Below are 461373 nucleotides of genomic sequence, written 5' to 3'. Positions count from 1 at the left end.
CGGCAACCTGCCCATGGACTCAGGCACGGTGGCCAGCGAGCTGAAGAAGTACCTCGAGGAGGGCTGGGATCCGGTCATCAAGTCCGATGTGGACGGCCCCAACGCGTTGCCGCTGCGCATCGACAGCGACTTCCCCCACTTCGGCCGGCTGTCTGCCACCCGCCGTGCAGCCCGCACTGTGTACATGGGCTCAGCCCCCCGTCCCGAGGGCAAGAAGGGCGTGGACGTCAAGTCGGTCGTATTGGGGTGCGTGCAGCCGGGCGAGCCCGTGGGGCAGTTCGCCGACGCGCTGCGGCGCCTGTCGGACCAGGCCACGCACCTCTACCTCGATGGCTCGCAGTACTGGTACTCGCTGGTCCCCAACGTCACACGCATCGCAGGGGATCGAGCGGCCTCGAACTTCAGCGACCTTGACGCTGACGACGAGGTGCGGACCCGGAGTGCCGGCCAGCGTGACCGGGGCGATTTCGTTGCGATGCATCCGTTCGCAGCGGGACCGGGCGATGTGCCCGACAACGACGACGGTACGCACCTGGTCGTTCTGGCACCCGATGCGACTCACTCTGCGGGTGATGAGAACTCGCCCGCAGTGAAGCTGGCGGCGCGCATTCTTGCCCAGCGCGACGCAGGTCCGAGGCTGAACCAGAACCTGCTGGTGTTCGTGGCGGCCGCGGCGAACCGGCTGGCTGAGCTGCGTGTTGCTGCCCGCTCGTTCTTGGCGTGGCAGTCGATCGTCGACGGTCACGAATCGCTGGATCTCACAGCGCAGCAGAAGCGCCAAGCCGACAGCAAGCTCGCAGATGTCTCCAAACAGGTTGACAGCCTGATTGCCGAGACATTCACCCAGGTGCTCGTTCCGTCCCGCGCACCGGGTACGGCTGACATCGTCTGGCAGACAACGAAGGCATCCACCGCCGGTGACCTTGGCGAGCGGGTCAGCCGCAAGCTGGCCAGCGAGGAGAAGCTGATTGCCCGCTACGCCGGTGTGCGCATCCGCATGGATATCGACCGTTCCAACTTGTGGTCTGAGCGAGGCGACATCGCTGTCGGGGAACTGTGGGACGCCTATGCGCGCTTCCCGTACATGCCCCGCTTGAAGTCTCGGGAGGTCCTTGAGAGCGCCGTCAGCGACGGTGCCGCCAATCTCAACTGGCAACAAGAGACGTTCGCCTATGCCGAGGCGCACGACGGCAACAACTGGGTCGATCTCCGCACCGCTGAGCACGTTGATCCGACAGTCGGTGGCCTGATCATCCATCCCGACCGTGTGCCGCAGGTCGTGGAACTCGAAGCACAGGCGATCAGGGCGAACATCGGGCTAATTGCCCCGGTTCTCGATGCCCGAATCAGGGTCGAATCTGCGGAGGGGGAGGCCGACACGGACGATGTTCCCGAGGGCCGATCAGCCACCCGAACCCAGTTCTACGCTCACTTTCAGCTCGATCCGGTCCGTGGCATCAAGCAGCTGGGCGACATCCTCGACCACATCGCCGCACACCTCGGCCCCAACCTTGAACTAGCGCTTGAGGTCCGCGCAGAAAATGCCGACGGGTACAACGACGCCACTCGTAGAACCGTCAGCGAGAACGCCCAAAATCTCAACGCCCAAGCCACCGAATTCGAATAGCAGCGCACCGACCAATTGCTCGGGCTGAATTGAACTCAGGCGAAGAGCCGGTCTGCGACGGTCTTGGCCGTTCAGCGTCAGTTCGATTATTCCAGCCGGTCAATTCGTAAGCCGAGTTAGGTTGCGTCGATGGTCGCTCTCGGTGACGCGGACGGGTACAAGCTCGCCTACGAAGCGGGCCTCCATGCCGTAGCGGAGCAAGCATCCATACTGCGTGAGACCCGTGATCGGGCGGGCGCGTTGCTGTCGGTCGCAGCCGTGGCTGGTGGACTCGCAGCAGGTCTGTTCTTCACCGATGACCGCTCAGCCGATATCGGTTGGCTTGCATTGGCCGGCGCTGTGCTCGCAGTGGCGGGCTTTTCCGGGATCGTGTTGTCGACGGTCATGATCTGGCGACCGGTCGAGGGCCAATTTGTCCACGATGCTGGCGTGATCGTCGGCTCATACATTGAGGGAGATCCTCCGGCTGACTTGCCGGAACTCCATCGCGAGCTCGCGCTCTGGCTCGGGCATCAGACGGATTTCAATCGACATCAGCTGAGCATGCGGCTGAAGTGGTTCAACCGGGGCTTGCTATTCTTGCCCGTAGAAGTCGTCGGCGTCATTGTCGCTCTGGGAGATACTGCTCATGGCTAGGAAAGTGCAATCAAGCCCAAAGAAGACGCCTCGGCCACAGCCAAAAAGGCCAGTAGCGCCTCCGCGACCGACGCGCCCCAATCCGGGTGTGTCGGAGAAGCGGGGAGCGCGGTAGCAGTTCTGGCAAGATCGTGAGCCGCAGGGCTATCGATGGCCACCCGGCTACGGTCTCCGCCGAGATCTACACACAAGGCAGGCGTTTATGGGTATCGCGATTCCATTTCCGGAGACGCTGCCACGGGGTTACGAGTGGCTCGATGATGAGCCGGTGTTCAATCCCGACCGGCATCTGCAGCTTGAAACGCCAGCCGAAGTCCTCATGTTGGCTGACCTCGGCTATGACGATGCCGAGATCGCCACGAAGGCCACGCCGGTGGCGCTGTCGTCGCCGTTCCGGATGCTGAGCGACGAGGGCGCAGCGATCATGCTGGACACGGCCCGGCGCCTGCGGTGTTTCACCCGTCCGGCAGGGGAGCGGATCGAGCGGACGGTGCGCGGCGGCTGTTACCGCTCACGCTGGTTGCGCGACGTGTGTCTCAGCCCGGAGGTGACGGCGCATCTCGAAGCGATCTACGGCATCGAGATTGCCCCGCACCCGATGCCGGTGCATCTTGGCCACCTCAACTACGAGCCGTCACAGATCGACAGTCCCATCGACAAGTGGCATCACGACACGCTGCCCCTCGACTACGTGCTCGCAGTAACCGACCCAGCCGAGGTCGCCGGTGGCCGCTTCGAGTGGTTCTGGGGCACCAAGCACGAGGCTGCCGAGCTTGCCGATGCCGGTGAGCGAGTCCCGCTTGACCGCACTGTCGCTCCCGACTTCCCAGGACCTGGATACGCCGTCGCGCTGCACGGTGACATGGTGGTCCACCGGGCCGGACCCCTCGATGAGATGTGCGAGCGGATCTCCATGGTGAACGGCTACGTGGCGACCGACGTCGCAGTCGACGAGCAGAGTCGCACGTCCGACCTCATCGACATCGACGACCACGAGGTGCTCTGGACCGAGTGGGCCAAGTTCGCTGCGTGGCGGACCCAGGGGCGCTTGGCTCGCCTCGTTGAGGAGATGGAGTTCACCTCCGACCCTGACGTCGTCATTGACGAGTTGGAGAACGCGATCGGCGACGCACAGCGCGCTGTCGCCGAGATGCGCGCCCGCGAGCGCGGTCTCCAGCACTACGGCGACTGATCACACCACAACTCGGACGCGTCAGCCGGGCTGCCGTTTGGGTCATCCCGCCGAGGCCATGTCCTGACGGTGGCGCGCAACGAACGGCAGATTTGCGATGCTGGCCCGATGCAGACACAGATGCTCATTGGAGGCAGCTGGCTGGCTGGAGACGCAGCAAGCCGGATTGACGTGCTCGACCCTGCCACGGGCGACGTCGCGGCGAGCGTCGCAGCCGGGACGCCAGCAGACGCAGCAGCTGCGTGTGACGCAGCAGCCGCTGCGCAGCCGGGTTGGGCCGCCGCGCCACCGCGTGTCCGCTCGGAGATCCTTCGGGACTCCCACCGCATCCTCATCGAGCACACCGACGAGCTGGCCGATCTGATCACGCTCGAAAACGGCAAGCCCCGCGCCGATGCAGTGGGCGAGGTGGCCTACGCAGCGGAGTTCTTCCGCTGGAACGCGGAGGAAGCCGTGCGCATTCACGGCTCGATCAGCGTCGCCCCTTCGGGCGCGAACCGCATCATCACCCGGCACCCACCCGTCGGTGTCGTGGCGATGATCACGCCGTGGAACTTCCCCGCAGCGATGATCACCCGCAAGCTGGCACCGGCGCTGGCGGCCGGCAACACCGTGGTCATCAAGCCGCCCCGCGAGGCCCCGCTGACCTCGTTGCGGGTTGCTGAGCTGCTGGGCGAGGCCGGCGTGCCGCCTGGCGTGGTCAACCTGGTGCCGACGTCGAACTCTGGCGCCTGGCTCGACGCTGTAGTGGACCACCGTGCGGTGCGCATGATGTCGTTCACCGGCTCCACCGAGGTTGGCCGAGTGCTGTTGAAGCGCTGTGCCGACCGGGTGCTCAAAGTGGTGATGGAACTCGGCGGCAACGCGCCGTTTGTCGTGTTTGCCGACGCCGACCTCGAAGCTGCCACCTTCGGCGCCATGGTCGCGAAGATGCGTCACTCGGCCGAGACATGCACCGCTGCGAACCGCTTCTTCGTGGAAGCACCCGTGCACGATGAGTTCGTCGAGCGACTGGCGACAGCCATGGGCGATGTGAAGGTTGGAAACGGCCGTGACCCCGGTGTCGGCTGCGGGCCGATGATCAATGCCGCGTCAGTGGAGAACATCGATCGGCTCGTGCGCGCGGCGATCGACGGGGGAGCCCAAGCCGTTACCGGCGGCCGCGCCATTGACGGCCCGGGCTTTTTCTACGAGCCGACCGTGCTCGGTGGGGTCGACCCGGCGGCGCCCATCACCCGAGAAGAGATCTTCGGCCCCGTTGCCCCGATCTCCAGCTTCACCGACACCGACGCCATGATCGCCGCCGCCAATGACACCGAGATGGGCCTCATCGGCTACGTCTACACCCAAGACCTGGCCAAGGGCTTGGCGGTCAGCGAGCGAATCGAGGCCGGCATGATCGGCCTGAACCGGGGCGCCGTATCTGACCCCGCAGCACCCTTCGGCGGCATGAAGCAGTCAGGCCTCGGCCGCGAAGGCGCCAGCGAGGGCATTTACGAGTTCTGCGAAACCCAGTACATCGCCGCCGAGTGGTAGCTCCGAGTGCCTCGAGCGTCACCAGCTCTTTCCACAATCGGCGAATTCAAGATCACGAAGGGAGTACATCGCGCTACGGTGTAGCGCGAGCAGTGGAGATGTACCGATGAGCCGTCCGACATCGTTGCGGTTACCAGACGAGTTGCGTGTGCGGCTTGAGAATGAGGGCCGGCAAATCGCCACACCCGTCGCCTCGCTTGCCGTCTCGCTGCTTGACGAAGGACTCAAGATGCGCCAGTTCCCGGGCATCGTGTTTCGCGACGGCCCCGCCGGTCGCCGAGCCGGGTTGGCTAAGGGGCCGGATGTTTGGGAAATTGTCCGCGATCTCAAGCGTGCGCGCGGCACGACCCTCTCACGTGTCGATCTCGTTGCGGAGGAAGCGGGACTCGCGCCCGAAGCCATCGGGCTTGCCGCCGACTACTACGCAGCGTTTCCTGACGAGATCGATGCTCGGATCGACATGAACGAGAGGGTCGCCGCCGAGCTGCGCGAAATTGCTGAGAGACGCGAGCGCTTGCTCACGACGTGAGATGGTTGCTGGACGAGATGTTCCCGCCTGCTGCCGCAGCCGAACTGCAGCGACTCGGCCACGATGCCCGAGGCGTCGCTGCATCAGCGTTGGCGGGATCGCCCGATGCCGTACCCCGGCCCACACTGGCCGTGACGGCCGGCTGAGGGTTCAGTCGAGGAAGCTGGGGTCGCGCTCGACCATCTTGTCGTAGATGGGCTGGTAGCTGAACCAGCCGCCTAGGGGGCTGCCGACCTGTGCGGCGGTGTGCTTGGCTGACTCGTGGCAGATCGGGATTGGCGTGCCAGCGGCTTCGGCCAGCAGCTGGCTTTGGCAGGTGCGCTCCATGGTGATGAACCACCACGCTGCCTCGTCGACGGTGCTGCCGACGGTGAGCAGACCGTGGTTTTGGAGGATCACGGCCTTGCAGTTGCCAAGCGCTTGCCCGATGCGCTTGCCCTCTGAAGTGTCGAGCACGACTCCGGTGAAGTCGTCGAATAGGGCGTGGTCCTCGTAGAACGCGCACGCGTCCTGGGTGAGCGGGTCAAGCAGGCGACCCAGGCTCGACCACGTCTTGCCGTAGAGCGAATGAGTGTGTGCCGCGGCGATCACGTCGGGCCGCGCCTTGTGCACCTCGCTGTGAATGGCGAACGCTGCCTGGTTCAGTGGATAGCGCCCCTCGACGATGTTGCCGTCGTGGTCCACGAGCAGCAGGTCCGACACCTTGATCTGGCCGAATCCGACGCCGAAGGGATTCACCCAGAAGTGATCGGTCAGTTCTGGGTCTCGTGCGGTCACATGTCCGGCCACGCCCTCTTCGAAGCCGAACAGCGAGAACGCCCGGTACACCGAGGCCAAGCGCTCCTTGCGGTGCTGTCGTTCGGCTTCGATCGTGTCGAAGGTCGGCGCGTTGGGAATCGGTATCTCCGTGAAGGGGTCCGCGGCGGTGTCAGAAGTCGTTGTCACAGGGGTAATCGTAGAGCGCGCAGCCTCCGGCGACCGCAGGACCGGGCCACCTACAGTCATCCCGATGAGCAGCACCGACGGCGCCCGAAGCAGTGACTCGACGGTCCAGTGCCTCGACGGGGTCCGTGTTGTCGAAATGACCACGGGCATCGCCGGGCCGTACGCAGCGCGCTTTCTCGCCGATCAGGGCGCTGCGGTGGTGAAGGTGGAACCGCTGAGCGGGGATCCCTACCGCAGCGACCCGGGCTTCCAAGCCGTGAGCCGCAACAAGCGCTCGGTGGTGCCCGACGGCGTCGAATGGGAGCGCGCCCCGCTGCCCGCCGGCGTCGACGGTCCGGCGGCATCACTGCCCGGCATCCTGCGGCCCACGGCGGCATCGCTCACCACGCCGATACTCGGCGAGCTGCTCGGCGGTGCCGATGCGGTGTTCGTGCCCGACGCCGACTCCGCGGCCGCAGTCCGGTGCCTCGCTCGGGGCGCTGTGATCGTGTCGTGTCCCACCTGGGGCGATGTCGGGCCGTATGCCACCCGCGCCGGTACGCCGTCGCAGGTTGCCGCCGTGAGCGGCATCGGCTGGAACCAGATCAGCTACTCCGAAGGCCCGGTCGAATTGGTGGTGCCGCTCGCCTCCTACGGGGCCGGAATGCTCGGCGCAATGGCCGCGGCAGCGGGTCTGTATGCTCGGCGGGCGCGCCGGGCAGCGCCCACCTACACCGTGTCGGAAGTGTCCGGCTCGGGCGCCATGCAGATCGGCGACTTCGAGATGGCCGAGATGGCCGGTCTTGACCGCGACGGCTCGTGCCCGCTGGGCTCGGCGGGACGACTACCCGTGTACCGACTGTTCCGGGCCGCCGAAGACCGGTGGATGTTCGTGGCCTGCGGCACGCTGCCCTTCTACGTGGCGATGCTGCGAGCCATCGGACGCGAGGACCTGCTGGGTGATGAGCGCTTCCCGAACCCGCCCTGGGGCCTGCTCGACCTCGAGCCGCTGGCGGAGATCACACCGATCCTGGAAGAGACCTTCGCAACCCGCCCCCTCGACGAGTGGCTGGAAATCCTCGGGGCTCACGACGTGCCGTGCCAGCCGACCCAGACCCGCGAAGAGTTCATGGCGTCGCCGCTGGCAGCTGCCAACGGGCTCGCGACCACCGTCTCCCATCCCGACCTCGGCGAAGTACGCACTCCGCCGCAGCCAATGTGGATCGATGGCTGCGACGCTGTCGAACTGCGGTCAGCCCCGCGATTGGGCGAGCACAACGGCGAGGTAGCGGCCGAGATTGAGACTGGCGCATGGTCCACCCAACCGGGCCCCGACCCGGCGGCACCGGGCGCAGCGCCTTTGGCTGGCCTGAAGGCCGTCGATCTCAGCTCGTTCATCGCAGGACCGGTCATCACCCGCCATCTGGCAATGCTGGGCGCCGAGGTCACCAAGATCGAGCAGCCCGGCGGCGACCCATTCCGCGTCCTCGGGCCCTACTTCAATGGCTGGAACCAGTCCAAGCGCTCGGTCTGCCTCAACCTCAAGGACGCCGCGGACCACGCGGTCATGGCGCAGCTCGTCGCCGACGCCGACGTGATCGTCGAGAACTTCCGCCCCGGCGTCGCCGAACGGCTTGGATGCTCCGACGCGGAACTGCGCCGCATCCGTCCCGATGCCGTGTTGGTCAAGAGCCCCGGCTACGGCCGAGACAAGTCAATGGCAGAGGTGCCGGCCTTCGACCCGCTGCTGCAGGCGCTGGGCGGGATCATGTCAGCCCAGGGTGGAGACGACGAACCGGTATTCCTGACCGTCCCAGTGCACGACGCCGCCACGCCGATGATCGCCACGTTCGGGGTCCTGTGCTCGCTCTACCGGCGGCTGGCCGACGGCGAGGGCCGGACCGTGCGCACGTCGCTCACCCAGACGGTCATGGCGGCGCAAGCAGCCGAATTCGTGTCCTATGACGGGCGGCCACCGGCTGAGATGGGCGGGCTCGACTACCGAGGCAGCGGTCCCGACCGCACCTACCTGGAGGCGTCGACCCCCGACGGCCCGGAGTGGGTCTGGCACCAGAAGACGCCGGAGGGCACGAGCAATCTGCCCGCCGAACGGCGAGGATTCGTCGGGTCGGAGGTCGCGACTTCGAATGGCCACGTTGTCGATCTCGGTGAGACCGAGTGGGGCCCGATGACCCAGGTCGGCTCGCTCATTGGAGGCATCGACGTTGCGATGCGCCGAGCCCCGTACCTCGACGAGCACCGGAAAGAGATCCAGGTCGAACTCGGGGCCAGACAAACGGGCAGCACACATCCCGCACCCGTCGATTGACAGCAGTCGGTCTCCGCGCGACCACCGGAACCTGCGTCGCTACGGTGACGCCATGAGCACTGCCCGGCTCGAGTCCGAAGATCTGCCGATGCTGCGTGGGACGGTGACCTTCACCGCCGACCTGGCTGTTCCCGACGGCTGCCTGCACGCAGCCTTCGTGCGTTCGAACGTGGCCCACGGAGAGCTGCGGAACGTGGACCTGACAGAGGCCGAGCAGACGCCCGGGGTAGCTGCGGTATTCGATGCCCCAGCCTTGGGGCTCGCTCCGTTCGAGTACTACCGAGCCACGACCCTGGGCGGAAAGATGGCCCGGCCGCTGCTGGCCGACGGACGAGTGCGATTCGTCGGTGAGCCGGTTGCCGTCGTACTGGCCGAATCGCCTGCAGCGGCTCTGGACGCAGCCGAGTTGGTCGCCGTCGACATCGACGAACTGCCGGCCGTCATCGATGTCGAGCGAGCTGCTGCCGACGAGGTCCTGCTCTACCCGGATGCGGGCACGAACGTGGTTCGCCCGCTCGATCCGCCCGACGGAGGCGGCTTTGTGTCCGAGCCGACTCGCCCGGTGGATTCAGCACAGCCCGATGGCGCGCCCCGCGACGACCCCTGCGCTGGCGCAGCGTGTGTCGTAGAGCTTGTGTGCGAGAACGACCGAATCTCCTCTGTGCCGATCGAGCCGTGCGCGATCGTGGCGACGCCGTTCGAGCTGATCCGCGGCACGCCGCAGGCCGACGGCGCGTCGCCGGACTGCGAGCTCGACATCTGGAGCACCGGCCAGGGAGTGCACAGCGCGCCGTACTTGTATCGCCGCCTGCTGGGTGTGCCCACGACCGCCGTTCGAGTGCGTGAGCCCTGGGTCGGTGGCGGTTTCGGCGGCCGCGGCGACCCGATGCCCGAGTTCTTCGTGGTGGCCCGCGCTGCGCAACTGCTGCGTCGCCCCGTGCGCTGGGTGCAGAGCCGCCAGGAACAGTTCGTCTCGATGCCGTACGGGCGCGGTCAGCGTCACCGCATCCGCATGGGCTTCGACGACGAGGGTCGCATCTCGGGCATCGACGTGGTGATGTGGAGCGACGCCGGGGCCTACCCGCACATGGCGCCCATGCTGGCTGCGGCCAGCTATCGCCAGAGCACCGGCCTGTACCGGGTGCCCCGGCTGCGCTACCGCTACGGCGCCGCGGTCACCAATGCGCCTCCGGTAGGGGCGTACCGCGGCGCAGGCCAGCCGGAGGTGAACGCCGCCCTCGAACGGGCCATCGATGCTGGCGCCCGCGAGCTCGGCCTCGACCCCGCCGAGGTGCGGCGCCGCAACCTGCTGCGCGCCGACGAGCTGCCGTACGACACCGGCACCGGCGTCACCATCGACAGTGGCGACCCGCACCGGGCCCTCGACACAGCGCAGGAGCTCATCGACGACGCCCGCTGGCAGGCGCTGGCCGCCGATCGCCGGGCCGCTGGCGATCGCCGTGCGTTCATCGGTGTCGGCTACGGCTGCTACAGCCAGACCGCCGGCAGCGGTGACGATCCCGACTACGCCTCGCTGGAGCTGGGTCCCGACGGCAGCGTGCTGGTCACCTGCGGCAGCCATGGTCACGGTCAAGGCCACCACAGCCTGTGGGCGCAGATCACGAGCGCCAGGGTCGGGATCGCCGAGGGCGCGGTGCGGGTGAACGACGCCGACTCGGTGACGTCGACGTTCGGCGGGGTCACCGGCGGTTCTCGCACTGCGTCGGTGCTGGGCAGCCAGATCGCCGCCGCCGCGACTGAGCTGCGTGCACGCATCAGCGAAGTAGCGGCCGAGATGCTCGAGGCAAGCGCAGACGACATCGAGGTCACACCCGACGGCGCGCACGTCGCCGGCGTGCCGTCCCGGCTGGCCAGCTGGACCGACATCGCAGCGGCTGCGCCGGAAGGCATCAGCGCCACGGTCGCTGAGCGGCGCGGCGGTCCGACCCATCCCTACGGCACCCACGCTGCGGCGGTGGAGGTCGACGCCGAGACCGGTCGTGTCACGTTGCTGGCCTTCGCAGCGGTCGACGACTGCGGCCGCATGCTGCACGAGGCTTCGGTGGAGGGCCAGCAGCACGGGGGAGCCGTCGCAGGCATCTCCCAGGCCCTCATGGAAGCCGCCCAGTGGGATGACGACGGCACGCCGCGCACCATCACGCTGATGGACTACCTCATCCCGGCCGCCGCAGACGTGCCACCGATCGACACGGCCCGGCTCGGCATACCGACCGGCCGAAACGAACTCGGCACCCGCGGAATCGGCGAGAACGGCGCCATCGCCGCCCCGCCGGCCGTGCAGAACGCGGTCATTGACGCGCTTGCCCACCTCGGCGTGACGCACATCGACATCCCGGTCACACCCCAGCGGGTCTGGGAGGCCGTCAGCGCAGCCGAGGCCGCCGCGGGCTGACCGACTGGCACCCAGTTTCAGGCGACGGGTGGCGCCCACGCTCGCGTGCTGAATACTTGAGCTCTCGCACACCATCCCGGAGGCACCCATGGTCGAGCCGGACTTCCTGCACTTTGACACGTTGGCGCTGCACGCCGGTCAGCGGCCTGACCCGACCACCGGTGCGCGAGCCGTGCCGATCTACCAGACGACCTCGTTCAGCTTCACTGACACCGAGCAGGCGGCCAGCCTGTTCAACCTCGAGATCCCCGGCCACATCTACAGCCGCATCTCCAACCCGACAGTGGCAGTGCTCGAAGAGCGCGTTGCGGCCCTCGAGGGAGGCGTCGGCGCGGTCTGCACGGCCAGCGGCATGGCGGCGTTCCACTTAGCGTGCGCCACCATTGCCTCAGCCGGTGACCACATCGTGGCCAGTCGCAACATTTATGGCGGCACGCACAACATCTTGAGCCTGACGCTGCCGCGTTTCGGCATCACCACGACGTTCGTGGATCCGCGCGACCTTGACGCTTGGCGTGCAGCGATCCAGCCCAACACCAAGGTGCTGTTCGCTGAGACGTTGGGGAATCCCAACATCGAAGTGCTCGACGTCTCGGCCGTGGCCGCGGTGGCCCATGAGGCCGATCTGCCGCTGATGCTCGATGCCACGTTCACCACTCCGCACCTGATGCGACCGATCCAGTTGGGCGCCGACATCGTGATGCACAGCGCTACGAAGTTCCTGGGCGGGCATGGCGTCGCGATTGGCGGCGTCGTCGTCGACGGCGGGCGCTTCGACTGGGCCGCGTCGGGCAAGTTCCCTACGCTCAGCGAGCCTTATGCGGGCTACCACGGCGTCACCTTCACCGACGAGTACGGACCTCAGGCACTCTCGATGCGGGCCCGAGCCGAGGGCTTGCGCGACTTCGGCGCCGCGATGAGCCCAGCCACGGCGTTCTACCTCCTGCAGGGGATAGAGACGCTGCCGATCCGGATGGACCGGCACGTCGCCAACACCGAGTTGGTCGTCGAATTCCTGATGACCCACGACGCAGTCAGCTGGGTGAGCCACCCGTCGGTGCCGACGCACCCCGACTACGAGCTCGCGAAGCGCCTGCTGCCCAAGGGTGCGGGTGCGATCCTGAGCTTCGGCATCGAAGGCGGCCGTGAGGCCGGCCGACGCTTCATCGAAGGGGTGCGGCTGGCGTCACACCTCGCCAACGTCGGTGACGCCAAGACGCTGGTCATCCATCCCGCGAGCACCACCCACCAGCAGATGAGCGCTGAAGATCTCGCCGCCGCCGGTGTCGGGGAGGACTTGGTGCGCCTGTCGGTCGGCCTCGAACACCCCGGCGACATCATCTCGGACCTGTCCCGCGCCCTGCGCGCCTCGCAGAAAGGCTGAGCTGATGACAGCTACTGAGTCGTTCTCTCTCGAAGTCCGGTCCCAGTCAGTTGGCGTGGCGACCGGAGGAGTGGTGCCCAACGTTTCGTCAGCGGCCGACGCGCCGGTGGTGATGCTGATACACGGTGCGGGCATGAATCGCACGGTGTGGCAGCTGCAGACCCGTTGGCTCGCACATCACGGTTTCACGCCGCTGGCAATCGACTTGCCAGGCCACGGTCTCAGCGACGGCGAGCCGCTCGATTCGGTGGCGGACATGGCCCTTTGGCTCGGTGAGGCGATCACCGCGGTGTCCGAGCGACTCGACAGCGAGCAGGTGCGGCTGGTCGGTCACTCGATGGGATCGCTGATCTGCACTGAAGCTGCGGCGGCCGACCATGACCGGATTGCCCGACTGGTGCTGCTGGGCACGGCGGCGGCCATGCCCGTGCATCCGGCGCTGCTCGGCGCCGCTCGGCGCAACGAGCTGCTTGCGCCAGAACTCATGACGGCTTGGAGTCACGGCAACCGGGCACACGTCGCCACGAATCCCACGCCGGGCTTGTGGATGCTGGGTGGCGGCTTAGCCCTGCTCGAGCGGGCCGACGACGGAGTCATCCACGCCGACCTGTCTGCATGCGCGACCTACGAGGCAGGCGACGCGGCGTCGAGAGTGAAATGCCCGGTCACGGTCATCGTCGGCAGCGAGGACAAGATGACGCCGCCACGGGCCGCAGTTCCGCTCATCGCCGACTTCGACAACATCGACGTCGTCCACCTCGCTGGCGCCGGCCACATGATGATGAATGAGGACCCCGCCGCCGTTCGAACGGCCCTCGCTGCCGCCCTGGCCTAGAACGCCCGTCAAACCGGACCTGTGTTCGGTTGTGAGCGTGTCGCGCTGTGTCTTTTGTGCGCGCTGCGCGCTGTGTCTTTTGTGCGCGCTGCGCGCGCGGCTGCCATCATGTTGCGGCGGCGTCCCGAATCGAGCAGCCGCGAGAGGAGCCAGACATGGCAGTTGAGCGATTTCCCGTGGAGGCCTCGCACATCCTGATGTTTGCGCGGGCCGTTGGCGACACGAACCCGATCTACAGCGACGCGGACTACGCCGCAGGCACCGAGGTCGGCTCGATCATCGCGCCGCCGACGTTCGCGCAGTCCAGCGCCCAATTCGACCCGAACTACTTCCTGCGTCCAAAGCCGGACAAGAAGTGGTTCGGCAGCGGACGCACGGCCTCGGGCACCCTGGTGCGAGACGTCGCTGAGTCAGATGGCACCGATGTCGCCGACGAGCGCGAGGACGACAAGCAATCTGGTGCCGCAGCGGGCGGCCTGCACGCCGAGCAGCACTTCACCTATTACCGGCACCTGAAGCCCGGCGACGTGCTCCACGCGGTCACCTACGAAGGCGAGAAGTGGGAGAAGCAGTCCCGGCGGGCAGGCATTCTCAAGTTCTCCGAATCCGTGACCGAATACCGCGACGAGGACGACGAGCTGGTCATCACCGCCAAGGGCGTCGGCGTCGTCACCGAGAAGGTCATCGACGACTAGTTCGGAGACAACCCGAAGAGCACAGATCGACGACTAGCGCATCGCCGCCAGTCACACACGAATCGCAGAAAGGCACACAGACATGGCACTCAGTGCATCACAGCTCAGCGTCGGAGACAGCTACTCCGAGGAGATCGTCGACGATCTCACCCGCACCCAGATCGTGCAGTACGCAGGGGCGTCGGGCGACTACAACCCCGTTCACACCGATGAGAAGTTTGTGACCGAGGTGGCGGGCTACCCGACGGTGTTCGCACACGGGATGCTCACCATGGGAATGACCGGCCGCATGGTCACGAACTTCGTGGGTGACGGCCGCCTCACCTACTACGGCGTTCGGTTCACCAACCAGGTGTGGCCCGGGGACACCCTCACCGCGACGGCCGAGGTCGCGGAAATCCGTGATGAGGACGGCCAGAAGCTGGCCGATCTCACCATCACGACGACGAACCAGCACGACCGAGCAGTCCTGACTGGTCAGGCCACAGCCCGCCTCGACGACTGATCGGCGGGGCCGAATCCTCCGCATATGGACCTTCGGGATTCCGCCGACGACTCACCGATGTAGTACAATGTAGAACATGGCTGAGGTCGGCATCAGGGCGCTCAAGCAGAACGCGTCGGAGGTCGTATCACGCGCAGCCGCCGGTGAGGAGATCACGGTAACGAATCGGGGCCGACCGGTAGCGAAGCTCACCCCAATCCGCCGGTCGCGTCTAGAAGAATTGATTGCGTCTGGCGAAGCAACACCTGCGCAAGGCAACCTCGCCGACCTCCCGCCGCCGACTCCGGGCCCGAACCTCTCGGCTGCAATCATCGCAATGCGGGCCGAAGAGCGCTACTGAGTCTGAGCATCGTCGGTGGCGAACTATTGCGACAGCTCAGCGCTGGTCAAGCTTGTCGTCCGCGAGGCCGAGTCGACGGCGCTCGCAGATTGGCTCAGCCACGAGCAGGAGCCTCCGGTCTCGTCTGACCTCGCGCGTCTTGAGGTCATGAGAGCTGTACGTCGCTACGCGCCCGAATTCACGGATCGCGCCCAGCACCTGCTCGGCTCGGTGACATTCGTCCGTGTGACGCAGGCGAGATTGGAGCGCGCAGCCATCCTCGATCCACCGGAGCTGCGCAGTCTTGATGCGTTGCATCTTGCGACTGCGGTCGATCTCGGAGACGACCTCCATGGATTCGTCACGTACGACGAGAGGCTTGCCCGCGCTGCGCAAGACGCGGGCATTCCGACATTTTCCCCGCGCTAGTTGTTGGTGCCTCGTCTTGCATCCGCTCGCCTCCGACCGGTCGCGCTAGCCCGTGGCGCGCCCGGCGCTGTGCTAGCCCTTCGCCCTTCCGGCGAAGCCAAACAGCTTGCCGGCGACCTTGCGGATCTGGATCTCTTCTGAGCCCTCGGTGATCCGGTACCGGCGGTGGTGCCGGTAGATGTGCTCGAAGGGCATGTGACGGCTGTAGCCGTTGCCGCCGCAGCTCTGCATGGCTCGGTCAGCGGCGTCGCAGCAGAACCGGTTGCCGCGGTAGTTGCACATGGCCACCTTGTCGGTGATCTCCATGTGGTCGACGCCCTCGTCCATCTCCCAGGCGGTCTTGTAGATGAGCGCCCGGATCATCTCCGCCTCGGTGTAGAGCTCGGCCAGTGGGAACTGGATGGCTTGGTTCTGCGCTAGCGGCTTGCCGAAGGTGGTCCGGTTCTTCACGTAGTTGACCGCCACGTCGATGCAGTGCAGACCCGCACCCACCGACGACGCCGCTTGCCGGATGCGGTTCTCGTGCACGAACAACTGCGCCGTCTGCAGGCCGCGGCCCTCGTCGCCCAGAATGTCGTCGTTGTGCACTCGCACGTCAGTGAGCCGGACGTGGGCGTGGTCGGTCGGCATGTTGAACGTCCACATGAACTCCTCCACCTTGAAACCGGGGGAGTCCGTGGGGACGATGAAGCAGGTGATGCCGTGGCCCTCGCCAGGGTTCCCTGAGGTGCGGGCGAAGATGTAGTCGTGGGTGGCATGGTGCAGCCCGGTGTTCCAGTACTTCTCGCCGTTGATGACCCACTCGTCGCCGTCGCGCACCGCAGTGGTCTCCATCCAGGTGGCATCCGAGCCGTGCAGCGGCTCGGTCAAACCGAATCCGATACGGGCCTGGCCTTCGAGCATCTTGGGAATCCAGTACTCCTGCTGGATGGGTGACCCGTAGCGCTCCATCATCAGCACGGTCGGGAAATTGCCGATGATCGAGCTCTCGTTCTGCAGGTCGTTGTGCAGACCCAGACCGCGCCGCGCCAGGTGCTCCCGGATGATCGCCATGCCCAGGTTCGTCCCATCGCTGCCGCCGAAGCGCTCGGGCAAGTGCCAGCGCAAGAAGCCCGCCTTGTCGGCTTCGGAGCGCATCCGGACCAGCAGGGCCTCCCACTCCGCGTTGGGCAGTCCGTCGCGCTCCCAGTCGGTGCGTGAGTCCTCCCGGCGGTGGTCGAAGTACCGGATGTTGTCGTCTTCGTTCTCGATGGGCTTGATGACGTCGTCGATAAACGTGTCCAAGTCGTCGAGCAGCTGCGCAATGTCGGCGGGGATGGTGAATTCCATGCGCGGCAAACTACTGGCCACCTGCCGTCCCCGCCGGAGCGTGTGCGAGGATGAATAGATGGGGTGAGGGCAATGTCAATGCCAACTTCGATGTCGGTGCTGGTGTGGTCGGACTATCTGTGACCGTGGTGCCATCTGGCACGGGCCCGGGCGGTCCAACTGGCTCAACGTCACGACCTCGATATCACCTGGCTTGCCTACGAAATCCATCCCGAGGTGCCGACGGAGGGCATCGAGGTCCGTTCAGGATTCGATCGGGTGGCGGCACTCGCCGAAGCCGAGGGCATCCGCTTCGTGTCTCCCAAGCGCCTGCGAAACAGCGCCAAGGCGCACCAGGCAGCGCTGGCAGTCGAGCATGCAGACCCCGCCGCCGCCGAGCGCTACCACGATCGGCTCTATGCCGCTTACTGGGAAGACGAGCTCGACGTCTCTGATCCTGAGGTGCTGGTCGAATTGGCGGCCGATGTGGCCATTGACCCTGACGTGCTGCGGCGCGTTGTCACCAACGACGAGCTGCTGCCTGCTCTGCGAGCGTCGATGGCTCGGGCACATGAGTGGGGCATCAGCGCCACTCCCAGCTGGCTGCTGGACGGGCGCCTCGTCATTCCGGGGGCACAGGACGACGACTTCATGGCCGACGTCATAAGGCGCCTGCGCGAGCGGCCCGTCCCTGGCACGAGCTGAATTCGCCTCGCAGGTCTGCGCGGCGATCGAGACCCGGATCAGCTAGCCGGCGGTTTCCGCGCCGGCCGCGGGCGGCGGGATTACCGGCAAACCGTGGGATTTCCAGCCGGCCATGCCCCCGTCGAGGTCCGTAGCGTTGCCGAACCCCAGGTCCTGCAGGCGAGCGGCGGCGAGGCTGGAGCTGTAACCCTCATTGCACACGATGACCAAGCGGTCGTCGAAGTCGGCTGCTGTGCCCTCGGCGAAACCTGATGCGCCGTCGATGCGCCACTCGAGCACCAAGGGGTCGATGGGCTCGGAGCCCTCGATGATGCCGTTGGCCTCGCGCTGGTCCCGCGATCGGATGTCAATGACGCGCAGCCGTCCGGTGCCGGCCGAGGCCACAGCCCCCAGCAGCACGGAAAGCTCAGCGGGCGAGACCCGGTCCAGCCCGGCGCGCGCCTCCGCCAGCAGGTCGTGGACTGTCTTGCGCTGTGGTTCAGGCACAGTTCAACGCTCCCAACGCTCCCAACGTCGCCATGCCCCGCAAGCCTAGGTTCAGGGGTTGTCGATGAACTCCACTCAGTTGCCGTCGGGATCTTCAACCATCCCGACCACCACGCCGGGCACCACAAGTTTCAGCAGGCTCTTGTTCGCCCACAGTCGGTGCATCTGGGCGATGCCCACCTTCTCCATGTTGAGCGTCGCTTCGAATTCGAGCCCGAGCACATCGCGATAGAAAGCGAGCATCTCGTCGCCGTTGCTGGTGACGATGCCGAGGTCGAAGCCTTCTTTGGTCGGTTGCAGTGCCACGTTGTTCCCTGTCTGTGTTTGGTCGGTGCGGTTGAACGGTGTGCTCAGTCGTAGCTGACGCCCAGGCCCGCCCGGGCGTCGGTCTGAATGCCGTATGTCGGGATGGGGTAGCGCAAGCCGTTGCGTGCCAGCGCCTCCATGCCCTCGACAGCGACAACGAGATCTTCCGGTGTGAGCGCAACCAGCATCTCGTCTTCCATCACGCCGCCGTAGCGCCGTTCGGCGAAGCACGGAATCGACACACTGGGCTCGCCGGTGCGCAGCGCCCGGCCCCACGAGTCAGCGCAGGCCGACTCGCCGACGCAGCCCCATTCCAGCTTCTTGTACTCCCGCCACTGCAGGCCGTTGATGAAGATGATCATCTGGGCCGGTGTGGCATAGATCATGCAGACATCGGGCGGATCGAGCCGCTTCGACGACAGCGGCGAGACGACCATCGCCTCATAAGTGCCGTAGGGCACGAAATCCATGGCGTGCTGGTGGGCTGAGGCATCTTCCAGCGTCTCGTACCACACCCCAGCCATGCGGTCGCCCGACAACCACTTGTCGTCCTGGGGATGCAGCCCGATGACCGCGCCGCACTGGGCGCCGACGAGGTCATCCATCGTGAAGCCAACCGTCCAGTTGAGCCGGCAGGCCATGCCCACGATCTGGTCGGTGGTGTGGATGGCGTTCGGGCGGCGCACCCGTGGCACTGCTTCCATGTCGGCGACAGTCTCGAACAGCTTCATGCCAATAGGTGTGGTGCGCAGCCGTAGGACAGCCTGCAGGCGAGCCAGCAACTCGTCCCAGTCGATTGCGGTGGTGCGCACATGCGCAGTGGTCTCGGTGGTCTCTGTCACGTCGGTTTGGGTCACGGCTCCCCCTCGGCGCACACTCAGCCCGAACATGGCGGTGTTGCCAGAACGGTGCTGCGGTCACGCTAGTTCGGCCAGCGCTAGCGTGAGCCGCCGACCGGAGGCACAGCAGCCGCCGCGACGACGGAGGAACACCGATGGCAGACGGACTGAGGGTCGAGCGCGATGGGCGCGTCGGTGTGGTGGTCATGGACCGTCCGCCGCACAACTTTCTGAGCTACCGCCAGGTGCATGACATTGCTGACGCGCTGGTCGAGCTGGAGCGCGACACCAGCATCGGATGTGCCGTCCTCGCCGCAGCCGGGCGATCGTTCTGCGCCGGGGCCGATCTCGGCGGCGATGGCGTCGGCGGCGGTGCGGAAGAGAAGGTGGGCGGCGAGGCCACCTTGATGCTGTACCAGGGTTCGGGCCGGCTGTTCGACGTCACCTTGCCGATCGTGGGTGCCATCCATGGTCCGGCCATCGGCGGCGGTCTGGGTCTGGCGATGGTGCCGGACATCCGCATCACCTGTCCCGAAGCTCGCTTCTGTGCCAACTTCGCTTCGCTCGGCATTCATCAGGGCTTCGGCATGAGCGTGACACTGCCGGCGCTGCTCGGTCCCGAACGCGCCGCGAAGGTGCTGCTGGGGGCCAAGCGCTACAAGGGCGACGAGGCCGTCGAGCTGGGTCTCGCCGACGAGTGCGTCCGGGCCGATCAAGTACGCGATCGGGCAATCGAGGTCGCTCGCGAGATCGCCGCGAACGCCCCGCTGGCGGTGCGCTCCATCAAGGCCACGCTGCGTCTGGGCCTCGGTGACCGCGTCCGAGAGATCACCCGGCGCGAGGCCGCCGAGCAGCTCCGCCTGGGGGGTACCGAGGACGCCAAAGAAGGCATGGCCTCCGTCTCAGAACGCCGTCCCGGCAGATTCCAAGGTCGCTAGCCAAGGCCGCTCGACCGCCCAGATCTGCTGCCGTCCGCCGCCGCGACATTGCGGGGGTGCGGACTTGCGACATGATGAGTGACATGCGAGTGGCGATCACCGGCGTGCGAGGGCTCATCGGAGGCGCGCTCGCGGCCAGCTTGCGGGCGGACGGCCACGACGTCGTGGGGGTGTCGCGCCGCGCCAATCTCGCCGAACCGACAGTGGAGTGGGACGTCGAGTCCGGAACGATCGAGGTCGAGGCGCTCGAAGGGCTCGATGCGATTGTGCACCTAGCCGGGGAGGGCATCGCAGGGCGGTGGACCTCTGCTCGCAAGTCGGCGATCATGTCGAGCCGCGTCGAGTCGACAAAGTTGCTGGCGGGTGCTGTGTCACAACTTGATGCCAAGCCGTCGGTGTTCGTGAGCGGTTCTGCGATTGGCTTCTACGGCAGCCGGGGCGATGACGAGCTCACTGAGCGGTCATTGCCGGGCGACGGCTTCCTGGCTGACGTGTGCAAACGCTGGGAACTCGCTGCGGCACCCGTCACGGACGCTGGCGTGCGGCTGATGCGCATCCGAACTGGTCTGGTCGTGGGCCCTGGGGCCGAGGCGCTGCGACGGATGGTCCGCATCACCAAGCTCGGCGCTGGCGGTCCGCTCGGACGAGGCCAGCAGTGGTGGAGCTGGATCAGCCTCGACGATGAGGTGAGGGCCATCCGGCACCTCATCGATGCCGAAAGCGTCGTTGGGCCGGTCAACCTGACTGCGCCGAACCCGCTCCGCCAACGTGACTTTCAGCGCGCGTTGAGCAAGGCGCTCAAGCGGCCGTCGCTCATGCCCGCACCCGGCTTGGCAATACGTGCTGCGCTGGGGGAGATGGGCCAAGCACTGCTGCTCGACTCGGCGCGAGTCGTTCCGGACGCACTCGTCGACAGCGGATTCGGGTTCGCGCACCCGGCGCTGGCAGACGCGCTCGACGCGGTGCTGCGAAGCCCGACTGCTCGCTGAGGGGACACAGCGCGGGTCGACAATTGTGGCCAGAACCACCTCGCAGCGACCGGACCGCCGCCGTAGCTTGGCGTCCATGGCTGAGCCCATCACATCGGACAGCGAGACACCGGCAGGGGCGCTCGGCGCGACGATTCGGCGAGACACCTGGGGTATCGCCCACGTCGACGCGCCCTCGCCAGAGGCTGCTTTCGCAGCGCAGGGCTGGGTGGCTGCCGACGATCGCATTTGGCAGATGGAATGGGACCGGCGTCGCGTACTGGGCCGGTGGGCTGAGGTTGTCGGCATGGCCGGAGCCCGCGAGGACGCCTTCTTCCGACGGCTTGGACTCGCCGACATCGCCCGGGCCGACTGGGAGGCCCTCGCGCCGCGCACACGTGCGATGACCGAGGTGTATGCAGAGGGTGTGAACCGGTGGCTGGCTGACCACGCTGAGGCGCTGCCGCCCGAATTCGATCACCACCCGGCGCCGCCCGAATTGTGGGAGCCGTGGCACTGCGTGGCCGTCTACAAGCTCCGCCACATCTTCATGGGAACGCTCACTCGCAAGTTGTGGCGCGGGCGGATCATGGCCCAAGCCGGACCCGAGGCAGTCATGGCGACCGTCGGTGACATCACCGCCGACTCGGCGATACTGCCCGGCGGCGGCCCGGGACCCGATCTGCTGGGTGACGCTGCCGCAGTTCTCGACACAGCGGCAAGCGATATGGCCGCGCTGGCTGCGGCGATGGACGCCGACGGGGCTTCCAACTCGTGGGCGCTTCGCGGCGACCGCACGGCCAGCGGCAAGCCGCTGCTCGCCGGAGACCCTCACCGGGGCATCGAATTCCCGAACGTGTACCACCAGTGCCACATCACCTGCGACGACTTCGACGCCATCGGGATGGGCTTTCCGGGCGTTCCCGGCTTTCCTCACTTCGGCCACAACGCCGAGGTCGCGTGGTGCATCACGCACGGCATGTGCGACGACACAGACGTCTTCGTCGAGCGATTCGGACCCATTGAATCGGATGGCGAGTCCACCCAGATGCAGTGGCGAACCGAGACGCTTCGCATCCGGGGCGAGGGCGATGTCGACGTGCTGTGCGGCACGACGCCCCGCGGACCTGTGGTCCTCGGCGACCCTGGCGACGGCGTCGCGCTGTCGATGATGTGGACCGGCATGTACGGCGCCGACACCACGCTCGACGCGCTGTGGCCCATGCTCGAAGCCGACTCGGTTGACGAGTCGATCGAAGCAGCTCGCCCCTGGGTGCTGCCGGTCAACAACCTGCTCGTGGCCGACCGCGCCGGCAAGATTGCGTTCAAGATCCGGGGCCGGGTCATTGAGCGTTCGCCCGCAAGCAGATGGACCCCGGTTCCGGCGACTGACGAGTTCGCGTGGGACGGTCTCGAAGCCGTGCCGTTCGAGCAATTGCCCGAGTCGTCCGATCCGCAGCGGGGCTTTCTCGTCACTGCCAACAACCGGACTGCTGACGCAGGGCCGTACATCTCGCTGGACTACGCCGGCCCGGCCCGGCACGACCGTGTCTGCGAGCTGATCGCGCCGATGTCAGACGCAACCGTGGCGGACATGGCCAGCGTTCACGCGGACGTGACGTCGCTGGTCGCGCCCAAGGTGCTCGATCTTGTGTTCGAGTACGGCGTGGAGTGTGGCCACGAGATGGCGAATGGGCTGCTTGACATGCTCGCCGCCTGGGACCACCGCATGACCGCCGAGTCTGCGGCCGCGACCGTCTATGCAGTGATCAAACGGCGTCTCATCGAGGCGATCACCGAGCGGCTCGGCATTGCCGGCGCTGAACTCGGTGCCTCCGGGTGGCCGCCCGCTGCCGAAGCCAGCCGCATGGCCGCCGGAGCTGCAGTTCGCATGATCTGCGAGCGGCGGTTCGACGTCGTGCCCGGTCTTGACAATCCGATCGGGCTGCGCATGGCGGTCAGTGCGTGTGTCGATGAGACGGCGGCCGAGCTGAGCCAGCGCCTCGGCGGTGATCCCCAGACGTGGGCGTGGGAGCGGCTGCACCGTATGGCCTCGCCGCACCCACTCGCCTCGGCCCTCCCGTCGGCCCGCGAGCTGCACCCGCCCGTCGACGGCTGCGGGGGCGACGCGGACACGGTTCGCCAAGGCGGGACAGCTCCTGAGACCGGTGAGCGAGCCATTCACGGTTCGTGCGCCCGCTATGCGTTCGATCTCGGCGATTGGGACAACTCGGGCTGGGTGGTGCCGCACGGTGTGTCCGGTGTCCGCGGCGGCGACCACGACCTCGATCAGCGCAGCGCCTGGCTCGCCTGCGACCTCATCCCTATGGCCTTCAGCGCTGAGGCGGTGGCAGCAGTGACCGCCGATATGCGAGACATCTAGGGACTCGCCGAAGTTGCTGACTTTCTGGCCGGGCGCAGCCCACTCAGCCCCTAGCGGTCTCCAACCAGCCGTCCACTGTCGCCCGGTTATCAGCGATCCACTTGGCGGCGTCGGCGACGATCTGCTCTTCGGAGTAGTCCCGCTCGGCGCCAGCCATCAGGGCATTTTGGACGGCGATGTCGGCCAGCGGGATGGTCACGACCTCAAGCAGGCGCCGTATGTCGGGATGGTCGGCAAGGAGGTCCTCGTGCGCGACTGCGCGGATGCTGCTGACCGCCCAGCCAAGATTGCACGGATCAGCCGCGCAGCCGTCGAGGCCCTCCACCAGAGTCAGGCCCTCGTCGTCCTCGATGGCTGATGACTCCAGCCAGACGGCATCGACGCCGGGCCGAAGGGCCTCGAAGGTCCAGTTCGGCGTCCAGGCGTAGAACAGCGCTGGCTCGCCCGCTGCTATCGACGCTTGGACACCGGCCACGAGATCGCCGTAGTCACCGACGACCTGCTCAACGTTGCCGCCCCAGTCCAAATCCGCGATGTGCGATTCGATGACGGAGTTGCAGCCCCAGCCTTCATTGCATCCGATCAGGTCCGCGAGGCCGTCGCCGTCATGGTCGAATACTTCGGCGACTGAGGGATCGGCCAGCTGGTGCATCGACGTGATTCCCATGCTGTCCGCCGTGGCCTTGTCGATCATGTATCCCTGCAAGGCCCCTGAACGCACCTGGTATCCCACAGGCTCGATCGGAAGCTCGACCGACTGCCCGGTGACGCGCTCGGCTTCCAGGTAGATGTCGTGAATCGGGAACCAGCCGTTTGCCCAGAGGTCGTACTGGCCGTTGCCGAGCGCCGGGTAGAAACCGTTGGGGTCCAGCGTGTGCTCGGCGGGATCGGTCACCGAATAGCCGAGCTCGGTGAGCAGCTGCGCGTAGATCGCGGCCTGCATATGGCCGCTGTCCCAAGTTGCCCGAGCGATGGCAATCGTGTCGTCGTCTTCGATTGTGCCGCACGCCGAGAGCACCAGTGCCGCTGCGCCGAGCACGGCCACGAGCCGGGCGATAGCTCGGCGGCGAGGACGGCGATGCGTCCGGTCGAGACCAGTTGCTCCGAGTGGGCTTGTTTGTATGTGGCTTGCAGCGGGCATCTCGGGCCTCCAGTGCGCGTGCCTCTGAGTTACTTCTTCAGCCCCGCGGCGAGGCGGGACTTCAAGGTGTCGATGAGTCCTTTGTGCTGTGATCGGAAGATCACCTCGTCGTAATGGCTTTCGAGCAAGTCCAGTTCTTCGTCGAACGCCTTCTTCATGCTCCAGCACATGACGAGCAATATCACTGCGAAGGGCAATCCGGTCGCTACGGCCGCGGTCTGCAGCGCCGACAAGCCTCCGCCGAGCAGCAGGACGACTGCGACGGCTCCCTCCATGATCGCCCAGAACACTCGCTGTGGCTTGGGGGAGTCGAGCTTGCCTCCAGAGGTGAGATGGTCAACCACCAACGATCCTGAGTCCGAGGACGTCACGAAGAACGAGACCAGCAGCAGCACCCCGACCAATGACACAAATCCGGTCAACGGGAATGCCTCGAGCATGTCGAACAGGGCCGTAGCGACGTTCTCGTTGACAGCGGTCGCCACGTCTCGCTCACCGCTCAGCTGGAGGTCGATCGCCGAGCCGCCGAAGACGGCCATCCATAAGAAGCACAGGATCGACGGCAGGAAGATGACGCCCGTCAGCAGCTCCCGCACGGAACGTCCTTTCGAGATCCGGGCGATGAACATCCCGACGAACGGCGACCACGAGATCCACCATCCCCAGTAGAAGATCGTCCATCCGGCCTGCCAGCTGGTGCCGGTGAAGGCCTCGTTCCAGAAGGCGAACTCAGGAAGGACTTGGATGTAGTAGCCGAGGCTCTGGGTGAACAGCGACAGGATGAACAATGTCGGGCCGACCAGGAGCACGAAGATCAGGAACGCGCCAGCCAGGTAGATGTTGATCTGGCTGAGCCGCTTCACCCCGGCATCAAGGCCCGCGACGACCGAGATTGTGGCGAGGCCGGTGATTACTGCGATCAGCAAGATCTGGAAGCCGGTGCCCTCGGGCAAGCCAAACAGCTTGTGGAGTCCCGCAGCGGCCTGCCCCGCACCGAAGCCGAGCGATGTGGCCAACCCGAACAGGGTTGCCACCACCGTCAGAGTGTCAATGGCGTGGCCCCAGTTGCCGTAGATCTTCGGGCCGAGGACCGGGTAGAAGATCGATCGGAACGTGAGCGGCAGCCCTCGGTTGTAGGCGAAGAAGCCGAGGGCGAGAGCTACCAGACCGTACAAGGCCCAGCCGTGTATGCCCCAGTGCAGATAAGTGGTGGCCAGGGCCGCTTTGCCCGCGGCACCCGTGCCCGCTTCGACATCGAACAACGGCGGCGGCGAGCTGAGGTGGAAGATCGGCTCTGCGACTCCCCAGAACATCAGCCCGATCCCGAGACCTGCTGACAGCAGCATCGCGTACCAGGCGCCGGTGGAGAACTCCGGCCGGGCGAACGGACCGCCGAGCTTGATCTTGCCGTACCGGCTGAAAGCGAAGTACAGCGCTACACCGACGAAGATGTTGAAGTCGAGTATGTACAACCAGCCCAGCTTGGTGTTGATGAAATCGAGGATTGCGCTGAAGGCACCGGCGGTCGCTTCGGTGAACACGAGCGAAAGGGTGATGAAGACGGTGAGGAATCCAGCTGCCCAGAAGGTCACTTGCGGGTGGATGTCGAAGCCCACCCGGACGATGTTGCGGTCGCCGGGCTCCCGGTCTGCGACCTCTGGATAGAAGTCGATGTCGGGGTCGACCTGCAGCCCCTCGAAGGGCTTGCGATTTTGGATCGCCTCGCGTCGAAGCTCCTCCTCCTGCACTTCCCAGTCGTGGAGCGCCAGAGTCGCCTCGGTCAAATCGATGTCGGTGTCGTCGGGACTGCGATGGATCCGCGGATCCGCTGGAGCCCCGTCGGCGTCGTCGTCCATGACGGCCCCCCTTTGGGTGGTCTTTGCTTGGTCCGGAAGCTCGCATGCCCCGCGGCGCGAGTCCGAACTGGCCCAAACGTCAACCTAGTAGAGTCGCGCGTGGCCCCTTGGACGGGGCTCAATGCGACCCCCCCTTGGTGCGGCCGAAACGCAAGTGGTCGGTCGTCCCGCCGCAGGCCAGCCAGCGCCCGATGTCTGCTGAGGTGCCGTCCATGCGCCGAGCATTCGCCGTCTTTGTCGTACCGCTTGTGGCGTTGCTGCTCGTCGTGTCCGATGCCGGGACTGCGGCCATCGCTCAGCAGGAGCCCCGGGTTCGGTTGGCACGAGCCACGTGGGACACCGGCTGGTTCCAAGCGGAGGTCTATCGGCTCCTGCTCGAGCGCCTGGGCTACCGCGTGGACGGTCCGGTGACGATGGACAACGCGGATTTCTACACCGCCGTCGCTGCCGGAGACGTGGACTTGTGGGCCAACGGCTGGTTCCCGGCTCATGACGTCTTCATTGCTCCCGATGCCCCGGTGACCAAAGTCGGCACGACGGTGGACGATGGGGCCCTGCAGGGCTATTTCATGGACGCGGCCACTGCGCAAGCTCACGGAATCTCAAATCTGGCCGAACTCGCCGACCCGGAGATCGCAGCGCTGTTTGACCGCGACGACGACGGCCGAGCTGAACTCATCGGCTGTGACGCAGGGTGGTCGTGCGCTGCGACCATCGACCATCACCTGCGCGCCTACGGGCTGTCGGAGACAGTGGAGCAGGTTCAAGGCGACTACTCGCCGCTCATCGCTGAAACCATCGACCGCTACGAGGCCGGGCAGCCGGTGCTGTATTACACATGGACACCGAACTGGACCGTCGGCGCGCTCGTCCCCGGCGTCGATGTGGTGTGGCTCGAGACCCCCTTCCCGTCGCTGCCCGAAGATCAGGCAGCGGCCCTCGACGCAACGTCCATCGCCGGCATCAGGGGCTGCGCCAACGACCCATGCGCAGTCGGCTGGCCGCCCAATGACATTCGGGTGGTGGCCAACTCCGATTTCTTGGACGCCAATCCGGGGGTACGCCGACTTGGGGAGCAGGTCGTCATTCCGCTCGAGGACATCTCTGCGCAGAACGTTCGCATGGTGAGCCACGGTGGCGACCCCGAAGACATACGCCGACACGCTCAGGAATGGGTGGACGCCAACGCGGGCGCCGTCGGGCGCTGGCTCGAGACGGCCTCGCCGGGCGCAGTTACCTACGAAGATGCGTCCGCAGACGGGGCCAGTGACGGGGGGACCCTGCGGGTTGTGGCGCGCACGCTCCCGCCGTTCGTGATCTACGCAGACCGCGCCTACAGCGGCTTCGAGGTAGAGCTCGTGCGCCTGCTGGCGGCGCGGTTGGGCATGTCGGTGGAGATCGACGCGGTGGACACCGTCGCCAAACAGATCGATGACATCACCAGAGGCGTCGCCGACGTGGGGATCGGAGGCACGGCCATCACCGAGTCGCGCGAGCAGATCGTCGACTTCTCGCTGCCGGTCCTGGACTCGGGTTTGACGGTGATGACGTCAACGCAGCGATCTCATGGCTTCGGGCAGCGAATCATGTCGTTCCTACGGGCAATCTGGTCCTCGGACCTGCCATGGCTGCTCGTTGTGTTCGGTATTGCCGTGCTGTTGGCTGCTCATCTGATCTGGTGGCTGGAGCGCCGGCAAAACCCTGACTTTGGCGAGCGGTATCGGCATGGCATTTGGGACTCGCTCTACTGGTCAGTGGTGACCATGAGCACTGTCGGCTATGGCGACAAAGTGGCCCGGGGCTCGCCTGGTCGGGTTGTCGCGCTGGTGTGGATCGCTCTTGGGACGCTCGTGTTCGCCAGTTTCACCGCGTCCATTGCATCGTCGCTGGCGGTCAGCGAGCTGCGGGGAGACATCGCTGGACCGTCCGACCTTCCTGGGAACCAAGTGGCCACCGTAGAGGACTCAGCCGCGCACGCCTACCTTCCGTCGATCGGCGTCGGTCCGGTCGTCGTGACCGATGTCGACGACGCCTACGCACTCTTGGACCAAGGAGAGGTGGATGCCATTGTGTTCGATGCACCGGTCCTGCACTTCCGAGTCGCTCACGAAGGCCAAGGCCGGTTCTTGACCGTCGGACCCGACTTCGACAAGGTGCAGTACGGGTTCATGCTCAACGAAGCCGACGCCGAGCTACGCGAGCAACTCAACATCGCGTTGCTGGAAATGAGCGAAAACGGCGTGTACCGCCAGCTTCACGATCGCTGGTTCGGCGCCGACAACTGAGCACTGCCCGCCGCGGGCAACGGAGCGTTCGCGTGCGCCACTGCGCGATCTCCGACGCTTGACGCTTACCGGCGCAGGTGAGCTGTGATGGCGTCGACGGCGGCGGCGGGCTGCTCATACGGGAGCATGTGACCGGCCCCGTCAACGAGGCGGACCGACGCGTCGGGCAAAGCGGCTTGCCAGGCATCTGCATAGGCGGGCGGAATCAGTCGGTCCTGCCGACCCCATACAAGCAGCGTCGGCACCGTTGCGCGATAGGCGCGTTCGGAGAAGCGCCGGTTGGGGATCGGAAACAGGATCTTGCCGGCCATGCCTTGCTGGCGAGCCCTGGCCACCATGAAGCGGGTGAGCGTGGCGTTGTCGGAGAAGTCGGCACCCCCGGTAAGGACTTCCTCTCCCACGTTGGGGTCGGCGAAGAGCACCTCGGCCAACTGGTAGGGCAGCATCGCGAAAATGTCGGGGATCGGGTGATCCGCCAGCCACATCCCTGCCGGGCACATCAGCGCCATTCGGCCCACAGACTGCGGTGCAAGCGCCGACATCTCGGCTGCGATCATGCCGCCCATCGAGTGGCCCACGAGGTGAAGGCCACCGTCGACCAAACCCATCTCGGTCGCGACGTCCCAGCCGTGCAGCGCGAAGTCGAGCATGTCCGACAGGCGATCCTCGTCGGTGTGCTCGCTCCAGGCGGGCCAAACCGGGGCCACGACCCGGAATCCCGCGTCGACCAGCCCATCGAGCACGGGCTCGTTCGCCAGCCATCCGCCGGCACCGTGCAGCGCGAGCACCGTGGCGGTGCTCGCGGCGGCGCCTGCGGCAGGTTCGTAGACGCGCACGGGTGCAGTGACCGAACGCCGGGTCGTGACGACGACCTCGCTGAACGCCATCTCGCTGAACAACCCAGTGGCGGCCTCGGCAGTGGCGGTCTTGGGCGCAGTCATGCCGAAGCTCCGCCGTTCGCCTCGGGATAGCGGCGGGCATCGGGGAACGTCTGTTCAGGCCGAACCCGGTCTTCCAGCGGCTTGCACCACCAATCGGATGCATCTGCGAACTGGTCGCCCCAGATGTCGCGCAGTCCCGGCATGACCTTCTCGGCGAAGAGCTGGCTCGAATAGCGGGTCTTCCAATCCGGCATGTTCCCCATATGCAGCAGGCAGAACACGGTGCCAACGCGCAGGCGCTTGATCATGTCCTCCGTGCGCTCTCGGACCGTGTCAGGCGAGCCGGCGATCACGTAGCCGCCCTCGACGAGGTCCTTCCAGGTCAGTCGCTTGAACAGCGCCTGGTTCTCCTTGCGGAACTGGTCGAGCTTGCCGGCCTGGATGGTCTTGACGGTTCGGTAGCCGGGCGGATCGGCAAACCCTGGAAACACGTGCAGGCAGCGGTTGAAGAAATACAGCATGTGCTCGCTGTACAGCTCTTCAGCCTCTTCATCGGTGGCGGCGGTGCAGATGATCTGCGCAAAGCCGGCTCGGCCGGGCGTCTCGCTCTTGTCCATTTCCGCGACCCGGTTCCAATAGCCGTCCATGAGGGTCTGGCCCGCCAGATAGCCGTTGAAGCTCAGGTACGAGTAGTTGTAGTCACGCTCGAGGCAGAAGTCCCATGTCTCGATCGAGCCACCGCCAGGGATGTAGATCGGCGGGTGCGGCTTCTGGATCGGCTTCGGCCAGCAATTGACGTACCGCAGCTGGTTGTACTTGCCGTCAAAGGCGAAGACGTCGGGGTTCGTCCACGCTTCCATGATGAGGTCGTGGGCCTCGTAGTACTTCTCGCGGGTCAGCGCGGGAATCTGACCGTAGGTGAAGTTGGTGTCCATCGGCGTGCCGACCGGGAAACCCGCCACCAACCGACCACCGCTGAGGCAGTCGAGCATCGCGAACTCTTCGGCGACACGGTGCGCCGGGTTGTACAGCGCGATGGAATTTCCGATCACGCAGATGGCAGCCTGCGAGGTGCGTCGCGCCAGGCCCGCTGCGATGATGTTCGGGCTCGGCATGATCCCGTAACCGTTCTGGTGGTGCTCGTTGACGCCGATGCCGTCGAAGCCGAGTTCATCGGCGAACTCGAGCTGGTCCATGTACTCGTGGTAGACGCCGTTCGCCCGCTCAGGATCGAACAGCGAGCTGTCGATGTCGACCCAGACCGATCGATGCTCGGTCTTGAAGTCGTCGGGCAGGTCTGGCCATGGCATCAGGTTGAACCAGCAGAACTTCACGGTCACGTGTGGTCTCCTCGATCAAGGGTTGCGGGCAGGTGTGACGGCCAAGTGTTGCGGCCAGTCTCTGGCGGACTCTACGCAGAGGGCTCGCGGGGCAGTCCCAGCACTCGTTCGCCGATGATGTTGCGCTGGATCTCGCTCGTGCCGCCGGCGATGCGCATTCCCGGCGCGTATAGGAAGGCATCGGTCTCGGTGCCCGCCAGCATCGCGTCGGCGCCGCGCAGGCTGGTTCCGACCGCAACCTCGTCGTAGCCGAGTTCGCTGTTGGCGAGTTTCGACACGGGAGCCATGCGCGGATCAGCACCGTGCAATTCCATCAATGCGGCCAGCGCACGCCCGCGTGCAAGCAGATCGGCCACAGACTGCCGCCCCAGCGGGCCGGCATTGCCCGCCGCGTCGACCATCTGCGCTAGGCGCTTGCGAAGGCTGATGACACCCGAGGACCCTGCACCGCTGCGCTCGTCTTCAAGCACGGCCATAGCCACGCCCCAGCCGCCGCCTCGGTCGCCCAGCAGCGCTTCGGCTGGCACACAGACGTCGTCGAAGAACACCTCGCAGAACTCCCGATCGCCCGTCATCTGCTGGATCGGGCGCACTTCGACACCCGGGAGCTTCATGTCCAGCAGGAAAAAGCTGATGCCGCGGTGCTTCGGCGCGTCGGGCTCGGTGCGCGCCATCAGGATGCCGTACTCGGCGAACTGGGCGTTCGAGGACCACACCTTCTGCCCGTTGAGCACGAATCGGTTGCCGTCAGGCACCGCTGCGGATCCGAGTCCGCCGAGATCGGACCCCGCACCAGGTTCGCTGAACAGCTGGCACCAGAGCATCTCGCCCGTGAGCGTGGGCCGCAGGAACTCTTCTCGCTGTCGTTCGGTGCCGGTGCGCATGATTGCTTCGCCTGCCAGCACGATGCCTTGCAGGTTCAGGTACGGCGCGACGCCGGCGCGCTCGCATTCCTCCATCCATACGCCTGTGTGTGCACGGGTGAGGCCGCGGCCTCCGTGTTCGGCGGGCCAATGCAGTCCGGTCCAACCGTGGTCGTAGCAGTATCGCTGCCAGCGTCGGGCCGGCTCGTGGAGCGCAGGCACAAGAATCGCTCCGTAGGCCCCGCAGGCGGCGCCAGCGTCGGTTGCCTCTCGCAGGAAGAGCGCCGTTTCGGCGCGGAATTCTCTCAAACCGGCCTCGGTGGCGGTTTCCATCGGCCACACGGTAGCCGTGGGCCCAGGCAGCGGCCGTAACATCGCTCCTATGGGCGACCTGAGCCACACCAATCCCGCGTTGACCAACCAGACCGTCGATCTGCTGGCGCAGATGATCCGAAATGCCTGCGTGAACGACGGGACTGTCACCTCCGGCGAGGAGATCCGCAACAGCGACCTCCTGCAGACTCTTGTTGAGGGCCCTGGCGTGGAGGTCGAACGCTTCGAGTCAGAACCCGGACGCCGCTCGATGGTCGCTCGCATCGAGGGCAGCGATCCGAGCGCCCCCAAGCTCTGTCTGATGGGCCACACCGATGTCGTCCCCGTCAACGCAGACGGGTGGAGTCGGGATCCCTTCGGAGGCGAACTCATCGACGGTGAGGTCTGGGGCCGCGGAGCCGTCGACATGCTGAACCTCACCTCGTCGATGGCGATTGCATTCCGCCACATAGCGGACAGCGGCTTTCGTCCGACGGGCGATCTCATCTATTTCGGCGTGGCTGACGAGGAAGCTGGCGGTACCTACGGCGCCAAGTGGATGGCCGAACACCATTGGGACGCGATCGCCTGTGACTACGTCCTCACCGAATTCGGCGGCATCCCCACGCACACGCCGCAAGGAACGAAGCTCACGCTCTCAGCAGGGGAAAAAGGCCTCGGGTGGCGGAGGCTCACGGTGCGGGGGACCCCCAGTCACGGCTCGATGCCGTTCGGCACCGACAACGCGTTGATCAAGGCGGCCGAGATCGTGCGGCGCATCGCCGAGTACCGGCCGGCAGCCCAGCTCACCGAGATGTGGCAGCACCACGTGTCGACGCTGAACGTGGACGACGAGACACGCGAGGCGCTGCTGGATCCCCGACGTGTGTGGGACGCCGTCGCGAGGATTGAGTCGCCCGGTCTCGCCCGCCACCTGCATGCCTGCAGCCACACGACGTTCAGCCCGAACGTCGTCACGGGCGGCGACAAGACCAACATCATCCCCGACCGGGTCGAGATCGAAGTCGACATCCGTACCGCCCCAGGCGATCCCACCGTCGTGGACGATCACCTGCGCGCCGCACTCGGCGACCTGTTCGACGAGGTCGAGATCGAGCATCTCCATGACGATCCAGCGAGCTTTTCGCCGACGAATACGCCGATGTGGCAACTCTTGGGGGAATTGATGGCGAAGGCGCATCCCGGCGCTGTGCTGATGCCGCAGCTGATCGTCGGTGCCACCGACGCTCGCTTCTTCCGGCACAAGGGCGCAGTTGCCTACGGTGCTGGGCTGTTCAGCGACCGGGTGAACTCAAGCGACTTCATGACGCGCTTCCACGGCAACGACGAGCGCGTCGACATCGACTCACTGGCGCTGACCACTCAGCTGTGGATCGACGTGGTCCACCACCTGGGCGACGCCGTCTCCCGCTGAGACTGACTGGGCCAGCTTGGGTCGGGGCCCGCTGAGACTGACTGGGCCATCTGGGCCGCAGGCGGCTGTTGTGCCGGCAGAAGCCCGGTTGCTCAGCCGGTGCAGGCCACTCGTGGTTCGATGTGTGGCAGCCGGCCTGAACGAAGGGATGTCACCGCGCCCGCCTCGTCGACCTCCCACACGACTCGCTTATCGATATCTGGAGTATCGACGGGGACGTACTGGATTGCCGCCAGACCGGGACCGTCTTCGATCCGGTCGCCGAACGCTTCGACGATCTGACTCCGAGTGGAGCCGATGCCGTAGCCCGAGATCGTGGTGATCGGACCGGAATCGATGTCGACGCGCACGATCTCGGAATTGACAGCGAGGAACCGGACACCTTCGGGGCCGTTCTGGACCGTGTAGTAGCGGCACGAATCAGTGCCGCCAGGAACGGCGATCAACAGGGCTCCAGCAGCCGTTCGCGCGTCTTCGAGCGAGTGCCCGATCTGGATCGGGCCCAAGCCAGCTGTCGACAGCTTCGACTCGGTGCTCACGCTCGGGCCTTCGGGCTCTTCGTCGGTGCCGGACATGGCGTCGCCGGCGACCGTCGTGGGCGTTGCTGCAGTGACGATGCTGGGATTGCTGTCGTCCATCGACATGTCTTGGTCCATGGCGGTGGTGGTCGTCGTGTCGGTGGTGTCACTGCTGAGCAATCCGCACGCGCTGGCGAGCAGCGCTACGGCGCCCGCTGCAGCGAGAACACGCCACGCGGCGGGCCGCTGCCGGGTCCTACGGTTGCTGCGGCTGTCGAGATGTTGCACGGCGAACGCCCTTTGTCGGGATGGCGGCATCCATTTGAGAGTACCGAACAGCGCTCGGGTGCGCGGAGACAGTCCGCCGCGAGCGCTGCAGCAGCGGCTTCGGCGATCGATCGATCTGCGTGACGCAGTTCGCTTCGCGCGCGTGTTCGAATCAGCGGCGCCCGGAACCGCAGATCTATGCTGGAACGTCGAAGCACCGGCTGCACATTGGGGAACTGAGATGTCGCACGACGTAGTCATTCGAGGCGGACTGGTAGTAGACGGGACGGGTGCTGCGGGCGCGGTGGCCGATGTGGCCATCGACGACGAGCGCATCACCTCAGTCGGCGAGGTCGACGCGCCCGGACGAACTGAGCTCGACGCGGCCGGCAAGGTCGTCACTCCAGGGTTCGTCGACATTCACACCCATCTCGATGCTCAGCTGGCCTGGGATCCCATCGGTTCCAGCTCGTGCTGGCACGGCGTGACCTCGGTGGTGATGGGCAACTGCGGCGTCACGTTCGCACCGGTGAAGACCGCCGACATCACCTACATCGCCGAAGTGATGGAGTCGGTCGAGGACATCCCCAAGCGCTCGATCATGGAGGGCTTGCCCTGGGACTGGCGCAGCTATGGCGAATACCTGTCGTTCCTGGACGGCATGCCGAAGGGCATCAACGCGGGCGGCATGGTCGGCCACGTTGCCGTGCGCTGGCACACGATGGGCCCCGACAGCCTCGAAGAGCGTCCCGCGTCGCCTGAGCAAGTAGCAGCCATGTGCGAGCTCGTCGACGAGGCAATGGGTTCGGGAGCGCTGGGATTCTCGACGTCGCGCACGTTGCTGCACCGCACACCCGATGGGCGACCGATCCCTGGCACGTTCGCCGACGATGACGAGCTGTACGCGTTCGGCGACGTTCTCGGGCGACACGGCCGCGGAGTGTTCGAGTCCGCGCCGCGATTCGAAGCGGCCGGCCCGGATTTCGCTGGAGGACGCCACGAGATCGAGGTGCTCGGCGAGATCACGCGTCGAAGCGGGCAGCCCTCCACATTCGGCTTGGTGTACTCGGCCCGAAAGCCCGAGATGAGCGATCTCGTGCTGGGTTATGTGAGCGACCAGAACGCCGCCGGTGGGCTGCTGCGGCCGCAGACGACCTGCCGTGCCATCGGCGTCGTGCTCGGCATCGGGCACCGAACGCCGTGGGACCGCGCGGGGCAGACGTGGCGCTCGCTGCGAGGCCTGACCGTCGCGGAGAAGCTCGCGGTGATTCGCGATCCGGCGACGCGCAAGCAGCTCGTGGCTGAGGCCAAAGCCTCGGACGGCCAATCCACCGGAATGGCGAACTCGCTGGTCGACTTGAGCCGGCTGTACCTGCTCGATGCGGTAAATCCGAACTACCGGATCGGACCAGACGACACGCTCGAGGCTCAGGCCGCTGCGGCCGGCGTGAGTCCTGTCGAGCTATTCCTCGACGTCACCGACCGTTCGGAAGGCTCGGTGATGCTGAGCCTTCCGATTCTCAACCAGGACTTCGACGCCATCGAGCGGATGCTCAGCCACGACTCAATCGTGATGGGCCTCGCCGACGCCGGGGCGCACGTCGGACAGATCATGGACTCCAGCCAGCCCACGTTCTTCTTGAGCCATTGGGTACGCGACAGCGGGTTCTTCGGCATCGAAGAGGGCGTTCGCCGGATCACCTCGGACACGGCGGACCTCTTCGGGCTCACTGACCGAGGTCGCCTGCAGGCGGGCCGGTACGCCGACGTGAACGTCATCGACCTCGAGCATCTCTCGTTGTCGGGTCCCGAGTACGTCTATGACTTCCCAGGCGGGGCGGGTCGGTACATCCAGCGCGGTGCGGGCTACTCGGCCACGCTCGTCAATGGCAAGGTCTTCATGCGCGACGGCGAGCACACCGGCGCACTGGCCGGGCACACGCTTCGCTCTACTGACTGACGTCCAGCACTGCGATCGTGCGGCGCTGCGGGTAGCGTCGCTCGCTCATGCCCGCAGCACCCGCAATGAACATCAACACCGATTCGATCTGGCGAGTCACCTTGGACACGTCCAAGGGCCCCATCGTGATGGATCTCGACCCGCAACTCGCGCCGGCGACGGTCAACAACTTCGTGAATCTGGCGCGCGACGACTACTACACCGGGTTGACCTTCCATCGAGTTGTGCCGGACTTCGTGATTCAGGGCGGCTGTCCTGAAGGCTCGGGCCGCGGCGGTCCGGGCTATCGCTTTGCTGACGAGCCCGTGAAGGGCGAATACACGCTCGGCGCGGTGGCCATGGCCAACGCAGGACCTGACACCAATGGCAGCCAGTTCTTCATCTGCATTGACGACTGCCGCACCAAGCTGCAGTCCGCTTACAACCTCTTCGGCTTCGTGACCGAGGGCATGGACGTAGCGCTCAGCATCTCAGTCGGCGACACGATGGGCACGGTGACGGCGGAGGAGCTGCCGCGTTCGTGACGTGGCAGCCATGGACCTCTCGCTGAGCGGATGACACTGCGCGAGTAGCGTTGATGCAGCCGCGAGTCGCAGGAGGAATCTTATGAGCGAAGTGGTGCTGTACGAGGCCGACGACGGCGTGGCGGTTATCACGCTGAACCGGCCGGAGCGGTTGAATGCCTGGACGGGCGAGCTTGGAACGGGCTACTTCGACGCACTCGATCGAGCTGGCGCTGATCCCGATGTACGCGCGATCGTGGTGACCGGGGCCGGGCGTGGATTCTGCGCTGGTGCCGACATGGACAACCTGCAGGGAATCAGCAGCGGTCAGCGAGAGGGTTCGGATGCCCCGCGGATGCGGGCGGAGCGTCACGACTACGCCTTGTCGATCCCCAAGCCCGTGGTCGCTGCGGTGAACGGAGCATGCGCGGGCTTGGGCTTCGTCCACGCCATGATGTGCGATGTCCGATTTGCGGCAGAAGGGGCCAAGTTCACGAGTGCGTTCGTGCGTCGCGGTCTCATCGCCGAGCACGGCGTCGCCTGGATGTTGCCCAGGGTCGTCGGGCCGTCCAATGCGCTGGATATTCTCATGTCGGGCCGCGTCTTCCTCGCAGAAGAGGCCAAGGAAATGGGCGTGGTCAGCAGGGTCGTTCCCGCCGACGAGCTCCTCGAGACCGCGGTCAGCTACGCCCGCGATCTGGGTCGATTCAGCGCTCCGTGGTCGATGGCGCAGATCAAGGGCCAGGTGTGGAGTCAGCTCGACATGGAGCGCAGCGAGGCCTTGGAAGAGTCGAACGCCCTCATGCGCGAATCGCTCCGTCGTCCGGACTTCAAAGAGGGCGTCCAAAGCTTTGTCGAGCAGCGCGATCCGAACTTCGAGCCAGTCGTCGCCGACAGCTAGGCGCTCGCACGCGCCAGAGCTGGCGAGACCCGCCGCGCTCGCGGCGCTGGCTGTATTGACACCGGTGGACATGCAGTCACGCACCGACCGGCCGAAAGCAGAATCAGTGCGGCGACGAGAGCCGTGAGGCGGCCATGAACGACACGCTCGTCGCCTTCGCTGTCTTGGCTTGGCTGGCGTACTTGGCCAGCCGTTTACTGGCACGCCATCATCTGCCCGAGCTGGTCGCGTTCCTCATTGTCGGCGCCCTGCTCGGCCCCTCAGGCCCGCCGTTCATCAATCTGATCGACGAACCATCGCTCATCGCGTTGCGACCTGTCACTGAGGTGGCGCTCGCAGTTCTCATGTTCGTGATCGGCGAGCGCGTGTCGGTGCGTGCGCTGCGGGCTGCGCGATGGACGCTCACGACCGGTGTAGTTCAGTTTGCGTTCAGCGCAATAGCGGTGTACTGGGTGACGAGCAGGCTCGGAGCAGACCGCTCGGTGGCGTTGGTGCTTGGTGCGCTCGCCGGTGCAGGCGCGCCGATGACCATCGCGCACATTGTGAGTTCCGTGAAGGCAAGGGGCAGCTATCCCACCGGCATTGTCGGAACGCACGCGGTGTCCGACGCGCTGGCCACCACCACGTTCGCCGCCGTGCTGCCGATAGCGCTGTTGCTCTCCGACGAAGCCGCTGACGTCGGCAGCGCTCTGTTCGACTTCGTGCAGCTGGGCATCGGCGGGGCCGTGCTGGGCCTCATTCTCGGCTTGTTCATCTCGCGCCTCGGATTTCAGATCGAGACCTCTGGTGAACTCCTGCTCTTCGTGCTGGTGCACATCGTCATCGGGTGGACCATCGCGGGATGGCTGGACATCTCGTTGCCGTTGGCGACGCTGGTTGCGGGAGCCACGGCGGCGACCGTGTCGCCGCAGTCGTTTTCGGTCAGGATGTTCCGCACCATCAAGACCGTTGAACAGCCGCTGTACCTGCTGTTCTTCGCTCTCGCCGGTGCCTCCATCCACCTCGCCGATGTGCCCAAGGTTGGCATTGTCGGCATCGCATACGTCGTCGTGCGCACAGCTGGGAAGATCGTCGGTGGTTTGACGGGGGGCTTGTTGGGCGGCCTCGGCTGGCGCCGGTCGCTGCGGCTAGGTGTGAACCTGACGCCTCAGGCGGGTGTTGCGGTGGGTTTGGCAGTCATCGCGTCAGAGCGTCTTGGCGCCCCGGGTGCAGAAGCCGCGACGGTGGTGCTGGGTGCCGTCGTGTTATTTGAGTTGGTGGGACCACTGCTGGTTGCCCGCGACTTGCGTGGCTGGTCGTCCCAAGAAGAAGAGAGCGGGACCGCTCCAGAGCAGTTCGAGCTGCCGGCGCGCGTGCTGATTGCGGCTCCAGTGCAGGTCGATCTACCGGAGTGGCTCATTGATCAAGCAGCGCGTTGGCGATCCTCGCTGGTCGTGCTCATGCCCGGGGAACGTGACGAGCCCAACGCCGCCAAGATCGGCGAACGGTGCGGCAGCCGGGACGTGGATTTAGAGTTCCGCTCGCTGCGCAACGAGAGCTTCGCGGGGGCGGTCGTGCGCTCGTGCAGCCAGCACCAGGCCGACCTTGTCGTGCTGTTCGCACCGCGTCCGTCCACCGGGGCTTCGCGGTTGGTCCTCCTGCCGGCTGAACGCATCGCCCGACAGCTCTCGGTGCCAGTTCTGGCGTTTCCGTTGAACCTTCCCGATGCCGACGAATCGCCGCGACCTCGCCGGCTGCCATGGCAGAACTGACAAACGACGGCGCGCCGGCGGCGCGGGGAGCGGACGCTGAGCCGCCTCCTGCGGTGGAGTCGCTCATCAGCGTCGCCCGTGACATCGCCACCTTGGCGGGTCAGCTGACGCTGCGCTGGTTCGGCCAGCGCGATCTGGGCGTGACCTGGAAGCCAGACGGCACCGAGGTCACCGAGGCCGACCGCGCTGCAGAACGCCGAGCCCGCGAGGAGATCACGCAGCGATTTCCCCACGATGCGATCTTTGGCGAGGAGGAAGGGGGCGTCATCCGTCGCGACGGGCGGACGTGGATCATCGACCCGATCGACGGCACCCGTGGATTCGTGCGGGGCGTGCCGCTGTACGCAACGCTGCTCGCGCTGGTCGACGAGCACGGCCCGCTTGTCGGCGTCATTGATCTGCCGGCCATGGGTCTGACGCTCGCTGCGGGCCGTGACGCTGGCTGCTGGCTGGGCGATCACAGATGCAGCGTCAGCGAACGCACCGCGTTGGACGGCGCTGTGGTCAACACCTCCAGTTTCGAGACGTTCGACTCCGAACAATTCGAAGCGCTGCGCGCAGCAGGCGCGATGATGCGGACATGGGGAGACGCCTACGGATACTTCCTTGTTGCCACCGGCCACGCCGAGGCCATGATCGATCCGATCTGCGAGGTCTGGGATCTCGCGCCGATGCCGGTGATCATCGCCGAGGCCGGTGGCATCTTCACCGACATGAGTGGCCGGCCCGACTACCGCAACCGCAACGGCATCGCCACGAACGGAGCACTGCACTCCGCGGTGATCGACGCAATGCACCCGACGTCTGGTGCTGCTGATGGCTGAGCCCGAGAACGCTCCTGGGGAAGCCGCACCGCCAGAACCGGACGCGGACGCCCCAAAGGTGCTGCCCCGACGCGACCGGATGCCGCGTTGGGTTCCCCGCGCTATCGGATTGGCGCTGCTGGGCGTGGTCGGGTTGGCGACCGCCGCCTGGCTGCTTGAGCAGCTGAGGGATCTCCTCGTGGTCTTCTTGATCTCGCTCTTCCTGTCGTTCGCCATGGAGCCCGCCGTGAACTGGCTGGCCCGCCGCGGGTGGCGTCGAGGGTTGGGGACGGCACTCGTGTTCGGCTTCACGACGCTCGCAGGATTCGGATTCGCGGCGGCAATGGCGTCGGTGCTCGCGGATCAGATCAACACGCTCATCGATGCTGCACCCGGCTACATTGCGGACGTCGAACGCTGGGTGGAAGATCAATTCGGCATTCAGCTCAGCACCGACGATCTCAGGGCCCAGTTCACCGAGGGCGGAACAGCTGCTTCGCTGCTGGGCGATGTAGCCGGCAACCTCGTGTCGGTCGGATCGACAGTCGTGAATGTTGCGGTGCAGATGCTGACCGTGGTGCTGTTCACGTTTTATCTGGTGGCCGACGGACCGCGGCTGCGGCGCCTTCTGTGCTCGGCATTGGCCCCTTCACGCCAGGCCGTCATGCTGCGGGGATGGGAGCTCGCGATCGACAAGACCGGTGGCTACATCTACTCACGAACGCTGCTCGCCATCGCGGCGTTTTTGGTGCACTGGTTCGCGTTTGCCTTGATCGGCATTCCGTTTCCGCTGCCGCTGGCGATGTGGGTAGGCGTGCTGTCGCAATTTGTGCCTGTCGTCGGCACCTACTTGGCCGGCCTGCTGCCGCTGCTCATCGCGCTGCTCGACAATCCGATCAGTGCGATCTGGGTTGTGGCGGTGGTGCTCGCCTATCAACAGATCGAGAACTACGTCTTGTCGCCGCGCGTCACAGCGCACACGATGAATATCCACCCCGCTGTGGCGTTCGGCTCGGTGCTCGTCGGCGCAGCGCTGCTGGGTTCGGTCGGCGCACTGCTTGCGGTGCCTGCAGCCGCCACCGTTCAGGCATTCGTGTCTACCTATGTGAAGCGTCACGAACTCATTGATTCGGACCTGTTTGAGGATCACGAAGATGAGCAGCGCCCAGCGAGCGCAGCTGAGCCGGAGGGTGGGATCGACCCGTCCGCGACGAACTAATGCCGTGTCGACCTCAGCAACGCTGTCAGGGATGACCTTGCGGCGGCTCGGTCCATGGCGCGACATAGTCGAGCGGATCCACTGCGGCACCGCCCAGTCGCAGCTCGAAGTGCAAGTGCGGCCCCGTCGCGGCGCCCGTCGCGCCGACGCGTCCGATCCTGGTGCCCGCTTCGACCCGTTGGCCTTGTGTCACCTCGACGCTGCTGAGGTGTGTGTAGACGGTCGCGACTCGATGGCCGTGGTCGATGATGATCGATCGCCCGTATGCCGCAGAGGAGCCGGTGGAAGCGATGGAGCCGGCCCCAGCAGCGAAGACAGGGGCTCGCCATTGCCGGTCGCGATCGACGAGATCCACACCGGTGTGCGGCAGCCACCGTCGGCGTGTCGGGTGGTAGCGACGGCCGAACATCGAGCTGGTGATCGGGTCAGCCAAGGGCATGCGCAGCTCACCGAAGACAGGCATGCGCATTGTATCGCAGCCCTGCAGGATCGCAATGACGGTGGCGAGCCAGTCGTCATAGGTCAACGCGCCTTCGACAGAGCGGCCCAGGTACGGCGCCGACGGCAGCGCCGGTTCGGGGAAACAGGCGTTCAAGTGCGGGCTCCATGGAGGTATGTCGACTGGGACATCGGCCGCGTGGCCCATGCCGCCCGCCCCGAACGAGACGCTGACAAGCGCGACGATCGCTCCCGCGATGACACGAAGAATCCGACTGCCCATCGATCGAGCGCGATTTGCCGACTCCTTCACGAAGCGCCTCCCTTCCAGCGGGCACGCCAAGCCGGGGATCAGTCTATTCGCGCCGCGAACACCCGTTTTCCGCTGCTGATCTGGCGCCGAGGCAGGCCCGTGATAAGCGGTCTCAGACACGCCGTGGCCTCTTGGCGCGGCCTGTCATGACGATTCTGGTTGACGAAGCGCGTTGGCCTTGGCGCGGCCGACTCTGGGCGCACCTCGTCTCCGATGAGAGCTACGAGGAGCTGCATGCGTTCGCTGCGTCGATCGGCAAGCGCCGGGCTGCGTTCCAAGGAGATCACTACGACGTCGACACCGCGGAACGCGAGATCGCGCTGCAATCCGGCGCAGTTGCAGTGAACAGTCGAGAACTCGTCTCGCTGCTTCGAGCAGCGGGCCTGCGAAAGCGTGGCCGGAGTCACGCCGATGGCGGCGCTTGACGCCGAGCTGTCCTCAGTCATGATCGTACGGCTCGCTGATCTCGTGGGGCGACTCGTCAAAAGACCTCGAGGTGCTCCATGACGGCGTCGATGAAGCCGAAGTTCTTCGGGGTGGCGAAGTGGTCGCACCCCCGCAACTCGGTGTAGGAGGCATCCACGAGCGCGTCGAGCAACGGATCGGCTGACCCGGCGAAGTCCTCAGTGCCAAGCACGACGCGGACGGGATGTGTGATCTTTGCGAATTGCTCGGGCCCCAGCGGTGCGTGCTTGCGACGCATGAAGGCCGCGAGTGCACGTCCGTCCTGGTTGGGTTCGGCCGCGTACCGGGCGAACGTTTGCGCGTGCACATCGTCGGAATCGGCCTCTCCGGCGACGCCACGGGCGATGCGCTCGGCCTGCTCGAGGTCCTGTTCGAACAGGTTGCGGCCCACGCCGGCGACCACCAGACGGCTGAACCGTTCCGGGGCCATGGCGGCCATCGCCAGCACCGTGCGCGCTCCCATCGAGAAACCCACACCGTCGACGGGCTGATCACCGGATTCGGCGGCCAGCCGTTCGACGAGTTTGGCTTCCATGTCGGCGTAGCCCGCAGGGTCGTGATGCTTTTCTGCAGAGCCGTGGCCGGGAAGATCCCATGCGATCACCTCGCGGCCGGCATCGTTCAGCAGGTCGATGATTCCCGTCGGCTGCCAGGTTCCGGCCACCGAGCCGGTGAAGCCGTGAAGGAGGAGCACAGGATTCGGCGAGGGTGAATTCGACACAGCCGAGAGTCTGCCAGACGGCGCGTCGGGGGCCAGCGGCTCAGCCGCTGCATCGCCAAGCCCTGAGGTCGGTCATTGCGCCCCGGATCTGGCGAGCGGGCCGGCAGTACTGTGGCCCGGTTCCTACCCAAGCCGAGGATTCATGAGCACGAGCACCGCACCCCCGATCCGGATCGCCAACTGCAGCGGCTTCTTCGGCGATCGGCTCTCGGCCGCGTCCGAGATGGTCTCGGGCGGTCCGATCGACGCCTTGACGGGCGACTGGCTGGCCGAACTGACCATGCTGATCCTGTCGCGCATCGCCGCTAAACGGCCCGGAGCCGGATACGCCCGCACGTTTGTGACCCAGATGGAGCAGGTCATGGGCACCTGTTTGGACTCCGGCATCAAGGTCGTCTCGAACGCCGGCGGCCTGAACCCGGCTGGTTGCGCGGACGCGGTTCACGAGGTGGCAGATCGCTTCGGGCTCAACCCTTCGATCGCGTACGTGGCCGGCGATGACCTCACGGATCGGCTCGGCGACGTGATCGCCGCCGGCAACGACTTCGCCCATCTCGACACCGGCCAGCCTCTCGGCGACCTGGCAGAGCGAATTGTCACTGCGAACGCCTACATCGGCTGCTGGGGGATCGTTGAGGCGCTGAACCAGGGGGCCGACATCGTTATCACCGGGCGCGCGACCGACGCCGCCGTGGTCGCCGGGCCGGCAGCGTGGCATCACGGCTGGGCCCGAGACGACTGGGATGCGCTCGCCGGCGCCATCGTGGCCGGGCACGTCATCGAGTGCGGTGGGCAGGTCACCGGCGGCAACTACAGTTTCTTCACCGAGATCGCCGACATGACGTACCCCGGCTTCCCGTGGGCGGAGGTCGCCGCCGACGGCTCCAGCGTGATCGGAAAGCACTCAGGCACTGGGGGCGAGGTCTCGATCGGAACCGTGACCTCGCAGTTGCTGTATGAGATTCAAAGCGAGCGCTACATGAATCCTGATGTCGTCAGCCGCTTCGACTCGATCGACCTGAACCAAACCGGCCCTGATCGAGTGCGGATCAGCGGGGTGCGGGGCGAACCGGCGCCCCCCACGCTCAAGGTGGCCATGAACTATCAGGGGGGCTACCGAAACCAGATCTCGATCGGGTTGACGGGACTCGATATCGAGGCGAAAGCCGAGCTGATCGAGCGGCAATTCTGGCACGCCTGCCCGTACGGCCCCGAGGACTACGAGACGGTGGTGCGCAAGTTCCTGCCGACGCACAAGGCCGACCCAGCCACGAACGAGGAAGCAGTCGCCGTCTACAAGATCATCGTGAAGGACCCCGACGAGCGCAAGGTCGGCCGAGCGTTCTCCAATGCGGGCACCGAGATCGGACTGTGCTCGATTCCCGGCATGTTCGGCACCGGTGGCGGGCCGGGACCGGGACAGCCCTTCGGCGTCTACTGGCCCGCCCTGGTTGACGCCACGCTGGTGCCGATGGAGGTCGTGGTCGATGGCAGGCTCGCGGTGGTGGACAGCACACCGCCCGAGGTCCCCTTCGAGCCGTTCGACGTTGTTTCGCCTTCACGCGTCGACGTTCGGCCGGGGCCGAAGCGTGCGGCGCCGCTGGGCACGCTGTTCGGCACGCGTTCGGGAGATAAGGGACCGAACGCGAATCTGGGCATCTTCGCCCGCTCGGCGGAGGCGTACTGGTGGCTGTCGGACTTCTTGACGACCGAGCAGCTTGCAGAGCTGATGCCCGAGGCATCCCAGCATCGGGTCGACCGCTACGACCTGCCGAACATCTTGAGCCTCAACTTCATCTTCCACGGGTTGCTCGAAGAGGGCGTGGCAGCGTCGACACGCCAGGATCCGCAGGCCAAGGCGCTCGGCGAATACCTGCGCGCGAAGGTGGTCGACATCCCAATGAGTTTGCTCGGATAGTCCGTCCCCGCGGCAGCGGTTGGGATGCTCAACGTTCCTGCAGGTCCGCCAGCCCGTGCTCAACGTCCCTGCAGATCCTGGAGGGACATGCGCGGCCCGTGGCGCGGGGGAGCACCGGCAGACTTTGCCAGGGCCTGGACCCGGGCCCGCTGGCCGCGATAGGGCTCGAGCAGCTCCAGCATCCGAGAGTCATCGCCGCGTCGTTCGCCTGCGAGGTACCAGGTGACGAAGCTGGGTATCTGGTAGTCGCCGACGATCACCGAGTCCGGGTCGCCGTGGCACAGCAGCACCACGATCGATGCCGTCCAACCGCCGATGCCCCGCACCGCCTGCAACCGGCTTCTTGCCGTCGCTGGATCGAGCCGGGCGACGCCTTCGAGCGTGCGCGCCCGGCGCGCGAACTCGATGATCGCCTCGGCTCGGCGGCGCTCCACGTCGAATCGGTGAAACTCGTGGTAGGCCAGCGAGGCCACCATGCCGGCGTCGGGCGGGAGTCGCAGCGACGCTGGTGCGGGGCCTGGAGGGTTTCGTCCCCAGCGGCGCAGGATCCCCTGCCATGCATTGCGCGCGTTCAGCCCGGGCACCTTCTGACCGCACACGGTCGGGATGACGTGCTCCCAAATACTGCGGGTCGCGGTGAGCCTGCGTCGAGGCCAGCGGCGGGCCCATTCGGCGACGACGCGATGCGCAGGAACGAGTGCTGCCGGGTCGTCGCGCGCTCCCAGGAGATCCGGGACCCCGGAAATTGCGGCGTGCGCGCCTGGACCCCACGCCGCTGCGTCGGCGGCGCGACCTGAGCGCGTGATGCGCAGCGTTGCAGGGCCATCGGGGGTGTCCTGAGCCCGCCAGATGTGGGCGCCGTCGTACAGCGCTGGCCCGAGTGTTCCCTTGCCGCCGACACGGCCCAGCGATCGGCCCGAGTCCAGCTCGAACTCGAATTCGAAGCGCTGCGCCACGTCAGCCGCTCTGGCGGGGTGTGTGCTCGGCGCGTCCGTGGTCGACCGCATCGGTGGCCCTGCCGCTACGCGCCCGGCTCCGCGATCACCGGGTTCGTCAGCGTGCCGATGCCTTCTATGGTGATCGACACCTCGTCGCCTGCACTCAGCAGACGTGGCGGATCGAAGAACAGGCCGACACCCGCGGGCGTGCCCGTGGAAATGATCGTGCCTGGGTCGAGCGTGAACGCAGTCGAGAGGTGCTCGACGACTTGGTAGCAATCGAAGATGAGATCGTCGGTCTTGGCGTCCTGGCGGACCTCGCCGCTTACCTCGGTGACCAATCGGCACGAGTGAGGGTCGATCGAGTCACTGGTCACGATCCACGGGCCGCACGGTCCGTGGGTATCCCACGACTTGCCCATCGTCATCGTCGGGCTTGCACGCTGCCAGTCGCGCACGCTGACATCGTTCATGATCGTGTAGCCGGCGATGTAATCCGCGGCATCGGCCGCTGACACAGCCCGGGCTGAGCGTCCGATGACAACGGCCAGCTCGCCTTCGTAGTCGACCATGTTCGGCGCCGCGGCCGGGAGATGAATCGCCGCACCCGGTCCGACAATGCAGTTGTGGTGCTTGTTGAAGATGATGGGCACCGAGGGAGGCTCGCGACCTCCTTCAGCGGCGTGTGCCCCGTAGTTCAATCCAACGGCAAGAATCGCAGGCGGCCTTCCCACTGGCGAGAGCAATTGAGCGTCGTCGAGCGTCCTCACGGGCCCCGTAGCCATTGCCTCGACCGCTGAGATCAGATCGCCTTCCGCAGCGTTCAGGAGCGATGGCAGATCGGTGTGGTCGCTCTCCAGCGTTGCCAATCCTTCGTCGGTCACGAGGGCCAGAGCTGGTTGGCCGTCCACAAGATGCCGTGCGATTCGCATGGTGCCGACGTTAGTGCGGAGGCGCCCATTGGATGCGGTGATGAAGCCAGTGCGGATCGGCGCCAATTCCGTGAGTTCGAAGCTCGGGATTGTGCGGAGCGCTCGACAGTGGCACCCTTGCGCGCCATGGCTCGCCATGGCGCCGGGGGCTCGACCCCCGGCGTACTCGACTCTGTGCTGGAACCCGTCACAGGGCTTCCGGACGTGCGCGTCTTCGCGGTCCTGCTCGAGCGGAAACTGGCGCTGGCCCGGCGAGCCCTGCAGCCTCTGTCGATTGTGCTCTTCGAAGTGGACGGATTCGAGCAGCTCAGCAGCACGCAGGCCCGCGTGGCGCAGCGGCTCGCAGCCCGCTTGGTGCGAGGCACGCTGCGTGAGTCCGACAGCGTCTGCCACTGCACCGACGGGGTCCTGGCCGCCATCCTCGACGACACGCCTAACGGCGGAGCGGTCTGGGCCGCCGATCGGGTTCGCCGCGAGGTAGCCGCACGGTCATACCACACCGGCGTCACGCTCTCGATGGGCGTAGCGAGCTATCCCACCCACGCATTGGAAGCCGCAGACCTGCGTGACCGCACCTACGCAGCCTTGTTCATTGCCCGGTCGCTCGGCCCTTCCCGACTCGAGGTGGCCGAGCCGCTTCGCCTATAGCCCACGGCGGTCGAACACCGCTCAGCGGCCCGTCGTGGACCAATGCCAAGGCTCTGACAGCAGGTTGTACAAGCCGTAGCTATGTGCATTCGCCGCGAGCCATTTGAAACAGCGACTCGTTCGTGTGATGCCGACGCCCGACGTCCCGCAGTTGAAGTCCACGGCCAATCCGAACTCGTGCGCTTATCGCGAGCACGGTCGCTTGATTCCAGAACACGAGGCTCGCTGGCAGCGCTGTGTGGCTATTCCTCGACATGGCCGCAGCGGCTTGGCATCCTCTCCGCGCAGCGTGTCGGGCCAGAGACCCCAGATGCACCACGGTGTCGCCATCGAGCCAGAACCCAGCAGTTGCCAACCGGATATCCGGTGCGTCGGCAACGATGGCCGCAGCGACCCACAGGGCGGTGACTTGGCAGGGTTGATTCGGTTGGCTCCTGCGGTGACGCATCTGCGCGGCAGCTTGGCGCGCCGTAAGGCGCCGGATCGAGCGAGGGCGGCAGGAGCGAACTTACCCAAGGGCAGAATACGCCTCCGGAGCGAGTCCACCGACGATGCAAGGAATCTTGTCGTTCAGCATGGCGGCGAGGTGGCTCTCGAATGCATCGACGGTCGAGAGGTCCCGGCGGCTGGCGTGCGCAACGAGCCGGGACACCAAGGGATGGTCGCTCGTGGGCTGGGGAGGCACCTCGGAAATCGAGATGCCATTCAGGTTCGGCTCGACTCGGCTGTGTGCGAAGAAGTAGGCGACACCGATGTCGAGTGCGGCCCGAGCGAAATCGACACGCACCGAATCAGCGGAGCCAACTTGCGCGTCAGGCGATGTCTCGCCACCTGCGGCAGACCCAGTGGGCGAAATCGCCAGCAGAGCCGCGAGCGTGGCGACACCGGCCGCGACGAAACAACGGCGTGTGGCGCAGGCTCGTGGGAGCGCGCCTGCGGCGACGGAGATCCTGTCTCTCGGCGTGCGCGACCTGTCCATGAGATCCGTCAGCTGTCCGGTCCCTGTGATGTAGCGGGCGCGATGGCGTCAATGCCTCGGTGACATCATGCCCAATGGGGTTTCAGCGGCTGTCAAGACGGGCGTTGCTGCGGCCACCGCGAGGGCCGCGTAGCCTCGAATGGCGTGCATGACCGCAACCGTGCGTTGCGAATGCTGATGGTGTTCGGATTGGGCGTGCTGCTGGGTGTCACGGCGACGGCACTGTGGATGCAGCGCATCCAGACGCAATCCACCGAGACCGTCGTCGCAGGGGCCGCCACTGCCGATGAACCTCCTGATTTTGCGTCGTTGGACGCGAGCGCTCCGACGACGTTCGTGATACGCGACGGCATGTCTCTCGTGGGCACTGATCTGGCACCGGGTCGGTACGTGACGCGTGGCGCTGGCGCCGCTTGCTATTTCGCCGTCACCTCGGACTTGAGTGGATCGTTGCGATCGGTGGTCACGACCTATTTCGACGACGCCTTCGGCCGCAGAGTCGAGCTGGCTGTCGGCCAGTATTTCGAGACCGACGAATGCGGCCGCTGGATCCTCGAGGCGGTGCCCTCGACAGGGGAAGATCAGTAGCCAGCGGTCGCGCCCGTGAGCGCTCGGGGATCCGACGCCCCGGAAAGCACGCCGTCGTGCACCTCGATGAGGTGCGCATGCCCGTAGGAGTTGTCGTGCGGGCCGTCGGTGCCGACCCGGTGGCCGCGCCGGCTCAGGTTGGCGACCCCGTCGGCGCTCGCCCACGCCGCATGGCCTTCGATCCGCAGTTCGAGGTTGCCGGGGTCGGCCCACGTATCAAACCCTGTTCCCTCGGCCGCTCCCCAGCGCCAGCGGCCGGAACCGATCGACGCCGCCGGATCGGAGTCGAGACACAGCGAGCGGGCCAGCACCTGCAGCAGCACCTGCGGCTGGGCATCGCCTCCCATGGTCCCCACTACCGAGCGCAGGGAGCCGTCTGCGCGCTGGACGATTGCGGGAGCGAGCGTGTGCGGCGGGCGCCGCCTCGGCCCGTACTGCGCGGGATGGCCCTCCGTGAGATTGAAGCCGATGCCCCGGTTGTGCAGGCTGATCCGGTGGGTCGGGGTCCACAGGCCCACACCCCAGCCCCCCGCATTCGACTGGATCAGCGAGACGCCCATGCGGTCGGCGTCCACCGCCGCTAGGTACATCGTGTCTCCAACCCCGGTCCCGGCGCCGAGCGGAGCCACGGTGTCAGGCGAGATCGCGGAGCGGAGCGGAGCGAGCCGGTCGGGCGCAACCAACGCGGCGCCGTCAGCGGTGTCTGAAAGCACCGCGGGCCGATCCCATCCTGCCTGCTTGGCTGCCTCGGCCAACAGGTGGGCGAAGAGCGGATCGTCCGGATCCGATGGCAGGTCCAGTCCCGCGGCGATCCAGGCGCCGGCAAGGGTCAGGTAGCCCTGCGAGTTCGGCGGCACGGTCCACACGCTGTGGTCCCACGCACTCACACTCAGTGGCGTCACCCAGTCGGCTTGCGAGCGGGCCAAGTCCGCCGCAGTGAACTCACCGGAGCCCAGCTCGATGAGGTCCCGCCCAAAGTCGCCTTCGTAGTGGGCCTCCCGGCCGCCTTCGGTGATCCCCAGCAGCGCTTCGGCGACGCCGGATCGGGCAATGATCTCTCCTGGCTGGCTCTGTGGCGAGTAGTCCTCGGAGTTCGCAATGCCGTCGAGCAGTGAAGCCGCGGCCGCGCCATGGGGCGAGAGGGGAAAGCCTCCGCTCGCGAGGTCGATAGCAGGAGCCAGCACCTCCGCCAGGGGCGCTCGCCCGAACCGTTCGTGCAAGCTCACCCACCCGTCAACGCATCCGGGCACTGGGACACTGCGGATGTCGGAGTGGAAGCGCATCCGCTTTCGACCCTCGGCGCGTAGCGCGTCGGGGTCAGCGCCGCTTCCGGCCCGACCGCTGGCATTGAGCGCGGCGGGGGCCTCGCCGTCAGCGTGATGGACCAGCGCCCACAGGTCGCCGCCCATGCCGCACATGTGCTGCGTAGTGACCGCAAGCACGGCGGAGGCGGCCACCGCAGCGTCGGCCGCTGAGCCGCCGGCACGCAGCAGCGACACTCCGGCTTCGCTTGCGAGGTGGTCGACGCTGCACACCATGCCGCTGCGGGCGTAGCGGGTGGCGAACGGAACCTGCGGACGGGATCGGCTCATGGGTCGAACGGTAGACCCGACCAGCGATACATGCGTCCGAACTGACTGGTCCGCGCTGTGCTGTGGGTCAGGGCAGCAGCACCCCGGGATTGAGCAAACCCTCCGGGTCGAGCGCTCGCTTGATGGCTCTGAATGCCGCCAGCTCGGCCTCGGTGCGGTTGAGGTGCAGGTGTCCGAGCTTGGCAGTGCCGATGCCGTGCTCGGCCGAGATGCTCCCGCCGAGTTCGGCCACGTACCGCAGCACTGCATCGTCCACCTCTTCGGCGGGCTCAGCCCCGCCTGGTCCCAGCACGTTGACGTGCACGTTGCCGTCACCGAGGTGGCCGAACAGCAGCGGCTGGGCGTCGGGGTCGGCCGCACGGACGACGTGGGGGACGCCGTCCACAAATTCGGCGAGACGAGCCGCTGGCAGTGTGACGTCCAGCTTGTGAGGAATGCCGGCCGCCGAAATCGCTTCGGTGACGTTTTCGCGGAATGCCCACAGCCGCTGGCGTGCAGCAGGGTCGAGCGCCACAGCGGCATCGACGACGAGATCGGCGAGTTCGTCCACCGCAGTGCCGAGCTCTTCGCTGGGATCGGTGCGTGCAGCAGCCTCGGCGATCAGCCACGCGGCACCGCTGTAGCCGCTGGCAAGGCTGCCGACGGGAGGGATGACGCCCAAGTGGGCCGACACGAGCGCCATCGCCGTGTCGAATACGGCTTCCAGCGCGTGCAGCGAGCCGACGCTCCGGCGCAGTGCCGCAGCGGCGACGACAGCGTCCTGGGCAGTCTCGAGGGCCAACAGGGCGGTCGCGCGCTCGCGCTGTTGAGGGTGCAAGCGCAGCCGCGCCCGCGTGATGACGCCCAGCGTGCCTTCGCTGCCCGCCAGCAGGCTTGCGAGGTCGTAGCCGGTGTTGTCCTTCTCCAGACCAGCAAGGTGGCTCACGATCGTGCCGTTGGCGAGCACTGCTTCGATGCCGACGACTTGGGCACGCATGGCGCCGTACCGCAGCACGTTTATGCCTCCGGCATTGGTGGCAACCATGCCGCCGATCGTTGCCGAGTCGCGCGCTGCGAGGTCCACACCGATGCTGAGTCCGGCCGCTGCAACGTGCGATTGGGCGTCGGCCAGCGTGACCCCTGCGCCCACCGTCACCTGGGACGCAAGCTCGTCTGCTGGCTCGCAGATGTCCAGACGCCGCAACGACAGCACGGCTTCGCCCGCGAGCGGCACGCTGCCGCCCACGAGTCCGGTATTCCCGCCTTGGGGCACGACGGCGATGCGCGCGTCTGCAAGCACGGCCATCACTGCGGCGGTTTCAGCGGTGTCGGCGGGTCGCGCTACCAACTGCGTTGAGCCCACGAAGCGGCGGGTCCAGTCGATGCAATAGGACGCAGTGATCTCTGGATCGCACAGGACGTGCGCCCGGCCCACGATTTCGATGAGCTCGTCAACGACAGCTGGATCGATCGTGCCGACGCTCATGTCCCCAAGCTCATCGCTCGAACCTCATGAACCGACTCTCATGGCCCAATCCCTTCGCCGCCCTCGGGCCTGTCTTCCCGCTCTGCCATGACCTCGAGCAGAACTCTCGGCTCGTCGGTCATGATGCCGTCGACACCGATGTCGAGCAGGCGGTCCATCTCGGCGGGATCGTCGATGGTCCACACGTGCACGGTCAGCCCTGCCCGGTGCGCATAGTCGACCAGGCGGCGGGTCGCGAGCTGGATGGGGCCCCGCCGCAGCGGGATCGAAGCGATGCGTCCACGGAACGGACGCCTCTGCAGCAGTCGGCTCCGCGACCCGAGCCGAGGTCTCAGGCTCGCATTGGCAGGAAAGCCCACGCCGCTGAGCGCCGCGAGGCGGGCGATCTCACGTGGGCTGAAGCTCAAGCAGACTGAGTCTCCGAAGGCCTCATGGATGCGAGCCAACCTGGCGTCGGAGAATGAGCCCACACACACCCGGTCGAGCACGCCTGGCCGTCTCAGCGCCTCGATCAACGGTTCAACGGCGGCATCGGTCTTGGGATCGATGCTGATGCGCACATCGTCGAATGCGTCAAGCAGCTCCTCGAGTCGGGGGATGGGCTCGCCGCTGACACGGGCCTGTGACACTTCGGCCCAGGTCATCTCCGAGATGTGCCCCTTGCGGTCCGAGGTCGGCGAAAGCGCATCGTCGTGAAAGACAGCGAGCACTCCATCAGACGTCGCCTGCACATCAGTCTCGAGGTAGCGATAGCCGAGGCCGACCGCGCCCTCAAATGCGGCCATGGTGTTCTGCGGCCACACGGCACTGCCGCCGCGGTGGGCGATCGGCACTGGACCCGGTTCGTCCAGGTACGGATGATGCGACGTCACAGCGCAAGTATCGCCGCCAGGCAGTGCAGTGCCGCCGGTACCGTCGTGTCGATGTCTGATGGCGAGACTGGGGCAACCGATCCCGAGGGCGACCATCCGTCGCCAGCAGATGCTTTTGCCACGTGGGCGGTCAGCGAACCGGTGCCGCTCGACCGGGCGGCGCTGAGCATCGCAGCCCATTGCCGACCAGAGGGGGTCGACGAAGCTGCGGCGTTGGCCGAGCTGGACCGTCTCGGTGCAGCGGTCCGCGAGCCCACGCCGAACGCCGTCGTCGAGCTGCTCTTCGACGACGAAGGGTTCGGCCCCAATCGGGGCCGCTTCGCAGATCCGGCGAACAGCTACCTCGACCTCGTGGTCTCGCGGCGGCTGGGGATACCGATCACGCTGGCTGTGGTCACGATCGAAGTGGCTCGCCGCGCCGGTGTCGTGCTGCACGGTGTCGGCATGCCGGGCCATTTCCTGGTCGGCACCCCGGCTCCGGAGATCTTCATTGATGCCTTCGACGGCCGCTTTATCGACCACGCTGGTGCTGTGGAGATGTTCACCCGCTTCGAGCCACGGCAGCCCTTCGACGCTTCGTTCCTCCAGCCGACACCGCCGGGGGGGATCTTGCTGCGAATGCTGAACAACCTGCGGACGCTGCATATTCGTCAACCCGATGCGCCGTCGCTGGTGGCTGTGCTGGAACTCCTGACGCGGCTGCCCGGTTGCCCGCTCGACGAATTCATGCGGCTGGGTCAGGCGCTGGCAACGCTGGGACGGCCCGACGAGGGTGCCCGGACCCTGGAAGCAGCAGCGGAACGGTTCGGCGGCAGCGATGCCGAACACCTCAACAACGCAGCAGTGCGCCTCTGGGCCCAGCTGAATTGACCACGGTCGAGGGAACGTCGCGCCATGCGATTCAAAGCGGGTTCCCTGGACGCCGTGGGACTCCTGCTACATGCGGGGAAGCCTGACTGGAGCCTGCTCGACACCCTCACCCCACGCTAAAACGCGAAGAGCCGCCAAAACGCGAAGAGCCCCTATACGATCAGGTATGCTAACCGGTCGCTGATTTTCGGAGCCTTCGTCTTTTTTTGGGATTCGGGCTGCTGGGCTCGGCGGTGTTCATGTTAGGAGAAGTCCGCGGGCTTCGAAGTTGGTGTAGTTGGTGAAGCCGTGGGCTTTGCGGCGCAGGACCTGGAGCAGGTTGTTGGTTCGGTCGATGCGGCCGTTGGGGGGCCGCCCGGCGTGGTGCCAGTCGAGGATCTGGTCGTGCCATGCGAGGAAGGTGTCGACGGTGTCGCTGAACTCTGGGATCCGCGCGGTGCAGTAGATGTCCGCGAACCTGTCCAGCGCCTCGAGCGCGCCGTTGCTGTCGTCGGCGAGGTACAGGTTGTGCAGCTCGGCGAGCGCTTCCCACGCGGTGCGCAGCCTGGGGTGGGCAGCGAACAGCTTGTCGAGCCGGTTGTGGTCGGCCGGGTCGAGCTTGTCGGGTCGGCGCATCAGCAAGAACCCGGACCTGGACACGTCGCGGTCGAACGCGGGCACTGAGCCCTCGGGTCGGCGCTGGATGTCGCGGCGCACCGCGGTGAGCCCCGCCGCGAACCATCTGATGACCCGGTACCGGTCCAGCACATGGCGGGCGTGGCCGAGCCGCACCTCGATCGCGGCCTTGTACGCCGCCGAGCCGTCGCACACCACGACCTTCACGGCTTTGCACCATCGGGGCCCTTGCGCGGCCAAAACCCCGACAGCGCCTGGGCATCGCGGTGGGCCACCATGGCGAGCACCTCGCCGGTGTCGCCGTTGACGATCACCGTCACGTAGCGGTGCCGCTTGCGGATCGAGGTCTCATCGACCAGCAGCACCCGGCACCTCTGCCGTCGCCGGCGATCCCACACCAGCGTCACCGGCCGCCCCGACACCTCCAAGTCGCGGATCTTGTAGTCACGGCGGTCATGAACCTTCCCGCTCGGGGTCCCGCAATCGGGGCATCCGGGGCGGCGAACCGTCGAGCACACCCGCACCACCAGCCGCTCGGGCGCGTCGACGACGATCCCCTCCACTTTGATGCGCCACAGCCACAGCCGCACCGACATAACATCACTCGCCATCGAGGCCCTCCAGGGTTCGGCGTCGCAAACACCGATCCCCCCAGGGCCTCGACCCTTACGAGCGGACCCTCAACCCACCCTCATCCCAACAAAAGACGAAGGGCCAGCAATGTTCAAGGACCTCGCGGAGGGAGAATGGTGACCCCGGATCGGCGGCGCGCAGCGGTCACGGGGCTTGCCGAAATCGGGTCCCCGTTACGTCCGCTGAAACGGTGGGTAGCGCAGTCTTCGCTCTTGGGATCAGGGGCGGAGGGTGCCGGTCATCTGCTCATAGAGGCCGAAGAGATGTTGCAGACGCTCTGATTCGGACTTGAAGGCGGGCCGGCCTCGGTAGAGGCGGTCGACGGCTCGGTCGAGGTCGCGGTGTGCTTTGCGTAGATCGGTCGGCATGAGGTCGGGGTCGTAGATCTCGGCGAGCGTGGCGTCGGGGTGCGCTGTGCGCGCGTCGAGCACTGCCTGAGCCGGGGCGTCGAGTTTCGCTGACGTGCTGCTGTCACTGAAGCCTTGGGGCACGGGGAAGGTGTTGTAAACGACACCGACCGAGTAGCGGTAGTCGCTCTTCATTCGGCCAGCGACGGCACGTACCCAGGCCATGTGCATGGCCGAACACAAAAGGCCGAATTCGGCGAGGGACGCGTCCATCAGTACCTTGAGCAGGTTGCTGGGGATCGTCGGCGGTTCGAGCCAGCCGATGGGCACATACGACCGCCGTTCCGAACTCACTTCGGGGAGTACCAGGAAGGGATGCATTGGCAGCAGGTTGATCTGCCACTCTCTGGGTGTCTGAGCTAGTTGGCGGGTGGATGTTCGCTGGCTGGCTTGCCGGTATTCGCGTACGGCCTTGATGCGCTCTTGAACCAGCGGCAGGTTCGACAGCACGTTAGGCGGCACCTCGTGTAGCGCGAGGATCCAGCGATCGCCGCCTTGGAGGTACTCGCGTGCGCCGACGTACGGCAGCATGAATGGCTCGGCGGCGGGTTCTTTGTTCAGGAAGTTGGCTCGCTGCTCGCTCTTGAAGATGTAGTGGCCGCCATCGATCGGTTGGGAGCCGGTCAGCAGCCGTCGCAACCCGTTGATTGGCCGGCTCTCTTCCTCGACGAGGCGATGTGGGTTCTTGAGCCTCGTGCCGTCGAGCAGGTAGGGCGTGATGATCTTGCAGGTGCCGACGAGGGGTTCGCCGTTGATGTCGGTGTAGGTGTAGAGCGGCCGGTCCGGTGGGGTGTGCTCGGCTGGGTCGAGGCCGAGGATGGTCACATGCACGTGTGCTTTGCCTCGGGCGTCGGAGCCCCATGCGAATGTTCGGTGCGCGTATGAGATCTCCAGGTTGCTCCGCTCGAAGATGATCGGCCAGAATTGTGCGACCTGTTCGCCTTGGGTGATCGAGTTGGTCGCGACGAACCCGATCCGCGGCGGTCGTTGGCCCAGGCCGGTTCCGGTGTCGGCTTGGCGGACGTATTCGGCGGCGCGGATGAACCATGCGGTCACGTAGTCGAGCGTTCCGCCGCTGCCGCCGAGTTGGGCGATGCGGCGCACCTGTGCTCGCTGTTCGGTGCTCTGGTACTTGGCGCCGATGAACGGCGGGTTGCCGAACACGTATGAGCATTCGGTAGGCGGCAGGAACGCTGTCCAGTCGAGCTCCAGTGCGTCGCCGACTTCGATGTGGGGCGATTTCTCGAGCGGGATGCGCACGTAGGGCTCGCCGAAGGTGTTGGCGAGCTCCCGGTTCATGAGGTGGTCCATCATCCACAGCGAGGTGGCGGCGATGCGCGCCGGGAACTCGCTGATCTCGATGCCGTGGAACTGGTCGACGTCGATCACCGATTTCACTTCGAATGGCATGATCTGCTGGGCTGACAATCGGGTGCGTGCCGCTATCTCGTCGAGGATGTCGATCTCGAGCAGTCGGAGTTCTCGGTACGCGATGATCAAGAAGTTGCCGCAGCCGCACCCCGGATCGAAGAAGCGCAGCTCGCCGAGCCGGTCCCTGAACCGGTAGAGCTCGGCCACGACGTCGCCACTGTGCTTGGCTGCGAGGGCGTCGAACTCTGCTCGCAGGTCGTCGAGAAACAGCGGTTCGATCACCCGAAGGATGTTCTGCTCGGTGGTGTAGTGAGCGCCTTGGGAACGGCGCTCGATCGGCTCCATCACCGACTGGAACAGCGCGCCGAAGATCGCGGGCGATGTCTTGGACCAGTTGAACCGGCACGCGTCCACCAGCGCGGTGCGCATCTCGGCGTCGAAGTCAGGGGTCGACAGCCGCTCAGCGAACAGCTCGCCGTTCACATAGGGGAACTTGGCCAAGTCCTCGTCCAGCTTGAGCTGCCGCCGCTTAGTCGGCGTGTTGAGCACTTCGAACAGCCGCGTGAGCCACAGGCCCAGATCAGCACCATCAACGGAGGTGCGGTCCTCCACGAGATACAGGAACATGTCCTGGCGGGGGAAGATCCCCGAATCGTCGGCGAACATGCAGAACACCATGCGCACCAGAAAACGCTCAAGGTCCTCGCCCCGATAGCCGGACTCGTCGAGCGCGTCGTGCAACCGGCCCATCAGCTCCGACGCCTCGATGTTGACCGGGTCCTCTTCTCGAAGCGCCCGACGCCTCTGCCCGACGATGAACGCGAAGTTCTCGACCTGATCCGGCAGATCGGCAAGCGAGAACCGGACCTCCTCACGCGTGTCGCGATCCAGCAACTCGAACATCTTGAAGTCGCACAAGAGCTGATAGCGAGGCCGTTCGCGCTCCGATATGGCGTCAAAGTAGGTGCCCGCCTGTTCCGCAGCAGCTACCAAGCTGCGCCCAGGACTCTTCTGCTCTACAAGCAGCAGTCCGGGCCAGAACAGATCGATGAAGCCGTGAGTGTTGTCCAGCTTGCGGATATGTTCCTCGTAGCGGGCCACGTCGCGTCGCCGCTTTCCGAAGACTTCGAAGAACTCGTTATAGAAAGTCTGCGTCTCGCCCTTCTCATAGGAAGCGTCGGCCCAGTCCGCGGCGAACTGGGCAGCGCGCACCCTGATCTCGTTCCACGAGAGCATCACGGCAACCTAACGGACTGCGTCAATCTCGAGAGGATGGGGCAAGATTGCCCGGATGGCTGAGCAACGCAGGACGACGATGGTGGGTGTGGTGACGGATCCCGTGCATCTGCTCGGCCGCGACGAGTGGTGGTCCTTGGTCCGGAATTCGCTCGACGAGATGACTTCCGTAGAGGTTGCTGAATACCAAGCCGGGAGCCGACTGTGGGATGCTGCGTCGGCGGATGGCCTCGATGAGCGTTGATATGCGGCTCGATGGAGGCCAGCAATGAATGAACCTCGGTACCAGTATCGAGCGTCGTGGTCGGATGAAGATGATGCCTGGATCGGCGTGTGCAACGGGTTCCTGCTTGTGAGCCACGTCGCACCGACAGAGGCAGACTGCCTCCGCTGTATTCGTGTGCTGGTGGATGACATCGTGGCCGACCTGCAAAGCAACGGCGAGCCGCTGCCACGGCCGCTCCCTTGGGATGCCTTCGACGCCCGGTTTCTCGACGCAGCAGTCGGCTCGACCAGTTGAACTAGGCCGGCGGGCAGCCCTGGGGCCGAAGCGAGGCGTGCGGGCTACAAGCCGATGGCCAGGTCGGGGCGTCCGCGCAGGTGGGTGCGCTCATTGACCGAGAGGACGCTGCGGTGCCCGTGGCCTGACGCGAACACGCGTGTGACCGACGTGTAATCCACATCGAAACGCAAGAAGCTCTCGCTGTCGAAACCGAGGCACTTGGCGAGGTATGCGTTCACCACACCGCCGTGGCACGCCACCGCAACGCGCTCGCTGCGGTGCGCGCCGACAATCTCGTCGACGGCATCGGTGACCGTTGCGACGAAGAGCGCCGTGCGCTCGGCGTCGCCGAACGAACCGCTCGCCAGCTGGTTCCAGCGGTCACGGTCGGTCTGCTTCAACACCTCCATCGGCACGTACGCCGGTGCATCGCGGTCGAACTCGCTGAGGCCGTCGCGTACGATGGGCACGAGGCCGGTCGTCGAGCCGATCGCTTCCGCTGTTTGTAGGGCACGTCGCATCGGGCTGCTGTACAGCGCGTCGATCTGCATCTCTTCCAACCAGGAGGCCACCGCAGCGGCCTGCTGGCGACCGATGTCGGACAGTGCAGGATCGGCGGGCTGCCCGTCGTGGCGCACGACTCGCTCTGGCTGACCATGGCGTACGAAGACCAATTCCACGTGGGCTGACGCTATGAGGCGATCGGCGCGGCGCCACAGCGTCGATTTCGGTCTTGGCATATTCGCGGGCCTCGCGTCACCGGTGCAGCGGTACCGTGGAAGCACATGGCAAGACGAACCAAGATAATCGCAAGCGTCGGACCGGCCTGCAACGACGAGGCGACGATGCGGGCCATGATCGAAGCGGGCGTGGATGTCTGGCGCCTCGGCCTCGCACATGGCACGCTCGACGAGCAGGTCGAGACCTTTCATCGGCTGCGCGCCGTTTCACAGGACTCGGGGCGACATGTCGGCATCCTGGTCGATCTGCCGGGCCCGAAGGTGCGGTGCCGTCCCTTCGCCGAAGGAGGATGCGAGGTCGCGCAGGACGCTGTGGTGTCCGTCGGCATCGAAGGCGACGCAAGCACATCTGACCGGCTTATCGTCGACTACGAAGGGCTGCTGACCGATGTCGGACCGGGCGACCAGCTCTCGTTCGGCGACGGCAACGTGGTGCTGGTCGTCGAGGACCGTGCTTCGAATGGGCTGAAGACCCGCGTCCTGCACGGCGGGCATCTGGAGGGCCGGCCGGGGCTTCACATCGACTCGTCCAAGCTGCGGCTCAGTACGCCGACGCCGCAGGACCTCAAGCTGACCGACACCTTTATCGACTTGGGCACCGACATGATCGCGTTGTCGTTCGTGCGTTCGGCGCATGACATGCGACGCCTTGGTGTCGAACCGGTGCCCCGCGGACCGCTGCTGGTCGCGAAGATCGAGACCAACGCAGCAGTCGAGAACCTCGATGGCATCATCGAGGCATCGTCGGCGGTCATGGTTGCGCGCGGGGATCTCGGCGCGGAGTGCGACATCGAGGATCTTCCGCACTTGCAGAAACACATCATCGAGGCCTGTGTCGCCCAGGGGCGCCCAGCCATTACCGCCACGCAGATGCTCGAGTCGCTCCTGCACTCACCGGTGCCCACACGTGCGGAGGCCTCAGACATAGCCAATGCCGTGTTCGACGGCACGTCTGCGGTGATGCTCAGCGGCGAGACGGCGATCGGTCACGACCCGGTGAACGCGGTGCGCACGATGGCACGTATTACTGGCCGTGCCGACGAGCGATTCGACTATGAAGCGTGGTGGACCCGGCTGCTGTCGCTGCGGCCGCCTGACGACCGCGCTGCTGACTACCAGCTCGTCACCGACGGCATCACTCAGGCAGCCTCGCGGCTGGCCACAGAGCTGGGCGCCGAGGCCATCATCTGCCTGAGCCGGTCGGGTTTCACGGCGCGCAGCACGGCCCGCTTCCGCCCCTCGATGCCCTTGCTGGGCCTCACACCCGAACCCCGCACTGCGATGCAGCTGTCGCTTTCGTGGGGCACGCGGCCGTTGGTATTCGGCGAGCGGCTGACGCCTGCGGAATCAGCGCTTGAAGCAGTACAGGCCGCAGCCCGCACGGGAGTCGTGCGCTCAGGCGACATGGTTGTGGTCGTGTCAGGCTCAACTCCGGAATCTCACGCCACCGACAGCCTGCGTGCGATGCGAGTTCCCTAGCCACGATCGCCGACAGGGGTCACCTCGACCCACTTCGAGTGCTGATGTCAATGTCCACATCGATGCGACCTGGATCGAGACGGTTCGGTCCGCACAGCGGGTTGGTGGGCACGTCCACCCAGCGTCCGAACACCTCGCACGTACAGGTCTCGCGACAATTGCGCAGTCCAGTCCATTGCACTGCCAGCACGCCAGCAGCACACACGAGCACGACCGCGACGAAGACTGCCAGCACCAGCTTGCGAATCAAGCGCAACGCGACCAGCGCCGCGACGGCAAGCGATGCGATGCCGCCCACGAGCGCGATGTTCAGCCGATCGACGTCGAGCCACTCTCCGACCACCTCTGTTGAGGGTACGCAGACACCGCCCGGCTTGAGGGCCAGTGCTCCTGGGGGCCGGCTGAGTGCTCGGTAGCATCGCGCCATGGCATCGACTCCGATCGATCTACGACCCGGCGGGCTCCCGTCCACCGTTCTCGATCCAGCGCCAGCTGTTGCTGCGGCGTCAATGGCGGCAGCTTTGCGCCTGCCGCTAGCCGATCGACGTGAGAACTTGGCCGACGTCGCGGCCCAGTGGCCTCGCCTGCTCGAAGCCTGGGCCGAGCTCGGCCGCACGGCCGCGGATGGGGGCCGTCACGTCGAGGCGTATGCCTATTGCCGGGTCGGGTATCACCGAGGACTCGACGCCCTGCGAGCTGCTGGTTGGCGAGGCAGCGGTTATGTGCGCTGGGCCGAACCGACCAATCGCGGATTCCTGTGGTCGTTACTGGGACTCGGACGTGCGGCGGCTGCAATCGGCGAACACGACGAGGCCGAACGCTGCGCACAATTCCTCGCCCAGCTGGATCCCGGCGGTTCGCCCCCAACAGGTGAGTGGCCTGCCGCGTGAGCCCCGCCGGGCGCGACACCCGCGGTGCCAGCCGGCGCCCCGAGGGCGTCCGGGGGCGGAAGCCCGAGTCCGATGCGCCGCCGCCGCCGACCGGCGTCGTGCTGTGCGGCGGCGCCTCGCAGCGAATGGGCAGCGACAAGGCGACGCTCGATCTGGCGGGCAAACCGCTTGCCATCTGGGTTGCCGCGGCGCTGAAAGCAGCGGGCGCCGATCCAGTGATAGCCCAGGGCGGTACCGCGCCCACGCCGCTCGTCGCCGAACCGGACAGCGTTCCGCGAGCGGGTCCGCTCGCGGCTCTGATCGATGTTCTCGAGCGCCACGGAGATGTCCTGGTGTGCCCGACCGATGTGCCCACGGTGTCCACGGAATTGCTGGCGACAATCGTCGAGCAAGCATCGCGGACCGGCGTGCCGGTCGTGCTGGCCCGCAGTGATCGCATCGAACCGTTGATCGGGTATTACAGCCAGGCAGTGCTCGGGGTACTGCGGGCGGGCTACCGCGACGGTGCGCGAGGCCCAGCGTCGGTCCTAGGCGGCTTGGACGTCGCAACGGTGCCAGCGGCCGCTGGCGACGTGCTGAACGTCAACACCGTTGACGATCTGGTCGTGGCGGGGGAGATCCTCGCCGCACGCGGGGCGCTCGCGCCGGGCGCCGGCTCATCGGCTGCCGATTCGGCTCAGGCGGGCGCATGAGCCAGAACGAATGGGTGGACACCCAGCCGAATTTCGACGCGTTGATAGATGACCTGCTCGCGGCAGACCGGATCGCAGTCGACACAGAGTTTCACCGCGAGCGCAGCTATCGGCCCCAGCTCGCGCTTGTGCAAATCGCACTTGGCAAGCGCGTCGTGCTGATCGACCCGACGACGGTTGACGTGTCATCGCTCGCAGCCGTGTTGCGTGCCGAGGTCCTAGTCGTCATGCACGCCTGCGCGCAGGACATCGAGATATTGGTCCAGGAGTGCGGAGAAATCCCATCGCAGCTGTTCGACACACAGGTGGCAGCAGGCTTTCTGGGCATGAGCACGCCCTCGCTCGGAGTGCTGTCAGAGAGGCTGTGCGGCGTGCGGCTGGCCAAAGGCAACCGCATGGCCAACTGGTTCGAGCGCCCGCTGCGGTCGTCTCAGCGACGCTATGCGGCCGACGACGTGGCGTACCTGCTAGCGCTGCACGATGAGCTCCGATCACGCCTGGAGGCTCGTGGACGTTGGCGATGGGCGCTCGACGAGTGCGAACTGTGGCGCCGGCCGCCCGCGCCGCCGCCGGACCCGGCTCAAGCCTGGATGCGCATCAAGGGGGCCCGGCAGCTGAGGGGCAGCCAGCGCGCCGTCGCCTACCGCGTGGCCGCGTGGCGAGAGCGCACGGCCAGCGAACGTGACCTCCCTGTGCGATTCGTGCTCTCAGACATGGCCCTGCTGTCGATTGCGCAACGCGGTCCCCGAACGGTTGCCGAGCTCAGCGGCCTGCGGGGTGTCGACGGCGGCCAGATGCGGTCGGGGATCGGAGAGCGCATTGTGGCCGAGGTGCATCGGGGCCTCGACATGGCGCCAGGCGACATTCCCGCAGGGGTGCTCGCCGTTGGCCCGAACGTGGATGCAGCACTGCAGCCAGCCGTGCCGCTCGTGGCCGCCTGGGTGGACGAGGTGGCGCGATCGGAAGGTCTCGATCGCAGCTTGCTCGCGACCCGTTCCGACATTGCCGCCTTGCTTGCTGGCAATGGGGATTCACGTCTGGCAAGCGGCTGGCGGGCCGCAGTGGTGGGCGACGGCATCCGGTCGCTGCTCGCAGGCCAAGCGGCACTGGCATTCGATCTCGACGGCGGCTTGAAGCTCGAACCGAGGGTGCCGCAGCAGACCTGAGTCGATCAGTTTTGCCACGCAGCAAGCCCCGTGGGGCGGTATCGTGGCGGGGCACTTCGTAGACCACGGGTGCCCCATTCGCCGCGCAAACGGGATGCGGGCACATCAGGCCCCCAAGCGAAGCACCCAGTAGAGCACGAGGAGCGAGCCGGTGAAGAAGGGTCGACATCGCCGCTACGAGGAAGCCCGCAAGTTCCAGCGGGCCACTGCGGAGCGATTCACGGTTGAGGACTACGACTTCGAAAACACGGACCGATTCGGTGTGGAGTTCGATGACGAGGAGTCGACGGAGGACGATCAGTACGGCGATCTCGCCGACAAGTACGACGACTACTCCGACCTCGAAGCCAAGTACGCCGATTTCGTACACGACGCCGACGAAGAGGTCTCGCAGCGCGAGAACGCCTGACCGAGCGCCATCGCCGCGGCACACCTCGTCGGCAGCGGCGTCGCAGCGTTCGTTGCGGTTGGTCAGTCGCGTCTGCGAACTGCTGGGTGCGCGAGCAGTCGCTCACTGTGTGCCGACTGCCGGATCCGCACATCGAGCACCGCGGCCAGCGCGTTGTAGGTCTCAAGTCCGCAGATCGCCGCGAGTTCGCTTGCGAGTGCCCGGAATACGGGCGTTGCTCCGACGTGAGCCTGTGATGATGACGTACACCACCACCACACGTCAGTGTCGGGCCCGCCCCAGTCGCGTCGCTCCCATTCGCGCACCATTGTGTAGACGTGCCCGGTGACCGTCTCGTGGTCCTCGCGTCGAAGGGGTGCCTGCCAGCAAATCTCTGGCTTCGTGTCCATCGGCCGCCGGCCCGTCCGTTGCGCCAAGAGGTGGAAGGCGCAGCCTGCGCCAGCGGGATGACCAGTCCGATTTGCGAAGACGCAGGCTCCATCAACCACGCGGGTGCGCCACCAGCCGTCGTCGTCCTGCCACAACGCTTCGCCGGGCTCGCGGCGAAGCTGCCAGAGCTCGTCGTCGAGTTCGCAGATCATCAAGCGCACATGCGCGAGATCGTCGTCATCGGCAAGGTATGCGCCGTGCGTGCAGCAGCCGAGTTCGCGCTCCGGCGCCGGCCGTTCGTCGGTACCAGGGCAGCCCGCACCGTAGATGCATGTCCATGCGCTTGCGAGAAACGTCACGTCGAAGAGCCAGGTGCGATGTTCGTGCGGGTCCTCGAGCGACAGCCACTCTCTGGCTTCGTCGTGAGGGCTCCCGCTGGGCGGACTCGGCGGACTCGCCAGTATCTCCGATGCCATCAGCGGCGAGCCTACGGTACGGTCACAATGTGGCTCCCGAGCCTGTCGCACCCGTGACCAGCCAGTCTCCGCCGGCGAGCGGGACGTCTGGGAATCCCGCAGCTGATGCAGCGCTGCTCGCTGATCTGCGTGCCCTGCTCGGCGATCGAGCACGCGACAACGACTTCGAGCGCGGGTTGTATCGTCGCGACGGCTCGATCGAGGGCAGCTCGCCGGCCATCGTCTGCTTGCCGACAACCGGCGACGAAGTCGCTGAGATCGTGCGGATCTGTCGACGCCACAGCCGGCCGTTTCTGGCTCGCGGTTCGGGAACCGGTCTTGCAGGCGGAGCTGTCCCCGTCGGCGCTCCGGTGGTGATCGCGACCGCCAAGCTGGACCGGATTGTCGAGGTGGACATCGACAACCGCATTGCGTGGGTGGAACCCGGAGTGCTCAATCTGGACCTGTCACGGGCCCTTGCGCCGTCCGGCTTTCACTTCGCCCCCGATCCGTCGAGCCAGCAGGTCTGCTCGATCGGAGGCAACATCGCCAATAACTCTGGCGGCCCGCACTGTTTGGCCTATGGCGTCACGACGGCGCACATCGCTGCGCTTGAAGTCGTTCTGCCGTCGGGCGAGACCACAATGCTCGGCGGTGTGGACGCCGAGCCGCCCGGTTACGACCTTCGGGGACTGTTCGTGGGCTCGGAAGGCACGATGGGTATCGCGACCAAGGCGGCGGTCCGCCTCACACCCAATGCGCCGGCAGTGAGAACACTGCTGCTCGACTTCGACGACGTCAGCGAAGGCGCGGCGGCCGTGTCAGCGATCATCGCTGCGGGACTTGTTCCCTCGGCATTGGAGATGATGGATCAGCGGGCCATCGAGATCGTCGAGGCCTTCGTACACGCCGGCTACCCGACCGAAGCGGCAGCGGTCCTGCTGGTTGAGCTCGACGGTCTGCCGGGTGGGGTTGCCGCAGGCGTCGAGATTGTGCGCGAAGTGGCCGAGGCGCACCATGTCGGTCACGTGCGGGTCGCTGCCGACGATGCCGAGCGAGCGCTCCTGTGGAAGGGGCGCAAGAACGCTTTCGGCGCTGTTGCCCGGATCAAACCCGACTACTACCTCCACGACACTGTGGTGCCTCGCTCTCGTCTCGTGGAGGTGCTCGAGCAGGTGTATCGGATCGCGGACGCCTACGACCTGATTGCTGTCAACGTGTTTCATGCCGGCGACGGGAACTTGCACCCCATCTTGGCGTTCGACCGGCGAGAGCCAGGCGTCGACGAGCGGGTGCACGCCGCGGGCCGTGACATCGTCGCAGCGTCGATTGCAGCCGGCGGAGTGCTCAGCGGCGAGCACGGCATCGGCCTTGAGAAGCGGGACTACATGGGGATGCTCTTCGGCGCCCATGACATGTACACCCAAGATCTGGTGCGCGAGGCGTTCGATCCTGACGGTCTCGCCAATCCCCTGAAGGTCATCCCGTCGGGCTCGCGGTGCAGCGATTCGTTCCGCCAGCACGTGCCTGAAGGGGCGTGGGTATGAGCGGCAGTCTCGCGGCCGCGATTGCGCCTGCGGTCACCGAGTTCGCTTGCGAGATCGGCACCAGCGGCCCGGTGACGGTGGTAGGCGGGCGTACCCACTGGCATATCGGCGGACCGCCGGCGGCGGAGTGTCGCGAGGTTCGGGCGCCATCGGGGGTGTGGGAGCACGAGCCGTCGGAAATGACGGTGCGGTGCGGTGCCGGGACCACGGTGGCCGAGCTCGCCGAGCACCTCGCTCCCGGCAGGCAGATGGTGCCGTTCGATCCGGCGAGCGGCACGGCCACCGTCGGGGGAGTGCTGGCGTGCGGGCTCAGCGGGCATCGCCGGCTGCGGTACGGCCATGTGCGTGACCTCGTGCTGCAGACGCGCCACGTCGGCGCCGACGGCAAGGTGGTGACGGCGGGCGGGCCGACGGTCAAGAACGTGTCCGGGTACGACTTGCCCCGCTTGTTGGTGGGCTCGCTCGGAAGTCTCGGTCTGCTCGCCGAGGTCATCCTGCGGACATTGCCGAAACCGGCCGCTTCGCAATGGCTGGCCGGCGACGCCGACCCTTTCGACGTGCAACAGCTTCTCTACCGGCCGAGCAGCATTCTGTGGAATGGCTCAAGCACGTGGGTCTTGCTCGAGGGCGACCCTGCTGATGTTGCAGCGGAGGCCGCCAAGCTCGCTCCGCTGGGATTCGCAGAGACCGACGGTCCGCCGCCGATCCCGAATGAGGGCCGCGAATCGATGCGGCCCTCGGATCTGCGCACGCTCGTTGATTCGGGAGCGCACACTTCCGCTGGCGGCGGACACCACACAGCCGAAGGCGCGCCGAGGTCTGCTGGCGGGTGGATCGCTGAGATCGGTATCGGGCTCGTGCATCGCCAAGGTCCAGTGCCCTTGGGCTCGGCGTCGTCGGTGAATGCTGCACTGATGACGGAGTTGAAGCGCAGATTGGACCCCTCGAACCGCCTCAACCCCGGGCGGAAGGCCTGGTGAGCTCGGTGAGCGCACAATCCGGCGCAGCGAGCGACACGTTCGCGCTGAGGCTTGAGATCGACGACGACACGCTGGCTTCGTGCGTCGGCTGTGGCATGTGCTTGCCACATTGCCCGACGTATCGAGTGACCGGCGAGGAATCTGCATCGCCCCGTGGGCGCATCGCAATGATGCGCGACGTCACAGAGCTCGGTACCGCGGACGACGCCTTCGTGGAATTCATGGACGCGTGCATCCAGTGCCGCGGATGCGAGACCGCATGCCCGGCCGGCGTGAACTACGGCGAAATGATGGAGGCGACCCGCGAAGCGCTCGCCACGCAGACGAGCTACCAGCCGACGATCCGGCGGGCGGCGTATCGCATCCTGGGCATGCCGCGGCTGCTCTCTGCAAGCTCGCGACTGCTCGCGCTGGCGCAGCGGCTGGGCGTGCTGCGGCTAGCGGGCTGGCTCGGCCGCAGGCGGTCGTTGCGGTCGCTCGCGGGAGCTGTCGAGGCGCTGCCGACGGTTCCGTTGCGTCAGCGGCCGCTCAAAGCGAGCGGCGACGATGTGTGGCTCTTCACCGGATGCGTGATGGATGCGTGGATGCGCGACACCCACCGCGCAGCCCAGCAGGTGATAGAGGCCACCGGAGCTGGGGTCGCCCTCCCGCCTCTGGGCGCTGCCTGCTGCGGTGCCCTGCACGTCCACGCCGGACTCGGTGCCCAAGCCCGGCGTCTCGCCCAGCGCGTCATTGCGGCACTGCCCGGCGAAGCGCCGATCCTCGTCGACTCAGCGGGTTGCGGTGCCGCTATGAAGGAATACGGCCACTTGCTGGGGACCGTCGAAGCCGAGCAGTTCGCCGCCCGAGTCCTCGATATCCATGAGTGGCTCGCTGCACGCGTCGACGACCTGCCGCAGAGGCCCACGCAGGCAGGTTCTGAAGCCCTACGCGTTGCCGTACAAGACCCGTGTCACCTGCGCCACGTCCAACAAGCGCATCTGTCGGTTCGGACGGTGCTCGGTCGCTACACCGAGATTGCCGAGCTTGACGACGACGGTCTGTGCTGTGGCGCAGGCGGTGCCTACGCCCAGCAGCACCCCGAGATTGCGGCCGCTGTTCGCGACCGGAAGGTTGCTGCAATCGAGCGCACCGGAGCGGGCGTCGTTGCGAGCGCCAATCCCGGTTGCATGCTGCATCTGCGGGCAGCGGGCCTGACGGTGCGCCACCCGATCGAGATTGTTGCCGAGTATCTGCCGCCAAGCTGAGGAGTTCTGGCATGCACGATGAGATCTCCTCGATCGCCGATCGTCTCGACGATGTGTCCGAGCAGCTCGCCGAGGTGGCCATCGAGTTGCTGCAAGGGGCGCTCGCGGACGCCGACACCAGCGACGCGCGCTCGCGGCTGGAGCGAAGCGTGACGCGTGCGCGCCGGGCAACCGTCAAGGCCGCCTCGATCTTGCGGGAGTCGGTCGGTGCGTCGGACCCGCACCCCGACGCTTGAGCGACCGCAATCGCGGCCCGCGGCCGCGTTTGACGTCAGGCGGAACTCGAGATCCGGTAGAGCTCACCGATGAGGTCGTCGTAGCGCCCAATGGCCAACGTCACGGCGTAGGCAGCGCCGACCACAGCGCCTACGACGGCGACCGGACGCCGATCCAGGACTCTTCCGAGAGCAGGTACCGCGTACGGAGCGATCGCTATGAGCAGCACTGGCAGCAGCGCTCCGACCATGTACACCAGCATCAAGCCAGCGGTGCGTGGGCCCTCGGTCGTCGCGTCGTTGAGGATGTCGCCAAGGAGCGTCCCGACGCAAGGACGCCACATCCAGCCGGCCAGCGCGCCGCCGACGATGCCTGCACCGGTCGCCAATGGCGAGCAGTGTTGGGGTGCGACCCACGCGGCCGAATAGGTGCCTGCGGCGAGCAACGCTGCGATCACGAGGGTCACGCCCTGCGCCGAAACCCACCAATGGCCGGCCGCTTGCGCCCATGCCAGCAACGCTGCGCCCACGACGTAGTACACCGCCACCGTCAACCGGGTCCGCCGGGCGACCAGGACGAGCGCCAGCCCTGGCACCAGGACGGTCAGCGTGCACGCCCACGTGATGACCTCGACGCCCTCGATGAACGTATCGACGACGGTGCCCACCGGGCGAGCTCAGGTCTCGGTCAGGAGCCGCTCGACGATCTCGTACAGCTCGCGGTACTTGGCGGCGCTGTCACCTCGCCGGTCGAAGCGGATCTGATTGTCGCTGTCGATGACGTAGACGCGGGGCCAGTAGCCCGTGGGTCCCTCCTGCCAGCGATGGAAGTTGCGCCGATGCGTGTCGAGCGCGATCGGCCAGATCACGCCGAGGTTGTCGGCCGCTTCGATGATGTTGTCGACGTCGGCTTCGTAGGCGAACTCGGGGGAGTGGACGCCCACGATCTCGACGCCGCGATTGGAGAAGTCGGCGTGCAGCTGGCCGAGCGCGTCCAGCGTGTTCTTGCAGTTGCGGCAGCCGAACGTCCAGAACTGCACCACGGTGATCGTGTTCGCTGAGCGAATCTCCTCGAGCGACGTGGCCTCAGTGTTCAGCCAGCCGTCGAGCCCCGTGAGCGTGTCCGCCGTGCCCAGAATCGGAATCGGCGCCAGCGGCTCCGTCGTTGTGGTCGCAGCCTGCGCGGCGGTCACTCCACTGCTCGTGACGGTCTCACTGGTTCGGGCTGCATCCGAACTCGATGCTTGAGAGGTCACCGCTGTATCCGATGACGTCGACATCGCCTCGGTTGAAACGGTGCCGAAGTCGTCTTCGGTCTCGCCATCGCTGACCGCAGTCCACACGATCAGCGCAGCTCCGGCCAACAACACGCCCAGCGCTGCGTAGCGCACACCGGAGGATTTCATCGCACCGCGAAGCGTACGTCCCGCCTCATCGGGCGCCGGCGTCGCGATGTACCCGACCCGCAGGCGACAGCGCAAGCGTTTGTGATCACTGCGCTGAGACGCGACTGCTGTGTTGTTGCGCAGTCGCTTAGACGCGACTGCTGTGTTGTTGCGCAGTCGCTTAGACGCGACTGCCGAGCGACTCCAACGGAATGAGCTTGCGGTCGGTTGCGTTGTTCGTGGGCCGGAGCACGCGGCTGTGCACCTGCGGCGCACCGTCGGCGTTCTGGTAGCCGGTCAGGCGCTGGCGGGTCCGCCGGCCGAGAGGCTCAGCGATGTCCCGGAAGTCCTGCTCGGTGAGGCCCTGTCCGTGCTGAGCGCCGGCTGCACGAGAGATGTTCTCGTCCATGAGCGTCCCGCCGAGGTCGTTGGCCCCGGCTCGAAGGATTTGCTCGGCGCCCGAGGGACCAATCTTGACCCATGACACCTGCACGTTGTCGATGAGGCCTCGGTAGGCGATGCGGGGCACGGCGTGCATCAGCATCGTCTCACGGAACGTCGGCCCGCGCCGGGCTCCCTTGCGCAGGTAGATGGGGCTTGCCATGTGCACGAACGGCAGCGGAACCCACTCGGTGAAGCCGCCGGTGCGCTTCTGCAGGTCGCGTGTGGCCACGATGTGGTTGGCCCAGTGCTCGGGCTGCTCGATCGACCCGAACATGATCGTGATGTTCGAGTGCAGGCCCACAGCGTGCGCGGCCTCATGGCACTCCAGCCATTCGGCGGTGTTGATCTTGTCGGGGCACAGCGTCGCTCTCACTGTGTCGTCGAGAATCTCCGCGGCAGTGCCGGGAAGCGATTTCAAGCCCGCTTCTTTGAGACGAATGAGATAGTCCACAAGCGATTCACCGAGGCGTTTTGCTCCCTCGATGACCTCCAGCGCAGTGAACCCGTGCAGGTGCATGTCCGGGACAACCTCGTGAATCGCCCGGCAGACGTCGATGTAGTAATCGCCGTCGAAGCTGGGGTGTATGCCGCCCTGCAGCGTCACCTCGGTGGCGCCCAGCTCGGCCGCCTCGATCACCCGCTCCTGGATGTCGGCCAGAGTCAGCATGTAGGGCGTGCCCCGCAGATTCAGCGACAGGGGTCCTTTGGAGAAGCCGCAGAACTTGCACTTGAACGTGCAGACGTTCGTGTAGTTGATGTTGCGGTTGTGCACCCAGGTCACGATGTCGCCGACTGCTTCGCGGCGCAGTTCGTCGGCGACCTCTCCGACGGCGACCACTTCGGGACCCCGCGCCTCGAACAGCGTCACGATCTCGACATGGCCGACCTGCTGTCCGGTCATGACGCCGTCGAGCACTTCGCGCACGGCACCTCGCGCACCCGAGCGCCCGCCCATGATGTTGATGGGCAGGTGGACTGCTCCGCCGGAGTACCACTGCGTCGAGTTTTCATCGGCGACCAGCACATCGGCGCCCGAGCCAGCGTCGAGATTGTTCATCGTGCGCTCGGGCATCTGGCTGCCCGGGTCGTCGCGGCCGAGCCCCTCCGCATCGCAGCGATCCATCACCGGGAACCGATTCGGTTGAGCCAGCCAGCGCCCCGGATCCAATGCGAACTCGGGATAGATGGTCAGGCGGGGCGCGAGCGTGAATTCCCGTGCCTCGGTGACTTCGCGCAGCCGGTCCAGCGCGGGCCACGGACGCTCGGGATTCACATGGTCAGCCGTGATCGGCGAGACACCGCCCCAGTCGTCGATGCCGCAGTCGAGCAGACCGCCGAAGTCGTCGGAGAGATTCGGCGGTGCCTGCAGGTGGATGTCGGCGGGCAGGATGAGGCGGGCCAGCGCAATGGCCTGGGCGTACTCGTCAGCTGGGCACGCCCCGAAGTTGTGCATCGAGGTTCCCGCCTTGGGCAGGAAGTTCTGAACGATCACCTCTTGGATGTGGCCCCATCGGGCGTGGCTGGCGGCAATGGCCTCCAGCGCGGCCAACCGGTCCGCCAGCGACTCGCCGATGCCGACGAGAATCCCGGTCGTGTAAGGGATCGCGAGCTCACCGGCCGCTTCGAGCGTTGCCAGGCGGCGTGCCGGTTCCTTGTCCGGTGAACCCCGGTGGCAGTCCAGGTTGGGGTTCAGCGATTCGAGCATCATCCCCTGGCTGGGTGCGACCTCGCGCAGCGCCGCCAGCTCGTCGGCCGTCATCGCGCCGGGATTGGCATGAGGGAGCAGACCGGTCTCGTCACGCACGAGTCGGCACATCTCTGTGAGGTAATGGACTGTGGAGTCCCAGCCGTGCTCGGTGAGCCAGTCGGCGGCCGCCGGATAGCGCAGTTCCGGCCGTTCGCCCAGTGTGAACAGGGCCTCGTGGCAGCCGGCCCGAGCGCCGCTGGTCGCGATCTCGAGCACCTGTTCGGGCGTGAGGAATGGAGAATCGAGTCGCGCCGGAGGCTGGGCAAACGTGCAATAGCCACACTTGTCCCGGCACAGCATCGTCAGCGGGATGAACACCTTCGGGCTGTAGGTGACACGAGTGCCGAACGCCTTGTCGCGGACGGCCGAAGCCCGTGCCGCAAGCTCGGCCAGCGGCAGGTCCGCCATGGCCAGCGACTGGGGGGACGGCTGTGGTGCCGCGGCGGCGTCGTCGGCGCCTGACGTCGCAGTGTCGTCGACGCGGCGGGGTGGTTCGGTGAGAGTCAAGAGACCCCTCCGTTCGGGTTTCGGCAGTTGCGATCTTGGGAGCGTCCGGGTTCGGTGCTGCGGCGGGCAGGTTCGTGGGTTGCAGCGAGGTTCTCGCCCGGGTTGGGTTGGCGGTTGCGGATCCGTGTGGGGCTGACGGTCTCGTCGCAGCATGGACACCGAGTCGCGACTTCGAGTGGCGTGCCGCAGTCGGCATGCACGAGCACAGTCGGAGCGTCGCCGTCCTGGCACCAGCTGTCGCCCCAGCGCATCAGCGCCAGCAGGCTTCCGGACAGGTCCAGGCCCTTCGGTGTCAGCACGTAGTCGTAGCGAATCGGTCGTTGCTGGTACGGAACCTTCGCGACGACACCGGATTCGGTGAGGCGGCTCAGCCGGTCAGCCAGCATGTTGCGAGCGATGCCCAAGTCGTGCTGCATCGCGCTGAAGCGACGCACGCCGCGGAACAGGTCGCGAAGGATCAGCAGCGACCACCGATCGCCCACGATGTCGAGCGTCGCCTGAATCGAGCAGGTGGGCGCCGAGGCGGGGACCTGAGTCACGGTCGCGCAGGCTAGGTCAGTCAGTTTCGGATTGCAACTAACTCGATGGTCGCGGCCAGCTCGGACTACACCAATACATCAGCCTTGGATTCAAGCGAGACGAGCAGTTCGTCGAAGCTCTTGGCAAACGCAGCCACGCCCTGTGCCTCGAGCGTCGCGGCGACGTCGTCGAGGTCGATGCCATGCGAGGCCACGGCATCGAGCACGTAACGCGCGGCAGCTTGGTCCGCGTCGACAGTGCGGCGGAGCTTGCCGTGATCGCAGAAGGCGGCCAGCGTGTCGTCGGGCATGGTGTTCACCGTGCGGGGACCGATGAGCTCGTCGACGTACAGCGTGTCGGGATATGCCGGGTTCTTCGTGCTGGTCGATGCCCACAACGGGCGCTGGCACTGCGCACCCAGTGCTTCGAGGGCTTCCCAGCGCGGACCGCTGAAGATCTCGGCGAAGCGACCGTACGCAGCTTGTGCTTGGGCCACCGCGGTGCGGCCCCGCAACGCCAGAGCGCTCTGAGTGCCAACGGCATCTAGACGGCGGTCCACTTCGGTGTCAGTTCTGCTGACGAAGAACGAAGCCACACTTGCGATGCCGCGCAGATCAGTCTCGCCGGCAGCGGCCCTGTCTTCCAGCCCGCTCACGTACGCCTCCGCCACCTGCTCGTAGCGGGCCACCGAGAAAATGAGCGTCACGTTGATGCTGTGGCCCCGGGCGATCATCTGCTTGATCGCCGGCAGTCCCTCGGCCGTCCCAGGAATCTTCACCATCAGGTTCGGGCGCGCGATGGTCTCGTGCAATTGACGTGCAGCGCGCACGGTCGCGTCGGTGTCGTGCGCCAGAGCTGGATCCACTTCGACCGAGACGAATCCGTCGGTGCCGCCCGATGAAGCGTGGACAGGACCGAGCGCGCTCAGCGCACCCGAGATGTCGCTGGTCACGAGCTGCCAGTACGCGCTGTCCACCGAGTCACCGCTGCGCACAAGATCGCCGAATTGTTCGTCGTAGTCGTCGGAGGATTCGATCGCCTTCTGGAAAATCGAGGGATTCGACGTCAGGCCGCGGATTCCGCGTTGTACCCACTGGTCCAGTTCACCGCCGGTCAGCCAGCCCCGCCGCAGGTTGTCAAGCCAGGGACTCTGCTGGTGCTCTTCATTCAGCGCCGCGAGCCGTCCGATCATGGCTCCGCCTCCTGTGCCATCTCTCATGTCGTATCCCTCCGCCGCGTCACGAGCGGCAGCGCTTCTGTCTTGGTCGCCGGTTGTTATTGGCTCAGTCTGTCCTGCCGGGCGCCGCGAACTCCGAATTTGCGGCGGTACCCCAGCTTGTGGGCTAAAAGAGCTTGCGGGCGGCATCGGCGATTGCTTGGGCTGTGAAGCCGAAGTGCGTCATCAACTCGCCGCCAGGAGCGCTCGCTCCGAAGCGATCCATGGTGACGGTGGCGTCGGCATAGCGGTCCCAGCCAAATGGTGCTGCAGCTTCCACGCCCAGGACGGGCACACCCTGAGGCAGCACCGACGACCGGTATTCGACGCTCTGAGCCTCGAAAAGGTCCCAGCTGGGCATCGACACCACCGTGGTGGCGATGCCGTCCGCTGCCAGCAGCCCGGCAGCCCCAGTGCAGCACTGCACCTCGCTGCCCGTGCCCGCCAGGATGACGGACGGAGACGGCGTGTCGATCAGGATGTACGCGCCGCGTGCCACCTGCCCTGATCGGTCTGTGCCGTCGAGCACAGGCACGTTCTGACGCGTGAGCACAAGTGCTGTGGGTCCGTCGCGGTTCACCGCGACCTGCCATGCCTGCGTGGTCTCGTTTGCGTCTGCGGGCCGGATGACGCAGAGGCCCGGGATTGCACGCAGCGACGCGAGGTGCTCGACGGGCTGATGCGTCGGTCCGTCTTCGCCGAGGCCGATCGAATCATGACTCCATGCGAACACCGATTTGGCACCGCTCAGCGCTGCCAGTCGCACGGCCGGCCGCATGTAGTCGCTGAACACGAGGAATGTGCCGACCACGGGCAATACGCCACCGTGCAGTGCCATGCCGTTGGCGATTGCGCCCATCGCGTGTTCGCGCACCCCGAAGTAGAGCTTGCGTCCGCCGGGATTCGCCGCAGACAGAACTTCGGCGGTCACGTTGGTGCCGGTGTTGCCGGTGAGGTCAGCGCCTCCGCAGATGAGCGCGGGAACGGTGTCGAGAGCGGCGTCGAGGACTCGATTTGCAGCGACTCGCGTCGCCATCTGCGTGCCGGCGTCGAACACTGGCGTGGACCCTTCGGCGTCGCCCGTGGCCCGAGCTGACCACAGCGCTTCCAGCCACGCGCGATCGTGACCGCTCGCAGCGAGCCGCGATTCCCACGCGAGACGTTCGGATTCGCCTCGTCGCCCTGCTGCGAGGTAGGCCTGCGCAACGTCGTGGTCCACGACGAATTCGGCATCGGGATCCATACCCATGGCGCGCTTGGCGGCGGCGATCTCGGCGGCATCGGTGATTGCGCCATGCGCCGCAGAGGTGTCGATGGCGGTGGGCATCGGGTATCCGATATGGCTGCGTACAACGATCATCGACGGGCGGTCGCTGACGAGCAGCGCTCCTCGTATCGCGCGCTCCAGCGTGTCGAGGTCCTCGGCGGCTTCGCCGACATCTGTGACGTGCCAGCCGTACGCCTCGAAGCGACGTGCTGCGTCGTCGCTCAGCGCCAGGTCGGTGCTGCCGTCGATCGTGATGCGGTTGTCGTCATAGATACCGATCAGCCTGCCGAGTTGCTGATGACCGGCGAGTGAGGCGGCTTCGTGGCTGATGCCCTCCATCAGGTCGCCGTCGCTCACGATGACGAACGTGCGATGGTCGACGAGGTCGGCCCCCAAGCGCGCCCGCAGGTTCCGCTCGGCGATCGCCATGCCGACCGCGTTGGCGAAGCCCTGACCCAGCGGGCCGGTCGTCACCTCGACACCTGGCGTGAGTCCCCGCTCGGGATGCCCGGCGGTGATCGAGCCCAGCTGGCGGAAGGAACGGATGTCGTCGAGCGTCACGCCGTAGCCCAGCAGGTGCGTCATCGCATAGATGAGCATCGACGCATGGCCGGCGGAGAGGATGAAGCGGTCCCGGTCGGACCAGTCCGGTGCAGTGGCGTCGTACCGCATGATGCGGGTGCACAGCACATGTGCCAGGGGTGCCAACGCCATGGCCGTGCCGGTGTGCCCGCTGCCTGCGCGCATCACCGCATCGGCGGCCAGCGCCCGGATCGTGTTGATTTGGCGGGCTTCGAGGTCGGGGCTCACTGTTGTAGGGCTCACTGTTCGGGGCTCACGATTCTGTGTTGCCGGCTCGTTACTCGGCGATCATGGCTTGCTGGGAGTCCTGTCATCGCTGGGTTTGCACCGTCATGGGGCGTCGTCGCAGTCGGCGAACAACGCCATCGAGGCAGTGAAGCCGTGCACATACGAACGCGGGCCGACCGGGCCGATTTCCCCGGCGCAGAACATCCCGCCCACCTCGGCGCAGGCGCGCTCGGAAAGGATCGCGGCGTCGTGGTGCGCAGTGTCGAACAGATGCGTGCCACGACCGTTGCACGTGAACAGCAGCGCTCCCTGCGCCGTCGTTGATTCTTCGAGCGCTGCTCGCAGGTCTTGGTCCGCGGTCCGGGCATCGCGCACGTGGAATTGAACGGTTGCACCGATAGGGGCCTCATCGCCGATTGCCATAGCGCCAGTGGAGCGGTCCGCGCCGAGAACGCCGCGGATCAGGAAGTCGCCGCGTTCGAACTCGATCTTGCGCTCATCAGTCACCCGGCCGACGTGCAGCCCGCGTTGGACAAGGCTCTGATCGGCGGGTTCAAGCTGGGAGAACGTTCGCTGCAGCCGTTCGAACGGCGGCTTCCCGCCCAGGGCACGCACGATGTTGCCCTCCGCGGAGGTGATGATGTACGGCTGGCCGATGGGCCGGCAGCCTTGGGAGACCAGATGCGTCACCGTCGCCGAGCCGCCGACCACGAGCGCAGCTGCGCCGTCAGAGTGCACGCTGCCGTCGACGACGACCCGGTTGCCGCCGGGCATGGGCGCAGCGGACGCCATGCCGCCCAGGACGCTTACCTGCGGCCAGCGGTCGGCCCAGTGCGTGAGCGCAGCATCGACGGGAAACGAGAACGGGTCCGCCAGCAGGATCAACGAGTGATCCCCTGTGGCCACGACGTCGGAGAATGCCGCCGCCAGCGCTTCGTCGTCCGACCCCGGGTCTGGCACGCCGGCGAGCCTCACAGCACGCGCCCTGGGCCCATTGCCGAAGCCCAACGTGCCCGCCCACAGCACCACAGCGGTGTCGTCTTCGATCTCACGCTCTCCGGCCGCGACAGAACACGCCGTTGTGCCGATGAACGCTGTCGGATCGAGCAGTTCGGTGATCGTCGCCGCGATCTTCTCCGTCGCCCTGGCGTGCTCACCTGATGTGAACAGAAGTGCGATGTCCGGCGAGGGCCCGAGGCGGTCCAGCACGCGCCCGACGACTTCGCCAACGGCGATGCCAGGATCGATGTGCTGTGACAGCCCGACGGTGAACGGCATGGACGACCGACCTGCCTATCCCGCTTGTTCCGCGGGCGTTCCGGTCCATCCGCCCCCAGTGGGCGCCGGACTTTCGTCGTCGTCGGCGGGAGGGGTCATGGTCAACGGCACCACGACGGCGTCACCCTGATCGATCCGGCAATGGGCCTCGATAGTGGACGGCTCGTCGAACGTGAGGTCAGCCTGGACGAGGTTGTAGCCGAACTTGCCTGGCTCCACGCTGAGCGGCTGCACGTTGCGGGCGACCTGGGTGTCGCCGCGCACGAAGCGCACTTCGAGCGCTGCGAGACCGCTGTGCGTGGACGGGCAGCGAACGAGCACGAGCATGTGCGGGTTGACGGTGACCGGGAATGGCCCGGGTGCGGCCATCGAGAAGTGCACGCCTCCGAGATCGATGCGGGCTGCGCCGCCAGCGGCCTCGCGCATATCGAAGTGCTCGATGAACAGGGCCGACATGATCTGCACACTCAGGATCGTAGGCGTGCAGCAACCTCGGCTCGCGAACGCTTCGCCAACGTAGATTTCACCGTATGACTCACAGCGACAAGTTCGACGGCGACTACGGGCCCAGCACCTGGGATTGGGTGGAGGAGCAGGCCGATGCGTACGAGGCATCGGCAGGCACCGATGCCAACACGCTGCGCGACACCGGCTTGCCGATCATCGTCATGACCACGCTGGGACATCGCACTGGGCTGGTGCGCAAGGTTCCGCTGATGCGCGTCGAGCACGAGGGCGAGTACGCCATTGTCGGCTCCAAGGGCGGCGCACCCGCGCATCCGGGCTGGTACCACAACCTCGTGGCCGACCCGACCGTGTTGATCCAGGACGGTCCCGAGCCCTTCGAGACGACGGTGCGGCTCGTGACCGGCGACGAGCGTGCCACATGGTGGGAACGCTGCGTGGCAGCCTTCCCGCCCTACGCCGAGTATCAGGAAAAGACCGACCGCGAGATCCCCGTCTTCATCACTGCGCGCCCCAGCTGAGCCCAAAGGCGCAGGGGTCGCGCAGGAGTGGCTCAGCGCAGCAGCAGCTGGCGGTAGACCGAAGCGGCACGTTCGAGCTCGGAGATGTCGACCCACTCGACGGCCTGATGCGCTTGGTCGATCGAACCCGGGCCGAACACGACGATCTGGTCAGCGACCTCGCCGTAGCGCAGGGCATTGGTGCCGTAGTCCGCGACGGTCGCTTCGTGCCCTGACATCTCGGCAAGCGCGGTTACCAGGTCGCTCCCAGGGGCCTGGAAGAACGCGTTGCTGCCAAACCCGTTCGCCAACTTCACCTTGACACGGGCCGGGAGCGCTGCGGCACGTATCAGCTCCGTGAGACGGGCGAATTCCTCCTCGTAGTCCTCGGTGTCGGCGATGCGCCGCCCGACGTACAACTTGCAGTGGTCGGGCACGATGTTGCGTGCGCGACCCCCGCTCATCTCGTTGACCGAGACGGTGCCGGCGCCCAGTGCGCCGACCTCGCGCTGGTTCGCCAGCCGTTCCGCTTCAGCATCGACTGCGGCCACGATGCGGGCCCCGGCTGACAGCGCATTGATGCCGAGGTGGGGCTTGGACGAGTGCGCCGCACGGCCCTCCACCTCGACTTCGAGGCCCAAGCCGCCTTTGTGGCCATATACGGGTGCGCACATTGTCGGCTCGGCGACGACGATCTGTTCGCGGCGCTCACCGCGTTCGAGCAGCCGGTCCCGGTAGGCGGACGCGCCGGCCAGTCCGCCCCCTTCCTCCGAAATGGTCCCCACCAGCTCGACGATGCACATCGGCTGCCGCCCGGCGGCGGTCATCTCGCCCATCACGGCGAGCACGACGGCCATGGTCGCCTTGGTGTCGACAGCCCCCCGTCCCCAGACACGGCCCTCGGTGATGCGGCCGTCGAAGGGGTCGCCTTTCATGTGCTCGACGCCGACGGTGTCGAGGTGCACGTCGACGGTGAGCATCCGCTCGGTGCGGCCGGCGAAGCGGGCGTACACGTTGGGCCGTCCCGGCTCGATCTCGTCCAGTTCGACCTCGGCGCCGAGGGCCTCGGCTCGTTGCGCCACCCAGTTGGCCATATCGGCTTCGGCGACGGTGCCTGAGCGCGGCCCGTGATGCATCGGGTTGACGCTGGGGATGCGCACCATCTCGCTCAGCAGCTCGGCCATCGACTGGCCCGTCGCTGTGCCGCCAGTCGTGCCTGTCGCCGTGCCGTCGTTCATGAGTCACCCCTTCGTGGCGGAGCGTACGCGCGGCGGTAGCCGTGCGTGGAGGTACTCCATCGCTATGTGGGTTCGCCCGCGGTCGGACCCATGGGGCCGAACAGCACTTGCCAATCGGCGAGACCAGTCCGCAGAGGTGGATTCGCCGCCATGCAAGCCTCGATGGCTGAGGCCGTACCGTTGGGGTCCATGTCGAATGGTATTGAGGACACGACCTCGCCGTCGGCGAGCGGAGTCCCGGCGGCCGGCGGTGCGCGTGTGCTGTCTGCGCTGCCGGCAGCCGAGCGGGTGGGCATCGCCTTCTCCGGTGGACTCGACACATCGGCGGCGGTTGCGTGGATGGCCGAGCGGGGTGCGCTCGTGTGGGCCTACACGGCCGACCTCGGCCAGTACGACGAGCCGGACCTGTCGGGTGTGCCGCAGCGGGCGCTCGACTACGGCGCTCATGCGGCACGCCTGGTGGACTGCAGGGCCGAGCTCGTGCGAGAGGGTCTCATGGCGCTGCAGTGCGGCGCGTTTCATATCTCGACGGCGGGCCGCACGTACTTCAACACGACGCCGCTGGGGCGTGCAGTGACCGGCACGATGCTGGTGGCTGCCATGGCCGAAGACGGCGTGGACATCTGGGGCGACGGCTCGACCTACAAGGGCAATGACATCGAGCGGTTCTACCGCTACGGCTTGCTTGTCAATGCCGGGCTGCGCATCTATAAGCCGTGGCTGGACTCGGCATTTGTAGATCAACTCGGCGGCCGTGCCGGCATGAGCGAATTCCTGGTGTCGCGCGGCCTGCCGTACCGGGACCCCACCGAGAAGGCGTACTCCACCGATGCGAACATCTGGGGCGCCACCCATGAGGCGAAGCGCCTGGAGGACCTGGCGACCTCGATGGAGATCGTCTCGCCGATCATGGGCGTGGCGCACTGGGACCCTGCGGTCGATATCGAGCCTGAAGACGTGACCGTCCGGTTCGAGGCAGGCTGGCCGGTGGCGATCGGCGGACGGGAGTTTGCTGCTGGAGGTGCCGAGGGCAGCGACCACGTTGCACTGGTAGTGGAAGCCAATGCCGTTGGGGGCCGTCACGGCCTCGGCATGAGTGACCAGATCGAGAACCGTGTGATCGAGGCCAAGTCGCGGGGCATCTACGAGGCCCCGGGCATGGCGCTGCTGCACATCGCCTATGAGCGCTTGCTGTCAGCAATTCACAACGAGGCCACGCTCGAGAACTACCGCACGATGGGGCGTCGCCTCGGCCGGCTGCTCTATGAGGGGCGCCGGTTCGACCCGCAGTCGCTCATGCTGCGCGACTCGCTGCTGCGCTGGGTCGGCTCGAGCGTCACCGGCGAGGTCACGCTGCGGCTGCGCCGCGGCGACGACTACTCGGTGCTCGACACCATCGGCGCTGGTCTGACCTATGAGCCTGACCGGCTCTCGATGGAACGTGTCGAAGACGCTGCGTTCGGTCCGGCGGACCGGATTGGGCAGCTCACCATGGCGAATCTGGACATCGCCGACAGCCGTGCAAAGCTCGCTGCCTACCGAGAGTCAGGCCGCCTGGGTGAAGGCGGCTTCGCCGAGCTCGACTCCTGACCCGCTCGTCCGACCCCCTCTCAGGCCTGCGTCGCTGAGCGGAAGTCGTCGAGGATCTGATTGAACGTTGCGCTGGGCCGCATGGCGGATTCGGCGAGGGAAGGATCGGGCAGGTAGTAGCCGCCAATGTCCATCGGCGTGCCCTGACAGTCGATCAGCTCGGCGATGATGGTGTCTTCGCTGTCGGCGAGCGCCGCCGCAAGCGATGCGAAGCGCACGGCGAGAGCGAGGTCGGTGCCCTGGCGGGCCATCTCGGCGGCCCAGTGCTTCGCAAGATGGAAGTGGCTCGCGCGGTTGTCGGGTTCGTGGACCTTGCGGCTGGGAGCTCGCCCTTCTGCGAGCCATGTGCCGTTGGCCGCATCGAGGGTGTCCGCAAGCAGTTGAGCAGCGGCGTTGCTGGCGACCCGCGCCAGGTGCTCCAGCGAGACGGCAAGCGCCAGGAACTCGCCGAGGCTGTCCCACCGAAGGTGGTTCTCGGCCTCGAATTGCTGGACGTGCTTCGGTGCGGAGCCGCCGGCTCCGGTTTCGAACAGTCCCCCGCCGGCCATCAGCGGAACGACCGAGAGCATCTTGGCCGACGTTCCGAGCTCTAGGATCGGGAACAAGTCGGTGTTGTAGTCGCGCAGCACGTTGCCCGTCACCGAGATGGTGTCGGAACCGCGACGGATGCGCTCGAGAGAAAAACGGCAGGCGTCGGTGGGAGCCATGACGCGGATGCCCAGTTCATCGACGGAGCGTCCTTCGGCGCGAAGCGCGGCCAAACCGTCGTCGACCTTCGTGATGAGCTCAGCGTCGTGGGGACGGTCGGCATCGAGCCAGAACACGACGGCCGCCCCGGTTGCCTCTCCGCGCTGCACCGCGAGGTCCACCCAGTTGCTGATTGCGGCGTCCTTGGTCGTGCACATCCGCCAGATGTCACCCTGCTGGACGGCGTGGCTCATCAAGATGTCCCCGGAGCTGGATACCACGCGCATCTCGCCTGATGCTGCGACCTCGAATGTCTTGTCATGGCTGCCGTATTCCTCGGCCTTGCGTGCCATGAGGCCGACGTTCGGCACCGAACCCATCGTCACGGGATCCAGAGCGCCGTTCGCCCGACAATCATCGATCACGGCCTGGTACACGCCGGCGTAGCTGGAATCGGGAATGACCGCTTTGGTGTCCGCCAAGGTGCCCTTCGGGTTCCACATCTGGCCCGAAGAACGGATCATCGCGGGCATGGAGGCGTCGACGATCACGTCGCTGGGTACATGCAAGTTGGTGATGCCGCGGTCGGAGTCAACCATCGCGAGCGGCGGACGATCTGCGAGCACCGCCGCTATGTCGGCCTCGACAACGGACCTTTGGGCGTCTGGCAGGTTCGCGATTGCCGCTAGGACGTTCGCCCAGCCGTCGTTGGGATCGGCGCCGGCGGCGTCGAGCACGTCGCCGTGTCGTTCGAACACCGGGGCGAAGAAGGCGCGCACCGCGTGACCGAAGATGATCGGATCCGAGACCTTCATCATCGTGGCCTTGAGGTGCAGCGAGAACAGCACGTCGGAGTCTTTGGCGTCGGTGATCTCCGCATCGAGGAAGTCCCGCAACGCCGCGGCTGACATGAACGTCGAGTCGACGACCTCGCCGGCGGTCACGGGCACCTTGCGCAGCGTCTGGGCGCTGCCGTCAGCAGCGACGTGGCAAATGTCCAGCGTGTCGTCGCTTGACATCGTCACTGACTGCTCATTCGAGCGGAAGTCGCCCTCGGACATGGTCGCAACGTGGGTCACCGAATCGGGCGACCATGGGCCCATTGAGTGTGGGTACTGGCGGGCGTAGTCCTTCACTGCACGGGGCGCGCGCCGGTCCGAGTTGCCCTCGCGCAGAACCGGATTGACTGCGGAACCCTTCACGCGGTCGTAGCGCTCGCGAATCGCCCGCTCGTCGTCGTTGGCCGGATCGTCCGGATAGTGCGGCACCGCGAAGCCATTGGCCTGAAGCTCGGCGATGGCGGCCTTTATCTGCGGGACGGACGCAGAGATGTTCGGCAACTTGATGATGTTCGCGTCGGGCTCCAAGGCCCACTCGCCGAGTTCGGCCAAGGCATCGGAGCTTCGAAGCGATTCGTCGAGCCAGTCGCTGAAGTTGGCGACGATGCGACCCGCCAAAGAGATGTCACGCGGCTCGACATCCACGCCGGCAGCCTCGGTGAACGTCGTGATGATCGGCAGCAGCGAGTATGTGGCCAGCGCTGGTGCTTCGTCGGTGTGCGTGTAGACAATTTTCGACATAGCGCTGCGACGCTATCGCTCGCCGGTTGCACGGTGACGGGCCCAAGCACGGGCCCAGCGCGCAGACCAGATTGTCGAGGCCGGTTCATCAGGCCCAATTGATCAAGTACTGGGGCGCAGAGCGTGCAATGCGGCGGAGGTCCCGGCTTGGCGACCGAACACTGCTCCGGCGCTCAGGCCCGAGCCTCCCGGATAATTGCCATAGAACAGTCCGCCGACGAGCTCTCCCGCGGCATACAAGCCGCTGATCGGCCGCAGATCGGTATCCAGCACGCAGCCGGTGTCGTCGATGCGCAGGCCGCCGAACGTGAACGTCAGCCCGCAGGTCACCCGGAAAGCCGTAAAGGGCGGCGTTTCCAGCGGCATGGCCCAGTTCGTCTTGTCGGGGCTGAGGCCGGAGGTGCGGCGCCCGTCGAGCACGTTGGGGTCGAACGCGACGCCGCGGTCGACGGCTGCGTTGAACTCAGCGATGGTGGCCATGGCCGCCTCGGTGTCGACGTCTTCCATGCGCCCGCAGAGCTCCGCGATGCTGCCGGCGGTGACCCTGGTGACCTGCCGGATGCGGTACTCGTCACGCAGCAGGTGGTCAGTGCTGGCGTCGAAGACCTGCCATGCAGAGTGCCCAGGCTGGGCCAGGATCTCCCGGCCGTAGCGGGCGTAGGTGTAGTTGCGGAAGTCGGCGCCCTCGTCCACGAATCGCTTGCCGTTCCGGTTCAGCACGATCCCGAACGGGTAGCTGTGCTTCTGGAAGCCGTCGCCGACGGCCAAGTCTCCGAATTCGGGGGCGTTGTAGTCCCATGCCACTGCGTGAGCGCCGCTCCAGTTGCCGTATGGCATGGCCCCGGCATCGAAGGCCATCGCGATGCCGTCGCCGGTGTTGAAACGAGTTCCGCGCACCTTGGCGAGATCCCAGCCGGGCCCGAGATAGCGGGTGCGCCACTCGGCGTTGGCCTGGAACCCGCCTGAGGCCAGCACCACCGCACTGCACGCGGCCTCGACCATGCGGCCCTGTCGCCGGATTCGCACCCCGCGCACGGCGCCGCTCTCGTCGAGCACCAGTGATCGTCCCGCAGCTTCGTGCCACAGGTCGATGCCGTTGCGATCCAGCGCCGTACGGAGCGACTCGACAAGTCCCTCGCCGCCGCCCACCGACTCGACCGTGAGGCCACCCCAGAACTTGAAGCGCCCGTCCACTTTGAAGGCCTGGCGTCCCCAGATCGGCGCGAACCTCACACCATGGCTCGCCATCCACAGCAGGGTTTCATTGCTGCGGGTGACAAGCGTGTCCGCCAGTTCGGGATCGCACCTGTAGTCGGTAATGCGGCCCAGGTCTGCGTAGAACTCGTCTTCGGTGTAGGTGCCGAAATCGGTCATCTCGACTTCGGCATCGGTGAGGTCGGGCATCAGTGCGCGCAGGTCGTCGACGCCGTCGTAGGCGAAGCGGATTGCGCCGGCCGTGAAGCGGCTGTTCCCGCCAGCTTCGGCCTCGGGCGCCCGTTCGAGCACCAGCACCTCGGCGCCTCCCTCGTGTGCCGCCAGCGCGGCGCACATGGCGGCATTGCCGGCCCCGACCACCACGACTTCGAAGTGCTGCGGGTGCTCGGGCGTCGGCGCGACATCGGGCTGACTCACGTCGGGCGAGCCTATGTGGGTCATCGGAACGGTGCGGGTTGGTGGCGAGTTGGGAACGGTGTCGGTGCGCGACGTACGCTGCCGCGATGAGCGAAACCCGTACAACCAGTGACGCTGCGACCGCCGATGTTGCCGCCGATCAGCCCGTCGTGATCGACCATGAACGCCTGGCTGGCTTCATCGCTGAGATCTTCCGGCATACCGGGTGCTCGGATGCCGAAGCCGAGCGCATCGGCGCCAGCCTCGTGGGTGCGAACCTTGCCGGCCACGACAGCCACGGGGTCATCCGCTCAGCTCTCTACGTCGAGCTCCTGGCCAACGGCGTTCAGTTGGCCGACCAGGAGATCAAGGTGCTGATCGACTCGGGTTCGCTGATGCTGGTGGACGGTCAGTACGGCATGGGTCAGACCGTCGGGCCGGCAGCTGTGGCACTCGGCATCGAGCGATGCAAGGAGTTGGGCGTAGCCGTCGTGGGGCTGCGCAACGCCGGGCACCTCGGACGCATCGGTGAGTACGCTGAGATGGCCGCAGCCGAAGGCCTTGTCTCAGTGCATTTCGTGAACGTTGCCAACAGCCGGCTGGTTGCACCTTTCGGCGCCAAGGAGCGGCGGATGGGCACCAACCCGTGTGCATATGGCGCGCCCGTCGCCGGTCGCCGTCCCGTCATCCATGACTTCGCCACCTCGGTCGTGGCCGAGGGCAAAGCCATGGTTGCGCTGCACGGCGGTCCGGCGGTGCCGGAGAACGCGTTGGTGTCTGCCGAAGGCGAGATCACCGGCGACCCACGGGTGCTGTACAGCTTCGCAGACGGCCAGCGGCCCAACTCCATGGACGGTCCCGGAGCGCTGCGGGCGATGGGGGAGCACAAGGGCTCGGGCATCTCGGTCATGTGCGAGCTGCTCGCGGGAGCGCTCACCGGCACGGGCACAGCGGGGCCCCGCCGGGTCAGGTTTGCCAACGGCATGCTCTCGGTGTACGTCGACCCGGCTCAGATCGATGCTGCTGTCGGCGAAGCCGACGACGGCTACAACGGCATCGCGGCCGACTATCTCGACTGGTTCGGTGAGGCTGCGGCCATCAACCCCGACCATCCCGTGAAGCTGCCCGGCGACGTCGAGCACGAACGGCGTCAGCACCGCATGGCGAACGGCATCACGCTGCCCGCCGCGACGTGGGCGAGCATCTGCGCCGGTGCCCGGGCCGCGGGCGTGCCCGAGGCGACGATCGCTGCCGTCAGCGGCTCCTGAACGCAGGCCGGCTTCGAGCTGCTGGCCCTACTCGTCGAGGGTCGGCCCCCGGCCCTGCACACGGGTCTGACGCATGTAGCGGCGCCAACGGTCGGCGTCGTAGCCGGCACCGCGGTGCAGCATGCAGCGATTGTCGTAGATGACCGTGTCGCCTGGGCTCCAGCGATGCGAGTACACGTCTTCGGGTCGCGTCGCACCCGCGTTCAGCTCGTCGATCAGCCGGCGGCTGTCGATTCCCGGCCATCCGACGATTGATCGGGCGTGGGAGCCGACGTAGTAGTTCTTCGCGCCGTTACCGGGGTTGGTCCGCACGAGCCGCTGGGGGATCGGCGGCAGCGATGCAGCGTGGTTGGGGTCGACCGGGGCCACTTGGGTGCGGCTGAAGACGTAGTCGTGCAGCACCTGGAGCTCGTCGATCTCAGCTTGGCGTGACCCCTCGAGACGGGCGTAGGCGGCCCGCTGGCTGGTGTACTCGGTCTCGCCGCCCTCGCCGGGCACCTCATAGGCATGCAGGATCGACACGTATGACGGCACAAGCCGGAACGACGAGTCCGAGTGCCAGAGGTTGTTGCCCTTCTGGTTCCGGGTCCGCGGATCTGACTCGTCTCGTTTCCTGCCGGCGTCGATCACGTTGCCGATCGTGCCGAAGAATTCGATCTTGCCGGTCTTGCCGAAAAGGACATGGTTCGGCTCGGGCTCGCCGAGGCACTGAGTGAGCGCGAGTTGCGCCTCGTCGGTCATGTCCTGTCCCGGGAAATGCAGCAGCGAGTGGGTGTCGATGGCTTCGCGAAGCGCTGCGGTCGCCTCGGCGTCAAGTTCGGCGGTCAGGTCGATGCCGGTGACCCTGGCGCCGAAGTCGGGATGGATCGGCTCGATCGTCAGCATCGGTTCAGCTTTCGTAGCGGGCCAGCGAGCCGCCCTGCGCCGCAAGGCGTTCGAGCAGCGGGCTTGGCGTCCAGTGGTCCCCGCCGAGCGTCTGGTCGTAGTGGCAAATTCGATCCAGTACCTCGCCCAGCCCGATCTCGTCAGCCCAGTGCATAGGGCCGCCGGTGTACATGGGCCAGCCGTAGCCGTTGATCCAGGTGACGTCGACGTCGCTGCCCCGCAGGGCGATGCCCTCGTCGAGGATCTTGGCGCCCTCATTGACCATCGGGTACAAGCAGCGTTCGAGGATCTCCTGGTCGGTGACCTCACGCAGCGTCGCTCCCCGGTCAGAGGCGAAATCTCGGATCATCTGCTCGACCTCGGGATCCGGCGTCGACGCCCGGGTATCGGGGTCGTAGATGTAGTAGCCCCGGCCGTTCTTCTGGCCTCGCCGGCCCGATTCGCAGAGCATTTCGCGCACCGTCGAGCTCGACGAGGTGGCCTCGTTCCAGCCCACGTCGAGACCGGCCAGGTCGCTCATGGCGAAGGGACCCATCGGGAAGCCGAAGTCGAACACGACTTGGTCGATCTGGGCTGGCGTTGCGCCTTCGAGCAGCATCTTCTCGGCTTCGAGACCGCGCATGAACAGCATCCGATTGCCGATGAAACCGTGGCACACGCCGCACAGCACCGGCGTCTTGCCGATGCGCTTGCCGATCGACATGGCTGTCGCGATAGCGGTCTTCGAGGTGGCATCACCCCGCACGACTTCAAGCATTCGCATGACGTTGGCGGGGGAGAAGAAGTGCATGCCGATGACGTCTTCGGGCCGGGACGTGGCCGAGGCGATCTCGTTGACGTTGAGCGCCGACGTGTTGCTGGCCAGCACAGCCCCGGGCTTGCAGATGCCGTCAAGCTGGGCGAACACGTCCTTTTTGAGCGCCATGTTCTCGAACACGGCCTCGATCATCAGGTCGCATTCAGCGAAGTCGCCCATGTCGGTGGAACCCTGGAGGAGGCCCATACGGGTCTGCACGTCGTCGGAGGAGATGCCGCCGCGGGCCGCCGTCCGCTCGTAGTTGCGTCGGACCACGGCGAGGCCACGCTCCAGGCTCGCTTCGTCGCGTTCGACGAGGGTGACCGGGATGCCGATGTTGGCGAAGTTCATGGCGATGCCGCCGCCCATCGTCCCCGCCCCGAGAATGCCGACACGGGCGATGTCGACCTGCGGCGTGTCACGCGGCACGTCAGGCACCTTCTGTGCCGCACGCTCGGCGAAGAAGTAGTACTGCTGGGCGTTGGCCTGCGAGCTGCCCATCAACTCGCCGAAAATGCGCGCCTCCGCCGCGAGGCCGGCCTCGAAGTCACCCGTGTTAGCCGTGGAGACCGCTGCTTCGACACAGCGGATGATCCGGTCGGGCGCTTCAAAGCCGCGTGTCCTGCGGGCGATCGATGCCCGGTACGCCGCGAATTGCTCGGCGCCGAAGCCTTCAAGGCGTTCGTTGCGGTCACGGATGCGTGGCCGGGGCATGTTCTGTGCAGCGGCTCGCCGAGCGAATGCCACGGCACCGTCTTCGAGATCGGCCAGCGAGTCGCCCACGATCTCGCTGATCAGCCCGCACTCGAGCGCTTCGGCAGCGCCGATGGGGTTGCCACTGACCATCATTTCGAGCGCACGCTGCGGACCGGTGATGCGAGGCAGGCGCTGTGTGCCGCCGCCTCCGGGCAGCAAGCCCAGCTTCACCTCGGGCAGGCCGAACTGCGCCGAGCTGATCGCCACCCGGAAGTGCGCGCACAGCGCAACTTCGAGCCCGCCTCCGAGTGCGGTGCCATGGATGCCAGCCACGACCGGCTTGCTGCAATTCTCCATGGCTTCTTGGCCGGGCACGAGTGCCGGCGGCTTGGGCGGCTGGGAGAACTCGGTGATGTCCGCGCCGGCGATGAACGTGCGCCCGTCGCAGATGAGCACGATGGCTGAAGCGTCGCTGGCTTCGGCAGCGGCCATGCCGTCGATGAGGCCCTGGCGCACGTGATAGCTCAGAGCGTTGACCGGCGGATTGTTCACGATGATGAGTGCCACGTCGTCGCGGCGTTCCATGCGCACTGACTCGGTGATCTGGCTGGGGCCGTCCTGTGTCATGGGCCCGAAGCGTACGCAGCAGCCATGGTCGGTGTTCAGGCAAGAGCGTGTTGAGCCCGCAGATGCTGATATTTCGCCCTATGCGACAAGGGGTCGGCGGTACCATGCGGCTGTCCCGCCTCAAGCCGTGCCGAATGGAGCGCTGGTGACCGACAAGCCTGACCCGTTCACGGTCCCGTTTGGGACCATCTTCTGTGACTGGATGACCACGGCGCGCGCCGATGACGGGCCGTACATCTACAGCGGCGTAGCAGAGCCCTTCGGCGACTTCTCGATCAGCCCCGCGGCCCACGTACTGCACTACGGCAGTGCGATCTTCGAAGGACTGAAGGCGCACCGCCAAGTTGACGGGTCATTGGCGATCTTCCGGCTGGACCGCCATGTGGACCGCATGGTGTCGAGCGCAACCCGGCTCCGGCTACCGGCTATTGACGGCGATGTCTTGCATCAGATGGCCGTTGACGCAGTGGAGGCCAATGCCGGCGAGGTGCCCGATCCGCCTGGATCGCTCTACATCCGACCGACGCTCATCGGCACCGAGCCCGATATCGGCGCCGCAGCTCGCCCGACCCGCAGCGCGTTGCTGTACGTCGTGAATTGCCCGGTCGGTGACTACTTCAAAGGCGGGGTCCGGCCGCTGACCTTGCTGGTGGAGACCGAGATTCCCCGCACCGTCCCGCAGTTCGGCATGGTGAAGTGCGGCGGCAACTACGCCATGGCACTCGCGCCCACGCTGGACGCGATGGCTGGCAACGAGGCGATCGATCAGATGCTGTTTGCCACCGGCGGCGACATCACCGAGACGGGAGCCTCCAACTTCTTCTTGGTCGACGACGAGCGGGTCGTGACCCGCCATCTCGACGAGTCGTTCCTCCACGGTGTCACCCGAGCGTCAGTGATCGAGCTCGCTGCATCGCTGGGATACGAGGTCGAGGAACGGTCGATCGATCCAGAAGAACTCGTCGACTGGGCCGAACGAGGAGAGGCCTTCCTGTCCGGGACGGCTGCCGTGATCGCGCCCGTCGGCACCATCCTGGATGAGGGCAAGACGCTCACCGTGGGTGACGGGCAGCCGGGGGCCAACACGATGCGCCTGCGCCAGGCGCTCGTCGACATCCAGGTCGGCGCAGCGCCCGATCCGTTCGGCTGGCGCACGCCCGTGAAGGGCTGAGCCCCATGGTCAGCCAGGACGCCGGCCGCAACGTGTCCTGGACAGCGATGGAGCATGGGACGGCCGAGGACTACCAAGTCCTGATGCCGTGGCATTACGCGCACACCCGATCCCGGCTGGTCGACAACCTGCTTGACATCCTGGGTTGCCTGCGCGGCCCCACGCTGGGCTACCAGATCGACCGCTACGACCACTCCCTGCAGTGCGCCACGCGTGCGCTGCGCAATGGAGAGTCGACTGACCTGGTGGTGGCGGCCCTGCTCCATGACATCGGTGATTCGTTCGCGCCGGAAAACCACAGTGCGGCGGCGGCCGCGGTCCTGCAGCCCTACGTCGACGAGCGGACCCACTGGGTAGTGGCCCATCACGGGCTCTTTCAGGGCTACTACTACTTCGGTCACCTCGGCGGGGACCGCGACGCCCGCGAGCAGTGCCGGGAGTCCCCGCATTACGACGCCTGCTTGGACTTCTGCGAGAACTACGACCAGAATTGCTTCGACCCGAACTACCCCAACCTCGCCGCTGAAGACTTCCGCCCCCTGCTCGACGAGGTCTTCAGCCGCCCCTCACAGGTCCCCGCCACCGCCCCGCTGCAGACACCACGCTGATTGCCTGCCGCTGCTGACGGCACCGCATCGTCGCATCGTCGGCGGCTGGCACGCGAACTCCCTGTACTACGCGGTCGCGCCCAGCCTGAGCACTCTCACGGTGTCTGTCCGAGACATCCCCAAACGCACTCTAGGTCATTCCCAGAACGTATTACAGATGATTCCCAGAACGTACTATGAATCATTCCCAGAACGCGCTATAAACTATTCCTAGAACGCGTCATCGATCTCTTGTCCACATCGCTGTAGTGGGGTCGCAGCGTGCCCTGCAAAGACCGGAGTGCAATGCCCGAAGCAGCGTCGAGGCTCACCATGCCTGGCTACCTACCCCGCGTGGCCGACCTCCAGATCGAGGCCGCTCTTCGACGGCGCGGCGCGGTGCTGATCGAGGGCGCCAGGGGCTGCGGCAAGACGTGGACGGGCCGCAACCATGCCCGCAGCGAGGCCCGATTCGATGTCGAGGGCATGCGCTTGCTTGCCGCAGCCGATCCGGCATCGGCACTGGCCGGTGAGGTACCGCGCCTGCTCGATGAGTGGCAGAACGCCTCGGGTATCTGGAACCCGGTCCGGCGCGAGTGCGACGACAGGGCGCAGCCGGGGCAATTCATCTTGACGGGATCGGCCAGTCCCACCGATGACCTCACCCGGCACACCGGAACCGGCCGCGTGGGCCGGGTCTTGATGAGAACCATGTCGCTGTGCGAATCGGGGGCCTCGGGCGGCGCGATCTCCCTGCGGGGACTCTTCGAGGGCGAGGAACGGTCGTCGTTGCCGACACCCGGTGCCGCGTTGAGCGACATGGTGCGTCACCTTGTCGTCGGCGGCTGGCCCGGCGGCCTCTCGTTGGACCACGAGAGTGCTCGTCTGTCAGTGGGGGACTACATCGACGAGATCACGCGAGTCGATATACCGCAGGCGAGCGAGGTCCAGCACAATCCGGCAGCGGTGCGACGGCTATTGCGCTCGCTGGCGCGCAACGTCGCGACCGAGGCCCGCGAGACGAAGCTGGCGGCGGACATGGACGGTGCGACGCCCGGCCGGAGCACCGTCGGGGCGTACCTAGATGCGCTGCGGCGCATCTTCGTCGTGGAGGATCAGCCGGCCTGGTCGGTGACGCTGCGGTCGCGGGCGTCGTTGCGCAAGCAGGCAAAACGCCATTTCGTCGATCCGTCGATGGCGGCGTTTCTGCTGCGCGCGTCGTCGGAGCGGTTGCTGGCCGATCCGCGAACGCTCGGTCTGCTCTTCGAATCGCTGGTCGTCAGGGACCTGCGCGTGTACAGCGCACCGCTGGGCGGCGAGGTCTTTCACTATCGGGACGACACCGGCTTGGAGATCGATGCGGTCATCGAGCGCCATGACGGCGCTTGGATTGCTGCGGAGGTGAAGCTGAGTCCCGCGGCGGAGGCCGTGGACCGCGCCGCAGTCTCGCTGCTGCGGCTGCAGGACAAGATCGCAGTAGGTCGCACTCAAGACATGGCCGGCCTGATGGTGGTGACGTCGGTCGGCGCCGCGTACCGCCGGCCCGACGGTGTGCACGTAGTTCCCATCATCCAGCTCGGTCCGTAGTGTCCCGGTGGGGGCTGCGTGTCGAGCAAGGATCGTTCACTCGCCTTCCCATGCAGCGAGCTCGTCATCTGGAAGGGGCTCGAAGTGCGACTCTGTTGAGTCTCCAGTCTGGAGGACCAGGCGGTTCTCAGTCTTACGCCAGGCGCGGCGACATCGGCAGGTTGACCACCGTGGCATTCCCAACGTGGGCATAGCGGCCCGGGGTGCAGGTGAGGATGATCACTTGGCAGTGCCCGCTAGCAATGTTGATCGCGGCACCCATGCCTTGCAATCGGGATGGGTCGCTCCAGCCGAGTGCATCGTCGAGAACCACCGGCGCTCCGCCGCCGTCGGGGCTGACGATTGACGCACAGGCCAGCCGTGCGATGATTCCCATCTGCTCTTGCGCGCCGGTGCTGAGCTGGTTCACGGCGAGTGTGATGCCGTTGAGCGTGCGGCGGGAGACTGCCAGCGCGTCATCCACGTCGACCTCGAATGAGGTGTCGTAGACGATGCGCCCGTACTGCTCGATGCGTTGCTTGAATGGCGCGATGTATCGCTGACGTGCTTCGGTGCGCCGATGCTCAAAAGCCTGGTGAAGCAGCTTCGCGGCCTCCGCCCTGTCGCGGAGGCTGCGGTCCGATGCGATGCAACGATCCCGTTTGCTGCACACGGCGTCGAGTTGAGCCCCGAGGCCCTTCTCGCCTCGGAGGTCGAGACTGATCTGCAGGGTCCGCAGATCTTCGTGGTTCTGCGACAGCGCGGCCCGCGCCCGGCTCAACCCTTGTTCCGCGTTTGACAGACGGCTGCGCAGCGAGTCGATGTCGAGTTCTTCGAGCCTCGTCCGAGCAGCGTCTCGGTCAGATCGAGCCGTCCGTTCCGTTTCCCGTGCCGCAGCTACACGCTGGCCGAGCACTGCGTCGGGAAGCTGCGCCCTGGCGGTCTCCAGCTTCTGTGATGCGTTTATGGCGGCGTTGTCGGCAGCGACGATGGTCGCTGTCAAAGCGGCGTGATCGACTTCTTCTCCATGCAATGCCGTCTGCGCGCTGTCGAGAAGTGTCACGGCGGATTCGAAGGTTGCCTTCCTGCGTTTCAGTTCGTCACGCAGGTCGAGCGCAGCTCGAAGAGCAGTGTCGTGGTCGGGCGGTAGAGGAACATCAGCAGTGCGCTCGTTCGGATAGGCGGCGACTCGCGCCGAGAGCCGTTCGGCCTTGCTGGCCAGATCATCGACGGTCAGGTCGTCGAGGTCGCGTTCGATGTCGTCACGTGCTTGGCCGTGCTCGCGCGAGGCGGTATGACGGCGAACCAGCGCGTCGCGAGCTTCGGCGAGATCGGCTACACCGGCCTCGTCACAGAGCCCGCGCAACGCTGCTTCGGCCTCGACAAGCTTGCTGCCGAGTTGGCGCGATTCGTTTCCAGCGGTCACCGTGATCCTCAGCGAGCCTGGGACGACGAAATTGGCAGAGTCGACAACATCGGTTATCTGCTCGTCGCCTTCTTTCATATGCACGGCAACACCGTCGACGATGACTTCGAGGTCGCTCAAGCCGGTGGTCGCGACCGTGGCCGAACCAGCGTCCGCAGCAGCCTGTGCCTGAATGACGGCCTGTTGGGCAGCTTCAATCTGTGCGACGTCATCTTTGTCGAGATGTATGGATTCGATGACGGCGCTTGCAGCGTCGAGCTGCTCTTGCGCTGCTACAACACGCTCGTGACGCGCTCCGAGGTGTCTGGCTTCGATGATCTGCCTCAGATGTTCGCTGTCACGGTCTGCCAGCGCACTTGCCTGCTGGGTCTGCTCGAAGCGTTCCCGTGCTGTCCGGTGAGCAGCCTCAGCCTCATCATGGTGTCGTCGGGCTGCGGCCAATGCCGGTGCAGCTTGTTCGGCCTGCGTCCTTAGCTCGGCTGCTTCTTGCCGGAATCGTTCCTCCTCGTCGACGAGGTCTGTCCGTGCTTGATGGTCGGCCTGTGCGCGCTCGGCCTCGGTCTTCAGTCGCTCCAACTCAGTTTCACACCGGCTGAGCTCCTCCTCGACACCCTCGGCTGCGGTTACCTGCTGTTGGCATTCGTCGCAGGCCTCTTCGGCTTGGACCACTAGCTCCTGCAGGCGTTCCGCGTCCGAGGCCAGTCGCGCTGCTCGGTCGGCGTCTGCTTCGACCTCGGCGAGCTGCTGGGTCAACGACGCCACATCGGCCTCAGCGTCGGCCACGCTTCTATGCGAGTCGGTAAGGATGGTCTTGCGCTTGCCTGTCGACGTCCAGTACATGTCACGTTCGGCAGTGATCGCCTGCCAGATCCCGTCGTGACTGTCGCTCTCGCCGACGGCGCCTGCTGCGGTGTCAAGCGCGGCGCCGAGATCGGTGTCGGCGAAAGAGGGCAACGCCAATTCGGCACCTTGACGGACTTGGAGCGCTCGCAGCAAGTCGGTGTCGAGGGTCTCTGAGAGGATCGACTGCACGCGTTCGTGAGCCTCATCGCCGGTGAGCTGTTCGCGTTGTGGTGCTGAGACGTCGAGTGTGGTCATACGGCTGCGCCCCCACCGCTTAGCGAAGACGAACCGATACGGCCCGGTCGAGACTTCGGCCTCGACTTCAGGATCGGCGTCACGATGTACGGGCATGACCGATTTGACGCGTCGATGGCCGGAACGGTCCAAGAAGCGCTCGTCGAGGAGCAACTCGAGCGCCTCGACGAGGCTGGTCTTGCCAGCCTCGTTGTCGCCTTCGATCACGGTGACCCCGCACTCGTCGAAGGTCACTTCGGCATGATCGACGCCTCTGTAGTTCGTGAGCGTGATGCGGTGGATCCTCATGATGCGGACCTCACCAGGCGATGCAGCAGTGCCATCGCGTTCTGGGCCCGGACCGCCTCGGCAGGGTCGGGTGACTGGGCCAGTTCACGCAAGTCGCCCAATGCGTCGCTCGCAAAGCCCGACAGCCCAAGTGCGGAGGTCTCGGCGTCGTCAGGGACGACCACCAGATCTGATCTCCGTTCCCACGTCTCGAGAGCCGCAAGCAAGTCGGCGAAATGATCGAGCAACCGGTCGAGGCGCTCCTTTTGACCGAGTGCGAGCGAGCCGACGAGTGACAGCTTGACGACAGCCCGCTGCTTGTTTTCGAGGGCGTCGAGCCACTGTTCCAACGAGTCGATGTCTGCATCCGACGTGAGGTGAGAGTGGCGCTGCAGAAAACACCACCTGCCAACGCTGCGCGGCGTTACCTCGATCTGTCCTGGCTCGAGGTCAACGACGAGGACGTTTCCCGGATCTTCCTCCCGGTAGTCGGTCGGCTCGGGGGCACCTGAGTACCAGACACGACCTGTCGTGCCTTCGTCGGTTGTGGAGTGTCGATCGCCGAGCGCGACGTAGTGGATTTCGCCTGTCTCAACGCGCTCTTCCAATCGCTCCAGCGAAATGAGGGCAGGATCGGTCGCATCGGGCGAGCGACTGTCGAGCGCGCCGTGGCCGACGATGATGCGAAGCGCCGCAGACGGCACCGCAGCTGCGCACGCCTGATCTACCAAGTCTTGGAGTGGGCGTTTGGACGTCCAAGGCGCGGCAACCAATTCGACGTCTTCAGCTACCTGAATCGGCACAGAATCCTCTAATACGACGACATTCGGCTGTCTCCGTTCGCGAAACGTGTTCGAGCGGAAGATCGAGGCGGCATTCAGCGGGTCGTGATTGCCAGGCAGGAGGTAGAAGGTCACCTCTGGTGTGGCGGCCATCGCATCAAGGGCGCGGGTGAGCACCTGGCGGTCGATCTGGTTCGACTCGAAGACGTCGCCGGATGCGACGACGAACTCGCACCCTTCGTCGACCGCAAGCTGGCCGATGGTCCCCACAGCGTCGAGCCGTGCTTGGCTGAACCTCGGCTGGGCCTCGCCGTCGAGGAAGTGACGCGTCATCCCGAGTTGCCAGTCGGCTGTGTGTATGAATCTCATGGACTAGGACCGTAGTGACGGGGTGTAACCAACATCCCCTCGTTATCCGGCCGGTGGACGATGAAGGCACTTCGGAGCCAGGACGGAACCGATGGGAGGGAGAGCGCCATGCAAGGGCGCAGTCGGGTCAGAGGCGGGTGACGGAGTCGCCGACGCCGACCGTGCCGGGCCGGATCACACGGCAGTTGGCGCCCCGCATGCGCAGGTCACGGCCTTCGCCAGTGTTCACGAACCGCAGGGCGTAGCGGCCGAATCGGGCTGCGAACTTGGCGCAGCCCCTGTGTGGTTTGGCCGTGACCTCCACGATGGCATCGCCGAGTCTCAGTTGGGTGCCGGCGGGCAGCGTCTCGTGACTGATGTCCAAGTCCGCATAGATCTGATCGCCGGCGAGCGGCCAGCGTTCGACCGGTCCGATGATGACGGCGGCCGCACGCGCGCTCATGATGGTGAGCTGAGCATCCGGGTGCGGCCCGCCATCGGCTGATGTTGGTGAGCCTCGCTGGTTCCACGTGTCGCCCTCGATGCCCTCGTCCGTGCTGATGCGGGCCTCGCTCAGGACCTCCCGGGCATCTATAGCCGGACGGCGGACGATGAGCTCGATCACGCCGCCCTCAGCCGGTGCATTGCGAATGTGCGGCAGTGAGGCCGCCAGCTCGCCGGTGCTGCGGTGGAGCGTCTCGTCGGCGCCTTCGTGCCTAGCGGCGGTGCCGGTTTCCGCTGATGCGTTCATGAAGGGCTGCCTCACAGTGTGATCGTCGGTTGCGGGCCTGACACGGCGCCACCTGCGGGAATTATTGCGGCGAATCCGGCTGCAAGGAAACGAATTCCAACTGCAGGTCGCGTGCCGCAGCTTCCGGGCTGCGATTCGCTGGGTCGCCGAACCCGCCGCCGCCGGGAAACTCCACGATCAGGCGGCGGTCGCCCCCGATCACCGAGCGGCCCTTGGCGCGCACCTCAGTGCCGTCGTCGAGCGACAGGCGGCCCAACGCGCCTGGCCCGCCGCCATGGCGGCCACGGGCTGGATACACCGTGCGCTCGTACGTGGCGCTGATTGCGAAGTCCCGCCCCTGGCGGTTCTCGAGCTCGATCACCTGGCCCAGCCCGCCCCGGTACTTGCCCGACCCGCCGGAATCGGTGCGGAACTCCTTGCGCCAGAACACCAGCGGTGAGCCGATTTCGTTCACCTCGACGGGCATGTTGCGCACTCCGCTGGGGAACGCTGTGGCCGACAGCCCATCGGCTCTCGGGCGGGCGCCTGCCCCTCCGGCATGGAAGCTCATCAGGATGTAGCGCTCGCTCTTGTGCCGGTCGGAGTCATCGCCGGAGCGTCCCATCGCCGTCTCGGAGCGATTCGTTGCGCCGACTCCGGTGTCGGGCTGCCACATGCCGGTGCCGAGCAGATTCCACAGCGATGATGTGCCCTCGGCGGGCACCCGTTCGGGCACAACCTGGCTCAGGCAGCCGAACACGGCGTCGGGGAGAAGTTGGCCCATCACGTGTCGTACGTTCACTGCCGCCGGATGGGGTGCATTGAGAATGCAGCCCTCGGGCGCTCGGACCCGAACCGCATCCAGTGACCCTGTGTTGTTCGGAATGTCGGAGCCGATGATGCAGCGGACGCCGAAGGACGTGTAGGCGTCGGTGTAGGCCATTGGCACGTTGATGCCCCAGCCCGACTGGGGTCCCGTGCCGGCGAAGTCCACCTCGATGCCGTCGCCCGCAACCGTCACCGAGCAGACGATGTCAATGGGCTCCTCCATGCCATCGACCCGCATGGTCGAGTTCCAGGTTCCTGCGGGCAGCTCGGCGATGGCCTCGAGCATCGCCCGGTGTGACGAAGAGATGATGTGCTCGCCAAGTTCGTCGAGGTCGGCCATGCCGTACTCGTCCATCATCGAGATAAGACGAGCCGCACCGGTCTCGTTACAGGCGGCCAGCGAGTGGATGTCGCCGATGACCTGGATCGGGTCTCGCACGTTGGCCTCGATGATCGACACCACGGTGGGATCGAACACGCCGTCGGTGGCGAATTTCAGGATCGGCAGGAACAGGCCCTCGTGGTACACCTCCTTCGAGTCGGTGGTGAAGCCGGCCCCGCCGATGTCCACGACGTGGCTGGTACAGGCGAACAGCGCCACCAGCTCGCCCCCTCGGAACGCGGGGGTGACCACCACGATGTCGAAGAGGTGACCGGTGCCCTTCCAGGGATCGTTCGTGAGGAAGATGTCGCCGGGTCGCATCTCCGCAGCGGGGAATCGATCCAGGAAGTGCAGGACCGAGTACGCCATGGAGTTGACGTGGCCCGGCGTGCCGGTGACTGACTGGGCGAGCATCCGGCCCTGCGGGTCGAAGATCCCTGCAGACAGGTCGCCTGCTTCGCGGGTTGACGTGCTGAAGGCGGCACGGACCAGCGCTCGCGCCTGTTCCTCGGTGACCGAGATGAGGCGGTTCCACTGCACAGCCAGCCGTACGGCGTCGAGAGCGGCCGCTTCGGCGGTTCGGCTCGTGCCCTCAGCAACCGTCGCAGCTCCGCCGAGTCGGCGAGTGCCATTCGATGCCGAACCAATCGTGATCCGAAGATGCCCACCTGAAGTGACCGTCGACACGAATCCCTCCGGCACCACCGTGGTGGTCTGATCCTCGGTGATCAGTGCAGGGCCGACCAGCCAGTCGCCTTCTCGCAGCGCATCCCGCTCGTAGACGCCATGGGCGACGGCTCGGCCGGTGGCGGTGTCGGTGACGAGCGTGAATGTTGGCGAAGCGACCGGCTTGGCAGCGATTTCGGGGTGCAGTGACATGGCCTCGGCTTGGGGCGTGCGAACCTCCAGCAGCCAGCTGAGCACCTCGATCTCGAGGTTGCCGATGTGGCGGGTGTACAGCTGCTGGTAGGCCTTGGTGAACGCCGTCCGCAGCTGGCTGCGTACTTCGGCGTCACTGGGGTTGGCTATGTCGTCACTCAGCAGCGCGGCGGCGTCGACCTCGACGGTGATCTCGTGGCCTTGGCCCCGGTAGCGCATGAGGGCGCGCACGTGCGTGGTGGTCTGCGCGTCGGGCGCAGCAGCCCGCACGATCGCGTTGGCTTCGTCGGCCATGTCGCCCAGCAGGTCTGTCAGGCTTGTTGCAGTCAGCTCGCTGACACGGGCATGGCGGGTCCGGACCGATTCGTGGGCCACCGGTGCCCGCAGGAAGCCGATGGCCGAGCCCACGCCCGCCCCGGCCGGTACCACGATGTCGTCGATGCCGAGCTTGGCGGCCACCCGGGCAGCGTGCAGCGGGGCGGCACCGCCGAACGCGATCAGAGTGCCGCTGCTGATGTCACAACCCTGATCGGCTGCGTGGACGCGTCCGGCGTTGGACATGTTCTCGTCGACGACTTCGGTGATGCCGATCGCAGCGACCGTCGTCTGCAGTCCAGCCGGTTCAGCCAACGCGGTGGTGAGCGCCTTGGCAGAAGCGCCGGCGTCGAATCTCAGCGTGCCGCCGGCGAAGCGTTCGCTCAGCAGCCTGCCCAGCACGGCGTCCGCGTCGGTCACGGTGGGTTCGGTGCCGCCGCGTCCGTAGGCCGCGGGGCCCGGTTCTGATCCGGCACTGGCCGGACCGACGGTGATGCGACCGAGTGCGTCCAGGCTTGCGATCGAGCCGCCCCCTGCGCCGATCTCGACCATCTCGATCACCGGCAGGCGCAGCGGCAATCCGCTGCCTGGCAAGAACCGGTACTCGCGGCCGACCTCGAATTCGCGGTTCGTGCGGGGGTGGCCGGACTCGACGATGCACAGCTTTGCCGTCGTGCCGCCCATGTCGAAGCTGAGCGCCCGTTCGCAGTCGAGGCCCCGGGCGATCTCCGACGCGAGGATCGCGCCGCCTGCCGGTCCGCTCTCAATGAGCCGGACGGGGAAGCGCAGCGCCTCGGCGAGCGTTCCCAGCCCGCCGCCAGAGGTCATCAGGAAGAGTTCGCCGCCCAGTCCCAGCGCTGCCAGCCGGTCATCCAGGTCGGTCAGGTAGCGCCGCATGAGCGGTGCGATGTACGCGTTGGCGCACGCGGTGGAGAAGCGTTCGTACTCGCGGATCTCCGGGCAGACCTCGCTGGACAGGGTGACGCTCGCCTCGGGCCAGCACTGGGCCAAGATCTCCGCAGTGCGTTCCTCGTGGCGGGAGTCAAGATACGAATGCAGGTAGCCGACCGCCACGCTGGTGACGCCATCGGCTGCCAGTGATTCGGCAGCGGCCCGAACAGCATCGGTGTCCAGCGGCAACAGCACGCTCCCGTCGGCAGCCAGCCGTTCGGGGATGCCGATTCGCCGGTGCCGCGGCACGAGCGGTTCGGGCCGGCGCATGTACAGGTCGTACTGCTCGAACCGGTTCTCGTGCGCCATCTCGACCGAGTCGCGAATGCCTTGGGTCGTCAGCAGCGCCGTGCGTGCGCCGCGGCGCTCGATAAGTGCATTGGTGGCGAGCGTGGTGCCGTGGATGAGCACGCCCACCTCAGCGGGTGCGACCCCCGCCTCGGCCAGGACGGATTTGACACCGGTAAGCACGGCATCGGCGGGCGATTCCTGCGTGGTCAACACCTTCGCCGTGTGCAGCGCCCGATGCGCGCCTCGGCCGCGGTCGACCTCCAGCGCGATGTCAGTGAAGGTTCCGCCGATGTCGGCTGCGAGTCGCGCACGTGCGCCTGCCATCGACCCAGCGTAGGCGAGCCGCATTCGGTCGCCGCTAGTAGCTGCGGGTACCGTGCAGGTGTGGCAAGTGGCGACCAGCGGGCCGGCAGGCCGCCCCCAGGAGCTGGTGCCGGATTCCGTGTCGGCATAGTGCGAGCAACTTGGAATCCCGACATCGTCGATCGGCTGTCGGACGGCGTCCGGCGGGGCCTCGATGATCTGGGGGTCACCGAGGGAACCGAAGTGACCGTGCCTGGGTGTTTCGAAATCCCGCTGGCGGCAAAGATGCTGGCCAACTCCGGTCGTATCGACGCGATCGTGACGATCGGAGCGGTCATCCGCGGCGAGACCACTCACTACGAGCTGGTCAGCGAAGGTGCAGCGCAGGGAGTGATGGCTGTTCAGCTCGAAACAGGCGTCCCGATCGGATTCGGCCTCGTCACTGTCGAGAGCGAAGAACAGGGACACGCGCGCAGCGAAGGTCCCGGAGGGCACAACGTGGGCGAGGACGCGGTCTACGTCGCTGTCACGATGGCCTTGCTCGCCCGCGACGTCGCAACCGATGGGGACTGATTGGCGCCTGGCGGCTAGGCCGGGTCGGGGCGCATGCGCACGAGCACTTTGCCGACGGCTTCGCGTTCATCCAGCAGCCGGTAGGCCTCGGTCGCCTCGGTAAAGGGCAGCACCTGCCCGATCGGCGGCCGCACGGCGCCCGTGGCGATCATGTCGAGGAGCCGTTCATGGATACGGGCCGGGATCGTCGGGTCAGCGGCCACGGCTTCGCCCCAGGCGGCGCCGACCAGGCTCACGTTGCGCAACAGCAGCCGGTTCACCTTGACGGTCGGGATCTCGCCAGCGGCGAAACCCACCACGACCAGCCGGCCGAATCGCGCCAAGGCCCGGATCCCGTCCAAGAAACGGTCGCCGCCCACGGGGTCGTAGGTCATGTCAACCCCCCGTCCGCCGGTGAGCTCACGCACTTCGTCCTTCCAGGTGTCGCTGATGAGCACGATGTGGTCCGCGCCGGCGGCCGTAGCGATTTCGCCCTTCGCGGGTGTGGATACGAGGCCGATGACCGGTCCAGCGCCGACGCCCTTGGCTACCTGGATGCCCGACGTCCCCACACCTCCTGAGGCGCCCAGCACCAGAACGGACTCGCCTTCGCGCAGGCCCGCCCGATCGATCATGCAAAACACGGCCGTCTGGTAGTTCATCACCAGCGCCGCACCCTCTTCGAAACTGAGCTGGCTCGGCAGAGCGAACAGGTCCCGAGGTCGCACGGCAACGGTTTCGGCCAGGCACCCATTGGTCCACACGCACACCCGATCACCGGCCGCATAGCCCGAATCGGCGGGAGCCGAACGAACCACGCCGGCGGCTTCGATGCCGGGCCGGAACGGCGGGTCCGGCCGGTACTGGTACAGACCTTGGCTTTGCAGGAGGTCGGGGAACGACACTCCGCCGCACACCATGTCGACGATCACCGATGCCCCGGCCGGGTCGGCCTCGGGCTCCGGCGCGTCAACGACGGCGATGCCGGTCGGACCGGTCAGGGACTGCACTTCCAATGCACGCATGGCGACAAGATGGCACAGATGCCGGCGATGGCGCAGCGCCGCCACATATTGCGCCCCGACCGCGTAGCGCTGGCATCGCTCTGGGAAGCGGCTCGATGGCCGCTGGTACTGTTGGCCGCGAAACGGCGACAGTGCGCTCAAGCGCAAATAGGGGAGAGCGATGCGGTACTACTCATGTGACTCGCACGTGGTGGAGGCGGCCGAGATCTATGCGGGGCTGACCGACCGATTCGGTGACCGGGCGCCCTTCATCGAGAAGGACTACGACGGCAAGCCGGGTACCTGGCTGGTGTTGCCGAATGGAATGCGGGCGGTGCCGGTGGGTCGGCTCGGCATCGCAGGCGCCAGCCTGACCGATCCGGCGACTCATGCCCGCATCGAGCAGGGCTACGACGGCTTCAATCCGGGCGTGATGGACCCGAACGCTCGACTCGACGAGCAGGCCCAGGACGGGATCGTGGGCGAGGTCATGTACCCCAGCCTGTCGATGTTCACTTTTGCCGTTCCTGACGACGAAGTCCGCGATGCGGCGTTCCGCAACCACAACGACTGGGTGCTCAACTACTGCTCGGTAGACCGCAACCGTCTCATTGGAGTCGGCTGCCTGCCCCTGCCGGATGTCGAGCGGGCGATCGCCGAAATCGACCGTTCGGCACAGCTCGGTGTACGCGGTTTCGCGATACCCGCCCATATCGACCCTGCCAAGCCGTACTGCCACCCCGACTTCGACCCGTTCTGGGCTCGCGCCCAAGAATTCGGTGTGCCGCTCACCATGCACATCTTCACGGGGTCAAGCCTCGAGGGCGGGATGCCCGAGCACTGGGGCACTCCGGGCGGCCACCTGAAGGGCTACACGCTGGCCCACACGACCATCGCCAACACGATGATGGATCTCATCTGCGGTGGCGTCACCGAGCGTTTCCCCGACCTGCGCTTCGTGTGCGCTGAGTACGAGACCGGCTGGGTCGGCCACTTCAAGCAGCGTCTCGACCACGCTGCGTACCGCACTCCGTGGGAGGTTTCTGACGAGCTCACCATGAAGCCGTCGGAGTACTTCGATCGGAACTGTTGGGTGACGTTTGAGGACGATGTCGAGGGCATCGCAACCCGGCACTCCATCGGGGTGTCGAACCTGGTGTGGGGCAACGATTACCCGCACCACGATTCCATCTGGCCCAACTCGCGCCCGATCCTTGACGACATCCTCTCGGGCGTCCCCGACGACGAAACCGAACAGATGGTCTGGGGCAACGTTATCGATCTCTACGGCCTCGACCCCGACAAGCTGCCCACGGCAGCCTGAGGGCTGCGCATCTGCGCCTATGCGTCGATCAGCGGTTCCAGGTGGCCGCGGATGGCTTTCGCGACCAGCTCACCGTTCTCCATCGGACCGAAGTGGCTCAGCTCTGCGAACGCCTCGAGGCGGCCGTTTGCGAGCGCTTCTGCAATCGGCTGAGCGACCTGCGGCGGGATCTCGTTCCACAACGTGGGGGAGTCGCCGCGCGCCACGACGGCCGGGCACGTGACCCGGCCGAATTCGGTGTACTCGATGGGCACACCCGCTTCGTAGATGCGCGCCTCTGTGTCGCCCGAGCAGGACAGCCGCACAGCGTCGTCGCCTGACGGGTAGGTGCCGAGCTCGACGTACGCCCATACCGCCTCGGGCTCGCACGCCGAAAACGGCAGCTTGGACACGAATCGCTCGTACGCCTCGTCGACGGTCGCGAAGCGGATGCGTCGGCGCCGCGACGCCTGAACGAGAGCGTGGTCACCGTCGGGCCGGGGAAAGCCGGGCTGCACAAGCACCGGCTCGTAGAGCCACAGACCCCGGTATGTGCCGGGCTGTGCGAGCTCAGCGAGCAGCAGGCTGGCAGCTCCGAGAGAGTGTCCTGCTGCCAGCATCGGCTCGCCACCCAGGGCGTTCACTGCCGAGAGCACCTCTTCGACGAATCGGGGCCTGTCAACGGACATGTCGTCGTGCTGAGGCCGCGCTGCGCCGTGGCCCCGGAAGTCGAGCCCCCAGCAGCGGAATGTGTCGGTCAAGTGGGGCACGACGGTTGCCCACATGCCGGCATTGAGGCCGTTGCCGTGCGTCAGCAGCAGCGGTGGGCCGCTGCCGCCGAGGTCGTGCAGCACCGCGTGCTCACCGTCAGACCCGGTCAGGCGAATCATCGGAGCGGGACGCTAGCGCAGCGTTCGGGAGCGGAGCGTTCCAACGGTGTTTCGCCAAGCGCGAGCGGGCACAATGAGGACATGGCGAACTTCACACGTGATTCTGTTGACATCCACTACGACGACTACGGCTCGGGCTTCCCGTTGCTGCTGATTGCTCCGGGCGGCATGCGCTCTGCGGCGTCGTTCTGGGAGTCGACGCCGTGGAACCCCGTCACCCAACTGGCCGACCAGTACCGGGTCATAGCAATGGACCAGCGCAATGCGGGTCGCTCGACAGCGCCGGTCTCCCCTGACGACAACTGGCGTACGTATACCGCAGACCAGCTCGCCCTCATGGACCATCTGGGATGCGATCAGTTCCACCTTGCCGGCATGTGCATCGGCGGTCCGTACATCATGGGCCTCATCTCCGCAGCCCCCAAGCGGGTGGTGAGCGCCACGCTGTTCCAGACCATCGGCCTCGACGACAATCGCCATGCGTTCTACGACATGTTCGACGACTGGGCCAACGCGATCCGCAGCAGCCATCCAGAAGCCGACGATGCCGCCTGGTCTCAGTTCCGCTCCAACATGTACGACGGCGACAACTTCCTGTTCAACGTCGATCGGGACTTCGTTGAAGGGGTGCAGACGCCACTGCTGGTGCTGGCCGGAAACGATCTGTACCACCCGGAGTCCTCATCGCGGATCGTGCACGATGCGGCCCCGAACTCGACACTCATCGAGGACTGGACCGAAGGTGCCGGCCGTTGCGCTGCGATGGATCAATTCGCAGCGTTTCTCGCCGAGCACACCCCCTGAGCTCGAACGCAAGTCACCGCGGCGGTGTAGCGCGTTAGCTTGCGCGCATGACTGAGACGGCAAGCTCCAACACCACCGGTATGCGACTCGACGCGAGAGTGGCGGTAGTCACCGGCGCGACCCGAGGCATCGGCGAAGCCAGTGCTCGAGCCCTAGATGCCGCTGGTGCCAGGGTGGTGCTGACCGGACGCACCACTTCGGATCTTGAGCGAGTAGCGGGAGGTCTGCAGAACGGACCGGTCGTATTGACCGCAGATCTGGAGCCCACGGGAGCGGGCACAGATCTGGCCCGACGCATCCTCGGCGAAGTTGACGGCGTCGATGTGCTTGTCAACAACGCGGGCATCCCCATGCGTCGCACGCCGGACCAGCTCACTGAAGCCGACTTCGACCAGGTGTTCTCGATCAATGTTCGGTCGCTGGCGATGCTGAGCATCGGGCTGGCGCCGTCGATGATTGCTCGAGGCGGTGGCTCGATCATCAACATCAGCTCGGTGGCAGGCGTCCACGGCCCGCTCGGCCGTGTCGCGTATGCCGGCACGAAAGGCGCAGTCGACGCGATGACCCGAGCACTCGCCGCCGACTGGGGCCCCTCGGGCATCCGGGTCAACTCCATCGCTCCAGGACTGATCGCGACGGCGATCTGGGAGAAGGCGCGCTCTGAGGTGCCGGGACTCATCGAAGACCTCGCCGGCCAGGTCGCGTTGAAACGCTGGGGACTGGCCGACGACATCGCCGACGTGGTGTTGTTCTTTGCCTCGGATGCGGCCCGCTACATCACGGGCGAAACGCTCGTGGTGGACGGAGGGCTCGCCCGGGTGACGGCAGCCAACGCGCCGCCGGCCCTGCCCGAACTCGAGGACTGACGCGCGCAGGGGTGCCGGACCGTGGTCCGGCACCCCTGCTGAGTCCTCAGTCAGCCGCTGGCCTGCGAAGAGGAAACGGCGGAGTGTGGTCGCCTACGCGGCGGCGCGTGCGGCGTCGAGCCAGGCGTCGACCGTTGCGCGGTTGTTGTCGATCCAGTCGGTGGCCAGGTCTCCGGGGCGGGCCCCTTCGTCCTGATCGACGTTGGCGAGCGACACTTCGATGACCGACAGCTTCACTGCAGCAATCAGCGCCTCAGCGGCGGGGTTGGCTGCCAGGAAGTCGTTGTTGGCTGTCGCCAGAATGTCCGCAGCGACCCAGCCGATCGGGCACAGTCCGTCGGCGTTGTCGGCCGCAGCCGGGCACTGGTCTGGGCCGATGGCTGCGTAGCCGCCGCTTCCGTCAGCGCCGCGTTGGCTATACTCCTCGCCGCCATCGACGCCGTTCGGATTCGAGTCGTCGAGAATCTCGTCGACGCCGATCCAGTAGACGTTGTCGCCCGGGCGCAGCTGGGTGATGTACGCCGACGGCGTCCAAGTGTACGCCACTATCGGGACGCCTTCGTTCGCAGCGTCAACTGCTTGGGCGAACATTGCGTCATAGCCGGCAATGGTCTGGTTGATGTTGTCCCAGCCAGAGAACGTGATCTGCGCTGTGATGATGTTGTCGCATGTCCATGACTCGGGGCAGCCGAAGATGTCGGCGATGCCGTTGCCGGGGACAGGGTCGGAGGCGTCGAACGCCGCCAATGCGGCAGCGTCGCTGTTAAGCGCGTCCAATGTGTAGACGCCGAACTCATCGGCGAACGACTTCGTCACCAAGTAGCCCTGCAATCCGCCGGCGATCATCTCTTCGCCCAGGACGGTCAGGTGGTCGCCCACGAGCGTGCCGTTGGGCAATTCGCCCGCCAGCCACGCCAGGTGGCCCGGATACCAGCTGTTGACCCAGAAGTCCATCTGGCCTTCTGCCATCGCGATATAGGCGTTGTTCGGACCAAGCTCCAGCTCTGCTGGGTCGGACACGTCATAGCCCAGCTCTTCGAGCAGCTGGCGATACAGCTCAGTCTGGAAGTAGCCAGTGGTCCAATTGGCACGACCCATGGTGACGGACACACCCTCGCCCGGAGTCATCGACATCTCGTCGGCCATGTCTTCGTCGGCCATGTCTTCGTCGGCCATGTCTTCGTCGGCCATGTCTTCGTCGGCCATGTCTTCGTCGGCCATGTCTTCGTCGGCCATGTCTTCGTCGGCCATGTCTTCGTCGGCCATGTCTTCGTCGGCCATGTCTTCGTCGGCCATGTCTTCGTCGTCGGCGGCGGGCGCCTCCGTCTCGTCCGTGGCCGTTGCGTCGCTGTCGTCATCTCCGCCGCCGCACGCGGCAGCGAACAGAGCGAAAGCTGCGAGCAACAAGAACAGCTTCCTCATTCGTTTGGTCAACATATTGAATCCTCCCAGAGGTACGGATTGCGGCGCATCAAGTCACGTCCACATCGCGTGGGCGCCGCTCGCCTGGCTCGACGAGGGCCGCGTTGGTTGCATCGTAGTCGCCTGTTTGGTGTGTTCCGGACCCTAGACCGCGCAGAGGTGTTCGGATGAAATGCGTGACCTCGGGCAGCGGCTGACATCAGCCCGTTTTACTGGGGACATCGCCGTACACCTTGGTTCGCTCGAATTCGGAGAGAGTGCCCTTTGATGTCGCGAACAGAGTGACGCCGGCGGTCATCACGAACACTATGCCGACTCCGGAAACGAAGTTCGCATCGGCGACGCGCACAATCGTCACGACCCACGCGAGCGCTACCAAGGCAATTCCCAGTCCGGCACCCGCCACGAGCGCGCTCCACCGGTAGCGGAACAGCTCATCGATGCCAAGCATTCCGATCGCCGGCACAGTCATCACGAGCGCAGCGAGGCCGACGATCAAGGTCCAGATCCCGAGTCCTGCACCCTCGGACTCGAATCCATCGTGAATGACGTCGCCCGTCCGTTTGGCTTCGGCGATCTTGGACGCGATGTCAGCGGCCCTCACTCCCGCAAGGCTGAGGGCGACGTTTTCTTCTTTACGTTTCTGCTTCTCGAGTTCAACGTCGCCGTCGAGGGCCGCTTGCTCGGCCTCGGCGCGGGCCGCAGTTGCCGCAGTTCCCGCAGCAGCGCCTTCGGCCGCGATCGTGTTGAGTTCCGTTTGCAGCTCCTCATTGATGACCGACTCAGTCCGAGTATCGAAGCTCCATCCGGCATAGCCGCCCATGACGAGCAACAGGACGGCGGACAGCGCTCCGAGCATGCGGCCCCAGCCGATGCTGGCCGACAGGGGACGCCGCGCCGCCATCGGGGCTCGCCACAGCCACACGCATGCTGCCGCGGTCGCGATGAGTGCTCCCCCGACTGCGAGGTACACGCCGGAGCCCCTGCGATAGATCAGCAATTCCTCCACGTTGTCGGGAGCGCGGGAGAGCGCGTACGCCATTGCGCTGACAAGCGCAGCAGTCGAGAAGACCACGGCACCGTGGGACGCGAACCAGCGTGAGCCGCGTCCCGGCCGGAACAGAGTGCTGTACGCGGCGTAAAGCGCAACGATCGAGGCGAGGCCGATGAGGATGCCGAACCACGATCCTCCCGACGCAGAGATGCCGTTGTACGCGTTCGAGACGAACTCAGTGTCCCCGTCACAGACCAGCGCGGCGCCGTCGGCTGCCAAGGGATCCAGCGAACGCATCTCGATCCAATTGCCCGAGCAGGTCTCGGTGCGAAGGTCGACATCGGTACTGCGCGCATAGCCCGAGACCAAGCCGGCGTCGATGTTCCAGGGAAGAAGCAATGCGATGAGCGTGACCAGCGAGCCGATCGCCGTGGCGATGACTGCGCTGCGCTCGGCGCCGCTCGGGGCGACGAACGCTTCTGCAGGCGTCGCGGGTTCGATATCGCGCGCTGCGCCTGCCGATTCGCCACCGGACTCGGCCTCCATCAGCAGCTTTTCCGGAGTCCGGCGGTTCCGCCAGGCCCGGACGATGCGACTCAGGAGATTCCCAGAATCGCTTGCCTCCGGCTGGCTGAGCCGGTCGAGCACGACGGCGACGAGGAAGAATGCCAGGCCGCCCGAGACTGCTAGAGCGACGTCTTGATTCGAGATCGCCTGAAAGAGCAGCCGACCCAAGCCGCCTGCGCCCATGATCGCTGCAATGCCGAGCATGGAGATTGCCAGCAGCAGCGTCTGGTTGAGACCGGTCATGATCGCGGGACGTGCGAGTGGCAACTGCACGTCTGTGAGCACGCGCCATTCAGGTGCGCCGTAGGCACGGGACGCCTCGACGACGTCCTCGGGAACTTGCCGAATGCCGAGATTCGTGAGGCGGATCAGCGGCGGCAAGGCGAACGTCATCGTGACCATGGTCGCCGAGACGGATCCGACGCCGAAAAAGAAGATGAACGGGAGCATGTACACGAACGAGTGCACGACTTGCATGGCATCGAGCACAGGGCGAACGACTTTCCAGGCACCGTCGACACGCCCGCAGAGGACGCCGACAGGTATGCCGACGATCACGCAGAGCAGGACTGCAACTCCGATAAATCCGATCGTCAGCGCTGTCTCTCGCCAGTAGGCCTCTCCGAGCAGGCCGCAGATCATCAATCCAATGAAGCTCAGTACGCCGACTTGGAGGTTCCGCACCGCCCAGCCCAAGAAGAACACGGCGATGCAGACGGTCAGCCAGGACATCTGGAGCAGCCACTGGTCGACGATGATGTTGAGCAGCTTGGCGAACGGCCACTCGATGATCTCGAGTGTCGCCTTCATGTTGTTGTCGACCCAGAAAACGACTTGCTCTCCCCAGTCGCCAACCGGGATAACCCAGTTGTCGAGGACAGTGTTCTGGCGCGCCTGCTCCGCGATTCCGGAGTCGCCGCATGAGAGGAAATCGCCCTCGGCGTCGAGCAGCGCATCTCGACACTCGAACCTCTCGCCGTCCACGCGGTAGCTGTGCGTGCCCGATGCGACGATCTGCTCGGGCCGAACGCGGTACCACCACATCGCGACGAGCCCGACCAGCCCACCGGCCGCCATGCCGTATCGGCGACCCTTCGCACCGCTGACGATCAAGAGCACGGGGATGACGAAGAGTGCCGCCAGCAGCACCCATTCGATGCCGGTCGTCACCCAGTCGGCAAGTCGATCCGCGCCTTCAGGGCTAGTCACCGTGTCGACAAAGCCGTCGATGAAATGGCCGGTTTCCTCTTCCGCCTCGCCGTTGGCCTGAGCGAGCAATCCGGCGATGCTCACATGAACACCTCCCGTTCGAAGCCGTCTATGAGTTGTTCGACGCGGCCCATCTCTTCCATGATGAGGCGCGGATCGAGATTGCCGACCAGCTTGCCGTCGTCGTCGACGACGGCGATCGACAGGCCGCGCCCAGCTGAGGCATACAGCTCATTCAGCGTCGAGTCCGGGCTGCACTGGTCGAAGTCCGTTCGCAGCGCCTTCTTCAGGTCATTGCTGCCCATGCTTCGCGTTCGCAAGCCGTCCGCAGCGGTCAGCAGCGCTTCCGGCTTGCCGGCGGCATTGCAGCAGAAGCGTCCGGCGATGTCGTCCACCAAGAGCAGGGCATCACTCAGCGAGGTGTCAATCGGGATCGGTCGTGGCTGGCTCATCACCTCGAGCGCCTTGATGACGCGTCCTTGGTCGACGTCCTGCACGAACTCGGCGACGTAGCCCGTCGCGGGCTCTGTGAGGATCTCTTCGGGCGTGCCGATCTGCACGACGGCGCCATCTTTCATGATGCACACGCGGTCGCCGAGGCGAAGGGCCTCGTTCAGGTCGTGCGTGATGAACAAGATCGTCTTGTGGACCTCGTCCTGGATCTCCATCATCTCGTCCTGCATCTGCCGGCGGATGAGCGGATCCAGCGCGCTGAATGCCTCGTCCATGAGCAGGATGTCCGGATCAGACGCCAGCGCCCGGGCCAGGCCAACGCGCTGCTGCATGCCGCCGGAGAGCTGCGCAGGCCGGTGATCTGCGAACGCGGCGAGTCCGACGAGGTTCAGTGCCCGCATGGCGGCTTCGCCTCGGTTGCTGCGACTGACCTTTTGCACTTTGAGGCCGTATCCGACGTTGTCGAGCACATTTCGGTGGGGGAACAGGGCGAAGTGCTGGAAGACCATGCCCATCTTCTCCCGCCGAAACGCCTGCAGGTCGGTGCCGTGGAGTTTCTGCACATCCACGCCGTCCACGAGGACCTCGCCGTAGGTGACGTCGTGAAGCTTGTTGACAGTGCGAATCGCAGTCGATTTGCCCGAACCCGACAGGCCCATGACCACGAAGATCTCGCCGCGGTTGATCGAGAAGCTCACATCGGTGAGACCCACGACGTGCCCGGACAGGCGTTGCACCTCGTTCTTGTCGACACCGGAACGGGCGAGTTCGAACGCACGTCCCTGCGGCTGCGGCCCGAAGATCTTGTACACCTCGTTCAGACGGATGATCTCGTCGCCTTCGGTGCTGCGGCTGCGCGCGCCGCCCGCGGCACCGTTGCCTGCAGAGTCGTCGCTCATACGCTTCCCCCGAATTCGTTCCGTTTCACCATACGCGTCGCGCGAAGCTGCCTCGGCAATGCGCCCGTGCAGAGCAGGCGAACTGCGGGCACCCGGTGTGGGCGTGCGGAGGTGTGCCCTCCGAACCGTGAGGCTGTGCCAATCTAAGGCGGTGACGCGCCTTGGGTTCTTGCTGGACAGCGGCGCGTGCATCGGCTGTCACGCGTGCACCGTGGCGTGCAAGAGCGAGCACGATGTGCCGCTCGGCGTCAACCGGACATGGGTGAACTACGTCGAGACCGGAGAGTTTCCGGCCACGGAGCGTCACTTCACCGTCATGCGCTGCAATCACTGCGACGACGCGCCGTGCATCTCGATCTGTCCGACCGGGTCGCTGTTTCGGGCGTCAAATGGCGTCGTGGACTTCGACGATTCGCGGTGCATTGGCTGCAAGGGCTGCATGAATGCGTGCCCCTACGACGCGCTCTACATTTCGCCGGAGACCGGCACGGCCCACAAGTGCAACTTCTGCCAGCATCGGCTGGAGGTCGGCCTCGAGCCGTCGTGTGTGTCGGTGTGCCCGACACGGGCGATCACCGTGGTGGATCACGACGACCCTGCCGATGCGACTGCGGCGCGGATTCGCACAGAGGACCTTCCGGTTCGCTCGCCGGAGCGGCGAACGCTGCCGAAGGTGCATTACGCGGGCACGACGCCGGCGGCGTTGGACCCCCTCGCGAGACCGGTTGCAGACGACGGCCTGATCTGGGCCGACTGGACCGGAAGCGCCCAGTGGCCCACAGCGCCGCAAACGGAGGCCGCGCCCGCACGTACGGCGTACACCGTGGCCCATGCCGAAGCCTGGGGGGCAAAAGTTGCCGGCTACATGGTCACGAAAGGCGTGGCAGCAGGGGTCATGCTGTGGGCGGTCGCCGCGGCGCTCGTCGGCTGGGATGACCGCACAGCAGTCGCGACCGGTCCCGCCGTGGCAGCGCTGGTTGCGTTGGCGGTCACTGGCGTGCTGCTGATCGCAGACCTGAAACGGCCCGAACGCTTCTGGTACCTGTTCACCAAGGGGCGGATGCGCAGCTGGATCACTGCCGGCGCTTGGGTGATCATGGCCGATGGCGTGCTGGTGACGCTGTGGGGCATCGGAGGCCTGTGGGCTGGCTCTGCGTGGTTCATTGTGCTGATCGCGCCTCTGGCGCTGTGCTCAGTCTTGACAGCTGCGTACACGGCTTTCCTGCTGCGGCAATGCCGCGGCAGGGTGATGTGGCATGACCGCCCGGTGACACTGCTGGCCGCCCGGCTCGTCGGAGAGGCTGCGCTCGGCGGCGGGGCCGTGTGGGGATCGCTGGTGGCGCTGCAGGCAAACGCAGTTGCGTTCTCGTGGACACCCGTAGCAGCCGCAGCAGTGCTGGTGTGGCTGTGGCGGCATGATCGGGCGTTCCTGCGGGCCGCTCAGGCGGCGCCGCTGTCATGAGCACCGCCGAATCCGCACCGTCGCCGTCGGGTGCTGGCGGTTCGGGCACTGGCGGTTCGGGCACTGTCGGTTCGGGCACTGTCGGTTCGGGCACTGTCGGTTCGGGCACTGTCGGTTCGGGCACTGTCGGTTCGGGCACTGTCGGTTCGGGCACTGTCGGTTCGGGCACTGTCGCAGGCCTGAGGTCGGCGCCGCCGCACAGCCAGTGGCACGACTGGACCGAACTGGATGCGGCGTCGTGGCCAAAACGAGTCGAGCGCAACTACACGTTGGTGCCCACGACCTGCTTCAACTGTGAAGCAGCGTGCGGTCTGGTGGCCTACATCGACCAGGAGACCGACAAGGTCGTGCGGTTCGAGGGCAACCCGGAGCACCCGGCGTCGCGCGGTCGCAACTGTGCCAAGGGCCCCGCGACCATCAACCAGGTCCATGACACCGAACGCATCCTGTATCCGCTGCGGCGAACCGGCGAGCGAGGAGCCGGCGGCTGGGAGCGGATCAGCTGGGACGAGGCCCTGTCCGACATCTCGTCTCGCATCCGGACGGCGATCGTCGAGGGTCGGCGCGACGAGATCATGTATCACGTCGGTCGCCCGGGCGAGGACGGATACACCGAACGGGTGCTCACCGCTTGGGGCATCGACGGTCACAACAGCCACACCAATGTGTGCTCGTCCAGTGCCCGGGTCGGGTACACGACATGGATGGGTCACGACCGGCCCTCATCGGACTTCGCAAACGCCGAAGTCATCTTTCTCATTTCCAGCCATCTTGAGGCCGGGCACTACTTCAACCCGCATGCGCAGCGCATCATCGAAGCCCAGCAGCGCGGCGCCACGGTCATCTGCGTGGATCCGAGGCTTTCCAATACCGGAGCCAAGGCCGATCACTGGCTGGCGGCGTGGCCCGGAACCGAACCGGTTCTGCTGCTGTGCCTCGCTCACCTGCTGCTCGAAGCCGGAACCTGGGACCGTGCGTTCGTCCATCGCTGGACCAATTGGGAGACGTACCTGTCCAAGACCCGGCCTGATCTGCCGCCGACCTTCGAATCGGCAGAGCGAGCGCTGCGCGAGGCCTATGCGAAGTACACCCCGGAGCGGGCGTCGGAGCTGTGCGGGGTGGACGCAGATCAGCTGCGCGAGATCGCTGCGGTGATCGCCAAATCGCCAGGCCGGTTCTCCTCGCACAATTGGCGAGCTGCAGGAGCCGGAAACCTCGGCGGATGGCAGACGGCGCGCTGCCTGTTCTTGCTGAACGTCCTTACGGGCTCGGTCGGGACAGTCGGGGGCACCACAGGTGCGGGCTGGCACAAGTTGAAGCCGAAGCCGCCGCTGCAGCCGCCTCCCGTGGGGCATTGGAACGAGATGTCGTGGCCTCGGGAATATCCGCTCAGCCATCACGAGATGTCAATCCTGTTGCCCCACTTTCTGCGGGAGGGCCGCGGCAAGCTCGACACCTACTTCAGCCGGGTGTACAACCCTGTGTGGACAAACCCGGACGGATTCAGCTGGCTTGAGGCGCTCAGCGACCCCGAACAGGTGGGCTGCCATGTCGCGTTGACGCCGACGTGGTCCGAGACAGCGTGGTTTGCGGACTACGTGCTGCCGATGGGGGTCGGGTCGGAACGCCACGACCTCGCATCCTTCGAGACCCATGCTGGCCAGTGGCTCGGATTCCGTCAGCCGGTCATGCGTCGCTACGCCGAGCTGCAGGGACGCGAAGTCGGGCCGGAGACTCGCACGCACGAGTTCAATCCAGGCGAGGTCTGGGAGGAGAACGAGTTCTGGATCGACCTGTCGTGGAGGATCGATCCCGACGGCTCGCTCGGCATCAGACGCTGGTTCGAGAGTCCATCGCGGCCCAATCAGCCCATCAGCGTCGACGAGTACTACGAATCGATCTTCGCCACCGAGGTTCCGGGGCTGGCCGACGATGCGGCAGCGGTGGGCCAGACGCCGCTCGAGTTCATGCGCGACCGAGGCGCTTACGCCGTTCGAGGCGATGCGTACGGCCACCATGAACGCACAGTGCCGCCATCGGCGCTCGCGGGCGCCGTGCTGGGCGATGATGCGGTGTACCGGCCGCATAGAGGCGCTGCCTCGCCGACGGCGCCCCTGCCTCCATTGGGAGACGGTTCTGTCGCCGTGCAGGTCGCGGGTGCTGCGCGGCAGGGCTTCCCGACGCCGTCGCGCAAGCTGGAGCTGTACTCGACCACGCTTGCGGACTGGGGCTGGCCGGAGCACGCGACGCCCGGGTGGATACCAAGTCATGTCCATTGGCAGCGGCTGGACCTAGCGGGCAATGAACGCATTTTGTTGCCCACGTTCCGGATACCGACGCTGATACACACTCGTTCGGCGAACGCCAAATGGCTGGCGGAAATCAGCCATCGCCATCCGCTGTGGATCCATCCGTCCGATGCAGAGGCGCTGGGCATTGAAGTCGGGGGGCTGGTACGGGTCAACACTCGCATCGGGCACTTCGTCATCTCAGCGTGGCGTACCGAGGGCATCCGACCGGGAGTGGTTGCCGCCTCCCATCACATGGGTCGCTGGCGACTCGATGGCGCGGCAGCCGCAGGACGCGCCGAGGGCGGCCGATCTGGTAGCGGGCAGTCGGGCCCGAGGTCGTGGGCCGGCGGACCGGCCGAGATCGAACGAGAAGGCAGCGTCTGGAAGCTGAGACGGACTGCGCCTATGGCGCCGTTCGCATCTGATGATCCCGATTCCGAACGTGTCTGGTGGAACGACACGGGTGTGCATCAGAACCTCACGTTCTCCGTGCAGCCCGATCCGGTCTCGGGCATGCAGTGCTGGCATCAGCGGGTGCGCATCGGACCAGCAGCCGCCGATGACCGCTACGGCGATGTGGTCGTGGACACGGACCGAGCGAGGGCCGCTTACGAGGAGTGGCTCGCAATGACCCGCCCCGCACCAGGCCCGGGTGGGCTTCGGCGCCCGATGTGGCTGTCTCGCCCGCTCAAGCCGATCGCACGGGCGTACCGGATCGACGACTGAGCGCTACCGCCTCATCAGCATCGTTGGGCCTGTCAGCTCAGCTCGGCTTGTGCGCCTTGCGGGAGCCGGCCTCCCAGTCCTGCATCTCGGGCATGTCGGTGAGAGTGCCGAGGATGCGCAATTGCGGGGCCTCGCGCAGCGATCTCTTGAGTTCGGCGAATCCCGGGAAGCGGGCGAGCTCGATGACGGCATTCCACAGCGGGACTGCCTGTTCGTCAGATGGCACCCGCGAGATCACCGGGCCGAAGAACGACAGGCCGTCGGGCGGCTCAAACGTGATGATCGGAGTGCCCACGTCACGCCCCGTGCGGCTCAAGGCCAACTCGGTCTCGGCGGAGATCTCGGCGTCCCAAGACTCGTCGTCGACAGCGACGGCGTATTCGGTGGGCAGTCCCGCGGTGGCCAGAGCCTCCGCGGTGTGCTCGGCGGTGCCGATGCGCTTGCGCAGCCCGGATCCGGGGGGCATCTCCCAGTAGTGCTCGCCGAAGGCGTCGTACAGCGGCCCCATCAGGTTGCGACCCAGTTCGGCTCGCACCTTCGCTGCGACTCGCAGCATCCGCAGACCCGCGGTGTGGCCGTGTTCGTATGCGGGCGGGAAGTCGGTGGCGTAGTTGCGGTCTTTGTTCAGGATCCGCAGCGAGATGAACCGCCAGTCCACGGTGTAGCCCGTCTGTTCGACAACCTTGTTGACCCAGCGCGAGGTGATCCACGCGAACGGGCACACCGGGTCCCAGAAGAACTCCAGATCCGCGGTCTCGTCAGCACCTGTGGCGCCCTCTGTAGTACTCATGCGCGCATGACTACCACACCGAGTGCCGTCGCATGAGGGGACACTCCGACGGGGCCGACGAGCCCCAGATGGTCCGCGTCGCCGACGGTGTCGAGTTGGCGCTGCATTGCCTCGGGGGAGATGGCCAGCCGCTGTTGTTCGTTCATGCGACAGGCTTCAACGGCCGCACCTACGGTCCGCTGACCTCCCGGCTGGCCGAGCACTTCACCGTTTGGGCGCCGGACCTGCGAGCACACGGATGGAGCCCGCCCCCGGCCGCGCGGGATTTCCGCTGGGTCACTCTGGCCGCCGATCTGCTCGCAGTCGTCGACCACCTGGGAATCCCGCACGGCGAGCTCGACTGCGTCGGACATTCGATCGGCGCTGCGACGTTGTTGCTCGCCGATGCGCAGCGTCCCGGGACGATCCGGCGCATGTACGGCTACGAGCCGGTGGTCTGGCGCAGCGCCGAGATCTTCGGGCCCGGAGAGAACCCGCTCATTGCTGTGGCGTCGAAACGCAGGGAGGTGTTCGCCTCGCGGGCTGAGGCCATGGAACGATTCGCTTCCCGCCCGCCGTTCGGGCTGGTGCGTGCCGATTCGCTGCACAGCTACGTCACCAATGGCTTCCGAGACCTCGATGACGGGACGGTGCAGCTCCGCTGCGCGGCAACCGACGAAGCCGACACCTACGACGGGGAGTACACCTCGACGACGGATCGGATCGACGGGATCTCAACGCCAGTGGTCATCGGCAAGGGACTCGAGATGACCTTCAACGACATCGGCGTTCCGGCGCACGAGGTTCTGCCGAATTCCCGCCTGGTCACGTATCACGGATTGGGTCACTTCGGGCCGCTAGAGGCTCCCGACATCATCGCCGACGACGCGCTCGTCGCGGTGTCGACCGCTGCGCAGGCCGAGACAAAGTCGGCCAGGTAGTCGGCGATCTGGGCGGGCTGGTCGCGATGGGCGACGTGACCGCAGTTCGCGAGGACGTGGCCGGTCGCATCGGGCGCCATCTCGACAATGGTCGTCACCTGCGCGTTGGTGCCGTACTGGTCGCCGTCGCCTTGCAGCACCAGGAGGGGGCACTTGATGTCGCCGAGCAGCGCGGTGATGTCCCAGTCGCGGAACTCATCGGTGAGCCACACGTCTCGCCACCGCTCGAATGCCAAGCGGGGATTGTCGTGGTGGCGCGCCAGGCCGCAGATGACGCGCTCGCTCTGGGTGCTGATCGAGCGGATGCCGTCCACGCAGATGTCCTCGATGAACGTGTGCGGCGCGATCGTCGCCACGCCGAGCGGGCTCACAGCGCCCATGCCGACGGCGATAAGCGCAATCGATGCGCCGTCGCTGTGCCCCACGAGGATGGGCCGCGCCACACCGAGTCCGTCCAGCACCGCTGGCAGCATCTCGATGGCCTCGCGGGTCATGAAGCCGTCGCCATAGGTCGCCGGGAATGGGTCGGAGCGTCCGTAGCCACCCCGGTCGTAGGCGATCACGTCGAGCCTGCATCGACGCGCAAGCACCTCGGGCAGGTCACGCCATTGGGTGATGCTGCCGAGTCCCTCGTGCAGCATGACGACGGTCGGTGCAGACGCGTTGACGGCGCCCGGTGTGTCCTGCGGCGCCGCAACTGGGCTTCCGACGAAGCGTTGGTACGCGATCCCGACGCCGTCGATGTCGATCCGACCCCGCGCGACCGTCACGTCGACACCGTCGGATGGGCGATCCTGAACGGGCATCAGCCCCATGCCCGCGCGACGGCGCGGGGGAGTTCCTCGATCCACTGGATGAGGTCGTGCCCGCACACCCGCTCGGTCCACTCGTGGGGGGACTTCGCGAAGTGCAGCCACGCTGCCCAGGCCTCGGTTGCTTGATGGAAGCCGCCTTCGAGCGTTCCAGCGCACAGGTGGACGAACGGCGCCTCGCTGGCGTTCCAGTCCATGCGTTCGTTCGGGGGCATGCCGGTGGAATAGGCCACCGCGTGCCCGAACTTGTCGCGATGCATGTGCCCGACGGCCATCGCGTGACCGCCGCCGTCCGAGGCGCCGAACACGCCCCGCTGGCCGCGATCGCCGGACACGCCGAATGAGCTCTCCGCCCACGCTGCGAGTTCCTCTACGAAGAATCGTTGGTGACGGTCGAAGCGATCGTCGTCGAAGCCCGGCAGGTACTCCATGGCTCGCTCATTGCCGTAGCCACCCATCGGCGCCGAGTGAGCTGCCACCATCACGAAGCGCGGCACGGTCCCGTTGACGATGCCGGCATCGAGCCGGCGCAGGTATGGGCCGACCATGTTGCCGTCGGTGGCATAGAGGACCGGCAACTGTTCCGAAGGGGCGTGCTGGGGTGGCAAGTACACCGTGACCTTGCGCTGGTTTCGCAACGCAACGCTCGGCACCGAGTGAGTTTGCGTCGTGCCCCGCAGTTCGTCGTCGGCGTGCGACGGCAGTTCCGCAGGCGCTTGCGGACCTCGATACCGGTGGGGCACAGAGCCGCGCTGACCGCCAAGCAGGCCACCGCCGTCGTCGAGCGGCCAGAAGCCGTAGCCGATCACTGCTTCTTCGAGACGCTCGATGCGCACGGTCATCGCCCACAAGTCGCTGTCGTCGATCCGCCACATGGGCAGCTCGATGACCGGCCCTGGAAGCACGCCAGCGGCGTCGCTGCGGCACGCGAACGTCAGCTCATCGCCGTTGGCCCACGCTCGGCTCGGATTGGCTTCGAGCTGGGTGGTCAGGAACTCGGGGCTCGGGTCGCGCCAGACCCGGCATATGCGCTGCCCCGGCGGCAATCCGCTCTCGTCGGCGCGCTCACGGGCGAGTTCCCGGTTGCGCCGATCGATCTGGCTGCGGCGCTCGGCAATGGTCGGCAAACCCATCCGAATACGCGAGTCGTCGTCGACGCTGCCGTCGACGGGGGCCATCACCAGATCACCCAGGTGGCGGGTGACCACCGTGCCGAACTGCTGGGGTCGGCCGCCCATCAAGCTCATCTTGTCGGAGCACTCAGCGAAAATGACTCCGGCGCCTGCCTGCCCGTCGCGGTGCGCGCGTGCTGCAAGCTCCCCGGCGATGGACATCAGCTGTGGCCCGCCGTGGACGCTCAGTGCGCGAGCGGCCCGCAATGCCGTCGGCCCTTGCGACTGCTGGAGACTCGGTGTGCGAGCCAGGAGCTGCACCAGCATCAGGGCCTCAGACGGCTCGGCCAACTCGATGCGAGCAAGCAGGTCACGGAGCTTGTCGCTGCTCGTTGCCTCGCCCGTTGCCGGTGGGCCGCCGCTGTTCATGCCAACCCCAAATCCGCGGTCGCTGGAGGATTCGCGCCGCTTGGTGAGGCTACATTCGGCACCGTCGGCGTTGCCGATTTGACCATTCCGCCGGAGCTCGAATGACTGCTCCGCCTATCGAGGAGATCTCGTGAGCGATGAACCGCTTGTGCTGACCGAACAGCGCGGCTACGTGCAGATCCTGACGTTGAACCGCCCCGATGCCATGAACTCGTTCAACATGGCCCTGTCGGAGGCGCTCGGCGAAGCCCTCGACAACCTCGACGCGAATCCCGATGTCCGCGTCGGCGTGCTGACCGGTGCGGGGCGAGGCTTCAGCGCAGGCATGGACCTCAAGGCCTTCGTCAGCGGCGGGGGCATCGACGCCATGCCGAACCCGCCCGGCCGTGGCTTCGGCGGCATTGCCGAACGCAGTGCTGCCAAGCCGCTCATCGCCGCAGTGGAGCGCTTCGCTTTGGCGGGGGGACTGGAAGTGGCGCTGTCGTGCGACCTCATCGTGGCATCCGAAGGCTCGATGTTGGGCATTCCCGAAGTGGGCGTGGGCCTTTTCGCGGGCGCCGGTGCGCTGCTGCGCCTGCCGCGTCAGCTTCCCCACAGCCTGGCCATGGAGATGGCGTTGACAGCCGAGCCGATCACGGCCGAAATCGCGCACCAGCACGGCATGATCAACCGGGTCTGCGGTAAGGGCGAAGCGGTCAACGTTGCAGTGGAGCTCGGGGAGCGCATCGCCCGCAATGCGCCGATGGGCGTTCGTGCCTCGAAACGGCTCATTCGCGATGTGCTCGGTGTTTCCGAGGACGACTTCTGGGAGTACCAGCAACCGGCGCTCGAGGAGGTCTTCGGGTCCGCAGATGCCATTGAAGGCGCTTCTGCTTTTGCAGAGAGACGCGATCCGAATTGGGAGGACCGCTGAGCCGCTGGGAAGATCGAGGCGACATCCCCCGAGGGGCCGCCTACGACGAGCGCTGGGCCCGGATGGCCGCGCGTGGCGAGTCCGTGCACGGCGAGGCGGACCTTGTCACGAGGTTGGTGCCGCCGGGCGCGGCGGTGCTCGATGCTGGTTGTGGTACCGGTCGCGTGGCCATCGAGCTCGCGCATCGCGGCTTTGACGTCGTCGGTGCCGACCTGGACCCCGCAATGCTCGACCTTGCCCGCGAGAAGGCTCCCGAGCTGGCGTGGCTGCAAGGCGACCTCGCGAACACCGTTGTCGCTGATTCCGCCGGCCACCCGCGCCGCTTCGACGCCGTGGTGGCCGCCGGCAACGTCATGATCTTCCTCGAGCGCGGTACCGAGGCTGCAGTTGTTGCCAATCTGGCAACGCATTTGCGGCCCGGCGGCGTGCTCGTGGCGGGCTTCCAGCTCAGCGACGTCTACCTGCCGTTGCACGTCTACGACGCGCTCGCCGAGCGCAACGGGCTAGCGCTCGAAGCTCGCTACTCAACGTGGGATGGCGACCCGTTCGACGGGGGCGACTACGCCGTGTCCGTGCACAGACTCGACGCAGCGGCTGTTCGCGGCGGTGCGGGGGACCGCTGACCGTCAGGAGCTGGCGTCAGATGGGCGGCGGCTGGTCCACTTCTGGCCCCACTCAGCCAAGGCTCCCAGAACCGGCCTGAAATCCTCCGCCGCCTCGGTGGGGATGTACTCGAACCGCGGCGGGCGGTCGGTGTACTGGCGGCGCTCGAGCAGGCCGCTGTCGACGAGATGGTTGAGCCGGCTGGTGAGCACCGTCGGCGCAATGCCGAGGTCGTTCTGAATGTCGTCAAAGCGCGTGAGCCCGAAGAGGACGGTGTCGCGCAGGATCAGCGGCGTCCACCATTCGCCGACGAGTTCGAGCGACTGGGCGATGGGGCACGCCATGTGCTCAAAACTCTTGCGCTTCATACGATCAACGTACCAAAAGGCGCGCCTGGAACCGGATGAGCCACCGGCATGGGCTCAGGCGGCCGAGGTCCGAGCGGGAAGCCGGGTGGCCACCAGGCTCGCCAAGACTGCGGCGGACGCCAGGAACACGAACGCCCAGCGGAAGGTGCCGACCGTGGGGCTGCCGGATGCGCTGGCACCGAGAATGGCAACCAGGATGGCGACACCGATAGCCCCAGCGAGCTGACGGGCGGTCTGGGTGACCGCTCCGGCGACGCTGAAGTGCGCAGGGTCGACTTCGGAAACTCCGGCCCCGTTCAGGATGGCTGGCCCCGCTCCGATGCCAGTTCCGGCCAGCAGAAAACCTGGAAACAGATCCAACAGGTAATTGGGGCTCGGGCCCGCTCTCACACCGAGCCACAGCGCACCGACAGTGAAGAGCAGCATTCCGGGGATCACCACGGCCCGGAATCCGAAGCGGTCGGCGAGTGGTCCGCTGACGTTGGCCGACACCAAGGCGGCGATGGGCAACGTGATGATCGCGATGCCGACGGTCACGGTGGAATAACCGGCGATCTCGGTGAGGTACAGCACCACGGCCAAGAGCATGGAGAAGAACCCGAGGCCGAACAGGAACAGCGAGGTGGAGGCGATTCGAAATGACGACACTGCCAGGAGCGTTCTCGGCACGATCGGGTCGCGATGTGTAGCGGTGCGACGAGTGACCATGATGATCGACACGGCGCAAAACACCAGCAATCCGAGCACTGCTGGTGAGGCCCAGCCCCATTCCTGTCCCTGCACGATTGCCAGAGCGAGGCCGCCGGTTGCCGCTCCCAGAAGCGCTGCGCCTACCAGATCAGGGTGGTGCGTTTCGGGGTGGCGTGCGCTTTCGCTCAGCACCCTCACTCCCCACACCAGCGCGATCAAGCCCACCGGGATTTCCAGCGCGTAGGCCCAGCGCCACGAGCCGTATTCGATCAAGAAGCCACCGGCCACGGGGCCGACTGCGGTCGACAGCGCGAGCGTCGAGCTCCAGACTGCGACCGCGGTGCCGCGCCGTTCGACGGGCCACGCGGCGACGGCGAGTCCGAGCGAAGCCGGGGCCATCATCGCCGCGCCGATCCCCTGTAGTCCTCGCATGGCGATGAGGACCACCAGCGAGGGTGCGATGGAGGCCAACGCAGCGCCGATCACCAAGCAGGCGATGCCGATGTTGAGCATACGAAGGCGCCCATACCTGTCGGCCCACCGTCCGGCCACGATGAGAAAGCCTGCGAAGGTGACCATGTAGAAGGTCAGCACCCACGAGAGATCCGCGGTGCTGGCGCTGGTGAACTCGCGGCCCATGTCGGGAATCGCAACATTCGTGATCGACAAGTCCAGTCCCACCACGAAGTTCGTGAGCGACGTGGCACCGAGAATCTTCCAGGCCCGGCTCGAGACATTGAGCGTGCCCGGATGGATGACTTGTATCATAGTAGTCACCCTAGCAGATTACAATCTCGGTGCCTCTTGGTTTCGCCAAGAGAACTCAATCGGTAGGCAGGCGAGCGAGGAGCTCGATCTTGCGCTCCTCGTACTCGTCGAAAGTGATCTCTTCGTTGTCGAACTGGGTCTGCACCTGTTCGACGAGGCGAATCAGATCGGCGGCCGACAGTTCTTCGTCGAGGTTGCCATCGAGAATGGCCCCGCTGTCGTCGGGCACCGTGGCTGTGCTGACCAGCGGTCCGCTCTCTGGGATCTTGCCCATGCGTTTCGCGCGCTTGGCGTCGGCCTTGGCCTTTTTCGCCCGGTCCCGCTGCAGTTTCTCAAACGTTGTGCGACCAGCAGCCATGAGAATTCCTCGCGGTAGGGACACGGCGGAACGGGTGGACCTCCGCGCTTCTAGCTCGCTGAGGCCTCGACGGCCGTGAGCGGACAATGCCGACGACAACGAGGTCTGCGGCGTCCGATGGGCGAGTTTACCGGCGGTGCTCTTCACAGAGTCGGCGGGCCGAGTGCTACACGCTGTCGAGCGCACCGCGGCCAGACCTGCTGGCTCCCGATGGAGGCCAAGAGTACTCCGAATACATCGTACGCAGCAGCTTCTTGTCGATCTTGCCAGTCCCCGTCAACGGAATCTCCTCCGCGACAACGATGTCGTCGGGCAACCACCATGACGCGACCCGCGGACGTATGGAGTCGAGAATTGCGGCACGGTCGAGTGACGCTCCGTTTGCCAATTCGACGATGAGCAGCGGACGCTCGCCCCAGCGCTCATGCGGCAAACCGATCACAGCCGCGGCCGCTACCCCTGGGGCGGCCAGGGCGGCATTCTCGAGCTCGATCGAGCTGATCCACTCGCCACCGCTCTTGATGACGTCCTTGGAGCGGTCGGTCAGGGTGAGGTAACCCTCGCTGTCGATCGCGCCCACATCTCCGGTGCGAAGCCATCCGCCATCTGCGGCCATCAGATGCGAGTCGTCGAATGCGCCAGGAGCCGTCAGCGCTCCCTCGTAGTACGCACCGCACATCCATGGGCCCCGAGCCTGAATCTCGCCGACGCTGGTGCTGTCGCGAGGCGCAACGTTGCCTTCGTCGTCGACGACGCGGAGCTCGATGCCGTAGAGCTCTCTGCCTGCTCTTGCCTGCCGGGCGCGTTGGGCGTCGCGGTCCATGCGCTCGGTGCGATGGGTGAAGCGACCCGAGGTGCCTTGGGTCATCTCGGTCATGCCCCAGATGTGGCTGACCGTGACGCCGTAGTCGTCCTCGAGCGTGTCGATGAGCACACGAGGCGCAGCGGAACCCCCGACTGCGACTTTCTGCAGCGAAGGCACGCTGCGGCGGGTGGACTGCAGGTACTGCGCCACGCTGAGCCAGATGGTCGGCACGCCCGCGGAGAAGGTGATGTCCTCGGCTTCGATGAGATCGACGAGCGCCTGGGGGCTCAGATCGGGTCCGGGCAGCACGAGCTTCGCTCCGCTCATGGCCGTGGCGAACGGCAGCGCCCAACCGTTGACATGGAACATCGGCACTGCGCCCAGCACTGCGTGCCCCGAGTGCACATCATGGCCATCGCCAGTGCAGCAGGCCCAGGTCTGCAGCACGATCGAACGGTGGCTCTGCAGCACGCCTTTGGGGTTACCGGTAGTGCCGGACGTGTAGCACAGCGTCGCCGCGCAGCGTTCGTCGAAGTCGGGCCATGCGGCGCCCTCCGGATGGGCGGCCAGCCAGTCCTCGTACGCGATTTCGCCGGGGAGATCGCCGACGGGACGGCCCGTGCCGAGCACGATCCACTTGCGCACACTCGGCACCCGGGGGGCGACGCGATTGGCCAACTCGACGAATGACGGATCGACGAACACCACCGAATCGGCTGCGTCGTTGAGGATGTATGCAATCTGGTCGTCGTGAAGCCGTGGGTTGACGGTGTGCAAGACGGCGCCGATTCCGGTGATGCCGTAGTAGGCCTCAAGATGGCGGTGATCGTTCCACGCGATGGTTGCCACTCGGTCACCTGGCCGGACCTCGTCGGCTGTGAGCCCGGCAGAGACCCGGCGGGAGCGCTCACCGACCAAGCCCCAATTGCTGCGCGTGGTGATGCCAGCTGAGTCGACAGCTATGACGTCGGTGTCGGCATGGCTGCGCGATGCATAGGAAATGAGGGTCGAGACCAGCAGCGGCCGGTCCATGGTGTTTCCGGCCAGGAATGGCCCGAAAGCGTCCGCCGTCATCGCAAACGCCTTCGAAGCGCTTCGGGCGTGCCTTGGCTCATCGCAGCAGGCTGAAGAAGGCCCTCACGTCGTCGACGAAGAGTTCGGGCTGTTCGAATGCCGCGAAGTGCCCGCCGGCGGGCATGTCGGTCCAGTGCCGGATATCGGAGTAGATCGGCTCTGACCAGGCGCGTACCGGCGGGATGATCTCTTTGGGGAACTTGGCCACGCCGGTGGGTACGTCCACAGTCATGCGGGGCATCTGGCGGAAGCTTTCCCAATAGAGCCGGCCTGACGAGGCCGCGGTGGCGTTCAGCCAGTACAGCATGATGTTGTCCAGCATCTCGTCGCGGCCGAGGGCGTTCTCAGGATGGCCGTCACAGTCGGTCCACGACCAGAACTTCTCGAGGATCCATGCGGCCTGCCCGGCGGGAGAATCCGTCAGCCCGTAGCCCAGGGTCTGGGGACGGGTGGACTGCTGCTTGGAGTAGCCCGAATCCCAGTCGTTGTAGTGCTTCGCCGCGGCGAGGGCTGACAGTTCTTCGTCGTTGGGCTCGCGATCTTTGGGGCGGCTGCCGCGCATCACCATGTTCAGGTGGATGCCGATGCAAGCATCAGGGTGGCGACTGCCGAGCGCGCTCGTCACGGCCGATCCCCAGTCGCCGCCCTGGGCGCCGAAGCGGTCGTAGCCCAAGCCGGCCATGATCTCGGCCCAGCAGTCGGCGATCTTCTCGATGCCCCAGCCGGGCTCGTTGGGCTTTGCGCTGAAGCCATAGCCGGGCAGCGAAGGGCAGACCACGTTGAATGCATCGGCTGCGTTCCCGCCGTGGGCCACGGGGTTGGCCAGTGGCTCGATGACCTTGTGGAACTCGACCACGGAGCCCGGCCAGCCGTGGGTGATCACGATCGGCATCGCGTCGGGCTCGGGCGAGCGGACGTGAATGAAGTGCACGTCCATGTCGCCGAGGTCGGCCATGTACTGGTCAAAACGGTTGAGTGCGGCTTCGCGAGCGCGCCAGTCGTAGGTGTTGGCCCAGTAGTCGCACACCTCCTGGAGGTAGGCGAGGGGGATGCCCTGTGACCAATCGTCCACAGGTTCTGCTTCAGGCCAGCGGGTTCGGCCCAGGCGTTCGCGGAGGTCGTCGAGTTGCTCTTCCGGGACGGCGATCTGGAACGGTTCGATACGCATTGGCGCACGGTAGCCCGCAGGTGTGACGTCGCTCATGTTGTCGCACCCCTCGTGCCGCGACGCTCTCGGCAGTCCCGCTCAGTCGTAGACGAAGCCGAGTTCCGCGGGTGGGGGGAGTTCGCCTCCTGTGTGGCCGTTGGCTCGGAGGTCGGCGATCTTGTCGGCTGGGAGGCCGGCTACTTCGGCGAGGACCTCGTCGGTGTGCTGGTCGAAGAGGGGGGCGGGGCCTGCGGGGGTGGGGCGGATTCCGTCGAGGGTGAACGGGGACGCAATGTGGCGCCTGTGGCCGGTGACTGGGTGCTCGACGACATCGAGGTGGTTGGCGAGTGGGGGATGGTCCGGCGCCGTCCACGGATCCCAACACCATTCGGTGCGAGCACCTCCAAGACGAAGCGCTGCATGAAGGTCGGCTCGGGTTCGCACGGGCCTGCCGTCGTTTGCACTCACCTCATCGAGCAGCTCTCGAACGACGTTCGTTGCATGGCTCTCGATCAGGCTGTCCGGGGAGGCATCGACGATCGCCGCGAGCCAGCCGCCGGTTCCTTCTATGAAGCCGCTCCACGCCGCGCCGGGCTCGCGGTTGCCCATGCGCCCGATGTCTCGACCCGCCGTCGAGGCCAGCACGAGGGCCTCGCCACTGTGCTGCCAAGTGCCCTCCTGCTGGGAGACGTCGATTTCGATGCCGCGACCCGTGGTCTCCGCGTAGTGCAGGCCGCTCAGCAGGGCGAATCCGGCAGCGATGCCAGCGACCGGGTCCGGGAAGTAGATGTTTGAGATCCGGGCGCCTTCGTGCTCGTAGCCCTGACGGTGGCCGAGCCCGCCCATGGCCTCGATGATCGAGCCGTAGCCCACGGCGTCCGCGTACGGACCGTCGACGCCGAACGCAGGCATGCGTACCAGCACGATGCGGGGGTTGACCTCCGCCAGCTTCTCGAAGTCGAGCCCCAGCTGCGGCAGCACATGGGCCGAGAAGTTGGCCACGAGCGCATCGCAGTTGCGCACCAGCTCCATGAACGCATCCCGGCCTTGAGGCGTGGCAAGCGTCACCACGCAGTCACGCTTGCCCTTGTTGACCGAGTTGAAGTGGCCACCCGCCTCGTAGAAGCGATTGTCTGCCACCAGGTGTTCGAGCCCCGGCGCCATGCCGTGGTCGTAGGGGCGCTGTGTGCGGAAGCCGTCGAAGGGGTTCTGCGCCTCGATCTTGATGACATTGATGCCGAGCGGCGTCAGCAGGTTGCCGACGTACGGGCCCGCCCAAGCAATCGTCATCTCGATGACGCGCAACTGTCGGGCGGGGCGCAGCGTCTGCTCGGCTCCATCGCCGGAACCTTGGACGGGTTCGGGGAAGCTGTCAGCTTCCCGGTCGCTGACCCGCTGATTCGGCACCGGCACGTCGTGAGCGGCGAACGGTCGGATCGGTCCAACAGCTGAGCCAGTCGGTGTCTCGATGTTGCCGAGAAAGCCGCGTGCAGCGAGGTGCTCGTCTGCCAGCGCGTCGAGCGGGGTCATCACCATGCCGACGGCCCATGGCGTCTCGAGTGCGAACTGGAAGAGTTCACGCTTGGTGCGCGCCCCGTACCACGGCTCGATCACCTCGCGAATCACCTCGATGTGGCGAACCCGGCGATGCCGATGGCTCAGCTCAGGATCGTCGATCCACTCGGGCATGCCCAAGTGCAGGCATTGCATTTCCCAGTCGTCGCGCCGGATCGAACCGGGGCAAACGAAACCGTCCGCGCAGCCGATCGCGCCCGATGGGTAGGCAGTGGGCGGATGCGGCCCCACCAGCGGCCGCGGCCGCTCGCAGTGCAGTGCATCGCAATAGCAGAGCTCGACCCCTGTCAGCAGCGCTCCCAGCCACGACACGTCCACGTGGGTCTCAGGCCGCCGAAGAATCAGATGTGCAGCCCAAGCTGCGAGTCCGCCCGCGGTGTACTGCGCCTGCCAGCCGGGAAGGCGCAATGGTTCGGCACCCTCATCGCCGTTGAAGCCCAGGAAGCCGGTTGCGGTCTGCACCAGAAGCTCGTCGGCGATGACGCCCGGGTCGTCTGCATCTGCACCCCAGGCGGTGACTGTCACGAGCTTCGGTGCCGAGACGCCTGCGGAGGCGCGGGCAGCCAGTCGCTGCGGGTCCCACGAAGTACCGGCAAGCCCCGCCAGCGTTTCGCCGGCGATCACCACCTGAGGCCAACCGGGGTCGACGTCGTCGACTGAGCAATTCAGCTTCCCGGCGTTGAGATGAACATAGAGCGGGCTCAGCTCGCCGGGCAGCAGCGGGACATCGTCGACGGGCTGGCGTCGGGCAGGATCACCGTTCGGAGGCTCGACCTTGACAACTGTCGCGCCGGCGCCCGCAAGCAACCGTCCAGCGAACGGCCCGGCGATGCCAGTGGCCACCTCCAGCACCCGCATCCCGGCGAGCGGTGGCCCCTCAGCGGGACCAGCGTCTGTCCGTTCTGGCATCGGGTCACGGTAGCGCCCGGCAGCTTCGCCAAATGGGGCCTGCCGGCCGAGGAAGCGGCGTTTGCGGGCCGAGCGGGTGCTGATGGGGGTTCAGTAGGGTCCGCAGATGAGCCCCGAACGAACACCTGATGTCCCAAGACCTCGTGTAACGGTCTGCCTGAGCTTCGACTTCGATGCGATCTCGATCTGGACGGGGCCACGAGGCTCAAGATCGCCGAACCTGACCGCTCGCGGAGAATTCTCCACGATCGGCGCGCACCGGCTGCTCGACCTGATGGAGGAGCGTGGCATCCCGACGACGTGGTTCATCCCCGGTCACACCATCGACACCTTCGGCGACGTGTGCGCCCGGGTGGTTTCGGACGGCCACGAAGTGGGCTACCACGGCTACTGCCACGAGGCCCCCTCCTCCAAGCGTGACGAAGCCGATGAGCGGGCCATCCTGACGCGCTCCATGGACTGCCTCGAACGGCTCTCGGGCAGCCCGCCAGTCGGGCACCGGGTGCCGGGCGGCAACTGCGGGGACCGCTGGATCAGCCTGCTCATCGAGCACGGCTTCTCCTACGACTCCTCCATGGCCCGCAACGACTACGCGCCCACGTGGTGCCGGCTCGGCGACGTGCCCACCACCGACGGACCGCACCGATTCGGCGGTGAGGTGGACCTCGTTCAGCTGCCGTTCGACTGGATCCTCGACGACTGGCCGTACTTCAGCTACGACGGTCCCATGGTGCAAGGGCTGCGCACCCCCGATCACGTCTATGACGTGTGGTCCGCTGAGTTCGACTATCTCTGTGACCGGGTCGGCAGCGGGGCGTTCGTGCTCACGATGCATCCCCAGTGCATCGGTCGAGGCAGCCGCATGCTGATGCTCGAGCGGCTCATCGATCACATGGCGTCGGGGCCCGGGGTGACGTTCACCACCATGGCCGCTGTTGCTGACGAGTTTCGGGCGACCGCCACGCCAGGCGATCAGGCGAACCGCTCCTCGTAGCGCAGCGTTCCGGTTCGTACTGGGACGTACAGCCCCCGACGAAATTTCCGGGATCGTCCGCTTCGGCGTTGACGTCGTGTTGCTTCAGCGGCACATCACATAGACAATAAGATATATTAGGCTGCTGATTATGGAACCGGCACAACTTCTTCGAATGGCCCGGCAGCGTCATGACCTGAGCCAGGCGGCCCTGGCCGAACGTGCCGGCACCAGCCAACCGGTCATTTCCGCCTATGAGCGCGGACGGCGCGACCCCACGACCCGTACCCTGCGCCGGCTCATTGCAGCCACTGGCGAACGCTTGGAACTCAGGCTCGCAATCGAGCCGCCTGAGATTCCTCCACCGGTGAATCCCGAAGAGCACGCTGCGCGGCTCGTCGACGTGCTGCTTCTCGCTGACGCCATAGGGCACCCTCAGCGTGCCCCCGTCGCCTTTCCTCGAATCGACACGTCGTGACACGGTTGCCGCTTCCCGACAAGATCCTGGCAGTTGACCGTGCTCTGGCAGCGATCCCACATGCGTTCGGTGGCGCAATCTCCCTCGGCTATCACGCCGAGCCGCGAGCCACGATCGACATCGACGTGAATGTCTTTGTGACGGCGGAACGAGCCCCTGAGGTTCTCGAGCCCCTTGGCCGGCTCGGGGCAGATCTCCGCACTGCGGCCGAGATGGTGGATGGTGACGGTCAAGCCCGGGTCATGTGGGACAACACGCCGATCGACCTGTTCTTCAGCTACGACCCATTCCATGCAGCAGCTGAACGAGCGGCCGTCAGCGTTCCTTTCGCCGGCCACACGATTCGCGTGCTGTCGGCAACGCACCTCAGTGTCTGCAAGGCGGTGTTCGACCGACCCAAGGACTGGGTCGACATCGAGGCAATGATCACACTGGGCACCCACATTGACACCGCTGAAGCCCTCCGATGGGTCGGGCGGATCGTCGGCGACGAAGACCCTCGATACGACCGTCTCGCTGCACTGCTCAGCAACCCCGGCCGGCACTAGTGGCCGGCAACGTCCGGGCAGCCAACTCACCCGGGGACCGGGCGAACCGCCGGCTCTCGCCAGCCGATAGCTTGCCGCCGACCCACCGAACCAGGAGTGCCAGCGCATGATCGGACGACCGAGAGCTGCGGTGGCGCGCCTGCCCGAATACAAGCCGGGTCGCTCGGCTGCTCAGGCCGCCGCCGAGCACGATCTCGACGAGGCCGTCAAGCTGGCGTCCAACGAGAACGCCAACGACCCGCTGCCCTCGGTCGCGACAGCAGTCGCCGAAGCAGCCTTTGGCATGAATCGCTATCCCGACCATCGCTGCATGGAGGTTCGCGAAGCGCTGGCCGGACGGCACAGCGTCGGGCTTGACCAAGTCACCGTCGGCTCGGGCTCAGTGGGCGTGCTCCAAGAGCTGTTCGCTGCCTACATCGATCCGGGCGACGAGGTGGTGTTTCCGTGGCGTTCGTTTGAAGTTCACCCAGTGTTCTGCGCGGTGTCCGCCGCCAGTGCTGTCACGGTGCCGCTGGTCAACCACGCCTTCGACATTGATGCCATCGCAGCAGCAGTGACCGATTGCACCAAGATCGTGATCCTGTCCACCCCCAACAATCCGACCGGCACGGTCTGCTCGACGTCGGAACTGCTGCGACTGCTGGCGGCCGTGCCCGACGACGTCATCGTGGTGATCGACGAGGCCTACCGGGAATTCGTCACCGACCCTGCCGTGTCCGATCCGATTGAAACGATCGTGCACAAGCACCCGAATGCGCTCGTTCTGCGCACCTTCTCCAAGGCATACGGCCTTGCCAATCTGCGTGTTGGCTATGGCGTCGGCCACCCGGGTGTCATCGGAGCGCTCGACAAGGTGGCGCTGCCATTCATCGTCAGCGGGATCGCTCAGGTGGCGGCGCTCGCCTCGCTTGAGGACCAGGCCGCCACCGAGCTGGCCGAACGGGTGACCGACATCTTGTTCGAGCGCGACCGCCTCAGTGCTGCGATCAGCGACCTTGGCTGGCCGGTGGTGCCGAGTCAGGCCAACTTCGTCTACCTGCCGGTGGGAGAGAGGGCCATGGGCTTGTTCGTGCGGCTGGAGAAGCAGGGTCTCGTGACCCGTCCATTCGAAGGCGAGGGCGTTCGCATCAGCTTGGGCACGCCTGCGCAGAACGATCGGCTGCTGGCCGCGCTGGGGATCTTCACCGACGCAAGCTGAATATGGCGACTGGCCCAGGGCGACTGACCCGGAGCGATCGACCGGGGCGTCCGAGCAGCTACGCGCCGGTTGCTGCTGCGATGGTGTCCCAGAGGGTTTCGAGATGGCGGCGGTCGGTGCGGGCCTGACCGATGGCCACGCGGATGATGCTGCGCCCGTTGAGCTTGGACGGCGTCAGATACGACGTGCCGCTGGCGTTGATGGCAGCGGCCAGTGCGTCAGTCGAGCGATCGGCGGCGGCCTGTGCCCCCTCAGAATCATCGGCAGGCCGGCAGCGGAAGCACACGAGCGAGAACGGGTGCGGCGCGACAATCTCGAAACGGTCGTCGTCGGTCAGTCGGGCGGCGAATTCGGTCGTGAGGGCCACGTGGTGGCGAATCATCTCGCGGAGGGCGGCGGCACCGTAACTGCGCAGCACCCACCACAGCTTGAGCGCCCGGAACCGGCGCCCGAGCGGCACCTGCCAGTCGCGGTAGTCGATCACCGAACCGGTGTCGCTGGCGGCATTGCGCAGGTATGGCGCGGTGATCGACAGCGCATCAGTCAGAGGGCCTCGATCTGCGACGTAGAAGGCCGAGCAGTCGAAGTTCACCATCATCCACTTGTGCGGGTTGAACACATAGCTGTCGACAAGCTCGATGCCGCGCTGGTGATGCCGGAATTCCTCGCAGATCATCGCCGTGCCTGCGTAGGCAGCGTCAACGTGGTGCCACAGTCCGGCGGGGGAGGCGACCTGCGCGATCTCATCGACGGGATCGACCGCGGTGGTGCCAGTCGTCCCGACGGTCGAGCAAACGAATGCGGGCAGCAGGCCGGCCGTCACGTCGGCGTCGATCGCTGCGCGCAGAGCCGCCGGACGCATGGCGAAACGCTCGTCGGTCTCGATGAGGCGGACGGCACCGAAGCCGGCGACGTTGGCGCCCTTCTCGATCGAGCTATGGGCTTGCGCTGACGTGTAGGCCACCATGCGCTCGACGGGCTGCGAGCCTCGTTGGCGAGCTCGGTAACGGGCAGCCACCATCGCGACATGCGTCGAGTCCGAGGCGCTGCCCTGGAGCACGCCACCGCCCGCGGAGGTGCTCTTCCACTGCTGAGGCAAGTCGAGCAGATCGACCAGCCAGTCGAGGACGTGGCTCTCGATCTCGGTCAGCGCCGGCGATGCCGACCACAGCAGGCCGATCAGCCCGAGGCCGGCGGACACCGTGTCGGCCAGTACCGACGGCGGGGAGTTGTTCGCCGGGAAATATGCGAACCAGCCCGGATGCTGCCAGTGCGTGACGCCGGGCATGACGACCCGATCGAGGTCGGCGAGCAGATTCTCGAACGGCTCGGCCTCTTCAGGGGCGGCGTCGGGCAGCATCGCCCGGATGTCACCCGGCGCAACGGTGGACGCCACCGGCATCGACTCGATGCGCTCCCAGTAGTCGGCGATCCAGTCGATGACCTCTCGGCCATGCTGCCGGAACTCCTCGGGCGTCATGTGCGGCGGCGGCGACGTCAGCTCTGATCGCAGACCTGGTGCGGTCGAGTCCATGGCGCCGACGCTACCGGTCGCCGCTGCAGCGATTCGTAGCGGATTCGCGGTGCCGGTGCTGCTGTTGGCGCGGGTGTGCACAGCCCGCAGCGGGCACCGCCGGTTGCCATAGTGTGTGCGAACTGCGCCAGCCTGCACATCGGCGGGCGCTCGCCGGGCGTAAGGGGAGACGAGATGGCCGACGAGGCGGCAGGCGAGTCAACGGCAGGCGCTGTCGTCGGGTACGACGTGCCCGCCGTCGAAGCGTGGATCAGCGAGAACGTCGACGGGCTCGAGCCGCCGTTCACATGGACTCAGCTCGAGGGCGGCCACAGCAACCTCACCTACAAGCTGACCGCCGCCGACGGCACCACGGCGGTCGTCCGCCGCCCGCCCATGGGGGAGCTGCTGCCGAAGGCGCACGACATGGGGCGCGAGTTCACGATCATCAGCGGCTTGGGGCCGACGAACGTGCCGGTCGCCATTGCATACGGCTATTGCGAGAGCCCCGACGTGACCGGCGCCCACTTCTACGTGATGAGTTACGTCGAGGGCAGGCCCCTGTTCGAGTCTGCCGACGCCCGCGAGCACCTGAGCGCCGAGGGAAGAGCACATGTCGGCATGTCGTTCATGGACGTGCTCGCAGCGCTGCACTCGGTGGATCCCGACGATGTCGGGCTGGGCGATCTCGGCAAGAAGGAGGACTACGTCGGGCGCCAGATTCGCACGTGGTACCGGTCGTGGACCGCTTCGGCAGACGCGGCCCAGTACGACACGCCCGTTGTCCACGAACTGCACGATTTCTTGTCCGAGCACAAGCCTCAACAGGGCCCCGCCCGCGTGGTGCATGGCGACTACGGCCTGCACAACTGCCTGTTCAACCCTGCAGGCGAGCTGCAGGCGGTGTTGGATTGGGAGATCTCCACGCTCGGCGACCCGCTCGCCGACTTCGCGTACGCGCTGAATAGCTGGACCGAGTCGAGCGACGACATCCTGGAGGGCTCGGATCCGCCGACGCTGGTGGACGGATTCGTCAGCCGTGCCGACCTCATCGAGCGTTACGAGGAACGTACGGGAGCGGATCTCTCGCAACTGCGGTACTACGTCAGCTTCAACCACTGGAAGTCGGCGTGCATCATTCACGGCGTCTATGCCCGCTACATGCGCGGCCAGAAGCCGTCCGACGACGTCGACTTGGACTTGTACCGGGCCCGCATCGGTCGCGGCATCGAGCTGTCCGCCGCTGCGGCAACGGCGATCTCCTAGCGCAGCGAGAGGCGGATAGCGGATGATGCCGCGCACCGACTGGAATCCGATCCTCCGAGGGGAGTTCGACAAGCCGTACTGGGGCTCGCTGGCGCAGTACGTGGCCGACGAACGCGGCAACGGGCCGGTGTATCCGCCACCAGATCAGGTCTTCGCTGCGTTGCACTTGACGCCCTACGCGTCGGTCAAGGTGCTGATCCTCGGACAGGACCCCTATCACGGCCCCCGACAGGCACACGGGCTGTGCTTCTCGGTGCCGCACGGAGTGCCGCCGCCCCCGTCGCTGCAGAACATCTTCACCGAACTTCGCGACGACATGGGCATCGAGCCTCCGTCGCACGGGAACTTGGAGCCCTGGGCGCGTCAAGGCGTGCTGTTGCTGAACGCATTTCTCACGGTGCGGGCCCGATCGGCGGCTTCTCACCGGTCGGCGGGCTGGGAGACGTTCACCGACGAGGTCATTCGTGCTGTCAGCGCGAAGCCTGAGCGTGTCGTATTCATCCTGTGGGGCGCGTTCGCCCGTCGCAAGAAGACGCTGGTGGACATGACGCGCCATGTCGTCATCGAGTCAGCTCACCCTTCGCCGCTGAGCGCGCACAACGGCTTTCTTGGAAGCCGCCCGTTCAGTCGCGCCAATGCGGCCTTGGCCGAGGCGGGCCGCGATCCGGTCGACTGGAGTCTCAGCGACTGATTCGGCGCAGCTGAAGGCTTCGCTCGTACTCAGCTGAATTCAGACAAGCGTGACGGCCTCAGCGGAGCGTGACGCGGCCGTTGGGAGTGTCAAGCGTGGCTTCGAGGCTGACTGCATCGCCCGCCGTGACCGCGACTTCGATGCCGATGGCGCTGTACAGCGCATTGATGTGGTCCGGGTCGGGGTGAGTGCCCGCCAACGACACCAGCGTGCAGCCGGTCGGAGTCACCGTTGCAGGATGCGTGGTGTCGCCCCAATCGATGACGAACGGGACCAAGCCAGGCCCCGCCGACATGGTCAGCGACCAATGGATCTCTTCGCCGTCGGGCTTCAGACGGCTCATTGCGCAGACCGGGCCTGGGTCTTCGCCGCACGCGCGCATGGCGGCGGTCACATCTTCGATGCTCTCGCCGTCGGATGCATGCACGGCAAAGGTCACCAACGCCCCCTCGGCCATGCCTTCGATGCCGAACGGCCGTGGGTTGGCTGGCTCGGGTTGTTCGGGATCCGGAGCGATGATCTCCAAGTACACGTCGTCGCCGAGGGAGAGCAGCGTGTTGCGCGTGCCGACGCCCGGATGCGGCCCGCCTGGCGCCGCCCGCATGCCGACCAGCGCCTCAACGGCTGCGGTTCCGGCCGCGAGATCTGGTGCTGCGTACACAATGTGGTCAAGTCCTGCCATGCACGCACGTTAGAGGCTGTGCGGAGAGGCGGCATGACCGCCAGATCAGGCCGACCGGCGCGGACTTTGCGCAGATATGCCGCCTCAGCCGGCATTTCTGCACAAAGAAGGATCGCGCTGTCGCCGTGCTAGTCGAATGCCTCTGCGGCGGCGAGCTCGGCAACGCGATCAGCGTCGTAACCGAGATGCTCAGTCAGGACTTCGTAGAGGTGCTCTCCGAGAGAGGGCGCGGCCACCTCGGGCCACACTCGGCTGCGCGACATGGTGAACCGGGGCGCCTCGATGATCGTCGAGCCATGCGTCGAGTGGGGAACCTCAACCCAGTGACGCCGATGGGTGATCTGGGGGTCGACTGCCAGCTCGGGGCTGTTCTGCACCCGGTGTGCAGCCACGCCGGCGTCCTGGCACTGCCGTTCCACCTCTGCTTCATCGAGCTTGCTCGTCCAGGTGGCGACCGCAGCCTCGAGCTCTGCCCGCCGTTCGAGTCGGTCGTCGACCGACAGCGTCGCGAGGTCAGCGCAGCCGACAAGGCGGGCGAGCGCAGCCCATGCGTCGTCATCTTGTGCGACCACGGCAACCCACCGGTCGTCCCCGGCCGCGGGAAAGACACCGTGCGGGCAGGCGTGTTCGCTGGAGTTGCCCCGCCCTTGCACGACAGTGCCATTGCGCAAGTACTCGAGCATGGCGGGCGCGATGAAGTGAATCGACGCCTCCGCCTGGGAGAAGTCGATGTAGCGGCCCTCACCGGTCCGGCGTTGATGATCGACGGCTGCGAGCAGGCTGGCCAGTGCTGGATGCGGCGAGGTGTAGTCGGTGATGGCGCCATAGGGCCCGACCGGGGCGCGATCGGGCCAGCCCGTGATGTTGTAGAACCCGGCCATTGCGCCCGAAAGGTTGCCGTACCCCGCGAAGTTGGCAAGCGGCCCGCTTTGGCCGAACAGGCAGGTCGACAGCATGACGACCGATGGGTTGATCTCGCGAACATTGTCGTAGTCCAGACCCCATGAACGCATGGCTCGGGGCGTGTAGGCCTCGCACACCACATCGGCCCAGCGAATCAGGTCGTGGGCGACTTCGAGGCCGGCTGGCGTGCCCGGGTTCAGTGTGATGCCGAGCTTGCCCGCATTCATGTTGTTGAACAGGGCGCTGTTCTCGGGCCCGGGGTCGTTGTTGATGAACGGCAGGAACGTACGGCACGCGTCGAGCCGCACTGACGACTCGACTCGGATCACGGTCGCCCCCGCATCGGCGAGGATCCGCGAGAACGTCGGGCCGGCCACTGCCCACATGAAGTCGAGCACCTTCAAGCCTTCGAGCGGGCGCTCACGTCTGGTCGGCGACTCCGGGGCGAACACCGCCGGTGTCCGCTGCGAGGCCAGGATCACGGCGGTGTGCTCGCCGACGGCCGGCACTCGATCTGCCGAGCCGTCGGCGGGCTCGGGCTTCATCCAATGCCCCGGATAGCGCTGCCCGTCGACGTCATCCCAGTAGCGGCGACCGGCCAATTGCTGCGATGCTGCGACATCGGCGGTTGTGGCGACGGGTGCGAGCAGCAGGCGATGCTCGTTGGCGAGGGCGAACAGTTCTTGTTTCGTTCGGGAGGACGTGAACGCGGCGACGCATTCCTTGATGCGCTCGAAATCCTCGATCGTCTCGCTGCCGTCGCTGAGCGCCATGCCGTAGCCGATCCAGTCCTTCGACGCGGTCTCGGCATCGCAGAATCCTGCGGTGTGCACCAAGTCCATCAGGCGAGCCGTCGCTGGCCCGATGGCAGCCCCGAACACGTGGGTCACCGAGACGTGCCCGTCGCTGGCCGGGTACATGAACCGCAGCCGGAGATTGCCGCTGCGCACCGCTCCGCCGCCTCGCAGGGTCAAGGGCGCTCCGATCAGCGAGCACAGCACCGACGACATCGTCGAGTTCATCGCGACGGCTTGCGCCGATACGTCGATGTGCTGGCCCCTGCCGGACTGATTGCGTTCCAGCAGTGCAAGCGTCACCACTGATGCTGCGTGTGCAGCGGCGTGACGGAATGCCTGAGGAACGCCCACGCCCAGCGGTGCCCGGTCTTCGTCACCGCACAGGTGCATCGGGCCGCCCGATGCCCACACGGTGAGATCAGCCGCCGCCCAGTTGGCTTTAGGCCCGGTCTGGCCGAACGGCGAGATCGAAGCGATGACGAGTGCGGGGTTGATTTCGGCGAGAGCATCGGGTCCGAGGCCCAGCGATGCCAGCTCGCCAGGCGGGGCTGATTCCAGCAGTGCGTCGGCACCGGCCGCCAATCGACGGAGCGCATCGGCGCCATCTGGGGTGGTGATGTCGAGCTCGACAGACTTCTTGCCGCGGGCGTAGGGAGAGTGCGTCAACGAGGTACCGTTCGCGTCGAATGGCCCCAGTCGCCGCGCCGGGGTACCGCCCGGCGGCTCGATGGCAATGATCTCGGCACCGAGCCGTGCCAGGATGAACCCGGCCAAGTGGCCCCGATCATCGGTCAGGTCGAGCACTCGGTAAGGAGACAGCAGCGTCATAGTGCTGCGAAAACTAGTCCCGCAATGCGGGGTGCAAGCCGTCCGCTAGGAACGCCGGTTGGCGAACACGATTGTGGAGCAGGCGGACCAGAAGCCGCCCCATCCATGTGCAACACTGACTTCGACGTCGGCGACTTGGGCGGGCGCCTCGCCGCGCACCTGGCGGACGGATTCGAGCATGCAGATCATTCCGTAGGCACCGCCGTGGGCATAGCTCATGCCCCCGCCGTTGGTGTTCATCGGCAGTCGGCCGCCGGGCTCGGTGTTTCCGTCCGCGATGAACGCTCCGGCCTCGCCGTGTTCGACGAAGCCGAGCCCTTCGAGGCCGAAGATCGGATTGTGGGCGAAAGCGTCGTAGATCATGAGGTGGTCGACGTCGTCGTGTTCGATGCCGGCGGCCCCGAACGCGGCGCGACCCGAGGTGTGAATGAATTCCGGTCGCATGGGATCCCGGACTCCCGCCGGGCTGAGGAGGCCTCCTTCGAGGGCTCCGCCAGTCCCCAGCACGTACACGGGCGCACCGGGGAAGTCAGGAGCTCGTTCGGACGCGGTGACCACGAGTGCACCCCCCGTGTCCGAGACGAGGCAGCACATCGATCGTCGGAGGGGCCAGGCGATCATCGGCGCGGCCAGGACCTCGTCGACAGTGACTGGGTCCCGCAGCGTGGCCCTGGGGTTCATGGCGGCCCACTTGCGCTGGGCTACGGGCACGGCTGCGAGCTGTTCTTCGGTCAAGCCGAACTCGGCCATGTAGCGAACGATCGGCAATGAGAACAGTGCGGCTGGGGTGCCACCGCCATACAGGGCGTCGAACTGCTGTCCGATGGATCCCGGCGCCATCCCGTCGTTGGTGTTGGTCAGGTGTCGGGTGCTGCGAGCCGACTCGCCGTAGACGATGAGCACCGTGGTGCAGTATCCGGCTGCGATGGCGGCGATTGCGTTGCGTAGTTGGAACATCCACGAACAACCGCGACCACGGTGTTGTCGGCCCAGCTGGGGTAGATGCCGAGTTGCGTCGAGACGTCGGCGACGGGGAAGTAGCCGGTAGTGAGGCCGTCGATGTCCGCGGCGGTGAGCCCGGCATCCGCGAGGGCGTTGGCCGCAGCGTCCAGCGCAAGGCCTGTGGACGAGAAATGCGGGACCCGACCGATGTCGGTCGACTCGGCTGCCCCGACAATGGCGCAGGTGGGACTCACCGTCATCGGGTCGCCTCAGGAGCGAAGCACAGCACATCGGTGTCGGCGAACCGACGGAATGTCGCCCGAAGCGGCATATCGAGGATCAGCGCCTGCGGCGTCTGTTCGCAATCGACGACGGTCGACACCAGCATCGGACCCTCGGCCAGCCTCACCAGTGCAACCGACATCGGCCCGTCGCTGTCCCAACCCGAAGGAGGCCGGTGGTTGATGACGTAGCTGTACAGCGTTGCGTCGCCCGAGGCGGTGATCCACTCGGTGCGGCGCGAGGTGCACGAGGGGCAGCCCGGGCTGGGCGGGAAGTAGGCGCCGCCGCAATCGGTGCAACGTGGCAGACGAAGCTCACCCGACTCGACGCCATCCCAGAACGGTTGGGTTTCCGGCGTTGGCACCGGAATCAGCGGATCCGTCATCGACATCCCTTCGGAGCGCGGCGGCGACCTTACGGGAATGTCCGTCGGTCAGTTGCGCCGCTCCGCTCGACGGCAAATGGCGTCGAGTCATGTGTGCAGGCGAGGGCGAGGCCACAGTGCTGTGCGCCTCTGCTTCGGGTGGAGCTAAGGGAAACGTATAGATACTGATCAGAAGCAATTCGTGCCTCCAGTTCCCTAATAGTTCCCTTCGCGATCTGGACGACTGCCATTTGCGCCCTCCTCGATGACCGGTCATTTGGCCAGTTGGCTGAATCGTTCGGCCAGTGTCGGGACGCGGCCTGCGGGAGCGACGGTCAGGCTTGGTCGAAGGCCGCCTTGTCGAGTTCGAGGTCTCGCATGATCGCCCGGATCGTTCCGTGGCGCAGATCCCGCCCGACCCAGTTGGGGATCGTGGTCCGGGTACCTGTGGCCGGGTTGCGCCAGATCTCGTGCGAGCCTCGCGATTGGCGATTGAACTCGCAGCCGAGTGACTTCAGTTTCCGGGTCAGTTCCCGATACGTCACACCGCGATGACGAGTTCGCCGGCAGCGGCAATGGACTGGGGGAGTTCGTCGCCGTGCTCTTCGTACGATGCGATGAAGTCCGCCGCGACGCCGTCGAGGTTGTGCAGGGCTTCTTCGGCGGTCTCGCCCCACGCACGGCACCCCGGCAGCACAGGCACCTCGGCCAGATACATGTGCTCGGTGTCCTCGGAGGGGGCTTTGAGTGTGTAGGGCAACGTGTAGGTCTTCGGCATCGTTCACGCCCCCAAGGAAGCCGTTTCGCGTACTGGCAAGGGTAGTTCCCCAAGCTGTGCGTTCTCGTGAGGTCACTCCGCACAGAGGAACGAACAATTTCCCGCTGACGGCGACTCTCGCTGCTGGATTCCTGAGAGACCCCGTGGACCGTGCCGGTCCCAATGCCCGGAAGCAGAGTCTCGCACCGGCATTGTGCGGCACTCATGGCGGTGTGGCTTGACTGTGAGCCAGCCATGTCCAGACCTGCGACCGTGGGTCACGGTTGCCGTCTCAGATGAGCTGGGGCGTTTCCGCGTGGACCGAAAGTGTGCCGGGGTAAGTTCAATCGGCCCCGTCCATCGACTTCGAGGTGCCGGGCACATGGGTCTGAATTGATCTGATCTCAGGGCCTTGAACGGTTCTCAGCGAGATGGCTTTGAGGAGTTGTGCAGCCAACTGGCGCGTCTGGAGACACCGGCGGACGCGGAGTTCGTTCGCAAAGGCAGCCCAGACGGTGGTGTGGAGTGCTTCTGCACGCTCGAGGACGACAGAGAATGGGGTTGGCAGGCGAAGTTCTTCCGCGAGTCGCTGGGTGATTCGCAGTGGCGGCAGCTTGATCGATCGGTCGAGGCGGCTTTGGATGCGCACCCGCGGTTGGTCCTGTACTTCGTGTGCGTTCCCCGCGATCGTGCTGACAGCTGTCGCGCAGGCGTCGTAACCGAGATGCAGAAGTGGGAGCGACGGGTCGCCACCTGGGAGAGCTGGGCGCACGAACGACAGAGGGAAGTCGAGTTTGTGTGGTGGGGGTCGTCTGAGCTGACGGGCCTGCTGTCGCAGGACAGTCAGGTGGGCCGTCTTCGCTTTTGGTTTGGCACCGGTGGGCAGTTCAGCCACGAGTGGCTCAATCCGCAGCTGGAGCGGGCTCTCGAGGTGGCGGGGCCTCGGTACACGCCCGAGGTTCATGTCGATGTCCCGATCGCCGGGGACTTCGAGGCGTTCGGCCGCACCGCAGCTGCGGCGGCACGGGTGCGCGAACTTGCCAAGAACGTCCGTCTGGCGCCGTCCTACACGCTGCGGCGGCTCGCAGGCGAAGAAGCATCCGACGCCATCGCGGGGCTCGATGATGCTGTCGAGTCGGTCGACACCGTCGTTGCCGAGCTCTATGGCATGCGCTGTGCCGCGCATCAGCAGTGGCCGCTGTCGGGGATTGTCTCGACCATCGACGAAGTCGACGCGTGCCTGTCCGAGTCCCTCACGTCGCTGCTCGAGAAGGCGGACGCTCTCGACGAGCACGACCAGACCGAAGACGTCGAGCGCCGGCGGCAGTCGAACCCGTATAGGGATGCTGTCAGTGAGGTGCGTGCTGTGCGACAGGCCCTGTGGGACGCATCGGCAACGCTGATGGGGCTTGAACGGGTTGTCAACAGCGACCTGTTGATCGTCAAGGGCCAAGCCGGGTCCGGCAAGACACACCTGTTGTGCGACATCGCGCGGAGGCGGCTGGCCGAGGGGTCTCCGACCATTGTGCTGATGGGCCAGCAGTTCACGACGACTGAGCTCCCGTGGCTGCAGGCACGCGCTCAGCTCGACCTGACAGACCTCTCCGCGGAACAGTTCGTGGGCGCCGTGGAGGCCACGGCGCAGGCTGCCGACGTCAGGGCGCTGTTCATGATCGACGCGATCAATGAGGGAGAAGGCCACGCGATCTGGCCGCCGCATCTCGCCGACCTTCTTTCCCGTCTGAGAGCTTCTCCGTGGATCGGTGTCGTCTTGTCGGTTCGTTCGCCGTTCATCGACCACGTCGTCCCGGATTCGGTCAGGAGCACAGCTCACGAGGTGACACATCGAGGTTTCGCTGATGAGCCCTACGCCGCCGTCGAGCGATTCTGCGAGCACTACAGATTGGATTTCCCGGCGACGCCCCTGCTGCGACCTGAATTCGGCAACCCGCTGTTCCTCAAGACGCTCTGCGAGGGTCTGCACAACCGCGGCGAACGCATCATCCCGGTCGGAACTGAGGGCGTCACCACAGTCTTTGGCAGGCACCTGAACGCGATCGAAGCAATGATCGCTGACAAGCTGGACTACGACCCCCGCGATCGCATCGTCGCCCGCGCACTCGACGCTGTGGCTTCAGAGCTTGCCGGGCGTGCAGTTCGCTGGCTCTCGAGGCGCAAGGCCCGGGAACTTGTCGATCCGCTGGCACCGAGCAGCGGCTATCGGCTTTCGCTGTATCGAGCGCTCGTCGACGCCGGGTTGTTGTTGGAGAGCCCGGGGTCTGACCGCGAAGACGACTGGAGCGTCTCGTTCGGTTATGAGTGGTTCGCTGACCATCTGATCGCCAAGCACCTCATTGAGCGATGCGGCGACGCCGCAGGGCTGGCCGCCGCGTTGACAGGTGGGAAGGCCGGGAGCAGAGTCGAGGGCTGGGAGCTTTGGAACGCGCCCCTTGAGGCGTTGAGCATCTTGCTGCCGGAGCTGCGCGGAGTCGAGCTGCCATCAGCACTCTCGAGTCACGGCACAGACCCCGAAGTCAGGCGCGCTTTCTTGAGCGGGCTGCCATGGCGAGACCCGGCTCGAATCGGATCGGACTGCCGGGCGCTGGTCGTCGATTTGCTGGGTACGGCATTCCGCCGGGGCACCGAGGAGGCCTTCGACGCACTCATGGCATGCGCTGTCGTGCCTCATCATCCCCTCGGAGCGATATTCGACGAGCATCTGCGAAACCTCGAGATGCCTGACCGCGACGCCGTCTGGTCCCACTACCTGCATCGGGCATATGGTCGAGAGGGACCGCTGGACCGCCTCCTCGACTGGACAGAGAAGCACCCCGAACGCGTCACCGCGCTAGACGACGAGGCCGCAGAGGCATGTGCTGTCGTGTTGGCGTGGTGTCTGACGGCCTCGCATCGCTTCGTCCGCGATCGCGCAACGAAAGGCCTCGTAGCGGTATTGACCGACAAGATCGCGCTGTCGTGCGATCTTGTCGAGCGCTTTGACGATGTGGACGATCCCTACGTGCGAGAGCGGGTCATGGCAGCCGCGTACGGCGTGGCGATGCGCATAATCGACGCCCAAGCGCTCGCCCCGCTGGCTGAGGCCGTGTATCGGTTGATATTTGCCGACGGCAGGCCTCCGGCCCACATCCTGTTGCGGGACTACGCGCGCGGGGTCATCGAACGCGCACAGTGCCTCGATGCCAGCATCGACGTGGAGAGCAGCCTTGTCGTGCCGCCATACGGCAGCGATTGGCCCCACATCCCAGACGACAGCGAGATGGAGAGGCTCGATCCCCCCCTCCGCCAAGATCAGCCGGAACTGACGAACACGGAGAGGGTGCACCGACGCATCGCCTTCTCGGCGATGCGCTGGGATTTCGCCCGCTACGTGATCGGCACCAACTCGGCATCGCGCCATTGGCTGACCGTGCCGATCACAGAGTCCCCCTGGCAGTCACCCGAACAGCGCGCCGAAGCGTTCAGGCGGGTCCTCGACCCCGACCTGAACGAGATGTTCGAATCCCTGTGGAGACCCAGTCGCACCCGCACCAGCGAGGCCTACCTGGCGGCCCTCAGCGCTCTGCTCCACGCCGAATTCGACGATGCCGAAGAGCCGATTTTCCCGTTCACGGTTGAAGAGCCCGATCTCGATCCCGATCCCGAGGAGCGGTTCCTCGCAGCCCTCAGCGACGAGCAGCAGACCGCATACCAACAGATCAAGGCCGCTCGCGACGCTCCTGAACCGCGGTTGAGTCTCGAGGTCATCCAGCGCTACGTGCTATGGAGGGCATTCGACCTGGGGTGGACCATCGAACGCTTCGGCGACCTCGACTGGCGCATCTCCAGCTCGAACAGCAATGCCAGCCGCGGCACCCGCAAGCCCGAACGCATCGGCAAGAAATACCAATGGATCGGATACCACGAGATCCTGGCGCACATATCGGACCGCTACCAGTACCGGGCTCGCTACGACGACGAAGCACCCGCACACGAATACAGCGGAGCGTGGCAACTCTCGGTTCGCGACATCGACCCCTCCGCCATCGTCGCGCCCGCAACAGCATCCCGCGAACGGTCTGGGACCGCTAGCAGATGGTGGCGCCACGACGCGCCGATCGCTTCCCCCGATGACACCGACGACATGCTGTGGCTGCGCCGCGAGGCCGACATTCCAGACCGCAACCAGCAGCTGCGCTTCATCGACCCCGACAGCGGCAGCACATGGATCAAGCTCCAAGGCATGGATGTCTGGCAGTCATCGCCTCCGACGGGCTACGACCCTCACGAGGTCGACCAGCGCGAGATCTGGCTGTACGCGTGCGGCTATCTCATCGACACCTCCGACGTCGAAGACTTCATCGCCTGGTCCCGAGAGGTGGACTATTCGGGTCGCTGGATGCCAGAACCGCCACGGAGCCATGAGCTGTTCTTCGGAGAACTCGGATGGAGCACCGCATCCCGAGCGCTTCTCGGCGACCACCTGGGAGCCCAGCAGCCAGAGCCCCGTGACGGTCCGCAATGCCCAATAGCGCTGCAATCAGCCGCATTCGAATGCAGCGCCAACGGCGGCGAATACGACTGTTCATTGGCCCACGGCGCTGAGTTCTACCGGCCCAGCCCCCGAATAGCCGACGCCCTCGGGCTGCGATGGACCGGCTACGGAGCAGACTTCGTGCATGCGGACGGGACGCTCGCGGCGTTCGATTCATCGGCCCACGACAACAGCCATGGTGTGCTGCTCATGCGCGAAGACAGTCTCGCGAGCTTTCTCAACGAGACGCAATCAGCGCTCGTGTGGGCCACGATCGGCGAGAAGCAAGCCATCAGGCCCCGACACCGCCGGGATCCGTGGGCAGGATTCCTGCGGATCACCGACGCGGCCGTCTATGACGGCGGGCGCCTGCGGGGACATCGCACGACGCGCCTAGTGTCTTGTTTGGCTAGTTCGGCGCGTTATCATGGTGGGGCGGCAGCGTGGCTGCGGCAGGCGATGATCGGAGGCGGACATGGGTGCACGGCGGGGACGGCCGACGGTCGCGATCGTGCTGGACGGCGAGGAACGCGAGACGCTCGAGCGGTGGGCGCGGCGGCCCAAGTCGTCCCAGGCGCTGGCGCTGCGGTGCCGCATCGTGCTGGGCGCGGCCGAGGGCCGCCCCAACAAGGAGATCGCTGCGGGGCTGGGGTGCCATCCCGCGACGGTGTCCAAGTGGCGCCGCCGGTTCGCCGAGCGCCGCCTCGACGGGCTCTGCGACGACCCGCGGCCGGGCCCGCCGCGCACCATCGACGACGCCGCCGTCGAGAGGGTGATCGTGCTCACCCTGGAGAGCACGCCGGCGGACGCGACGCACTGGTCGGTGCGGTCGATGGCCAAAGCGGCGGGCATCTCGCCGTCGTCGGTGCATGCCATCTGGCAGGCGTTCGGGCTCAAGCCCCACCTCGCCGAGGAGTCCGAGCTGTCCCCGGACCCGCAGTTCATCGACAAGGTCCGCGACGTGGCCGGGCTGTACCTGAACCCCCCCGAGGCCGCGGTGGTGCTGTGCGTGGACGAAAAGACCCAGATACAGGCACTGGACCGCACCGCCCCCGATCCTGCCGCTGATGCCCGGCACACCCCAGAGGCGCACCCACGACTACCGCCGCCACGGCACCACCGACCTGTTCGCGGCCCTCGACACCGCCTCGGGCAAGGTCATCACCTCGATGACGCCGCGGCACCGCGCCGAGGAGTTCCGCAAGTTCTTGAACCTCATCGACAAAGAGATCCCGCAGCACCTCGACGTGCACATCGTGCTCGACAACGTCTCCACCCACAAAACGCCCTCCATCAAGCGCTGGCTGCTGCGCCACCCCCGCTTCAAGCTCCACTTCACCCCCACCTACAGCTCCTGGATGAACCTCGTCGAGCGCTGGTTCTCCGAGCTGACCACCAAATGGCTCCGCCGCGGCACCCACACCAGCGTCACAGACCTCAAAGACTCCATCAACGCCTGGGTCGACAACTGGAACAACGACCCCAAACCCTTCATATGGCGCAAGACCGCCGACGAGATACTCGACAGCCTCGCCACATATATCCAACGAATTCCCCAAACAGGACACTAGGTGCGTGGTCGGCTTTGAGCGGCCGAGGAATAAATAGAGCCTTCGTCTTTTGTTGGGATTCGGGCTGCTGGGTTCGGCGGGGTTCATGTTAGGAGGAGTCCGCGGGCTTCGAAGTTGGCGTAGTTGGTGAAGCCGTGGGCTCGGCGTCGCAGGACTTGGAGCAGGTTGTTGGTGCGGTCGATTCGGCCGTTGGGGGGCCGCCCCGTTCGGTGCCAGTCGAGGATCTGGGCATGCCAGGCCAAGAAGGCGTCGACGGTGTCGCTGAACTCGGGGATCAGCCCGGTGGCGTAGATGTCGGCGAAGCGGTCGAGCGCTGCCATCGCGCCTTTGTGGTCGTCGGCGAGATAGAGGCCGTGCAGTTCGCCGAGCGCGTCCCGGGCTGGGTTGAGCCGTGGGTGGGCGGCGAACAGGACGTCAAGGCGGGCCTGGTCGGCGGCGTCGAGCTTGTCGGGTCTGCGCATCAGCAGGAATCTCGCCCGGAACACGTCGCGGTCGAAAGCGGGCTTGGAGCCTTCGGGGCGGCGCTGGACGTCTCGGCGGACCGCGGTGAGCCCTGCTTGGAACCATCTGATGACCCGGTACCGGTCCAGGACGTGGCGGGCGTGGCCGAGCCGCGCGTCGATCGCTGCTTTGTACGCCGCCGAGCCGTCGCAGACGACGACCTTCACGGCTTTGCACCATCGGGGCCCTTGGGCGGCCAGGAACGCGCTGAGCGCCTGGGCGTCGCGGTGGGGCACCATGGCGAGCACCTCGCCGGTGTCGCCGTTGACGATCACCGTCACGCAGCGGTGCCGCTTGCGGATCGAGGTCCCCTCCACCCCCAGCACCCGGCATCTTTGCCGGCGGCGGTGCTCGCCGACCAGCCCCGCCCATGCGACCACCAGCGCGTTCACCAGCTTCCAGCTCACCTGGTGGCGTTTGGCTGCCGCGTTGACCGTCATCGCACGGGCGTCTTTGACCAGCCGGCGCGCCAGACGCGCCGTGACGCGGCCCTCGAACCCCTGATGGCCCTCACTGAAACGGCTGCCGCACGGCTCGCACACCAGCCGCCGCCGCTCCCAGATCAGCGTCACCGGCCGCCCCGACACCTCCAAGTCGCGGATCTTGTTGTCCCCGCGGTCATGAACCTTCCCGCCCGGGGACCCCGCAATCGGGGCATCTGGGGCGGCGCACCGTCGAGCACACCCGCACCACCAGCTCCTCCGGCGCGTCGACGACGACCCCCTCCACTTTGATGCGCCACAGCCACAGCCGCACCGACATAACATCACTCGCCATCGAGGCCCTCCAGGGTTCGGCGTCTCCAAACACCGATCCCCCCAGGGCCTCGACCCCTACAAACGGACCCTCAACCCAACCTCATCCCAACAAAAGACGAAGGGCCAATAAATAGCGGTACCACCGCATCTCCTCGCCCCACTCGATGCCCTGTTCGGACGACTCGTAGAATTCAGCACTTCCGTTCGCCCCGAGAACGGCATCGAAAGCCGGCGTGGCTTGCGGCCCGGTTTGATCTTCCTCGGTCTGCTTGTACGCGTCGGGGAACGCGTTCAGCATGCTCATGTCCAGGTCGAGCGGCGAGCAGAACACCGCACCCTCTTCTTGGAGGGCCGCGACCACCGCTGCAAAGTCGTCTTCGCCGAGGTCTCCGAGGTCCTCGGCGTTCTCGAATCGGTCGAGACCGACGAGCGCCTGGATGCCGACCGCTTCAAGTTCGCGGCACGTCGTCTGAAGCCGTCCCGCGCCGCCGCCCCACCGGCCACGGTCGAGATCCAGAAGCGTCACATGGGGGACCCCCAGTCCGCGCAGGAGCCTCCAGAAGTGTCCGACGTGGCGCCCGCCGAGGGGCACCACTGCTACGAAGGATTGGTCGATCGAGGTGCCCGTAGCCTGAGCCAGCCTCGGTATGACGACCTGTTCGGAACTCCCCTCTCCTAGGACGACGAACTTGGCGAAATACAGCTCCGGGTACGCCTGCACTGCTTCACGAACGTAGGTCGCCGCGGTATCGGCGCTGGCAGGCAGCTTGAGACAGTTGACCTCGGCGGTGAGGGATTCCGCGTCGAGCCGGAAGTGGCGCACAGCGCGCGGATCGACCCGACCCAGAACGCTCGCTGACTGGCTCGACACCAGCGCTTGTGCCCGCGCGCCTGCGCCGATGTCGAGCATTTGGGAAACGATGCGCGACAAGAAGTAAGGCGAGAGGCTGTTCTCGGGTTCCTCCACAACGAGCAAAGTGAGGGACGGCAATCGCACAGCGTCGGAGTCGAACTCTTCCACGTGGCCGCCGGAGGCGATCGTGCTCTCGATGTCGATCGTCGCAGCGGTCAGGGCAATGTGCAGTAGCGAGCGCTGACCGTCGCTGAGCTGGTCCGCGGTCCGCTCGCGGCCGGACTCGCCCGGATCGAACACCAGCCGAGACTTGTTGACGAGCTGCGCGAGATCACGATCATTCGGGCGAAACGTCGGCTGGGCATCGAACTCTCCGCGGTGCAGGTGATTCCAACGTTCGCTTAGCGCTCCTTCGACTGCCTTCACGACGGGCTCGGCGCGGAATCGATCGCTGACCTTGGCGGCGGCTTTGTCGACGACGGCCCGGAACTTCTCGGTCCACTGTCCTGCTTGCCACAGCCGGGATTTCAGGAATGCCGTGAGATGGCGTGCGCCGTCGCGAGACGCCGGCACATAGACCATCTGTATTCGGCTCCGATCCATTGCCCGTAACGGGCTGCAGTCGTCGTCGCCATAATCGCTGTCCAATGTGCGGATCACCCGCAGCGTCTCGGTCACAGTCCCGTCCACCGAGCCGTCGTTGGTCCATTCGGCGTCGAGGCGGAATCTGCACTTCAGTTGCCCTTCCCCGTTCGCCGCCATATGTCGAAAGAATTCCGCCACGGTCGCCGACCCTCCCCCGAGGGGATCGGGTTCAGCGACATCGTCCACCTCCTCTCCGGCACCTGCTGCACCGCCGACACTGTCGAGCTCAGGGAAGGCGATCACCGCCTCAATCCATAGCTTCCTCGTAGGCGGCGGCTTGGTTTCGTCGATCGGAACGTGAAAGTCCTCGCGCACTACCTGACGCTCGGCGCGAGAAACCCCGAACATGCGGCCGAACGCGGCGAACACGGCGGTCTTGCCCGTGCCGTTGGCGCCGACGAAAGCAGTGAACGCCGCATCAAGCTCAATGGTGCTCGCATCAGCGGCGAAGCAGCGGAAACTCGACAGCGTGACTCGTTCAATGTGCATGCGAAGGGTCTCCGTTCTCCCCACGGCGCGGCAGGCGAGCCTATGCGTCGGGCGGCAGTCGCCAACCGAACAGGTGTGCGGACCCAGCAGACGCTCAGCGGATGGCCTCGATTGCCGACATGGCGCACCAGGTCGCCGGTCGCTGCTCAGCGGCGGAGGCGTGCCCTGTGGCCGCATTGGAGGCCGATCTGCCGATTCCGGCCGCCGGTCGCGTCACCTCTCCGCCGCGACTGCGAGCGCCACCCCCACCGGCGCTGCCAGCCCAATACCGTGACATGCATGTCGGTTTGCGTGAGGTTGTGAGCGCATGATTGGAGTGGGCCGCCGCCTCGGCTCGCCCGCCGCGACAGGAAGACGATCAACATCAGCGGCAGTACGTCAGGATCTGATCGACTACCAGCGGTCCGTTGTGCGGCGATTAAATGGATGTCTCATGGTGCAACAAAGTCAGCCCAGTCCTGCATGAGCTCGCGGCGCTGGTCGAACAGGTCCGACCGGACGTAGGCGGCTTCGACACTGTTGCCCACGACGTGGGCTAGGGCGGCTTCACCGACAGCCCACGGTGTCGCGGTCTGTTCGATGCACCAGGTCTTGAACGCTGATCGGAAGCCGTGGACTGTTGTGTCCATGTCGTAGGTGCGCAGCAGCTTGAGCAGCGCCTGCCAGCTCAGGGGTTCACCTCGGCGAAGTGGGCTGGGGAAGATAAGGCCGCTGCCGTCTTCGAGGGCCCTGGCAGATTGGAGGGTGCTGAGTGCTTGGCGGCTGAGCGGCACGCGGTGCTCTCCATTCGCCTTCATGCGTTCGGCGGGAATTGTCCAAGTGGCGTTCGCTGCATCGATTTCGAACCAGCGGGCTCCTCGTGCCTCGCCAGATCGAACTGCGGTCAGGACCAAGAAACGGAGGCACAGCTTCGATGCTTCGCTCGCACGAGACTGTGCGATCTTGTTGACGGCTGCCGGCACCTCTGAGTAGGGGAGTGCTCGCTGATGGTTCTTGACCTTGGGCATTGACGGGAGAGCGCCGTCGATGGCTTCGCCGGCGGGATTGGTGTCAACCCATCCGTGCGCCATGCCGAACTGCATGACCTTGCGGATCCGCTGTCGCACGCGCCGTGCCGTCTCCGGCTTTGTGGTCCAGATCGGGGAGAGTACGGCGATGACGTCGCTTCGTTCGATGCGCTGCATTGGAACGTTGCCGACTCGGTCGAATGCGTAGCGCTCGAGGCTGGCGAGCCATTCGTTAGCGGCGTGCTTGTTGCGCCACCGAGGCAGGTTCATCTCGTGGACGACCTTGGCGGCGACCGCAAACGTTGGGGCATCGCTGGTGCGTTCGGCGCCTGTCGGATCGTTACCTTGGATGGCGTCAGCGCGCATCTCCGCCGCCCGCAGTCGGGCATCGGCGAGGCTGACGCCTGGGTAGCCGCCGATGCCGATGTCGCGTTGCTTGCCGTCGACGGTCAAGCGCACGACCCATGATCGGGTGCCGCTGGGCTTGACGACGAGCGTGAGTCCGTCCCCGTCCGCGTGCTTGCCAGGCGGCGCGTGTTGGACTGTCTTGGCGGTGAGGCGCTTGGAGCGTCGCACGAGTTCCCTTTTCCGGTTCCCTTTTTCTAGGGAACTGACGCTATGGCATGGGAACTGCCGAAGCAAGCAACTTGCCAGAAATGGTCTTTGACCTGCGGTTTTGGGATCTTCTGGGAATCCCTGGCAAGTTCTTCGGGTGGAGCTAAGGGGAATTGAACCCCTGACCTCTTCCATGCCATGGAAGCGCTCTACCAACTGAGCTATAGCCCCGAGGCCCCACGACGATACCAGCGCGCTGGCGAACTTCGAAGGAGTCGGCGAGGTGCGCCAGGAACCGCTGCGGGCGTAACGTCGGAGGTATGAGCATCCCCGTGGAACCGGCCGACATCGGCAATCAGATGGAGCGTTTCGGCGCAGATGCATACGTGCTGACGGTGCGTGACGATGCCACACCGCACATCGCTCACCTAGTGATGCGCCTCGATGGCGACGTACTGCGTTGCGGCGCCAGCCGATCCGCAGCCGCCGACGTGGCCGAACGACCGAACATCTCGGTGCTGTGGCCACCGTATGAACCGGGGGGTTACTCGATGATCGTCGACGCCGTGGCCCGCACTGTGGACGGTGCCGACGGGCCCGAATTGGAGCTTCGCCCGACTTCGGGCGTCCTGCATCGGCCTGCAACACCGGCAACACCGCCGAGCAACAGCGGGTGCGCCTCCGACTGCGCTCCGCTCAGCTCCACCGATTCCTGATCGGCACGCTGCTGCGACCGGCCAGTCGTTACGTGCCGTCGTCGAAGAAGGTCTGCGTCTGGTGTTGGAGAAGCCCCCTCAAACCGGGTACCAGATGCCCGACCTGCGCGTCGGAAACCCGGATGACCCGTTCCCACTCGAGAACTACACGTGGCCGGAGCTGTGGGAACTCATCTACGGCGAGCGGGGCGGCGAACGGAGCCTTGCAGAGTGATCGCTGTAGACACGAACATCCTCATTCACGTTCGCGGTCCCATGGTCCACGATGCCAAGGTCGCGGCGATCTGCGTGGCCAATGGCGTCGAAGCGTTGCTGACCTGCGACCGTGACTTCTCGATGTTCCCCCAGCTCGTGACGAGGAATCCGCTCGTCGCTTGAGCCGCTTCGAGTGAGCTGGCGCTAGCTCTTCAGGTCGTTGAAGATCGTTTGCCAGCGGCTGCGATCGCCACTGTAGGGGGCGTAGAAGCTGACGCGGTCGACGACGTCGTCGAAGCGGCGCTTGAGCTCTGCGGCCACGGCTTCGGGCTCTGCGACCACGGCGAATGCGTCAAGGATGTCGTCATCGACGAGTTCGCCCATTTCGGTCCAGCGGCCTTCCTTGGACATCGAGTTGAGCTCGGTCTGCATCTCGCCCCAGCCGTGGCAGTCGAGAACTGGGCGATACGCCGGAGTGGAGCCGTAGAACGCGACCTGTTGCTTGGTGGCTTGTTTGGCCTTGTCCATTTCTTCTTCGGTGTTGCCGGTCACGATGAACGACGGGCCCGAGATGGTTATCTCGTCCATCGAACGATCCGCTCGGGCTGCACCACGCTCCAAGGCGGGAATCGTCTCTTCACGCAGGTACTTCTCGGTGGTGAAGCCGTGGCAGAGGAACATGTCGCACGTCTCACCGGCCACCTCGGTCATCAGCGGGCCGACGCCTGCGAGCGCAACGCGTGGCGCACCGTAGGGGTTGACGCCGGGATGGAAGAAGGGCGTCATCAGCGTGTGCTGGTAGAAGTCGCCGCGGAAGTCCAGCTTCTCTCCGGTGTTCCACGAGTTCCAGATGGCTTTGGTTGCCAGGATCATTTCGCGCATGCGCGCTGCGGGCTTGGACCATTCCATCGAGAAGCGGCGAGTGATGTGCGGCCGGATCTGGCTGCCGAGTCCCAGAATGAACCGCCCTCCCGACAGCAGCTGGATGTCGTTGGCGCTGTAGGCCAGCGACATTGGGTTGCGAGCGAAGCCCACCACGATGCTGGTGCCCAGCTCGACCGTTTCGGTGGCGTGCGCCATGAGCGGGAGCATGGTGAACGCATCGTGACTGGTCTCGGGAACCCACAGGCCGTCGTAGCCCAGTTCCTCCTGCTCGCGACAGGACTCCATGAGTCCTTCGAAGCCGCTGCTCGTGCCGAATCCGCCGTCAACCTTCATGGCCCCGACGCTATCGCTCGTCTGCCGATTGCGCAGCGGCTCGCCGGGGTCAGCGCCGGCCCGTCGTGCTGCGTCAGCAGGTCGCCAACACCTCTTCGGCGCGTTCAGCCAAAGACACGACACTGCGAGGGAAAAGATCGACCTCGGGGGGAATCTGCGGGTTGGCGCCGCCGACATAGCGGGCGTGGACGCCCTCGAGGATGCAGGCAAGCCGCCAGCTGGCGAATGCGAAGTGCCATCGAATCGAAGAGATGTCGCGCCCGGTCGCCGAGACGTATGCGCTCACCAGTTCGTCGCGGGTCCAAAAACCCTCGGCCGTGGTGGCATCGTGGCCCAGCGGGGTGAACGAGTCGCCGGGCTCCACCCAATACCCGAGCAGGAAGCCCAGATCCGCTAGCGGGTCGCCCAGGGTGGCAATTTCCCAGTCCAGCACCGCAGCCACATCACCGGCATCAGTGACGAGGCAGTTGTCGAGCCGGTAGTCACCGTGGACGAGTGTGGCGTCGCGCTGCGGTGGGATCGTCGCGACGAGTGCGTCGTGAACGCGTTCGATAATCGGCAGCTCGCGCATCGTCATGGCGTTGAACTGGCGCTGCCACACATGTAGTTGGCGGGCGACGTAGTCCTGCGAGCGCCCGAGATCACAGAGCCCTGTCGCATCGAGGTCGGTGGCGTGGATCGCGGCGAGGCATTCGACCAGTCGAGAACACAGCGCGCCGCGGGCGGCAGGGCGTACGGCCGCGGCGTCCGCGTGTGTCCGCAGCACACTGCCGTCAATGAACTCGGTCACATAGAAGTCGGCGCCGTTGACTGCCGCGTCTTCGCACAGTCCGACGACCGGAGGGGTCGGGACGTCGGTTTCGGCCAGGCTCGCCAGCAGCCGGTGCTCACGCACCATGTCATGCGCTCCGGCCAGCAAGTGGGAGAGCGGAGGCCTGCGAAGCACCCAGCGGCGACCGGCAGCGTCGGTGACGCGGTAGGTCAGGTTTGAGTGTCCGCCCGCGATCAGCGCGAAGTGGAGTGGCTCGGAGAGCTCGGCACGTTCGGCCAGCCACGACGTGACTGCATCGGCGTCGATCCCAGCGACATCGTGCGCATCGCCCTCGGTCAATGGCCATCCTCCCGGGAGGCGGAACCGGCTGAGGCTACATCTGCGCGCTCCATCATGGCCGCGGCGCTGTCCGCGTGCCGTGTGATGTGGCGGTGACGACCGCTGTGCGCACACAGGGCCGCGAGTGCCAGCGCAATACGCTTCGCCGGTGCTGTTCGTGACGGTGTACTCCACGCAGTTCTTCGTCACGGCCTCGATGGGCGTGGTCTTCGCCTATCTGGCAGATCTGCAGGACCGCTACGAGTTGTCGAACATCGAGCTGGGCCTCATTGCCTCCGTGGGATTCGTGGCCGCGCTCGCTGCACAATTGTTGCTGTCGCCGCTGGTGGACCGTGGTCACGCTCGTTCTATTGCGTGGATCTCCGTGGTGACGGCCGTGGGAGGCGCGTTCGGATTCGTCTTCGCCCATTCGGCGTGGTCGTTGGTGGGGAGTCGGGCCCTCGCGGGCGTCAGCTTTGGGCTCTTCGGACTCGTGGCGCGCAAGGCGCTGATCGGTCAAGACATCAGCGGCAGCGGAACAAAAGTGGGCGGCTTGCTGTCATGCGGCGTCGCGGGCTTCATCACCGGACCGTTCATTGGTGCCGCGATGAGCGGAATCGCGTTCGAGGCGCCGTTCGTGTTCACCGGAACAGTGATGGCCGTGCTGGGTCCAATCGCGGTCGTGCAAATCTCGCGGTCGCCCATTGCGGCGAGTCCAGTGGACTACTCACACCTGGCGGCACTGCTGCGGCGACCGCGCGTGCAGGCGGCGATCTGCGTTCACGTCGGTGTGTGGGGCTTCGTCGGCATGTTCGATGCCACCGTCGACCGCTACCTGACCGATGTGGGACTGACCTCAGGCGAGTTCGCAGCGGGACTGCTGATGATCGGCGTCCCGCTTATCCTGCTGCCGCCTCACGCAGGATCGCTGGCAGAGCGCCTCGGAGGCGCCCGGGTAGCAATCCCAGCACTCATGGTGTTTACCCCGGCCGTTGTGCTGTATGGCTGGGTCGGTGGCCTGTGGAGCTTTGTCCTGATCGGACTAGCGGAGTCAACGACTGAGTCCTATTCCGAGATGGGCTCGCAGGTGCTGATTCTCGAGGCCACCGGCGTCGAGCAGGCTGCGATGGGCACCGGCGCGCTCGAGGCCATCGGGTTGGCTATGGCGGCGATCGCTGCACAGGCCGGTCCACCGTTGTACGCCGAATACGGATCGAGGTGGCTCTTCGGCGGCTGGGGTGTGGCCTGCGGGGTGCTTGTGATTGTCGCGATGTGGCGATTGAGAGCTGTCAAAACTCCACCAAAGGGAATGAAACCAGCTCGCTAGAGTCGCCATGTGGATTGGCGGTCCATTGCAGCCGAGGCTGCGAGCTTTGCGCGGCGCATCGGCGTGGCCCCTGTTGCGGTGCTGGTGGCGGCGTTGGTTGCCGTCGTCGCAGTGACGTTCTTGGCCGGGGTGCGTCACGGCGCTCCCGAGCCGATTGAACTTCCTCTCGCCGCCAGCGGGGCGCCCCCGCCAGTCGCCACGACGCAGCCGACATCGGTGCGCGTGCACCTCGCGGGTGCCGTGGACCGACCAGGGCTGTACGAGGTGCCGAGCGGCTATCGGATCGGCGACTTGCTCGAGTTCGCGGGAGGCCCGGGGCGTGACGCAGACATAGCGGCCGTGAACCTGGCTGAGCCGTTGAGAGACGGGCAGCAGGTCTACCTTCCGACTCAGGGCGAGGCGCTCCGGGTTGCGAGCGAGAACATGGACTCCGCGGGGCCGCTCGACGTCAACACAGCAACGTCAGCGCAGCTCGAGCAGCTGCCAGGTATCGGGCCCTCTCTGGCGGCGGCCATCTTCGCCTTCCGCAGCGAGCACGGGCCATTTGGTTCGCTCGACGCGTTGACTGATGTCCCGGGCATCGGCCCGAGCAAGCTCGAGCAGTTGCGGGCGCATGCGCGGACCTGACCCCCAGCTTGCGGGCACTTCCCGACGAGGGCCGCCACATGCCCGAGCACTGAGTCGCGATGGCGCAGCGTCGGATGCAATCGGACATGAAGTCCGGTGGGCCCCGCCGCGCCGATTCCGCTTGCTCAGCGCAATCAGTGACCGCTGGATCGTCGCAGGATCAGCGGCCACAGCCATCGGCGCCCTGTGGGCACCTGACGTGCCGTGGTGGTGCGGCGCGGCAGCACTCATTGCGGGCGCAGCGAGGCGCACTCGCGTGCTGCTGCCGGCGGGCCTGCTGTTGCTCGCGGCTGCAGCCATGGGTCAACAAGCACAGAACCTCAGTGAGGCGGCCGGAGGATCTTTCGACGGCGAGGCCGTCATCGTTGCGGACCCGCATTGGCGTCAGGGTGCGCTGACCGTGCCCGTGTCTGTCGAGATCCAAGGACGCGAGCACCGTTGGGAAGGTTGGTCGCGCGGTGCGGCCGCGTACGGGCTCGAGGATGCGGCAGTAGGGGAGCACTGGAGGATCTCTGGTGTCGCTGAAACAGCGGAGCCGCGTGACCGTCCGTTCCTGTGGCCACGTCACTACGCCGGACAGGCGCAGATCCACACAGCGCGGCGCACCGATGGCGGCAGCGCCCCTTTTCGTCTGGCGAATGCGGTGAGGGGCCTGATCGAACGTTCGAGTGCTTCGCTGTCACCGCGCGATGCGGCACTTCTGGCCGGATTCGTCTACGGCGATGACCGTGGACAGCTGGCCGAGGTGGTGCACGACTTTCGAGCCACAGCGCTGACGCATCTCCTCGCCGTCTCCGGCTCGAATGTGGCGTTCGTGCTCCTGTTGGCGGCCCCGCTGCTCATTCGGCTTCGACCGGTCATGCGCCTCGGCGCTGTCGCAGTGCTGCTCGGACAATTCGCCGTGCTGACGCGTGGCGAGCCGTCCGTCCTGCGAGCGTGCGTACTGGCGACGCTGGCCGTCGGCGCCCAGTCATTGGGCCGGCGCGCCTCCGCGGTTCGCCTCCTTGCGCTCGCGATCATTGTTCTGCTGCTCATCGATCCGCTCCTCGTACGGTCGGTCGGTTTCCAGCTGTCAGTGGCTGCCACTGCGGCGATCGTGGCTGGCACCAGGCGCATTGCTGCGCTGCTGTGGGGACCGCAGTGGATCCGGCTGCCCCTGGCTGCAACGCTCGCAGCCCAGATTGGCGTCCTGCCGGTTCAGTTGGCGGTGTTCGGTTCGTTGCCGCTGGTGAGCATCCCCGCCAATGTCCTCGCTGGCCCGCTTGCCGGACCCGCAATGGTCTGGGGACTCGTTGCCGGGCTCGCCGGAGGATTGGCGGGCGATGCCGTCGCATCGTTCCTGCACCTGCCGACGCAGGTGATGCTGGGTTGGGTCGCGGCGGTGGCCCGATGGGGAGCGGCGGCGGGCTGGCCGCAGATCGAGACGTCGGAAGTCGCGGCTGTAGTGATTGTCGTCGTCGGCTGCGTCGCGACAGCGCTCTTGGCTCGACGCCGTTTCGCCGGAGCGCCAGCGATTGCGGTGGTCGTCGCGGCGATCGGGATCTGGATCGTCGCGAGCGGCCAGCGTGGCGCGCTGCCGTCGAGCGAACACCTCAGCGTCGGTGGCATTGACCCGACCGTGGTTGTCATCGACCGCCCGGATGCTGCGAGAGCCCTCGATCAGCTTGCGACTGCGGGAATCGACGACATCGACGTCCTCATTGCACGATCCGCGAGCCGCGCCGGACGCGAAGCCGTACGGGCAGTGCACGAGCGGCATTCGGTGGCGCGTGTCCTCGCACCGGTATCTCTGGGCGGGCTTGTTCGGTACAGCGCCGTCACCGGACCGACGCCGGTCGGCGACCTTGTCGTCGATGCGATCGGTGAGCGTCTGAGTGTCAGCCCCGCAGTAGCGTCACCGTGATGGCGGGATCCAGCGTGGCGACGGGTCCGATGAGCCGACGCGATCACAACAGCGTCGACGCGAGAGCCGTTTGATGGCTGCTCGCGCGGTGCGGGTGATCACCGGCGCCGATGACGTGCTTGTGGCAGAAACGGTTCGGGCTGCCGTCGACGAGCTGGTCGGAGGTGCCGACCGAGCCGACGTGCTCGATGAGTTCTCAGGCGAGGAATATTCGGTCGAAGACTTGGTGTTGTCTGCATCAACACCGCCGATGCTGGCGACTCACCGGGTCGTGGTCGGCCGCGGATTCGCACGATTCGGCGCAGGCCAGCTCGAGCCCCTGATCGCGTGGCTGGCAGACCCGTGCCCGACGACTGCTTTGGTCGTGGAATGGAACGGCGGCCGACTTCCCCGCAAGCTCGTGGAGGCTGCCGAAGCCGCGGGCGGCCAGCGCATCGCCGCTGATGTCCCAAGTGGGGCTCGAAACCGCCGGACGTGGCTCGACGAACGCCTCGCAGATACTTCGCTGCGACTCGATGCCCGGGCGCGCCAGTGCATCAGCGAGCATCTCGGCGATGAGCTCGCGCGATTGGGTGCCACCCTCGAGACGCTAGAGGCGGTGTACGGGCCCGGCGCCCATCTTGGACCGGACGATGTCGTTGCGTACCTCGGCTCTGAGGGCGATGTTCCGCCCTGGGACCTCACCGACGCGATCGACCGAGGCGATGTCAGGGCCACGCTCGCAGTGCTGCAGCGGATGTGGGGCGCCGGTCGTCACCCGCTGCAAGTGACGGCCAACCTCACCGCACACATTTCGCGCATGGCGCGCCTTGACGGCGCTGACGCGGCGACAGAGCAAGACGCAGCCGACGTCTTGGGCCTTCGCCGCTCGACATTCCCAGCCCGAAAGGCACTCGACGGATGCCGGCGACGCGGAACTGCAGGGATTGCGCGTGCCGTCGACTTGCTCGCCGCGGCGGACGTGGATCTTCGAGGGCGCTCCGGGCTTCCGCCCCGGTGCGTCACAGAGATTCTCTGCGCGCGGCTTGCTGCAACGGCTCGTTGAGACTGCGAACGAGCAGCCGTCGGAATTGACCGATTCTCCGGTCGAATCGCCGCCTGTGCGGGCGCTTCGACGCGGCTCAATCGCGTGGGCTCAGTCGCGTGGGCTCAGTCGCGTGGGCTCAGTCGCGTGGGCTCAGTCGGCTTCGATCCGCGCGGCTCGTGCTATCAGGCGGGACTTGCGCCGATCAGCTTCGTTGGGGTGGATGACGCCCTTCGCTGCGGCCTTGTCAATTCGCTGCTGCGCCAAACGCATCAGCTCTGTCGTGGGCTCACCGGCAGCGGCGGCGGCGACGACAGCCTTCTCGCGCGTCCGCAATTCGGACCGCACTCCGCGATTGCGCACGCGACGCGTCTCGTTCTGACGGTTGCGCTTGATCTGGCTCTTGATGTTGGCCACGAAGTCGTGCCCTTTCGAGGGTGGGTCGGCGGTGCGTTGCGGCTGTCGCCGGGGTGCCGCGCTCCTGCCGTGATACCGGCTCAGCAGGGTACCGTGCGGCCTGCGATGCCCCACGTGCCCCCTGCGTCCGTGCCTGAGTCTGCTGGCGTCGGGCCGAGTTCGATCCGGAACTTCTCCATCATCGCCCACATCGACCACGGAAAGTCCACGCTGTCGGACCGGATCCTGGAGCTGACAGGTGCCGTGGAGGAGCGCGCAATGCGCGCCCAATACCTCGATTCGATGGATCTCGAACGAGAACGCGGCATCACGATCAAAGCGCAGAATGTGCGTGTGGCATGGCGGGGTCACACACTGCATCTCATCGACACACCAGGCCACGTCGATTTCGGCTACGAGGTGAGCCGTTCCCTGGCTGCCTGCGAAGGTGTCGTGCTCTTGGTCGACGCCGCTCAGGGCATCGAGGCCCAAACGCTGGCCAATTGCTACCTCGCGCTCGACGCCGACCTCGAGATCGTGCCCGTGCTCAACAAGATCGATCTTCCAGCTGCAGACCCAAAGCTCTACGCAGGCGAGATCGAGCGAGTGCTCGGCATCGACGCCGACGACGTGCTGGCGATCTCGGCCAAGACAGGAGAGGGCATCGCAGAGCTCCTCGATGCGATCGTCGACCGGGTGCCGCCGCCGGTCGGAAGTCCAGATGAGGCTCTGCAAGCACTGATCTTCGACTCCCGCTTCGATCAGTACCGCGGCGTCGTGTCATCAGTGCGTGTCGTCAATGGCCGCCTGCGGGCCGGAGATCGGCTCCGATTCATGCACGCAGGCGGTATGCACGTTGCCGAGGAGGTCGGTGTCCGGGATCCGGACGCATCGCCGACCGATGAACTTGGACCCGGCGAGGTGGGCTATCTCATCGCCGGCATCAAGGACGTCGCACAGGCTCGGTCAGGCGAAACGGTCACGTCAGCGAACAGGCCCGCCGCAACACCGCTGGCCGGCTACGACGATCCGAAGCCGATGGTGTTCTGTGGCCTCTATCCCGTCGAGGGTGATGAGTATCCCGAATTGCGGGATGCGCTGGCGAAACTGCGGCTCAACGATGCTTCGGTGACCTTCGAGCCGGAGACTTCTTCCGCCCTTGGGTTCGGCTTTCGGTGCGGCTTCTTGGGTCTGCTGCACATGGAGATTGTCCGAGAGCGATTGGAGCGGGAATTCGACCTCTCGCTCATCGCTACTGCACCGTCGGTGGCGTACCGCGTGCGCACCGACGACGGTCGCGAAATCCAGATTGACAATCCGTCCCAACTGCCGTCGGCAGCGGCCATCGACGAGATCTCCGAGCCGATGCTCAACGTCTCGGTGCTGACTCCGTCGCAGTACACGGGCGCGGTGATGGACCTCTGCCAGACACGGCGCGGCTCGATGACGTCTATGGAATACCTCTCGCCCGAGCGTGTCGAGCTGCGATATCAGCTGCCGCTGGCAGAAGTCGTCACGGATTTCTTCGACCAGCTCAAGAGCCGGACGCAGGGGTACGCCAGTCTCGACTACGACCAGGCCGGCTATCGGTCCGAACGCTTGGTGCGCGTGGACATCCTGCTCAACGGCGAGCCCGTCGATGCGTTCTCGGCGATCTGTCACCGCGACGGTGCGTACATCTATGGCAAGGCCATCACGGCCAAGCTGGCCGAGTTGATCCCGCGACAGCTTTTTGACGTGCCGATCCAGGCCGCAATTGGGGGGCGCATTATCGCCAGAGAGACCGTGAGGGCCAAGCGCAAGGACGTGCTCTCGAAGTGCTACGGCGGCGACATCACTCGCAAGCGCAAACTGCTCGAACGCCAGAAGGAAGGCAAGAAGCGGATGAAGGCGATCGGACGCGTCGAAGTGCCAAATGAGGCCTTTGTGTCCGCGCTCCGGCTCGACTCCTGACGACGCCCCGACCGCGGACTGCGGCGACGCGGCTGGTCGCCAGCGCTGCGGCAGCAGCCCTGTCCCGAGCAGAAGCTGTCGAAGGCAAGGTCGGTAGCATCGCGCTCGTTCGGCGATCGACGATTGGTTGCAGGGCGGTGGAGGAGCGATGGACGAGCGCAGGGCCAAGGTGCTGCGGGCGGTGGTTGAGAGCTTCATCGACAATGCACAGCCGGTTGGTTCTCAAGCCGTGCTCGAGGCTGCCCATCTTGACGTGTCGCCCGCCACGATCCGCAACGATCTTGCCGCTCTCGAAGCCAGCGGCTTCCTCATGCAGCCGCACACGAGCGCGGGCCGGGTTCCGACCGAAGCGGGCTATCGCCATTTCGTCGACGGCTTGGGCCCTGGCACGCTCGAGGGCTCCGAGATCCGACAAGTGCGAGCGTTCTTCGCCCATGCTCAGGGTCAGATCGAAGAACTCCTGTCCGACACGAGCCGCTTGCTGTCGGATCTGACTGAATACGCCGCGATGGTGGTCGCGCCCAGCATTGATCGCGACACGATCCGCTCGGCCCAGCTCGTCGACCTCGGCGGAGGCAGGCTGCTCTTGGTGCTGGTGATGTCGTCGGGCGCCGTCGAGCGCGCGTACGTCGACGTCTACGGCCACCCCAATCTCGTTGCCGCCGCCTCTGGGGCGGCGGTGGGCTCGGCGTCGGGGGTTTTGTCCGATGCCCTCGTCGGCAAGTCCCATTCGGTCGTCCATGCAGCGCGTGCGACGGGTGACCCGGCAACTGACGCGCTCGTGGGGGCGGCGCTCGCGGCGCTCACGTCAGACGAGACGGCGCCACGCGAGCTCTACGTCGGCGGCACCTCGAACATCACCGGGCAGTTCGAAGCGGTGTCATCGTTGCGGTCCGTGCTGTCGGTGCTCGAAGAGCAATTGTTGGTCGTGTCTTTGCTGCGGAGCCTCGTGGACCGGGGCTTGAGCGTGGCGATCGGTTCCGAATCCGGTGTGGCTCCGCTGGCGGAGTGCTCCGTTGTCGTGGCGCCGTACCAAGTGGACGGCGAGACGGTCGGCAGCGTCGGCCTGCTCGGTCCCACGCGGATGGATTACTCCAAAGCGCTCGCCGCCGTGCACACCGTGAGCAGACGGCTGTCCGCGTCGCTTGGTGAGAGCGAGCCGTCCCATGCTGCGGTCAGCACCGCATCGCCACTCCGGGACTGAACCGGCCTCCATGCCTGCCGACTACTACGACCTGCTCGATGTGGGCCGAGACGCGACCCCCGACGAACTCAAGCGTGCGTACCGGCGCAAGGCCCGCGAGCACCACCCGGATGCAAATCCGGGGGACGATCGAGCCGAGGCGCGGTTCAAGGAGATCAGCGAGGCCTACGCGGTCCTCTCCGACGAGAACGCCAGGGCGCGTTACGACCAGTTCGGCCACGAGGGCCTTCGAGGCCCCGGCGGCGGGGCGGGGTTCGACTTTGATCTGAACGACATCTTTGATTCGTTCTTCGGCGGGAATCCGTTCCGCGGCGCTCGTTCGCGCGGACCGGCGGGGCCACCGCGCGGCGATGACCATGAGACCGTCGTGGATCTCGACTTCTCCGAGGCGATCTTTGGCGTCGATCGGACGATCGAGGTGCGAACACTGGTGGCCTGCGACGACTGCGAGGGCTCGGGTGCCGCGCCCGGCACCGCCCCGGTCGTTTGCAGCGCGTGTGGCGGAGCGGGCCAGGTTCGCCAGGTACGCCAGAGCCTGCTCGGTCAGATGGTGACCACAGCGCCGTGCGGACGGTGCCGTGGGATGGGCGAGGAGATCGCCGAGCCATGTTCGCGATGTCGAGGCGACGGGCGTCGGGCTGAGAGGGTCTCACTGGTGGTGCGAGTGCCGCCGGGCGTGGACACCGGTGCCACCCTGCGGTTGAGCGGTCGCGGATCAGTCGGGCCACGCGGAGGCCCAGCGGGCGATCTGTACGTGCACCTGCGGGTAGCGGAATCGGAAGTCTTCGTTCGCCAGGGTGACAGCCTCGTGGCTGAGCTGAAGGTGACGATGTTCCAGGCTGCGCTTGGGGCGAGCGTCGAATTCTCCACACTCGACGGGCCCCAGGAGCTCGTGGTGGTTCCCGGTACTCAGCCCGACGACACAATCCGGCTCAGTGGTCTCGGTGTGCCGAGAGCCAACGGCCGCGGACGCGGCGACCTGCACTTCGTCGTTCGAGTGGAGATTCCAGCCAGGCTCTCCGAGACCGAGGCGGCGAAACTGCGCGAGGTCGCAGTCGAGCGCGGCGAGAACATCGCTGACTGCGATGAGCTTCGGACTCGGCGTCGCAAGCGACGAGCGAAGCACTGAGGTTGCTGCAGTGGGCACGCCTGCGACCGTTGACGCGTCACTGCACGCCCGTATCGGTGAACGCCTGCGAGCAGTGCGCCGAGAGCGACGACTCTCGCTCGAAGACGTGCAGGCGGCCTCTCGCGGCGAATTCAAGGTGTCGGTGCTCGGGGCATACGAGCGTGGCCAGCGAGGCATCCGGGTGCACCGGCTGGTGCGTCTCGCCGAGGTCTATGACGTGGATCCCGCCGAGTTGCTGCCGGACTGGTCGCCGGGAGCAGTCGGAGATCACGACAACGAACTGCGAGGTCGCTTTCCGGACGACGCGGTCCTGTGAGCCAACCGCCGAGCGACGAACGACCGGTGACCGACACGGACGGGCCTGTGGGCGCATTCGGTGTGTACTGCCACGTACCGTTCTGCACGCATCGTTGCGATTACTGCGCCTTCGCCACGTGGACTGATCGCGAACACTTGGTGGAGGCCTACATGGCCAGTTGTCAACGCCAGGCTCGAGACTTGGCAACGGAGTTGCCGCCGGTGACATCGGTCTTCTTCGGCGGCGGGACGCCGAACCTCGCTCCGCCTCGGACCATCGGTGCCGTCTTGGACGAGTTACCGCTCGCGCCCGGCGCAGAAATCACTGTCGAGTGCAACCCTGATCTCGTCACGCCAACTCAGATGACGGCATTTCGGGACATGGGCGTCAACCGGGTCAGCCTGGGAGTGCAGTCGATGTCGCCGCGGGTCCTCGATGCGCTCGGACGGCGCCACGATCCCGCCATGGTCAAAGCCGCTGCCGAGTCTGCGCGCGAGGCCGGCATCGGCCTCATCAACATGGATCTCATATTCGGTGCGGTGAGCGAGACGCTTGACGATTGGGAACACACGCTGTGCGAGACCGTAGCGATGGGGCCCGACCACCTCAGCGTCTACGGGCTGACGGTGGAACCAGGCACACCGCTGGCCGCTGATGAGCATCGCCATCCCGACGACGACGACATGGCGGACAAGTACCTGCTCGCCGACAACACGCTTGCTCGTGCCGGCTATGAGAACTACGAGATTTCCAACTGGGCTCTGCCGGGAGCGCGTTGTGTGCACAACCAGCTTTACTGGCGCCAAGGCGACTACGCGGGCCTGGGATGTGCGGCCCATAGCCATCGAGAAGGCCGACGATTCTGGAGCGTGCACACGCCAGAGCGATTCGTTGAGGCGATTGAGTCCGGTTCGTCACCAGAGGCGGGCTCCGAAAGGCTCGACGTTGCCCAGCGTCGCGCCGAATCACTGCAGCTTGCAGTTCGCACGGCCGAAGGCGTGCCGGCGTCGGAAGTGCCCAACGATGTGATGCACTTGATGGCCCCTGCCGCTGCGGGCCGGTTGCGGCTCACCACACAGGGGCGTCTGCTGGCCAACGAGGTCGCCATCCGGCTCGGCGCCTCGGGAACCGAGGACTGAGCCGTCAACCAGCGTCGGAAGTGAGATCCAATCCGTTGTCGTGATCGAGGTCCCGAGGGGCGACTTCGATGACTGCGTCGTCGTAGCGAATCACAAGCTTGTCGCAACCGGTTGCGATGACGCCTGCGGCGTTCAACGCAGTCGACGTCGTTGACTCGTCCCCGTCGAGGAGCGGTTCGTCCGCGGCGGCCGCCGTTGAGACTGCCGTTGCAAGCAGTGGAACCGTGACGATGCGCGCTGGCACCACTGAGCGCGCGGACCGAGGCCACGATTCGTAGAAGGCGGCCAGGCCACTGCGGGGACGCACCAGAGCCAACGTCGAGCGGCCGTCGCAATTCCAATCGCCGACGGCGATGAGATCACCCGTCGTGCCGAGCCTCCAGCGTCCGAACGGCGTCGTGATCGTTGATGACCGACGGTCTGCGACCGCCTGTTCGATGCTGACCTTGTCGGGGCACCCATCGCCATCGACATCTTTGTGGGCGAATCCGAAATCGTGGCTGGCCGAGCTGGGGCCGACGTCCGGCTCTGCATCGAGTGCGCCCGCGTCGGTGGATTCGGGGACCGCGTTCGCACAGTCGGCACGTGACGTTCCGTAGATCAGAGTTGCTCGGCCCGACACCTGCGACAGTGCAGCGGCGTCGAACGACGATGCCGGTGTTGACTGGGCGCCTTCGCTGGCGGACGGTGTCACAGTCGGGGCAGCAGCTACTGGGCGCGGCGGCTGCGGGCTGACGAGCGCGGTCGCCGAGGTGTCCCGCAGCGTCCCCCCGATCGCTGCGACGACGTCGGGGGACTCGTGCAGGCCCTCGCTTGCGAGCATCTGCCAGCCGATGAAGGCGACCACGAGCACCACGGCAGCCAAAGCCGCTGCTGCGGCGAGCCGTCGCCGATCCCGCTCGCCACCACCGGTCGCCGCAGTTGGCCTCGCGGGACTGCGAGGGATACCTCCGGCCTCGGCCATCGATGCCCCGAAACCGAGCAGTTCGCGCAGGTCGCGCTGGCCCCCAACGACGGCAGGCAGTGCTGACAGTTCCCGGCCGCTGTCACCGAGGGGCGACTGGCGTTCGCGGACTACCGATGCGCGCACGGCCTCAATGCACACGAGCCATGCACCCAGTGCTTGGGAGTCGTCCGGAGCCGCAACTGCCGTGTCGGCCAGATCACGGCAAGCCGCACGAGCCTCGCCGCAATGACGTCGCTCGATTCCCGAGACGACCAGTTGTTCGGTCCGCGTCAATTCGACCTCTGCGAGTGACGCCAAGGCGGTCAGATCTGACCCAGATGGATACTGCTGCAGATCTTCGGGGCCGGTCGCTTCGCCGAAACCGCACAGCACCGGCGAGCCGTGAGGTTCCACGAGGATGTGGTCCCGGTTGAGTGCACCGTGACAGATTCCCCGCCGATGAAGCTCAGCGATGGCGGTACCGACCTGAGCGAGCACTCTGAGCAACTCTGCGAGGTCGAGAGCCGGATGCTCGGCAAGCGTCGCAGCTTCGAGATAGCGAAGAGAGAGCTCGCAACGGTTTTCGTGTGCGTCGAAGCCGACCACTTCCACGACGTTCGCACCGCGTGCTGCGACGAGAATCTCAGCTTCGTGGCGAAGTCGGTGGCAGCCGTCGCCGATTGCGTGCTTCACCAGGGTCGGATTGCCGGAACCGTCGTCACGCACGGTCGGGCTTCTGATCACACGGAGAATATATGAAACATATTGATATAGATAGAAACTCTTTTGTCGAGCGAGGCAAGACGGTCGACGCTCAACGGGAGAGGTATACGTGTCCCGTGGCATGAGCCTCCACATGCCGCAGACGGGGGCCATTGACGCCAGCGGGCAACCCGATGACACGCCGTGCCATTCCGGCGACGGAGACGCGCACGGCCGTCGGGCCGACGGTGGACACGTTGACCACGACCGAATTGGGCTCAAACACTGCCGAGAGTCGGTCGAGCGCAGTTCGGTGACTCCATTGCGACAACGAAGCCAAGCGCGACGGGCTGACCCGGTAGTGCCCTGAGCGTCGCAAGTGGGCTTCGTCGATCGCCATCGTGACCAGGTCGTTTGCGAGCGAGCCAGCGGCACCGGCGGCCTCGCGCTCGGCCAGGAATGCCGCTGCCGCATCGACGGTGACCGCTGCGAGCAGTACCACGATGAGAACTCCAGCAGGCACCAACAACAGGACCGTGCCACGCTCGCAGGTGCGTGTGGGAGACATCGGCGCGGTTCAGTACTGTGCGCGGCCGCGAAGCAGCCGATTCACGCGCTGCACGGAGCGCGACCGTGGAGTCCGTGACGAAACGGATCGACGGTCTCGGTACTGCGGGCCCGCACAGTGATCTGCCGCCAGCCGTTCAAGGGCAAGGCGAGGGTCGGAACTTCGTATGACGCCTCGAACGTCACGCGCGCGCAGCGGGAATTGCTGACCGCGCCGATGGCGACCACGCGAGCGGTGCTTGTGGGGCCATGACCGGCCATCGCACGCAGACCAGCCCGCGATGCGGCATCGGCGGCGCGCGCCGTCTGAGCGGCAGGATGCTCGACGAACGTTCGAGCCGCCTCGCGCGCACCTGCGGTCGCAGCAATCTTGGCGTCGAGTGCCATCCATGACTGGGCGAACACGAGAGTGCCCACGACGAAGACGACGACGAGCAATGGCAGCACCTCGAGACCGACGATGCCCGATTCGTCGATGCGCCCTGCTCGTTGGGCGACGCTCGTGGGGTGCGGCGGCGTCACCTGGACCGCGCGAACTGGGGCGTCTCGGTGCGCACTTCGAAGCGACGCTCGAAACGTCGGGAGGTCGGCAAACCGGGTGCACCGATCAGCATCGTGGGTGGACGAACCGCCAGATTGAGCGATACGACGCCATCGGTGGTGTCCCAGCGGACGGACTCGAGGTTTACCGAACTGCCAATTCGGGCCCGCAGCCATTGCTCGGCATCGGCGCGTGCGTCGGGGCTACCACCGGCGAACGCCGCCTGACGCACGGCGTCATGGCCAACGGCGCCAACGATCGACGCGGTGTAGAAATCCATTGCCACCTGCACCGCAAGCATGAGGAACATCAGGTAGGCCAGTACGCTCCAAGTGAGCGCGATGAGTCCGGCGCCGAACTCATTGGTGGGCGTGCTGGCCACCCGGCGACTGGATCTCTTGGCGCTAGGGCGCCGAGACGGATGTCGGTGCCCCCGGTTCGCGCTCACTTGCCGATCTTGGCGATCTCGGCATTCGTCGTCTGTTCGGCACTCTCCCACAACGTCTTGAAGCCAACCCACATCAGCGCGCCGAGCGAGGCGATGATCAGCACCGCGATGGCGGCGCTGATGACACCCTCGCCTCGCTCGCTGCGGCGGGGCATTCGACGAGGCAACAAAGCATCGGGACAGCAGTGGACGAGGAGCACGATGGTCGCCATAGCGGCTCCAACGGTGGATTGGGCAACGAAAGCAACGTGAATCATGAGTGGTTCTCTTCCTTAGTAGGTGGCTGGACTGGGGTGGCTGGACTGGGGTGGCTGGACTGGGGTGACTGGGGACGAGGTTGAACAGGCTCGCCGTGGCGCTGATTGGCAGATCACACGCCCGTGTAGCTCCGCAAGGCGTCGCTGAACGGAATCGAGAGCAGCACTGCACCGGGCACGAGCGCTGCCACGGTGACCGGTATCCAGACCTGCTCGTTTCGGCGCTCGATACGTTCAATGAGGCGTCGGTGAGCCGCGGCACGCGCCGAACGGGCCTCGTCGGACACCAGCGCAGCGATATCGGCAGTGTCTTCATGCAGTGTGAGCACGCCGACAAGGCGGCGAACGTCGGATGAGCCAGCCGTCTCGGCCCATTCTTCGAGCGCAGTCTCGACGGTGGCACCCCCAGCGACCCTGGCGCTGACGCGTCTCAGATCTGCACAGCAGATGCCTTGGCCTCGCTGTCCGGTCGTCGCGAGGGCATTGGTCAGTGACATGCCGCTGGCGAGCAGCATCGCAATCTGCTCGGTGATGGTTGGCAGCTCCTCGGTCAACCCGGCGCCGCGCGCAGCGATCGCCTGCGCAAGCAGACGCTCTGGTGCCAGGAACGTCGCGATGGTGAATCCGGCCCCGATGAGAAGCGCCGGAATCAGCGCTATACCGATCCACAGCAACGCGGCGAACGATATGAGCAGCGCAGCAGCGGACATCGAGGCTTGACGTGCTCGATACTGAGCCTCGGACTGCCGTCGTCCGAGGCGGTCCAAGCGTGTGCCGAGTTCTTGATCCAGGCCGAACGCGGTCGCAACGCGGTCTCCGATTTCGGCGGCCATCGTTGGGGAGATCAAGCGGGCCCGGAGCGGCAGTTGATGCTGGGGCTGTGGCGGTTCTAGGCGTCGTGCGAGCGGCACGCGGCGGAACCATCGCACCTCGGACAAGATGAGCATCGCGCCGACACCGAGTCCCGCCGAGCTGCTCGCCACGATCGCGTTCACTCGCAAAAGACCCGGCGCCGTTGCGGCACGGCCATGATCCGACCCGCCCAGAACCAGCAGCCCGCCACGGCCCCAAAGCTCAAGGCCACAAGCAGCTGCCCGTTCGGATTCTGGTAAGCCTCTCGTCCCCGACCGATGCCTAGACCGACCACGGCCATGAATGCAGGCACCACGAGCACGAAGCTCCGAGCGAACCGCGCTCCGGCTTGCCGGGCGCGGGCATCTTGACGTGCGGCTGCCTCAACCTGGGCGGCTTCTGCAAGGGCGCGCAATCGAGTGTCGAGATCGACTCCTCCGATTCGATGCGCGGCGAGCAAGGTTTCGCACACAGCGTCTGCGGTGGGGTCGGCCAGTGCCCCCCGAAGCACTGCTAGGGCAACTTCAAAGTCAGTGCTGAGCGCCCAGGTTCGGGCCGCATCCAAGAATGCACCGCGCATCTCGATGGGGGCGCTGGCACCGGCCGCGAACAGAGCACTAGGAATGGACTGACCACGGCTCGTGACGAGGACGCGAATCTCCGATAGCAGCCGAGGCCACGCCTGGCGAGCACTCCACATCCGACGTCGACGCAGAGTCGCTGCGCTGTGTACGGGGATCACAGCTGCGAGCACCGCGGCGGTTGCTGAACCGAGCCCGTTGCCGAATAGCAGCCATGCCCCGAACCACCCTGCGATCGCTGACGTCACCCCCAGGAGCGCTCGGCGTGGCCGAACGAGCCGAGCCCGCGGCCGCCACGATGTCATCGACTGCGCCGCGTGTGGGCGGCGCCCGACACGCAGGGGTCCTGCGGGAGGGATCCCGAGCAACAGGAACAGCCCCAACGAGCCGCCGATGGTGAACATCAGCGGCATGGGGCAACAGTCCGCTGAGGCGCCGTGGGGGGTGCCCCGGGGCGCTCGGGGAGTCCGGACGAACTCACGACTGTCGGAAGCGGCTCGACTGCTCGAGCTGGAGTCTGCTCGGTCCCGATGGTGGTGTCGGCGGCGTCGTTGCTGTACAGCGTGGTCGCCGCGAAGCGTGGCTCGTGGGAGTCTGCGTCGGAGCCTTCGAGGGCGAGAATCTCGCTGATCCGCACGCCGGCTGAGCTTCGTCGGAGATGGACGACGATGTCGATCGAGTCAGCGATCAGCTGGCTGATCGCCCCAACCGGCATACCGCGGACCTCTGGTGATATTTGACACATCAAGCGGAGCCGGGCGAGCGCTTGGCGAGCAGAGCCGGCGTGAATGGTGGCGTATCCGGTGACACCGCTGGACAGCGTCAGCAGCAATGGCACGGCTTCCCGGTCGCGAACCTCGCCGACCACGGCCACGTCAGGTGCCATTCGAAGAAAGCCCGATACGAGGCGGCGAAGGTCGACCGGGGATCGCTCGGCTCGGCTGGGGCGTGTCTGCATGCTCGCAACGTTCGGCAGCGGGATCTCGACCTCGAACACTTCCTCGGCGGTCACGACCCGCAACGAGGGATCGAGTTCGGCAGCGCAGCACCGCAGCAGGGTTGTCTTGCCGCTGCCCGGGGCACCCGCGAACAGGATTGACCGCTGGGCGCGAACCGCGGCGCGCAGAAGATCGGCGATCTGCGGCGTGAGTGTGCCCACGAGGGTCAGTTCTTCGAGCGTCGCGAATGCGACTCCGGTGAACTTGCGGACATTGAAGATGAGGTGCCCGCCCCGGCCGATGTCGTCGTGGACGATGTGCAGGCGTGCGCCGTTGTCGAGCTGCGCGTCCTGGAGTCCTTCGCTCGGGTCCAGCTTGCGGTGCGATCCGGATGCGTCGTCGAGAATCCGCGTCAAGGTCCGGCGGACGTGCTCGTCGTCGTGAAACGCCTCGTCGTGGTACCCGCTCGGACCCTGGTGACGCTTGACGAAGATCTTGTGGGGTGCATTGACCATGATCTCCCAGACGTCGTCGTCGTCCAACAACGGCTCGAGCGGTCCGTAGCCGAGCAGATCGCGCCTGGCTCGTTCGGCGATACGGCCGGCGTCGTAGAGCTCTCGAGGACGCATGCCCCGCTTGAAGTCCAGGTTCCACCGCCGCACCTCTTCATTGATCAGCTGGTTGAGCGCGCTGTCGGATCCAGGCGCACGCGGGTCCAAGCCGAGGTCCCTCGCACGTGCCTGCACTGAGCGCTCGATCTCGGCGAGCGGCGACACCTCGGTCACGACGACTCCGTTGGCACGAGGCCTCCGAGCCGCGCTGCTGTTGCGATATCGCCGATCGCCGCCATCACGGTGTCGACGAACTGCTGTGGCATCGCCGACGCGTTGCCGTGGATGTCATCCAGCTCTGGGCGCTCATGACTGCGGATTGCCCCGGACAGGAACGCTTCGCTGGCTCGGCGCGAATCGATAGCTCGTGCGTGACCGACCAGCCTCCGCCGCCCGGGGATGCGTGCCAGTATCGGTCGCACGCGCGACGGAGGCACGCCACACCCAGACAACTCGTGCATCCCATGCAAAAGGCCCCCCAGACCGGTGAGCGACGGGACGCCGACGATCACAATTGCATCAGCAGCGGTTACAGCGTCAAGATCGATGGCCCCGAGGCGGCCTTGGCCGCGCCTATTGGCCGGGTCGGCGAAGTCGTCGTCAAGGTCAAGCACGGTGACGGCGTATCCGGCCCGCATAGCGGACAGCGCCCGCTGCACCGACGGGCCTTCGATACCGCTGCGATCGAGGCCTCCAGGAGGGCCCAACAGCACGTCGTAGCCGCGTTGGGGAACGCTGAAGGTCACAGACCCAAGGTCTTCCTGCTGCAGTTCACGGCTCGTCGCTGCATCAAAGAGATCTGCGATGCTCGGCCGCTCTGCGGCCGCGTCGTGCAGCAGCGCCTGATCCGCCCTCCACGACAGATCCGCCAGCAGAACACCGCGGCGGGAGCGATCACAATTCGCGAGACCCTGTGCGAGCGCGATCGCCGTCGTCGACACGCCGCTGCCGGGGCGCCCGCACACGGCGACCAGTGCGCCGGCAGACGGTTCGCGATCATGGCGAGATTCGATCTTGTTGGTCGCAGCGCGGTCGTGCTCTGGTGATGCGAATCGAGCGCCGAGGCCGCGACTGAGCTCGTGCAGGCCGAAGTCAGGCCGCAGTCGCAGCGTCCCTGGCTCAGCCCACTGAGGAAGGCCGTTCTCGCCGACGATGATGAAGAGGCACTCACCCTCTCGCAGCACCGTGAGTACCTCAGGTGTCGGATCCCCGGCGGCCTCGTCGATGAGCAGGGCCGTGGGACCAGACGTGGAGCGCACGCGGTTCACGAGTTCGGCTGGCGAGATGCATTGCGCGAAATCAGCGCGCAGAGAGCCCGATGTCGTCCAGTCCACGACGCGCCGAGGCCATTCTGACTGCATCGTTGCGAGCCCCAGCACGAGCACGTGCGCGCTCGTGCTCACGGCCACACTCGCGCCAGTATCAGCGCATTCTCGTCGGCCGCTGCGGCGACAGCGGTAGCTTCGGAAACCTTGGCGACGTGCAACGTGACAGTGAGGGCGCCACCGAGTGTGCTGACGCCGCCCGCTTCTGCGACATCAAAGATCGCGGCGTCGGACGCTATGACCGAACCGCCGCCGGGGGCATCGCGATCGATCGCGATGACATCAACTCGTTCTCCTGGAACCAGATTCCCGTTGAGGGCACGGGCTCGATCGAGCTCGACGGCGAGCGTAAAACCCCGCAATCGAGTTGCTGCGACATCGGGCCCCACGACGTCGGTGGATGCGAGCAGCTCTCCGACATGAACTGCTCGAACGACGATTCCACCGAGCACCTCGGCGCTTTCGGACACAGCGGTTGCGGCGATCTCGTCAGGAAGGCGAATCGGTATCGGTCCGATGTCACCGGGCTCGACGGCGCTACCCGGTATCAGCGGCGACCGGGCGACGAGGTAGCTCGTGTCCGGGGCAGCGTCGGCGCGCTCGAACGCCCACCACAGCCCCATGGCCGCTCCAGCACACAGCACACCGCCTACGACCGCACGAGCGCGGACGCCCGTGCGAACGGACAGCACCCGACGCTGCTGCGGTTCGACGTTTGGCAGCGATTGCTCGCGTGTGAGCGACGGTCCGGCTGGGGGCACAGTGCGAACCTAGGCACATGTCTGTCAGATATCAAGATAGTTATTGAAAACCAATGTTATATGTCCGAGATGCTGCATAAATATTGCGATATAGCGCGCGATACCGACGATCGGCGCGGAGATGCGCCATCGGTCCCGACACGCGCACTACCGTTGGCACCACGATGTCGGCGGACGCCGACGGCTGAAAAGGCGCTGGTCGACCGATAGGAAGTTGCGATGATGGCCGAGGAGTCGACGGGGTTGGGAGACGAGCTCGAGCAGGTCCGTGACGACAGTGACGACTCGTATCCCGAGGTCGTCTGGCTGTCGACCCTCAAGGCGGCCAACCGAATGGGCATCACCACGCGAACTCTCTACCGCTTTATTGATCGAGGTGATCTCCCGGCGTATCGATTCGGCCGAGTGATCCGGCTCCAGCTCGCAGACATCGATCGTTTCGTGGAGCAATGCCGTGTCGAGCCCGGAAGCCTCGAGCACCTGTACCCCGAGGCGCGTCCGCAGGATCTCGAGGTCGACGAGGATTGAGCAGCGGCAGGCCCCCTGCGGGAGGGCCCGAAGATTCTCTGACGCCGCTAGGCGCGTGGGCCACAGTCAATCCAATCTTCGTCATCCGACCAGACTGGCGGCGTGCAGGGGCACCCCGGCGATGGCCGGCAGGACTCGGGCTGCTGTTTGTCACCGGGCTCATTGGCTCGGTCTTCGCGTACCAGATCTCAACTTTCGCGGTGCGCAGCGACTTCGAGAACACGCTTGAGACCACGCTGAGTGAGTACTCCCTTGCTGGACAGTTCGTGCTCATTGCACTGTTCGCGCCGTTGCTCGAAGAAGCGGTCTACCGGCTGGCTGTCTCGGCGCCGCTACGCCTGAGTGCGCTCGGCGCCGCTGGCGTCCTGGGTGCGCTGAGCTTCGTGGGGGGCGGCGTGTCAGCAGCCGTGGCCGCGGCAGTGTTCGCCTCCATCGCAGTGGCCGCATGTGTGTTGTGGGCTCAGGCACACGCCGCTGGAGGTGAAGCGACGAGATCTCTCGGGACAGATGCATCACCCCCGCAGACATGGCGCGCCCTCGTCGAGCGCTGGTGGGCGGACTCACCGCAATGGCCGGTGTGGTGTTCGATCGCAGCCTTCGGCTTGGTGCATCTGAACAACTTCGAGGTGCAATGGTCGGTTGCCGCAATCGTGAGCGTTCCATTGGTTGTCAGCCCGCAGTTGTGGCTCGGCCTGATGTTCACGATCGCTCGTGTGCGCTATGGGTGGTGGGCAGGCGTCGGCTTGCATGCCACGCACAACCTCGCAGTCTGGGGCTTCGACACTGCGCTCAACGGGGGGGTGCTGGCGTAGCGGTGGCAGCCAGCGCGCCTCAGATCGTCGCAGGCTCGGCGTGGATGTACTGGCGTGGCGGAAGACTCTGCTCGCCCTCGATGTCGAAGCGCGGCAGCCATTCCAGCCAGCGGGGGAACCACCAGTTCGTATCGCCCATCAGGCGCATCGACGCCGGCACGAGCACGGTGCGCACGATGGACGCATCCACGGCGATTGCTGTTGCGAGGCTGAGGCCCAGCATCTTGATCGTCGGATCGGGATTGCTCACGAAGCCGACGAACACTGCGATCATGATGAGCGCAGCCGAGGTGATGACCCGTGCGGTGTTGGCGATGCCGCTGATCACGCTCTGGTTGTTGTCGCCGTTGTGTATGTACTCCTCCTTGATGCGGCTCATCAAGAACACCTCGTAGTCCATCGACAGCCCGAACAGCACCGCGAAGGTGAACATCGGGATGAACGACACAATCGGCACTGGCTCGGCCATGCCGATGAGACTGAGGCCCCAGCCCCAATTGAACACTGCGACGAGGACACCGTACGCGGCGCCGATCGACAGCAGATTCAGAATTGCTGCCTTGAGCGGCACCAGAATCGATCGGAACACCAGGATCAGGAGCAAGAAGCTCAGCACAATTACGGCTGCGATGAATACGGGCAGGCGAGCCGCGACGCGACCGGCAACGTCGGCAAAGGTTGCGGTGCCGCCGCCGACATGCACGGCATCGGGCCGCTCCAGCACTGCGGGGAAGATCTCGGTTCGCAGCCGCTCCAGGGTGTCGAACGTGGTGGTGTCCTGCGGTGATGTGGTCGGGAAGGCAGTGAATGTGGCCGCGTTGCCGACTGGGGAGAAGTGAGTGGGTGACACGGCGACGATGCCAGGGTCGGCCGCAACCGCGGCCGAGAGCTGCGCAAGTTCGGCTGCGTTGGTGCCGGTCGTATCTGCTGCAATGAGCAGTGGCCCGTTGAAGCCCGGGCCGAAGGCCTCCCCGAGCAGGTCGTAGGCCTGGCGGTGAGTGCTCTCGGGGTCCTCGTTGCCCTGATCGGGAAAGCCCATGTTGATCCACAGCACCGGGGCTGTCAGCGCCACCAGCACAACGAGAGTCACGATGCAGTACTTGATCGCGTGGTTCGAGACGTGAGTTCCCCACCGTTGCCAAACGGCATGCACCTCGATTGTCCCAGCAGAGCGGTCACCCGAGGCGGACAGCGACTGGACTCGCTCGATGTGGAGTCGGCGTTGTCGCCTCGGGAAAATGCGTATACCCACCCACCCCAGCAATGCGGGCAGGGCGGTCACCGACGCGGCGACCATCAGCACCATGATCGCCGAGACCGATACTGCAGCGGCAGTCATGAACGGAATGCCTGCCATGGCGAGCCCGAGGATCGCAATGATGACGGTGCCGCCTGCAAAGATGACTGCCAGCCCAGCTGTGGCGTTGGCGCGACCGATAGCGTCCGTGACGGTCAAGCCTTCTCGCAGGCCCTCTCGGTAGCGGGTAACGATGAACAGGACGTAGTCGATGCCGACCCCGAGGCCGATCATCGATGCCATGCTCGGCGCGAAATCGGGCACCGGCAAACCGATCGCCACGAGGCCCATCACACCCATCACCCCGATGATGAGGCCGACCAGCGCTACGCCGATGGGCAGACTCATTGCCACCAAGCTGCCGAAGGCGACGAGCAGGATGATCACGGCCGCCAACAATCCGGCCACCTCGCCGATTCCGGTATCAGTCTCGCGGGTCTCGATGTAGATGGTGCCGCCGTACTCGACGCGCAGCGTGGCACTGCCGAATTGTTCGATCGCCGCGTCGCCCGCCGCCTCGAGACGTTCGACCAGCTCACGGGACGTCTCGAGATCGGGATCGAACCCGACCGTGATCAGGCCGATCGTGCCGTCGGCATTGACCGAGTTGGCGCTTCGGGCCAGCGCATTCGCCGAAGCTCCGAGAGCTTCAGGGTCCGACCCGTTGATCCCCACGATGACCGGCTCAGCTTGCAGACTGGCGCGCAACAGAGCGATCGCGACGGTTTGGGGGGGATCGGCAAGCTGGGACCCCGGAGGTGCCTGCACGACAACTTGCGCTTGAATCCCGGCGTCGGTCGGGAACTCGTCGCGCAGCAGGTCGTGCGCGACCTGACTGTCGACTCCCGGCATGTCCAAACCTCTGGTCAGCTCTGCGCCGAAGGCCTGGTTGAGCGAGATCAGTGCGATCGCCGCGACGATCCACACGAGCATCGTCCGCCATCGATACGTCGCACAGCCGCGGCCGAGCCTGTAGAGGAATGCTGACACGTAGCCAATTATGACCATAAGCCGACTCGCCATGGCGTCAATCCCCGCTGAGCCCGAGCGTCGGCACCGGAGCATTGGCACCAGAGCATCGGAGATTGCGGCCCGACGGTGTGCAGTTGCAGGACCACAAATCAGGGGCTCGCCCGAACGGCCGTCAGTACCCTTGCAACCCGTTCCGGCATCCCTTCGCGACGCGGGCCAACCAGACATGACATTGCAGATCTTCGACACGATGAGGCGGCGCAAGACCGCCTTCGCCCCGCGCACGCCGGGCGAGGTGTCGATGTATGTCTGTGGTCCGACCGTTTACGACGTGCCGCATCTAGGACACGGGCGCACTGCGCTGACCTTCGACACGATTCGGCGGTACTTCGAGTGGTGCGGTCTTACCGTCACGTTGGCGTCGAACGTCACCGACATCGACGACAAGATCGTCGCCCGGGCGCAGGGCGAAGGCCGCGCCGAGGCTGATGTCGCCGCGGAATTCACCGCTGCGTACGACGAGCAGATGCGACGCCTCGGCGTGCTCGCCCCGCATTCCCAGCCGCACGCCACGCACTTCATCTCCGAGATGATTGACGTCATCGACACGCTCGTATCGATGGGTGCCGCGTACGACATCGGCGGCAAGGGCGTCTACTTCGCGGTCGAGGCCGCGCCTGGGTACGGGCGACTGGCGGGCCGGACTCTGTCGCAACTCGCAGACGACGCCGGTGCGCGCGTCGAAGTGGACCCCGACAAGCGGTCGCCGCTGGATTTTGCGCTGTGGAAGGCGGCGCGGCCGGGAGAGCCGCGCTGGGCGACACCCTGGGGCGACGGGCGGCCCGGTTGGCACACCGAATGCGTCGCCATGTCGCTGGCGGCGCTCGGCCCAGGCTTCGACATTCACGGTGGCGGGGATGACCTGGTGTTCCCGCACCACCAGAACGAGTGGGCGCAGGTCACCGCATCGGGCGAGCAGTTTGCGCGCTACTGGGTGCACAGTGCGATGGTGAACGTCGGCAGCCAGAAGATGGCCAAGTCGTTGGGCAACTTCACCAACTTGGCTGAGGCCATCGATGCCGCCGGTGCGCGCGCAGTTCGCCTGCTGGCGTTGCAGACGCACTATCGGCGAGCGATGGAGATGGGCTCCGAAGCCCTCGAGGCCGCCCGCAACGCGGTGGGCCGGCTCGATGCCTTCGCTCGCCGGATGGCTGGAGCGGGCGTCGCCGCCGAGCGTGACATCGGAATAGGGCGAGCAGACATCGAGGCCGTCTCGATTGGACATGTAGACGTCGACGCCGTTGCGTCTTTCGTCGCTGCGATGGACGACGATTTCGCCACACCCGCAGCGCTCGATGTCGTCTTCAGGCTTGTGCGCAGCGCGAATACAGCGCTTGACGAGATGCGACGCTCCGATGCCGAACGAGCAGCGGGCACTGCGCTGGGGCTGCTCGCTGTGCTCGGCATCGAGGTCGACGAAGGTGACGGTGATTCCGCAAACGGCGATCACCTCTCTGACGCCGAAGTGGAGCTAATGCTGGCCCGGCGTTCGGAAGCCCGCGCCGCCCGGGACTTCGCTGCAGCAGATCAGATTCGCGACGACCTCGCAGCGGCGGGTGTCGTCGTGTCTGACGGTGCGACTGGCGCGACATGGCATCGCGTAAGGGATCTCTAGGCGGTCTCAGCGCTCCGGCGCAGCCAGTCTTCGATGAGCCAGCCCGCGATGGACATGCCTCCGCGAGGACACGGCGGGAGGTCATCGGCGGTGTACCAGCTGGCCTCGATGATCTCGTCGGGGTCGATGAGGATCTCGCCTGACTGCCAACTGCAAGTGAATCCGCACATCAGCGAGTGCGGGAACGGCCACGGCTGGCTGCCGAAATAGCGGACGTCGGCGACTTCCACGCTGACTTCCTCGCGGACTTCTCGAATCACCGCATCTTCGAGGCTCTCGCCGGGCTCAACGAAACCCGCAAGGGCGCTGAAGAAGCGTCCAGGGAACTGTCGACCCCACGCCAGCAGGATCTCGTCGCCCCGCTCGACGAGGACGATCATCGCAGGACTGAGCCGCGGGAAGGCCATGTGCTTGCATTCAGGGCACGCCTTGCCTCGATCGGCAACGTTGGTTTGGGTCGGTGTTCCGCAGCGCCCGCAGTAGCGGTGAGTGCGCTCGAACTCGACAATCTGCGATGCACGTCCGGCGATCTGCCAGTGCTCATCGGGGATGCGCCCGTACAGCTTCCGCAGCGGCACAGGTTCGAGATCACCCTCATCGAGCGCAGGCTCACCGGCAGGGTCCATATCGACCGCCCAGACTCCGATGCCGTCGAGGACTCCCAGGAATGCGCCGGCGTCTGAGCCGTCGCCGATCGGTGCCTGGGAGCGGTGACACAGCCCGCCGCCCGGTTCGGCGAATACCGTCCCGGCTCGAATGGGAATCCAGATCTTGACGGACATGTCCAATTCGGGCGGCGGCTGGGTCAGCACGGTGAACACCGCTCAAGTTGAGCACACCGCACCTTGTGGTCGCTGTGACGAGGATCTCGATCCCGTCGTGTCAGCTCCGTGCGGACCTGGCGCTAGGGATCCGCGGCTCGAAGCGGCGCTGTGTCCGATGGTCCGCTGCTAGACGCGGCGCTGTGTCCGATGGTCCGCTGCTAGACGCGGCGGATCACCGTTACCACTTTGCCGTAGATCGTCACGTCGTCTGCGGGTCGCACGATCGCCGCGTGCTCGGAGTTGGCGGGCTCGAGCACGATCTCGTCGCCGCTCGGTCGGTATCGCTTGACAGTTCCTTCGTCGCCATCGATGCCCGCTACCACGATGTCACCGGGCTCGGCATCGGGTTGATGCCGAGCAACCACGTAGTCACGGTCCCAGATTCCGGCGTCGATCATGGAGTCGCCTCGGACTCGCAGCATGAACAACTCGCCACTGCCGGTGAAATCGGCGGGCAAGGGCAAGAGTTCCTCGACGTTTTGTTGCGCCAGAACATCGGTGCCCGCCGCGACATCGCCGATGAGTGGCACGTGACGAGTAGGACGGCGCTCGCCCTTGACGCCGGTCTGCCAGTCAAAGTTCACGATCAGCGCGCGGGGGCGCGATGGATCCCGGGTCAGCCACCCGTCGGCTTCGAGGGCACGCAGGTGCCGGTGCACAGTGGCGGGGGAGCTGAGATTCACTGCAGCACCGATCTCGCGAACCGACGGCGGATAGCCACGCTCGCGCTGGGTGTGGTCAATGAACTCGAGCATGGCCTGCTGCCGCTTGCCGAGGTGGGCGACCCGTTGTTCTGCAGCGCCGCCGCCGTCAGTCATCTGCATCTCAGTCCTCCTTGGTGGTGCGGCTGCCTGGCGAGATCGACGCCGTCACAGCAGCACCTGGCGCTCCCAGTTGCGGAACTGTTGTTCCACCGAGCGACGTTAGCAACAAATGTTCGACAGTGCGCGCATTTGTTCGTGCGTCGAACTCGCTTCAGTCGATCACGACCGGCGACGGGAGCGGATCCAGCGCATGAACAGCACGTCGCCGTCCGCCATTACTTGGTCCACATCGAATCCGCGTGGCGAAACGGTATCGGGGTGACCGCTCGCTGAGCCGGCGATGCGGGGTGCGGATCCTCCAATGGCGAGCGGCGCGATCGTCAGATTGATTTCATCGACGAGGTCGGCCGCGAGCAAGCTCGCGTTCAACTGCGGACCGCCCTCGCACAGCACGACGCGTGCTCCCTGTTCGGCAAGGTGCATCAGCGCGGCGTTGAGGTCGACAGTGTCAGTGCCCGCTTCGAAGACTTCGGCACGGCCAGCGAGACCCGCCTCAACGGCGGGGCCGGCCTCGGCTGTGGTCACGATGAGCGGGACTTGCGTGTTCGCGCCGGTCCGTCGTGCTGCGAACAACGGAAGGCTTGGATCGATGCTCCCCGAACCGCTGACGATCGCGAGGCGTGCCGAACTTCGGCGAGGCGGGCGGTAACGCTCGGAGTTGGCGGTCCCGGCGCCGACGAGGATGACATCGGCCGCTCCTCGCAGCTCAGCGAACATCTGCATGTCGGCAGGGCCGGACAGACCGCCGGACAGACCGTCGACGGCTGCCGCGCCGTCGATGCTGGCGACCATGTTGAGCATCAGCCAGGGACATCCGTTGAGAGGCTCACGCGAACGGATCACGGCGTGATGCGCGTCCACTTCGTCGGCCGGTCGCGCCGGGTACAACCGATGCACCCGGCGAGTCTGCCATTGTTCACTTCTTCGGCCGCTGCTGAGGTGACGCACTCATTCACAGGGGCTGTGGATAACTTGGACGTACAGACTTGGACACTGTCATCCACAGTGTCGGTTGCCTATCCACAGGAATTTCCCCAAGATGATCCCGGCGTTGCACACTTCCGGTCCACAGGAGACCAGCCGTAAGGTTCCCAAAGTGCATGATGCTGCGCCATCGACAGGCTTGCGGCTGCGGCGTCACTTCACCACCGTCGGCACTCATCGCTACGACACGGTCCGGTGGGAACGCCGCGACGCCCTCATCACCAACTCTGGCGACGGCACAGTGGCGTTTGCTCAGCCTGACGTGGAGTTTCCGCAGAACTGGAGCCCGACCGCAGGAAATATCGTCGCTCAGAAGTACTTCCGAGGCACGCTTGGCACCCCTTCTCGTGAGAGTTCGCTTCGTCAGGTCATCGATCGCGTGGTCTCGGCGATCACTCAATGGGCGATCGCCGACGGCTACTTCGATTCGCCCGAGGCCGCGGATGTCTTCGAAGCCGAGCTGACGTGGTTGCTGGCGCACCAGCGGGTCGCCTTCAACAGCCCGGTGTGGTTCAACATCGGCGTCGAGGGCGTGCCGCAGCAGGCGTCGGCCTGCTTCATCCTGTCGGTCGATGACGACATGGACTCAATTCTTGATTGGTATGTCACCGAAGGCAGGATCTTCAAGGGCGGTTCTGGCGCAGGTGTCAACCTGTCGGCCATCCGGGCATCGTGCGAGCTGCTCTCCGGCGGCGGGGAAGCGAGCGGTCCGGTCAGCTTCATGCGCGGCGCCGACGCATCCGCGGGAACCATTCGCAGCGGGGGCAAGACCCGTCGCGCGGCCAAGATGGTGCTGCTCGACGCGGACCACCCCGACATCGAGGCGTTCGTGTGGTGCAAGGCGCGCGAAGAGCGCAAGGCCCGAGCGCTGGCGTCGTCCGGTTTCGACATGGACCTCGACGGCGCAGATTCGTTCTCAGTGCAGTACCAGAACGCCAACAACTCGGTCCGCCTGTCCGACGAGTTCATGACTGCGGTCGAGGAGGACTCGATCTGGAAGCTGCGCGCTCGCACGACCGGGGAGGTGACCTCTGAGCTGCCGGCTCGTGATCTGTTTCGCCAGATCGCACAAGCAGCATGGGAATGCGCCGATCCGGGGGTGCAGTTCTCAACGACGATCAACAGCTGGCACACGGCGCCGGCACACGGACCGATCAATGCCAGCAACCCGTGCAGCGAGTATCTGCACCTCGACAACTCAGCGTGCAATCTCGCCAGCGTGAACCTGCTGCCCTTCTTCGCAGACGGTGCAGCCCGCGCCGACGGCGATGGCGACGGCACTGAATTCGACATCGAGGGCTTTCGCCAAGCGGTTCGAATCACGTTCATCGCGCAAGACGTGCTCGTGAGCCACGCCGACTATCCGACCGAGCTCATCGGGCAGACGTCTCGGCAATTCCGTCAGCTCGGGTTGGGGTTCACGAACCTGGGGGCGCTGCTGATGGCGGCCGGCGCTCCGTACGACTCGACGCAAGGTCGCACACTCGCGGCGGCGGTCACGGCACTCATGTGCGGCGAGGCGTATGCGACCTCAGCTGATCTGGCGGAGCGACTGGGGCCTTTCGACGGATATGGCGCGAACGCTGCTGCGACGCTTGGGGTGCTGAAACGGCATCGCTGTGCGCTGGAAGACGTCGAGGCGGCAGCAGAGCAAGGGCTCGGTGGCGCCGATCCGCCCACGCCGCGGCGCAACGGGCACGACGCCCTCTCCCGCAGCGCATTGAGTGAGCTTGCGGCTGAGATCTCCGTGGCGGCACGCACTCGATGGGATGCTGCGGTAGCGGGTTGTGAAGCCCATGGCGTGCGCAACTCACAGGCAACGGTCATCGCGCCCACCGGCACGATCTCGTTCATGATGGATTGCGACACCACGGGTATCGAGCCCGATCTGGGCCTGGTGAAGCACAAGAAGCTGGTTGGGGGCGGCGACCTCCGCATCGTCAACTCGACGGTCCCGATCGCACTCGCCCGGCTCGGCTATTCGCAAGCGCAGATTGCTGACATCGAAACACACATCTTGGCCACCTCGCACGTCGCGGGCGCCCCGCATCTGTCGGCGGAACACTCGGCGGTGTTTGCATGCTCGATCGGCGAAGGTGCCATTGCCCCCGAAGGCCACATCGAGATGATGGCTGCGTGTCAGCCATTCGTGTCGGGGGCGATCTCCAAGACTGTGAACCTGTCGGCGAGCGCCACGGTCGACGACATCGAATCACTGTTGCGACACTCGTGGAAGCTGGGGCTCAAGGCTGTTGCGATCTATCGCGACCACTCCAAGGTGGGCCAGCCCCTCTCCGTCGGAGCAGCCGACATCGCATCGGGTTTCGCCGCTTCGGCGAGCGATCTCGCGAGCGTTGCGGCGTCGCACGCGGCACCCCGACGTGAACGACTGCCTCGCAGCAGACGGTCGCGAACGTTGTCGTTCCGGGTCACGGACTGCCACGGCTTCATGACGGTGGGGGAGTACGACGACGGAAGGCCAGGGGAGATATTCCTCATCGTGGCGAAGCAGGGCTCGACGCTCGCCGGGATCATGGACGCATTCGCCATCTCGGTCAGCCACGGGTTGCAGTACGGCGTGCCGCTGCGTTCCTACGTCGAGGCGTTCACCAACATGCGCTTCGAACCCGCAGGGCTCACCGACGATCCCCAATTGCGGATCGCGACGAGCATCGTGGACTACATCTTCAGGCGACTCGCGCTCGAATACCTGCCCCTCGACGAGCGGACTGAACTCGGTGTGCTCAGCGTTGACGAGCGCACCGAACCGCCCCTGCCGGGGCTCGAGAGCGCCTCGGTTCCCAGTGCGATCGGCGCCGAGCCGACTGCGGACCCGCCCACGCATCCGAGCGAGGTCTCTTCGTACCCCAGCATCGGGTACCGCGATGCGCCGCTGTGCATGACCTGCGGCGACCGTATGGTCCGCGCGGGCTCGTGCTTCGCATGCCGCTCCTGCGGTACGACGAGCGGCTGCGGCTAGGCCCGGGTTCGGATCCCGCAGCAGCCGGCCGCGCAGACGTCGGGCCGAGGGCCCAGGTCGCCGAGTGCAGGTCGATCATCACGCAGCCCGGCGGTTTCCTCGACGAGATCCGCCAAGGCAGCAACGAAGAGCGGATGCGTGCCGACAGCGGGAGCACGAACCATGGTGAGCCCTGCGCGGCACGCGGTGGCGCGGGCGCGGGTGTCGAGGTCGACGATGACCTCCATGTGATCGGACACGAAACCCAGGGGCATGACGAGAACGCTGCGGCACCCTTGCCGTGCGAGCTCAACGAGGCGATCGTTGATATCGGGTTCCAGCCACCGCACATGCTGGGGTCCGCTGCGGGACTGGTACGCCACTTCGACGTGGCCCTCCAGCCCGGCCAGGTCAGCGACGTTCTCGGCTGCGTCGACGAGCTGCGCCTCGTAGTCACAGGCTGCCGCCATCGACAGCGGCAGGCTGTGTGCAGTGAACACGGTGTGCACGCCGGATCCGAGGCGTGCGCCGTCGAGGGCTTCACGAATGCGGTGCGCGGCCGCGCCCACGAACCCCGGGTGATTGCCATAGACGCGCACCCGGCTCAGCCGTGGCGCGTGCGGTGTCCCCGCAGCTGCTTGCTCGAGATCCTCGTTGTACTGGCGGCAGCCCGAGTACGAGCTGAATGCCGATGTCGTCACGACGGCGGCGTGGTTGCGGTCCTCGAGTGCCATCTGTCGCACGGTGTCACCAAGCAATGGATGCCAGTTGCGGTTTCCCCAGTAACAGGGGATCTCGTGGCCACGCCGGTCGAGCTCGATTGACAGAGCGTGGAGCAGTTCGCGATTCTGGGCGTTGATCGGACTCACGCCGCCGTGGCGCATGTACTGCCGCGCGACGTCGGTGAGCCGCTCGGAGGGGACGTCGCGGCCTCGTGTGACGTTGTGCAGGAACGGCATCACATCGTCGGGGCCATCTGGTCCACCGAACGACAGCAGCATGACGGAGTCGACTTGCCGTGGCCCCATCGCTGTCGCTGTGGTGACGAGTCCGCTGATGGTCGCAGGGGGGGCCGAGCCATCGCGCCCCGCCGCCGTGGGTGTTCGGGGAGCGGACGATGCGGTGGGGGATTGTTCTGCGCTGCCGACAGTTTCCAGCGGAACCGCTGGCGTACGGGCAGTAGCGACGAGGAGCGGCACGGACGCCAAGGCTGTGCACATCGCAGCCACGATGGCCACGCTGAAGCCGTAGCTGTCGATCAGCAGGCCGGCTATGGGGGGTCCGACGAGCCCGCCCACGCCGGCCGCGGTGTACAGGGCACCCAGCACGCTGCCGAGACCAGTCAGGCCGAACAGCTGTGCTGCAACTGCCGGGGAGAGCGCGATGAAACCGCCATAGCTGCTGCCCATCACGAACGTGAACACCACCAGAGCCGTGAAACTGTCGTCGGCGAACAACCAGATCAAGTAGCTCAACCCCATCACCGAATAGGAGATCTGGTACAGGCGCATCAGCGGAAGCACCATGCCGAGGGCACCAAGGCCGAGCCGTCCCAGCATCGAGGCCAAGCCGATATTCGCGATGAGGAACGCTCCGCGGGTGCCACCGCCATCGGTCACGTATTTGTCGATGAAGACGATGGGTATGAAGAGGCTGGCGCTCAGCAAGAGCATCGACAGGTAGAGCCGAGTGAAGCGGCGGTTGTGCATTAGCCGTCCCATGGACGGCAGATCGCTTTGGGGTGCAACATTGGGCGGTCGGCGCGCACCCACGGCGGCCACCAGCAGCAGGCCGGTCGCCACGATGGCCATGACCTGATAGGTGTCGCGCCAGCCGTAGTCCGCGACGAGCCGCTTGACGACGGGTGCCCCGACCAACTGCCCGAGTCCGATGCCGGCCACTGCGACGCCGAGGGCGGACGTTCGATGCCGTTCGAACCATCCGCCCACAGCAGACACCATCGGCACGTAGGCACACGCGACGCCGAACCCCACACCGAGCCCGTACGTGGCGATTCCGACCCAGATGTTGTTCGCGAGGCTGGTTGCCCACAGGCCGGCGCCGAACGCGACCGCGCCGGCCAGCAGGACACGCCGCGGCCCGTAACGATCCCCGAGGCGCCCGGTGAAGACTCCGAGCACGAAGAAGGTGAATGTGGAGATTGAGAACAGCAACGAGGTCAGGCCGGTCCCGAGCCCGAATTCGGTCTGGATCTCGGCGAGGACGACGCCGAAGCTGTACGCCACACCGAAGACCGCGAAGGTCGCCAGTGCGGCTGAGAACACCACCGTCCAGCCGGCCGCCGAGTCGATCTTGCTGCGCCCCGTGGCGATGGGAGGCGTCGCGTTGCGGCTCACATGCAGCCCTTCGCCGCGCCGGCCGGCCGCCGGCGCAAACGCGCACAATACCGCCGCGGCGTGCCGCCATACTGTGCGGCAGACTCGACGCCAGAGCCGAGCGAGCTCAGTCGAGCGGTCCGCGGATCCAAGTCGTCATAAGCGAGCGGAAGGCGCGAGGTGGGCACAGAAACCGTTGTGGACTCGCCTGAGAGCGACACGCTCGTCGATGAGCGCCCGAGCGACGGTGCCCACGACCGCTTCTCCCACTATGTCGACAAGGTGCAGCTCACTCGTTCCGCTGTGACGGGCGAGGCGGTCATTGCTCTGTGCGGCAAGCGGTGGGTGCCGACCCGCGAAGGCGAGCGCTACCCGGTGTGCCCGGCGTGCAGGGAGATCTACGCAGGCCTTCGATCCTGATCCGCGTACGTGGCCGATCAAGCGCCGATGAGCGCGACTAGCCTTGCGCCCATCGTGATTGTCCGATCCGTCGGCGCCTCCAAATGCCGTCTTGGCGCATTGAGCGCCCGAACCCTGTGACCGACACGCAAGTCCGGGTCCACGTTCCGGGAAATCATCTCATGGTCGGCGTGCTGGGCCAGCGCGACGAGCACTTGCGTCTGGTTGCAGATCACTTCGCTGATGCCGACATTCACGTGCGAGGCAACGAGATCACCGTCGAAGGGGCGAGCGCGACTGTCGTCGGGCAGGTGTTCACCGAGCTCGTTCAGGTGCTTGAGGCTGGCCAGCGACTCGAGCCCGAGATGCTGGGCAGGGTCATCGACATGGTTGAGGCCCACGAGAGTCCCAGCGACGTGCTCTCAGCTCCGATCGTCCGGGCGCCCAACGGCCGTGTCGTCCGCGCTAAGAGCGCTGGCCAGAAGCACTACGTGGAAACAGTGCGGTCCAACACCGTGACCTTCGCCGTGGGGCCTGCGGGCACGGGCAAGACCTGGTTGGCGGTCGCGCTGGCCGTGGACGCTCTGATGTCCAAGGCCGTACGCCGCATCGTGCTCACACGACCCGCGGTCGAGGCGGGCGAACGCTTGGGCTTCCTGCCCGGGGACCTGATGGCGAAGATCGACCCGTATCTCGCACCGCTCTACGACGCTCTTTACGACATGCTTGATGTCGAGACGGCCGCCAAGCTGCTCGAGCGCAAGACCATCGACGTCGCCCCCCTTGCCTTCATGCGCGGGCGGACGCTCAATGACAGCTTCATCATCCTGGACGAGGCACAGAACACCACGCCGGAGCAGATGAAGATGTTCCTGACGCGCATCGGCTTCGGCTCCAAGGTCGTCGTGACCGGCGACCGAACACAAATCGACGTGCCCGGCGGCAAGAGCGGCCTGATCGACGTGGAGCAAGCATTGGACGGGATTGAAGGGCTGGCCTTCGCGATGCTGGGACGCCGAGACATCACCCGCCATCGCATCGTCGGCGACATCGTCGCTGCCTATGACCGACGTGACGCGGAACGCAACGGCAGCGCTTGACGCGTCTGTGCCGATCCGTCCCGACGACGTCTCGAGCGGGTACTCGGTGCTGCTGGCGAATCGCCAGTCCGATGTGCAGCTCGACCTGACGCGTTATCGCAGGCTGGTGCGCCACGTCCTGGCAGCCGAGGGCGTTCGCAGGGATGCTTCCACGGCGGTGAGCTTTGTCGGATGCAGCGAGATGGCGGAGCTCAACGAGTTGCACATGGGCCATCAGGGGCCGACTGATGTCCTCGCCTTTCCGATCGACCTCGCGCCTGCTGGCGGCGCTGCGGACCGCTGCGAGGTCTCGAACGCCGCGGATCCGTTCGACGGCGCGGCAGGCGGAGTCCTGGTAGGAGACGTAGTTGTGTGCCCTGCGGTGGCGGCGACAAACGCAGCCGCTGGGGAAAACCCTCGGCGGGGCCATGACGGCACCGTGACTGCGGAACTCGATCTGCTCGTCGTCCATGGGCTCTTGCACCTGCTCGGCATGGATCATGACAAGCCAAAACACGCTGCCGCCATGCGTGAACGGGAAGCAGAGCATCTGAGCGTGCTGTGGGCCACGCCGTGAATTGGGTACTCGGCGGTATCGCAGCAGCCGTGCTGCTTGCCGCCGCAATGTTCTTGCGCATGGTCGAGACCACGTTCGTTCGCCTCGGGCGCGCGAGAGCGTCTGGCCTTGACGAAGCCAACGGCAATGGCGACCGCAGCAATGGCGACCGGGCCAAGTCGCCCGCTCGTGCAACGTTGCAGCAACTCGTCCAAGACCGAGAGCTGGTGCTCGGCCCGGTGTCATTGCTGCGCGTGCTCGCGCAAGTGACCGTCGTGGGCGGTGTCACCTGGACCGCGGCGGTCCGAGTAGGTGCGGCAGGGGTCGTCGCTGCGATGGGAGTTGCAGCCGCCGTGCTCTTCCTGGTTACCGAGGCAGTGCCGAGGCGCTGGGGCGTCGAGGCCAACGACCGCATGGCGCGCATCCTCGCGCCGACGGCTCGTGCGCTCAGTCGAGCCGCTCCGATTGTGTGGCTGTCCCGATTGCTCGCCGCTCCGGCGCGAGCACTGGGGCCAGCGACAGCCGACGACGACAGTGGCGAGGTGACCGAGGACGAGCTGGTCGCGCTGGCTTCCGCTGCCGCCGAGGCGCGTCTCATCGAGGACAGCGAGGCCGCGCTTATTGGGCAGATCATGGAATTGGGCGACACGATCGTGCGCGAAGTGATGGTCCCCCGACCCGACATGGTCACTGTCGGGCTGAGCGACAGTGTGACCGACGCATTGGAGACGGTGATCGCGTCGGGCTTCACGAGACTGCCGGTAGCGGGAGACAGCGTCGACGACTTGCGCGGCATCGTGTTGGCGAAGGACCTCGCAGCCGCGTATATGCATGGTGCCGACGGATCCGCGCACGCCGGCCTCGGATCGACGAAGGCGAACTCCCCCGACGACGCCACCGGTGCATCGGCGACATGTGAGCAGGTGTTACGGCCTGCCACGTTCGTCCCTGAGACGAAGCGGGTAAGTGACCTGATGCGCGAGATGCAGGAGTCGAAGTCGCACCTTGCGATCGCGGTGGACGAATACGGCGGTGTGGCCGGGCTGGTGACGCTCGAGGACATCATCGAGGAGCTGGTCGGCGAGATAGTCGACGAGTTCGACGCTGACGAGGCCCTCGTCCAGGAGCTTGGCGACGATCGCTTTCTGTTCTCTGGTCGGCTGCCCGCGGGCAGACTGGCTGAGGTTCTGGACTTGCGGTTGCCAGACGGCGACTGGGACACCGTCGGCGGATTGGTACTCGATCGCGCCGGCCATGTCCCCGAACCCGGGGAGACCATCGAGCTGGACGGGTGGCGCTTGTCGGCGCTCGAAGTCGAGGGGCGCCGCATCAACCTCGTCGAGGCACGGCGAGGCCCCGCGTAAGCGCGGGTTCGGCAATGCGGTCGGGATTTGTAGCGCTCGTGGGTCGCCCGAACGCGGGCAAGTCCACGTTGCTGAACTGCTTGGTGGGCGCGAAGGTCAGCATCACTTCGGCGAAGCCCCAGACCACACGCATGCGTGTGATGGGCGTCTGCCATCTGCCAGACGCCCAGATTGTCTTCGTCGACACGCCTGGCGTCGCCAAGCCGGTCACGTCGCTCGGTGAGCGCCTCAACGAGACGGCGCGCGCTGCGGTAGCGGAACTCGAGCCAGCCGACGTGGTCTGCATGGTCCTCGACGCCACCGCACCGCTGGGCCGTGGGGATCGCCGGATCTGGGAGTCGTTGCCTGAGGACGCAGCGACAGTGATCGCTGTGACCAAGTGTGATCGTGCGTCACGTGCGCAAGTGGCATCGCAACTGTCCGAAGCAGCCGAGCTGTCCGCAGATGCCTATTTTCCCGTCTCGGGCCTGACCGGCGAGGGCACAGATGCCTTGCGGGACCACCTCGTAGCCGGGCTTGGGGAGGGTCCCGCATACTTCCCGACCGAGTCGGTCACGGATCTCTCGCAGGCCTGGCGCATTTCTGAAGCGGTACGAGAGCAGCTTCTGGCGCGCCTCGACGATGAGCTTCCCTACAGCATCGCGGTGCGGGTCACCGAGTGGGAGGCTCGTCGAATTCGTTGTGACATCGCGGTCGAACGAGAATCGCAAAAGGGCATCGTGATCGGTCGGGGCGGGCGCATGCTGCGCGATGTCGGGACTGCGGCGCGGCGCGAACTCGGCCTCGACGGTATGCACCTCGAGCTGCGCGTGCGCGTCGAACCTGACTGGCAACGCACCCCCGACGCAGTGGCGCGAATGCTCGCCCCCCCGGAGCCTTCGGATCCGGGGGATTGACACGACTGATCAAGTTGGGTCCTGGTCGCGGATGGCAGCAAGAAACTCGACTGCCTCGGCGCGGTCGACCGTGCGAGGCATCGGCGGCAGCGGGTCGAGCAGGCGGGATCTGTAGCGGGCGGTGGCCAGACGCGAGTCGAGCACCGCGACCACGCCGCGGTCGGTCATCGTGCGGATGAGGCGGCCGACGCCCTGGGCCAGCAGGTCTGCAGCGTGAGGAACGTCCACCGACATGAACGCGTCCTCGCCCGCTGCCTCGCGGCGCGCCTGATGGAGCGGTTCGTTGGGCCGGGCGAACGGGAGCCGGTCGATTGCCAGCAGCGACAATGCGGGCCCGGCGATGTCCACGCCCTGCCAGAAGCTCATTGTGGCGCAGACAACGGTTGCGGCGTTCGCCGACAGCGCATCGAGCAGAGCCAGATTTGTCAGCCCGCCGCCCTGTCGCAGCACAGTGATTCCGCTCAGGCGCTCTTCGAGCGCATCGGCTGTGTCCCGCAGCGCTCTCCAGCTCGTGAACAGTGCGAGTGTGCGACCCCCGGCCGCGGAAACCAAGTCGGCGAGCTCGTCTGACGCCAGCGCACGAAACACTTCCGATGTCGGAGCGGGAAGATGCCGGGCGCAGTACAGCAGCGCGTTCGAGCGATAGTCAAACGGGCTGTCGACAGCGAGGTAGGTGTGGTCATCGGCGGGCACGCCGAGACGCTTGAGGTAATGCGGTCCCAAGGTGGCACTGGTCAATATCGACGCGCGCTCGCCCCACAGCCTGCTTGCCAGCAGGTCGCCGACATCCAGCGGGGCGAGGCGAAGGCGCGGTTGGACTCGACCGTCAACGAGGATCACCGTGCCGTGTGGCGGGTCGGCGGCCAGGCGTAATGACGTCAAGGTTTCCGCAGCAATCCGGCCGACGCGCAGCCGATCGAGGTCCTTGCCGTCGCCTTCACCGCCTGCGGTGCGTATCTCGGCGGCGAGCTGTTCGACCCGACCGTCGGCCGCCTCGAGGATGATCGCGAGGTCGCCGGTGATCGCTCCGAGCAGCGTGTCGCGCCGCGGCTCGAGTTCGCTGGTCAACCGCGGTGCGATGTCCGCGACTGCGTCGACAACGCTGCGGGCAACGCCGACAGAGCGCGCCTCGGCCGCCAGGCGCGTGAAGCCGGCGGGTGTCAACTCTGCGCCCGCGACTTGAGTGATGACAGGTTCAAGCTGGTGCGCCTCGTCGAAAACGACGGCGTCATGGGGGCCGAACAAGAATCCGTCACCGAACAAGTCGATGCAGTACAGGTGCTGGTTGGTCACCACGATGTTCGCGCGGGCCGAACGGGCGCGAGCGTCCTCGGCAAAGCAGCGGTGTCCCTGGGGACATGCATCGGTTCCCACGCACTCGGTGCTGTTCACCGACACCGAGGCCCACACATTCCGGTCGGGTTCGACGGTGAGCTCAGCGCGGTCGCCCGTACGAGTCCGCTCGGCCCAGCGGTTGATCTCGTCGAGCTGTCGTCGGCGCGTGATCTCGACAGCCGTGACTGTGGCCGCGCTGTCGGAGATGTGGAGTTGCGGTTGGCTGCGCTGTTCCTCCCACCGATGCCGGCACAGGTAGTTGCTGCGGCCTTTGAGGACTTCGGTGCGAAGCGGTCGGCCGAGGCGCTCGCTGAGAGCATCCGCCACCAGAGGAAGGTCCTTCGTCACGAGCTGGTCCTGGAGCGCGAGCGTGGCCGTTGCGATCACCACCCGATTGCCCGCTGCCGCCGCGAGCGCCGCGGGAATCAGGTACGCCAGGGACTTGCCGACGCCTGTGCCGGCTTGGCACAGCAAGGTGGTGCCGTCGGCGATGGCCGCGGCAACAGCGCCCGTCATCTCGACTTGACCCGGTCGCTGCTCGCCGTTGTTGCCGAGCACTGCGATCGCGTCGTCGAGCGCTTCGAGCACGGTTGCGGTGTCGAGACTCGGCGCTCTGGCAAGATCCCACGGCTCGTCGGCCGTCGTGCTCATGGGCGGCTCCGATCGGTCGGCTCTCGCGGTCGTCCACGGTACGAGGGCCGTGACGCAATGGGGGTCGGCGGCGAGGGTTCTACCCTGCGCAGTGTGAACCGGCGTCTCGATCCCGATCCGCGGCGGCTGCCCCGACATGTCGCCTGCGTCATGGACGGCAACGGGCGGTGGGCTCAATCGCGCGGGCTGGCGCGCACGGAAGGTCACACGGCGGGGGAGGACGCACTGATCGACACGGTCGAGGGAGCAGCCGACATCGGGCTCGAATGGCTGACCGTGTACGCGTTCAGCACCGAGAATTGGCGCCGCCCTCCGTCAGAGGTGCGCTTCTTGATGGGCTTCAACGAGTCGTTGCTCGAACGTCGCAGCCGTGAACTGCATGAGAAGAACGTGCGCATTCGCTTTGTCGGGCGCCGCGATTCCCGCGTTCCGAGGCGCACTCAGACGCGAATCGACGAGGCCATTGAGTTGACCGGAAACAACACGGGGCTGACGTTCACGGTGGCCTTCAATTACGGCGGCCGTGCCGAAATCGTGGATGCCGCTGCCGCCCTGATTCGTGATGGCGTCTCAGCCGCCGACGTCGACGAGGCTGCGCTGGTACGCCGTCTGTATGACCCTGAGATGCCCGACGTCGATCTCGTAATTCGGACGTCGGGCGAGCACCGGGTCTCCAATTTTCTGCTGTGGCACATGGCGTACAGCGAGCTGGTGTTCACCGACACGCTCTGGCCTGACTTTCGGCGCGGCGATCTCTACAACGCCATCTGCACATACCAAGCCCGCGACCGGCGCTTCGGCGGCCTGAACTGCTGAGGGAGGTCCCGGCCGATGCAGTACCGGGACCGCGGGGTGGTGCTCCGCACGATCAAACTCGGCGAAGCAGATCGCATCGTCACGATCATCACGGCATCGAATGGCAAGGTACGTGCCGTCGCGAAGGGTGCACGACGCACTCGCAGCCGCCTCGGAGGGCTGATTGAGCCGTTGCGTCACGTCGACTTGCAGATGTACCGCGGACGAGGCGAGCTCGACATCGTCACCGGCGCAGTCACCTTGGACCGTTGGCCCGAGGTGCGGGAGGATTTGGAGCGACTGGGCAAGGCCATGACGTTGGCCGAGGCCGTCGATCAATCGGTCCATGACCGGGGCGACGATCCGGTGCCGTACCAGATGCTCGTTGGGGCGCTGGGCCGCCTCGACCAGGCCGACTCGGACATGCTGGTTCCTGCCTTCTTGCTGCGCTTGCTCTCACACGAGGGCACGGCGCCCATGCTCGACGGGTGCGTCATGGCGACCGGCTGCGAAGGGGCCGCCATCGTTGCATTCGATCCCGCACTCGGCGGAGTGACGTGCGAGACGCACCGTCGCGGCCGGCCGATGTCACCGGACGCGCTCGCACTGCTCCGAAGCGTCGCGGCTGGCCAGGTAAACGCTGCGCTCGAGGCACCGACCGGGCCCCACGCGCGAGAGGCCGCGGCAGCGATCAGTCGGATGTGGGAGTACCACATGGACCGGCGCCTGCGAAGTGCCGATCTGCTCGATTCGTAGCTGAGGTCGAAGCTGTCGATCCCATCGCTACGGTTCGGCGGCTGCGAAGTGCTGACCTGCTGGACTCTTAGCGGAGTGTCGTTGCGACTCAGCGCAGGAGTCGCTTGCGGCCTTGGTTGCCTGACGCGCCTGCGTGCAGTCGCTTGAAGCGCTTCTCTGCTCGCGCGTCGGTGCTGGAGCGCCACCACACGGTGCCGCGCCATGCAGCACCGGCGAATGCGAGCAATGCCAGCACCACCTGGGTGCGCGCAAGACCGCCGCACAGAGGATGCGGACTCTTGTGGGGCACGTACGCCGCACCGGTGGAGTCGGCGGTGACGTGAGCGGTTTTGACCCTTGCTCGCACGTCGTCCAAGTCGACATCCGGCGGGGCCAAGCTGAGCAGCGGCATCCGGCATGTCCAGTCGACCTCGTCCGCTGCGAGGCCCTCGTACGGCCCGCTGAACACCGGAATCGGCGTCAGCAGAGCCATCACTCCGAGGAAGGCGCACAGCGCAACAACTGTGGTATCGCGCAGCTTCATCACCGCGAGCCTAACGAGGGACCGCGATCGGACTGGTCGAGTCCGAAAGCCCATGTGGTGGGGCCGGAAATTGCCGACTGTCCCCGCAGAGACGCTGGGTACCCTTGCCGCTCATGTCCCAGCAGGTGATGTCCGCTGAAGGAGACGCCCCAACGGGTGAGAATCCTGGCGCGCAGACCGATCCGTCCCTTTTCGACAAGGTCGTCAATCTCTGCAAGCGCCGCGGCATCGTTTTTGGCTCCGCGGAGATTTACGGCGGATTCCGCAGCGCCTACGACTATGGGCCGATCGGTGCCCAGCTGCTGCGCAACGTCAAGGACGCCTGGTGGCGCTCGATGGTGCAACTCCGCAGCGATGTGGTCGGCCTTGATGCCTCCATCTTGAGCCCGCCACAGGTCTGGGAGGCCTCGGGTCACCTGAGCAATTTCACCGACCCGCTCGTGGACTGCACCTCCTGCAAGACGCGCCATCGTGAAGATCAATTGGAAAACCCCGATCAGTGCCCGAAATGCGGTTCGCGCGACACGTTCACTGAAGCCCGTGCCTTCAATCTGATGTTCCGCACACATGCGGGACCGGTTGAAGGCGCCGGCGCAGAGGTGTATCTGCGTCCCGAAACGGCGCAGGGCATGTTCGTGAACTTCAAGAACGTTCTCGAGACCAGTCGCAAACGTCCTCCATTTGGGATCGCCCAGGTCGGCAAGTCGTTCCGCAACGAGATCACTCCAGGCAATTTCGTCTTCCGCACGCGCGAATTCGAGCAGATGGAACTGGAGTTCTTTGTCCCACCCGACGAAGCGCCGCAGTGGTACGAGTATTGGCTCGCGGAGCGCTACCAGTGGTACCTGGACTTGGGCATTCCGGCCAGCCACTTGCGTCTGCGCGCTCACGATGACGACGAGCTCAGCCACTATTCCAGCGGCACGAGCGACGTGGAGTTCCTGTTCCCGTGGGGCTGGGGCGAGCTGGAGGGCATCGCCAACCGCGGCGACTACGACCTGCGCCAGCACGCTGAGCACTCGGGCCACAAGCTCGAGTACTTCGACCAAGCCAGCGGGCAGCGGTATGTACCGCACGTCATCGAGCCGGCGGCGGGGGCGACTCGATCGCTGATGGCGTTCCTTACGGCCGCGTATCGGCAAGAGACGGTGAACGACGACGTCCGTACGGTGCTCGGGCTGCATCCACAGCTCGCGCCATTCAAGGTCGCCGTCCTCCCGCTCTCACGCAAGGAGCCGCTGACTGCGCTTGCCGCGGAGGTGCTGGCTTCGTGCCAACTGCACTGGATGTGCGACTACGACGAGACACAGGCGATCGGTCGCCGATACCGCCGCCAGGATGAGATCGGCACGCCTCTGTGCGTGACAGTCGACTTCGAATCCCTCGATGACCGTTACGTCACGGTGCGTGACCGGGACACGATGGCTCAGGACCGAGTGCCGATCAACGCGCTGGTAGACCATCTCGGGAGCCGCTTGAACCTGTAGCGGCCAAGGGGGGACGATGAGCCGGCTCTGTGCGGGAGAGATACCGCGGTGAGCGCAGCTGACCGAGCGCCGCCCGGAACGCCATTGGAAGCGCCCCTTCGGGAGCCATCGCAAGCGAACGTATCGACGATGCAAGCGCAAGCTGTCGCAGAGCTGCGCGTCGACGAGGTGCTCGACGCGCTTCACCCGAGTTTCGCCAGCAGCACGCACAGCGCAGCCACGACCTCGCCGACGCTGCTCGTGACTGGTCTCGCTGCCTCGCCGGGGGCGGCTTCGGGACTCGCCGCGATTGGTTCGCAGGCGGTGCTCGATCTGGTGGCCGCAGGCAATCAAGTGATCCTGATCGCGACGGAGACGACGCCGGCCGACGTTGCAGCGATGGGGCTCTCAGCGGGGATTGTGACCGCCCGCGGCGGGCTGGCCAGTCATGCCGCCGTGGTGGCCCGAGGATGGGGAATCCCAGCAGTGTGCGATGCGCGTGAGGTCATCGTGGAAGACGAGGGATTCTGGGTTGGGGATGTCCACATCGCCAACGGCACCCCGATCTCGCTTGACGGTTCGACTGGCGAGGTGATGCTCGGCGACCGCGAGGTGACCAGCGCAGCGCCTGGTGAGCTGCTGTCGACGGCGATCAGCGAGGTGCTCGGCTGGGCGGACCGCATCGCTGCGGGTCGGATGGCCGTGCTCGCGAATGCGGACACCGCAGCAGACGCGTTGACCGCCCGCAGGCTCGGGGCACAAGGCGTCGGGCTGTGCCGCACCGAGCACATGTTTCTCGAGCCAGGGCGCCTCGAGATTGTGCAGCGGGCCATCCTGAGCGGCAAAGATATGTCGTCAACGCGCGCCGATCTCGACGACTTGGTGGCAGCGCAACGCGACGACTTCAGCACATTGCTCGAGGCCATGGACGGGCTGTGTGTCACCGTGCGGCTGCTTGACGCGCCGATGCACGAGTTTCTTGCCGGAGCAGCGGATGCTGGCGCCGCGCAGCAGTGGCGAGAGCACAATCCGATGCTTGGCGTACGCGGAGTTCGCCTCGGCTTGTTGCGCCCCGAGATCTACGCAGCGCAGGTCCAGGCGCTCGCGGGTGCGGTCTCCGATCGGCTCGCGGCAGGCGGAGATCCGCGGGTGGAAGTCATGGTTCCGCTGGTATCGACGGCAAGCGAGTTGACCGCGGCAGCGGCCGCAGTCCGCTCGGCATGGAGCGAGACACTCGAGGCACTAGGCCTCTCGGGCGCTCCGACGGCGGTAGCACCACCTCGGATCGGAACGATGATCGAGACGCCCCGGGCTTGCCTAGTCGCCGACCGCTTGGCTTCCACAGCGGAGTTCGTGAGCTTCGGCACCAACGATCTGACGCAGCTCGCATTCGGCTTCAGCCGTGATGACGTGCAATCGCGTGTCATCGAACCCTATGTGGCCCGCGGTCTGCTCGAGTCTGATCCGTTCGCGACGATCGATCGCGACGGTGTGGGAGAGCTCATCGCGACGACACTGCGGCGGGCCAAGTCGGTGCGGCCTGAATTGCGTTCCGGCATCTGCGGTGAGCACGGCGGCGATCCCGAGAGCATTTCCTTCGCAGTCGAAGCCGGCCTCGACTATGTGTCGTGCTCGCCGTATCGCGTCCCGGTCGCGCGTCTGGCCGCTGCGCAGGCGGTCTTGAGGGGCGAGGCTGCGTTGAGGGGCGAATAGCGGCTGACAGCGACTCAGTAACGTCGAAATCGACATGGGAATACGGGACGAAGACGTGCGTCGTGTGCGCGAGGCCACCGACCTCGCCGCGCTCATCGGTCGGCGCGTCAGCCTGCGCAAAGTCGGCGTCCGTCATGTGGGCTTGTGCCCCTTCCACAGCGAGCGCACCCCGTCGTTCAGCGTCAACGGAGCCGATGGCTTCTACCACTGCTTCGGTTGCGGTGCCTCCGGAGATGCCATCACGTACGTGCGTGAGACCGAGCATTGCGATTTCACCGAGGCCGTCGAATTGCTGGCGGCAGGTGCCGGGATCGAACTCAACTACGACCAGCCTTCCGAGCGTCTCGGCCAGCAGCGTCGCAAGGAATTGCTGGATCTTCTCGCGGCAGCAGCCGACTTCTATCACGACCGCTTGCTGCGCGGTCCCGACGCCGGGCCTGCCCGCGCGTATTTGCGACGACGGGGTTACGGCCGCGACACCGTGGTGAAATGGCGCCTCGGTTACGCACCGCCACTGCGAGACGCCTTGTGTGTACACCTCGGCGCTGCGCCGGAGCGCCTTGCTGCGGCAGGGCTGGCGTACGCGGGCCCACGCGGTGCAGCGACGCCGTCCGACGACGCAACGGCTCCCGGTCCTGCGGGGGCGGCGCCATCAGGTCTGGCATCGGATTTCTTCCGAGATCGAATCATGTTCCCGATCTGCGATTCGAGCGGCCGGCCGGTCAGCTTCGCGGGTCGCCTGCTGCCCCGCGACGGCGAGCCGACGCCGACAGGTCCCAAGTACAAGAACACCGCGGGCACCCCGGTGTATGACAAGAGTCGAGTGCTGTACGGCCTGCACTTGGCCAAGCAGGCGGCGCGTGTCGCTGACCGAATCGTGGTGTGCGAGGGGCACACCGACGTCATCGGCTGCAGCCTTGCCGGCATCGACGAGGCCGTAGCCACGTGCGGCACCGCGTTGACGCAGCAACATGCAGAGTTGCTGTCGCGTACGGCCAAGCGCATCGTGCTTGCATTCGACGCCGATGTCGCCGGGCAGAACGCCGCCGAGCGGGTGCACCAATGGGAGCGGGAATACGGGCTCGACGTCTTCGTCGCCTCGTTTCCGCCAGGAACAGATCCCGGTGATCTCGCAGCAAGCGACCCACCGGCACTCAGGCGGGCTCTCGATGGGGCGCAACCGCTGCATGCCTTCCGGGCAGAGCGCATCTTGGCGCGTGCCGATCTCGTCAGTCCGGGAGGTCGTGATCGCGCTGCCGATGAGGCCGCAGAGGTGCTGGCGGTGTATCCAGCCGACATCCTCAACGAAGCAGACCTCGAGCCCATCGCGCGACGAATTCCAATGGGCGTCGAGGAGTTGCGCCAGCGAGTCGACACCGCTCGAGCCCGGGCGAATTCGGGTCGCACAGCGCAGAGGCCCCCGGCAAGGAGGCCCGATGAAGCGCCGCCTCCGCCCGATCCCGGCGACGGCTACTTCGCGAATGAGTCCATCGGCAACTTCGGTCTCATCGAGGATGTCGAAGCCGGACCGGCGACGGTGCCGCTCGGTCGGCGTGTTCGAGTGCGGATCGAGCAGGCAGCGCGTCACCGCGCGGCCGCTGAGCGCTTGTTGCTGGAGGCGGCGGCCTCCGAAGGTGATGCGGTGAAACTCATGGTTTCTGATTTGTTCGTCACGAGCATTGCTCGCGAGGCGTTCTCACGCATCGCCTCGGATCCGCGCTGGCGGGAGGAAGTCCGCGGCGTGTCTCAGGAGTCCGAACTCGTGAGCATCGCGTCAGATTCGGCGAGCGACGATGTGAAACTCCTCTTGGTGGCTGCTGCGGCCGGTGGTGAGGAACTCTCTGCGGAGGAGGCGATGGACCGAGTAGCGACGTCGTTGTGGCACTACGTGCAAGACACGATCCTTCGAATCAGCGATGGGGCCGATGTGCCCTTTGCGCCGGTGGACGTCGAGGTGTCACCCACCGAGCGGTTGCGCTTCCGCCAGGAGTGGCTGCGCTGGCTGCTCGACCGAGAGGCCGAGCTTCGGGATCTCGACGCCCGCATCGGAGCCGCCCAGGCGGTCGCGAGCTGGCTCCGCGGGGTCGCTGCATCCACAAAGGATCGGCCGGCTCCGCCAGATGCGTCCGGCTGAGCACCCGACGCAGCGCACGGGTCCCAGTGCTGCGGGGGTGGGGTGCTCCGGGGGTGGGGCTCGAACCCACGACAAACGGATTAACAGTCCGCTGCTCTGCCAACTGAGCTACCCCGGAAGGCGCGGGCCGCGGTGCGGTCCCACTGCGAGGGGCAACGATACAGAGCAGTGGCTGCGCCACCGTGCCTCATTGAATACGACGCTCGGTTGTTACGCCGAACAGGCCGTCAGCGCTGCAGCCAAAACGGCGATACGAATGGAGTGGCTGGTCACCTGTGTGGGCCGGGTGGGGATCGAACCCACGACCCAGCGATTATGAGTCGCTTGCTCTGACCACTGAGCTACCGGCCCGCAAGCACGGTAGCGGTCTCGACGCCGTTCGATTCAGGACATTCGGCGAAGGGGGCACTTGGTGCGACATGGGCCTAGTAGCTTGCGCGCTAGGCGCCGAGTCGGCGCTTCGCGGGAGGACGACCGACGATGCAACACAGCCACACGCGGCGCGATGCCGACGAGCTTCCAAAGTGGCAGCGTGCCGCTGTTCCCGGGCAGGCACGCCGTTCGCGGCTGATCCTGGTTTCGATCTTCGCCGCCTTTGCACTCATCGCCGTTGCGTGCGGTGGGGGCGACAGCGTCAGCGATGAGGATGCTGCGCCCGACGACGAGACGGCCGACACCGTCGCCGCAGCCCCGGACGCGGACGATCCGGAGGAGGAAGAGGTCGTCGCGGCACGCGAGGCCGGCGAGGCAACCGGCGAGGACACTCGAGAGGTCGAGACCGGCCCGACCCATGGCGGCAGGCTGGTGTACGGCATTGAAGCCGACACGGCGAATCCGTTCGTGCACTTCGCCTCGTCGTGCGCAATCAGCTGCCGCATGATCTTCCGGTCCATCACCGATTCGCTCTACATCACCGACAGCGACGGCGAGATCGTGCCGTACCTGGTGGAAACGGAGTCTCACAGCGACGACTACATGGTGTGGACGATGACGCTGCGCGACGGCATCACCTTCCACGATGGGACGCCGTTGACCGGTGAAACCGTGGCCTACAACATCAATCTGTGCCGCCTGAGCCAGCTCACCGGGCCGGCATTTCTGGGCATCGCCGACGTCACCGGCGAGGGCCAGACGGTGACGGTCACCGCCAGTCCCGGACAGCCCCTCGCAGCCGGCATCGGCCCCGCAGGGCGGGCCGAAGTGTGCGGCCAGATGTTCAGCCAGGCCTGGCTCGAGACACTGCCGAACAATCCGCTGTACGTGTCACCCGCCTCGCCGCTGCCCGCTGAGATGAAGGAAGCGGCCAAGGCGGGAGCAACTGGTGATCCGTCCATGCCTGTCGGGCTCGGTGCGTTCAAGTTCGTGAGCTACACGCCGGGCAACGGCAACAGCTTCATCGCCGAGCGCAACTCCGACTACTGGCGAGGCGCCAACGGCATCACCGGAGAGAATCTGCCGTATCTCGATGAGATCGAGTTTGTGGTCGCTGTGGACATTCAGGGCCGCTCGAACGGTCTGAGGGCTGGCCAGTTCGACATCATCCACACGGCGAACGCCGATGAGATCTCAAAGTACGAGGGCGACGACTTCGTCTTGCTGCAGGCAAACGACTACGGCGAAACCAGCCACAATCTCATTAACGTGGCGTCGGGTGTGAACCCGGTGCTTGCGTTCGTGCGAGGCGCAGCTGAACCGCTTGCGATGGACCCGCTCGGGCTCAATTCGACGAACCCGCTCGTACACCTCAGCTGCCGCAAGGCACTGGCGCAGGCGTTCGACGGCGAGCGCTTTGCCAACGAGCGCCACCAGGGCCTCGTGAAGGTGGCGAACGGACCATTCCCGCCCGGCAGCGTCGGCTACCTGGAGGACAGCGGCTATCCATCGTACGACCCGGACGCGGCACGTGCCGAATTCGAGCAGTGCAAGGCCGACAGCGGCCAGAACCCGGTGGCGTTCGCGTTCAACACGACGAACGACGCATTCAATGTCGAGTCGAACGAGCTCATCGTGGCCCTCTGGACCGAGACCCTTGGCGACGAGCTGGTCGTCTCGATCCAGCCCATCGAGCAGGGTCAGTACATCAACCTGGCCTTGGCCGGTGTGTTCCAGATGCAGGGTTGGCGCAACCACGGCGGCGTTGACCCGTCCGAGCAGTGGTACTGGTGGCATTCTGCAACGGCGAGTCCGATCGATCCGACGGTGCCCGAGCTTGCGCTGAACTTCGGGCGTTTCCAGGATCCTGAGATCGATGCGGCGTTCCTGGCCATCCGGCACAACCCGGACCCAGCTGCCCGCAAGGCGGCTGCGGAAGAGGTCAACCGGGCATTCGGACGAAATGTCTGGAACCTCTGGACCTACTGGACGCTGTGGGGGATCATCGCGAACCCGCGGGTACAGAACATCACCGATCTGCCGATTCCAGGCAACGACGAGAACACATTCCCAGTGATCTCGGGCAAGCACCACCTGGGCCAGATCTGGTGCACAGAGGGCAACTGCCAAGGCTGAACACGACGCAGCGTCGTTCCGAAGACGACACTTGGCGCTGACGCGGGCTAGTAGCTTGCGCGCGGGGTGGCGGGGTCAGGCGCGGGGGGTCAACCGACGATGCAGTCATGCCAGACGGGGCGTGTTGGCAGCAGAATCCGCAACGAGCGCCGCGCCCCGGCTCGGGCGGTGGCGGTCCGATGGCAGCTGGGCTGTGTTGCTGTGTCCGCGACGTTCGCATTGGCTGCTGTTGCGTGCGGCGGAAGCGACAGCCCCGCTGACGAGGGCACGGGCGCAACTCCCGAACCCGAGTCCACGTCCGCTCCGGCTCCCGTAACCGACGATCCCGCCCAGCAAGAGGTGGTTGAAGCACGCGAGGCCGGCGAGGCAACAGGCGAAGACACCCGAGAGGTCGGCAGCGGCCCGACTCATGGCGGCAGGCTGGTGTACGCCATCGAGGCCGACACGGCCAATCCGTTCACGCCCTACGCATCATCTTGCGCGATCAGCTGCCGGATGATCATGCGCGCAGTCAGCGACTCGCTCTACGTCACCGACGCCGACGGTGACATCGTTGGGTACTTGGTGGAGTCCGAGACGCACAACGAGGACTTCACGGAGTGGACGATGACGATCCGTGACGGGATCTTCTTCCACGACGGAACGCCATTGACCGGCGAGGCGGTGGCCTACAACATCAACCTCTGCCGGCTCAGCCAGCTGACTGGTCCGGCGTTCTTGGGCGTCGACGACATCGTGGGTGACGGCCAAACGGTGACCGTCACGTTCGGTTTGTCGGCAGCCACCAGCCTCTCGCCAGGCTTGCGTGCCGAGTCATGCGGTTTCATGTTCTCTCCGGCATGGCTGGAGACGCTGCCGAACAATCCGTTGTACGTGTCGCCGGCCTCGCCGCTGTCCGCGGAGATGAAGGCGGCGGGCAAGGCGGCGGCGACGGGCAATCCCGCAGCACCAGTCGGGCTGGGCGCGTTCAAGTTCGTGAGCTATACGCCGGGCAACGGCAACAGCTTCATCGCTGAGCGGAACCCTGACTACTGGCGTGGCCCCAACGGCATCACCGGCGAGGAATTTCCCTATCTCGATGAGATCGAGTTCGTGGTGGCGGTCGACATTCAAGGTCGCTCGAACGGGCTGAAGGCCGGGCAGTTCGACATCATCCACACGTCAAACGCTGACGAAATCGCCAAGTACGAGGGTGACGAGGACTTTGTCCTGTTGCAGGCGAACGACTACGGCGAGACCAGCCACAGCATCATCAACGTGGCGTCCGGGGTGAATCCGGTGCTGTCATTCGTGCGCGGCACAGAAGAACCGATTGCGATGGATCCGCTCGGGCTCAACAGGGCGAATCCGCTCGTTCACCTGAGTTGCCGCAAGGCGCTCGCGCACGCATTCGACGGCGAGCGTTTCGTCGACGAACGTCATCAGGGCCTCGTGAACGTGGCAAACGGACCGTTCCCTCCCGGCAGCGTGGGCTACCTTGAAGACAGCGGCTACCCCTCCTACGATCCGCAGGCAGCGCGGACCGAATTCGAGCAGTGCAAGGCCGAAAGTGGCCAGAACCCGGTGACGTTCTCGTTCAACACCACCAACGACACCTTCAACGTCGAGTCGAACGAACTCGTTGTTGCGATGTGGAGCGAAGTCTTCGGTGAAGAGCTCGCGGTGTCGATCCAACCGATCGAACAGGGTCAGTACATCAACCTGGCTCTGGCCGGCGTCTACCAGATGAAGAGTTGGCGCAACCACGGCGGTGTGGATCCCGTAGAGCAATGGTTCTGGTGGAGTTCGTCGACCGCGAGCCCGATCGATCCCACAGTTCCCGAGCTTGCGCTGAACTTCGGACGTTTCCAGGATCCTGAGATCGATGCGGCATTCCAGGTCATCCGGCACAACCCCGACCCAGCTGCCCGCCAAGCGGCTGCTGAAGATGTGAACCGGGCGTTCGGACGCAATGTCTGGAATTTCTGGACCCACTGGACGCTGTGGGGAATCGTCGCCAACCCGAGGGTGCAGAATCTGACCGACTTGGCGATCCCGGGCAACGATGAGAACGTGTTCCCGGTGATCTCGGGCAAGCACCACATGACCCAAATCTGGTGCACGGAAGGCAAGTGTCACCGTTGAACGCACACCGAACGGCGACGCGGGTCACTCACTGGGCCAGATGAAACAAGCCGTACGTGATCAGCTCGGGCGCATCGTCGCCGTCGCCCTCGTAGCGACAGTCGCGTGGGCGTGGTTCTGGCGGCCGCCGTTCAGCTGGACGTTCGGCGTGCTGGTCGGCATCGGGACGCTGGGCGCAGCGATCGCCGACGGCCGCTACGCGGTGCGCCGGCTCGCGGCCTTGATTCCCGTGCTGGTCCTGGTGTCGTTCGTCGTCTTCGCGCTGATGGCGAGCTTGCCCGGCGATCCGGCCATCAACCTCCTGGGTCCGGCGGCGACGCCCGACCAGATCGAGATCGTCCGGACTGAACTCGGTTTGGACCAGCCGTTCTTCAATCGGTATGGAGACTGGCTCGGCGGCGTTGTGCTGGGCGATCTCGGCAACTCGATCGTGCTGCGTGAGGAAGTCGCCGACGGGATCTCTCGCTCGATGACGCCGACCTTGCAGTTGATGACCTACTCAGTCATCATCGCCTTGGTCGTGTCACTGCCTCTGGGAATCTGGGCCGGGTATCGCCAGGGCACGTCGACAGACCGCGGCATCAACAATGTGATGCTCGGGTTTCTCGCAACGCCGAACTATGTGATGGCGGTGCTCTTGGTGCTGTTCTTTGCTGTCGGCGGTCTGAGCGTGTTCGGCAACGAAGTCGGTTTCCATGCCTTGCCCGCAGCCCGCTACGTGCCATTGGGCGATGACCCAGTGCTCCATTTCAAGCACTTGGCGTTGCCCTCTCTGTCGTTGGCGATGGGGCAGGCGGCCGTGTTCATGCGCCTGTTGCGATCGGACATGATCGGAACGCTGCGGCTGCCATTCATCGATCTTGCTCGCAGCAAAGGCCTGCCAACGCGTCGCATCCTGTGGCGCCATGCTCTGCGGCCGTCGAGCTTCACCCTGCTGACCGTCGTCGGGCTTACCGTCGGCTTGCTGATCGGCGGAGCACTGATCATCGAGTTCATCTTCACGATTCCCGGCGTCGGCGCCTACATCTTCCTGGGCGTGACCCAGCGCGACTTCATAGCGGTACAAGGCGGGGTGCTGGTCATCTCGGCGCTGTTCATCGTCGTGCTGACCATGTCCGATTTCCTGTATCTCGCGCTCGATCCACGGCTGCGCGGCAGGGAGGTCGCTGCGCGTGGGTAAACGACTCGGGTTCTTTTTCTGGCTGGCTGTCGTGTTTCTGGCGGTCTTGGGCCTCGCGGCGATCTTCGCCGACGTGCTGCCTCTCAAGCATCCCGCGGAGACCTTCGCAGGCACCTCGAAGTCAGGTCCCAGCCTGACGTACTGGTTCGGCAATGATGCGGTCGGCCGGGACGTGTTCAGCCGCGTGATCTACGGGGCCCAAGTGAGCTTGGTGATCTCGACCGTCGGGACGATGCTCGCGTTGACGATCGGTGGATTACTGGGCTTGGTCTCGGGCTACTACGGTGGCCGGATCGATCGTTGGCTCACTGCCACGTTGAGCGCCACGATTGTGATCCCACCGCTGATCCTGTTCCTTGCGCTGGTGCTGTTCCTGGATTCGAAGGCTCAGCGCCGAGTCTTCATTCTGATCTTCACCTTTGTGCTGTTGTCCATTGCGCCGATAGCCAGGGTGGTGCGCGCAGCGACGCTGACGTGGGCGGGGCAGGACTTCGTGCTTGCGGCGCGCACGCTGGGTGCGCGTGACGGCAGAGTGCTGTTCCGCGAGGTACTGCCGAATGTGGCGCCTTCGTTGATCAGCTATTCGCTGATCATCATGGCCGGCCTCATCGTCGTAGAAGGTGCCGTCGCCTTCTTGGGCCTCAGCGTGCCGCCTCCGACGCCGACCTGGGGCGACATGATCAGCAAAGGGCGCACGAACCTCGATGTTGCGGCCCATATCAGCCTGATGCCCGCAATCACGATGTTCGTCACCGTGCTGGCGCTGAACTTTGTCGGCGACAAGCTCCAACAGCACTTCGAGCCGAGGGAATCGGTCCTCTGATGGCCGGGCGCGGCAACGCCCATCTGCGTCCCAACGCACTCGTCAGCGCACGAGACATGGTGGTGGAGTTTCCGGCGGCCGGCGGTCGCACGGTGTATGCCGTGTCCGGGGTGTCGCTGGACATCATGGAGGGCGAGACACTCGGCCTTGTCGGCGAATCCGGCTGCGGCAAGAGCACGACCGGCAGGGCGATGCTGCAGCTGCCGAGGCCCACCTCGGGTTCGGTGCAGCTCGGCGGCCAAGAGTTGACCGACCTCGACGACGAGGCGATGCGGCTCATTCGCCCGCGGTTGCAGATGATCTACCAGGACCCGATTTCTTCGCTGAATCCGAGGCGCACGGTGCGAGACATCGTGGCCGAACCGCTGTTCATCGCGGTGGACAACTTGGCGCGGCGATCCGCCATTGCGGTGTGGCAGGAGAAGGTCGCAGCGCTCGTGCAGCGCTTGGCCAGTCTTGTGGCAACGCCGATGCGCATTCTGGGCTTCGCGATGTCAGTGGCGTTCGTGCTCTGGATCCTTTCCGAGACAGTGGAGGAACGAGCGGCCGAGAGTCTGCTGGGGTGGACAGAAGTGCCCGCAGCGATCATCGGATTCCCGGCGCTGGCACTGTCGCTCGCTGCCGGCGCCGTGTTCGCCGTCTTCGGCGTCGCGTGGGTCCTGCTGATGTTGATGCTGCCGTTCGGTTTGATGTCACGGCAATTCGGCGCGGTCCCAACTTCGGTCGGACTCGTCGGCGTCGTCGCGACGACCGCGGCAAGCACGTTCCTTTTGTGGCGGACGTGGTCGAGCTTTGGCGGATGGGCACATTGGGTCAACTCCGGGCTGCTGGGGACGATCACGGTCGTGCTCGTCTCGTGGCTCCTGGCGTCGCTGGTTCGACCTGCACTGGCTGGAACAAGCGCCGTTGCGACGTCGCTTGCTGCGATGATCGTGTTGCAGGTCTTCTACATCGGCGGTCTCGACGACACGCCGAAGCTCGTTGTCCTGGTCGCCTCCGGCGTCGTCGACACGCTGCTGTTCGTCTGGATTCGTCGCCGGTATCACGCCAACCGGCAAGAACTGCGCGAACGAGCAGATCCGCGCGTGCGCGAAGTGCTCACCTATGTCGGGATCAATCCCGACGATGCGCTGGACCGGCGCCCCTGGGAGTTCTCCGGCGGGCAGGCCCAGCGGCTTTCGATTGCGAGGGCGCTCGTCAGCGTGCCGCAGGTGATCATCTGCGATGAGCCGGTCTCGGCGCTTGACGTCTCGGTTCAGGCGCAGATCCTGAACCTGCTCGAGGACCTCAAGAACCTGATGGGGCTCACGCTGGTGTTCATCGCGCACGACTTGGCTGTGGTCAAGAACGTGAGCGACCGCGTGGCGGTGATGTACCTCGGCAAGCTTTGCGAAGTCAGCGAACCTGGCCCGCTGTATTCCCAACCGGCACATCCGTATACCGACCTGCTGTTGGCGGCCATCCCTCATCCGGACCCCGAGACCCCCATCGGGGACAGCAGCAAGATCGGCGGCGAACTGCCGTCTCCGCTGTCGCCTCCGTCGGGCTGCCGCTTCCGGACCCGCTGCCCGCTGGCAGCGCAGCGTTGCGCGGACGAGGAGCCGGAGATGCGCGAGATAGCGCCCGGCCGCTTCGTTGCCTGTCACACGCCGCTTGTGGGCGAGCCGGCGCCGCCAACCGCAGTGGCTGCATCGCCCGTCGGGACAGCGTCATGAGCGAGGCGACGCCCCGCGGATCCGGGCGGCCCTTGCTTGAGGTCTCGGGGCTTCGGACGACATTTGACACACCCTCGGGTCCCCTCACCGCAGTAGACGGTGTGGACCTCGAAGTCCGGTTGGGCTCACGGCTGGGCGTTGTGGGCGAGTCCGGCTCCGGGAAGTCGGTCATGTCGCGGTCGATCATGCGGCTGTTGCCGAAGTCGAAGGTGACGACAAGCGGCAAGGTGCTCTTCGACGGCATCGACATGATGTCGTTGTCGCGGCGAGACCTCCTCGACTTGTGGGGACCGCAGATAGCGATGGTCTTCCAAGATCCGCTCGGCTCGCTGAACCCGGTGATGAAGATCGGGCGGCAAGTCGGCGAGGGCCTGCGAGTGCATCGCAGCATTTCGGCGAAGGCGGCGCGGGCGGCTGCGCTCGAGCTGCTCGACGAGGTTGGCATACCGGAGCCGCAGCGCCGCATCGACGAGTATCCCCACCAGATGTCGGGCGGCATGCGCCAGCGCATCGTGATCGCCATCGCATTGGCGTGCAGCCCTCGCCTGCTCATCGCAGATGAGCCCACGACCGCGCTCGACGTCACCGTGCAGGCGCAGATCCTGGATTTGCTGGAGGCGCAGCGGGCCGAGCGCGATATGTCACTCATGCTCATCACTCACGACCTTGGGGTGGTCGCAGGGCGCACTGACGAGATCGTCGTGATGTATGCAGGCCGCATTGTCGAACGCGCACCCACAGCGACGCTGTTCCGCGACATGCGGATGCCCTACACCGAGGCGTTGATGCGCTCTATCCCGAAGGTCAGTGACGACAGTCACACGCGCTTGGAGATCATCGGCGGTCGTCCGCCTGAGATGACCCGTCTCGGACCTGGTTGCAAGTTCGCGCCGCGCTGCAAGTACGCCCAGGACCTTTGCGTGGCGGAGGAGCCGGCGTTGATGCCTGCCGCTGCGTCACACCCTGACGAAGCGACCACCCAGCACCTGTACCGCTGCTTCTATCCCGTCGGCTCGCACGAGGCCGCCGAGGCGCTCGAACGCAACATAGCGTCCGGCCGAGTCAGCGAAACCGGCGTCGTCATCAACGCAGCCTGACGACCGCGGCAGCCGCAGCCCTCGCTCTCACGCCGATTCGGATTCGTACCAGTCTTGGGCGTGGTGCAGGAGGTAGTCGCAGATCTTGGCGCAGAGATCGAACGGCTGGCACATGTCGTCTTCGCCTTGGAGCAGCGCCTGAAGCGACAACTCCTTGCGGGCGACGATCATCAGCGTTCGCTTGGTGGGATCGGTAACCGAAATCAGCGAATCGATGGCAGAGACCTCGACTGGCAGTGCGGTTCCGCCGAGACCGGCCAGATCAGTGGCGAGAACGAGCATGTTGGGGCTGTCGTCGACCGGCGGAAGCGCCCAGGTGAAGGTGAGCGGCAGCCAGTACTCGTCGGGAGGCAGGTCGTCCTCGGGCAGTGACCACAGCACGTCCTCGAACGACAGCAGCGTGCGCGGGTCGGCCTCGAGCGTCAGGTGCAGATCCAATGGCCCGCCACATGCCTCTGCAGGGTGAAGATCCACTTCCCATGTCTGGCGGAGGCTGTACGTCTCGATGAACTGTCGCTCATCATGGATGTGGAATCCGTGGGCGTGGGCGTGATCCTTGAGGCTCGCGACGTAGCCGGTGATGTCGATCGCTGCCATCGAACGCTCCCGTGTTGTCGCGGTGACGACGCGCGGAGGTTATATCGCCGTCGCTCCGGTGCGGCCCGCGAATCAGCATGACGACGGAAAATGCAGTCGAGAGCCGTCGGTAGTCTGCGCCAGATGTCATCGGTAACGCTCCACGTGCACAGGTACGGTGCATCCCCCGGGCAGCGGCCGACGCCTCATGGGAACGGCTCGTGACTGCTGTGGTACCTGACTGGCTCGAATTGCTCCGACGGACGGCTGATGCGGTGGTCGCTGCGCTTTCGGGGTTTGAACGCTGGAAGGACCGGGGAGATCGGCCGGATCAATACGCCCTGGACCAAGTGGCGGACGCAGCGGCGCTGGGGGTGTTGGTACCGGCTGGAGTGGGGATTCTGAGCGAGGAATCCGGTCTCCGCCGCGGTCGCCGAAGCGAGACCGTCATCGTGGACCCTGTCGACGGCTCCACCAATGCCTCACGGCGCATCCCGCACTACTGCATCAGCCTCTGCGTCGTCGACGGTCTCACGCCAGTGGCAGGTCTTGTACGCCACCTCGTCTCGGGCGAGGAATTCACCGCAACGTCCGGCGGAGGCGCACACTGTGACGGCCACCGGATCAGCCCAAGCAATTGCACCGGACTCGAGCGAGCGATCATCGGTGTCTCCGGACGCCCCGGCCCCGAATTGCCCGGTTGGCAAGTCCGAGTTCTCGGGTCGGCCGCGCTGGACCTTTGCGCCGTCGCATGCGGGCGTCTCGACGCCTACATCGATCTCAACTCCAACCATGGCGTCTGGGACTATGCCGCTGGGGTGCTGATCTGCGCCGAGGCGGGAGCGTGGACCGGCGAGACGCACGGCAGGGAGCTGTTCTACCTCGAGCACCGCCAGCGCCGGGGACCGATCGCCACGAGCACAGCGCAACTGGCAAGCCTGCTCGACGGCTTCGGGCGCGACGACCACCGGTAGCCTGCGAGACCCGGCCGACGGGGGCGCTTAGCTCAGCTGGCGAGAGCACCTCCCTTACAAGGAGGGGGTCGCAGGTTCGAGTCCTGCAGCGCCCACCCCAGCGCCGCGATGGATCCGCTCAGTAGATGCCGGGAATGATCCGGTACGGGACGCGCTCCTGATATTCCGCCCATTTCTCGGGGCCGTACTTCTCAGCGCAACGCTTGTCGTCGTCCATCTGGCGGTAGGTGAACAGCCCCACGACGTAGGCGAAATATGTCCACGCCCAGAGATTGCCGAAGTGGCCCCAAACCAAGGCGATCGACAGTCCGAAGAAGCCCTCGCCCATGTAATTGAAGTGACGTGCGGCGCCCCAGAAACCGCTGCAGAGAATCTTGCGGTCGCCGGCTTGGATGTACTCCGGCCCGATGCCCAAGAACTTGCGTTCAGGCCAGCGCTTGAACGCGTATTTCTGCATGTTGGTACCACGGGTGATGCACCATCCGATGACGAACAATGTTGGTGTCCCGATCAACCAGAGGTAGCGCCATCCGGCCGCGTGGCCCGGATCTGGAAGCGCCGCCATGCCCCACATCGGAATGATGAACATCCAGCCGAAGACGACGAGACCTCCCCAGAACATCTTGAAGCCCAGACGCTCGTAGATGACGTCATAGGTATAGAGCTGCACCCGCTCGAACACGAAGTAGTCGAACACATAGAAGGTGAAGAACGCCGCAAACATGAAGACGCCTGGATTTGGGTCATCGAACTTGTTGTAGTGCCAGACCGCGCCGGAAAAGGCATTGAGCGACAGCATCGTCCCGCCGACCACATAGAAGTACATCTTGAGATCGAAGCGGTCGTTGAAGAACTGCATCTCGGGGGCGCGCCCGAACCAGCACGCCAAGAACTTGTTCCTCACCTCTCCGGGGGGCTGGCTGAAAACTGCGATGAGGGTCCCGATGAGGGCGAGCACCGTGCCGCCGGCGACTGCGTACACCGACGATCGGTAGAACCAGTCGCGCGGCATGCCTGTGAGTTCGAACCACCACAGCGCTTGGGCCACGACGAACACCAGCAGGCCGTTGAGACGGTAGCTGCGGGGCAGGCCAGTTTCGCGATCGACGACGTAGCCGGGAACGTGCCGTCCGGGCAGGACCATCTGCAGCACGAAGAAGGCGGCAAACACGAACAGCGGAGTGAGAAATCCCAGCAGCGCCTCGGTCGCAGTCAGCTCGACCAAGTGTCCGATGCCAAGCCGCTCAAACATGGCAGGCCTCCTTGTTGCTCATGAACACCCAAGCCGGTGCTAGTAGATCCCGGGAACGATCCTGTAAGGAACCCGGGCCTTGTACTCAGCCCACTTCTCGGGGCCATATTTCTCAGCACAGCGCTTGTCGTCTTCGACCTGGCGCGGAACGAACATAGACACGATGAATATGGCGTAGGTCCAGGCCCACAGGTTGGTGAAGTGTCCCCAGACAAGTCCCATGGAAACCGCGTAGAGCCCTTCGCCGAAGTAGTTGAAGTGCCTCGCCGCCCCCCACAGTCCGCTGCACAGGATCTTGCGATCGCCGGCCTCGATGACCTCCGGCTCGATGATGCCGAGAAACTTGCGTTCGGGCCACCGCTTGAAGGTGTACTTCTGCAGGTTGGCGCCACGAGAGATCACCCAGCCCACCACGAAGAGCGCTGCCGAGCCGATCAGCCAGAAGTATGTCCATCCATTCGAGAAGCCTGGATCGGCGACGGGGGCCATGCCCCACATCGGCAGGACGAACATCCAGCCCCACACGAACGGTCCGCCCCAAGTGAGCTTGAAACCGATGTTCTCGTGGATGAGATCGTATGTGTAGAGCTGCACCCGCTCGAAGACGAAATAGTCAAGGATGTAGAAGGAGTTGATGGCGACGTAGAGGAACAGACCGGGGTTGGCATCGGGAACTTTGTCGTTGTGCCAGACCGCTCCGGACCACGCGTTGAGCGACAGCATGGTGCCACCGACGATGTAGAAGTACATCTTGAGGTCGAAGCGGCCGTTGAAGTACTGCAGTTCTTGCGCACGCCCAAACCACCAAGCCAAGAAGCGGTTCTTCTGTTCACCTTCCGGCTGAGTGAACACCAAGACGGTGGTCGCGATGATGCCGATTACCAGTCCGCCGGCCACTGCGTACATGGTGGACCGGTAGAACCAATCCCGCGGCATTCCGGTGAGCTCGAACCACCACACGATGTGCGCAAGCACGAACACCGCCAATCCGTTGAGCCGGTAGTTGCGGAGCTCACCGGTTTCGCGGTCGGCGACGTAGCCGGTCACACGCCGGGCGGGCAAGACCATGTGCGCTGCGAAGACAGCCGCGCAGACGAACAGCGGCGTCGCGAACCCCAGGACGGCCTCGCCACCGGACAATTCGAACAGATGGTCGATGCCGAGCCAATCGATCATGATCTACGCCCCTTTTCGCGCATGCCTGCGCCGACCGTCAGTATTGCCGCACCGAACATGCGGGGAATGGACTGACCGAACCGCAGGGCGATACCGGCCGTCGGGGGCTCGGCGAGCCGCGATGGGAACGTTGCACTACGGTCCGTGTCGGCCCTTGGACAGGGAGGCGCACGAAAGATGAAACTCGATAGCGGAGATCTCTTCCCAACATTGACGCTGAGCGATCTGGAAGACCAGCAGGTCTCGATCCCAGAAGTCTTCGGTGACGGCTGGGGCGTCGTGCTCATGTACCGGGGCCACTGGTGACCGTACTGTCGTCAACAGTTGGTTGACTTCAACGGCGCCGCATCACTGCTGAAGATGCTGGGTGCGAGCGTGGTGGCGTTGTCCGTCGATGACAAGGACACCACACAGCGCCTTGCAGACAATCTGCAGCTGGGTCCCGTCCGGATGCTGCACAGCGCCGACCCGGCAGCGGTGTCGGCCCTGACGGGTGCCTTCATCGAGCCCGAGCGGGGCATTCTGCACGCCACCGGGTTCATCCTGGCTCCGGGGGGCAAAGTCGCCCAGGCGTGCTACTCCACCGGTCCGATTGGCCGCATCACGGCCATCGACACGCTGCGGATCCTTCGCTTCGTCCAGCGTTCCCGGTAACGACGCTCGGCGGCTACGCGCCCCGTGTTGCTGCTCGGCGGTTAGCCGCCGACGATGAACCGTTGGTGGGTGCCCTGCGAGATCAGCGTGTCGCCGTGGGTGACCTTGATGTCGAAGACGAGGCGGCGGCGGTCGATCTCGCTGATCTCGCCAGAGACCACGACGTCTTCGCCTGAGGCCACTGCAGCCTCGTGGCTCACGCAGATGTGGATGCCCACGGTGGTGCGACCCTCGTCGAGGTGCGGTTGGACGCCGAAGAGGCAGGTTCCCTCGATGAGGCGAACCATGTCGGGCGTGGACAGCACCTTGTTGGGAAGATGCGGCGGGGACATTTCGTCGGTCACGCGGTGTGTGTCGCTGACGCTGAATCCGACCTCGATGGCTGCGCTCATGGCGGCAGACCTTAGCCTGAATCCACCGGTGTGGTGGGTGTGTGGGGGTTGCCGCGTCCGCGAAAAAGGCCTCCTGATCTGCGACGATTGTGATGTCGATATCCACGTTCGTCTCAAAAACAGGAGGCACTTTTTGTGTCTGGATCATCGCGCAGGCTGGACCGGTTCGCAACGACGGTTGACCATGAAGGCCTGGTGGCCAACGCGGGCCTGATCCTGGCGGGAACGCTGATGGACCGTCTGGGTCTGTTGGGGCTGATCGAGCGGTGGGTGCGCACCGGTTCCGCGAACCCGGGGCCCAAGATTCTCACGGTGGTCGCCGCGATGCTCGCTGGCGGCACTCACATCGATCATGTCGAGATGCTGCGCGCCGGGCGCACCGCGCGGGTGCTGGGGTTCGCCCCGATGGCGCCGTCCACGGTGGGGTCGTTCTTGCGGACGTTCACGTTCGGTCACGCCCGCCAGCTCGACGCGGTGGCGTCGCGCACGCTGGCTCGCGCCTGGGCGCTGGGCGCGGGCCCCGGCGAGGCGCCGCTGGTGGTCGATGTGGACTCCACGATCTGCGAGGTCCACGGCAAACAAAAACAGGGCGCCGCGTACGGCTACACCAGCGTGCTCGGCTATCACCCGCTGCTGGCCGCACGCGCCGACACCCGCGAGGTGCTCGCCGCCCGCATGCGCAAAGGCTCCGCGGGGTCCTCGCGAGGCGTGGCGCGCTTCGCCGACGAGCTCGTCGCCAGCCTGCGGCGCGCCGGGGCGAGCGGGCCGACCACGGTGCGCGGGGACTCGGGGTTCTGGTCATGGAAGCTGATCGACCGTCTCGACGGCCACGACTTCAAGTGGTCGATCACCGTCGCCCTCATACCTGCTGTTCGCGCTGCGATCCAAGCGATCCGCGACGACGCCTGGGCCGACATCGACTACACCAAAGACGGCCACGCCCAAGTCGCCGAGACGACCTATGCCACCGGCCGCGGCAAAGCCAAGCGCACCGTTCGTCTCGTGGTGCGCCGCACCCGCCTCACCAACAGCGCACAGCAACGGCTGCGGCCCGACTGGCGACACCACGCATTCATCACCAACACCGAACACGACACCGCCGCCGCTGATGAGTTCCACCGCGGCCACGCCGTGGTCGAGCTCGCCATCCGCGACCTCAAAGAAGGCTCCGGCCTCGAACACGTCCCCTCAGGCCACTACGGCGCGAACTGCGCACCGCTCGCCTGCGCAATGCTCGCCCACAACATCGGCCACTGGAGCGCCACGCTCGCCGGCGCGCCGGCGGCCACGAACCGCTCGCGCCGCACCCGACTCGTCGCACTCGCCGCCGTGGCGGTCAACCGATCAGGCACACCCACCCTGCGATACCCCGCCCGCTGGCCCTGGGAAACACAATTCACAGCCACGCTCAACGCTCTCAGGGCTCTGCCCGGACCCTCCGGCTAAACAGCACAGCCCGGAACTGACGCCCCCACACAAACCCAGCGTCGACAACCCCAAACCACACCCGCACCCCCAGCCGAACACGCCCAAACACACCAAACCACACCCCCAACAACCCGACGCCACCCCAACCCGCCACCAGCCCAGAAACCCCACGCTCACCAACAGCCAATCGGTGGATTCAGGCTAAGAGCGTGCACTGCGCCTCAGTGTCGGGTCAATCCCCACTAGGTTGCGAGGATGGCTGAGTTGCATATGCAATGCGAACCGCTTGCCCCTTTGCTGGGTACTTGGCAGGGCACCGGCGTTGGCCACTACCCGACGATCGATGACTTCACCTATGTGGAGGAGCTCGAGTTCAGCCACGTCGGCAAGCCGTTCGTGTCAATGATCCAGCGCACCCGCAACCGCGTCACCGGTGAACCGTTGCACGCCGAGGCGGGTTACCTGCGGGCCCTGCCCGACGGGCAACTGGAGTTCACGGTTGCCCAACCGTCAGGCGTCACCGAAATCCATCTCGGCACCATGAGCACCAGTGACAGCGGCCTCGTGATCGAACTGACCAGCGAACAGGTCAGCCTCACACCGACCGCCAAGGAAGTGACCTCGGTCCGGCGTGAACTGACCGTCAACGGCACCAATTTGATCTCCGAGCTGCGGATGGCCGCCGTGGGCTACACCGAACTCGTCCATCACCTGCGAGGCGAACTCATCAGGCAGGACTGACCGCCTCCGAGAACTCCGGACGCACACCGGCGCAATTCGCTTCACCGGAATCGGCGACACGCCACGCTCTACGCTGGCTCACACAGCCGAGGGGGAGCGATGCCACAGGTGTCACAGAACAGTGCGACGAACGGGGCGCATGCGCTCGATCACGGCGCGCCGACGGCCGCTGGCCGACCTGATGTCGACGACGAGACGCTCGCCGCAGCAGTGGCTGTTGCGAACATCCCGACGCTGCTGATGGTGCTGGTGCAGATGACGGGCGAGCTGCATTGGCTCGAGGCCCCTTACCTCCCCAAGCGCCAGCCCGGTCTTGGCGACAACGACAGTGGCGGCCTGACTCCCGAACATCAACAGGAAGTGCGCGAGGCGGCGTTCGAGACAGTGAGCGCCTGGCGCGACGGCCGCCCCATGGCGATCCCCGAGCCTGACGACGACCTGATCGTGCGGATGCTGAGCACGGCAATGGGGGAGCACGTCCCCGACGAATACGGCGCATTCACGGCCGCCCAGCTCGGCCTCGCCAAGTTCTTGGACCACGACCCCATCAGCGTGCCGCCCGGCTTCAAGGTGCTGGTGATCGGAGCCGGTGCATCTGGGCTGTGCGCGGCGATCAACCTCCAGCAGGCCGGTGTGCCCTTCGAGGTGGTCGAGCGCAACGGCACCGTCGGCGGGGTGTGGTGGGAGAACCGTTACCCGGGGGCTGGCGTGGACACGCCGAACCACCTGTACTCGTACTCGTTCGCCCCGCACGACTGGAAGATGTACTTCTGTCTGCGCGAAGAGCTGCACGGCTATCTCGAAAAGGTCGCCGACGACTTCGATGTGCGCCGCAGCATTCGTTTCAACACCTCGGTGGAGAGCGTCAGCTATGACGCCGAGCGCCAGGTCTGGCGCGCCGAAGTGCGCCATGTCGCCCACAACGAGGGACGCTGGGAGACCGGCAGTCTGGGCTTGAGCGCCACGCCTGACGAGACAGGCCTGCGCCGGCGCGATGACGGAGCGGCCACGGCACCCGGTGCGAACGGTCACGCTCAGGGCGTCGACGGACTCACGGAGATCATCGAAGCCAACGTCGTCATCAGCGCCGCTGGCATCTTCAACCCGCCGATCCGCCCCAACATCGACGGCCTCGAGACTTGGAGCGGCGAGACCTGGCACACCGCGAGATGGCCTGCAGATGCGGATCTGGGGGGCAAGAGCGTCGCCATCGTGGGCAACGGCGCGAGTTGCATGCAGACCGGTCCGCAGATCCAGGACGACGTTGAGTCGTTGACGATCTACCAGCGTTCAAACCACTGGGCGGCGCCGTTCGACCAGTTCCGCAAGCCGGTTCCCGATCCGATGCGGGTGCTGTTCGAAGCCGTGCCGCTGTACCGGGCGTGGTACCGGGTGCGATTGGGCTGGACGTTCAACGACCGCATCCACTCGGCCTTGCAGCGCGATCCCGACTGGGATCATCCTGAGCGCTCGCTCAATGCGCAGAACGATGCGCACCGCAAGTACTTCACGCGTTACGTGGTCGACGAGCTGGGCGACCGGGCCGACGAGCTGTTGGACAAGGTGCTGCCCGCCTACCCGCCGTTCGGCAAGAGGATGCTGATGGACAACGGCTGGTACCGGATGCTGCGCAACCCCAACGTCGAGCTGGTCGACGATCCGATTGACGAGATCTCGGGCCAGACGATCCGCACCGCTGACGGCTCCGAGCGCGAGGCCGATGTGCTGGTGCTGGCGACGGGGTTCGACGTGCTGCGGTTCATCACCACCTATGAGGCGGTGGGCCGTTCAGGCAGGACGCTGCGCGAATCGTGGGGGGACGACGACGCGAGTGCCTACCTCGGCACGGTGACGCCTGATTTTCCGAACTTCTTCACCCTGTATGGGCCGAATCTGCAGCCTGGCCACGGCGGGAGCCTCATCTTCGTCGTGGAGATGCAGGTCCGATACATCATGGACATGATCGGCAAGATGTGTGCTTCGAATCTCGGCGCGGTAGAGGTGCGTCCAGAGGTGCACACCGATTACCGCAATCGCGTCGACGAGGCACACGAGAGCATGGTCTGGATGCACCCAGGCATGACCAGCTACTACCGAAACGAGTCGGGCCGTATCGTCGTGAACTCGCCTTGGCGCAACGTGGACTACTTCGACATGACCTCCGAAGCAAACCTCGACGACTACGTCTGCGAGCCACGGGTGGCTGACCGAGAGCTGGTCGCAGACTGAGTGATATCAACTGAAATTCAATAGTGTCGCGCCGGAGCGCATGGCTATGTTCGGAATAGGGGCGGGGCCGTCGTACTGCCAAAGTTCGTCCGCTCTGGCGACGGCCACTGCCCTCTATTGGGGAATCGTAGCAACCGTCTGTGCGCTGCGAGCCGGGTTTACGTCGCTAGCTCGGCGGCGATGGCTTCTAGCGTCGCGTCGACGTCAGCTTCGCTGACGTCGAGGTGCAGCACCATCCGCGAGCGGCCGAATCGCCAATCGGCCAGCACGCCACGGCCTTCGAGACGCTTGCTGAGCGTGGGATCGTGCCGTTCGAGCTGCGAGAAGACCATGTTGGTGTCGCAGTCCGTGACCGTGATGCCGTCGATGGCGTCCAGCCCGGCGGCGAGCCGTTGCGCGTTGGCGTGGTCGTCGGCGAGCCGGTCGATGTGGTGCTGCAGGGCGAACAGCCCGCCCGCGGCGATGATGCCGGCTTGACGCATCCCGCCCCCGAGCAGCTTTCGCCAACGCCGCGCCTTGCCCACGAGCTCTTCGGTGCCGCACAGCACCGAGCCCACCGGGGCGCCCAGGCCCTTTGACAGGCACACCGACACGGAGTCGAACGGCGCCGCAACCTCGGCGGGGGACAGGCCCAGCCACACAGCTGCGTTCCACAGCCGGGCGCCGTCGAGATGCAGCCCCAGGCCGTGTTGGTCGGCGAAGTCCCGGGCGGCTTGGTGCTGCTTGGTTGTCAGCACCTTGCCGTTGATGGTGTTCTCCAGGCAGAGCAGGCGGGTGCGGGCGAAGTGACTGTCGTCGGGCTTCACTGCCTCGGTGGCCGCGTCGAGGTCGAGCATGCCGGTGTCGTCGGTCGGTACCGGCTGTGGCTGGATGCTCCCCAGCACGGCTGCACCGCCCCCCTCGTACATGTAGGTGTGGGCGTGGTGGCCGACGATGTACTCGTCGCCCCGCTCGCAGTGCGCCATGAGTCCGCACAGGTTCGACTGGGTGCCGCTCGGCACGTACAGAGCCGCTGCGGTGTCCAGCAGTTCGGCGGTGTAACGCTCCAGTTCGTTGACGGTGGGGTCGTCGCCCCACACGTCGTCCCCGACCTCGGCTGCGGCCATGGCGACCCGCATGTCAGCGGTCGGGCGAGAAACGGTGTCGGAACGCAGGTCGATCACGGCAGCAAGCCTGCCATGGGGCTTGCGCCGTGCAACGTACGCAGAGCTGGCCTCTTCGGACAAGGTTGTTCGGGCTGAGCCATTCGGCGCCCGGAGCTCAGCCCCGGCAGGCCCGCCAAGCGGCTCAGGCCTTGCCGTTGCGCAGCAGCTTGCCTGGCAGCGGGCCGTGCGGGTCGACTGCATCGGTGCCGTCGCGGCGAATGACGGTGCCGTTCACGATCACTGCGTCGATGCCCTTCGCATCAGAAATGAGGCGGTCGGCACCGGCGGGAAGGTCGTAGACCCGCCGCTTGCCCAGATGGCCGACCTCGTCGGCGTCGAACACCACGACGTCGGCCGGCTTGCCTTGCGCCAGCGTGCCGCGATCGGAAATGCCGAACACCTCAGCGGGGCGCTGGGTCAGCATGTGGACAGCGGTCTCGAGGTCAAAGCTGCCTCGACTCCGCACGAAGGTCTGCAGGAACTCCGTGGAGTACTTGGCGTCGCACAGCTGGCTGGCGTGCGCCCCGGCATCGGAGAGCCCGATCACCGTCGTGGGGTCATGCAGCAGCTCGTCGATGTCGTCGGGGTCGTGGTTGATCACGTCCTGGATGACGCGCATTTCCAGGTCGGCCTCGAGCGCCATGTCGAGCACCCAGTCCACCGGGTCCTGGCCGGCATCGTCGGCCATCTGCTGCACGTTGCGGCCTTCGAGCTCTGGGTTGTGGGGCAGGTAGCTGACTTCGGTTCGAGCCCAGCGGTCGCCGATCTTGCCGCCGTTGCCGGCCTTTTCCTTGAACTCGGCCCGCCAGTCGGTGTCGGCGTAGTAGCGCTTGCGACCTTCGAGATTGCTCTTGGAGACCGGCGCGAAGCAGCGCAGGGCTTCGTAGATGAATGGCGCCTTCCAGCTCATCTCGAACTGGATGGGCTGCACGGCGACCTGCGGGAAGACCGGCAGGCCACGCGCGGCGATCTCGCGCGCACGCTCCAATTCGACACGGTGGCTGCCGGGGCCGCGTGCTGACCCAAGCAGCGCCGTCCAGCTCACGTGCGCCCCAGTGGTCTCGGCGATGCGTGCGAACTCGTCGTGGCTCAGGCCCCGACCCACCGTGGCCTGCATCACGCCGCCCACGTCGCCCAGCGCCTGGGCGATCTCGATGATCTCGTCGGTGGTCGCGGCGCGGCTGGGCACCGGACGTCCTTCGTAGCCGACGTGGGTAGGTGCCTTGGAGGTTGCGAAGCCGAGCGCCCCGGCTCGCAGCGCCTCGGCCACCAGGTCGCGCTGAGCAGCGATCTCTTCGGGGGTGCCTTCTCGCTCGGTGGCCTCTTCGCCCATCACGTACATGCGGGCGGCGGTGTGGCCGATGAGAGCCGCCATGTTGACCGCGGAACCGCTCGACTCCAGCGCGTCGAGGTACTGCGGGAAGGTCTCGAAGCCCCAGTCGCCCAGGCCAGCTCGAAGGGCGTCCACGCTCATGCCTTCCACGTTCTCGAGCGTTCGCATGATGAGGTCGCGGTGCTCAGGACGGGTGGGCGCGACTGAGAAGCCGCAATTGCCCATCACAATGGTCGTCACGCCGTGCCACGGCGAGCAGCTGACCAGCCGGTCCCACATGATCTGCGCGTCGTAGTGCGTGTGGATGTCCACGAACCCGGGGCACACGATGCGCCCGGTGGCGTCGATGGTCTGCGCAGCTTCAGCGGGCGCCGACCCGAGCGCCACGACCTTGCCGTCCGAGATGCCCACGTCGCCGACGTAGCGAGGAGCTCCAGTCCCGTCGATGATCGTTCCGCCTGTGATCTTCAGGTCGTAAGCCATGTCGTAAACCCCGTGCTCGCCGCGAACGCGCCCCTGCTCTCGGGTTGGATCAACCCGAGGCCGCGACGGCCACGTTAGTGCTGAGACCGCAAACGTTCACGATGTCGTCGGCGGTGGTGTTGGTGGGCGTGTCACGAGCATCAATGGTGGTGGCGTTGTCGGCGGTGGTGTCGCCGGCCGCGAGGGTGGGATCACGGTGGACCTTTCGCCATCTTGTGGCTGGTTAGGCCGGCGGTGTTAGAGCGGTGTGTGGTGGTCCATCTGCTGGGGCCAGGGCGTCGCTCAAGTCGCTGGTCGTTCTTGTGGAGCTTGTCGTGGCAGTCGTTGCAGAGGGCTGCGAGGTTCGGGGTGTCGGTGTTGCCGTTGTCGGCTGCCCATTCGTCGATGTGGTGGTAGTCGCAGCGGTGCATGGGTGAGCGGCACAGCACGCAGCCGCGGTCGCGTACAGCCACGGCGAGTTGCTGGGCGGCGCTGGCGTGTCGACGGCTGCGTCCGAGCCACAGGATCTCCCCGTTGGTGTCGAACAGAGCGCCTGCGATGCGCGTGTCGGGTGAGAGGTTGTCCAAGAGTGACGGCGGGACTGGTCCGGCGCCGAGCAGTTCGCAGGTTCCGTCGGGCTTGGTGCCGTCGATGACGCTGATCTCGGCGATGATAACGAGCTGGTTGGGCGCCTGGGCTGGCCGCCAGTGCTGGATCGAGCGTCCTGCGGGGTCGTGTGGGCCAGCACCGTCGCTGTGGCCAGGGTCGGCACCGTCGCCCAGGTGGTGTTTGGCGCGGCTGCCCCGCTGGCCCGCTTCGGTGTTGCTGTGCCGGTGTGCTTCGGTGTGGTCGTGGTGGCTTGCTTGGGTGTTGCTGTGCTGGTTGGGGGTGTGTGCGGCAGGGTGACCGATAGTGGCCAGGGCGTTGCGGTCGGTGATCATTTCAAACAGGCTGTCCGCGAGACGCTGGCGGTTGTCGCGGATCTGGTCGGGTGTGCCGTCTCGTCCGCCGTCGAGACGCCACAACGCGTCGTTGTATTTCTCGAACGCCTGGCGCACCAACGCGAAGCTGACCGGGTCGAACTCGGCGTGCAGCACACCCATACCAGTGGACTCATCGACAAACAACGAAGCACAACGCTCACTGCGCTGCCGGCCCAATTCGGTCTCAGCGGCGGCGGGGTCGTGACGGGCCGCAAACTTCTTGGCTTGCTCGCGCAGCGTCTCAGGCGAGACCACCGCGGCGGCTTCGAGCAGTTCCGATGCGGTGTTGACCGCGTCAGGGCTCGTGCGCCGCGCAGCGTCGGCGAGCACAGCCGCGTGCTCGACGTTCAGCTCGCCGACAGCCAGGCCGCGAGCCACGTTCGGCATCTGAGCGACCTGCTCGCTGACCTCCACGGTGCGCTTGGCATAGCGCTTGCTCACACGCGCCCGGTCACGCAACGCCGAACGGCCCGAACCCGCACGGGCGGCTTCGAGTGCGGCGGTTGTTGCGAGCAGCAGTGCGTCTGTTGCTGACCGCAGTCGTGACGCAGCGGCGATGACGTCGCTGAGCGTCTCGCAGTCTGTTCCGCCCAGTGGCACCCGCGATGCTCGGGTAACAACGTCACGTGCTCCGCACAGCACCGACAACACACTCTCCGCCGAAGGCAAAGACGGCCCAACCGACTCGATCGGCGAGGCCATCGGAGATGGCACGGTCATAGCTGCGTCGTCCGCCGGCATGGAACCTGTCGGCATTCTCGCCGCCAGTTCGCTACGAACGTCGGTGTGCGTCATGACAATCACTGTAAATAGGGGGTGTTAGACGAAAACCTCGAAACGACACCTCCGCACCCGAACCGACTCCAACGCAAACGTTGGCCGACACAGCACTAGCCGCATTCCTTGCAAGCGGCGCTGAGTACCTCCGCCCCTTCGACTCGGGTTCCGCATTGAGGCAAGAACTGACTCAAGCCGGGCTCAACGCCCACATGTGTTGCGGCTGACCTCGCCACGCCTAGACCGACTGGTAGCACCAGACGTTGGTGACCTACGTAGGGTTCTCACATGAGCAACGCCGCCCTCGCCGACGAAATGGTCAATCGGGTCACGTGGAAGATCCCCAACGCGCTCGCTCTCGTCGGCTCTCGCTCCGGCGAGGAACGCAACGCCATGACGGCCAGCTGGATCACGCAGTTGTCGATGGAACCGGTGCTCATCGGCGTCGGCGTCGAGAATGCCGCCGTCACGCACCGGCTGATCTCCGACGGCGGCTCGTTCACCGTGAACCTCTGGGACGCGCAGAACACCCGGCCGTTCGTGAAGTTCTCCAAGCCTGCTGCCTATGAAGCAGTGAGCGATGCTGAGGGGTCGGTGACGGGGACGCTGAACGGCTGGTCGATGTACGAAGCCGCCACCGGGGCGCCAGTGTTCGTCGATGCCGCGGCCTGGTTGGACTGCGAGGTGCGTCACAGCGTGGACTTGGGCACTCACACGCTGTTCATAGGCGAAATCGTGGCAGCCGATATCAACAACGACGAGGTGCGGCTCGCTTCGATGTCGGATACTCGGATGAAGTACGGCGGCGTGAAACGCCACTGAGCGAGGTTTGCCGGCCGGGCGCGGACACGTCGGGCAGACGCCCTGAGGCGCCCTCGGCTACCATGTACTGGTCTGTGCGCTCGGCCAAAGCGCCAACGCACCGACTGTTTCCAACGAAAGAACCTACGTGCCCAAAGTCAAAGACGACGCCATCTTGCTTGAAGGCAAGACCGTCGAAGCCCTCAAGGGCGGCCATTTCCGCATCCAGCTCGACAACGGGCATGAGGTGCTGGGGCACCTGAGCGGCAAGATGCGCAAGCACCACATCCGCATCCTCCCCGGCGACCGGGTGCAGGTGGAGGTCTCTGCGTACGACCTCACCCGCGGCCGTATCACCTACCGCTACAAGTAGCCAAGTAGCCGCCCGTTCCGGCACTGCGGTGCTCGGCGTCGTCGGTTCTTCATTGGCGCGCTCGCTGGGGCACTCAGCGCCGGCCTGCGCGGATCCGACGAGCAGATCTACGCTGCAACCCTGCATACGGGCGCTGGGCCCGTGATCGGCAACTCTGCAGAAGGGGCCAGCATGAGCAGCCACCCTCAACCGTCGAACGGCACGGTCAATTTCAGCGTCGACGGCGAGGTCGCCACGGTGACGCTCAACCGTCCCGAGACGCTGAACTCCATGAACGACGACTTCATGAACGACATCAGCGAAGCGTTCGCCATGGTGGCGGCCGACGACGACGTTCGTGCGGTGATTCTCACCGGGGCTGGACGAGGATTCTGCTCGGGCGCTGACCTGCGCGGTGCGGTCGCCGATGGTGCCGAAGACGTCGATCTCCAGGCTCCGGACGATGCCACGACCGACTCGATGGACAACGTGTTTCATCCCGCCATCCGAGCGGTGGCCGAGTGTCCGGTGCCGACGGTCGCCCGTATCAACGGCGTCACCGCTGGCGGCGGCATTGGTCTGGCCCTCTCGTGCGACATCGCTATCGCAGCCCGATCGGCATTCTTCGTCGCAACGTTCGGCCCTCGGCTCGGCATCGTCCCTGACCTAGGCACGACCTGGCAGCTCCCGATGCGGGTCGGTCGGGCACGGGCGCTGGGCATGACGCTGCTCGGAGAGCGCGTCACGGCAGATCAAGCCGCCGAGTGGGGCCTGGTGTGGAAGACGGTTGACGACGCCGACCTCGACACTGCGGTGGCACAGGTCGTCGATGTGCTTCGGCGCAGTTCCCCGGCGGCAATGGCGAGAATCCGATCAGCGGTCGATGGCGCCATGCAGCGTGATCTCGCCGACCAGCTTGATGTCGAGATGGGCCACCAAGCGGTGCTCATCCCGCGCAACATGTCGCACGGCGCAGAGGCGTTCTTGGCCAAGACCGATCCTTCGTTCCCGGGCGAGCGCTACTGACCCGTCTCGGGATTGCTGCAGTGCTGGCAGACTGGCCCCATGACCGACACGCTCGAAGCACCGACGACCGCCGATGCCGCCGCGACGCGGGTTGACGCCGCCATCGACGAACTGCTGGCATCGCACGACCCCAAGCAGCTGAGCTATGCCGAGTTCCGCGGGGCACAGTTCGACGCCGGTCTCGCTTGGGTGTACTTCGACGAGGGGCACGGCGGCCTGAGCGTCAGGCCACAGCTCCAGCGCCGGGTCGAGGAGCGGCTGCGGGCAGCCGGCGGGCGGCCGATGAAGCCCGTCACCTTTTTCATGCACCTGGCCGGGCCGACCATCCACACTCACGGCAGCGAAGAGGTCAAGCAGCGCTTCTTGCGGCCGATGTTCACCGGCGAGGAACTCTGGTGCCAGCTGTTCAGCGAACCGGGTGCGGGCAGCGACTTCGCCGGGCTGGCGACCCGAGCGGTGCTCGACGGCGACGAGTGGATCGTGAACGGCCAGAAGGTGTGGAACACGCTGGCCCACCTCGGCGACTACGGCATGCTCGTAACGCGCACGAATCCCGAGGTGCCCAAGCACCGGGGGCTCACCTACTTCGCACTCGACATGAAGTCGCCCGGTGTGGAGGTGCGCCCGCTGCGCCAGATCACCGGCGAGGCCGAATTCAACGAGGTCTACATGACCGATGTCCGTGTGCCCGATGCGAGCCGCGTCGGCGACGTCGGTGACGGCTGGCGGGTGTCGCTGACCACGCTGATGAACGAGCGCAATGCCATCGGCGCCGGCAGCGGCGCACCGCCCAAGCAGGGATCGGGACCGATCGCGGTGCTGATGAAGCTGTGGAACCAGCGGCCCGACGCTGACCGCGACGACGTCACTCGAGATCGGCTCACGAAGCTGTGGACCCGTGCGGAAGTGCTGCGCCTCACGAATATGCGCGCAGGGGTCAACCGGCGCAAAGGCAATCCCGGGCCCGAGATGTCCATCGCCAAGCTGGCCTATGCCGAGCTGAACCAGGCGCTTATGACCTGTGCGGTGGACATGATGGGTGCCGAAGGGCTTGTCGGTTACGACTACACGTTCCGCCGCCCCGGCGACCTGTCGGTGGACGGGTCCGACGGCGGCGTGCAGCACGGTTTCCTGCGCGTACGCGCCAACTCCATCGAGGGCGGCACCTCGGAGATCATGCGGAACATCCTGGGCGAGCAGGTCCTGGGGCTCCCGGGCGAACCACGGATCGACAAGGACATCCCGTGGCTCGAAGTGCCGCGCAACTGAGGCACGTCAGAACAGTCAGTCGATCAAGTCAGTCGATCAAGTCAGCCAGGGAGCAGCGATGACGGCGACCGACAGCAGTACCGAGGCACCTCCCGCACCCGAGGTGCCGAAGCGGACCGAGCCCGTTGCACCCCGCGGCGTCAACCACCTCGTCCTCAACGTGCGTGACATCGAAGAATCCCACCACTTCTGGTCCAACCTGCTCGGATTCCGCCAGGTCGGCAACCTGGTGGCAGCACCCGACGGTCGCCAGCGCCCCACGATGCGCTTCTACAGCGGAACACGGGACGCCGAAGAAGGCCAGCACCACCACGACATAGCGCTCATGGAACAGGACGACCTGGCGCCGCCCCCGGAGAAATGGACACTGGGAAGCGGAGGATGTGCGGTCAACCACATCGCCATCACGTATCCCGATCGCGAGTCGTGGCTGTCCCAGGTCCAGTATTTGATGGACAACGGCGTGAGGATCGGTCGCCGCACTGACCACGGCATGACGCACAGCATCTACATCACCGACCCCAACGGATACGGCGTCGAAGTGCTCTACGACCTGCCGCGTGAGGTGTGGGAGAACGACATCAACGGCGCGCTCAACTACGCCGTCGACCGTCCGCGCGATGAAGCGCTCAACGACGACACCGACTATCTCGACGATTTCACCGGCTGGGGCGATCCTGACGCCAGGTTCTGATGGCGACCGCTGAGCGCGACCGCTGAGCGCGACAGAGCCGGGCCGGGCCGAAGCCCAGCCCGGCGTGTTGCCGGATCAGTGCAGCTGATCCCAGCTGAGGTCGACCCAACCCAGATCAGCCCCCCTCAGCTCTTGGCCTCAGTGAGCATGTCCTGCACGATCAAGCCCAAGTCGCCCATCTGGGGGATCAACTCCAGCCGTGCGTACACCTCCGGCGGTGGATAGATGCCCGGGTCGTCGAGGATTTCTTCCAGGATGAACGGCGTAGCGGCCACGTTCGGGCTGCCGTAGTAGGTGTAGTTCGTCAACGCCGCACCGTTCTGCGCGTCGAGCAGGAAGTTGATCATGGCGTGCGCCGAGCACACGTTGTCGGAGTTGTACGGAATGGCCATCGTGTCCACCCAGCGGACACCGCCCTCGATCGGGATGGTGTACACGTGAGTCTCATACGCATCGGTCTCGAAGAAGGCTTGGGCGAACCCGCCGCTCCAACCATGTGCCACATCGACCTCGCCGTTGACCAGGTCGTCGCCGAAGGTCACCGAGTCGTACTTCAGCAGCCGGTCATTGGTGGCCTTGAGCAATGCGCCCGCTTCGCGCACGGCCTCCTCGTTACCGGACTCGATCACCTCAGTGATGCTGTAGCCCAAGTATTTCAGTGCGGCCGAAACAGCCTCGGGCGCGTCGTCGAGCATGGAGATGTCGCCCGGCACCAACGCCGCTGTCTCAGCATCGAAGATGACCGCCCATGACGACTCGCCGCCCAGCGTGTCGAGCATGTCGTAGGTCATGCCGATGCCCGTCGTGCCCCACTGGTACGCCACATGGAAGCGGTGATCGGGATCGAACGGCGGGTTGTCCCACGCATCGTCGAGGTTCGCGGCATTGGGCAAGGCATCGAACTCCAGTGGCAGCAGCAGATCCTCCGAGATCATCAGCGCCACCATGTAGTCCGACGGAACGACCAGGTCATAGACGGCGGCGCCTGACTCGACCTGAGTGAGCATCTGCTCGTTCGACTCATACACCGAGTAGTCGATGCTGATGCCTGACTGCTCCTCGAAGGCGACCAGCAATTCCTCGTCGATGTAGTCGGCCCAGTTGTAGAACGTCAGATCGCCGTCGGTCTCGCCGGGTTCGCAGCCGTCGTCCGCAGCCGCAGCGTCACCGGCATCACCGGCGTCTCCCGCATCGGCTGTCGCTGCAGTGGTGGCAGCAGCCTCGCTGGCACCGTCGCCGTCGCCGCATGCGGCCAGCAACAGCACAGCCACAACGGTGACGGCGAGCCATCGACTGCGGCGCAGCCGGCCTCGGGTGCTCGCTGAATCGGTCATGTTTCCTCCCTTATGGACGCCCCAACGGAACGCCGCGCTATCAATTGCTCTGTGTGAGCGTGCTTGTGTGGAGTGGTGCCGGTTCACGGCGTGATGCTCCGGGGCCGCTGCAGTGCCAGCGAGGCCACGACCAGCGTGATCGAGGCGGCCAACATCAGCGTGGAGATGGCGTTTAGCTCGGGCGTGACGCCTTGGCGGATGCTGCTGAAGACGTACACCGGCAGAGTCGTAGCGCCCGGGCCGGCGGTGAAGGCCGAAATGACGACGTCGTCGAGCGACAGCGTCAACGCCAGCAGGGCGCCGGCCGCAATGCCTGGAGCTATGAGCGGCAGCGTCACCCTCCTGAACGTACGCCACGGGGTGGCATACAGATCACGTGCGGCCTCTTCGAGCGTGCGGTCGAACTGATCCAGGCGGGCGCGCACTACCACCGCGACGAACGAGATGTTGAACGCAATGTGGCTGAGGGCGACTGTCGTGACACCCAAGGTGAGCCGCGGGCCGAACGTGTCGATGAGCTTGAACGCCTCGGCGAAGAACACCAACAACATGACGGCCATCGTGATATCGGGGATGACGATGGGCAGGTAGATGGTGCCGTCCAACGCCCGCCTCCCTTTGAAGCGGTAGCGGTCGAGCGCAAGAGCCACCGCTGTGCCCAGCACTGTCGACACGATCGTCGAGGTGAAAGCGACGACCAGTGACACCCGTAGCGCGCCGACCACCTGGGTATTGCCAAGAGCCTCGCCGTACCAACGCGCCGAGAGGCCTTGCCAGACATTGACCCGCTCGGAATCGTTGAACGAGAACACCACCAGCACGGCGATCGGCACATAGAGGAACGTGAACACCAGCCACGCGTTCGCCGCCAACAGCCGCCGAGACGAGCGCTTGGTACCCGCAGTGTCGAGACTGCTCATGGCGCACCTGTCATGGCGCACCTGCTCGGGTGCGTTTGGCGTTCTCCGAATTGCGCTGATTGATCGTCACTGCGATGAGCATCGCCACGATCACCAGCACGCTCAGCGAGGCGCCCAGCGGCCAGTTGCGAGCAGCCTGGAACTGGCGGGCCACGTACGAGCCGATGAGCAGCGTCTTGGCGCCGCCCAGAATCTCGGGCACGACATAGGAGCCGAAGCTGGGCACGAACACCAGCACGCAGCCCGCCACGATGCCCGAGCGGGTCAGCGGAACCGTCACCCGCCAGAACGCCTTCGCGCCGCTGGCGTAGAGATCGCGGGCGGCCTCGACCAAGCGCCAGTCCATGCGCTCGAGGGCCACATACAGCGGCAGCACCATGAACGTCAGGAATCCGTACACCATTCCCAGCACGACAGCAGTGGGGGTGAACAGGATGCGGAACGTGCCGAAGCCCAAAGCCTCGCTGAGCGCTGAGGCCGGGCCGTTCGAGCCGAGCAGGAAGCGGATCGCGAAAATCCGCACGAGTCCGTTGGTCCAGAACGGGATCATCACCAGCACGAGCAGACGGGCGCGGACCCTGGGGGAGCGGGTGGCCAAGTAGTAGGCGAAGGGGTACGCGACCACCAGACACAGCACGGTCGTGATGAACGCCAGCCAGGCCGAGCGGGCGACGATGCCCAGGATCACGTCGTCGGCGAGGCGGTCGTAGGAATTGAGGTTCCAGCCGCTGAGCGAGGTGCGGCCCGTGGATGTGCGGGTGGCGAACGAGTACACGGTGATAAGGCCCAACGGGACCATGAAGAAGATTCCCAGGTACAGCGCACCGGGCGAGGCGATGAGCGTCCCGATGCGCCGAGCCCGGCGCTGCGCGGTCTGCTCCTGGGGTGTGAGCAGCGCTTTGGCTGGGTTGGGTCGGCGACCCAGCGTGGGCATCAGTCCGCCACGACGGTCGTAGTGGCCGGGGCCCAGCTCACGCTGACCGGCTCGCCTGCGGCCTGTGCCGCCTCGCCGGTCTCGACCCGGGCGGTGACCGTCGTTGCGTCGTTGCTCGTGCCGGCTGCCGCGCCAATCGACACCGTGTAGACGAAGGCGTGGCCGAGGTAGGTGACGTCGAGGATGACGCCGTCGAGGCACGGAGCACCGGCGGGCGCCTCGCCCAACCGATGCAGCCGCACCTGTTCCGGGCGCACGCTCAACGTGGCCGGGGTCCCCGCGGCCAGATTGCTCTGTGCAGCAACGACTGCCCCAGCGTGCAGGCGCACCGTCGAAGGGCTCTCCACGACGCCTTCGAGCAGATTCGTCCGCCCGATGAAGTCGGCCACGAAGCGGCTGGCGGGATGCTCGTATACCTCCGCGGGCGTGCCGACCTGCAGCAGGCGGCCCTGCGACATCACGCCCACCCGGTCGCTCATCGCCAGGGCTTCTTCCTGATCGTGTGTCACGAACACGAACGTGATGCCCACCTCACGCTGGAGGATCTTGAGCTCCACCTGCATTTCCTGGCGCAGCTTCAGGTCCAGCGCTCCCAGGGGCTCGTCGAGCAGCAGCACCTTGGGGTGGTTCACGAGCGCCCGGGCCAGAGCGACCCGTTGCTGCTGCCCGCCCGAGAGCTGCGAGGGCCGACGGTGTTCCATGCCTTCGAGCTGAACGAGCGCGGTTGCCTCGCCAACCTGCCGATCAGCCTCGGAACCGCGGATGCCGCGCATGTTCAGGCCGAAGGCGATGTTCTGGGCCACCGTCATGTGCGGGAACAAGGCGTACGCCTGGAACACGGTGTTGACGGGTCGTCGGTCCGGCGGTGACGAAGCGACTTCTTCGCCGTGGATCAACAAGTTGCCTTCGCTGGGAATGTCGAGGCCGGCGATCATGCGAAGCGTCGTAGTCTTGCCGCAGCCCGACGGTCCGAGCAGCGCGAAGAACTCGCCGTCAGCGATCTGCAGATCAACCGAGTCGACCGCTACGACATCACCGAACCGTTTCGAGATGTCGCGCAGCTCCACAGCCGGCGCACCGGTGCCGGCCGAGGTCCCGTCCGCGGTTGTGTTCATGTGAGTCCCACCGGGTTGGGCGAGACACCCGCGCGCACCGCACGCGTGCAGATGAAGTCGTGGGCGATGGTCGCTGCTGCCAGAGCGGTGATCTCGGAGACGTCGTATGCGGGGGCAACCTCCACGACATCCATTCCGACGATGTCGACCGGCGAGAGGCCACGCACGATCTCGAGTGCCTGGGCGGTGGTGAGACCGCCTGATACCGGCGTGCCCGTGCCAGGGGCGAAAGCCGGGTCGATGCAGTCGATGTCGAAGGTGAGATACGCGTGACGATCCGCAACATGTTCGAGCACGACCTCGATGACGGCGTCGGGCCCATTGCGATGCACCCAGGGCGCGCCGAGGACCGTGAAGCCGTGATCGTCGTTGTGGGTTCGGATGCCGATCTGCACCGAAGCCGACGGGTCGATGATCCCCTCACGCAGGGCTCGCAGGAACATCGAGCCGTGGTCGAGCCGGCCCTCGTCGTCAGGCCACGTGTCGGGATGCGCGTCGAAGTGGATGAGTGCCAGCGGGCCGTGCTTGGCGGCGTGGGCTCGCAGGATGGGGTAGGTGACGAAGTGATCACCGCCGAACGTGACCATCTGCGCATCGTGAGCAAGGATCTCTGTGCAGTGGGCTTCAATGCGCTCGACGGCTTCGGTTGGGTGGCCGTAGTCGATGAAGCAGTCCCCGTAGTCGGCGACGGCGAGGTGTTCGAAGGGGTCGAAGCCGAAGGGGTACGCGTCAAGCTCGGCGAGGCCGACCGAGGCCGCCCGGATGGCTCGGGGCCCCAGCCGGGCACCGGGCCGGTTCGAAGTGGCCATGTCGAACGGGATGCCCGACACGACGATGTCGGCGCCGGCGATGTCGCGTGTGTAGCGGCGGCGCAGGAACGACAGCGCCCCGCCGTAGGTCATCTCCGGCAAGCGGCCGCGCAGGCTTTCGGACCGGAATGCCTGATCGCCGATGTCGGAGGCGTCAGCCCCGGCGACCAAGCCCCCGCCGCCCGAAGACGACTCGGCAGCGTCGCTCATGTGGCGTCGCCTCGAAGTTCTGGGTTGTGCCACACGATCAGCGCCGCCCAGCTCTCAGTGGCCGGATCGGTGATGTAGTTCGGCAATCCGCACACCGCGGAGAATCCGTTCTCGATCTGGAAGCTCAGCGTGCGGTCATAGAGCCGGCCCGCTCGAACCTCTGCGATGTACTCATCGGCGGTCATGGTCGCCTTGTGGTCGGCGTAGCCAGGGATGACGCCTCCCGCCACGATGCCCGCCAGTCCGAGATCCCCGCAGACCTGCTTGCGCAGCTCGTACAGCTCGGCTCCGATGCCGCGGCGACGGTAGGCGAGCCTGGTGGCGATGCTGGTGCCGTAGTACCAACGACCCTCCTGTACGTGGCCGCTGCCGCCGTGGTCGTCGGGCACGATGTCGGCGATCGTGTGTATCGGATTCGCCAGGTCGAAGTTGCAGCGGATGCCGACGCCCATGGCGACCAGCTCGTCGCCGTCGAATCCGGCGAAGCAGCCTTCGGAGAAGTCACGCGCCAGCTGGTCGAACGCGTCGGCGTCGTACAGGTCGTGCGGGTCGGCGGTCGGGTGGGAGGCCAGCTCCAGTGACTCGAGCTCGGCGGCCCATCCGGGGACAATGCAGGCGTAGGTCAGGCCGGAACGCTCGCCCACAGACACTGCTTCGATCTCACGCATCGCAGACCCCCCGCAGGCGCCTGCGGCACCCCGCTGCCGCATGAGACATTACTGCGGCGACAAGAACCGACTGGTCGCGGCAGTAGTTTCCGCGATATGGCCGTTCACGGTGATTCTGAGCCTTGGTCACTCGAGACGGCGTCCACCACGCCGCTGTGGATCGATCGTCTGGAGCCGCCCATCACGGCGCGAGCCGGCGTCGATGGCGATCTTGACGTGGATGTCGCCATCGTGGGCGGCGGGTTCAGCGGTCTGTGGACGGCGTATTACCTGCGGCAGCTCGAACCATCGCTGCGCGTCGCCGTGCTGGAGCGGCACTACTGCGGTTTCGGGGCGTCGGGACGCAATGGCGGCTGGGCGGTGGGGGAGCTTGCCGGCTCTGTCGGCGACTATGCGCGGCGCTCGAGCCCCACCGAATCACGACACCTGCTTCGAGCCGTCTTCGATGCGGTGGACGAGATCGGCAGGGTCGCAGCCGCCGAAGGCATCGACTGCGACTACGCAAAGGGCGGCACGATCCGGGTGGCGCGCACTGCTCCCCAAGCCGAGCGCCAGGTCGCGGATATCGCTGAGGCCCGGGCTATAGGGCTGACTCCTGACGAGATCCGCCGCCTCGATGCCGACGAGGCAACAGAGCAGCTGAACGCCACTGACGTGCACAGCGGCATCCTGCTCGGTCCGTCAGCCGTAGTGGATCCCGCGAAGCTGGCCCGTGGACTCGCCGCGGTCGCCGAATCGGCAGGGACGGAGATCTACGAGCAGTCCCGAGCGAGGACAATCGGCGGCGGGGCCGTGCAGGTTGGCGGTAGCGAAGTGCGGGCACCGGTGATCGTGAGGGCAATGGAGGCGTACACCCGGGACCTGCGAGGGCAACGGCGCGACATCCTGCCCGTGTACTCGCGCATGGTGGCCACCGAGCCGCTGCCCGACGAGCTGTTCGACGACATTGGGCTGGCGAACCGGCCCAGCTTTGCCGACGACCGTCGCATGGTGACCTACGGCCAGCGCACAGCCGACAACCGGATCGCCTTTGGTGCCACCGGTGTGCCCTACAGCTTCGGCTCGCGGATCGTCCCGGCTGCCGAGACCCACCTGGGCATGCACCGGCGGATCTGGCGTGTACTGGTCGACATGCTTCCGCAGCTCGCAGATGCGCGCATCACGCATCGATGGGGCGGGGTGCTCGGCATTCCACGAAACTGGCTGCCGGGCGTGCATTTCGACCCGCAAACCGGCCAAGGCGTGCTCGGTGGATACGTGGGCGAAGGCGTGGCGGCTTCCAACCTTGCGGGTCGCACGATGGCCGAGCTGATCTGCGAGCGCGACACCGAGCGCACCAGTCTCCCTTGGGTGGGAGTCACCTCCCGGCGCTGGGAACCCGAGCCGCTGCGCTGGCTCGGAGTGCGCGTGAGCCGAGCGCTCCTCGGCGTCGCCGATGACCGCGAGCTGCGAACGGGCAAGCCCGATCGCCTGATGTCAGGGATAGCGGAGCTGCTGCGCGGCGGCCACTGAGACCGCTGGCCCGTTCTCAGAGCCGCGTTCAGGGCCGCGTTCAGACCCGCTCGGCGTCGTCTTCGAATTCGAGCTTGTAGCCCTCTCCGTCGCGGACCATGATTCCACCCGTCGGAGCGCCGAAGTGCGTGCCGATGACCAGGGTCTCGCCGTTTGCCCAGTCGGGGAAGACTTCGTGGCGGGTGGCCCGGGCCTCGTCTTGGTCGGTGTCGAACATCGAGCTCAGATCGGGGTCTGCGAGCTGCAGGGGAGTGTGCGCCATGTCGCCGGTGATGATCGCCCGCTTGCCGTTCGAGGTGACCACCACCGAGATGTGGCCTGGGGTGTGCCCCGGCGTGGACTGGAACGACACTTCGTCGCAGATCTGATGATCGGGATCGATCATCTCGACGAGGCCCGCCGCCACAATCGGCGCCACCGAGTCGTCGAAGACACCGTCGCCGAACAGATCGTCGGTGCTCTCCCAATGGTCGTACTCGGCCCGGCAGAACAGGTACTCCGCTTTCGGGAACGTCGGCACCCATTCGCCGTCGACGAGCCGGGTGTTCCAACCGACATGGTCTACGTGCAAGTGCGTGCACACCACGTGGGTGATGGACTCGGGCGGGAATCCCGCAGCAGCCAAGTCGTCGAGGAACGGCCCCTGCTGTTCGTGCCAGAACGGATTGGAGCGCTGCTTGTCGTTGCCGACGCAGGTGTCCACGGCGATGCGGTGATCGCCTGCCTCGATCACGCAGCAGTGGATGCGCTGGAGCAGGTAGCCCTCGTCGCTGACAAAGTGCGGTCGCAGCCATGGGGCGGCGTCGGCGCGCGCGAGTACGTCGTTCTTGCCCAAGCCGTCGTACAGGAATCTCGGAGAGGTCGGCGTATCGGACTCGGCCACGGATGTGATATTGACGTCGCCGACCTGCCAGCGCAGGGGTTCGGCACGCTCGTCGATGCCGCTCATGGCTGACGCCCGACGTATGCCAGGTAACGGTCCGCGATCGGGGCGTCGTCGGAAATCTCGACCGGATCGGTGATCAGCTTCATCTTGCGCGGGCCCTCGCCCATGCTCTTGATGGTGTTGAGGCTTATCTCGCACAGGTCTGCGGGCAGCTCAACATCAATGCCTGCGGCTTGAGCGATGTCCCATGAATGTGTCAGCGGATCCCAACTCACGACACCCAGGAGAGCCTCGACGCTCATCGGCCCGAACCACCACTTGCCCTCGTGGTCCAAAGCGCCAGGCAGGTTGAGCGCTTCTGTGACGCCGTCGCGGGTTTCGGCCCACCTCGCGGCGGGATCGGCAGGCGCGTCGGGCATGGTCGGAAAGGACAGTTCACCCGTACGGGCGATTGACGCAAGAGCGTCGAGCACTCCGCACTGATGGCGCAGCACATCGCGTGCAGTCCAGCCCTCGCACGGGGAGTCGTTGTCCCAAGCTTCGCTGGGCACTTGAGCGCAGACGGAATCGAACAGCTCGATGGCGCGGGTGAGGTTCGCGAGGTTGTCGCTCATGGTGGTGTTGTCTCCTTGGTTGGTATGGGTGTCGGATTGCCGGTCCGTCGTGGTGCGGGGGTGCGGCGATGCGCACCGGCGGAGTTCTAGTCGCTGTCGACGAGGTTGACTCGCAATCCGGCGAGCATGACCTGAGCGTCGTTGACGTAGCAATCACGGGCACGCGCACCAGCGAGCACCGCATCGCGATCGACGGTGGTCACGTCGATCCCGCCGAGCCCTTCGCCGCGGCCGTCGGTTTCGGCCACGAATCGGAGCGTGGCGTTGTCGATCGGGATGATCGGATTGCCGTCCGCGTCGCTCTCGAGATCGATCTGTGCGATTTGGCTCCACCGATCGGCCAACCTCTGTGGGTCGGGGCTCTGCAATTCGGCGGCGGCGATGCCGCTCACCAGTTCGGTACGCACGAATGGCTCCCAGTGCTTGCCGGCGGGCCACCACGGACCGCCGACTGCCCCGGCGCCGTCGCTGGTCATCTGGTCCATTTCGAAGAATGCGCCACCGGTGTCGGCTGGGTGGAGCTGCATGCCCACGATGCCGTCGTCGGGATAGTTCATCTCAAACGCGAGGCGCACTCCAAGATCATCCACATGTACACGTCGCGCTGCCACGTCGTCCACCTCGGTGATGACCATGTAGCCCGTATCGCCGCCGCGACGATTCTGGTAACGGCCCGCGGCGGTGTCGTCGGTGACCGGCGTCACGCATTCCAAGAATTGGGTTCCCACCGGCCACAGCGTGTTCTTCAATCCGAAGACGCCGACACTCGGGTCGATATGACACGGCTCGACTCCCAGCACTGTTTGTATGTCGACTGCGGTACGGCCGAGGTCTGCAGTCGTGACAGCGATTTGACGCAAGCGAATCCACATGCGCGTCACACTAGGACGGAGCCTCGGGCGACGCTTGCGAGCCGCATGCGGCGGGCGACGCTTGCGAGCCGCATGCGGCAGGCGACGCTTGCGAGCCGCATCCTGCTGGGCGGCGGCGTTCGAGGACGGTGTTGATCTCTGCGCCGGCAAGCAGTCCCATGGCGAGCAGGTAGAGCCACAACAGCAAGCTGAGCGCACCGCCAAGCAGGCCGAACACGGCGTTGACACCGTTCGAGGCCAGGTTCAAGTAGGCGCCGAAACCAAGCGAGACGGCCAGCCACCAGACCGTGGCCAGCACAGCGCCCGGCAGCTCGTGCCGCCAACGCTCGGAGTTGCGGGGCGCGATCCGGTACACGGTCGCGGCCCATGCCACGACGGCGCCAACGACGACAGGCCAACGCAGCCAATCCCAGGCGGTGCTGAAGGCTGCACCTGCGCCTATCCGGTCCGCGAGTTCTTCGCCTCCTCCCAGCAGCGGGCCGACGACGACCATCGCTGCTACGAGCACCGCCACGAACAGTGTCAGGAACGTGAGACTGAAGCCGACGACGCGAGTCGACAGCCAGTTGCGCGTCCCGCGGTGGCCGCAGATGACGTTGAGCGCCCGCACGACAGCAACGAAACCTCGTGAGGCTGCGTACATGGCAACTGCCACACCGGCAGTGATGACCCGGGCGTCAGAACGGTTGAACAGATCGGCAACCGTTGCGTCAAGCGTGTTTTGGGACCCAAACGTGTCGCTGATTCGACCGATCAGCCACTGTTCAGTGTCGCCCGCCGCGCTCTGGCCGATGAGAACGTCAAGGGAGCCGAGGGCAGCGGCGAACACGATCACAGCCGGGAACAGGCCCAGCAGGGCGAAGAATGCAATCTCGGCTGACAGTCCGCCGATACGCGCGCGACCCCAGTCGGCCCGGGCTTCGTCGAGAAAATGCAGCGACGTGCGGGCCACGGCGCGAAGTCGCGATGGAGCGTCCGTTGACATCTCGCGTTGTGCGGGGTTCAAGGTGCGGGCGGCACGGTGTCCGCACTGATGTCCGCAGTGTTCGGCTCGATCGTGTCGGTGTCAGTCGGTGCGGCGAATCTGACGAGTTCCGCGGCTCGCCTGACCAAGCCGTTGCGGTCGATCTTGGCCGTCGATGCGAGCGGGATTTCGGGGACGAACCAGACGTGGCGGGGATGTTCGTACGCCGGCCCGTTCGACAGCGCGTGATGCTTGACCTCCTCCGTCGTGAGCGTGCGGCCCGGCTCGATGCGCACAAAGGCGGCCGGGAGCTGCCCTTTCAGTTCGTCAGGCACTGGCACAACGACCGCCTGATGCACTGCGGGGTGCTGTTCGAGCATCTGCTCAACCGCGTCGGGGTAGATGTTCTCGCCAGCGCAGACGAACATGTCGTCGACCCGGCCGACGAAGAAATACCAGCCGTCGGCATCTCGGGTCATCAGGTCGCCCGTGTGGTACCAGCCGTCGGTCAGCCGTTCTGCGTTGACCTCGGGCAGGTTGTGGTACCCGGCCATCACCCCGGGCGAACGCACCCACAGCTCGCCCGCATCTGAGTCTTCGCCGGTCCCAGGGTCGACCAGGCGCAGCTGCACCTTGGGATGCGCGTGGCCAACGGAGATCTTGGGCCGCGGCTTGCCCTGCGGGTGGGGGCCGAACTCGAGCACGGCCTCTGTCGTGCCGTACCCGTTGGTGACCAGTGCCCCCGGAAGCAGGCGCTGCACGTCACTGTGGAGGGCTTCGGTCAGCGGCGCCGAGCCGATGAAGGCTCGTTGCACTGAGGACAGGTCAGGAATCTGCTCGCCGGCCGCGACGCGGGCAGCGACTTCGGCGGTGACGAGCGCGAACATCGTCGGCACGCCCGAGCACATCGTCACTCTGTGCTCGGAGATGGCGTCGATGTAGCCAGAGGCAGTAAATCCCCCCAGGAGGATGACAGTGCCTCCGTTGGCGAACGCCAGCTTCGAGGACATCGAGGCGTTCTTGTGGTACAGCGGGGCCGAGACGAGCATCACCTCGCCGGGCATCGCCGCGCCGTACTCCAAGACCGTGAAGGTGATGTTCCGGTGAGTGAGCAGCACGCCTTTGGGCCGGCCGGTGGAGCCCGAGGTGTAGATGTGCACCGCGACGTCCTCATCGTCGACGTCTGCGGGGGCTGGGAGTGGTTCGTGCGAGTGCAGTTCGTCCCATTGCGGCGAGCCGATCACGATGTTCGGCACATTGGGCGGCACGAGTGCGGCGTGCTCACGGTCGGAGATGACCAGCTGCACCTCGGCGTCGTGGGCGATGTAGGCCTGGGTTTCCGCTGGCAGCTTGGTGTTCAGCGGCACAAACACCAGGCCCGCCGCCGGTGCGCCGAACAGCACGTCATAGAACTCACCGCAATTGCCGGCCAGCAAACCGACGCGCGCCGACGGCGCGAGACCGCGTGCGGCCAGGCCTGCGCCGCAACGCAGTGCCCGATCTCGAAGCTCTGCAGCGGTGACGGGTTCGGGAGGCGAAGCAGACCGGTCGATCAGGACGACCGCATCGCTGTGGGTTGCGCGTTCAAGCAGCTCGGCGACGTTCATCGCAATCGCAGGTTAGGGCGATGGGCCCGTGACCTGCCGCGGCCCTCGGGGCCACGAGATGGCGCAGCGCTCAGACGGTCCCGCTGGCGATTCGCTCAACGGGCTCGACCTGAACGAGGGTGTCGTGGAAGGCCGCCGAGCCGACGGTCGGATCCGGATCTCCAAGGCTCGGGTTCGTGAGTGCATTGACTGTGCGTGCGTCGGCTGCTCCCGCCCACCATCCGAACGGGATCGCCACCAGCCCGGTTTGCAGGCGCTGCGAAATGGCGGCGTGCAGCGTGAGCTCACCGCGGTCGTTGAAGACGCGGACCTCGTCGCCATCGGCGATGCCGCGCGACTCGGCGTCAGCGGCGCTGATCTCGAGCTGAGGGTGCGGGGGGTCGGGCAGGTGGTGCTCGAATCCTCCGTAGTGGCTGTTGAGAAAGCGCAGGTGCTGCTTGAGCGACATGAGCGCCAAGGGATAGCGCTCAGCCAGTGCCCGGTCGCCGTTTGGCGACTCGGCTGCGACGCGGTACCGCAGTGGACCCAGCCGCAGCGGCCCCAGCTGCTGCTGATGACTGGGCACCTGATGGTCTGCGTCACGAGCGGCGCCCGAACTGCGAGCTGGCGCGACGGGGACTTCCCGGCTCGACATTGAGGACCAACCGGGCGGCACTGCCAGTCGTGCCCAGCCGTCACGCAGCAATCGCTCGTAGGTGATGCCCTCGAGCCACCGATGGCCGCTCAAGAGCAGATCGCGGACCATCTGGCTGTCGCTGTCGGCCAGACCCGGGGCGTCGAGGCTCATCGCGTCTGCGAGACGCCGGAAGATCTCGGTGTTGGGCAGGCATTCGCCCAGCGGCTCGATAGCGGGCCTATTCAGCGACACGTACAGGTGACCCCACGCGTTCATCAGATCGAGCTGCTCGATCTGCGTCGTGGTGGGCAGCACGATGTCGGCGTACCGGGCTGTGTCGGTCATGAATTGCTCGATGACGACGGTGAACAGATCTTCGCGTTCGAGTCCGGAAATCACGCGGTTCTGGTCCGGGGTGATCGCAGCCGGATTACAGCTGTAGACCACCAGGGCGGTCACCGGGGGATCGTCAACCGCGTCGCTCAGCGCATTGCCCAATGACGACATGTTGACCACGCGCTGCGGTCCGTCTGGCGGGGTGATGTCGGCCAGCGCTGTGTCGAAGTACACCTGCGTGGAACGCACCAGCCCGCCGCCTCGATGCCGCGCTGCGCCCGATACGGCTGCGAGCGACGCCACAGCCCGGTGCAGGTCGCGACCGAATTCGCGGTGCTCCATGCCGACGAGCACGCGCAGCGCGACAGGTGGCGCGTCCGCAATACGAGCGGCCAGCTCGCGGATCGTGTCGGCATCGATGCCGGTGATGCGCTCGGCCTTTGCGAGCGTCATTGCCTGCGCGTCGGCGCGCAGCTCAGGCCACCCCTGAGTTGTCGCAGCCAGGTGTTCGGTGTCAATACGGCCGGCGCGGTCCATTTCTGCGATCACCGCGAGCACGAGGGCGACATCGGAACCGGGCCGCGGCTGCACATGCTGATCTGCGCGGGCAGCGGTCATCGTCTGCACCGGGTCCACGACGATCACGCAGGCGCCATTGCTGCGGGCGGTCTCGATGTATGGCCACAGGTGACGGTTGGTGAGCAATGTGTTCGTGCCCCACAGCACGATCGTGCGAGCGAATTCCACATCGGTCGGGTCGCTGCCCAAGGGAACGCCGAGCACGTCTGACGCGCCAAGCCACGCCGTGACCCCGCAGATGTGGCGGTTCAGCCGCGTCGCCCCCAGCGCGGCGAAGAACCGATCGGCCATGACGCCCTTCTGTATGAGGCCTTGCGTGCCATCGAGCGAATACGGCAGGACCGTCTCTCCTCCGTGGCGGGCGATTGCTGCGCTGAGTCGTGTCGCAATCTCGCTGATCGCCGCATCCCACGACATCGGCTCGAACCGCGCCTCGCCCTTGGGCCCAACTCGTCGGAGCGGGTGCAGCAATCGATCTGGGTGGTACACCCGATCCAGATAGGGGTTCACCTTCGGGCACAGCTGTCCTTGGGTGAACGGTTGGGAGGGGTCGCCGCGCAGGTTCACCGCTACACCGTCAACAACTGTGACCTCCCAGGCGCACGTATCAGGGCAGTCGTGATGGCACGCGCCTCGCACAACGGTCTCGGTGTCGCTCACGACGTAGCGCTCCCCGGTAGCGGCGCAGCCATCCGCTCTAGCATGGTGCAGCCGACACGGCGCGACGGCATCGAATTGCCGGCGTCGTGCGCGTGAGGCCATCGCCCCATGTCACAGACGACTTTCTCGGCGACGCCGATTGCCGCGCTTCCCCCTGACGATTCGTCGCGCCTGCTCACCGGCCCGTTCCTGATCCTCAACATCAGCGCACTTTTCTCGGCTATCTCGTTCTCGTCGATGCTGCCGCTCACGGCATTGCTGGTCACCAACCAGACCGGCGGTGGCGACGTGGCAGTCGGTTTTGCCATCGGCGTGTTCGCCATCACGGCCATCGCAGCCCGGCCGCTCATCGGCCGTCTCGGCGACGAGCGTGGCCGCCGCTTCTTGATCGTCCTCGGCGGCTTCACCACCGCGGCGACGTTCTTCGCGCACATCTGGGCCGACACCTACGTGATGATCCTGGCCATGCGCATGCTGACCGGCGCGTTCCAGGGGATGTTCTTCGTGGGCAGCGCCGCGATGGTGAGCGACCTAGCGCCGGAACACCGCCGGGGCGAGGCCGTGAGCTGGTTCTCGGTGTTCCTGTACTTCGGAATGGGATTGGGCCCCGGACTGGGAACGATCACCCAGGAGTGGGGTGAAACCTCTTTCGCCTTGGGGGGCTACGACACAGCGTTCGCTCTTGCGGGAGTGCTGATGATGCTCTCTGCGGTCATCGGCGGGTTCCTTCCGAAGGACTCGCCAAGCGCCATGGGGCAGCATTTCACCCAGGGCGGCGACGGCCAGCTGAACGGGGCTGCAGGTGCTGGTGCTTGGGGGCTGCAGGTGCGCCTCGCCCAGGCAGCACGCCCGTTGGTGTTCCAACTCGTCGCCAAAGAGGGAAGCGCAGTCCAGCCGCCTGCGGCACCGCACGTCCATGCGCCCCCGAGCACGGGCAATGCAGGCCGGGTCTTCTACAGGCCTGCGCTGTGGCCCGGGACCATCTTGGCCATGGGGATCATCATCATCCCGGCGCTGTACGGGTACCTGCCCAAGCTCGCAGAAGAGAACAGTCTTGGCTGGCTCGGCCCGGTCTTCTTCGTCTACAGCATGTTGGTTCTGGTGCTGCGAATCATCGGACGCAAGCTGCCCGACAAGCTGGGCACCAAGCGCACGGCGACGCTGGCACTCGTCGGTGCGGCGGCCGGCATGGTGGTGATCGGCACCTTCGTGTCGGTCCCGGGCCTGTACATCGGCGTGGTGATCCTGGCGCTCGGCGGCTCGCTGCTCTACCCAGCGCTGATGGTCGCCGCTATTGAAGGTGTCCCTCCCAATGAGCGCGCCCGCGCCATGAGCACGTTCACCATGTTCTTCGAGCTGTCTGCCGGCATCGGCGGTCCGATTCTCGGAGTCACCGCTGCGGTCGTCGGCGCAACCGCCGGCGCGTTCTACGCAGCGGCCGCATGCTCGCTGTTCGGCATAGTGCTACTGGGAATCTGGCAGCGCGGTGTCGCTCCTGTCGTCAGATAGCAACGACGTCATACGAACTGAGCAGTCGACCGTGCTCATTCCTCAAGACCTCTTTGAAGTTCGCATGCTCAGTCTCGTACGCTGGCTCCATGACGCAGTCATGGCATCCCAAGGGTTCTCCTTGGGGCGGGCGTTTCAAGAGCTCGGCCAGCAGGAGCGTCGATCCGAAAAGCCGGCGCGCTGCGACAGAAGCTGCACTTGTGGCAGGTCTCACACCAGTTGATCAGGATTCTCGTAGCGGCTCATCGGCGGACTCGGAAACGCCGCACTGGTTGGAGCTTCCAAAGGAGCGACGACAGATCCTGCTCGCAGAAACTGACAGCTATCTGGCTGAACTGCGGACGCAGGTCGGTGAACCGTCCAAAAAGCACAAGCGGCGAACTGCTGCCCGAGCCGAGAGCTTGAAGCAAGATTGAGAATCTGACATCACCTAATGCCGGTGCTGATCCTTGATTCGGGTGCCGTTGCGCATCTGGCGCAACAGCGCGAGCAATCGCTCGCAGACATCGAAGAACTCCAGGGACAAGGGCTCTGGCCGCCAATCGTGCTCGCGGAGTGCATATCTGGAAGGCAGGGCACTGATGCACTGGTCTACAAACTTCTCAAGATGTGCGAGACCCAAGATGCCCTGCAGAGAGAAATTGCCCAGCGTGCCGGAGACTTGCGAACTCGTGCGAAAGCAGGATCGGTGGTCGACGCCGTCCTCGTAGCGATGGCCGAGCCCGGAACGACGATCCTTACGGCGGATCTCAAAGATCTGGATCTCCTTGCGATCCACGCTCAGCAGGTCACGATTCGCTCTCTTCATCCCCGCCGACGAAGGAACCCGTAGCGGCGCGCAGGACATTCGATGCGAGGCCTCAGCTGACGCCGAGCAGGACCATTGCGCCGATGTAGACGGCGAGCAGGGCGACGCCGTCGATCCGGCTGGCACGTTTGCCGACGAGCGCTCCCAGGTAGGCCAGCACGACCACGGCCATCATCGCCCCGATTCCGAGTCCGGTCAGCGAGGGCTCGTCGATGGCTCCCGCGCCCACCAGGCCCATGGCCCCGCCCACAGCAAGGCTGTTGAAGACGTTTGAGCCAAACAGGTTGCCCACGATCAGCTCGGCTTGCCCTTTTCGAGCAGCGGCCACAACGGTCGCGACCTCCGGCAACGACGTGCCCACCGCGACGACTGAGAAGCCGATGAAGCCGTCGCTGAGGCCCCAGTGCTCCGCGAGTGCAGTGGCGCCCTGCACCGCGAACTGGGCGCCCACGATGACGCCGAACAACCCCAGCAGCACCCGGATCAGGCTGGTGATCGGCCGACCGGCATCCTGAGCGACGGCGGACGTGACCGCATCGGACGAAAGGGTGTCGTCGCGCGACGAGCGCACCAGCCACACCAATGTGAATGCCATCAGTAGAGCCAGCAAACCGCCCTCGAAGCGGCCCAGCGTGCCGTCCACGACCAACAAGGCGAATATCGCTGCGGTGGTCACCGACCAGGGAACGTCGCGACGCAGCGCCATCCGGGAGAACGGGATCGGCATCAGCAGTGCTGCCACTCCAAGACCCAGGCTGACGTTGGCCACGTTCGAGCCCACGATGTTGCCCACGCCGAGCGCGGGCTCGCCATTGATCGCTGCCAGTGAAGACACGACCATCTCCGGTGCGGACGTGCCGAAGCCCAGCACCACTGCCCCGATCACTGCAGGGCGGATGCGCAGCGCGGTCGCGAGCTGCGACGCGCCCGTCACAAAGTGATCGCCAGCCCACACCAGCAGAACCAAGCCTGCCAAGAGCGCCAGCAACGCGAGGATCATCGCTGCGAGGGCCCCGATCTCAAGAGCGCGGAGCTAGTGATTGTGACGCGGAGTGCCATGGGTACGAGCCGTGTCCCGGTACTTGACAGCCGGGCGCAGCACCATTCCCTCATCGAACTGGCTGACGATCGACCGCTGGATCTCTTGCCACGGTGTGTGCGACGGCGGCACCGGGTAACCACCGGCCGCGTCCAGGTCGGCTCGGCGGCGGGCCAGTTCGTCATCGTCGACCAGCATGTCGGCGCTGCCGCGACGCAGATCGATCCGGACACGGTCGCCGGTACGCAGCAACGCCAAGCCGCCGCCGACCGCAGCTTCGGGAGCCGCGTTCAGAATCGACGGCGAGCCCGACGTTCCCGATTGACGACCGTCGCCGATGCACGGCAGCGAGTGGACACCGCGCACCAGCAGTGCTGCCGGGGGCTGCATGTTGACGACCTCGGCACCGCCGGGGTAGCCGATCGGTCCGGCCCCGCGAACGAACAGCATGCAATTCTCGTCGATGTCAAGAGCGGGGTCGTCGATGTGCGCCCGGTAGTCCTCCGGTCCGTCGAAGACGATGGCGCGGCCCTCGAACGCGTCGGGATCGTCCGGATTGGACAGGTAGCGCTGGCGGAACTCACCGGAGACGACGCTCGTCTTCATGATGGCGCTGTCGAAGAGATTCCCCGACAGGTTGATGAAGCCGGCATCAGCCAAGAGCGGCTCGGAAGCAGTGCGGATCACATCAGCGTCCATGATCTTGGCTTCGGCACAGTTCTCGCCGATACTGCGGCCGTTGGCTGTCAGCGCACTGGGGTGAGGCAGCAGCCCGGCACTCATCAGCTCGCCGACCACGGCGGGAACACCTCCAGCGTGGTGATAATCCTCACCGAGATACTCCCCAGCGGGCATCAGGTTGACGATCAGCGGCACTGCGAAGCCGTGCTTCTGCCAGTCGTCGTTGCCAAGCGGGACCCCGAGATGCGCGGCGATCGCATTGAGGTGGATGGGGGCATTGGTGGATCCGCCGATCGCGGAGTTCACGACGATGGCGTTCTCGAATGCCTCGCGGGTCATGATGTCGGACGGACGAAGATCCTCCCGCACCATCTCGACGATGCGCAGCCCGGTTCGGTAGGCCATCTGCGCCCGTTCGCGGTACGGGGCCGGGATCGCGGCGGAACCCGGAAGCTGCATGCCCAGCACCTCGGCGAGGGAGTTCATGGTGGTGGCGGTGCCCATCGTGGAGCAGTAGCCCACTGACGGGGCCGACGACGCAACTAGATCGATGAATCCCGTGTCGTCGATCTCGCCGGCGGCATAGAGTTCACGGGCTTTCCACACGACGGTGCCCGATCCGGTCCTGCGGCCCTCGTGCCAGCCGTTCAGCATCGGCCCGACCGACAGAGCGATGGCCGCCACGTTCACCGTCGCTGCCGCCATCAGGCATGCCGGTGTGGTCTTGTCGCAGCCGATGGTGAGCACCACACCGTCGAGGGGGTACCCCTGCAGCACCTCGACGAGACCGAGATAGGCCAGGTTGCGGTCGAGTGATGCGGTAGGTCGCTTGCCGGTCTCCTGAATGGGATGAACCCCGAACTCGAAGGCAATTCCGCCGGCTTCGCGGATGCCCTCGCGCACGCGCTTCGCCAGCTCGAGATGGTGGCGGTTGCACGGTGAGAGGTCTGAGCCGGTCTGGGCGATGCCGATGATGGGCTTGCCCGACTGGAGTTCTTCTCGCGTCAACCCGAAGTTGGCATAGCGCTCGAGGTAGAGCGCCGACATGAGCGGGTCGCCCTCGATGTCGAACCAAGCGGCCGAGCGCAGACCGCCGCGTCCGATACCGGGGTCGGGACCGTCGGCAGGATGGATCGAACGAGGTTCGGAGGATGGGCGTGAATCAGGTTCGGAAGCCACCGGGCCACACTACGCGTCGCTGCGTGCCGCACACCAGCCGTACGGACTCCCGTTGCTGCACCTGTCACAGCGGCAACGGTCGGCTCGAAGGCGCGGAACTAGTGTGTGGCGCGCCGATACCGCTCCGAGGGGGCACGCATGGATCCGAGCCCAGAAGTACTGCTGGATTTACACCGACGCATGGTGCGCATTCGCCATTTCGAAGAATCTGCCGGGCGGCTGGCCGAGCAGAACCGGCTGCCGGGATTCCTGCACCTGTACGTGGGGGAGGAAGCGGTTGCCTCAGGGGTGTGCGCCAACCTCGACGACGACGACCAGATCAGCTCGACCCATCGGGGTCACGGGCATCTGGTGGCCAAGGGAGGCAACTACGGCTACATGATGGCTGAGCTGATGGGCAAGGCCACGGGCTACTGCGGGGGCAAGGGCGGCTCCATGCACATCTGCGATCTCGACCTGGGAATGCTCGGTGCGAACGGCATCGTGGGCGGCGGTGTGCCCATCGCCGTCGGCGCCGGATTCGCAAACAAGTACCGGGGCAACGACCGGGTCTCGGTGGTGTTCTTCGGCGACGGCGCCTCGAACATCGGGGCCTTCCATGAGGCCGCCAACATGGCGGCGGCACTGTCGCTGCCGGTGGTGTTCGTCTGCGAGAACAACGAGTACGGCGAGTTCACGCCACGTGAACGCACGATGGCCATCACCGATGTGGTGGACCGAGCAGCCGGGTATGGCATGCCCGGGGCAATCGTGGACGGCATGGACGTGGTGGCGGTATGGGAAGCAGCCAAAGAGGCCGTCAGCCGGGCCCGTCGGGGTGAAGGACCCTCGTTCATCGAGGCCAAGACATACCGCTTCTACAACCACCACGGCGTGCAGACGCTGGGCATGAAATACCGCACCGACGACGAGCTCGCCGAGTGGAAGCAACGGGACCCGATCGAGCTGTTCGAAGACCGGCTGGCGGCAGCCGGTGTGCTCGATGCCGGCGGTGCTCAAGCCGTTCATGACGCCGCCGAGGCCGACATCGAAGCGGCGATCGCATTCGCCGAAGAGAGTCCGCTGCCCGACCTGGACAATCTGCTGGTCGACGTCTACACCGGCGCGAATCTCACCGCAGCTACCTACTCAGGAGCGTCATCATGACCGCCACTGTCGATGCCCCTGTCGGTGCCTCAGGGCGCAGCATCGCCTACGGAGCCGCATTCGCCGAGGGGCTCGCACAGATGATGGAAGCCGACCCGAATGTGTTCGTGGCCGGTGAGGACGTCGGTAAAGCCGGGGGAGTATTCGGTTCGTTCCGCGGGCTGAACGAGCGCTTCGGCGATATGCGTGTGGTTGACACGCCGATCAGCGAGCAGGCCATCGTGGGTCTCGGCACGGGCGCGGCAGTCAGCGGCCTGAGGCCGGTCGTGGACCTGATGTTCATGGACTTCATCCTCGTCGCCATGGATCAGATCGTAAATCAGGCGGCGAAGCTGAAGTACATGTTCGGCGGCAAGGCCACGCTGCCGCTCACGATCACCACGAGTGCCGGAGCAGGGCTGTCGGCCGCGGCTCAGCACAGTCAGAGCCTCGAGGCCATGCTGTGCCACATTCCGGGCCTCAAGGTGGTCATGCCGTCGAACCCGTACGACGCGAAGGGCCTGCTCATCTCGTGCATCCGTGACGACAACCCGACGGTGTTCGTGAAGCACAAGCGGCTGCTGGGCCTGCGCGGCGACGTTCCCACCGACGTGTACGAAGTCCCGTTGGGCTCGGCCAGCATCGTGCGGCCCGGCGACGATGTCACCGTGGTGACGTACGGCCGGATGGTGCACGAGTCCACATCGGCTGCTGATGCGCTGGCGGCCGAAGGGATCGAGTGCGAGGTGATTGATCTCCGCACGCTGCAACCGCTTGATATGGACACCGTCATCGAATCTGCACACAGGACGAATCGCGTTGCAGTCGTGCATGAGGCGGTCCGATTCGGCGGACTCGGCGGTGAGATCGCATCGCAGACTGCAGAGCAAGCCTTCGACTATCTCGATGCTCCGATCGAACGCATCGGCGCACCGTTCAGCCCGGTGCCATTCAGTCCCGTGCTCGAGAAGGAATGGGTGCCCAACGCCGAGCTGATCGGCGAGCGAATCCGAGCACTCGCGGCCGCGTGAGTGAAGCTGTCGGCCCGACGGTCGGCATCGTTGCCAATCCGCTGGCCGGCAAGGACCTAAGAAGGCTCACCTCAGGAGCCACACCGGTCTCAGACGCCGTCAAGATCGGTGCAATCCGCCGTGCTGTGGTGGGCGCGTTCGAGGGCGGAGCGGAGCGGGTGCTGATCAGCGGCGATCGGGCGCGACTGGGGGACCGGGCGCTGGCGGGACTTGATGCCTCGGGACCGGTGGAGGTCTTGGAGCCGCACGGCTGGCACACCGGCCGCGACTCCCAGTTGGCCGCGGCACGGTTCTGTGAGCTGGGTGTGGGAGCAGTGATCGCGCTCGGCGGTGATGGCACCCAGCGCGATGTAGCCAAAGGCTGGAGAAATGTGCCTCTGGTACCGCTGGCGGTTGGCACCAACAACGTCTTCCCACAGCAGTTGGAAGCCACGGTTGTCGGCTTCGCTGCAGGAGCGGTGGCGAGCGGTCTCGGGGCTGCGGCGGAGGTGACAACGCAGGCAAAGATCATCGACATCACGCTGGCGTCGAGTGGCGGCTGCGATGTAGCGCTGGTCGATGTGTGTCTGGTGCGGGGCGCTTTTGTGGGCGCACGGGCTGTGTGGGAATCGGCATCGGTGAGCGAGATCGTCGCCGCCATCGCCGAGCCGGCATCGGTGGGGCTGTCAGCGATTGCAGCGGCCGTCGCCCCGCTGGGGCGGCACGAGGCGGGCGGAGTTCATGTTCGGTTGGGGTGTGCGTCGCGCAGCGCTCAGGGGAGCCTGTTGATCCGGGCGGCGGTGATGCCCGGCTGCTATTCCGACATTGACATTGAACATTGCGAGCAGGTGGGATTCGACCAGCCGGTCACGCTGCGGGGTCCCGGTGTGCTGACGCTCGACGGGGAGCGCGAGATCGTGCTGAGCCGAGGGGAGAGGGCTGAGGTCACCGTCCGTCCGGATGGTCCGCGGGTGATCGACGTGAGCGCAGCTGTTGCGGTTTTGCAGCGATGGCGCTATCGGTTCGTGCCTGCTGTTGCGGACGGCTGAGCAAGAGGACACCGATGGCCACCGAGTTTGCGATGCCGAAGCTGGGTCTGACGATGGAGTCGGGCACGATCTTGCGCTGGCTGGTGCCTGACGGCACGCCAGTGGATACTGGCCAATCTGTCGTGCTGGTCGAGACCGACAAGGTGGAGACCGAGATTGAGGCTTCGGGCAGCGGCGTGCTGGCTCACAGCGGCGAGGTCGGCGAGGAATACGCCTGCGGTGTGCGGATCGGGTGGTTCTTGGAGCCGGGGGAGTCCCCGCCTCAGGTGGCTGCTGGCCCGCCCGGGGATGCTTCGCAGCCGTTGGGGTCCTCGATCACGGGCTCGGCTGTGACCGCGGCGCCGGCGGCGGCTGCTGCGGCGGTGGCACGTGCACCTGGGGAGCGTGTCCTGGCATCTCCGGCGGCCAAGCGGTTGGCGAGAGAACTCGGTGTGGAGTTGGGGATCATCGCCGGGAGCGGTCCCAATGGGCGCATCACCGAACGAGACGTGCAGGCTGCGTTCGACGCGCCGCCTGTTCCGGCCCCGGGTGAAACAGCTCCAGCGGCAACGGGAGATGTGCAACGACTGGCTGTGCCAAGTCCCGGTATCCCAGGTCCGGGTATCCCAGGTCCGGGTATCCCAGGTCCGGGTATCCCAGTGCCGCCACCTGCGACTTTCGCAGCCCGACAACTCGCCGACCTGCTCGGCGTGGACCTTCGCGCTGTGCATGCCAGCTCCGCCGACGGACGTATCTCACGCGCCGATGTGGCTTCGCATGTCCGGACGCTGCTGTCCCGCCTGAGCCCGACCGCAGACGCCCCCGCGCCCGAGCTTTCAGGCCCGGTGCCGGGTGCCGCGCCGATACCCGCCACGCTCGAGCCGAAGCCTGCCCCAGCAGACGAGGCACCACCGCTTGCGCAGACGCCCACCGAGCAGGTCCCGCTGCGCGGCATGCGGGGTGTGATTGCCGAGCGCATGACTGCCTCGCTTCGGGAGATGGCCCAGCTCACTCTCACCATGGACGTCGACATGAGCGCCGTAATTGCCGAACGGGCCGCGTTGGTCGAGATTGCCCGCAGCGCCGGCGACGACGCCACCGGCAACCCCGGCGGAGAAGCCCCGGATGCGGCCGTGCCGGGCTACACCGACTACGTCGTGGCTGCGGCCGCCGCCGCCCTTCGGGTGTATCCGAGGGTCAATTCGCAAGTCACCGCCGATGCCGTGGCGCTGTTGGGGGACATCCACGTCGGTCTCGCTGTCGCGCTTGACGATGGCTTGCTCGTGCCCGTCGTCCGCCACACAGATCGTCTGAGCCCGAGCGAGATTGCAACAGAGACGAAGCGCCTTGCCGGCGGAGCGCGTTCCGGAGGGTTGGGCTACGACGACTTCCAGGGCGCCACGTTCACGGTCACCGCACTCGGCATGTTCGGCGTGGACGCCTTCACGCCGGTCATCAACCCACCGAACACCGCCATTTTGGGCGTGGGACGCATCCGCACTGAGACCGACTGGTCAAGTGGCAGCCCCGAGGCCCGCCCGGTGCTCACCCTCTCGCTGACCTGGGATCACCGAGCTTTCGACGGCGCCCCAGCCGCGAGGTTCACCGGCGCTGTGCGCGACTGGCTCGAATCCCGCTAAGAGTCCCAGCGTCGCGGCCGTCCACACGTCGGTGACGATCTTCGCCACCCGGTCAGGCGGCAATCGGCTTGCCAGATCCAAGGTTTGCCAATCTGCGCGGCCGTGGGTCGTGTCCTTCGTGTGTTGTCGATTGTCGCCCTTGTAGGAATTCCGCTCTTCGTGGCCGGTCCGGCTCAAGCCCAGAATGCCGATGTTGTGCTTCCGCGGCAGGCTTCAGCGACCTGCGCCCTCGCCGTACTGAAGCTCGCAAGACCCATGCCGCGGGTTGATGTGAGAACTCCAGCATTGCAGCGTCAGTTTCTTGGGTCCAGTCGCCGACGCAGTTGTGTTTGGCGGATAGGTCGGGCATGAGTTGGATGGGTTGGCCCTTGATCGGCATGATGCCGCGTGAAGTTTCGTCAACGACGATAGTATGAATTACTGAATCAGATTGTCATATGTCAATAGTCGTATTTGAGATGGCGAGAAGGTCGAGACATGCACATATCGGAGCGGGGTCAGATCACGATTCCGAAGCGTTTGCGGGATCGTTTCGGCTTGAACCACAACGTCGAGGTAGAGATCACCCCCACCGATGAGGGACTACTCATCCACAAACGCACGGTGGGGCCGCACCCGGTTGAGAGGGTGTATGCCATATTGAGCGGCGTCACGAGCACCGACGCGTACATCGAGGAGATCCGCGGACGGTGATCACCGCGGTAGACACCAACGTTCTGCTCGATGTCTTCGGAGGCGATGAACGGCACGGCCTTGAATCGCTGGAGCGATTGCGACGGGCATACGACGAAGGTGCGGTCATCATTTGCGACATCGTGTATGCGGAACTCGTTCCGGCGTTCGACGATCGGGTCATCCTGGACCGGGCGTTGCAGGAGATCAACGTGACGCCATCTCCGACCACGAGAGACATCGCATATGAGGCCGGTCTGCGTTGGCAGCGATACCGCCGGATCGGCGGACCGCGGCAGCGAATCATCACGGATTTTGTAATCGGCGCTCATGCCGTCATCGCGGCGGAGTTCTTCCTGACACGAGACCGCGGCTTCTACGTCAACTACTTCCCCGAATTATCGGACGCTTGAGACGAGCCGACTCAGAGCGCAGAGACGCAACTGCAGTTCAGCTCAAGTATTGACGTAGCTGCGCTTTGCGACCTCTTCGAGCATGACTTCGGTGGCGCCGCCGCCGATGGGCAGCAGGCGTGCATCGCGACACATTCGCTCGATGGTCGACTCCCGCATGTAGCCGATGCCGCCGTGGAACTGCATGCAGTCGTACATGACCCGATTCACGACTTCGGCACCGAGCGCCTTGACGCCCGACATCTCCTTGATGGCGTCGATGCCCTGTTCCTTGAGCCAGGCGGCGTGGTACATCGAGGCGCGCACTGCGTCGACCTTGGCCTGATTCATTGCCATGCGCTGACGGATTGCGCCCAGGTCGTACAGCGTGGCGTCGAAGGCCTTGCGTTGCTGGGTGTAGGCGTTGGTCAGGTCGATGGCAACCTGAGCTGCGCCGATGCCCATGCCGACGATCACCATGCGCTCGTTTTGGAAGTTCTGCATCGTGGCGTAGAAGCCACGATGCCTCTCGCCCAGAAGGTGATCGTCAGACAGCCACACATCACGTAGCACGAGTTCGGCAGTATCCGAGCTGCGCCAACCGTGCTTGTCGAGCTTGCGAGCCACTTCGAAGCCCTCGGTCTGCGCTGGGACCAGGAACATCGAGATCCCGTACCGGTTGTCGGGGTCGGTCCGAGCCGCCAGCACGGTCATGTCGCCGTACACGGCACCGGTGATGAATGTCTTGGCGCCGTTCAGCCGCCAGCCGTCACCGTCGCGGACCGCAGTGGTGCGCAGCCCTGCCACGTCGGAACCGGCGTCGGGCTCGGTCACGCCGATCGACAACATGGTGTCGCCGGACTGGACCGACGGCAGCCAGCGCTCAAGCTGTTCTTCGGATCCAGCGTTCAACAGGTGGGGCAAGGCCATGTCGGTGTGCACGAGCACGTTCGCTTCGAAGCCTGCGTAGGTCGAGGAGCCGAGCGCCTCGGAGAACGCCGCCGACGCGAGCGGACCGAGGCCCAACCCGCCCCAGCGTTCAGGCACCCGCAGCGAGAACATCCCCAGCTCGCCCATCCGCTTGTAGATCTCACGCGGGACCTGGCCGGCTTCCTCCCAGGCATCGCCAATCGGGGTGACCTCGTTGGTCACGAACGCAACTGTCTGGTCGTAGATCGCCTGCAGCTCGTCGCTCATGTAGGTGTTGCGATGGACGTTGCTCACCGATTCAGCCCACCGGTGCCGGTGCGGAGCCTTGCTTCACGAGTTCTTCGAGCGGGTCGCCGCGTCGAAAGCGCTCGACGAGCACGTCGGCGTCGAACTCCACGCCGATGGGGTTCGCCTCGAAGGTCTCCGAGCGCATGAAGTCCATGCACTCGGCCATCGTCGCGTAGTTCTCGATCTGGAATTCCACACCGTTGCCGTCGGGGTCGGCGTAGTACATCGACGTGGTGGGGCCGTGGTTGATGGTCCGCACCGGCATGATGCCTGCCGCTTTGAGGCGTTCGTAGAGGTCGAGGAGGTCGCCGAAGCTGCCCATCGAGTATGCGATGTGCTCGAGAGTGCCCTGGCGAGAGTCGTACCGACCGGGCTGGCCACGGTTCACAAAAGCCAGCCGATGATGCTCGTCGTCGTACGAGATGAACGAGATGAATCCGCCGTTGTGGACGACTTTGGCGTCGAGCACCGTGCACCACCACGACTGGAGGCGCTCGATGTCGTCGGTGCGAAAGACGGCGTGGGCCATCTTGATCGGCTTTGCCATGTCCAGCCTCCCCGCAGAGGTCCGTGTTCGGGGGGCGACGTCTCGAGTCTGCTTTCGCTGATGTCGGGAAATCGCCCTGCCGCTCAGCTTAGGTCGATGCCCTCGAGGCGACCCATTGAACGCCACTCGTCCAGGATGCGGAAGAACTTGATCGGACCGGCGCCGTACATGGCAGTGAAGAAGCCGTTCGGGTTCCCGAGCTTGCCCTCGTTGTTGTAGTAGCCGGGCGTGCATGCTTCGTAGAAACGGACGCCGAGGCGGGCCTTGTCGGCCATTTCCTCCTGCCACCACTGCTCGGCTTCGGCAGTCGGCTCGATGCGCGTGCAGCCCCGTTCGGCGGCCTCGTCGAGCATGTAGGTGACATGTGCTGCCTGCTCGGACAGCGCGTGGGGCACATTGACGGTCACAGCGGTCTGCGTGAAACCCAAGAAGAAGCAGTTCGGGAACCCATGACTGGTGAGGCCGTGGAGAGTCTTGACGCCATTGGCCCACTTGTCCGAGAGCGTCTGTGCGCCCCGGCCGATGATGTCGTAGCCGGCACGTCGGGTGTACGCAGTGCCGACCTCGAAGCCGGTCGCGAACACGATGCAGTCCACTTCGTACTCGGTACCGCCAACAACAACGCCGCGCGGGGTGATGCGCTCTACTCCGCGGCCGTCGGTGTCGACGAGATGCACATTCGGCCGATTGAACGTCGGCAGGTATTCGTCGTGGAAGCAGGGACGCTTGCAGAATTGGCGGTACCACGGCTTGAGGGCATCGGAGATCTCGGCATCGTCGACGATCTCGGAGGCCCGCGATCGCACCGTGTTCATCTTCTGGAAGTCGGCCAGCTCCATGAGCTCGCCCTTCTCACGCCCGGTGAGACGGCGGCCAGCCTTGCGGGCTGCGGTCTTGGCGGCGATACCGGTGAGATTGCGGAAGATGTCGGTCCAGCCGTCCGATACCAGGTCCTCGTCCTGGTTCCCCCCGCTCACGAGGACGTTGAAGTTCTCCATGCGCCGGCGCTGCCAGCCGGGCGCCAATGACGCAGCCCATTCCGGATCGGTCTCGCGGTTGTCTCGCACGTCGATCGACGACGGCGTGCGCTGGAACACATACAGCTCTTTGGCAGATTCGCCCAGGTGCGGGATGCACTGCACGGCGGTAGCACCCGTGCCGATGATGCCGACTCGTTTGTCAGCCAGGTTGACGAGGCCGCCCTCGGAGTTCCCGCCGGTGTAGTCGTAGTCCCATCGGCTGGTGTGAAACGTGTGGCCCTCGTAGGAGTCGATGCCACCGATGCCCGGCAGCTTGGGCCGGTTGAGGGGACCGTTCGCCATCGCGACGTAGTGGGCACGCATGCGGTCGCCACGGTCGGTCGAGATGATCCACTGGGCCGCATCGTCGTCCCAACGCATCTGCGACACTGACGTCTGCAGGCACGCGTTGTCATACAGCCCGAAGTGGCGGGCAATGGCCTTGGAATGCCCAAAGATCTCCGGCGCGAACGAGTACTTGTGCTTCGGCATGTACGCCAGCTCTTCGAGCAGCGGCAGATAGCAGTACGACTCCACATCGCACATCGCTCCGGGGTAGCGATTCCAGTACCAGGTGCCGCCGAAGTCGCCGGCCTTTTCGATGACTCGGATGCTCTCGTAGCCCGCCTTGCGCAGCTGGGCGCCCATCAGCAGGCCGCCGAAGCCGCCGCCGATGATCGCAACTTCGACCTCGTCGAAGAACGGCTCTCGCTCGACGCGCTCGGTGTACGGGTCGTCGACGTAGTTCGAAAAGTCGCCCACCACCTCGACGTACTGCTCGTTGCCATCGTCGCGCAGGCGCTTGTCGCGCTCGGCCCGGTAGCGGTCCCGCAGCTCGTCGGGATCAAAATCGATCTCCGGCAGGAAGATCTCTGCGAGCGATGTTGACTCGATGTTGTCGGTGTCGATGCTCATGAGGGCCTCGCTCGCTGGTCTTCGCGGCGCTGGACCGCATTGAATATCTAAAATAGCTTAGAAACTTTGCCATGCTCCGTGGCGTGTCCGGGCCCCGGACCGGCTTCTCGGACGACATTGGGGACGTGTCGCTCCTTTGGTGGGGCGACGATTCGTGGACAAGCGCCCGCGGCGTGCGAGAATCGGCGCTCGTGCAGCGCGTGATTGCCTTGGACATGGAGGGTGTACTGACACCCGAGATCTGGATCGCCGTCTCAGAGGGCACCGGCATTGCCGAACTCGGGCGTACGACCCGTGATGAACCCGACTACGACGCGTTGATGCAGTACCGCCTCGACGTCCTCGCAGCACACGACGTTTCGCTGTCGCAGATCCGCTCGGTGATCGCCGAATTGCCGCTGCTTGGCGGGGCGCGGGAGTTTCTCGACGAACTTCGGCATCGGTGGGTCGTGGTACTGCTGTCAGACACTTTCGAGCAATTCGATGACCATTTTCTCGAGCTGATGGGCTACCCGCACCTGCTGTGCCATCGCCTCGACGTGGCCGATGACCGCATCTTGGGATGGCGCCGGCGGGTGCACGATGCCAAGCGGCTCGCGGTGCAGGCGTACCGTGACCTCAACTATCACGTGACCGCAGTCGGCGACTCGTACAACGACCTCACGATGCTGCGCTCTGCGCATGCGGCAAGCCTGTTCCGTTGCCCGCCGACGCTTGTCGAGGCCAACCCGGATCTGCCAGCGATGTCCGACTACGGCGACCTGCTGCGATGGATCACCGACGTCGAGCTGCAGACAGCGGACAGCAAGCGCAGCGGCTGATTCGTCCCCGGAGCCTGCGGTCAGACCGCAGGCCAACGGCGCGGATACGCTGCGAGTCACACTTCGTGAGAAGAAAAACACGGCCTGAGAAGGCAGACACGGCCTGAGAAGGCAGAAGGGGACGGAGCAGAGATATGGCGATTGAGGTCGGCGAACAGATTCCGGACGTAGTGCTGCGAGTGCTCGATGAAAGCGGCATGCCCGCGCCCGTGCAGTCCAGCGAGATGCTGGGCAGCGGCAAAGTGGTGCTGTTCGCAGTGCCTGGCGCATTCACCCCGGGATGCACCAACGTGCACCTGCCTGGTTACGTCGAAGGCGCCGACGAGCTCGCCGGCAAGGGCGTCGACAAGATCGTTTGCGTTTCGGTGAACGACGCCTGGACCATGCACGCTTGGGCGCAAGCCAATGGTGCGCAGGGCATCCAGATGGCCGCTGACGGCAACGGCGAGTTCGCCGAGGCGATGGGCCTGGTCATGGACGGCTCCGGATCCGGTCTGGGCACTCGCTCGCGTCGCTATGCAGCGGTCATCGAGGACGGCACGGTGACGGCGCTCGAGCTAGAGCCGGGCGGTGGGATCGAAGTGTCGAGTTGCTCCGCGGTTCTGGGCAAGCTCTAGTTCTTCGCAGACGCATGCACGGCTGCGACGTCACCGTCTGACGAGCGTCGCAGCAAACATGTCAACGAGCGAACTGGCACCGGTCGGGGCATCGAGCGCTGCGACACCGGAGTTGCATCTCGGCTTCGACGTTGGCGGGACCAAGATCTTCGGTGTCACAACCGATGGTGACGGGGCACTGCTGACATCGATACGCGAGAGCACGCCCGAAGGCGCCCGCGCACTCGTCGAGACTCTGGCGGAGATGGTGAGCCGCCTGGCGGCTGGTTGCGATGTCGCATCTGTCGGAGTGGGCATGGCGGGCTTGATCGGCAACGACGGGTGCGTGACAATCTCGCCCAACGTCACCGGTGTCGAAGGTGCTGACATCGGCGAACAGCTCGCGCAACGCCTCGGCATGCCGGTCATCCTCGACAACGAGGTCAACTGCGCTGCCCGATGGGAGCTGGCCTTCGGAGCCGCTCGCGGCATCCTGCACGGGCTCATGGTGGCGGTAGGTACCGGCATCGGCGGCGCACTCATACTCGACGGAGAAGTGCTCCGTGGCGCTGCCGGGCTCGCTGGCGAGCCAGGCCATATGGTCGTCGAGGCCAACGGGCGCGTGTGCAACTGCGGACGCCGCGGCTGCTGGGAAATGTATGCCTCGGGTTCGGCGCTGGACCGGCTCGCCCAGGAACGGCTCGGAGCCGCCGAGCGGGGGCCCTCGGCGACCGCTGCGGCCCGACAGGGTAATGCTGCTGCGAGCGACGTCTTGGTTGAGTTCGCTTGGTGGCTCGCGCTGGGCATCTCGAACCTGTGCATGCTCACCGATCCTGAATTGGTGGTGATCGGAGGCGGGCTCAGCACAGACTGGGACCTGCTGGCAGATCCCGTGGGTGACGCACTGGCCCAGATGCTGATCGGTCGCTCGACGGCCACACGACCCCGAGTGCTGGCCTCAGAGGCTGGTGAGCTCTCTGCGGCATTGGGTGCAGCGCTCGGAGGCGCCCTGAGTGCTCGCGAAACACAGAGTGTCAGCGAAACGCAGACACCAAGGGTCAGCCAGTGACGTGAGGCCCTTACGCGTCGCCGTGCTGGTATTGCTGATGGCGGCAGCCGGAGCGCTGCCGACGCTGGCTGCGGTGCGGATGGACGCCACTGCCGCAGATGCCGCTGCGTACGCCGTAGCACTGCGCACGCCGATATTCGGTACGGAGGCGACGCTCGCCGACGATGCGCCAACGAGAGCCGACCTCGGTGATTCGGCGTCGGCGACGCCCCTGCTGCGAGCTGAGCGTGCGCCCGCGGCACTGTGGCGCGCAGCACAGCACTACCGCATCAGCTCCGAGATGACGGCATTCAGCAGGGACTGGCCTCAGCCTCACTGCCTCGCCATCCGCGTCGACGGGGTGGAGGTGTTCTCCAGCAGCCAGCAGCCTCTGATTCCTGCGTCGGTGCAGAAGCTCATCACCGCAGCTGCCTTGCTGGCTGTGGTTGATCCAGATGAGCGCTTCGCCACGCGGGTTCTGACTGACAGCTCCATCTCTGAGGGGGTTCTCGACGGCACCGTGTGGGTCGTCGGGGGCGGCGACCCGCTCATCATGACCCAGTCCTACTCCGGCTCCCACAGTCGTCAGCCCCAGTTGCGAACGCCCATCGAAGACCTCGCCGACGACCTGGTCGCGCTGGGCATCACCACTCTGGCCGGCAAGCTCATCGCCGACGAGTCGCGCTACGACAACACGCGTTTCCCCGAGACCTGGCCTCAGCGCTACGTCACCCAACTCCACAGCGGACCCCTGTCGGCGCTGAGCCTGAACGATGGCATCACCGGCTTCACGACAGCCCTCACAGCTTCGGAACATCCGGCGCGCTCGTTCGTATCGACACTCGGGGACCTGCTCGCCGTACGGGGCGTGTCGGTCGACGTCGAGATCGATGCGGCACCGGCTCCTGGCGGCATGACCGAGATCGCCCGCCTGGAATCGCCGTTGCTCATCGAGATCATCCAGCAGATGCTTCGCGAGAGCGACAACACGACTGCGGAATTGATGCTGCGGGAGATCGGACTGCGCAGCGCAGGGGAAGGATCCACCGCGACAGGCGCAGCGGCGGCGGCGCGGATCGCTTCGGAAATGCTGTCGGACCAGTCCCCGCCCACAGTGTTCGACGGCTCTGGCCTCGACCGTCAGAATCGAGTGACCTGCAGCTTCCTTGCAGCATTGCTGGATGAACTCGGGACTGATTCGGCGGTCGCGGCTGGACTGCCGGTTGCCTCTCGAACGGGCACGCTGTCGCACCGGTTCGCCCAGCACCCCGCAGCGGGTCGCCTACGGGCCAAGACCGGACTCCTCACCGGGGTCAACGCGCTCGCCGGATTCGTCGAGACTGACACCGGAATGGTCACGTTCGCCCAGATCCTCAATGGCGTTCCGGAGGGGTCGAGGATCGGCCTCGAAATGCAGGAAGCCCTGGCCGGCCAGCTGCTGCGCTATCCGGTCGGCGATGCGGCGGCACTGCGAGGATTGACGAGTGCAGGACTCTGACGCGGAACCGGGATCTGGCGGCTCGCGAGAACGAGCGATGTTCCCGCTCGGCTCGCCGCTGCTGCCGGGCGCGATCTTGCCGCTGCACGTGTTCGAGCCTCGTTACCGGGCATTGGCGCGTCGCTGCACCGACAATGACGAGAAGTTCGGCGTCGTCATGATCGAGCGGGGGAGCGAGGTCGGCGGGGGCGACACGAGATCCGACGTGGGTTGCATGGCCGCGATCGTCCAGCATTCCGAGCTCGCAGACGGGCGATGGGTGCTCCTTGCCCAAGGGCGCGAGCGAGTCCGAGTGATGGAATGGCTCCAAGACGATCCCTACCCGCGAGCTTTGGTGCTCGAATGGCCCGATGACACTGGCGCGTTGAGCACCGACGAGCGGCGAGCCGTGGTCGCCCGCCTGCGTCGTGTTCGGGCCCAGGCATCCGAACTCGGCGCGTTGGGAGCCAGCGCTGCGGAGTCGGCGGCGATCGATGATCACCTGGCGGAACTCGGCGACGTGACCACAGATGCAACGCCGTGGTCCTTTCAGCTCTCGGCGCTCGTGCCCGCTGGCCCATTCGACCGTCATGCGATGCTCACCGCCCCCGGCCCGACGCAGCGACTGGCCGTGATTTCGGAGATTCTCGACGGCGTGGAAGAACTGTTGGCAGGGCGGTAGCGTCGCCGCACGGGCCGACCGACGGCCCGGCTGAACCCATCGGCGGACTGTGCCTCGACGAACTGAGTCTCGACGCAAGAGGTCGCGACGAGACGCCGGCCTGCGCGCCGAGGTCTCCGAACTGGTAGCGACGCTGCGCGCCTACGCCGTGCAAGAAACGGTCGGACCGCTGCGCGGACTGGGCCGGTATCTGGCCTTCGGCCTGATCGGCGCCGTGCTGGTGAGTTCGGCAATCATCCTCGCGACACTCGCCGCCGTACGGGCGTTGCAGACCACCACCAGCGTGTTCGGGGCGAATTGGTCGTTCGTGCCACATCTCGTCGGCGCGGCCGTGCTCGTGGTTGCGATCGCTACCTTGATGCGCGCGATCCGGCCATCTCGGAGTGCTGTGCGCAATTCCGGGGTTGATCTCGAACCGGAGCCCCACGATGTCTGAGCGCAACTCGACGCACCACCATGCAACCGCAGCGAGCGGTGAGCGCATCACGCCAGCGGACATTGCTGAACGTGTGCGAGGTCTCCTGGGAGGTGCGGGCGACGCAGCAGAAGAGATGTCCAGCGCCGCGGTCGCTGCAGCGGCTGTGGTCGGGACCGGTCTGGTGCTCGCGGCGTTCCTCTTCGGCCGCCGTCGCGGGCGGCGTCGGAGCACCGTGGTCGAAGTCGTCCGGATGTGACGGTGGTTGTACGAGCCAAGCCGACACCCCGCAGTAGCCGGAAGTTCACGAAGGTCGGCATTCGAGCCCGCGCATGGAACGCAATGTGGGCACGGGCACGCACAGGCAACGGCATCTGGCTGGCTGCGGCGATCGTTGCGAGTGGCCTTCGTGTCATCGTTCGGCTGTCCCGCCGCCAGCGTGAGGTCGTGTACCGCAGCGAGCTTGCGCCCGGAGAGCAACTGACGATCAAACACACGGAACAAAGCGTCCGCACGGCTGAACGAGCAGCGGACCAGTTGTGAACGACGACGCCGCCGCCGCAGCATCCGCCGGAACCGGCGAGCCCATCGAGCTGCGCGCGGGCGAATCCATCGTCATGATCGACAGCCGGCGACGTCGCTATTTGGTGACGCTTCAGGACGGTGGAGAGTTCCACACCCACGCGGGCGTTGTCGCGCACGACGAAATCATCGGTGCGTCAGAGGGCACGCAATTCCGCAGCGGCTCCGGTGCTCGCTTCATCGCCTTGCGCCCCACGCTGGCCGATCACATCCTCAAGATGCCGCGCGGTGCGCAGGTGATCTATCCCAAAGATCTCGGCGCAATCTTGATGCTTGCTGATGTGCGGCCCGACATGCATGTCTTCGAGACCGGCGTCGGCTCTGGGGCGCTGTCATCGACGCTGCTACGCGCCGGTGCCCTCGTGACTGGTTACGAGCTCCGAGCCGACTTTGCCGAACGTGCAGAGGCGAATGTCGCCGCGCTCGGCGGACCCACCGCACTCGAGCGCTACGACGTCGAGCTGCGCGATGCATACGAGGCCGTGGATGTTCCGCGCATGTGCCGCACTGGGGCAGCTTCTGGGGCGTACGACCGGGCGGTCCTGGACATTCCCGAGCCCTGGAGAGTGGCAGTGCACTTGCCTGGGCGCCTCCGGCTCGGCGGGATCCTCGTGGCGTACAACCCGTCGGTCACCCAGGTCCAGCAACTCCGCCGAACACTCGATGACGGACCGTGGGGTCTCATCGAGACCATCGAGGTGCTTCACCGCAGCTGGCACGTCGAGGGAGCCTCAGTGCGACCCGACCACCGCATGGTTGCGCACACGGGCTTCTTGACTCATGCCCGCCTTATCGAGGCGTGAGGAGCAATCGAGCGGCGATCTCATACGGCACTGACCCGACGACGATGCGACAATGAGGCAACAGCAGCGAAGGCCGTGGGTGGCTGGTGCAGCCCTGTTTGTGGCCACGTCGCTGACTGGCTGCGGAGCCGACTTCGACGATTCGGGCAGTGGCGGTGAGCCAGTCGAGCGTGTCGTATCGATCCGAAGCAGCGCAGGGCCGCTGTGGCTCGGGGCTCCGCCCGTAATTTCTCCGATCGGCGATGACGTGCTGGCTGGAGTTTCCGATGGTGTGGTCGCTGTCCGCGCGCTTGGGTGCGGTCCGACTTCGAATGGCACGGCGTTCGCAGTCGCACCAGGGCTGCTCGTCGGTGCGGCCCATGTCGTGACTGGTGCTTCCTCAGTTGAAGTTGGGAGCCTCGGCGATGATGTGAACAATCCCTCACCGGACCATGCGGCGACGGTTGTGGGCTTCGATCCAGATCGCGACTTGGCTCTGTTGCGCAGTGACATGAGGGTGACGGCGCTTCCGATGAGTCGTGCCCGAATCGGTGCGGAAGGCGTCGTGCTGGGCTACCCGGCGGGCAAGGAACTCACGGCCTCGCCGGCCCGCGTTGAGCACTTCGTGCGTGCGACCGGCTTGTGGGGCACTGACAACGTTCGCAATGTCTACGTCCTTGCAGCCGACGTTCGCACTGGACAGTCAGGAGCACCACTGCTCGACTCCGATGGCAACGTCATCGGCATCGCATTCGCGCAATTGCGAGGCTCAGCCGAGGTCGCGTTCGCGCTCAGCCGTGGCGAACTCTTGAACTTCCTTGTCGAATCTGGCGTCGATGCACGGATTGACTACCTTGGCCGCACGGTGATCAACGCACGACGAGATGATCTCAGCGCGACCCCCAACGGTGAGTGCGGGGGCGGGTAGCGATGGTCACGCTCCGAGGCGCTCGCTTCGATTCGGGTTCGCAGGCCTGCGCCTCGATCCGTGCTTGTCGCTTTATTGACGCTTACGCCTCGATGAAGATGCACTCCCCGGGGCACTCTTCGGCGGATTCGATGACGGCGTCGAGCTGTGAGTCTGAGAACTCGGCGAGGCCTTCCACACCGCCGGGCTCGGCAAAAACCTTGTCGCCTTCCTTCACGTAGGCAAGCCCGTCGTCGAGCAGCGTGAAGACGTCGGGTGCGATCTCCTCGCATAGCCCATCACCGGTGCACAGATCTTGATCGATCCAGACTTTCATCGTGTTGCGACCCTTCCTGTGAGGCTGCCCGATTCGCGGACACGCGCCACCCATGAAATCTACCGAGTCCTGGGGTGCACCGCACGGCAGCCGAGCGCCGACGACCCCCATGCAGGCGCAGCGTCGCGACATCGCTGCACCGTGCGGGTAGTGTCACGCGCGGATGGACTCAAGCGACGCGGACGCCACTCGCGAGAGCGCGGCCGACACCGGCGTGCTCCGGAGTCGCCTCCGCGCGCTCGAGGAAGAAGTCGCCCTGCTGCGCCGCAAACTGGCTGATACTCCTGCGCGCGTCAGCACACTTGAAGAGCGCTTGCTCGAGGCGAAAGGGCAATTGTCGGCGGCGGTTTCGCAGAACGAGAAGCTGACCTACACCCTGCGAGAAGCGCGCGAACACATAGCGACACTGCGCGAAGAAGTCGACAAGCTGACGCAACCGCCATCGGCCTACGGCACCTTCCTCGCGCGCAATGACGACGGCACCGCTGACGTCCATGCGAGCGGCCGCAAGATGCGTGTCGCGCTGCACCCCGACCTCGCCGAGACCGAGCTCGCCGAGGGCAACGAGGTGGTGCTGAACGAGTCCTACAACGTGGTGCTGGCCCGCGGCCCTGAGAGCTCCGGCGAAGTCGTGACGTTGAACGAGGTCATGGAGGACGGGTTTCGGGCGGTGGTCACCGGGCGCGCCGACGAGGAAAGAGTCGTCGAGCTGGCTGGGCACCTGCGGGGCCAGCCATTGCGCTGCGGCGACAATCTGTTGCTGGACGTGCGCGCCAACCTCGTGCTCGAGCGACTCCCGCGACCCGAGGTCGACGATCTCCTGCTCGAAGAGGTGCCCGATGTCACCTACGAGGACATCGGCGGCCTCGACACCCAGATCGAACTGATCACTGATGCAGTCGAACTGCCGTACCTGCATCAGGATCTGTTCCGCACATACGACTTGCCTGCCCCCAAGGGGATCCTGCTGTACGGCCCTCCCGGCTGCGGGAAGACGCTCATCGCCAAGGCGGTTGCGAACTCCCTCGCATCCAAGGTCGGCGAGGTTTCTGGTCAGCAGGGCGCGCGCAGCTTTTTCATCAATATCAAGGGCCCTGAGCTGCTCAACAAGTACGTCGGCGAGACAGAGCGACAGATCCGCCGCATCTTCGAACGCGCGCGGGAAAAGGCCTCCGAAGGCTGGCCGGTCATCGTGTTCTTCGACGAGATGGAGTCGCTGTTCCGCACCCGTGGCAGCGGGATCAGCTCGGACATGGAATCCACCGTGGTGCCACAGCTCCTCGCCGAGATCGACGGTGTCGAGGGCCTGCGCAACGTCATCGTGATCGGGGCGTCGAACCGGGAGGATCTCATCGACCCGGCCATCCTGCGGCCCGGACGCCTCGACGTGAAGATCAAGATCCATCGCCCCGATGAACAGGCGGCGCTCTCAATCTTCAACACCTACCTGACGCCAGCGCTGCCGATCGACCCGATGGAAGTGGCCGACCTCGGCGGGGGCGATCCGCACAAGGCCGTCCGGGTCATGATCGAGCGCACGGTCGACGAGATGTACCGCCCCGATGATCTCAATCGCTTCCTGGAAGTCACGTATCAGAACGGCGACAAAGAGGTGATGTACTTCAAGGACTTCGCGTCGGGCGCGATGATCGAGAACATCGTTCGTCGGGCCAAGAAGAATGCGATCAAGCGCTCACTCGCGACCGACAGCACCGGGATCCGGCTTGCCGATCTCACGAGCTCGATCCGCCAGGAGTTCCGCGAGCACGAAGATCTGCCCAACACGACCAATCCCGATGACTGGGCAAAGATCTCGGGCAAGAAGGGCGAGCGGATCGTGTTCATTCGGACGCTCGTCGACCCCGATGACAGCGAGGTCCTTGGTGGCCGAGCCATCGAACGAGTCCAAACGAGCCAGTACCTCTAAGTCGGCGAGCCTGCCGTGATCCGGCTCGCGAACCCGAGGCGAGGACGTGGCCGTCGCGGACCTGAGGGCTAGTGTCTCGCGCGGTGGCGGTTCACAAGGTCGTAGGCATCGAGACCGAATTCGGCATCCTCCATCGCTGCGACGGTGACTCGAATCCGGTCGCAGCGTCGTCGATGATCATCAACGCGTACGTCAACGGCTATCTGTGCCAGCGCGTCAGCTGGGACTTCGAAGACGAGCATCCGAGCACTGACGCACGGGGCTTCAACGAGTTCGACGCCCTCGCCCCGGAGATCGAGACACACCTTGTCAATGCGGTGCTCACCAACGGGGCGCGCTACTACGTCGACCACGCTCATCCCGAGCTGTCGACTCCGGAGTGCTCCGATGCCCGCCAGTGCGTGGTCTACGACCGCGCTGCCGAGGAGATCCTGATTCGCTCGATGGAAGCTGCCAACAACTTGCTTCCTGACGGCGAGGAGCTGGTGATCCACAAGAACAACAGCGACGGCAAGGGCAACAGCTACGGCTGTCACGAGAACTATCTGCTGGATCGGGATGTGCCGTTCGGCCGTGTGGTGACCCACATCATGCCGTTCTTCATCACGCGGCAGGTGTTCTGCGGAGCAGGCAAGATCGGCATGGAAGTGCCGATGCCCGATCGGTCCGGGGCGTCATTCGCCGAGCGGCCCTTCCAGATCACTCAGCGAGCGGATTTCTTCGAGGAGGAAGTAGGGCTCGAAACGACGCTGAAGCGACCGATCGTCAACACCCGCGACGAGCCCCACGCAGACACCCGAAAGTACCGGCGGCTGCACGTCATCGTCGGTGACGCCAACATGAGCGAAGTCCAGACGTATCTCAAGCTCGGAACGACGTCGCTTGTGCTCGCGATGATCGACGACGACTTCGTGCCGGAGCCGCTGACACCCAAGGTGCCGGTCGCAGCCTTGCGCCAAGTGAGCTGCGACACGAGCCTGACCGGACTCATCGAACTCGTTGACGGGCGCAAGATGCGTGCGACTGAGATCCAGTGGGAGTACCTCGATCTGGCTCGCAAGTATGCACAAAGCCATGGGCTGGAGGCGGTCGGCGGCGATGACGTCGGCAACGACGTTCTGGATCGCTGGGAGGCGATGCTTGCCGCGCTCGAATCCGACCCGATGTGCTTGGCGACACAGCTGGACTGGGTAGCCAAGCTCAGGCTGTACGAAGGGTTTGCCGACCGTCACGGACTTGACTGGGATGATCCGAAACTGGCTGCGCTGGACTTGCAGTACCACGATCTGCGACCCGACAAGTCCCTGGCGCGGCGCATGGGGCTGGAACGCATCACCGATGACACCGAGGTGTATCGGGCGGTCACCGAGCCGCCGCCCACGACACGTGCCTATTTCCGTGGCCGATGCCTCGAGAAGTTTGGAGACGAGATCGTCGCAGCCAACTGGGACTCGATGGTCTTCGACATCGGATCGGATCCCTTGCGGCGGGTCCCGATGCTCGAACCGCTGCGGGGAACGCTCAACCACGTGGGTAACTTGTTGGACGAATGCAGCGACGCAGCCGAATTGCTGCGCCGCTTGGGCAGCTAGTCGGCTTGGTGCCACACGGCACACAGTTGAGGCGCTCGACAAATCGAGACGCGCGAGTACCGGTAGATCGAGACAGAATTCGAGACGCCCCGCACTCGAGGAGCGAGAAAGGTCCGAGATGGCAGAACGCGAACAGAGGCGACGGTCCGCACCTAGGGAGACGGAGAGCCCAGCGCCCGAGGGTGCAGCCGCCGAGTCGGCGACCGAGCTCAAGGCCGAGCTCGACGACTTGCTCGACGAGATCGACGGCGTGCTGGAGACCAACGCAGAGGAGTTCGTGAAGAACTACGTGCAGAAGGGCGGCGAGTGACGGGCATACCGTTCTACGCCGCAGCGGACGACCCGGGAGCAAGTTTCCTCGAGTTGTTGCGCCGTACGGGCAACGAGCCATTCTCGGGATTCGCCCAGATATCGGCCTCCGACGCCAAGCACACCGGATTCGATCCGGGCCACGCCACGACGGTGCTGGCGGTGCGCAGTGCCGAAGGTGTCATCGTAGCGGGCGACCGGCGTGCCACCAGCGGCCACCTGATCAGCCATCGCGACATGCAGAAGGTCTTCGCGGCCGACGCTCACTCTGCGGTTGCCATCGCGGGGGCTGCGGGCCCTGCGGTGCAGATGGTGCGCATCTTTCAGCTGCAGCTCGAGTACTACGAGAAGATCGAGGGCAAACGGCTCAGCCTCGAGGGCAAGGCAAACCAGCTCGCTGAGATGCTGCGCGGCCACCTGCCTCAGGCGATGCTGGGCTTGGCCGTGGTGCCGATCTTCGCTGGCTACGAACCGACAGCCAACCGCGGGCGCCTGTTCCAATACGACGTCACTGGCGGCCGCTATGAGGAGCAGGACTACGCCACGGCGGGCTCTGGCAGCCTCCACGCCGGAACGGTCCTCAAGCTCGGCTTTCGTGAGGATCTGACCGAAGCCGAAGCTCTGGCTCTCAGCGTGCAAGCGTTGTGGCACGCCGCCGATTCCGACAGCGCGACGGGCGGGCCCGATCCCGTCCGGGGTATCTACCCGGTTCTCGCGGTCATCGGACCGGACGGCTTCCGGCAGCTCGCGGACGCTGAGTCGGGCGAAGTGTTCGCTTCGCTCCAAGCAGACCTCACGAACGGGGGCGGATCGGCCGCTCGGGGCTCAGCAAAGCGTGGGGGTTCGCGATGAGCATGCCTGGGCTGTACGTCAGCCCCGAGCAGTTGATGCAGGACCGGGCCGACTACGCGCGCAAAGGGATTGCGCGGGGTCGGTCGCTGGTCACCTTGGAATACGACGGCGGGATCGCGCTCGTGGCAGAGAATGCCAGCGCCACACTTCGCAAAGTCTCAGAGATCTACGACCGCATCGCGTTCGGCGGCGTCGGCCGCTACATCGAGTTTGATCAGTTGCGCGTCGCCGGGGTCCGCCATGCCGAGCTGAAGGGCTACCAGTACTCACGGTTGGACGTGGAGGCTCGCAGCCTCGCGAATCAGTACGCACAGATGCTCGGCCAATTCTTCACCCATGAGCTCAAACCCCTCGAGGTCGAGATTGTCGTTGTCGAGGTCGGCACGGCGGATGGGCCCAACCAGCTCTACCGGATCCAATACGACGGCACTGTCATGGACGAGGACGCGTACTGCTGCATCGGCGGTGACGCCGATGCAGTGCGCGAACGCGTGGCGGAGGGCTACGACCCAGAGCTCGATGCCGCAGCCGCCATCACGCTGGCCCGTGGCGCACTCGCCGGAGAGGACCGCGAGGTCACCGCACCGGACCTCGAGGTGGCGTTGCTGGAGGCGATCGTGCCCGGCGCGACGCATCGCCGACGGTGTTTTCGCCGCCTCGACGATGCCGAGGTAGCCCAAGCCCTCGGCGAGGATTCCGAGCCCTAGCGAGTTATTGGTCGCTCGTCGACCGGGACAGCGCAGCCGGACACTGCACGCACCGTGCTGACTGTGTCTGGATTCGACGCAGTCCACCGGCGCGCCGGGCTGTGCCGGCCAGCAGTACCGTGAGCGCCGTGCAGCGTCGCATCATGGGACTCGAGAACGAATACGGAGTCACCTGCACCCTGCGGGGCCAGCGCCGGCTCAGCCCTGACGAAGTAGCGCGCTACCTGTTCCGTCGCGTCGTCTCCTGGGGGCGCTCGAGCAACGTATTCCTGGCAAATGGTGCGCGGCTGTACCTCGACGTCGGGAGCCATCCTGAGTACGCAACGCCTGAGTGCGACTCCATTTACGACGTGGTCTGCCATGACCGCGCCGGAGAGCGCATTCTTGAACAGCTCGTCTCGAGCGCCACAGAGCGTCTTGCCGAGGAAGCCTTCAACGGCACCATCTACCTGTTCAAGAACAACACCGATTCCGCAGGCAACAGCTACGGCTGTCACGAGAACTATCTCACCAGCCGGGCGGACGACTTCTCGAACTATGCCGAGGTGCTGATCCCGTTCCTGGTCACTCGGCAGATCTACGCAGGTGCGGGCAAGGTGCTGAACACCGCCAAGGGAGCGCGGTATTGCATTACGCAGCGGGCCGAGCACATCTGGGAAAGCATGTCGAGTGCCACCACCCGCAGCCGCCCGATCATCAACACGCGGGACGAACCGCACGCTGACGCAGAGCGTTTCCGGCGCCTGCACGTCATCGTCGGCGATTCCAACATGAGCGAGTACACGTCATTCCTCAAGATCGGCGCTGCTGCGCTGATACTGCGCATGCTCGAAGATCCAGCAGTCGTGCTGCGGGACATGACGCTCGAGAACCCGATCCGGGCCATCCGCGAGATCAGCCACGACACGACATGTCGGCGCCGGGTCCGGCTCGCGAACGGACGCGAAGTCAGTGCGCTCGACGTTCAGTCGGAATATCTCGAACGCGCACTCCGATTTGCGGAGACCAACGAGCTCTCCGACGAGGAATCGCAGGCGTTGCGGATGTGGGAGCACTGCATGACTGCCATTGCGGACGATCCGCTCACGCTCGACCGCGAAATCGACTGGGTTATCAAGCACAAATTGCTGACCGAGTTCGGCGACCGGGCCGGCGTCGGGTTCGACGATCCGCAGATCGCGCTGCTGGACCTGCAATACCACCATGTCCATTCGACACGTGGCGTCTTCTACCTCATGCAGCGCCGAGGTCTCGTCGAGCGCATCCTCGACCCCGCAGATGTTCACCGCGCCACAGAAGAAGCTCCGCAGACGACGCGTGCACGACTGAGGGGTGCCTTTGTGCGCGAGGCAAAAGCCCGTCGGCGTGACTACACCGTCGACTGGGTGCATCTGAAGCTCAACGACCAGGCGCAGCGGACGGTGCTGTGCAAGGACCCGTTCCGATCCCATGACGAGCGTGTCGACAAACTCATCGAATCGCTGTGAGTCAGGCCGAGTGAATCCACCGCAGTTGGCCATGGGTCGGCGCAACGATCCAGCAGGCTGAGAGCACCAGATGCCGCGCTTCGCGCGCCTGCGGGCGATGTCCGTTCGTGATGTCCGGCCCGGGTTGCAGAGGATGACTCTGGCTGACAACAGCGAGGCCTATGCGCTGACCGACCTGTGCGGAATCGTCTCAGCCGGTGATGAGCTGCTGGTGAACACGACAGCTGTGGACTTGGGGCTCGGAACTGGCGGGGCCCATGTCGTACACGCCAACCTGACCTCGCCTTGGCTGGGGGCTGCGGGCCCGGGACGAATCATGAAGGCCCGGTACCTATCCGAGCAGCTGGGGGTCGAGACAATCGAAGAATCTGGCTCGGCTTGCACCGTTGGCCAACTGCCGTCGCTCGGATCGGTCCGGGTTGTCTTGTGTGTCTTACACAGCCATGCAGTGGCGCTCGCTGCCGCGGTTGCCGATGCTTTGGGGACGGGCCCCGGCTACGTCATGACCGACGGCGGCGCGCTGCCGTTCGTGCTCAGCGATCTCGCAGCGGCGGCGCTTGAGGGCGGTGTCTTCGCGACTGCGGTCAGCGCTGGTCATGCGTTCGGCGCACCGATCGAGTCGGTCACGGTGGCTTCGGGTGTGGCGGCACTTGCACAGCGCGGCATCGATCGAATCGTCGTCGCGCCAGGGCCCGGGCACCTCGGCAGTGACAGCCCCCTCGGTTTCGCGGGACTGGATCTGGCGGGCCATGCCGCGGTGCTGGATCGCCTCGGAGCAGCTACCGCGGTCGCCGTGCGCGCGTCGTCGGCGGACCGACGCCCTCGACATCACGGCGTCAGCCATCATGCAGTCACACTGGCTGAGCTCTGCCCGTCGGGGACTGCGGTGCCGATGCCGGCACAGGCTCGAAATTCCTTGCCGGACGGGATCGATACCGATGATCTGATGCCGGAGACCGATGTTGCCTGGGCCCGCTCGCTCGGCAGCCGCGCGGTTGTCGTTCCGCCATTGAGCATCCCGGAGGCGATCCGGCGCAATGGCCTGACGATCACGACGATGGGGCAGCCGCTGGATATGGACGCGGATGCATGCGCGTGGCTTGGTGCGGCGGCGAACTGGCTTGTGGGAAGAGCGTGATGCCCCCAAGCGATCCCGGTCACGGTGATGATGAGCGTGAGCGCGATGCCGTATATCCGGACGACTCCGACCAGTTGAGCGCCGGCAGCACACAAATCTGTGAGCGGCCGAGCGGCCGGCAGCCGCGGATCCGACGAGTCATGCATCCCCGGACGCGCGATGCGCTGGCATGGACGTGGGTGCTGCTGGCTTCGCTGACGTTGGCGCTGCTGATGCGAACGTTCCTCGTCGGAGCGTTCTATATCCCGTCGGAGTCGATGGAATCAGTGCTCAAAGAGGGGGACCATTTGCTCGTCTCCAAGCTCAGCTACCGGATTGGCGACCTCAGCCCCGGTGACATCGTGGTCTTTCACACGCCTCCGAACATGCAGCCGTCACAAACCGCCGAGCTCATTAAGCGCGTGGTGGCCATCGAGGGGCAGATGGTGCAATTCATCGACTCGCAGCTCTACATTGACGGCCGGCGCGTCGCGGAGCCGTACCTCGATCCGAACACCTATACGCGAGACTTCGGCCCCAACTTGGTGCCCTCGGACCACGTCTTCATGATGGGGGACAACCGGACAGCGAGCCAGGACAGTCGCTATTTCGGAACCGTGCCGGAGAGCGAGATCGTGGGGCGAGCGTTTACCCGGTTCTGGCCACTGAGCCGCCTCGGCGGATTGTGACCAAAGCTCCGATCAGGCATCGCAGCGCGGCGCGGTCACGTGCACTGCGTGTCGTCCGGTTGGATGGCGTCTGCACCGCTCGCACCTGGTTCCGTACGTCCGACTTCTGGTCCGAACTCTGCCCGTCCCGGACTGCGGTGCCGACGCCGGCGCCGGCGCAAGATCGCCCCATCTTGCCGGACTGTGTCGATAGCGACGAACTGATGTCCGGGACCGACGCCGCCTGGGCCCGCTCGCTTGGCAGCCGTGCCGTCGCCGTTGAGCCGTTGAGCGTCCCGGACGCGATCCGACGTACCGGCCTGACGATCACGACGATGGGACAGCCGTTGGCTGCCGATGCGCATGCGTGCGCGTGGCTCGGTGCGGCGGCGAGCTGGCTCGCGGATGGTGCGTGATGCTCCCAAGCGTCCCGGATCACGGCGATGGTGAGCCAGACCCCCACGACGGTAGTCCCGACGATCCCGGAACTCCCGACGGCCCCGACGAGATGAGCACCGGGAGCGCCGAGAGCCACGAGAGACCGACGGTCCGGCAGCCGCGGATCCGACGAGTCATGCATCCGCGGACGCGCGATGCGCTGGCGTGGACGTGGGTGCTGCTGGCTTCGCTGACGCTGGCGTTGCTGATGCGAACGTTTCTCGTGGCAGCGTTCCTTATCCCGTCGGAGTCGATGGAATCAGTGCTCGAAGTGGGGGACCGGTTGCTCGTCTCCAAGCTCAGCTACCGGATTGGCGACCCCAGCCCAGGCGACATCGTGGTCTTTCACACGCCGCCGAACATGCGCCCGTCACAAACCTCCGAACTCGTCAAACGCGTCGTGGCCGTCGAGGGGCAGATGGTGCAAGCCATCGGCTCGCAGCTCTTCATTGATGGCCACCGAGTTGCCGAGCCGTACCTCCCTTCGAGTACCTACACGCGAGATTTCGGCCCGAACTTGGTGCCGACGGATCACGTCTTCGTGATGGGGGACAACCGGACTGCCAGCCAGGACAGCCGCTACTTCGGAACCGTGCCGGAGAGCGAGATTGTGGGGCGAGCGTTTGCCCGATTCTGGCCACTGAGTCGCCTCGGCGGATTGTGACGACGGCTCCGGTCAGGCTTCGTCCCACAACGCGGTCACGCGCACTGCGTCTCGTCCGATCCCATGGTGCGGGCATCGCCCGCACCATGGTCCGCACGTCCGGCTCCTGATCCGAAGCCGGTCAGCAAGCGGTCGACGTGGTCGCCGTATACGCCGTCGAGTCCCATGTCGCGCAGCGTCGCAGCCAGCCGGGAATGCTGGACATCCCAACCGAAGCAGTGGCGCTCGAAGCGGTGAAAGAGCGCAGCGAGTCCACCGGTCCAATCCTTCGCTGGAAGGTTCACCGCGTCGATGCCTGACTCGGCCATGGCGGCGGCGCGGCGCTCGGGGCCTTCCTTGATGCGGCGCATCCGAGTCGAATCGACAATCCGGGCTGCGGTGAGACCTCTCAGCTTGGTGAGCAGGTTCCAGTCGCCGTGACAGAGCCAGAGACGGTCTTCGGCCCCCGCCGCTCGGGCGCCAGCAATGACGGCGCTGGCTGCATCGGGATCCTTGAGGTCGACTGACAGCTCGAAGTCGCTTCCGCAGGCCTCGTACATCTCCGCGAGCGTGGGAATGTCCGAGCCGATCCGCTCACGCGTGACCGAGCTGTACGGACGGCGGACGCCTCGGTGCCAGATCACGCCATCGTGGTCCAGCATCGGCCCTCCGTCACTGCTCAGCCAGACGTCGGTCTCGAGACCGGTTGCCCCCATCGCGAGGGCCGTGCGAAACGTTTCGATCGAATTGTCAGGCCCGTGTGCCCGGCCTCCACGATGCGCGAACGCTATCGGGGGCGTGCGTAATGACGGCAACGGCTGCGGGGGCACGCCCCTATGGTGCCAACCGGAACGCCTAACTTCGTTGCATGTCGGTGATTTGGCTGCTTCCCGCTATCGCGTTCGGTGTTCTGGCCATCGTGAGCGCGTTGCTGATCCGCAGGCTCTGCGCAGAGCTGCGGGCCACCGAGCGTGCGCTGAACGGGGTCATCGAGGCGACGGCATCGGTGCGAGATGACGTCGAGCGCGCGCGCACTGCCATCGATCAACTTGATGTGCCGTCGCTGCGCCAAGTCACCGTCGAGCGTGCCCTGGGCATGTCGGTGCGCTGGGTGGCACGGCGAATCCTGCCTCTGTGAGCTCTGTGGCGCCGATCCGCCGCGTGTTGCTGCGCTGAGACAATTCGAGGTGCCAGAACCGTTGACCGCGACGCGGGTTCTACCATCGAGCCGTGAGCCTGCAGCCCAACGAGGTGCTGATCATCGTGCTCGTGGCGTTGATCGTGCTGGGCCCCAAGCGGCTGCCGGGTGCGATTCGCAGCATCGGCCAAGCGTTCCGGCAGGTGCGCGAATTCTCCACCACCATGCGGCAGGAGATCGATGCCACGCTCTCGCCCCCGATTGTCGACACCTCCTCCGCGGCTGACGCCCAAGCAGGTGCGACGACTGCCGAGAACGCGATTGCGTCCGAGGCGCCTGTCACTGACGCGCCTGTCACTGACGCGCCTGTCGTGCCGACGCAGGACGCTCACACCCCCGAAGCCGATTCGACTTCGGGCGACGACACTGCGATCGATCGGTCGACCAGCGACGGCGCTGCGTGAGGCCGTTCTGGCGGCGCCGCCAGCGCCCGCCGGTGATGGGATTCTGGGACCACGTCGGTGAGTTGCGGACACGTCTCATCTGGAGTGTGGTTGCGATAGCGGTCGGCACCATTGTCGGGCTGATCGTCTACGACTGGCTGCTGAGCGAGGTGTTCCTGCCGCCGTACTGCCGCGTACTCGAATCCCAGCAGATCGATCGCCCATGCACCCTGGTGATTACCTCGCCGCTCGAGGGCTTCCGCACACGGATCAAAGTGTCGGCCTACCTCGGGATCGTTGTGGCAATGCCGGTACTGCTGTGGCACCTGTGGCGCTTCATCACCCCAGCGCTCGACCGGCGTGAGAAGAAGTGGGCCGTGCCGTTCGTCCTTGCAGCATTTCTGCTGTTTGCGTCGGGCGCTGCACTCGCGTACTTCACGTTCGAGCGGGCACTCGAGTTCCTCATCGCAGTGAGCGGCGATGCGGTGGAACCGCTGCTGGGTCCTGGCTCGTACCTCGGACTCGTCACGTTCATGATGATCGCGTTTGGCATCGGATTCGAATTCCCGATCGTGCTCGTCTTCATGCAGTTGGCGGGCATCGTGACGCCCCGCCAGCTCAACCGGGCACGCCGGTACGCCATCGTCGGCATCGTGGCGGGAGCGGCGATCATCACGCCATCGGGCGATCCGATCTCGCTCGCGGCCTTGTCGGTGCCGCTGTACATCTTCTATGAGTTATCGATCCTGGTCGGCCACTTGCTGACACGGCGTCGGCGTGGCTGGCAGCCGCGCCGATTGCGCCGGCAAGCCCAGGTATCCGCGGCCTCTGATGCACCCGAGAATGCTGCGGACGCTGGCTCGTGAGCGATGGCCCGAACCGCCGAAGCGTTCGCTCTGCGTTGCTGGCAGCTCGCGGGGTCGCGGCCGACCCGTTCCAGGTCGAAGCGTTCGACGTGATCGACAGCGGCAGCTCAGTTCTGGTTGCCGCACCCACCTCTTCGGGCAAGACCCTTGTTGCGGAATACGCCATCGCGACAGCGCTCGAGGCGGGCCGCAGGGCTGCGTACACAACCCCCACCAAGGCCCTGTCAAACCAGAAGCTGAGAGATCTGCAGGCATGGCTCGGGACCGAGCGGGTCGGCTTGCTGACCGGCGACAACGTCGTGCGTCCAGATGCCGACGTGGTGGTGATGACCACCGAGGTGCTCCGGAACATGATGTACACCGGCTCGCCACACGTCGCTGAGTTCGGTGTGGCGGTACTTGATGAGGTCCACTACCTCCAGGACCCGTACCGCGGTGCGGTGTGGGAAGAGGTCATCATCAACGTGCCCGCGCACATCCGCCTGGTGTGCCTGTCGGCGACAGTGAGCAATGCGACCGAGCTGTCCCGCTGGATTGATGCGACCGCGGGCGCTTGTCCCGCTGTCGTGTGCGGGATACGGCCGGTACCGCTCGAAGATCGCTACCTGCTCTATGAGCGCCACAGCCGGAAACTGCTCGACTTCGCGACGCTTGCGAACGGACGGCCCAATCCTGAGGTTGAACGGCTGCTGGAGCGCTCACGCCCACGGAACTCAACCCGCCGACGACAGCGCAGCTCCGGTATTCGGCTGGCGCGACCCCGCCGTTCGGAAATCGTCGAGCATCTCGCTGCACAGAACAGGCTTCCCGCAATCGTGTTCGTCTTCTCCCGGCAAGGCTGCGATGACGCGGCCCGCACGCTTGTTGCGGAGGGCGCTGCCTTCTTGGACTCGGCCCAACAGCACCGCGTCTGCGAGATCGCTGCTGCGCACACGGCGCCGTTGTCGCCGAGTGATCTTGAAGCATTGGGATTCGACGAGTGGCTTGCAGGGCTGTGCGCGGGCGTCGCATCGCACCATGCCGGCCTGGTGCCAGCGTTCAAGGAGGCGATAGAAGACTGCTTCACAGCGGGTCTGCTGGCGGTCGTGTTCGCTACTGAAACGCTTGCTGTCGGCGTGAACATGCCAGCCCGCTCGGTGGTGATCGAGCAGCTCAGTCGATTCCGTGGCGACGGATTCGCGATGCTCACCCCGGGCGAGTACACCCAGCTTGTGGGACGGGCGGGACGGCGCGGCATCGATGACGTCGGATTCGCCTACACGCTCTGGCATCCGCATGCCGAATTTGCCGAAACCGCCCGTCTGGCTGCCAGCGGCGACTTCGAGCTGGAGTCGTCGTTCCGTCCCACCTACAACATGGCGGCCAACCTGATCGCAAGCCATTCGCGCACTGAGGCGGTGGAACTGCTGCAGCGATCGTTCGCTCAGTGGCGAGCTGACCGTCGAGTCGGCGAGTGGACCAAGGCGCTGGCGACCGAACGCGAAGAACTGCGAGCGGCGCGGACCAAGCTGCGCTCGCTCGGCGGCGCGCGCCCCGGCAGATCCGGCTCGACGAGCTCTCGGGGGGCGTCACAGCACCGAGGCGAACGTCACAGGCATCGGCGCGGCCATGGCGACCATCGCGCCAGCAGCGCCATCGTCGCCGCGGAGCGCAGTGTCGAACGCAGCGCCGCGCGCGTCGGCAGGCTCAAGGAACGCATCAAGATGGCCAAGGGCGGCCTTGCGCGGCAACTCGATGCGACGTTTGAGGTGTTGGCCCACTTCGAATGCGCCGATAGCTGGGCTCTCACTCCCGCAGGTGAATGCCTGAGATCGGTATTTCACGAATCGGATCTGCTTGTGGTGCTGTGCCTGCGGGACGGGCTGTTCGATGGTGTCGGCCCAGCCCAGCTTGCAGGTCTGGTGTCAGTGCTCACCTATGAGCACCGCAGCCGTGTGCGGGCGCCTGAGCCTCAATATCCCGACAGCGACTGCCGCGCGCGGGCGTCTCGCATCTTCGAGGTGGCCAATGAGATCGCCCGGGTTGAGCGTCGCTGGGGACTTGCCCTCTCACGGCTCCCGGAAGCGTCCTTTGTGGCCGCTGTGCATGCATGGGCGTGCGGAGCCACCCTCGAAGAATTGTGGTCGGGCGATGCGACGGCCGCGGACACGCCGGTGGGGGGCGACTTCGTTCGCCAGATCCGCCAGCTCATCGACCTAGTGGACCGCGTCGGCGATGTCGCGCCGTCATCTCGCACCCGCGACACGGCCCGAGCAGCCCGAGCGTTGCTCGACCGCGGCGTCGTGGCAGCAGCAACTCGCATCTCCGACACGCCGCTGCCGGCGGGAGTCGGGGCACCGCCAGCCGAGGTCTTCGTGCACGAAGCAGTGACGACTCGAGTGCGACGGCTTCAATGACGATTCGGCGAGGCCAACCTTGGGGCTGTGCCAAGCCGCTTGCCAGCGGAGCACCCTTCGCTCGCAGCAATGCCGCTCTGCGAAGACTGGTGACGGAGCAATCGGAGGCGGGTGCATCACCCGAGCCGATCGGACTGTGCGGAGGCGACCTGTGGCGAGTCGTGGGGGCACCGGGGGGCGGCATCGGACGCTTGCAGTCCCAAGACGCCCAAACGGTTCCGATCGACCTGATTCGCGTGCAGGCCGACGGAACGACGCTGTGGGCGTGTGCCCACGTCATTGCTCGGAACTCGTGGTGGAGCGGCCCTGTCGTCGCAGCCATGAACGCAGATCGTGCCGGTGGCTGGCGGCTGGCGCCTGCGGCGCACCCCAACGACGGCCGGTTGCACGTTGTGCATACTGGCTGCGACGGCGCCGCGGCATTGAGCTTCGCGCAGCGATTGCTGGCTCGCCGACGGCTTGGGGCGGGAACCCACGTACCTCATCCGGCGATTGCGCTGCGGCGAGTCGAGCAAGCCGAGTTCAGCTTCGAGCGGCCGATGGGCCTGTGGCTGGACGGAGAACGAGTGGCGAAGTGCCGGACGCTTGAGGTGTCGATCGAACCCGACGCCGCAACCGTCGTATTCTGAAGCGGAACGTCGATCCCCGAACCGACAGCGTCGAAGCTTTACCATCACACATCAGTGCCGTCACACCCCGAAGGCCGCTGTTGATTCACTACACCGCCGAGACGTTCACGGCCGCGGAGGAGGACATCCTCCGGCGTTACGTCACGAATCTGCGCCAGCCGGTCTTCGCCTTGGTGAACCTGCCCGAGGTCGTCAAGGGAGCCCTGTTCGCCCGCTACTCACGAACGCACAAGACCCTGCGGCGACTGCTGCTCGACGAGTTTGTGGACGATCTCGACATCTCCGGTGACGAAACCATCGACGCAACCGTCGGGGTAGCGCGCGCGGAGCAGCTGTATCAGCGCGTGTTCGTGGAATACGGCGACGACTCGGTCGCTCAGCTCGGCGCGGTGCACCTTGCCTGCGAGCAGGCGTCGAACCTGCTCACGAAAATTCTCGAGCGCGGACGGCTGATGTCGTACCTCGAGCAATCCACTCGCTATCTGGCGTACGACGAGCGGGTGCAGGGGCGCTACCGCTACTGCCGCCCGCCCTCGGTCATGACCTCGTCAGCCGGGACGCGCTATGTGGGTGAGATCGACCGGATGTTTGACGCATACGGCGACATGGTCCGGCGCATGACGGCATGGCTCACCGAGCACTACGAGACCCCTGTGGGAACCCGGTCCGCAGGCGGGGACCTCGCTCGGCGACGCGCCATCAGGGCGCAGGCATTCGACGCAGCGCGCGGACTCTTGCCTGCCGCCAGCCTGTCGAACGTCGGCATCTTCGGCAGCGGCCAGGGATACGAGGCGCTGTTGTTGCGGATGAGAGCCCATCCGCTGCCCGAAGCGCGCAGCTACGCAGCCCTTATGCTCCAAGAGCTGCGCAAAGTCATTCCGTCGTTCCTTCGCCGTGTCGACCAGCCCGATCGCGGGGTCGTCTGGTCCGAATACCTGGCGGCAAATCAGGCGGCGATGGACGAATTCGCCGCTGAAGTGTTCGCGGACGACGAACCCGAGGCCACGCCGGAGGTAGCACTGGCTGACTGGGATCCCGATGGCGAAACCAAGATGCTTGCTGCGATGCTCTTCCCGTATACCGACATGGGAACCGCCCAGATCGCTGACCGCGTGGCGTCGATGACCGATGCCCAGCGAGTCAACCTGGTTCGGCGTTACGTCGGCGAGCGCACGAACCGGCGCCACCGTCCAGGTCGCGCGCTTGAGCGCATCGACTACCGCTTCGAGATGCTCGCCGACTACGGCAGCTTCCGGGACCTCCAGCGACACCGTCTGCTGACCATCGAGTGGCAACCCCTGAGTCCCCGGCACGGCTATTCGGTGCCGGCAGTGATCGACGCGGCTGGGCAAGGCGAGTCCTACGACGACGTCATGGAGCGGTCAGCCGACCTGTACGACACGCTGGAAGAGTCGGTCGGTCGCCCCGAGGCCTCATACGCCGTCGCCATGGCGTACCGAATGCGGTACAGCATGCAGTTCAACGCTCGCGAGGCGATGCACATGATCGAGCTGCGCTCCCAGCCGCAAGGGCACACCGACTACCGGCGCATCGTGGCCGAGATGTACCGCCAGATTGCTGAGGTGGCAGGTCACAGCGCTGTCGCCGAAATGCTGTCGCACGTGGATCTCTCCGACGGCATGCTGGGCCGTCTCGGTGCCGAGCAAGCCGCCGAGCGCCGTCGCTCTGCCGAGCCCGCTTAGCACCGCAGTCATGGACGTCGTACATGGAAGTTGATGCACGCCTCGCCGTTCGGGGAGATCTCGAAGCGCTCGCTGGTCTCGCCGCAGACGCCGTTGCCGAGCAAGTCGATGCACGTGGTGGCTGGATCTGGTCGCGCCGGGAAGTGCGTCCTCGCCCCTTCGAGATGAGTCTTGATGCCGCGTTGAACGACCCGGATCAGCAGCTCTGGATCGGCACGATCGACGGCACTGCGGTTGGCTACGCCACGGCCGTCATCGAGGTGCTGCAGACCGGGGAACTCCTCGGCCGAGTGCTTGATTTGTACGTAACACCGGGCGCGCGAGAGGTCGCAGTCGGCGAGGTACTCATTTCAGAAGTTCTTGGCTGGTGCGGCGAACACCGCTGCGTCGGCATCGATGCGTTGGCGCTGCCGGGCAACCGAGCCACGAAGAATTTTTTCGAGACGTTCGGCTTCACCGCGCGTCTGTTGGTGCTGCACCGAAAGCTGGAGGGTGAACGGCCCGCAAATGCGGCGCAGTGATGGGCCCGATACCGGAGATCTGCGTCGGCGGCATCGCAGTGCGGGACCGCTCGGTGCTGCTCGTCGAGCGAGGCCGACCGCCGGCGGTTGGGATGTGGGCGCTTCCGGGGGGCCGTGTCGAGCCTGGGGAACGCCTGCGCGCCGCCGTGGAACGAGAGCTCGCTGAAGAGACCGGCCTGACTGTGGAGTGCGGTGACCTTGTCGGCGTCACCGAGCACGTCAGCGCCACGAATCACTTCGTGATCCTGGACTACGCCGTTCGATGCGAACCGGACGTGACGCCGATTGCCGGCGATGACGCCGCAGACGCGCGTTTCGTCAGTTTTGACGAGATTAGCGACGGCTTGATCCCGCTCTCAGGCGGGATGCGCGACTTCCTCGACCGCCACATCATCAGGAGTTGAGTCCTCGTCCGGTCCCTCCGGTGGGGCCTCACCCAACTCGGGTGACGCCTCGTCGATCGAGGTTTCGGGTGCGTCCACTTCGGCCTCAGGTTCGTCGGCGGTGTCTGCGGTGGCCGTGGGCTGGTCGGCATCGGCCTTCTTGGGCCGCCTGCGCGCAGCCTGCCGCTTGGTGCCACGGCGTGGCCGGCCACGCCGACGAGCGGCCGTGGGGTCGATCCCGAGCGCGGTGGCGACTTCGGGCAGCCGGTCTGCGACCTTGCGCACGACCTCGAGAAGTTCGGACTCGGGCTGGTCCGGAATGTTCGGCAGCACGACATAGGGGCGAACCGGCGAGTACGCAACTGCCTCGAGCACCACGGCAATCCGGTGCTGTGAGGCCCCAGTGCCGAGCGCAGCGTTGGCTTGGGCCGTGAGCTCCTGAGCGATCTCGGGCGGTAAGGGCGCACCGGCCTTGGGCGGGCGCGAACTCAGCCGCAGTGCACGCACAACGCGACCTTCGGTCAGCGTCACACGCAGCTCGTCATGCCATTCACGCTGGCCGCGTTCGAGCCGCTCGTTGAGGCCGTCGCGAATTCGATCTGCTAGTTCGCGAGCCTCGGCGTCTCGGGCGAAGTCCTCTGCGGCGACGAGAACAGAGCGAAGATCTCGCAGGTCGAGCCGGTCGATCTGGCTGATCGCTGCGTCGGCGCGGTCGCGCCACTCCGCAGTTTGCAGCGGGGCGACGAGGGACTCTGCCAACGAGATCAATCCCTCGGCGGGAACTTCTGGATTTCTTTCAGCCGCTGCCTTCTTGTTCTGCGCATCGATCTCGGTACGGACTGCTGCGAGCCCTCCCCGAGCCACCTGTTCGGCTACGACCTGTTGCTCGGCAGGCAGGGAGGCAATCAGCGCGTCTCGATGTTTGCGGCCAGGACGCAGCTTGCGAGCCTTTGGACGAGGCGGACGATCAGGGGTTTCGGGCTTGGGCGCGGAGCGCTCGGATCTCTTGACGCGATCTGCGGACCGGCCTCGGGGCGTTCGGTTGTCTCCGTCACGCTGGCGGCGTTGCTTGGCTGTGCTGTCGCGCTTCGCGGTGGCGCCGCGTTTCGCGGTGGCCCCTTCGGGGGCGCCGCCGCCATCGCCGCGCGGCTTGCGCCGCGAGCGAGGTCCGCGATCGCCGTCACGTCGACCGGTTCGCTCCCCATCGCGTTTGCGGCCGCCTCGGCGGGCACCGACGCCAGATGTCGTGACCGAGCCGCGGCCCCTCTCGGGCGGGCCGAGCAACTCGATCCTCTCGGATTCCGGCTTGCCGCTTCGGGTCTTGGCCGGCAACACCGCGGTGACGATGATGCCGTCGATCTCGAAGTCGGCATCGACCCGCACGACATCGCCCGCAGTAATGCCCGTCGGCACCAGATCGCCGTCGAGGGTTCCTTTGGGTTGCTTGGCTCCCGCAGCGCGCCACGTCCACGAGCCGTCGTCGCGTCGACTCGTCAGCTCGACCTCGATACGTCGGCTCATCGTCGCTCCGCACGTCGGGCATCCTGCGCTGTGCGCAGCGGGGACACCGGCTGCGCTGATGGCACAGCCAGCGTGCCTGCGACACGGCGTTCTGTGGGGGCAGCGAATCCCGCCGCAGGCCTCACCGACACGTGCCGGAGGGTAGTCCTTGCTGACTCGCCAACGGCAAAGAAACTCGGGCGCCGGCCTCAACGGAGCACCTCCGGCACAATTGACTCAGCGCAACCGCACGAGGGTCGTACCCTCGCAAGTGCCAGCCGAAATGGCCCTCTGACGCATCAGATGGCCTCGGCCACGATGTCGCGTGCTCGCCGCGCGAGAACACCCAAGTCGCTGCAAGGCCAGCCACAGAAAGGAATCGGTGCTGATGGCCGGTCCGACTGCTCCAACGTCAATTGCCCGTGAGATCCACGACGTAGATGTCGCTGATGAGATGCGCGACTCGTTCATGCCGTATGCGCTCTCGGTCACCACGGCCCGGGCGATTCCAGACGTCCGTGACGGTCTCAAGCCGGTGCAGCGCCGGATCCTGTACGTCATGGACAACCTGGGTTTGCGCCCCGGCACGCCGTTTCGCAAGTCGGCAGGAGTAGTGGGGGAGGTGATGGGCAAGTACCACCCTCACGGCGACGGCGCGATCTACGAGGCAATGGTCCGCATGGGACAGGCCTTCGCGATGTCAGCCCCGTTGGTGGACCCCAAGGGGAACTTCGGCAGCCTCGACGACCCGCCTGCCGCGTACCGCTACACCGAGGCGCGGCTCGCAGCGGTGGCGATGACGATGGTGGCCGGCATCGATGAGGACACCGTTGACCTCGTGGCGAATTTCGACGGCGAGCGAAGCGAGCCTTCGTGCTTGCCGGCGCTGCTGCCGAATCTGCTCGTGAACGGCGCCAGCGGCATCGCCGTGGGCATGGCCACCAACATGGCGCCGCACAACTTGGCCGAGGTCGCGTCGGCGATCAAGCTGGTCCTGCGCCAACGCCGACCCAAGCCCACAACCGCAGAGCTGATGAGCCTGGTTCGCGGGCCTGACTTCCCGTCGGGCGGCACCGTGATCGTCGACGACGGCCTCGTCGAGACGTACGAGTCGGGCAGGGGCACGATTCGGATCCGGGCAAAGGCCCACATCGAGCCGATCACCGCGAGGCGCGACGGCATCGTGGTGACCGAGCTGCCCTACATGGTGGGTCCCGAACGCGTGCAGGCCAAAGTCCGGGAATTGGCCGCAGGTGATCGGATCGAGGGTATCGCTGCGGTGAACGACCTCTCTGACCGCAACCACGGGCTTCGCCTCGTGATCGAGTGCAAGCCCGGTGTCGACGCACAGGCCGTGCTTTCGGCGCTGTGGACGCTGACACCGCTCGAGGACACGTTCGGCATCAACAACGTGGCGCTGGTAGACGGTGTGCCCCGACAGATCGGACTGCGGGCGTTGTGCGAGCACTACATCGAGCACCGTCTCGATGTGATCATCCGCCGGACGCAGTACCGGCTGGACCGGGCGCTCGAACGAGAGCACATCGTGGACGGTCTGCTCATCGCCCTCGACAACATCGACATCGTCATCGCCATCATCCGCTCGGCGGCCGATGTCGCTGCGGCACGCGCTGCGTTGATGGCTCGGCTGGATCTGACCGAGATCCAGGCCAATCACATCCTCGACATGCAGTTGCGACGCCTGACTGCGCTCGAGACTCAGCGTCTGCGCGACGAATTGGGGGAGTTGCGCGATGCCATCGCCGGGTACCGCCGGATTCTCGACTCAGACGCACGGCGCCGAACGATTGTCGAGCGCGAGCTGGACGAGCTGGTGGAGGAGTTCGCAGTCGAGCGGCGTACAGAAATCCGGCACCGTGACGACCTCGTCACGATGGCCGTGCCGCCAAGCGACGCCGACGCCGGCGGCGTGTTCGAATTCGACGGGGACCAAGATGCGGCTGAGCGAACCAGCCTGATCACGCTCTCAACATCAGGCTTGCTGGGACGGCGCCATTCCGAGGACCCGCTCAGCGCCAAGCCTGGGCGCCACGACGTGTTGGTGGCCACGGCGACGGCATCGGATCTCGATGCAGTGCATCTCGTCACGGACCGTGGTCGTGTGCTGCGCACAGAGGTGCGAGCGGTGCCTGAGATGCTGCGCGGCAGCAGGGGAGCGTCCGTGCGGGAAATGTTCTCGTTGGCCCGCGGCGAGCAACCCGTGTCGCTGTTCGGCGATACCAGCGGACCGATTGCCATCATCACCCGCGCGGGCATCGCCAAGCGCCTCGATGCGGCTGCGCTCGGCTCAATCCGCAGCGGAAACACGGTGATCTCGTTGAACGAGGGCGACCGCGTCGTGGCTGCCTTCGCAGCACCCGACGCAGGAGAGATCGCGATGGTGGCCTCGACAGGGCATGTGCTTCGATTCGCCGCCGATTCGGTGACGGTCAGAGGGCCTGGTGCCGCTGGGGTGACCGGAATAAAGCTTCGGCCGGGGGCCACTGTGCTCGCTGCTGGGTCGATTGCCTTTGGCACGCTGGTGGCACAGGTGACCGATGAGGGGGCACTCAAAGTCACGGAGATGTCCGACGTCCCGTCCCGCGGCCGAGGCACCTCAGGCTCGCCGACGGTTCGATTGTCAGGGTTCGAGACGCAAGTGGCTTACGCGTGGGTGGGCGTGAATCGGCAAGTTGCGGCGATCACGGCACCCCAAGGCGACATCTCGTCGCCCGATCCGACGCCAGTGCGACCGCAACTGGATTCGACCCGGCGCGACGGCGCAGCCCGAGGGGCGCAGACCCGGATCGTGACGCTGGGGGAGTACCGATTCTGATGGCTGCGGCCCCCACACAGGTTGGCACAGACTCCCGCACAGCGACGGAAGGAACACCCCGCAAGATGGCAGACGAAGCTGATCGCGATGCCAGATCAAAGCGCCCAGCAAGCGCTGGCGATCCCAGCAACACAGCTGCCTACGACGCCAGCTCGATCGAGGTGCTCGAAGGTCTCGAAGCCGTGCGCAAGCGGCCGGGGATGTACATCGGCAGCACCGGCTCGCCGGGTCTAGCGCACCTTCTGTGGGAGATCATCGACAACGCCGTCGACGAGACTGCTGGCGGCCACGGTCGCAGCATCGAGATCACGCTGCACGACGATGGCTCTTATGAGGTCGTCGACCGGGGTCGGGGGATCCCCGTCGACATCAAGCACGACAACATCACTGCCCTCGAGGTGGTGTTCACCGAGTTGCACGCTGGCGGGAAGTTCGGCACCGGGGCGTACGGGTCTTCGGGAGGTCTGCACGGCGTCGGCGCATCGGTCGTGAACGCACTGTCGAGCCATCTCGTCGTCGATGTGAATCGCGAGGGCGTCACGCATCGCCTGGAATTCAAGGATCGAATTGCCGGACACACCGACAGCGCCAACCGCTTCCGCGCCGGACACAAGCTGAAGCGGGTCGCACGGGTGCCGGCGGGACGCACGGGCACTCGCGTGCGGTTCTGGCCCGACACCGGGATTTTCGACCCGTCGGCTGTCGTGAATTTCGACGATGTGCGCGAACGCATCGAACAGGTGTGCTTCCTGGTGCCCAAGGTCAAGATCACCTTGGCCGACCGCCGGGCGGATCCGCCGGTCGTCGAGCAGATTGTCTCCGCGGGCGGCTTGGCGGACTTCGTCGACAAGCTGTGCGGCGATGACGAACCGGTGACCGGGCTCATCCGCCTGAGGGGCTCGGAGGAGTTCACCGAGCGGGTGCCCGTGGACGGCAAGCTCACCGACGTCACACGCCAGTGCGATGTCGAGGCAGCACTGCGCTGGACGCAGGCCTACGACAGCCGCATTGTCGGGTTCGTGAACACGATCCCAACACCAGAGGGCGGCACGCACATCGCGGGATTCGAACGCGCACTCACCACAGCGGTGAACGCAGCGCTGGCCAAGGCCGACCCGCGCAAGCTGCGGCGCCTGCGCGACGATGCCCGTGCACAGCGAGAAGACGCGCAAGAGGGGCTCGTCGCCGTGGTGCGCGCCACCTTTGCCGAACCGCAGTTCCGGGGCCAGACCAAGCGCGAGCTGGGGACTCCTCAGGTGCAGCGAATCGTGGCCAATGTGGTGCGCGAAGGGTTGCGTGCGTGGTTCGACGGCAGCGCTGCAGGCTCGAAGAAGGTCCATGTACGAGCGCTGATCGACAAGTTCGCCAACGCGGTCGTCAACCGTGTGGATGCGCGGCGGGCCCTTGATCAGAAGCGCAAGGCGGCGTCACTGGGCAACAACGGACTCCCGGACAAGTTGGCCGACTGCCGGTTGCATCCGGCGGGCGAATTGCTGATCGTGGAAGGCGATTCCGCCGCAGGCCCGGCAAAGCGGTCACGCGACAGCGCATGGCAAGCGGTGCTGCCGCTGCGAGGCAAGGTCGTCAATGCCAGCAAGGGAACCCTGAAGGCGGTGCTGGACAACGCAGAGGCCACGGCGCTGTTCACGGCACTGGGTGCGGGCTCGGGTGCTGCGTTCGACCTCGATGCGTGCCGCTACGAACGGCTCATCCTGCTTGCCGACGCAGATGTGGACGGCAGCCACATCCGATGCCTCGTCCTGACGCTCATCTACCACTACATGCGCCCGTTGCTGGCCGCTGGGCGGGTGTACGCAGCCCAGCCGCCGACACACGCGTTCAGCATCGGCACGCAGAAGAAATTCGTGTACTCAGAGGCCGAGCGAGCAGCACTCGCCGCAGAGCTCGACACCGCACATCGCAGGTACCGGCTCACCCGGTTCAAGGGTCTCGGCGAGATGGACGATGACGAGCTCTTCGAGACGACGCTCAATCCCGAGACCAGGGTCCTTCGCAAGATCAGCCTCGGAGAAGCCCGCAGCGCTCAGGCCCGCGCAGACGACGCATTCACCGTCATGATGGGCGCCGACGTCGCACCTCGACGGGATTTCATCATCGAGCACAGCAGCGACTACGGCCAAGCCCTCGATATCTGACGGCTTCGATCATTGGGACATTCGCGGATGCGTGGTCACCCCGGTAGTGGAGCCATTCGGCTCCCGCTGTCGCTCGCCTCGCCGGGGGTGCTCCTGCCACGGTGTCGTTGCCGACAAATCGCTCGTGGTTGCGTTCGAATCGATGAGCCGCTGCCGCTACGAAGCGCCGATAAGAGTGATTATGTAAAATTGAGTGTTCAGTAGCCGCTGACTGACGTCCGAATAAGCGCGGCACCCCACCCGACCAGCATGAACGCAAGCGCGAACCAAGCAGTCGTCGAAATCGCAGAAGCGGCTGAGCGTGTGACCGTGAACCGGCTAGCCCTGATTTTTCATGAGAATGCCGAAGTGGGTGTTTTGAGGGTTTGAGCTGCTGGTGGCGGCTCGTTTTTGGGTTGGCGGTGCTGGTGTGGGGCCGGTTGTGGGCGCGTTGGGGGTGTCGGGGCGTGCGGGGTCGCCGACGGCGTCGGTGAGGAACCCCCAGTAGCGCCAGTTGGGCGAGTCGAACAAGGTGCGCTGCGCGCCGGGGTGGCCCGGCTCGCGTCGCACGATCAGCCGTGTGCGCGCAGGCCAGTGCGACAAGTCGACCGCTTCGGTGAGCTCGGTGACCTGGGCGCGTGCGCGACGGCGGGCCTGGGAACGAGCGCGACGCGACTGGGGGCCGCCTGTGGCGGGCTGCCAGCGGTCGGGATCGGTGCGCGCAGCCGCGATAGCGGCAGTGGTCTGGGTGTTGTGGCGTGCGGTCATGAAATAGGTGATGTTGCGGTCCCTGCAGCCTTGGGCGATCAGCGCGGAGCACCCCGCAGAATCGGTCCGCAGCCGCATCGGCTGTGCCGCCGCCTCGGGATCGTCGCCGCGGCGGTGCCCCGCGGCAAACGCGTCGGGGAGCTGGCCGATCGAGCGGTCGAGCACTTCGAGATGATCCGCTATGTGGTTCGCGGCCGCGTTGCCCGCCCGCAGCTTGGCCCACAGCGGCTCCCCGTCGCCGGTAGAGCACAGCATCGGACCGAAGCCGTAGCCGCCCTTGTAATGAGGCGCCGCGCCGGCTTTGTTCTGCGAGTGGACCTCCACCAGCGTGGAATCGATGTCGAGCACCAACGGCCGTTCCCGATCGACGACCCGACCCGACCACGCGCGGGCGCGCACGGCCGCCGCGGCGTCCCACACCCCGTCGAGCCGGGCGTCTTCGATGCCCGTCAGCGTGCGATACGCCGTCGTTTGCGACGCGATCTGACCGAACAGCGCCGGCTCGGCGCGCAGATGTTCGATATCGCTGCACGCGTCCCCGCCGCCGGCGAGCACCAGCGCCATCTGAGTCAGCACCGTGCCCCGGTCATGAACCGGCGCTCGCTCGCCGCTGTTCGGGCACGCCGCGCCGCCACCGGCTGGGCGTCAGGGCAGCCTCGCTGACGCGCCGACATTGCCGAGTGCATTTGAGCCTCGTGCGTTAGCCGTGATTGTTCATGAGAATGCCTGGTCAGGGTTTTAGGGTTGTGTTGTTGGCGTGCGGGGACGGGACGGCGCAGACTCCGGCCACGAGCCCGTGGGTCGTGTGCGAGAAATCGGTTGCAGTCGCGCTGTCTGACGCGAACAGCGACCGAAGTTGACATTGAGGCCCCCGATCGTGATCAATGCGTGCTCGTTCGTTGCCCGGCGGATCGGGAACGCGAGTCGCATATGACGTGAATGTGCTATGGAATTGATTCTATTTCCTACCAGTCGAGTTCCAGCAGGCAGCGCAAGCGAGTTCGCGCTACAGGCGGTCATCGATGATCAAGCGAATCCGATTTTGGGTGCCGGTAGTTGTTCTGGCACTCTTGAGCAGCACCGTGGCAGCGGCGCCCGCGGCAGCCACAGGCGATGGGGGTTCCGGCTTCTTCGAGGACGACACACCAGGCAACACTGCCACCGACGAGAACGACGATTCCGGCGGCGATGAGGAGCCTCTGCCTGATGAGGATGTGCTGGCGGAGTTGGCCCCTGAGGGACCCGCGGGACCTGTCGGATATACCGGCGCGCCCACCTATGAGGCTCAGTGGGTGCCCGGCGGGATCGTCCCGTGGGAGGTCAAAGTCCTCCGAGACGACGAGAACGTGGATCTAGTGACGATAGCGCCCGAAGATGGCTCGGCTCTCATGGCGCTGCTGATTATTGACAATGAAGATGCCGCCACCGAGTACCGATTCGAGAATGCAGTACCTGCTGGTCACACGGCGGAGCTACAGCCCGACGGATCGGTAAGATTCTTCGATGCCGAAGGCAACGAAGCCGGAATGATATTGGCACCATGGGCTCTTGACGGTGTGGATGAATCGGTGGCGACGAGCTACCGATTGGATGGATCGACGCTGGTGCAGACCATCGATCATGAAGGCGCTGCGTATCCGGTGGTCGCCGACCCGTTCTGGGTCGCCGTGGTAGTGGCCATACGTATCTGTGCGGCCTATCCCCAATGTGTCAACACCGCGGTAACTTTTGCCAGGCTCTCTCCCGCGGTTGTGGCCCCCGTTGTCTCCCACGCATGGAATGCGCGAACAAGGTTAGTCACCGGTGACGGAAGTTCGGGGACGACAGGCCGTCCTACCAACACCTGCAACTCGCGTAACCGTCAGGGATGCTGACCCTATGACAGCCCGGTTCCTGTCGATGCTCTGCCGACCCCAGCGCCCCAACGGGCAGGCTGTTGCGCCGAGCATCGACCGGATCGCCACAGCGGGGTGGATTTGCGCCATCGCTGCACGAACCGCCTCGGCCGCACTGGTGTTGTTCTGGTCGTTGAGCGCAGGCCTGGTTGCGCTGGCTGCGGACCTAGTGTTGTCATTGGCTACCAACGCTCGATTGCATCACGTCATGAGACACCGAAACGACACAGGCGAACTCGACCAGACGGCTCCGACAATTACGCGCAGGTGGTGGTCTCGCCGCTTCGCCAAAGCAATAGTGAAATGGGACGCTAAAGCGGACAGGTGCCTCTCACGCGCATCTGCGACAGAAGACGACTTCACAGAGTGGAATCTGCGTCAGAAAGCGGACCGCAAACGAAAATTGGCTGACAATGCCCGCTGCTTGGTAGTCGACTGGCCCTGATTTTTCATGAGAATGCCGGTGTGGGTGTTCTGATGGTGTGAGTGGCGTGTTGGGGGTCTGTTCTTGGCTGGCGGTGAGCGGTTCGGGCTGTCGCCGCGTGGTGTGCGCGGTTGGGGGCTGGCGGCGGGTCAGGTGTGGGCGTGCTCAACAGGATCGAACAGATTCGCGTCCGGCGCGCCTCCGACCGTGCTGGCCGGCGACGCTTCGTCGTCCAGCCCGTGGCGTGCCTCGAGCGCTCGGAGTTCGCGGACCAGTTCGTCGTACTCCGAGTCAGGAATGGTGGGTGTATCGAGCTCGTAGTAGGCACGATTGTGGCCCTCCACCTGCCGGCGCAGTTCATGTGCGCGCTGCAGATCGGCATCGGCCGGGACGGTTGATGATTGGCTCATGACCACCAGTGCCCTCTGGGGGTGTGACATCTAAGTCAGGTCGCCGGCGGCGTGCCACTCGACCACAGTCGCCGCCGCGCATCTCGCATAAGCGAAAGCAGGGAAACAGCCCCTGACCTGCTGTTTTCTCCCCGCCGATAATAGACATTATGTAAAGTGGAGCAATCTTGGCGGGGTCGGCGCGATTCGCGGCGCGGTTCATGGCGCGATTGATACCGAAGTAGACGATTCTGACGATTAGGGCGTGATCGACCGTGTTCCGGGTGCCCAGAGCGAGTTGGGATAGCCCAGATGCGGATGCACAGGCGCGCATGGTCGATCTGCTGGCTTGCGGTTCGGGCCGGTTAGGCGGCGAGTTGCAGCGGGCTGGGGCTCTGGGAGTTGATGACGCTGGTTGGTGTTGTCCTTACCAGCGTTGGGACTGTCAGAATCTGACAGTCCCCCACCCCGACCGTCTCAGCGAGAACGCCGTGTCAGTCCTGAGACACCGAGCCGCCGCCCTCGACGGTGTGTCGTCGTTGTGTCCCTCGATCGAGGGCAGTCTTCTGTCAGAGCAGTCGTCGCAGCCTTGGGGGACCAGACCCTGCGCCCCGATGTCTCCTCCGCGGAGCTTGAGCGGGGCCGCCAGGGTGCTGTGGTGGTTGTGGGCGGTGCGGGCCCCGACACAAGCGAGGTCGGGCAGCGAGGCCCGCTAGCCGACTACCGGCCCGGCACAATGCGGGAATCCCCACCCCAGCAGACCGCTGCGCGCGTCGCTCTCGGTGCCGAGGTACGTCGCCCGCACGGCCGGGCCGGCCTGCACCTCGTCCGGGGTGCCCGCGCCATCAGCGCGACGCCGGACGCAGCGGCGCGTCCGCGGCGATTCCGAGACGCTCTGAGAAGCGGCCTCACATGGCCTGAATGCCGTTCCAGCTCGCCAGCACGGCGCAGGTGCCCACCACAGAGCGCTGTCGAGATGCCACTCGGACACCGTGCCGTCATCGCCGCGGACCGCGTCAACAATCCGGACGCGACAAGAGCCGCTCAGGACGTCAGGAACCCGACGGCGACGACAGTGTGCCGACACCCGCAGCGGGCCTACACGGGCGGAGCCGCAGCTTCCCCATTGTGCCAGCAGGCGAAGCTGCCGTCGGTCCGCAACCCACACCCGGTGATGAAGTGGCGGCCGCTCATGGCGGTGAACTTCCCCGACACAGGCCGATCGACGCTGAACAAGTCGTCGTCCGGTCCGGTATCCCAGCAGGCGAAGCTGCCGTCGGTCCGCAACCCGCACCCGCTACTGCCGTTGCCGCCCACGGCGGTGAACTTCCCCGACACCGCCGAAACTGTGCGGTCATCGTCGCTGCCCAACATTCCGGTAGAGCCTAGAAGCCAGCAGCTGAGGTTGCCGTCAGTTAGCACTCCACACCCGCGACTGCGAATGCTGACGCCCCGGACGCTGAGGGCGGTGAACTTCCCCGACACAGGCCGATCGTCGTTGGCCACAAGTGCGCGCTCCGCGTTCCAGCAGCTGAGGTTGCCGTCGGTCCGCAACCCGCACCCGTCCCATCCATCGCCCCACAGGGCAGTGAACTTCCCCGACACCGGCGGGTCGTAACGGGTTACGCCGTCCCACACCGGGTACCAGCAGGCGATGCTGCCGTCGACGCGCAACGCACACCCGTTGTCCCCGCCGCCGGACACGGCGGTGAATCCTGCGGGTTCGGTGTCGGTGTTGTCGGTTTCGGTTGCGGTGCGGGTGCCTGCGGTGGTGTCTCCGCTGGCGCGTCGTCCGACGAGTTCCGCGGTGGCCCAGCGGGTGACGCCGCCGAGGCGTGTCATGTCGCGACGGGCGATCTTCGCGGCGGGTACCGCGGCGATGCCGCCGAGCACATAGCCGCCCGACTCAGCGGCATCGAGACGTGTCTGCTGGCTGGCTGGCATCGCCCCGTCGCGGGGACCCGCCAGGATCACGCAGTCAGTTCCCACGACCCCGGCGAGGGTGACGGCGCTGTAGATATCCGACTGGGCTTTCGCATCGCCGCCCACCACGATCGGAGTGTCACCGGTGCAGTCCGACGCGATCCACGGCTCGGCACCGTCGAGAAACAGCCCCGGCGCTGAAACGTCGGCGGGTGCTGTCAGCGTCGTGTCGGGCGCAGCCGCGGGCTCAGGCTCGGTGCCGGCGGCGAGCGCAGCAGCTTCGCTGCCGACCTGCTGCGCGGTGGCCCAGCGGGTAGCGCCGCCGAGGCGTGTCATGTCGCGACCGGCGATCTTGGCTTCGGGCACCGCTGCCGTGCCGCCCACGACATACCCACCTTCGGCGGCGTCTTCGAGTCGTGCCCGCTGGGCGGCTGTCATGTCCCCGTCTCGTGGGCCCGCCAGGATCACGCAATCGGTGTCGAGCACCCCGGCGAGGGTGACAGCGCTGTAGCTGTCCGACTGCGCCTTCGCGTCAGCGCCCACCACGACGGGGATGCCACCGGCGCAATCCGATTCGGTCCACGGCTCAGCGCCGTCTACATAGGCGCCCGATGTCTGCGCCGACGCCGCAGCGGGCAGCATCAGCGGAGCCATGAGCAGCACGGCGACCGCGGCTGTGAGCAGCTTTCGGGGCATGGCGTGTCCCTCCAAACAGGATGTCCGCAAACGTTTGCGCGGTTAGCGGTGTGGCGGGGGGATAGTAAAGCGTGTTCGGGTTCGTCGGCGGAGTCCTGAGCAGGGTCGGTCGTTGCAGCGGATAGCAGGTCGGCGCAGGGGGGCGTCGCGTTCGCATGGGAGGTGGCGGCGGGGCCGGATCACAAGCGTCTCGGGGCGCGCCAGTTCCACGGCTGCTACCCGGTCGGCGATGACGAGATGTGGGGCGTCGTGCGGGCACCCTCAGCCACGCCGAACAAGCCACGGTCATCACGACCGCAGCGAGGCATGTCGCTTGGAGCCATCCCCGCCGGCGCTGCCACCCCCAGAATATGAACTCATGTCGCTTCTTTCAACGAGCGCAGAACGCGACTACCGGTGAGCGCTCACAACGGGGAGCCTGGGCTGACGGTGGCGGTGCCGTCCGGCACCCCAACAACCCGGAGACGACAAGACAGGCCAGCCGGCATACCCAAAGGCGACTCGAGGCGCGCCCATATATAAATGCGGTAGATTCGTGAGAAATCAGGCCTGCTGCCCAATATTTGCGTGGGCAACAGTGCATGCGCAAATGGGTCGAACTGAAACGACAAGTACGGTATTTCGCCGCGGCGGTTGCCCTGGTTCTGGGTGGCAGCTTCTTGGTGACGGTGCCCGCAGGGGCCGACGATTTCGGGGGCATCGGGCCAGGCGGCGGAGTGTTGAGCGACACCTCGCGCGAGCCATCCACCACCGACCACCGACCACGGGCCCGGCTCGGGCGGCGGCGAGGAACAGCCCACCGATAACGATCCGATTGAGGAACTGCAACCGGAGGGGCCGGTCGGCCCGGTTGGCGTTACCGGCGCGGCCACATATGAAGCCGTGTGGGTACCTGGAGAATTCGTCCCGGCGGCTGTCGAGGTCCTCTCCGACGGACCCGACGTTGAGCTGATCGAGTTCGAAACTGAGGATGGATCGGCGTTTGCTGCGCTGCTTGTGATCGACAGCCCCGAGGCGACTACCGAGTACCGATTCGAGAACGCCGTTCCTGATGGCCGCACCGCTGAATTGCTCGAGGACGGTTCGGTGAGGTTCTACGATCTCGACGGCAACGAATCGGGCGGCATCGGGGCGCCTTGGGCCCTGGACGCCAACGGCGCCGAAGTGCCCACAAGCTACGAGCTCGACGGCACAACTCTCGTTCAAACCGTCGATCACGAAGGTGCTGCTTACCCCGTAGTCGCCGACCCGGTGTGGTTTGCAGCCGTCGTCTTGGCGGTGCGGATCATGGCTCCCACAGCTGCGGCGGTACTGTCGCGTTGCGGCCCAGCGCAGTGCGTGGCGGTCGCTAGGGCCACCGGCGGTGCTGTCTACAATCACGCCAGACCCAGTGGCGGGTCATCTAGCGGCAGCCGCCCAGGAAATTCGTCGTCGTGCAATGCCAGAAACCGGACCGGATGCTGAACGGGGCGACGAAGCCTCGCATTGTTTCACGGTCTTGTGCCGTGGCACCTTGATTGCGGGAGTCGGTTGAGCCGATGGCACGGGTGACGGCGGCGTTGCGAAGGGTCCGCTGGTCTGACGGTCGTCCTGTGAGTTATCGGCAGGACCGTGTCGCGCTTGGCCTGCATCTGTGGTCCCAGGCATCGGGGATCACCGTGACGATCCTGTGGATTATGTCTTCGAGTTGGGCGGCGTGGTGGGTCCTGATTCCAGCGAGTATTGCGAACGGCGTCGGGTTCGAATTCGTGGCAAGGAACCGCTTGCGTCGGGCCGTGCTGCGGGTCGAAGCTCTCGGCAGTGCAGGCAAAGCACTGGTCAAGGTGGGTCCCGGGCACTGGGTCAACCAGCAGGTCAGCCGCCTCGACGACTGGGCGATTCGGGGTTGCGACCGCAAGGCGGAGGAGTTCCAGGCGCGAGCCGAGACGGCGAAGGCCAACGGCGATCAGAAATCCGCTGCCAAGTACCTGCGACGAGCTGAGCGTGAGCGCAAGTACAGCGGGTGGTGCAGGCGAATCTCCGAGGACTACCCCAACCCATTCTGAACGCAACTTGTCATCGAAACTGTCAGTGCCGCGGCTTGCGCAGCCCAGACAGTGCACCCGCTCGGCCCATGCAGCTAGCTCGGTAGTGAAGCAATGCCCGTGATAGTCGCCTATCTGGTCGCCGTGATGGCGACTGTCGGTCTAGCCGTCTTCGCGAGGCGGTTCTTGCTGCGACGCTGGAGGAACGCGACGCCCGTCAGTCGGGCGTAATCCTTGGGAAGCGGCTTTGGCACCTCCAGGGATACTGAAGTCGAGCGGGCAGGCGATGTGGCTCGCATCCTGGTATGTCAAGTTGACTATGTGCTGGTCCGGATCTCGCCACCGGGGAGACCATCTGGAGAAAGACTGATCCATGCGCAGTCCGATGGCCGAGGGTTCGACGAGGGAGTCTCGGTACTGGTGAGGGGGCTAGTGCTCTTCGGGCTGTGGTTGATCGGCGGCCGCGGCGGCTCGGCACGCTGGTGTTTCCCTGCTCGAGGCGTCAAAGCACCATGGTTGCCACCCCCGCACACGCCACATCTCGTACGCAGCGCGGAGATTGGTCGCGGGATCGAGCCACGCATCGCAGGGTGAGTCAGGTCGATGTCCGGTGCGGTGGACTTGTTCTTTGGCGTGGAAGCACCATTCAGCCGCCATGGTGGCTTTGGTTGCCCCGTCGCATTGCAAGCCTTCTGGTTCGATTCCGTCAGGCAACTGCCTGATGGCCGGAACACCGTTGAGGCCTTTGCCGGCCCAACAGGTTGCGTTGATTTGCAGCAGGCCCGAGTCGTTGGTCCTGGAGACGGCACGTTCGTTGCATAGGGACTCTCGCCAGATGATCGCCACAACGACATCGGGATCCCATTCCCCTGTGTCACGGATCTGGGCCCGGTATTGGTCGCAGGACAGGGGAACTCCCGGTGCGACTGTGCGGCGGAACTCCTGGCTGGGTTCGATGAGGTCATAGGCAGTTGCGATCGGCGAAACGGGCAGATTGGGATGCTCGACCACTGCATTGGTCTCCACTCCCCCTCTGCGAGGCGATGTCGGTTGCTCGGCGATGTCGACGATCAACGGCGGGGCCGTCACGTCACTGGTTCGCTCAGAAGCCGCCGAACCCGACGTGTCCCAGTGGATGGCTGGGGGCGCCGCATCGACGCCAGGCGAACGGATGACGCTCAGGGTCAACGGGACCAGCACGCCTGCAACGACACAGGCCGCCGCGACGGTGAGGACGCGTTTGGGATGTTGGGAGACAAACGTCATTGCCACGGGGGGATCGGCAAACGAGGCCGGAGCCTAGGGCGCTGGGGCCCCCAATCGTGGGCAGAGTCCGGGCACGCTGGGAACGGGAGGGGTAGCGTGAACGGGCGGAACTGGCGCGTTCTGAGCGCTGCCGGACCTGGCGTAAGCACATTGAGCTGAGCACTGCGGGGGCATGCCATGAGCACCGAGTACGACATTCACATCAAGGGCGGGACCGTCGTTGACGGCACCCGGGTGCCCCGCTACAAGGGCGACGTCTGGATCAAAGACGGCAAGGTGGCCCAGCTCGGCGGGCGTCCCGGCGGCACAGCGGAGCGGGTGATCGACGCCGCCGGCAGGATCGTCGCTCCTGGATTCGTGGATCTCCATACCCACTACGACGCCCAGATTCGCTGGGATCCGTGGTGCACCATCTCGGGCTATCACGGGGTGACGTCGGTGGTGCTGGGCAACTGCGGGTTCGGTTTCGCCCCGGTCAAGCCGGAGTTCCGGGATCGCTCCATGCTGACGATGACCCGTACCGAGGCGATTCCCTACGAGTCGATGCGATTGGGCATGGACTGGGACTGGGAGACCATTCCCGAGTACCTCGACTCGCTGGATCGTGCCCCCAAGGGCGTGAATGTCATCCAGTACATGCCGACGGCGTCGCTGATGACCTATGTCATGGGCTTGGAGAAGGCCAAGGCCGGCGAGCCAGCGTCAGAGGCCGAGCGCAAGGAAATGGCCCGGCTGCTGCACGAGGGCATGGACGCCGGGCTGTGCGGCTTTTCGATCCAGCGTCTCGGTCCCGACAGCGTCCAGGCCGACTTCGACGGCTCCCCCATGGTCACCGACATCATGTGCGACGAAGACATCTTGAACCTTGCACGGGTCCTGTCGGAGCGTGACGAGGGTTTCATCCAGATCACACAGGGCACCGGCGACATCCGGTCGGACATCAAGTTCCTCGAAGTGCTCGCGGCGACCGCACGACGGCCGATTCTGCACAACGTGGTGGCACCTGCGCGCAAGGACCCTGAAGTGCACCGGCGTCCCCTTCGCTGGATCGACAAGTGCTGGTCCCAGGAATTGCCGATCTATGCGCAGTGCGGAACGGGTCGAGCAGGCTTCGCCTTCACGCTCGAGCATTGGAACCTCTACGACGCCTCCCCCGCTTGGCGAACGGTCACGACGGGCACCAAGGAGGAGAAGATCGCCAAGATGGCCGACCCTGAGCTGCGCAAAGCGCTGGTGGACGAAGCCGAGGAGGCCGACCGTCGACTGCAGGTCATCCAGGCCGGTGTCGGCGGCAATCCCAAGAGTCTGGTGGTCCAGGGAGTCAACCGGCAGGCTGACATGCAAGCGTTTGTCGGTCGCTCCGTCGGCGATCTGGCAGAAGAACAGGGCAAGCACCCCATCGAGGTGATGCTGGATCTGTCCCTGCGGGGCGATCTCAACGTGGAATTCCTCGGACCAGACAAGGGGTCGAACGCCGAGTTCATGGGCGAGATGATGCAGTCGCCGTACGCCATTCCCGGTGTTTCCGACGGCGGTGCGCACACCAAGTTCTTCAGCGGCGGTTCCTACACCACTGACTTCCTGACATGGCTTGTCCGGGACGAGGGCGTGGTGACGCTGGAGGAAGCGCACTACCGCCTCTCCGCGTTGGCGGCTCATGCAGCCGGCTTCAAGGACCGAGGCACGCTGCGCGAGGGTGCCGCCGCCGATGTTGTCGTCTACGACATGGAAGAGCTTGAGATCGACCCGCCGTGGATCGGCAACGTCGAGCACGACCTGCCGGGCGGCGAGTGGCGCCGGGTCCAGCGGGCCAAGGGCTATGACCAGATCATCGTCAACGGCGAGATCACGTTCGAATCCGGCGAGTGCACGGGGGCGACGCCAGGCCGACTGCTGCGGCACGGCCGCGGTTGAGCGGTCGAGAGGGCGCCGTGCGGCTGCGCGGCTGAGCAGCCGGGTTGGCACGCTTGAGCAAGTGACGAATCACATCGAGAGGATCTCGAGATGAGCACCATTGACGCGGACAGCTACACCGGCCCGATGGAGGTCGACTTTCACTTCGACGTGATGTGCCCGTGGGCGTATCAGACGTCGCTGTGGATGAGAGACGTACGAGATCGACTTGGCCTGCAGGTCAACTGGAAGTTCTTCAGCCTCGAAGAGGTGAACCTGCGTGAAGGCAAGAAGCATCCGTGGGAACGTGATTGGAGCTACGGCTGGTCGATGATGCGGATCGGGGCAATCCTGCGCCGCGACTCCATGGACCTGCTCGACAAGTGGTACGCCGAATCGGGGCGCGCTCTGCACGTCGACGGCAATCGCCCCCACAACCCCGACGTTGCCCGGCACCTGTTGCGCGAGATCGGCGCCGATCCCGACGTTGTCGATGTGTCCATCTCCGATGAGACCACCCACGACGAGATCAAAGCCGAGCACCGGCGAGTGATCGACTCGGGTGGCTTCGGCGTTCCGACGCTCTTCTTCGACGACAAGGCCATCTTTGGTCCGGTGCTGCTCGAGCCCCCCACGGGCCATGCAGCGTTGCGGATGTGGGACCTCGTCGTGGGTTGGCTGGAGTTCCCGCGTTTGTACGAAGTGCAGCGGCCCAAGATGGCTGAAGACGAGCGTGCAATCTACGAGACGTTCAAGCCGTATTTGGAGGCCCGCGACTGGGTCAGCATCAATCGCGGCAAGGAAGTGGGATTCGACCCCCAAGCTGCCGGCTAGCGCCGAAGTGCCGCGCTCAGGCTGATTCTTTGTCGTCGGCGAGGAGGTCGCCGGCAGCTGCGAGGGCTCCCGCCATTGCAACTGCCCGTTTGTAGACGGCCTCGAAGTAGTGCTCGGCGACGGTCTCGCGCCCCGACAGCGGCGGTTTCCCGAGTGAGCGAACCGTGGACGTCGGATCGGCGGTGACAGTTATCCGTCGTGGCTTCTCGAACACCAGTGGCGACGCGGAGTCGGCGGTGACCTGCTCGTGCGCTTGGGATGCTTCCGACGATGCTGTTTTCCCGGAAGCGCCGGCTGACGGAGTGCCATCGGTGCCATTGCCCATCGCGCCGGCTGGATTCACTCGTCCGTGCCAGAACGACATGGCGGCTTCAGCAGCCTGACGCTGCTGGGCATCGTTGTCGTCGAGACGGCGCGTGCGCGATGTCTTGCGACGTCTGCGAGAGCTCATAGCGCTCCTCCCCCGCCGACCCCTGCGGCTGCGAGCTCGGACCGGACGGTGTCGGCATTCTCGAGGTCGTCAGCCAGGAGTGCGCCCGTGTCGATGCCGAGGGCGTGCCGCAGCTGCTCGGCGTCGAGATCGGCGATGGAGCTCGACTTCGGCAGCACCATGTCGGCGATGCGACGTTTGCCGGCGACCACCTCCTCGACTCGTTCGTCGACGGTTCCGGGACAGACCAGCCGGTGGCAGATGACGGTACGGGTTTGGCCGATGCGCCAAGCGCGATCACGCGCTTGGTCCTCTACGGCGGGATTCCACCATCGGTCATAGAGCACGACATGGCTTGCAGCGGTCAGATTCAAGCCGGTGCCGCCAGCTTTGAGCGACAACACCATGGCGCCCGGTCCCTGCTCAGTCTGGAACTTTTTCACCATGCGGTCCCGGGCCGTACGGCCGAGGCCGCCGTGGTAGCAGTCGATGTCATACCCGGTGTGCGTAGAGAGATAACCGGCCAGCCGTTCACCCCAGGTGGCGAAGTGCGTGAAGACCAGGGCCCGCTCCCCCGCGGCGAACACGGCTTCGAGAATCTCGTTGAGGCGGTCGAGCTTGCCGCTGCGGCCCTCGATCCGGATGTCATCGCTGTTGGGGCGGAAGTTGAGCGGGTGGTTGCAGATCTGTTTGAGGGCCGTGATCGCCGCCAGGACGGCACCCTTGCGTCTGTCGCCCGCCTGCTCGCTCTCGGCGGTGTCGACGATCAGCTGGTCGAGCACGGCCTGATACAGGCCGATCTGTTCGGGTGTCATGGCACAGTGCGCGAGCTCGTCGATGCGATCGGGAAGCTCTGCAGCGATCTGGGGCTCGGATTTCGTGCGCCGGAACACAAGCACGCCATTGAGCGCATGCAGCGCCGATTCTGCGGCGCCTCGGGCATCGCCAGGTCGTTGCAGCTGTGCGATGAAGGGCGTTCGGGTTCCCACCAATCCCGGATTGCAGAAGTCCATGATGGCCCACAGGTCGCCCAAGCCGTTCTCGATGGGAGTGCCTGTGAGCGCGAGACGGATGCGTGCATTGAGGCGTCGCAGCTGCTTGGCCGTCTCACTGGTGTGGTTCTTGATGACCTGCGCCTCGTCGACGACGATCCGGTCCCAGACGATGTCGGACAGAGCGTCGATATCGCGCACTGCTGTCCCGTACGTCGTGATCACGAGGTCGATCTCGTCGGCGCCAGCATCCGAGCCAGCATCGGGTCCGACCTCGCCGGAACCGTCTCCGTTGAGGCGGCCGTGCGAACCTCGCAACGACCGCGCCAGCTCTTGTGGAGCACGCCGTGACGGGCCGTGGTGAACCGCGACCTTCAAGCCAGGTGAGAAGCGCGCCGCTTCCGCGGCCCAATTTCCCACGACCGCCGGCGGAGCGATGACCAGTGCGGGGCCAGCGCTGTGATCTGCGGCCAGTCGTGCAAGCACGGTGGGCGTCTTGCCGAGCCCCATGTCGAGGGCGAGGCAGCCGCCGAGGCCAGCACTGTCGAGGAACTCGAGCCAGGCGACGGCCTCGGCCTGGTAGGTGCGCAACTCGCCGACGAAGCCGTCCGGAGAGCGCCGAGGCGCAGCCGGGATCGTCGTGGCTGCGCGCAGCAGGTCAGCAGCCCATCCACTGCCCGAGATGGTGATGCCCCCGCGTACTGCGGGACCCTCGAGGCCCAGTACTTGGCGAAGCATCTGTGAGCCGGTCAGCGCGTTGACACTGGCGCGCTCGGCCAGCGCGGCGGCAGCCTCTGCGAGGTCTGCGTGGTCGAGGGCGATCCACCTGCCCTTGTCACGCACGAGTGGCCGGGCTTGGGAGGCGAGATCGTGGATCTCGTCCATGCTCAGTTCCACATCGCCGAAGACCGCAGTCCAGCTCACCGCCGTGAGCTGCTGTGCGCCGAGTGCGCTGTCTCCCGTCTCCTGTGCAGTCAGTCGCAGCGACGGCGCGGGATGATCACGCGACAGATCTGGGACGCGCACACCGAAGCCGGCTGATTGCAGTGCCGGTCCGGTGACCGACATCAGCTCCCATGCCTCGTCCTGGCTCAGGATCACTTCGCCACGGCGCTTGCCGCCGGGGCGCATGAGAACGGGAAGCAGCCGTTCGAGCCGAGTGAGCTGGTCGCGTACCTCGGTGCGATGTGTACTCACGCCGCTCACCATCGCAACCTCGACGGGTTCGGGCGCGCCCTCAGGGCTGAGCGCGACAACCCGCAGATGCCATGCGCCTGCATCGTCAGGTTCGTCCAGATGAACGACGAGCGATTGTCGCGATGCGCTGGTCACCGGACGGGCCCACTGCTCGATTCGTCGCGCCAGGTCTGATCCGTGTGTGGCGGAACCAGTGAATCGCGTGCCGTTCAGATATGCGAGGAACGCCTCCGCCATCTCTGCGCGGCTACGGGGCTCGGGCGAGGCTGCCGGGACATCGAGCCGGCGTGCGGCGCTCGTCATGATCGCGTCGACCATGCCGACGAGTGCCGACTGGACGACCGTCCGAGGCTCGGTCTTGGGCTCTGATGCGGCGACCGCACCTGGCAGTGTCCCAACGAGTAGCTCGAACTGTTCGGTCTCGAGTGCCGCAGGCTGCCACTGAACCGAGAACTCGGCCGTGTCGGGTCGTTTGCGGTTGCGCCGCTTGCGTGTGCGGTGCAGTCGGGGAACTGCCCGGCCCCCAGCGACGAGCTCGACGGCGACGGTCGCCGCTGACCGCAGCCATGCCGCACTTGCACCGACGAGCTGGTCGGTATCGGAGTCATCGGCCGTCGAATCCACTGATTCGTTGCCGTGAAGCGACTCGTCGGCGGTCTGGGCCGATCCGGCATTCAATGCCGTCCGCGGCGTCTCGCCGGGTTCAGGTGGCCGCGGAACCGCGACCGGCCCGTCGAGCGCCACCAGCCAGCCCAAGATATCGCCGACATCGGCCACGAGGGCCTCAGCCGTGTGACCACCGGGGAGCTTGAGTCCGGGATGTGGTCGCCACACGCTGTCAGGAGCGCCTGATGCAGCGAGCCGGTCGATGATGCGCCCGGTGGTTTCGGGTTCGCTGCCAGCGCCAGCAGACCAGGCCACGATCCGACCTGGTTGCCACGACAGTTGCAGCGCCGCCGGTTCAGCCGGAGGTGTCGAGACGTCGGTGGCATGAGCGTGCGATTCGTGCGCTTGTGCGGGTTCGTCGGTCGATTCGGTCGCGTCGAGACCGGTCAGGCGATGGTAGGCATCGGCCAGTTCTGCGAGGTCTGTCTCGAAGTCCCGCACGACCTGTCGGCGCACGCCGCGGGGAAGCCGGCGTGCCAACGTCAGCGACTCCTCGGTCTGTTCGAGCAAGTCCAGCAGAACCCGTTCCCACCGCGTCGGATCGGTTTCGAGCGTTGCGACTTCCAGCAATCCCGCTGTTCGGTATGCCTCGGACCACACAAGTCGAGCAATTTCGTGCCACCGCATCGACGCCAACGCCGAGGTCATCGCTCCGTTGTCGCTGCCCGTCGGGCGCGCGGCAGCCGAACGCCCGTTGCGGGCTCTCGCGTCCGCGGTCGCGGCAGCGAGAGCCGCTCGCGCGGGTTGTGTCGCAGCACGTGTCAGTGAGTGTTCTTCGCTCATCGCGTCAAGTAGTCGACCGGGAGAGCAACTGCAACGTCCGCTCGAACTGCAATTGCGCTTCGTTCGAGCCGCCGATGCAGGACCCGCAGGGGACACTTGCTGCCCCGGTCCGTGGCCGAGACCGCGCGGTCGACGCGTGGCCATCGGTGTCAAGTGTTGAGGGTACTGGGCCCCGACGCCAGCACAACACATGCGAACAACGACCGGAATACTGAATGGTCTCCGCAGCTGATTCGCCCCATCTGATATGGGGAATCCCGTTGCCGTCATCGATCCCCCGTTTACCCTGCATCGGATGCGATGGTCTGATTCGTTCATTCCCACGCTGCGCGAGCCGCCCGCAGACGCCGAAGCCGCCAGCCATCGACTGCTTGTTCGCGCCGGTTTCGTCCGCCAGCTGCACTCGGGCCACTACAGCTTGCTGCCGCTGGGGCTGCGCGTTCACCGCAGAGTGGCGGACATCGTCCGAGCCGAGATGGACGCCATCGGTGCTCAGGAGTTCTTGCTCCCCGCGATGCACCCGGCGGCGCTGTGGCAGCGCAGCGGCCGGTGGGACGTGATGGGTGCGGAGATGTTCCGCCTGCGAGACCGAAACGACGTCGACATCGTGTTGGGCATGACCCACGAGGAAGTCTTCGCCTTGTTGGCTGCGGAGATGAGTTCGTACCGGGAGCTGCCTCAGACGTGGTATCAGATCCAGACGAAATTTCGCGACGAGCCCAGACCCAAGAGCGGCTTGCTGCGGGTTCGAGAGTTCGCAATGAAGGACTCGTACAGCTTCGACATCGACGAAGCCGGTCTCGACGCCTCGTTCGAGATACACCGCGAGGCGTACGTGCGGATCTTCGGGCGGCTCGGGCTCGACGCCATGGCTGTGGAGGCCTCTTCGGGCGCCATGGGCGGCTCTGCCAGCGTCGAATTCATGGTTGCCTCGCCTGCGGGCGAGGACGACGTTGCTCGCTGCGGAGCGTGCGGTTACCGAGCCAATGTCGAGCGAGCGCGCGCGGCGGTGCCCCCGATCGACGATCCGCCGTCGGGCTCCGCCCCTGAGCGATTCCCCACCCCTGGCGTGCGCACCATCGCTCAGCTCAGCGACTTCGACGGCGGCGCTCGGGCCGGACGGCAGATCAAGACGATGGTGATGGTGCTCGACGACGAGGTCACCCTCGTTGCGTTGCGGGGTGACCACCAGCTGAACCTTCAGAAGCTCGCGGATCACACCGGTGCCACTGACATCCGGCCGGCGTCGGCCGCCGAGACCGTCGCCGAGCTCGGCGCCAACCCAGGAAGCCTGGGAGCAGTCGGCGTCGATCACCTGCCGGTCTATGCCGACGAAGCCTTGCGAGGGCGACGGTCGATGACGACGGGAGCCAACTCCGACGACTGGCACTATCGAGGTGTCGACGTCGGACGTGATCTGATCGACCCGCGCTGGGCGGATCTGCGTGGGGTGTCGGCGGGTGAAGCGTGCATCGAGTGCGGAGGGACCCTGGAGATTGTCCGCTGCATCGAAGCCGGTCACATCTTCAAGCTCGGGCGCCGGTACGCCGAGGCAATGGGCGTGTCAGTGCTCGACGCCGACGGCATTGCACGCACGCCGATCATGGGTAGCTACGGCATCGGTATCGGCCGCGCGATGGCAGCCGTGGCCGAGACACACTACGACGATCGCGGACTGTGCTGGCCCGTGGGTGTCGCGCCGTTCGACGTCGTCGTGACGGTGCTTGATCCCGCCGACCCGGCGCAGTCGAGCGCCAGCGAGGTGTTGTACAGCGAATTGCAGCGCCGGAACATCGACTGCCTCTATGACGACCGCGTACTCCGCCCCGGAGTGAAGCTGGCGGACGCAGAATTGGTGGGCATCCCGTATCGAGTGACCGTCGGAGCACGTAGCCTCGCGCAGGGGAATCTGGAGCTGACCGAACGCTCGACCGGCGAGACGCAAATGATCGAAGTCGGCGAGGCCCCAGAACTCGTGGTCGCCGTCGTGACCGCAGCATCGCTGTAGAGAACGCCGCGTTACGTGGCGCTGCGCTGAAGCGGGCCGTCGTGGGCGCAATGGATTGCGCGGCGATGACGCCCTTTGAGCAAGGTTCGTGATACCGTAACCGTCTGTACCGTTGTGCGGCACAGTTCCACAATGCGGAACAGGAAGCACAGTATCTGAAGGCGGGTCAGGTCGAGAGCGGCTTGGCTTGGCGATGACGAGGGGGCGGGGCATGGCCGACACGTCAACACTCGGCACAACCGATGCCGACGTCGAAGAAGAGATCGACCTTTCGAAACTCGACGACGATGACCTCATCGCCCAGATGCACGACGATCTGTACGACGGCCTCGGGCCGGAAATCGTGGAAGGCACCAACCTGCTTCTGGGCCGCGGCTGGGGGGCTGACAAGGTGCTCAACGAGGCACTCGTTGAGGCCATGCGCATCGTCGGCATCGATTTCCGGGACGGCATCCTCTTCGTGCCCGAAGTGCTTCTCGCGGCGAATGCAATGAAGGCCGGCATGGCGATTCTCCGTCCGTTGCTTGCCGAGACTGGTGCGGAGCCCATCGGCAAGATCGTCATCGGCACCGTGAAGGGCGACATCCACGACATCGGCAAGAACCTCGTCGGGATGATGCTCGAAGGAGCCGGCTTCGAAGTCGTGGACTTGGGCATCAACACCGATGTCGATCAGTTCCTCGCGGCCCTCGACGAGCACCGACCCGACATCTTGGGCATGTCGGCGCTGCTCACCACGACGATGCCGTACATGAAGGTGGTGGTCGACACCCTTATCGAGAAGGGCTTGCGTGACGACTACCTGGTGATCGTGGGCGGGGCGCCGTTGAACCAGGAGTTCGGTGACGCGGTGGGCGCGGATGCCTACTGTCGCGACGCTGCCGTCGCCTCCGAGACCGCCACCGATCTGATCCGGGCGCGCCGCGCCGCTGCTGCCTGAGGTGACGTCAGTGAACGCGCCGCCGGCGACGAGCCCCGAGGCCCGAGGTGACGTCGAGCGCATCCTGGTCCTCGGCTGCGGCGCGTTGGTCAACGAGATGCAGGCGGTGGTGCGCCACCACGGTCTCGTCAACGTCGATGTGGAGTGTCTGCCCGCCAAACTGCACAACCGCCCCGCACTGATTGCCGGGGCTGTCCGCGAGCGGCTGGCGCGACTCGGCGAGCAGGGCAAGTCGTACGCACAGATCCTGCTGGGATACGCCGACTGCGGAACTGCCGGAGCGCTCGAGAAGCTCTGCGAGGAGTTTGCCGCTGCCCACGCAGCCGGCGACGGACCGCCGATGTCGATGATGCCGGGAGCGCACTGCTACGAGTTCTTCGCAGGCGCAGGCCGGTTCGCCTCGATGCACGATGCCGAGCCCGCAACCTTCTACCTGACCGACTACCTCGCACGTCACTTCGACCTGCTGGTGTGGAAGGGCTTGGGCATCGAGGCACACCCCGAGCTCGCGGAGATGTACTTCGGCAACTACGAGCGGGTTGTTCTGCTGACCCAGACGTCCGATGGGACGCAACGAGTCCGCGTCGAGGCATGTGCACGAGCGGGTGCCGAGCGCCTCGGCCTTCCGCTGGTGATCGTCGAGACGGGCTACGGCGAGCTTCTCGACACCATGGTGAGCGTCGCGGCACCGTCTCGACGCGGGCGCGTCGAGGTGCTCTCATGACCGACACCGTCATCAGCTCCGCCACTCGTGAGGTTGTCATCGGCTTCGATCGGCCGTTCGTGATGATCGGTGAACGCATCAACCCGACAGGCCGCAAGCTGCTCGCAGAAGAAATGCGAGCGGGCGACTTCAGCCGGGTGGAGGCCGACGCCCTTGCGCAGGTTGCCGCTGGTGCTCAGATGCTCGACGTGAATGCGGGTGTGCCGCTTGCTGACGAACCGGCTCTGCTGGCGTCGGCGGTGAAGCTGGTGCAGTCGGTGACCGATGTGCCGCTCAGTATCGACTCGTCCGTGATCGAGGCGCTCGAGGCCGGAGTGGATGCCTACGTCGGCAAGCCGCTCATCAACTCTGTGACCGGCGAGGCTGAAGTGATGGAACGCGTGCTGCCGCTGGTGGCGCGCGCCGGTGCTGCGGTCGTGGCCATCTCCAATGACGAGACTGGCATCAGCACCGATCCTGATGTCCGTTTCGAGGTGGCACGCCGCATCGTCAACGCTGCTTCGGACTACGGCATTCCCGCGCATGACGTCGTGGTGGATCCTCTCGTGATGCCGATCGGCGCGATGGCAACAGCAGGTCGTCAGGTCTTCCACCTGGTGCGTCGCCTGCGAGTCGAGCTGGGCGTGAACACCACGTGCGGTGCGTCCAACGTCAGCTTCGGCCTGCCGAATCGCAACGTCATCACCGGCACGTACCTGGCAATGGCCATCGGAGCCGGAATGACATCGGCCATCATGAACCCGCTCCACGCCGAAGTGAAGGCTGCGGTGATGGCGGCCGACGTACTCGCCGGCAACGATCAGAACTGCGCAGCATGGATTGCGGAGCACCGGGACCGGAGCACTCTGGGGGCCGACCGCAGAGCGTCGGGAGGCACTGCGCCGGGTGAGCGGCCGCGGCGTCGTGGTGGCCGCCGGGCGCTCACCGGATAGCGAGGCCCTGGCGATGACGCCGGGATCGAGCGCTCGGAAACCACATGTCGTATTCACGCCATCGGGGCGTTCGGGCGCCGTCGCGGAAGGCACCACGGTGCTCGATGCGGCCCGGGTGCTTGGCGTGGACCTCGACAGCGTGTGCGGAGGACGCGGCATCTGCGGCCGGTGCCAAGTCGTGCCCTCGCTGGGATCGTTCCCCAAGTGGGCAATCGAAGCCACAGCGGACGCTCTCAGCCCGTCGAATGAGACTGAAGCTGCCTATGCGGGCCGCCGGCCATTGACCTCGACGGCACGACTGGGTTGCCAAGCCGCGATTCGCTCCGATGCCGTGCTCGACGTTCCCCCGCAGAGCCAGCTGCACGGTCCGGTGGTGCGCAAGTCGATCGATGTCGGCGACATCGTGCTGGACCCGATGACCACACTGCATGCGGTCACCATTCCCGCGCCAACGCTGGATGAGCGCCGTGGACTCGCTCAGATCGTCATTGAGCAGCTGTGCGCCGAATGGAGCGTCGCAGTCGGCGGCACGCTGCCGTGCGCGCTCGTGGGACTTCATCGCGCTGTTGCAGCGGGCGATGGTCTCATCACAGCCGCAGTGCGCTGGAGCGGCACGGAACCGTTGGACCGCACCGGCTCGCTGGCGGCGGTATGGCCGGGTGTGGTGACCACGGCTCTGGGAATCGCCGTCGACATCGGATCCACCACGGTGGCCGGTCATCTCACCGATCTGCAGACTGGCGAGGTACTGGCTTCGGCGGGACGCATGAATCCTCAGATCCGGCTCGGCGAGGACCTGATGAGCCGGGTGTCGTACGTGATGATGAACGTCGGCGGCGATGCGGAGCTCACTGCGCTTGTGCGCGATGCGCTCGCCGAGCTCGTGGTCGAACTGTGCACCGATGCCGAGGCGGATCCCGAAATGGTGGTCGAAGTGGTCCTCGTCGGGAATCCGATCATGATCCACATCGCCCTGGGCATCGATCCCACACCGTTGGGGCAGGCGCCGTTCACGCTCGCGACCGATTCCGCAGTAGAAATCGAAGGTCCCCAGCTTGGGCTTGCGTGCCCGGCGGCACGCGTGTACGTCGGGCCCGCCATTGCGGGGCACGTGGGCGCCGACACCGCCGCTGCGGTTCTCGCCGGTGGCCCTCATCGCAGCGACGAGATCACGCTGCTGGTCGACGTCGGCACTAATGCCGAGATCGTGTTGGGAAGCTCGGCGGGCTTGTGGGCTGCGTCGAGTCCGACAGGGCCCGCGTTCGAAGGAGCACAGATCAGCTGCGGGCTGCGGGCCACTCCTGGGGCGATCGAGCGCGTGCGCATCGACCCGCAGACCTGGGCGCCGCGTTTCCGGGTGATCGGCTGCGACCTATGGTCCGACGATCCCGGATTCGACGATGCCGTCGAACGCACAGTGGCTGTCGGCTCGCGCTCCGCGGCCGCCGGTGTCACGGGCATTTGTGGCTCGGGCATCATCGAAGTGATCGCTGAGATGTTCCTTGCCGGAGTGCTTTCTGCTGAGGGAGTCATCGCTGCGCCGCCAGCATGCGACGAGCGCTCGGCGCGGGTGATCGCCGACGGCCGCACGTTCTCCTATGTGGTCTACGAACCGCCCCCCCATAGGGATGGTCCGACCATCACGGTCACTCAGAACGACGTCCGGGCAGTGCAGCTCGCCAAAGCGGCGTTGCGTGCAGGCATCGATCTACTGTGCGAGCGTGCCGACATCAGGGCTCCCCAGCAGGTCCAGCTGGCGGGGGCATTCGGTGCCCACATCGACCCGGTGCGCGCCATGGTTCTGGGCTTGATCGGTGACTGCGATCCCGAAGCGGTGCGCTCGGTAGGCAATGCAGCCGGGACGGGGGCCGTGCGTGCGCTGCTCTCGGGTTCCCAGCGTGCCGAGATGGAGTCCGTCGTCAGCGAGATCCGCAAGATCGAGACAGCAACCGAGCCGCGATTTCAGGAGCTGTTCGTGGCTGCGATGGCGCTCCCCCATGCGACAGCGCCGAATCCGCTGCTTGGGGCTGAAATTGAACTACCCGAGCGCACTGTTGCGCACGGCACTGATGCGCGCAGGCCCTCCGACACAGGCGCCCGACGACGCCCCCGACACCGGCGGAGCCGGTGATGCGCAAGCGAGTCGGCCCCAATGCCACCAACATCAGGCGGCAAGGCCCGGTACACAACATCGAAGACAAGACGATGCAAACCAATGAGTGAGCGAAAATGAGCGAGCGGACACGACGACGAGGAGGCGGCCGGGCGGCCCGCCAGGCCCTGCGGGCGGCCAGTGACGACGTCACGCACACCCACCTGACCCGCAAGTTGGCGCCAGTGAGTGTGCTGGACGAAGAAGGCTTGGCCCAGATCGAGGCAAACGCGGAGACGATCCTGTCCGAGGTGGGCATCGCCTTTCAGGAATTCCCCCGTGCCTTGGAGCTATGGCGCGACGCGGGTGCCGATGTGGACGGGGAGCTCGTCCGCTTTCCACGCGGTCTGTGCCGGCAGATTGTCCAGGACAACGCGCCCTCGGAATACATTCAGCACGCCCGCAACCCGGCTCGATCCGTGCCGATCGGCGGCGATGCGACGGTGTTCGCCCCGAATTACGGATCGCCGTTCGTGACCGACCTCGACGAGGGCCGTCGCTACGCCACGCTCGAGGACTTCGAGAACGTGGTGAAGCTGACGTGGATGCTCCCGCACCTGCACCACAGCGGCGGCACCGTGTGCGAGCCGGTGGATGTGCCGGTGAACAAGCGCCACCTCGACATGGTGTATTCCCATCTGCGGTACAGCGACAAGCCGCTCATGGGCTCGGTCACAGCGGCCAAGCGAGCAGAGGATTCGGTTGAGCTGTGCCGAATCGCGTTCGGCGGCGATCTGGGCGATCGCACCGTGCTCACCAGCCTCATCAATGCGTCGTCGCCCCTGCGCTGGGATGCCACCATGCTCGGTGCAGCGGAGGTCTACGCGCGGCACAACCAGGCGTGCGTCATCTCGCCGTTCGTCCTGGCGGGGGCGATGTCGCCGGTCACCGTGGCTGCACTGGCGGCACAGTGCCTGGCCGAGGCGCTGTCGGGCATGGCGTTGTGCCAACTGGTGCGCCCGGGTGCGCCGGTGATCTTCGGAACCTTCGCCTCGTCGATGTCGATGGCGACCGGAGCCCCGACGTTCGGCACGCCCGAAGCAGGTCTGGCCATCTATGTCATGGCGGAGCTCGCCCGGCGCCTGGGCATGCCGTTTCGTTCAGGCGGGCAATTCACGTCGTCCAAGGCTCCCGATGCCCAGGCGGCGTACGAATCGGCATCCACGCTGTTGCCCACGATGGCAGCGGGCGTGAACTTCGTGCTTCACGCAGCGGGATGGCTCGAGGGCGGCCTGGCGCTGAGCTACGAGAAACTCATCATGGACGCCGACCAGCTCGGAATGATGGAGGTCTACGCCAAAGGCATCGACATGTCCCCCAACGGGCAGGCCGTCGAAGCGTTCCTCACGAATCCTCACGGGAACCATTTCCTGGGTCACCCGCACACGTTGGAGAATTTCGAGTCGGCCTTCTACCAGTCCTCCATCGCAGACAACAACAGCTTCGAACGTTGGTCCGACGACGGCTCGCACGATGCGGCCCAACGCGCCAATGCGCTGTGGAAGCAGATGCTGGCGGACTACGAAGCTCCTCCGATCGACGACGCCATCGACGAAGAACTCCGCGACTACATCGCCCGCCGCAAAGCAGAAGAGCCCGACGCTCTGGTGTAGGGCGCGTCGGTCACTCGACTCGACCCTTCAGGACGTGACGACCACGGTGACGCCGATGACGGCCGCGGCGATTCCGATGGCTTGGCGCACATTGATGGGATCGTGATAGCTGACCCGACCGACGATGACGCTCATCACCGGGAACATCGAGGCGCCGACGACGGTTGCCGGGGCGTCGAACCAGATACCTACGATGTAGAAGATCGTTGCCGATGCACTCGCTACGCCGGTGAGCATTGCAAAGCCCATGACGTCGGGCGGCGGCAGCATCGGCAGGCGCCGAACCGAGACCAGCGCTGCCATGGCGACCACGGAGGTAAGCCGCTGCCCGAAACCCGGCCAGGCGCCTGAGCTCTCGGAGATGTCGACGAGGATTCCCAGTCCCACGCCGTACGCGATGCCCGACACCAGCGCCCATGCCGTCCCCACCACCACGTTGGCGCCTCGTGTGCCCCCGGCGGTCACCAGTGCGAGTCCGGCGAAGGCAACCGCAGCGCCGATGATGGCAATGAGGGGCGGGTCGTGGCCCCGCAGTGTGGTGTAGGCGAATGGGATGACGGCCGACAGGGTGGCGACGATCGGTGCTGCCACAGCCGAGCCTGCACGATCCAACGACGTGTAGTAGCAGGCAAGGCCCGTGCCCAGGCCAAGGCCTGAGACCAGGCCGCGCACAAAGTCGTCGCTCGCGAACGAGCCTGGCACGAATGGAACGATGGCGAGCGCGACGATCGCGGCGCTGCCTTGGAACATCACCATTGCGGAGAGCACGTGGCACCGCATCACCACACGGCGCCCGAACAGGTCGCTGACCCCGATGGCACCCGAGGTCAGCAGACCGAAGAGTGCTCCCACCGTCGGTGCCTAGCGCCGGGGCGACGTCATCGCCGCCGTCGCAACAGGGCCGCCACGCTCGCGGTGGCTCGTGCGGGGATGGGATGGAAGGCGCCCTGATCTGCGACCGCCGGCCCGGCCACCAGGAGCACCCGCGCCACGACGAACAGCACGATCAGCGCATGCGCAGCTGCCATCTCGAAATAGAAGGCGTTCAGCGTCACCGACATGCCGATTGCCGCGCTCATTGGTCCCACAGTGGCTCCGATGCCGTTCATGCGCACCAGCAGAGCGCTCGCGCTGGCTCGCTGCGTGTGCCGCAGCCAGTCGTTCGCCTGGGCAATCGCGAGCGAGTACACGGGGTAGGCAAACGCTCCCATCACTGCCATCACCACGATGCCCGCAAGGCCACGCTCGTCGAGTGCGAGCATCAGCAGGCACATCGTGCCGGCAATCGCGGACGCAACCACGATCACCGCTCGTCGAGGAACCCGGTCTGACAGACGCCCCAGCGGAAGTTGGCCGAACAGGCTGCCGACCATCGGGGCAGCGACGAACATCGCCACCTGCACGGGCGACAGCCCTCTCGCCGATGCGTACACCGGACCGATGGCAGAGATCGATCCGAGCGCCCCGCCGACGAGAAACGCGACCACGACGCCCGTCGGCGCAGTGCGGAGCAGCGTTCGAAGCCCAAGCGGCTCGGGTGCGACGATTGCGGGGCTGCTCGATGCCGACAGCGACATCGGCACGAGCGCCAGCGACACGAGCACCGACACGACGGCAAACAGAGCAAAGCCGTTGGTGTCCGCAGTCGCGACCAGCAGCTGGCCGGTCGCGATAGCTCCCATCGTGATCACCATGTAACGAGCGAGGACACGTCCCCGGTTCTCGTTGGTGGCCAACTCGTTGAGCCATGTTTCGGCGACGACGATCAGCCCGGCGAAGCACACGCCCCAGCTGAATCGTCCAACGCCCCACACGATCGGGTGGATGAACACCGCTTGCACCAGCACCACGCTGCTGCCTGCGGAGGCCAGCGCTGCGAACACCCGAACGTGCCCGACTTGGCGCAAGAACCGAGGCGCCAGTGCCGCACCGGCCAAGAAGCCCATGAAGTTCATCGCCATGACGAGGCCCGCAACCGTCGAGCCGAAGCCTTCGGACTGGGCCCGAACACCCAGCAACGTGTTCTGCAGGCCATTGCCGGCCATCAGCAGTGCGATGCCGATGAACAGCGCAGTGCTGCGGGCAGCTGGCGATTCCAGCGCCGGTCCGCCGACGAGTGGTTCGGGCGATTCGGGAGGCGAAACGCGTGCGATGCGGGGCGTGTGCTCCGACACCGCCTGGCGGGCGCGCTCCAACGCTCGCTCCCGGCGGGAGACTCGTTCGGAAGTCGGCTCAGTCGCCGACATGGGCTAGCGGTGTCCTGGCCGTTACTGGCCCGCTGCGCCAGGCGCTGGGGGCTCGAAAGCAGGGGCGTGGACGTATTGCCATCCGAATCGCCCCTTGATGCACAAATGGCCGCTTGTCACTGAGTGATCGGCGGGCGAGGTGACCTTCACGATGCGTTCGTCCTGGACGTGAAGATCGAGATTGCAGCCGACGCCGCAATACGAGCAGACCGTGCGGGTCACGGTCTGGGAATCGGGGCGCCACTCCCCCACGGCTCGAAGATCGAACTCTGTTCGGAATTGCAGGGCCCCGGTCGGGCAGACAGCGACGCAATTGCCGCAGTAGACGCACGCCGACTCTGGAAGCTCGACGTCGTACTCAGTGCGGATACGGGCATCGAAGCCGCGTCCAGCCACTGCGATCGCGAACGTGTGCTGAGCGTCGTCACCGCAGGCCTCGACGCACTTGTAGCAAAGGACGCAGCGGTCGTAGGCCCGGATGTACAGCTCATCTTGAACCCGAACGGGCTCGTCGACCTGCTCGGCCATGTCGTAGCGGTCCGGGTCGGCGCCGTATTCCGCAGACCATTCGTTGATCTCCGTGGCCTGGCTGAGATCGTTGGCAGAACCGAGGAACTCCAGCACCATTCGGCGGCTGTGGCGCACTCGATCGGAGTCCGTGCTGATCACCATGCCGTCTTCTGCCGGCCGAGAACACGCAGGCACAAGGGTTCGGGAGCCTTCGAGCTCCACGACGCACACTCGGCAGACGTTGACCGGTGTGAGATTGGGCGCCCAGCAGATCGTGGGAGTCGACACGCCCGCCGCGGTGCACGCTGCGAGCACTGTTTGCCCAGCAGGCACCGAGATTTCTGCGCCGTCCACGGTCAAGGTGACCATCTGAGTCTGCGAAGCCGGTGTCGCGGCCATTGTTTCGCTCATCGGGGCGCGCTCATGTCGTTGCGTCCTCCAACAGACCAAGTCGCAGCGCCGAGACCACCGCGGACGCTGCGGTGTGGCCGAGGCCGCATATCGAGGCGTCCCCCATGGCGGCTGCGATGTCGGAGATCAATTCGATTTCGCGACCCGATACCGCGCCCGTGTCGCGAATGCGGGTGACAATCTCGTGCTGGCGTACCGTTCCGACACGGCACGGCACGCATTGCCCGCACGACTCGTCGCGAAAGAACTGCGCCAACCGCTGTACCACGGCGCTCATGTCGGCGGTGTCGTTGAAGACCATCACCGGTCCCGAGCCCAGTGTCGTGCCCGCAGCACGGGTGTCCTCGAGCGACAACGGCAGCTCCAGCGCGTCGGGTCCTACGAAGCTTCCGGCCGCACCGCCGAGCAGCACCGCTCGCAGCGTGCCCTGCACTCCCCCGGCCAGATCCACCAGATCTCCGAGCCGCATGCCGAACGGCGCTTCGTACAGCCCTGGGCGACCGATATGCCCCGACAGGCAGAACAGCTTCGTGCCCGGTGAGCCCTGCGTTCCCGCGCTGCGATACCCATCGGGGCCGATTCTGAGAATCTCGGACACATTGAGCAGCGTTTCGGGATTGTTGACGACGGTCGGCCGACCGAACAGCCCATGGGTCGTCGGGAACGGAGGCTTGTTGCGAGGCTCGCCCCGGAAGCCCTCGAGCGAGTTGAACAGCGCCGTCTCCTCACCGCAGATGTAGGCGCCGGCGCCCCTGCGCAGCTCGATGTCGAAGCGTTGGCCCGAGCCGGCGGCGTCGTTGCCGAGCCAGCCGTGCTCGCGTGCGGTGGTGATGGCCCCGCGCAGGCGCTGGGTGGCCAGCGGGTACTCACCTCGGATGTAGATCCATCCGTGCTCGGCACCCACCACCAAGCCTGCCACCGTAATCGACTCGATCACCGCCAGCGGATCGCGTTCGCACAACAGCCGATCCTTGAACGTGCCTGGTTCTGATTCATCGATGTTGGCCACGACGTGCTTCGGGCCGCCGCCGTCAGCAACGGCACGCCACTTGATGCCGGTGGGGAATGCGGCACCGCCGCGGCCGGAGAGCCCGGCCGCGCTGACCGCAGAGATGACCTCATCGGGACCCATTCGCAGCGCCGCCGCGAGGGCCTCTCCCCCGCCGCGCTGCTGGTAGGCGTCCATGGTGAAACTCTCAGCAGACGGCGGCCGGCCCGCAACGCCTGGAACCATGCGTCGCAGCAGACACGGGGCGTCGGGTGCCTCCGCTGTCACGCTTGCAACGAACGAGTTTGACTCATCGTCATCGGCAGGCACCCGGTCGGGCTCGCCGCGGCCCTGGATGAACATGGCGGGAGCACGCTCGCACTGGCCCAAGCACGGCCCGAGGTGGGTCTGGCGGCCCTGCGAGCGCAACTGTTCCGCCAGCTCGTCCGCTCCGGCGAGCGCGCAAATCGGGTCGACGCACACGTGGCAGACGCTGTCGGCATGCGAGGGCGGTTCAGTACCGAACATGTCGTAGAAGGTTGCGACGCCGTAGGCCTCGGCCGGGGGCACACCAAGCTGGCGTCCCACGAAGTTCAGCCCGCCGGGAGAGATCCACCCTGCCTCTCGCTGCAAGGCGTGCAGTGCCGGCAACAACAGGTGCCGCAGCTGCTTGCGCCGCCGGGTCCCGCCTCGCACCACGCGCGGGTGCGCGACAACCACGGCCGCGGTGCCCGCGGGCATCGCACCAAGAGGCGACACCGACCCGTTCGCACCGTCATTCGCAACGGCACTCGAGGCCGCTGCGGGCTCACCAGAAGCCGGTGCGGGCGCCGGGTGATGCAGTGCGGACATCCCGTTGTCGGTCGCAGTCTCGAGCGCTGCGGTCACTGCTCGGCGTTCTGACGCAGTGGGCTCGGCGTCGGAGAAACGCAGGTCAGCCACCGCCACCACCCGCTGCGGTACTTGAACTGCCGGTTGCTCGTAGGTCGTTCGCGTTCGGCAGCGGCTCGATGCGTACCGCTGCCGCCTTGAATTCCGCCGTGCCGCTGCGAAGGTCATACACGTCGTTGGTCAGCACGTTCAGGTCCACCAACTCGGGAAAGTGGAACGTCGTGAACACGAGTCCTGGGCGCACACTTGCAGTGATAGCCGCGTCCATGACGACCGAGCCGCGAGGGGAGGTAACCCGCACTGAGTCCCCGTCGGCAATGCCCAGGCTGGCGGCATCTGCGCTGCTCATCTCGATTGCATCGCCGGATCTGATCGGCGAGGAATAGCCAGCGGACTGTGCACCGGTGTTGTAGGAGTCGAGCACTCGTCCGGTGGTGAGGCGAAGCGGGAAATGCTCGCTGAGAGATTCAGCGGGAGGTCGATGCTCGTTGACGGTGAATGGCGCCGGCTCGTGCCCTGCGAGATCGGGCACCCAGAGCCATGCGTGCAGGAACTCGGTGCCCGGGTGGTCCACGTCAGGGCATGGCCATTGCAGCCCGCCCTCGGACTCCAGCCGCTCCCAGGTCATCCCGCCGTGCATCGGCGACAGCGATCGCAGTTCCTCCCACAGCTCCGCAGCCGACGCGGCCGGCCATTGCGCGCCCATCCGGCGAGCCAGGTCGCCGATGATCTGCACGTCGTCGCGGGCCTCTCCTTGGGGCGGAACCGCAGCACGCACCCGCTGGACTCGCCTTTCCGAGGATGTGACGGTGCCTTCCGACGAGGACCATCCCGCTGCGGCGGGCAGCACCACGTCGGCCATGCGTGCGGTGTGCGTGAGGGAGATGTCCTGCACCACAAGGCAGTCGAGACCCTCGAGCAGCTTGCGGGCGTGGGACACGTTGGCCTCGGAGTCGGCGGGGTTCTCTCCGATGACGTACAGCGCCCGCAGCTCACCCTCTTCCATGGCCTCGAACATCGCAGTGAGATGCTTGCCAGGGACAGCGTTCAGCTCGCAGTCCCACGTGTTCTCGAATTTCGCTCGGGCCTGCGGATCGACGAGCGGCTGGAACCCGGGCAGGCGGTCGGGCAATGCGCCCATGTCACCGCCGCCTTGAACGTTGTTCTGGCCTCGCAAGGGCACGAGACCCGAGCCGCGGCGACCGACGTGACCGGTGAGCAGGGCCAGGTTGCACAGTGACAGCACGTTCTCGACCGCTGTGTGGTGCTCGGTGATGCCCAGTGTCCACAGGATCTGGGCTCTCGAGGCGGTGGCGTAGGCGTGGGCCATCTCCGCGATGGCTTTGCCCGGCACGCCGGTCAGTCGCTCTGCCTCGTCAAGCGTGAACGGCTCGACCGATGTCGCAAAGGCATCGAAGCCCGTGGTCGCACGGTCGATGAAAGAACGGTTGTGGAGGCCCTGGGCGATGATCTCACGGGCCACGGTGTTCGCCAGCGCGATATCGGTGCCGACGTCAAGGCCGAGCCACACGTCCGCAAACTCGGCCGACGACGTGCGGCGAGGGTCCACCGCATACATAGCGGCTCCGTTGTCGATCCCTCGCAGCAGGTGGTGGAAGAAGATCGGGTGCGCCTCACGAGCATTCGATCCCCACAGCAGGATTACATCGGCCTCGTGAATCTCCTGGTAGGAACTCGTCCCACCCCCGAGACCGAACACCGTCGCCAGACCGACGACAGAAGGCGCGTGTCAAGTGCGATTACAGGAATCGATGTTGTTGGACCGCAGCACCGTCCGCATGAACTTCTGCGCTGCATAGTTCATCTCGTTGGTGCTCTTCGAGCACGAGAACATGCCGACACCGCCGGCGCCATGCTGCTGGGTGGCGACCCCGAGGCCCGCTGCAGCGCGATCGAGGGCATCGTCCCAGGTGGCTTGCCGCAGCACGCCGCCGTCTCGCACCAGGGGCGTCTCCAGCCGCGGAAGCGCTTCGTTGCGGCTGCGGCGAGTCGGCATGGTCCGGCGTGGCATCGCCCCTCCCGAGTGCAAAGTCCCCAATGAATGCCCCCAATGGATGCCCCCAGCGAGTGCTCTGCGATACCAGATAGTAGGGCACTAGCTGCAGCCAGCAGCCTAGTGCCCCCCATTGCGTTCCGCTGAGCAGAACAGTTCCACAATACGGCACGCGAACGGCCGATCGATAGCACTTCTGTCGGTTACTGACGGGGCACGGGGTACGTTGGGGCCGGTGCAGTCGATCTCTCGTGCGTTCGCGGTATTGCGTGCACTGGCCGTCGCGCCGCAGGGGGTCACCGAGGTGGCCGATCAGGTCGAACTGCCCAAGAGCACCGTCGCGCGGCTGCTGACATCGCTGGAAGCGGTCGGTGCAGTGGCCCAGGACGACACGGGTGGGGACTACCGGATCGGCCAGGGACTCATCGACATCGTGGGTGCCGCCGGCGACGAACGAGGCCTGGTGGCGGCGGCACGGCCTCATCTGCATGACCTCGTCAATCAGGTGGCAGAAACCGCAGGCGTGAGCGTTCGTGTGGACCGCACCGTGTACTACCTCGACCAGGTCGAGCCCGAATCCGAGGTGCTGGTTCGCTCGTGGACCGGCGAGTACTGCCCGATGCACCTCGTGCCCTCGGGACTGGTGTGGCTGGCCCACGTGTCCCAAGACTCCCTTGCGGAGTACGTGGCTGGAGGGCTGGAGGCCACCACCTCGAACAGCGTCACCGATCCCACTGAGCTCGAGGTGCGCCTCGCCCAGATACGCAGCGCCGGCTACGTCTGGGTGTACGAGGAGTTCGCACCCGGCATCAACTCAGCGGCGGCACCGGTCTTCGATGCCGACGGCGCGATCATCGCCGCATTGCACGTCCACGGCCCGGCCTACCGATTTCCCGACCCGAACCGAACCCACGACATCGGCCTCGCGCTCATCGAATCGGCGGCAAACCTCTCCGACCATCTCTCGGGCCGGGCACGGGCGCGCCCCTGACTACGGGTGGTCGCGGCGGCGCCTGATCTCGTCGCAAACGGCTGGCACAACCTCATGCAGGTCCGCGATCACCGCGTAGCCGGCCTTGGTGACCATGTTGGCTTCGGGGTCGATGTTGACGGCCAGGATATTCTTCGCGCCCATGGCGCCGACCCAGTGCTGGATAGCACCCGAGATGCCGCACGCGATGTAGATCTCGGGCGCGATGCGGGTGCCGGTCTGTCCCACCTGATCGGCGTGATTGCGCCACCCGTTGTTGGTGACAGCGCGCGAGCACCCGACACGGCCGCCGAGCAGCTCAGCCAGTTCCTCAAGTGCAGCGAAGCCGTCGGCCGATCCGACGCCGCGCCCTCCCGAGACCACCACTGAGGCGGTCGCCAGCGTCACACCTTCGGTCAGCGTCACCCGGTCGCGCACCAGCGTTCGTTCCGCGTCGAGGCCCAGTTCGGGTTCGAAGTCGCTCACCGTCGGTTCGCCAGCGGTGCGGGCAGGCTCAGCCTCGATCGCATGGTGCGCAAAGGTCACCAGCGGCAACGAGGCCTCGAGCGTCACGTCTTCGAGCAGCGAACCGCCCCACTGGATGCGGGTGATCTGCCAATTCTTCGCACCGGGTGTCACCGTCACGCAGTTGGCGACGAGCGGCAGATCGGCCCGGGCGGCCAACTGCGCCATGGCTTCTGCGCCGCGGTCGGTGCCCACGGCGGTCACAGCAGCAGGCTGGCGGGCCTCCACGAACGAAGCGAGCGCGGCGCCCCAGGCATCGGGGCCGTAGTCAGCGAGCAGGTCACCGATGCCTCGGTGCACGATGGAAGCGCCGTATTCACCGCATGCTGCCACCAGATCGGCTCCATGCGATTCGAAGAGCGCCGGATCGCCGAGCACCACCGCCTCGACAGTCGTTTCGAGCGCCACCGCAAGCGACCGGGCAGCGGTCAGTGCTTCGAGGGCACCGCCCGATGGGATCCCTCGGTCGTGGTCCACCAGGACGGCAACACCGGTCACAGCACACCCAGCTCATCGAGCAGGTCCACGACTGCGGGGGCAGCAGCTGCACTGTCGCCCAGCACAACGGTCGTGCTCGCGCGCTCGGGCGGCCGGTGGAGCCGCACACGCGCCTGTCCGCCCGCAGCAGCCTCGCGTGCGTTGTCGAGCGTCTCGATCTGCGCTTTGCGCGATGCCAGCCGCCCCTTCATGGTCGGATAACGCGGAAGGTTGATGCCCTCCTTGACACCAAGGGCGCAGGGAGCATCCAGCTCGTAGACCTCGTAGCCGGCGTCGGTCTGTCGCCTCGCCACAAAGCCGCCGTCGGACCTCGATTCGATGCCCTTGATGCCGTTCACGATGGGGCGACCGAGCGCATGCGCCACTCTGATGCCGACCTGGAAATTGCCGCCGTCAGCCGATTCATTGCCGAACAGGATGAGATCGAACACGCCCTCGTCAGCTTCCAGCCGCTGCACTGCGTTGGCGATCGCGGACGCGGTCCGCTGGGGGTCCCAATCCAGGCCGCCGGAGGCCTCGACGAGCGCAAAACCGGTCGCCCCGACGCTGGCCGCATAACGCAGCTGCTCAGCAGCAACGTCGGGCCCGAGCGTGAGCACCACAACGGCGTGGACGTCGTTGCTGTCAGGGTGGCTGGCGGTGGCACGCTCGATGAGCTGCACCGCTTCCTCGACAGCGCATTCCTCGTGCGGGCTCGTGGTGAAGCCGAGATGCGCGGTGTCCACCTGCTGACCGTCGTCGGTCACGTTGATGCGCGAGCCCGGTGACGGGACTCGCTTCACGCAAACCAGGATGCGCATCGTCGCCTTCCCGTGCCGCTCAGGCCTTCATCCGTTTGTCGTCGGGATCGAACAGCGCCAGGTTGGCTCCCGCAGCCCCCACCTTCACCGGGTAGTGCTCGTTCTGGTACATCACCGCAAGCTCGGTGCCGATCGTGGCCAGCTCAGTGGGCAGGTAAGCCATTGCGAGATAGGCGCCGACCGACGGCGCGTTGCCCGCGGTGGTCACCTTGCTCACGCGCCCATGGGAGTCGGTGATCCGTTCTCCCGCGGGCGTCAGCACCGGCTCGTTGCCGGCCCCCATCGGGAACCGATTGTAGCCGTCGGCGCACTGCAGGCTCTCAAACGACAGCATGACGAGCGCAGCGGCCGGCGGTGCCTCGCGAGCGGCAAGGTAGGCGTCCTTGCCGATGAAATCGGACGCCTTCACTTTGGGCCGTGCCAGGCCGGCCTCCACCGGGTTGTACTCGCTTTCGAGCTCGGCGCCCATGAGCCGGTAGCCCTTCTCGAGACGGCCGGTTGTGCCGTACACCCCGGCACCTACGGGACGCAGCTCGAAGTCTCGCCCGGCGACCGAGATCGCATCCCACAGCGCCAGACCGGCGCTGGTGGCGCAATAGATCTCGAATCCGGCGTCGCCGACGTAGGAGATGCGCAGCATCTGCGTCGGGATGCCCGACAGCAGAACGTTGCGCACCTGCCCGTAACCGAACGCCTCCTGGGACAGGTCGGTCTCGGTGAGCGTCTGGAGCAATGCGACAGCGTTGGGCCCCCACACGCCGTAGGTCGCAAGCGCCTCGGTGCGGTTCTCGAACGCCACGTCGTCGTCGGGCAGGTTGTGCCGGAACCAGTACTCGTCACGGCCGCCGTCGAAGGCACCGGTGGCGATGCGGAACCGGTCCTGCGCGAGCCGGACGATGGTGAGGTCGGATCGGAATCCGCCATCGGGCGTGAGCACGGGCGTGTAGATCGAACGGCCGACGGGCAGGTCGCACTTGTTGACCACCATGTGCTCGATGTAGGGCACGACGCCGGGTCCGGACACCTCGAATACCTGGAACGGCGAGATGTCCACCAGCCCGCAGTGCTCGCGCAGATGCAGGTGCTCGGCCTCGGTGATGGGGCTCCACCAGCGGGCATCCCACTCGTGGGTGCGATCGGCGATGGCGTAGCGCCCGACGAGATCGGCGTTGGATTCGTACCAGTGCGGCCGCTCCCAGCCGCCGGCCTCGAAATAGAACGCGCCGAGGTCGTCGGTGCGGGCCTTGGCGGGGCCGCACGTTACATTGCGTCGGGTGTCCCACTGCTCACGGGGGTGCACGATCCCGTATGTCTTGTTGAAGTGCTCGTCGGCGCGGGCTTCGATGTGGTGGACGTTGCGGTCCTGATTGTAGAACCTCGTCACGTCCGAGCCGTGCGGATCGGTCAGCCGCGGGTAGCCGTAGGTCATCCACTCAGCGACCAGGCGGCCCACTCCGGGACCCTCCTTCACCCACACGGCTGCGACCGACCACAGGTTCTCTACCTCGATGGTGGGCCCGAGCACCGGGGCGGCATCGGGCGTCAGCGACAGCAACCCGTTGATGGCGTACTTGATCTCGCCGTCGCCCAGGAATTCCATCAGCTCGATGGCCTGCTCGAGCTGGGTGTCGAAGTCGTCGGGCGTGAACGGCATCTCGGTGGGGCTGAGTGCCGCCTCTGCGTTCGAGGGAATGTCGGTGACGCGGTGCAGGATCGGCCGATGGGCGTAGCTGCCCACTTCCATGGAGCCGGCGGATTGCCGCTCGTAGCAGAACGTGTCCATGTCCCGCACGATCGGGTAGGCCAGCTCTTGATTGGTCTCCACCAAGATGTCGAAGGGGCCGACGTCGACCATCTGGTGAACGGCGGGCGTCAGCGGGATCGTCGCCCCCGCCATCTCGGCGAGCTTCGGGCTCCACACGCCGCTGGCGATCGCCACCGTCGAACATTCGATCCGCCCCTTGTCGGTCACGACGGCCGACACCCGCGGCCCGTTGGGCCCTGGGGCGGTCTCGATGTCGAGCACTTCGGTGTTCGCATGCACCGACAGGTGCCCGGCGTCCTGAGCCCGTTTGCGCATCTGCGTGCCCGTTTCCAACGAGTCCACCGCGGACACGCTCGGCGTGTAGAAGCCTCCCAGGATGACGCTTGCGTCGATGAAGGGCACCATCTCGACGACCTCGTCGACGGTGAGCAGCTTGGATTCGATCCCCCAGCACTTCGCCGAGGTCATGCGCCGGCGAAACTCCTCGAGGCGCTCAGGCGAACGGGCCACCTCGAGCCCCCCGCAGGTGTTCTGCAGGCCGAGCGCCTCGTACTGCCGCTGGCTCTCGACGGTGAGGTCGACGATTTCCTTGGAGTGGTCGACGGGGAAGATGAAGTTGGACGCATGCCCCGTCGAGCCCCCCGGATTGGGCAGCGGCCCCTTGTCCAGCAGCACGATGTCGGTCCAGCCGAGATCGCTGAGGTGCCCGACCAAGCAGTTGCCGACGATGCCGGCGCCGATGACGACACAGTCGGCCCTCTTGGGAAACTCGCTCATGCCAACCCCCTCCAAAGACAAGCATGCAACCGAAATTCGGCCCTGGGCGCCGCCAGAGTACGACATGCGAAAGTGACCGATCGGGCCACTCGTGTTCTGTATGATGGAACTGTTCCGCTCAGTGGAACAGACTAGCGCGGAACAGTAACTCAGGAACGCGTGGATGAGCGACACTGATGGAGCGTGAAGCGGCTGCGTGGTCGCATCCGTCAGCACAGCACAGGGGGTGCGCGTCATGACAGCAGCCAGTGAATTTCCGAGCGATCTGGAGATCGCCTCAGCGGCGACAATCCGACCGCTCACCGAGATCGCCAACGACGCGGGCATCCCGCAGGAGTTCATGGAGCTGTACGGGCACGGCGTGGCCAAGGTCCAGCTGGAGGCTGCCGAAGCCATGGCCGACCGACCCCGGGGGCGCTACGTGGTGGTCACTGCCATCACGCCGACGCCTCTTGGCGAGGGCAAGACAACGACGACCGTGGGGCTCGGGCAGGCTTTCGCCCATATTGGCCGCACTGCGACGATTGCCATCCGCCAGCCGTCGATGGGCCCGACGTTCGGCATCAAGGGAGGCGCAGCCGGCGGCGGCTACAGCCAGGTCGTGCCGATGGACCTGTTCAACCTGCACCTCACCGGCGACATGCACGCCGTGACTGCCGCGCACAACCTCTGTGCGGCAATGCTGGATGCGCACCTGTATCACGGCAGCGAGCCGAGCCTCGATATTCACAACATCACCTGGCGGCGTGTGCTCGACGTCAACGACCGGGCGCTGCGCAACATCACGATCGGGCTCGGCGGGCGCCTCGACGGCATCCCCCGCGAGTCCGGCTTCGACATCACCGCTGCGTCCGAAGTGATGGCGACCCTGGCGTTGTGCACGTCGATGGAGGATCTGCGGGCTCGGCTCGGCCGCATCGTGCTGGGCTATACCGGCGCGGGCGAACCGGTCACCGCCGAGGACATCGGCGCTGCCGGCTCGATGGCGGTGCTGCTGCGAGAGGCCATCAAGCCGAACCTGATGCAGACCCTCGAAGGCACACCGGCGCTCGTGCACACGGGGCCCTTCGGAAACATCGCCACGGGAAACTCCTCGATCGTGGCCGATCGCATCGGCATCCACACGTCCGATTTCTTGCTGACCGAGGCCGGATTCGGCGCCGACATGGGCGCTGAGCGCTTCTTCAACATCAAGTGCCGGTATTCGGGCGTGTCCCCCGATGCCGCCGTCATCGTCGCAACCGTGCGGGGTCTCAAGGCACACTCGGGCAACCATCGCATCGCGGCGGGACGACCCCTGCCCGCGGCCTTGCTCGAGGCAAACCCCGACGAAGTCCACGCCGGTGGCGACAACCTGCGCAAGCAGCTGCAGAACGTGCGGATGCACGGGGTGTCACCGGTGGTGGCCATCAACGAGTTCCCCGGCGATCACGGGGTTGATCTCGACGCCATCGCGGAGATCGCATCCGAGTACGGCGCCCGCTCGGCGCGCTGCACCCATTTTGCGAACGGCGGGGCAGGTGCAGCCGAGCTCGCCACCGCAGTGGCCGAAGCCGCAGAAGAGCCGACGGACTTTGCGGTTCTCTATCCCGACGACATTCCGCTGCGGGACAAGATCCACGCCGTCGCGACCAACGTGTACGGCGCCGACAACGTGAGCTACACCGCCCGGGCAAACCGTGAGCTCGACAGCTACGAGCGCAACGGCTTCGGCAATCTGCCCGTGTGCATCGCCAAGACGCACCTGTCGATCTCGTCGGATGCGTCGCTGAAAGGTGCGCCGACGGGCTGGACGCTGCCGGTGCGCGAGGTGCGTGCGTCGGTGGGCGCCGGCTTCGTGTACCCGATCTGCGGCGACATGCGCACCATGCCCGGCTTGGGTCGTGACCCGGCCGCACGCCACATCGACCTCGACGCCGACGGTGAGATCGTCGGCCTGAGCTGAGCCGGAGCGACTCCGATGGTCATAATGTTCACCACCGTGCGCGCCTGTCGCGCAGCCGCGGCCGCACGCATGTCCGCGGCCGCACGTGTGCAGTCGGGGCGGCGCGGGACCCCGACGTCGGCAAGCACCAGCGATGCGCTCCGTCGGCTCCTCAGCGAAGCCCAGTGGGAGTTGATCCCGCTCAAGAACCTCACCGAGCAACTTCCGCACTTGCCTGCGAATGCTCCGGTTTCCGTGACCGCATCAGCGTCCAAGACGCTCGAGGACACGCTGGATCTCACAGCGCAGCTGTGCACGCTCGGACATCGGCCGGTCCCCCACATCGCCGCTCGCATGGTCCGCAGCCGGGGGCATCTCGAAGAGATGTTGGGGCGCCTGGCCGACTTAGGCCTGAACGAGATCTTTCTTGTGGGAGGCGATGTGATGTCGCCCGCTGGCCCGTTCGACAGCGCTGTCGCGCTGCTCGAAACACTGGTCGATGTCGATCACTCACTGACCCATATCGGTGTCACTGCGTACCCCGAAGGTCATGCGCTCATCGCAGACGATGTGCTGCATGACGCGCTCCACACAAAGCAGGCGATCCTACGAAGTGCGGGCATCGAGGGGCACGCGTCCACGCAGATGTGCTTCCACGGGCGCTCGATCACCGACTGGCTGGCTGCTGAGCGCCAAAGCGGTTTAATGCTGCCGGTCCATCTCGGCATCCCTGGCGCCGTCGAACCAGCACGTCTGGTGCGCATCGGCACTCGCCTCGGCATCGGCGCCTCCCTGCGATACCTGCGGAAGAACCGTGGTGCTGTCGCACGGCTGCTGCGGCCCGGCGGCTATGACCCCAGCGCATTGCTCAACAAGCTCGCTGCGGAAGCCGACCGGCTCAACATCGCTGGCCTGCATGTCTTCACGTTCAACGCCATCGAATCCACGATGGCCTGGCGAGACGCCGCAATCAGCCAGCTGCGCTAGCTCCGCCACATCGTAGGCCCGCACCGCCGTGCTCGGGCGCAGGGTCGCAAGGGGCGGGCCGCGGGCTGATCGGAGATGGCCAGATGCAGCGCAGCCGCGACGATTCCCAGGGCCGCGGCGAGCCACCACCACAGGTCATATGAACCTGTCGCCTCACGCAGCACTCCCGCTCCGTAGGACCCGGCAAAGGCGCCAATCTGGTGACAGAGGAAGACGAACCCGAACAGCGTCCCGGCGTTGCGCACGCCGAACTGGCCCAGGACGATCCCGGACGTCAGCGGGACACTGGCCAGCCAGACGAGGCCGACCACAGCGCCGAAGCCCAATGCCACCAGCGGCGTGGCCGGCAGCACCAGCAAGCCCACGAACGCCACGGCCCGGCCCATATAGATGATGCTGAGCAGACGGCTCTTGTCGATTCGTGAACCGAGAACCCCCGCAGCAAAGGCCCCCACGATGTTGAACAAGCCAATGAAGGCCCACGACAGCGTGGCGATCCGTGCGCTGTGGCCCGCATCGGTGAGGGACTTGGGCAGGTGGACACCGATGAAGGTGACATGGAAGCCGCAGACGAAGAACGCTGCGTTGAGCATCACGTAGTCACGATGGCGCGCAGCACGCGTCAGCACAGATCGCAGCGGCTCGTCGTGGTCCGCAGTCTCGGCAGTCGCTGCGTCGGGCGCGGTGTCCGTGCCGGACCCACCCGGTAGGCCAGCGGGCGGCGTGCGCAGGGGTCGCAGCACCACAACGATCGAGACGGCAACCAGCGCCAGCAACGCCAGCGCCGTGCGCCACCCGAGCGAGCCGATCAGCACGCCCGTGAGGGGCACCAGAACGAAATGACCGAAGGATCCGAACGCCGTAGCGATCCCGAGCGCAAAGGTGCGTCGCTGCGGATCCACCAGCTTTCCCATCGCTGCGAGCACGACGGCGAACGAGGCCGCAGACATACCCAGACCCGTCACGAACCCGCCGCCGAAGTACAGGCTCGCCGGGCCCGACGCCGTCGCCATGACCAGCAACCCGGCGGCATAGATCACGGCCCCGACGAACAGGACCCGAACAGCGCCGAACCGATCAGCAATCGCGCCGGCGATGGGCTGGCCCAGACCCCAGATCAGATTCTGCAGGGCCACGGTCAGCCCGACCGTGTCGATACCCACCCCCAAGGAGGCATCGATCTCGTCGGGAAACAGCCCCATCGTGGCCCGCACACCGAGCGTCACGGCAGTGACGATGCTTCCGGCCACGAGCACGGGCACCATCGAGCTCCGCGGTGTCGGGGTGTGCACCGGCTCAGGCTAAGAGTCAAAGCGGAGGTGAACGACGCTGAGATCTGGCCTCAGCAGGGTTTGATGAGGCGCAGTCCGTAGATGGCTTCCATCGCGTTGAGCTCAGCCAGCACCTTTTGGGAGGGACGGCGTGATACTCGGATCGTCGCCACGGCTGCATGGTGCTTCGGCCCTGCCAGGATCTCGTTGCGCATCTGCAACACGTTGATCCCGCTCGCTCGCAACGTCATCAGGATTCCCGCAAGCACACCGACCTGATCACGGTGGCGTACCACGATGGTGCTGCGACCCAAGGGCCGCTCGGCACGATTCACGCAGTTCAGCACTTCGCCGGTCGAGAACGCCTCCAGGACTTCCACGACACCGTCGGCAATGTCCTCTAAGGCTTGAGTCGTCGAGGCTCCGATGTGGTGCGTGCCGGTCACGCTTGGATGCGACGCCAGCGGCGAGCGCCAGTTCGGCTCGGCCTCGGGAGGCTCTCCCTGGAAGACGTCGAGCCCTGCCCGCATGCCTCGCTCGTCGAGTGCTCGCAGCAACGCACTCTCGTCCACGATCTCGCCGCGGGACGTGTTGAGCAGGATCGCACCGTCGGGCATCTTCGCCAGGAACTCTGCGTCCACGAGGCCGCACGTCTCGGGGTTGGCAGGCAGGTGCAGCGAGACGATGTCGGCCTCTGCCAACAGGGCGTCCCAGTCGGGAGCGATCTCGATCTCAAGCCGCTTCATCTCGGCGAGCAGCTCGGCTGAACGGTCTGAGCGATACAGCGCCGCTACCTCGATGCCGAACGCAGCGGCTCGGCGGGTGACTTCGATGCCAATGTTGCCCATGCCCACGACGGCCATCCGCCGACCCTTCAGACCCGAGGCGCCCATGTACTGGGATTTGTTCCAGCGCCCCTCGTGCAGGTCCGAGGTGGCGTCGGGGATCTGGCGGTCGACCGACAGCAGCAAGCCCATCGTCAGCTCGGCAACGGCCACAGCGTTGCGACCCGGTACGTTGCAGATATACACGCCGTACTTGCTGGCCCCGTCACAGTCGATGGTGTCAGTTCCGGCGCCGGCGCGCAGCACCATGGCGAGCCGATCGGCGGCCTTGAACACTTTGCGCTTCACCTCGGTGCTGCGCACGACCAGGACTTCGACGCCTCCGATGTGCTCGGCAAGGTCGTCGGCGGTCAGCTCGGGCTTGACGATGCACTCGTGGCCCGCAGCTTCGAGCCGGCCAAGGCGTCCGGTATCGATCTTGTCAGCAAAGAGAATGCGCATCGGCGTCACCGCTCGGACAGGGCATGCCGTCACTGCGCCCGCCGCCGCAGTTGCTGGGACATGTACCTGCATGTTCAGCCAGTGTGCCAAACGCGCGACCCTGCGCGTTGACACTCGTGTTTCCCGCTCTTGTTCCCCATCCTCATGCGATTGGGCCCACGGGCCATTCGGGCCTGCGACTCCCGCTCAGCGCGAGGCGAAGTCGTCTTCGATGTAGGCGCGAATGATGTCGTCGTAGCTCTGGTCGGGTGCGAAGCCCAGGTCCAGAACCCGCCGAGTGTCGAATCGCTCGGGCCACCCGGAGACGATCTGCACGATGGCCGGGTCGGGTGCTTCGGCGATCAGTGCTTCGGCATCAGGCCCAGCGACGCGAGTGAGGGCTTCGATCTGTTCGCCGACTGTTACCGAGACCCCGGCCATGGTGAGGTTGCGGCGTGCTCCCAATGCCGCGCTGTCGAGTTCCCCAGCATGGACCATGTACTCGATTGCCGTGCGAGGGCTGGCGTGGCTGTGGCGTACCTCCCTGGAAACGGGCAGCACCGCCTGTGTTCCAGCCAGCGGTTCACGGATGATGCCGCTGAAGAAGCCAGATGCAGCGGCATTGGGGGGACCGGGGCGAACGCTGATGGTGGGAAGTCGTATGCCGATGCCATCGAAGAAACCACGGCGGCTGTAGTCGGCGAGGAGTGCTTCGGCGACCATTTTCTGCGTGCCATAGGAGGTGAGCGGCGTCAGGTGGAATTCATCGGGGATCGGATCGGGAAAGGGCGCACCGAAGACCGCTATTGACGACGTGAACACGACCCGTGGGGTCCCCTCGGCGAAACGCAGAGCATCGAACAGCGCTCGGGCACCGTCGATGTTGACAAGCATTCCCTTGTCGAAATTGGCCTCAGCTTCACCCGATACGACGCCGGCAAGGTGGAAGATCACCTCGGGCATCGGCTTGAGCAGCTCGGTGGCGACCCCAGGCTCGCAGAGGTCGGCGCTGTGCAGATGGCGCCCTCGATCGGCCCCTCAACGATGTCGACGAGATCGATCCGCCCGATAGGCCTCGCACGTAATACGCCAACGTCCATCAGTCGCTTGGTCAACTTGCGGCCAAGCATCCCTGCGGCCCCGGTGATCAGCACGTGCATCCGGCGAACCTAACTTGAGATTTCTCCCAGACGCCTCCATCGGTACCGGGCTGTGGCGTGCTACAGCAGCTGTCCCACATCAAGAATGAGCAGGATCGCCAGCAGCACGATGATTCCGACGTTGAGCACGCTGACCGGCCATTTCCACCGGTGATCGGAGTGCCAATGCCGCTTGATGCTGGCAATGTTCGCCCACAGTGCGACGAGCGCGATGGGAATGCCCACAGCGGGTCCGACGCCCGGCGCAAGTCCGATGAACGGCGCGACGAACGGGAGGAGCACGTAGGTGAGCGTGCAGCGGATTGCGGAGATCAGAATCGAGAACCGAAGCGACTGGGCGCTGGCCTCATCGAGTGCCGACGTCTGCGCTGCGGCCGTGTCGCTCACAGCGGACCATTCTCGCAGCCCGTCTCGCTGGCACCACCCAGGTAGCAGCCACCGCCGGCTGTCGGGGCGCCGCCGGGCCGCTGGCAGGCGGCTGGCGAAGCGCTCACTACCATCATCGGCAATCCACGGACTCAGGGGGAATCATGGCCGGTGCACTTGACGGAATTCGAGTTCTGGACCTGTCCACACTGGTGCAGGGTCCCCAGGCGGCCGAGATGCTGCACGACCTCGGCGCCGAGGTGATCAAAATCGAGCTGCCGGGCATCGGCGACGTGGGCCGCCATGTGGACATGCTGGAGGACTTCGGCCATACCTCGGTGTTCATCGCCTGCAACCGTGGCAAGCGTTCAGTGACGCTGGATCTGCGCATCGGGGCGGGTCGGGAGGCGTTCTTGCGCCTGGTCGAGACCTCCGACGTGGTGCTGTCGAACTTCAAGCCGGGCACGCTCGATGAGTGGGGCCTGAGCTACGAGGAGCTCGCCGAAGTGAACCCCGGGATCATCTGGGCGGCGGGCAGTTTCTTGGGCCCCGTCGGGCCCGACGCCTTGCGCGAGGGCGCCGACATTGCAGGGCAGGCCTCTGGGGGCGTGATTGCGTCCAGCGGGTATGACGGCGGCCCGCTGTCCACGTATGGCTCGCTGGTGGCTGACCATTGCGGCTCGCAGAACCTCCAGACGGGGGTGATTGCAGCGCTGTTCGCCCGTGAACGCACGGGCCGGGGTCAGCGAGTCGACGTCAGCCTGCTGGGCGGGCAGATCTGGCTCCAGGCGGTCGAGTACACCCACCTGCTGCTGACAGGCAACGAAGCAGGCCGTTCGAACGGCGGGCATCCCCTGGTGCACGCGCTGTACGGCATCTTCCCCACCGCCGACGGCTACTTGGCCATGGCGGGCTGCCCCGAGCACTTGTGGCCAGGCATGTGCAGGGCCATCGAGCGGCCCGACATGGTGGACCATCCGACGTTCAATGCCTACTTCGTCAGCCCGGAAGTGTCTGCGGAGATGCGGGCGTTCTTCATCGAGGTGTTCGGGACGCGGACCACCGAGGAATGGTCAAAGCGGCTCGAGGCAGAGGAACAGCGGTTCTGCGCGGTGCGCTCGCATTCCGAAGTTGTGGCCAGCGAGCAGCCCTATGCCAACGGCTACCTGGCCAAGGCCGACCACGACGAATGGGGCGAACAGACCTGGGTGGGGTGCCCGATCACGATGAGCGACACGCCGACGCGGTTCAGCAACCAAGTGCCTGAGCTTGGCCAGCACACCGAGGAAGTGCTGCTCGAGCTTGGCGTCGAATGGGACGACCTGGAGCGGTGGCGCGAGGCGGGGGCCTGGTAGCTGCGTCAGGCACGGCTGAGGCACGGCTGAGTCGCCGGGCTCAGCCGCCGGGGTCGATCCCGAGGCTCAGCTGCAGAGTTCGCCGTCGGCAACCACGGGGCGGCCGGCCAGCACGGTGTGGCGCACTTTGCCGGTGAGTTCGCGACCCGCCCATGGCGTGTTGCGACTGCGTGACTGCAGCTCGTCAGCGTGGACCGTCCAGTGCTGGGCGGGATCGAACACTGCGAGGTTGGCGGGCATCCCCGCTTCGACGCGGTGACCGTGCTCGGCAATACCGGCAATGCGTGCCGGCGCCATCGAGACCACCTCGACAAAACGGGCGGGCGACATTGCGCCCGCTTCCACCATCTCTGACCAGATCACCGATGCCATCGTCTCCACGCCGGTCATGCCCGCAGCGGCATCGCGCAGCGAGGTGTCCTTCAGCGAGGGGTGGTGCGGCGCGTGATCAGTCGCGACCGCGTCGAGGGTGCCGTCGCAGATTCCGAGGCGCAAGGCTTCTACGTCGCTGCGCAGGCGCAGTGGGGGGTTCATCTTGCCGGTCGTGCCGAGTCGCTCGATGTCGTCCTCGGTAAGCACGAGATGCTGTGGCGTCACCTCCGCTGTCGCATTGAGGCCGTTTCGCTTCGCAATCGAGACTCGGGCCATCGCAGCAGACGTGGACAGGTGCAAGACGTGGTACCGACCCCCGGTCGTGGCTGCGAGTGCCAGATCACGCGCCACGATGCTCTCCTCGGCCGCCGCCGGACGGCCGGCGAGACCCAGGCGCTGCGCGACCGCACCGTCGTTGATGACCCCGCCCGCAACCATCGACGGGTCCTCGGCGTGCTGGCTGACCACGGAGCCCGGCAGGCCGACGGTGGCGGCGAGCGCCATCTCCATGAGGGCGTCGTCGGCCACGCAATCGCCGTCGTCGGTAAACACCCGAACACCGGCGGCATGCAGCGCCGCCATATCGGTAAGCCGCTCGCCTTGTCGGCCCAGCGTGATCGCGGCGGAGGTCCGCACGTCGCACGGGGCTCCGGTGGCAAGCGAGAGCACTTCGCGGACCATGTCGGGGCTGTCGATGGTCGGATTCGTGTTCGGCATCATCACGCAAGCCGTGACGCCGCCCATCGCCGCTCCGGCCGCACCCGATGCGATGTCCTCGCTCTCGGTGCCGCCCGGCGTGCGGAAGTGCACCTGAATATCGACAAACCCAGGCATCACCAATGCGCCGGTGGCATCGAGCGTGCGGCGAGCGGGGCCAGCGTCGCCGGCGGGCATGACGGCGACGATCTGCCCATCTTCGATGACGACGTCGACAGGGTCCACGGTGAGCGGCTTCGCTGCGTCTGTGAGCCTGCCACCCGTGATCACGAGATCCGCTGCCATCGCTTCACCCTAAGCAACGCATCACGGCGTCGGGCGAACGTCTTGGTCGTGCTGCGGGCAGCGCTCTCTGACTCGGAGGGCACGAGCCGGTACGGTTTCGGCCATGACGCTTGCGAAAGCTCCCCCGGTCGCCGTCAGCGCTGTCTCGGACCGCCGCAGGGCCGACTACGAGGCGAATGGCTACTTGTGCCTGCCTGAGTTCGTCGGCCCCGAATGGCTGGCTGAGCTGCGCGCCGTGACGGCGGAGTTCATCGAGGCCAGCCGGGCTGAGACCACCTCGGGCAAGGTGTTCGATCTGGAGCCCACGCACACGGCCGACGCACCGAGGCTGCGCCGTCTCATCTCACCTGTGGACCAGCACCCGACGTACGCCCGCTTCACCTTCGAAGGTCCACCGGCGCAACTGGCCTCTGCGCTGCTCGGCGGCCCCGTCCGGTACCACCACTCCAAGCTCAACTTCAAATGGTCCGAAGGCGGTGAAGAGGTCAAGTGGCACCAGGACATCCAATTCTGGCCGCACACCGATTTCACGCCGCTGACGATCGGTGTGTATCTCTCCGACGTCGATCCGGAAATGTCGCCGATGGGCGTGCTGCCGGGCAGCCATCTGGGGTCGCTGTATGACCTGTATGGGTCCGACGGAAACTGGGCCGGGGCGATGAGCGACGACGACGCTGCCGGGCTCGACCTCGACGCTATGGAATATCTCGGCGGACCGGCGGGTTCGGTCACGGTTCACAACTGCTGCATGGTGCATGGCTCGATGCCGAACAACTCGCCCCGGCCCCGGCCCCTGCTGCTGCAGACGTACTCGGCGCTGGGGTCGTATCCGATTGCGAATTGCGGTGTGAACGGTGTCACCGGCCCCAACGGCGGGCGGATCTGCGGCGGGGAGGAGGCCACTCAGAAGCTCACGATCGAGGGACGGGCGATGCATGTCGCCCCCGACTGGTCACGCAAGGGTCCGCCCACCATCTTCGGCTCCCAGCAAAAGGACGGCTGAGTCGCTCCAGGGCCGGATGCGCCGTCGCCGAGAGGTTCGCCCAGCCATGAGTGACGACCGTCAGCACGTGCTGCCCACCTTCGCCGAAGCTCTTGACGCAGTTCTGCGGCGCGAGATCCGTGACTGCGACGGGCTGGTTGACGCCGAACGGCTCAGCGGCGGGGCGAGCATGGAGACGTATCGGCTTCGGTGTCGCCGTGTTTCGGACCCGGGCGGTGTCTTCGAGATCTGCCTACGGCGGGGGCCTGACGGCATGGACCGCGAGGGCGACAACGTCACCGGCGTCGAAGCCGAGGCGCTGTGCATGAGCACGGCTCGTCTGGCGGGCGTGCCTGAGCCTGAGCTGCTGTACGTGCTGGTTCCGGGAGACGGCGTCGGTGCGGGCTTCATCATGGAATGGCTGGATGGGGTCACGCTCGGTGCTCGCATCACTCGGGCCGCCGAGCTTGAGGGGGTGCGGTCGCAGTTGGCGTTTCAGTGCGGGCAGGAGATGGCGCGCATTCATCGGATCGATGTGGGTTCGACCGGCTTGGGCGATGTGCTGCGGCGCGCCCAGCCCAGCGAATATCTCAACGAGACCTGGGATCGCTACCGGGAGCTATCGACGCCGCAGCCGATGATCGACTACGCCGCCCGCTGGCTGGCCACCCAACTCGACGGGCAGGATCGGGTCGAGCTGACGCTCGTGCACAATGATTTCCGCAACGGCAACGTGATGGTGGACGCCGACGCGGGGCTCGTCGCGGTGCTGGACTGGGAGACGGCCCACATCGGCGACCCGATGCGAGATCTCGGCTGGATGTGCACCAATTCGTGGCGCTTCGGGCAGCGGCACCTGCCCGTGGGCGGATTCGGGCACTACGACGACCTGTTCGCCGGCTACGAGAATGTCGCCGGGGTGCCGGTCGACCCCGACCGGGTGCAGTACTGGGAGGTGTTCGGGTCGTTCTGGTGGGCGGTGGGATGCCTGGGGATGGCCGATCGGTACCGCCAAGGATCCGACGCCACAGTCGAGCGCCCGGCGATCGGCCGCCGCAGTTCTGAATGCCAGCTCGACTGTGCGCATCTCATCATTCCGGGGCCGGTCAAGTTCTTGCCTGCGGTGCATTCGCTGGGGCTGCTTGCGTCTGATTTCGGGCGCCGAGCTGCGGAGGTGTCAGCACTTGGGGGAAGTACGACCAGCGCGGAGGCGAATGCTGCGGCCGGGGACATGCCCCGTGTCGACGAGATCCTCGAGAGTGTTCGAGATTTCCTGCATGGGGAGGTGCGGCAGGCCACCGACGGCCGAACGAGCTTCTTGGCGCTCGTGGCGGGCAACTCCATCGACATTGCGCTGCGTGAGCGGCTGATTGGCCCGCAACTGCATCGCTACGAACTGGACCAGCTTGTAGCCCTGCTGGACGATGGGAGCCTGCGGTCCAGCGAGAGTCTTCCCGGCGATGGCCATGTCGCCGACGCCGACATCACCGAGCAGCTCACGGCCCTGCGCTGGAAACTCGTGCATCAACTGCGAGACGGGTCCATGGCGCTCGACACCTCAGGCCTCGCGGACTACCTGCGCACCTCAGTGGCCCACCAGGTGGCGATCGACCAGCCGAGATACTCCGCCTTTCGCCACATCGCCAGCTCTTAGCCATCCGAACCACCGGGCCACACTGATTGCATTAAGTGCATTGACTACAATGATTGCAAGGCACAATCTCCAGGTAAAAGGAATCGACTTGCAAAGGGAATGAAGACGGGTTCGTGGCCAGCATCACAGTGCGAAATCTTGACGATGGGCTGAAGCGCCGTCGAACTGCTCACCTACGACGATCCGCTCCGCGAGCCATAGCCACTCGGTAACAAGCACATCGACCCCCGAGCGCCGCATCGTGTGTCATAGCTGTCACCAATAGTGCTTCGGTATCTGTGACCCAACATGGAAGCCGGCATCCTCAACGCCCACCGTGTGCATGCCGCTCGACAGAGCTTGCTCGACAGCGGGGCATTCACTGTCAAGCAACTCGCCCAGCGCATGGGCGGCCTGTGAACACCGTGCACAAACAGATCCAGCGGGCCGGCAAGCGAGGCGAAGTGCTGGCCGTCACAGTGAACGGCGGGACTCACATTCCGGCCGTCCTGCTCGATGAGGCACTTGAGTTCCGTGCACACTGGCAGCCGGTGATCTCTGTCCTGCAAGACGCTGGGATGACCGGCTGGGACATCGTGGTTCAACGTGTCGCGCCACGCCGAGGTCTTCAACAGCACAGGGGTCGGCGACAGCCGATTCAGCCCACTTCCCGCCACCGACGGCCAGCCGATCCCCCACGTCTATCTGGCACAGAACCACGTAGGTGCGCTGCTGGAGAGCGCCTTGCACGACGTCTGGGGGTGCAACTGCAACCATTCGGCGCACAGATCTGCGTGGTCGATGCCTGCGCCGTGTCACATGCCTGACAGGCCTTCGCGTCATAGACCTACGCGACGACCAACTCGACCACTACGGGATCGGGCGTGAGCAGCTCATTGCCGGTCCCCCACAGCACTGTGGGTGCGCACGCAGATGGGCGCAGCAGCGGACTCGGGCATCGATCGGCGGGCAACCGGCCGCCGGATTCATCTGGCACTCACGACAAGTTGAAGTCGCCGCTGACCGCGCACGTGAGCCGATGCGGATACTGCTGGCCATCGTCGAACAAGCTGGACATACGGCAATCATCTACGACAGCGACGGACGAGGCCACGACTGGTTCAACACAGACATCGTTCACGCAGACCTCAGCGTCGGCAACGGCTTGGCCTTCGTGACCGAACTTGCCGTGGCGTTGGGTCTGCATGTCGAAGACTGAGCTGCCCTCAAAGCAACATTTCGCGCATCGGCTCACGTGGGGACAACGACAGTTCCACGCCGCCCAGCAGCTCGAACCGTGTCCGAGCTGAAGCCGCGAGATTCGACGGTGCCGCATCGGCCTCAGAGCGAATCGTGATGCTGGCGTACGCTCCCTGACAAGACTTCAAGCCGGGAAACCCGGTCCAGGCCGGCGTGGCGTCGGTGCGCGGTGCACTGGGGTGTTCCTGTGCGGCTGTGACGGCGGTTTATTGGGTGCTGTTGGTGAGTGTGCGTGCTTGGTGTCCGACTTTTTGGGCGGTTTGCCAGCGGTTCGGGCCGGCGATGCGGGTGATGTTGTGACGGTCGGCGATTTTGGCGGCGGGCACTGCTGTTGGGCCGCCGATGACATAGCCGCCGTGTGGTGCTGCTGCGGCCAGCCGTGTCGCTTGGCTGTGGGGCATGGCCGCTTCGCGTGCGCCGGCCAGTATCACGCAGTCGGTGCCGATGATGCGTGCGAGGGTGACTGCTGAGTAGATGTCGGATTGTGCCATGGCATCCGAAGCCACCACGATGGGCGTGTCCCCGGAGCAGTCCGACGCCACCCATGGGTGTGCGCCGGCCAGGTGCAGCCCTGGCGCGCCGACGTCCGCGGGCAGCGGCGCGGGTTGGGCAGCGGGTGTCTCCGCGGGAGTGCCTGGGGCCGGCCGGGTTGCTTGGTCGGCGATTTTTTGGGCGGTCGTCCATCGGTTGCCGCCCCAGATTCGTGACATGTCGCGGTCGGCGAGCTTGGCGGGGGGCACCGCTGCTTCGCCGCCGACGACGTAGCCGCCGTGTGCTGCTGCGGCGAGCCGTGCGGCTTGGCTTTGGGGCATGGACGCTTCGCGGGCGCCGGCGAGCACTATGCAGTCCGTGCCGATGATCCCTGCCAGGGTGACTGCTGAGTAGATGTCCGATTGTGCGTCGGCGTCGGAGGCCACGATGATCGGCACGTCGCCGGAGCAGTCCGATGCCACCCACGGGTGTGCGCCGGCCAGGTGCAGCCCGGGCGCGTCGACGTCCGCGGGCACAGCGAAGGCGACACGGTAGGTCTTGGTGCGGCTGGCGTCGGCGGAGGTCACCGTGACGGTGATCGCCGCGAGGCCGCCGAGCGCGACCTGGTGGCCGTCGGCGGCGTCGGCGTCGCCGGGCTTGATCTCGACATCGGCGCGGCGCTGTGTCGCTTCGGCGGTCACGACGGTCTCGGTCACGCCCTGCCCGGCGACGGCGACATAGCCGGTGCGGTCGCGGTCGAACCCGCCGAAGTCGACGCCGCTGAGCCAGAGCGCGGCGAGGCGCGCGTCGATGGCGTCGGGCATGTTGTAGGTGTAGACGCGGCGGTCCCTGTCGTCGACCACGTACATGACGTCGCCGTCGGACCAGATCCCGCTAGGACTGCTGTTGCCGGCGCCGGAAAGCTCCCCGAACTCCTCACGAGGGACACGCTCGAGAAGCCGCGGCTCGCCGCTGTCGGCCTGCGCGGCGCTGACCGCGCCCGGCTGCGCGGGCACGACGGGCAGCCGGTAGGCGAACAGACGCTCGGCGCCATGGTCGGAGACCCAGACAGTGACACCGTCGGACCACAGGTCGCGGGGATCGCTGTTGGCGCTGTCGAGCAGGTGGTGCGCGAGCAGATGCCCGCTCGACAGGTCGTAGGCGAAAAGCGCCCGCGCGCGGTCGAGCACCCACAAGGTCCCGCCGTCGGACCAGATGCCGCGGACATCGCCGTTGGCCTGATCCAACGCGATCTCGCGCTCGGCGAGGCGGTCGCCGCTGTCGAGGTCATAGACAAAGACACGGTCCCGGCCGCTGTCGGACACCCAGGCAATCCCCGTCCGGGACCACAAGCCGCGAGGGGCGCGGTTCGCGTCGTCGAGCACGAACTCGCTCCCCTCGACCCGCTCGCCCATGGCCAGGCCATAGGCGTACACCTCGCCGTCGCCGTCGCTGTCGGCGATCCAGAAAACGGCACCGTCGGACCACGAACCCGTCGGCCGGCCCTGACCGCCGTCGAGGCTCTCGATGTCATGCTCCACCGTCCACTCAAAATCCACAAGACTCGGCCTGGCCCTGCCGCCGCCGACATAGACGTCGGGCACCGGGAAGAACGGCACGCTGCGGGTGGGCGGGCTGGCGGCGGGCGGCCTGCTGGCGGGCGGCCTGCCGGCGGGCGCGCTGTTGGCGGGCGCGCTGGTGTGGCCCGAGCCCGACGGCGACCAACCGCTGGGCGTCTCCCCGTTGAGAGCCTGCACCCGAACCTCGTAGGCCGTGCCGGCGGACAGGCCCGTGATCGTCGCCGACGTAGACGTCCCCGAATGCGACCACGACCTGAACACACCGCTCGAACCCGCCCGATACTGCACGCCGTAGCCGACCAGCGCGGGGCCCCCGTCGCGGCCCGGCGCGCTCCAGGCCACCTCCACACTCGTCGTCGAACCCGACGTAGCCGACACCACCGGCGCCGCCGGTGTCGCCGGCTGCTCAGCCACGTCAGTCAAGTTGATGGTGACCGGCACCGTGTCGCTGGCCGTGCCGTCGGAAGCCTTGATCGTCACCGAATAACTCGTCTTGGTCTCAAAGTCATAGACCACGCCCGACCTGGTCTTGATACGCCGCGTCGCCGCATCGAAGCTGAACGAGGCGGAGTCGGCGCCCTCCATCGAATAAGTCAACGTGTCGCCGCTGTCGGCGTCGGTCGCCGCGGGAACCACCGCCCCCACATTCGTGTTCGCGGCGGTGTTCTCCGCGAGACTGCGCGTCAACGAAGCAGCCGCGAACACCGGCGCCCTGTTGGTCGGCGAGTTGGTGCGGCCCGTGCCCGACGGCGACCATGCACTGGGCGTCTCCCCGTTGAGGGCGCGTATCTGCACTTGATAGCTGGTGTTGGCGGTCAGCGCGGTGATCGTCGCTGACGTGGACGTCCCCGAATGCGACCAGGCCCTGAACACGCCGCTGGAACCGACACGGTACTGGACGCTGTAGCCGGTCAGTACGGGTCCTCCGTTGCGGCCAGGCGCAGTCCAGGCCACGTCCACACTCGTCGTCGAACCCGACGTAGCCGACACCGACGGCGCAGCCGGTGTCGCGGGCTGCTCAGCCACATCAGTCAAGTTGATAGTGACCGGCACCGTGTCGCTGGCCGTCCCGTCGGAAGCCTTGATCGTCACCGAATAACTCGTCTTGGTCTCAAAGTCATAGGTCACACCCGACCTGGTCTTGATACGCCGCGTCGCCGCATCGAAGCTGAACGAGCCGGAGTCGGCGCCCTCCATCGAATAAGTCAACGTGTCACCGCTGTCGGCGTCGGTCGCCGCGGGAACCACCGCCCCCACATTCGTGTTAGCGGCGGTGTTCTCCGCCACACTGCGCGTCAACGAAGCAGCCGCGAACACCGGCGCACTGTTGGCAGGCGAGTTGGTGCGGCCCGTGCCCGACGGCGACCATGCACTGGGCGTCTCCCCGTTGAGAGCCCGTACCTGCACCTCATAGCTGGTATTCGCGGTCAGCCCGGTGATCGTCGCCGACACCGACGTACCCGAATGCGACCACGACCTGAACACACCGCTCGAACCAGCCCGATACTGCACGCTGTAGCCGCTCAGAGCGGGTCCTCCGTTACGGCCCGGCGCACCCCAGGCCACGTTCAGGCTCGTCGTCGAACCCGACGTAGCCGACACCGACGGCGCAGCCGGTGTCGCCGGCTGCTCAGCCACATCAGTCAAGGTGATAGTGACCGTCACCGTGTCGCTGGCCGTGCCGTCGGAGACCCTGATCGTCACCGAGAAGATGGTCGTGTTGCTCTCAAAGTCATAAGACACACCCGACCTGGTCTTGATCTGCCGCGTCGCCGGATCGAACGTGAACGAGACGCTGTCCCCGCCCTCCATCGAATACGTCAACGTGTCGCTGTTGGCGTCGGTCGCCGCCGCAACAGCCGCTCCCACATTCGTGTTCGCGGCGGTGTTCTCCGCGAGACTGCGCGTCAACGAAGCAGCCGCGAACACCGGCGCAGCGTTGGCATGGGTGACGCCGTTACCAGAGGGCGACCATGCACTGGGGGTCTCCCCGTTGCGGGCGCGTACCTGCACCTGATAGCTGATATCGGCGGTCAGCCCGGTGATCGTTGCTGAGGTGGACGTGCCCGAATGCGACCACGCCGCGAACGGGCCGCTGGAACCATCCCGATACTGCACGTCGTAGCCGGTCAGTGCGGGTCCCCCGTTGCGGGCCGGCGCGGTCCAGGCCACGTCCAGGCTCGTCTTCGACCCCGCCGACACCGACGGCGCCGCCGGTGTCGCCGGCTGCTCGGCCACATCAGTCAAGGTGATAGTGACCGTCACCGTGTCGCTGGCGGTGCCGTCGGAAGCCTTGATCGTCACCGAATAACTGGCCTTGGTCTCAAAGTCATAGGACACACCCGACTTGGTCTTGATACGCCGCGTCGCCGCATCGAAAGTGAACGAGACGCTGTCTGTGCCCTCCATCGAATACGTCAACGAGTCGCTGTTGGCGTCGGTCGCCGCAGGAACCACCGCCCCCACATTCGTGTTCGCCGCGGTGTTCTCCGCCAGACTGCGCGTCAACGAAGCAGCCGCGAACACCGGCGCACTGTTGACCGGCGCGGTCGTGGTCGTCGTGGTCGTCGTCGTGGTGGTGGTGGCGGGCGGGCTGGTCGCGTAGCCCTTGAGCTCCATCGACAGCACCGAGCCCGACGCATTCCAAGTGGTGCCATCGTTAGACGTCAACCGTGAATCGGCGATGGACCAGCCCGCCAGACCCGTCTCAGAAGTGCTGTTCGTATAACCGAACCTTCCTCGGTTGCCGCGGCCGGTGACGCCGTCGTTGACGTACACCCAGTAGACCGTCGACGCCGAAAGGGTGGTGTTCGCCGGCGCTGTGAAAGTATTAACCGCATTCTTGGTGAGGGTGGCCGGGTTCGTGAGCGCGGCGACCACATCGCCTGGCTGGTTGCTGGCGTTGTTCTCCCGGATCTTGACCGCCGGCGCCCAATTGCTGCTTTGATTTGCGCTCAGATAAATGCGGACATCGGACAGCGTGTACCCGCCGGTGGTGCTCCCCGTCGTGAAGCTCTGCGCCGCGTAAAAGTTCTGGTGATGACTAGGAATCCCGCTGGCGTTCGACACCAGCGTCACCGGCGTCGGTGTCTGCGCCTGGGACAGGGGCGTGGCCACAGCCAGCGCCGTGACCAGCAGCACGAACACAGCCAGCGCACGCATCGGCCGACGCAGCCGGACGCCGCCGTCGCGGACGGCCGAAGTCACCGCGACAACGGCGGCTTCGAGCCGTCCCGCAGCCCGATCGGCTCGCCGACGGCAAGATCGGGGGGGGGGGGGGGGGGGGAGTCTCACGCCGTCGAGCCGGTCTGCCCTCGGCCCTCATAGCGAGAATAAATCGAGTCGTTCACTGCTTGGCTCACCGCAACACCTTCAGTCAAAGACCTGTGCATCAATGACAGACGTTACCGCGGCCGACCACCCCTGGACAACGAGGGCGACGACGGACCCGTCGACGCGCTCGATGACCAAGCCGGCCTCTTGGCCGTCGTGTGTCCGCCAATGAGCTGTCGTCTCGCCCTGCGAGAACGGCAGAACATCGACGATGTGAATGCGGCCGGTCAGTGCCTGCGCCGCAGTCGGCAAGGCGTCGAATCTCGTCGATCCCGTGATCACGAACCGCCCTGGCGCACGGTTCCGATTCAGCTCGGCCTTGATGGCATCGAGAACCACGGGTGCTTTCTGGAATTCGTCGATGCATACGGGCGCGGGCCCCGAGACGAAGGTCGCGGGGTCGCACGACACTGCATCGCGTACCGCTGGTTGGTCAAGGGGGGCGAACTCCATCGGTGGGTGGTTGCAAGTGAACGGTCATGATGGCCGTTGCCTACACATGCAGCCGACCGATCGAGGTGTCGAGTATGGCAGCGAGGCTGAGTTTGGATGAGCGGGTGTTCATCGAGTCGTCGCTGGGGGCGGGCGGGCTATGACGCCCGCTCGGCGCACGCGTGGGCATGCGCGAGGGCGCGACGCGTTCGCGTCTCCAAGCTGGCGGATGATCCGGTGCTGGCCGCTGCGGTCGATGAGCGCTTGAAGCTGAGGTGGTCCCCGCACGCGACCGCGGCGGACCTGCGCGAGGCGGGCATGAGCGTGTGCGCGCAGACGATCTACCGGGCGTGCTACGCGAGCGACGCGCGCAGCGGCCTGCCCGCCGGCTCCTGGGCGAAGCTGCCGCGGCGCTGGGCCGCCAGCCCGGCGGGCTGGTGCGCACCCTCACCTGGGACCAAGGCCGCGAGAAGGCCCGCCGGGCCGACATCGAGGCCGCGCTCGGCATCGAGGTGTTCTTCTGCGAGCCGCGCTCGCCGTGACAGCGACCCACCAACGAGCACACCAACGCACTGCTGCGCCGATGGCTCCCCAAAGGCACCAGCCTCGACATCGCACAGCTGCGGCTCTCGGTCATCGAGGACAAACTCAACCACATGCCCCGCCGACTCCACCACTGGGCATCAGCACACGACATCTACACTCAACTCACTTGCAACACTCATAATGGTTGGGCTCTGTCGAGGGGTTCCCTTCATCGCAGCCATGTCATCGTCGGTAAGGCCCACTTCGGCCATCCACGGCTTAGCCAGCGTGCTGTACCACGCCGCACCCAGCATCTGGTTGAAGATCACCGCCACGATGATCGCCCAGTAGTTCAAGCTCCCAAAGTCCATTCCATCCATCTCCGAAGCGTAGGTGTCATCTGCTCGAGCTCGACCCGGCATCCGGCACGGTGACCCGGGCGCCTTCTACATTTCGGGTCAGATGCGGTGCCGTCACTCGATCCACACGGCGGTCTGCGTCAGGTTGCATCGGTGGGGTCTCGTGGCTGCCGGGCTGGCTCTCGCCTCAGCGTGCGCCTCCACGACTCCGAATCAGGATCCGCCAGGGGCAGAGCGTCCTGCCGAGACTCCGTCAGGTGCGCCGACCACGGCACGAGCACCGCTTGCGACGGGCCCGTCCGGCGAAGTTGAGGGTGGCCGTGTCGCCACGACGCCGAACGAGCCCGCCCACGACTTGGGCACTGAAACGGGCACGACACCGGAAACCACCACAGACCGAGGATCGGAAACAGAATCCACTGCCACCGGTGACGACGACACAAGAGTGCTGCCACCGGTCACGTTTCCCGATGCGAGCATTCGGGACCCTGAAGCCGAAGCAGCGGATCTCGAACGCCGGCGGAGTGTCATCGGGCTGTTTGAGCGATTGCGTGTCGAAGCTGAACAACGCCGGGGCTACGACCGCGAGGCCGTATTCGACGGTTGGCTCTACAGAAACGGACGCTCAACCCGAGATCGAGTCCTGGCAGCGGAACGGCGTTCCGACGGCACATGGCTGTCGCTGTACGACAACGTCAGCGTGACCGTGGCAGCCGATCTCGACATCGACCACCTAGTGCCCCTCGTCGAAGCTTGGCAATCCGGCGGGCACTTGTGGACCGCCGACACCTGGACCCGGTACGCCAACGATCTCGACGATCCCCGTTCGCTCGTTGCCGTCACAGCGTCATCCAACCGCAGTAAGAGCGCTCGGGATCCTTCAGAGTGGTGGCCGCCTGAGGACGCCTACCGATGCCAATACACAGCCGATTGGGTCGCCGTGAAGTCACGTTGGGATCTCGCTGTGGACTCCGTCGAGCAACGAGTTCTCGATGACGCACTCGACGCGTGCACCGGAGACGAGTTCGACTTCAGCGACCCACAGCCAGCAACCACGACATCACTGACTCGGGAACCCGACGACACCGCATCGGACGAGGGCGAACCAGACGACGGCGAAGCAGACGCCGCCGAAACCGACGATGCCGGCAACGACTGCCACCCTGCCTACGAACCGTGCCTGCCGAACCTTCCGGGCGATGCGATCAACTGCGGCGACTTGACGGCTGCCCAGAAGCCCGTGACGGTCATCGTCATCGGCGAGGACCCATACCGCCTCGACCGGGACGGCAACGGAGTCGGCTGCCAGTCATAGGCAGTCCAAGTACTACCCCTCGGCGGCTGCGTTGATGGCAGCGAGGGTTGTGGCCATGGCGGAGCGGACAACGTCGGCACGTCCGACACCAATCTGTACACGGCGTCGGGCGTTGCGGCGATCTCGACGGTTGCTTCGTGGTGCATTCGGTGAACGGTCATGGGCGAAACCATAGTTCCGTGCTGTGCGGAGAACTGCGGTCAAGGCCGCTGCCCCATACCATTGCGGCGACCTCCAGCAAGGGAGCGCAGATGGGCGAGATTCCCCGTACTGAAGACCGTCGCAGCCCCATCCGGCGGCTGGGCCGCACGGTCGAGCCGATCCACACGGTGGCGTACTACTCGCCGGAGATCTACGGATTCAACGACGACGGCTTCAAGGGCTGGTGGCATGCCTACTTCGCCTACCGCTCAGCCCCGATGGGCACCGTGAGTGCTCCGGCGGTGACGGCGGTGTTCTACAACTTCGCCCCCCGGATGGTGGAGCGGGCGATGCCGACGTGCTGGGACATCATGGCGCCCGACGCGGTACGTGCCCGCCAGCTCGAACTGACCACGGCGGCGATGCTGCGGGCCCTCGGTGACTATCCACACCCCGACGACATCTCTGGCGCTGCAGCGGCCTTGCGCAGCTTCGCGGATCAGCTTCCGATCGGTGCCAGGCCGTTGTATGCGGCATGGGCCAGTGAGCCATGGCCCGGCGGCGGTACCGCCGGGCACGCCAGCACAGCCAGCGGTGATGGCGGAGGTGACGTCATGGACCTGTGGCACGGCTGCACGCTGCTGCGCGAGTTCCGCTTCGACGGGCACAACATTGCGCTCGCAGCCGGCGACCTGGATCCCGTCGAGTGCCACGTCATGATGACCACTGGCGGCCACGGAAACGGCGCCACCATCCAGAAGATCCGCGGCTGGAACGCGCAAGAGTGGGAGGCAGCCTGCCAGCGGCTCATCGATCGCGGCTGGATCACCCCAGACGGCGAGCAGACCCCCGAAGGCAACGCCGCCCGCAGAGCCGTGGAGCGCGACACGGACCGCCTGTCATCCGCCGCCGCCGATGCCCTGACCGTCGACGAATTCGAGACGCTGCTTACTCGCCTCGAGCGCATCACGGCGTACCTCGTCGAGACCGGCATCGTCGCGGGCGTCTGGCCTCCACCGCACGTCACCGTCGCCGCCTGAGGAGCTGTGTCCTCTCGCTCTGCCGCTTCGAAACCTTCATCAGGCGAGGGCAGCGGGCGCGACTTCATTCGGGATCTTGTCGAGGCGGACCTCGCTTCCGACCGGTTCGCCGGACGGGTCCAGACCCGCTTTCCCCCCGAACCCAACGGCTACCTCCACATCGGGCATGCCAAAGCAATCTGTCTGGACTTCACCGTTGCCTCCGAGTTCGGCGGACGCTGCTTGTTGCGCTTCGACGACACGAACCCCGCCACCGAGAGTCCTGAGTACGTCGATGCCATGGTCGAAGACCTTGCCTGGCTCGGCTTCGAACCGCACGAGATCCGCTACGCCTCTGACTACTTCGAGCAGCTGTACGCGTGGGCCGAGATGCTCATCGAACGAGGGCTGGCCTACATCGACGATCAGGACTCGGAGGCCATCTCGGCCGGGCGCGGAGGCTTCGGCCGTCCCGGCACCGACAGCCCCTGCCGCGACCGGCCGATCGAAGACAACTTGCGTGTATTCCGGGAGATGGCGGCGGGCCGGCATCGCGATGGCAGCCGGGTGCTGCGTGCTCGCATCGACATGCAGCACGAGAACATGCAGATGCGCGACCCGGTGATGTATCGCATCCGTCACGAGCACCACTACCGCAGCGGCGACCGCTGGTGCATCTACCCCACCTACGACTGGGCACACGGCCAGAGCGACGCCATCGAGGGCGTCACCCATTCGCTGTGCACACTGGAGTTCCGGGACAACCGGGCCCTGTACGACTGGTACTTGGAGCACTTGCCGCTCGATGACCTCGGCCACACCGGTGAGCGGCCCTACCAGACCGAGTTCGCCCGGCTGGAGCTGACCCACACAGTCACCTCCAAGCGGGTCCTGCGCCGTCTCGTTGACGGTGGGCAGGTGAATGGCTGGGACGACCCCCGCCTGCCGACGCTGCGGGCCCTGCGACGGCGCGGCTATCCGCCCGCAGCGATCCGGGAGTTCTGTGCATTCATCGGCGTCGCTCGCACCAACAGCCGGCACGCTCCCGAACTGTTCGAGTCATTTGTGCGGACTGAGCTCAACGCCACAGCGGCACGGCGCATGGCCGTTCTGCGCCCGCTCAAACTCGACATCACTAACTGGCCGACCGAAAGCGACGGCTCGCCGGTCACCGAATATCGGGAAGCGGTGAACAACCCAGAAGATCCGTCGGCCGGCACGAGGCAGGTGCCCTTCAGCGGGACGCTGTGGATCGAACAGGACGATTTCCGGCTTGACCCGCCGCCGAAGTATTTCCGGTTGGCCCCTGGACGAGAAGTCCGGCTGCGGGCTGGCTACCTCGTGCGGTGCACCGATGCGGTGACCGACGACAACGGCAATGTCACCGAGGTGCACTGCACCTATGACCCGCAGACATCCGGCGGGCAGGCCCCCGACGGACGCAAGGTCAAAGCAACGATCCACTGGATCAGCGTCGACCACGCTGTGCCGATCACTGCTGCGCTCTACGAACGGCTCTTCGACGCCGAGCTGCCCGGCGACCGCACCGGAGACCCGCTCGACGACGTGCACCCTGCATCGCGTGAGGTCGTCAACGATGCCGTGGCCGAACCGGCAATCGCAGACGTCGCCCCCGGAGCGGTCGTGCAGTTCGAACGGCTCGGCTACTTCTGCGCTGACGCCAGCACGCCGAGGTTGTTCCACCGTACGGTCGGTCTGCGCGACGAGTGGGCCAACATTCAAAAGCGCCAGGCCCAGGCCGCCAAGCAAGGTGGCAAGCAAGGTGGCAAGCAGCCACGGAAGGAGGCCCCGTGACCGCGCAGCAAGCAGCCGAAACCGGTGCTGCTTCGAACGACGATGCCCCAGGCGGCCGGGTGGCAGTCATCACCGGTGGCGGCACCGGTGTCGGCAAGGCCTGTGCGCTGTCACTCTCGCAAGCCGGTTGGCAGGTGGTGATCTGCGGCCGCCGCCGAGAGCTGCTCGACGATGTCGTCGGGTTGTGTGCGAGTGAAGCGCTTGCCGTCACTGTTGACGTCTCGGTGCCCGAACAGGTCGATGCGCTGTTCGCTGCGGCCACAGATCAGTTCGGCCGAGTCGATCTGCTGTTCAACAACGCTGGCATGGCAACTCGTCCGATGCCGGTGGACGAGTTGCCGATCGACGACTGGATGGCGACCGTCGCAGTGAATCTCACCGGTTCGTGGCTCTGCGCCCGTGCCGCGTTTGCGCATATGAAGCGGCAGCGTCCGTCAGGCGGCCGCATCATCAATAACGGGTCGGTGTCAGCGCAAACACCGCGCCCCTATTCGTCTCCGTACACCGCGACCAAGCATGCGATTACCGGTCTCACCAAGGCCCTGTCGCTCGAAGGGCGCTCCCACGCCATCACGGTCGGCCAGATCGACATCGGCAATGCCGAGTCACCGCTGACCCAGGCCATGGCGTCGGGCGTCCCCCAACCCGACGGCAGCATTCGCGCGGAACCGCTCATGGACGCCGACGATGTTGCTCGAGCAGTCCTGTACATGGCCGAGCTGCCCGCCGACGCCAACGTGCTCACCATGACGGTGATGGCGAACGGAATGCCCCTCGTCGGCCGCGGCTGACCCCGCCCACTCCTCGGCTCTGCGCGCACCCGCTGCCTATGCTGCGCGCCATGAGATTCGGATACCTCACTGGCAATCATTTCGGCGGCATCGATCCGGGCGATCTGGCCCGAGAACTCGAGGAACGCGGCTACTCCTCGGTCTGGTATCCCGAGCACACCCACATCCCGACATCGCGCCAGAGTCCGTATCCCAACGGCGGGCAGCTGCCTGGCACGTACCTGCACATGATGGACCCGTTCGTCTCGATGGGGGTCGCCGCCGCACAGACGTCGACGATCAAGCTCGGCACCGGCGTCTGCCTCATCCTCCAGCACGACATCATCGATCTCGCACGCACGGTTGCATCAACCGACGTGCTCTCAGGCGGCCGGGTCGTGCTGGGCATCGGCGTGGGATGGAACAAAGAGGAGCTGGCAGATCATCGCCCCGACATGGCGTTCCGCCAGCGCTACGGTGCCATGCGCGAGCGGGTGGCAGCCATGCGCTCGATCTGGTCCGAGGATCCTGTGCCTGCATTCGACGGCCGTTGGGACAGCTACAGCGAATCGTGGATCTTTCCAAAGCCCGTGGACGGATCAGTGCCCGTAGCGCTGGGCAACGCCGGGCCGTTGGGCATCCAGCACGCCGCCGAGTACGCAGACGAATGGTGTCCGATCGATGTCGGCGTCATGAACGTGGGGGGCAAGCCCGATGTCGTCGGCGGGATCGCCCTCTTCCGGCGGCTCGCGGCTGAAGCCGGTCGAGAAAACGTTCATGACATTCCCATCACGCTGTACGTGTGGGGATGGCCGCGGATGGACCGGCTGGAGTCCTACGCCGAAGCGGGAATCAGCCAGTTTGTGTTCACCCCGGTGAATTTCGATCTGCCATCAGCTGACGAGACGCTGCAGCACCTCGACGAGCTGACGCCAACAATTGAGGCGTTCAACGGCTGAGCAATAGCGCGAGCTAGAGGCCCGAGCGCTCCAGGATGTGCACGCCGCAGCTGGAGCCCAGACCGATGACGTGCGCCAGACCGACCTTGGCGTCGGGAACCTGACGATCGCCGGCCTCGCCACGAACGTGGGTGGCCACTTCGAACAGGTTGGCCACGCCAGTCGCACCGATCGGGTGCCCCTTGGAAAGCAGGCCGCCCGAGACGTTGACGGGGATCTCGCCGTCGCGCCACGGACCGCCCTTGTCGATCCACTCGCCGGCACCACCGGGCTCGCACAGCCGCAAGTTGTCGTAGTGGCGAAGCTCGGCCGTGGCAAAGCAGTCATGCAGTTCCACCAAGTCGAGATCGGCCGGGTCGACGCCGGAGGCCTCATAGGCCGCATCGGCGGCATTGCGGGTCAGGGTGTTCACGTCCGGCTGAACCTGGCAGCCCTCGGTCCAGGGATCCGACGTCAGCACCGAAGCTGAGACCTTGACCGCCCGTCGCTGCTGCTGCGTCGACAGCGTCCGCAGCTTCTCATCGGAAACCAGCACCACAGCAGCCGAGCCATCACCCGTCGGGCAGCACATCAGCAGCGTGTTGGGATACGCGATTACCTCAGACGCCATGACCTCCTCCAGCGAGAATGCCTTGCGATATTGCGCCAGAGGATTCAGCGTCGAGTGTTCGTGGTTCTTCTGGGCGACCTTGGCGAACTGCTCAAAGCCGACGCCGTCGTTTTCGTAGGCGTACTCCATTCCGGCCTGTGCGAAGACACCGGGCATCATGTTGGTGCCCAGTCGGCCCTCCACGCCGACCACTGAGCCGAAGCGGCCCTTGCGCTCGAATACCTGCTTGTCAGAGCGGGCCGCTCGGTCGCCACCGAGCATGCCCATCTTGCCCATTTGCTCCACACCGACGGCGAGCCCCATCTGCGCTTCGCCGGCCTTGATGGCCATCATGACGGTGCGCACGGCGGTCGCTCCAGTGGCGCAGGCGTTGGCGACGTTGAACACGGGGATACCGGTCTGGCCGAGCTGCTTCTGCAGACGCTGACCGACGCCTCCGTTGGCTTCGTACAGACATCCTGCAGCCAGGACGTCCATCTCGGCCATCGTCACGCCGCCATCGTCGAGAGCCCCCAGCGACGCTTCGGCGGCGAGGTCCATGAGGTCCTTGTCGGGGTAACGAGCGAACTTGGTCATCGATGCGCCGAGGATCCAGACGGGGTCTTGATTGCTCATGAGAATTCTCCTAGGTGAAGGAAGCAGGTGTCAGGCAGATTCGGGTTCGTAGCCGAAGGCGACGGCTTCGGTGCCGTCGTCGTCGGTGGCGGTGACGTAGGTGGCGAGCTGCACGCGCATGCCGAGACTCACCTTCTCAGGCGCGGGCTCGATGTTGACGATGTTGCTCTTGACTCGGCCGCCACCGTCGAGATCGATCACCGCCGAGACGTACGGTGCCGGCACGCCACGGGCCGCTCGATGCACGATCGTGAACGTTCGCACGGCGCCGTTGTTGGAAAGCCGTGTCTGGGAGAAACTGCGAGCCCCGCAGGCGGCGCAGGCGTTGCGCCGGTCGAAGAATGTGGTGCCGCAGGAATCGCAGACATTGGCCACCAGATGCGGGTCGCCATCACCCAGACTCAGGTATTCGACCATGGACATCTGATCGGCCACTCAGGCGTTCCTCTCTCGCAAGCATCTCGCGCGCTGCGACAGCTCTGGGGGCGCAGCGCAGGTCTCGTGTCGGCCCAGCACCGGCAATGCACCCCAACCGCGCAGCACGAATGTAGCAGCGAGCACATGTGCTACCCAGGGTGCTGGACCCGGCATCGGTTGCCGGGCGATCAACCCCGATACCTGCCCCGGTGCACCAGGGGGTTCATCGATACGGGCGCCTTCCCATCGTCAAACATCGGGCGCCGCGGCCGGCCGGCGCTCGCGCCGGGGCTCTCGCTCCCGCTGGGGTCGGGCCAGCCGATCGCGAGGGTGCCGATCGGTTCGTGACCAGCTGGCACGCCCAGCGCCGCCGCCACCGACGGCGCGTGGTCGAACATGCCAAAGAACAGCACGCCCAATCCCTCGTCGATCGCGGCGTATTGCAACGCCATGGCGGCGAATGACGCGTCCACGATCCAATACGGCGTGGACCAAGCATCGGAGCCCGCACTCAGCCCAGTCCGTTGTTTGTCTGCTTCGGCGTAGCGGGCCACATAGGCCGCTGGATCTGCCCAGACGGTGACCAGCACCGGACACACCAGCAGTCCCTTCCATCTGAAGGTCTCCCGCCGGGAGGCCGGTAATGCTGCATCCCAATAGCGGGCTGTCTCGGCTGGGCCATTGAGAACGACAAGGTCACAGCCTTGCGCGTTCCCTGCGGACGGCACTCGACGGGCGGCCTCGAAGACCCGTTCGAGCACGGAGTCGCCAATCGGATCCGCCAGGAAATCCCGTGTCATCCGTCGACGGCGGACGAGGTCGGCGAATTCCATGTTTCGACCTGCGGAGATTCAGTTTCGTCCTGGCGCTGCGGGCGTCGGCTACAGGAGCTTTGCGAGGTCCTCGCGGGTGGCCCAGCCGAACGCGATCATCGCATCACCGTTGCGAGTGTCGTATCCATCGAACAGCGCAGCGACATCGGTGGGGACTGCCTCGGGTCGAGCCGCGGTGTGGTTCAGCACGAACGATGGACCGCCGTCTCCGTACACCCGGAATTCTCGGGCCTTGTACTCGCCCTGCACGTCGAATCGCTTGGCGAGACGTCGTCCCCAGGCCCGGTCCTCGCCGTTGGGCTCGTAGCCCGGACGCGGCACCACTCGGTCGAGGGGCTTGAAGGCAGTGAAGGTTGCCGCATCGGCCATCTGGGCGGCCACCAGCACGTCTTCGTCGGGAAACGCCAGCACTGCCCGACGCAGCTGGGCGTTGACCATCGCCCGCAACGCGCTGTCACGACGGGCAGATCGCTTGGTCGCGCCCGCGCCCATGAGCACCGTGGGGTCTCCGCCTACCCGTTCGAGAGTGCAAAAGCCGTAGGCAACCAGCCGTGAACCGTCGCGGACGTGGGTTACCAGCACCCACGCATCGCGCTGCTTGGAGAGGTGCCCGACATCGAAGTAGACGCTCTCTCCGCTGATCAACTCAGCCATCTCACAGATCTCGCTGTCGCTGAGCGCCGTGCAATCCTTGGTTTCTACCTCGAGGGCCATCGGTTTCTTGCTCCCGTCAGGTGCTTGTGAGCAGGCCCGTCAAACCCCCGGCCGACCCCCTAGTCCAGCGCGCGAACGCGCCCCTTGCAAGAGCGGCGCTTGACGAACGGCGCCACGGCCGCGGAGGGGACGCCGCCCCGATCACAGGTAGACACCGCCGCGCTCGGGACGCGGATTCTGCGTCGGTCCTGGGCCGGCTTCGAGCGCGTTGCCACGCATGCTGCGCAGCTGTCGCTCTGCCATCATCTGCTGGGCAGAGACGGCCGCCTGAATGCCGTGGAAGAGACCCTCGAGCCACCCGACCAACTGAGCCTGCGCGATTCTCAGCTCTGGGCCGGTGGGAATTTCTTCGTCAAACGGCAATGCGAGGCGGTTGAGCTCGTCGGCAAGCGACTCGGACAGGGCTTCGGAGAGTTCGCTGACCGACAGGTAGTACACGTCGCGCATCCGGTCGCGGCCCGCGTCGTCGAGATCTGCATGCCGCACTTCCTCGAGCAGCTTGCGCATCATGCCGCCAATGCGCATGAGCTTTGCGGGCTCGGGAACGAACGGTTCTTCTTCGTCCGCGCCGCCGTCCTCTTCGACCGGCCCGCGGTTCCACAACTCTGCGTGCTCCGGACTCTGGGCACCATCGCCGACCATCACGATGAGGCTACCCAGAAAAGACGCTCATTCGGTTGTGCGGCATGCCTTTCGTGGCTATTTTGCGGGCCTCAGAGCACCACAAACGGCACGTGCATCTCTTCGGCGGTCAAACCTCCGTGGCGACCGATCAACGGATGGTGGGGCCGATCCTCGTCCGGCATCGTGAACGCCTCCGTGCCAAGCGGTACCAAAGCAACGTCGCCGATGCGGTCGCGAGCATGTGCCGAGACGTGAGGCCCCAGCCAACTTTCGTCGAGGACTCGCTCGACGGGTGCGATCTCGGCCATCGACGAGTACTGCCCGCACAGCGCCACCAGGTCCGCAGCGTTGCCGGCACGGGCGTGAAGCCACAGCATTCTGGCCTCGCCGGACCAGCCGTTGGTCAATGCCACGATTTCGGATTCGATCATGATCGGGGGCTCGAGCACTTCCAACATGCCGTGATCGGCCGTCACGGCGAGAGCCACATGATCTGGCAGCGACGCTCGAAGTGCGACGGCAAGCTGCTCGACGACCGCGAGGGCTTCGCGGTAGTGCTCGCCGAGACCATGCATGTGGGCGACAGTGTCGAGCGTGTCGTAGTAGGCGAACACCGTCGCCGCACCCGCATCGACAGCGTTGCGAACGGACTCCACCAATTCGCCGAGGTTGCGCCAGCCCCAGAAGGTTCCCCCGCGTAAGTGTGCAGAGGTGAACCCGCTGCGCTTGAACTCTGCTCGTGTCACCACTGCTGCCGGCTGACCGCAGAACGGCACCACCGGCTGCAACTCCTCAGGCGGCACGAGCGCACGCGCGTCCTGCCCGCCGGCGCGCCAGCGCAGCGAGTTCATCAAGCCCAGCGACGTCGGGACGCGGTAGCCGACAAGACCGTGCTCGCCTGGTGTGGCGCCCGTGGTCAGTGATGTCAGCGCCGTTGCGGTCGTGCTCGGTGCAACGGTTGTCATCGGCGAGCTGTCATCGCACGCCGCCGCCAGTGACGGCGCCCAGTCTCGATTGCGCCGAAGCTGATGCCAGCCAAGGCCATCGACGACGAACAGCACGACAACTTTCGCCCTCTCGAGCTCGGGATGAAGGGGCGCGGCACCTGTTCCGGCGAGGATCGACGGCATAACCGAGGTGATGCAGCGGCCGCCGTAGTCGGGCACTGTCCGCTGCAACTCGAGTCGCTCGTCACTCACAGTGATGACCTTACGAGCGGTCTTGGGCGCAGGGCTACGCTGCGGATGTGGCGGTGTCGACCCGGGGGGACTACGCGAGCCGCGCACTTCTGTCCCTCGTCCTCAACGACGACGGAAAACCGACCTCAGTTCGCGACATTGCAGAGCGGACAGGCCTGCCCCAGCCCTACTTGGAGCAGATCTTGCTCGCCCTCAAGGGCGCCGGACTCGTTCGTTCCAAACGCGGTGTCGGCGGCGGCTACGTGATGGCCCGCGACCCTTCCGAGGTAACGATCGGCATGATCGTGCGGGCCGTCGACGGTCCCATCGCACTTGGCGACTTCGGCCAACCGCACCAAGACGGAGCTTGCGACCACGAAGGCCAGTGCGTGCTGCTTGCGATCTGGGATTCCGTCGGGCTGCGCATGCGCTCCGAGCTCGATTCGTACAGCCTTGCCGCTGTCGCCGAGGTCGCCCGAGGACGTGCGCCGTGGCCCGGCACGGCGCAAGTGGCCGGAGAATCCCTCAGGCCGTAGCACCGGCGACTTGCGTTCAGGTCACCGTGATCGTTGCCGGATCGCCGCCGAATTGACGGATCGCTTCAGCGAAGTCAGGGGACAACTCGGCCTCAAACGACATTGCCTCGTCGGTTGAGGGATGACGGAACTCCAAGCGCGTCGCGTGCAGCAAAGGTCGTCCGATGCCGAAGGGATCGGGCACTCCATAGGCGAGATCCCCGAGCAGGGGCAGCCCGATGCTCGCCAGGTGCACTCTGATCTGATGAGTGCGGCCGGTCTCGAGCGCACAGCGCAGCAGCGACGCATCCACTGGGTGCGAGAACGACTCGACGAGTGCGAAATGGGTACGGGCCGGTCGGCCATCGGACAGCACCGTCATCATGGTCCGGTGATGCCGATCGCGGCCGATCGGTGCGTCGATGGTGCCGCGAACCGACTCGGGCATACCTCGGACGAGCGCGAGGTAGATCCGCGTGATCTCTCGAGATGCCAGCTGAGCGACCAGCGCGTCGTAGGCGGCGCTGTTGCGGGCGCAGACGAGCAGGCCGCTCGTGCCGCGGTCAAGCCGGTGCACGATCCCCCACCGGTCTGGGGGCCCCGCTTCGGTCATCTCTGGGAATCGCTGCACCAGGGCATCCGCCAAGGTGCCTGTGGGGTGCCCGGGTCCAGGATGCGTGACGACTCCGGTCGGCTTGTTCACCACTACGACGTCGTTGTCGGTGTACACCACCTCGACGTCCACCGTTTCCTCCGGTACGGGGGCGGCGGCGGCATCTGGGGCCATCGTGGGTTTGGCGATCGCGGCGATGTGCACGACTGCGCCCACCGAAAGCCGCGTCGAGGCAACCGTCGTCGGCACGCCGTCGAGCAGGATCGCTCCGTCGGCAACCAGGGCGCGCACCGCAGAACGAGGTCGGCCTGTGACCAGGGCAACGGCACGGTCGAGTCGCTCGCCATCGAGTGCGCCAGTGACCTCGAAGCGTTCAGCCGGTGCCATGGCGCCGATCCCCGGCTGTCATCTGGGCTGCGTGCATCTGTCCGGCGTGATCGCGCAACGAACAGTGTCTCGGCACGTCACGACGCTGTCCGCGAACGCCGCTCACTGCGGTACAGATGCACCAGCAGGCCGGCGAGACCGATCGTGATTCCCGCATCGGCGAGGTTGAAGATCGGCCACCACTGCACGTCGATGAAGTCGACGACGCCGCCTGATCCCCACCCGTCACCGCGGAAGACGCGATCTCCGAGATTCCCGAGCGCTCCGCCGATGATCGCGCCGAGGCCAACTGTCGGCCACGACCCGTGCACGCGCCGACGCGACGACCACAGCACCCCGACGATCACGATCGCAGCGAGTGCCAGGACAGGTCCGAGACCCTTCCCAGCGGAGAAGGCGAACCCCGTGTTGTGAACCAGACGCAACCGCAGCGTCGACACCACATCGATGATCTCGTCCTCGAGAGCGGTGACGGCCCAAGCTTTCGACAGCTGATCGACGGTCGTGACAACGACAGCCGTGACGGCGAGCCAGATGTTGCGCGACGTTCGGTCACGCGCAGGGCTCATCGGGTTGTCGAGCACGGTCGTTCAGCTACGACCGCCGCCACGACGGACCGCTGCTCTTGACCTCCACGCGCATCGAGGCGTGAGGGATGGCCTCGAGGCGCTCTTTGGGGATCGGCTTGCCCGAGACAATGCAAGTGCCGTACGTGCCGTTTTCAATTCGTGCAAGCGCCGCATCGATCTCGGCAATCTCCTCGCGCTCTCTCGCGGAAATCTGCAAGGCTCGGTCTCGCTCGACAGCGATGGAGTCGCCCTCTCCGGATTCCTCGTCAAACTGCACATCGCCGGGCTCTCGTTCGTTCACCAGCTGCTCGGCTTCGGCCTCGTAGCGCTCGGCATGCGCGGTGTAACGCCGTCGCTCTGACAGGAGAGCCTGACGTTGCTTCTCGAGGAACACCTCACCGAACCGGGGACGCGTCGACCGCTTGCGGGGGGCGGATTTCTTTGCCCCGGCCTTCGTGGCGGCGGTTTTGTTCGCAGCCGACTTGTTCGCAGCGGGTTTTCGGGCCGGTGCCTTGGTCGAGGCTGCCGCAGTCTTGTTAGCTGCGACCGCTTTGTTGGCAGGCTTGCGTGGCGAAGACGGCGCCGTCTTATCGGTGGCCATAGCCCCTCCCCTGCTCAGCGACGACGCAGTCTAGAACTGCTCTCGTCGATCCGCCCAACACATTCGGATGTATGCGGCTGCGTCCTCCGAAGCAGAAAGGGACACGGATGCGGACTGATGCAGCGGTACCATCGGCGCGCCGTGGGCCAGTCTGCGATACCGGAGACGGCGCGGGTGCGGCCTGCGTGCCCATTGAAGGCATCCGAGGACTGGTGATGCGAGAGTCGAGCGACAGCGTGTACCCCCGCGTTCGTGCACAACCGGACTTTCCTCAACTTGAGGAGCGGATCCTGGCGCGCTGGCGCGACCAAGGGACATTTGAGGCCTCGATCGAGAATCGGCCGGCTAACGACGAGTTCGTCTTCTATGACGGACCGCCGTTCGCGAATGGCTTGCCCCACCATGGACATCTGCTGACGGGCTACGTCAAGGACGTGGTGCCCCGCTACCAGACGATGCGAGGCCATCGTGTCAACCGACGCTTCGGCTGGGATTGCCACGGGCTGCCGGCCGAGATGGAGACCGAGCGCGAACTGGGAGTCAGCGGACGCGCTGCCATCAGCGAGTACGGAATCGAGAATTTCAATGCGCACTGCCGGGACTCGGTGCTGCGATATACGGCCGAATGGCGCAAGACCGTCACCCGCCAGGCCCGCTGGGTCGATTTCGACCACGACTACAAGACCATGGACCTGTCGTACATGGAGTCGGTCATGTGGGCGTTCAAGCAGCTGTGGGACCAAGGCCTCGTGTACCAGGCGTACCGGGTCATGCCGTACTCGTGGGGAGCAGAGACCCCGTTGTCGAACTTCGAGATCCGCCTCGACGACGCGACACGCCCCCGCCAGGACCCTGCGGTCACGGTGTGGTTCGAGCTCAATGCATCTGACGACGGCTTCGGCCCGCTCCGACTGCTGGCGTGGACGACCACGCCATGGACACTGCCGTCGAATCTGGCGATCGCCGTCGGTCCGGACATCTCGTACGCGGTCGTCGAAACCTCGGCGCTCGGCGGCGAGCCGGCTCGGTTTGTGCTGGCTGCGGACTGCCTCGATCACTACGAGGATGATCTCGCCCCGTACTCGGTGCTCGGCCATCTGACGGGGGCCGATCTCGTGGGGCGCGGATACACGCCGATGTTCGACTTCTTCGCGCACCGAAGCGAAGCATTCAGGGTCCTGGAAGGTGATTTCGTCGACACATCCGAAGGTACGGGCGTGGTGCACCTGGCTCCCGGTTTCGGCGAGGACGACCAGATCGCATGCGAGGCCAACGGGATCGAGATCGGCGATGCGGTGCCCGTCGATGACCGCGGGTGCTTCGTTGCGCCGATCGCTCCGTGGGCCGACCTCAACGTGTTCGAGGCGAATTCGCCGATCGTGGCGGAACTGAAGCGTCGCAGCCGAGTACTTCGCCACGACAGCTACGAGCACAACTACCCGCACTGCTGGCGGACCGACACGCCCATCATCTACCGGGCCATCAACTCTTGGTACGTCGAGGTGACGGCTATCTCAGATCGCCTGGCCGAGACCAACCAGAAGATCAATTGGGTACCCGGCCATGTACGTGACGGACGCTTCGGGCAGTGGCTGGCCGGCGCGCGGGATTGGTCCATCAGCCGCAATCGCTTCTGGGGCTCACCGATCCCGGTCTGGATGAGCGACGATCCGCAGTACCCCCGTGTCGATGTGTACGGCAGCCTGGACGAGCTCGAAGCTGACTTCGGCGTTCGCCCCACTGATCTCCACCGGCCGTTCATCGACGAGCTGACCCGCCCGAATCCCGACGATCCGACAGGCCGCTCGGTGATGCGGCGCGTTCGGGAGGTGCTCGACTGTTGGTTCGAATCCGGGTCGATGCCGTTCGCGGCAGTGCATTACCCGTTCGAGAACAAGGACTGGTTCGAGCGCAACTTCCCCGCTGATTTCATCGTCGAGTACATCAATCAGACTCGCGGGTGGTTTTATACGCTGCACGTCCTCGCAGGTGCACTCTTCGGGCTGCCGGCGTTCGAAAACGTCATCTGCCACGGTGTCCTGCTTACCGCTGACGGCAACAAGCTCTCCAAACGACTGCGCAACTACACCGAACCGACCGAGATCTTCGCCAAGCAGGGCGCCGACGCATTGCGCTGGTATTTCATGGCGACGAACATCGTTCGCGGCGGCAATACGCGCATTTCCGATGCCGGCATCGACGAGGTCGCGCGCCAGGTGCTCATCCCCATCTGGAACGCCTACGCCTTCTTCACGCTGTATGCGAACGCTGATGGCTACGAGGCGAAGTTCCGTGTCGATTCCGAACACGTGCTCGACCGGTACCTGTTGGCCAAGACACGACAAGCGCTTGAATCGGTCACTGACCGTTTCGACGCGTATGACCTTCCCGGTGCCGCCGCTGAACTGCAGGCGTTCATCGATGCTCTCAACAACTGGTACATCCGGCGCAGCCGGGGTCGATTCTGGGGCGAAGCCTCCGTCGGATCACCGGTCGGCGACGGGCGCCCGACTGGCGATCCTGGTGCTTTCGACACCCTGTATACGGTTCTGCGCATCTTCGTCGCGATGGCAGCACCGTTGCTGCCGATGCTCACCGAGGAGATTTACGGTGGGCTCACAGACGGGCAGAGCGTCCATCTGTCGGATTGGCCAGATCCAGCTGAATTGCCGGCGGATCCAGACCTCGTACGGCGTATGGATGCCATTCGAGCAGCGGCGTCCGCTGCACTGCGCGTGCGCGAGGACGCTGGATTGAGGGTTCGTCTGCCCCTGCAGCGAGCCACGGTCGCAGGTGTCGGCGCCGAGGCTCTGGCGCCATTCGCCGCATTGTTGGCCGAGGAAGTCAACGTTGTGGAGATCGTGCTCTCCGACGAGCTCGGCGATCTCGCCGTGCCGGTCTTGCGGCCTGACGGAGCAGTGCTCGGGCCACGGCTCGGTCGCCAGGCACAAGAGGTATTCGCCGCAGCGCGCAAGGGTGACTGGCGCTTCGACGATGGCGGGTCGGTTGTTGCGGGAGGTCACCGACTGACCGACGGCGAGTACCAACTGAGTCTGCAGCCAACGGACCCCGACACCAGCTCAGTGCTGGACGCTCAGCGTCTTGTCGTCGTTCTCGACACGACCGTGACCCCCGCGCTGGAAGCCGAGGGGGCCGCACGGGATCTCATTCGCACCGTGCAGCAGGCCCGCAAGGACCACGGACTCGACGTGACGGATCGAATCGACATGACCGTTCGCTGGAGCCCGGCGAATCTCGATGCCATCCGCCAGCACGAATCGCTTGTCTGCGCCGCAGTGCTCGCGAAAAATATCGTATGGCTGTCCGGGGGGGACGATCCACGGATCGAACTCGCTGTCAGCTCCTGAGTAAGCCGGAAGCGCCAAGGCGCGCAAGTACGCCCGTTGGCTGGGCTGCTACGCGGAGAGAGGCTCTCTGCGGATCAAAGCGTCGAGGAACGGATCGTCGAGCTCGGAGAGCGCAATCGTCGGCCGGTCAGCGTCGTCGGAGAACGCGTCGGGATCGTCTTCGTCAACGATTCCGAATCCGCCTCGCTGTCCCGCGGACGTCGGTTCTGCATGGTTCAGTGCTACTGAGTCAGCAAGCGACACGACAGGTGCGGCAACTGCTGCCGGAGATGCGGGGGCTTCGGGCACCGGTTCAGCAGTTTCGACGACTGGAGCCTCGACGACTGGAGCCTCGACGACCGGAGCCTCGACGACCGGAGCCTCGGCAACTGCGGGGTCGACGTCCTGATTCCCGGTGACAGGGCTTTCGCCGAGTCCTTCTGAGACCTCAGAAGTGACGGCGACATCCAGGCCTGCCTCGGCAAGGGTGCGCTCGATCTCGCCTTGCACAAGGGTCGCTATCGAAACGGCCAGATCGTCCCCACCCGCGGCGAGTGCCTCGCCGAGCGCCTCGACGCCCGCTGCGGAAAGCCCCGCGACCGCAGCCACAATTTGCTCGATCGCCTCGGGTGCCAATTGGACGTGTAACGGAGCGACCTGAGCCGGGACCCCCGATTCGACACTGGACACTCGCTGATTCATCTCTGCGAGCTGGTCTCGCATCGAGGCAAGCTCGGCGTCGAGTCGCTCGAGCATGCCCATGCCAGCCGCACCTCTGGAATCGCTTGAAGGGGTCGCCATGGCGCGCAATGTACCAGCGTCCGCGGGACTCGCCTGAGAAACAGCGCGCAGACGTCACTGCTTGAGCGGTGCAGCCACGGGACTGTCCTCGTTTTCGCTGCGCTCACGGCCCCATCAGGCCACGGCGTCGCTGTCTCAGCAAAGGGCGGACCGCAGCACCTGCAGCCCGATGATCAGCACGATCGGCGACAGATCGAGTGCAACGTGGCCCATCCGCAATGCCGGCAGTGCCCGCCGCAGCGGACCCATGACGGGTTCAGTCAGGCGCACCAGCCATACCCGCACCACCGCAACTGGGCTCTCTGGTGCCAGTGGTATCCACGAGAACAGGACGCGACCGAGGACTGCCACGATGAAGAGCGTGATGACAGGGCACAGCACGCTGGTCATCGTCTCATCCGAGATAGCGCTGGTGGTTTCGTCAACGTGTCAGGTCCCGATGCCTTGCTCTGTGACCCGACGGCGATCTTCGTCGGTGACCACAACGTTTGCCGGCACCAGCATGTACACGGCGTTGGCCACCTTACGCATCTCGCCGTCGCAGGCGTAACAGAGTCCGCTGGCGAAGTCGAGGAGGCGGCGCGCAGTGTCGCGGTCGAGCCCCTGCAGGTTGAGGATGATGGGCTGGTCGCGCTTGAACCGGTCGCCGATCTGTTGCGCATCATCGAACATTCGCGGCATCAGCACGAACGGCTGCGCTGTCGACGGTTGCACTCGCCGAACCCCGGTGGGGGCTGCGGCACCTGCGACCCGTGGCACGCCAGCCGAGCCTGTAGGTCGTTCGATCACCGTCACACCGCTGTGGGCTGGAGCGTCCGACGCCAGATCCGTCATTGCCATTTCGGCGGGCGCAGGGCGCTCGGACGGCGACGCGTAGCTGTCATCGGGGCCGAGGCCCAGATAGTTCATCGCCTGTTTCATGATCGAAGCCATGCCAATCCTCGCCTGGCCAGTCTGCCCGAGCAAAGGTTACTGACCACCAAGATACGGTCAGTTGGCACCAGAGTGCGCGACCCGCGTCGATCGCGGGCCGAAGAGCGCCGTTCCGATGCGGACCATCGTCGATCCGGCCTTGATTGCGGCCTCCAAATCGGCGCTCATTCCCATGCACCGATGGTGAAGGCTGTGCTCGTCCGCAAACCGGGTGACCTCGGCGAACGCCGCGGCGATTTCTGAAGCTGGGCCCTGAGGTCCGATCGCCATACAGCCCTTCACGTCAAGGCCCGCCTGTCGCGCCTGGGCCAGCAACGCCGGGGCGACCGACACCGCGCAACCGCCCTGAGTGCCGGTGCCGCTGACGTCAAGCTGCAGGAAAACGCCTGCGCCTGGGCTGCGTCGAGCGATCTCGGCGACAAGCCGCATCCGGTCCATGCTCTGCCACACGTCGACTGCGCCCGACAGCTGGCGAACCTTGTTGGTCTGCAACCGGCCGATGAAGTGTGTCTGGATGCCATCGAGGATCTCTGGCTGCAGCTGCGACAGCTTTGACAGCATTTCCTGGGCGTAGTTTTCGCCGATCAGCGTCAGCCCGGCCCCCGCTGCCGCTTCCACAGCTGATGAGTCGAAACCCTTCGTCACCGCCACGATGGCGATTTGATCGGGGTCGCCGCCCGCGTCATCGATGCGATTCCGGACTCGCTCAGCGCGTTGAGACACCTCCGCTGGGTCCATCACCGCAACGATTCTGCTGCCGGTTCCGTGGACTCGATCGAGACAAGCAGTGCTGTACGCCCTTGCTCGGCACGTGCTCGATGCGAGAAATACCTCATGTCGGTGGCGGTGCAGCGTGCCAGCTCTGTGTCGATGGCCACCCCGCAACGCCCGAGCGCAGTGCGAACGGTCGCGGACAAGTCCAATGAGCGGGTGCCCCAGGCCGTACGGCTGCACACTTGCGCACCGAATTCGCTGACGACAGCACTGAGGTCATCCTCGCCGAACTCGTAGTGCTGCGCACAGATGTGCGGTCCGACAACAGCGCGCAGGCTCGTGAAGCCGTGCTTGCGGAACTCATTGCTTGCGCAATCGATCACGCCTGCAAGCAGTCCGCGCCATCCTGCGTGTACCGCCGCAACCGCCGCGGAATGATCGCTTCGGGTTCCGTAGAGCGCGATCGGAACGCAGTCGGCGGTTCGCACCGCGAGCGTTGCTCCCCGCATCGTCGTCCACGCCCCGTCGGCGCACGCCCCGACGTGGTCGCCGGGCTTCGACACTCTGACCAATTCAGTGCCATGTACCTGTCGCAGGAGCGTGATGTGGCTCTTGTCGAGCGAGTTCGGCGTAGCCCAATCGTCGTCTGCCCGATCTGTCACGGCGATGCGTGCGAGACCTTTGCCAACACGCCGGTGCATCGTCAGCACGGCGCCTCAGCCCTGATTCGCCTCGAGCGCTGGTTCGACCAGCACCGTTGGCGGCCTCAACGCAGGAAACTGGGAACGTCGAACGATTCGTCGTCTTCGTCGAGATCACCAAACGGATCCGCGAGGTCGTCCTCGGATGCGGCGTAGTCCCCTACCGGAGCGTCCATGTCCCGCCGACCTCCGGTGTACCGGTCGAATCCAGCGGCGATGACCGTGACTCGGATCTCCTCGCCCAGTGAATCGTCGATCACAGTGCCGAAGATGATGTTGGCTTCGGCGTGAGAGACCTCGCGGATCACCTCGGCGGCCTCGTTGACCTCGAACAGCCCGAGATCGGGTCCAGCGGCGATGTTGAGCAGGATGCCCCGCGCGCCGTCGATCGATTCTTCGAGCAGCGAACTCGACACGGCCTGCCGGGCGGCGTTCTTCGCGCGGTTTTCGCCGTGTGCCTTGCCGATGCCCATGAGGGCGGTGCCGGCGCTCGACATGATCGCTCTCACGTCAGCGAAGTCGGTATTGATGAGGCCTGGCGTGGTGATCAGCCCTGAGATCCCGGCGACTCCTTCGCGCAGGACGTCATCAGCCATTTGGAAGGCATCGATGATCGAGGTGTGTTCGTTCGACACTGTCAGCAGGCGATCGTTCGGAATCACGATCAGCGTGTCGACGCGTTCTTTCAATCGCTCGATGCCTTGCTCGGCCTGCACCTGCCGACGTTTGCCTTCGAAGGCAAACGGGCGCGTGACCACGCCGATCGTCAGAGCACCGACTTCCTTGGATACTTCAGCGACAATGGGCGCGCCGCCTGTCCCGGTGCCACCACCCTCGCCAGCAGTGATGAAGACCATGTCTGCCCCTTGCAGGGCCTCTGCGATCTCATCTCGATGTTCCTCTGCGGCCCTGGTGCCTATCTCTGGGTCGCTCCCGGCGCCGAGCCCGCGCGTGAGCTGGCGACCGATGTCCAGCTTGACGTCGGCGTCGCTGAGCAGCAGTGCCTGGGCATCGGTATTGACGGCTATGAACTCGACACCGCCGAGTCCGACATCGATCATCCGGTTGACGGCATTGGACCCACCGCCGCCGACGCCTACGACCTTGATGACTGCCACGTAGTTCTGCGGTGACGCCACAAGTCTCCTCGAGTTCACTGGCCGGCTGCCAACTCTGGGCACGACAACAAGCCCTACCAGCGCAAAGTAGCGCAACAGACGACAGTACCGATGCCTCACACTGACGACAAGGGCCTGCGGTGTCGGCTGAATTTGGATCAAGGTGTCTATGGGCGTGCTTCGGATCCGGTGCGCAATACGGGCAGGCGCGGCACGGAGACATCGAGTTCGCTGATATCGGCGTCATCCGTGCCCGTCTGAGCGGTTTCGGACAGTTTCCCCACAACGGTCGCGACCGCTGCCGACTTCGCCGCGATTCGCGAGTTGTCACCGAGAACGACTCCGAGATACGCGCGCTGCGCAAGCATACGCAAACGCGCCCTCAGGTCGCCGCGCTGATCGCGCCACACGCTTTCGATGACAAGTCCGTGTGCGGCCGAGAGGGCCTCGACGACCTCGAGCATCGCGTCGGCATCATCGGACAGGAAGCCACCCGCAGCGGGAGCAGCGTGAATCCCCGACAGGCGCGGCAGCTTCGGTGGGTCGGCGAGGGCCCCGGTGAGGACGCGACCTTCGGTGTCGACGAGCACCCACGTCTGCGGAGCCTGCAACGCCAGCGCGATTGCTCGGCGCTCGGTGATCTCGACTTCCACGGTGCCCGGCCATCGCCTGCGTACCTGCGCGTTGTCGATCCAGGGAAGCTCTTGCAGGGACTCCGCTGCTTCACTCGTGTTGATCAGCAGCATGGCATCGCCTGCACGAATGCTCACCGCCTCGATCGCCTCGTCGAAGCTCACGCGATGGAGGCCGGTGAACTCGATCCGGTCGACATCGACCGCACCAGAGGCCAGCACCCCAACTGCGAGCGAAATCACGCCGATCACGCCTCCGAGTGCCCATGGCCAGCGTCGTGTCCGGGCCTGCGGGGCGTCGGAAGGCACGGCGCGTTCAAACAGAACTGGCGGAGTCGGAGGATTCGAAACCCACCATTCGGATTTCGGGCTGCAATGCGATGCCGGCCGAGTCCGCGACGCGTCGACGAACCTCGGCCATCACAGCGGCGACGTCTGCGGCGGTTCCTCCGGGATCGGACACGATGAAATTGGCGTGCATGCGCGATACCTCGGCGCTGCCGATACGGAGGCCCCGCAGGCCGGCTTGGTCGATCTGTGCACCAGCGGAGTCTTGTGGCGGATTCATGAACACCGAGCCTGCGTTCTGGCCGCCAGGCTGATGTTCGCGTCGCCATCGAACAATTTCTGCGATCCGCTCCAAGGCGGCCGCGGGGTCATCCGATCGCCCTTGCAGGCGAGCCCTCGTGACGACTTGTGTCCCGCTCACGCCGCTGTGGCGGTATCTCAGGTCCAGTGCCCGTGGGTCTTGGGTGACGGGCTCCGACGGCGGGGCATCGCAAGAAAGATCGATGATCGTCGCATCGATGAGGCACGAAGCGATATCGCTGCCGTGCCCGCCGGCGTTCATCCTGACGGCGCCGCCGACGGATCCAGGCACGCCGACTGCCCACTCGAGACCACCCACTCCCGCTGCAGCGCATCGTCGAGCTAGCACAGGCAAGGCGACCGCGGCGCCGGCAGTTGCGGTCGCGGCGCGCTGATCGATGTCGATTCGAGAGAACGCTGCGCCGAGAAACACTGCGATGCCGTCGAAACCGCGGTCGGCGACGAGCAAGTTCGAACCGCGGCCGAAGATGAGCACGGTCACGCCAGCCACTTGGCTGGCTTCGCCGACGCGGCACAGGTCCGCTGCGGTGTTGGCCGTGAACGAGATTGCGGCACGTCCGCCGACGCGTGATGTCGTGATCGCTCCGAGCGGTGCATTCAGGCGCGCGCTCTGTCCGAGAATTCCAACCGCTTGTTCGATCGCAGCCTGGTCAGCCCACGCAGGTGTCTCGTTACTCATCGGCGTGGTCACACATCAGTCGAATCACTCGCCGGGAACATCAATTCGTCCGGAAGCGTCGTGAGGTCGCCGGCGCCCAATGTGAGGCACAGATCTCCTGGGCGCAGCAAGCCTCGCAGATGTGCCCGCAGCTCTGCGCGCCCGGGCGAGTACTCGACACTGGCTTCGGGGTGCGCGTCGAGCACTGCTTGTGCGATGAGCTCGGCGGAGATTCCCGGCTGAGGCACCTCGCCCGCTGCATAGATATCGGTGAGCACGATGTGGTCGGCAACACCAAAGGAATGGGCGAAGTCCTGCCACAGTGCTGCAGTCCGCGTATAGCGATGCGGCTGAAACACCGCAATGATGCGCTTCCAGCCTCCCCCCGCAGCGGCGGCAACAGCCGCAGCCACTTCACTGGGCAGATGCGCGTAGTCGTCGATATAGGCCACGCCAGCGCTCTCGCCGCGGCGCTCGAAGCGCCGAGCCACCCCGCCGAAGCGACCCAGAGCTTCGAGCATCGGCTCAGCCGCAGCTCCCATCTCCAACGCAGCGGCCAGGGCACCGGCGGCATTGAGAATGTTGTGCATTCCGGGCAGCGGCAACTCGCACGACCCGATGGCCGTACCTCCCCCCAGTAATTCGAACCGTGCCCCCGAACGGGAACTCAACGCGTTGACCACCCGGTAGTGGGCGTGCGGTGAGGTGCCGTACGTCATGGTGCCGCCGACGCGTTCGGACGCTTCTGAGGCCACGGGATCGTCTGTGCAGACCACGCGTGGATCGGTGGCGGATGACAGGAATCGCTCGAATGCGGCGGTCAGTGCAGGAAAACTGCCGTAATGATCGAGATGATCAGCCTCGATGCTTGTCACAAGTGCACCCTGCGCCCCCAATTCGAGAAAAGTGCCGTCGGACTCGTCCGCTTCGACGACAAACCACTCGCCGCTGGGATCCCACACCGCGCCCGACCCGATCTCGTTTACCTCGCCGCCGATCAAGAACGACGGTTGTTCGCCCGCTGCAACCAGGCACAGCGCAAGCATGGACGATGTTGTTGTCTTGCCGTGGGTGCCGGCGACCGCGAATGTCCGCTTCCGGTCACAGATCGATCCAAGCATCTCGGCCCGACTCAGGACCTGCAGGCCTCGTGCGCGAGCCGCGGCGAGCTCGACGTTGGAGGCGTGGACTGCGCTCGAGTGTGCGACCAGTTCGGCTTCGCCGAGGTTGGCTGCGTCATGGCCGATTTCGATGCGAGCGCCGTGGGCCGCAAGTCGCGTCATGCCTGGGCCCCCGCGCAGGTCGCTGCCGCTGATCTCGTGGCCCATCTCGGCAAGCACCACACCGATGGCGTTCATGCCCGCTCCGCCCGCGCCCACAAGATGGATGCGACGCCTGTCGGTCAGCAGCACCTTGCGCGTCGCAGGCTGGCGGTCAATCAATGGCCAGACTCCTCGCGTGAATCCGTTTCGGAAGGCAAGATCGTGCCGGGCACCATCGAACTGTGCTCGATGATCAGGTCCGCGACACGTCGAGCAGAGTCTGGGCGACCGAATGTCGGTTTGCTCGGCACGTCGTTAGTGCTCGACGTGTCTCCGCTCGACGTGTCACCCCCGAGCTTCGCTGCCATATCGATTTCGGCGACCAGTCGGCTCGCATCGAATTCGACGTCGGGCACGATCTGGGCCAAGCCGGCATTGACAAGGCTGGAGGCGTTGTGATGCTGGTGGTTCTTGGTCGCCGCCGGCAGGGGCACGAGCACTGCACGGGTGCCGAGCACTGACAATTCAGCGATTGTCGAGGCTCCGGCGCGGCAGATCACTAGGTCCGCTGCCGCCAATGCGAGCGGGAGATGCTCGTCGAAGGGGACCGCGTGGTACCAATCGCGCACGACCGCATCGGTATCGCGAACCGGGGGCGCTGACGGGCGTTGTTCCCAATCCCGCTTGCCGACGACGTGATACATCAGCACTGCGTCACGCCGGAGCAACTCATCGAGAGCACCCCACACCGCGGCATTTATGCGCTCCGATCCGAGTGAGCCGCCGAATGCAACGATGATCGTCGCCGCGGGCGACCAGCCGAGCTGCGCACGGGCGTCGGCAGCGTTGCGGGCGGCGCTCACGACTTCGGGCCGTACTGGGTTGCCGGTGACGACCTCGCGCCGCAGGCCGGTGCCCTCGACCGGTACAGCAGCCGCCTTGGCGAATCGCCTGAGGAGACGGTTCGTGCCCGATGTCACCGCGTTCTGTTCGGCGATGATGAGCGGTACACGCCACAAGACAGCACCGACGGCCGCGGGCAGGGCCGCGTAGCCCCCCAACGACAGCACCGCGGCGGGTCGTCGCCGCCCGACGAGCGCCACGCCTCGCAGTGTTGCCCAGGCAAGTGTCACAGCGGCTATGGCATTGGAGCCATTCAGCCGCCGTGCATTGAGGCCTCTGCCGCCGAGAGTGGTCAGGCGGTATCCGGCCGGCGGCACCATGTCGGAGTCCATGCCCCGAGCGCTGCCCACGAAGTAGATGTCGGTGGGGGGCCAACCGCGTTCGGTCAGCGCTGCAGCCACTGCAAGACCCGGTACAAGATGTCCCGCCGTCCCGCCGCCTGCGATCAGGATGCCTCGACGCCCCACGGGCATGGCTCAGCCAGATCTCCGCGTCACGCTCAGCAGCAGGCCCGCAGCTGCTGAGGTCACCACCAACGACGAACCGCCGAAAGACAGGAACGGCAAGGTCACACCGGTCACTGGGAGCAATCCAACCACGCTGCCGACATTGATGAACGTCTGGAGCACGAACCAGATCGCGATGCCAGCGGCCAGGAGCGTTCCGAACTCGTCCGGTGCGCGTTGAGAGGTCCGCAGGCCACCGACACCGACGACGCCGAGCAGCAAGAGCAAGCCAACGGCACCGAACAGGCCCATCTCCTCGCCGACGATCACAAAGATGAAGTCGGTCGGCGTATTCGGCACCCATCCCCATTTGGCCTGACCCGCCCCCAGCCCGGTACCGTGCAGGCCTCCCTGGGCGAGACCGACCAGGCTCTGGAACGTCTGGTAGCCCTCGTCAGCCCGCCCTTCGATGGGATTGAGGAATCCGGCGAGGCGTGCTCGGCGGTAGGGAGCTGCGATCGCCAGCGCTGGAGCTGCGATACCGACGACAAGCGCGATCTTTCCGAGGTCGCGGCCCGGCAGACCTGCCACGAACAGCATTCCGACGCCGATGCCGGCAAGGATGAGCGTCGTGCCCAGGTCGGGCTGGAGCAGCACCAGGCAGCAGCCCACAGCGAGAATCAGCATCGAGGGTCGCAAGATTCGATCATGCCGGTCGATTTGGTCCTTGCGTGCATCCAGGAAGGTCGCCATTGCCACGATCAGGGCCAGTTTCGCGATCTCCGACGGCTGGACATTGAAGGCTCCGAATTCGAGCCAGCGGCGAGCGCCGCCGACCTGACGGCCCGCGACGAGGACCGCCACGAGCAGCGCAATGCTTGCGGCGGCCATCGGAAACGCGAGGCGACGCCAGTGCCGGTAGTCAATCCCGAGCGTGATTCCCAAGACACCCAGCGAGATGCCCACGGGCCACAGGTGTTGCGAGAAGTAGTGCAACGGTCGATCGGGTGACGCGATGACAGTTGCGGAGGTTGCAGAGAGAACCAAGACGACGCCGGTCAGGATCAACAGCAGGACTGCTGCGAGGAGTGACACATAGCGCACGGATGGCCCGACGGTGACGGTCCGGCTTGCCCTCATCGTTCCTGGCCACCCGCTCCCAATTGGATGGCGAGATCTGAGACTGCGGAGATGAAGCTCTGCCCTCGTTCGTGATAGCTCGAGTACCAATCGAACGACGCACATCCAGGCGACAGGAGCACGTCGCCCGCAGGACGTGCGATGTCGTAGGCGAGCGCGACCGCTTCTGCCATTGACCCGGCCTCGGCGAGCTCGATCCTGCCCGCGCCCGCGTGCTGGAAGCACGCCGTCACCTCCGGGGCGGACTCGCCAATCGCCACCACCGCTCGAAGGTGGGGCGCCGCCTGCGCGAGGTCACCGAGGTCAAGGCCCTTGTTGCGGCCGCCAGCGATGAGCACAGCGTCACCGAAGCCGGCAGCGGCAGCGACCGTGGCGTGGGGCGCGGTGGCCTTGCTGTCGTCGTAGAAGACGACGTCACCAATGCTGCCAGCGAGCGCAAGCCGGTGCGGAAGGCCGTCGAATGCGCACAGCTCGGCGACAACGTGGTCGAGCGATGCCCCCATCTCGATCGCGACCGCCGCCGCAGCGGACGCATTCGACAGGTCGTGTGGGCGATGACGCGGGAGTTCTGCGGCGGCGACGAGCGGCGTTCGGTACGCCGTGAGCATGCCGTTCTCCACGCGAACGTCGGCTGGCGCATTGAGCCATTGCGCAGGCGCGAAGGTCACCAGACGTGCGGGGGCCGTTGCAGCGAACTTGCCGACGGCATCGTCGCCGTAGGGCGCCACAGCGCAGTCGTCGGGCTCCTGCGCTGCCCAGATGCGCGCCTTGGACGCGGCGTAGTCGTCCACATCGGCATGCCAGTCGAGATGGTCCGGAGCGAGATTCAGCCATACCGCCACCGCAGGAGCGAACGTGCGGGCGCGATGCAGGCGAAACGATGAAGCTTCCACGACGAAGGCGTCAACCGGGCGGTCGATCGCTTCGACCAGCGCGATGTCGGTATTCCCCGCCCCGACAGCGCTGATGCCACTGCGATTCAGCATGCTCTCGACAAGGGCAGTGACGGTGGTCTTGCCGTTGGTGCCCGTCACCGCGGCACAGGGTCGACTGTCCCACTCGGCCGCGAGGTCAAGCTCGCTCACGATTGGCACGCCAGCCGCATCCGCAAGGGTGTACGCGAGGTGACGTGGGGGCACGCCTGGACTCGGCACAACGACGCAGGCGTCGGCGACAAGCGATGCCAACACGTCGCGATCAGTCGAGTCGTGCACGCACGCGTGCTCGAACTCGGGGCCATCGAGACGTCGGGGCCGGTCGTCTGCCATCACCACGTCATGGCCGCGCTTGGCAAGCGCACTTGCAACAGCGCGTCCAGTCACACCCATTCCCACGATGAGATGACTCATAGCGAACCTGACGGCAGCTCGACGAGGTCGAGGCTCAAGAAGTCGGCGTAGTACACGCCGAGCGCGATGGCCACGAAGAGGCTGTTCACGACCCACAGCCGGATGAGCACCGTCGTCTCCGGCCAGCCCCCCAGCTCAAGATGGTGGTGCATCGGAGCCATCCGGAACAGCCGACGGCCCAGCAGGCGAAACGAGCCGATCTGCAGGATCACCGATGCCGTCTCGATGACGTAGAGCCCGCCGATGATCGGCAGCAACAAGTCGACATGGAGGAGCATCGCCAGGCCAGCCATGGCCGTGCCGATGGACAACGAACCGGTGTCGCCCATGAAGATGCGTGCCGGCGGCGCGTTCCACCACAGGAATCCCGCACACGCTCCGGCCATGGCGGCAGCGACAATGGCGAGGTCGAGGGGATGCTTGACGTCGTACGCGATGCCGTGCCGAAACGTCCAATAGCCCACGACGACGAACGCGGTGAATGCGACCGTCGAGGCGCCTGCTGCCAGTCCATCGAGGCCGTCAGTGAAGTTCACCGCATTCGAGGTGCCCAACACGATCAGTACCGCCCACAGCACCCACACCCCTGCCGGAATCTGCAGCGAATTGCTGCCGAGGCGGCTGAAGGTGATCGCAGTGGGTATGTCGACCCACCACACCGATGCAACGGCGAAGCCGATTCCGACGGCGAGCAGGCCGAACAGCTTCGCCTTCTTGTTGAGTCCGAGATTTCGCTCCCGGCTGACCTTGATCCAATCGTCGACCAGACCGACGGCACCGGCCCCGATAACGGTGCAGATCAGCACAATGCCCGATCGGGTGAACACAGTTTCAGCACGGAGATGACTCACCACATAGCCAACGACCGCCGCGGAAACGACCGCGACGCCGCCCATCGTCGGCGTGCCGGCCTTGGTGATGTGACCCTGCGGACCATCGAGCCGGATCGGCTGGCCGACCCCGCGGGCCTGCAGCCATGGCACCAAGTAGCGCGTGCCGACAAGCGACACCATCAGGGCGGAACTGGCGGCAATGAGCAGTGCGATCATCGGGTCCGCTCCCTGCGTCTGCTCAAGAGTTCCGCGCTCACTTTCGCATCATCGAACGCGACTGCGCAGTCGCCGCGGATCTGCATGGTCTCATGCCCCTTGCCGGCCACCACGATCACATCGCCCGCAGAGGCGCTGTCGATTGCCAAAGCGATCGCTCGAGCACGGTCGAGTTCGATGTGCAGCCCGTCATCGGGGCCGTGACGTCTCGAAGCCCCGGATGCGATCACCGCAGCGATCTCAGCTGGGTCCTCACTGCGCGGGTTGTCCGAGGTGATCACCACCAGGTCGGCATGCCTGTCGGCAGCATGGCCCATCAGGGCTCGTTTGGACTGATCCCGATCTCCGCCTGCGCCGAAGACCGCCCAGACATTGCCACCGGAGGCAGCGAGTTCGCGCGCGCTCGACAGCGTCGCAGCGAGTGCGGTTGGTTTGTGCGCGAAGTCGACCAGCACCAACACGTCGTCAGCGGGGGTGCTGACCGGCCACAGACGCCCGCGCACCGGTTCGATTGCGCTGATGCCGCGCGCGACGTCGTCCGACTCGTAACCCAGCGCACACGCCGTTGCAGCTGCACCCGCGACGTTGGCCGCATTGATCCGTCCGAGCAAGCTGCAGCGGACAGGTCGACCCTGCCAGTGCCCTCGCAGGCCGTACGCCGAGGCGACTGACACGTCATCGGGCTGCCATCGATGCACTCTTGCGACGGCCGAAGCCATCGATGCCAGGCGGCGGCCCCACGGGTCGGCCATGTTCACCACTGCCACCTCGGAGCGACCGTCGAAGAGCTTGGCCTTTGCAGCGAAGTAGTGCTCCATGGAGCCATGGAAATCAAGATGCTCATGACCCAGGTTGGTGAACACACCGGCCGCAAATCGGGCACCGTCGACCCTGCCGAGCTCAAGGGCATGCGACGACACCTCCACGATGGCGAGATCGACGCCGTTGCGCGCAGCAGCGTCGAGCCGGCGGTAGAGGTCCGGGGCTTCGGGCGTGGTCCGAGGGCCATCAAGCGTCCCGACCACTTCGCATACCGATCCGCAGGCGTTCCCAATCGCCGCTAGGGCGTGTGTCACGGAGGTCTTCCCGGCGGTCCCGGTCACCCCGACCACACGACAGCGCCGCCAAGGATGATCGAAGATCGTCGCTGCAGCCGGCCCCATCGACGCTCGCACGCTTGGGACCACGATCTGGGCCACTTCGAGATCGAGTCTGCGTTCGACAAGCAGCGCAGCAGCACCGGCCTCGATCGCTGCTGCCGCAAAGGTGTGCCCGTCGTGTTGAGCGCCGGCGACGCAGCAGAACAACGAGCCTTCCACTGCTTGCCGGCTGTCATGGGTGATCTCGGTGACCTGAACCCCCGCAGCGGATGGCTCAACCATCTCGCCCCCGACAGCGGCGGCCAGTTTGCCGAGCGACGTCTCATGCATCGGGCGCCACCTGCAGGACTCGTAAGGCGTACTCGGCGATTTCAGCGAATACCGGTGCGGCCACAATGCCAGCGCGATATTCGGCAGGTTCATCAAGGACGATGACGACTGTCAGTTCTGGCCCATCAGCCGGCAGGAATCCAGCGAACGAGCTGGTGTAGGCCGTGTCGCTGTATCCGCCTTCGGGGCCGGGTTTCTGTGCGGTTCCGGTCTTTCCGGCGACCCTGTAGCCCGCAATCGCGGCTCGCTTGCCGGTGCCTTCGGCGACGACCTCGGCCAGCATCGACTGCATCAGAACGGCAGTTTCGGGCTTGAGCACCCGTCGGGTTGATGCGGGGTCTGCGGCACGCAGGATTCCGTCCGAGCCGACACTTCCGAGCACCAGGCGAGGCGCGACGTAGACGCCGTCGTTTGCAATCGTGTTGTAGGCCGCCGCCAGCTGCACCGCGGTCACTGCGATGCCCTGGCCGAACGCAATCGTCGCGAGGTCGGTGCCTCGCCACCCGATCGCTGGGCGCAAGATCCCTCGGCTCTCCCCCGGCAGCGCAGCGATGTCATCGGCACCAGTGAGCCGCCCGAAGCCGAACTGCCGCAGGGCGCGTTGCAAGTCCCCGGCGCCGATCCGCTCCGCCAGCCGGATGGTGCCGATGTTCGACGAATGGGTCAGGATCTCCCCGGTCGTCATCTGGCGGTCAAACCTTGAGTAGGGCTCGACGAATTCTCTGTCGGCGAACGTGTAGCTCGCCGGCGTTGAGTGAACCTCGGTGCGCGTCGTCAGACCGGCGTCCAGCACAGCGGCGACCGTGAACGTCTTGGCCACCGAGCCCGGTTCGAACGCGTCGGTATAGGCGGGGTTGTATGCGACCGGGACCACCTCGCCCGATTCGGTGTCCCGAGACACCCCTGCGAGTGCGAGCACGTCCCCCGAGTCGACCTCCATCACCACGACCATGCCGCCTCGCGCACCGGTGTCGCGGACAGCTTCGATGATGGCTTGCTCGGCGACCCATTGCGTCTGGGTATGCAAGGTGAGAACGAGATCTTCGCCATCGTTGGCAGGCTCGAAGAATTGCACCCCGTTCGGCAACGGCATTCCGCCTTTGGCGATGCGTGCCACTTCGCGCCCATCGGTGCCGCCGAGCACATCCGAGAATTGCTTCTCAGCGCCGCCCAGCGGATTCTCGTCGATGTCGACTGCTCCCAGAAGGCCGCGGGCGAACTCGTCGCCATTCGGTCGGAGCCGGGACGATTCGCCGCGCACCTCGATTCCCGGAATTCCGAGCGCTTGGACTCGGAGACCGTCTGCGGGATCCACCTGACGTGCCACGTAGACGAAATGGCGATCGCTCGCCAGGCGCTCGGCCACCTCGGCAACGTCGACATCCAGCACTTCTGCCAAGGCTGTCGCAGTCTGGACCGGATGAGTGACCAGTCGGGGATCGGCCCAAATCGTGGGAAGGGTGTCCGAGACCGCCAGCAGGTTGAAGTTCCGATCCAAGATTGCGCCGCGGACGGATTCGATCTCCCATTGGGCCGTTCCCTGCCGTTGCCCCAGCGTCGCGTATGTCTCGCGGTCCAGCACTTGTACTTGGACCAACCGGGCGGCGAGCACTGAAAATGCCATCACCGTGGCAATGATCAGCAGCAGCGCCCTCCGTTGCGGCGGTCCTGCGCGCACATTGCGACGTCTGGGTGCGGGAGGAGGACGATCCGCGGCTCGCGTGGGTCCGCCCCCGGACGGGTGCCGGCGGCGATCGGGCATCGTGTCCTGCGGCGGCGCGACGCCGGGCCGCACGCGGTCCGCGACACCCAAACCGGGCGGAGCCCCCGACGACGGGTGCCAACGAGTCCCCGCCGATTTGAGGTAGGCCTCCTCAAGAACGTCGGTCATGCGCTGTGGACGCGTCGGTCAGCAGCGTCTTGATCGACAGCCAATCCCCGCCGGCTTGATCAGTGAGGGAATCGACCGATGTAATGTGCCGCGGTTCGATTCGCACGTCGACCGGATCCGATGCTGTGACCAGGCCGAGCGCGCCGACGCCCATGAGCTCGATTTCCGATGGGCCTTGCAGCGTCTGCAGTTCGTACCGCAGGTCGATGAGAAGTTCTCGCTCGACGGCGATCTCAGCGTTCAGCTCGGACAGGTGGTACTGCCCCGTCGCAAGCATCGTATGGAAGATCGCCAACCCGGCGAGCACCACGATGGCCGCACACGCAAGCAACGTCGTGATCCCCACGAGTCGCACGCCCATCGCGCGGCGCGCAGGAACCAATCTCAGTTCCGGCGCACTTGGCGCCCGCAGCGGGACAGCGGCAGCAACCGTCATATGCAGTTCGCTTGGGCGAGTTTCCGATCAGATGTGCCGGAGTCAGGAACTTGTGCTCTCAAGGCGTTCCGCCGCCCGCAGCATGGCGCTTGCCGCCCGTGGGTTGCGTTCCGCCTCGGTTGCCGACGGGCGCGTGATCTTGCGTCGCAAGAGTCGGATCGTCGGCGCCGCGCCGCAGATGCACGGCAGGGTTGATGGGCATTCGCAAATGCCGTCTGCTGCTTCTCGCAAGATGAACTTCACGATGCTGTCTTCTCCTGAGTGATATGCGAGCGTTGCCAGCCGTCCCTTTTCCGAAAGGCAGGCGAGCGCAGCTCGAATTGCGGGTTCGATGAGGTTGAGTTCATCGTTGACTTCGATGCGGATCGCGGCGAACGTGCGCATCGCCGGGTGGCGGTTGCCCCGTCGTGCAGCCGCCGGTACGGCGGAACGCACGACGTCAGAGAGCTGTCGGGTGGTGCGCAGTGGGCGAGCGGCAACGATCGCAGCGGCGATGCGGCCGCCATGTCGCTCGTCGGCATGCCGACGGAGGAGATCGCGCAGCTCGTCGGCGGAGTATTCGTTGACGACAAAGCCGGCGTGCAACTCGGCACGTGGATCCATTCGCATGTCCAGCGGGGCGTCGTAGCGATGGGAGAAGCCGCGTGACGCGACGTCAAGTTGGTGGCTGCTCACACCGAAGTCGAAGAACGCGCCGACCACCGGGCCGTCAAGTTCATCGACGTGCTCGCCGAGGCGATCAAACCGATCACAGCGCAATGTCACGCGGTCGCCGAACCGAGCCAGCCGTTCGCGAGCAGCTGCAATTGCAGCAGGGTCGCGATCGATGCCCAGCAGCGTTCGATCCGGGTGCTGCCGCAGCAACATCTCGGCATGACCGCCGCCACCGAGTGTCGCATCGACGATGAGGCCTCCGGGCACCGGACGAAAGACGTCGGCGATCTCGTCAGCCATGACTGGCTCGTGGAAGTACTCCACAGCGGCGGCCGCACTCACGTCGCATCCACGGACTCGGATGTGTCCAACGGCGTTGCCGCATGATCCGCGCCCTCGGGTGCAGCAAGGACGGACTCGCCCTGAGCGTTCACGTCTTGCCACCGCGCGGCGTCCCAGATCTCCACTTCGTCAATTGCGCCGATCACGACACAATCGCGCTGCAGGCCGGCGAATCGACGCAGCTCCTCGGGAATCGCTATGCGGCCCTGCTTGTCCGGCAGAACGCGTGCCGCGCCCGCACCGAATGAACGCTTGGCGGCCCGGTTCACCGGGCCGCCCGATTGCGAGCGATGCGACATCTGGGCCGCGATCTCGCCGAAGCGTTCGGGAGTCATGAGCGCGAGGCAACCCTCGCTGTGCTTGATCAAGAAACCGGATGGTTCGAACGCGCCGCGGAAACCCGCAGGGAGCACGATCCGGCCCTTGACGTCGAGCGCGTGCTCATGCTGTCCGACGAACAGGCCGTCCATCGAGCCATCTCCCAGCTGTTCCCTTGATTACCACTTCGCACCACTTTATGGGTAGATCACCCACATTGTCCACCCTGCGTGTGTGCGAGGGGCCGTGATGCTCAATTTTCGGGCGATGTGATGTGTCGAAGAACAAGCGAGGTCAGCTGCGGTGGGCTCAGGTCGATGCCCAGATCGACCCAGCCGATCGCACGATCGTGCGTCAACGCAGCTGTACGGGCATCGAGGAGTTCCGACAGCGGTCCAAGTTCGAAGTGCGTGTACCACGCACACTGGAACCTGCTCCCCTGTCGCGCGCGGCGCTGCGAGATACCGACCAGCTTGCGATTCTCCACGAGCACTTCGCCGGGCCCCCGCGAGGCGAAGCACACCAGCCCGCCGGGTTCGTATGCGCCTTCGTGAACGTCCGCTTGCACGCCGAGCGACGAGAACGCCTGGGCCAATCGCTTCCCGAGCCAGCCGAACGCCGAACCGACATCGGCCCGCCACAAGGGATCGGCAGCGGGAACGAACACATCGATCCACGTACACAACTGCGGATCCAACCAAACCGCGCCGCCGCCGCTGCGGCGCCGGACAAGGTCCCAGCTTGCATTCGATCCACGAGAGGCGCTGTGCCCAAATGGATTCGGCTCTGCTGAACCCAAGACCAACGCGGATCTCCTCGGACGGAGCACCGAGACGCGCCGGCGGCGGTCGTGAGGCATGGAGCGACCGTGCAGCAGCTCCGCACTGCCACGCCACTCATCAAGGATCCATCCGGCCACGGCACCACGATGGCACCAGACTCCGGCCAATCAGACCAGTTGACCCCTCAGCTTGGGCAGATAGTCCTTCCACTCCGGTGGTGCGCCGCCACGCATCGCGGCAACGACGGCGAGAGGCTCTGGCGCATACGGGACGTGCCGCAACCGGAAGCGGCCGTCGCCCAGCAACGAGTCGCCCTTGCCGACGTTGCATGCTCGGCAGCAGGCCACCACGTTCTCCCAGGTGTGCTCGCCGCCACGGCTGCGCGGATGCACGTGGTCGATGCACTCCGCCCGATCCCCGCAGTACTGGCAGCGGTAGGCGTCACGCGCGAACACTGCTCGGCGATGCAACGGTGCTCGACGACGGTAGGGAGCCCGTGCGTGATAGTTCAGCCGGACCACCGAAGGTGCTGCAATCGACATCCTCGGTGAGCGGATCCGGCCTGATCCAGAGTGGATCACGTCAGCCTTGCGGGCAAGAACCAGGAGCAATGCCTTGCGCACGGTCGTGATGGACAGCGGCTGGTACGTGACGTTCAGCACCAAGGTTCGCTCGGCAAGAACCGAGCGCACGCGAGTCGTGCCGTTCGCCGTTGCATGGCCATTTCCCGTCACAGTCGACGAAGGAGAAACGTCCGCGCCGCCCGACAACCCGACGGGTGGCGCGTACGCGACGGCGTTCCGTGCGGTCATGACTGCTCAGTCGCGGCGGGCCAGTGTCGACACCATTGGAGCCATTGGATCAGATCGTCGGCCGACGGCGCTGCTGCGTCGTCGCCTCCGAGTGCCGTCAGGGCACGAAATCGCACATAGTCGGAGTGCGGCACCGGCAGGAACGGTGGCTGTGCCCACCAGCGCGGCGGCGCCAGACGCTTGATCGCTGCCGCTGCGGTCAGCCACAGCGTTGGGCGAATCGCGATAGCGCTCACCAGCGCGAGCCTTCGAATGGGGCCGGAACGACGCACCGGGCCACTCTACGTGCAGCCCCCACACCCGACAGTGCCCTCGTTGGGGTGATGAGTAGTCTCAACGGCCGAAACACGCAGAGAGCAGGCACGCGTGCGCAATCAAGGCCCCCGAGACGAAGATCTGATGCCTCCCAGCACGGGTCGACCTTCTGCTGGCACGATTGTCGCGGACGGCCTCACCGCAGAGCCGGCAGCCGTCCCTGAGGTGTTCCGCAGCAACTTCGAACGCATCTCAGCAAACGTGCAGCGAGTCATTCGAGGCAAGCCCGATGCGATTGGCCTGGCCCTGCTCTGCTTGCTCTGCGACGGTCACCTGCTGATCGAAGACGTGCCGGGCGTCGGCAAAACGAGCCTGGCGAAGGCGTTGGCGGCATCCATCGCAGCTCCATTCGGGCGTATTCAGTTCACTCCCGACGTGCTGCCGTCAGATGTCATCGGGGTGAATGTCTGGGACGAACGCGAGCGCGCTTTCGATTTCCGCCCGGGAGCTCTGTTCGCCAGCATCGTGCTCGTTGACGAAATCAACCGTGCCTCGCCGAAGACGCAGGCGGCCTTGCTTGAAGCGATGGAGGAGCGCCAGGTCACCACCGACCGCACGACTCGCTCGCTCGGTCGGCCCTTCATGGTGATCGCCACACAGAATCCGATCGAGCACGAGGGCACCTACCCCCTCCCCGAGTCGCAGCTCGACCGGTTCCTCATGCGCATCAGCATCGGTTACCCCGATCCCGAAGCTGCGATGGAAGTGCTCGACCTGCACGACGGGACGACAGAGATCTCGCTGTCGCCGGTCATCACAGCTTCTGAGGTACTTGCGATGGCCCGAACGGTGGCAGAAGTGCACGTGGCGCCAGCACTGCGGCGCTACATCGTCGCCGTGGCCGACGCCTCGCGCCAGCGCGGCACCATCACTCTCGGTATCAGCCCTCGAGCGACCCTCGATCTCCAACGCGTTGCGCAGGCCCGGGCCGTGGCAGGGGGTCGGAACTATGTGGTACCTGACGATGTGAAAGCTGTCGCCGATCCGGTGCTTGGCCATCGGATCCGGTTGAGCGCCGATGCCCAGCTACAGGGACTGACACCGCACACAGCGCTGCGCGAGGTTTTCGACTCCGTCACCGTGCCGTCGAGTGCTCGCTGAGGTGAGTCGCCGTGCTGAGTTCGGCTCCCCCACGAGGTGAGCCGCCGTGCTGACACGACGCGGATGGACCGTCGGGATCGTGGCTGTCGTTCTCGTCGCCGCTGGCCGATTTTTCGGGATCGCTGAACTCATCGTTCTGGCCATCGCGGCCCTCGGACTGCTCACGCTCGCCGCTGTTTGGACCCGAACGCGACGCATTCGCCTGAGGGTGGCGCGCTCGGTGCAACCGGTTCGCGTCCATGCCGGCGGAGTGGCACGAGTCGAGCTCACAGTGACCAATCTCGGCGCCCCGACACCCGTCGTGCAGATGACCGATCCGGTCACGGGAACTCTCGGTGCTCGATTGCTTGTCAGTCCTCTTGGACCGGCGGAGCAGGTGACGGCGTCATACTTGCTCCCGACCGAGCGTCGGGGGCGTCTCGTCATCGGGCCCGCAGAAGTGGCGGTCGCCGATCCGCTTGGAGTGGCCCGTACTTCGATCGGCGTGAGCTCGCCGACGACTCTGGTGGTGTACCCGGCGACGCAGACGCTGGTGCCGCCTCGTCTGTTCCGGGGGCCTGAGCCGCTAGGGATCGCCGCTGACGCACACACGCTGCAGCGCATCGGCGAGGACTTCTACGCGCTACGGGACTACACCGTCGGAGACGACCTCCGACGTATTCACTGGCCATCCACGGCACGTCTGGGGCGACCCATGGTGCGTGAGGACGAGGTTCCTCGACGCAGCCGCGTCACCGTGGTGCTCGACACTCGGAGCTCGTCGTTCGACGACGATCGATTTGAGCTCGCAGTGTCTGCGGCAGCGAGTGTCGTTCTGGCATGCGCAACGCGGCGCGATCCCCTCCGCCTCCTGACAATCGCAGGAGCTGACACGGGCTTCGTGACATCTGGCGAGGGCTTGGCTCAAGTGTTCGATCATCTTGCCGAAGTGACGACATCTGGCCTAGGCTCGATTCGACGGGTCATCGCCGAAGCCACAGCGGCGACATCGGGCGCGGTGGTGGCTGTGCTCTCGGGCGCCCCGTTCGAATTGTCACGGGACTTGGAGATCGTGACGGCTGCAACGCGGGCGTCTTCGACGGTGACCGTCATTCGCGTGTGCCCCGCTGGCGGTGAGATGGGTCGTCCGCAGGGATTCTCGAGCCGGTACGTCGAGATCGCCAGCCTGTCGCAGCTGTCTGGGTCGTGGGCGTGGGCCCAGGCCGAGAGTGTGCGCGCATGACTCGCCAGTCGTTGCGGCTGGCCGAAGTCGCCCTGTGGACACTGACGCTGGTCTCGGTGTTGACCGCCCGGCGGCTGTTCGATTCGTGGGACTACCTGCCGTTGTGGCTCATCCTCGCCGCTGGCGGTCATGCCACCGCAGCGGTCACGCGGCGCCAACGCTGGCCGATGGCGATCGCAGCGACGATCGGGCTGGTGCTGCTCGCGATCTCGGTGAGCCTCGCGCTGTACTCCGACACACTGCTGGCGGGACTGATGCCGACCGCGGCGACGGTCCGGCAAGCCGCAGCCGATATCGCAGCAGCGTGGGATGCCTTCGGAATCGTGGAGGCGCCGACCGCAGCGACGCCGGGCTTCCTGCTGGTCGGAGGCGCAATCATCTGGCTTGGGGCGGTCGCCGCAGATACGGCGGCATTTCGGGGGCGCTTGCTGATCGAGGCAATGCTGCCCAGCCTCATCATGCTGGCGTTCGTGGGCGCTCTGGGCACCGACGGCTGGCGCATCCGCAGCGCGGCGTTCATGGTGGTTGCCTGCGTCGCGTTCGCTGCCGCTCATGGCATCCACCACACGGGCGGTTGGGTGCAGATCGGTCCCGCCAGACGCCGCCGAGTGTCGGTGCCGATGCGAACAGCGCTGCGGTTTGGCGGAATCGTCGCTGTGGGTGCTGCGCTGATCGTCCCATTGCTGCCCGGCACCGACGCGCCGGCGATCATGTCCTGGAAAGACTTCGACGGCACCGCAACCGCGTCCCGTGTCACGATCAGCCCGCTCGTGAACGCGCAAGGGCGGCTGACCGGGGTGTCGGGCGGCGAGCTCTTCCGGGTGCGAGCCGAGCGTCCGGCGTATTGGCGAGTCTCAGGGCTTGGACGCTTCGATGGCACGGTCTGGGGCTCTGAACAGCTGTACAGCGATGCGGCTGAGTTGCTGAGTGCCCCGCCACCGGGCGACTATCTGCGCCAGGAAGTGACCGTCGCCGCCCTCGACAGCATCTGGCTTCCTGCAGCGTTCGAACCGGTGGCCTACGACGGCCCCCATGCGCTGTACGACGCCGAGTCCGGCGCGCTGGTAACCGACCACAGCATGGAGTTGGAGCCCGGATTCTCCTACACCGTCAGTTCCGCCATCCGTGTTCCTTCGGTGGCCGCCCTCGTCTCCGCCACTGATGACGTCCCGTCTGAGATTGCGGAGAACTACCTGGAGTTGCCGGAAGGCTTCAACGAGCGCGTCGTCGAGCTTGCAGCCGAGGTCACCGCCGACGTCTCCGGCCCCTACGCGAAGTCCTTGGCACTGCAGAATTTCTTCTTGGAGAACTTCGCGTATGCGCTTCGGGTTCCGAGCGGTCATGACACTGAGCGCATGGAGCAGTTCCTCTTCGAGGACCGTCGCGGCTACTGCGAGCAGTTCTCGGGTACGTACGCAGCGATGGCGCGCGCTGTGGGCCTCCCGTCCCGGGTCGCCGTGGGCTTCACGCCTGGAGATCTGGTCGACGGCGAGTACATCGTCCGGGGCGAGCACTACCACGCGTGGCCAGAGGTCTGGATCGGAGGCCGATGGGTGTACTTCGAGCCGACACCCGGCCGTGGTGCGCCGGGGGCAGTCGTGTACACCGGTGTCGCGCCCCAGCAAGTCGTGTCCGGAGATCCCGAAGCCGCGGGCGAGGCGGGCTCGGGATTCATCGGAGCCCTCGGTCTCGACGATCTCGAAGGCACATCGGGCAACCTTGAGGGCTTCGTCGACGTGCTCGACACTGAAGGATCCAACCAGGCGACCGGATCGTGGGCCGACTGGGTTGTGATCCCGTTCTACGCCATGGCGGCTGTCGCAGGAGTCTGGCTCATCTCGGTACCGGCCGTGGTGCGACTGCGCAGAGCCCTGCATCATCGGCGCGCGCGCGGCAACCCCAGAGCGACAGTTGAGGCCAGCTGGCACGACGTCGCTGAGCGTCTGTTCGAGATCGGTCTCGATCAGCGCCGAGCGGAAACCCACTCCGAGTTTGCGACGCGCGTCGATCGCCGCCTGAGAATGGACGCTTCCGAGCTCGCGTCCCTGGCTGCGGCCACGCAGGAAGCCTGTTTCGCCGCCGATCCCCCTTCGCCCCAGACCGTGGTCTCAGCGCGCCTCGACGCGCACAGTCTCGAGGCGAGGATCCGATCCGGACGCAGCTACTGGGACCGCGTCGCGACCGCATGTCGTCCCATCGCCCTGACAGCAGGACCACGCTCTCGGCATCGCAACGGAGCGCGGCTGTCCGAGCAATATGTCGGGACTGACGCCGGCTGAGTGTTCCGGGCCCAAGCGGGGATCGCAGTCACAAAGCGACTGGATCGATACTCGTTTGGGGCCTAGTTCTCGTTGTTGCGGAACCTGCGGCGCATCCGGTCGCCGAGCGAGTCGGCGCTGTGGGGCCCTGTTCGCTTCGCGATCGAGTCGGACACCTTCTCGATACCCAGCCGGCCCATCTTGCGAACATTGCGCTCGATCACAACGGCGCTGACGAAGACCACCAGGAATGCACCGAACGAAACTGCGAAATGCACTTGCAGGCCCACGCCGACGCCGACGAGTCCCAAAATGCCGGTCAGCACCGCCCAGCGGATGTTGCGCAGAGCATGACGTGTGAGGGTGGTTTCGGAGACCTCGCGCGCGAACTCAGGGTCGTTGTCGTAAAAGTCCTTCTCGATTTCGAGCAGGATGCGTTGTTCGTCTTCCGAGAGCGGCACGCACAGGCTCCAGACGCTGCTTCTCCGATACTGATGCCAGTGTAGGACCGGACCCGTCACCGTATCCACGCGCGTCGGTGTGAAAGGTCCCACGGACGGGGGGTGTAAATCGTGAAGCCTCTTCCGTACTTCTCGCGTTCACTGCATTTACAGGACATTCGGGCCTTTGCTCGTTGATCAATGACCCCATCGGCGCTCGCCGGGAGCCGCGTCGCGAATGGTGCCGGCGCCCTGCGCAATTGAAGCGCGGCCGAATCTTGCGCGGATTGCATCGAGAGCGTCCGCAATCTGTCGGTCGAGCTCGGTGTCACCCGTCGGCCCTCTTGCCGTATCGGGCTCCTGCCCCGCAGCGACTGAACTCTGCGGCCCCAAGTCGAGCGCAAGCTGCAGTGTCTCCGAAGCTGGTGAGTCTGCACCTGATGCCGATGAACCCGATGGGCGGCCGTCGGTTGCAGCGACGTCGTCGAGGCCCGACACCGAGACGCCGAGGAGTCGTACGCCTGCTGACAGATCAAGCCGTTCGACCAGGCGGTGAGCAACAGCGGCCAACGTACGTGAGGTCTGGAACGGCTCCGACAGCGTCTGTGCCCGCGTCCGCAGCGAGAAATCCGGGTAGCGCACTTTCACCGTCACCGTGCGGCCCCACAAGCCGGCTGCACGCAAGCGCGATGCCACCGCGTCCGCGAGACGAACCGTTTCGCTGCGGATCCGTTGAGAGCCGGCAATATCGAACTCGAAAGTCTCTTCGTGCCCGATGGATTTCGGCGTCCCGCCGCGATGTACCGGCCGGTCGTCGCGGCCCTTCGCAAGTGCGGCGAGGTGGGCGCCGTGTGCAGCTCCGACGGCCGCGACGAGGGTGTCGACGCGAGCCGTGGCGAGATCACCGACCGTGACGACGCCGATCGCTCTCAGACGCTGCAGCGTCACCGGGCCCACTCCCCACAGAGCCTCCACGCGATGCCCCCAAAGGAACGCGAACTGCTCGGCAGCCTCGACCACTCGCACGCCTCGGCCAGGCCGTGGACCGTGAGGGCTGACGATCGGCTTGGCGGCAACTGATGCCAGCTTCGCGAGGGTCTTGGTCGACGCGACACCGACCGAGCAATCCAGTCCGACGATGTCGCGAATGACGCCTCGAATGTGCCAGGCGATCTCCGGAGATGTCCCGAACAACCGGTGCGCCCCGGACACGTCGAGAAATGCCTCATCCAGCGCAATCGGCTCGACGTGCGGCGTCACCGACTCGAATATTTCGGCTATTGCGGCAGACGCTTCGACATAGCCCGAGAAATCGGACGTGACCACGACAGCCGATGGGCACAGTCGCCGGGCCTGTGCGGTGGGCATGGCGGAACGCACGCCTCGAGCGCGCGCTTCGTAGCTCGCGGACGCAACCACGCCGCGCCGGCCCGATCCGCCGACGATGACCGGGCGACCGACAAGGGACGGATCGCGCTGGCGCTCTACTTCGACGTAGAAGGCATCCATGTCGACGTGCAAGATCGAGAGCTCGTCAGCCGACGGAGTGCCGGCGGGCTCGTGCGATTGGCTCGTCATCGACCGCCAGCCCCTCGGTTCGGCTCCCCAAAGTGTGGCCTTGACCGGATCGAGGCCTGTGTCGATATGTCGGGGTCAGTTCCCGGCGGCTGACTTATCGAGGCGTGACCGTGAGCCCGGATCGGTGATCACCCGAGACGGTGTAGCGGAATTCGTGACCCCTCGGCGCGTCTCCGCTCAGGTAAGCGAGCAGTGGCTCACTCAACCACGCGTACTGACCGGTGAGGAGCTCGGAGATTTGCGGTACTGGGACCCAACGGGCATCGAACACGATGCCATCGGGATCGTCGACATCCAATTCGCCAGTCCAGCCACGAGCCTCGTGCACTTCGACGCTCAGGATCCAGCCGGGTCCGTCGCGTCCGTCTGCCTCCACGGTGTACAAGGGCCCGTCCCACGCCGACACCGCCAGACCGGTCTCCTCGGCAACCTCGCGTGTAAGGGCGCCCAGCACCGTCTCTCCCGGGTCAACCACCCCGCCCGGCGTACTCCAATCGGTGCTGCCGTTGCGGCGCCGATTGTTCACCATCAGTACTGCGTCCTCTGCCACGAGGATGCCGCCTGCAACAGCCCATTTGTGCATGTTTTGCGGCACTCAGGCAGTCTGCCACGACCGAACCCGCCGAAACGCAGTTGCGCGGTGGCCCGTACCATTGCCGCGGTGAGCGACGACGGCCGGCAACTGCGCGCGAGCGACAGGGCGTCGCTTGAGCGGTTCGGCGCCCCGATGCTGACGATGGCGCCGACGGCACTGCCCTCGGTGCTCGCCCGGGCTCTCGCATTCGGGGCGATCGTGATCGCCGCGGTATGCGGAGGTCTCGCCGGGTACGCCACCGGCGCGCTGTCGTGCAGCCAAGGCTGTGCGGGCACATCGCTGGCGAGCGCTGCGATCGGTGCGCTCGTCGCCGCTGTCGGCGTTGCCGCGCTTGCCGCACTGGTCCTTCGCTCGATGAGCGAGTGGGCCGACCAGGCATCTGTGTGGGGTCGCCGCCCGAACCGTGTCCCCAAGGATCCAACGAACGACGTCACCTAGACGGCGACACAGCGAGCACCTGCGAAGCTACGGAGTCATACCGAGCATCTGCGAAACGACGGCTACACATTGAGCAACTGCGAGATACCGGAAACACAGTGACGACGAACGTCCTGGTCGTCGAGGACGACGAGCGAATCCGAACGGCCCTGCGGCTGGCCCTCGAGGACGAAGGCTGGCGTGTTTCCGAGGCCGAGTCATGCGAAGAAGCCCTGGAGGGCTTCAGTCCGGACAACACCGACGTCGTCCTCGTCGACATCATGCTTCCCGGACTCGACGGCTTCGACCTGTGCCGGTCCATCCGGCGAACAAGCCATGTGCCGATCATCATGGTTACTGCGCGCGACGACACTCACGACATCGTCGCTGGACTCGAAGCCGGCGCCGACGACTATCTCACGAAGCCGTTCGCGCCAAAGGAGCTTTCGGCTCGCATCAGGGCATTGCTGCGCAGAAGCCGCACCGTGGACGGCAATGACCTGCCGAGACTCATTGGCGACCTCGAGATCTATCCCGACGAAGGGGTCGTGCGAAAGAACGGCGACGAGTTGCATCTGACGAAGACCGAGTTCCGACTGCTCTGCGAACTGTCCGACAATCCTGGCAAGGTCATGAGTCGCGAGCACTTGCTGGAGCGTGTCTGGGGATACGACTACTTCGGCGATGGCCGACTCGTGGACGTGCACATTCGCCGGCTGCGCCTCAAGATCGAGGATGATCCCGCCAGCCCGCGCTACGTCGCCACCGCCCGCGGCATGGGCTACAAGCTGCGAGATTGACATGGCGCTGCGTCGGCTGCGTCGGCCGCGTCCTCTGCGACGGTTGCCGTTGCGCGCACGTGTTGTCGGCGCATTCACTTTGGGGGCGCTGATCGCGGCATCGATGCTCGTGGTGATCACCTACGGGCTGTCAAGAAACTCGATGCTGGGCCTTCGCCAAGAATCTTCCGAAGCACAGTTCTTCGCCAATGCGAAGCAGGTCCAAGGCTCGCTGCGGGCTGAGAGTCCGGACTTCGCCGTCTTGCTCGAGTCGCTGCCGAGCCTGAGCGGCAGCCGCTCCATCGTGCGCACGGGGTCCGACACCTGGAGATCACCGTCGCTGGTGCCCAGCGACCTTCCCGCTGAACTGGTCAACGTCGTGGAGGGCTCGAACCGTGCCTATGCGATGCGGTACCGGCTCGACGGTGTGCCACAGCTCGCGCTCGGTCTTCGCCTGCGTCCCGCTGCGGTTTCACAGCTCAGCGAGACCTTGTACTTCGAGGTCGTCCCGCTGTCCGAGATCGAGGCCACGCTGGGAAGTTTGCGACTGATTCTCGGTCTCGGCGGCGCGCTGACCGTTCTCATCGGTGTCGCCATCGGCGCGTGGGCCGGTGGCCGCCTCCTGCGGCCGCTCGCCAACGTGTCCGACGCCGCCAATTCGATCGCGCACGGACGCTTCGACACGCGTGTCGAACGCAGCGACGATCCGGATCTCGCGGTCATCGTGGAATCGTTCAACGACATGGCCGACGCGATGGAGCGACGCATCGCACGAGATGCACGATTCGCGTCGGACGTGAGCCACGAGCTGCGCTCTCCCCTGCAGACGCTTCGGAGTTCCATCGATTACTTGAACGGTCATCGGGACGAACTCTCGCCCCAGGGTTCCACGGCGCTCGACCTGCTCGCCTCGGAGATCGACCGCTTCGAGCAGCTCGTGCAGGACCTGCTCGAGATCTCGCGGCCCGACGCTCACGGTTCAGTCTTTGAGCGCGGTCTCGTGAACGTCACCGAACTGGTCCAGCACCGAGTCGGCGCGTTGAACAGCAATATCACGCTCGACGTCAGCCCCGCAGCGGCAAACGCTGTGGTGATCGGCGACAAGCGAGGTCTGGCACAGGTGTTCGACAACCTGCTCCGCAATGCCGAAAAGCACGGGGGCGGTGCGACCCGCGTCGAGATCTCGCGCCCGGACAACGCCGTGAGAGTCGCCGTCGAGGACTCCGGGCCTGGAGTCACCCCGTCCGAGCGCGAACTGGTGTTCGAGCGGTTCACGCGCGGCGCCGCAGCGCGCAAGCGAGGCGCCGGCAGCGGCGCGGGTCTGGGGTTGGCTCTCGTGTACGAGCACACGCGGCGCCATGGCGGCTCTGTGCACGTCGAGTCCAGGACCGACGGACGGCGGGGTGCTCGCTTCGTCGTCGAGCTCCCGATCGCGGGGCACCGGTGATGTCGCGGCTGTGGGTTTCACGGCGCTGCGGGGAGGCGCTGCTCGTATGCGTGATTGTGCTCGCCAGCTGCGGGCTGCCGACAGATGTCTCTCCGTCAGCGGTCGAGGTGCCATCCGACATCTTTCCCACCCCTGACGACCAGTCGATCTCGGGAGCCCCATCGGCACCCGACGCATCCCTGCATGCAGTGTTCTTCCTGCGCGACGGTCGCCTCGTGGAACTTCAGCGGCCGCTCGCCGCGCCTGTATTCCTGGATGCGCCGCTCAACGATCTGTTGGCGGGTCCGACACCCGCCGAGGCCGAGACCGGGCTCGAGTCCGCAATACCCGCGGGCACCGAGGTCGTCGACGTCCAGCTGTCTCGAAACAACGTGGTGTCGGTCCATCTGAACTCGGTCTTCTTCGAAGTCGAGGGAGCGCAGCGCATCCGTGCCGTGGCGCAGCTTGTGCTGACCGCCTCGTCACTGGCGCGTGACACCCAGGGAGTTCTCATTTTCCTCGAGGGTGTGGCGCAATCGCTGCCCGACGGGGCCGGAACAATCGCTCAGGTTCGCCTTGGCGAGCGTCCCCGCGCGCTTCGGGTCGAGGACTTCGGCGAGCTGATGCCGCTCAATTCCCAGAGCGCCGCTGCGACCGGCTGAACCAGTGCTCGGATCGCCGCAGAAGCCGCCGATTCCCCAGACGTCCATGCCGCGACCGCGTCGTCGCCCGTAACGCTGCAACGAACATCAACATCGTCGGGAACACCTCGAGCCGCCCGAACAGCATGAGCGCCATCAGGACCGGTCTGGATTCCCGCGGGAATGCCAACGCAGTTGACGTTGGGCCGGCATCGCCCAGTGCCGGGCCCGCATTGCCGATAGCTGACACTGCACCTGAGAAGCCGGTCTCGAGATCGGCTCCGAGCGCGGTCATCATCACACCGCCGGCGATGATCAGTCCGAGGTACAGCAGCACGAAACCCAGCGCCCGCGCTGCGATGTCTTCGGCGACAACGGTGTCTCCGATTCGCATCGGCAGGACGGCATTGGGGTGACGAGCACGGATCACCTCGCGCGCCGCAGAGCGCGTCACCACCTGCAGCCGCAGCACCTTCATGCCTCCGGCCGTCGAGCCGGTCATCCCACCGACCAGCATCAGCACCAACAGCACCAAGTGGGTTGCCGGGGCCCAGAACACCGGATGGGTGTAATCGGCCGTGCCGAACCCGGTGCTCGTCCCCAGCGACACGGCATAGAAGAGCGACTCGCGAACGTTCGTGCCGAAGCTCATGTTCGGCGAATTCAGCCACACCAGCATCAGCAACGCTGCGCCGACCAACCCGAGGTACCAGCGCAATTCCGAGTATCCCCGCAGCATCGAACGAGTACGCATGATCGTGTGCCAGTGCACCGAGAAGTTCGCGGCGCACACCAACATCCCGACAATGAGCACCAGCTCGATCCCAATCGAGTCGAAGTAGGCAATCGAAGCCGAATGCGTGGAGTACCCACCGGTCGCAACCGTCGTGAATGCGTGCGCCACCGCATCGAACAGGCTCATGCCTGCGATCACGAGCGCGATTGCAACGGCCAGCGTCAGCCCGCCGTAGAGCATCCACAAGCGCCTCGCTGTCTCGGCGATGCGTGGCGTGAGGCGGTCCGCAGTCGGGCCGGGTGCTTCGTTCGCGATGAGTTCGAGCCCTCCGACCTTCAGCGCTGGCAGCACGCCGACCGCGAGCACGATGAGACCCATGCCGCCGAACCACTGGATCATGCTCCGGAAGAAGAGAATTCCAGCGGGCACCGCGTCGATGTCCGCGAGGATCGTGGCTCCTGTGCAGGTGAAACCCGAGATCGACTCGAACAGGGCATTGTCCAGCTGGCTCCAAGGAATCACTCCCCCGAGCAGGAACGGCAAGGCGCCGGCAATTGAGACCGCCAGCCAGGCCCACGCCACCGCCGCGAACGCCAGCGGCGAATCTGCGCGAGCCGACACGACCGACCCGCCCATCATCAGGCTGCCTATGGCGGCAGTGAGGCCCGCAGACACCAACAGCGCCAACGTGCCTCCGCCTCCATCCACCCGGGCGACCGCTGCAGACAGCGCCATGCCGACAGCGACAAAGAGCAGCGCCGCACCGCTGACCCGCACCGGAGTCGACTCGATGGGTCCCCCGAGCACGCCAGCCGCAGCCCTCATTACATCCGCATCCCGTACACCTTGCGTCGACCAGGGTTCAAGTTGGCGTCGACGCTTGCATTGAGGCTCATCACACCCGCATCCCGTACACCTTGCGTCGACCAGGGTTCAAGTTGGCGTCGACGCTTGCATTGAGGCTCATCACACCCGCATCCCGTACACCTTGCGTCGACGCCAGGGGCCATGGCGGGCTGCGCTGGCTGCTGGGTAGACCGCGACGGTGAGCGCAACCACCATGGCGGTGACCGACACTCGGCCGAGAAGCATCAACAGGCCCGCGGTCACGCGACCCAGCGAGTCGAGCGCTTCCAGATGTCCGGTTGAGCCTGCGGCACCGAGCGCCGGTCCGACGTTGGACAACATTGACACGGCATACGACAGAGCGTCGACGACACCGAGACCGCTCGCAGCAAGGGCAACCGATGCCGGGATCACGAGCAGCGTGGCCAGGAGCAACTCGCCGATGATGCGGCCCATCGTGGATTCCGAAATCGTCGAACGCCCCAGGTGCAACCGTTCGGCCAATGGCGGATGTACGGCCCTGCGAAGTTCCCGACCGATGTATGACACCAGTGTCAACAGGCGCACGACCTTGAAGCCGCCCGCCACAGAGGCGCTCATGCCGCCGATGAGCATGAGCAGCACCAGCAGTGCTTGGCTGCTCGCGGACAGACCGACGATTGACAGCGTCTCAAAGCCTGTCGTCGAGATGGCAGAAACAGCGGCAAACAGTGCCCCTCGAATCTGATCCGCGCCGAAGTCGCCGTCCGTCCACAAAGCGATCCCCGCAGCCACGAACACGATGATCGTCACGTAGAGCCGGAATTCGTAGCTGCGCACAAATCGAGCCGGATCCCGTCGCCTGATGGCCAAGAACATGAGGGGCAAGCTGACCCCGCCGGCTGCCATCCCGAAGATGGCGACCCACTCCACCGCGCCGGATCCGTAGGCACCTATCGAGCCGGCTTGGGTCGAGAAACCGCCGGTCGACACTGTGGTCAGCGCATGCAAACCGCTCTGCAGCACTGGCATTCCCGCCAACGAATATCCGATCCATGTCGCCACAGTCAGCGCGCCGTAGAGCAGCAGCAGCCGGCCCGTCGTGCCGGCGCTGCGGGGGGCAAGTCGCCGTGCCGAGCGGGTCGCCACTCCTCCGTCGGAATCCAAGCCGCCGACGCCCAAGTGCGGAAGCACGCGGACCAAGACCATGATGAAAGCTGCGGCGCCCAGCCACTGGCCGAATGCCCGCAGTGCCAGCATTCCTGCACCGAGGTTTTGGGGGGGCAGGCTGGTGGTATTGGTGCCGGTGACCGTGGCTGCGGCCTCCGCAAACGCAGTAGCCAACGCTGATGGCGGGACTGCGCCGGTCGCGACATGCGCGACAGCGACCGCTGCGACGGCAGCGAACGCAGCGAGCGCCAAGGCGGTCAGTGTTTGGCGTTCGGTGATGCGCCGTTCAAATCGACACAACCGCAGCAGGCCGAGCGCTACCGCAGCAATGACGAGACCCGCTGCGATCAGTTGGACGGCGTCGGATCCGCGCACACCGCTCGCAGCGACTCGATCGCCCACGAGCCAATCGAATGCGGCACATGCGGCGAATACCGGCAGCGAGCTCGTCAGCACGACGAGGACGGTCACGGCCAACGTCGATTCGTACGGGCCTCGGGCCCAATTTCGCAGTGCCCCATCGGCTGCTCTGGCCGCACGCACCACCAAGCGGCGCAATCTGTCTTTTTGGGGAGCCCGGCGCGCCGGACGAGGTGTCACCGAAAGGCCTGCTTGACCTCGTCCACGCAGTCAGGAGTCACGAAGGCGACTACGTGGTCCCGCGCCCTCAGCTCGCTGCGGCCCCGAGCAATTCGAGCCTTGCCATCACGAACGATCGCTGCAAGCAGCATCTGCCCCGGCAGGTGTAAATCTCGCACCCCGGATCCGTCGGCCCGCGAGCCAGAGCTCACCTCGAATTCGAGCACTTCGACGTTTCCTTCGAGGAACGTGGCCACTGCGGTCACCCCGCCGCGCACCATGCGCAAGACCACGTTGGCGCTGGCGGTTCGCGGCGACAACGCAGCATCGATGCCGACCTGTTCGAGCAACGGCAGCAGCGACAGACGGTGCACGACGGCGATGGTCTCGCTGGCTCCCTCGGACTTGGCGTACAGGCAGGCCAAGACGTTTGCGTCGTCTTCGCCGGTTGCGGCGACAACGGCGTCGAAGCTGCCGATGTCCTCGCGGGCGAGAACATCGATGTCAGTGATGTCGCCGTGCAACACCAAGGCACCCGCGTAGCGCTCGCTCAGCTCGAGGCAACGCTCGTAGCGCGTCTCGATAATGACGACATCGACGTGCCGCTCGATGAGCCGGCCCGCAAGCAGACCGGCTGTGCGACCGCCGCCCAGAATCATCACTCGGCGGAGGTCGGTTCGACTCAGCCCCATGATCTCCATGAGTTCGCGCCGTCCTTGGCGCCGGCAGACCACTCGCAGAAGATCGTTGGGCTCCAGCTCGGCGTCGCGCCGCATCACGCTCATCTCGCCGTCACGCGACAGCGCGCCGAAGATGAAATCCCACTCAGGCTCGTAGTACGCGCCGATCTCGGCCATGGTCTTGCCGACCAGAGGGGCATCCTCGGCGAGACGAGCGCCGACAACGAGCACCTCGCCGTTGGCGAGCTCGTTGACGTCCGAAACGCCGTGATAGAGGAGCAGATCCATGATGGCGTCGGCTGTCTGCTCGTCGGGGTCGAGAACGAGGTCCACGCCGATTGCGGCACGCATCGCCCGGCCTGGGGCCCCGCGGAGATCGCTGTCCTGCAACCGTGCGACTGCCGCCGGCACTCCCTGCTGCTTGGCCTGCATGCACGCCAGCAGGTTCACCTCATCGGAGTTGGTGACTGCGACAACAACTTCTGCTCGATCGAGCCCTGCCTCTGACAGCACCCGCGGATTGGTGCCGCTGCCATTGACCGTCAGGAGATCGAACTCGGATGCGAGTGCATCGAGCCGACCCGAATGGTGGTCAACAACGACGACATCATGGCCCTCGCGGCTGAGGCGTTCGGCGATGTAGCTGCCGACCTCACCGGCTCCGACCACCACAATCCTCACAGCCGGGAACGCTACTGCGGGTCGCGCGAATGGTCCGTCATCGTGCTGAGAACTCCCTGGGCCACACGCCTCGGGGCCAGACTGGTCCCGACAGCGGGAAGGACCGTCATGGGCATTGGAACCCCAGGCCGCCAATGGCAGTAGTCGTAGCGATCGACGCTGGCACGACCGGCGTTCGATCGATGGCTGTCGACGAGTCCGGGACCGAAGTCGGCTACGCGTATCAGGCGTTTGCTCAACACTACCCGGCTCCCGGCTTGGTCGAGCACGATCCCAGCGAGATCTGGGAGACAACGACGGCCACCCTGAACGAGTTGTGCGAAGTGCTTCGGGCGAGCAACGACGGGCGCATGCCGGCGATATCGGCCCTCGGGATCACGAACCAGCGCGAGACCGTGGTGGCGTGGGACCGCCGCAGCGGCCAACCCCTCGCGCCGGCCATTGTGTGGCAGGATGTCCGCACAGCGGCACGTTGTGCCGAACTCGAAGCCGCCGGCTATCAGAACGAAGTTCGACAGCGCACCGGGCTGGTGCTCAGCCCGTACTTCAGCGGCACCAAAGCCGAATGGCTGCTACGCGAGGGTGGAGTCAAGAGGGGTCCCGATCTTGCGCTGGGCACGGTGGACAGTTGGCTGATGTGGAAGCTGAGCGGCGGCACGGCCTTCGCCACGGATGCCACGAACGCCTCACGGACGCTGCTGTACGACATCGTGGCAGGCCAGTGGTCGTCACAGATGTGCAATCTGCTCTCGGTTCCGACCAATGCTCTGCCCGAGGTCAGGCCGTCGTCCGGCCGGTTCTGCCTCACCGCCGACACGACTGCACTCGGTGCCGGCATCGCAGTCAGCGGAGTCGCCGGCGACCAGCAGGCGGCTCTGTTCGGCCAGGCCTGCCATTGCGTCGGCATGGCGAAGAACACCTACGGGACGGGCTCGTTTGTGCTCATGAACGTCGGAGATGTGTGTCCGGAGCCAATCGACGGTCTGCTCACGACCGTTGCGTGGGATCTTGGTGAAGGCCCCACCTACGCGCTCGAGGGCTCGATCTTCGCGACCGGCGCCGCCGTGAGCTGGCTGCGTGACGGACTCGACATGGTCACGAGCCCTTCCGATGCCGAAGCCTTGGCCGTATCAGTGAGCGACAGCGCTGGAGTCGTGATGGTGCCAGCGTTTGCCGGACTTGGGAGCCCGTGGTGGGATCCCGATGCGCGCGCGGCACTCCTGGGTATGACATTCGCCACCCGACCCGCCCATGTGGCACGGGCCACCATCGAGTCGATGGCCCTGCAGACCCGTGACGTCGTCGAAGCGATGTCCGCGGGCACCGGCAGGGCGATCACCGAGTTGAGAATCGACGGTGGCGCAGCCACGAACGATCTGCTGTGCGCGATGCAGGCAGACCATCTCGGTGCGTCCGTGAGCCGCCCCGCGGTTACCGAGACCACGGCGCTCGGAGCAGCGATGCTGGCCGGCCTCGCCGAAGGTGTGTGGTCATCGACGCGCGAGGTCGCCGCCCTGTGGCGGCTCGAGCGCCGGTTCGAGCCATCTGGCGACCGCTCCGTCGCTGACGAGAACCACGCACAATGGCGTCGCGCTCTCGCGCTGACCCGTGGATGGGCATCCGGGTCGGCAGTCCCGACAAGCGAGGGTTAGGGCACCCCGCTGAGTTCGCTGAGTGCCGCGCGCAGCTGGCTCGTGGCTTGGCGGATCCGGTGCTCGTTCTCAACGAGCGCGAATCGCACGTGACCCTCGCCTCCGGGACCGAACCCCACCCCGGCGAAAGTGCCACGTTCGCCTCGTTCACGAGGTGTTTGCAGAATTCCACTGAGCCCATGTGTCGGTACGGCTCGGGGATCTTTGCCCAGGCGAACATCGTCCCCCGCGGCGGGGGTATGTCCCAGCCGGCGCGAAACAGGCCGCGCACAAGCACATCTCGCCGGTTCTGGTAGGTGTCGCGTACTTCTGCGGGAAAGTCCTGATCTTCGTTCATCACGACCGTCGCGGCGATCTGGATTGGCTGGAACGTGCCGTAGTCCAAGTAGCTCTTCAGCTTCGCAAGCGCTGCTATGGCTTCGGCGTTGCCGACACAGAATGCAACTCGCCAGCCAGCCATCGAAAAGGACTTCGTCAAGCTGTAGAACTCGACCGCGACGTCCTTGGCTCCCTGCGCCTGCAAGATCGACGGCGGCTCGTAGCCGTCGAAGCCGATATCGGCATAGGCGAAGTCGTGCACGAGCAAGATCTCGCGCTCACGGGCGAAATCCACGATGCGCTGCATGAACTCCAGATCCACACATGCCGTGGTCGGGTTGTGCGGAAACGAGAGCACGATGACCCGCGGACGGGGCCACGAGTACTCGAAGCGTTCCACCAATCGGTCAAAGAACGTGTCCCCGGTGTCCAAGGGCACCTCTCGAACGTTCGCCCCCGTAAACAGCGGACCGAAGATGTGGATCGGATACGACGGCGCCGGCACCACGCACGCGTCACCGGGCGCCAGCAGCGTCCACATGAGGTGCGAGAAACCCTCCTTGGCGCCGATGGTGTTGATGACCTCGGTGTCGCCGTCAAGTTCCACTCCCCACTTTCGGCGGTAAAGCTCCGCGAGCGCGACGCGGAGCTGGGGAATCCCGCGGCTTGCCGAGTACCGGTGGTTGCGCGAGTTGAGCGCAGCTTCGGCCAGCTTCTTCACGGCTCGCTCCGGAGAAGCAATATCCGGATTGCCGAAGCCGAGATCGATGACGTCGGCCCCTGCGCGGCGTCGCTCGATCTTCAACGTATCGATGATCGTGAAGACGTATGGAGGCAAACCCCGATGCGGCGGAACTCCACAGCGTCGATCCCTGTTCGCCGATGGTCGTCTACTGGCCAGCGCCCAGGAACTCGGCGGGCGCGCCGCCGCCCGCTTCGAGACGGGCAGCGAAGTCGGCCAATGCCGTGTGGGCGATCCGACGTTCTGCGCGGCGCTTGACGAAGCCTGGCATCGGCACCGCCAACTCCAACGCGAGCTGATACCGGACTTCGGTACGATCCGGCTCGGTACCGGGATTGAACTCGTACATACCGTCGAGATGTTTGATGATGTCGCCTTCTACGAGCCGCCAGGCGATGCGGTGCGGTGCCGCGCTGTGGTCGTACGCCAGCGTGTAAGTCGCCGAGCGTCCGAGCGCAGCTACCCGGAACGAAGCCCGGGCCACACGGCCTTCGTCATCACGCTCGAGCACGGTGGCCGATTCGATGTCTGTCGCCCATTCGGGGTAACGCTCGATGTCAGACACCACCGCGTGGCATGCCTCAGGTGCGGCAGCCACGACCGTCGTCATCGTCATCTCATCGATCATCGTTGCGTCCCTGGTTTCGCGCTGCGCCCATTCTCTCAAGCTGAAGCGTCGTCACGTGTCATTGTCTCAGGCCATTGTCTCAGGCCAGTGCCGCTTCGAGGCGTTGTGCGAGATGGTCATAAGAGAAGCGGCGCTCTGACGTCGAGCGTGCCGCCGCTCCCATGTCGGCCCGGCGCCGGGGATCGGACAGCAGTTCGTCAAGCCCGGCGGCGACTTCGGCGACATCTGCCGGCCGCTCCACCACGATGCCGGTCGTTCCGTGCGCGACGGCCTCGTGGCTGCCCCCCGAGCGCCCTGCCACCGAGGCAATCCCGCACGCTGCAGCTTCGACGAACACGATGCCAAAGCCCTCTTGCTCCAATCCCGCCCAGCGACTGCGGCAGGGAGCGGCGAACACGTCCGCCATACCCAACGCCCGGGGCACGTCGTCGCCGCTGACACGTCCGAGAAACGAAGCCGGTGCCGCGTATCTGCGTGCCAAGCGTTCAAGCCGCTGCCGGTCACGGCCCTCTCCCACGACAGCCAGCTGCAACCCTTGATGTCGCTCGGCGAGGAGCGCGGTCGCCTCGATGACGATGTCGAATCCTTTGCGCGGCACGAGCCGGCTGAGACTCACCACCAGCGGACCGGGCCCGAGGCCGAAGCACGCCCGTGCGTCGCGCCGGCTCGATTCGTCCAGGGGTACGAATCGACTCGTGTCGACGCCCGGCGGAATTTCGAGCACCGGCAGCTCGACAGATGCGCATCGCGACGCTTCGCCGGCTGCGTAGCCACCGGCGGACACGACGAGCGACGCGGACCGCAGTACTCGAGCTAGCGCCGCAGACAGCCCGGGAAGCCGTGCGGGAACGGTCACCTCAGCTCCGTGCAGCACCACGCCGTAGGGCATGCCAAGTCGCGGACCAATCGCGCCGAGCGGCAACGCCGGGTCCAACAGGACGATCTCGGCTCCCACTTCTCCTGCAAGGGCTCGGACGTGCCCTGCCAGTCGTGCATGCGGCAGCAGGAAGGGTTCACGCGTCCGCACGATCCGCATCGGCTGGGACGCATCGAATGGCGCCGCAGCGCGATGAGGCGTCGTGAGCACGGTGGTGGCATCGGGCGGCAGGCGCCGCCAAAGTTCCCAGAGGTAGTTCTGAATGCCGCCGATCTTGGGCGGGAAGTCATTCGTGACGAGCAGATGCGGCCGCATCAGACGGCTCCGCTTCGCCGTGGCACGCGACGCAAGAGCTCTGCTGCCACCAACCCGTCGGGATCATTGTCGCCGAGGCCGTCATCCTCCGCGTCCGCCACCAGATCGTCGTGGCCGAGACGACGAGCCGCCCACACGGCATGCGCCGCTACCACTGCCGAGGTCGATGCCAGTGCCTGGCGCAGCACGCGTTCCACATCGGGCGCGTCTCGGTCGGCCACGTTTCCGAGCACGACAAGAGCGTTGCGTCGCAGGTACTCGGGACGCCTGCGAGGGATGTACCAATGGCCGAACGTCGCCATGAGCTGCTCATCTGACATTTGGAGCAAGCCGATGACGTCGACGCACGGGGCTCGCGACGCTGCGGCACGGTCACGGAGTTGCACGGGCTGACGGCTTGCGTCAGCCGTCGGGCCCAGCGCCTCGTTGTACGGACAAACGACCTGACAGTCATCGCAGCCGTACAGACGATCTCCGAGCGCGACACGAAATTCAGCCGGGAACGAACCCGTCGCCTGAAGCATCCATGCCAGGCAGCGATTTGCGTCGAGGACTCCAGCGACGTCGAGCGCGCCGGTGGGGCAGGCGACACTGCAGCGACGGCACGATCCGCAGCCGTCCGGCTGCGGTGCTCCGGCGACAGGCAGCACCGCGGTCGTCACCACTGCGCCGAGCACCGTCCACGAGCCGAGCTCGTCGGACAGCAGCATTGTGTTGCGGCCCAGCCAGCCCAGCCCAGCACGCGCTGCGGCGGCGCGATCCACCAGACGGTTGTCGTCCGACACGGCGACGGCAGCACAGCCACGATTCCGCAGGACCTCGCAAATCCGCTCCAGACCAGCCGCCAACGCGCCGTACGCATCCTCGGCGACGTATGCGGCCACGGTCCCCCCAGTACTTTCGGGCGTTGTGGTCCCATGACTGTTCAAATCGGGGTGCGTCGAGCCGGGGGGCGCCGAATCGGGGGGCGTTTGGACACCGCGGTACTTGCGCGCGCACACCACGATGCTCCGTGCACCGTCGAGGATTCGGCTCGGTTCAGTCGAACGTTCCGGCCGGCCGTAGGTGAACCACATCCCGGCGTGAAGTCCAGCGGCTTTGCGCTCGAGGATGGCCGTACGTGCTGGCAGGAACGGCGCCGCATCTGTGACGCCGACAGCATCGATGCCTGCATTGGTTGCGGCTTCGTGCACGAGGGCCATCAGCTCGTCATCGGCGGCGTGTTGCCCTCCGAGGCGTGTCGGTGATGCTGCGCCCATCGATGCAGTGTGCCGTGCTCGGCCCACAGGCGGGAATCAAGTGGTTTCGTGGCGGCGGCCCGGAGCTCACCTGTGCTCTTATGCTGGACGTAGGCGGCCCCACAGCGGCAATGACATGTTCGAAGACCACGTAGACGTCTGGGTTGGCCGCCAATACGGCCCGTACCAGATCACAGAGGTACTCGGCCGCGGCACGGTGGCGCACGCCTACCGTGCGACCACGCTGCGTGGTGACGAGGTCGGCCTCAAGGTGTTGACGGCGTTCGCCGAGGCTCGGGCGGAGGTTCGTTCCCTTTTCGAGCAGGAATACGAATTGATGGCCCGCCTGGACCATTCCAATGTGCTTGCGGTGTACAACGCCGGAGTGATCGGCGGTACCCACTACATGGAAATGGAGATCGTCGAAGGCGACACGCTCGCCGATCGGTTCGGGAGCCGGCACCCGCCGACCTTGGCCGAGGGAATCTCCGCAGTCCAGCAGATCTGCGCCGCGCTGGATCACGTGCACGAGCGTCGGATCGTCCACCGAGACGTCAAGCCTTCGAACATCATGCTGGGGCCGCACCCAGACGGCAGTGAGCGTGCTGTGCTCTTCGACTTCGGCCTCGCGCACGATGTCGACGGTCCGCCCTCACCACCGGGCCGGGTATACGGCTCGCCGATGTACCTCTCCCCCGAACAGGCCATGGCTGGTGCAGTTGACGCGCGCACAGACATGTATGGCCTCGGCGTGACGCTGTATGTCGTGGCCGTCGGTTCAGCGCCGTTCTACGGCGAGAGGAACGATCTGCTCCACGCGCACGTCCGCACGATGCCGCCGGATCCAGCCGAGCGAGGCGTGTCTGCCGAGCTCTCGAAGATCATTCTCACGGCAATGGCAAAGTCACCCGAAGACCGTTTCACCAGCGGCGCCGATCTCGCTGCCGCGCTCGCCGCTGTCGAGATCCCCGCCCAGGACAGCGAGCGCCGACGTGGATTGCTCCGCCGGCTGGCAGGCCGGGCATAGACACCTCGGCTGGCAGGCCGGGCAAAGACACCTCGGCTGGCAGGCCGGTGACCTTCAGGTATGGCCGTGGCGGTAACGCTCCACGAGCTCGACCTCGTCGGTCCCGTACACGAGCGTCGTCTGCGGTGGACCCTCGTCGAATGCGACGATCGCCATCACACGCCGATCTCCCGGGCGCACGGCAATCACCGTTCCGCAGCGACCGACCAATTCGTCGCGTCGTTCGTCGCCGGTAGCGGACAGGCGTACGACGTCGCCGACACCGAACGGCAGCGCAAGTCCGACGACCATGACCCTGAAGCAACCGAGCCTTTCGCTAACCGGCTGCTGCCGCGAGCTCAGTCGTCAGCGTGACGGCAGCTTCGAGTTGTGCCGCAGCACGTCCGTCGGCAACGGCGGCACGCGCTATCTCGAATCCGTCTCCGAGGTTTTCGGCATGACCCGCCACGACCAGCCCGGCACCGGCGTTCAACTGCACGATCTCAGCGCGGGGCCCGGTCTCGTCACCCGCCACAATCGCCCGAAAGATGTCGGCGTTGTCCTGGGGCCCGCCGCCCCACAGGGCGGCGCGATTGACGCGTTCGAGACCGATCGAGGATGGGTCAAACTGGTACTCGTCGGTGATTTCGCCGTCGCGTACGTCGTAGATACGAGTGAGATCGGTGAGGGTGATCTCGTCGAGGCGGTCGGCGCCGTGCACGATCAGCGATCGTTCCGAGCCGCGTGCCGCGAGCACGCCAGCGACGCGTGGTGCCATGACTGGGTCGCTGACACCCAGCACCAGCCGCTTGACACGAGCTGGATTCGCGAGCGGCCCCAGAAAATTGAACGTCGTGGGAACTCCCAACTCGCTGCGCACCGGTCCCGCGAATCGCATGGCCGGATGAAACTTCTTCGCAAATGCGAAGCCCAGGCCGATCTCAGAGAGGCAACGCTCCACAGCCGGCCCGTCGAGATCGACTGCCAGACCGAGCGCGGCGAGTGTGTCGAATGACCCTGAGCTTGACGTCGCAGCCACCGAGCCGTGCTTGCAGACCACCGCTCCCGCGGCTGACGCCACGAACGCGGCCATCGTGGACACACTGAGTGCGTGCTGCTGGCGACCCGGCGCACCGCCGCTTCCGACGATGTCGATTGCTCGGGGCGGCGCCGTCAACGGCATTGCCGCATCGAGCATGGCGTCGACGAGACCGGTGAGCTCGGGCACTGACCCGCCCTTCATGCCGAGCGCGATGATGAACCCTGCCAACTGGGCATCGGTGGCCTGTTCGCGAAGAATGCTGCCGAGTGCGGCACGGGCAACTTCGGGGCTGAGGTCGATGCCCGCCACCAGATCGGTCAGGACGGCCTTCCAGCCTCCGAACAGCGCGAGGTGCTCCTCACCGCCGCCAACTGAGTCCGATGGTTCGCCGGCCGTGTGTGATGGAGTTGCGGTCACGAGCCGAGACTAGTGCTGTGTCCGTAAACGTTCGTCGGGTTGGTGTCGGCGTGGCGGGGTGTGGTTTGTGGTTTGGTCGGGGGTATGAGTGAGCGTGTTCGGGTCTGTCGGTTGGCCCGTGAACAAGGCCGGGCGTTGCGGCGGTTCGTGCGTCGCGGTGCCGGCAAGTCGTCGGGGTCTTATGTGCGGTGGCGGTGTGGGGTGGTGGTCCTTGCGTCGGCGGGCGGGAACTCGGTGGCGGTGGTCGCGCAGTTGGCGGCGGCGTCGCCTGACCGGGTGCGCGAGATGGTCCACAGGTTCGACGAGTCGGGGATGGCGTTGTTGGACCCTTTGTGGGCGGGTGGCTGTGGTCGCCGTATCACGACTGGCGATGATGCGTTCATCGTGGAGACGGCCCGCACCCGCCCAAAGAAGCTGGGCCAGCCGTTCACGCGGTGCAGCGTCCGCAAGCTGGCGGCGTGTCTGGCGGACAACCCGACCCGGGTGGTGCGCGTCGGTCGGCAGCGGCTGCACGGGATCCTCTCCGAGTCATCCGCGCCCGGCGCCCTGACGGCGGCTGGGTCTATGTGATCCTGGACGACCTGTCCGCCCACAACCGCACCGACATCGCCAGATGGGCCAAGCGCAACAAAGTCGAGCTGTGCTTCACACCGACCTACAGCTCATGGGCGAACCCCATCGAAGCGCACTTCGGGCCGCTGCGCGAATTCGTGCTCAACAACTCCGACCACCCCGACCACACCGTGCTCACCCGCGCGCTGCACGCCTGCCTGCGCTGGCGCAACGCCAACAAACGCTCACCCGAACCGCTCGCAGCCCAACGACGCGAACGAGCCAGAACCCGCGCCGAAAAACAACACCGCTGGGGCAGACCCACCAAAGCAGCCGCATGACCAAAGCGCGCAAACGTTTACGGACACAGCACTAGCCCTCCACGATCGCCGGGTTGATGATGGTGCCGCAGTCGTGAAACACGATGAAATCCTCGATGGCCACTTCGCCGGTGCTGATCCGCACGCTGACAATCCCGATGTGCGTGCCGTTCGACCAGCCCGCAGCCGAATTGACCCTGCCGGCGCCATCGCGCTCGTGCGCCACGTTCGCCGGCTGGAAATAGCCAGACATCTCCAGGCCGGCTTCCATGCCGTCGGGCAGGTCCACCGTGCGGACCCAGGCTGCGGTGGCCACGGCTTCCCCATGAGCCCAAGCCGTACGGAGAGCGCTCGGTGTCGCCCAGCACGACGGTGACGCCCTCCGGCGAGACGCCCAGCGCATCGGCCGCGAGCTGCGCGGCCGCGGTCTCTGCGCCCTGGCCGATCGCGCTGCGCCCGGCTGCGATCCGCACCGAGCCGTCAGGGTCGACCCTCACCGTGGCCGCGTCGCCGCCCGCCCAGTGGCCGGTCGTGAGGAAGCAGCTCGGCGAGGTCGGCTCTATGCAGTTGGCGTAGCCGACACCGACTCGCACATCGGGATCGTCGGCGTGGGCTGATCGCGCCCGTGTCAGCGCTGGTGCGGCCACCTCCAAAGCCCGCTCGAAGCACTCGGCGTGCGCGCCGGAGTCGACGCGCCCGCCGCCGTGCATGACATAGGGCAACTGCGCGGGACGCAGCAGCATCCTGCGGCGCAGCTCCACTCGGTCGGTACCTGTATGCCGGGCCACCCGGTCGATGATGCGTTCCATCACGAACGTGCTCTCGGGAACTCCAAAGCCGCGGTAGGCGCCTGACGGAATCTTGTCGGTCACCGCCGCGACGGTGCGCGTCGCCACGTTGGCGAGGTCATTGCTCCCGCTCAGGCAGACGTTGGTGACAAAGACCGGTGATACGCCGGGAATGACGATCTCACCCGAGCCGAGATCGAGGGTGGACATGCAACGCACGGCTCGGATCGTGCCGTCATCGTCGTAGGCGAGAGCCACGTCGTGGCGCTGCTCGCGGGCGTGCACTGACGCCACGAGGTTCTCCATGCGGTCCTCGATCCAACGGACGGGCTGGCCGAGCGTGAGGGAGATCCAAGGAACCACCATGTCCTCGGGATAGATGTGGGTCTTGACGCCGAAGCCGCCACCGATGGCGGGATGGACCACCCGCACCTTCGCCTCGGCCATCCCGAGCGCCAATGCGATCGTGGTGCGCATGATGTGGGGGCTCTGGGTGGAAGACCACGCCGTGAGCATTCCGTCGGCAGCGGCTCAAACTCCGCTCCGGCGGCCACGAGGGTGGCCGCGTCCTCAGCGACGTAGCGGTCCACCGCCACCACTGCCGCGTATGGGGCGCCGACGTAGCGCACCCTGTCGTGCGCCAGCGGTCGCTGGCGCACGGAGCCGATGTATTCGATGTAGTAGGGAAGGCGTCCACCTCGGCGAGGTCTTGCGCGGTGAACACCGCAATCACGCCGTCGATGGCCGCAGCGTCTGATATGTCGATGGAGACAATCCGGGCGTGGGCTTCGGTGCTGCGAACGAACGCAACCTCTCCCATCCCGGCGATCTTCACATCGGCGATGTACCGGCTCCGGCCTGTGAGCGGGCCGCGGTCTTCGCGCCTGGGAACCGAGCGTCCGACGTGGCGGGCGGCGTACGCGTGCCCGTCACCCACGAGCGGACACGCCCCCCGAGACCGTGAAGACTTCGCCCGTCACATAGCTCGCCTCGTCCGATGCCAGGAACGAGACCATGCTCGCGACATCGCCGGGCTCTCCTATGCGACTCAGAAACGCCTTGTCGGACAGGTAGTCACTGAAGAACTTCTCGGGGTAGATCTTCCGAAGGAAGTCGTTGTAGATCAGGCCGGGAGCCACCGCGTTGACCCGCACTCCGTGGACTCCGTTCTCCGCAGCGGCGACCCGGGTCAAAGCCAGCACGCCTGCTTTCGCGGCGGAGTAGGCGGCGCCGTGCTCGGTCGACATCTCCCACGCCGCGATCGACGAGATGTTGATGATCGAGCCGCCGCCGCCGGCGATCATCGGTGCGAGCGCGTAACGCATGCAGGCGAACGTGCCGGTCAAATCGACGTCAAGGCACTGCTGCCACGTCTCGAGCGACATCTCGGCCACCGGTTCGATTTTCGACCAGCCCGCGTTGTTGACCAGTACGTCGAGACCGCCCCGCTCGGCCACGACTTCTGAGATCACCGCACGCACCTGCGCGTGGTCGGTGACGTCAAGGTGGTAGGCGCTTGTGGGGCGGCCGACCTCGTGGGCCAGGGCGCTGGCAAACTCGTGGCACCGGCGCTCATGGGCGTCAGTGACAACGACGTCCAGCCCGTCATGGGCGAGGCGTCTGGCCACCGCCGCTCCGATGCCGGCACCCGCTGCCGCGGTTACCAATGCCACGCTTTGGCCTGTCGCCATCAGTTCGCTCCTTGTGCTTCGACCGCGCCGATCACCGTGTCCGCCAGGTAAGACAAGCGCTGCTCGCGCCCCCCCGACAGCAATGCGAACGTGATCCGGTCAATGTCAAGCTCCCAGAGTTGGCGGAGCCGGTCGATACACGCGTCGAGATTGCCTGCCAACGCCACGGACCGGGTGAATTCGTCCGAGACGATCTGGCTGTGCTCCGCCTGGAGCGAGAGGTGGTCGACGAGGCCGTATGCGGCCGCGGCCCGAGCGAATTCGGGACGGAATCTCTCCCACGCAGGCGGCATCCGCTTCCAAGGATGGAACGTGGCCGCCTGGCTCGTGGCCCACGCCCTCACGTCGTCGAGAGCAGTCGCGGGGTCGTCGCCGACGGACATGGTGACGAACAAGTCGACAGTCAACTCCGAGCGGTCGCGACCGGCGGCCTCCAGCCCTTGGTGGATGTAGTCGAGCTGCCATGAGCAGAACTCCACGTCGGCGGCGCCCATCAGCACAGCGCCGTCGCAGACTTCGCCTGCCAACCGCAGCATCGCGGGCTGCGAGACCGCGAGATAGATGGGAATCTGCCTTTTGGCGGCGGCCAGCCGAATCTCGGTGCCGTAGAGATCGGACGTCTGGCCACTGAACATTTGCCGAAACTCTTCGATTCCCGTCCGCAGCTCTGCGAGCTTCGACGGTGATCCGCCGGCGCCGAGCACGGCCGACCAGCCTGCGCCGAGGCCCAGCACTGCCCGACCGTTGGAGAGCTCGTCGAGTGCGACGGTGGCATTGGCAGTGACCGTGGGGTGGCGGGTGAGGAGATTCGTCACGCCAGCGCCGATGAGCACGTTCCGTGTCGACAGCGCAGCCAGGTTCATGGCGGCGTACACGTCCTTCATTCCAAGCTGAAAGTCGATGTACCACAACGCCTCGAAGCCATGTTCGTCGACGGCTCGGGCCAGTTCAGCCGCGCGGTGGAGAGGCTCGCGAGGGCTCACTCCCACTGAGATGCCATAGCGGTGCGTCATGGCGGAATCGGTTCGCTCAAGAGCCGAGCGAGCAGTTTGCCGTACGCGTCAGGCTGGTCGACCGACAGAAGGTGGCCGGCGCCGGCCACCTCGTGATATTGGCTATTATCCACCGCTTCGATGATGATGTCAGACCCGCGGCGCGGGCAGAACACATCGCCGTCAGCCCCGACGACGTCGGTGGGAACCTCGATCTGGCCCAGCAGCGGATTCAGCGGCTCCGAGCGAATCTCGATCATCGCCCGGGCAGCGTTGATGTAGCCGCGCCCATCGCCGACCGCGGCCAACCGGAGCGCGGCCACGCCGTCGAGATCTGCTGCGGTGACCAGTTGCTTGGACGTGTCGTCTCGCAGACCGGAAGCGAATCCGCCCCAGTCTTCGGCTTCGAGCTGGGCGATGCGGCCCCCGAAGAACTCCGCTGCGGACCCGCCGACCACCGAAGATGTGGCGACCACGACCAGATGGCGGACCAGAGTTTCTTCGTCGGTGGCGGCCTTGAGCCCGATGGTGCCGCCGAGCGAATAGCCGACGACGGCGGCCGGCCCGGTCACGTCGCGCAAGAACGCCGCCAGATCCTCGCTCAGCTGCGACAAAGTGCCCGCACCCTGGCCTGGGGTTGTTCGGCCATGTCCCCGCAGATCCACCGCGTAGGTGGTGAACGCGCCGAGATAGCCGACGACAGCGTCCCAGGAGCAATGGTCCTCAGCCAGCCCATGAAGCAGCACCACCGGCGGTCCCGAGCCGCGCCGGCGGTAGTTGACCATGATGTCGCCCAGCTTGACCGTGTTCACCGGCCCACCCCCGGTTCTGAACCCGCGCCGACCCCGTCCGCCGCCTCGACAGCGGCGGAGCTGACGAGCTCGTCGCGGAGCTGCTGTTTGCGAATCTTGCCTCCGGCAGTGCGCGGGAAGCGATCAACCTGCACCAGCCGCTCGGGCCAGAACCGTCTGGCCAGCCCCTGCACGGCGCAAAAGGCGATGAGATCGTCAAGGTCGAGGCGGGCATTGGCCGCAACGACCGCGCAGAGGCGCTCGCCGAGGCGCTCGTCGGGCCACCCGATCACGGCCACGCCAACCACGCCAGGATGGGCGGCGATCGCATTCTCGGTCTCGACCGGTGAGATGTTCACCGCGCCACGGATGATCAAGTCCTTGACCCGACCGATGATCGACACGTAACCGTCGGATTCGATGCGCGCCAGATCGCCAGTGCGGAAGAACCCATCACCGATGATGTGCTCGGAGTAAAGCGTGGACTGTCCGTAGTAGCCGTTGAAGACACCCGGTCCGCGCATGACCAGTTCGCCCGCACCCGAAGCCTGCAGCTGCATCTCGTCGTCGAGAGCACGCAGCTCCAGCGCCGGCAGTCCCACACCGACGGTGTTCTCAACCTGGCCGAGGGTCGAGTCGGCCACACATGTGGTGAGACCGCCTTCGGTCATGCCCCACAGGGGCGTAACGAAGGTGTGCGGGAACTCCGTACGACAGCGCCGGATCAGAACGGGCGGGACTTGGGCCCCACCGCACAGGAAACTGCGAAGCGGTGCCAGCTTCGCCTCGGCGCCGCGCCATGGCGCATCGGCCAGATCGATCAGAAAGGGTGTCGCAGCGGCAGTGAAGGCTGCGCTGTGACGGTCCACGAGATCGAGAGCGATGCAGGCGTCCCATTCGTCTTGGAGAATGAGCGGCGCGCCAAGGAACGCTGCGAGCCGGGCACCGTGAATGGCGCCGACGCTGTGCCCGAGCGGTGACGGCATGAACACGGGTGTGCGATGGCTGAGCCCGAAGCGCTCGGCGAACTGCCGGTTGAGCGTGCCCAGGGAGTCTTCGCTGTGACTGACCGCCTTCGGAGGGCCGGTCGTGCTCGATGTGAACATGAGATGGGCGGTGGCCTCGGGAACGTCGACGCTCCGAGGCGAACCGCAGGCAGGACCGGACACCGTCAAGTCGGTTCCGTCGGCCGTGGCAGCCGCCACGGCAATGTTCCCCGCTGCCCCGCACGCGGCTTCGGCGACCGCTTCACCCACTGACTTGCGGCCTTGTGGCGCCCATACGACGAGGGCCGGCTCGATCAAGTCGAAGATGTGGCGCAGATGGGCCGCGGTCGTGGTGACCGGGGGCGTAGCGGGAACCTGGCCGGCCCGCAACGCACCCAAGAACAGCACGCACCAAGCCGAGCAATTGGGCGCGACGATCACCACGACATGCCTGCCGGGACCGACGACACCGCGGATCTGCTCGGCGGCCTCGCCCGCCAATCGCCACAGCTCGCCACGCGACACGACGTCGGCGCCACTGACGAGAGCCAACTCGTCGGGCGCCTCGACGACGTACGACTCGAAGCGATCGATCAGGCTCTGCCCGCTCCACCACCCGGCGCGGCGATAGCCCTCTCTGAGGTCATCGATCACTGCTCGCCCGTTCCCGATCGTCCGCGGCCGCAGTCTCGCAGGCCCACATCCAGCGATCAATGGACCCACACAGCCCTGCTGGGAAGAAGGAAGGCGCACCCGCGCAGTAACCGACATCGCTGTGACATGCTCTGCGGTGGTGGCGATTGTCGACCGCTGCAAAATCCAGTTCATCCCCGAACACGACGACGCCCGCCTGCGTGGCCTTCTGTGAACCAGACCCAGATCGAACTCGTGGTGGTTGTCGCGGCCTCGGCCGTGACGTTCGTCCAAATCGTGCCCCAGGTCCTGCGGCTTCTGCGGATCAGGCGCATCGAGGGCACGTCGCCCGCTTGGGCCGCGATCGGAACGGCCATCAACGTCGGCTGGATCGCCTACGTCGTGGCGGAACAGCTCTGGTACACGATTCCCGCAGTGCTGGCCGGCGCCGCCAGCTACGGCCTAGTGCTGTTCCTGCTGTACCGCAACGGTGCCGACGTGCGCATCGGCATCCTGCTGGGCCTCGCGGTGGGCGCGGCGTCGGTGGCGATCCAGCTGTGCGCTGGTTGGACAGTGCTGGGCACGGTGCTGGGATTGTCCAACGGGCTGTACCTCGGACCGTCAGTGTTCGCTGTGTGGCGGTCGCATGCGCCCGTTGGCGTGTCCCCGCTGACGTGGATGCTCGTCGCGTCCGAGGGCATCTTGTGGGGGTTCTACGGAGTCCTTGTCGCCAAGGGGCCGATCATGGTCTACGGATCGACCGCGGCCGGGCTGGCGGCGCTGGTGCTGTTGCGCCTGTGGATCACCCGGCACCGAATCCGAGCCGCCCTCGCCCCGCCCATCTGACCCAGGGCCGTGAGCTGGACCCGATTGCACCCGATGCCCTGCGCTCAGGCCGGCAATGGGCAGGCGGCGAGGCGGTAGGCGTTGAGGCGCTTGCGCAGCGTCCACACCAACAGGGCGACGGCCGCCATGCCGACAACGGGCTGCACCGGCGTCCACCACGACAACGCCCCCGAGACGCCGACGAGCGCGACCACTGCCTGGTTGCAAACGGGGCAGCCCACGGCAAGGAACGAAACGAAGCCGCCCCATATGGTTGTGGTGCCCTGGCGTTCGACGGCGGCTTGCGCTGCGCCCGGCACCGGTCGGATTGCCAAGATCAGCCCAATCAGTGCTGCAGTGATCGCCAGGATCACGTAGTCGAGCCAGCGCACCGCAACGGGCCGGCTGAAGATCGGCGTGTCGATGAGGTCCGACGGCACCGCAATCAGCGTCGCCGCTATTGCGCTGTACAGGAGCGCACGCGGCCACACAGAGCGGGGTAACGACCGGATCTCGGAGATCACACAGGCGACGCTACTGCGTGCCCGGATCGCCCCGACTGTGCCGCAACAGCGCAGAAATCGACGCGTCTGGTGGAGAGTGCCCGTCCGAGACGCCAACTCTGTGGTTCTCTGGGTACTGTCGCGCTTGGCCACACGGTCAGCACATGCACAGGGGGTGCGGCTGCGATGACCAACAACTTCGCGACCGGAGTAGCGGGTGCCGCGTTAGTGATTGCGGTGCTCGCGCTGTTTGTCTCTCTGCGCGACGACAACGATCCGGCACCGGCTCAAGCCGACGTCACGACCGTGGCGCCGGGCACGACCTCAGCGATCATCGCCCGGCCCGTTCCGACCACTGCGTCGAACACGCTGACTGTTTCCGGGACCGTCCCCGTCGTGACCGCCGCACCGGAGACGACGCTGGCACCCACCTCGACCATTGCGACAACCGACACGGCGAACGATTTGCCCGGCGAGCCGTCGGAATTCGGACCCGCAGCCGGTACGCAGCTAGGTGTCGTCGGCGTGAGGCACAACAGCCTGCTTAATGTCCGTGATGCGCCCAACGGCGCAATCGTCGCCACGCTGAATCTGCGGATCGGCGGACAGGGCGACGGGGTGCTGCAGGTCCGCGACCCCGGCGCTGACGAGGTTGTCGCGTCGCTGGGCGTCGACGGCCTCACCGCGACGGGCCGCAGCCGCGACTTGTCGACAACCACGTGGCTCGAGATCCAAGCCGGCCCGATCTTCGGCTGGGCGAGCGGCGCCTATCTCGCTCCGCTGTCGCCCGATATCCGCCTCAATGTGACCGACGAGGTCACGAGCCAACTCGGCAGAACACCGACGTCGTCAACGCTGACCGGGCTTGGCAACACAATCGCCGGGGTTTTCAAGTCCGAAGAGCCGCCGTCGGACGTTGCAGTCAGCGGGGCACCGGGCGAATCCGGCGGAGTCGCCAGGATCATCATCGACGTCGTGGGCCTGCCCGACGATTCGCTTCGAGGCTACCGATTGCTGATCACCGCTACCTCGAGCGGTGGCTCGTCGGGAGATGACGACACGGACGCCGAACCACAGACATTCACGCTGCAGGGCGTCTTTGCCACGCCCCTGTGCTACAGCGAACGCGGCGTCAGCGACAGCGGCTCCTGCAACTAAAGACGTCCACGACCGGTCGTTCGGCGCGATCGCGTCCTCGGGCCGGCATGTCCCTCAGTGAGCAGCTGCATCTGCAGGCGTGACGACGTAGGTCATGTTGATCTTGCGCCAGTCGGCCTCCAGCGCGGGTGCAGGCGTGGGTGCGAAGTCGGGACGGGCCGGGCCGGGCAGCCGGAGCGCGGCGCCGAGTCCGACGACGGCGAGAGCCGCCGACAGCAGGAACACCCATGTGAACGACCCTGTCGCGTCAGCCATGTATCCGCCCAACTGAGGCGCGATCATCTGGGTGACGCCGAACGCGAGCGTTACCGCCGCGAACGACGGCCCGTAGTCGTCAGTGGTGGTGTTGTTGACGACATAAAGCGTGAGGATCGTCGGCATGGCCGCGAACAGCAGGCCGATCGCGACCGATGCTGCCAATGTCGGCGCGAACCACCCGGGCAGGATCGCGATGGTGACGACCGCCCAGGCAGCGAATGCGAACGCCACCGTGGGGCGCGGTCCGAAGCGGCTCGCGAACGCGATGAACACCGGGCCGCCGAAAACCATTGCAACACCGAGCAGCGTGAACGCGAATGACGCCTGCGCACTCGTCCAGCCGCTGTCGTCCTCGAGCCGCGTCGTCAAGAACGCGACCACCAGCAGATACAAGAACCCGAACGAAGAAAAGGCGCACACCAGGGGCACCCAGCCCCGCATGCGCCGAAGCGCGCTGAACCCGCCGATGCCGGCTTTCGAGGATGGGCGGCCCTGGTGATGACCGATCAACAGCAACACCGCTGTGGCCACCACAACAGCAATGAGGAATTGCGCGACGTATACGTTTCGCCAGGACGCGTCTCCCATGGTGGAGCGCACGAATCCGGCGAACTGGCCGGCGAAGACGACTCCGAGGCCCATGCCTGCGCCGAGCACTCCAATGGCGTACGCCCGCTTGCCTGGCGCCATTGCGTCCGACGCGACGACGGGGGCAGGGATCCAGGTCAAGGCTCCGCCGAGGCCCATCATGAACAGCCCGAGCCCCAGGGCCGCTGCGCCCGCAGCGACGGCTGCCAGCAACTGGCCAGTGACCGCGAGCACCATGCCGATTCGCATGACGGCCAACAGCCGGAAGCGGCTTGTGGCCGCCGCGACGACCAAAGAGCCGATGAGATACGCAGCCAAGTTGACTGTCGCCAGCGATCCGGCCACGGTGTTCGACAAACCGAGGTCATCGCGAATCGCCGGCAGCAGCACCCCGTAGGTGAAACGCCCGAACGACTGAGCCACTCCTGCAAGAAGCGCCATCAGGCCCACGGCCGCGAGCCCAGACAGCTTGCGGCGCGGGGCGCTCAGCTCAGTCTCGTCGGCAATCATGATCTCGGCAGATCAGGATGCCCAAATCTCAAGCGGGTCGCTCGCTGCGAACCAATGTCGACTACGCCCAATCCTGCCCGTCTCGACGTGTATCGGCTTGACGATGCCACGCTGGGCCAACGAATCGAGGGCCGAGCGGCCTGACCTCTCGCTCACGTCAAGCAGTTCAGCGGCATCGGACGCGCACAGCACCAGGTATCCAGGCAGCAACGGCAACAGTGCCAGCGCAGTGCTGTCGGCCCCGAAGACCTGCGGCAGCAACCGCCCATCGCCGCCACACTTCCTCGGTCTGTTGCACGATGTCGGTGGTCGTACGAGCGGCGCGTTCAGCGATTTCTGTGAACCATCGAACCCATGAGCCGACTTGGCCTTCTTCGAACAGTCGCAGACCCGACAAGTATCCACCGGGATCGCAGGCAATGGCCGTGCTGATTGGCACCGTCGAGCGCTGCGCCGATGACAGCGAGATTGTCGGCAATCCAGCCAACCGGGTCTCCACCACCGATTCGCTCGGCGACAAGCACCGACTCGACTGGTTCGCGCAGACCCTCGATACCCGAAGAAGCGATGCCTTGGTGGCGCAGAAGCAAGCGTGCGTGCACTTCCCAAGTAGCTGGCAGCCGACTGTCGGCGGCTCGAAGCGTTGCGACGGCGCGCTCCGCCGCACGAGCGTCAGATGCCGTCAGCGAGAGATCGCGTTCCGACAGCGGTGCGGGCACCCACGCCTCGACCGGGCGGCCGTTCCACTCAGCAGAAACGAATCGCCCGGGAGAGCCTTCCGAAACTGCGGCCATTTCGGAAGGTTGCGCTGACAGTCTTCCGAATCACCACCAATTCCGGAACGCTGCGTGGCATCGCCAGGATCTCTACGGTTCGCCCTGGAAGGGCGGCCTAGGACTGGCGCTGAGGTGGCGCTAGTCCACTTCGGGCCGTTCCCGACGCACAACGCGCTCGGCCGTATCGTCGACACTCCTCGACACTTCTTGTTGGCCCGCATCGACAGCCCCCTCCGGTCCGTCCCCAGCGAGTGGCGGCCCCGGATGGCTAGGCAATGCCTTGGGTGCCGGCGGGGCCACTTTCCGTAAACGCTGCAACGTCGTGCTGTAGAAGCGCTCGATCGCTTCGGTGACGGAATCCGCGAAACCGAGCTTGCGGGTCGTCCGCCTCGATTGACCCATCTCGGCCCTTCGTCGTTTTGTGGGTTGAGGGTGGGTTGAGGGTCCGTTTGTAGGGGTCGAGGCCCTGGGGGGATCGATGTTTGAGACAACGCCGTACCTTGGAGGGCGTCGATGAGGCGTGATGTTGTGTCGGTGCGGCTGTGGCTGCCGCGCGTCAGAGTGCTGGGGGTGGTCGTCGACGCGCCTGAGCGGCTGGTGGCCGACGCGCGGGCGATGACGGTCAACGCCGCAGCTCGCCGCCACGCGCTGAGCTGGAGGCTGGCCAACGCGCTGGTGGTGGCCTGGGCAGGCCTGGTCGCCGGCCGCCGCAGCGCCAGAGGTGCCGGGTGCTGGTGGTGGACGGGGACCTCGATCCGCGAACGGCACCGGTACGTGACGGTGCTGGCGAACCGCGACGCCGGCGAGGTGCTCGCCATGGCGCCCCACCGCAGCGCCCAGGCGCTGTCGGGGGTTTTGGCTGCTCAGGGGCACAAATGGTGCCGTGGCGTGAAGGTCGTGGTGTGCGACGGCTCGGCGGCGTACAAGGCAGCCATCGAAGTGCGCCTCGGCCACGCCCGCCATGTGCTGGACAGGTTCCACGTGATCAGATGGTTCGCCGGCGGGGCTCACAGCAGTGCGCCGCGACGTGCAGCGCCGCCCCGAGGGCTCCGAGCCGGCGTTCGACCCCGAAGTGTTCGGGGCGCGGTTCTTGCTGACGCGCCGGCCCGACAAGCTCGACGCCGCCGAGCGCAAAGGCGCCCTCGAAGCACTCGACCGGTTCGCGGACATCTACCGCACCGCGCAGATCCCCGAGTTCAGCGACACCGTCGACACCTTCCTCGCATGGCACCACCAGATCCTCGACTGGCACCAAACGGGACGGCGCCCCAACGGCCGCATCGACCGAACCAACAACCTGCTCCAAGTCCTGCGCCGCAAAGCCCACGGCATCACCAACTACACCAACTTCGAAGCCCGCGGACTCCTCCTGACACGAACCCCGCCGAGCCCAGCAGCCCCAATCCCACAAAAAGACGAAGGCTCGAGTTTCTGACAGTCCCGATGGAGTTCGCCGTCGCTCGGTGACTCGCTCGATGCGCAGCGCCCTGACCGACTTGGACCTCAACCACCTCTACGTCGTCCATGCGGGCACCCACCGGTTCGCCCTCGACGTGCACATCACGGCCGTCAGCGCCGTCGAACTGCTCACCTACGACGATCCGCTCCGCGAGCCATAGCCACTCGGTAACAAGCACATCGACCTCCGAGCGCCGCATCGTGTGTCATAGCTGTCACCAATAGTGCTTCGGTATCTGTGACCCAACATGGAAGCCGGCATCCTCAACGCCCACCGTGTGCATGCCGCTCGACAGAGCTTGCTCGACAGCGGGGCATTCACTGTCAAGCAACTCGCCCAGCGCATGGGCGGCCTGTGAACACCGTGCACAAACAGATCCAGCGGTCCGGCAAGCGAGGCGAAGTGCTGGCCGTCACAGTGAACGGCGGGACTCACATTCCGGCGGTCCTGCTCGATGAGGCACTTGAGTTCCGTGCATACTGGCAGCCGGTGATCTCTGTCCTGCAAGACGCTGGGATGACCGGCTGGGACATCGTGGTTCAACGTGTCGCGCCACGCCGAGGTCTTCAACAGCACAGGGGTCGGCGACAGCCGATTCAGCCCACTTCCCGTCACCGACGGCCAGCCGATCCCCCACGTCTATCTGGCACAGAACCACGTAGGTGCGCTGCTGGAGAGCGCCTTGCACGATGTCTGGGGGTGCAACTGCAACCATTCGGCGCACAGATCTGCGTGGTCGATGCCTGCGCCGTGTCACATGCCTGACAGGCCTTCGCGTCATAGACCTACGCGACGACCAACTCGACCACTACGGGATCGGGCGTGAGCAGCTCATTGCCGGTCCCCCACAGCACTGTGGGTGCGCACGCAGATGGGCGCAGCAGCGGACTCGGGCATCGATCGGCGGGCAACCGGCCGCCGGATTCATCTGGCACTCACGACAAGTTGAAGTCGCCGCTGACCGCGCACGTGAGCCGATGCGGATACTGCTGGCCATCGTCGAACAAGCTGGGCATACGGCAATCATCTACGACAGCGACGGACGAGGCCACGACTGGTTCAACACAGACATCGTTCACGCAGACCTCAGCGTCGGCAACGGCTTGGCCTTCGTGACCGAACTTGCCGTGGCGTTGGGTCTGCATGTCGAAGACTGAGCTGCCCTCAAAGCAACATTTCGCGCATCGGCTCACGTGGGGACAACGACAGTTCCACGCCGCCCAGCAGCTCGAACCGTGTCCGAGCTGAAGCCGCGAGATTCGACGGTGCCGCATCGGCCTCAGAGCGAATCGTGATGCTGGCGTACGCTCCCTGACAAGATTTCAAGCCGGGAAACCCGGTCCAGGCCGGCGTGGCGTCGGTGCGCGGTGCACTGGGGTGTTCCTGTGCGGCTGTGACGGCGGTTTATTGGGTGCTGTTGGTGAGTGTGCGTGCTTGGTGTCCGACTTTTTGGGCGGTTTGCCAGCGGTTCGGGCCGGCGATGCGGGTGATGTTGTGGCGGTCGGCGATTTTGGCGGCGGGCACTGCTGTTGGGCCGCCGACGACATAGCCGCCGTGTGGTGCTGCTGCGGCCAGCCGTGTCGCTTGGCTGTGGGGCATGGCCGCTTCGCGTGCGCCGGCCAGTATCACGCAGTCGGTGCCGATGATGCGTGCGAGGGTGACTGCTGAGTAGATGTCCGATTGTGCCATGGCATCCGAAGCCACCACGATGGGCGTGTCGCCGGAGCAGTCCGACGCCACCCATGGGTGTGCGCCGGCCAGGTGCAGCCCGGGCGCGCCGACGTCCGCGGGCAGCGGCGCGGGTTGGGCAGCAGACGCCTCCGCGGGAGTGCCTCCGGCCAGTCGGATCGCTTGATCGCCGACCTTCTGCGCAGTCGACCACCGGTTGCCGCCCCAGATTCGTGACATATCGCGGTCACCGAGCTTGGCGGGGGGCACTGCTGCTGGGCCGCCGACGACGTAGCCGCCGTGTGCTGCTGCGGCGAGCCGCGTCGCTTGGCTTTGGGGCATGGACGCTTCGCGGGCGCCGGCGAGCACTATGCAGTCCGTGCCGATGATCCCTGCCAGGGTGACTGCTGAGTAGATGTCCGACTGCGCGTCGGCGTCGGAGGCCACCACGATCGGCACGTCGCCGGAGCAGTCCGATGCCACCCACGGGTGTGCGCCGGCCAGGTGCAGCCCGGGCGCGTCGACGTCCGCGGGCACAGCGAAGAAGGCCACACGGTAGGTCTTGGTGCGGCTGGCGTCGGCGGAGGTCACCGTGACGGTGATCGCCGCGAGGCCGCCGAGCGCGACCTGGTGGCCGTCGGCGGCGTCGCTGTCGCCGGGCTTGATCTCGACATCGGCGCGGCGCTGTGCCGCTTCGGCGGTCACGACGGTCTCGGTCACGCCCTGCCCGGCGACGGCGACATAGCCGGTGCGGTCGCGGTCGAACCCGCCGAAGTCGACGCCGCTGAGCCAGAGCGCGGCGAGGCGCGCGTCGATGGCGTCGGGCATGTTGTAGGTGTAGACGCGGCGGTCCCTGTCGTCGACCACGTACATGACGTCGCCGTCGGACCAGATCCCGCTAGGACTGCTGTTGCCGGCGCCGGAAAGCTCCCCGAACTCCTCACGAGGGACACGCTCGAGCAGCCGCGGCTCGCCGCTGTCGGCCTGCGCGCGGGCGGGCAGCCGGTAGGCGAACAGACGCTCGGCGCCATGATCGGAGACCCAGACAGTGACACCGTCGGACCACAGGTCGCGGGGGTCGCTGTTGGCGCTGTCGAGCAGGTGGTGCGCGAGCAGATGCCCGCCCGCCAGGTCGTAGGCGAAAAGCGCCCGCGCGCGGTCCAGCACCCACAAGGTCCCGCCGTCGGACCAGATGCCGCGGACATCGCCGTTGGCCTGATCCAACGCGATCTCGCGCTCGGCGAGGCGGTCGCCGCTGTCGAGGTCATAGACAAAGACACGGTCCCGGCCGCTGTCGGACACCCAGGCAATCCCCGTCCGGGACCACAAGCCGCGAGGGGCGCGGTTCGCGTCGTCGAGCACGAACTCGCTCCCCTCGACCCGCTCGCCCATGGCCAGGCCATAGGCGTACACCTCGTTGTCCGCGCCGGAGCCGTCGTCGACGATCCACAAAGTGACCCCGTCGGACCACGAGCCCGTCGGCTCGTCATGGCCCCCGTCGAGGCCCTCGATGTCGTGGCTCACCGTCCACTCATAGTCCACAGTGCTCGGACCGGGCCCGCCGCCGCCGACATAGACGTCGGGCGGGAAATACGGCACGCCCCCGGCAGGCGCCCTGCCGGCGGGCGGCCTGCCGGCGGGCGAGTTGTTGGCGGGCGCGCTGGTGCGGCCCGAGCCCGACGGCGACCATCCGCTGGGCGTGTCCCCGTTGAGGGCCCGTACCTGCACCTCATAGCCGGTGCCGGCGCTCAGCCCCGTGATCGTCGCCGACGTAGACGTCCCCGAATGCGACCACGACCTGAACACACCGGCGGAGCCCACCCGGTACTGCACGCCGTAGCCGACCAGCGCGGGGCCCCCGTCGCGGCCCGGCGCACCCCAGGCCACCTCCACGCTCGTCGTCGAACCCGACGTCGCCGACACCGTCGGCGCCGCCGGTGTCGCCGGCTGCTCAGCCACGTCAGTCAAGTTGATAGTGACCGGCACCGTGTCGCTGGCCGTGCCGTCGGAAGCCTTGATCGTCACCGAATAGCTGCTCTTGGTCTCAAAGTCATAGACCACGCCCGACCTGGTCTTGATACGCCGCGTCGCCGCATCGAAGCTGAACGAGGCGGAGTCGGCGCCCTCCATCGAATAAGTCAGCGTGTCGCCCGAATCCGCGTCGGTCGCCGCCGGCACCGCCGCCCCCACATTCGTGTTCGCGGCGGTGTTCTCCGCGAGGCTGCGCGTCAACGAAGCAGCCGCGAACACCGGCGCACTGTTGGTCGGCGAGTTGGTGCGGCCCGTGCCCGACGGCGACCAACCACTGGGCGTCTCCCCGTTGAGGGCCCGCACCTGCACCTCATAGCCGGTGTCGGCGGTCAGCCCGGTGATCGTCGCAGACACCGACGTACCCGAATGCGACCAGGCCCTGAACACACCGCTGGAGCCCGCCCGATACTGGACGCGGTAGCCGCTCAGCGCGGGGCCCCCGTTGCGGGCAGGCGCAGTCCAGGCCACGTCCACACTCGTCGTCGAACCCGACGTCGCCGACACCGACGGCGCCGCCGGTCTCGCCGGCTGCTCAGCCAGATCAGTCAAGTTGATAGTGACCGCCAACGTGTCGCTGGCCGTCCCGTCAGAAGCCTTGATCGTCACCGAATAGCTGGCCTTGGTCTCAAAGTCATAAGACACACCCGACCTGGTCTTGATCTGCCGCGTCGCCGCATCGAAAGTGAACGAGGCGCTGTCTGTGCCCTCCATCGAATACGTCAACGTGTCACCGTCCGCGTCGGTCGCCGCAGGAACCACCCCTCCACCCACATTCGTGTTCGCCGCGGCGTTCTCCCTGACCCCCCGCCCCAGCGCGAGGAAGCCGAACATCGGCGCCCTGTTGGCGGCGGGCGTGTTGGTGCGGCCCGTGCCCGACGGCGACCATGCACTGGGCGTCTCCCCGTTGAGAGCGCGTACCTGCACTTGATAGCCGGTGTCGGCGCTCAGCCCGGTGATCGTCGCAGACACCGACGTCCCCGAATGCGACCAAGCCCTGAACACGCCGCTCGAACCGGCCCGATACTGCACGCTGTAGCCGGTCAGCGCGGGGCCTCCGTTGCGGTCCGGCGCGGTCCAGGCCACGTCCAGGCTCGTCGTCGAACCCGACGTAGCCGACACCGACGGCGCAGCCGGTGTCGCCGGCTGCTCGGCCACATCAGTCAAGGTGATAGTGACCGTCACCGTGTCGCTGGCGGTGCCGTCGGAAGCCTTGATCGTCACCGAATAACTCGTCTTGGTCTCGAAGTCATAGGTCACGCCCGATCTGGTTTTGATACGCCGGGTCGCCGCATCGAAAGTGAACGAGACGCTGTCTGTGCCCTCCATCGAATACGTCAACGAGTCGCTGTTGGCGTCGGTCGCCGCAGGAACCACCGCCCCCACATTCGTGTTCGCCGCGGTGTTCTCCGCCAGACTGCGCGTCAACGAAGCAGCCGCGAACACCGGCGCACTGTTGGCGGGCGTGTTGGTGCGGCCGGTGCCCGACGGCGACCATGCACTGGGCGTCTCCCCGTTGAGAGCCCGTATCTGCACTTGATAGCTGGTGTTGGCGGTCAGCCCGGTGATCGTCGCCGACACCGACGTCCCCGAATGCGACCAAGCCCTGAACACACCGCTCGAACCGGCCCGATACTGCACGCTGTAGCCGGTCAACGCAGGGCCCCCGTTGCGGTCCGGCGCGGTCCAGGCCACGTCCACACTCGTCGTCGAACCCGACGTCGCCGACACCGACGGCGCCGCAGGCCGCGACGGCTGCTCAGCCACATCAGACAAGTTGATAGTGACCGGCAACGTGTTGCTGGCCGTGCCGTCGTTGACCCTGATCGCCACCGAATAACTGGCCTTGGTCTCAAAGTCATAGGACACACCCGACCTGGTCTTGATCTGCCGCGTCGCCGCATCGAAGCTGAACGAGGCGCTGTCTGTGCCCACCATCGAATAAGTCAACGTGTCACCCGAGTCTGCGTCGGTCGCCGCGGGAACCGCTAGGCCCACATTCGTGTTCGCCGCGGTGTTCTCCGCAACACTGCGCGTCAACGAAGCAGCCGCGAACACCGGCACCCTGTTGGCAGGCGCGGTCGTGGTCGTCGTGGTCGTCGTCGTGGTGGTGGTGGCGGGCGGGCTGTTCGCGTAGCCCTGGAGCTCCATCGACAGCACCGAGCTCGACGAACTCCAAGAGCTGATCTCGTTGTGCCTCCATAACCGTGTATCGGCGATGGTCCAGCCCGTCAGGCCCGTCTGAGCGTTGCTGTCCGTTCGATTGAGGGCCACTCTGGTTCCAGTGACACCGTCGTTGACGTACACCCAGTAGACCGTCGACGCCGAAAGAGTGGTGTTCGCCGGCGCCGTGAAAGTATTAACCGCATTCTTGGTGAGGGTGGCCGGGTTCGCGAGCGTGGCGACCACACTGCCTGGTTGGTTAGTACTGTGGTTCCGGATCTTGACCACCGTCGTCGCAGTCCCAGGCCAACCGGCCAGATGGATGCGGACATCGGACAGCGTGTATCCGCCGGTGTTGCTCCCAGTCGTGAAGCTCTGCGCCTGGAAAGCATTGCTGGCGCTTGAAAGATGAGTCTGGCCGGCGTTCGACACCAGCTTCGCCGGCGTCGGCGTCTGCGCCTGGGACAGGGGCGTGGCCACAGCCAGCGCCGTGACCAGCAGCACGAACACAGCCAGCGCACGCATCGGCCGACGCAGCCGGACGCCGCCGTCGCGGACGGCCGAAGTCACCGCGACAGCGGCGGCTTCGAGCCGTCCCGCAGCCCGATCGGCTCGCTCCCGGCGAGATCGGGGGGGGGGGGGGGGGGGGGGGGGGGGGGGGGAGTCTCACGCCGTCGAGCCGGTCTGCCTTCGGCTCATACAGGACGTATGAGACGAGTCGTTCACCGCTTGGCTCACCGCAACACCTTCAGTCAAAGACCTGTGCATCAATGACGGACGTTACCGCGGCCGACCACCTCTGGACTACGAGGGCGACGACGGACCCGTCGACGCGCTCGATGACCACGCCGGCCTCTTGGCCGTCGTGTGTCCGCCAATGAGCTGTCGTCTCGCCCTGCGAGAACGGCAGAACATCGACGATGTGAATGCGGCCGGTCAGTGCCTGCGCCGCAGTCGGCAAGGCGTCGAATCTCGTCGATCCCGTGATCACGAACCGCCCTGGCGCACGGTTCCGATTCAGCTCGGCCTTGATGGCATCGAGAACCACGGGTGCTTTCTGGAATTCGTCGATGCATACGGGCGCGGGCCCCGAGACGAAGGTCGCGGGGTCGCACGACACTGCATCGCGTACCGCTGGTTGGTCAAGGTCGATCACTCGAACGCCGTGACGACGAGCGGCTCCGAGGAGCCGTACGACTCGTGGGGCAGCCCCTACGGCGCATCCGGTCCCAAGCCGCGCGAGGGCGCCTGGGACCCTGTCCGGGACTGGCAGTTCATGGGCCACAACGTGAAGCGGTTCATGAAGATCTGGGAGTGCCCCAAGCCGGTGCTCGGGCAGATCCACGGCTGGGCGATCGGCGGGGCCACCGACATGATCCTGTGCTGTGACCTGCTGGTCATGGCCTCAGATGCGCACATCGGCTATGCCCCCTCGCGCATCTACGGCACGCCCACCACGATGATGTGGGTATATCGGCTAGGCCTCGAGCACGCCAAGCAGTTCTTGCTGTCGGGCGACGCCATAGACGCCGAGACCGCCCACCGCATCGGACTGGTCGCCTACGTGTACCCGCCCGACGAGCTCGGCAATCAGGTCGAGGCGTTCGCCCGCCGGCTCGCACACATCCCGGCGAACCAGCTGGCGCTCAACAAGCTGCTCGTCAACCAGGCGTTCGAGAACATGGGCCTTCGCACCAGCCAGCTGCTGGGCACGTTGTTGGCCCTTCGTCGTTTTGCGGGTTGAGGGTCCGTTTGTAGGGGTCGAGGCCCTGGGGGGATCGGTGTTTACAGGCGCCGAACCTTGGAGGGCGTCGATGAGGCGTGATGTTGTGTCGGTGCGGCTGTGGCTGCCGCGCGTCAGAGTGCTGGGGGTGGTCGTCGACGCGCCTGAGCGGCTGGTGGCCGACGCGCGGGCGATGACGGTCAACGCCGCAGCTCGCCGCCACGCGCTGAGCTGGAGGCTGGCCAACGCGCTGGTGGTGGCCTGGGCAGGCCTGGTCGCCGGCCGCCGCCGTCGCCAGAGGTGCCGGGTGCTGGTGGTGGACGGGGACCTCGATCCGCGAACGGCACCGGTACGTGACGGTGCTGGCGAACCGCGACGCCGGCGAGGTGCTCGCCATGGCGCCCCACCGCAGCGCCCAGGCGCTGTCGGGGGTTTTGGCTGCTCAGGGGCACAAATGGTGCCGTGGCGTGAAGGTCGTGGTGTGCGACGGCTCGGCGGCGTACAAGGCAGCCATCGAAGTGCGCCTCGGCCACGCCCGCCATGTGCTGGACAGGTTCCACGTGATCAGATGGTTCGCGGCGGGCCTCTCAGCAGTGCGCCGCGACGTGCAGCGCCGCCCCGAGGGCTCCGAGCCGGCGTTCGACCCCGAAGTGTTCGGGGCGCGGTTCTTGCTGACGCGCCGGCCCGACAAGCTCGACGCCGCCGACCGCAAAGGCGCCCTCGAAGCACTCGACCGGTTCGCGGACATCTACCGCACCGCGCAGATCCCCGAGTTCAGCGACACCGTCGACACCTTCCTCGCATGGCACCACCAGATCCTCGACTGGCACCAAACGGGACGGCGCCCCAACGGCCGCATCGACCGAACCAACAACCTGCTCCAAGTCCTGCGCCGCAAAGCCCACGGCATCACCAACTACACCAACTCCGAAACCCGCGGACTCCTCCTGACACGAACCCCGCCGAGCCCAGCAGCCCCAATCCCACAAAAAGACGAAGGCTCTCTATTTTGTCCACCTGAGTGTCCAACATCGTGTCCACTGATCGTGTCCGCAGCACGCGTCCGGCACGGAGAGTGGCGACCTAAACGTCCTCTCCGTTGGCCCTCACGAAAACGCATGTCAGGCGCTGACAGCTCGGTCAGACCGCCTCACCAGCGCTGCAATGGCGGCGTCATGCCGAGGACCAGTCTGAGGCCATCCTCGATGTGCCTCATCGACGGCAACCCAACGGCGCCGACCGGCGGCTCGGTCAGCTCCGCCTTGTCGACCGTGATCACCTGGGAGACGTTGACAACGGAGTCGTACGGCAAGCCTGATTCCTCTACATGCAGCATCACATTGCCTGGGGCGTCAGCCAGCCGAAGATTGGTGGCGCAGACGACGCCGATCACCGTCGAGATTCGGCTTCGGTTGAATTCGTCATCAGAGACAACGACGATCAGACGGCGATGGGCCGGACCGGAACCCGCTGGCTGGCCCAAGTCGATCCAGCAGATGTCTCCGCGTCGGATCAACGGTCGTCCGAGATTGCTCGCACCTGTGCGGCGCTAAGGCCAGCGTCGAGTTCCGAGGATTCCTCCGCGTAGACGGCGTCGAGCTGAGCCGTGATCTCACTGCGCTCGGCATCCGCGAGCAACCACTGAAGCGCACGCGCATACAGGCTCGAACGAGAGCATCGCAGGCGCCTTTTCGACGTTGGCTTCGATGGCGCCCAGCGCGAGTTCGGTCAACGCGCTCGACTCGTGGACGCTCAGCCCTCGCTTGGCCCCGATGCGGGCTACCCGGCGGGGAATCTCATATTGCGATTCCTCCCACATCTGCTCCGGGATGAACAGCTCCAAGCGCTCATCAGCGAGACGCCCGCGCCCTTTGACGCGCAAGAGCTCGCCGACGAGCACATTGGTGTCAACGACGAGCCGCACCGAGGTCTCCCCGCCGCACAATTGCTCGATTCCGGTGCTGCGTCAGCCCGTGGAGTGCGTTCGTTGCGATGCAGCGTCTTCGGCCGTCATGTCGGCCACAAGCTCGTCTTCGCTGATACCTGTCCGTGCGAGAATGCTGCCGACGAGTTCCCCCAGCTTGTCAAGCGCTGCGGCACCCTCACGTCGGTCCTTGGCCTTGATCGGGACGTAGAAACCGACTGGCTTGCCATGCCGTTCAATAGTGAGCGTCTCCCCCGCAGCGATGAGCTGCGAAGCGTGATCTCTGAACTCGCGAACCCCCACCGTGCGCATTTCGCGCCTCCTCGTGACCTGCACTCCATCTGGTGGGCACAAGCGTAGCCACAATTGTCCGCTCATCTCGTTCGCTTGTCGCCGAACGCGAGCCCCGAGCCGCAAGACCGCCCGCGGCTCGAGTCTGTTCCGACGATGAGTTCAGTCTTCAAGGCAGCGGATGGCTTCAAGAAGCGTCGCTGTGTCGCGCAACCAGCTCACGACCCGGTCGACGCAATCTGGGCGGGTCACGTCAAGCAGCAAGGTGGCGACTGCCACCGTGTCACCCGCCTCGTCATCGGCGACCATGGTGGTGGTTGGTCGCAGTCGGGCGTCAGCTGCGATGAGCACCCCAGCAGCACGCAGCTCGCGGCGCTGCAACTCACCGCCGTCATCACTCAGCATCTCATCGTTCATAGAAAGTGAATGTATTTCAGTATCTGCCGGACGCCCAAGCGAATTCTGCCGGGTGCACGGGACGGCACGGCTTGGCGAGGTCGTTTGATCCGGCGGGCTAGCCGGCAGTGAGGGCGTCTTGGACGATGCTCTCGGGTGGGATGCCACCGCCGCGATCGGAGGTGCCATCGGCCCGGACCAGAAACCAGCGGGGCTGGTAGCTGACGCCGAACGCGGTCCACAGGTCGCCATTCTCGTCGGGTAGGTGCGGCATGTTCCCGACGCCGTACGTGCTCACGAAGCGTGACATCGCCGCTCGGGTGTCGCGGCCGGGAATGCCGAGGAGAACGAGGTTGTCTCCGTGCTGTGATTTCAACGCTGCGACCGCAGGCGCTTCGCTCTGGCACGTCGGTCACCACGGTGCCCAGAACCACAGCAGCACGTCGCGGCCGGCCGCCGAGCTGACGTCGAACAGCTCGCCATTGAGCTGGGGGACGGCCAGCTGAAGCACCAGCGGGCGCTCCTCAGTCGCAGCAGGCTCGGCGGCTACGGCGTCAGAGGACTGCTCAGATCCATCGTCGGCGTCGCTGGAATCCTCGGACTCGTCATCGTCGTCGCCCTCGCGCCCGCCGTCATCGTCATCCTCGCGCCCGCCGTCATCGTCATCCTCGCGGCCGTCATCGTCATCGCGCCCGCCGTCATCGTCGTCATCGCGGCCGTCATCGTCGTCATCGCTCTCACGATCGTCCGAATCATCCCCCGACCCCCCGTCGGAATCATCATCTGGCTCGCCGTCGTCAGACTCGCCGTCGTCTTCTTCGTGGCCGGGCGCGTCGTCGGATTCGTCGTCACGATCTGAATCATCGGCAACGTCACGGTCACGATCGTCGTCATCGGCGTCGTCATCCCGCTCGGCGTCTTCGTGGTCATCGTCGGAGCCGCTGCGCGCAGTGGTGTCCCCGGTTTCGGCAGAACCGGCTGCGGACGCGGCGGTGGCCTGAACCACGGTTTGGGGTGTCTCGCCGCTGTCATCGCTGCAGCCGGCCAATGCAGCCGCTACGAACAGACAGCCCGCGACGAGACCCACCGCATATCGCAAGCGCTGTGCCACGGCAGCGAGCGTAATCGGGTCGCAACAGATCGCTTCGACGCACCGGTGGCTTGTCTACAGTCGGGCCGTGCACCGCCTGTTCGTGGCTGTCTGGCCTCCCGAACATGTGGTCTGCGACCTCGCAGCACTCCCCCGGCCGAAGGCGCCCGGTGTGCGATGGACAGCACCCGAGCGCATGCACATTACGCTGCGATTCCTCGGCGATTGTGACCACGGCGAGGCGCGTGCGGCGCTCGAGTCCGTTTCGCTCGCTCCGACTGGCGTCGCGCTGGGCCCCGCTGTCGAACCGCTGGGCCGCGGTGTGCTCATGTTGCCTGCCGCCGGTGTCGACGAACTTGCTGGCTCCGTTACCGACGCCACCATGTTCATCGGCCAGCCGCCACCGGACCATCCCTTCGTCGGCCATGTGACCATTGCCCGCTTCAAACGCGCCCAGCCATCGCTGGACTGGCCGCAACTCGACGAGAACTTCACTGTGTCAGAGATCTGCCTGGTCGAATCGACGCCCTGGGGCCACTACGTGAACGTGGCCAGTTTCCCGCTGGGCTGACGCACCTATCCACCTCGCTCGCGTGCGCAGCACGGCGGCGGCAACGTGAGAGCCTGAGACTGCGCGACGCTGTAGGACACGCAACACAGCGGGGGAGTCATGGCACTGCATCACGTCGCATTCGCGACCAAGGATCTTGAAGCGACCCATCGGTTCTACGAGGACCTCATGGGGTTTCCGCTGGTCCACGCCGAAGGGGAGAATCGGCCACCCACGGACGGGCGTCCAGCGGGCTGGATCAAGCACGTCTTCTACGACATCGGCGGCGACGAGTGCATCGCGTTCTTCAGAATCGAGAACATGGGCGAGCAGGCCGACTTCAGCACCGACCTGAGCACGTCGGTGGGCCTGCCGGTGTGGGTGAACCACGTCGCGGTGCGAGCCACCTTCGAGAAGCAGGACGCTGTGCGTGAACGCATGACCGATGCAGGGATCAAGCCGCTGATGGACATCGACCACGGCTGGTGCCGCTCGCTGTACTACGTCGACCCCAACGGCATCATGATCGAGCTGTGTGTCGATACACCGGGCATCCCCGCTGACGCCGACGAAGCTCTCTCCGTGATGCGTGCCCCGATGTCCGGCGCCACCGCCTGACGACGGACGTTCACCAATGAACGACAGCTCGACCGATCGCGTCACCCGCGAGTTCGTCGCCTTGCCGAGCGCCACCGCTCCCCGAGCGGGGGTTGGCGGCCATCCCTGCCAAGGCGTCTACTACCGGCCCGTGGGCCACGAGCCTCGTACGGCACTGATCGCGACCCACTACAACATCGACTTCAGCGAGCACTACCTGGCCGAATTCATCGCCGAGCGTGGCTTGGGCTTTCTCGGCTGGAACACTCGCTTCCGGGGCGGCGAGCCGTACTTCTTGGCCGACTTGGCGCTTGCGGACATCGATGTCGGGGTCCGATGGCTGCGAGGCCAAGGCGTCGACTGCGTCGTGTTGCTGGGCAACAGCGGCGGGGGCTCGCTCATGGCCACTTATCAAGCCCAGGCCACGGCGCCCAACTTGGTTCCCGAGTACAGCCGGCGAAGTCTCAGCCCGGCGATCGACGATCTGGCCGGCGGTGATCTCTACGTCTCCATCGTGGCGCACACCGGCCGAGCCGAAGTCCTAACGAACTGGATGGATCCATCGGTCACCGACGAGAACGATCCCCTCAGCGTCGACTCGGCCCTCGACCCATACGCCGCGGATCGCCAGCCCCCGTTCGATCCTGTGTTCATTGGTGCATACCGGAATGCGCAGCGTGCCCGCAACGACCGCATCACCGCATGGTGCAAGGACGAGCTGGATCGACTGTCGGCCGCAGGACACCGCGAGCGCCTGTTCGTGGTGCCACGGCTGTGGGCCGACCTGCGCATGCTCGACGGCTCGATCGATCCCAGCCGGCGAGCCGTGCCCGGGTGCTACCTCGGCGACCCGCGCAGGGCGAACTACGGGATCTTCGGCGTCGGCACGGTCAGCTCGCTGCGGACCTGGCTGTCGATGTGGAGCCTCAGCGACTCACAGTGCAGCACCGATCAAGCCCGGCACATCACGCTGCCGGCGCTGGTCATCGACGCCGACGCCGACACCGGCATCTTCTCCTGCGACACCGCCAAGATCGTCGACGCGCTGCGCGGCCGACCCGGTGCACCTCACGTGCCGATGCACAGCATCGCCGGCGACCACTACCTGGCCGACCCCCCCGGGGCGCGTGCCGAGGCTGCCGACCTGATCACCGACTGGGTGCGCAGCCACACCTCCTAGAGTCCCCGCAATGCCGGACTTCCTGGACGCTCGTCACCAGAGGTGGCTCGAGGTAGCCGAGCAGCTGGCGCCGGAGCTGGTGACGCTTGCCGATCACGCCGGCGCCGACGGCGATTCTGAGCTTGCGGGCGCAGTTCGGGAGGCCTCGAAGGCGGCGGGTGTGTTCGCCATGACGCAGCCCGCGGCATTCGGCGGAACCGAAGCGGGGGCATTGGCGCTGTGCATCGTTCGCGACACGCTCGCACGCCACGGCGTCGGTCACCTCGGCGGCGTCTTCGGCCCATCGCCAGGCGTGCTGGCGCAGGTCGGCGAACCGCTGCGCTCGAGATTCCTGCTGCCGTACCTCGCCGGGGACCTGCGCGGCGGATTCGGATTCACCGAGCCGTCCGACGCACCCCGACCCACCTGGGCCCGGCGCGACGGCGACGAACTCGTCGTCAACGGGCAGAAGTCGTATGTGACGGGCGGCGCAGAAGCCGACTTCATCAACGCCCTCGTCGAGGTCGAAGGTGCTGGGCCGGCAATGGTGCTCATCGAGACCAACCGAGGGGGCGTGACCCTGACCCAGCGGTTCGCCACGCTCGACGGCAGCCACCACGCCGCATTCACGTTCGCCGATGTGCGACTGCCCGCGACTCACGTCATCGGCGAGGCGGGCCGCGGCATGGGCCGTGCGCTCGCCCAGATCAGCGCCACCCGAATGGCGATCGCTGCAGATTGCGTCGGCCAGTGCCGTTTCGCCCTGCAGCTCGTCGCCGACACGCTGGCAGCGCGCGCCGCCCGCCACGCTTTGGAGGACCATCCCAATGCTGTCGGCACAGCACCCGAACGCATCACGCTCGGCAACATGCGCATCGCCGCCTACGCCGCTCGCAGCGCGCTGTACCGCACCGCGCGCCTCGTCGACGCCGACGAGAACGCCGTGAACGAGGTGATGGCGGCAAAGTCACTGGCAACCGAGACGCTCAGCCGAGTCTGCGACGACGCCATCGGGCTCGTCGGCGGGACTGCGCTGATCGACGGACATCCGCTTGCGGACATGCTGCGTCGGGTTCGTGCGATGCGCCTCGCCGAAGGCCCGACTGAGGTACTGGCCGCCAACGTGTCTCGCGGCCACCTCGATCTCGGCCTCGGCCGCATCTGAGCGCTGAGCGCGAAGCACAGCACCCGGGGGGATCGCTCAGTCCCAGCCCAGCTCGTGCAGTCGGTCGTCCTCGATGCCGAAATGGTGGGCGATCTCATGCACCACCGTGATCGAGACCTCCTCGATCACCTCGTCGGCCGTCTCGCACATCTCCAGGATCGGCAACCGGTAGATGACGATGCTGTCGGGCATCGCCAAGCCGCCGTAGTCATGCCGCTCGGTCAGCGGAATGCCCTCATACACGCCCAGCAGGTCAGGATCTTCGCCCCGGTCCTCGACGAAGATCGCCACGTTGTCCATCAGATCGCGCAACGCGTCAGGAATCAGCTCGAGCGCCTCTTCGACGAGCTCGGCAAAAGGCTCTTCGTCCATCTCGAGCACGAACCCATCCTGCCGACTGGCTGCGCAAGCGCCACCAACGCCGACACCCCTCGAAGCCCAGCACTAGCGTCATGGAATGCACGAACTCGTCGTGACGGGCAACAATCCTGACACCGCGGCGGAGGTAGCAGCCCGGGTCAATGGCGTCTGCTACGCCGCCGATCCCCACGACCATCGCGACTTTCCGTTCCGGACAATGGTGCGCGCCATGACCGACGACGCGTCGTTGCTCGCGCCCGCTGCGGAGTGCGGGACGTACCTGGCGTTCTCCCGCATCATCCGCGAACGGTCTGAGTCGGCCGAGCCCGGCAGCCCTTCGCCTGGCGTCACCGCCATCTTCGCGATGGTGCACCGCCCGGACCTCTCCCATGTCGAGGGCGACAGTCACTGGCGCGACACCCACGCGCCGCTCGCCCTTGCGCACCATCCGGGCATGTGGGACTACACCCAGCTGAGCGTGGTGGCGACCCTCAGCGGCCAGCCGCTCGACGGATTCGCACTGGTGTCGTTCTCCACGCTCGAGGACATGCGTGAGCGTTTCTTCGGCGACGACAACGACCGTGAGGTCATCCGCGCCGACGTGGCCAAGTTCGCCGATGGCCAGCGTTCACCGCGACGCGTGATCACGACCGAGACCATCTACGGTCAGCGCCCGCCGGTTCCGGCGGTCACCTGGCCACACGACTGAACCCCACGTCATTGCACCCGCGAGAGCCCGTCTGCGGAACGCGATGAGCCACACGGCGCGCTGGTCATGAGCACTGCGACGCATGCCGACGGGTTCAGTCCGGCGCGCAGGATTGCCACACTGCTCACGCTGGCCGCATCGGCGGCGGTGTCGCAGTCATTCGGACGCTTCACGTACTCGCTGCTGTACACCGATTTGAGAGACGGCTTCAGCCTGTCCAACACTGCTGCGGGTGCTCTGGGCTCACTGAACCTGCTGGGGTACGTGTTGGGCTCGCTGGCGGTTGCGGTGACTGTCGGGCGCACCGGTCTGAGCGAAGCGGTGCGGATCGGCCTCGCGGGCAACGTGGTCGGCTTGGCGCTGCTGGCGTGGAGTCCAAACGTGGCAATCGCCGCCGCCGCACTCGCGCTGACAGGTTTCTGCGCCGCAGGCGTGTGGGTGGGCACCCCCGGCCTCGCCGCCGAGCTGCTGGGGCCCGAGCGCAGGGGTGCTGCTGCGGGCTGGATGACCGGCGGCGTCGGCAGCGGCATGGTCGCGGCCGCTGCCATCGATTCGCTGCTCAGCGATTCGGGCAACGGCGACGCAGGGCAAGCCGTACTCGCCGCTGCCGATCTCACTCACCCGCGCAAGGTGTACGGGATCGAATTCGTGATCGGTGTCGCGGTGCTGGTGGCCCTCGTCGTGGCCGTGCGCAGGTGGTCGCGCACACCCGGGCGGACCGGGTTTTCCGGCGCTCGTGCTGCGCTCGCGAAAGTGCCGCAGGCTGCCCGGCTGATCGTCGCCTACAGCCTCCACGCTTTCGTCGTGACGACGGTGCTCACCTTCATCGTCAGTCACCTTGAGGGCTACGGCGACATCTTCGACCGCCGCAGTGCAGCAATTGCCTTCTCCTCCATCGGCATCGGCAGCATCGCCGGTGGGCCGATCTTCGGCCGCATGGCGGATCGCCTCGGTAGACGGCGCACCGTCACCATCGGCTTCACCGTGTCGATGGTCTCGATCATCACCTTGACGGCATATCCCGCGCTTGCAGTTGGCGGGCCACCGCTTGCGTGGGCGTCAGCGTTCGTGTTCGGCACCGCCTTCACGGGCATCATCGCTTCGATCGCCGCACGCGTCAGCGACAACCTCGCCGGCGACGAGTTCGGTGCCGCCTACGGCGTCGCGACGATCGTCTTCGGCCTCGGCCTGGCGGCAGGACCCCAACTCGGCGGTCTGCTCGCCGACCGCTTCGACAGCTTTGGTCCCGCCTTTGCCCTCGCAGTCGCGGCGTGCATCGTGGGCATCGCGCTCACCGGCTGGGGCGACGACCCCGAACCGCATGCACCATCGAGTCGAGCGGCCGGTCCCGGCGCAACGCCGACGTAGCGCTCTCAGCCGATGACGCCCGCGGACCGCAGTGCGGCCATGCGGGTGTCGTCATAGCTGAGGACTTCCGCAAGCACCTCTGCGGTGTGCTCGCCGTGCAGCGGTGCAGGGCGTGCCGGACGAGATGGAGTCGCCGAGAACAACGCCGGCGGCCGCGCTGTGCGTATACGCCCCGCAGTCGGATGCACCGACTCCACCACGATTCCCCGGTGGCGCACGTGCGGATCCTCAATCACTTCGGCGCGAGTGTTGACCGGCCCGACGGGGACATCGGCGGTGTCCATCAGCTCCACCAACTCCGCTGTCGAGAACCGTGCCGTCTCTTTGGCCAATTCGTCGTTCACGTCGCCGCCGTACAGGACCCGGCCTTGCAGGTCCACAAAACGCGGATCGGTGGCAAGATCAGGCCGGCCGAGGGCCCCGCACATTCCCTGCCAGTGGGCGTCGGTGGCCATCGGGTACACCATCACCCATCCGTCGGTTGCCGGGAACAGCTCATAGATTGACGACAGGTTGGGCATGTCGGTCTCGTGGTCGAGATAGGTCTCGTTCCACATGGCCTCGGGCCACAGGAAATGGATGCTGGCGTCGATCATCGCCAGCTCGATGTGCTGGCCGCCGAAGCCGTTCGCCCGCGCCACCAGCGCCGCGCACACGGCCTGGGCGACATTGAGCGACGTCACCTTGTCGCAGACGATCGTCGCCATCAGCTGCGGCGCACCGTCATCGTCGATCTGCACCATCGGATAGCCGGCGATCGCCTGCACGATCGGATCGAATGCGGGACGATGGGAATACGGGCCATCGGCACCGAAACCGCTGACTGAGCACATCACCAACTGCGGGTTGATCGCACTGAGCACTTCCCAGCCGAGTCCCATGCGGTCCAGCACACCGGGGCGGAAATTCTGGACCACGACATCGGCCTCGCGCACGAGATCCTTCACGATCTGCGTGCCCGTTGTGTGCGCCAGATTCAGCGCCGCCGAGCGCTTGTTGCGGTTCATCGCTGCCCAGAAGGCGCTGACGCCTCGGGCGCTCTCGACTGACGGGCCTGCGTTGCGCACTATGTCCGGCGCGTGCATGGGCTCCACGGTGATGACATCGGCGCCTTGGTCGGCCAGGATCGACGTGCCGAACGGGCCCGAGACAACCGCCGAGAGGTCAATGACCCGAACGCCGTGCAGGGGTCCAAGCACCGGCCCAGCAGTGCGTTGGGAAGGCCGTGATGCGGCCTCGGGCGGGCTCGTGCCCGACGCCGCTAGTCCCAAGTCGAGAGCACAGGCAGGACCTCTTCGGCGAACAGCTCCATCGAAGCCCTGGCTTCGTCGAACGGAATGCCGCCGTACCGGAACGCCGTCGTGTACTCAAACGGCCCGATCATCTCCCGACGCCGTTCAAGCGTGGCCAAGATCTGATCGGGAGTTCCCCACGCCGTGGCCGACATGAACATCTTCAAGAAGCCGCTCTCCCCAACCCGGCGCAGCACCTCGGAGGCTTTGGCATAGGCGTCGTAGCCCTCGGTCACCGCGAAATGGTCGCCCATCACCTCGTAGTGCTCGAGCAGGCTGCCCAAGTAGGTACCCATGTAGTGGTGGGCGCGCTCTTCAGCTTTGGCCGCATCGGGCATGCACAAGCAGAAGTCCGCTGTCATCAGCGTCGGCGCTGCGCGGCCGTGCAGCTCGGAGAATCGGGAGCGATACGCCTCGATGCTGGGCATGCGGTGCTCCCAGGAACGGTCCGCGAACATCGTCATGCGTCCGCCGAAACGCGCAGCCGCCTCGACGGAGTCGTCACTGGAGGCCACGCAGTACAGGCGGTCGTCGAACGAGCGCTCGGGCCGGGGGCGGATCTCGGTGCGCGGCTGGGGATAGAACGGCCCGTCGCCCTCGATGAAACCCGTGCGCAGTGCGTCGATGACCATTGCGGTGCCCTCGTCGTAGCGGGCGCGGGATTCATCCATCTCGATGGCGCGGAATGGCGCGTACTCACGACGGGACAAGCCGCGACCGACGCCGAAGCGAAAGCGGCCGTCCGACACGTGGTCGAGCAGGGCCAAGCCCAGCTCCTCGCTGTACACCTGCCCATCTGTGATGTCGTGCCAGCCGTCGCTGGCGAACGGCATCAGTATCCCGACGTCCATGCCCCTGCCCCCTCGGCCGCGCCTAGGCGCCAAACCGACATCGCACCCTAGTCGGGTGCCGAAATCTTGCGCCGGGCCGTCTAGGCGAAGCTGCGCTCGTCCCACCAGGGGAAGAAGTCGGGAAGGTCTTCGCTGGGGCGCAGTGAGAACTCTGGAGGACGCTTCTCGAGGAATGACACCACGCCCTCGCGCGCGTCTGCGCCGCGGCCGAGGTTGAAGATGCCGCGTGAGTCGACCTTGTGGGCCTCCATCGGGTGGTCCGCACCCAGCATCCGCCACATCATGTGACGGATCAGCGTCACCGAGATCGCGGAGGTGTTCTCGGCGATCTCTGCGGCAAGAGCCCGCGCTGCGGGCAGCAGGTCGTCGGGCTCGTGCAGGCTGCGCACCAAGCCGCCCGCAAGCGCCTCGTCGGCATCGAACACTCGGCCGCTGAAGCACCACTCCAGCGCCTTCGACACGCCCACGACGCGTGGCAAGAAGTACGACGAGCACGCCTCGGGCACCAGGCCCCGGCGCGCGAATACGAATCCGATGCGAGCCTTGTTGGACGCCAGCCGCACGTCCATCGGCAGCGTCATCGTGACGCCGACACCCACGGCGGGGCCGTTGATGGCGGCGATGAGCGGCTTGTTGAACTCGTACAGCCGCAACGTCAGCAAGCCGCCGCCGTCGCGCATCCACGAGAGGTCGTCGGTTGAGCGTCCCTCGGTGGCACGCTCGGCCTTCTGCTCGTCGGTCTGGCGGTCGTAGTCGAACGTGGCGGCGCCCTTGCCCAGGTCGGCTCCGGCGCAGTACCCGCGGCCGGCGCCGGTGAAGATCACCGCTCGGACCTCGTCGTCGGCATCCGCGAGATCGATCGCATCAAGCACGTCACGCTGCATCTGGCTGTTGAAGGCGTTCAGCCGTTCCGGCCGGTTCAGCGTGATGGTTGCGACGCGGTCTTCGACCTCGTACAGGATCGTTTCGAACTCCGGCACTGTGCCCCCTCGCATTCCGAAACGCCCATGATGACGGGCGATTGTGTCGGCGGCTTGTCTACACGCCAAGCCGTTCTCTACGTCGAGCCGTTCTACACGTCCAAGAAGCGACTCGCAGCGAGCGCCGAGCCGAGCGCCCCCACAACCACACCGGCGATGACGGTGACGAACACGACGGTCGAGAACTGGCTGGAGGTCACCACGAAGGAACGGAAGAACGCCAGGATCTCCGACCGCGAGAACAGCCCCTCGACGTGGCCCCGCAGTGCTCCCGCCGCTATTGCCCCGATGACACCGCCGACAAGGCCGTGCAGCATGCCTTCGAGCATGAAGGGGAACCGGATGAAGCTGTTGGTGGCTCCCACCAGCTTCATTACCTCGATCTCGCGGCGCCGGGCGAACATGGCAACACGGATCGAGTTGAAGATAAGCATGACGCTGGCGCCGGACAGCACGATCGACAGCAGCAGCACAATGCCCTGGAACGAGGAGAACCACGTCCGGATGGCATCGACTTCCTCGCGCCCTGTCTCGACGGCGAGCACACCGGGCCGCTGCCGGAACTGAGCGGCGAGCGACTCGATCAGCTCGGCTTCGACCGAGCGCGGAACGACGCGGTACGACGCGGGCAGCGCTTCGGGGGACACCTGGGCGAGCAGCTCAGGCTGGTCGGACATCTGCTGGGACACCAGCGCATATGCCTCGTCGGCGCTGAAGAACTCGATGCGGTCGATCTCGGGATGATTCTGCAGCTCGACGCCGAGCGCGTCGATCTGGCTGCCGTCGATCTGGGGGTGCAGGAACACCTCGAACTGGACGCCACCCTCCCAGCGACCAAGGGCATTCGAGCTGGCGTAGCCAGCCATGAGGCCCATGCCGACAAGCATCACCCCCACCGCGACCGTGAGGATGGCAGCGAAGGTGAGCGTGAGATTCCGCCGGATGTTCGTCCAGGTCTCGCGAGCGAAGTAGCGGATCCGACTCACGTATCTCGCCTAGGCGGAAGCTGGCGGGCCGCTGCGTTACCGAGCGCCGCTGCGCCGCCCAGTACGGGCGGCGCGGCGGGCGGCACAGCCTCGGACGTGCCGGTTGCACTGCCGTACGCCCCACGCTGCTCGTCACGAACCAGCTCGCCCCCTCGAAGCGCGACCACGCGACGGCGCATCCGATCGACAATCGAGCTGTCGTGGGTGGCCATGACGACCGTGGTGCCGGTGCGGTTAATGCGGTCGAGCAGTGAGGTGAGCTCTGAGGACGTGTCGGGATCGAGATTTCCGGTCGGCTCGTCCGCGAGCAGAATCAGCGGGCGGTTCACGAAGGCCCGAGCGATGCTGACGCGCTGCTGCTCGCCACCGGACAGTTCGTCGGGAAAGCGCTTCTGCTTGCCGTCGAGGCCCACCAGTTCCAAGATCGCGGGCACTTGGGTCCGGATGACGCTGTCCGGCCGGCCGATCACTTCGAGCGCGAATGCCACGTTCTCGTGGACGGTCTTGTTGGGCAGCAGCTTGAAGTCCTGGAAGACCGAGCCGATGTTGCGCCGCAAGTAGGGAACCCGCCAGCTGTTGAGCCGGGAGAGATCCTTGCCGGCTACGTGAATCTGGCCCTCAGTGGCCTTTTCCTCGCAGGTCACGAGCCGCAGCATCGTGGACTTGCCCGAACCCGACGGACCGACCAGGAAGACGAATTCGCCCTTCTCGATGTTGAGCGACACATTGTCGACGGCGCGCGTGTCGCCCTTGTAAATCTTGGTCACGTTGTCGAAGCGGATCATGCGCGCCCTAGGTTCACATGGTTGCAGCCCGCTGGCGGCGGGGCCGTTTCCCAAGGTACGTCGTCGGCCTGCCGAAACTCGGTCACGTCGGCGAGCGCGATGATCGCTTGGCTCGACTGCACATTGCTGCGTGCGCTAGCTCGACTCGGCGGCGCCTCGTTGGGAGCGCTTCCAGCGCAGGTACGCCTCCATCAGGCCCCCGAGATCGCCGTCGAGCACCGCGTCGACGTTGCCGATCTCGACGTTGGTACGCAGATCCTTGACCTGCTGGTACGGGTGCAGGACATATGAGCGGATCTGGCTGCCCCAGGCCACATCGCGCTGCTCACCCGCCAGCGCTGCGACCTCGGCTTCTCGCTCGCTGCGCTGCCGATCTGCCAGCTTGGCAGCCAGCATCTGCATGGCCCGATCCTTGTTCTGGTGCTGGCTGCGCTCGTTCTGGCACGCCACGACGGTGCCGGTGGGCAAGTGGGTGATGCGCACCGCCGAGTCGGTGACGTTCACATGCTGGCCGCCCGCTCCCGACGAGCGGTAGGTGTCGATGCGCAGATCGCCCTCGTCGATGGGAACCTCGTCGGAAACCTCGTCGAAGAACGGCACGACCCTCAGCGAGGCGAATGCCGTGTGCCGCCGGGACTGCGCATCGAACGGCGAGATACGCACCAATCGGTGCACACCCCGCTCGGCTGCAAGAAAGCCGAAGGCGTGCCGTCCCTTCACGAGGAAGGTCGCAGAGCTGATCCCGGCCTCTCCCCCGTCGGTGGCCTCGGTCAGCTCGACGTCGAAGTCGTTGCGCTCGGCCCATCGCTGGTACATCCGCAGCAACATCTCGGCCCAATCGCAGGCGTCGGTGCCCCCGGCGCCCGAATTGATCTCGCAGACAGCGTCGTTCTCATCGTGCTCGCCGCTGAACAGCGCCATCAGCTCGATGGCTGCGAGCCGGCGCTCGGCCGCTTCGACCACCTCGTCGATTTCGGGAAGCAGCTCGGCGTCGTCCACTTCGATCGCCAGCTCGACAAGTGCATTGGCGTCGTTCACTTCGGCTCGCGCCCGCTCCCAACGCTCGACATCGTCGCGCACTCGCGACAGCCGGGTCGTGACGGCTCGAGCGCGGTCGGGGTCGTCCCACAGCGACGGCTCTGACGCCTCCGCCTCCAGCCCGTTCGCCACCGAACGCGCCTCGTCGATCCCCAGATACTGATGTGCCTCGGTCACGCGCCGATCCAGATCGGCCAGCGCGTCGGCATAGTCGCTCAATGTTCGACTCACGGCGGTGCCTCAGCGGCCGTGACAGTGCTTGAACTTGCGGCCCGATCCGCAATGGCAAGGATCGTTGCGCCCCAGCTTCTGCTCAGCCGATTTGACGACGGTGCCGGTGGCTGCGGCGGCAACCCCCCTCGATTGCGACGGACCGCTCGGGCCCCGGCGCACACTGCCCGGCGACGCCTCGGATCCCGAGCCGTTGCCGCCCCCGATCTCCGCGGGCCCCAGATCCGGAGCCGAGTACTGCACATCTGTGGTCCGCGAGCGACCGTTTCTGTCGGTCGCCGCGACGCCGTGGGGCGCCCCGCCGGACGCAGCTGCAGGTCCAGCAGTGCTGTCGGCGGCGCTGGAGTCGATGGTGACCTGCACGTGCATGACGTAGGTCACGAAGTCTCGATAGGCCCGCTCGAGCATGGCTGCGAACATGTCGAAGCCCTCGCGCTGCCATTCCGAGACCGGGTCCTTCTGGCCGATGCCGCGCAGATGGATGCCCTCGCGCAGGTGGTCCATGTCGGCGAGATGCTCGCGCCAGCGTTGATCGACGAGTCGCAGCAGCACCTGCCGCTCCACCTCGCGCATGGCGGTGGGGCCGACCTCGGCTTCTCGCGCCTCGTAGCGCGCCACACCGTCAGCGCACAGCAGCTCGGTGACATCGGCTGGCGACCAATCACGGCTGCCGTCGCCTGTCAGTTCCTCCGCCGTGAGCTCGCTGGGCCAGAAGGTGCGGATGGTCGCCAGCAGACCGTCGAGGTCCCACTCACGCACGACATCGCCGGCGCAGTGATCGGAGACTGCGGCCGCGGTGGCGTCCCGCAGGTATTCGAGCGACTCAGCCCGCAGGTCATCGCCGCCGAGGATCTGTTCACGCCGGGCGTAGATCACCTTGCGCTGCTCGTTCATCACCGCGTCGTATTTGAGGACGTTCTTGCGCACCTCGGCGTTCTTCTGCTCGACCGTGTTCTGGGCGCGCTCGATGGCCTTGGTGACCATCTTCGCCTCGAGCGGCACGTCGTCGGGCAGCGTGCGATCCATCACCCAGTTCACGGCACCGGTCGCGAACAGGCGCATGAGGTCGTCTTCGAGCGACAGATAGAAGCGGCTCTCGCCCAGGTCGCCCTGACGACCGGAACGGCCTCGCAGCTGGTTGTCGATGCGACGCGACTCGTGTCGCTCGGTGCCAAGCACGTACAGCCCGCCCAGTGTGCGCACCTGGTCGCCCTCGGCCCGGCACTCGGGCTCGTAGCGCTCGACGAGCTTCATGAAGGCATCGGTGTTGGCGGGATCATCAGCGTCGACCTTGTCGCGCAGCAAGTCACGCCGGGCGAGCCCTTCCGGGTTGCCCCCGAGCAGGATGTCAACGCCGCGGCCGGCCATGTTGGTAGCGACCGTGACCGAACCGAGTCGCCCCGCCTGGGCAATGATCTCGGCCTCGCGCGTGTGCTCCTTGGCATTGAGCACGCTATGGGTGATCCCGCGCCGGTCCAGCGCTGCGGCCAGCTTCTCGGAGTTCTCGACGGTCACGGTGCCGACCAGGATCGGCTGGCCCGTGCGCGTCCGTTCGGAGATGTCATCGACGACCGATTCGAGCTTGACGAACTCGGTCTTGTAGATGAGGTCGCCGTGATCGGCCCGTGCGACCGGGAGGTGGGTCGGCACCGGGACGACGTCGAGGCCGTACGTGCTGGCGAACTCGGCAGCCTCGGTGGCAGCCGTGCCGGTCATGCCGGCGAGCTTGTCGTACAGGCGGAAGTAGTTCTGCAGGGTGATGGTGGCGAGCGTCTGGTTCTCTTCCTTGATCCGCACGCCCTCTTTGGCCTCGACCGCCTGATGCAGCCCCTCGCTCCAGCGCCGGCCCTCAAGAATCCGGCCGGTGAACTCGTCGACGATCTTCACTTCGCCGTGCGAAACCACGTAGTCGCGGTCGCGCCCGTACAGCTCCTTTGCCCGCAGGGCCGCATTCATCTGGTGGACGAGATTGGCCGAGACCTCGTCGTAGAGGTTGTCGATGCCCAACGCCCCCTCGACCTTGCTGATGCCCGGCTCAAGCACCGCAACGTTGCGCTTGTCCTCTTCGACCTCGTAGTCGACGTCGCGCACCATCGTGGCTGCAATGCGTGCGAACTGCTGGTAGAGCTTCGCCGCGTCCGCGACCCGCCCGCTGATGATGAGCGGGGTGCGCGCCTCGTCGATGAGGATCGAGTCGACCTCGTCCACGATGCAGTAGTTGTGGCCGCGCTGCACCTGCGCTGTGCGCGTCGGCGCCATGTTGTCGCGCAGGTAGTCGAAACCGAACTCGTTGTTGGTCCCGTAGGTGATGTCTGCGCCGTATTGGCGGCGCTTGTGCTCGCTGTCGTACGCACTGGGGACGACGAGACCGATGTCGAGGCCCAAGAAGCCATGGATGCGGCCCATCCATTCGGCGTCGCGCGCTGCGAGGTAGTCGTTCACCGTGACAACGTGGACACCCTTGCCGCTCAGCGCGTTGAGGTAGACGGGCAGGGTCGACACGAGCGTCTTGCCCTCGCCGGTGCGCATCTCTGCCACCCAGCCGAAGTGCAGGGCTGCCCCGCCAATGAGCTGGACGTCGTAGTGACGCTGGCCGATGACACGCCGAGCCGCCTCACGGGAAACAGCGAAGGCGTCGATCAGAATGTCGTTGAGTTCCGCCCCTCGATCCAGCTGGGAGCGAAAGTCAGCAGTTCGCGCCCGGAGCTGATCGTCCGAGAGCACCTCGACAGAAGGCTCGACAGCGTTGATTTCTGGAACCAACGCCTCCAGCGCCTTCAGCTTCTTGCCTTCCCCGGCACGGAGCACACGCTGGAACAGGGCCACAACCGCAGGCTACCGGTGGCCTCCAGCCCGAAAGCCGAGATTTTCTGGGCGCCTTGTCTGGGCGCGCCGCGGTGTGGGTGCGCTGCTCAGCCGTCGATGTCGATGAGCCCTGCGTGGCCGTCAGACCGCAAGTACACGACGCTCGGCTTGTCGCTGTCGATGTTCACGAACAGGAAGAAGTCGTGGTCGAGCAGTTGCATGCGCATCACCGCTTCGGTGGGATCCATCAATTCCAGATCGAACGTCTTGCGGCGCACGATCCGCGGCACCCATTCGGGGTCGTCCGGGCCGGGAGCATCAGCGGCGGGCGTGGTGTCGTTGACCAAGTCGTTGTCCAGCCGCGCCAGCGGATGGTGCACCTCGTCGCGTTGCAGGTTCGGCCGGTGCCGTCGCACGACGCGGGTCTTGAGCTTGCGCAGCTGCTTGCCCAGCTTGCCGACTGCAAGATCCACCGCTTGGTGCTGGTCGGTCCCCGCAACCGTGGCGCGCACGTGATGGCCGTGGCCGAGCAACGTCACCTCGACCTGCTCTCGCTCGGCAATGCGCGGGTTCTTCTCCTCCCGGAACACCACCTCGGCGCGCTCCAGATCGCCGACGAATCGGTCGAGCGCTCCGATCTTCCTCTCTACCGCGGCCCGCACGTCGTCGGGAACCTGAACCTTGCGACCGGTGATGGAGATCTGCACTCGGCTTTTCCTCAGCTTTCTGGGTGTGCCACCGGTTCGGCGGCACCGCCCGCTTCCGAAGGGAACGCCATGTTAGGCAACTGAATCGGGCCGGTCGACCCAGCCTTGGTCGCCGCGCCGGGCGCACGCGGCCACATGAACCGCATCCGCCCCCGCTTCGAGCAGCGCAGCAGTGGCCACGCGCAACGTCGCTCCGGTGGTGAGCACGTCGTCCACCAACAGGATGCGGCGTCCCGCCGCCGCCGTGCGCGCAACAAAGCTCGGTCCGGCCAATCGGTCGACACGGCTGGCGCCCGTCTGCACCGTCGTGCCGATCCGATCAAGCAAACGCTCTCGACGAATTCGCGACGCTCTGGAGACCGCTCGCGCCACCATCTCGGCTTGATCAAAGCCCCGAGCGCGACGATGCGCTGGCGTCGTCGGCGCCCATGTGACGGTGTCGATGTGCGCTGGCGCCCGGTGATCTGGCGCCCGGTGAGTCAGGGCCCGGTGAGTCAGGGCCACCGATTCCCCCAGCCAGCGTGCAATGGCGCGCTCGCGCCGGTACTTCAACGCATGAATGAACTCGCGCCCCACACCCTCGTGTGAGAACAGCAGCGCAACCGACGATGCGCCCTCCACCACAGCCGGCTGCGGCGGCAGCAACGACGAAATGCACGCCTCACACGGACACCACCCCAGCAAGTCGCACCCAGGACACCGAACCTCGAACAGCACCCTGCGACCGTACGTTTGAAGTGCTGTGACGCGGGAGGGATTTCCCGCTCGATGTCAGTATCGGTAGCGGTCCGCCTTGTATGGGCCGTCGGAATCGATGCCCAGATATCCCGCTTGGGAGTCGGTGAGCCGGGTGAGCTTGGCGCCGAGCTTGTCGAGGTGCAGCCGCGCCACTTCCTCGTCGAGCCGCTTCGGCAGCACGTGCACGCCGGGTTCGAGCTGCTCTGCGCGTGCGTGAAGCTCGAGCTGGGCGAGCACCTGATTCGTGAAGCTCATCGACATCACGAAGCTCGGATGCCCGGTGGCGCAACCAAGGTTCACGAGTCGCCCCTCGGCGAGCACGATCACCGAGTTGCCCCTCGGGAACACGAACTCGTCCACCTGCGGCTTGATCGTCCGCCTCCCGACATCGGACAGCGCGCCGAGGCCGGCCATGTCGATCTCGTTGTCGAAGTGCCCGATGTTGGCGACGACGGCCTGGTGCTTCATGTGCGACATGTGCTCCGCGGAGATGATGTCGCGGTTGCCGGTCGCGGTGACGTAGATGTCGGCGATGTCGAGGACATTCTCAACACGGTCGACTTCGAAGCCCTCCATCGCTGCCTGGAGCGCATTGATCGGATCGATCTCGGCGACGATCACCCGGCAGCCCTGGCCGCGCAATGCCTGCGCGCATCCCTTGCCCACGTCTCCGTATCCCGCCACGAAGGCCACCTTGCCGCCGAGCATCACATCGGTCGCGCGGTTGATGCCGTCGATGAGCGAGTGCCGGCAGCCATAGAGGTTGTCGAACTTGGATTTCGTGACCGAGTCGTTCACGCTGTATGCGGGGAACGACAATTCGCCGTTGGCGGCCATCTCGTAGAGCCGGGCAACGCCTGTGGTGGTCTCCTCAGACACGCCACGAATGGCGGCCTCCATGGCAGTCCACAAGCCCGACTCGGTTCGCGCCAGGCCTGCGAGCAGCTCGTGCACGGCGACCTCGTCAGGCGAGGCGCCGCCGGTCGGCTCGCCGTCGGCACTGGTGAGGCTCGGCACAGCGCCCTCGGCCTCGTATCTGGCACCCAGATGCACCAAGAGCGTGGCGTCGCCGCCGTCGTCCACGATCAGCGTCGGACCCGGATCATCCGGCCAGCGCAGGGCGCGGAAGTTGCAGCGCCAGTACTCGGGCAGGGTCTCGCCCTTCCAGGCGAACACCGGCACGCCGCGAGGGTCGTCGGGTGTGCCCTCCCGGCCGACGGCGACGGCCGCGGCCGCCTCGTCTTGAGTGGAGAAGATGTTGCACGACGCCCACCGAACCTCGGCGCCGAGGTCCACCAGTGTCTCGATGAGCACCGCTGTCTGCACGGTCATGTGCAGCGATCCGGTGATCCGTGCGCCGCGCAGCGGCTGCGCGTCGTAGTGCCGTGCGCGAAGGGCCATCAGCCCGGGCATCTCGCCCTCGGCCAGCTCGATCTGACGCCGCCCCGCAGCGGCCAGCCCCAGATCGGCAACCTCGAAGTCGTGGATCATGTCTTGCCCTGCTTTCGCTTGCGACGCGCTAGACGGTCTAGACGGTCTAAAGAAGACGACCTGCGGGTCGCTCCAGCTGCGACAGGATTTCGCGGACAGTGCTGAGGGATCCGCCCAGGGGGCGCAGCCACTGCGGCTCAGTACCTACGCGCACCGCCAGCCAATCCGTATCGGATGCGCCGACGCCCGTGTGCTGGCCCATCTGCCCGATCACATGTGCCTTCAACACCGCTTTCGGAATGAACCACGCATGCACTGCGAACGGAGCGATGCCGAGCGCGAAGAGGAACTCATAGTCCTGATCGCGGATCTGTTGAAAACGGTATTCGCCGTTCTGCCAGCGGGTCGAGAACTTAATTTCCACTCGCGCTCCCGAGATCAGCCGGTCAGCCGCTCGATCCGGTGATCGCACGACGTCCAAGCCGAGTTCAAGACACCACGCCGAAACTAGCTTCTCGCCGATTGCGCCGACAGTCCGCGACGGCAACGTCCGGATCCAGGCGAATGGACTGTCAATCCATTCGCCGTCGTCAGCGTCCCTATATGACTCGTGTATCTCCTGGGCGAGGGCAGCGAAGCGTGCCTCTTCCGGGTCAACAAAGCTCATTCAAATCCCGCTCTCTCTCTAGAACAGCGTCGCCGTTTCGCGCTCCGCATCGTCGACCTCAGCCAGCCGTCGCCCATCCGCATCAACCCACTCAATCGCGGTGCCATGCAGGCGGTGTCGCATCGTTTCAATGGCCTCATCATTGTCGTCGACGAGCACGAAGCGGCGACCGAGCTGCTGCGCTACAGCTCCGGTGGTGCCCGAGCCCGCAAAAAAGTCCAACACCCGGTCGCCGGGCCGTGATGATGCGCTCAGTATCCGCCGCAGGATGCCTTCAGGCTTCTGCGTCGCGTAGCCCGTGCGTTCGTTGCTGTTCGTAGGAACGATCGTATGCCACCAGACGTCCGTCGGCAGTTTTCCTCGGGCGGCTTTTTCCTTGCCAACGAGACCGGGCGCCATGTACGGAATCCGTTCGATGGCGTCTTGATCGAAGAAATAAGTACTGGGATCCTTGACATAGACGAGGATCGTGTCGTGTTTGGCGGGCCAGCGTCGCTTCGAGCGTCCTCCGTAGTCATAGGCCCAGATGATCTCGTTCAAGAAACGGTCACGGCCAAAGATCTCGTCAAGGAGCACCTTGCAGTAGTGAGCCTCGCGGTAGTCGATGTGAAAGTAGATCGTCCCGTCCGCCGTCAACAGCCGGTGCGCCTCCTCAAGCCGCGCAGCGATGAAGCACAGATAGTCGTCGTAGCGATCCGCGAACGCTGTCGAAGTGCGAGGCGTACTTGCGTATCGACGTCCACCGAATCCGATTCGGTCGCCCTGGTCATCGCGGACTACCGAAATCGACGTGCGGCGCTGCTCGCGTCCGCTGTTGAATGGAGGATCGATGTAGATCAACGGGAATGAAGCATCCGGCAGATTGGGGAGCACCTCGGCATTGTCGCCGCGGATCACCCAATCGGAAGGGCAGTCGAAATCAATCATTCGCGTTTTCCTGGATCCGTCCGCTTAGGAGGTTGCCTACGACCGAGCCAGTCTCGCGCCCCGCTCCTGTTTCACTGGGCAAGGTAGGCCTTCAGATCGGTGAGGAGCGAGATGGGCCCGGGGTCGCGTCCAGCGGCGGCGGCCATGCGGAGGCTGAGCCGGTCCACCTGGAAGATGAGGTCGAACAGCTGAGCCATCGGGCCCTCACCTTGGGCTCGGACCTCGAGATACGGCACCGGGATGTGGGCTTCGCCCAGGACGCGGCGCGCAAAGTCATAGCGACGGGCAATCTGTGGATGCTCGTAGTCGTGCCGGAGCGCGAACACGACCAGGGGCGACGCCTGATCGGGCGCACCCGCGAGATCCCAGCCGGCCAACTCGTTGTGGCACAGCTCTGGCATGGCGCTCGCATAGGCGGGGATCTTGACGTTCTCATTCACCTGGGCCTTGGCCCGGCCCGCAGCTACCGATCCCAGTAAGCCACCGCCGTAGAAGATCGGCAGCAGATGGCCTGCGCCGATCCGGCTGATCGCGTCGGACACCGCGTCAGACTCGACATCACCCAGGTCGCGCCGGGTGCACAGTTGAGCGACCGTCGCGTCGACCATCGCATCGACTCCAACGAGCAGTCCGATTCGCTCAAGCGCAACGAGCGGCGCGACGGTGATGGCGCCGACAGCGGCTCGCGGCATCGGGATCGACGGGTCCACGGCATACAGCGGCGCGTCCCACTGCCTCGACAGCTCTGCGAGCCGGCCGCCCGTGGTGACGGCGACGAGCGACGCTCCCGCGTCGTGGGCTGCGATCGCAGCTTCAAGCGTCTCTTCGGTGTCTCCGCTGAACGACACCGCAATCGCCAACGTCGTCGGACCGACAAATGCCGGGCAGTCGTAGCCCTTTGCAACCGCTACCGGCACGGTCAGTTCGGGCGCCGCCAAGGCCGCCACGATGTCGCCTGCAACGCCTGAGCCGCCCATGCCCATGACCATGACGTTCGTCACCGCACTGGCGTCGGGCAGGCCCCCGACGTAGGCGGCGGACGCGAGCGCTGCCTCCATCTGGTCGGGAAGTGCGTCGACTGCGGCGGCCATGCCGATCGAGTCGGGGCCGCCGATCGCATCGATTGGCACATCGACTGGCACATCGATTGGGACGTCGACGGGGGTGGCCCGTGGGTTCAGCTCAGTCATGGCTGGAAGGTCGGTACGAGTTCGCCGGAGTCGATCCGTGCCTCGAGGGCATCGGCGGCTGCGGCTTCGACATCGGTGGCCTCGTCGATGAGCAGCACGGGAATGCCGTCAGTGACTGCGTAGGCACGCCGCAGGCGCGGGTTATAGAGCATCGATTCGCCGGCGACGTAGTACAGCGGCCCCTTGTCCTGAGGGCAGGCAAGGATCTCGGCCAGAACGGGATCAAGCGCCACGTGGACCTCCCGGCCCCGTACAACTCCGCGAGGCCGTTTGTGGGCTGCCGGCAGCGGGTCGTGCCGTGCCGGGCTGCGGTGCGATCATGCCAGCAGCGCCCGGATTTCACTCACTCGCTGCTCGACGGCCGACGCGTCGGCGGCCTCGAGATTGAGACGCAGCAGCGGCTCGGTGTTGGAAAGACGCAGGTTGAACCACCAGTCGCCCCCGTCGACGGTCAGTCCGTCGAGGTGGTCCTGGGGCAGTTCGCCGTAGTGCGCGGCCACCCGCCGTATGACCGCGCCGGGATCTGCGACGCGCGTGTTGATCTCACCTGAGGATGCATAGCGGTCGAACGGTGCCAGCAGCTCCGACAGCGGCACGGCGGCCTCGCTCAACTGCTCCAGCGCGATCAGCGCTGCGATGAGACCGGAGTCAGCCCGGTAGTTGTCCGCGAAGTAGTAGTGGCCGCTGTGCTCGCCTGCGAAGACTGCCCCCGTGCGAGCCATCTCAGACTTGATGTAGCTGTGGCCGACCCGAGTGCGCACGGGCTGCCCGCCGGCTTCGGCGATCACCTCGCCGACAGCTCGCGAACAGATGAGGTTGTGCAGGATCGGACCCGGACCGCTGCGCCGCAACATGGTGCGTGCCACGAGGGCGGTGAGCAGCGAACCGCTGACCGCCCGGCCTGCCTCATCGACAAGGAAGACCCGGTCGGCATCTCCGTCGAATGCCAGCCCGACATCGGCGCCGGTGGCGAGGACCCGTTTCTGGAGATCGATCAGATTCTCGGGCTGGATCGGATCAGCGGGATGGTTCGGGAACGTGCCGTCCAGCTCGCCGTAGAGGACCTCACAGTCGAACGGCAGGTCGGCGAACACCGCAGGCAGCACGTAGCCGCCCATGCCGTTCGCTGTGTCGGCCACAACTCGCAGCGGAGCCAGCCGGCCGGCGTCCACAAATGAGCGGACATGGGTGACAAACGCATCGAGCAGATCACGCTGTCGGCACTCGCCGGCTCCCGCAGGCTCCAATTCGCCACGTGTGGCGATCGCGGCAATCTCAACGAGGCCGTTGTCGACGCCGACGGGAGTCGCACCGGCACCGCACAGCTTGATCCCGTTGTACTCCGCAGGGTTGTGCGACGCCGTGAGCATCGCGCCCGGCATGTCGAGATGTCCCGATGCGAAATAGAGCAGATCGGTCGAGGCCAGTCCGATGTCGATCACGTCGGCCCCGGCTGCCATCGCACCGTCCGCGAACGCGCCCGCCATCTCGACACCGCTCGGGCGCATGTCACGACCGACGACGACGCAGCTGGCGCCCGACCAGATTCCGAACGCGTAGCCGATGCCTCGAGCGGTCGTCGGACCGAGCTCGGACGGGTAAATGCCACGTATGTCATATGCCTTGACGACTACATCCAATACGTGCGCCGCAAGCGGTTCAACTGGGTCTGTCATCTCGGCTCGCAAGCCTAAGCGCAGCCGACCGTCGCGCCCCGTTCGATCGCCGTGCGCTCGGCTAAACGCTCTGTCAGACGGGCCTGAGCGACACTTCCGGCGAGCGCCGAAACGGGGCCCAATGTCAGTGTTCCGCGCACCGCTGCATGGACGATTCACGAAAGCCACTTGCGATTGTGGGCGATATTTCCTAGGATGAACGGCACATGTGACGACGGAACCGACGAGAAGCAAGCGTGTGGCGCTATGAGAAAAAGTAAGTATCAACCGACATCGCGGGAACAATTGGTCCTCGACCAGGTCGAAAACCCGCGGTATGACCGCCAGATCGTTAGTGGTCTCGAACCCTTCATGAGCGGTGCAGCGCCTGAAGATATCCGGAATTTCTATACCGAACAAGAGCTGACAGCTTTAAAGGAATTGCGTGGAACGGAGCGCGATGTTGAAGCTCGAATGCCAGTAAAACTCACACGCCATTATTTCGAAATGGCGACGTCGAGTGCACCGCTGAAAAGACTTGTAAAGGCATCGCCCGACGAAACTATAGATCTCGCAGGAGATCCAGATCCTGCCAACCAACTTGACTACAGTCCGATTGAAGGTCTGCTGCATAAGTATGAGATGGGATTGCTATATGTCATCTCGACGTGCTCGGCCCATTGCCGTTTCTGCTATCGAGAAGAACTGATCGCTCGCAAAGACATCGAGCGCACCGACGGCACGGTGAAGAAAAAGGGACTCGCAAAGATTCTCGAAGTGACGGACTACATCCATGCACACAATGCCGCCGTTGCAGCGAATGGCGGAACTCACCCCGAGACCGGACGGCCAAAGCTCCGGGAGATCCTGCTGTCAGGCGGCGATCCCATGGTGCTTCCCAACTCCAAGCTGGCGGCGTGGTTCACCTCGCTGGCTGAAGCGGGAGTCGAGGCAATCCGCGTCGGAACCAAGGAGCTGGCCTTCTATCCCGACCGATTCGACGATGCCTTCTTCAACATGATCGACCGGTTCCACGAGGTCTACCCCGAGGTCGCGTTGCGGTTGATGATCCACTTCAACCATCCCGACGAGTTCTTGCGCACAGATGGGGCTGGTCAATACATCGCTGACGAGCACGGCTTCTATGAGTGGCACCCCAGCACCCGGCGCGCCATCGACAGACTCGCCGGTCGCGGTTGGATCAGCGTGGAAAACCAGTCACCGATCATCGGCGGAGTCAACGACGACGCCGAAGCGCTGCGTGTCCTGCAACGGACGCTCAAGAGCGTCGGCGTCGAGAACCACTACTTCTTCTGCGGACGCAACATTGTTGCCTACAAAGCCTTTAACGTGCCGATCGAGACGGCGTGGGAGCTGCTGAATGAATCGCAGCGCGGGCTGTCGGGCGTCGAGTCTCACGCACGTCTCACGATCGTGCACTACAAGGGCAAGACCGAGGTATCCGCCGTCACCGACGAGCCAATTGCGGGGCTGCGAGGCGCCGAGGACGGCGTCGTCATCTTCAAGATCCTGCGCAATCCGGCGAACGCACCCGACCGGGGCAAGGTCTGCATTGTGGGGCGCAACCCCGAAGGGCTCTGGTTCGACGACTACGAGGATCGCGTGCTGCTCGACGAAGCCGGATTGTTCAGCCAGCAGCGGCCCCAGGCCGTCTTGGCACCACGGATGCGGCCACGGCACCACAGCATGCGGGACGCACGATCCGGGAGTCATGTGCGCTATGAGACCGCCGGAACGTCGACCGGAGTGTCATAGGCACCTGCGGCAGCACGGTGGCGAATGCGCCAGATGTCGGCGAGAACGCTGGCTGACTGCGCAGTGATGCGAACCGTCGTGTCCGCCGTGTGATCGACGATCACGGGCACTTCGACGGTGTCGAGACCCAGGTGCTCCGCGAGATACAGCACCTCGACGTCGAAGGCGAACCCATCGATGACGCTGCGGCAAAAGATGGTCTCTGCCGCGGCACCAGTGAAGCCCTTGAACCCGCACTGGGTGTCGCGGTAGCGCCGCAACAGCACCAACCGGGTGAAGACGTTGAACAAACGGCTGGCGGCCGATCGCAACCGGGGAGCGGAGGTGATCGTTCTCGCGTCGGCGTGCCGTCGATTGCCCAGGGCGACGTCTGCACCGTTGTCGAGCGCGTCGATCAGGGAGTTGAGCTGGCCTGGCGGATAGGCCAGATCGACATCAGTGAAGAGTCGAATCCGGCCACGGGCTGCGAGCATCCCGGTTCGCACGGCTGCGCCCTTGCCGCGGTTTTCGGGCAGTTGGACGACCACGTCTGCGCCCGCTCGTCGAGCCGCGCCTGCGGTGTCGTCGTTGGAGCCATCGTCCACGACGACAATCTCGAGACCGCCGCCGGCGACAGCCTCGTTGCCCGACAGCGCCGCGCTCACCTGGGCCACCGCCGTTCCGACGAGGTGCTCTGCGTGATACGCGGGCAGCACCACGGAGACTTCGGGTCGTGGTGCGGCCCCGGTGTCACTGTCGGAGGGCACCGTCGGGTGCTCACGCTGGAGCTGCTCATCTTCGACTGTGGCGCACGGTTCGCGCTTGTCGAAGCGGACCGGCGGCCGCACCCCGACGAGCGCCAGCGCGACCAGGCCGAGCAGTGTGAGCAGCCACGCCCCGTACTCGACCGACGTGGCGCCATAGGAGAGCTCGACGTTCTCGGCGGTCGGGATGACGACCATCCAATTCGGCGTGACGCGGTATGGGCCGTCGGCGCCGCTCACGGACCAGTTTGGGAAATAGGACACCTTCACGAGCACCGGGACACCGGTGCGGTCCACGGTGAACGAGAGCGACTCGCGCTCAGTCGAGATGTCGCTGATCTGCACAGGCGGCAGATCGCGGCGCAGCGCGGCACTGAAGCGCGCCAGCGAGTTCGGGGCATTGGCGTCTGCGTCGATGGGCGGCAGCAGCTCGACGCGCTGCCAATACGCCGGACCGCGAGCAGCGATCGGCACATCCCACGCGCCCGGATCGTTCCACCAGATGACGGCCGGATCAGTCCATGCCCGCCCCGCCTGAGGCGAATTCTGCGCCACTGCGGGCTCGAAGCGAAGCGGCGACACCAACTCGCTGCGCGCGACCTCGTAGATCGACCACTGCCCCGACGTGGCGATGCGCGCCAGATCTGCCGAGTTCTCCGCCGCCGAGGTCGCTGCTGCGGTGAACGCTGCGTAGTACTGCACCCCGGACATCTGCAGGTGGGCCACGCCGAGCTCGAAGTCCAGGGCGCTGTAGGGAAGGCCCCGCATCGGACGCGACGGCGCTGCAGAGAGCTCCGATTGCATGAGGAAATGGAACGGCACCGTCGGCGATGACTCGAAGAACAGCCCCTCCATCGACGAGATGCACCCATCGGTCCAGTGCGGGAGCAGCATCGGGGCCATCGGAGTGCCGTACGCGCCGACGACGTCGCGGTCGTACTCCCACAGCAGACGCCCGCAGCCAGAGCTGTCGCCGATGTCGTCCATCGTCTCGACGAAATCGTGATACTCGGGATAGGATGGCCGTCCTTCATAGCCGCGGAAGTTCCATCGCGCCCAGCCGCCCACGAAGTTGCGATCCTCCGCAGAGACGGTGAACGGGCCCCAGCGGTACGCGCCGTCCGAGGTATAGCCGCCGCCCGGCGAGTTGCCGAGGTACAGCGCAATCAGGAACAGCGCTGCCACGAGCGCCCCGAGGGGAGCCAGCTTCAGCATCCAGCGCGCCGCAAAACCGACACCGGCCTCCGGCCCGGCGCGGACCAACGCGTCGACAATCAGCCAGAGGCCGATCGCCGCCAGCACATAGATCGCCAAATACCAGAAAGGCAGGATTCGGGCATTCCAGAGACGGTGCTGGGGCCAGTGGATGAATGCAAAGGCCATGGTGGCGGCAATCGCGGCCCACGTCATTGCAGGCCGATTCCAGCGCGCCAAGCCCACGACAGCGCCGACGCCGGCCAGCACCAGCAGCCACGTGATGCTCAGGTGGGTGCCATCGCCGCTGATCCGGTCGGTGAAGAACAGGTGCTCGCGCACCGACGTGATGCGCTCCCAGCCCATGTCGTTGAGAAATGCTCTCCGGGCGAAAAACGGCACCGTCCAGAACGCAGACAACAAGCCTGCGACGACGCCGATGACAAGCGCATGCCACGCGCGCCGCCACTCAAGCACGACAAGCACCCCGATACATGCGACCGGTGCCGCGAGGCGCAGCACCGGCGACTCGGTGAGATTCCACAGGCCGACCCAGAGCGCGCCTGCCACGACGACGGCGCCGAACGTGCGGACGCGACCGATTCGATCCGGCAACGCGTGCAGGCCACGCACTGCCACCAACAGCACGCTCGCCGCAACCGCGAACGCGAGGGGAATGGGGTGGCACAGTGCCACGACCGCAAGCACTGCGCTGGCTCGAGCGCGCCCGGTGCCTCGCTCGAGCGAGCGCCACAGGACGCCCAGATACACCAGCGCTCCAGACAGCGCGATCGAGAACGCGAACTCCCCCGCCAGCGTCGAGGCGGCGTTGCCGCCATAGATCGTGAAGTTCACGTCGAACACAAACAGCAGCGCCGCAACGGCCGCCAGAGCCCGCAGTGGTCTCGCCCAACCCGCCAGCCGCCCCATCAGCCACGCCGCAGCCGGCATCGACACGACGCCGCTGATCGCCACGAGCTTGAAGGCCACACCGAACGGCAACACGACGTCGGCCGCCACGATCGCCAGATACGGCAGCACCATGTAGAACTGCATTGCGGGCATCCCGGCGTACCACTCCGGTGTCCAGCCCCGGAGCGATCCTGCTGGCAACAGTTCGTCACGCAGGAACGCAGGCCCCCACACGTGGGCACCCATGTCGCCGCCAGTTGGCGTCGACGCTGACATGACGCCGCCAGGATCCAGCCACAGCACCACCGCCGCGCAGCTCGCCACGACGACCGCCGTCTCGACCCACGCCGACAGGACGGCCCCTTTGTTGGCGGGGCGCAGCGTCACTGCGGCCACTCGGGCAGGCTAGCCACCGGCCTGCCCACCAAAGCGACGGCTGCGCGTCCCCCACGTGCCCACCGGGGCCACTGATCGCTCGGGGCGGGCCATAGCATGAACGCATGGCATCGGAGATGCCCTCGAGGCGTTCCTCTCGAGGTTCGCGCAAGGCCGAAAACGGTAAGTCCTCCGACGCGCCTGCCGACGGCGGCTCAAGCGAACAGTCCGCCCACAACGGCGAGACTGCCTCTGGTGCCACGATGCGCCGGCGAGGCGGCCGCTGGCCGCGCTGGTCGATCTGGCTGCTCGCCATGGTGCTGCTGTCGGTGCTGTTCCTGCCGAGCATTTTTCGCAACGACAATCGCACGCCGATGGACTACAGCGCACTCATCGCAGAAGTCTCCGACGGCCGCGTCAAGAACGTGACCATCACCAACGGGACGGGCGAGATCACCGGCGAGCTGGAAAACGGCACACAATTCTCCTCTGAAGGGCCTCTCGAGCTCCCCGAGGCCGATCTCGCTCTGCTGCGAGAACGCGGCACAGACATCGA

At 65.8% G+C, this 461373-nt stretch carries 400 protein-coding genes, 4 tRNA genes and 13 pseudogenes (2 of these 417 running past the window's edge); 202 read left to right on the top strand and 215 right to left on the bottom strand.

All coding sequences use genetic code 11. The features are described from left to right. The 6 genes from ACQY5K_RS03255 to ACQY5K_RS03230 form a co-directional block, all read left to right on the top strand. On the top strand, positions 1–1627 hold the final stretch of the coding sequence (locus ACQY5K_RS03255) for a DUF499 domain-containing protein (protein ID WP_428120018.1). 1649 nt of this gene lie to the left of the window's left edge; 1627 of the gene's 3276 nt are visible here — the last part of the coding sequence; its start codon lies beyond the left edge, outside the window; the stop codon is at positions 1625–1627. Positions 1628–1756: 129 nt separating this feature from the next. Continuing rightward, a complete protein-coding gene (locus ACQY5K_RS03250) occupies positions 1757–2263 on the top strand; it encodes a hypothetical protein (RefSeq protein WP_428120016.1) in 507 nt (168 codons plus the stop codon). Positions 2264–2465: 202 nt separating this feature from the next. Continuing rightward, the gene (locus ACQY5K_RS03245) at positions 2466–3455 is read left to right on the top strand and encodes a hypothetical protein (protein ID WP_428120014.1); all 990 of its coding nucleotides are present in this window, start codon (positions 2466–2468) and stop codon (positions 3453–3455) included. Positions 3456–3563: 108 nt separating this feature from the next. Next, complete coding sequence (locus ACQY5K_RS03240; RefSeq protein WP_428120012.1) at positions 3564–4991, top strand: NAD-dependent succinate-semialdehyde dehydrogenase; 1428 nt, start codon at positions 3564–3566, stop codon at positions 4989–4991. Between the two features lie 106 nt (positions 4992–5097). Further along, the gene (locus ACQY5K_RS03235) at positions 5098–5520 is read left to right on the top strand and encodes a hypothetical protein (RefSeq protein ID WP_428120010.1); all 423 of its coding nucleotides are present in this window, start codon (positions 5098–5100) and stop codon (positions 5518–5520) included. After that, positions 5517–5666: a DUF5615 family PIN-like protein gene (locus tag ACQY5K_RS03230; protein WP_428120009.1), complete on the top strand. Its 150-nt coding sequence runs from the start codon at positions 5517–5519 to the stop codon at positions 5664–5666. The genes ACQY5K_RS03235 and ACQY5K_RS03230 overlap by 4 nt, the downstream gene beginning before the upstream one ends. Before the next feature lie 4 nt (positions 5667–5670). Here the strand turns inward: ACQY5K_RS03230 and ACQY5K_RS03225 are convergent, their stop codons facing one another. Beyond that, positions 5671–6465: a class II aldolase/adducin family protein gene (locus tag ACQY5K_RS03225; RefSeq protein WP_428120007.1), complete on the bottom strand. Its 795-nt coding sequence runs from the start codon at positions 6463–6465 to the stop codon at positions 5671–5673. 64 nt (positions 6466–6529) lie between these two features. On the opposite strand from ACQY5K_RS03225, the gene ACQY5K_RS03220 reads away from it, so the two are divergent. The 8 genes from ACQY5K_RS03220 (at position 6530) to ACQY5K_RS03185 (ending at position 15353) form a co-directional block, all read left to right on the top strand. Then, entirely contained in the window at positions 6530–8773 is a 2244-nt protein-coding gene (locus ACQY5K_RS03220) for a CoA transferase (RefSeq protein WP_428120005.1), read from the top strand. 52 nt (positions 8774–8825) lie between these two features. Further along, entirely contained in the window at positions 8826–11186 is a 2361-nt protein-coding gene (locus ACQY5K_RS03215; RefSeq protein WP_428120003.1) for a xanthine dehydrogenase family protein molybdopterin-binding subunit, read from the top strand. Positions 11187–11274: 88 nt separating this feature from the next. Further along, a complete protein-coding gene (locus ACQY5K_RS03210; protein WP_428120001.1) occupies positions 11275–12570 on the top strand; it encodes an O-acetylhomoserine aminocarboxypropyltransferase in 1296 nt (431 codons plus the stop codon). Between the two features lie 4 nt (positions 12571–12574). Next, positions 12575–13405, top strand: coding sequence for an alpha/beta fold hydrolase (locus ACQY5K_RS03205; RefSeq protein WP_428119999.1), 831 nt, complete (start codon positions 12575–12577; stop codon positions 13403–13405). A 155-nt stretch (positions 13406–13560) separates the two neighbouring features. Next, a complete protein-coding gene (locus ACQY5K_RS03200) occupies positions 13561–14100 on the top strand; it encodes a MaoC family dehydratase (protein ID WP_428119997.1) in 540 nt (179 codons plus the stop codon). A gap of 82 nt (positions 14101–14182) precedes the next feature. Further along, on the top strand, positions 14183–14605 hold the full coding sequence (locus ACQY5K_RS03195) for a MaoC/PaaZ C-terminal domain-containing protein (protein WP_428119995.1): 423 nt from the start codon (positions 14183–14185) through the stop codon (positions 14603–14605). Positions 14606–14681: 76 nt separating this feature from the next. Continuing rightward, positions 14682–14945, top strand: a complete 264-nt coding sequence (locus tag ACQY5K_RS03190) for a type II toxin-antitoxin system Phd/YefM family antitoxin (protein WP_428119993.1) — start codon at positions 14682–14684, stop codon at positions 14943–14945. Between the two features lie 15 nt (positions 14946–14960). Then, positions 14961–15353, top strand: a complete 393-nt coding sequence (locus ACQY5K_RS03185; RefSeq protein WP_428119991.1) for a type II toxin-antitoxin system VapC family toxin — start codon at positions 14961–14963, stop codon at positions 15351–15353. A gap of 72 nt (positions 15354–15425) precedes the next feature. On the opposite strand, the gene ACQY5K_RS03180 is transcribed toward ACQY5K_RS03185, so the two are convergent. After that, positions 15426–16682, bottom strand: a complete 1257-nt coding sequence (locus ACQY5K_RS03180; protein ID WP_428119989.1) for an acyl-CoA dehydrogenase family protein — start codon at positions 16680–16682, stop codon at positions 15426–15428. 135 nt (positions 16683–16817) lie between these two features. Between ACQY5K_RS03180 and ACQY5K_RS03175 the strand changes: the two genes are divergently transcribed. Next, positions 16818–17366, top strand: a complete 549-nt coding sequence (locus tag ACQY5K_RS03175) for a DsbA family oxidoreductase (RefSeq protein ID WP_428122843.1) — start codon at positions 16818–16820, stop codon at positions 17364–17366. A 42-nt stretch (positions 17367–17408) separates the two neighbouring features. Here the strand turns inward: ACQY5K_RS03175 and ACQY5K_RS03170 are convergent, their stop codons facing one another. The 3 genes from ACQY5K_RS03170 to ACQY5K_RS03160 all read right to left on the bottom strand — a co-directional run bounded on the left by ACQY5K_RS03170 (position 17409) and on the right by ACQY5K_RS03160 (position 18955). Next, the gene (locus ACQY5K_RS03170; RefSeq protein WP_428119987.1) at positions 17409–17852 is read right to left on the bottom strand and encodes a rhodanese-like domain-containing protein; all 444 of its coding nucleotides are present in this window, start codon (positions 17850–17852) and stop codon (positions 17409–17411) included. A gap of 75 nt (positions 17853–17927) precedes the next feature. Further along, a complete protein-coding gene (locus ACQY5K_RS03165; RefSeq protein ID WP_428119985.1) occupies positions 17928–18158 on the bottom strand; it encodes a VOC family protein in 231 nt (76 codons plus the stop codon). A 44-nt stretch (positions 18159–18202) separates the two neighbouring features. Next, on the bottom strand, positions 18203–18955 hold the full coding sequence (locus tag ACQY5K_RS03160) for a DUF169 domain-containing protein (RefSeq protein ID WP_420442911.1): 753 nt from the start codon (positions 18953–18955) through the stop codon (positions 18203–18205). Positions 18956–19152: 197 nt separating this feature from the next. On the opposite strand from ACQY5K_RS03160, the gene ACQY5K_RS03155 reads away from it, so the two are divergent. From ACQY5K_RS03155 to ACQY5K_RS03145, 3 genes are all read left to right on the top strand, one after another. Next, positions 19153–19935 (top strand): enoyl-CoA hydratase/isomerase family protein, encoded by a 783-nt coding sequence (locus tag ACQY5K_RS03155; protein WP_428119983.1) that lies wholly within the window; start codon positions 19153–19155, stop codon positions 19933–19935. Positions 19936–20006: 71 nt separating this feature from the next. Beyond that, positions 20007–20924, top strand: coding sequence for a TIGR01777 family oxidoreductase (locus tag ACQY5K_RS03150; RefSeq protein ID WP_428119981.1), 918 nt, complete (start codon positions 20007–20009; stop codon positions 20922–20924). Between the two features lie 76 nt (positions 20925–21000). Beyond that, entirely contained in the window at positions 21001–23286 is a 2286-nt protein-coding gene (locus tag ACQY5K_RS03145; RefSeq protein WP_428119979.1) for a penicillin acylase family protein, read from the top strand. 43 nt (positions 23287–23329) lie between these two features. Here the strand turns inward: ACQY5K_RS03145 and proX (ACQY5K_RS03140) are convergent, their stop codons facing one another. Next, positions 23330–24331, bottom strand: coding sequence for a glycine betaine/L-proline ABC transporter substrate-binding protein ProX (gene proX / locus ACQY5K_RS03140; protein WP_428119977.1), 1002 nt, complete (start codon positions 24329–24331; stop codon positions 23330–23332). A gap of 125 nt (positions 24332–24456) precedes the next feature. Next, positions 24457–26283, bottom strand: coding sequence for a BCCT family transporter (locus tag ACQY5K_RS03135; RefSeq protein ID WP_428119975.1), 1827 nt, complete (start codon positions 26281–26283; stop codon positions 24457–24459). Positions 26284–26474: 191 nt separating this feature from the next. Between ACQY5K_RS03135 and proX (ACQY5K_RS03130) the strand changes: the two genes are divergently transcribed. Then, positions 26475–28568, top strand: a complete 2094-nt coding sequence (proX, locus tag ACQY5K_RS03130) for a glycine betaine/L-proline ABC transporter substrate-binding protein ProX (protein ID WP_428119973.1) — start codon at positions 26475–26477, stop codon at positions 28566–28568. A 65-nt stretch (positions 28569–28633) separates the two neighbouring features. On the opposite strand, the gene ACQY5K_RS03125 is transcribed toward proX (ACQY5K_RS03130), so the two are convergent. The 3 genes from ACQY5K_RS03125 to ACQY5K_RS03115 all read right to left on the bottom strand — a co-directional run bounded on the left by ACQY5K_RS03125 (position 28634) and on the right by ACQY5K_RS03115 (position 31985). Next, positions 28634–29509 carry an alpha/beta fold hydrolase gene (locus ACQY5K_RS03125; protein WP_428119971.1) on the bottom strand — a complete coding sequence of 292 codons (876 nt, stop codon included), beginning with the start codon at positions 29507–29509 and terminating at the stop codon, positions 28634–28636. Further along, on the bottom strand, positions 29506–30789 hold the full coding sequence (locus tag ACQY5K_RS03120; RefSeq protein WP_428119969.1) for an LLM class flavin-dependent oxidoreductase: 1284 nt from the start codon (positions 30787–30789) through the stop codon (positions 29506–29508). The genes ACQY5K_RS03125 and ACQY5K_RS03120 overlap by 4 nt, the downstream gene beginning before the upstream one ends. 71 nt (positions 30790–30860) lie before the next feature. Beyond that, a complete protein-coding gene (locus ACQY5K_RS03115; protein ID WP_428119967.1) occupies positions 30861–31985 on the bottom strand; it encodes an acyl-CoA dehydrogenase family protein in 1125 nt (374 codons plus the stop codon). 49 nt (positions 31986–32034) lie between these two features. Between ACQY5K_RS03115 and ACQY5K_RS03110 the strand changes: the two genes are divergently transcribed. Further along, a complete protein-coding gene (locus ACQY5K_RS03110) occupies positions 32035–33399 on the top strand; it encodes a M20/M25/M40 family metallo-hydrolase (protein WP_428119965.1) in 1365 nt (454 codons plus the stop codon). Positions 33400–33491: 92 nt separating this feature from the next. Here ACQY5K_RS03110 and ACQY5K_RS03105 read toward each other — a convergent pair whose 3' ends face one another. Beyond that, positions 33492–34235, bottom strand: a complete 744-nt coding sequence (locus tag ACQY5K_RS03105; RefSeq protein ID WP_428119963.1) for a hypothetical protein — start codon at positions 34233–34235, stop codon at positions 33492–33494. 190 nt (positions 34236–34425) lie between these two features. Here ACQY5K_RS03105 and ACQY5K_RS03100 point away from each other — a divergent pair, with 190 nt between their 5' ends. From ACQY5K_RS03100 to ACQY5K_RS03075, 6 genes are all read left to right on the top strand, one after another. Further along, on the top strand, positions 34426–36144 hold the full coding sequence (locus tag ACQY5K_RS03100; RefSeq protein ID WP_428119961.1) for an N-acyl-D-amino-acid deacylase family protein: 1719 nt from the start codon (positions 34426–34428) through the stop codon (positions 36142–36144). Positions 36145–36191: 47 nt separating this feature from the next. After that, the gene (locus ACQY5K_RS03095) at positions 36192–36668 is read left to right on the top strand and encodes a peptidylprolyl isomerase (RefSeq protein ID WP_428119959.1); all 477 of its coding nucleotides are present in this window, start codon (positions 36192–36194) and stop codon (positions 36666–36668) included. An 82-nt stretch (positions 36669–36750) separates the two neighbouring features. Beyond that, entirely contained in the window at positions 36751–37548 is a 798-nt protein-coding gene (locus tag ACQY5K_RS03090; protein WP_419920341.1) for an enoyl-CoA hydratase, read from the top strand. Between the two features lie 134 nt (positions 37549–37682). Continuing rightward, on the top strand, positions 37683–39299 hold the full coding sequence (locus ACQY5K_RS03085; protein WP_419920340.1) for a cation:proton antiporter: 1617 nt from the start codon (positions 37683–37685) through the stop codon (positions 39297–39299). Next, positions 39287–40123: an inositol monophosphatase family protein gene (locus ACQY5K_RS03080; protein WP_428119957.1), complete on the top strand. Its 837-nt coding sequence runs from the start codon at positions 39287–39289 to the stop codon at positions 40121–40123. Before ACQY5K_RS03085 ends, ACQY5K_RS03080 begins: the two co-directional genes overlap by 13 nt. Beyond that, a complete protein-coding gene (locus ACQY5K_RS03075; RefSeq protein ID WP_428119955.1) occupies positions 40116–41321 on the top strand; it encodes an AI-2E family transporter in 1206 nt (401 codons plus the stop codon). The genes ACQY5K_RS03080 and ACQY5K_RS03075 overlap by 8 nt, the downstream gene beginning before the upstream one ends. A 25-nt stretch (positions 41322–41346) precedes the next feature. On the opposite strand, the gene ACQY5K_RS03070 is transcribed toward ACQY5K_RS03075, so the two are convergent. Continuing rightward, complete coding sequence (locus ACQY5K_RS03070) at positions 41347–42042, bottom strand: M23 family metallopeptidase (protein ID WP_428119953.1); 696 nt, start codon at positions 42040–42042, stop codon at positions 41347–41349. A gap of 176 nt (positions 42043–42218) precedes the next feature. Between ACQY5K_RS03070 and ACQY5K_RS03065 the strand changes: the two genes are divergently transcribed. Beyond that, complete coding sequence (locus tag ACQY5K_RS03065) at positions 42219–42497, top strand: DUF4031 domain-containing protein (RefSeq protein ID WP_428119951.1); 279 nt, start codon at positions 42219–42221, stop codon at positions 42495–42497. Positions 42498–42553: 56 nt separating this feature from the next. On the opposite strand, the gene ACQY5K_RS03060 is transcribed toward ACQY5K_RS03065, so the two are convergent. After that, positions 42554–43258, bottom strand: a complete 705-nt coding sequence (locus ACQY5K_RS03060; protein WP_428119949.1) for an alpha/beta fold hydrolase — start codon at positions 43256–43258, stop codon at positions 42554–42556. Positions 43259–43400: 142 nt separating this feature from the next. On the opposite strand from ACQY5K_RS03060, the gene ACQY5K_RS03055 reads away from it, so the two are divergent. Further along, complete coding sequence (locus ACQY5K_RS03055) at positions 43401–45176, top strand: acyclic terpene utilization AtuA family protein (protein ID WP_428119947.1); 1776 nt, start codon at positions 43401–43403, stop codon at positions 45174–45176. A 59-nt stretch (positions 45177–45235) separates the two neighbouring features. Here ACQY5K_RS03055 and ACQY5K_RS03050 read toward each other — a convergent pair whose 3' ends face one another. Then, on the bottom strand, positions 45236–46183 hold the full coding sequence (locus ACQY5K_RS03050; protein WP_428119945.1) for a DNA-3-methyladenine glycosylase family protein: 948 nt from the start codon (positions 46181–46183) through the stop codon (positions 45236–45238). Positions 46184–46197: 14 nt separating this feature from the next. Further along, positions 46198–47046: a fumarylacetoacetate hydrolase family protein gene (locus ACQY5K_RS03045; RefSeq protein WP_428119943.1), complete on the bottom strand. Its 849-nt coding sequence runs from the start codon at positions 47044–47046 to the stop codon at positions 46198–46200. Positions 47047–47172: 126 nt separating this feature from the next. Here ACQY5K_RS03045 and ACQY5K_RS03040 point away from each other — a divergent pair, with 126 nt between their 5' ends. Beyond that, a complete protein-coding gene (locus tag ACQY5K_RS03040; protein WP_428119941.1) occupies positions 47173–47694 on the top strand; it encodes a GGDEF domain-containing protein in 522 nt (173 codons plus the stop codon). 508 nt (positions 47695–48202) lie between these two features. On the opposite strand, the gene ACQY5K_RS03035 is transcribed toward ACQY5K_RS03040, so the two are convergent. Then, positions 48203–48481: a hypothetical protein gene (locus ACQY5K_RS03035; RefSeq protein WP_428119939.1), complete on the bottom strand. Its 279-nt coding sequence runs from the start codon at positions 48479–48481 to the stop codon at positions 48203–48205. Positions 48482–48817: 336 nt separating this feature from the next. Between ACQY5K_RS03035 and ACQY5K_RS03030 the strand changes: the two genes are divergently transcribed. Then, the gene (locus ACQY5K_RS03030; RefSeq protein WP_428119937.1) at positions 48818–49261 is read left to right on the top strand and encodes a hypothetical protein; all 444 of its coding nucleotides are present in this window, start codon (positions 48818–48820) and stop codon (positions 49259–49261) included. Here the strand turns inward: ACQY5K_RS03030 and ACQY5K_RS03025 are convergent. From ACQY5K_RS03025 to ACQY5K_RS03015, 3 genes are all read right to left on the bottom strand, one after another. Further along, positions 49255–50853 (bottom strand): gamma-glutamyltransferase, encoded by a 1599-nt coding sequence (locus tag ACQY5K_RS03025; protein ID WP_428119935.1) that lies wholly within the window; start codon positions 50851–50853, stop codon positions 49255–49257. The genes ACQY5K_RS03030 and ACQY5K_RS03025 overlap by 7 nt on opposite strands. Positions 50854–50920: 67 nt before the next feature. Further along, the gene (locus ACQY5K_RS03020; protein WP_428119933.1) at positions 50921–52318 is read right to left on the bottom strand and encodes an FAD-binding oxidoreductase; all 1398 of its coding nucleotides are present in this window, start codon (positions 52316–52318) and stop codon (positions 50921–50923) included. A gap of 38 nt (positions 52319–52356) precedes the next feature. Further along, complete coding sequence (locus ACQY5K_RS03015) at positions 52357–53190, bottom strand: glycerophosphodiester phosphodiesterase (RefSeq protein ID WP_428119931.1); 834 nt, start codon at positions 53188–53190, stop codon at positions 52357–52359. 51 nt (positions 53191–53241) lie between these two features. Between ACQY5K_RS03015 and ACQY5K_RS03010 the strand changes: the two genes are divergently transcribed. Then, complete coding sequence (locus ACQY5K_RS03010) at positions 53242–54060, top strand: SirB1 family protein (RefSeq protein ID WP_428119929.1); 819 nt, start codon at positions 53242–53244, stop codon at positions 54058–54060. Between the two features lie 237 nt (positions 54061–54297). On the opposite strand, the pseudogene ACQY5K_RS03005 reads toward ACQY5K_RS03010, so the two are convergent. Both ACQY5K_RS03005 and ACQY5K_RS03000 read right to left on the bottom strand, forming a co-directional pair. Further along, a pseudogene (locus ACQY5K_RS03005) lies at positions 54298–55271 on the bottom strand (transposase). Between the two features lie 255 nt (positions 55272–55526). Further along, on the bottom strand, positions 55527–58322 hold the full coding sequence (locus ACQY5K_RS03000) for a DNA methyltransferase (protein WP_428119927.1): 2796 nt from the start codon (positions 58320–58322) through the stop codon (positions 55527–55529). A 55-nt stretch (positions 58323–58377) separates the two neighbouring features. Between ACQY5K_RS03000 and ACQY5K_RS02995 the strand changes: the two genes are divergently transcribed. Beyond that, positions 58378–58566: a hypothetical protein gene (locus ACQY5K_RS02995; RefSeq protein WP_428119925.1), complete on the top strand. Its 189-nt coding sequence runs from the start codon at positions 58378–58380 to the stop codon at positions 58564–58566. Between the two features lie 320 nt (positions 58567–58886). On the opposite strand, the gene ACQY5K_RS02990 is transcribed toward ACQY5K_RS02995, so the two are convergent. Beyond that, positions 58887–59504, bottom strand: a complete 618-nt coding sequence (locus tag ACQY5K_RS02990) for a histidine phosphatase family protein (protein WP_428119923.1) — start codon at positions 59502–59504, stop codon at positions 58887–58889. Between the two features lie 105 nt (positions 59505–59609). Between ACQY5K_RS02990 and pyk the strand changes: the two genes are divergently transcribed. Further along, positions 59610–61043 carry a pyruvate kinase gene (pyk, locus tag ACQY5K_RS02985; protein ID WP_428119921.1) on the top strand — a complete coding sequence of 478 codons (1434 nt, stop codon included), beginning with the start codon at positions 59610–59612 and terminating at the stop codon, positions 61041–61043. 19 nt (positions 61044–61062) lie between these two features. Here the strand turns inward: pyk and ACQY5K_RS02980 are convergent, their stop codons facing one another. Beyond that, positions 61063–61386 (bottom strand): hypothetical protein, encoded by a 324-nt coding sequence (locus ACQY5K_RS02980; protein WP_428119919.1) that lies wholly within the window; start codon positions 61384–61386, stop codon positions 61063–61065. 82 nt (positions 61387–61468) lie between these two features. Between ACQY5K_RS02980 and ACQY5K_RS02975 the strand changes: the two genes are divergently transcribed. The 4 genes from ACQY5K_RS02975 (at position 61469) to ACQY5K_RS02960 (ending at position 64200) form a co-directional block, all read left to right on the top strand. Then, positions 61469–61933, top strand: a complete 465-nt coding sequence (locus tag ACQY5K_RS02975; protein WP_428119917.1) for a DUF3151 family protein — start codon at positions 61469–61471, stop codon at positions 61931–61933. Next, positions 61930–62625: a molybdenum cofactor guanylyltransferase gene (mobA, locus tag ACQY5K_RS02970; protein ID WP_428119915.1), complete on the top strand. Its 696-nt coding sequence runs from the start codon at positions 61930–61932 to the stop codon at positions 62623–62625. Before ACQY5K_RS02975 ends, mobA begins: the two co-directional genes overlap by 4 nt. Further along, positions 62622–63791 (top strand): ribonuclease D, encoded by a 1170-nt coding sequence (locus tag ACQY5K_RS02965; protein WP_428119913.1) that lies wholly within the window; start codon positions 62622–62624, stop codon positions 63789–63791. The genes mobA and ACQY5K_RS02965 overlap by 4 nt, the downstream gene beginning before the upstream one ends. A 151-nt stretch (positions 63792–63942) precedes the next feature. After that, positions 63943–64200: a hypothetical protein gene (locus ACQY5K_RS02960; protein WP_428119911.1), complete on the top strand. Its 258-nt coding sequence runs from the start codon at positions 63943–63945 to the stop codon at positions 64198–64200. 62 nt (positions 64201–64262) lie between these two features. Here the strand turns inward: ACQY5K_RS02960 and ACQY5K_RS02955 are convergent, their stop codons facing one another. Then, positions 64263–65045, bottom strand: a complete 783-nt coding sequence (locus ACQY5K_RS02955; RefSeq protein WP_428119909.1) for a hypothetical protein — start codon at positions 65043–65045, stop codon at positions 64263–64265. 53 nt (positions 65046–65098) lie between these two features. On the opposite strand from ACQY5K_RS02955, the gene ACQY5K_RS02950 reads away from it, so the two are divergent. The 4 genes from ACQY5K_RS02950 to ACQY5K_RS02935 are packed head-to-tail and all read left to right on the top strand — an operon-like array spanning position 65099 to position 69034. Then, on the top strand, positions 65099–66571 hold the full coding sequence (locus ACQY5K_RS02950; RefSeq protein WP_419920313.1) for an FAD-linked oxidase C-terminal domain-containing protein: 1473 nt from the start codon (positions 65099–65101) through the stop codon (positions 66569–66571). Beyond that, positions 66568–67551: an FAD-binding protein gene (locus ACQY5K_RS02945; RefSeq protein WP_428119907.1), complete on the top strand. Its 984-nt coding sequence runs from the start codon at positions 66568–66570 to the stop codon at positions 67549–67551. Before ACQY5K_RS02950 ends, ACQY5K_RS02945 begins: the two co-directional genes overlap by 4 nt. Positions 67552–67556: 5 nt before the next feature. Then, positions 67557–68798 (top strand): (Fe-S)-binding protein, encoded by a 1242-nt coding sequence (locus ACQY5K_RS02940; RefSeq protein WP_428119905.1) that lies wholly within the window; start codon positions 67557–67559, stop codon positions 68796–68798. Between the two features lie 11 nt (positions 68799–68809). Beyond that, positions 68810–69034 carry a hypothetical protein gene (locus ACQY5K_RS02935; protein ID WP_419920310.1) on the top strand — a complete coding sequence of 75 codons (225 nt, stop codon included), beginning with the start codon at positions 68810–68812 and terminating at the stop codon, positions 69032–69034. Positions 69035–69069: 35 nt separating this feature from the next. On the opposite strand, the gene ACQY5K_RS02930 is transcribed toward ACQY5K_RS02935, so the two are convergent. The 8 genes from ACQY5K_RS02930 to ACQY5K_RS02895 form a co-directional block, all read right to left on the bottom strand. After that, on the bottom strand, positions 69070–69681 hold the full coding sequence (locus ACQY5K_RS02930) for a hypothetical protein (RefSeq protein ID WP_428119903.1): 612 nt from the start codon (positions 69679–69681) through the stop codon (positions 69070–69072). A gap of 9 nt (positions 69682–69690) precedes the next feature. Further along, positions 69691–70419, bottom strand: coding sequence for a redoxin domain-containing protein (locus ACQY5K_RS02925; protein ID WP_428119901.1), 729 nt, complete (start codon positions 70417–70419; stop codon positions 69691–69693). A 160-nt stretch (positions 70420–70579) separates the two neighbouring features. Continuing rightward, positions 70580–72997: a 5-amino-6-(D-ribitylamino)uracil--L-tyrosine 4-hydroxyphenyl transferase CofH gene (cofH, locus tag ACQY5K_RS02920; RefSeq protein ID WP_428122841.1), complete on the bottom strand. Its 2418-nt coding sequence runs from the start codon at positions 72995–72997 to the stop codon at positions 70580–70582. Between the two features lie 95 nt (positions 72998–73092). Further along, a complete protein-coding gene (locus ACQY5K_RS02915) occupies positions 73093–73635 on the bottom strand; it encodes a winged helix-turn-helix transcriptional regulator (RefSeq protein ID WP_419920307.1) in 543 nt (180 codons plus the stop codon). A gap of 65 nt (positions 73636–73700) precedes the next feature. Then, positions 73701–74834 (bottom strand): transaldolase, encoded by a 1134-nt coding sequence (gene tal, locus ACQY5K_RS02910; RefSeq protein ID WP_428119899.1) that lies wholly within the window; start codon positions 74832–74834, stop codon positions 73701–73703. A gap of 124 nt (positions 74835–74958) precedes the next feature. Continuing rightward, positions 74959–76923 (bottom strand): transketolase, encoded by a 1965-nt coding sequence (tkt, locus tag ACQY5K_RS02905; protein ID WP_419920305.1) that lies wholly within the window; start codon positions 76921–76923, stop codon positions 74959–74961. Between the two features lie 87 nt (positions 76924–77010). After that, positions 77011–78186: an FIST signal transduction protein gene (locus tag ACQY5K_RS02900; RefSeq protein WP_428119897.1), complete on the bottom strand. Its 1176-nt coding sequence runs from the start codon at positions 78184–78186 to the stop codon at positions 77011–77013. A gap of 15 nt (positions 78187–78201) precedes the next feature. Continuing rightward, positions 78202–78651, bottom strand: coding sequence for a hypothetical protein (locus ACQY5K_RS02895; RefSeq protein WP_419920303.1), 450 nt, complete (start codon positions 78649–78651; stop codon positions 78202–78204). Between the two features lie 65 nt (positions 78652–78716). On the opposite strand from ACQY5K_RS02895, the gene ACQY5K_RS02890 reads away from it, so the two are divergent. Next, positions 78717–79172, top strand: a complete 456-nt coding sequence (locus tag ACQY5K_RS02890; RefSeq protein ID WP_428119895.1) for a nitroreductase family deazaflavin-dependent oxidoreductase — start codon at positions 78717–78719, stop codon at positions 79170–79172. 32 nt (positions 79173–79204) lie between these two features. Here ACQY5K_RS02890 and ACQY5K_RS02885 read toward each other — a convergent pair whose 3' ends face one another. Then, positions 79205–80389 carry a M20 family metallopeptidase gene (locus ACQY5K_RS02885; RefSeq protein ID WP_428119893.1) on the bottom strand — a complete coding sequence of 395 codons (1185 nt, stop codon included), beginning with the start codon at positions 80387–80389 and terminating at the stop codon, positions 79205–79207. A gap of 189 nt (positions 80390–80578) precedes the next feature. Here ACQY5K_RS02885 and argG point away from each other — a divergent pair, with 189 nt between their 5' ends. Continuing rightward, positions 80579–81979 carry an argininosuccinate synthase gene (argG, locus tag ACQY5K_RS02880; RefSeq protein WP_428119891.1) on the top strand — a complete coding sequence of 467 codons (1401 nt, stop codon included), beginning with the start codon at positions 80579–80581 and terminating at the stop codon, positions 81977–81979. 20 nt (positions 81980–81999) lie between these two features. On the opposite strand, the gene ACQY5K_RS02875 is transcribed toward argG, so the two are convergent. Continuing rightward, entirely contained in the window at positions 82000–84246 is a 2247-nt protein-coding gene (locus tag ACQY5K_RS02875; RefSeq protein ID WP_428119889.1) for an NADP-dependent isocitrate dehydrogenase, read from the bottom strand. A 102-nt stretch (positions 84247–84348) separates the two neighbouring features. Beyond that, positions 84349–85878 carry an FAD-dependent tricarballylate dehydrogenase TcuA gene (tcuA, locus tag ACQY5K_RS02870; RefSeq protein WP_428119887.1) on the bottom strand — a complete coding sequence of 510 codons (1530 nt, stop codon included), beginning with the start codon at positions 85876–85878 and terminating at the stop codon, positions 84349–84351. An 86-nt stretch (positions 85879–85964) separates the two neighbouring features. Here tcuA and ACQY5K_RS02865 point away from each other — a divergent pair, with 86 nt between their 5' ends. Next, on the top strand, positions 85965–87125 hold the full coding sequence (locus tag ACQY5K_RS02865; protein ID WP_428119885.1) for an Ldh family oxidoreductase: 1161 nt from the start codon (positions 85965–85967) through the stop codon (positions 87123–87125). 27 nt (positions 87126–87152) lie between these two features. On the opposite strand, the gene ACQY5K_RS02860 is transcribed toward ACQY5K_RS02865, so the two are convergent. Together ACQY5K_RS02860 and ACQY5K_RS02855 are read right to left on the bottom strand one after the other, a co-directional pair. Beyond that, positions 87153–88010: a TauD/TfdA dioxygenase family protein gene (locus ACQY5K_RS02860; protein ID WP_428119883.1), complete on the bottom strand. Its 858-nt coding sequence runs from the start codon at positions 88008–88010 to the stop codon at positions 87153–87155. Between the two features lie 4 nt (positions 88011–88014). Beyond that, positions 88015–90129: a 3-hydroxyacyl-CoA dehydrogenase NAD-binding domain-containing protein gene (locus ACQY5K_RS02855; protein WP_428119881.1), complete on the bottom strand. Its 2115-nt coding sequence runs from the start codon at positions 90127–90129 to the stop codon at positions 88015–88017. Between the two features lie 145 nt (positions 90130–90274). On the opposite strand from ACQY5K_RS02855, the gene ACQY5K_RS02850 reads away from it, so the two are divergent. The 3 genes from ACQY5K_RS02850 (at position 90275) to ACQY5K_RS02840 (ending at position 93474) form a co-directional block, all read left to right on the top strand. Continuing rightward, positions 90275–91300, top strand: coding sequence for a branched-chain amino acid aminotransferase (locus ACQY5K_RS02850; RefSeq protein ID WP_428119879.1), 1026 nt, complete (start codon positions 90275–90277; stop codon positions 91298–91300). 5 nt (positions 91301–91305) lie between these two features. Then, on the top strand, positions 91306–91908 hold the full coding sequence (locus tag ACQY5K_RS02845) for an HD domain-containing protein (protein WP_419920294.1): 603 nt from the start codon (positions 91306–91308) through the stop codon (positions 91906–91908). A 333-nt stretch (positions 91909–92241) separates the two neighbouring features. Next, positions 92242–93474: an ATP-binding protein gene (locus ACQY5K_RS02840; RefSeq protein ID WP_428119877.1), complete on the top strand. Its 1233-nt coding sequence runs from the start codon at positions 92242–92244 to the stop codon at positions 93472–93474. A gap of 133 nt (positions 93475–93607) precedes the next feature. On the opposite strand, the gene ACQY5K_RS02835 is transcribed toward ACQY5K_RS02840, so the two are convergent. The 4 genes from ACQY5K_RS02835 to ACQY5K_RS02820 all read right to left on the bottom strand — a co-directional run bounded on the left by ACQY5K_RS02835 (position 93608) and on the right by ACQY5K_RS02820 (position 102074). Beyond that, positions 93608–96265, bottom strand: a complete 2658-nt coding sequence (locus ACQY5K_RS02835) for an AAA family ATPase (protein WP_428119875.1) — start codon at positions 96263–96265, stop codon at positions 93608–93610. After that, the gene (locus tag ACQY5K_RS02830; RefSeq protein ID WP_428119873.1) at positions 96262–97395 is read right to left on the bottom strand and encodes a metallophosphoesterase family protein; all 1134 of its coding nucleotides are present in this window, start codon (positions 97393–97395) and stop codon (positions 96262–96264) included. Before ACQY5K_RS02830 ends, ACQY5K_RS02835 begins: the two co-directional genes overlap by 4 nt. Before the next feature lie 127 nt (positions 97396–97522). Beyond that, positions 97523–98125 carry an MOSC domain-containing protein gene (locus ACQY5K_RS02825; RefSeq protein ID WP_428119871.1) on the bottom strand — a complete coding sequence of 201 codons (603 nt, stop codon included), beginning with the start codon at positions 98123–98125 and terminating at the stop codon, positions 97523–97525. Between the two features lie 61 nt (positions 98126–98186). Further along, entirely contained in the window at positions 98187–102074 is a 3888-nt protein-coding gene (locus ACQY5K_RS02820; RefSeq protein WP_428119869.1) for a hydantoinase B/oxoprolinase family protein, read from the bottom strand. A gap of 60 nt (positions 102075–102134) precedes the next feature. On the opposite strand from ACQY5K_RS02820, the gene ribH reads away from it, so the two are divergent. Further along, positions 102135–102626, top strand: a complete 492-nt coding sequence (gene ribH / locus ACQY5K_RS02815; protein WP_428119867.1) for a 6,7-dimethyl-8-ribityllumazine synthase — start codon at positions 102135–102137, stop codon at positions 102624–102626. Between the two features lie 14 nt (positions 102627–102640). Here ribH and ACQY5K_RS02810 read toward each other — a convergent pair whose 3' ends face one another. Next, the gene (locus tag ACQY5K_RS02810; RefSeq protein ID WP_428119865.1) at positions 102641–103771 is read right to left on the bottom strand and encodes an NADPH:quinone oxidoreductase family protein; all 1131 of its coding nucleotides are present in this window, start codon (positions 103769–103771) and stop codon (positions 102641–102643) included. Positions 103772–103790: 19 nt separating this feature from the next. Here ACQY5K_RS02810 and ACQY5K_RS02805 point away from each other — a divergent pair, with 19 nt between their 5' ends. Then, a complete protein-coding gene (locus ACQY5K_RS02805) occupies positions 103791–104933 on the top strand; it encodes an amidohydrolase family protein (RefSeq protein ID WP_428119863.1) in 1143 nt (380 codons plus the stop codon). Positions 104934–104950: 17 nt separating this feature from the next. Here ACQY5K_RS02805 and ACQY5K_RS02800 read toward each other — a convergent pair whose 3' ends face one another. Continuing rightward, positions 104951–105802, bottom strand: coding sequence for an alpha/beta fold hydrolase (locus ACQY5K_RS02800; protein ID WP_428119861.1), 852 nt, complete (start codon positions 105800–105802; stop codon positions 104951–104953). Between the two features lie 81 nt (positions 105803–105883). Here ACQY5K_RS02800 and ACQY5K_RS02795 point away from each other — a divergent pair, with 81 nt between their 5' ends. After that, a complete protein-coding gene (locus ACQY5K_RS02795) occupies positions 105884–106606 on the top strand; it encodes an alpha/beta fold hydrolase (RefSeq protein ID WP_428119859.1) in 723 nt (240 codons plus the stop codon). Positions 106607–106653: 47 nt separating this feature from the next. Beyond that, positions 106654–107472 carry an SDR family NAD(P)-dependent oxidoreductase gene (locus ACQY5K_RS02790; protein WP_428119857.1) on the top strand — a complete coding sequence of 273 codons (819 nt, stop codon included), beginning with the start codon at positions 106654–106656 and terminating at the stop codon, positions 107470–107472. Between the two features lie 93 nt (positions 107473–107565). Here the strand turns inward: ACQY5K_RS02790 and ACQY5K_RS02785 are convergent, their stop codons facing one another. From ACQY5K_RS02785 to ACQY5K_RS02775, 3 genes are all read right to left on the bottom strand, one after another. After that, positions 107566–108909 (bottom strand): glycine betaine ABC transporter substrate-binding protein, encoded by a 1344-nt coding sequence (locus ACQY5K_RS02785; protein ID WP_428119855.1) that lies wholly within the window; start codon positions 108907–108909, stop codon positions 107566–107568. 184 nt (positions 108910–109093) lie between these two features. Beyond that, on the bottom strand, positions 109094–111748 hold the full coding sequence (locus ACQY5K_RS02780) for an ABC transporter permease (RefSeq protein WP_428119853.1): 2655 nt from the start codon (positions 111746–111748) through the stop codon (positions 109094–109096). After that, complete coding sequence (locus ACQY5K_RS02775) at positions 111745–113016, bottom strand: quaternary amine ABC transporter ATP-binding protein (RefSeq protein ID WP_428119851.1); 1272 nt, start codon at positions 113014–113016, stop codon at positions 111745–111747. Before ACQY5K_RS02775 ends, ACQY5K_RS02780 begins: the two co-directional genes overlap by 4 nt. 151 nt (positions 113017–113167) lie before the next feature. Between ACQY5K_RS02775 and ACQY5K_RS02770 the strand changes: the two genes are divergently transcribed. Genes ACQY5K_RS02770 through ACQY5K_RS02760 form a run of 3 tightly spaced genes read left to right on the top strand, consistent with a single transcriptional unit; the run spans position 113168 to position 117495 of the window. After that, a complete protein-coding gene (locus ACQY5K_RS02770) occupies positions 113168–114478 on the top strand; it encodes a 4Fe-4S dicluster domain-containing protein (RefSeq protein ID WP_428119849.1) in 1311 nt (436 codons plus the stop codon). Next, entirely contained in the window at positions 114432–114776 is a 345-nt protein-coding gene (locus ACQY5K_RS02765) for a pentapeptide repeat-containing protein (RefSeq protein WP_428119847.1), read from the top strand. Before ACQY5K_RS02770 ends, ACQY5K_RS02765 begins: the two co-directional genes overlap by 47 nt. Then, positions 114751–117495, top strand: a complete 2745-nt coding sequence (locus tag ACQY5K_RS02760) for a molybdopterin-dependent oxidoreductase (protein ID WP_428119845.1) — start codon at positions 114751–114753, stop codon at positions 117493–117495. Before ACQY5K_RS02765 ends, ACQY5K_RS02760 begins: the two co-directional genes overlap by 26 nt. Positions 117496–117532: 37 nt before the next feature. Here the strand turns inward: ACQY5K_RS02760 and ACQY5K_RS02755 are convergent, their stop codons facing one another. Further along, entirely contained in the window at positions 117533–118285 is a 753-nt protein-coding gene (locus ACQY5K_RS02755; protein WP_428119843.1) for a hypothetical protein, read from the bottom strand. Positions 118286–118317: 32 nt separating this feature from the next. Here ACQY5K_RS02755 and ACQY5K_RS02750 point away from each other — a divergent pair, with 32 nt between their 5' ends. Then, a complete protein-coding gene (locus ACQY5K_RS02750; protein WP_428119841.1) occupies positions 118318–119205 on the top strand; it encodes an alpha/beta fold hydrolase in 888 nt (295 codons plus the stop codon). On the opposite strand, the gene ACQY5K_RS02745 is transcribed toward ACQY5K_RS02750, so the two are convergent. Next, the gene (locus ACQY5K_RS02745) at positions 119109–120011 is read right to left on the bottom strand and encodes an alpha/beta fold hydrolase (protein ID WP_428119839.1); all 903 of its coding nucleotides are present in this window, start codon (positions 120009–120011) and stop codon (positions 119109–119111) included. The two genes, ACQY5K_RS02750 and ACQY5K_RS02745, sit on opposite strands and share 97 nt — an antisense overlap. Further along, positions 120011–121558: an alpha/beta hydrolase gene (locus ACQY5K_RS02740; RefSeq protein WP_428119837.1), complete on the bottom strand. Its 1548-nt coding sequence runs from the start codon at positions 121556–121558 to the stop codon at positions 120011–120013. Before ACQY5K_RS02740 ends, ACQY5K_RS02745 begins: the two co-directional genes overlap by 1 nt. Positions 121559–121688: 130 nt before the next feature. Here ACQY5K_RS02740 and ACQY5K_RS02735 point away from each other — a divergent pair, with 130 nt between their 5' ends. Further along, positions 121689–122471, top strand: a complete 783-nt coding sequence (locus ACQY5K_RS02735) for a crotonase/enoyl-CoA hydratase family protein (protein WP_419920272.1) — start codon at positions 121689–121691, stop codon at positions 122469–122471. Beyond that, complete coding sequence (locus ACQY5K_RS02730) at positions 122468–123094, top strand: class I SAM-dependent methyltransferase (protein ID WP_428122838.1); 627 nt, start codon at positions 122468–122470, stop codon at positions 123092–123094. The genes ACQY5K_RS02735 and ACQY5K_RS02730 overlap by 4 nt, the downstream gene beginning before the upstream one ends. Before the next feature lie 3 nt (positions 123095–123097). Here the strand turns inward: ACQY5K_RS02730 and ACQY5K_RS02725 are convergent, their stop codons facing one another. From ACQY5K_RS02725 to ACQY5K_RS02700, 6 genes are all read right to left on the bottom strand, one after another. After that, positions 123098–123442, bottom strand: coding sequence for a winged helix-turn-helix transcriptional regulator (locus ACQY5K_RS02725; RefSeq protein ID WP_428119834.1), 345 nt, complete (start codon positions 123440–123442; stop codon positions 123098–123100). A 54-nt stretch (positions 123443–123496) separates the two neighbouring features. After that, positions 123497–124900, bottom strand: a complete 1404-nt coding sequence (locus ACQY5K_RS02720; RefSeq protein ID WP_428122836.1) for an MFS transporter — start codon at positions 124898–124900, stop codon at positions 123497–123499. A gap of 55 nt (positions 124901–124955) precedes the next feature. Next, on the bottom strand, positions 124956–125258 hold the full coding sequence (locus ACQY5K_RS02715) for a hypothetical protein (protein WP_428119832.1): 303 nt from the start codon (positions 125256–125258) through the stop codon (positions 124956–124958). A 166-nt stretch (positions 125259–125424) separates the two neighbouring features. Next, positions 125425–127137, bottom strand: a complete 1713-nt coding sequence (locus ACQY5K_RS02710) for a long-chain fatty acid--CoA ligase (protein WP_428119830.1) — start codon at positions 127135–127137, stop codon at positions 125425–125427. A 37-nt stretch (positions 127138–127174) separates the two neighbouring features. After that, entirely contained in the window at positions 127175–128341 is a 1167-nt protein-coding gene (locus ACQY5K_RS02705) for an epoxide hydrolase family protein (RefSeq protein ID WP_428119828.1), read from the bottom strand. 42 nt (positions 128342–128383) lie between these two features. Continuing rightward, on the bottom strand, positions 128384–130768 hold the full coding sequence (locus ACQY5K_RS02700; RefSeq protein WP_428119826.1) for a CoA transferase: 2385 nt from the start codon (positions 130766–130768) through the stop codon (positions 128384–128386). Between the two features lie 106 nt (positions 130769–130874). On the opposite strand from ACQY5K_RS02700, the gene ACQY5K_RS02695 reads away from it, so the two are divergent. The 4 genes from ACQY5K_RS02695 (at position 130875) to hisC (ending at position 133965) form a co-directional block, all read left to right on the top strand. Then, positions 130875–131762: a polysaccharide deacetylase family protein gene (locus ACQY5K_RS02695; protein ID WP_428119824.1), complete on the top strand. Its 888-nt coding sequence runs from the start codon at positions 130875–130877 to the stop codon at positions 131760–131762. A gap of 130 nt (positions 131763–131892) precedes the next feature. Beyond that, the gene (locus ACQY5K_RS02690; RefSeq protein ID WP_428119822.1) at positions 131893–132219 is read left to right on the top strand and encodes a helix-turn-helix transcriptional regulator; all 327 of its coding nucleotides are present in this window, start codon (positions 131893–131895) and stop codon (positions 132217–132219) included. Continuing rightward, entirely contained in the window at positions 132216–132767 is a 552-nt protein-coding gene (locus ACQY5K_RS02685) for a hypothetical protein (RefSeq protein ID WP_428119820.1), read from the top strand. Before ACQY5K_RS02690 ends, ACQY5K_RS02685 begins: the two co-directional genes overlap by 4 nt. Before the next feature lie 106 nt (positions 132768–132873). Then, on the top strand, positions 132874–133965 hold the full coding sequence (hisC, locus tag ACQY5K_RS02680) for a histidinol-phosphate transaminase (protein ID WP_428119818.1): 1092 nt from the start codon (positions 132874–132876) through the stop codon (positions 133963–133965). Between the two features lie 58 nt (positions 133966–134023). Here hisC and ACQY5K_RS02675 read toward each other — a convergent pair whose 3' ends face one another. Continuing rightward, positions 134024–135499: a pyridoxal-dependent decarboxylase gene (locus tag ACQY5K_RS02675; RefSeq protein WP_428119816.1), complete on the bottom strand. Its 1476-nt coding sequence runs from the start codon at positions 135497–135499 to the stop codon at positions 134024–134026. Between the two features lie 174 nt (positions 135500–135673). Between ACQY5K_RS02675 and ACQY5K_RS02670 the strand changes: the two genes are divergently transcribed. Continuing rightward, positions 135674–136744 (top strand): phosphotransferase family protein, encoded by a 1071-nt coding sequence (locus tag ACQY5K_RS02670; protein ID WP_428119814.1) that lies wholly within the window; start codon positions 135674–135676, stop codon positions 136742–136744. Positions 136745–136769: 25 nt separating this feature from the next. After that, the gene (ung, locus tag ACQY5K_RS02665) at positions 136770–137435 is read left to right on the top strand and encodes a uracil-DNA glycosylase (RefSeq protein ID WP_428122833.1); all 666 of its coding nucleotides are present in this window, start codon (positions 136770–136772) and stop codon (positions 137433–137435) included. A 58-nt stretch (positions 137436–137493) separates the two neighbouring features. Here ung and ACQY5K_RS02660 read toward each other — a convergent pair whose 3' ends face one another. The 6 genes and pseudogenes from ACQY5K_RS02660 to ACQY5K_RS02635 form a co-directional block, all read right to left on the bottom strand. Beyond that, positions 137494–138117 carry a VOC family protein gene (locus tag ACQY5K_RS02660; protein WP_428119812.1) on the bottom strand — a complete coding sequence of 208 codons (624 nt, stop codon included), beginning with the start codon at positions 138115–138117 and terminating at the stop codon, positions 137494–137496. A gap of 128 nt (positions 138118–138245) precedes the next feature. After that, entirely contained in the window at positions 138246–140645 is a 2400-nt protein-coding gene (locus ACQY5K_RS02655; RefSeq protein ID WP_428119810.1) for a CaiB/BaiF CoA transferase family protein, read from the bottom strand. A 45-nt stretch (positions 140646–140690) separates the two neighbouring features. Continuing rightward, a pseudogene (locus ACQY5K_RS02650) lies at positions 140691–141847 on the bottom strand (thiolase C-terminal domain-containing protein). Continuing rightward, the gene (locus ACQY5K_RS02645; protein WP_428119808.1) at positions 141844–142260 is read right to left on the bottom strand and encodes a Zn-ribbon domain-containing OB-fold protein; all 417 of its coding nucleotides are present in this window, start codon (positions 142258–142260) and stop codon (positions 141844–141846) included. The pseudogene ACQY5K_RS02650 and the gene ACQY5K_RS02645 overlap by 4 nt, the downstream one beginning before the upstream one ends. 308 nt (positions 142261–142568) lie before the next feature. Further along, positions 142569–142778: a type II toxin-antitoxin system HicA family toxin gene (locus ACQY5K_RS02640; RefSeq protein WP_428119806.1), complete on the bottom strand. Its 210-nt coding sequence runs from the start codon at positions 142776–142778 to the stop codon at positions 142569–142571. Further along, positions 142775–143011, bottom strand: a complete 237-nt coding sequence (locus ACQY5K_RS02635) for a type II toxin-antitoxin system HicB family antitoxin (protein ID WP_428119804.1) — start codon at positions 143009–143011, stop codon at positions 142775–142777. Before ACQY5K_RS02635 ends, ACQY5K_RS02640 begins: the two co-directional genes overlap by 4 nt. A 703-nt stretch (positions 143012–143714) precedes the next feature. Here ACQY5K_RS02635 and avs2 point away from each other — a divergent pair. Both avs2 and ACQY5K_RS02625 read left to right on the top strand, forming a co-directional pair. After that, a pseudogene (gene avs2, locus ACQY5K_RS02630) lies at positions 143715–147887 on the top strand (AVAST type 2 anti-phage system protein Avs2); the annotation flags it as partial. 109 nt (positions 147888–147996) lie between these two features. Then, positions 147997–149092: pseudogene (locus tag ACQY5K_RS02625) on the top strand (IS630 family transposase). A gap of 83 nt (positions 149093–149175) precedes the next feature. Here ACQY5K_RS02625 and ACQY5K_RS02620 read toward each other — a convergent pair. The 3 genes from ACQY5K_RS02620 to ACQY5K_RS02610 form a co-directional block, all read right to left on the bottom strand. Continuing rightward, the gene (locus ACQY5K_RS02620; protein ID WP_428122712.1) at positions 149176–150195 is read right to left on the bottom strand and encodes an ISL3 family transposase; all 1020 of its coding nucleotides are present in this window, start codon (positions 150193–150195) and stop codon (positions 149176–149178) included. A 16-nt stretch (positions 150196–150211) separates the two neighbouring features. Then, a complete protein-coding gene (locus ACQY5K_RS02615) occupies positions 150212–150370 on the bottom strand; it encodes a hypothetical protein (RefSeq protein WP_428122860.1) in 159 nt (52 codons plus the stop codon). 81 nt (positions 150371–150451) lie between these two features. Then, on the bottom strand, positions 150452–152338 hold the full coding sequence (locus ACQY5K_RS02610; protein ID WP_428119802.1) for an ATP-dependent nuclease: 1887 nt from the start codon (positions 152336–152338) through the stop codon (positions 150452–150454). Between the two features lie 101 nt (positions 152339–152439). Between ACQY5K_RS02610 and ACQY5K_RS02605 the strand changes: the two genes are divergently transcribed. Then, the gene (locus ACQY5K_RS02605; protein WP_428119800.1) at positions 152440–152649 is read left to right on the top strand and encodes a hypothetical protein; all 210 of its coding nucleotides are present in this window, start codon (positions 152440–152442) and stop codon (positions 152647–152649) included. A gap of 120 nt (positions 152650–152769) precedes the next feature. On the opposite strand, the gene ACQY5K_RS02600 is transcribed toward ACQY5K_RS02605, so the two are convergent. Next, complete coding sequence (locus tag ACQY5K_RS02600; RefSeq protein WP_428119798.1) at positions 152770–153921, bottom strand: tyrosine-type recombinase/integrase; 1152 nt, start codon at positions 153919–153921, stop codon at positions 152770–152772. A gap of 137 nt (positions 153922–154058) precedes the next feature. Next, positions 154059–154131: transfer RNA gene (locus tag ACQY5K_RS02595), tRNA-Ala, on the bottom strand. 89 nt (positions 154132–154220) lie between these two features. Here ACQY5K_RS02595 and ACQY5K_RS02590 point away from each other — a divergent pair. The 3 genes from ACQY5K_RS02590 (at position 154221) to ACQY5K_RS02580 (ending at position 154994) form a co-directional block, all read left to right on the top strand. Next, positions 154221–154616, top strand: a complete 396-nt coding sequence (locus tag ACQY5K_RS02590) for a pyridoxamine 5'-phosphate oxidase family protein (protein ID WP_428119796.1) — start codon at positions 154221–154223, stop codon at positions 154614–154616. A 61-nt stretch (positions 154617–154677) separates the two neighbouring features. Then, positions 154678–154830, top strand: coding sequence for a hypothetical protein (locus ACQY5K_RS02585; RefSeq protein ID WP_419920106.1), 153 nt, complete (start codon positions 154678–154680; stop codon positions 154828–154830). After that, the gene (locus tag ACQY5K_RS02580) at positions 154827–154994 is read left to right on the top strand and encodes a hypothetical protein (protein WP_428119794.1); all 168 of its coding nucleotides are present in this window, start codon (positions 154827–154829) and stop codon (positions 154992–154994) included. Before ACQY5K_RS02585 ends, ACQY5K_RS02580 begins: the two co-directional genes overlap by 4 nt. A 21-nt stretch (positions 154995–155015) precedes the next feature. Here ACQY5K_RS02580 and ACQY5K_RS02575 read toward each other — a convergent pair whose 3' ends face one another. Next, positions 155016–156029: an LLM class F420-dependent oxidoreductase gene (locus ACQY5K_RS02575; protein WP_428119792.1), complete on the bottom strand. Its 1014-nt coding sequence runs from the start codon at positions 156027–156029 to the stop codon at positions 155016–155018. 73 nt (positions 156030–156102) lie between these two features. Next, positions 156103–157140, bottom strand: a complete 1038-nt coding sequence (locus ACQY5K_RS02570; protein ID WP_428119790.1) for a phosphotransferase family protein — start codon at positions 157138–157140, stop codon at positions 156103–156105. Between the two features lie 148 nt (positions 157141–157288). Between ACQY5K_RS02570 and ACQY5K_RS02565 the strand changes: the two genes are divergently transcribed. The 4 genes from ACQY5K_RS02565 (at position 157289) to holA (ending at position 162021) form a co-directional block, all read left to right on the top strand. After that, positions 157289–158446, top strand: coding sequence for an MFS transporter (locus tag ACQY5K_RS02565; RefSeq protein WP_428119788.1), 1158 nt, complete (start codon positions 157289–157291; stop codon positions 158444–158446). Between the two features lie 9 nt (positions 158447–158455). After that, positions 158456–159073, top strand: a complete 618-nt coding sequence (locus tag ACQY5K_RS02560; protein WP_428119786.1) for a helix-hairpin-helix domain-containing protein — start codon at positions 158456–158458, stop codon at positions 159071–159073. A gap of 121 nt (positions 159074–159194) precedes the next feature. After that, a complete protein-coding gene (locus ACQY5K_RS02555) occupies positions 159195–160976 on the top strand; it encodes a ComEC/Rec2 family competence protein (RefSeq protein ID WP_428119784.1) in 1782 nt (593 codons plus the stop codon). A 73-nt stretch (positions 160977–161049) separates the two neighbouring features. Continuing rightward, positions 161050–162021 (top strand): DNA polymerase III subunit delta, encoded by a 972-nt coding sequence (gene holA / locus ACQY5K_RS02550; protein ID WP_428119782.1) that lies wholly within the window; start codon positions 161050–161052, stop codon positions 162019–162021. A 132-nt stretch (positions 162022–162153) separates the two neighbouring features. Here the strand turns inward: holA and rpsT are convergent, their stop codons facing one another. Beyond that, on the bottom strand, positions 162154–162417 hold the full coding sequence (rpsT, locus tag ACQY5K_RS02545; protein ID WP_419923336.1) for a 30S ribosomal protein S20: 264 nt from the start codon (positions 162415–162417) through the stop codon (positions 162154–162156). 105 nt (positions 162418–162522) lie between these two features. Between rpsT and lepA the strand changes: the two genes are divergently transcribed. From lepA to hemW, 5 genes are all read left to right on the top strand, one after another. Further along, positions 162523–164349 carry a translation elongation factor 4 gene (gene lepA / locus ACQY5K_RS02540; protein WP_428119780.1) on the top strand — a complete coding sequence of 609 codons (1827 nt, stop codon included), beginning with the start codon at positions 162523–162525 and terminating at the stop codon, positions 164347–164349. Between the two features lie 148 nt (positions 164350–164497). Further along, positions 164498–165553 (top strand): heat-inducible transcriptional repressor HrcA, encoded by a 1056-nt coding sequence (gene hrcA, locus ACQY5K_RS02535; RefSeq protein ID WP_428119778.1) that lies wholly within the window; start codon positions 164498–164500, stop codon positions 165551–165553. Between the two features lie 10 nt (positions 165554–165563). Further along, positions 165564–166682 carry a molecular chaperone DnaJ gene (gene dnaJ, locus ACQY5K_RS02530; RefSeq protein WP_428119776.1) on the top strand — a complete coding sequence of 373 codons (1119 nt, stop codon included), beginning with the start codon at positions 165564–165566 and terminating at the stop codon, positions 166680–166682. Positions 166683–166692: 10 nt separating this feature from the next. Continuing rightward, the gene (locus ACQY5K_RS02525) at positions 166693–166998 is read left to right on the top strand and encodes a helix-turn-helix domain-containing protein (RefSeq protein ID WP_428119774.1); all 306 of its coding nucleotides are present in this window, start codon (positions 166693–166695) and stop codon (positions 166996–166998) included. Positions 166999–167024: 26 nt separating this feature from the next. Then, complete coding sequence (hemW, locus tag ACQY5K_RS02520) at positions 167025–168119, top strand: radical SAM family heme chaperone HemW (protein WP_428119772.1); 1095 nt, start codon at positions 167025–167027, stop codon at positions 168117–168119. A gap of 4 nt (positions 168120–168123) precedes the next feature. Here hemW and ACQY5K_RS02515 read toward each other — a convergent pair whose 3' ends face one another. The 10 genes from ACQY5K_RS02515 to ACQY5K_RS02470 form a co-directional block, all read right to left on the bottom strand. Beyond that, positions 168124–169809, bottom strand: coding sequence for a lipopolysaccharide kinase InaA family protein (locus ACQY5K_RS02515; protein WP_428119770.1), 1686 nt, complete (start codon positions 169807–169809; stop codon positions 168124–168126). Between the two features lie 70 nt (positions 169810–169879). Continuing rightward, positions 169880–170335, bottom strand: coding sequence for a hypothetical protein (locus tag ACQY5K_RS02510; RefSeq protein WP_428119768.1), 456 nt, complete (start codon positions 170333–170335; stop codon positions 169880–169882). 41 nt (positions 170336–170376) lie between these two features. After that, positions 170377–170856 carry a hypothetical protein gene (locus tag ACQY5K_RS02505; protein WP_428119766.1) on the bottom strand — a complete coding sequence of 160 codons (480 nt, stop codon included), beginning with the start codon at positions 170854–170856 and terminating at the stop codon, positions 170377–170379. Further along, positions 170853–171257, bottom strand: coding sequence for a hypothetical protein (locus ACQY5K_RS02500; protein ID WP_428119764.1), 405 nt, complete (start codon positions 171255–171257; stop codon positions 170853–170855). The genes ACQY5K_RS02505 and ACQY5K_RS02500 overlap by 4 nt, the downstream gene beginning before the upstream one ends. A gap of 62 nt (positions 171258–171319) precedes the next feature. Next, a complete protein-coding gene (locus ACQY5K_RS02495; RefSeq protein WP_428119762.1) occupies positions 171320–171580 on the bottom strand; it encodes a hypothetical protein in 261 nt (86 codons plus the stop codon). Positions 171581–171693: 113 nt separating this feature from the next. Continuing rightward, positions 171694–172563, bottom strand: coding sequence for a type II secretion system F family protein (locus tag ACQY5K_RS02490; RefSeq protein ID WP_428119760.1), 870 nt, complete (start codon positions 172561–172563; stop codon positions 171694–171696). Positions 172564–172571: 8 nt separating this feature from the next. Continuing rightward, on the bottom strand, positions 172572–173426 hold the full coding sequence (locus ACQY5K_RS02485; protein WP_428119758.1) for a type II secretion system F family protein: 855 nt from the start codon (positions 173424–173426) through the stop codon (positions 172572–172574). Then, positions 173417–174736: a CpaF family protein gene (locus ACQY5K_RS02480; RefSeq protein ID WP_428119756.1), complete on the bottom strand. Its 1320-nt coding sequence runs from the start codon at positions 174734–174736 to the stop codon at positions 173417–173419. Before ACQY5K_RS02480 ends, ACQY5K_RS02485 begins: the two co-directional genes overlap by 10 nt. Further along, the gene (locus ACQY5K_RS02475; RefSeq protein WP_428119754.1) at positions 174733–175965 is read right to left on the bottom strand and encodes a hypothetical protein; all 1233 of its coding nucleotides are present in this window, start codon (positions 175963–175965) and stop codon (positions 174733–174735) included. Before ACQY5K_RS02475 ends, ACQY5K_RS02480 begins: the two co-directional genes overlap by 4 nt. After that, positions 175962–176648 carry a hypothetical protein gene (locus ACQY5K_RS02470; protein ID WP_428119752.1) on the bottom strand — a complete coding sequence of 229 codons (687 nt, stop codon included), beginning with the start codon at positions 176646–176648 and terminating at the stop codon, positions 175962–175964. Before ACQY5K_RS02470 ends, ACQY5K_RS02475 begins: the two co-directional genes overlap by 4 nt. 219 nt (positions 176649–176867) lie before the next feature. Between ACQY5K_RS02470 and ACQY5K_RS02465 the strand changes: the two genes are divergently transcribed. Next, positions 176868–177176, top strand: a complete 309-nt coding sequence (locus ACQY5K_RS02465; RefSeq protein ID WP_428119750.1) for a helix-turn-helix domain-containing protein — start codon at positions 176868–176870, stop codon at positions 177174–177176. Between the two features lie 200 nt (positions 177177–177376). Then, a complete protein-coding gene (locus tag ACQY5K_RS02460; RefSeq protein ID WP_428119748.1) occupies positions 177377–177988 on the top strand; it encodes a CPBP family glutamic-type intramembrane protease in 612 nt (203 codons plus the stop codon). Positions 177989–178007: 19 nt separating this feature from the next. Here the strand turns inward: ACQY5K_RS02460 and ACQY5K_RS02455 are convergent, their stop codons facing one another. Further along, the gene (locus ACQY5K_RS02455) at positions 178008–180308 is read right to left on the bottom strand and encodes an MMPL family transporter (protein ID WP_428119746.1); all 2301 of its coding nucleotides are present in this window, start codon (positions 180306–180308) and stop codon (positions 178008–178010) included. On the opposite strand from ACQY5K_RS02455, the gene cysS reads away from it, so the two are divergent. After that, the gene (cysS, locus tag ACQY5K_RS02450) at positions 180286–181932 is read left to right on the top strand and encodes a cysteine--tRNA ligase (protein WP_428119744.1); all 1647 of its coding nucleotides are present in this window, start codon (positions 180286–180288) and stop codon (positions 181930–181932) included. The two genes, ACQY5K_RS02455 and cysS, sit on opposite strands and share 23 nt — an antisense overlap. On the opposite strand, the gene nudC is transcribed toward cysS, so the two are convergent. The 3 genes from nudC to ACQY5K_RS02435 all read right to left on the bottom strand — a co-directional run bounded on the left by nudC (position 181929) and on the right by ACQY5K_RS02435 (position 184477). Beyond that, the gene (gene nudC, locus ACQY5K_RS02445) at positions 181929–182753 is read right to left on the bottom strand and encodes an NAD(+) diphosphatase (RefSeq protein WP_428119742.1); all 825 of its coding nucleotides are present in this window, start codon (positions 182751–182753) and stop codon (positions 181929–181931) included. The two genes, cysS and nudC, sit on opposite strands and share 4 nt — an antisense overlap. Before the next feature lie 161 nt (positions 182754–182914). Beyond that, positions 182915–183580, bottom strand: a complete 666-nt coding sequence (gene lexA / locus ACQY5K_RS02440; RefSeq protein WP_428119740.1) for a transcriptional repressor LexA — start codon at positions 183578–183580, stop codon at positions 182915–182917. A gap of 159 nt (positions 183581–183739) precedes the next feature. Then, a complete protein-coding gene (locus tag ACQY5K_RS02435; protein ID WP_428119738.1) occupies positions 183740–184477 on the bottom strand; it encodes a dihydrofolate reductase family protein in 738 nt (245 codons plus the stop codon). Positions 184478–184619: 142 nt separating this feature from the next. On the opposite strand from ACQY5K_RS02435, the gene ACQY5K_RS02430 reads away from it, so the two are divergent. Further along, positions 184620–187544, top strand: a complete 2925-nt coding sequence (locus ACQY5K_RS02430) for a vitamin B12-dependent ribonucleotide reductase (RefSeq protein ID WP_428119736.1) — start codon at positions 184620–184622, stop codon at positions 187542–187544. Here the strand turns inward: ACQY5K_RS02430 and hemH are convergent. Beyond that, positions 187541–189880, bottom strand: coding sequence for a ferrochelatase (gene hemH, locus ACQY5K_RS02425; RefSeq protein ID WP_428119734.1), 2340 nt, complete (start codon positions 189878–189880; stop codon positions 187541–187543). The two genes, ACQY5K_RS02430 and hemH, sit on opposite strands and share 4 nt — an antisense overlap. A 159-nt stretch (positions 189881–190039) precedes the next feature. Between hemH and ACQY5K_RS02420 the strand changes: the two genes are divergently transcribed. The 5 genes from ACQY5K_RS02420 to era all read left to right on the top strand — a co-directional run bounded on the left by ACQY5K_RS02420 (position 190040) and on the right by era (position 194153). Further along, a complete protein-coding gene (locus ACQY5K_RS02420) occupies positions 190040–190279 on the top strand; it encodes a DUF3039 domain-containing protein (RefSeq protein ID WP_428119732.1) in 240 nt (79 codons plus the stop codon). Between the two features lie 116 nt (positions 190280–190395). Further along, the gene (locus ACQY5K_RS02415) at positions 190396–191358 is read left to right on the top strand and encodes a PhoH family protein (protein WP_428119730.1); all 963 of its coding nucleotides are present in this window, start codon (positions 190396–190398) and stop codon (positions 191356–191358) included. After that, positions 191321–191914 carry an rRNA maturation RNase YbeY gene (gene ybeY / locus ACQY5K_RS02410; protein ID WP_428119728.1) on the top strand — a complete coding sequence of 198 codons (594 nt, stop codon included), beginning with the start codon at positions 191321–191323 and terminating at the stop codon, positions 191912–191914. Before ACQY5K_RS02415 ends, ybeY begins: the two co-directional genes overlap by 38 nt. Next, positions 191911–193257, top strand: coding sequence for a hemolysin family protein (locus tag ACQY5K_RS02405; RefSeq protein WP_428119726.1), 1347 nt, complete (start codon positions 191911–191913; stop codon positions 193255–193257). The genes ybeY and ACQY5K_RS02405 overlap by 4 nt, the downstream gene beginning before the upstream one ends. A 14-nt stretch (positions 193258–193271) precedes the next feature. Beyond that, on the top strand, positions 193272–194153 hold the full coding sequence (gene era, locus ACQY5K_RS02400) for a GTPase Era (RefSeq protein WP_428119722.1): 882 nt from the start codon (positions 193272–193274) through the stop codon (positions 194151–194153). A 9-nt stretch (positions 194154–194162) separates the two neighbouring features. Here era and ACQY5K_RS02395 read toward each other — a convergent pair whose 3' ends face one another. Then, positions 194163–196139: an ATP-dependent DNA helicase gene (locus tag ACQY5K_RS02395; protein WP_428119720.1), complete on the bottom strand. Its 1977-nt coding sequence runs from the start codon at positions 196137–196139 to the stop codon at positions 194163–194165. A 93-nt stretch (positions 196140–196232) separates the two neighbouring features. On the opposite strand from ACQY5K_RS02395, the gene uppS reads away from it, so the two are divergent. Together uppS and recO are read left to right on the top strand one after the other, a co-directional pair. Further along, a complete protein-coding gene (gene uppS, locus ACQY5K_RS02390) occupies positions 196233–196955 on the top strand; it encodes a polyprenyl diphosphate synthase (protein WP_428119718.1) in 723 nt (240 codons plus the stop codon). 15 nt (positions 196956–196970) lie between these two features. Further along, positions 196971–197690 carry a DNA repair protein RecO gene (gene recO / locus ACQY5K_RS02385; RefSeq protein ID WP_419923306.1) on the top strand — a complete coding sequence of 240 codons (720 nt, stop codon included), beginning with the start codon at positions 196971–196973 and terminating at the stop codon, positions 197688–197690. Positions 197691–197778: 88 nt separating this feature from the next. Here recO and ACQY5K_RS02380 read toward each other — a convergent pair whose 3' ends face one another. Continuing rightward, positions 197779–198213: a hypothetical protein gene (locus ACQY5K_RS02380; RefSeq protein ID WP_428119715.1), complete on the bottom strand. Its 435-nt coding sequence runs from the start codon at positions 198211–198213 to the stop codon at positions 197779–197781. 128 nt (positions 198214–198341) lie between these two features. Here ACQY5K_RS02380 and ACQY5K_RS02375 point away from each other — a divergent pair, with 128 nt between their 5' ends. The 3 genes from ACQY5K_RS02375 (at position 198342) to dnaG (ending at position 203526) form a co-directional block, all read left to right on the top strand. Then, positions 198342–199700, top strand: a complete 1359-nt coding sequence (locus tag ACQY5K_RS02375) for a glycine--tRNA ligase (protein WP_428122831.1) — start codon at positions 198342–198344, stop codon at positions 199698–199700. Between the two features lie 129 nt (positions 199701–199829). Continuing rightward, positions 199830–201392 carry a putative PEP-binding protein gene (locus tag ACQY5K_RS02370; protein ID WP_428119713.1) on the top strand — a complete coding sequence of 521 codons (1563 nt, stop codon included), beginning with the start codon at positions 199830–199832 and terminating at the stop codon, positions 201390–201392. Positions 201393–201426: 34 nt separating this feature from the next. Continuing rightward, positions 201427–203526 carry a DNA primase gene (dnaG, locus tag ACQY5K_RS02365; protein ID WP_428119711.1) on the top strand — a complete coding sequence of 700 codons (2100 nt, stop codon included), beginning with the start codon at positions 201427–201429 and terminating at the stop codon, positions 203524–203526. 45 nt (positions 203527–203571) lie between these two features. On the opposite strand, the gene ACQY5K_RS02360 is transcribed toward dnaG, so the two are convergent. Together ACQY5K_RS02360 and ACQY5K_RS02355 are read right to left on the bottom strand one after the other, a co-directional pair. Further along, a tRNA-Asn gene (locus ACQY5K_RS02360) sits at positions 203572–203644 on the bottom strand. A gap of 160 nt (positions 203645–203804) precedes the next feature. Next, positions 203805–203877: transfer RNA gene (locus ACQY5K_RS02355), tRNA-Ile, on the bottom strand. A 129-nt stretch (positions 203878–204006) separates the two neighbouring features. Here ACQY5K_RS02355 and ACQY5K_RS02350 point away from each other — a divergent pair. The 7 genes and pseudogenes from ACQY5K_RS02350 to ACQY5K_RS02320 all read left to right on the top strand — a co-directional run bounded on the left by ACQY5K_RS02350 (position 204007) and on the right by ACQY5K_RS02320 (position 212973). After that, entirely contained in the window at positions 204007–206034 is a 2028-nt protein-coding gene (locus ACQY5K_RS02350; RefSeq protein WP_428119709.1) for an ABC transporter substrate-binding protein, read from the top strand. 201 nt (positions 206035–206235) lie between these two features. Then, the gene (locus ACQY5K_RS02345; RefSeq protein WP_428119707.1) at positions 206236–208158 is read left to right on the top strand and encodes an ABC transporter substrate-binding protein; all 1923 of its coding nucleotides are present in this window, start codon (positions 206236–206238) and stop codon (positions 208156–208158) included. Positions 208159–208198: 40 nt separating this feature from the next. After that, positions 208199–209338, top strand: coding sequence for an ABC transporter permease (locus ACQY5K_RS02340; RefSeq protein WP_428119705.1), 1140 nt, complete (start codon positions 208199–208201; stop codon positions 209336–209338). Then, positions 209331–210161 (top strand): ABC transporter permease, encoded by an 831-nt coding sequence (locus tag ACQY5K_RS02335; protein ID WP_428119703.1) that lies wholly within the window; start codon positions 209331–209333, stop codon positions 210159–210161. Before ACQY5K_RS02340 ends, ACQY5K_RS02335 begins: the two co-directional genes overlap by 8 nt. Continuing rightward, positions 210161–210565 (top strand): annotated as a pseudogene (locus ACQY5K_RS02330) (ATP-binding cassette domain-containing protein); the annotation flags it as partial. The gene ACQY5K_RS02335 and the pseudogene ACQY5K_RS02330, both read left to right, overlap by 1 nt. A gap of 663 nt (positions 210566–211228) precedes the next feature. Beyond that, a pseudogene (locus tag ACQY5K_RS02325) lies at positions 211229–211876 on the top strand (oligopeptide/dipeptide ABC transporter ATP-binding protein); the annotation flags it as partial. After that, positions 211873–212973: an ABC transporter ATP-binding protein gene (locus ACQY5K_RS02320; protein WP_428119701.1), complete on the top strand. Its 1101-nt coding sequence runs from the start codon at positions 211873–211875 to the stop codon at positions 212971–212973. The pseudogene ACQY5K_RS02325 and the gene ACQY5K_RS02320, both read left to right, overlap by 4 nt. Positions 212974–213000: 27 nt before the next feature. Here the strand turns inward: ACQY5K_RS02320 and ACQY5K_RS02315 are convergent, their stop codons facing one another. After that, entirely contained in the window at positions 213001–213570 is a 570-nt protein-coding gene (locus ACQY5K_RS02315) for a hypothetical protein (RefSeq protein WP_428119699.1), read from the bottom strand. 200 nt (positions 213571–213770) lie between these two features. Here ACQY5K_RS02315 and ACQY5K_RS02310 point away from each other — a divergent pair, with 200 nt between their 5' ends. Further along, positions 213771–214523 (top strand): inositol monophosphatase family protein, encoded by a 753-nt coding sequence (locus ACQY5K_RS02310; RefSeq protein WP_428119697.1) that lies wholly within the window; start codon positions 213771–213773, stop codon positions 214521–214523. A gap of 21 nt (positions 214524–214544) precedes the next feature. Then, positions 214545–214618 (top strand) — tRNA-Val (locus ACQY5K_RS02305). A gap of 23 nt (positions 214619–214641) precedes the next feature. Here ACQY5K_RS02305 and ACQY5K_RS02300 read toward each other — a convergent pair. Both ACQY5K_RS02300 and ACQY5K_RS02295 read right to left on the bottom strand, forming a co-directional pair. Beyond that, positions 214642–215775, bottom strand: a complete 1134-nt coding sequence (locus tag ACQY5K_RS02300; RefSeq protein ID WP_428119695.1) for a DUF1295 domain-containing protein — start codon at positions 215773–215775, stop codon at positions 214642–214644. A gap of 39 nt (positions 215776–215814) precedes the next feature. Next, positions 215815–216951, bottom strand: a complete 1137-nt coding sequence (locus ACQY5K_RS02295; protein ID WP_428119693.1) for a DUF1295 domain-containing protein — start codon at positions 216949–216951, stop codon at positions 215815–215817. A gap of 177 nt (positions 216952–217128) precedes the next feature. Between ACQY5K_RS02295 and ACQY5K_RS02290 the strand changes: the two genes are divergently transcribed. Next, a complete protein-coding gene (locus ACQY5K_RS02290; protein WP_428119691.1) occupies positions 217129–217257 on the top strand; it encodes a hypothetical protein in 129 nt (42 codons plus the stop codon). Positions 217258–217269: 12 nt separating this feature from the next. Beyond that, positions 217270–217605 (top strand): annotated as a pseudogene (locus tag ACQY5K_RS02285) (peroxiredoxin); the annotation flags it as partial. A gap of 41 nt (positions 217606–217646) precedes the next feature. Here ACQY5K_RS02285 and ACQY5K_RS02280 read toward each other — a convergent pair. Continuing rightward, positions 217647–217997 carry a thioesterase family protein gene (locus tag ACQY5K_RS02280; RefSeq protein WP_428119689.1) on the bottom strand — a complete coding sequence of 117 codons (351 nt, stop codon included), beginning with the start codon at positions 217995–217997 and terminating at the stop codon, positions 217647–217649. Positions 217998–218132: 135 nt separating this feature from the next. On the opposite strand from ACQY5K_RS02280, the gene ACQY5K_RS02275 reads away from it, so the two are divergent. The 3 genes from ACQY5K_RS02275 to ACQY5K_RS02265 all read left to right on the top strand — a co-directional run bounded on the left by ACQY5K_RS02275 (position 218133) and on the right by ACQY5K_RS02265 (position 222395). After that, positions 218133–219443 carry an IS1380 family transposase gene (locus ACQY5K_RS02275; protein WP_428119687.1) on the top strand — a complete coding sequence of 437 codons (1311 nt, stop codon included), beginning with the start codon at positions 218133–218135 and terminating at the stop codon, positions 219441–219443. Between the two features lie 237 nt (positions 219444–219680). Then, positions 219681–220166, top strand: a complete 486-nt coding sequence (locus ACQY5K_RS02270) for an FABP family protein (RefSeq protein ID WP_428119685.1) — start codon at positions 219681–219683, stop codon at positions 220164–220166. A 99-nt stretch (positions 220167–220265) separates the two neighbouring features. Further along, positions 220266–222395, top strand: coding sequence for a flavin-containing monooxygenase (locus ACQY5K_RS02265; protein ID WP_428119683.1), 2130 nt, complete (start codon positions 220266–220268; stop codon positions 222393–222395). 158 nt (positions 222396–222553) lie between these two features. Here the strand turns inward: ACQY5K_RS02265 and ltaE are convergent, their stop codons facing one another. The 3 genes from ltaE to ACQY5K_RS02250 form a co-directional block, all read right to left on the bottom strand. Beyond that, positions 222554–223513, bottom strand: a complete 960-nt coding sequence (ltaE, locus tag ACQY5K_RS02260; RefSeq protein ID WP_428122829.1) for a low-specificity L-threonine aldolase — start codon at positions 223511–223513, stop codon at positions 222554–222556. A gap of 169 nt (positions 223514–223682) precedes the next feature. Continuing rightward, positions 223683–225356, bottom strand: a complete 1674-nt coding sequence (locus tag ACQY5K_RS02255) for an N-acyl-D-amino-acid deacylase family protein (RefSeq protein WP_428119681.1) — start codon at positions 225354–225356, stop codon at positions 223683–223685. 191 nt (positions 225357–225547) lie between these two features. Further along, entirely contained in the window at positions 225548–227113 is a 1566-nt protein-coding gene (locus ACQY5K_RS02250; protein WP_428119679.1) for an HNH endonuclease signature motif containing protein, read from the bottom strand. A gap of 270 nt (positions 227114–227383) precedes the next feature. On the opposite strand from ACQY5K_RS02250, the gene ACQY5K_RS02245 reads away from it, so the two are divergent. The 5 genes from ACQY5K_RS02245 to ACQY5K_RS02225 all read left to right on the top strand — a co-directional run bounded on the left by ACQY5K_RS02245 (position 227384) and on the right by ACQY5K_RS02225 (position 231237). Next, entirely contained in the window at positions 227384–227917 is a 534-nt protein-coding gene (locus ACQY5K_RS02245; RefSeq protein WP_428119677.1) for a flavin reductase family protein, read from the top strand. 127 nt (positions 227918–228044) lie between these two features. Next, positions 228045–228269: a translation initiation factor IF-1 gene (infA, locus tag ACQY5K_RS02240; RefSeq protein ID WP_428119675.1), complete on the top strand. Its 225-nt coding sequence runs from the start codon at positions 228045–228047 to the stop codon at positions 228267–228269. A 171-nt stretch (positions 228270–228440) separates the two neighbouring features. Then, on the top strand, positions 228441–229274 hold the full coding sequence (locus tag ACQY5K_RS02235; protein WP_428119673.1) for an enoyl-CoA hydratase/isomerase family protein: 834 nt from the start codon (positions 228441–228443) through the stop codon (positions 229272–229274). Positions 229275–229313: 39 nt separating this feature from the next. Further along, positions 229314–230543 (top strand): acyl-CoA dehydrogenase family protein, encoded by a 1230-nt coding sequence (locus ACQY5K_RS02230; protein WP_428119671.1) that lies wholly within the window; start codon positions 229314–229316, stop codon positions 230541–230543. 58 nt (positions 230544–230601) lie between these two features. Beyond that, positions 230602–231237: a VOC family protein gene (locus ACQY5K_RS02225; protein ID WP_428119669.1), complete on the top strand. Its 636-nt coding sequence runs from the start codon at positions 230602–230604 to the stop codon at positions 231235–231237. A gap of 125 nt (positions 231238–231362) precedes the next feature. Here the strand turns inward: ACQY5K_RS02225 and ACQY5K_RS02220 are convergent, their stop codons facing one another. The 6 genes from ACQY5K_RS02220 to ACQY5K_RS02195 form a co-directional block, all read right to left on the bottom strand. Next, the gene (locus tag ACQY5K_RS02220; protein WP_428119667.1) at positions 231363–232571 is read right to left on the bottom strand and encodes a polyamine ABC transporter substrate-binding protein; all 1209 of its coding nucleotides are present in this window, start codon (positions 232569–232571) and stop codon (positions 231363–231365) included. 83 nt (positions 232572–232654) lie between these two features. Then, a complete protein-coding gene (locus tag ACQY5K_RS02215; protein ID WP_419923281.1) occupies positions 232655–233491 on the bottom strand; it encodes an ABC transporter permease in 837 nt (278 codons plus the stop codon). 10 nt (positions 233492–233501) lie between these two features. Beyond that, positions 233502–234425, bottom strand: coding sequence for an ABC transporter permease (locus ACQY5K_RS02210; protein ID WP_428119665.1), 924 nt, complete (start codon positions 234423–234425; stop codon positions 233502–233504). Beyond that, entirely contained in the window at positions 234425–235540 is a 1116-nt protein-coding gene (locus tag ACQY5K_RS02205) for an ABC transporter ATP-binding protein (RefSeq protein ID WP_428119663.1), read from the bottom strand. Before ACQY5K_RS02205 ends, ACQY5K_RS02210 begins: the two co-directional genes overlap by 1 nt. Further along, positions 235537–236442 carry an agmatinase gene (gene speB / locus ACQY5K_RS02200; RefSeq protein ID WP_419923545.1) on the bottom strand — a complete coding sequence of 302 codons (906 nt, stop codon included), beginning with the start codon at positions 236440–236442 and terminating at the stop codon, positions 235537–235539. Before speB ends, ACQY5K_RS02205 begins: the two co-directional genes overlap by 4 nt. A 113-nt stretch (positions 236443–236555) precedes the next feature. Then, a complete protein-coding gene (locus ACQY5K_RS02195) occupies positions 236556–237227 on the bottom strand; it encodes a GNAT family N-acetyltransferase (protein WP_419923278.1) in 672 nt (223 codons plus the stop codon). Positions 237228–237323: 96 nt separating this feature from the next. Here ACQY5K_RS02195 and ACQY5K_RS02190 point away from each other — a divergent pair, with 96 nt between their 5' ends. Continuing rightward, positions 237324–238739 carry an NAD(P)/FAD-dependent oxidoreductase gene (locus ACQY5K_RS02190; RefSeq protein ID WP_428119661.1) on the top strand — a complete coding sequence of 472 codons (1416 nt, stop codon included), beginning with the start codon at positions 237324–237326 and terminating at the stop codon, positions 238737–238739. A 40-nt stretch (positions 238740–238779) separates the two neighbouring features. Here the strand turns inward: ACQY5K_RS02190 and ACQY5K_RS02185 are convergent, their stop codons facing one another. The 6 genes from ACQY5K_RS02185 to ACQY5K_RS02160 form a co-directional block, all read right to left on the bottom strand. Next, positions 238780–239688 carry an MBL fold metallo-hydrolase gene (locus ACQY5K_RS02185; RefSeq protein ID WP_428119659.1) on the bottom strand — a complete coding sequence of 303 codons (909 nt, stop codon included), beginning with the start codon at positions 239686–239688 and terminating at the stop codon, positions 238780–238782. Next, positions 239685–240239, bottom strand: a complete 555-nt coding sequence (locus tag ACQY5K_RS02180) for a TIGR03086 family metal-binding protein (RefSeq protein WP_428119657.1) — start codon at positions 240237–240239, stop codon at positions 239685–239687. Before ACQY5K_RS02180 ends, ACQY5K_RS02185 begins: the two co-directional genes overlap by 4 nt. Before the next feature lie 86 nt (positions 240240–240325). After that, complete coding sequence (locus ACQY5K_RS02175) at positions 240326–241111, bottom strand: VOC family protein (RefSeq protein ID WP_428119655.1); 786 nt, start codon at positions 241109–241111, stop codon at positions 240326–240328. Between the two features lie 10 nt (positions 241112–241121). Further along, positions 241122–242063 (bottom strand): YihY/virulence factor BrkB family protein, encoded by a 942-nt coding sequence (locus tag ACQY5K_RS02170; protein WP_428119653.1) that lies wholly within the window; start codon positions 242061–242063, stop codon positions 241122–241124. A gap of 50 nt (positions 242064–242113) precedes the next feature. After that, positions 242114–243682: a class I adenylate-forming enzyme family protein gene (locus ACQY5K_RS02165; protein ID WP_428119651.1), complete on the bottom strand. Its 1569-nt coding sequence runs from the start codon at positions 243680–243682 to the stop codon at positions 242114–242116. A gap of 70 nt (positions 243683–243752) precedes the next feature. Then, positions 243753–245873, bottom strand: coding sequence for a molybdopterin-containing oxidoreductase family protein (locus ACQY5K_RS02160; protein ID WP_428119649.1), 2121 nt, complete (start codon positions 245871–245873; stop codon positions 243753–243755). Positions 245874–245981: 108 nt separating this feature from the next. Here ACQY5K_RS02160 and ACQY5K_RS02155 point away from each other — a divergent pair, with 108 nt between their 5' ends. Next, complete coding sequence (locus ACQY5K_RS02155) at positions 245982–247382, top strand: MFS transporter (RefSeq protein ID WP_428119647.1); 1401 nt, start codon at positions 245982–245984, stop codon at positions 247380–247382. 433 nt (positions 247383–247815) lie between these two features. Continuing rightward, positions 247816–248214: a hypothetical protein gene (locus ACQY5K_RS02150; RefSeq protein WP_428119645.1), complete on the top strand. Its 399-nt coding sequence runs from the start codon at positions 247816–247818 to the stop codon at positions 248212–248214. A gap of 28 nt (positions 248215–248242) precedes the next feature. Here the strand turns inward: ACQY5K_RS02150 and ACQY5K_RS02145 are convergent, their stop codons facing one another. Beyond that, positions 248243–249190, bottom strand: coding sequence for a calcium/sodium antiporter (locus ACQY5K_RS02145; RefSeq protein WP_428119643.1), 948 nt, complete (start codon positions 249188–249190; stop codon positions 248243–248245). A gap of 33 nt (positions 249191–249223) precedes the next feature. Continuing rightward, entirely contained in the window at positions 249224–251014 is a 1791-nt protein-coding gene (locus tag ACQY5K_RS02140) for an IlvD/Edd family dehydratase (RefSeq protein WP_428122827.1), read from the bottom strand. Positions 251015–251227: 213 nt separating this feature from the next. Here ACQY5K_RS02140 and ACQY5K_RS02135 point away from each other — a divergent pair, with 213 nt between their 5' ends. The 6 genes from ACQY5K_RS02135 (at position 251228) to ACQY5K_RS02110 (ending at position 256977) form a co-directional block, all read left to right on the top strand. After that, complete coding sequence (locus tag ACQY5K_RS02135; protein WP_428119641.1) at positions 251228–252235, top strand: thiamine pyrophosphate-dependent dehydrogenase E1 component subunit alpha; 1008 nt, start codon at positions 251228–251230, stop codon at positions 252233–252235. Beyond that, entirely contained in the window at positions 252232–253245 is a 1014-nt protein-coding gene (locus tag ACQY5K_RS02130) for an alpha-ketoacid dehydrogenase subunit beta (protein ID WP_428119639.1), read from the top strand. Before ACQY5K_RS02135 ends, ACQY5K_RS02130 begins: the two co-directional genes overlap by 4 nt. Continuing rightward, on the top strand, positions 253242–254273 hold the full coding sequence (locus ACQY5K_RS02125) for an NAD(+)/NADH kinase (RefSeq protein ID WP_428119637.1): 1032 nt from the start codon (positions 253242–253244) through the stop codon (positions 254271–254273). The genes ACQY5K_RS02130 and ACQY5K_RS02125 overlap by 4 nt, the downstream gene beginning before the upstream one ends. Positions 254274–254287: 14 nt before the next feature. Then, complete coding sequence (locus ACQY5K_RS02120; protein WP_428119635.1) at positions 254288–255892, top strand: 2-oxo acid dehydrogenase subunit E2; 1605 nt, start codon at positions 254288–254290, stop codon at positions 255890–255892. 477 nt (positions 255893–256369) lie between these two features. After that, a complete protein-coding gene (locus ACQY5K_RS02115; RefSeq protein ID WP_428119633.1) occupies positions 256370–256585 on the top strand; it encodes an AbrB/MazE/SpoVT family DNA-binding domain-containing protein in 216 nt (71 codons plus the stop codon). After that, positions 256582–256977 (top strand): type II toxin-antitoxin system VapC family toxin, encoded by a 396-nt coding sequence (locus ACQY5K_RS02110; protein WP_428119631.1) that lies wholly within the window; start codon positions 256582–256584, stop codon positions 256975–256977. The genes ACQY5K_RS02115 and ACQY5K_RS02110 overlap by 4 nt, the downstream gene beginning before the upstream one ends. 42 nt (positions 256978–257019) lie before the next feature. Here the strand turns inward: ACQY5K_RS02110 and ACQY5K_RS02105 are convergent, their stop codons facing one another. The 3 genes from ACQY5K_RS02105 to ACQY5K_RS02095 all read right to left on the bottom strand — a co-directional run bounded on the left by ACQY5K_RS02105 (position 257020) and on the right by ACQY5K_RS02095 (position 260655). Further along, complete coding sequence (locus ACQY5K_RS02105; protein WP_428119629.1) at positions 257020–258180, bottom strand: acyl-CoA dehydrogenase family protein; 1161 nt, start codon at positions 258178–258180, stop codon at positions 257020–257022. A 4-nt stretch (positions 258181–258184) separates the two neighbouring features. Further along, complete coding sequence (locus ACQY5K_RS02100) at positions 258185–258721, bottom strand: VOC family protein (RefSeq protein ID WP_428119627.1); 537 nt, start codon at positions 258719–258721, stop codon at positions 258185–258187. Positions 258722–258804: 83 nt separating this feature from the next. Further along, a complete protein-coding gene (locus tag ACQY5K_RS02095) occupies positions 258805–260655 on the bottom strand; it encodes a flavin-containing monooxygenase (protein WP_428119625.1) in 1851 nt (616 codons plus the stop codon). Between the two features lie 83 nt (positions 260656–260738). Here ACQY5K_RS02095 and thrH point away from each other — a divergent pair, with 83 nt between their 5' ends. From thrH to ACQY5K_RS02045, 10 genes are all read left to right on the top strand, one after another. Then, positions 260739–261476, top strand: coding sequence for a bifunctional phosphoserine phosphatase/homoserine phosphotransferase ThrH (thrH, locus tag ACQY5K_RS02090; RefSeq protein ID WP_428119623.1), 738 nt, complete (start codon positions 260739–260741; stop codon positions 261474–261476). 134 nt (positions 261477–261610) lie between these two features. Then, entirely contained in the window at positions 261611–262093 is a 483-nt protein-coding gene (locus ACQY5K_RS02085; RefSeq protein WP_428119621.1) for a peroxiredoxin, read from the top strand. Positions 262094–262151: 58 nt separating this feature from the next. Further along, on the top strand, positions 262152–263141 hold the full coding sequence (locus ACQY5K_RS02080; protein ID WP_428119619.1) for an ROK family protein: 990 nt from the start codon (positions 262152–262154) through the stop codon (positions 263139–263141). 1 nt (position 263142) lies between these two features. Continuing rightward, the gene (gene dacB / locus ACQY5K_RS02075) at positions 263143–264618 is read left to right on the top strand and encodes a D-alanyl-D-alanine carboxypeptidase/D-alanyl-D-alanine endopeptidase (protein WP_428119617.1); all 1476 of its coding nucleotides are present in this window, start codon (positions 263143–263145) and stop codon (positions 264616–264618) included. Next, entirely contained in the window at positions 264605–265279 is a 675-nt protein-coding gene (locus tag ACQY5K_RS02070) for an LON peptidase substrate-binding domain-containing protein (protein ID WP_419923257.1), read from the top strand. Before dacB ends, ACQY5K_RS02070 begins: the two co-directional genes overlap by 14 nt. Before the next feature lie 49 nt (positions 265280–265328). Next, on the top strand, positions 265329–265715 hold the full coding sequence (locus ACQY5K_RS02065) for a hypothetical protein (protein WP_419923256.1): 387 nt from the start codon (positions 265329–265331) through the stop codon (positions 265713–265715). Further along, positions 265708–265953 (top strand): hypothetical protein, encoded by a 246-nt coding sequence (locus ACQY5K_RS02060; protein ID WP_419923255.1) that lies wholly within the window; start codon positions 265708–265710, stop codon positions 265951–265953. Before ACQY5K_RS02065 ends, ACQY5K_RS02060 begins: the two co-directional genes overlap by 8 nt. A gap of 83 nt (positions 265954–266036) precedes the next feature. Continuing rightward, a complete protein-coding gene (locus ACQY5K_RS02055; RefSeq protein ID WP_428119615.1) occupies positions 266037–266237 on the top strand; it encodes a hypothetical protein in 201 nt (66 codons plus the stop codon). Next, positions 266234–267079 carry a tRNA (adenine-N1)-methyltransferase gene (locus tag ACQY5K_RS02050; protein ID WP_428119613.1) on the top strand — a complete coding sequence of 282 codons (846 nt, stop codon included), beginning with the start codon at positions 266234–266236 and terminating at the stop codon, positions 267077–267079. The genes ACQY5K_RS02055 and ACQY5K_RS02050 overlap by 4 nt, the downstream gene beginning before the upstream one ends. A 52-nt stretch (positions 267080–267131) precedes the next feature. After that, on the top strand, positions 267132–267986 hold the full coding sequence (locus ACQY5K_RS02045; RefSeq protein WP_428119611.1) for a S1 family peptidase: 855 nt from the start codon (positions 267132–267134) through the stop codon (positions 267984–267986). Positions 267987–268068: 82 nt separating this feature from the next. On the opposite strand, the gene ACQY5K_RS02040 is transcribed toward ACQY5K_RS02045, so the two are convergent. Continuing rightward, positions 268069–268302 carry a ferredoxin gene (locus ACQY5K_RS02040; RefSeq protein WP_419553265.1) on the bottom strand — a complete coding sequence of 78 codons (234 nt, stop codon included), beginning with the start codon at positions 268300–268302 and terminating at the stop codon, positions 268069–268071. A 163-nt stretch (positions 268303–268465) separates the two neighbouring features. Here ACQY5K_RS02040 and arc point away from each other — a divergent pair, with 163 nt between their 5' ends. The 10 genes from arc to lepB (ACQY5K_RS01990) all read left to right on the top strand — a co-directional run bounded on the left by arc (position 268466) and on the right by lepB (ACQY5K_RS01990) (position 278063). Next, on the top strand, positions 268466–270229 hold the full coding sequence (gene arc / locus ACQY5K_RS02035; protein WP_428119608.1) for a proteasome ATPase: 1764 nt from the start codon (positions 268466–268468) through the stop codon (positions 270227–270229). An 83-nt stretch (positions 270230–270312) separates the two neighbouring features. Continuing rightward, entirely contained in the window at positions 270313–271821 is a 1509-nt protein-coding gene (gene dop / locus ACQY5K_RS02030; RefSeq protein ID WP_428119606.1) for a depupylase/deamidase Dop, read from the top strand. Between the two features lie 118 nt (positions 271822–271939). Beyond that, complete coding sequence (locus ACQY5K_RS02025; RefSeq protein ID WP_419923249.1) at positions 271940–272131, top strand: ubiquitin-like protein Pup; 192 nt, start codon at positions 271940–271942, stop codon at positions 272129–272131. Further along, the gene (gene prcB / locus ACQY5K_RS02020) at positions 272128–272982 is read left to right on the top strand and encodes a proteasome subunit beta (protein WP_428119603.1); all 855 of its coding nucleotides are present in this window, start codon (positions 272128–272130) and stop codon (positions 272980–272982) included. The genes ACQY5K_RS02025 and prcB overlap by 4 nt, the downstream gene beginning before the upstream one ends. Beyond that, complete coding sequence (gene prcA, locus ACQY5K_RS02015) at positions 272979–273689, top strand: proteasome subunit alpha (RefSeq protein ID WP_428119601.1); 711 nt, start codon at positions 272979–272981, stop codon at positions 273687–273689. The genes prcB and prcA overlap by 4 nt, the downstream gene beginning before the upstream one ends. Before the next feature lie 128 nt (positions 273690–273817). Further along, positions 273818–275176, top strand: coding sequence for a Pup--protein ligase (pafA, locus tag ACQY5K_RS02010; RefSeq protein WP_428119599.1), 1359 nt, complete (start codon positions 273818–273820; stop codon positions 275174–275176). Positions 275177–275309: 133 nt separating this feature from the next. After that, complete coding sequence (locus tag ACQY5K_RS02005) at positions 275310–276314, top strand: DUF3866 family protein (RefSeq protein WP_428119597.1); 1005 nt, start codon at positions 275310–275312, stop codon at positions 276312–276314. Beyond that, positions 276314–276982 carry a signal peptidase I gene (lepB, locus tag ACQY5K_RS02000; protein WP_428119595.1) on the top strand — a complete coding sequence of 223 codons (669 nt, stop codon included), beginning with the start codon at positions 276314–276316 and terminating at the stop codon, positions 276980–276982. Before ACQY5K_RS02005 ends, lepB (ACQY5K_RS02000) begins: the two co-directional genes overlap by 1 nt. Positions 276983–277185: 203 nt before the next feature. Beyond that, positions 277186–277377, top strand: a complete 192-nt coding sequence (locus tag ACQY5K_RS01995) for a hypothetical protein (RefSeq protein WP_428119593.1) — start codon at positions 277186–277188, stop codon at positions 277375–277377. Continuing rightward, positions 277377–278063: a signal peptidase I gene (lepB, locus tag ACQY5K_RS01990; RefSeq protein WP_428119591.1), complete on the top strand. Its 687-nt coding sequence runs from the start codon at positions 277377–277379 to the stop codon at positions 278061–278063. Before ACQY5K_RS01995 ends, lepB (ACQY5K_RS01990) begins: the two co-directional genes overlap by 1 nt. 35 nt (positions 278064–278098) lie before the next feature. Here lepB (ACQY5K_RS01990) and ACQY5K_RS01985 read toward each other — a convergent pair whose 3' ends face one another. Then, positions 278099–278872, bottom strand: a complete 774-nt coding sequence (locus tag ACQY5K_RS01985; protein ID WP_428119589.1) for a glycerophosphodiester phosphodiesterase — start codon at positions 278870–278872, stop codon at positions 278099–278101. Positions 278873–278910: 38 nt separating this feature from the next. On the opposite strand from ACQY5K_RS01985, the gene ACQY5K_RS01980 reads away from it, so the two are divergent. The 8 genes from ACQY5K_RS01980 (at position 278911) to ACQY5K_RS01945 (ending at position 286142) form a co-directional block, all read left to right on the top strand. Continuing rightward, the gene (locus ACQY5K_RS01980; RefSeq protein ID WP_428119587.1) at positions 278911–279180 is read left to right on the top strand and encodes a hypothetical protein; all 270 of its coding nucleotides are present in this window, start codon (positions 278911–278913) and stop codon (positions 279178–279180) included. A 92-nt stretch (positions 279181–279272) separates the two neighbouring features. Then, positions 279273–279644, top strand: a complete 372-nt coding sequence (locus ACQY5K_RS01975; RefSeq protein WP_428119585.1) for a Sec-independent protein translocase subunit TatA/TatB — start codon at positions 279273–279275, stop codon at positions 279642–279644. After that, the gene (tatC, locus tag ACQY5K_RS01970; protein WP_428119583.1) at positions 279641–280489 is read left to right on the top strand and encodes a twin-arginine translocase subunit TatC; all 849 of its coding nucleotides are present in this window, start codon (positions 279641–279643) and stop codon (positions 280487–280489) included. Before ACQY5K_RS01975 ends, tatC begins: the two co-directional genes overlap by 4 nt. Then, complete coding sequence (locus ACQY5K_RS01965; protein WP_428119581.1) at positions 280486–282885, top strand: DEAD/DEAH box helicase; 2400 nt, start codon at positions 280486–280488, stop codon at positions 282883–282885. Before tatC ends, ACQY5K_RS01965 begins: the two co-directional genes overlap by 4 nt. Positions 282886–282974: 89 nt before the next feature. Next, positions 282975–283514: a hypothetical protein gene (locus ACQY5K_RS01960; RefSeq protein ID WP_428119579.1), complete on the top strand. Its 540-nt coding sequence runs from the start codon at positions 282975–282977 to the stop codon at positions 283512–283514. An 80-nt stretch (positions 283515–283594) separates the two neighbouring features. Further along, entirely contained in the window at positions 283595–285217 is a 1623-nt protein-coding gene (locus ACQY5K_RS01955) for an FAD-dependent thymidylate synthase (RefSeq protein ID WP_428119577.1), read from the top strand. Between the two features lie 23 nt (positions 285218–285240). Next, positions 285241–285738, top strand: coding sequence for an N-acetyltransferase family protein (locus ACQY5K_RS01950; protein WP_428119575.1), 498 nt, complete (start codon positions 285241–285243; stop codon positions 285736–285738). Further along, positions 285738–286142, top strand: a complete 405-nt coding sequence (locus ACQY5K_RS01945; protein WP_428119573.1) for an NUDIX hydrolase — start codon at positions 285738–285740, stop codon at positions 286140–286142. Before ACQY5K_RS01950 ends, ACQY5K_RS01945 begins: the two co-directional genes overlap by 1 nt. On the opposite strand, the gene ACQY5K_RS01940 is transcribed toward ACQY5K_RS01945, so the two are convergent. Further along, complete coding sequence (locus tag ACQY5K_RS01940) at positions 286095–287642, bottom strand: hypothetical protein (protein WP_428119571.1); 1548 nt, start codon at positions 287640–287642, stop codon at positions 286095–286097. The genes ACQY5K_RS01945 and ACQY5K_RS01940 overlap by 48 nt on opposite strands. A 367-nt stretch (positions 287643–288009) precedes the next feature. On the opposite strand from ACQY5K_RS01940, the gene ACQY5K_RS01935 reads away from it, so the two are divergent. Both ACQY5K_RS01935 and ACQY5K_RS01930 read left to right on the top strand, forming a co-directional pair. Continuing rightward, positions 288010–290457: a DNA gyrase/topoisomerase IV subunit A gene (locus tag ACQY5K_RS01935; RefSeq protein ID WP_428119569.1), complete on the top strand. Its 2448-nt coding sequence runs from the start codon at positions 288010–288012 to the stop codon at positions 290455–290457. Between the two features lie 65 nt (positions 290458–290522). Next, the gene (locus tag ACQY5K_RS01930; RefSeq protein ID WP_428119567.1) at positions 290523–292613 is read left to right on the top strand and encodes a DNA gyrase/topoisomerase IV subunit B; all 2091 of its coding nucleotides are present in this window, start codon (positions 290523–290525) and stop codon (positions 292611–292613) included. Positions 292614–292931: 318 nt separating this feature from the next. Here the strand turns inward: ACQY5K_RS01930 and ACQY5K_RS01925 are convergent. Continuing rightward, positions 292932–293945, bottom strand: a pseudogene (locus ACQY5K_RS01925) (transposase); the annotation flags it as partial. A 437-nt stretch (positions 293946–294382) separates the two neighbouring features. Between ACQY5K_RS01925 and ACQY5K_RS01920 the strand changes: the two are divergent. Continuing rightward, positions 294383–295234 (top strand): hypothetical protein, encoded by an 852-nt coding sequence (locus ACQY5K_RS01920; RefSeq protein ID WP_428119565.1) that lies wholly within the window; start codon positions 294383–294385, stop codon positions 295232–295234. A gap of 594 nt (positions 295235–295828) precedes the next feature. Here the strand turns inward: ACQY5K_RS01920 and ACQY5K_RS01915 are convergent. Then, on the bottom strand, positions 295829–296089 hold the full coding sequence (locus ACQY5K_RS01915) for a DNA ligase LigA-related protein (protein WP_428119563.1): 261 nt from the start codon (positions 296087–296089) through the stop codon (positions 295829–295831). A gap of 1077 nt (positions 296090–297166) precedes the next feature. Further along, positions 297167–298687, bottom strand: coding sequence for a hypothetical protein (locus ACQY5K_RS01910; RefSeq protein WP_428119561.1), 1521 nt, complete (start codon positions 298685–298687; stop codon positions 297167–297169). A gap of 882 nt (positions 298688–299569) precedes the next feature. Between ACQY5K_RS01910 and ACQY5K_RS01905 the strand changes: the two genes are divergently transcribed. Continuing rightward, the gene (locus ACQY5K_RS01905; protein WP_428119559.1) at positions 299570–300151 is read left to right on the top strand and encodes a hypothetical protein; all 582 of its coding nucleotides are present in this window, start codon (positions 299570–299572) and stop codon (positions 300149–300151) included. 74 nt (positions 300152–300225) lie between these two features. Continuing rightward, on the top strand, positions 300226–300732 hold the full coding sequence (locus ACQY5K_RS01900) for a hypothetical protein (RefSeq protein ID WP_419923227.1): 507 nt from the start codon (positions 300226–300228) through the stop codon (positions 300730–300732). A 408-nt stretch (positions 300733–301140) separates the two neighbouring features. Here the strand turns inward: ACQY5K_RS01900 and ACQY5K_RS01895 are convergent, their stop codons facing one another. Further along, positions 301141–301977: a transglycosylase SLT domain-containing protein gene (locus ACQY5K_RS01895; RefSeq protein ID WP_428122824.1), complete on the bottom strand. Its 837-nt coding sequence runs from the start codon at positions 301975–301977 to the stop codon at positions 301141–301143. Between the two features lie 177 nt (positions 301978–302154). Here ACQY5K_RS01895 and ACQY5K_RS01890 point away from each other — a divergent pair, with 177 nt between their 5' ends. Together ACQY5K_RS01890 and ACQY5K_RS01885 are read left to right on the top strand one after the other, a co-directional pair. Next, the gene (locus ACQY5K_RS01890; protein ID WP_428119557.1) at positions 302155–303891 is read left to right on the top strand and encodes an N-acyl-D-amino-acid deacylase family protein; all 1737 of its coding nucleotides are present in this window, start codon (positions 302155–302157) and stop codon (positions 303889–303891) included. 90 nt (positions 303892–303981) lie between these two features. Then, positions 303982–304704: a DsbA family protein gene (locus ACQY5K_RS01885; protein ID WP_428119555.1), complete on the top strand. Its 723-nt coding sequence runs from the start codon at positions 303982–303984 to the stop codon at positions 304702–304704. 16 nt (positions 304705–304720) lie between these two features. Here the strand turns inward: ACQY5K_RS01885 and ACQY5K_RS01880 are convergent, their stop codons facing one another. Then, positions 304721–305155 (bottom strand): hypothetical protein, encoded by a 435-nt coding sequence (locus ACQY5K_RS01880; RefSeq protein WP_428119553.1) that lies wholly within the window; start codon positions 305153–305155, stop codon positions 304721–304723. Next, the gene (locus ACQY5K_RS01875) at positions 305152–308772 is read right to left on the bottom strand and encodes a DEAD/DEAH box helicase (RefSeq protein WP_428119551.1); all 3621 of its coding nucleotides are present in this window, start codon (positions 308770–308772) and stop codon (positions 305152–305154) included. The genes ACQY5K_RS01880 and ACQY5K_RS01875 overlap by 4 nt, the downstream gene beginning before the upstream one ends. Before the next feature lie 286 nt (positions 308773–309058). Between ACQY5K_RS01875 and ACQY5K_RS01870 the strand changes: the two genes are divergently transcribed. The 6 genes from ACQY5K_RS01870 to ACQY5K_RS01845 all read left to right on the top strand — a co-directional run bounded on the left by ACQY5K_RS01870 (position 309059) and on the right by ACQY5K_RS01845 (position 317141). Beyond that, positions 309059–310780, top strand: a complete 1722-nt coding sequence (locus tag ACQY5K_RS01870) for a proline--tRNA ligase (protein ID WP_428122822.1) — start codon at positions 309059–309061, stop codon at positions 310778–310780. Positions 310781–310991: 211 nt separating this feature from the next. Continuing rightward, positions 310992–311720 (top strand): corrinoid protein, encoded by a 729-nt coding sequence (locus tag ACQY5K_RS01865; protein ID WP_419923221.1) that lies wholly within the window; start codon positions 310992–310994, stop codon positions 311718–311720. A gap of 10 nt (positions 311721–311730) precedes the next feature. Then, positions 311731–312444 (top strand): DUF1638 domain-containing protein, encoded by a 714-nt coding sequence (locus ACQY5K_RS01860; RefSeq protein ID WP_419923220.1) that lies wholly within the window; start codon positions 311731–311733, stop codon positions 312442–312444. Further along, complete coding sequence (locus ACQY5K_RS01855; protein WP_428119549.1) at positions 312441–313376, top strand: dihydropteroate synthase; 936 nt, start codon at positions 312441–312443, stop codon at positions 313374–313376. The genes ACQY5K_RS01860 and ACQY5K_RS01855 overlap by 4 nt, the downstream gene beginning before the upstream one ends. Continuing rightward, positions 313330–315507 carry an ASKHA domain-containing protein gene (locus ACQY5K_RS01850; RefSeq protein WP_428119547.1) on the top strand — a complete coding sequence of 726 codons (2178 nt, stop codon included), beginning with the start codon at positions 313330–313332 and terminating at the stop codon, positions 315505–315507. The genes ACQY5K_RS01855 and ACQY5K_RS01850 overlap by 47 nt, the downstream gene beginning before the upstream one ends. Positions 315508–315605: 98 nt before the next feature. Then, positions 315606–317141, top strand: coding sequence for a trimethylamine methyltransferase family protein (locus ACQY5K_RS01845; RefSeq protein ID WP_428119545.1), 1536 nt, complete (start codon positions 315606–315608; stop codon positions 317139–317141). Positions 317142–317168: 27 nt separating this feature from the next. On the opposite strand, the gene ACQY5K_RS01840 is transcribed toward ACQY5K_RS01845, so the two are convergent. From ACQY5K_RS01840 to ACQY5K_RS01820, 5 genes are read right to left on the bottom strand one after another with little or no spacing between them, the layout of a single operon-like run. Next, positions 317169–317993 (bottom strand): hypothetical protein, encoded by an 825-nt coding sequence (locus ACQY5K_RS01840; protein WP_428119543.1) that lies wholly within the window; start codon positions 317991–317993, stop codon positions 317169–317171. 26 nt (positions 317994–318019) lie between these two features. Next, on the bottom strand, positions 318020–319387 hold the full coding sequence (locus ACQY5K_RS01835) for an MFS transporter (RefSeq protein ID WP_428119541.1): 1368 nt from the start codon (positions 319385–319387) through the stop codon (positions 318020–318022). A 21-nt stretch (positions 319388–319408) separates the two neighbouring features. Continuing rightward, entirely contained in the window at positions 319409–320308 is a 900-nt protein-coding gene (locus ACQY5K_RS01830) for a 2Fe-2S iron-sulfur cluster-binding protein (protein ID WP_428119539.1), read from the bottom strand. A 10-nt stretch (positions 320309–320318) separates the two neighbouring features. Beyond that, positions 320319–322238 carry an NADH-ubiquinone oxidoreductase-F iron-sulfur binding region domain-containing protein gene (locus tag ACQY5K_RS01825; RefSeq protein WP_428119537.1) on the bottom strand — a complete coding sequence of 640 codons (1920 nt, stop codon included), beginning with the start codon at positions 322236–322238 and terminating at the stop codon, positions 320319–320321. After that, a complete protein-coding gene (locus ACQY5K_RS01820; RefSeq protein ID WP_428122820.1) occupies positions 322231–324204 on the bottom strand; it encodes a molybdopterin oxidoreductase family protein in 1974 nt (657 codons plus the stop codon). Before ACQY5K_RS01820 ends, ACQY5K_RS01825 begins: the two co-directional genes overlap by 8 nt. A gap of 232 nt (positions 324205–324436) precedes the next feature. Between ACQY5K_RS01820 and ACQY5K_RS01815 the strand changes: the two genes are divergently transcribed. Continuing rightward, a complete protein-coding gene (locus ACQY5K_RS01815) occupies positions 324437–325192 on the top strand; it encodes an IclR family transcriptional regulator (RefSeq protein WP_428119535.1) in 756 nt (251 codons plus the stop codon). On the opposite strand, the gene ACQY5K_RS01810 is transcribed toward ACQY5K_RS01815, so the two are convergent. The 3 genes from ACQY5K_RS01810 to ACQY5K_RS01800 are packed head-to-tail and all read right to left on the bottom strand — an operon-like array spanning position 325193 to position 329536. Next, positions 325193–326194, bottom strand: coding sequence for an electron transfer flavoprotein subunit alpha/FixB family protein (locus tag ACQY5K_RS01810; protein ID WP_428119533.1), 1002 nt, complete (start codon positions 326192–326194; stop codon positions 325193–325195). It abuts the gene before it with no gap. Then, positions 326191–326994 carry an electron transfer flavoprotein subunit beta/FixA family protein gene (locus ACQY5K_RS01805; RefSeq protein ID WP_428119531.1) on the bottom strand — a complete coding sequence of 268 codons (804 nt, stop codon included), beginning with the start codon at positions 326992–326994 and terminating at the stop codon, positions 326191–326193. The genes ACQY5K_RS01810 and ACQY5K_RS01805 overlap by 4 nt, the downstream gene beginning before the upstream one ends. Before the next feature lie 19 nt (positions 326995–327013). Next, on the bottom strand, positions 327014–329536 hold the full coding sequence (locus tag ACQY5K_RS01800; RefSeq protein WP_428119529.1) for an FAD-dependent oxidoreductase: 2523 nt from the start codon (positions 329534–329536) through the stop codon (positions 327014–327016). A 235-nt stretch (positions 329537–329771) separates the two neighbouring features. On the opposite strand from ACQY5K_RS01800, the gene ACQY5K_RS01795 reads away from it, so the two are divergent. Continuing rightward, positions 329772–331481: a formate--tetrahydrofolate ligase gene (locus ACQY5K_RS01795; protein WP_428119527.1), complete on the top strand. Its 1710-nt coding sequence runs from the start codon at positions 329772–329774 to the stop codon at positions 331479–331481. 24 nt (positions 331482–331505) lie between these two features. After that, complete coding sequence (locus ACQY5K_RS01790) at positions 331506–332447, top strand: methylenetetrahydrofolate reductase (protein WP_428119525.1); 942 nt, start codon at positions 331506–331508, stop codon at positions 332445–332447. Here ACQY5K_RS01790 and ACQY5K_RS01785 read toward each other — a convergent pair. The 4 genes and pseudogenes from ACQY5K_RS01785 to ACQY5K_RS01770 all read right to left on the bottom strand — a co-directional run bounded on the left by ACQY5K_RS01785 (position 332444) and on the right by ACQY5K_RS01770 (position 336530). Continuing rightward, the gene (locus ACQY5K_RS01785) at positions 332444–333739 is read right to left on the bottom strand and encodes an MFS transporter (protein WP_428119523.1); all 1296 of its coding nucleotides are present in this window, start codon (positions 333737–333739) and stop codon (positions 332444–332446) included. The two genes, ACQY5K_RS01790 and ACQY5K_RS01785, sit on opposite strands and share 4 nt — an antisense overlap. 50 nt (positions 333740–333789) lie before the next feature. After that, complete coding sequence (locus ACQY5K_RS01780; protein WP_428119521.1) at positions 333790–335076, bottom strand: NAD(P)-dependent oxidoreductase; 1287 nt, start codon at positions 335074–335076, stop codon at positions 333790–333792. Between the two features lie 114 nt (positions 335077–335190). Beyond that, a pseudogene (gene denD, locus ACQY5K_RS01775) lies at positions 335191–336143 on the bottom strand (D-erythronate dehydrogenase). A 60-nt stretch (positions 336144–336203) separates the two neighbouring features. Beyond that, on the bottom strand, positions 336204–336530 hold the full coding sequence (locus ACQY5K_RS01770; protein ID WP_428119519.1) for a hypothetical protein: 327 nt from the start codon (positions 336528–336530) through the stop codon (positions 336204–336206). 143 nt (positions 336531–336673) lie between these two features. On the opposite strand from ACQY5K_RS01770, the gene ACQY5K_RS01765 reads away from it, so the two are divergent. Then, complete coding sequence (locus ACQY5K_RS01765; protein WP_428119517.1) at positions 336674–337864, top strand: CaiB/BaiF CoA transferase family protein; 1191 nt, start codon at positions 336674–336676, stop codon at positions 337862–337864. 66 nt (positions 337865–337930) lie between these two features. Here the strand turns inward: ACQY5K_RS01765 and ACQY5K_RS01760 are convergent, their stop codons facing one another. Next, entirely contained in the window at positions 337931–339238 is a 1308-nt protein-coding gene (locus tag ACQY5K_RS01760) for a dihydroorotase (protein ID WP_428119515.1), read from the bottom strand. A 103-nt stretch (positions 339239–339341) separates the two neighbouring features. On the opposite strand from ACQY5K_RS01760, the gene ACQY5K_RS01755 reads away from it, so the two are divergent. Both ACQY5K_RS01755 and ACQY5K_RS01750 read left to right on the top strand, forming a co-directional pair. Next, on the top strand, positions 339342–340241 hold the full coding sequence (locus tag ACQY5K_RS01755; RefSeq protein WP_428119513.1) for a phytanoyl-CoA dioxygenase family protein: 900 nt from the start codon (positions 339342–339344) through the stop codon (positions 340239–340241). 46 nt (positions 340242–340287) lie between these two features. Further along, on the top strand, positions 340288–341874 hold the full coding sequence (locus tag ACQY5K_RS01750; protein WP_428119511.1) for a phosphotransferase family protein: 1587 nt from the start codon (positions 340288–340290) through the stop codon (positions 341872–341874). 826 nt (positions 341875–342700) lie between these two features. Here the strand turns inward: ACQY5K_RS01750 and ACQY5K_RS01745 are convergent. Continuing rightward, entirely contained in the window at positions 342701–342850 is a 150-nt protein-coding gene (locus tag ACQY5K_RS01745; RefSeq protein ID WP_428119232.1) for a hypothetical protein, read from the bottom strand. Between the two features lie 42 nt (positions 342851–342892). Here ACQY5K_RS01745 and ACQY5K_RS01740 point away from each other — a divergent pair, with 42 nt between their 5' ends. Beyond that, the gene (locus tag ACQY5K_RS01740; RefSeq protein ID WP_428119234.1) at positions 342893–343072 is read left to right on the top strand and encodes a hypothetical protein; all 180 of its coding nucleotides are present in this window, start codon (positions 342893–342895) and stop codon (positions 343070–343072) included. A gap of 247 nt (positions 343073–343319) precedes the next feature. Here the strand turns inward: ACQY5K_RS01740 and ACQY5K_RS01735 are convergent, their stop codons facing one another. Further along, entirely contained in the window at positions 343320–348371 is a 5052-nt protein-coding gene (locus tag ACQY5K_RS01735) for a fibronectin type III domain-containing protein (protein WP_428119509.1), read from the bottom strand. A gap of 165 nt (positions 348372–348536) precedes the next feature. After that, complete coding sequence (locus ACQY5K_RS01730; RefSeq protein WP_428119507.1) at positions 348537–348950, bottom strand: AAA family ATPase; 414 nt, start codon at positions 348948–348950, stop codon at positions 348537–348539. A gap of 305 nt (positions 348951–349255) precedes the next feature. Between ACQY5K_RS01730 and ACQY5K_RS01725 the strand changes: the two genes are divergently transcribed. Next, positions 349256–349471: a hypothetical protein gene (locus ACQY5K_RS01725; protein WP_428119505.1), complete on the top strand. Its 216-nt coding sequence runs from the start codon at positions 349256–349258 to the stop codon at positions 349469–349471. 141 nt (positions 349472–349612) lie between these two features. Here the strand turns inward: ACQY5K_RS01725 and ACQY5K_RS01720 are convergent, their stop codons facing one another. Next, complete coding sequence (locus ACQY5K_RS01720; protein WP_428119503.1) at positions 349613–349834, bottom strand: DUF1761 family protein; 222 nt, start codon at positions 349832–349834, stop codon at positions 349613–349615. Positions 349835–349976: 142 nt separating this feature from the next. Here ACQY5K_RS01720 and ACQY5K_RS01715 point away from each other — a divergent pair, with 142 nt between their 5' ends. The 5 genes from ACQY5K_RS01715 to ACQY5K_RS01695 all read left to right on the top strand — a co-directional run bounded on the left by ACQY5K_RS01715 (position 349977) and on the right by ACQY5K_RS01695 (position 355832). Continuing rightward, the gene (locus tag ACQY5K_RS01715) at positions 349977–351128 is read left to right on the top strand and encodes an HNH endonuclease family protein (protein ID WP_428119502.1); all 1152 of its coding nucleotides are present in this window, start codon (positions 349977–349979) and stop codon (positions 351126–351128) included. Positions 351129–351379: 251 nt separating this feature from the next. Next, complete coding sequence (locus ACQY5K_RS01710; RefSeq protein WP_428119500.1) at positions 351380–352309, top strand: SCO6745 family protein; 930 nt, start codon at positions 351380–351382, stop codon at positions 352307–352309. A 6-nt stretch (positions 352310–352315) separates the two neighbouring features. After that, positions 352316–354103: a glutamine--tRNA ligase/YqeY domain fusion protein gene (locus tag ACQY5K_RS01705; RefSeq protein WP_428119498.1), complete on the top strand. Its 1788-nt coding sequence runs from the start codon at positions 352316–352318 to the stop codon at positions 354101–354103. Further along, positions 354100–354894, top strand: coding sequence for an SDR family oxidoreductase (locus ACQY5K_RS01700; RefSeq protein ID WP_428119496.1), 795 nt, complete (start codon positions 354100–354102; stop codon positions 354892–354894). The genes ACQY5K_RS01705 and ACQY5K_RS01700 overlap by 4 nt, the downstream gene beginning before the upstream one ends. 50 nt (positions 354895–354944) lie before the next feature. Beyond that, positions 354945–355832, top strand: a complete 888-nt coding sequence (locus ACQY5K_RS01695; protein ID WP_428119494.1) for a TIGR03619 family F420-dependent LLM class oxidoreductase — start codon at positions 354945–354947, stop codon at positions 355830–355832. A 13-nt stretch (positions 355833–355845) separates the two neighbouring features. Here ACQY5K_RS01695 and ACQY5K_RS01690 read toward each other — a convergent pair whose 3' ends face one another. The 6 genes from ACQY5K_RS01690 to ACQY5K_RS01665 form a co-directional block, all read right to left on the bottom strand. Next, positions 355846–357057 (bottom strand): thiolase family protein, encoded by a 1212-nt coding sequence (locus tag ACQY5K_RS01690; protein WP_428119492.1) that lies wholly within the window; start codon positions 357055–357057, stop codon positions 355846–355848. A gap of 30 nt (positions 357058–357087) precedes the next feature. After that, positions 357088–357492 (bottom strand): Zn-ribbon domain-containing OB-fold protein, encoded by a 405-nt coding sequence (locus tag ACQY5K_RS01685; protein WP_428119490.1) that lies wholly within the window; start codon positions 357490–357492, stop codon positions 357088–357090. Between the two features lie 170 nt (positions 357493–357662). Next, entirely contained in the window at positions 357663–358307 is a 645-nt protein-coding gene (locus ACQY5K_RS01680; RefSeq protein ID WP_428119488.1) for a nitroreductase family protein, read from the bottom strand. 48 nt (positions 358308–358355) lie between these two features. Beyond that, positions 358356–359021 (bottom strand): hypothetical protein, encoded by a 666-nt coding sequence (locus ACQY5K_RS01675; RefSeq protein WP_428119486.1) that lies wholly within the window; start codon positions 359019–359021, stop codon positions 358356–358358. 141 nt (positions 359022–359162) lie between these two features. Then, complete coding sequence (locus ACQY5K_RS01670; protein ID WP_428119484.1) at positions 359163–359663, bottom strand: proteasome activator; 501 nt, start codon at positions 359661–359663, stop codon at positions 359163–359165. A gap of 71 nt (positions 359664–359734) precedes the next feature. Further along, positions 359735–360844, bottom strand: a complete 1110-nt coding sequence (locus ACQY5K_RS01665; protein WP_428119482.1) for an alkaline phosphatase family protein — start codon at positions 360842–360844, stop codon at positions 359735–359737. A 47-nt stretch (positions 360845–360891) separates the two neighbouring features. Here ACQY5K_RS01665 and ACQY5K_RS01660 point away from each other — a divergent pair, with 47 nt between their 5' ends. Beyond that, a complete protein-coding gene (locus tag ACQY5K_RS01660; RefSeq protein ID WP_428119480.1) occupies positions 360892–361359 on the top strand; it encodes an RrF2 family transcriptional regulator in 468 nt (155 codons plus the stop codon). 16 nt (positions 361360–361375) lie between these two features. On the opposite strand, the gene ACQY5K_RS01655 is transcribed toward ACQY5K_RS01660, so the two are convergent. The 3 genes from ACQY5K_RS01655 to ACQY5K_RS01645 form a co-directional block, all read right to left on the bottom strand. After that, complete coding sequence (locus ACQY5K_RS01655) at positions 361376–362338, bottom strand: RluA family pseudouridine synthase (protein WP_428119478.1); 963 nt, start codon at positions 362336–362338, stop codon at positions 361376–361378. Positions 362339–362415: 77 nt separating this feature from the next. Continuing rightward, complete coding sequence (gene lspA / locus ACQY5K_RS01650; RefSeq protein ID WP_428119476.1) at positions 362416–362907, bottom strand: signal peptidase II; 492 nt, start codon at positions 362905–362907, stop codon at positions 362416–362418. A gap of 25 nt (positions 362908–362932) precedes the next feature. Next, positions 362933–363508, bottom strand: a complete 576-nt coding sequence (locus tag ACQY5K_RS01645) for a TraR/DksA family transcriptional regulator (protein ID WP_428119474.1) — start codon at positions 363506–363508, stop codon at positions 362933–362935. Between the two features lie 107 nt (positions 363509–363615). Between ACQY5K_RS01645 and ileS the strand changes: the two genes are divergently transcribed. Beyond that, positions 363616–366876, top strand: a complete 3261-nt coding sequence (gene ileS / locus ACQY5K_RS01640; protein WP_428119472.1) for an isoleucine--tRNA ligase — start codon at positions 363616–363618, stop codon at positions 366874–366876. A 48-nt stretch (positions 366877–366924) separates the two neighbouring features. Here ileS and ACQY5K_RS01635 read toward each other — a convergent pair whose 3' ends face one another. The 21 genes from ACQY5K_RS01635 to ACQY5K_RS01535 form a co-directional block, all read right to left on the bottom strand. Next, positions 366925–367656: a hypothetical protein gene (locus ACQY5K_RS01635; protein ID WP_428119470.1), complete on the bottom strand. Its 732-nt coding sequence runs from the start codon at positions 367654–367656 to the stop codon at positions 366925–366927. A gap of 135 nt (positions 367657–367791) precedes the next feature. After that, positions 367792–368046: a YggT family protein gene (locus ACQY5K_RS01630; protein WP_428119468.1), complete on the bottom strand. Its 255-nt coding sequence runs from the start codon at positions 368044–368046 to the stop codon at positions 367792–367794. Between the two features lie 39 nt (positions 368047–368085). Then, positions 368086–368589, bottom strand: coding sequence for a cell division protein SepF (locus ACQY5K_RS01625; protein ID WP_428119466.1), 504 nt, complete (start codon positions 368587–368589; stop codon positions 368086–368088). Positions 368590–368646: 57 nt separating this feature from the next. Continuing rightward, positions 368647–369327 (bottom strand): YggS family pyridoxal phosphate-dependent enzyme, encoded by a 681-nt coding sequence (locus ACQY5K_RS01620; protein ID WP_428119464.1) that lies wholly within the window; start codon positions 369325–369327, stop codon positions 368647–368649. Further along, on the bottom strand, positions 369327–370004 hold the full coding sequence (locus tag ACQY5K_RS01615) for a polyphenol oxidase family protein (protein ID WP_428119462.1): 678 nt from the start codon (positions 370002–370004) through the stop codon (positions 369327–369329). Before ACQY5K_RS01615 ends, ACQY5K_RS01620 begins: the two co-directional genes overlap by 1 nt. Positions 370005–370069: 65 nt before the next feature. Continuing rightward, complete coding sequence (ftsZ, locus tag ACQY5K_RS01610; RefSeq protein WP_428119460.1) at positions 370070–371143, bottom strand: cell division protein FtsZ; 1074 nt, start codon at positions 371141–371143, stop codon at positions 370070–370072. Between the two features lie 146 nt (positions 371144–371289). Beyond that, a complete protein-coding gene (locus tag ACQY5K_RS01605; protein WP_428119458.1) occupies positions 371290–372063 on the bottom strand; it encodes a cell division protein FtsQ/DivIB in 774 nt (257 codons plus the stop codon). Positions 372064–372070: 7 nt separating this feature from the next. Further along, positions 372071–373042 (bottom strand): UDP-N-acetylmuramate dehydrogenase, encoded by a 972-nt coding sequence (gene murB, locus ACQY5K_RS01600; protein WP_428119456.1) that lies wholly within the window; start codon positions 373040–373042, stop codon positions 372071–372073. Positions 373043–373050: 8 nt separating this feature from the next. Next, positions 373051–374463: a UDP-N-acetylmuramate--L-alanine ligase gene (murC, locus tag ACQY5K_RS01595; RefSeq protein WP_428119454.1), complete on the bottom strand. Its 1413-nt coding sequence runs from the start codon at positions 374461–374463 to the stop codon at positions 373051–373053. Beyond that, a complete protein-coding gene (locus tag ACQY5K_RS01590) occupies positions 374460–375659 on the bottom strand; it encodes a UDP-N-acetylglucosamine--N-acetylmuramyl-(pentapeptide) pyrophosphoryl-undecaprenol N-acetylglucosamine transferase (RefSeq protein WP_428119452.1) in 1200 nt (399 codons plus the stop codon). The genes murC and ACQY5K_RS01590 overlap by 4 nt, the downstream gene beginning before the upstream one ends. 3 nt (positions 375660–375662) lie before the next feature. Beyond that, a complete protein-coding gene (gene ftsW / locus ACQY5K_RS01585) occupies positions 375663–376772 on the bottom strand; it encodes a putative lipid II flippase FtsW (RefSeq protein ID WP_428119450.1) in 1110 nt (369 codons plus the stop codon). Next, positions 376769–378121 carry a UDP-N-acetylmuramoyl-L-alanine--D-glutamate ligase gene (gene murD / locus ACQY5K_RS01580; protein WP_428119448.1) on the bottom strand — a complete coding sequence of 451 codons (1353 nt, stop codon included), beginning with the start codon at positions 378119–378121 and terminating at the stop codon, positions 376769–376771. Before murD ends, ftsW begins: the two co-directional genes overlap by 4 nt. Beyond that, positions 378118–379170 (bottom strand): phospho-N-acetylmuramoyl-pentapeptide-transferase, encoded by a 1053-nt coding sequence (gene mraY, locus ACQY5K_RS01575; RefSeq protein WP_428119446.1) that lies wholly within the window; start codon positions 379168–379170, stop codon positions 378118–378120. Before mraY ends, murD begins: the two co-directional genes overlap by 4 nt. Further along, positions 379167–380600 (bottom strand): UDP-N-acetylmuramoyl-L-alanyl-D-glutamate--2,6-diaminopimelate ligase, encoded by a 1434-nt coding sequence (locus ACQY5K_RS01570; RefSeq protein WP_428119444.1) that lies wholly within the window; start codon positions 380598–380600, stop codon positions 379167–379169. Before ACQY5K_RS01570 ends, mraY begins: the two co-directional genes overlap by 4 nt. Continuing rightward, a complete protein-coding gene (locus ACQY5K_RS01565) occupies positions 380593–382491 on the bottom strand; it encodes a peptidoglycan D,D-transpeptidase FtsI family protein (RefSeq protein ID WP_428119442.1) in 1899 nt (632 codons plus the stop codon). The genes ACQY5K_RS01570 and ACQY5K_RS01565 overlap by 8 nt, the downstream gene beginning before the upstream one ends. Continuing rightward, on the bottom strand, positions 382475–382927 hold the full coding sequence (locus ACQY5K_RS01560) for a hypothetical protein (RefSeq protein WP_428119440.1): 453 nt from the start codon (positions 382925–382927) through the stop codon (positions 382475–382477). Before ACQY5K_RS01560 ends, ACQY5K_RS01565 begins: the two co-directional genes overlap by 17 nt. A gap of 42 nt (positions 382928–382969) precedes the next feature. Further along, on the bottom strand, positions 382970–383923 hold the full coding sequence (rsmH, locus tag ACQY5K_RS01555; RefSeq protein WP_428119438.1) for a 16S rRNA (cytosine(1402)-N(4))-methyltransferase RsmH: 954 nt from the start codon (positions 383921–383923) through the stop codon (positions 382970–382972). Beyond that, on the bottom strand, positions 383920–384393 hold the full coding sequence (locus ACQY5K_RS01550) for a division/cell wall cluster transcriptional repressor MraZ (protein ID WP_428119436.1): 474 nt from the start codon (positions 384391–384393) through the stop codon (positions 383920–383922). Before ACQY5K_RS01550 ends, rsmH begins: the two co-directional genes overlap by 4 nt. A gap of 101 nt (positions 384394–384494) precedes the next feature. Further along, complete coding sequence (locus tag ACQY5K_RS01545) at positions 384495–385100, bottom strand: lipoyl protein ligase domain-containing protein (protein WP_428122817.1); 606 nt, start codon at positions 385098–385100, stop codon at positions 384495–384497. Between the two features lie 90 nt (positions 385101–385190). Further along, complete coding sequence (locus ACQY5K_RS01540) at positions 385191–385835, bottom strand: HNH endonuclease (protein WP_428119434.1); 645 nt, start codon at positions 385833–385835, stop codon at positions 385191–385193. Next, positions 385832–386071, bottom strand: coding sequence for a hypothetical protein (locus tag ACQY5K_RS01535; protein WP_419923160.1), 240 nt, complete (start codon positions 386069–386071; stop codon positions 385832–385834). Before ACQY5K_RS01535 ends, ACQY5K_RS01540 begins: the two co-directional genes overlap by 4 nt. Positions 386072–386201: 130 nt before the next feature. Between ACQY5K_RS01535 and ACQY5K_RS01530 the strand changes: the two genes are divergently transcribed. The 3 genes from ACQY5K_RS01530 to ACQY5K_RS01520 are packed head-to-tail and all read left to right on the top strand — an operon-like array spanning position 386202 to position 390752. Then, positions 386202–387251 carry an AAA family ATPase gene (locus ACQY5K_RS01530; protein ID WP_428119432.1) on the top strand — a complete coding sequence of 350 codons (1050 nt, stop codon included), beginning with the start codon at positions 386202–386204 and terminating at the stop codon, positions 387249–387251. A 46-nt stretch (positions 387252–387297) separates the two neighbouring features. Further along, positions 387298–388473: a DUF58 domain-containing protein gene (locus ACQY5K_RS01525; protein WP_428119431.1), complete on the top strand. Its 1176-nt coding sequence runs from the start codon at positions 387298–387300 to the stop codon at positions 388471–388473. After that, the gene (locus ACQY5K_RS01520; RefSeq protein WP_428119429.1) at positions 388470–390752 is read left to right on the top strand and encodes a transglutaminaseTgpA domain-containing protein; all 2283 of its coding nucleotides are present in this window, start codon (positions 388470–388472) and stop codon (positions 390750–390752) included. The genes ACQY5K_RS01525 and ACQY5K_RS01520 overlap by 4 nt, the downstream gene beginning before the upstream one ends. Before the next feature lie 62 nt (positions 390753–390814). Here ACQY5K_RS01520 and ACQY5K_RS01515 read toward each other — a convergent pair whose 3' ends face one another. The 3 genes from ACQY5K_RS01515 to ACQY5K_RS01505 form a co-directional block, all read right to left on the bottom strand. Continuing rightward, a complete protein-coding gene (locus ACQY5K_RS01515) occupies positions 390815–391192 on the bottom strand; it encodes a DUF3040 domain-containing protein (protein ID WP_419923156.1) in 378 nt (125 codons plus the stop codon). A 177-nt stretch (positions 391193–391369) separates the two neighbouring features. Next, complete coding sequence (gene dinB / locus ACQY5K_RS01510; RefSeq protein WP_428119427.1) at positions 391370–392749, bottom strand: DNA polymerase IV; 1380 nt, start codon at positions 392747–392749, stop codon at positions 391370–391372. A 94-nt stretch (positions 392750–392843) separates the two neighbouring features. After that, positions 392844–393344, bottom strand: coding sequence for an NUDIX hydrolase (locus tag ACQY5K_RS01505; RefSeq protein WP_428119425.1), 501 nt, complete (start codon positions 393342–393344; stop codon positions 392844–392846). A 66-nt stretch (positions 393345–393410) separates the two neighbouring features. Here ACQY5K_RS01505 and ACQY5K_RS01500 point away from each other — a divergent pair, with 66 nt between their 5' ends. The 4 genes from ACQY5K_RS01500 to ACQY5K_RS01485 all read left to right on the top strand — a co-directional run bounded on the left by ACQY5K_RS01500 (position 393411) and on the right by ACQY5K_RS01485 (position 396628). Beyond that, positions 393411–393782, top strand: a complete 372-nt coding sequence (locus tag ACQY5K_RS01500) for a hypothetical protein (RefSeq protein WP_428119423.1) — start codon at positions 393411–393413, stop codon at positions 393780–393782. 98 nt (positions 393783–393880) lie between these two features. Continuing rightward, positions 393881–394561, top strand: coding sequence for a response regulator (locus ACQY5K_RS01495; protein WP_428119421.1), 681 nt, complete (start codon positions 393881–393883; stop codon positions 394559–394561). 49 nt (positions 394562–394610) lie between these two features. Continuing rightward, on the top strand, positions 394611–395987 hold the full coding sequence (locus ACQY5K_RS01490) for a sensor histidine kinase (protein ID WP_428119419.1): 1377 nt from the start codon (positions 394611–394613) through the stop codon (positions 395985–395987). Continuing rightward, the gene (locus ACQY5K_RS01485) at positions 395987–396628 is read left to right on the top strand and encodes a GerMN domain-containing protein (protein WP_428122815.1); all 642 of its coding nucleotides are present in this window, start codon (positions 395987–395989) and stop codon (positions 396626–396628) included. The genes ACQY5K_RS01490 and ACQY5K_RS01485 overlap by 1 nt, the downstream gene beginning before the upstream one ends. Here ACQY5K_RS01485 and ACQY5K_RS01480 read toward each other — a convergent pair. The 3 genes from ACQY5K_RS01480 to trkA form a co-directional block, all read right to left on the bottom strand. Beyond that, positions 396597–398168, bottom strand: a complete 1572-nt coding sequence (locus ACQY5K_RS01480; RefSeq protein ID WP_428119417.1) for a TrkH family potassium uptake protein — start codon at positions 398166–398168, stop codon at positions 396597–396599. The two genes, ACQY5K_RS01485 and ACQY5K_RS01480, sit on opposite strands and share 32 nt — an antisense overlap. A 141-nt stretch (positions 398169–398309) precedes the next feature. Then, entirely contained in the window at positions 398310–399794 is a 1485-nt protein-coding gene (locus ACQY5K_RS01475) for a TrkH family potassium uptake protein (RefSeq protein ID WP_428119415.1), read from the bottom strand. Positions 399795–399934: 140 nt separating this feature from the next. Continuing rightward, entirely contained in the window at positions 399935–401278 is a 1344-nt protein-coding gene (gene trkA / locus ACQY5K_RS01470; protein WP_428119413.1) for a Trk system potassium transporter TrkA, read from the bottom strand. A 134-nt stretch (positions 401279–401412) separates the two neighbouring features. Between trkA and glpK the strand changes: the two genes are divergently transcribed. Continuing rightward, the gene (gene glpK, locus ACQY5K_RS01465; RefSeq protein ID WP_428122813.1) at positions 401413–402930 is read left to right on the top strand and encodes a glycerol kinase GlpK; all 1518 of its coding nucleotides are present in this window, start codon (positions 401413–401415) and stop codon (positions 402928–402930) included. A 178-nt stretch (positions 402931–403108) separates the two neighbouring features. Here the strand turns inward: glpK and ACQY5K_RS01460 are convergent. The 4 genes and pseudogenes from ACQY5K_RS01460 to queG form a co-directional block, all read right to left on the bottom strand. Further along, a pseudogene (locus tag ACQY5K_RS01460) lies at positions 403109–403969 on the bottom strand (aminotransferase class I/II-fold pyridoxal phosphate-dependent enzyme); the annotation flags it as partial. A gap of 169 nt (positions 403970–404138) precedes the next feature. Continuing rightward, positions 404139–404618 (bottom strand): SRPBCC family protein, encoded by a 480-nt coding sequence (locus tag ACQY5K_RS01455; RefSeq protein WP_428119411.1) that lies wholly within the window; start codon positions 404616–404618, stop codon positions 404139–404141. 79 nt (positions 404619–404697) lie between these two features. Then, positions 404698–405810, bottom strand: a complete 1113-nt coding sequence (locus ACQY5K_RS01450; protein WP_428119409.1) for a glycosyltransferase family 4 protein — start codon at positions 405808–405810, stop codon at positions 404698–404700. Continuing rightward, positions 405810–407069, bottom strand: a complete 1260-nt coding sequence (gene queG, locus ACQY5K_RS01445; RefSeq protein WP_428119407.1) for a tRNA epoxyqueuosine(34) reductase QueG — start codon at positions 407067–407069, stop codon at positions 405810–405812. The genes ACQY5K_RS01450 and queG overlap by 1 nt, the downstream gene beginning before the upstream one ends. Before the next feature lie 115 nt (positions 407070–407184). Here queG and ACQY5K_RS01440 point away from each other — a divergent pair, with 115 nt between their 5' ends. Further along, positions 407185–408075 carry a serine/threonine-protein kinase gene (locus ACQY5K_RS01440; RefSeq protein WP_428119405.1) on the top strand — a complete coding sequence of 297 codons (891 nt, stop codon included), beginning with the start codon at positions 407185–407187 and terminating at the stop codon, positions 408073–408075. A gap of 54 nt (positions 408076–408129) precedes the next feature. Here the strand turns inward: ACQY5K_RS01440 and ACQY5K_RS01435 are convergent, their stop codons facing one another. Beyond that, positions 408130–408366, bottom strand: a complete 237-nt coding sequence (locus ACQY5K_RS01435; RefSeq protein ID WP_428119403.1) for a hypothetical protein — start codon at positions 408364–408366, stop codon at positions 408130–408132. Positions 408367–408391: 25 nt separating this feature from the next. Continuing rightward, on the bottom strand, positions 408392–409513 hold the full coding sequence (trpD, locus tag ACQY5K_RS01430; protein WP_428119401.1) for an anthranilate phosphoribosyltransferase: 1122 nt from the start codon (positions 409511–409513) through the stop codon (positions 408392–408394). A gap of 84 nt (positions 409514–409597) precedes the next feature. Here trpD and ACQY5K_RS01425 point away from each other — a divergent pair. After that, positions 409598–410406 (top strand): annotated as a pseudogene (locus ACQY5K_RS01425) (transposase). A gap of 17 nt (positions 410407–410423) precedes the next feature. Here the strand turns inward: ACQY5K_RS01425 and ACQY5K_RS01420 are convergent. From ACQY5K_RS01420 to ACQY5K_RS01395, 6 genes and pseudogenes are all read right to left on the bottom strand, one after another. After that, positions 410424–411689, bottom strand: a complete 1266-nt coding sequence (locus ACQY5K_RS01420; protein WP_428119399.1) for a xanthine dehydrogenase family protein molybdopterin-binding subunit — start codon at positions 411687–411689, stop codon at positions 410424–410426. Between the two features lie 142 nt (positions 411690–411831). Next, positions 411832–412110 (bottom strand): annotated as a pseudogene (locus ACQY5K_RS01415) (hypothetical protein); the annotation flags it as partial. Beyond that, positions 412103–412864, bottom strand: a complete 762-nt coding sequence (locus ACQY5K_RS01410) for an SDR family NAD(P)-dependent oxidoreductase (RefSeq protein WP_428119397.1) — start codon at positions 412862–412864, stop codon at positions 412103–412105. The pseudogene ACQY5K_RS01415 and the gene ACQY5K_RS01410, both read right to left, overlap by 8 nt. Next, complete coding sequence (locus ACQY5K_RS01405) at positions 412864–413877, bottom strand: LLM class flavin-dependent oxidoreductase (RefSeq protein ID WP_428119395.1); 1014 nt, start codon at positions 413875–413877, stop codon at positions 412864–412866. Before ACQY5K_RS01405 ends, ACQY5K_RS01410 begins: the two co-directional genes overlap by 1 nt. Further along, positions 413874–414668 (bottom strand): alpha/beta fold hydrolase, encoded by a 795-nt coding sequence (locus ACQY5K_RS01400; protein WP_428119393.1) that lies wholly within the window; start codon positions 414666–414668, stop codon positions 413874–413876. The genes ACQY5K_RS01405 and ACQY5K_RS01400 overlap by 4 nt, the downstream gene beginning before the upstream one ends. Further along, entirely contained in the window at positions 414665–416287 is a 1623-nt protein-coding gene (locus ACQY5K_RS01395) for a class I adenylate-forming enzyme family protein (protein WP_428119391.1), read from the bottom strand. Before ACQY5K_RS01395 ends, ACQY5K_RS01400 begins: the two co-directional genes overlap by 4 nt. 210 nt (positions 416288–416497) lie before the next feature. Here ACQY5K_RS01395 and ACQY5K_RS01390 point away from each other — a divergent pair, with 210 nt between their 5' ends. Beyond that, positions 416498–417112, top strand: coding sequence for a hypothetical protein (locus tag ACQY5K_RS01390; RefSeq protein WP_428119389.1), 615 nt, complete (start codon positions 416498–416500; stop codon positions 417110–417112). Between the two features lie 44 nt (positions 417113–417156). On the opposite strand, the gene ACQY5K_RS01385 is transcribed toward ACQY5K_RS01390, so the two are convergent. After that, positions 417157–417615: a hypothetical protein gene (locus tag ACQY5K_RS01385; protein ID WP_428119387.1), complete on the bottom strand. Its 459-nt coding sequence runs from the start codon at positions 417613–417615 to the stop codon at positions 417157–417159. 165 nt (positions 417616–417780) lie between these two features. On the opposite strand from ACQY5K_RS01385, the gene ACQY5K_RS01380 reads away from it, so the two are divergent. Beyond that, positions 417781–418752 (top strand): hypothetical protein, encoded by a 972-nt coding sequence (locus tag ACQY5K_RS01380; protein ID WP_428119385.1) that lies wholly within the window; start codon positions 417781–417783, stop codon positions 418750–418752. Positions 418753–418806: 54 nt separating this feature from the next. On the opposite strand, the gene ACQY5K_RS01375 is transcribed toward ACQY5K_RS01380, so the two are convergent. Next, complete coding sequence (locus ACQY5K_RS01375) at positions 418807–420108, bottom strand: CynX/NimT family MFS transporter (protein WP_428119383.1); 1302 nt, start codon at positions 420106–420108, stop codon at positions 418807–418809. A 326-nt stretch (positions 420109–420434) separates the two neighbouring features. After that, positions 420435–420902, bottom strand: a complete 468-nt coding sequence (locus ACQY5K_RS01370) for a hypothetical protein (RefSeq protein WP_428119381.1) — start codon at positions 420900–420902, stop codon at positions 420435–420437. 495 nt (positions 420903–421397) lie between these two features. On the opposite strand from ACQY5K_RS01370, the pseudogene ACQY5K_RS01365 reads away from it, so the two are divergent. The 3 genes and pseudogenes from ACQY5K_RS01365 to ACQY5K_RS01355 form a co-directional block, all read left to right on the top strand. Further along, a pseudogene (locus ACQY5K_RS01365) lies at positions 421398–421868 on the top strand (transposase); the annotation flags it as partial. A gap of 31 nt (positions 421869–421899) precedes the next feature. Continuing rightward, positions 421900–422319: a transposase gene (locus tag ACQY5K_RS01360; protein WP_428119379.1), complete on the top strand. Its 420-nt coding sequence runs from the start codon at positions 421900–421902 to the stop codon at positions 422317–422319. Positions 422320–422359: 40 nt separating this feature from the next. After that, the gene (locus tag ACQY5K_RS01355) at positions 422360–422503 is read left to right on the top strand and encodes a hypothetical protein (protein WP_428119244.1); all 144 of its coding nucleotides are present in this window, start codon (positions 422360–422362) and stop codon (positions 422501–422503) included. Positions 422504–423128: 625 nt separating this feature from the next. Here ACQY5K_RS01355 and ACQY5K_RS01350 read toward each other — a convergent pair. Continuing rightward, positions 423129–423278, bottom strand: a complete 150-nt coding sequence (locus ACQY5K_RS01350) for a hypothetical protein (RefSeq protein ID WP_428119232.1) — start codon at positions 423276–423278, stop codon at positions 423129–423131. A 42-nt stretch (positions 423279–423320) separates the two neighbouring features. Between ACQY5K_RS01350 and ACQY5K_RS01345 the strand changes: the two genes are divergently transcribed. Continuing rightward, positions 423321–423500 carry a hypothetical protein gene (locus ACQY5K_RS01345; RefSeq protein ID WP_428119234.1) on the top strand — a complete coding sequence of 60 codons (180 nt, stop codon included), beginning with the start codon at positions 423321–423323 and terminating at the stop codon, positions 423498–423500. A 247-nt stretch (positions 423501–423747) separates the two neighbouring features. Here the strand turns inward: ACQY5K_RS01345 and ACQY5K_RS01340 are convergent, their stop codons facing one another. Both ACQY5K_RS01340 and ACQY5K_RS01335 read right to left on the bottom strand, forming a co-directional pair. Then, positions 423748–428772: a fibronectin type III domain-containing protein gene (locus ACQY5K_RS01340; RefSeq protein ID WP_428119377.1), complete on the bottom strand. Its 5025-nt coding sequence runs from the start codon at positions 428770–428772 to the stop codon at positions 423748–423750. Positions 428773–428950: 178 nt separating this feature from the next. Further along, positions 428951–429358, bottom strand: coding sequence for an AAA family ATPase (locus ACQY5K_RS01335; RefSeq protein WP_428119375.1), 408 nt, complete (start codon positions 429356–429358; stop codon positions 428951–428953). 9 nt (positions 429359–429367) lie between these two features. Between ACQY5K_RS01335 and ACQY5K_RS01330 the strand changes: the two genes are divergently transcribed. Both ACQY5K_RS01330 and ACQY5K_RS01325 read left to right on the top strand, forming a co-directional pair. Further along, positions 429368–429946 (top strand): enoyl-CoA hydratase-related protein, encoded by a 579-nt coding sequence (locus ACQY5K_RS01330; protein WP_428119373.1) that lies wholly within the window; start codon positions 429368–429370, stop codon positions 429944–429946. Positions 429947–430257: 311 nt separating this feature from the next. Beyond that, positions 430258–431478, top strand: a complete 1221-nt coding sequence (locus ACQY5K_RS01325) for an ISL3 family transposase (RefSeq protein ID WP_428122810.1) — start codon at positions 430258–430260, stop codon at positions 431476–431478. Between the two features lie 59 nt (positions 431479–431537). Here ACQY5K_RS01325 and ACQY5K_RS01320 read toward each other — a convergent pair whose 3' ends face one another. From ACQY5K_RS01320 to ACQY5K_RS01300, 5 genes are all read right to left on the bottom strand, one after another. Further along, positions 431538–431849 carry a PIN domain-containing protein gene (locus ACQY5K_RS01320; protein WP_428119371.1) on the bottom strand — a complete coding sequence of 104 codons (312 nt, stop codon included), beginning with the start codon at positions 431847–431849 and terminating at the stop codon, positions 431538–431540. 42 nt (positions 431850–431891) lie between these two features. Continuing rightward, complete coding sequence (locus tag ACQY5K_RS01315; protein WP_419922537.1) at positions 431892–432161, bottom strand: type II toxin-antitoxin system Phd/YefM family antitoxin; 270 nt, start codon at positions 432159–432161, stop codon at positions 431892–431894. Positions 432162–432302: 141 nt separating this feature from the next. Then, entirely contained in the window at positions 432303–432557 is a 255-nt protein-coding gene (locus tag ACQY5K_RS01310) for a hypothetical protein (protein ID WP_428119369.1), read from the bottom strand. Positions 432558–432654: 97 nt separating this feature from the next. Further along, the gene (locus ACQY5K_RS01305; RefSeq protein ID WP_428119367.1) at positions 432655–432912 is read right to left on the bottom strand and encodes a peroxiredoxin family protein; all 258 of its coding nucleotides are present in this window, start codon (positions 432910–432912) and stop codon (positions 432655–432657) included. 36 nt (positions 432913–432948) lie between these two features. Next, on the bottom strand, positions 432949–433647 hold the full coding sequence (locus ACQY5K_RS01300) for a hypothetical protein (protein ID WP_428119365.1): 699 nt from the start codon (positions 433645–433647) through the stop codon (positions 432949–432951). 67 nt (positions 433648–433714) lie between these two features. Here ACQY5K_RS01300 and ACQY5K_RS01295 point away from each other — a divergent pair, with 67 nt between their 5' ends. The 4 genes from ACQY5K_RS01295 (at position 433715) to ACQY5K_RS01280 (ending at position 437097) form a co-directional block, all read left to right on the top strand. After that, complete coding sequence (locus tag ACQY5K_RS01295; protein WP_428119363.1) at positions 433715–434197, top strand: 2'-5' RNA ligase family protein; 483 nt, start codon at positions 433715–433717, stop codon at positions 434195–434197. A 99-nt stretch (positions 434198–434296) separates the two neighbouring features. Beyond that, complete coding sequence (locus ACQY5K_RS01290; RefSeq protein ID WP_428119361.1) at positions 434297–434794, top strand: VOC family protein; 498 nt, start codon at positions 434297–434299, stop codon at positions 434792–434794. Between the two features lie 16 nt (positions 434795–434810). Beyond that, entirely contained in the window at positions 434811–435953 is a 1143-nt protein-coding gene (locus tag ACQY5K_RS01285; RefSeq protein ID WP_428119359.1) for an alpha/beta hydrolase family protein, read from the top strand. 10 nt (positions 435954–435963) lie between these two features. After that, positions 435964–437097, top strand: coding sequence for an acyl-CoA dehydrogenase family protein (locus ACQY5K_RS01280; RefSeq protein WP_428119357.1), 1134 nt, complete (start codon positions 435964–435966; stop codon positions 437095–437097). 36 nt (positions 437098–437133) lie between these two features. Here ACQY5K_RS01280 and ACQY5K_RS01275 read toward each other — a convergent pair whose 3' ends face one another. Next, a complete protein-coding gene (locus tag ACQY5K_RS01275) occupies positions 437134–437478 on the bottom strand; it encodes a metallopeptidase family protein (protein ID WP_428119355.1) in 345 nt (114 codons plus the stop codon). A gap of 76 nt (positions 437479–437554) precedes the next feature. On the opposite strand from ACQY5K_RS01275, the gene ACQY5K_RS01270 reads away from it, so the two are divergent. After that, positions 437555–438166, top strand: a complete 612-nt coding sequence (locus ACQY5K_RS01270; RefSeq protein WP_428119353.1) for an EthD family reductase — start codon at positions 437555–437557, stop codon at positions 438164–438166. A gap of 66 nt (positions 438167–438232) precedes the next feature. After that, entirely contained in the window at positions 438233–439534 is a 1302-nt protein-coding gene (locus tag ACQY5K_RS01265; protein ID WP_428119351.1) for an MFS transporter, read from the top strand. A 5-nt stretch (positions 439535–439539) separates the two neighbouring features. On the opposite strand, the gene ACQY5K_RS01260 is transcribed toward ACQY5K_RS01265, so the two are convergent. The 15 genes from ACQY5K_RS01260 to manB all read right to left on the bottom strand — a co-directional run bounded on the left by ACQY5K_RS01260 (position 439540) and on the right by manB (position 455838). Then, entirely contained in the window at positions 439540–440733 is a 1194-nt protein-coding gene (locus ACQY5K_RS01260) for a CaiB/BaiF CoA transferase family protein (protein ID WP_428119349.1), read from the bottom strand. 62 nt (positions 440734–440795) lie between these two features. Then, the gene (locus ACQY5K_RS01255; RefSeq protein WP_428119347.1) at positions 440796–441677 is read right to left on the bottom strand and encodes an LLM class flavin-dependent oxidoreductase; all 882 of its coding nucleotides are present in this window, start codon (positions 441675–441677) and stop codon (positions 440796–440798) included. A gap of 80 nt (positions 441678–441757) precedes the next feature. After that, positions 441758–442657 (bottom strand): crotonase/enoyl-CoA hydratase family protein, encoded by a 900-nt coding sequence (locus ACQY5K_RS01250; protein WP_428119345.1) that lies wholly within the window; start codon positions 442655–442657, stop codon positions 441758–441760. 92 nt (positions 442658–442749) lie between these two features. Beyond that, the gene (locus tag ACQY5K_RS01245; protein ID WP_428119343.1) at positions 442750–443643 is read right to left on the bottom strand and encodes a cell division protein FtsX; all 894 of its coding nucleotides are present in this window, start codon (positions 443641–443643) and stop codon (positions 442750–442752) included. After that, positions 443640–444428, bottom strand: a complete 789-nt coding sequence (gene ftsE, locus ACQY5K_RS01240) for a cell division ATP-binding protein FtsE (protein WP_428119341.1) — start codon at positions 444426–444428, stop codon at positions 443640–443642. Before ftsE ends, ACQY5K_RS01245 begins: the two co-directional genes overlap by 4 nt. A gap of 135 nt (positions 444429–444563) precedes the next feature. Next, a complete protein-coding gene (prfB, locus tag ACQY5K_RS01235; protein ID WP_428122807.1) occupies positions 444564–445685 on the bottom strand; it encodes a peptide chain release factor 2 in 1122 nt (373 codons plus the stop codon). Positions 445686–445706: 21 nt separating this feature from the next. Further along, positions 445707–448523 (bottom strand): preprotein translocase subunit SecA, encoded by a 2817-nt coding sequence (gene secA / locus ACQY5K_RS01230; RefSeq protein ID WP_428119339.1) that lies wholly within the window; start codon positions 448521–448523, stop codon positions 445707–445709. 86 nt (positions 448524–448609) lie between these two features. Then, positions 448610–449209, bottom strand: coding sequence for a ribosome hibernation-promoting factor, HPF/YfiA family (hpf, locus tag ACQY5K_RS01225; protein ID WP_428119337.1), 600 nt, complete (start codon positions 449207–449209; stop codon positions 448610–448612). A gap of 72 nt (positions 449210–449281) precedes the next feature. Continuing rightward, a complete protein-coding gene (locus tag ACQY5K_RS01220; RefSeq protein WP_428119335.1) occupies positions 449282–449926 on the bottom strand; it encodes a ComF family protein in 645 nt (214 codons plus the stop codon). Between the two features lie 54 nt (positions 449927–449980). Next, the gene (gene ahcY, locus ACQY5K_RS01215) at positions 449981–451438 is read right to left on the bottom strand and encodes an adenosylhomocysteinase (RefSeq protein WP_428119333.1); all 1458 of its coding nucleotides are present in this window, start codon (positions 451436–451438) and stop codon (positions 449981–449983) included. A gap of 46 nt (positions 451439–451484) precedes the next feature. Next, entirely contained in the window at positions 451485–452045 is a 561-nt protein-coding gene (locus tag ACQY5K_RS01210; RefSeq protein ID WP_428119331.1) for a hypothetical protein, read from the bottom strand. An 18-nt stretch (positions 452046–452063) separates the two neighbouring features. Beyond that, positions 452064–452972 carry a DNA-methyltransferase gene (locus ACQY5K_RS01205; protein WP_428119329.1) on the bottom strand — a complete coding sequence of 303 codons (909 nt, stop codon included), beginning with the start codon at positions 452970–452972 and terminating at the stop codon, positions 452064–452066. 71 nt (positions 452973–453043) lie between these two features. After that, complete coding sequence (locus tag ACQY5K_RS01200) at positions 453044–454162, bottom strand: SIS domain-containing protein (RefSeq protein ID WP_428119328.1); 1119 nt, start codon at positions 454160–454162, stop codon at positions 453044–453046. Beyond that, complete coding sequence (locus ACQY5K_RS01195) at positions 454159–454395, bottom strand: Trm112 family protein (protein WP_428119326.1); 237 nt, start codon at positions 454393–454395, stop codon at positions 454159–454161. The genes ACQY5K_RS01200 and ACQY5K_RS01195 overlap by 4 nt, the downstream gene beginning before the upstream one ends. A gap of 84 nt (positions 454396–454479) precedes the next feature. Beyond that, complete coding sequence (manB, locus tag ACQY5K_RS01190) at positions 454480–455838, bottom strand: phosphomannomutase/phosphoglucomutase (protein ID WP_428119324.1); 1359 nt, start codon at positions 455836–455838, stop codon at positions 454480–454482. Positions 455839–456084: 246 nt separating this feature from the next. Between manB and ACQY5K_RS01185 the strand changes: the two genes are divergently transcribed. Continuing rightward, positions 456085–457593 (top strand): KamA family radical SAM protein, encoded by a 1509-nt coding sequence (locus ACQY5K_RS01185; RefSeq protein WP_428119322.1) that lies wholly within the window; start codon positions 456085–456087, stop codon positions 457591–457593. Here ACQY5K_RS01185 and ACQY5K_RS01180 read toward each other — a convergent pair. Beyond that, positions 457557–460838 (bottom strand): glycosyltransferase, encoded by a 3282-nt coding sequence (locus tag ACQY5K_RS01180; protein ID WP_428119320.1) that lies wholly within the window; start codon positions 460836–460838, stop codon positions 457557–457559. The two genes, ACQY5K_RS01185 and ACQY5K_RS01180, sit on opposite strands and share 37 nt — an antisense overlap. Before the next feature lie 104 nt (positions 460839–460942). Here ACQY5K_RS01180 and ftsH point away from each other — a divergent pair, with 104 nt between their 5' ends. Beyond that, on the top strand, positions 460943–461373 hold the 5' portion of the coding sequence (ftsH, locus tag ACQY5K_RS01175) for an ATP-dependent zinc metalloprotease FtsH (RefSeq protein WP_428119318.1). 1615 nt of this gene lie beyond the right edge of the window; the window shows 431 of its 2046 coding nt (coding positions 1–431); the start codon lies at positions 460943–460945; the stop codon falls past the right edge of the window.

Source organism: Candidatus Poriferisodalis sp. (assembly GCF_965262965.1).
Lineage (GTDB): Bacteria > Actinomycetota > Acidimicrobiia > Acidimicrobiales > Poriferisodalaceae > Poriferisodalis.
The sequence above is the reverse complement of the archived record's forward strand: the minus strand, read 5'-3'. Positions and strand labels throughout refer to the sequence as shown.

Bases quoted from the DNA above. Each gene is read 5' to 3' on its own strand.
- ACQY5K_RS03250 (WP_428120016.1), top strand. From the start codon at position 1,757: ATGGTCGCTCTCGGTGACGCGGACGGGTACAAGCTCGCCTACGAAGCG.
- ACQY5K_RS03245 (WP_428120014.1), top strand. From the start codon at position 2,466: ATGGGTATCGCGATTCCATTTCCGGAGACGCTGCCACGGGGTTACGAG.
- ACQY5K_RS03240 (WP_428120012.1), top strand. From the start codon at position 3,564: ATGCAGACACAGATGCTCATTGGAGGCAGCTGGCTGGCTGGAGACGCA.
- ACQY5K_RS03235 (WP_428120010.1), top strand. From the start codon at position 5,098: ATGAGCCGTCCGACATCGTTGCGGTTACCAGACGAGTTGCGTGTGCGG.
- ACQY5K_RS03220 (WP_428120005.1), top strand. From the start codon at position 6,530: ATGAGCAGCACCGACGGCGCCCGAAGCAGTGACTCGACGGTCCAGTGC.
- ACQY5K_RS03215 (WP_428120003.1), top strand. From the start codon at position 8,826: ATGAGCACTGCCCGGCTCGAGTCCGAAGATCTGCCGATGCTGCGTGGG.
- ACQY5K_RS03210 (WP_428120001.1), top strand. From the start codon at position 11,275: ATGGTCGAGCCGGACTTCCTGCACTTTGACACGTTGGCGCTGCACGCC.
- ACQY5K_RS03205 (WP_428119999.1), top strand. From the start codon at position 12,575: ATGACAGCTACTGAGTCGTTCTCTCTCGAAGTCCGGTCCCAGTCAGTT.
- ACQY5K_RS03200 (WP_428119997.1), top strand. From the start codon at position 13,561: ATGGCAGTTGAGCGATTTCCCGTGGAGGCCTCGCACATCCTGATGTTT.
- ACQY5K_RS03195 (WP_428119995.1), top strand. From the start codon at position 14,183: ATGGCACTCAGTGCATCACAGCTCAGCGTCGGAGACAGCTACTCCGAG.
- ACQY5K_RS03190 (WP_428119993.1), top strand. From the start codon at position 14,682: ATGGCTGAGGTCGGCATCAGGGCGCTCAAGCAGAACGCGTCGGAGGTC.
- ACQY5K_RS03180 (WP_428119989.1), bottom strand. From the start codon at position 16,682: ATGGAATTCACCATCCCCGCCGACATTGCGCAGCTGCTCGACGACTTG.
- ACQY5K_RS03155 (WP_428119983.1), top strand. From the start codon at position 19,153: ATGGCAGACGGACTGAGGGTCGAGCGCGATGGGCGCGTCGGTGTGGTG.
- ACQY5K_RS03150 (WP_428119981.1), top strand. From the start codon at position 20,007: ATGATGAGTGACATGCGAGTGGCGATCACCGGCGTGCGAGGGCTCATC.
- ACQY5K_RS03145 (WP_428119979.1), top strand. From the start codon at position 21,001: ATGGCTGAGCCCATCACATCGGACAGCGAGACACCGGCAGGGGCGCTC.
- ACQY5K_RS03135 (WP_428119975.1), bottom strand. From the start codon at position 26,283: ATGGACGACGACGCCGACGGGGCTCCAGCGGATCCGCGGATCCATCGC.
- proX (WP_428119973.1), top strand. From the start codon at position 26,475: ATGTCTGCTGAGGTGCCGTCCATGCGCCGAGCATTCGCCGTCTTTGTC.
- ACQY5K_RS03125 (WP_428119971.1), bottom strand. From the start codon at position 29,509: ATGACTGCGCCCAAGACCGCCACTGCCGAGGCCGCCACTGGGTTGTTC.
- ACQY5K_RS03115 (WP_428119967.1), bottom strand. From the start codon at position 31,985: ATGGAAACCGCCACCGAGGCCGGTTTGAGAGAATTCCGCGCCGAAACG.
- ACQY5K_RS03110 (WP_428119965.1), top strand. From the start codon at position 32,035: ATGGGCGACCTGAGCCACACCAATCCCGCGTTGACCAACCAGACCGTC.
- ACQY5K_RS03105 (WP_428119963.1), bottom strand. From the start codon at position 34,235: ATGCCGCCATCCCGACAAAGGGCGTTCGCCGTGCAACATCTCGACAGC.
- ACQY5K_RS03100 (WP_428119961.1), top strand. From the start codon at position 34,426: ATGTCGCACGACGTAGTCATTCGAGGCGGACTGGTAGTAGACGGGACG.
- ACQY5K_RS03095 (WP_428119959.1), top strand. From the start codon at position 36,192: ATGCCCGCAGCACCCGCAATGAACATCAACACCGATTCGATCTGGCGA.
- ACQY5K_RS03090 (WP_419920341.1), top strand. From the start codon at position 36,751: ATGAGCGAAGTGGTGCTGTACGAGGCCGACGACGGCGTGGCGGTTATC.
- ACQY5K_RS03085 (WP_419920340.1), top strand. From the start codon at position 37,683: ATGAACGACACGCTCGTCGCCTTCGCTGTCTTGGCTTGGCTGGCGTAC.
- ACQY5K_RS03080 (WP_428119957.1), top strand. From the start codon at position 39,287: ATGGCAGAACTGACAAACGACGGCGCGCCGGCGGCGCGGGGAGCGGAC.
- ACQY5K_RS03075 (WP_428119955.1), top strand. From the start codon at position 40,116: ATGGCTGAGCCCGAGAACGCTCCTGGGGAAGCCGCACCGCCAGAACCG.
- ACQY5K_RS03070 (WP_428119953.1), bottom strand. From the start codon at position 42,042: ATGGGCAGTCGGATTCTTCGTGTCATCGCGGGAGCGATCGTCGCGCTT.
- ACQY5K_RS03065 (WP_428119951.1), top strand. From the start codon at position 42,219: ATGACGATTCTGGTTGACGAAGCGCGTTGGCCTTGGCGCGGCCGACTC.
- ACQY5K_RS03055 (WP_428119947.1), top strand. From the start codon at position 43,401: ATGAGCACGAGCACCGCACCCCCGATCCGGATCGCCAACTGCAGCGGC.
- ACQY5K_RS03050 (WP_428119945.1), bottom strand. From the start codon at position 46,183: ATGCGGTCGACCACGGACGCGCCGAGCACACACCCCGCCAGAGCGGCT.
- ACQY5K_RS03045 (WP_428119943.1), bottom strand. From the start codon at position 47,046: ATGCGAATCGCACGGCATCTTGTGGACGGCCAACCAGCTCTGGCCCTC.
- ACQY5K_RS03040 (WP_428119941.1), top strand. From the start codon at position 47,173: ATGGCTCGCCATGGCGCCGGGGGCTCGACCCCCGGCGTACTCGACTCT.
- ACQY5K_RS03025 (WP_428119935.1), bottom strand. From the start codon at position 50,853: ATGAGCCGATCCCGTCCGCAGGTTCCGTTCGCCACCCGCTACGCCCGC.
- ACQY5K_RS03020 (WP_428119933.1), bottom strand. From the start codon at position 52,318: ATGAGCGTCGGCACGATCGATCCAGCTGTCGTTGACGAGCTCATCGAA.
- ACQY5K_RS03010 (WP_428119929.1), top strand. From the start codon at position 53,242: ATGTCTGATGGCGAGACTGGGGCAACCGATCCCGAGGGCGACCATCCG.
- ACQY5K_RS03000 (WP_428119927.1), bottom strand. From the start codon at position 58,322: ATGCTCTCGTGGAACGAGATCAGGGTGCGCGCTGCCCAGTTCGCCGCG.
- ACQY5K_RS02995 (WP_428119925.1), top strand. From the start codon at position 58,378: ATGGCTGAGCAACGCAGGACGACGATGGTGGGTGTGGTGACGGATCCC.
- pyk (WP_428119921.1), top strand. From the start codon at position 59,610: ATGGCAAGACGAACCAAGATAATCGCAAGCGTCGGACCGGCCTGCAAC.
- ACQY5K_RS02975 (WP_428119917.1), top strand. From the start codon at position 61,469: ATGGCATCGACTCCGATCGATCTACGACCCGGCGGGCTCCCGTCCACC.
- ACQY5K_RS02965 (WP_428119913.1), top strand. From the start codon at position 62,622: ATGAGCCAGAACGAATGGGTGGACACCCAGCCGAATTTCGACGCGTTG.
- ACQY5K_RS02955 (WP_428119909.1), bottom strand. From the start codon at position 65,045: ATGGCATCGGAGATACTGGCGAGTCCGCCGAGTCCGCCCAGCGGGAGC.
- ACQY5K_RS02945 (WP_428119907.1), top strand. From the start codon at position 66,568: ATGAGCGGCAGTCTCGCGGCCGCGATTGCGCCTGCGGTCACCGAGTTC.
- ACQY5K_RS02935 (WP_419920310.1), top strand. From the start codon at position 68,810: ATGCACGATGAGATCTCCTCGATCGCCGATCGTCTCGACGATGTGTCC.
- ACQY5K_RS02925 (WP_428119901.1), bottom strand. From the start codon at position 70,419: ATGAAATCCTCCGGTGTGCGCTACGCAGCGCTGGGCGTGTTGTTGGCC.
- cofH (WP_428122841.1), bottom strand. From the start codon at position 72,997: ATGGCGGACCTGCCGCTGGCCGAGCTTGCGGCACGGGCTTCGGCCGTC.
- tal (WP_428119899.1), bottom strand. From the start codon at position 74,834: ATGAGAGATGGCACAGGAGGCGGAGCCATGATCGGACGGCTCGCGGCG.
- ACQY5K_RS02900 (WP_428119897.1), bottom strand. From the start codon at position 78,186: ATGCCGTTCACCGTCGGGCTGTCACAGCACATCGATCCTGGCATCGCC.
- ACQY5K_RS02890 (WP_428119895.1), top strand. From the start codon at position 78,717: ATGACTCACAGCGACAAGTTCGACGGCGACTACGGGCCCAGCACCTGG.
- ACQY5K_RS02885 (WP_428119893.1), bottom strand. From the start codon at position 80,389: ATGAACGACGGCACGGCGACAGGCACGACTGGCGGCACAGCGACGGGC.
- argG (WP_428119891.1), top strand. From the start codon at position 80,579: ATGTCGAATGGTATTGAGGACACGACCTCGCCGTCGGCGAGCGGAGTC.
- ACQY5K_RS02875 (WP_428119889.1), bottom strand. From the start codon at position 84,246: ATGTCGAAAATTGTCTACACGCACACCGACGAAGCACCAGCGCTGGCC.
- ACQY5K_RS02865 (WP_428119885.1), top strand. From the start codon at position 85,965: ATGAGCGAAACCCGTACAACCAGTGACGCTGCGACCGCCGATGTTGCC.
- ACQY5K_RS02860 (WP_428119883.1), bottom strand. From the start codon at position 88,010: ATGCTGACGATCGAGCCGATCCATCCCGACTTCGGCGCCAGGGTCACC.
- ACQY5K_RS02855 (WP_428119881.1), bottom strand. From the start codon at position 90,129: ATGACACAGGACGGCCCCAGCCAGATCACCGAGTCAGTGCGCATGGAA.
- ACQY5K_RS02845 (WP_419920294.1), top strand. From the start codon at position 91,306: ATGGTCAGCCAGGACGCCGGCCGCAACGTGTCCTGGACAGCGATGGAG.
- ACQY5K_RS02835 (WP_428119875.1), bottom strand. From the start codon at position 96,265: ATGAGGATCCACCGCATCACGCTCACGAACTACAGAGGCGTCGATCAT.
- ACQY5K_RS02830 (WP_428119873.1), bottom strand. From the start codon at position 97,395: ATGAGATTCATACACACAGCCGACTGGCAACTCGGGATGACGCGTCAC.
- ACQY5K_RS02825 (WP_428119871.1), bottom strand. From the start codon at position 98,125: ATGAACGCATCAGCGGAAACCGGCACCGCCGCTAGGCACGAAGGCGCC.
- ACQY5K_RS02820 (WP_428119869.1), bottom strand. From the start codon at position 102,074: ATGGCAGGCGCACGTGCGCGACTCGCAGCCGACATCGGCGGAACCTTC.
- ACQY5K_RS02805 (WP_428119863.1), top strand. From the start codon at position 103,791: ATGCGGTACTACTCATGTGACTCGCACGTGGTGGAGGCGGCCGAGATC.
- ACQY5K_RS02800 (WP_428119861.1), bottom strand. From the start codon at position 105,802: ATGATTCGCCTGACCGGGTCTGACGGTGAGCACGCGGTGCTGCACGAC.
- ACQY5K_RS02795 (WP_428119859.1), top strand. From the start codon at position 105,884: ATGGCGAACTTCACACGTGATTCTGTTGACATCCACTACGACGACTAC.
- ACQY5K_RS02790 (WP_428119857.1), top strand. From the start codon at position 106,654: ATGACTGAGACGGCAAGCTCCAACACCACCGGTATGCGACTCGACGCG.
- ACQY5K_RS02785 (WP_428119855.1), bottom strand. From the start codon at position 108,909: ATGTTGACCAAACGAATGAGGAAGCTGTTCTTGTTGCTCGCAGCTTTC.
- ACQY5K_RS02775 (WP_428119851.1), bottom strand. From the start codon at position 113,016: ATGAGCGACGACTCTGCAGGCAACGGTGCCGCGGGCGGCGCGCGCAGC.
- ACQY5K_RS02765 (WP_428119847.1), top strand. From the start codon at position 114,432: ATGATCGGGCGTTCCTGCGGGCCGCTCAGGCGGCGCCGCTGTCATGAG.
- ACQY5K_RS02755 (WP_428119843.1), bottom strand. From the start codon at position 118,285: ATGAGTACTACAGAGGGCGCCACAGGTGCTGACGAGACCGCGGATCTG.
- ACQY5K_RS02750 (WP_428119841.1), top strand. From the start codon at position 118,318: ATGAGGGGACACTCCGACGGGGCCGACGAGCCCCAGATGGTCCGCGTC.
- ACQY5K_RS02745 (WP_428119839.1), bottom strand. From the start codon at position 120,011: ATGCCCGTTCAGGATCGCCCATCCGACGGTGTCGACGTGACGGTCGCG.
- ACQY5K_RS02740 (WP_428119837.1), bottom strand. From the start codon at position 121,558: ATGAACAGCGGCGGCCCACCGGCAACGGGCGAGGCAACGAGCAGCGAC.
- ACQY5K_RS02725 (WP_428119834.1), bottom strand. From the start codon at position 123,442: ATGAAGCGCAAGAGTTTTGAGCACATGGCGTGCCCCATCGCCCAGTCG.
- ACQY5K_RS02720 (WP_428122836.1), bottom strand. From the start codon at position 124,900: ATGATACAAGTCATCCATCCGGGCACGCTCAATGTCTCGAGCCGGGCC.
- ACQY5K_RS02715 (WP_428119832.1), bottom strand. From the start codon at position 125,258: ATGGCTGCTGGTCGCACAACGTTTGAGAAACTGCAGCGGGACCGGGCG.
- ACQY5K_RS02710 (WP_428119830.1), bottom strand. From the start codon at position 127,137: ATGACGGCGGACGCTTTCGGGCCATTCCTGGCCGGAAACACCATGGAC.
- ACQY5K_RS02705 (WP_428119828.1), bottom strand. From the start codon at position 128,341: ATGAGCGACGTCACACCTGCGGGCTACCGTGCGCCAATGCGTATCGAA.
- ACQY5K_RS02700 (WP_428119826.1), bottom strand. From the start codon at position 130,768: ATGCCAGAACGGACAGACGCTGGTCCCGCTGAGGGGCCACCGCTCGCC.
- ACQY5K_RS02695 (WP_428119824.1), top strand. From the start codon at position 130,875: ATGAGCCCCGAACGAACACCTGATGTCCCAAGACCTCGTGTAACGGTC.
- ACQY5K_RS02690 (WP_428119822.1), top strand. From the start codon at position 131,893: ATGGAACCGGCACAACTTCTTCGAATGGCCCGGCAGCGTCATGACCTG.
- hisC (WP_428119818.1), top strand. From the start codon at position 132,874: ATGATCGGACGACCGAGAGCTGCGGTGGCGCGCCTGCCCGAATACAAG.
- ACQY5K_RS02675 (WP_428119816.1), bottom strand. From the start codon at position 135,499: ATGGACTCGACCGCACCAGGTCTGCGATCAGAGCTGACGTCGCCGCCG.
- ACQY5K_RS02670 (WP_428119814.1), top strand. From the start codon at position 135,674: ATGGCCGACGAGGCGGCAGGCGAGTCAACGGCAGGCGCTGTCGTCGGG.
- ung (WP_428122833.1), top strand. From the start codon at position 136,770: ATGCCGCGCACCGACTGGAATCCGATCCTCCGAGGGGAGTTCGACAAG.
- ACQY5K_RS02660 (WP_428119812.1), bottom strand. From the start codon at position 138,117: ATGGCAGGACTTGACCACATTGTGTACGCAGCACCAGATCTCGCGGCC.
- ACQY5K_RS02655 (WP_428119810.1), bottom strand. From the start codon at position 140,645: ATGACGCTGCTGTCTCCTTACCGAGTGCTCGACCTGACCGATGATCGG.
- ACQY5K_RS02645 (WP_428119808.1), bottom strand. From the start codon at position 142,260: ATGTCGATGACGGATCCGCTGATTCCGGTGCCAACGCCGGAAACCCAA.
- ACQY5K_RS02635 (WP_428119804.1), bottom strand. From the start codon at position 143,011: ATGCCGAAGACCTACACGTTGCCCTACACACTCAAAGCCCCCTCCGAG.
- ACQY5K_RS02615 (WP_428122860.1), bottom strand. From the start codon at position 150,370: ATGGCGAGTGATGTTATGTCGGTGCGGCTGTGGCTGTGGCGCATCAAA.
- ACQY5K_RS02610 (WP_428119802.1), bottom strand. From the start codon at position 152,338: ATGCACATTGAACGAGTCACGCTGTCGAGTTTCCGCTGCTTCGCCGCT.
- ACQY5K_RS02605 (WP_428119800.1), top strand. From the start codon at position 152,440: ATGGCCTCGATTGCCGACATGGCGCACCAGGTCGCCGGTCGCTGCTCA.
- ACQY5K_RS02590 (WP_428119796.1), top strand. From the start codon at position 154,221: ATGAGCATCCCCGTGGAACCGGCCGACATCGGCAATCAGATGGAGCGT.
- ACQY5K_RS02575 (WP_428119792.1), bottom strand. From the start codon at position 156,029: ATGAAGGTTGACGGCGGATTCGGCACGAGCAGCGGCTTCGAAGGACTC.
- holA (WP_428119782.1), top strand. From the start codon at position 161,050: ATGGCTGCTCGCGCGGTGCGGGTGATCACCGGCGCCGATGACGTGCTT.
- lepA (WP_428119780.1), top strand. From the start codon at position 162,523: ATGCCCCACGTGCCCCCTGCGTCCGTGCCTGAGTCTGCTGGCGTCGGG.
- hrcA (WP_428119778.1), top strand. From the start codon at position 164,498: ATGGACGAGCGCAGGGCCAAGGTGCTGCGGGCGGTGGTTGAGAGCTTC.
- dnaJ (WP_428119776.1), top strand. From the start codon at position 165,564: ATGCCTGCCGACTACTACGACCTGCTCGATGTGGGCCGAGACGCGACC.
- ACQY5K_RS02510 (WP_428119768.1), bottom strand. From the start codon at position 170,335: ATGTCTCCCACACGCACCTGCGAGCGTGGCACGGTCCTGTTGTTGGTG.
- ACQY5K_RS02495 (WP_428119762.1), bottom strand. From the start codon at position 171,580: ATGATTCACGTTGCTTTCGTTGCCCAATCCACCGTTGGAGCCGCTATG.
- ACQY5K_RS02485 (WP_428119758.1), bottom strand. From the start codon at position 173,426: ATGCCGCTGATGTTCACCATCGGCGGCTCGTTGGGGCTGTTCCTGTTG.
- ACQY5K_RS02465 (WP_428119750.1), top strand. From the start codon at position 176,868: ATGATGGCCGAGGAGTCGACGGGGTTGGGAGACGAGCTCGAGCAGGTC.
- cysS (WP_428119744.1), top strand. From the start codon at position 180,286: ATGACCATAAGCCGACTCGCCATGGCGTCAATCCCCGCTGAGCCCGAG.
- ACQY5K_RS02455 (WP_428119746.1), bottom strand. From the start codon at position 180,308: ATGGCGAGTCGGCTTATGGTCATAATTGGCTACGTGTCAGCATTCCTC.
- lexA (WP_428119740.1), bottom strand. From the start codon at position 183,580: ATGCAGATGACTGACGGCGGCGGCGCTGCAGAACAACGGGTCGCCCAC.
- ACQY5K_RS02430 (WP_428119736.1), top strand. From the start codon at position 184,620: ATGATCCCGGCGTTGCACACTTCCGGTCCACAGGAGACCAGCCGTAAG.
- ybeY (WP_428119728.1), top strand. From the start codon at position 191,321: ATGACCGACGTGACGCGGAACGCAACGGCAGCGCTTGACGCGTCTGTG.
- era (WP_428119722.1), top strand. From the start codon at position 193,272: ATGCGGTCGGGATTTGTAGCGCTCGTGGGTCGCCCGAACGCGGGCAAG.
- ACQY5K_RS02395 (WP_428119720.1), bottom strand. From the start codon at position 196,139: ATGAGCACGACGGCCGACGAGCCGTGGGATCTTGCCAGAGCGCCGAGT.
- recO (WP_419923306.1), top strand. From the start codon at position 196,971: ATGCAGTACCGGGACCGCGGGGTGGTGCTCCGCACGATCAAACTCGGC.
- ACQY5K_RS02380 (WP_428119715.1), bottom strand. From the start codon at position 198,213: ATGAAGCTGCGCGATACCACAGTTGTTGCGCTGTGCGCCTTCCTCGGA.
- ACQY5K_RS02375 (WP_428122831.1), top strand. From the start codon at position 198,342: ATGTCCGCTGAAGGAGACGCCCCAACGGGTGAGAATCCTGGCGCGCAG.
- ACQY5K_RS02370 (WP_428119713.1), top strand. From the start codon at position 199,830: ATGCAAGCGCAAGCTGTCGCAGAGCTGCGCGTCGACGAGGTGCTCGAC.
- dnaG (WP_428119711.1), top strand. From the start codon at position 201,427: ATGGGAATACGGGACGAAGACGTGCGTCGTGTGCGCGAGGCCACCGAC.
- ACQY5K_RS02350 (WP_428119709.1), top strand. From the start codon at position 204,007: ATGCAACACAGCCACACGCGGCGCGATGCCGACGAGCTTCCAAAGTGG.
- ACQY5K_RS02340 (WP_428119705.1), top strand. From the start codon at position 208,199: ATGAAACAAGCCGTACGTGATCAGCTCGGGCGCATCGTCGCCGTCGCC.
- ACQY5K_RS02320 (WP_428119701.1), top strand. From the start codon at position 211,873: ATGAGCGAGGCGACGCCCCGCGGATCCGGGCGGCCCTTGCTTGAGGTC.
- ACQY5K_RS02315 (WP_428119699.1), bottom strand. From the start codon at position 213,570: ATGGCAGCGATCGACATCACCGGCTACGTCGCGAGCCTCAAGGATCAC.
- ACQY5K_RS02300 (WP_428119695.1), bottom strand. From the start codon at position 215,775: ATGTTTGAGCGGCTTGGCATCGGACACTTGGTCGAGCTGACTGCGACC.
- ACQY5K_RS02295 (WP_428119693.1), bottom strand. From the start codon at position 216,951: ATGATCGATTGGCTCGGCATCGACCATCTGTTCGAATTGTCCGGTGGC.
- ACQY5K_RS02290 (WP_428119691.1), top strand. From the start codon at position 217,129: ATGAAACTCGATAGCGGAGATCTCTTCCCAACATTGACGCTGAGCGAT.
- ACQY5K_RS02280 (WP_428119689.1), bottom strand. From the start codon at position 217,997: ATGAGCGCAGCCATCGAGGTCGGATTCAGCGTCAGCGACACACACCGC.
- ACQY5K_RS02270 (WP_428119685.1), top strand. From the start codon at position 219,681: ATGGCTGAGTTGCATATGCAATGCGAACCGCTTGCCCCTTTGCTGGGT.
- ACQY5K_RS02265 (WP_428119683.1), top strand. From the start codon at position 220,266: ATGCCACAGGTGTCACAGAACAGTGCGACGAACGGGGCGCATGCGCTC.
- ltaE (WP_428122829.1), bottom strand. From the start codon at position 223,513: ATGCGGGTCGCCATGGCCGCAGCCGAGGTCGGGGACGACGTGTGGGGC.
- ACQY5K_RS02255 (WP_428119681.1), bottom strand. From the start codon at position 225,356: ATGGCTTACGACCTGAAGATCACAGGCGGAACGATCATCGACGGGACT.
- ACQY5K_RS02250 (WP_428119679.1), bottom strand. From the start codon at position 227,113: ATGACGCACACCGACGTTCGTAGCGAACTGGCGGCGAGAATGCCGACA.
- ACQY5K_RS02245 (WP_428119677.1), top strand. From the start codon at position 227,384: ATGAGCAACGCCGCCCTCGCCGACGAAATGGTCAATCGGGTCACGTGG.
- ACQY5K_RS02235 (WP_428119673.1), top strand. From the start codon at position 228,441: ATGAGCAGCCACCCTCAACCGTCGAACGGCACGGTCAATTTCAGCGTC.
- ACQY5K_RS02230 (WP_428119671.1), top strand. From the start codon at position 229,314: ATGACCGACACGCTCGAAGCACCGACGACCGCCGATGCCGCCGCGACG.
- ACQY5K_RS02225 (WP_428119669.1), top strand. From the start codon at position 230,602: ATGACGGCGACCGACAGCAGTACCGAGGCACCTCCCGCACCCGAGGTG.
- ACQY5K_RS02220 (WP_428119667.1), bottom strand. From the start codon at position 232,571: ATGACCGATTCAGCGAGCACCCGAGGCCGGCTGCGCCGCAGTCGATGG.
- ACQY5K_RS02215 (WP_419923281.1), bottom strand. From the start codon at position 233,491: ATGAGCAGTCTCGACACTGCGGGTACCAAGCGCTCGTCTCGGCGGCTG.
- ACQY5K_RS02210 (WP_428119665.1), bottom strand. From the start codon at position 234,425: ATGCCCACGCTGGGTCGCCGACCCAACCCAGCCAAAGCGCTGCTCACA.
- ACQY5K_RS02205 (WP_428119663.1), bottom strand. From the start codon at position 235,540: ATGAACACAACCGCGGACGGGACCTCGGCCGGCACCGGTGCGCCGGCT.
- speB (WP_419923545.1), bottom strand. From the start codon at position 236,442: ATGACCTACGGCGGGGCGCTGTCGTTCCTGCGCCGCCGCTACACACGC.
- ACQY5K_RS02195 (WP_419923278.1), bottom strand. From the start codon at position 237,227: ATGCGTGAGATCGAAGCAGTGTCTGTGGGCGAGCGTTCCGGCCTGACC.
- ACQY5K_RS02190 (WP_428119661.1), top strand. From the start codon at position 237,324: ATGGCCGTTCACGGTGATTCTGAGCCTTGGTCACTCGAGACGGCGTCC.
- ACQY5K_RS02185 (WP_428119659.1), bottom strand. From the start codon at position 239,688: ATGAGCGGCATCGACGAGCGTGCCGAACCCCTGCGCTGGCAGGTCGGC.
- ACQY5K_RS02180 (WP_428119657.1), bottom strand. From the start codon at position 240,239: ATGAGCGACAACCTCGCGAACCTCACCCGCGCCATCGAGCTGTTCGAT.
- ACQY5K_RS02175 (WP_428119655.1), bottom strand. From the start codon at position 241,111: ATGTGGATTCGCTTGCGTCAAATCGCTGTCACGACTGCAGACCTCGGC.
- ACQY5K_RS02165 (WP_428119651.1), bottom strand. From the start codon at position 243,682: ATGAACGTCGCCGAGCTGCTTGAACGCGCAACCCACAGCGATGCGGTC.
- ACQY5K_RS02155 (WP_428119647.1), top strand. From the start codon at position 245,982: ATGTCACAGACGACTTTCTCGGCGACGCCGATTGCCGCGCTTCCCCCT.
- ACQY5K_RS02150 (WP_428119645.1), top strand. From the start codon at position 247,816: ATGCCGGTGCTGATCCTTGATTCGGGTGCCGTTGCGCATCTGGCGCAA.
- ACQY5K_RS02145 (WP_428119643.1), bottom strand. From the start codon at position 249,190: ATGATCCTCGCGTTGCTGGCGCTCTTGGCAGGCTTGGTTCTGCTGGTG.
- ACQY5K_RS02135 (WP_428119641.1), top strand. From the start codon at position 251,228: ATGGATCCGAGCCCAGAAGTACTGCTGGATTTACACCGACGCATGGTG.
- ACQY5K_RS02130 (WP_428119639.1), top strand. From the start codon at position 252,232: ATGACCGCCACTGTCGATGCCCCTGTCGGTGCCTCAGGGCGCAGCATC.
- ACQY5K_RS02120 (WP_428119635.1), top strand. From the start codon at position 254,288: ATGGCCACCGAGTTTGCGATGCCGAAGCTGGGTCTGACGATGGAGTCG.
- ACQY5K_RS02115 (WP_428119633.1), top strand. From the start codon at position 256,370: ATGCACATATCGGAGCGGGGTCAGATCACGATTCCGAAGCGTTTGCGG.
- ACQY5K_RS02100 (WP_428119627.1), bottom strand. From the start codon at position 258,721: ATGGCAAAGCCGATCAAGATGGCCCACGCCGTCTTTCGCACCGACGAC.
- ACQY5K_RS02095 (WP_428119625.1), bottom strand. From the start codon at position 260,655: ATGAGCATCGACACCGACAACATCGAGTCAACATCGCTCGCAGAGATC.
- ACQY5K_RS02085 (WP_428119621.1), top strand. From the start codon at position 261,611: ATGGCGATTGAGGTCGGCGAACAGATTCCGGACGTAGTGCTGCGAGTG.
- ACQY5K_RS02080 (WP_428119619.1), top strand. From the start codon at position 262,152: ATGTCAACGAGCGAACTGGCACCGGTCGGGGCATCGAGCGCTGCGACA.
- ACQY5K_RS02060 (WP_419923255.1), top strand. From the start codon at position 265,708: ATGTCTGAGCGCAACTCGACGCACCACCATGCAACCGCAGCGAGCGGT.
- ACQY5K_RS02055 (WP_428119615.1), top strand. From the start codon at position 266,037: ATGTGGGCACGGGCACGCACAGGCAACGGCATCTGGCTGGCTGCGGCG.
- ACQY5K_RS02045 (WP_428119611.1), top strand. From the start codon at position 267,132: ATGAGGCAACAGCAGCGAAGGCCGTGGGTGGCTGGTGCAGCCCTGTTT.
- ACQY5K_RS02040 (WP_419553265.1), bottom strand. From the start codon at position 268,302: ATGAAAGTCTGGATCGATCAAGATCTGTGCACCGGTGATGGGCTATGC.
- arc (WP_428119608.1), top strand. From the start codon at position 268,466: ATGGACTCAAGCGACGCGGACGCCACTCGCGAGAGCGCGGCCGACACC.
- ACQY5K_RS02025 (WP_419923249.1), top strand. From the start codon at position 271,940: ATGGCAGAACGCGAACAGAGGCGACGGTCCGCACCTAGGGAGACGGAG.
- prcA (WP_428119601.1), top strand. From the start codon at position 272,979: ATGAGCATGCCTGGGCTGTACGTCAGCCCCGAGCAGTTGATGCAGGAC.
- ACQY5K_RS02005 (WP_428119597.1), top strand. From the start codon at position 275,310: ATGACTCTGGCTGACAACAGCGAGGCCTATGCGCTGACCGACCTGTGC.
- lepB (WP_428119595.1), top strand. From the start codon at position 276,314: ATGCCCCCAAGCGATCCCGGTCACGGTGATGATGAGCGTGAGCGCGAT.
- ACQY5K_RS01995 (WP_428119593.1), top strand. From the start codon at position 277,186: ATGTCCGGGACCGACGCCGCCTGGGCCCGCTCGCTTGGCAGCCGTGCC.
- lepB (WP_428119591.1), top strand. From the start codon at position 277,377: ATGCTCCCAAGCGTCCCGGATCACGGCGATGGTGAGCCAGACCCCCAC.
- ACQY5K_RS01980 (WP_428119587.1), top strand. From the start codon at position 278,911: ATGTCGGTGATTTGGCTGCTTCCCGCTATCGCGTTCGGTGTTCTGGCC.
- ACQY5K_RS01950 (WP_428119575.1), top strand. From the start codon at position 285,241: ATGGAAGTTGATGCACGCCTCGCCGTTCGGGGAGATCTCGAAGCGCTC.
- ACQY5K_RS01945 (WP_428119573.1), top strand. From the start codon at position 285,738: ATGGGCCCGATACCGGAGATCTGCGTCGGCGGCATCGCAGTGCGGGAC.
- ACQY5K_RS01940 (WP_428119571.1), bottom strand. From the start codon at position 287,642: ATGAGCCGACGTATCGAGGTCGAGCTGACGAGTCGACGCGACGACGGC.
- ACQY5K_RS01935 (WP_428119569.1), top strand. From the start codon at position 288,010: ATGGCCGGTCCGACTGCTCCAACGTCAATTGCCCGTGAGATCCACGAC.
- ACQY5K_RS01930 (WP_428119567.1), top strand. From the start codon at position 290,523: ATGGCAGACGAAGCTGATCGCGATGCCAGATCAAAGCGCCCAGCAAGC.
- ACQY5K_RS01920 (WP_428119565.1), top strand. From the start codon at position 294,383: ATGATCAAGCGAATCCGATTTTGGGTGCCGGTAGTTGTTCTGGCACTC.
- ACQY5K_RS01915 (WP_428119563.1), bottom strand. From the start codon at position 296,089: ATGAGCCAATCATCAACCGTCCCGGCCGATGCCGATCTGCAGCGCGCA.
- ACQY5K_RS01910 (WP_428119561.1), bottom strand. From the start codon at position 298,687: ATGCCCCGAAAGCTGCTCACAGCCGCGGTCGCCGTGCTGCTCATGGCT.
- ACQY5K_RS01900 (WP_419923227.1), top strand. From the start codon at position 300,226: ATGGCACGGGTGACGGCGGCGTTGCGAAGGGTCCGCTGGTCTGACGGT.
- ACQY5K_RS01895 (WP_428122824.1), bottom strand. From the start codon at position 301,977: ATGACGTTTGTCTCCCAACATCCCAAACGCGTCCTCACCGTCGCGGCG.
- ACQY5K_RS01890 (WP_428119557.1), top strand. From the start codon at position 302,155: ATGAGCACCGAGTACGACATTCACATCAAGGGCGGGACCGTCGTTGAC.
- ACQY5K_RS01885 (WP_428119555.1), top strand. From the start codon at position 303,982: ATGAGCACCATTGACGCGGACAGCTACACCGGCCCGATGGAGGTCGAC.
- ACQY5K_RS01880 (WP_428119553.1), bottom strand. From the start codon at position 305,155: ATGAGCTCTCGCAGACGTCGCAAGACATCGCGCACGCGCCGTCTCGAC.
- ACQY5K_RS01875 (WP_428119551.1), bottom strand. From the start codon at position 308,772: ATGAGCGAAGAACACTCACTGACACGTGCTGCGACACAACCCGCGCGA.
- ACQY5K_RS01865 (WP_419923221.1), top strand. From the start codon at position 310,992: ATGGCCGACACGTCAACACTCGGCACAACCGATGCCGACGTCGAAGAA.
- ACQY5K_RS01855 (WP_428119549.1), top strand. From the start codon at position 312,441: ATGACCGACACCGTCATCAGCTCCGCCACTCGTGAGGTTGTCATCGGC.
- ACQY5K_RS01845 (WP_428119545.1), top strand. From the start codon at position 315,606: ATGAGCGAGCGGACACGACGACGAGGAGGCGGCCGGGCGGCCCGCCAG.
- ACQY5K_RS01835 (WP_428119541.1), bottom strand. From the start codon at position 319,387: ATGTCGGCGACTGAGCCGACTTCCGAACGAGTCTCCCGCCGGGAGCGA.
- ACQY5K_RS01830 (WP_428119539.1), bottom strand. From the start codon at position 320,308: ATGAGCGAAACAATGGCCGCGACACCGGCTTCGCAGACTCAGATGGTC.
- ACQY5K_RS01805 (WP_428119531.1), bottom strand. From the start codon at position 326,994: ATGCGCATCCTGGTTTGCGTGAAGCGAGTCCCGTCACCGGGCTCGCGC.
- ACQY5K_RS01800 (WP_428119529.1), bottom strand. From the start codon at position 329,536: ATGAGCGAGTTTCCCAAGAGGGCCGACTGTGTCGTCATCGGCGCCGGC.
- ACQY5K_RS01795 (WP_428119527.1), top strand. From the start codon at position 329,772: ATGACAGCAGCCAGTGAATTTCCGAGCGATCTGGAGATCGCCTCAGCG.
- ACQY5K_RS01790 (WP_428119525.1), top strand. From the start codon at position 331,506: ATGTTCACCACCGTGCGCGCCTGTCGCGCAGCCGCGGCCGCACGCATG.
- ACQY5K_RS01780 (WP_428119521.1), bottom strand. From the start codon at position 335,076: ATGCAGGTACATGTCCCAGCAACTGCGGCGGCGGGCGCAGTGACGGCA.
- ACQY5K_RS01765 (WP_428119517.1), top strand. From the start codon at position 336,674: ATGGCCGGTGCACTTGACGGAATTCGAGTTCTGGACCTGTCCACACTG.
- ACQY5K_RS01760 (WP_428119515.1), bottom strand. From the start codon at position 339,238: ATGGCAGCGGATCTCGTGATCACGGGTGGCAGGCTCACAGACGCAGCG.
- ACQY5K_RS01755 (WP_428119513.1), top strand. From the start codon at position 339,342: ATGACGCTTGCGAAAGCTCCCCCGGTCGCCGTCAGCGCTGTCTCGGAC.
- ACQY5K_RS01750 (WP_428119511.1), top strand. From the start codon at position 340,288: ATGAGTGACGACCGTCAGCACGTGCTGCCCACCTTCGCCGAAGCTCTT.
- ACQY5K_RS01740 (WP_428119234.1), top strand. From the start codon at position 342,893: ATGCGGATACTGCTGGCCATCGTCGAACAAGCTGGACATACGGCAATC.
- ACQY5K_RS01730 (WP_428119507.1), bottom strand. From the start codon at position 348,950: ATGGAGTTCGCCCCCCTTGACCAACCAGCGGTACGCGATGCAGTGTCG.
- ACQY5K_RS01720 (WP_428119503.1), bottom strand. From the start codon at position 349,834: ATGGATGGAATGGACTTTGGGAGCTTGAACTACTGGGCGATCATCGTG.
- ACQY5K_RS01710 (WP_428119500.1), top strand. From the start codon at position 351,380: ATGGGCGAGATTCCCCGTACTGAAGACCGTCGCAGCCCCATCCGGCGG.
- ACQY5K_RS01695 (WP_428119494.1), top strand. From the start codon at position 354,945: ATGAGATTCGGATACCTCACTGGCAATCATTTCGGCGGCATCGATCCG.
- ACQY5K_RS01690 (WP_428119492.1), bottom strand. From the start codon at position 357,057: ATGAGCAATCAAGACCCCGTCTGGATCCTCGGCGCATCGATGACCAAG.
- ACQY5K_RS01680 (WP_428119488.1), bottom strand. From the start codon at position 358,307: ATGGAATTCGCCGACCTCGTCCGCCGTCGACGGATGACACGGGATTTC.
- ACQY5K_RS01675 (WP_428119486.1), bottom strand. From the start codon at position 359,021: ATGGCCCTCGAGGTAGAAACCAAGGATTGCACGGCGCTCAGCGACAGC.
- ACQY5K_RS01670 (WP_428119484.1), bottom strand. From the start codon at position 359,663: ATGGTCGGCGATGGTGCCCAGAGTCCGGAGCACGCAGAGTTGTGGAAC.
- ACQY5K_RS01655 (WP_428119478.1), bottom strand. From the start codon at position 362,338: ATGGCACCGGCTGAACGCTTCGAGGTCACTGGCGCACTCGATGGCGAG.
- lspA (WP_428119476.1), bottom strand. From the start codon at position 362,907: ATGAGCCCTGCGCGTGACCGAACGTCGCGCAACATCTGGCTCGCCGTC.
- ACQY5K_RS01645 (WP_428119474.1), bottom strand. From the start codon at position 363,508: ATGGCCACCGATAAGACGGCGCCGTCTTCGCCACGCAAGCCTGCCAAC.
- ileS (WP_428119472.1), top strand. From the start codon at position 363,616: ATGCGGACTGATGCAGCGGTACCATCGGCGCGCCGTGGGCCAGTCTGC.
- ACQY5K_RS01635 (WP_428119470.1), bottom strand. From the start codon at position 367,656: ATGGCGACCCCTTCAAGCGATTCCAGAGGTGCGGCTGGCATGGGCATG.
- ACQY5K_RS01630 (WP_428119468.1), bottom strand. From the start codon at position 368,046: ATGACCAGCGTGCTGTGCCCTGTCATCACGCTCTTCATCGTGGCAGTC.
- ACQY5K_RS01625 (WP_428119466.1), bottom strand. From the start codon at position 368,589: ATGGCTTCGATCATGAAACAGGCGATGAACTATCTGGGCCTCGGCCCC.
- ACQY5K_RS01620 (WP_428119464.1), bottom strand. From the start codon at position 369,327: ATGGACCCAGCGGAGGTGTCTCAACGCGCTGAGCGAGTCCGGAATCGC.
- ACQY5K_RS01615 (WP_428119462.1), bottom strand. From the start codon at position 370,004: ATGCACCGGCGTGTTGGCAAAGGTCTCGCACGCATCGCCGTGACAGAT.
- murB (WP_428119456.1), bottom strand. From the start codon at position 373,042: ATGAGTAACGAGACACCTGCGTGGGCTGACCAGGCTGCGATCGAACAA.
- ACQY5K_RS01590 (WP_428119452.1), bottom strand. From the start codon at position 375,659: ATGCCCGTGGGGCGTCGAGGCATCCTGATCGCAGGCGGCGGGACGGCG.
- ftsW (WP_428119450.1), bottom strand. From the start codon at position 376,772: ATGAGGGCAAGCCGGACCGTCACCGTCGGGCCATCCGTGCGCTATGTG.
- murD (WP_428119448.1), bottom strand. From the start codon at position 378,121: ATGAGTCATCTCATCGTGGGAATGGGTGTGACTGGACGCGCTGTTGCA.
- mraY (WP_428119446.1), bottom strand. From the start codon at position 379,170: ATGATCGCACTGCTCATTGCCGCCAGTTCCGCCCTGATGGTGTCGCTT.
- ACQY5K_RS01570 (WP_428119444.1), bottom strand. From the start codon at position 380,600: ATGCATGAGACGTCGCTCGGCAAACTGGCCGCCGCTGTCGGGGGCGAG.
- ACQY5K_RS01565 (WP_428119442.1), bottom strand. From the start codon at position 382,491: ATGACCGACGTTCTTGAGGAGGCCTACCTCAAATCGGCGGGGACTCGT.
- ACQY5K_RS01560 (WP_428119440.1), bottom strand. From the start codon at position 382,927: ATGACGGTTGCTGCCGCTGTCCCGCTGCGGGCGCCAAGTGCGCCGGAA.
- ACQY5K_RS01550 (WP_428119436.1), bottom strand. From the start codon at position 384,393: ATGGACGGCCTGTTCGTCGGACAGCATGAGCACGCGCTCGACGTCAAG.
- ACQY5K_RS01545 (WP_428122817.1), bottom strand. From the start codon at position 385,100: ATGCCTCACGACCGCCGCCGGCGCGTCTCGGTGCTCCGTCCGAGGAGA.
- ACQY5K_RS01540 (WP_428119434.1), bottom strand. From the start codon at position 385,835: ATGACCGCACGGAACGCCGTCGCGTACGCGCCACCCGTCGGGTTGTCG.
- ACQY5K_RS01520 (WP_428119429.1), top strand. From the start codon at position 388,470: ATGACTCGCCAGTCGTTGCGGCTGGCCGAAGTCGCCCTGTGGACACTG.
- dinB (WP_428119427.1), bottom strand. From the start codon at position 392,749: ATGACGAGCCAATCGCACGAGCCCGCCGGCACTCCGTCGGCTGACGAG.
- ACQY5K_RS01485 (WP_428122815.1), top strand. From the start codon at position 395,987: ATGTCGCGGCTGTGGGTTTCACGGCGCTGCGGGGAGGCGCTGCTCGTA.
- ACQY5K_RS01480 (WP_428119417.1), bottom strand. From the start codon at position 398,168: ATGAGGGCTGCGGCTGGCGTGCTCGGGGGACCCATCGAGTCGACTCCG.
- glpK (WP_428122813.1), top strand. From the start codon at position 401,413: ATGGCAGTAGTCGTAGCGATCGACGCTGGCACGACCGGCGTTCGATCG.
- ACQY5K_RS01455 (WP_428119411.1), bottom strand. From the start codon at position 404,618: ATGATCGATGAGATGACGATGACGACGGTCGTGGCTGCCGCACCTGAG.
- ACQY5K_RS01450 (WP_428119409.1), bottom strand. From the start codon at position 405,810: ATGCGGCCGCATCTGCTCGTCACGAATGACTTCCCGCCCAAGATCGGC.
- queG (WP_428119407.1), bottom strand. From the start codon at position 407,069: ATGGGCGCAGCATCACCGACACGCCTCGGAGGGCAACACGCCGCCGAT.
- ACQY5K_RS01440 (WP_428119405.1), top strand. From the start codon at position 407,185: ATGTTCGAAGACCACGTAGACGTCTGGGTTGGCCGCCAATACGGCCCG.
- ACQY5K_RS01435 (WP_428119403.1), bottom strand. From the start codon at position 408,366: ATGGTCGTCGGACTTGCGCTGCCGTTCGGTGTCGGCGACGTCGTACGC.
- ACQY5K_RS01420 (WP_428119399.1), bottom strand. From the start codon at position 411,689: ATGCTCACGGCGTGGTCTTCCACCCAGAGCCCCCACATCATGCGCACC.
- ACQY5K_RS01410 (WP_428119397.1), bottom strand. From the start codon at position 412,864: ATGGCGACAGGCCAAAGCGTGGCATTGGTAACCGCGGCAGCGGGTGCC.
- ACQY5K_RS01405 (WP_428119395.1), bottom strand. From the start codon at position 413,877: ATGACGCACCGCTATGGCATCTCAGTGGGAGTGAGCCCTCGCGAGCCT.
- ACQY5K_RS01380 (WP_428119385.1), top strand. From the start codon at position 417,781: ATGACCAACAACTTCGCGACCGGAGTAGCGGGTGCCGCGTTAGTGATT.
- ACQY5K_RS01375 (WP_428119383.1), bottom strand. From the start codon at position 420,108: ATGATTGCCGACGAGACTGAGCTGAGCGCCCCGCGCCGCAAGCTGTCT.
- ACQY5K_RS01370 (WP_428119381.1), bottom strand. From the start codon at position 420,902: ATGGCCGCAGTTTCGGAAGGCTCTCCCGGGCGATTCGTTTCTGCTGAG.
- ACQY5K_RS01355 (WP_428119244.1), top strand. From the start codon at position 422,360: ATGCGCAGCGCCCTGACCGACTTGGACCTCAACCACCTCTACGTCGTC.
- ACQY5K_RS01345 (WP_428119234.1), top strand. From the start codon at position 423,321: ATGCGGATACTGCTGGCCATCGTCGAACAAGCTGGGCATACGGCAATC.
- ACQY5K_RS01315 (WP_419922537.1), bottom strand. From the start codon at position 432,161: ATGCGCACGGTGGGGGTTCGCGAGTTCAGAGATCACGCTTCGCAGCTC.
- ACQY5K_RS01310 (WP_428119369.1), bottom strand. From the start codon at position 432,557: ATGAACGATGAGATGCTGAGTGATGACGGCGGTGAGTTGCAGCGCCGC.
- ACQY5K_RS01290 (WP_428119361.1), top strand. From the start codon at position 434,297: ATGGCACTGCATCACGTCGCATTCGCGACCAAGGATCTTGAAGCGACC.
- ACQY5K_RS01285 (WP_428119359.1), top strand. From the start codon at position 434,811: ATGAACGACAGCTCGACCGATCGCGTCACCCGCGAGTTCGTCGCCTTG.
- ACQY5K_RS01280 (WP_428119357.1), top strand. From the start codon at position 435,964: ATGCCGGACTTCCTGGACGCTCGTCACCAGAGGTGGCTCGAGGTAGCC.
- ACQY5K_RS01270 (WP_428119353.1), top strand. From the start codon at position 437,555: ATGCACGAACTCGTCGTGACGGGCAACAATCCTGACACCGCGGCGGAG.
- ACQY5K_RS01265 (WP_428119351.1), top strand. From the start codon at position 438,233: ATGAGCACTGCGACGCATGCCGACGGGTTCAGTCCGGCGCGCAGGATT.
- ACQY5K_RS01255 (WP_428119347.1), bottom strand. From the start codon at position 441,677: ATGGACGTCGGGATACTGATGCCGTTCGCCAGCGACGGCTGGCACGAC.
- ftsE (WP_428119341.1), bottom strand. From the start codon at position 444,428: ATGATCCGCTTCGACAACGTGACCAAGATTTACAAGGGCGACACGCGC.
- ahcY (WP_428119333.1), bottom strand. From the start codon at position 451,438: ATGATCCACGACTTCGAGGTTGCCGATCTGGGGCTGGCCGCTGCGGGG.
- ACQY5K_RS01210 (WP_428119331.1), bottom strand. From the start codon at position 452,045: ATGAGCTTTGTTGACCCGGAAGAGGCACGCTTCGCTGCCCTCGCCCAG.
- ACQY5K_RS01205 (WP_428119329.1), bottom strand. From the start codon at position 452,972: ATGATTGATTTCGACTGCCCTTCCGATTGGGTGATCCGCGGCGACAAT.
- ACQY5K_RS01200 (WP_428119328.1), bottom strand. From the start codon at position 454,162: ATGACTGAGCTGAACCCACGGGCCACCCCCGTCGACGTCCCAATCGAT.
- manB (WP_428119324.1), bottom strand. From the start codon at position 455,838: ATGACAGACCCAGTTGAACCGCTTGCGGCGCACGTATTGGATGTAGTC.
- ACQY5K_RS01185 (WP_428119322.1), top strand. From the start codon at position 456,085: ATGAGAAAAAGTAAGTATCAACCGACATCGCGGGAACAATTGGTCCTC.